The sequence below is a fragment of the Serratia bockelmannii genome, assembly GCF_051803255.1.
Lineage (GTDB): Bacteria > Pseudomonadota > Gammaproteobacteria > Enterobacterales > Enterobacteriaceae > Serratia > Serratia bockelmannii.
Genome location: NZ_CP196512.1, coordinates 456,655 through 918,027, shown reverse-complemented (window position 1 = coordinate 918,027; position 461,373 = coordinate 456,655). Strand labels below are relative to the sequence as shown.

Genomic DNA, 461,373 nt, shown 5'->3' with positions numbered 1-461,373 from the left:
CCACGAAGGTGCTCCCACTGCTTGTACGTACACGGTTTCAGGTTCTATTTCACTCCCCTCGCCGGGGTTCTTTTCGCCTTTCCCTCACGGTACTGGTTCACTATCGGTCAGTCAGGAGTATTTAGCCTTGGAGGATGGTCCCCCCATATTCAGACAGGATGTCACGTGTCCCGCCCTACTCATCGAACTCACGACCTGTGCATTTTAGTGTACGGGGCTATCACCCTTTGCTGCGCGACTTTCCAGACGCTTCCACTAACACACAAGCCGATTCAGGTTCTGGGCTCCTCCCCGTTCGCTCGCCGCTACTGGGGGAATCTCGGTTGATTTCTTTTCCTCGGGGTACTTAGATGTTTCAGTTCCCCCGGTTCGCCTCATGCCACTATGTATTCATGACATGATAGTGTGTCGAAACACACTGGGTTTCCCCATTCGGGTATCGCCGGTTATAACGGTTCATATCACCTTACCGACGCTTTTCGCAGATTAGCACGCCCTTCATCGCCTCTGACTGCCTAGGCATCCACCGTGTACGCTTAGTCACTTAACCTCACAACCCGAAGATGTTTCCATCGTTCGTGCTGCAAACATTTGAGAGACTCTATGACAGGTTACTCTTCATCCCAGTACATCTACGGAGGGATAAATTTCAGCCGTCATGTTTCAATTTTCAGCTTGTTCCAGATTGTTAAAGAGCAATATCTTAAACATGACTCGCAAGTCATCTTTAAGATTTTTTCGGTTATCGCTAACCGGTGATAATGTCTTTCACTCATTATCGGAATGGCGTCCCCAAGGGGATTCGAACCCCTGTTACAGCCGTGAAAGGGCAGTGTCCTAGGCCTCTAGACGATGGGGACCCGAAATTGGCTTATCGAATCACCGATTCGATAATTTCGGGTAAAGGTGAGATTTTTCGTGAAAAATCGAGCGCCATTGTCGTTTGTCACTGCACTGGACAGTCACAAATCTCCCGGCACTTACCTATACCACAAGGTTTTGTTTGCTCATTACTTTTTCATCAGACAATCTGTGTGAGCACGCCACTCGAAGCAATATCTTTAGGTAAGGAGGTGATCCAACCGCAGGTTCCCCTACGGTTACCTTGTTACGACTTCACCCCAGTCATGAATCACAAAGTGGTAAGCGCCCTCCCGAAGGTTAAGCTACCTACTTCTTTTGCAACCCACTCCCATGGTGTGACGGGCGGTGTGTACAAGGCCCGGGAACGTATTCACCGTAGCATTCTGATCTACGATTACTAGCGATTCCGACTTCATGGAGTCGAGTTGCAGACTCCAATCCGGACTACGACATACTTTATGAGGTCCGCTTGCTCTCGCGAGGTCGCTTCTCTTTGTATATGCCATTGTAGCACGTGTGTAGCCCTACTCGTAAGGGCCATGATGACTTGACGTCATCCCCACCTTCCTCCAGTTTATCACTGGCAGTCTCCTTTGAGTTCCCGGCCGAACCGCTGGCAACAAAGGATAAGGGTTGCGCTCGTTGCGGGACTTAACCCAACATTTCACAACACGAGCTGACGACAGCCATGCAGCACCTGTCTCAGAGTTCCCGAAGGCACCAAAGCATCTCTGCTAAGTTCTCTGGATGTCAAGAGTAGGTAAGGTTCTTCGCGTTGCATCGAATTAAACCACATGCTCCACCGCTTGTGCGGGCCCCCGTCAATTCATTTGAGTTTTAACCTTGCGGCCGTACTCCCCAGGCGGTCGATTTAACGCGTTAGCTCCGGAAGCCACGCCTCAAGGGCACAACCTCCAAATCGACATCGTTTACAGCGTGGACTACCAGGGTATCTAATCCTGTTTGCTCCCCACGCTTTCGCACCTGAGCGTCAGTCTTCGTCCAGGGGGCCGCCTTCGCCACCGGTATTCCTCCAGATCTCTACGCATTTCACCGCTACACCTGGAATTCTACCCCCCTCTACGAGACTCTAGCTTGCCAGTTTCAAATGCAGTTCCCAGGTTGAGCCCGGGGATTTCACATCTGACTTAACAAACCGCCTGCGTGCGCTTTACGCCCAGTAATTCCGATTAACGCTTGCACCCTCCGTATTACCGCGGCTGCTGGCACGGAGTTAGCCGGTGCTTCTTCTGCGAGTAACGTCAATTGATGAACGTATTAAGTTCACCACCTTCCTCCTCGCTGAAAGTGCTTTACAACCCGAAGGCCTTCTTCACACACGCGGCATGGCTGCATCAGGCTTGCGCCCATTGTGCAATATTCCCCACTGCTGCCTCCCGTAGGAGTCTGGACCGTGTCTCAGTTCCAGTGTGGCTGGTCATCCTCTCAGACCAGCTAGGGATCGTCGCCTAGGTGAGCCATTACCCCACCTACTAGCTAATCCCATCTGGGCACATCTGATGGCAAGAGGCCCGAAGGTCCCCCTCTTTGGTCTTGCGACGTTATGCGGTATTAGCTACCGTTTCCAGTAGTTATCCCCCTCCATCAGGCAGTTTCCCAGACATTACTCACCCGTCCGCCGCTCGTCACCCAGGGAGCAAGCTCCCCTGTGCTACCGCTCGACTTGCATGTGTTAAGCCTGCCGCCAGCGTTCAATCTGAGCCATGATCAAACTCTTCAATTAAAAGCTTGATTTGCTTCCACTCGAGAAGCGATGCTCAAAGATTTACTGCATGAATTTTACTTCAGTTAGTCACTCTTCAAGACTTGATATTTTTTTGCATCCGAAGATGCTGGATATCGTCTTGTGGAGTGCCCACACAGATTGTCTGATAAATTGTTAAAGAGCAGTGCCGAGAAACTCATCGGCGCGGGCTGCGTATATTACGCTTTTCGCCCTGAGAGTCAAGCGTTTATTTCGCTTTCTTCTCGCTGACCCGGCGGCTTGTCAGTCGTTGTTCCCGGTCAGTGGAGGCGCATTATAGGGAGTTCTCGGCGGGCCGCAACCCCTAAATGCAAAAAACTTTTCAAGCGTTCAAATAATCACCAAAAACGCCTTTTTAGGATGTTTATTAGTCAGAAAATACCGGTTTTAGCACAGTAATAGCGGCAAACCCTGTAAACAGGGACAAACGAAGGTAAAGAAAAGGGAGCGGCCACCCGCTCCCTTTCATCTTTATTACGCTTAATTGCCGTTATTGGCGTGCAACGATATGGTCGTTTTCCACATCCAGCGTTACCAGCTTGCCGGGGATCAGCTTGCCAGACAGGATTTGCTGCGCCAGCGGGTTCTCGATCTCCTGCTGAATAGCACGCTTCAACGGACGCGCACCATACACAGGGTCGTAACCGGTTTTGCTCAACAGAGCCAGGGCCGGTTCGGTCATGGTCACTTCGTAACCGCGCTCTTCCAAACGCTTATACAGACGCGACAGCTGAATCTTGGCGATCGCGGCAATGTGTTTCTCGCCCAGCGGGTGGAACACCACCACTTCGTCGATACGGTTGATGAACTCCGGACGGAAGTGGTGACTCACCATCTCCATCACCGACTCTTTCATCTGCGCGTAGTTCATCTGACCGAAATGCTCCTGGATCAGATCGGACCCCAGGTTGGACGTCATGATCACCACAGTATTGCGGAAATCGACGGTACGGCCTTGACCATCGGTCAGGCGGCCGTCATCCAACACCTGCAACAGAATATTGAACACGTCCGGATGCGCTTTCTCGACTTCATCCAGCAGAATCACCGAATAAGGCCGGCGACGTACGGCTTCCGTCAGGTAGCCGCCCTCTTCATAACCGACATAACCTGGAGGCGCACCGACCAGACGCGACACGGAGTGTTTCTCCATAAACTCGGACATATCGATACGCACCATAGCGTCGTCGCTGTCGAACAGGAACGAAGCCAGTGCCTTGCAGAGCTCGGTTTTCCCCACCCCGGTCGGGCCGAGGAACAGGAACGAACCGATCGGCCGATTAGGATCGGACAGCCCCGCACGGCTGCGGCGGATCGCATTGGAGACCGCGCTGACCGCTTCGTCTTGGCCAATCACTCGCGAATGCAGTTCTTGCTCCAGGCGCAGCAGCTTGTCGCGCTCACCTTCCAGCATTCTGGCCACCGGGATCCCGGTGGCACGCGCCAGCACTTCAGCAATCTCCGCATCGGTCACCCGGTTACGCAACAGCTTCATGCTCTTGCCTTCGGCCTGCGTAGCGGCGGCGAGCTGTTTCTCCAGCTCAGGGATCTTGCCGTACTGCAGTTCCGACATCCGCCCCAGATCGCCGACGCGGCGCGCCTGCTCCAGGGTGATTTTGGCCTGCTCGAGTTCAGCCTTGATGTTCTGGGTGCCGGAGAGCGACGCTTTTTCCGCCTTCCACTCTTCTTCCAGCTCAGAATATTCGCGCTCTTTCTGCCCCAGCTCATCGCTGAGCATGTCCAGGCGTTTCTTGCTGGCGTCGTCAGACTCTTTATTCAGCGCCTGCTGTTCCAGCTTCAATTGGATGATGCGGCGCTCAAGCCTGTCGAGCGACTCCGGCTTAGAGTCCATCTGCATGCGAATGCTGGACGCCGCTTCGTCGATAAGGTCAATAGCCTTGTCCGGCAATTGACGATCGGCGATATAGCGGTGCGAAAGCGTTGCCGCCGCCACGATGGCCGGGTCGGTGATTTGCACGTGGTGGTGCAGTTCATAACGCTCTTTCAGGCCGCGCAGGATAGCGATGGTGTCTTCCACGCTCGGCTCCGCCACATACACTTTCTGGAAACGACGTTCGAGCGCCGCATCCTTCTCTATATATTGACGATACTCGTCGAGCGTAGTCGCGCCAACGCAGTGCAGCTCGCCGCGCGCCAGCGCCGGCTTCAGCATGTTGCCTGCATCCATCGCGCCATCCGCCTTACCGGCGCCGACCATGGTGTGCAATTCGTCGATAAACAGGATAACGCTGCCTTCCTGCTTGGCCAGATCGTTGAGCACGCCTTTCAGACGCTCTTCAAACTCGCCGCGATATTTGGCCCCGGCGATCAAGGCGCCCATATCGAGGGACAATACGCGCTTGTGCTTCAGCCCTTCCGGCACTTCGCCGTTGATGATGCGCTGCGCCAGGCCTTCGACGATGGCGGTTTTACCCACGCCAGGCTCGCCGATCAGCACCGGGTTGTTTTTGGTACGACGTTGCAGCACCTGGATGGTGCGGCGGATCTCTTCGTCACGGCCGATCACCGGATCAAGCTTGCCCTGCTCGGCGCGCTCGGTCAGATCGATCGTGTATTTCTTCAATGCTTGCCGTTGGTCTTCGGCGCCTTGATCTTCCACGCTGTCACCGCCTCTCATTTGTTCAATGGCTTTGCTGATTTTGTCGGCCGTCGCGCCGGCCGCTTTCAACAAGTCGGTCAACGAGCCGCGGTCTTCCAGCACCGCAAGCACAAACAGCTCGGAAGAAATGAATTTGTCCGCGCGCTTCTGCGCCAGCTTGTCGCACAGGTTCAGGACGCGCACCAGCTCGTGGGACGGTTGAACGTCGCCACCGGTGCCTTCTACCTGCGGTAAACGGGACAGTGCCTGTTCGATTTCGGTGCGCACACGCCCGGCATCGATACCTGCGGAAGTTAATAGTGGACGAACCGTGCCCCCTTCCTGATTGAGCAGGGCGCTCATCAGATGTAGCGGTTCAATAAACTGGTTGTCGTGCCCAAGGGCTAGTGACTGGGCATCGGCGAGGGCAAGCTGGAATTTGTTGGTAAGACGATCCAGACGCATAACACCTCCAAGATGGGTCGAAATTGCTACTGGAGATTAAATGAGGTCATCCCTCAAATTTTCAAGGTTATCTCGACGCTAAATTTTCGGTACAACGCCATGCGTCGTTGGATCGTCCTAATTCAATAGGTTATATCAGCCAGATTAAACTTGCCAGACGTCCGGTTATTCCGTCGCGTCGATAGGAGAAAAAATGGCTCGTTTCGTTAACCGTGCAGCGATCGCCACCATAGATGGCCTGAACGCCTGCACGCAACAAGCGTTGGCGAGCCAGCAGGTAGATATTAGCCAAAAACTTATCGCCGTGCGGGGTAAATGCCGCTGCAGCTTCAGCATCTTCCGCCATGAAAGCGGCCCGCACCTCTGGCCCGACCTCAAACTGCTGCGGACCGATCGCCGGCCCCAGCCAGGCGCTAATCTGGCTCGGTGCGGCGCTGAACGCCGCCACGGTTTGCTCCAGCACGCCGTGGCACAATCCGCGCCAGCCGGCGTGGGCGGCAGCCACTTCGTCACCGTGCTGCGAGCAGAACAACACCGGCAGACAATCCGCCGTCATCACGGCACACACCTGCCCCGGCACATTGCTGTACACCGCATCCGCCCGCAAATCGGCAGGTGCTTTCCCCGTCAACGTCACCACGCGAGTGCCGTGCACCTGCTCGAGCCACACCGGCATCTGCGGCAAACCGGCGGCGATAACCAATCGTTCCCGATTGCGTGTCACCGCTTGCTCCTCGTCACCGACGTGGGTGCCGAGGTTCAGCGAGTCATAAGGCGGCAGGCTGACGCCGCCGCCGCGCGTGGTACTGCAAGCTTTAACGCCGGGAGGCAACGGCCAGTCAGGCAGAATGAGCGAGCTCATTACCAGTCCATCTGATCTTTGAATTCTTCGGTGTCCGCCTTCAGCGCGTTGATCAGATCAACCATGTCCTGCGGCAGCGGCGCATGCCACTCCATCTGGATGCCGCTGATCGGATGATACAAACGCAGCATGGTGGCGTGCAGCGCCTGACGGTCAAAGCCGCGCAGCGTGCTGATGAAGGCTTCCGAAGCACCTTTCGGCGGACGTGGACGGCCGCCGTACAGCGGATCGCCCACCAGCGGATGGCTGATATAGGCCATGTGCACGCGGATCTGGTGAGTACGGCCGGTTTCCAGGCGCAGGCGCAGGCGAGTATGCGCACGGAAGTGTTCCATGATGCGGTAGTGCGTTACCGCCGGCTTACCCATCGGGTGCACCGCCATGTGGGTACGCTTGGTGGAATGGCGCGCGATAGGCTCTTCTACCGTACCGCCGGCGGTCATGGTACCGATCGCCACCGCTTCGTATTCACGGGTGATTTCACGCGCCTGCAGCGCCTCCACCAGCCGGGTTTGCGCCGGCACGGTTTTCGCCACCACCATCAGGCCGGTGGTGTCTTTATCCAGACGGTGCACGATGCCGGCACGCGGCACGTCGGCAATTTCCGGGTAGTGATACAACAGCGCATTGAGCACCGTACCATCCGGGTTACCGGCGCCGGGATGCACCACCAAATCGCGCGGCTTGTTGATCACCAGGATGTCGCTGTCTTCATAGACAATATCCAGCGCGATATCCTGTGGCTCCCAACGCGCCTCTTCTTCAATCTGTGCATCGATGGCGACTGTCTCTCCGCCCAGCACCTTCTCTTTCGGTTTGTTTGACGTTTTGCCATTGACCTTCACCCGATCGCCCAGGATCCACTCTTTTATGCGAGATCGTGAATAATCAGGGAACAATTCGGCCAAAGCCTGATCTAAACGTTGTCCGAGTTGAGATTCGGCCACCGTTGCGGTGAGTTGTACTTGTTGTGCCATATGCAGCTTCTTCGTTAACGTTGGGTTTTCACGGCGATGCCGTTTAATATAATGTGCTATTGTACCTGGTCTTTGTCGGGAGCTTAACGGACAGTCTCCCGGAATAACACCCTGAGGATAATCAAAACGTCATGACGCGTATGAAATATCTGGTGGCGGCAGCCACGTTGAGCCTGGCGCTGGCAGGTTGCTCCACATCCAAGGATGCGGTTCCCGACAACCCACCTTCGGAAATCTATGCTACCGCGCAGCAAAAACTGCAGGACGGTAACTTCAAGGGCGCGATTACGCAACTCGAAGCGTTAGATAACCGCTATCCTTTCGGGCCGTATTCCCAGCAGGTCCAGCTGGATTTGATTTACGCCTACTATAAGGCCGCCGACTTGCCGATGGCTCAGGCATCCATCGATCGCTTCATGCGTCTGAACCCGACGCACCCGAACATCGATTACGTGATGTACATGCGCGGCCTGACCGACATGGCGCTCGATGACAGCGCGCTGCAGGGCTTCTTCGGGGTTGACCGTTCTGACCGCGATCCTCAGCACGCTCGCGCTGCGTTCCGCGACTTCAGCCAGTTGATTCAGCAATACCCGAACAGCCAATACGCGACCGACGCCAACAAGCGTTTGGTGTATTTGAAAGACCGCTTGGCCAAGTATGAGCTTTCGGTGGCGGAATACTACACTAAACGCGGTGCTTACGTCGCGGTCGTTAATCGCGCCGAACAGATGTTGCGTGAATTCCCGGATACCAAAGCGACGCACGACGTGTTGCCGCTGATGGAAAATGCCTACAAGCAGCTGCAGCTGAACGGCCAGGCTGACAAAGTGGCCAAAGTGATCGCCGCCAACCCGCAATAAGCGCGCGTCGGTAACGGCAGAAAAACAAAACGGCAGCCTCGGCTGCCGTTTTCATTGTAAGCCTTAAACCACCTCCTAAGGAGGTGGTGATTGAACCTGTGAGGCTCTAGCCTGAAGGAAACCCATGCCGGAATATTCCAGCTTACTCACCACAAGTAAGAAGGAAATCACCAACATGGGTTTATACAGGAGTTCATCACATGTGTTCTGGCGTTGCAAATACCACCTGGTTTGGACGCCGAAGTATCGATTTAAAATCCTCCGCGACAAGGTGGGCAAAGAGCTCTACCGAACAATTTATATCCTCTGCAACATGAAGGACTGTGAAGTTCTTGAGCTAAATATTCAGCCAGATCATGTGCATCTGGTCGTGATAGTCCCCCCGAAGCTATCGATTTCGACGTTGATGGGCGTCCTGAAAGGACGCAGTGCAATCCGGCTTTACAATCGTTTCCCACATATACGAAAGAAGTTGTGGGGCAATCATTTTTGGGCAAGGGGATACTTTGTCGATACGGTAGGAGTAAACGAAGAAATCATCAGGCGATACGTGAAGTATCAGGATAAGAAGGACCAAGAGATCGAACAGCAGATGGAGTTGTTGCAGGATTAACTCGAAAATTGCCCCCTTTTAGGGGGCGTCATGTAAAGCCACCTCCTCAGGAGGTGGTCTTTTACTGGCGTCGACCGGGTTTTCACTGGAAAAATACACAAGTAAAAACACGGTGTTAGCTAGCGCTCCTCACCGGTCAACTCATCGATAATGCGCCATCCGGCGGCAACTCTCAAGCATTAGATAGCCAATTCAAATGCTGAATCACAGATTGAACTAACTTTGCAAAAAGTGACAAAAAATCGTGATTTACATCACGCATTTAAACAAAAAGCGGGGTATGCTGGGTTCACCAAGACGGAAAGACAGAGAGGTAAGTTATATGACATTGAACATTACCAGCAAACAAATGGATATCACTCCCGCAATCCGCAATCACGTCGAAGACCGTCTCACCAAACTGGAAAAATGGCAGACCCAGCTGATAAACCCACATATCGTCTTATCTAAAGAACCGCAGGGGTTTGTCGCCGACGCTACCATTACCACGCCTAACGGCCCGCTGGTCGCCAGCGCCAAACATGATGACATGTACACCGCCGTTAATGAGCTGATCGCCAAGCTGGAACGCCAGTTGAACAAGGTGCAGCATAAAGGCGAAGCGCGCCGCTGCAATGCCAGCGTGAAAGACATCGTGCCGGAAGTCACGCAAGAGCAGGAATAACCGTCCGACAGCGATTGCCGCATCAAACGCGCCCGAGGGCGCGTTTTTTGTCGGGTATTTTTGTTGACGGGGTAAAAGCCAGCGGTTACTTTAAAACCTGTTCGCATTAACCTTAGGTAGACCATGCCACGCACACCGTTTTTCTTCGCATTCTTTTTTACCTTCCCCTGACTGGGAGGCGTTTCGTCGTGTAAGAAAGAATGCGAAGACGAACAACAAAGCCTCCTGGAAACAGGAGGCTTTTTTTATGGCTGTTTTACAACGAATAAGAACTGAAGGCGGAAGCTGATTATGACTGACAACCCGTTATTGGTGCTGCGCGAGCGCATCAGCGCACTGGACTTGAAACTGTTGGCCCTGCTGGCGGAACGCCGTGAGCTGGCGATCGAAGTCGGCAAGACCAAGCTGCACTCTCATCGCCCGATCCGCGATAAAGAGCGCGAGCGCGATCTGCTGGATGCGCTGATCGCCGCCGCCAAGCCTTACGACCTGGACGGCTTTTACGTCACCCGCCTGTTTCAACTGATCATCGAAGATTCCGTCCTGACCCAGCAGGCGTTGCTACAGCACCAGCTCAACCCCGTCAGCCAACATTCCGCCCGCATCGCCTTCCTCGGCCCAAAAGGCTCTTACTCACATCTGGCAGCACGCCAATACGCTGCCCGCCACTTCGATCAGCTGATCGAATGCGGCTGCCAGAAGTTTCAGGATATCTTCACCCAGGTGGAAACCGGCCAGGCGGACTATGCGATTCTGCCTATCGAGAACACCAGCTCCGGGTCGATTAACGAGGTGTACGATCTGCTGCAGCACACCAGCCTGTCGATCGTCGGCGAACTGACCAACCCGATCAACCACTGCGTTCTGATTGCCGGCGACAGCGATCTGAGCCAGATTGAAACCGTCTACAGCCACCCGCAACCGTTCCAGCAGTGCAGTCAGTTCCTGAACCGCTTCCCACACTGGAAAATCGAATACACTGAAAGCACAGCGGCCGCGATGGAGAAAGTCGCCAAGCTGAATTCGCCGAAGGTGGCTGCTCTGGGCAGCGAAGCCGGCGGCGCACTGTATGGGCTGCAGGTGCTGGAACACAACCTCGCCAACCAGCAGCAGAACATCACCCGTTTTATCGTCCTGGCGCGCAAAGCGATCGACGTCTCCGAACAGGTGCCGGCCAAAACCACGCTGATCATGGCGACCGGCCAACAATCCGGCGCACTGGTCGAAGCGCTGCTGGTACTGCGCGACAACGGCATCATCATGACCAAGCTGGAGTCACGCCCGATCAACGGCAATCCGTGGGAAGAGATGTTTTATATCGATGTGCAGGCCAACCTACGCGCCGAGGCGATGCAAAAAGCGCTGCGCGATCTGACGCCAATCACCCGCTCGCTGAAGGTGCTGGGCTGTTACCCGAGCGACACCGTGGTGCCGGTCAACCCATCCTGAAACCATAAAAAAGGGTTCGGCTTGGCCGAACCCTTTACGTTTACTGCCCGCGTTTCACTGCCGGCTGTCGTTAGCCTGCCGCAACAGCGTGCGGCTCTCCACCAGAAAGCGCTGGGCGTAATCGCCGAACCAATGCTCTACCTTGCGGAAGCTATCGATAAACGCCTGTTTGTCGCCATGCTCCAACAGCTTGATCGCCTCGCCGAAGCGCTGGTAGTAACGCTTAATCAGCGCCACGTTTTCTTCCGACGACATGATGATGTCAGCGTACAGCTGCGGATCCTGCGCGAACAGGCGGCCAACCATCGCCAGCTCCAGCCGGTAGATCGGCGAGGAGAGCGCCAGCAGCTGCTCCAGTTGCACGTTCTCTTCCGCCAGGTGCAGCCCGTAGGCGAAGGTGGCGAAGTGCCGCAGCGCCTGAATAAACGCCATATTCTGATCGTGTTCGACCGCGCTGATACGATGCAGCCGCGCCCCCCACACCTGCAGCTGTTCAAGCAGCCATTGGTAAGCCTCCGGTTGGCGGCCATCGCAGTAAACCACCACCTGCTTCGCCACGCTGCCCACGTCCGGACCAAACATCGGATGCAACCCCACCACCGGGCCGCTGTGCGCCGCCAACATCGCATGCAGCGGACGATTCTTCACCGACGCCAAATCCACCAGAATACAGTCGTCAGGCAACGGCGGCAGGCGGCTTATCACCTGCTCGGTCACGTGGATCGGCACGCTGACGATCACCATACCGGCATCCGCCAACAGCTGTTCCGCCTGCGGCCAATCTTCCTGATCCAATACCCTGACCTGATAACCCGACAGCGTCAGCAGACGGTTGAACAGCCGGCCCATCTGGCCGTTGCCGCCGATGATGACGATCGGCCGCAGCTGCGGGCACAGAGTTTTAAAACCTTTATCGTTCTCGCTGACGTACGATTCGCGCATCACACGGCGCAAGACGTCCTCGATCAAATCCGGCGGCACGCCGAGGTTTTCCGCCTCCTGGCGGCGCGAGGCCAGCATCGCCGCCTCGCGCTCCGGCACATAAACCGGTAAACCGTGGCGGCTTTTCACCTCCCCCACTTCCGCTACCAGATGCAGGCGTTTCGCCAGCAGATCCAGCAACGCTTTGTCCACCTCGTCGATTTGATCGCGCAGCGCGGTCAGTTCTGCCACCATAACTTACTTTTCTCCCGTGCGTGCCTTCAGCGCAGCGCCGAGTTCCTGATGCATGTGGCGCAGCAGCGTTTCCGTCCTCTCCCAGTCGATGCAGGCGTCGGTGACGGATACGCCGTAACGCATGTCAGCACGCGGCTGTTCGGAAGACTGATTGCCCTCATGCAGATGGCTCTCCAGCATAATGCCGGTAATCGAGCGGTTACCCGCTTTAATCTGCTCCACCACGGACTCGGCCACCGCCGGCTGACGGCGATAGTCTTTATTCGAGTTGCCATGGCTGCAATCTATCATCAAGGACGGATGGAGTCCCGCCTCGAGCATCTGTTTTTCACAGGCCGCAACGTGCTCGGCGCTGTAGTTCGGGGTTTTACCGCCGCGCAGGATCACGTGCCCGTCCGGATTGCCCTGAGTCTGCAGCAAGCAAACCTGGCCCGCCTGGTTGATGCCGACGAAGCGGTGCGGCATAGCGGCGGCGCGCATGGCATTGATGGCGGTACCCAGGCTGCCGTCGGTGCCGTTTTTGAACCCGACCGGCATCGACAGGCCAGAAGCCATTTCACGGTGGGTCTGCGATTCGGTGGTACGCGCACCGATCGCCGACCAGCTGAACAAGTCCCCCAGGTACTGCGGGCTGTTCGGATCCAACGCTTCGGTAGCCAACGGCAAGCCCATGCCCACCAGATCCAGCAACAGGCGACGCGCGATATGCAAGCCTGCTTCAACGTCAAACGAACCGTCCATGTACGGATCGTTGATCAAACCTTTCCAGCCGACAGTGGTTCTGGGTTTTTCAAAATAAACGCGCATAACGATATACAGCTGATCGCTCAAGTCAGCCGCCAGGGTTTTCAAACGACGGGCGTAGTCCAGTGCCGCATCCGGATCGTGGATCGAACAAGGCCCACACACGACCAACAGGCGATGATCGCGCCCCTGCAAAATGTTGGCGATGGTGTTACGCGCGGTGGCGATTTCATTTTCGTCGTCGGCGCTGAGCGGGAACTGGTTCTTCAGCTCCTCCGGCGTGATGAGAACCTGTTCTGCACTGATGTGTACGTTATTGAGCGCGTCTTTTTGCATGATGCTATTCCTGTCGTTTGGCGTTATGCGTTGAAATGGAACATTGAGCGTTTCAGGGCTCTACCCTATCACGATATGTAAAGTTTTCAATCCAATTTCCGTAAATAAAAAATTACCATAATTTCTCTTATGAGATAACATGCATAAACACATCAAGAAAATACAATAAAAACAAACAAATTCAATTAAATAATAAATTCACAAGCGCCTCAAAACGCACCTATTCGCCTTCCCGGCGAAAGCCCCAAATCGTAAACATATATGTACAACTTGTTTTACAATCAAGATACGCCGCCCGTCTCGGCGCCAACGAACGGGCAGGCGCGGATACCGTCAGACTCAGCACGAAATGCCGCCGAAAGCGATGAATTTCAGTAGAAGAAAAGCGAATAAATGAGGAATAAAAATTAAAAACTTAAGCTAATAGCGGCTATTTTTGTCGCTGAAATGAACCGATATAATGTGACCGTCATCAACAATAACCACCCTTAACAACTGGATCCAAGATGCTCTCTTCTCGCGCTCGTCGCGCTTTTCCGCTGTATATTTGCTGCTTAACGACTTTCACCAGTGTTTCAGCCTTTGCCGACAATACGCTTTTCACCGCGATGGACGATCCGGCCACCGCCAAGAAACCATTCGAAGGCAACGTGCAGGCGGGCTACAACGCCCAGTCAGGCAACTCGCAGAGCTCCACCCTGCTTGCCAACACCAACATGACCTGGTTCAACAGCGACGCGGCGTACAGCCTGTGGGGGGCGGCTAACAACACCACCTCCTCCAACGTGCGCTCGTCCGAAAAATACCAGGCCGGTGGCCGAACGCGCTATAACCTGACCGATCGCAACTACCTGTTCGGCCAGGCCAGCTGGCTGAGCGACCGTTTCAACGGTTACGACTCACGCTCCACGCTGACCGGCGGCTACGGCCGTCAACTCCTCAACGGGCCGCTTAGCGATCTGCGGGTGGAATTCGGTCCCGGCGTGCGCCATGACGAATACCATGGCGGCGGCCGCTCGACCAAAGGGTTGGCCTATGGCGCGGCCAACTATTCCTATCAGCTGACCGACAACACCAAGTTCATTCAGGGCGTTTCCGCACTGGCGAACGAAGAAACCACGCTGAACTCGGAAAGCGCGTTGAACGTGGCGATCAACGATCGCTTCTCGCTGCGCGTGGCTTACACCGTGACCTACAACAGCAAACCGCCGGCCTCGGCGCCGAAGAACACCGACACGACGACCTCAGTCACGCTGGTCTACGGCCTGTAATTTCCCCCCAATATTTCTCAAAGCCCATCATTGATGGGCTTTTTTTATGCCTGCCGCCCTCTTTTGCACAATCTGCTAAAAATATTCACCCCACCCATTGACGACTTTAGCAAATAGCTTAATACTGTATGCATATACAGTAATTATTATACAGCCTCGGAGCATGATGGATTTCGATAGAGAGTGGCCAGAAACGCATCGATAGCCGCCACAGCTCCCGAGAGACTGTAAACAAAGCGAGCATAAGCTATGGAGAAAATCACCTCATTCATCACCTACGCCATGGCGTTGTTTCTCGCCTGGCTCGGCAAGCTGTCACCGCAGGACATTGCCTTTCTAGTCGGTGCGGCGGTAGGCATCGGCACGTTTCTGGTGAACTGGTACTACCGACGTAAAAGCCTGCAGATCTTGAAGGCTATTGAACGCAATGCGGCATCACGGAGGAAAATTTACGATGAATGCAATCGTTAAGCACTGCAGCGTCGCCACCGTTTTGGCCATCGCCGTGCTATTGCCGTCATTTGGCGAGCTGCAAACCTCAGAAGCCGGCCTCAGGCTGATCGCCGATCTCGAAGGCTGCCGCCTGTCGCCTTACCAGTGTAGCGCCGGGGTGTGGACACAGGGCATTGGACACACTGCCGGCGTCATCCCAGACAAGATGATAGATGAACGCAAAGCCGCGGTGGATTTGGTAGACGATGTTCGCCGCACCGAACGCGGCATGGCCGCTTGCCTGCCGCATACGCTCTCGCAACAAACCTATGACGCAGTGATCGCCTTCGCCTTCAATGTGGGCGTCGGCGCAGCCTGCCACTCTACGCTGGTCGCGCTGCTGCAACAGCGCCAGTGGCGGCAGGCCTGCGATCAGTTACCACGCTGGATTTACGTAAACGGAAAGAAAAATAAGGGGCTGGAACAGCGACGCGCCATGGAACGCGCACTGTGCTTGCAGGGGATTGCCTCATCATGACGAGTTCGCTCGCCAAAGGGTGATGCCACAACAATTTCACTTAATTTGTTCAAGGGGGTTCTTATGATGCACTGTCCACTATGCGGTCACGTGGCCCACACTCGCTCCAGCCGCTATCTGAGCGAGTCGACCAAAGAGCGTTACCATCAATGCCGCAACATCAATTGCAGCTGCACGTTCGCCACGCACGAGTCCGTCGCGCGGGTGATCGTCAAACCTGGCGATGACATTATCCCGGCGCAGCCTCACCCGCCGGAGAGTCAGCATAAACAAAGCGCCGCGGCGCTATAATGCAAAAAGCCTGCTTATGCAGGCTTTATTATGTTGGCGGCGCGCAGACGAAATCTCGCAAATGTAACCAGTCGAGATTTAAGATAAAAAAAGGGGTTGGCATAATGCCAACCCCTGATAACTATTAACTTTTGGATGCAGCGTTAGCCAACGCGGTTCAGACGCTCTTTGATACGAGCAGCCTTACCAGTACGCTCACGCAGGTAGTACAGTTTAGCTTTACGAACGGCACCACGACGTTTCACAGCAATGCTGTCGATTACTGGGGAGTGAGTCTGGAATACGCGCTCAACACCTTCGCCGTTGGAAATCTTACGAACAGTGAATGCAGAGTGCAGACCGCGGTTACGGATAGCGATAACCACGCCCTCGAATGCCTGCAGACGTTTTTTGCTACCTTCAACGACCCATACCTTCACTTCCACGGAATCACCCGGACGGAATGCAGGTACGTCTTGTTTCATCTGCTCTTGTTCAAGTTGCTTAATAATGTTGCTCATAATATGTCTCTTACCCTAGGTAAACTGATATATCGGTCCCGTCTGTTGTCAGACGTTTCCTTCATAGTCCTGTTGCCTGGCCTGATGTTCCCGTTGGAACTCAGCCAGCAACACCGCTTGCTCGTCAGTCAGAGCTAGGCTTTCTAGAAGTTCAGGTCTTCTAAGCCAGGTTCGGCCCAGCGACTGCTTTAAGCGCCAACGACGTATCTCGGCATGGTTACCCGACAGCAGAACTGGCGGTACCTCCATCCCTTCCAACACCTCTGGGCGGGTATAGTGCGGGCAGTCCAGCAATCCGTCGGCGAAGGAGTCTTCCTCCGCTGAGGCCTGATGGCCCAGCACACCCGGTATGAAACGGGCGACTGAATCAATCAGGGTCATTGCCGGCAGTTCCCCGCCGCTGAGAACGTAATCGCCGATTGACCATTCTTCGTCAATTTCGGCTTGGATTACGCGCTCGTCTATCCCTTCGTAACGGCCGCATACCAGAATCATCTTCTGATTGGCCGCCAGTTCGCACACGCCGGTTTGATCCAGCTTGCGCCCCTGAGGTGACAGATAAATCACCTTTGCTCCCTCGCCTGCCGCTGCTTTCGCCGCATGAATGGCTTCCCGTAAAGGTTGCACCATCATCAGCATTCCCGGGCCGCCGCCGTAAGGGCGATCGTCCACGGTACGATGCCGGTCGTAGGTGAAGTCGCGAGGACTCCAACACTGCACGCTCAGCAGGCCATTTTTTACTGCCCGGCCAGTCACCCCGTAATCGGTGATAGCGCGGAACATCTCAGGAAACAGGCTTACAATACCGATGAACACAAGCCAATCCCCTTACCGTTATTCCACTTGCTTCGACCGTTTGATCCGGGGGTCAAAAACCAGGATCCCAATCTGCCTCAATCACGCGGGCAGTGAGATCGACTTTCTTGATAACCTGCCCATGAAGAAACGGAATCAACCGCTCCTTCATGCCGAACGCATCTTTCAGGTTCGCTTTCACAACCATCACATCGTTCGAGCCGGTTTCCATCATATCGATGACTTTACCCAGCTCGTAGCCGGCGGTGGTGACTACCTGGCAGCCCATCAGGTCTTTCCAGTAGTAATCGTCACCCTCCAGCGGAGGAAGTTGCTCAGAATCCACCATAATCTCGCGATTAGTCAGCAGATTCGCCGCGTCCCGATCGTCAATGCCTTTGACCTTGATGATCAGATCCTGACTGTGGCGCTTCCAGTCTTCCAACTCGATATGCTGCCACTGACCCGCCTGCTGGATAAACCACGGCTGATAGTCAAAAATGCTTTCGGCGTTCTCGGTGGATGAAAACACTCTGAGCCAACCACGAATGCCGTAAGCGGACCCCATTTTACCGAGTACAATCGGCTGCTTAGGCGCTACCGGTTTGAGTTGCTTGCTCATTGCCACCACCGCGACAGATTAAGCTGCTTTCTTAGCGTCTTTGATCAGCGCGTGAACGCGATCAGAAACGGTTGCACCCAAACCAACCCAGTGCTCGATGCGGTCCAGGTCCAGACGCAGTGCTTCAGCCTGACCGGAAGCGATCGGGTTGAAGAAGCCAACGCGCTCGATGAAACGACCATCACGAGCGTTGCGGCTGTCGGTCACTACTACTTGATAGAACGGACGCTTTTTAGCGCCGCCACGTGCCAAACGAATTGTTACCATAACATCCTCTTTAGTTAATAAAACAGCCGGGCCCCATTGAGGGACGGGGCCCGGTTGCAATATAAAAAGCCCGAAAATTTTACTCATTTTGGCGCAAAAAGCAATCTAAAGCGTCGATCGCAGGGGACAACTTTTGCAGCCTGTCAAATTTCGGGCGGTTTTCACCGCGAACGGCGAATGCTGAAAGCGCCCGCACTCAGCGTGCGGAGGCCCATCAGCGGCCTGGGAAGCCCGGTGGCATCATACCTTTCATGCCGCGCATCATCTTCGCCATACCGCCTTTCTTCATCTTCTTCATCATACGCTGCATTTCGTCGAACTGCTTCAGCAAGCGGTTGACGTCCTGCACCTGCATGCCGGCCCCCATCGCGATGCGGCGCTTGCGCGAGCCCTTGATGATTTCAGGTTTGGCGCGCTCTTTCAGCGTCATCGAGTTGATGATCGCCTCCATGCGCACCAGCACTTTGTCGTCCATCTGCGATTTGACGTTGTCCGGCAGTTGGCCCGCGCCCGGCAGCTTGCTCAACATGTTGGCCATACCGCCCATGTTGCGCATCTGCTTGAGCTGCTCCAGGAAGTCGGTCAGATCGAAACCGTCGCCCTTCTTCAGCTTGTTGGCCAGTTTCTCCGCCTGCTCGCGGTCGACCTTGCTTTCGATATCTTCGATCAGTGACAGCACGTCGCCCATGCCCAGGATGCGTGATGCCACGCGATCCGGGTAGAACGGCTCCAGCGCTTCGGTCTTCTCGCCCACGCCGAGGAATTTGATCGGCTTGCCGGTGATATGGCGGATGGACAATGCGGCACCGCCGCGCGCGTCGCCGTCGACCTTGGTCAGCACCACGCCGGTCAGCGGCAGCGCTTCGTTAAACGCCTTGGCGGTATTGGCGGCGTCCTGGCCGGTCATGGCGTCAACCACGAACAGGGTTTCCACCGGCTTGATCGCCGCATGCACCTGTTTGATCTCGTCCATCATCGCTTCGTCAACGTGCAGACGGCCGGCGGTATCGACGATCAGTACGTCGTAGAATTTCAGCTTGGCCTGTTGCAGCGCGCGATTGACGATGTCGATCGGTTTTTCTTTGACGTCAGACGGGAAGAAATCGATGCCGACACCTTCCGCCAGCGTTTCCAGCTGTTTGATCGCCGCTGGGCGATAAACGTCCGCGGAAACCACCAACACTTTCTTCTTCTGTTTTTCTTTCAGGAACTTGCCGAGCTTACCGACGCTGGTGGTTTTACCGGCGCCCTGCAGGCCCGCCATCAGCACCACCGCCGGCGGCTGGGCCGCCAGATTCAGCTCGGTGTTGACTTCGCCCATCGCGGCGATCAGCTCGCCCTTGACGATCTTGACGAACTCCTGCCCCGGCGTCAGGCTCTTGTTGACTTCATGACCAACCGCGCTCTCTTTGACGCGGTTGATGAAGTCGCGCACCACCGGCAGCGCAACGTCCGCTTCCAGCAATGCCATACGCACTTCACGCAGGGTTTCCTTGATATTCTCTTCGGTCAGCCGCCCGCGGCCGCTGATATTGCGCAACGTGCGCGACAATCGATCGGTTAAATTTTCAAACATCGTCTCATGCTCAACGTGTAATGACAGGCCGCTCCGGCGACACAATTGCGCCGATGATAACACGAAGCGCGCAGGATCTCTGCCTCAGCGTTGGAGATAGGTTGGAGTGAAACGCGCGCAACGTTATACTGACACTCCTATTAACCACGCCGAAGCAAAATTAAACGCTATGCCAGTTTTCTCCATTGTGGCTTTGATGGCCTACCTGCTCAGCCTTGGACTGATCATTCCCAGCTTGTTGCGGAAGAACAGCGCATACCGTCGACTGGCCCTCGTCTCGGCGGTGGTGGCGCTGATTTGCCACGCCATCGCGCTGCAGCAGCGCATCTTTGACGTCAGCGCCGGGCAGAATCTCAGCCTGCTGAACATTGGTTCTATCGTCAGCCTGATCATCTGCTCGGTGATGACCTTCGTCGCTTCGCGCGACCGCGGCTGGTTCCTGCTGCCGATCGTCTACAGCTTCGCGATGATCAACCTGGCCTTCGCCAGCTTTATGCCCGGCGAGTTTATCACTCACCTGGAGGCCAGCCCGGAATTGATGGTGCATATCGGTCTGGCGCTGTTCTCTTACGCCACCCTGATCATCGCTGCACTCTACGCCTTGCAGCTCGCCTGGCTCGACTACCTGTTGAAAAACAAGAAGCTGACCTTCAGCGCCGACATGCCGCCGCTGATGAGCATCGAGCGCAAGATGTTCCATATCACCCAGATCGGCGTGGTGCTGCTGACGCTCACCCTGTGTACCGGCCTGCTGTACATGGATAACCTGTTCAGCAAAGAGAACGTGCATAAAGCCGTGCTGTCGATCATGGCCTGGTTCGTGTATATCGTGCTGTTGTGGGGCCATTACCATGAAGGCTGGCGCGGCCGCCGCGTCGTCTGGTTCAGCTTCGCCGGCGCCTTCCTGCTGACGCTCGCCTATTTCGGCAGCCGTCTGATTCAGCAGGTGATGGTGCGCTAGGCCAGCCTGGCTCAATTCTCCCTCTCTATAAGGAATACTGCATTGGAGCATGTGTCGACGGGGACCCTCATCATTATCCTGGTGATCATGATCGTGGTCTCCGCTTACTTCTCCGCCTCCGAAACCGGCATGATGACGCTCAACCGTTATCGCCTGCGTCATCTGTCCAAACAGGGCAACCGCTCGGCGCGTCGGGTGGAGAAGCTGCTGCAAAAACCGGATCGGCTGATCGGCCTGGTGCTGATCGGCAACAACCTGGTCAACATCCTCGCCTCGGCGCTGGCGACCATCGTCGGCATGCGGCTGTATGGCGATCTCGGCGTGGCGATCGCGACCGGCATACTGACCTTCGCCGTGCTGCTGTTCGCCGAAGTGCTGCCGAAGACCTTCGCCGCCCTCTATCCGGAACGTATTGCCTTCCCCAGCAGCGTCCTGCTGGCCCCGTTGCAAAAGGTGATGTTCCCGCTGGTCTGGCTGCTCAACGGCATCACCAGCCTGACCTTGCGCCTGTTCGGCATTCGCACCAACGTGCGCATCAGCGACGCCGTCAGCAAGGATGAGCTGCGCACCATCGTGCGCGAATCCCAGTCGCAGATCTCCCGCCGCAATCAGGACATGCTGATCTCGGTGCTGGATCTGGAAAAGGTGACGGTCAACGACATCATGGTGCCGCGCACCGAGATCGTCGGCATCGACGTCAACGACGACTGGAAGTCGATCATGCGCCAGCTGACCCACTCGCCACACGGCCGCATCGTGCTGTATCGCAGCTCGTTGGACGATGCGATCGGCATGCTGCGCGTGCGCGAAGCCTATCGCCTGATGACCGAGAAAAAAGAGTTCAACAAAGAGAACCTGCTGCGCGCCGCCGACGAGATTTATTTCGTGCCGGAAGGCACGCCGCTCAACGTGCAGTTGGTGAAGTTCCAGCGCAATAAAGAGAAGGTCGGCATCGTGGTCGACGAGTACGGCGACATTCAGGGCCTGGTTACGGTGGAAGACATCCTCGAGGAGATCGTCGGCGACTTCACCACCTCGATGTCACCGACGCTGGCGGAAGAAGTCACGCCGCAGAGCGACGGTTCGGTCTTGATCGACGGCACCGCCAACGTACGGGAGCTGAACAAAGCCTTCAACTGGACCTTGCCGGCCAATGAAGCCCGTACCGTCAACGGTATGCTGCTGGAAGAACTGGAAGAGATCCCCGAAATCGGCACACGGGTGCGTATCGGCCATTACGATATCGACATTCTCGACGTACAGGGCAACATGATCAAACAGGTGCGAGTCACGCCGATCACCTCGCTGCAGTCCAGCGTCGGCCATCACTGACCGCCGGCCAGAACGTAAAAAAGACGCGAAATCGCGTCTTTTTTGTTTCTGCGGGAAACGTACGGTCAGATATGCAGCTCCTGCAGCTTCTCTTTCGGCAGCGCCAGCTCGTCGTTGTGGTTAACCACCACGTCGTTATCCAGGATGTGCTTGGCGATCTCCTGCGCTTCTTCCAGCGAGTGCATATGGTAAGTGCCGCACTGGTATTCGTTCAGCTCAGGGATCTTGCGCTGGTCGGTCACTTTCAGCACGTCGGCCATTGCCGCTTTCCAGGCATCGGCAACGCGCTGCTCTTCCGGCACGCCGATCAGGCTCATGTAGAAACCGGTACGACAGCCCATCGGGGAGATGTCGATAATCTCCACGCCCTGGCCGTTCAGGTGGTCACGCATAAAACCGGCGAACAGGTGCTCCAGCGTGTGAATGCCGCGCTCGGGCATCACTTCCAGGTTCGGGCGGCAAAAGCGCAGATCAAACACCGTGATGGTATCGCCATGAGGCGTTTTCATGGTTTTTGCAACGCGGACAGCCGGAGCTGCCATACGGGTATGATCGACGGTAAAGCTATCCAGCAATGGCATTTCGCTACCTCCTCGTAAAAGAGCATTTATTTCGAAACTTTTTTTCCTAACCGGGAAACCTTTTCCAACCCTGCGAGTCTGAGTATGTGAAAGACGCGCATTTGTTATCATCATCCCTGTCATCAGAGATGCATATTTGGCCACATTGATGTGGCCTTTTTCTTTTTCAGCTTCCGCCGTTTTGCTTCAGGAACGCTTCAAAGCTTAGCGTATCATTGGCTTCTATGTCGCGTTGGCGCTGCCACGAGGCTTCCCGCTCTTTATCCAGCTCGGCCTCATTGAGGATTTCCAACGGTTCTTCCAGCAACGTCTGGCGATACTGCTCCGCCAGCTGCAGACCGACGCGCCCAGTGCCTTCCGCCTTCATCGCCTTCAGAATGCGCGCGGAGAAGGTCAGCTCAGGATCGTCGAACGCGGCGACCAGCTCATCGCACACCTGCTGGTATTGACGATTGCCGGCTTCGCCGTCCAACACTTCAGCTACCCGACGCAGATCGGCGAACAGCGCCTTACCCACTTTTTCCAGCGGCTCATGGCTGGCACCACAGCCGATGCCGATGGTCTGGCCCGGCTTGCGCCCTTCGAGGATCACCCGGTTCCAGTTCTTGCGCGTGCACAGCAGTTCATCGCTGCTCATCTCCGGCGCATCGGCCAGCGCGCACCACACCAGGAACAGATCCAGGAAACGCGCCTGCACCGCATCCACGCCGATCGGCGAGAACGGGTTGATATCCAGAGAACGCACTTCGATGTATTCGATACCGCCGCGCAGCAACGCGTCTGACGGTGTCTCGCCGCTTTGGGTCACGCGCTTCGGCCGGATCGGCGCATACAGCTCGTTCTCGATTTGCAGCACGTTGCTGTTCAGCTGCAGGTAGCGATCACCCTCTTTCACGCCCAGCTTGGCGAACTCTTCGGAAGGCGTAGCGATCGCCCGCTTCAGACCGGCCACATAGCTGTGCAGATCGTTGAAGGTGATGCCCAAATTGCTCTGCGACTTGTTGGTGTAGCCCAGGTCGCTCAGACGCAGCGAGGTGGCGTACGGCAGGTAGCACATCCCCTGCTCGGTGCGCTCGAACGGCAGATTGGTCTCGCGCCCTTTGAGGAACGAAGAACAAATGGCCGGCGATGCGCCGAACAGATACGGGATCACCCAGCCGAAACGATAATAGTTGCGGATCAGGCGGAAATACCCCGCCGAGATCTGCTCTTTACCGCTTTCTGCGTCCTGCACGCCGGCCCAGGCCTGCCAAAATTCCAGCGGCAGCGAGAAGTTGTAGTGCACACCGGAAATAGTCTGCATCAGCGCGCCATAGCGATTCTTCAGCCCTTCACGGTACAGCGTCTTCATGCGGCCGATGTTCGACGAACCGAACTGCGCCAGCTCGATGTCCTGCTCGGCTTCGATAAAACACGGCATGCTGAGCGGCCACATGCGCTCATCGCCAATGTTGCGCGCCACGTAGCGATGAATATCGCGCAGGAACGTCAGCAGGTGATCGATATTGTCATCAACCGGCGTAATAAACTCTAACAGCGCCTCGGCGAAGTCCGTGGTGATCCAGTGGTGCGTCAATGCCGCCCCCAGCTTTTCCGGATGCCCGGTGGTCGCCAAGGTGCCGTTCGGCGTGACTCGCAGCGTTTCACGCTCGATGCCGCGACGAATGCCTTTTAATGCCTGAGGATGGGCTTCCAACCAAGAAAGCGCCTGTGATACGTCCGGGATCAAATTGACCTCCCGCTTCTAAAAACAATAACTCGTAAGCATACTGAATCCGCACCCGAGAGAATATTGAGTTATATTCACTTGGTTACTGCCACCAGGCAATGCCCTGTACCGTTATCATAGCCAAAACGATGTAACGCAGCGCCTTTCCGATACACAGAAACAGCGCGACAGAGCCCCAGGGCATGCGCAGCCAACCTGCCAACACGCACAACAAATCGCCCACCACCGGCACCCAGCTGAGCAACAGCGCAGCCGGGCCGAAGCGTTGCAGCCACCCGAGCGCCGTTGCCAGCCCCCGCTGTGGTTTCAACGCCGGTAACAGGCGCCCGATAATGACATTGGTCAAGCCGCCCAGCGTGTTGCCCAAGGTCGCGGCCAATACCAGCAATTCCGGCGAGACGCGACTCTGGGTCAGCAAGGCGACCAGAACGATTTCTGAATTTCCCGGCAGCAGCGTCGCACTGAGGAAGCTACTGCCAAATAACGATATTACGGCTAGCGTACTACTCACAGCGTGCGGACGTCTACCACAGCCATACCGGCACTTTTCGCCGCCTGAATGCCAAATTCGGCATCTTCAAACACCACGCATTTTTCCGGCGGCACGCCGATCAGTTCAGCACAGCGTAAGAAGGTATCCGGCTCCGGTTTATGGCGCTGTACGTCGTCCGCGCCGACGATCGCGTCGAAGCAGTCGAACAGGCCGAGATGACGCAGCAGCATTTCAGCCATGCGGTGCTCGCTGCCGGTACCGACCGCCATCGGACGGCGGCCGTGATAGGACTTCACCACCTCGATCAGCGGCAATGGACGCACGCTATCCAGCAGCATCGCTTCCACCGCGCGGGTTTTCTCCGCCGCCAGGTGATGGGGATCGAGGTCGGCCTGATGGCTGGCGATAATCGCCTGAGCGATGCGCCAGGTCGGCGAACCGCTCAGCGCCACCATGGCCGTTTCATCAAACGTCATGCCATAACGGGACAGCACTTCATGCCACGCTTTACGGTGCGTTGGCTCGGTGTCCAGAATCGTGCCGTCCATGTCGAAAATAAGACCCTGATAGCGGTCGTACATCGTTACTCCATGATCGTTGAGGAAAGAAAACTACTTTAGCGTAAAGCCGATGGGTTGTCGCTGACTGCGTCATAGCGGAATGTGCTGTGCCTAATCGTGCACAAAGGGGAAAGGGGGGGAGATAGATAAAGGCTGAAAAGCGAAAAACCCGCCGAGGCGGGTTTCTCTTAGATGGTGCATCCAGGAGGATTCGAACCTCCGACCGCTCGGTTCGTAGCCGAGTACTCTATCCAGCTGAGCTATGGATGCATGTCTATTTTTTACTGCTTGCCTGCTTCGCTAACGAAACACGACAGAAAGAATGGTGCATCCAGGAGGATTCGAACCTCCGACCGCTCGGTTCGTAGCCGAGTACTCTATCCAGCTGAGCTATGGATGCACAGGAATTCTTTTTTGATACCGTATGGTACGTTGTTACTACCCCACCATACTGCAAAATATGGTGCATCCAGGAGGATTACTCGGCGCTAGCGCCTCGCCCTACGGGCCATTGCTTAAGCAATGTTATCCTCCTTCGAGCACTTTCTTGCTCGTCACCTGTCTGAAACTCTCGCTTCGCGACACATGAGGAAAATATGGTGCATCCAGGAGGATTCGAACCTCCGACCGCTCGGTTCGTAGCCGAGTACTCTATCCAGCTGAGCTATGGATGCAAATGGCGGTGAGGCGGGGATTCGAACCCCGGATGCAGCTTTTGACCGCATACTCCCTTAGCAGGGGAGCGCCTTCAGCCTCTCGGCCACCTCACCATACGCTTCTTTCGAATTGTGCCTAACTTGCTTTGGAGAAGCTCATCGGCACTGCGTGGCGCACATATTACTTTCTCCGACTTTTAAGTCAAACAATTTTTCCCAACTCATGCGCGTTTGCACAATTCACACCCAACATGGGCGATTTCACGGCAAAAAGGGCGTTTTATCAACAGGCAACCGTAGCGTCTGTGGCAACAAAGCAGAAAACTAACCGGGAAAATAATCACGAAAAAGAGAGGGGAGAACGAAAGAAGTGGGTAAAACGATGCAGTAGCGTCTCGTCTGGCAACGAGACGCTGCTTCGGAATCAGTAAGTCGTCTGCTGAGACTTCTCTGCCTGAATGCGCTGATAGATTTCTTCACGGTGAACCGAAACCTCTTTGGGGGCATTCACACCAATACGCACCTGGTTGCCTTTTACCCCTAGCACAGTGACCGTAACCTCATCGCCAATCATGAGGGTTTCACCAACTCGACGAGTCAGAATTAACATTCTTTGCTCCTTGAAAGATTAAAAGAGTCGGGTCTCTCAGTTTCCCCGTCATTATCCATCATATGTGGTGAAAACGTAAGCCGCGCAATCCACAATAAGTGTAAGCAGACTTGGTCCCACCTCAGATAATGGTAAGTTTAGCCGACCTGAAAAACTTTGTTCCCGCAATTGTAACTAAATTGTGTTAGCACAGTATGAAAACGCCATAATCAACAAAGTATTATGGCGTTTGTGCGTGCTATTTATTTATGTTCACAGCTTCGAGGCCACCCAGGCTTCTACGCTGTTTAACGCCGCTGGCAGGGCGTTGATATCCGTCCCCCCCGCCATCGCCATATCAGGGCGACCACCGCCCTTGCCGCCGACCTGCTGCGCCACGTTGCCGATCAACTCGCCGGCTTTCACGCGGTCAGTCAGATCCTTGGTCACGCCCGCGACCAGGCTGACTTTGTCATCAGCCGTCGTCGCCAACACGATAATGGCCGAACCCAATTGATTTTTCAGGTCATCCACCATAGTGCGCAGCATTTTGGCTTCGACATTGTCCAACTGGCTGACCAACAGCTTCACGCCGTTAACCACTTTCGCCTGACTGGACAGCGACGCGCTTTCCTGCGCCGCCTGCTGATCTTTCAGTTGCTGCAGTTCTTTTTCCAGCACGCGGGTGCGATCGAGCACCGAGCGCACTTTATCGGTCAGGTTGTTGCTATCGCCCTTCACCAACTGCGCAACGTCTTGCAACAAATCGCTTTGCTGATGCAGCGTAGCTATAGCGCCAGCACCAGTTACCGCTTCAATACGGCGAATGCCCGCCGCGGTGCCCGACTCGCTCAGAATGCGGAACAGGCCGATATCGCCGGTGCGGCTGGCGTGGGTGCCGCCGCACAGCTCGGTGGAGAAGTCGCCCATGGTCAGCACGCGAACGTTGTCGTCGTACTTCTCACCGAACAGCGCCATCGCACCCTTCTCTTTGGCATCTTCCAACGCCATCAGCTCGGTCTGCACCGGCAGGTTACGACGCACCTGCTGGTTAACCAGATCTTCCACCGCGCGAATTTGTTCCGGCTTCATCGCTTCGAAATGCGAGAAGTCGAAGCGCAGGTATTTGTCGTTAACCAGAGAGCCTTTCTGCGCAACGTGCTCGCCCAACGTTTGGCGCAGCGCAGCGTGTAGCAGGTGGGTCGCGGAGTGGTTCAGGCGGATGCTGTTGCGGCGCTCAGTGTCGATCTGCGCGTCCACGCGATCGTTCAGCTTCAGCGAACCTTGCGCCAGCTTGCCTTGATGGCCGATAGCCTGACCGTATTTCTGGGTGTCGTTGACCACAAACTCGGCGCCTGCGGTTTTCAGCACGCCTTTATCGCCGACCTGGCCGCCGGATTCACCGTAGAACGGCGTCTCGTCCAGCACCACCACCGCCTCTTCGCCAGCGTTGATCTGATCGACCGGCTGGCCGTCGCGGAACAGCGCAATGACCATCGCCTGCTGCTCGTCGTGATCGTAGCCGCTGAACTGGCTGCTGCCGTCCACACGGATCAGGCTGTTGTAGTCGGCGCCGAAACCGCTGGATTCGCGCGCGCGGCGGCGCTGTGCTTCCATCGCCTCTTCAAAGCCCGCTTCGTCGACTTTCAGACCGCGCTCGCGGCAGACGTCAGCGGTCAGGTCCACCGGGAAGCCGTAGGTATCGTACAGACGGAAAGCGGTTTCGCCGTCCAGGGTATCGCCCTGCAGCTTGGCCAGCTCTTCGTCCAGCAGCGCCAGACCACGCTCCAGCGTACGGGCAAACTGCTCTTCTTCGGTTTTCAGCACCTGCTCCACCAGCGACTGCTGGCGTTTCAGTTCATCGGCCGCCGGGCCCATCACTTCGATCAGCGGCGCCACCAGCTTGTAGAAGAAGGTGTCTTTCGCGCCCAGCATGTTGCCATGGCGGATCGCACGACGAATGATGCGACGCAGCACGTAGCCGCGGTTTTCGTTAGACGGGATCACGCCGTCAGACACCAGGAAGGCGCAGGAACGGATGTGGTCGGCGATAACGCGCAGAGATTTATTGTCCAGATCGGTCGCACCGGTCACTTTCGCCACGGCGGCAATCAGGGTGCGGAACAGGTCGATCTCATAGTTGGAGTTCACATGCTGCAACACCGCCGCGATGCGTTCCAGGCCCATACCGGTATCCACCGAAGGTTTCGGCAGCGGCAACATGGTGCCGTCGGACTGACGGTTGAACTGCATGAAAACGATGTTCCAGATCTCGATGTAGCGATCGCCGTCTTCTTCCGGGCTGCCCGGAGGACCACCCCAAATGTGATCGCCGTGATCGTAGAAAATCTCGGTGCACGGGCCGCATGGGCCGGTATCGCCCATCTGCCAGAAGTTATCAGAAGCGAAAGGCGCGCCCTTGTTGTCGCCGATGCGGATAATGCGCTCGGCCGGTACGCCGATTTGCTTCTGCCAGATGTCGAATGCTTCGTCATCGGTTTCATACACGGTGACCCACAGTCGCTCTTTCGGCAGGTTGAACCAGTTTTCACCGGTCAGCAGTTCCCACGCGTAGCTGATCGCGTCGTGCTTGAAGTAATCGCCGAAGCTGAAGTTGCCCAGCATTTCAAAGAAGGTGTGGTGACGAGCGGTATACCCGACGTTTTCCAGGTCGTTATGCTTGCCGCCTGCGCGCACGCAGCGCTGCGAGGTGGTGGCGCGGGAATAGGCGCGTTTGTCGAGCCCCAGGAAAACATCCTTAAATTGGTTCATGCCGGCATTGGTAAACAGCAATGTCGGATCATTGTTAGGCACCAGGGAGCTGCTTGCTACAACCTGATGACCCTTACTATGAAAGAAATCGAGAAACGCTTGACGGATCTCAGCGGTGCTCTTGCTCATAATTTTCCTGGAAAGGCTAGAATAACGACACGTGAGCCGGTGGCGCGTCATCCCGACGATGACAACCAGCTCACGAACAAAAAGTGGGGATAAGATAAATTTTCTTCAGAGGGAAGTAAAACCCCGTGTGCGCTCATTGCGCAAAATCACGGTAAATTGACTGAATTTCTTCCTGGAAAAAGCCGCGATAGAGCAGATAACGCTGCACTTTGGCTTTCTCTTTCCAGTCGGTTGGCAACGCATCGCCAAATTTTCGCTGCGCCACCTGTTTTGCCTGTTCGCACCAGTCGATATCGCATTCCGCCAGCGCGTCCTGCACCAGCGCTTTATCCACGCCCTTTTGCATCAGTTCGCTGCGGATGCGCTGCGCACCATAGCCTTTGCGGCTGCGGCTGCCGATGTAACTGTGGGCGAAACGCGTATCGTCCAGCCAGTTGTGCTGGTAACAGTAGCCGATGACCTGTTCGATCAGCGCGGGATCCACCGGCTCTTCGGCCACCGTCGGCGATGTCGACGCATGTGGCCCCTTGCCGCCAAACCGGGCTTTCGCCACAAACGGCTGCGCCGCAAGTTTGCGGCGCAGTTCAGCTTCACTATGATCGCGTTGCGACAGCAGGCGCATGGCGCGGCTTAGCAAGTCATTCATCATTTGAGCCTGAATTCAGGGGATGTGCGCCACATAAACGGCGGCGCACATCTTCAGCGATTAAAACTGCTCGCTGGTTTCCGCTTCGTCATCTTCGAAGTCGTCACCGGTGGCAGCCACCAGCTCACCGCCGCTGTGCAGCAGCAGGTCGCGCAGTTTCTTATCCAGCTCGGCGGCGATAGCCGGGTTTTCTTTCAGGAAGTTACAGGCGTTAGCCTTGCCCTGACCGATCTTCTCGCCGTTATAGCTGTACCAGGCGCCGGCTTTTTCGATCATCTTGTGCTTCACGCCCAGATCGACCAGCTCACCACGGCTGTTGATGCCTTCGCCGTACATGATTTGGAATTCAGCTTGTTTGAACGGCGCAGCGATTTTGTTCTTCACCACTTTCACGCGGGTTTCGCTGCCCACCACTTCGTCGCCCTCTTTGATGGCGCCGATACGACGGATATCCAGGCGTACCGAAGCGTAGAACTTCAGGGCGTTACCACCGGTGGTGGTTTCCGGGTTGCCGAACATCACACCGATCTTCATACGGATCTGGTTGATGAAGATCAGCAGGGTATTGGCGTTTTTCAGGTTGCCGGCCAGCTTACGCATCGCCTGGCTCATCATGCGCGCCGCCAGACCCATGTGCGAATCGCCGATTTCACCTTCGATTTCCGCCTTCGGCGTCAACGCCGCCACGGAATCGACGATGATGACGTCAACCGCGCCGGAGCGGGTCAGCGCATCACAGATTTCCAGCGCCTGCTCGCCGGTGTCCGGCTGGGAGCACAGCAGGTTGTCGATATCAACGCCCAGCTTTTTCGCATAGATAGGATCCAGCGCATGCTCAGCATCAATGAACGCACAGGTTTTGCCTTCGCGCTGCGCAGCGGCGATCACCTGCAGCGTCAGGGTAGTTTTACCGGACGATTCCGGGCCGTAGATTTCGACGATGCGGCCCATCGGCAGGCCGCCGGCGCCCAGAGCGATATCGAGTGACAGTGAGCCGGTGGAGATCGTTTCCACGTCCATGGAGCGGTCTTCACCCAGGCGCATGATGGAGCCTTTGCCGAACTGTTTCTCAATCTGGCCCAGTGCCGCAGCTAACGCCTTTTGCTTGTTCTCATCAATAGCCATTTTTGCTCCTTCGTTTCGCAATGCCGGTGTTACCCCACACTGCCACTGAATGTATGTTGTGCAGGAAATGTCACTAATTATACTGTATGGTCATACAGTATCAAGCCTAATTTACAAAAATTCGTCGATGGCGGTTTGCAGCGCGAAAATCGTCGCCTGCAGCCGCACCGCATCGCGGTCGCCCTCGAATTGCATCTTGCGCGACAGCCCCCGGCCATCGCTGCCGGCGAAACCGAACCACACGGTGCCGACCGGCTTTTCCGCGCTGCCGCCGTCCGGGCCGGCGATGCCGCTCACCGACAGCGCCAGATCGGCCTGCGCCGCCCGCAGCGCCCCTATCGCCATCTCGCGCACCACCTCTTCGCTGACCGCGCCGTGCGCCGCCAACGTCGCTTCGCTCACCCCCAGCAGGTCATGCTTTGCCGCATTGCTGTAGGTGACGAAACCGCGATCGAAATAGGCGGAGCTGCCGGCGATATCGGTAATGGCCTTGGCGATCCCCCCCCCGGTGCAGGATTCCGCACAGGTGATCCAGCGGCCCTGAGCCTTCAGTTTCTCCCCTGCCAGCACGCTGAGCTGACGCAGTTGGTTTTCACTCATAATCCCTCCCTCGCGAATTCAGGTATATGCGCCCGATAGTAGCATTTATCAAGGCGCTGCAGCGGCTGGCGCGCAGAAATGCGCAGCGCCTCGCAGGAGGTGCGGTTTTAAGCGCCCAGCCAAGCTGCTAGTATCAAAAGAAGCGCCCCATCGAGCGGCGGCGCACCAGCACAAGGAACATCACGGAGGCGGCACGCTGCGGCGGCGGCCTCAGGGCGCACCAGAAGAGATTAGGATGATAGCGTGAAAAAAACGTTGGGCGTATTTTTGCCGTTGTACACCACCACCCTGCTGCTGCTGTTGGGCTCGGGCCTGCTCACCACCTACGTCTCGCTGCGGCTGACCTCCATCCACGTCAGCAGCGCGTTGATCGGCGCTATCATCGCCGCCAACTACATCGGGTTGGTGATCGGCGGCAAGGTCGGCCACTTTCTCATCGCCCGCGTCGGGCATATCCGCGCCTACGTGGCCTGCGCCGGCATCATCACCGCCGCGGTGCTGGGGCACGGCCTGACGGAGTTCATTCCCGCCTGGGTCGCGCTGCGTCTGGTGATCGGGCTGTGCATGATGTGCCAGTATATGGTGCTGGAAAGCTGGCTGAACGACCAGGCGGAATCCAACCAGCGCGGCATGGTGTTCGGCTTCTATATGGCGGCGACCTATCTCGGCATGTCGCTGGGCCAGATCGTGCTGATGCTGCAAAGCAATCTGGGCATCACCACGCTGCTGGTGATCGCACTGTGTTTCGCGCTATGTCTGGTGCCGATCGCTCTCACCACCCGCACCAATGCGCGCCACATGTCGCCGGCCCCGATGGAGCTGCGTTACTTTGTCGGCGCCATTCCCAAGGTGCTGGCCACCACGTTGGTGATCGGCATGGTGGTGGGCTCGTTTTACGGCCTGGCGCCGGTCTACGCCAGCCTGCAATCCTTAACCACTCAGCAAACCGGCCTGTTCATGGCGCTGGCCATCTTCGCCGGGTTGGTGGCGCAGTTCCCGCTCAGTTGGCTGTCGGATCGCTATAACCGCCCGTTGCTGATGCGCTTCAACGCCATTTTGCTGATCGTGGCGGCGCTGCCGCTGGCGCTGCTGCCGCACATCGATTTCCCGCTGCTGCTGGCGGTGGGGTTCGTCGTCAGCATGCTGCAGTTTACGCTCTATCCGCTGGTGGTGGCATTGGCCAACGATCTGATCGAGCCGGAGCGCCGCGTCTCGCTGGCCGCCTGTCTGCTGATGGCGTTCGGCGTCGGCGCCAGCATCGGGCCGTTGGCGGTCGGCGCACTGATCGAGCCGCTTGGCGGCAATATCCTGTACGCCTTCTTCGCTCTGTGCGGCGTACTGCTGGCGGCCCTCGGCCGTACGGCGAAAGCGGAGGAACCGCAGCTGGCACAGGACGCGCCGGTGCCGCACATTGCGCTGCCAGACAGCCTCGCCAGTTCACCGCTGTCGCCGGCGCTCAATCCGACCTTCGATGAGCAGATCATTCACGACACCATGCCGCCGCCGGAAGCGGCGCCCGATGTCGAGGAGCCACAGCCCGAAGAACAGGAGGAGGAACCCTTGCCTCAGGGAGCCGATCCGCAAGAGGACACCGGCCTGAAAAAGGCGCACGCCATGCTGTAAACGGTGGTGCTACAGATCCTGGAAGGAGCCCAGCATAAAACCGCGTTCGGCGATCGCCGCTTTCAGCGTCGGCGCGGTCAACACATCCAGCTCGACGAGCCGCGGGTGGCAGTATTTGCTCTGCAGGATCGTCGCATCGAGGAACGCCGGGTGGCACATCATTTCCAATGACTCGGCGCCCTGCGCGTCGGCGCGTGCCAACCTCTGCAGGAACAAGGCTTCGGAAATCGTTTCACCGTAGAATCCCGCGTCAAACGCGTCGGTGCTGTAGGGCGTCTGCAACGCAATACCGCGCCGTTTCGCCTCTTCGCGATCGAGGCGCAGCGGCAGACCCTGTGCCTGTGCAAACGCCTCCACCAGCGGGTAAATCTGCGGCTGCATATGCACATGGTGGTGGCTGTCGATATGCGTTGGCGCCCTGCCGAACAGCGTCACAAACCGCGTGAACTGGCGCTGCAGCTCCTCCTGAATCTCGTCCAGCTGCAGCTCGCCGGCCTCGGCGCGGCCCCACAGCCATTTGCCCAGCTCGCCATGCTCATTGACCAGCGAAGGCATGGCGCCCAGCGGCCTGCCATGGGTCAAAACGAAATGCAGCCCGATCGGCAACCCCGGATATTGCCGGCTGAGCGCCGCCGCGTGCTGGGCGCCGCCGCCGTTCACCATCGCCGTGGTGGAGGAAACGACGCCATGCTGATACGCCTCGACGACGCCGTAGTTCTGTCCTTTGCTCAGGCCGAAGTCGTCGGCATTCACGATCAGTAGTTTTTCCATAATGGCTCCCGCAGGATGAATTTTCGGCAAGGAAAAGCCGACCGACCGGCGCGGCATTCCCCTTCTCGAAGGTAAAAATCGAATGATTAACCGGCCGGCGACCTAAAGCTCATCGGCATATCGGCGTTAATACTGATCGGGAGCGGCCCTAAAGAGGGCCGTAACACTTTTTTCGGTAGTTGCCTGGGGTCACGTCGGTGAGCCGCTTGAAGTTTTTAATGAACAGACTGACGTCGCCATAGCCAGAATCAAAGGCGATATCGGAAACCGAATAGTTGGTGACCTCCAGCTGCGTCTTGGCGAAGTTGATGCGGATCTCGTTGATCACCTGCATCGGCGTCTTCTGGTAGTAGCGCCGCATCGCCCGGGTCAGATATTCCTGGGTTTTCCCCGACAGCGCCACCATGTTCGCCAACGCCCTTTCGCCGAACATCGCCTTGTCATGCATGCCGGCGAGGGTGTTCTTCAGCCACTGCGGGATATCATCGCCGCCGTCATTGTCTTCTTTATAGTGACGAATACGGCTGATCACATAGAAAGTCAGCGTTTCGAGAAATTCGGCGAAGTCATCCTCGCGAAACTGTGGCGAACTCACCACCGACTCGATGTAGGCCAAGAACTCGCTTCTCAGGCTGTAGGCTTGCGAGGCGACAAAGCAACGCGGCAGCTGCTGCAAATAGTGCTCTTCAAAGAACGCTTTGCTGACCGCCACGTTGAAGATTTTCGTCGCGCCGAACTCGTAAAAGCTCTGGTGGTAGGAGCCGATAGGGATAAAGACGAAATCCCCGCGTTCCAGCAGCACCCGCTTGCCGTTGATCTCCTGATAACATTTGCCGCTCAGCACGATGGTGAACTCGTAATAATCGTGCTGATGCAGCCCGGTGGCGCTTTCCACCTTGTTGTAGATAAACAGGTGAAAATCTTTGCAGTTAAAGAAATCCTGCTCGCGAATCAGCTTCACGTCGTTGGCACTCAGCGAAATTCGGTTATCGGACACGGCACCGGCCTCCCGTTAGTCAAACCCGTTGCGTCTGGCCGCCTCGGCAAACCAGTAGCCGCTTTTCTTGATGGTGCGGCGCTGATCTGCCCGATCCAAGCGCACCAGCCCATAACGATTCTTGTAGGCATTCAGCCAGGACCAGCAGTCGATAAAGGTCCACAGATGATAGCCCTTGCACTGCGAGCCTTCCGCCAGCGCGCGGTGCAGCCACTTCAGATGCTCGCGAATAAAGTCGATGCGGTAATCGTCCTCCACCCGCCCATCGGCGCCGATAAACGCCTCTTCGCCCTCGACGCCCATGCCGTTTTCGGAAATATAACAAGGCAGATTGCCGTAGTTCTCTTTCAGATCCATCAGGATGTCGTACAGCCCCTTCTCGTAGATCTCCCAGCCGCGGTGCGGATTGATTTTGCGGCCCGGCATTGCATAGTAACTGAACAAATCCTCCGGCGATGCGATCGGCCCCTCGGCACGACGCCCCGCTTTCGCCTGTACCCTGCGCGGCTGGTAGTAATTGATGCCGAGGATATCCACCACGCCGCCTTCGATCAGTTGCGCATCCTGCGGCTCGCAGTAGGGCATCAGCCCATGGCGCTCCAGCAAGTGCAGCAACGCCGCCGGATAACGCCCTTTGGCAACCGGATCGAGGAAACTGCGGTTGAGCAGCAGATCGGCGTCGTATGCGGCCTGCCGATCCTCCGGCGCGTCGGAGCGCGGATAGGTCGGGCTCAGATTCAGAATAATGCCGATGCTCCCCGGCAGCCCGCGCGCTCTGAAACGCTGCACCGCCATGGCGTGCGCCAGTACGCTGTGATACGCCACGGTGATCGCCCGTTTGAAATCCACCACGCAAGGGTAATGCAGGTCATTCAGGTAACCGGCCTCCACCGGCACGATCGGCTCGTTGAAGGTGAACCAGTGGGTGATCCGATCGCCAAACAGACCGAAGCAGATGTCGGCATAACGCGCATAGGCTTCGACCACTGCCCGGTTTTCCCAGCCGCCGCGCTGCTGCATGCACAGCGGCATATCGAAGTGATAGAGATTGATAAACGGGGTGATGCCCTGCGCCAGCAGCTCGTCGATCATCGCGTTATAGAAGGCCACCGCCTGCGGGTTCACCTCGCCGTCGCCGTCCGGGATCAGCCGCGACCACGAAATCGAGGTTCTGAAGGTATTGTGGCCCAGCGTTTTGAGCAGCCCGATATCGGTACGGAAATGGTCGTAAAAGGTCGAGGCCTCGGCCGGCCCCACCCGATCGTGAAAGCGCTCGGGCGCGATCTCGTACCAATAATCGAAGATATTGCGGCTCTTGCCGTCCCGCGCTGCCGCACCTTCAGACTGCGGCGCGGAGGTGGCGCTGCCCCACCAGAACCCGTCGGCAAATTGATATTCCATACTCGTGTCCCTCGCGGGGCGGCCGCGCCGCCCCGTTCCACAGTTAGAATTTCAGCGCCTTGGCGATGTCTTCTTCGCTTTCCGTCGCCGCGTCGATCTGGCTCTGCGCCTTGTTGGAGATCGCCACGAACGGCAGATAAATCACGGTGGCGACCGCCAGGTTGAACAGGCTCAGCAACATGGCCATGATGCTGCCGTTGGTGTTGAAGAACGCCCCCAAGCCGACCGGCATGGTCCAGGGCGCAATGTTGGTAATCGGCGGGATCAGCCCGGAGTAATAAGCCAGCGAGGTGATAATGGTCAGTACCGGTTGCACCAGGATGAACGGAATGAACATCACCGGGTTCATGATCACCGGCAGGCCGAACAGAATCGGTTCGTTGATCTGGAAGATGCCGGACGGCGTCGCCAGCTTGGCGACCTGGCGGTAATCTTCGCGGCGCGAGGCGATGAAGATGGCGATAATCAGACCCAGCGTCGAGCCGGTGCCGCCAAGGTAGATGTAGGAGTCGACGAACGGTTTCGCCCACATATGGAACTCTTTGCCGGCGGCCACCGCCGCTTCGACCGAACCGTATTTGTTGTACAGCTCCACGTTTTCCAGCGCGAACGGCGTCATGATGCCGCTGTCCAGCGCCGCCAGCGCCATGGAGCCGTGCACCCCGAAGAACCACAGCAGCGAGGAGAACAGCACGTACACCCAGCCCACCACGCTGCCCATCTTGGCCAGCGGTGCCGAGATGCCGTCCATGATGATCTGGTGGAAGTTGGTGCCCCAGTGCGCCAGCGCGAACGCCACCAGCCCCATGATGGAGAGGATGATAAAGCCGGGGATCAGCGCTGAGAAGGAGCGCGACACCGAAGCCGGCACGCTGTCCGGCAAGCTGATCACCCAGTTGCGCCGCACGATGAAAGCAAACATCTCAGCCACCGCCAGCCCGATCACCATACCGGAAATGATGTTGGCGCCGCCCAGCCAATTGGCGCCCACCGCATAGGCCTCGCCGACGTTGAACGGCGTGACGGTCATGAAGGCCGCCACCGCCAGCAGCGCCGAGGCCAGTGGATCGACCTTGCGCTCTTCGGCCAACGCCATGCTGATAAAGAACGGCGTCATCAGGGACATGATCCCTAGCGTACCGTTATAAACGCTGCCACCAATGCTCTTCAGGCTATTCAGCGTCTCGATGGTGGAGGCGTCCAACCTTACACCCAACGAATAGAAAAACGATCCCTCGCCGAAGCTCAGGAACACGTTGTTGATCAACACGAACATCGCCCCGGTCAAGGTCAGCGGCATCAGGCGGATAAAGCCGTTCTTGATGGCGTTGACATGGGGCTGCTTACCGATTTTTACGGCGAAAGGCAGGATAACCTTCTCGAGCGAGGCAATGAGGGTATTCACGGCGGCCTCCTGTTATTGATTGGCTTTCTTGATGGCGGCCACCGCGGCCTTCAGTACGCCCAGCCCATCGACCTTGCCGTACAACAGCGGATCGATGACTTCAACAGGTTTATTGGGCAGCTGTTTCTGCACTTCCGGCAGGGTGTAGGCGATCTGCGGCCCCAGCAGGATCAGATCCGCTTCAACGCCTTTCTCCGCGGCCAGCGCTTCCGGATAGGCGGCGATGATCACCGGCACTTCATATTTTTCGGCCTGCGCCTTCATTTTCGATACCAACAGGGAAGTGGACATACCGGCAGAACAAAACAGATAGATTTTTTTCTTTTCCATACCAAGCACCTCAGATAATCAAAAAAACCCGGTGTTATTTGTATGCCAGATGCAATCACGATTGCTTCACGCACATTCCTTATGAAAATTTCCGTCACGTTGCCCTGGTTACAGACAGTATACGGAGCATGAAAAACGGATCGGTAAGCCAAGAGGATAGAGAACCGTCTCTCATTGACCTGATGGATTGACCCTCTTCACATTTTGCACAAAAAAATAGTGTGACCGGGCTCTCAAATAACCGCTAAAAACTCAGAATATTCTTAATAAATAATCAAATAACAATTATAAACAGCAAGTTATGAACTCGCTGAGAATTTAAGAGGTTATTTGCGCCTGAACAAACGGCGAGGGAATAAAAATAGTTCAAGCTTGATTCGGCTGCTGCCATCCGAACGCGACGGCAGCAGGCGAAGAGGATTACATGGGCAGACGCAGCAACTCGATCACCGTGGCCAGCGCCACGGAATGGTTCCTGCGGTTGGGGTAATAGAGGTAAAAACCGGGAAACGGCGCGCACCAGTCGGCCAGCACCCGCCGCAGCCGCCCGCTCGCCAGGTATTCTTCCACCTCCTGCTCGATGGCAAAAGCGATGCCGACGTTCGCCAGCGCCGCCTGCACCATCATCCTGCCGTCATCGAGTATCAACGGGCTGTTAACCGCCACAGAAAATCGCTGCTCCCCCTGCTGAAAAGCCCATTTGTAGCGCTCGCCTGAAGAGGCTTTGCGCCAACCGATGCAACGGTGCTGCAGTAAATCCCGCGGATGCGTCGGCTCGCCGTGCCGCTGAAAATAGTCCGGCGTGGCGACGATGGCGAAACGCAGATCCGGTGTCAGGCGCACCGCGCGCATATCGTTATGCAGGTCCTCACCGAGCCGGATGCCGGCGTCAAAACCTTGCTCGACGATATTGGCGAACCCCTCGTCCGCCACCACTTCCAGCGTAATGCCGGGGTATTCGCTGGCCAACCGCCCCAGATGCGGCACGATGGCGAGATCGATCGCCGAACGCGGCGCGTTGATGCGCACCAGGCCGCGCGGCCCTTCGCGAAACGCATTCAGGCTCTCGAGCGCGGCGTCGATGTCGGTAAAAGCCGGCACCAGCTGCGCCAGCAGATGCTCTCCGGCCTCCGTCGGCGAGACGTTGCGGGTGGTGCGGTTCAGCAGGCGAATGCCCACCTGCGCCTCCAGTTCGCGCAGGGTGTGGGTCAGCGTCGGCGGCGTCACGCCCAATCGGGCGGCGGCGCGGCGGAAGCTGCGTTCACTGGCGATAGCCACGAAGGCCGCCAGGCCGGACAGTTCGGGTTTCTTCATGCTATTGATATAAATTATCTAATAGTGAGATAAATTTTTAGCGGATAGTTATCCGTCATCTAACAACATAGCATTGCGATCGAACCCATTACCAGGTATCGATGCGATGATTAATGCTACAGCTCCAACCCATGAAACGCCGCGCCGTCTGGCGGGCAAAGTCGTACTGGTGAGCGGCGGCGGCACCGGCATCGGCCGCGCCGCCGCGCTGGCCTATGCCCGCGAAGGCGCCAACGTGGCGCTGGCCGGCCGGCGCGCGGCGGAGATCGAAGCCACGGCGCGCGATATCGCGCTAGCCGGCGGTGACGCCCTGCCCATCGTGACCGACGTCTCCCAAGAAGACGATATCCGCCGGCTACTCGCCGCGGTGACCGCCCACTACGGCCGGCTCGACGTCGCTTTCAACAACGCCGGCATCATCGGCAACTTCGCCCCCATCACCGAACAGAGCAGCGAGGATTTTGACCGGGTGATTGCCATTAACCTCAGAGGCGTCTGGCTGGCGATGAAATACGAGATTGAAACCTTCCTGGCTCAGCGGTCGGGCGGCGTGATCATCAACACCTCCTCCTGGCTGACCCACGGCGCGCTGGCCGGCTCATCCAGCTACTCCGCCAGCAAAGGCGCGCTCGATGCGATGATCCGCGCGGTGGCGCTCGAATACAGCGGCCAGGGCATCCGCGTCAACAACATCAACCCCGGCATCATCGACACGCCGATGGCGCGCGGCAGCGTGGCCGACAGCGCGGCGTTCGCGCCCTTTATCGCCCATACGCCCGCCGGCCGCTTGGGCGAATCGGAAGACATCGGCGATGTGGCGCTGTGGTTGGCGACGGACGAGGCCCGCTTCATCACCGGCCAAAGCCTGCTGGTGGACGGCGGTTACACCATCGCCGGCATGCGTTGAGGAGACGATGCCATGAACTACGTTCGGCTTGGCGACAGCGGCCTGCAGGTGTCCCGCCTCTGCCTGGGTTGCATGACCTACGGCGATCCGGCCTGGCGGCCCTGGGTGCTGAAAGAAGATGAAGCGCGCCCCTTTATCCGCGAGGCGCTGGAAGCGGGCATCAATTTTTTCGATACCGCCAACATTTACTCCGGCGGAGAAAGCGAGCGCATTCTCGGCCGCGCGCTGAAGGCGTTCGCCCGCCGTGAAGACGTGGTGATCGCCACCAAGGCCTACTTTCCGATGGACGCGCAGCCGAACAGCCGAGGGCTGTCGCGCAAGCACCTGCTGCACAGCGTCGACGCCTCTTTGCAGCGGCTGGGGACGGATTACCTCGATCTGTTTGTGCTGCACCGCTTCGACACCGAAACGCCGATCGAAGAAACCACCGATACCCTCGACAGCCTGGTGCGGGCGGGCAAGATCCGCTATCTCGGTGCCTCCTCGCTGCACGCCTGGCGCCTGATGAAAATGCTGGCCTTTCAACGTCAGCACCGCCTGGCGCCGTTTATTTCGCTGCAGAGCCAATACAACCTGGTGACGCGTGAAGATGAAGAGGAGCTGATCCCGCTGTGTCTGGAGGAGGGGCTCAGCCTGACGCCCTGGTCGCCGCTGGCCCGCGGCGTGCTGGCCGGCTCCGGCAACGCCGGCACGCTGCGCGCCGCCACCGACGAACAGGCGCCCCGTTGGTACGGCGGCAGAAACGAAGTGGAACGCACCGTCGCGGCGGTCGCGGAGGTGGCGGCCACGCGCGGCGTTCCACCGGCGCAGATCGCGCTGGCCTGGCTGCTGGCCAAACCCGGCGTGGCGTCGCCGCTGGTGGGCATGTCCAAGCCGCACCATCTGCAGGATGCGCTGGCAGCGCTCACCCTCAGGCTATCGCCGGAAGACCTCGCCGCGCTGGAGGCGCCAATGGCACAGGCTGCCCGCCCCGATCGCTGGTAGCCCCTTTTCCGTCATTCCAGGAGAGAAGACATGTCATATGCGCTTACCGCGCGAGCAGCGTTGTTCACCCTCGCCGCCGCACTCCCCCTGACCACTCCGGCGCAGGCCGCCGCCAATACCCACTGCGCCGAAAGCAGCATGACGCTGCCGCCCGGCGCGCTTTATCCCAACGGCATCGCCCGCGCGGCGGACGGCTCGCTGTATGTCGGCCTGATCACCAGCGGCAACGTGCTGCGCAAGCGGCCGGGTAAAGCGTGGGAAACCTTTTTCCCTGGCGCTGACACGGTGTTCGCCTCAAACGCGCTGCGGCTGGACGAACGGCGCGGGTTGCTGTGGGGCAATTCGCCGGACTTCCTTTCCGGCGGCAAAACGCGGGCCAACCGCATCTATGCGCTGAATGTCGCCGATGGCACGCTCAACCGCAGCCTGGCGCTGCCGACGGGGGAAATGGGCAACGATATCGTGCTCGGCGCAGACGGTACGGTGTACGTGACAGAAACCCGAGGCGGCGGCATCCTGCGCCTGCGGCCGGGCGAAGCGGCATTCAGTACGCGGTTTCAGGATGCGCGATTGGCGGCCCCCAGCGGGCTGGGCGCCGCCGGGATCGTGCTGCTCGACGATCGGCTGATGGCTGTCGCCAATTTCGGCACCGGTAAGCTTTATACCCTCAGCTATAACGATCCGCAGCCGCAGCTGACGGAAATGCAGCTGCCGCGCCTGATTGAAAACCCGGACGGAATGGGATTGGCGCCGGACGGCGCGCTGATCGTGCTGGAAAACGGGATCCAGAGCGGCCAAGGGCGGATCCTGCGGATCCCGTCACCCAAGGCGGCAGGCATGCACCAGCTTGAGGTCTTGCGCGAAGGCATGGAATCGCCGGTTAACCTGACTATCACCCCGCAAGGCTGCGCCTTCGTCAGCGAGTCGCGCATCCGCCACCGTCTGCTGCCCGGCCATGAAACCGAAGTGCCCGACAGTTTCCGCCTCTATCAACTGCCCCTGCCTCTCACCGCCGCGCAATAATCTCTCCACCACCACTGCGGGCGGCGACACTTGCGTTGTTGCCCGCAGGCGAACGACAATCTCGCTGCGTTACAAACCGGCCTTGCGCAGCGCTTCCCATTTTTACCTGTGACAGCCGATTGCCCGCTGGGCTAGTATAAGCGTCTGTGCAAACCTCGGGTTTGAGCGCGCCGTTTGGCGTTTTGATGATTTGATTTGCGCCGCTCGCCAAGCGCTAAAGGGGGGCGGCGCCTGCTGAAACAATGTGATAGCGAATGACGACAATGAAAATCACAGTTCCCTTTACATTCAATGGATTGGAAAAATAATCGCATGAATAGCACCGATAAACTCGATTCGCACACGCCGATGATGCAGCAGTACCTGCGCCTCAAGGCCCAGCATCCTGAAATCCTGCTGTTCTACCGCATGGGCGACTTCTACGAGCTGTTTTACGATGACGCCAAGCGCGCTTCCCAACTGCTGGATATCTCGCTGACCAAACGCGGCGCTTCGGCGGGTGAACCGATCCCGATGGCCGGCGTGCCGCACCACGCGGTGGAGAACTACCTGGCCAAGCTGGTGCAGCTCGGCGAGTCCGTCGCCATCTGCGAACAGATCGGCGATCCGGCCACCAGCAAAGGGCCGGTCGAGCGCAAAGTGGTGCGTATCGTCACCCCCGGTACCATCACCGACGAAGCGCTGCTGCAAGAACGCCAGGACAACCTGCTGGCGGCGATCTGGCAGGATGCGCGCGGCTTCGGTTATGCCACGCTGGACGTCAGCTCCGGCCGCTTCCGCGTCGCCGAGCCGCAGGATTTGGAAACCATGGCTGCCGAGCTGCAGCGCACCAATCCAGCCGAGCTGCTCTACCCGGAAACCTTCGAACAAATGGCGCTGATCGAACAACGCCACGGCCTGCGCCGCCGCCCGCTGTGGGAATTCGAACTGGAGACCGCACGCCAACAGCTCAACCTGCAGTTCGGTACCCGCGATCTGACCGGCTTCGGCGTCGAGCAGGCGCACCAGGCGCTGCGCGCCGCCGGCTGTCTGCTGCAGTACGTCAAAGATACTCAGCGTACTTCGCTGCCGCACATTCGCGGCATCACCATGGAGCGTCAGCAGGACGGCATCATCATGGACGCCGCCACCCGCCGCAACCTGGAGCTGACGCAGAGTCTGTCCGGCGGCAGCGACAACACGCTGGCGGCGATCCTCGATCGCACAGTCACGCCGATGGGCAGCCGCATGCTGAAACGCTGGCTGCACATGCCGACCCGAGACATCAAGGTGCTGACCGCCCGCCAACAGGCGATCGGCGCATTGCAGGAGCTGTTCGCCGATCTGCAGCCTTCGCTGCGCCAGGTGGGCGATCAGGAGCGAATTTTGGCGCGCCTGGCGCTGCGTACCGCGCGTCCGCGCGATCTGGCGCGCATGCGTCATGCTTTCCAGCAATTGCCGGACATCCGCGCGCTGCTGCAAGACGTGGACACCCCGCACGTGCAGCAGCTGCTGGCGCAGGTGGGCCAGTTCGACGAGCTGCGCGAGCTGCTTGAACGCGCGGTGATTGAATCGCCGCCGGTATTGGTGCGCGACGGCGGCGTGATCGCCCCCGGTTACAACAGCGAGCTGGACGAGTGGCGCGCGCTGGCCGATGGCGCCAGCGACTACCTCGACCGGCTGGAGATCCGCGAGCGTGAAAAGCTGGGGCTGGACACGCTCAAGGTCGGTTTTAACGGCGTACACGGCTACTACATTCAGGTGAGCCGCGGCCAAAGCCATCTGGTGCCGATCCACTATGTGCGCCGCCAGACGTTGAAAAACGCCGAGCGCTACATCATCCCGGAATTGAAAGAGTACGAAGACAAAGTGCTCACCTCCAAGGGCAAGGCGTTGGCGATCGAGAAAAGCCTGTACGACGAACTGTTCGATCTGCTGCTGCCGCACCTGGCGGAGCTGCAGCAGAGCGCCGCCGCACTGGCCGAGCTGGACGTGCTGGCCAACCTGGCCGAGCGCGCCGATACCCTGAACTACGCTTGCCCGACCATGAGTGAGCAGCCGGGGATCCGCATTACCGAAGGCCGCCACCCGGTGGTGGAGCAGGTGCTGAGCGAACCGTTTATCTCCAACCCGCTCACCCTGTCGCCGCAGCGCCGCATGCTGATCATTACCGGCCCGAACATGGGCGGTAAAAGCACCTATATGCGGCAAACGGCGCTGATCGTGCTGATGGCGCACATCGGCAGTTACGTGCCGGCCACCAAGGCCACCATCGGCCCGGTGGATCGCATCTTCACCCGCGTCGGCGCGGCGGACGATCTGGCTTCCGGCCGCTCCACCTTCATGGTGGAGATGACCGAAACCGCCAACATCCTGCACAACGCCACCGAGCACAGCCTGGTGTTGATGGATGAAATCGGCCGCGGCACCTCCACCTACGACGGCCTGTCGCTGGCCTGGGCCTGCGCCGAGAACCTGGCTAACCGCATCAAGGCGATGACGCTGTTCGCCACACACTACTTCGAACTGACGACGCTGCCGGAGAAAATGGAAGGCGTGGTCAACGTGCATCTGGACGCGCTCGAACATGGCGACACCATCGCCTTCATGCACAGCGTGCAGGACGGTGCCGCCAGCAAAAGCTATGGCCTGGCGGTCGCCGCACTGGCCGGCGTGCCGCGCGACGTCATCAAGCGCGCCCGCCAGAAGCTGCGCGAGCTGGAGTCTATCTCCAGCCACACCGCATCGGGCAGCGTCGATGCCACCCAGATGACGCTGTTGCAGGAAGAGACCTCGCCGGCGGTTGAAGCCCTGGAAGCGCTGGATCCGGATTCCCTGTCGCCGCGCCAGGCGCTGGAATGGATCTACCGGCTGAAAAATATGGTGTAGTCAGGCGCCAGACGCAGGCATAAAAAAACGGTGAGCATAATGCTCACCGTTTTTATTTGATGCGGTTCAACAACCGGCGTTATTCGCGGAACAGCGCCTCAATGCTCAGGCCCTGCATCTGCAGAATCTCACGCAGACGGCGCAGACCTTCAACCTGAATCTGACGGACGCGCTCGCGCGTCAGGCCAATCTCCCGGCCTACGTCTTCCAGCGTCGCCGCTTCATAGCCCAGCAGGCCGAAACGACGCGCCAACACTTCACGCTGTTTGGCGTTCAGTTCGAACAACCATTTGACGATGCTTTGTTTCATATCATCGTCTTGCGTGGTGTCTTCAGGCCCGTTGTCCTTCTCGTCGGCCAGAATGTCCAGCAGCGCTTTCTCCGAATCCCCGCCCAGCGGCGTATCCACCGAGGTGATGCGCTCATTCAGGCGCAGCATGCGGCTGACATCATCCACCGGCTTGTCGAGTTGCTCGGCAATCTCTTCAGCGCTCGGTTCATGATCCAGTTTATGGGAAAGCTCACGCGCGGTGCGCAGATAGACATTCAGTTCTTTGACGATATGGATAGGCAAACGAATAGTACGGGTTTGGTTCATGATCGCCCGTTCAATCGTCTGACGGATCCACCAGGTTGCATAAGTGGAGAAGCGGAAACCGCGTTCCGGGTCGAATTTTTCCACTGCGCGAATCAAACCGAGGTTACCCTCTTCGATCAGATCCAGCAGCGCCAGACCACGGTTGCTGTAGCGGCGGGCGATTTTCACCACCAGCCGCAGGTTGCTTTCAATCATGCGACGGCGGGACGGCACGTCACCGCGCAGAGCACGCCGCGCAAAATAGACTTCTTCCTCTGCGGTCAGCAGAGGTGAATAACCGATCTCACCCAGATAGAGCTGCGTCGCATCCAATACGCGTTGCGTAACGCCTTGAGACAACAGCTCTTCTTCCGCTAAATCGTTCTCGCTGGTCTCTTCTTCTACCAGCGCTTTTTCATCAAACGACTCGGCCTCAGCTCCATTCTCGTCGAAATCCGCATCATCATGTAACTCGTTAACTTTCAGCGTATTTTGGCTCATATGCTGCTCCTACCCGTGATACCGCGAGCAGAATCTCAGCGTATTCTGCCCAATCTATCGCTGCGGAAGATAACGCAGCGGGTTTACGGATTTCCCCTTGTAACGAATTTCAAAATGCAAACGTACTGAACTGGTACCGGTGCTACCCATGGTGGCTATTTTTTGACCCGCCTTCACTTCTTGTTGTTCCCGGACCAGCATTGTGTCGTTATGAGCGTAGGCGCTCAGGTAATCATCATTATGTTTGATGATGATTAGATTACCGTAACCCCGTAAAGCGTTGCCTGCATACACTACGCGACCATCGGCGGTAGCGAAGATAGGCTGCCCACGAGAACCGGCGATATCGACACCTTTATTCCCACCTTCTGATGAGGAAAAGTTATCAATAACCTTACCGTCAGTCGGCCATCTCCAGGTACTGACCGGAGCGCTGTTGCTGACGGTGCTGCTCACGGGTGGAGCGGCTTCCGGCGCGGTAACAGGCGCAGTCGCGGTCCCAACCGCTGCGGCACCTGCTGCAGGTAACATCTTACCTACATTCTGTTTACCCGAGTTTTCAGAATACGCGTTAGTTGATTGAGAATCAACCGTTGCCGTCTGGATCTGGGCGCTGGAAGGTGGCTTCGGAACGCCGCCTTTGGTCGCGTCTGTCGTCGCCAACATGCCGCCGCCGCCGTTGGCAGAACCATTACCAAGCTGAATGGTTTGACCAACATTCAGGCTGTATGGCTCGGGAATATTGTTGCGCTGAGCCAGGTCGCGGAAATCATTGCCGGTGATCCAGGCGATGTAAAACAGCGTGTCGCCGCGCTTGACCGTATAAGTTTCACCGCCGCTGTAGCTCCCTTTTGGGATGGCGTTATAACTACGATTATAGACAATGCGGCCCTCTGGGCTGGCCTGCTGCACTCCGCCATTATTATTGCCGGATGGAACGGCGCCGCCGCCCACACTGCTGATAGGGGCCGACGTCGAGGCCGTATTCGTACAACCCGCCAACCACAAACTTACCATCGTACACACCGCTACCCGGCGTAACGTAATCATTGGGCTTCCCGTGCTCATGCTTCCCCCATGACAGCAATATCAGTGATATATCCAAAATACCCTTTACATCGTAGCCGAGCTTTTGCCACTTCCCAGTTTCTGCGATGTAAAGGCGCCGCCGGCCGATCCCTGAACGCCAGGTCATCTCCCGCCGGAGCATCAAAACGCGCGCCAATGCTAACCACATTGGCGTCGCCGCACCATAAGACAACTACGTAGAAAGGCCAATTCTAGTGAAAATTAGCCTGATTGGAACGAGAAAACCTTATCCGCACGTGATGAAAGTGCAACAGATTTTGCAGACGGTCGAAAAATCAGACAATCGCTAGGCCAATTCGCCTTTCACCAACGGCACAAAGCGCACCGCTTCTACCGCATCGACCACGAAATCGTTGCCATGACGCTGAATGCGTTTGAGGGTTTGGGCCTGCTCGCCCACCGGCAACACCAAAATGCCGCCGTCGTCCAGCTGCTCCACCAGCGCCTGCGGGATCTCCGGCGGCGCGGCAGTGACGATGATCGCATCGAATGGGCCGCGCGACGCCCAGCCCTGCCAGCCGTCGCCGTGGCGAGTGGAAACATTATGAAGATCGAGCTGCTTCAGGCGGCGCTTGGCCTGCCACTGTAGCCCCTTGATGCGCTCGACAGAACAAACGTGTTGCACCAGATGCGCCAGGATGGCGGTTTGATAACCGGAACCGGTGCCGATCTCCAGCACTCTTGAGGTGGGCTTCAGATTCAGCAGCTCGGTCATCCGCGCCACCATATAAGGCTGAGAAATGGTCTGGCCAGAGCCGATCGGTAATGCAGTGTTTTCGTAGGCTTTGTGATCCAGCGCTTCGTCGACAAAACGCTCGCGCGGCACCGCCTCGATCGCTCTCAGCAGCTTTTCGTCCCGGATCCCTTGCTGACGCAGCTGCGTCAGCAATGTTTGCATACGCTTGTTCACCATTCCCCGCTAACCTCTGCCTTGGTTAACCATGTTGTCACGACTTCCTGCGCCGCGTAGGCGGTCAAATCCACCTGTAGCGGCGTGATCGCCACATAGCCTTGTTCCACCGCCGCAAAGTCGGTATCCGGCCCGACATCAAATTTATCACCAGGCGGCCCGATCCAGTAGAGATTTTGTCCACGCGGATCCTGCTGGCAGAAGACCTTATCGGCAGGATGACGGCTGCCACAGCGAGTGACGCGCATGCCTTTGATCTCCGCCAGCGGCAAATCCGGCACGTTGATATTCAGGATTTTTCCGGTGCGTAACGGTTCACGCTGCAGCGCACGCAGGATGCGGCAGGTAATGGCCGCTGCGGTTGCGTAGTGTTGGTGACCGTTCAGAGACACCGCCAGTGCGGGCAGCCCCAGGTGCCGGCCCTCCATCGCCGCCGCGACGGTGCCGGAATAGATGACGTCATCACCTAAATTCGGTCCGGCGTTAATGCCGGAGACGACGATATCCGGCGCCGGGCGCATCAATGCGTTGACGCCAAGATAAACGCAGTCGGTCGGCGTCCCCTGCAGCACCGCGATATCGCCGTTGGCCAGCGTCTGCGTGCGCAGCGGCGACTCCAGCGTCAAGGCGTTGGAAGAACCGCTGCGGTTACGATCCGGCGCCACGACCTGCACCTCGGCGAACTCCCGCAGCGCCGCCGCCAGCACCTGAATGCCCGGGGCGCTAACGCCGTCATCGTTACTCAGCAATATCCGCATCACTGTTATCCTGCTGCATGATTTCGCGAACTACGCTGGTGGCGAAGCTGCCTGCTGGCAGCCAGAAGCGCAGTTCCACGGTAACGTCATCCCACCAGTTCCACTGCAAATTTTGCGGCTGCAACAGCAGGGCCCGACGAGCGGGGTCGACACGCTCGCGCTTTAAAAGCGTAAGCAATTCCGGTTGTTCCGCCAAGCATTGTTGTTCAAAAGCCAAGGCTTTGCCGGCGGTGCCTGGCTCACCGTCGCCCGGCAACGCCGCGGTGACAACCAACTCGCCGGCATCCAGCCGTTGCTGCAACGTCTCCAGCTCATCGGCCTTGGCGACGAACCAACTGCCGCGGCCGCTCAACTGCAGGGCGTCCCCCTCCAGCACGGTGCGCTGCAGGCCGTCGGCCAGGCGCCGGCCGACTATCAGATTGAACAGCGCGCTGCGGCTGGCGGAAAGGTAGAAGCTGCGTTTGCTGCGCTCTTTGACGCGGATTTCGTCGTTTGCCCAGCGACGCGCCATCACCAGATTGTTGCCGCCGCGGCCGAAGCGCTGGCTGCCGAAATAGTTTGGCACGCCCTGCGCGGCGATAGCCTGCAGACGGTTTTCCACGTCCTGACGATCGGAAATGTGGCGCAGCACCAGCGTAAAGTGGTTACCCTTCAGGTTGCCGATGCGCATTTTGCGCAGGTGGCGGGCGAACGAGAGCACCTCGCAGCCTTCCAGCGCAAACTGTGAGAAATCCGGCGTGTCCTTGCCCGGCATATGCAGGCAGAACCACTGTTCGGTCACCGCGTGGCGATCCTTCAAGCCGGCATAGCTGACGGAACGGGCGTGAATACCGGCGAAGCGCGCCAGATAGTCGGCCACGAACTGGGTATTGCAGCCGTTTTTACGGATGTTCACCAGCACGTGCTCGCCTTCGCCGTCCGGCGCAAAGCCCAGGTCTTCCACCACCACGAAATCTTCCGGATTGGCTTTCAACACCCCGGTGCTCTGCGGCCGGCCATGCAGCCAGGTCAGATTCGCCATATCCATGCGGTTATTCCTTAATCAGCAAGGCGACCGCTTCGCACGCGATGCCCTCGCCGCGCCCGGTGAAGCCGAGCTGCTCGGTGGTCGTGGCCTTCACGTTGACGTCATCCATATGGCACTGCAGATCTTCCGCCAGGAAGACGCGCATCTGCGGGATGTGCGGCGCCATTTTCGGCGCCTGAGCGATAATCGTGATATCGAGGTTACCGAGGCGGTATCCTTTGGCGCGGATACGTTTCCAGGCTTCGCGCAGCAGCTCGCGGCTGTCCGCGCCCTTGAAAGCCGGATCGGTATCGGGGAACAGCTTGCCGATATCGCCCAGCGCCGCAGCGCCCAGCAAGGCGTCGGTCGCGGCGTGCAGAGCAACGTCGCCGTCGGAATGGGCCAGCAAACCTTTGTCGTAAGGGATGCGAACGCCACCGATCACCAACGGGCCTTCGCCGCCGAATTTATGTACGTCAAAACCGTGACCGATACGCATGGTGCGCTCCTTAATTGTCTAACTGAGTCAAATAGAACGCCGCCAGCGCCAAATCCTCCGGCCGCGTTACTTTAATGTTGTCCGCCCGGCCGGCGATCAGCTGCGGATGATAACCGCAATGCTCCAGCGCCGAGGCTTCGTCGGTGACGTTAGCGCCTTCATCCAGCGCGCGCTGCAGGCACTGCTTGAGCAGCGGCAGCGGAAACAGCTGCGGCGTCAGCGCATGCCACAGATCCTGCCGTTCGACGGTGTGGGCGATGGTGTCGCGGCCAGGTTCGGCGCGTTTCATGGTGTCACGCACCGGCGCGGCAAGAATGCCGCCGACCTTGCTGTGTGCGGTGATCGCCAGCAGGCGCTCGAGATCGTCGGCGTGCAGGCAGGGGCGCGCAGCGTCATGCACCAGCACCCAGTCCGCATCGCCCGCGAGCTTCAGCCCGGCCATCACCGAATCAGCGCGCTGTTTGCCGCCCTGAGTGACGGTCACCCGCGGATCCTGGGCGATGGGCAGCCGTTCGAACTGGCGATCTTCCGGGCTAATCGCCACGATCACCCGTTCAATGCGCGGGTGGCGCAACAGGGCATGGATAGCGTGTTCGACGATGCTGTGCCGGCCGATGGTTAAATATTGCTTCGGGCATTCCGCCTGCATGCGGCTGCCGATACCGGCAGCGGGCAGGACGGCAATCACCGAGGGAAAGGTGCCTGCGGAGTGATTCATGCGTTATTTTTGTGCGTTATTTTGCGAGGAAGACGCCGCGTTGCGTCTGGATTGGTCAGGAACCAGACGATAGAAAGTCTCACCGGGCTTGATCATGCCCAGCTCATTACGCGCTCGCTCTTCGATCGCTTCCTGACCGCCGTTCAAATCATCGATTTCGGCAAACAGCTGATCGTTACGCGCTTTCAACTTGGCGTTACTGCCCTGTTGGACCGCAACGTCTTCATTGACTCGCACGTAATCGTGAATACCATTTTTGCCCAGCCACAGTGAATACTGTAACCAACCGAGCAATGCCAGCAATAGCAGCGTAAGTTTTCCCATCTCCGCCCCCTGAAAAACCGACCAATCATCCCACAACTTCTCGTTGGACTCCACACTGAGAGCGGCATTTCAGCGCCAAATTCAGAATACGGATGAAGGATTCCCGACTTTATCGCCTAATTCCGCCGCGAAAGCGGTAAAAAAAGCCCCTTTTGCCCGGCATGCGCGACGCATTTTCCGATGAGACATACACTGCCCTCCCCCCATTATGCAGCAAGAACCACTGCATCGCCGCTTGCTGACCCATCGCTTACGCCAAAGCAACGTCAAAAGTGAATATTTAACACCATAGAAAGAATAATCCTCATGCAGTGGTTGCACTTTCATTCATTGAAGCTTATTTTTATGCATTCATAGTGCATAAATAATTCCAATATATAACCATTCATTATCGGGGATCGCGATGTTAAAACGTTTAGTTCTGATCGGCGCCTGCCTGGCCGCCACCTTCTCCACCGCCGCGTTAGCGGCTGAAACGACCTACGTCGTCGGCTCCGGCGGCACCTATCGGCCGTTCGAGTTTGAAAACAGCCAAAAGCAGCTGGAAGGTTTCGACATCGACATCATCAAAGCGGTGGCCAAAGCCGAAGGCTTCCAAATCAAACTGATCAATACGCCGTGGGAGGGGATCTTCGCCACGTTGAATTCCGGCGATCGCGACATCATCATTTCCGGCATCACCATCACCGACAAGCGCAAGCAAATGGTTGATTTCTCGGCGCCTTACTTCCCGGCCGAACAGGCTATCGTGGTGCCGCAAGACTCGACGGTGGACTCCATCGCCGCGCTGAAGGCGCTGAAGGTCGGCGTGGTGAACTCCAGCACCGGCGACATCGTGGTGTCCGACGTGCTGGGTAAAAACAGCACCGCCATCAAGCGCTTCGACAATACCCCGCTGATGCTGCAGGAGCTGTATGAAGACGGCATCGGCGCGGCGGTCGGCGACGTCGGCGTGGCCAAGTTCTATATCAAAACCCACCCTGAGAAAGCCTTCAAGTTGGTGCCCGACGCCAAGTTTGAGCGCCAGTATTTCGGCATCGCCGTCGCCAAAGGCAACGATGAGCTACGCAACAAAATCAACGCCGGCCTGAAGAAAATCGTCGCCGACGGCACCTACGCCAAGATCTACCAAACCTGGTTCGACAGCAACGTACCGACGCTGCCGGCGGAATAATGCCCTGCCGCCGGCGCCCGCATGGGCGTCGGCGCGCCACCGTTTCAGCCTACCAAGAAGGAACACCCTTTGAACTTCCGCTGGGAGATCATCCAGGAATACGCGCCGTTGTTTATGGAAGGCGCCTGGATGACCATCAAATGCACCATTATCTGCGTGCTGCTGGGCACCACCTGGGGCTTGATCCTCGGGCTGGGCCGCTTGGCGCAGGCGCCGCACGGCATCTGGAAACCCATCCTGCATTACGGCGTTCAGTGGCCGGTACGCATTTACATCAGCGCCTTTCGCGGCACGCCGCTGTTCGTACAAATCATGGTCGTGCATTTCGCTCTGGTGCCGCTGTTCATCAATCCGCGCGACGGCCTGTTGGTCACCAGCGGCCTGATGAGCGTCGATTTCGCCCGTGCTCTGCGCGCCGACTACGGTGCCTTTCTTTCCTGCGTGGTGGCGATCACGCTCAACGCCGGCGCCTATGTGTCGGAGATCTTCCGCGCCGGGATCCAATCGATCGATCGCGGCCAGATGGAGGCTTCGCGTTCGCTGGGCATGAGCTACGGCAAGACCATGCGACAGGTTATCTTGCCGCAGGCCTTCCGCCGCATGCTGCCGCCGCTGGGCAACAACGCCATCGCGATCGTCAAGGATTCGTCGCTGGCCTCCGCCATCGGCCTGGCGGATCTGGCCTATGCCGCCCGTACCGTCTCCGGCGCCTACGCCACTTACTGGGAGCCCTATCTGACCATTTCGCTGGTCTATTGGGTCATCACCTTCCTGCTCTCGCTGCTGGTGCAACACATGGAAAAGAGGTTCGGTAAAAGTGATTCGCGTACATAACCTGCAAAAACAGTTCGGCGAGAGCCACGTGCTGCGCGGCATTTCCTGTCAGATCGCCGCCAATGAAGTGGTGTGCGTCATCGGCCCTTCCGGCTCAGGGAAGAGCACCTTCCTGCGCTGCATCAACGCGCTGGAAACGCTCTCCGGCGGCGAGATCGAGGTGAATGGCTTCGCCGTCCACGATCAGAAAACCGACCTGAACAAAATGCGTGAAAGCGTGGGCATGGTATTTCAGCGCTTCAACCTGTTCCCGCACATGACGGTGTTGGAAAACATCATCATGGCACCGGTAAGCGTGAAGAAACTGCCGCGCGCCGAAGCCATTACGCAAGCTGAACAGCTGCTGCGCAAGGTCGGCCTGCTCGACAAGATTGACGCCTACCCCAACAGCCTGTCCGGCGGCCAGCAGCAGCGGGTGGCGATCGCCCGCGCGCTGGCGATGGAGCCGAAGATCATGCTGTTCGACGAACCGACCTCCGCGCTCGATCCGGAGCTGGTGGGCGAAGTATTGGCAGTGATGAAATCGCTGGCCCACGAGGGCATGACCATGGTGGTCGTCACGCATGAGATGGGCTTTGCCCGCGAGGTGGCCGACCGGGTGCTGTTTATCGATCAGGGGATCATTCAGGAGGAAGGCGCACCGCAGCAGATCTTCAGCCATCCGACTAATCCGCGCACTCAGGCATTTCTAAGCAAAGTTTTGTAACCTTCGGCACCGCTTTGCAATCCTTCGGGCGCCGGCATCGGCGCCCGCTCCCTCACCACCCGGTCAGGAAGCTGAACACCAGCCAAAACAGGCACAGCACAATGGTGCCGGTCAACAGCAGCGTCAAGATCAGACGACCGCGCAGCAGCATGCTGAGGGTGATGCCGATCAACACCGACAGCGGCATCAGCGCCAGGAAGAATGGCCAAGTATAAAGCAGGAAAAACAGCGTGTTGGAACCGTAAACCAGAAACGGCAACGCGAACGCCAGCCAGTAGAAAACAAAGCCGCTGACGCCGCCCAGGAAAGAATAAGAAGGCTCCTCTCTCTCCTGTTTTGATTGCTTGGCGTCGATCAAGATAGGCGTGACATTTTGCATAGTGATCCCTGGTTATTCGGCTCGCTCTGCGGCGGCTTAGAGTAAAAAGCGCATGGCGAAAAACGCCACACGCTTTTTTTGAATTCAGGGTTTGATAATAGCCTGACCACGCAACACGTCTAACAATTGCGCAATCAAATTTGTTACCAATTGTTGGCCATCAAGGTGGATTTCCGGCTGCTGCGGCGCCTCGTAAACCGCGTCGATACCGGTGAAATTGCGCAGCTCGCCGGCGCGCGCTTTCTTATACAATCCCTTCGGATCGCGCGCCTCGCAGATCGCCAACGGCGTATCGACAAACACCTCGATAAAGCGATCGTCGCCGAGCATCTCGCGCACCATTTGCCGCTCGGCGCGGTGCGGCGAAATGAACGCGGTCAGCACCACCAGCCCGGCGTCCACCATCAGCTTGGCCACTTCCCCCACCCGGCGAATGTTCTCGCGCCGATCCTCGTCGGAGAAGCCGAGATCGCGGCACAGGCCATGGCGCACGTTATCGCCGTCCAGCAGGTAGGTGCTGACGCCGAGCCCATGCAGCGCCTGCTCCAGCGTGCCGGCGACGGTGGATTTGCCCGAGCCGGACAGCCCGGTAAACCACAGCACCGCGCCGCGATGGCCGTTGCGCGCTTCGCGATCCGCGCGCGTCACCGCGTGCGGATGCCAAACCACATTTTCGTCGTCCGGCCCGGTCGCCCTCAGTTCAACGGCCACCTTATCGGCCACCGAGCAGATCGCGCGCGCCCCAGTGCGGGAAGTGCTTGCGCACCAGCGCATTCAGCTCCAGCTCGAAGGCGCTGAATTCGCCGCGCGCCGCCGATGCGGCCTGCAGCGTCTCACGCACCAGACCGGCACCAACCGTCACGTTGCTCATGCGATCGATAAAGATCAGCCCGCCGGTGTCGTGATTGTTCTGGTAGCTGTCCAGCACCAGCGGTTCGTCGAAGGTCAGTTCCACCAATCCGATGCCGTTGAGCGGCAACGTGTCGGCCGGATGCTGCGTCAGCGTATTGATCTCCACCTGATGACGGATGCTCTCCACGCGTGCGCGGGTCTTTTTACCGGCGATCTTGATGTCGTAGCTCTGGCCCGGCACCAACGGCTGCTCGGCCATCCATACTACGTCCACCAGCGCGCTCTGCGCCGCCTGCAGACTTTCGCCGGCGTCGACCAGCAGATCGCCCCGGCTGATGTCCACTTCATCCTTCAGCACCAGCGTAATCGCCTCGCCCGGCACCGCTTCTTGCAGATCGCCGTCGAAGGTCACGATGCGCGCCACGCTGGACTCCACACCGGAAGGCAGCACTTTGACCCGTTGCCCCACCCGCACCACGCCGGCAGACAGCGTGCCGGCATAGCCGCGAAAATCGAGGTTCGGGCGGTTGACGTACTGCACCGGGAAACGCAGCGGCTGGTTTTCTCGCTCGCTGATCACGTCAACGCTCTCCAGCACTTCCAGCAGCGTCGGGCCGCTGTACCACGGCATATGGGCGCTTTCGCTCGCCACGTTGTCGCCGTCCAGCGCCGACAGCGGCACAAATTTGATGTCCAGGTCGCCTGGCAGCTGCTGGGCGAAGGTCAGGTAATCCTGTTTGAACTGCTCGAACACCGCTTCCTGATAGTCCACCAGATCCATCTTGTTCACCGCGACCACCAGATGGCGAATGCCCAGCAGGGTCGCGATAAAGCTGTGGCGGCGAGTCTGATCCAGCACCCCTTTGCGAGCGTCGATCAGCAGGATCGCTAGATCGCAGGTCGAGGCGCCGGTGGCCATGTTGCGGGTGTACTGCTCATGCCCCGGGGTATCGGCGATGATAAACTTGCGTTTTTCGGTCGAGAAGTAGCGATAGGCCACGTCGATGGTGATGCCTTGTTCGCGCTCGGCCTGCAGGCCGTCCACCAGCAGCGCCAGATCGAGCTTCTCGCCCTGGGTGCCGATGCGTTTGCTGTCGCTGTGCAGCGTCGACAGCTGATCCTCGTAGATCTGGCGGGTATCGTGCAGCAGGCGGCCGATCAGGGTGCTTTTGCCGTCGTCGACGCTGCCGCAGGTCAGAAAGCGCAGCAGGCTCTTGTGCTGCTGCGCGTGCAGATAGGACTCGACGCCGCCCTGGTCAGCGATTTGTTGTGCAATTGCGTTGTTCATCCGGCGGCTCCTTAGAAATACCCTTGACGCTTTTTCAGCTCCATCGAGCCGGACTGATCGCGATCGATCATCCGCCCCTGGCGTTCACTGGTGGTGGAGACCAGCATTTCTTCGATGATCTCCGGCAGGGTTTGCGCCTGCGAGTCCACCGCGCCGGTCAGCGGCCAGCACCCCAGGGTGCGGAAACGCACCATGCGCTGGCTGATCACTTCGCCCGGCTGCAGATCGATGCGATCGTCGTCCACCATCATCAGCATGCCGTCGCGCTCCACCACCGGGCGTGGTTTCGCCAGGTACAGCGGCACGATGTCGATCTTTTCCAGGAAGATGTACTGCCAGATATCCAGCTCGGTCCAGTTCGACAGCGGGAAGACGCGGATGCTCTCCCCTTTGTTGATCTGGCCGTTGTAGTTGTGCCACAGCTCCGGCCGCTGGTTTTTCGGATCCCAGCGGTGGAAGCGATCGCGGAACGAATAGATGCGCTCTTTGGCGCGCGATTTCTCCTCGTCGCGCCGCGCACCGCCGAAGGCGGCGTCGAAACCGTACTTGTTCAGCGCCTGCTTCAGGCCCTCGGTCTTCATGATGTCGGTATGCTTGGCGCTGCCGTGCACGAACGGGTTAATGCCCATCGCCACCCCTTCCGGGTTTTTATGCACCAGCAGCTCGAAGCCGTACTCCTTCGCGGTGCGATCGCGGAATTCGTACATTTCGCGGAATTTCCAGCCGGTATCGACGTGCAGCAGCGGGAACGGCAGCGTGCCGGGGAAGAACGCCTTGCGCGCCAGATGCAGCATCACGGAAGAGTCTTTGCCGATGGAATACAGCATCACCGGGTTGGCGAATTCAGCGGCGACTTCACGGATGATATGGATACTCTCCGCCTCCAATTGCCGCAAATGAGTGAGTCGTTTTTCGTCCATAACAGGTCCTTAAAAGCCTTGCCTATGCCAAATTCACGACGGCCGGGCGCGCTGCCCCTTCCGTCTGCGATTGATGCCCGAACCAGGCGATTTGATGGTGCAGTTCCACCACTTCGCCGATCACCAACAGCGCCGGCAGCGGCGCCTGTTGGGCCAGGTGTTCCAGTTGTTCCAGCGTGCCGATCTGCACCTGCTGATCGGCGCGCGTGCCGCGGCTGATCACCGCCACCGGCGTCGCGGCAGCGCGACCGTGGGCGATCAGCCGCTGGCTAATGTCCGCCGCCTTCATCGTGCCCATGTAGATAGCCAACGTCTGCCGCGCCCGAGCCAGATCGGCCCAGTCCAGGCCATCGCCGTCGGGGCGGCAGTGGCCGGTGATAAAGGTCACGCTCTGCGCGTGGTCGCGGTGCGTCAGCGGAATGCCGGCGTAGGCGGTCGCCCCCGCGGCGGCCGTGACCCCCGGCACCACCTGGAAAGGAATGCCGGCGGCGGCGGCCACCTGCAGCTCTTCGCCGCCGCGGCCAAAGATGAACGGATCGCCACCCTTGAGGCGCACCACGCGTTTGCCCTGCTGCGCCAGTTCCACCAGCAGCCGATTGGTCTCCTCCTGGATCACCGAGTGCGCGCCGGCGCGCTTGCCCACGCAGATGCGTTCGGCGTCACGGCGCACCAGATCGAGGATTTCGCCGCTGACCAGATGGTCATACAGCACCACGTCCGCCTGCTGCATCACCTGCAGCCCACGCAGGGTCAACAGCCCCACGTCGCCCGGCCCGGCGCCCACCAGAGCGATCTCGCCCTGCGCGCCTTCATCGCCTGCGGCGAAGCGGTGTAAATCCTGCTCCAGCTGGCGTTCCGCCTGCGCCGTCTGGCCGTTGGCCACCAGCGTGGCGAAACGACCGCCAAAGGTTTTCTCCCAGAAACGGCGACGCTCGCCAATCGAGGCCAGCCGCTGTTTGACCTGGCCGCGCCAGCGGCCCGCCACCTGCGCCATCTGCCCCAAACTGGCGGGTAGCAACGCCTCCAGCTTTTCGCGCAGCAACCGCGCCAGCACCGGCGCCTGGCCGCTGGACGATACGGCCACCACCAGCGGCGAGCGATCGATGATCGACGGGAAGATGAACGAACAACGCGGCTGATCGTCCACCACGTTGGCCAACACCCGGCGTTTATCCGCCTCGGCGAACACCGCGGCGTTCAGCGCGTTGTCGTCCGTGGCGGCGATCGCCAGAAACACGTCGTCCAGCTGCTGCGGATCAAAGCTTTTCCCCAGCCAGAGCACCTGCCCTTGCTGACGTTGTTGTTCCAGTTCCGGTGAGAGCGACTGCGCAACTATCCGTATTTCAGCCCCGGCGCGCTGAAGCAGATCGACTTTGCGCGCCGCCACGTCACCGCCGCCAACGACCAGTACCGGACGTTGTTTCAGGTCGGCGAATATTGGTAGATAGTCCACAACAGCCTTTTCATATAACAGAAAGATAGTGTGACTATACGGGCTGAGATTTAGCCTCTGAAATGACGAAAAGGAATGATTAGTTCCTTTATGGAATATAGGCCGCAACGCCGAAGGCAAACGGTGATACTCACGACAGCAGTTTGCGCGTTGACGCGAAAATTAAGAGACAGGGAAATTGTGTAATGCCGCCCGGCGTCTCATACTGGGTGCCGAAGAAAAATGATCGGCAGCGCCGATAGCAAAGAAGGATTTTTCGGTATGTTTTCCCGTTTTTACCTGAAGACCAGCCTGCTGGCCCTCGCACTCGGCGGCGTCTTCAGCGTGTGTGCCGCACAGCCCGTAAAAGACGCGCCAATGGGCCGTTTCGCCGCCGAACAGACCCGCCACATCGCCACTTACTTCCCCGGCCGCATGGCGGGCAGCCCGGCCGAATTGCTCACCGCCGACTACCTGAAGCAGCAATTCAGCAAGATGGGTTACCAAAGCGATATTCGCAGCGTCAATACGCGCTATCTCTACACCAGCAAAGACGGCAAGAAGAACTGGAACAACGTCACCGCCAGCTCGGTGATCGCCGCCCGCAACGGCGACAGCCCGAAACAAATCGTGGTCGTCGCCCACTTCGACACCTATACGCCGCAGAGCGACGAGGATCTGGATAACAACCTCGGTGGCTTGACGCTGCAGGGCGTCGACGACAACGCCTCCGGCATCGGCGTAATGCTGGAACTGGCGGAACGCCTGAAGAACATCCCCACCGCCTACGGCCTGCGCTTCGTCGCCACCAGCGCCGAAGAGCTCGGTTCGCTGGGGGCGCAGAACTACCTGCAGCGAATGAGTGCGGAAGAGAAAAGCAACACCGTGCTGGTGATCAATCTCGACAGCCTGATCACTGGCGATCGGCTGTACTTCAACGCCGGGCGCAACACGCCGCCGCAGATGGCGAAGCGCTCCCGCGATCGCGCGCTGGATATCGCCCATCGCTACGGCATCGCCGCCGCCACCAATCCAGGCAGCGCACAGCATCCGCAGGGCACCGGCTGCTGCTCCGATCAAGATGTGTTCGATGCCGCAGGCATCCCGGTATTGTCGGTAGAGGCCACCAACTGGTCGTTGGGGGAGAAGGACGGCTATCAGCAGCGCGCCGTCAGCCCGCACTTCCCGCAGGGCATCACCTGGCACCGCCCGCAATACGACAACCTGCAGTATCTGGATCGCTATCTGCCGGGGCGGATCGACAAACGCAGCCGCGACAGCGTGCAGATCCTGCTGCCGCTGATCAAAGAGTTGGCGCAGGCGCACCCGCCGAAAGCACAAAAGAAAAAGTAGCCTACAAAAAAACAGGGCCCAGCATTGCTGAGCCCTGTCGGGTGATTCGCCTCTTTTAGCCTTCGTGCAGACCGCACTCGCGCTTCAGGCCGAAGAAACGCGTCTCTTCCTCACTCATGCCCGGCTCCCATTTCTGGGTGGTGTGGGTATCGCCTACCGACAGGTAGCCCTGTTCCCACAGCGGGTGATAACTCAGCCCGTGTTCGGTCAGATACTGGTAAATCTTGCGGTTGTCCCAGTCGATGATCGGCAGGATCTTGAACACCCCACGCTGCACCGCCAGCACCGGCAGATTGGCGCGGCTACCGGACTGCTCGCGCCGCAGACCGGCGAACCAGCTCTGCGCCCCCAGCGTCTCCAGCGCGCGGTTCATCGGCTCAACCTTGTTGATCTGGTTGTACTTTTCAATCCCTTCCACGCCCTGTTCCCACAGCTTGCCATAGCGCGCCTCTTGCCAGGCGGGAGACTGTTCGGCGCGGAACACCTGCAGATTCAGCTTCAGCTGGTCGGTCAGTTGATCGATAAAGCGATAGGTTTCCGGGAACAGGTAACCGGTGTCGGTCAGGATCACCGGGATATCCGGCCGGATGCGCGTCACCAGGTGCAGACATACCGCCGCCTGAATGCCGAAACTGGACGAGAGTACGAACTCGCCGGGCAGATGCTCCAGCGCCCATGCAACGCGCTGTTCGGCGCTGAGGGTCTCCAGTTGGCCGTTGACTACCGCCAATGCCAGCGCCTGCCCAGATTTGGGCAACGCGTTCAGCGCCGCCAGATCGAATTCAGCCATGTTGTCTCTCCTGATGCTTGAAATTACCTGCGCGGCCCCTCTGCCCAGAGGCCGCCCGGCCTCACTCCCAGAAATCTCGCGCCGGATCCAGCACCGGTTTGACGATGCCCGCACGCACGGTGAAGTCGCCGAAGCCTTCGCCGCCGTTGCGCTCCTCCGCCCAGCGCCCCACCAACAGGTCGATCTCGTTCAGGATCTCGTCTTCGTTGATGTTCTCGCGGTACATGCGCGGAATGCGCGTGCCTTCACGGTTGCCGCCCAAATGCAGGTTATAACGGCCGACCGCCTTGCCCACCAGCCCCAGCTCCGCCAGCAGCGCGCGGCCGCAGCCGTTCGGGCAGCCGGTAATGCGCAGCACGATATGCTCGTCGCCCACCCCGTGCCGATGCATGATCCCCTCCACCTTGGTGACGAACTGCGGCAGGAAGCGCTCGGCCTCCGCCATCGCCAGCGGGCAGGTCGGGAACGACACGCAGGCCATCGAATTCTTGCGTTGCTCGCTGATCTCGTCGTCGATCAGGCCATGATCGCGCGCTAGGGCTTCGATCTTCGCCTTCTCGCTTTCCGGCACGCCGGCGATGATCACGTTTTGGTTCGCCGTCAGACGGAAGTCACCTTTATGGATCTTGGCGATCTCCGCCATGCCGGTCTTCAGCGGGCGCCCCGGATAGTCCAGCAGGCGGCCGTTCTCGATAAACAGCGTCAGGTGCCATTGATCGTCGATGCCCTTCACCCAACCGATGCGATCGCCGCGGCCGGTGAATTCATACGGCCGGATCGGCGCGAAAGTAATGCCGGCGCGCTTTTCCACTTCGGCGCGGAAAACATCTACCCCGACGCGCTCCAGCGTGTATTTGGTCTTGGCGTTCTTGCGATCGGTGCGGTTGCCCCAGTCGCGCTGCGTGGTCACCACCGCTTCCGCTACCGCCAGCGTATGTTCGAGCGGAATGTAGCCGAACTCGCTGGCCTGGCGCGCGTAGGTTTTCTTGTTGCCGTGTTCGATGGACAGCCCGCCGCCCACCAGCAGGTTGAAGCCTACCAGCTTGCCATTTTCGGCGATCGCCACAAAGTTCATGTCGTTGGCGTGCAGATCGACATCGTTCTGTGGCGGGATCACCACCGTGGTTTTAAATTTGCGCGGCAGGTAGGTCGGCCCCAGAATCGGTTCTTCGTCGGTGGTGGCCACCTTTTCCTGATCCAGCCACACCTCGGCGTAGGCGCGGGTGCGCGGCAGCAGGTGTTCGGAGATCTTCTTCGCCCACTCGTAGGCTTCCTGATGCAGCTCGGACTCCACCGGGTTGGAGGTGCACAGCACGTTGCGGTTCACGTCGTTGGCGGTCGCCAGCGCGTCCAGCCCCAGGCGGTTCAGCAGCTGGTGCACCGGTTTGACGTTGCCTTTCAGGATGCCGTGAAACTGGAACGTCTGGCGGTTGGTGATGCGAATGCTGCCGTACAGCGTGCTCTCCTGCGCGAACTTGTCGATGCCCAGCCACTGCTGCGGGCTGATGATGCCGCCCGGCAGGCGACAGCGCAGCATCATGGCGTGGCGCGGCTCCAGCTTCTGCTCGGCGCGTTCGGCACGAATGTCACGGTCATCCTGCTGGTACATGCCGTGAAAACGGATCAGCAGGAAGTTGTCGCCGTTGAAGCCGCCGGTCAGGCCGTCGTTCAAATCTTCGGCGATGGTGCCACGCAGGAAGTTGCTTTCCTTCTTCATGCGCTCCGCATCGGCCAGTTTGCCTTCGACTACCAAAGGCCCGGGGTGTTTATCACTCATCAGTAAACATCTCGCTGATAACGGCGCTCAAGGCGCAGCTCACTTAAAAATTCATCCGCCTGCTCGGTATCCATGCCACCGTGCTCGGCCACCAGTTCCAGTAATGTGTTTTCCACGTCTTTCGCCATGCGATTGGCATCGCCGCAGACGTAAATGTGCGCGCCTTCCTGAATCCAGCGCCACACTTCTGCGCCCTGTTCGCGCAGTTTGTCTTGTACGTATATTTTATGTTGCTGGTCGCGGGACCAGGCCAGATCGATGCGGGTCAGCAGGCCGTCTTTCACGTAGCGCTGCCATTCGACCTGGTACAGGAAATCTTCGGTAAAGTGCGGGTTGCCGAAGAACAGCCAGTTCTTGCCGCCGGCGCCGTCGGCGTCGCGCTGCTGCATAAAGGCGCGGAACGGCGCGATGCCGGTGCCCGGGCCAATCATGATCACCGGCGCCTCCGGATTGGCCGGCAGGCGGAAGTTGTCGTTGTGCTCGATAAACACCCGCACGTCACCGTCTTCCTCCAGGCGATCCGCCAGGAAGCCGGAGGCGCCGCCGCTGCGGGCGCGCCCGTCGATGTCGTAACGCACCACGCCCACGGTGATGTGCACTTCGCTTTCGTTCTCCGCCTGCGAAGAGGCGATGGAGTACAGGCGCGGCGTCAGCGGACGCAGCAGCCCGACCAGCTGTTCGGCGCTCAGATCCGCCGGCGCCTGGCGCACCATGTCGACGATCGGCGTGTTGTGCGCATACTGCTGTAGCGCAGCCTTATCCGCCAACAGACCGATCAGCGTTTCGTCGCGCGACAGCGCGGCGTATTTATCGACGATCGGCGTGGTGTTCTGCGTCAGTTCGAAATGGCTGCGCAGCGCCTGCGCCAGCGGCAGGGTCTTCCCTTCCACCTCGACCGGCTCGTCGCCTTTCAGCCACAACAGCTGCACCAGTTCGTCCACCAGCGCCGGATCGTTGTCGAACCATACGCCGAGCGCATCGCCCGGCTGATAGCGCAGGCCGGAGTCGCCCAGATCGATCTCGATATGGCGCACGTCTTTATCCGACGCGCGGCCGGTAATTTTCTGCTTGACCGCCAGTTGGGCGGTGAGCGGTTGTTCCTTGCTGTACGGACTGCTGTCGATCAGGTCAACCGCGCCGCTGGCCAACACGCCCGGCGCAGCGCTTTCCGCCGGTGCGCGCGCCTTCAGCACCGACACCACCTGTTTGCGCCAGGCGGCGGCCAGCTCCTGGTACTCCACGTCGGCATCTACGCGCTCCACCAGGCGCTCGGCACCCAGCTCGGCCAGCTTGCCGTCGAAATCTTTACCTGACTGGCAGAAATTCTCATAAGAGGTGTCGCCTAACCCGAACACCGCAAACGCGGTGTCATTGAGCTTCGGCGCCTTCTTCGAGAACAGGAATTTATGCAGCGCCACCGCTTCTTCCGCCGGTTCGCCTTCCCCTTGTGTGGAGGCGACGATCACCAACAGGCGCTCTTGCGCTATCTGTTTGAACTTGTAGTCGCCGGCGCTGACCAACGTGGCGCTCAGATTGGCGGCCAACAGATCGTCGCGCAACTGCTCCGCCAGGCGGCGCGCATTGCCGGTCTGCGAAGCGGAAATGATGGTGATGGCGGCCGCAGCCGCAGGGGCGGCAGGCGCAATGGCCACGGCTCCGGGCTGTTGATTGACCATGCCCCAAAAATAACCGGACAGCCACGCCAGCTGCGTCGGCGAATAGTCGCCGATCGTCGCCTGTAAGCGCGCCAGCTGTTCGGGCGTCAGCGGGAGCAAAGATGTTGGAGGAGCCTGAGTCGTCATTGCTGTACTTATTTCCTATACTTAGCGCCTTTCCTGCCAGGCGCGCGCCAGTGCCAGTCGCTGTCTCTTCGCTGCGTCGGGTGTGCGGAAAAGATCAGGAGAGTTTGTAAGGTTACCGAGCAGAATAGCAACGATTAAATAAGGGATAGCAATAAATCATAACCAAAATGACTAAGCTGTTTTTCTGGTAAGGGATAACGCTTAAACCGTTAAACAAAGTTTTTTATCCAGATGAAAATAAAGCACTTTTTTTCATCATTTTTTCACCGTTCAACATTTCGGCTCATAACCCCAGCCGATAGGTGCCGCAGACACCAAACAAAAAAAGTGTTAACCGGGTGCGTTTGCCGTGGCGGTAGACCATAACGGTATAAATGGCAAGCAGGCGCGCTTTCCGGTACTATGCGGCGGTTTTTGAGTCAATGAGGCCGTAATAATGGCAACCACGCTGTTTAAAGATTTTCAGTTTGAAGCCGCACACCGTTTGCCGCATGTACCGGAGGGCCACAAATGCGGCCGTCTGCATGGGCATTCGTTTATGGTGCGTCTGGAAGTGACCGGTGACGTGGATCCCCACACCGGTTGGGTGATGGATTTCGCCGAGCTCAAGGCTGTGTTTTCCCCGATCTGGGAGCGGCTGGATCACCATTATCTGAACGATATTCCAGGATTGGAAAATCCCACCAGCGAAGTGCTCGCCGCCTGGATTTGGCAGCAGCTCAAGCCCCAGTTACCGGAACTGACTGCGGTGATGGTGAAAGAGACCTGTACGGCGGGATGCGTATATAAAGGTTGATGCCGTGAGGGTATGTGCAGATACCCTCACACTACCTCGCCTTGCAGATCCAGGCGCCGCGCCACCCAGGGCCTTTCCGACAGGCTCAGCACCATTCCCCCGCGATAGACAAACGTTTTGCTCTCGCCATCCTCAATGAACGCCGTCTCGTTTTCCATCGCCCGATAGCCGGCGCCGGTATAGTACTTTTCGCTTACCGCAAACAGTATGGAATACGCGATCCCTTTACTGCGCAAATAGTCATGCGCCTTCACCAGCATGTTTGCGGCCACGCCGCGGCGCCGATGCGTTTGTGCCACGGCCACCAGCCCGATGATGCCGATCACCTCGGTCTCACCGTCAATCAACACCGGCCGCTTATGCACCGCCAATTGGCCGACGATCACCTCGCCTTCCGCGGCGGTCACCAGGCAAACCGGCACCTGCCGCCGATAAAATCCGTCGGTTATCTCGGGGAAAGCGTCGGACAACAGCGAGCGAATCGACCGCAATTCCGCTTCCGTCACCGCCTCGAATGCACGCGATACAATTTTCACCGTAACTCCCGTCCCGTTCGAAGGCCTGCGGCCAATAAAAAACTCAGGCGATATTCAGATATTTGTGGGTCTGCATCGACAGCCGCCAATTGCGCGCAATGCAGGTTTCGATGCACAGGCGGGTCGCCTCTTCTTTCTGGCTGATCGGTTGCAGCGCGATAATCCGCGCCTTGTCATCCTGCAACGTCGCCAGCAGCGCATCCAGCGCCTCGATGTCGCGCTCGCGCGCCACCGGATGCTTCACCTCGTCAGCGCGCCGCAGCGCCTGATCCAGCACCTTCATGCCGCCGCGCATATTCACCTTGGGCGAAACCGTCACCCAGGTGTTGGCGGAGCAGCGAATTTCGTGGGTGCCGCTGGTCTCAATCTGGCAACGGTAGCCGTGCTGTTCGAACAGCTCGGTCAGCGGCGCCAGATCGTAAATGCAGGGTTCGCCGCCGGTGATCACCACATGACGCGCGGTGTAGCCTTGTTGGCGCATCACCGCCAACAGCTGCTCGGCGCTGGCATTGCCCCAGGCGTCGCTCTCTTCTGTTTTGACCAGGATCCGTTGCAGGTCGACTTCCCGATGGGCTTCCTTTTCCCAGGTATGTTTGGTATCGCACCAACTGCACCCTACCGGGCAGCCCTGCAGGCGGATGAAAATGGCCGGCACGCCGGTGAAAAAGCCTTCGCCCTGCAAGGTTTGGAACATCTCGTTGATCGGGTACTGCATCGGTTTCTCAATCTGGAAAAGTAAAAAGCGATTATCGCAGATTCCGGCCCGGCGACCAAACGGCCAAAATTGTATTAAATTTTATCCTCCGCGCCGCCATCAGCATATCTCACCGCCAATGGCGTTCATTTAATTTGTTAACCGGTCTTTGGCCTTTCATCGGCGGTGCAACCTGCTCCACAGAAAACAACACGCAGTTAACAAATAAGATAATTATATTTGACATAAAGCGCTGACGCGCAGATGTATATACAAGCAAACACAAGCCGAGCGCCAGTTTCGGCCACGTTCCATCACGACTACATCTGCGTTTAGAGGGTGCCATGACTCATTCCACCAGCGAGTTAAACATTCAACAGGCCATCGACGACAGCAAGTTTTCGCTGTTTCACTGGACCCTGATCATTCTCGGATTCCTGATCCTCGCCATCGACGGTTTCGATACCGCCGCCATGGGCTATATCGCCCCCTCGGTCGCCAAAGACTGGGGCATCGTCAAACAGGATCTGGGGCCGGTGCTGAGCGCCGCGCTGCTGGGGCTGTCGCTCGGCGCGCTGATCGCCGGGCCGATCTCCGACCGCATCGGCCGCAAGCGCGTGCTGGTGTTTTCCTGCCTGTTCTTCGGCCTGTCGAGTTTGGCCACCGCCTACGCCGGTTCGCTCAACAGCCTGACGCTGTGGCGCTTCCTCACCGGCCTCGGGCTGGGGGCGGCGATGCCCAACGCCATTACCTTGATCTCCGAATACGCGCCGCAGCGCTGCCGTTCGCTGGCGATCAACACCATGTACTGCGGCTTTCCGCTGGGCGCGGCCGGCGGCGGCGCCATTTCATCGTGGCTGATCCCGAGCTACGGCTGGCACAGTGTGCTGCTGCTCGGCGCCATTGCGCCGCTGGTATTGACGGTTCTGCTGATCCTGCTGCTGCCGGAGTCGGTTAAATATATGGTTAACCGCGGCCAGGATGCGGCGAAGATCAAGCGCATCGCGCAGCGCTTCGTTAGCCGGAGCCTCGACGGCGTGACGCGTTTTTATCTGTACGAAGAGAAGCTGGCGCAGACCAAGACCAGCGTCGGCCTGCTGTTCAGCCGCCCTTACCTGCTCGGCACGCTGATGCTGTGGCTGACCTACTTTATGGGGCTGGTGATCTACTACGTGTTGCTGAGCTGGATGCCAATCCTGATGCAGGGATTGGGCTATCAGTTGGAGCAATCGGCGATGCTCACCTCGCTGTTCACCTTCGGCGGCACGCTGGGCATCCTGGTGGCCGGCTGGTTGATGGACCGCTGGAATGCGCACAAAGTGGTCTCGAGCGGCTTTGTCGTCACCGCCCTGCTGATCGTGGCGATGGCCACCGAGGATAAACAGATCGTGCTGCTAGGCGCCTTCATCTTCCTGATGGGCGTCACCATGAACGGCGCGCAGTCCGGGCTGCAAACGCTGGCGGCGACATTCTACCCGACCCACAGCCGCGCCACCGGCATCGCCTGGATGCAGGGCATCGGCCGCTTCGGCGGCGTCGCCGGCACCATGATGGGCGCCCAACTGCTGGCCATGCAGTGGGAAGTGCAGAGCATCCTGATGTTCCTGTGCGTGCCGGCGCTGATCGCCGCCATCGCCACGGTGTGCAAGATGAGCCGCAAACCGACGCTGCAGCCGGCCGCCTGACCCTTGCAAGCCCGCCCACGGCGGGCTTTCTTCCTTCGGTGATAGGGCTTTTTTATCCTGCGCCGTCAACTGTAATCAGACTGTAAAAATATTGTGACTAGCCGCCCAAAAATGAGTCAATTTTAATTCATTTTTGCCGAACAGCTCACTTTTCTCCGGCTTTCCGTACGTGAGACCGGCGATAAAAAATCTCATATCAAACTGATATAAAAAGAAAATAACTTTTTCTTATGCCACTTTTCAGCGGCAACTGGTCAGTGTTGCATATGCTTGTACATACAAGTATATGTTAATAAGCCCTACGCATTGTTATGCCGTGGTACTCATCCCCACCGCGGCATGGAATCTGCACCGATACTGTTTGAGGAAACTGCTGTGACTACAAATAACAAAGTTCGCAATGTCGATGTACGCGCGCCACGCGGCACACAATTAAACGCAAAAAGCTGGCTGACCGAAGCGCCGTTACGCATGCTGATGAACAACCTCGATCCTGAAGTTGCGGAGAACCCACACGAGCTGGTGGTGTACGGCGGCATCGGCCGCGCCGCGCGCGACTGGGATTGCTACGACAAGATCGTCGAAACCCTGAAAACGCTGGAAGAAGACGAAACCCTGCTGGTGCAGTCCGGCAAACCGGTCGGCGTCTTCAAAACCCACAGCAACGCGCCGCGCGTGCTGATCGCCAACTCCAACCTGGTGCCGCACTGGGCAACCTGGGAACACTTCAACGAGCTGGACGCCAAAGGCCTGGCGATGTACGGCCAGATGACCGCCGGCAGCTGGATCTACATCGGCAGCCAGGGCATCGTTCAGGGCACCTATGAAACCTTCGTTGAAGCGGGCCGCCAGCACTACGACGGCAGCCTGCAGGGGCGCTGGGTGCTGACCGCCGGTCTGGGCGGCATGGGCGGCGCGCAGCCGCTGGCCGCGACGCTGGCGGGCGCCTGCTCGCTGAACATCGAATGTCAGCAGAGCCGCATCGATTTCCGTCTGAAAACCCGCTACGTCGATGAGCAGGCCAAAGATCTGGACGACGCGCTGGCCCGCATCAAGAAATACACCTCAGAAGGCAAAGCCATCTCTATCGCTCTGTGCGGCAACGCGGCGGAAATCCTGCCTGAGCTGGTGCGCCGCGGCGTGCGCCCGGACATGGTCACCGACCAGACCAGCGCCCACGATCCGCTGAACGGCTACCTGCCGAAGGGCTGGAGCTGGGAAGAGTATCGCCAGCGCGCGCAAACCGAGCCGGCCAAAGTGGTCGCCGCCGCCAAGCAGTCGATGGCCGATCACGTCAAAGCCATGCTGGCGTTCCAGCAGATGGGCGTGCCAACCTTCGACTACGGCAACAATATTCGCCAGATGGCGAAAGAAACCGGCGTCGACAACGCCTTCGACTTCCCGGGCTTCGTGCCGGCCTACATCCGTCCGCTGTTCTGCCGCGGTATCGGGCCGTTCCGCTGGGCGGCGCTGTCCGGCGATCCGCAGGACATCTACAAAACCGACGCCATGGTGAAAGAGCTGATCCCGGATGACGAACACCTGCACCGCTGGCTGGACATGGCGCGCGAGCGCATCAGCTTCCAGGGCCTGCCGGCGCGCATCTGCTGGGTTGGCCTCGGCCAGCGCGCCAAGCTGGGCCTGGCGTTCAACGAGATGGTGCGCCGCGGCGAACTGTCCGCCCCGATCGTCATCGGCCGCGACCACCTGGATTCCGGCTCCGTTTCCAGCCCGAACCGTGAAACCGAAGCGATGAAAGACGGTTCCGATGCGGTTTCCGACTGGCCGCTGCTGAACGCCCTGCTGAACACCGCCAGCGGCGCCACCTGGGTTTCCCTGCACCACGGCGGCGGCGTCGGCATGGGCTTCTCCCAACACTCCGGCATGGTGATCGTCTGCGACGGCACCGACGAGGCCGCCGAGCGCATCGCCCGCGTCTTGCACAATGACCCGGCTACCGGGGTCATGCGTCACGCCGACGCCGGTTACGATATCGCTATCGACTGCGCCTGCGAGCAAGGCCTGAACCTGCCGATGGTTGCCGCGACCCAAGGAGAAAAAGCATGAAAGCGCTGACTATTCGCCCAGGCAAACTGACGCTGGCCCAGCTACGCGACGTGTATCAACACCCGGTGACGCTGACGCTGGACGACAACGCCTACGGCCCTATCCAGCAGAGCGTGGCCTGCGTGGAACGCATCGTTGAAGAAAACCGCACCACTTACGGCATCAACACCGGGTTTGGCCTACTGGCTTCGACCCGCATCGCCCGCGACGATCTGGAAAACCTGCAGCGTTCGATCGTGCTGTCACACGCCGCCGGCGTGGGCGAGCCGACCGACGACAACCTGGTGCGCCTGATCATGGTGCTGAAGATCAACAGCCTGTCGCGCGGCTTCTCCGGCATTCGTCTGGAAGTCATTCAGGCGCTGATCGCGCTGGTCAACGCCGAAGTTTATCCGCATATTCCGCTGAAAGGCTCAGTCGGCGCCTCCGGCGACCTGGCGCCGCTGGCGCACATGAGCCTGGTGTTGCTGGGCGAAGGCCAGGCGCGCCATCAGGGCCAATGGCTGCCGGCGACCGAAGCGCTGGCCAAAGCCGGCCTGAAACCGCTGACGCTGGCGGCGAAAGAGGGCCTGGCGCTGCTGAACGGCACCCAAGTCTCCGCCGCCTTCGCGCTGCGCGGCCTGTTCGATGCCGAAGATCTGTTCGCCGCTGCGACCGTGGCGGGCAGTCTGACGGTGGAAGCGGCGCTGGGCTCTCGCAGCCCGTTCGATGCGCGTATCCACGAGGTGCGCGGCCAGCGCGGCCAGATCGACGCCGCCCTCGCCTATCGCCACCTGCTCGGCGCGCGCAGCGAAGTCTCCGACTCGCACCGCAACTGTGAAAAAGTGCAGGATCCTTACTCCCTGCGCTGCCAGCCACAGGTGATGGGCGCCTGCCTGACGCAGATCCGCCAGGCAGCCGAGGTGCTGGAAATCGAAGCCAACGCCGTCTCCGATAACCCGCTGGTGTTCGCCGAACAGGGCGACGTGCTGTCCGGCGGCAACTTCCACGCCGAACCGGTAGCGATGGCCGCCGATAACCTGGCGCTGGCGTTTGCCGAAATCGGTTCGCTGTCCGAACGCCGCATCTCGCTGATGATGGACAAACACATGTCGCAACTGCCGCCGTTCCTGGTGGAAAACGGCGGCGTGAACTCCGGCTTCATGATCGCCCAGGTCACCGCCGCGGCGCTGGCCAGCGAAAACAAAGCGCTGGCGCATCCGTCGAGCGTCGACAGCATCCCGACCTCCGCCAACCAGGAAGACCACGTCTCCATGGCGCCGGCCGCCGGTCGCCGCCTGTGGAGCATGGCGGACAACGTGCGCGGCATTCTGGCGGTCGAATGGCTGGCCGCCTGCCAGGGCCTGGATTTCCGCAACGGCCTGAAGACCTCGGAAGGTCTGGAGCAGGCGCGCCGTCTGCTGCGCGAGCATGTCAGTTTCTACGACAAGGATCGTTTCTTCGCCCCCGACATTGAAGCCGCCAGCCAACTTTTGGCGGCCGGTCACCTGACATCGCTGCTGCCTGCGGCGCTGCTGCCTAGCCAGGCATAATCATCACACACTGAATCACGCAGTTTGTTCTGCCCCGCCGGGTGCATTCCACCCGGCGCGGGCAGCGCGTGCCTGTTCGGCAAACACTTAACGGGAAACAACATGCGTAACGAAACGACACAACTCAGACGCGGACTAAACGCGCGGCATATCCGTTTCATGGCTCTCGGCTCGGCGATCGGCACCGGCCTGTTCTATGGCTCCGCCGGCGCCATCCAGCTGGCCGGCCCGGCCGTGCTGCTGGCCTACCTGGTGGGCGGCGCGGCGGTGTTCATGGTGATGCGCGCGCTGGGTGAAATGGCGGTACACCAGCCGGTTTCCGGCTCGTTCGGCCACTACGCCAGCCACTACCTCGGCCCGCTGGCCGGGTTCCTCACCGGCTGGACCTACACCTTTGAAATGGTGATCGTCGCCCTGGCGGACGTCACCGCCTTCGGCATCTATATGGGGCTGTGGTTCCCGGACGTCGCTCAGTGGGTTTGGGTGCTCAGCATCATCCTGTTTATTGGCGCGCTCAACCTGTGCAGCGTCAAGGTCTTCGGCGAGCTGGAGTTCTGGCTGTCGCTGGTCAAGGTCGCCGCCATCGTGGCGATGATCGTCGGCGGTGCGGCGGTGATGCTGTTCGGTTTCGGGCAAACCCAACACGCCACCGGTATCAGCAACCTGTGGCAACACGGCGGCTTTATGCCTAACGGCTTCGGCGGCGTGGTCGCGTCATTAGCGGTGGTGATGTTCGCCTTCGGCGGCATCGAGATCATCGGCATTACCGCCAGCGAGGCGAAAGACCCCGCCAAAGTGCTGCCGAAGGCGATCAACGCCGTACCGGTGCGCATCCTGCTGTTTTACGTGCTGACGCTGACGGTGCTGATGGCGATCTATCCGTGGAACAGTATCGGCCAGAACGGCAGCCCGTTCGTCGAGATTTTCAGCAACCTTGGCATCAGTTCCGCCGCCAACGTGCTGAACGTGGTGGTGATCACCGCGGCCATTTCGGCCATCAACAGCGACATCTTCGGCGCCGGCCGCATGATGTACGGCATGGCGCAGGACGGCCAGGCGCCGCGCAGCTTCACCAAACTGACCGCCAGCGGCGTGCCGTGGATGACGGTGCTGGTGATGTCAGTCGCCCTGCTGCTGGCGGTGGTGCTCAACTACCTGATCCCGGAGAAGGTCTTCATGATCATCGCCTCGATCGCCACCTTCGCCACCGTCTGGGTGTGGCTGATGATCCTGCTGTCGCAGATCGTCATGCGCCGCACGCTGTCGCCGGAAGAAACTCGTCAGTTGAGCTTCCCGGTGCCGTGGTGGCCGGTGGCGCCGGCATTGGCGACCGCCTTTATGGCGTTCGTCATCGGCCTGCTCGGCTACTTCGAAGAGAGCCGCATCGCGCTGTACGTCGGGCTGGTGTGGATCGCTTTACTCACCGTGGCTTACTGGCTGTGGGTGCGCAAAAAAGGCGGCGGCTCGCCGGTGACCGCGGCGACGCAACAGATGTAACGCCCGCTGTTGATAAAACCCGCTGCAGCGGGTTTTTTTATTGCGCTTGCGCCAGCGCCTGCAGGATATCGGCCTGCAGATCGTCAAACGCCTCCAGCCCGGCGGACAGCCGCACCAGCCCCTCGCTGATGTGGTGCCGTTTCCGCTCTTCCGGCGTGTAGGCCGAGTGCGTCATGCTGGCCGGGTGTTGCGCCAGGCTTTCGCAATCGCCCAGGCTGACCGCGCGCAAAATGAGCTGCAGCGCATTGAGGAAGCGAATGCCTGCACGCATGCCGCCCCGCAGTTCAAACGCCAGCATGCCGCCGGGGCGCGCCATTTGCCGCTGCGCCAACGCATGCTGCGGGAAGTTCGCCAGGCCGGGGTAATACACCCGCTCGACCGCCGGATGCTCCGCCAACATCTCTGCCAGGCGCTGCGCGTTATCGCAATGACGATCCATGCGCAGCGGCAAGGTTTTCATCCCACGCAGCACCAGCGCGGCATCCTGCGCCGACAGTACCGCCCCGTTCATGTCCTTTAGCCCCTCCAGACGGATCGCCTCGGCCAACGCCTGGCGCGTCACCGCTATCCCGGCCAAGAGATCGCCGTGCCCGCCGAGGTACTTGGTCGCCGAGTGCACCACGATATCGGCACCTAACGCCAAGGGCCGCTGTAGATAGGGCGTGCAGTAGGTGTTGTCCACCAGCAGCAGCGCCTGATGCCGATGGGCAATCTCCGCTACGGCGGCGATATCGACCAAGCGCATATTGGGATTGGCCGGGGTTTCGCAATACACCAGTCGGGTATGCGGACCCATGGCCGACGCTAGCCGCTCCGGCCGGGTCAGGTCAACGTGGGTTATCTTGACGCCGAAGCGTGCCAAGCCATGATGAAAGTAGCTGAAGGTACAGCCATAGACGGTTTCATCGACAATCAGCTCATCGCCCGGTCTGAGCAGCGTCCAGCAACACGCGGTGATCGCCCCCATACCGGAAGCGAACGCCACCGCCGCCTCCCCCTCCTCCAGGTTGGCGATGCGTTGCTCGAGCAGGGTTAACGTCGGATTGGCGATGCGCGAATAAAAGTACCCCGGCTCGGTGCCGGCAAAGCAGGCACCGCCGTATTCCGCGGTGGGAAAAGCAAACGTAGAGCTCATAAACACCGGCGGAGACAGTGCCCCCTGATACCGCTGCGGATCGTAGCCGTAATGAATAGCCCGGGTGGCAAAGTCGTGGCCAACTGCTGTAGCGGACATAACACAACTCCTTACCTGAGTGGGTGAAGCTTAATTCGTTGATTCATCCGAAAGGGCCGGCGGCAATGCGCTGTCTCGCGTGCGCTGGCCGATGATTTGTAAAGTACGCAGCAGCAGCGTCAACCCCAGCAGGGTATCCGGCTGCTTCAGCAAGGCGTACAGCGCGCGAAAACTGGCCGGCGGAGGATTCAATTGCAGCTCGCTGTGCGCCATCTGCAACGCAGTCCCCCCTCCCAACCGACCGTAACCAGCCCTTCAAACACGCCGGCCAGTTTCTCCACCAGCGCGTTGTCGGCGATATCCACCACGTCCGACAACAGCGACAACAGATCGACCACGTTATCCAACCGCCCGCCCGCCAGCAGCGGCTGCAATTTCTCGAGCAACGCCGCCAATGATTGCAGGTCCGCCGCATGCACCGTGCTTTCCGTCATATCAGCCCCCTTACCGTGGCCCAGTAAAGGCCGCGGTTAAACCCATTACGCAGCATGCCGCCTACCTTGGTGGCGGGCGTCGGCAGTACGTCATGCCGGTAGTCGTAGACCAGCGGCATGCCGGCATTCAGCCCCATTTGCGCGACCGCCTGCACCTTGCCATCGTAATGGCTCACGGGCTGGCCCAGCCGCATTTCCGCCACGATGTTGTCGGCAATGACCGGCGCCTGATTATGGCAAGAGCCGCCGGCCTTGCTGACCGGCAAATCCACGGTATCGCCGATCACATATACGCCCTGCTGGCCGTAGACCTGCAGCGTTTGATGATCGGTTGGCAGCCAGCCTTCGCCGTTTTGACTCTCGCTCAACCCGGTATTGCGCACCGCCTCGACTGCGCGAATCGGCGGCGTTGCCATCAGAATGTCGAACGGCTGTTCTTCCCCTTCGGCGGAATAGGCGATGTTACGCTGGGCGTCTACCCGGCTGAGGGTAAACCCACGCTGGTGGCGAATGTCGCGCGCGGCAAAAATGGCGGGCAGCGCTTCGCCGGTCGGCCGCTGCAAAAACAGGCAGTTGCGCAGCAGTTGGGAAATGGTCGGGTAGGTGTACACAATCTCTACCGCCTTGCGCACGCCGCGCCGCCGCAGGTAGTCGTCCAGCATCAAGGTGGTTTCGATCGGCGCAATGCCGCACTGATGGGGCACGTTGGGCGTTTCGGGGAAGGACACGGTGATGAAAATTCGGCCTTTTTCGATCGTCGCCAGCTTATGCGCCAGCCGCCTGGCGGCCTGATACTGATAAAAATGATCGCCCGCCTGCGCCAATCCTTCGATGCGTTCTGGCCAAGGGACACAGCCGGTAGCAAAGACCAGAAAGTCATAGGAATAAATTTTACCGCTTTGCGTAGCTATACTTCGCTGTTTTAAATCGAAAGATTGCGCTTTATCAACAATAAACTGTATTTCAGGCCGCAATAAACTCCGCTGTGAACGCGTGAGCTCTTGCTTGAAAAAAGCATTGAACGCCACATACATAAACGCCGGCTTGTAATAATGCAGCGGCGAATCCGATATCATTAATAACTCGACTTTATTATTAATAATCTCTTGGTGTAATTTTGCGGCCAATAAATTGGCCAGGATGGTGCCGCCGGTTCCACCGCCGATAATGATGATTCGCTGTCGCATCAAGCCCCCGCTCAACCGGCCAGCAAGCCGGCAGTATTAAGGTATGGTGATGATGAAGTTCTACGGCAGAACGGCGAGAAATAAACTGCCTTATTGGCAGTCTAGTAACGAATAGTTATAAAGCAAATAAAATGGGAATATAAAAACGGGAAAGAGAGATATCGGAATAAATTTACCCCGTTAAAAACTACCGTTTTTAATAAATAACTACTGGTTAATATATCGGTTATAGCCACAAAAAAACCCGCCGCAGCGGGTTTTTATTTAACAACCGAATCGGTCGAACTTACTGGCCTTTAACTTCTTTCAGGCCGTTGAATGGCGCACGGTCACCCAGCGCTTCTTCGATACGGATCAGTTGGTTGTATTTAGCAACGCGGTCAGAACGGCTCATGGAGCCGGTTTTGATCTGGCCAGCCGCAGTCCCTACCGCTAGGTCGGCGATGGTCGCGTCTTCGGTTTCACCGGAACGGTGAGAGATCACCGCGGTGTAACCAGCGTCTTTCGCCATCTTGATTGCAGCCAGCGTTTCGGTCAGAGAACCGATCTGGTTGAACTTGATCAGGATGGAGTTAGCGATGCCTTTCTCGATGCCTTCTTTCAGGATCTTGGTGTTGGTCACGAACAGATCGTCGCCCACCAGCTGGATTTTGTCGCCCAGCACTTTGGTCTGGTAAGCGAAGCCCGCCCAGTCGGATTCATCCAGGCCGTCTTCGATAGACACGATTGGGTACTGTTTGGTCAGCTCTTCCAGGAAGTGAGTGAACTCTTCGGAAGTGAAGGCTTTGTTGCCTTCGCCGGCCAGCACGTATTTACCGTCTTTGTAGAATTCGGAAGCCGCACAGTCCATCGCCAGCGTCACGTCTTTGCCCAGCTCATAGCCCGCCGCTTTTACCGCTTCAGCGATAACCGCCAGCGCTTCGGCGTTGGAACCCAGGTTTGGCGCATAGCCGCCTTCGTCGCCCACGGCGGTGTTCATGCCTTTGGCTTTCAGAACTTTCGCCAGGTGGTGGAACACTTCAGAACCGATGCGCACCGCTTCTTTCAGGGTCTTCGCGCCAACCGGCTGAATCATGAATTCCTGAATGTCGACGTTGTTGTCAGCGTGCTCGCCGCCGTTGATGATGTTCATCATCGGCAGTGGCATGGAGAATTTGCCTGGGGTGCCGTTCAGCTCAGCGATGTGCTCATACAGCGGCATGCCTTTAGAGGCTGCGGCCGCTTTCGCTGCTGCCAGGGAAACCGCCAGAATGGCGTTGGCGCCGAAGTTGGATTTGTTTTCGGTGCCGTCCAGATCGATCATGATCTTGTCGATGTTCGCCTGGTCTTTGGCATCTTTACCCAGTACTGCCTGAGCAATCGGACCGTTTACTGCAGCAACGGCTTTCAGTACGCCTTTACCCAGGAAACGAGACTTGTCACCGTCACGCAGTTCCAGCGCTTCGCGGGAACCGGTAGAAGCACCTGACGGCGCAGCAGCCAAGCCGACGAAACCGCCTTCCAGATGAACTTCGGCTTCAACAGTCGGGTTACCGCGGGAGTCGATGATTTCACGACCGATGACTTTAACGATTTTGGACATTAGGTTTTCCTCAGTACAAGTTAAACTAAAACTCCAGACAAACAGCGCGCGGTTCTCACCGCGCGCCGCCCACCAAATATTTTATTTCACCTGGCGCTTCTGATGCTCGCCTGCGGCTTTCACGAAGCCGGCGAACAGCGGATGCCCATCACGCGGCGTAGACGTAAATTCCGGGTGGAACTGACAGGCTACAAACCACGGGTGATTCGGCAGTTCAATGATCTCGACCAGCTTGTTGTCGGCGGAACGGCCGGCGACACGCAGCCCTGCGGCTTCGATCTGCTTCAACAGCATGTTGTTAACTTCGTAACGGTGACGATGACGCTCGACAATGGTCGGTTCGCCGTACAGCTGACGCACCAGGCTGTTGTCGCTCAGGTTGCACTGTTGGCCACCTACGCGCATCGTGCCGCCCAAATCGCTTTCTTCGCTGCGCACTTCGACGTTGCCGTCTTCGTCGCGCCATTCGGTGATCAACGCCACCACCGGGTACTTACAGTCTGGCATAAACTCGGTGGAGTTGGCGTTTTCCATGCCGGCCACGTTGCGAGCGAACTCCATCAACGCCACCTGCATGCCCAGGCAAATGCCCAGGTAAGGAATGTTGTTCTCGCGCGCATAGCGTGCGGTCATCACTTTGCCTTCCACGCCGCGGTAGCCGAAGCCGCCCGGGATCAGGATCGCATCCAGCCCTTTCAGCACTTCCACGCCGCGGGTTTCTACGTCCTGCGAGTCGATCAGCTTGATGTTCACGGTCAGACGGTTTTTCAGCCCGCCGTGTTTCAGCGCTTCGATCACCGACTTGTAGGCATCCGGCAGCTCAACGTATTTGCCGACCATTCCGATGGTCACTTCGCCGCCCGGATTGGCTTCTTCGTAGATCACCTGTTCCCATTCGGCCAGGTTGGCTTCCGGTGCGTTCAAGCTGAATCGTTTACAAATATAATCGTCCAGCCCCTGAGATTTCAATAGGCCTGGGATTTTATAAATAGAATCAACGTCTTTCAGAGAGATAACCGCTTTTTCCGGCACGTTACAGAAAAGCGCGATTTTCGCGCGTTCGTTAGCAGGAACCGCGCGATCGGAACGGCAAATCAGCACATCAGGCTGAATACCGATGGAAAGCAGCTCTTTTACGGAATGCTGGGTCGGCTTGGTTTTCACTTCGCCCGCCGCCGCCATGTAAGGCACCAGCGTCAGGTGCATGTACAGGGTGTGCTCGCGGCCCACTTCCACCGCCATCTGACGGATGGCTTCGAGGAACGGCAGCGATTCGATATCGCCGACGGTGCCGCCGATTTCCACCAGCACCACATCGTGGCCTTCGCCGCCTTCGATGATGCGTTCTTTGATCGCGTTGGTGATGTGCGGAATGACCTGCACGGTCGCGCCCAGATAGTCGCCGCGGCGTTCTTTACGCAGCACGTCGGAGTAGATGCGGCCGGTGGTGAAGTTGTTGCGACGCGACATTTTGGTGCGGATGAAGCGCTCGTAGTGACCCAAATCCAGATCGGTTTCTGCGCCGTCTTCGGTGACGAAAACTTCCCCATGCTGAATCGGGCTCATGGTGCCCGGATCCACGTTGATGTACGGGTCCAGTTTCATGATGGTAACGTTGAGGCCACGGGCTTCAAGAATAGCCGCCAGAGAGGCTGCGGCAATGCCTTTACCCAGAGAGGATACGACCCCGCCGGTCACAAAAATATAATTAGTTGTCATGCTGAACCTGAGAGTTTAGGTTTAAAGACGATGGAAGAACCAGGACGGGAAAGTAGTATACCCGAACCTCTCCTGACCTACAAACGATCGTTTTGCTGTCCATCATCTCGGCCGCCCTCCCGTGTTCATCAGGGTTTACTCCGCCGGCGCCGCATAAACCCTCTAGGAAATACAAAGAGTTAGCGGAGAAAATTTCTTTTTACCGCCCCTATCGAGCGATAAAACGCCTTAGATTTCAGTTTGTTGGCCTTTTGCTGCCGACGGCAGCCCTGCGCCTGTGACCTGACCGTAAGCTTAACCGTTTCAGCCTGAGTGAACCTTGTTTGCGATCAACATTGTCGTTGCAGCGATTCAACTTTCCTTGCGCTTCACCTGCCGCCAGGCGTCTTCCATCTGCTCCAGCGTGGCGTCTTCAAGCCGCAGCCCGCGTTGCTGGACGATCGCCTCCACCTCCCGGAAGCGGCGTTCGAACTTGCGGTTCGCCGCCTGCAGCGCGTTCTCGGCCTTGTGGCCCAAATGGCGCGACAGGTTCACGGTGGCGAACAGCAGATCACCGATCTCCTCTTCCAGCTTGCTCTCATCGACCACCGCCTGGCGGGCTTCGTGCATCACTTCGTCGATCTCTTCATACACTTTGTCCAGCACCGGCCCCAGCGTGTTCCAGTCGAAGCCGACCGAGGCGCAGCGTTTTTGGATCTTGTGCGCCTTCATCAACGCCGGCAGCGCCTGTGGAATGTCGTCCAGCACCGAGTGCAGCGCTTTTTCGGCGCGCTCGCCGGCCTTCAGCTGCTCCCAGCGCGCCGCCACGGCTTCGCTGTCTCCGCCCTCGGCGTCGCCGAAGATGTGCGGATGTCGGCGCTCCAGCTTGTCGCTGATGGCGGTGCACACCTCATCAAAATCGAACAGCCCCTGCTCCTGCCCCATCTGGGCGTAGAACACCACCTGAAACAGCAAGTCGCCCAGCTCGTCGCGCAGATCGGCGTAGTCCTGCCGTTCGATGGCGTCCAGCACTTCGTAAGTCTCTTCCAACGTATAAGGCGCAATGGTGGCGAAGGTTTGCTTGCGGTCCCACGAGCAGCCGAGCTGCGGGTCGCGCAGCGTTTTCATGATGTTCAGCAGACGCTGCAGCGGAGTGGATTGGGTCATAAAAAATCTCTGAGAAAGAATGGGGGCGCAGGGGAGCGCCCGCAGAGTTCATGGATTTCGGGCCGCATCCGCTATCGATACGGCCCGAAAGGCGATATGGGCTTAGTTGCCGTGCAAACGCTTGGCGTCTATCACGTCCGGCAGCTGATTCAATTTCGCCAGTACCCGGCTCAACACCTGCTGGTTGTAGATTTCGATATCCATGTCGATAGTGGCCAACTGCTTCTTGGTATCGCTGCGGCTGGCGACGCCCAGCACGTTGACCTTTTCGTTGGCCAGAATGGTGGTGATATCGCGCAGCAGCCCGCTGCGATCGTTGGCCATCACGCGCACCACCAGCGAATAACCGCTGGAGTAGCTTTCGCCCCACACCGCATCGACGATGCGCTCCGGCGCATGCGATTGCAGATCGACCAGCTGATCGCAGTCCGCACGGTGGATCGAAATACCGCGCCCCTGGGTAATAAAACCGACGATGTCGTCGCCCGGGATCGGCTGGCAGCAGCGGGCGATGTGGTGCATCAGGTTGCCCACGCCCTCCACCACCACGCGGCCGTTATCCTTGTTGCGGGTCGGCGGCGGCGCTTTCTGCTGCACCAGCTGGCGCAGCGCCTCGCGATCCTGCTCTTCGGCGCTCGGCTTGTTGAACTTGCCCTGTAGGTAATTCACCATCTGGTTCAGGCGAATGTCCCCGCCGCCGATCGCCGCCAACACCTCGTCCAGCGAGTTCATGTTGTAGCGCGGGATCAACAGCTTCTCAGCCTCTTTCAGGCTGATGCCGAGATGCTCCAGTTCGTTGTCCAGCATCTGGCGGCCGGCGAGAATGTTCTTGTCGCGATCCTGCTTGCGGAACCAGTTGTGGATCTTCGAGCGCCCGCGGCTGGTGGTCACGTAGCCCAGGTTCGGGTTCAGCCAGTCGCGGCTCGGGTTTGGCTGTTTCTGGGTGATGATCTCAATCTGATCGCCCATCTTCAGCTGATAGGTAAACGGCACGATGCGGCCGCCGATCTTGGCGCCGATGCAGCGGTGACCGACGTCGCTGTGAATGTGGTAAGCGAAATCGAGCGGCGTGGAGCCGGCCGGCAGATCCACCACGTCGCCTTTCGGGGTAAACACATAGACCCGATCGTCGAACACCTGGCTGCGCACTTCGTCGAGCATTTCGCCGGAGTCCGCCATCTCTTCCTGCCAGGCGATGAGCTTACGCAGCCAGGCGATGCGCTCTTCGTAGCCGGAGCGCACGGTCACCCCCGCGCCCTCTTTGTACTTCCAGTGTGCGGCCACGCCCAGCTCGGCGTCTTCATGCATTTGCCGGGTGCGGATCTGAATCTCGACGGTTTTGCCGCGCGGCCCCAGCACCACGGTGTGGATCGACTGGTAGCCGTTGGGTTTCGGGTTGGCGACGTAGTCGTCGAACTCGTCCGGCAGGTGGCGGAAGTGGGTATGCACGATGCCCAACGCCGCGTAGCAATCCTGTAGACGCTCCGCCACGATGCGCACCGCGCGCACGTCGAACAGTTCGTCAAACGCCAGGTGCTTTTTCTGCATCTTGCGCCAGATGCTGTAGATGTGTTTCGGCCGGCCGTAAATCTCCACCCGAATGCCTTCTTTGGCCATCTCGGCGCGCAGCCCGGCGACGAAGTCGTCGATGAACTGTTCGCGATCGATGCGGCGCTCATGCAACAGCTTGGCGATGCGCTTGTATTCTTCCGGGTGCAGGTAGCGGAAGCAGAAATCTTCCAGCTCCCACTTCAGTTGGCCGATGCCGAGCCGGTTAGCCAGCGGGGCGTAGATGTTGGAACACTCTTTCGCCGCCAACACGCGTTCGTCTTCCGGCGCGTCTTTCACCTCGCGCAGGTGGGCGATACGTTCCGCCAGCTTGATGACCACGCAGCGGAAATCCTCCACCATCGCCAACAGCATGCGGCGCACGTTGTCGACCTGTTCGGAGGCCATCGAGTCGTTTTGGGTGGCTTTCAGTTGACGAATGGCGTCCATGTCGCGCACGCCGTGCACCAGCGCGACGATGCCATTGCCGAACGCTTCGGTCAGGGTCTCTTCCTGCACGATGCCGGCGTCCACCAGCGGGAACAGCAGCGCGGCGCGCATACTGTCGTTGTCCATGCTCAGCGTCGAGAGGATTTCCACCATCTCCAGGCCGCGCCACAGCAGCAGCGAGGCGTCGGGATGGTTTTGGGTCTGCTGCTCACAATAACGCCAGGTTGCGGCCAATCGCTCACATGACTGCGGGTTAGGTAGCCCCAAGCCGGCGATCCACTCATCGAGAGCGAACTCACCCGCCGTATTCAGATGTGCACTTCTTACCGCAACCATAACTTCTCCCTACTTTGCAGCGACCTCTGGCGCGCGCTCGTTGATAAACAGCGCCATTGATTCAAGATGCCCCGTGTGCGGAAACATATCCAACATCCGCACGCGCGCAAGACGATAACCGGCGTTCAACAGCACTTTGCTGTCGCGAGCCAGCGTGGTGGGGTTACAGGAAACATACACCACCCGCGCCGGCGCCAGTTTTACAATGTGTGACATCACCCCGGCCGCACCGGCGCGGGCGGGATCCAGCATCACCTTATCAAACCCTTGTGCTGCCCAAGGTTGCCGCTCAACGTCGTCCTCCAGATTCTCATGGAAGAACGACGCATTATTCAGCTTATTCTTATGTGCATTATATTGCCCATTCGCTACCAGCGTGGCAACACCTTCGATGCCCACCACCGCAGCGGCGCGGCGCGCCAGCGGCAGGGTGAAATTCCCCATGCCGCAGAACAGGTCCAGCACCCGATCATTGGGTTGAATGTCGAGCCATTCAAGGGCCTGCGCCACCATTTGTTGGTTTACGGCGTCATTGACCTGAATAAAGTCGCGCGGACTGAAGTCTAAGCGTAGCCCGTCAACCTGATAATACGGCGTTTCACCGCACAGTTTTTCCACGCGGTCGCTGTCCGGCGCCAGATAAACAGCGACGTTTTCCCGCTCGCCAAACGCCAACAGCGCCTGGCGATCTGCCTCTTTCAGGGCATCGAGATGGCGCAGCACCAGCAGCGGGCCGTTATCCGCCAGCACCAGCTCCACATGCCCCAGCCGCCGCACCGCCTGCAGCCCGCTCAGGCAGGCGCGCACCGGCGCCAGCAGCTGTTCCAGCTCCGGGCGCAGCACCGGGCAGTGCTCCACCGCTACCAGCTCGCTGGAGGCCGCCTGTCGAAACCCCATCATCAGGCGCTGCAGCTTCGGCTGCCACGCCAGGCTCAGGCGGGCGCGGCGGCGATAGCCGTATTCCGGGCCGGCGATCACCGGTTCCTGCTGCGGGGTCACCCCGGTTTCGCGGGCGATCATGCGCACCAGCGCCGCCGCCTTGCTCTGCTGCTGCAGCGCCTCATCCGCATGCTGCTGCTGGCAGCCGCCGCACACGCCGAAATGCGGGCAGCGCGGTGCCACCCGCTGCGGGCTGCGGCTCAGCAGGCGCTTGAGCTTGCCTTTGGCGAACTGGCGCTTGTCTTCGGTCAGCTGGATTTCCGCCTGCTCGCCCGGCAATACGCCCGGCACGAACACCGCTTTGCCGTCGTGGCGCGCCACGCCCTGGCCGAAAGGATCGAGATTGCTCACCGTCACGGTGAAGATTTGTGAGCTCTGCCGGGTCGTCACGCGGCGTTTGGGAGAGTAGAATTGCGCCATATTTGTCGATTGTGTGCTGGTTCATTAAGCTAGTGTCAGCTGTCAATTCTCCCACATTGGAATCCCATGACCAAATACAGCCTGCGTGCGCGCATGATGATCCTGATTCTGGCCCCGACCTTGCTGATTGGTTTGCTGCTCAGCACCTTCTTCGTGGTGCACCGCTATAACGAGCTGCAGGAGCAATTGGTCGACGCCGGCGCCAGCATCATCGAGCCGCTGGCGGTGGCCAGCGAGTACGGCATGACGTTCCGCAGCCGCGAATCGGTCAGGCAGTTGGTCAGCCTGTTGCACCGCCGCCATTCGGACATCGTGCGTTCGATCACCGTGTTCGATGCGCAGAACAATTTGTTCGTCACCTCCAATTATCATCACAACTTCGCTCAGCTGCAGCTGCCGAAAGGCGTGCCGTTGCCCACCGAGCTGATGCTCACCCGACGCGGCGATTCGCTGATCCTCCGCACGCCGATCCTGTCGGAAAATCAGTATCCGGATGAAACCGCCGACGGCGGCAGCCACCCCGACAACAACCTGGGCTATGTGGCGATCGAGCTGGATCTGCAGTCGGTGCGGTTGCAGCAATATAAAGAGGTGTTCGTCTCCACCCTGCTGCTGTTGCTGTGCATGTGTATCGCCATCCTGTTTGCTTACCGGCTGATGCGCGACGTGACCGGCCCGATCCGCAACATGGTGAACACCGTCGACCGCATCCGCCGCGGCCAGCTCGACAGCCGCGTGGAGGGCTACATGCTCGGCGAGCTGCACATGCTGAAGAACGGCATCAACTCGATGGCGATGTCGCTTACCGCCTATCACGAAGAGATGCAGCAGAACATCGATCAGGCCACCTCCGACCTGCGTGAAACGCTGGAGCAGATGGAGATCCAGAACGTCGAGCTGGATTTGGCGAAAAAACGCGCGCAGGAGGCAGCGCGCATCAAGTCCGAATTCCTGGCCAACATGTCGCACGAGCTGCGTACCCCGCTCAACGGCGTGATCGGTTTTACCCGCCAGATGCTGAAAACCGATCTGAGCGCAACCCAAACCGATTATTTGCAGACCATCGAACGCTCGGCCAACAACCTGCTGACCATCATCAACGATGTGCTGGACTTCTCCAAGCTGGAGGCCGGCAAACTGGTGCTGGAGCATATTCCGTTCGCCCTGCGCGAAACGCTGGACGAAGTGGTGGTGCTGCTGGCCCCCAGCGCCCACGACAAAGGGCTGGAGCTGACGCTGGATGTGCACAACGACGTGCCGGAGCAGGTGATCGGCGACTCGCTGCGCCTGCAGCAAATCATCACCAACCTGCTGGGGAACGCCATCAAGTTCACCGAAACCGGCAATATCGATATCCGCGTCGAGCTGCGCAAACAGTTGGATCGCCGGGTGGAAGTGGAAGTGCAGATCCACGACACCGGCATCGGCATCTCCGAACGCCAGCAGTCACAGCTGTTCCAGGCGTTCCGTCAGGCGGATGCCAGCATCTCCCGCCGCCACGGCGGCACCGGGCTGGGGCTGGTGATCACGCAAAAGCTGGTGAAGGAGATGGGCGGCGACATCTGCTTCCACAGCCAGCTGAATCGCGGCTCGACCTTCTGGTTCCACATCACGCTGGATCTGAACGAGGGCATGCTGTCGCTGGCGCCGAGCCTGCCGGATCTGAACGGCAAAACGCTGGCCTATATCGAGTCCAACCCGACGGCGGCACAGGCGACGCTCAACATGCTCAGCGTCACGCAGCTGGTGATCACCCACTCGCCGACGCTGGGCCAGCTGCCGTCAGGCCATTACGATTTCCTGCTGGCCGGCGTGCCGATCCCGTTCCGCGACAACATGGCGCAGCATCAGGACAAATTGTTGGCCTCGCTGAAGCTGGCCGATCGGGTGATTCTGGCGCTGCCGTGCCAGGCGCAGATCGACGCCGAACTGCTCAAGCAACAAGGTGCGCTTGGCTGCCTGATCAAGCCTATCACCAGCACGCGTCTGTTCCCGCTGCTGAGAATGGAGACGCCCGATCGGCTCGCCGCCCCACCTGAGCGTAAACGTCTGCCGCTGACGGTGATGGCGGTGGACGACAACCCGGCCAACCTGAAGCTGATCGGCACGCTGCTGGGCGAACAGGTGGAAAAAACGCTGCTGTGCGAGAGCGGTGAGGAAGCGCTGGCGCTGGCGCGCAACAACGTGCTGGATCTGATCCTGATGGACATTCAAATGCCGAAGATGGACGGCATTCACGCCAGCGAACTGATCCGCCAACTGCCGCACCACAACTCTACGCCGATCGTCGCCGTCACTGCCCATGCCGCCAGCGGCGAACGCGAGCATCTGCTGCAGGCCGGGATGGACGACTACCTGGCCAAGCCGATCGACGAGAAAATGCTGACCCGCGTGCTGTCGCGCTACCACAGCGGCGACGTGGAAAGCGCCGTCGCCGACGATGCCCCGCTGTCGCTCGACTGGCCGCTGGCGCTGCGCCAGGCGGCCAATAAACCGGATCTGGCGCGCGATCTGCTGCAAATGCTGCTCGATTTCCTGCCGCAGGTGCGCGAACGGGTGCAGGCGCTGCTCGAGGGGCAACACGACGACGAGATCCTCGACCTGGTCCATAAGCTGCACGGCAGCTGCAGCTACAGCGGCGTGCCGCGCCTCAAGCAGCTGTGTTTCTACCTCGAGCGGCAGCTGCGCCAGGGCATCACCAACGACGAACTGGAGCCGGAGTGGCTGGAGCTGTTGGATGAGATTGAACTGGTGATCCACGCGGCGCGCGCGCATCTGGCGCAACCGGCCTGAATCCTCAGGCCATAATGCAAAAAGGCACGCCGTAGCGTGCCTTTGTTGCTTTTAGCGCCTGACGTTTATCACTGCGCCAGCAGGTACAGTTGGCTATCGCCACGCTGAATATTCAACGCCAGCACCGACGGTTTGCTGTCGAGGATTTTACGCAGCTCGCCCAGGTTCTGGATCGGCTGTTGGTTCACGCCCAGGATCACGTCGCCCTTTTTCAAGCCGATGCGCGCGGCGGCGCTGCCGGCTTTCACGCTGTCGACCTTGACGCCTTTCACGTTGCCAACCTGAGTATTGCTCAGCTCGGCGCCTTCAATGCCGGTGTAGATATTGCCCGAGGCCACCTGGGTCTGCGCGCTTTGCTCCAGCGTGACGTCAATCGTTACCGGCTTGCCGTCGCGAATAATGCCCAGCGACATCTTGCTGCCGACCGGCAGCGTGCCGATCTCCGCCCGGAACGAGGCGAAGCTGGAGATGGCCTTGCCGTTCATGGTGACGATCACGTCGCCGGCCTTGATGCCCGCCTTCGCGGCGGAAGATTTCGGCATTACCTGGCTGACGAAGGCCCCGCGCTGCGCATCGACCTTCATCGCCTTGGCCAGCTCAGAGTTCAGCTCGGTGCCCATGATACCCAGCTCGCCGCGTTTCACCTGGCCATACTCGACCATTTGCGCCGTCAGGTTTTTCACCATGTTGCTCGGAATAGCGAAGCCGATACCGATATTGCCGCCGTCCGGCGCCAGGATCGCGGTGTTGATGCCGATCAGCTCGCCGTTCAGGTTAACCAGCGCGCCGCCGGAGTTACCGCGGTTGATCGCCGCATCGGTCTGGATAAAGTTTTCGTAGTTTTCGATGTTCAGGCCGCTGCGCCCCAGGGCGGACACGATGCCCGAGGTGGCGGTTTCACCCAACCCGTACGGGTTGCCGATCGCCACGGTGTAATCGCCGACGCGCAGCTGATCGGAGTCCGCCATCTTGATCGCCGTCAGGTTCTTGAAGTCTTTCAGCTGGATCAACGCGATATCGGAACGCGGATCCTTGCCGATCACTTTGGCGTCGAAGCGGCGTCCGTCGCTCAGCTGCACCTGGATCTTGTTGGCGTTGTCCACCACGTGGTTATTGGTCACCACATAGCCCTTGGTGGCATCGATGACCACCCCGGCGCCCAGCGCCTGGAATTTCTGCTGCGTGCCCTGCGGCTGGCCATCCGGCCCTGGCTGTTCACCGCCCTGACACATCGGCGAGCCCTGGAACGGCGAACCGTCCTGGCAGAACGGCGAATCCTCACCGAAGAACTGTTGGAACTGCTGCGGCATGCGCGGCGTATTGACCGTGGTGCTGCCCTCAACGTTAATGCTCACGACGGAAGGCATCACCTTCTCCAGCATCGGTGCCAGGCTCGGCAGCTGTTGGGTGCTGGAAGAGGCGGTTTCAGCGGCGCTGGCCGTCGCCGGGCCCATCGCCATACCGATACTGAATGCCAGTGCGCTCAGAACTAATGCGGTTTTTTTCATCTGTGTGTCTCTTATAAAGTCGTTCAAAAAGAATGGCCGTCTTGCGTGCTTATTCAGAGTTAATTAATAGCCCGAAGTTCCGGCACAGATGATTGGCAATAGTAAACAAATATTGTCCGTCTTTACAAAACTCGAGACAGCCAACCGGTTGGAATTGCTGGCAATTATTCTTCAGCTCAATTATTCCGCCGCCATCAATCGACGATATTCATCATAGGCGTACAGGTCGGTCATTCCGCTGATATAGTCCTGCAATAAACGCGCGCGGAAATAATATTCCCGAATGGCTTGCTGCTCCGGCGATAAATGCTGCAGCCCTTCTACCGCCTCCGCATACGCTAGCCGATGCTTGGTGGACAGCTTGTGGAACAGGCGTGTTTCAATCGGATAAGCGCGATGGCTGTCCTCGCGCACCAGCTGGCTGAAGTCCGCCAGCGACATCGCCAACAGCGGGCTGTAAATGTCCAGCAGGCCGCTGATCACCCGATAGCCTTGCAGCTCGAGCTGCTCGACCTCAGGGTGGTTGAACACGTGCTTGAACGCCACATTTTTAAATATCTTCAGTAGCCGATAGGCCGGGCTGGAATCCTCCAGCAGCGCCTGATTGAAATTGCCCTGATAAACCGCGTCCAGATTGTCGATAAAGCGCTGCGCCGCATGCGGCACCAGCCGCGCCACGGTAAACACCCGCAGATACATGAAGAACTGATCTTCCGCGCTGCGCCGCGCGCCGCCGCGATCGATCTTGCGAAACGCGCTGGCGACGGTCTTGTCGAACAGATCGCCCGGCACCACCTCGCCCCACTCCTGAATCAGGTGCTGATACAGCTGCTCGACGGTGAAAATGCTCTTCTCCACCGCGTCTTCCAGATCGGCCACGCAGTACGAGATATCGTCGGCGGCCTCCATAATATAGGTCAGCGGGAAACGATCGAACTCGCCCATGTGCAGCTCGCGCCGCAACCGATCGACGAAGGCCTCTTCCGCCAGATAGTAGCCGGGCTTTTTCATCAGGTAACTGTGGCTGGCAGGGATGTCGCTCGCCCAGTAGGCCGGGCGGGTGTATTTCAAAATGCAGCCGACCTGCGCGTAGGTCAGGTTGAGCTTGAGCAGGCTGTACACCATGCGGATCGCCTGAGCGTTGCCCTCGAAGTGGCTGAGATCCTGACGGATCCGGCTGCGCAGCCGGTTCAGATCGCCCTCCCCTTCATGCAGGCGCAGCGTCGCCACCTGGCAGCGATCGTGGCTGCCCGGCTCGCTGCCGCAGCTGGCGGGATCGAGCCGCTGGGCGAACCAGTCGTTGATCGCCGACTCGCCGAAGTGTCCGAACGGCGGATTACCGATGTCGTGCATCAGGCAGGCCATTTCCACGATGCTTTCAAACGGATCGAGCAGCCGGGTCAAGCCGAGCTCATCAATTCTCCCCGCCTGTTTGAAGCGATTGAGGATCTCTTTGGCGATGTGGCGCCCAACCTGCTGCACCTCCATCGAGTGCGTCAGGCGGCTGCGCACCGCCGCGTTGCGTTCCAGCGGAAACACCTGGGTTTTTTGCTGCAGACGGCGAATGGCGGCCGAGTTGACGATGCGCCCGCGATCGCTCTCGAACTGCCGCACGATGTCGTACTCTTCCTCGGCCTCGATCGGTTTGCTGAAAGGCCGTTGGAAGCTGATTTTTTGCTTGAAGTCGATCCCGGACATCTGTTTCTCCGCCGTTGCGCCCTGCCCCCGTGATAACAATTCCCGGCAGCGGATGCAACGCATTATCTCTGATACACAGCCATGATAGACTATGCCGCAATTCTCACGGCCAATCAGCGAGTGTTATTTATGAAAGTAGGCATCATCGGCGCAATGGAGCAGGAAGTCACCCTGCTGCGCGATCAAATCGAAAACCGTCAAACCATCCAGCGCGCGGGCTGCGAAATCTACACCGGCCAGATCGGCGGCGTTGACGTGGCCTTGCTGAAATCTGGCATCGGCAAAGTCTCTGCGGCCATGGGCACCACCCTGCTACTGGAACACTGCAGCCCGGATCTGGTGATCAACACCGGTTCCGCCGGCGGCCTGGCCAGCACCCTGCGCGTGGGCGATATCGTGGTGTCGGAAGAAGTGCGCTACCACGACGCCGACGTCACCGCCTTCGGCTACGAGCCGGGCCAGATGGCCGGCTGCCCGGCGGCGTTCGTCGCCGACGACGCGCTGATCGCGCTGGCGGAAAGCTGCATCAAACAGCTGGATCTGCACGCGGTGCGCGGCCTGATCTGCAGCGGTGACGCCTTCATCAACGGCGCCGAGCCGCTGGCGCGCATCCGCGCCACTTTCCCGCGCGTCGCCGCCGTGGAAATGGAAGCCGCGGCGATCGCCCACGTCTGCCATCTGTTCGGCACGCCGTTCGTGGTGGTGCGCGCCATTTCCGACGTCGCCGACAGCGAGTCGCACATGAGCTTTGACGAGTTCCTGGTGGTAGCGGCCAAGCAGTCTACGCTGATGGTCAATGCCATGCTGCAAACCCTGGCCAAGCGCGGTTGATGTGAGGCTGCGCTTCACCTCGATGCTCTGTCTGTTGGCGCTCTGGCTGGCCCTGCCGGTCGGCGCCGCCCAGCGGGTGATTAGCCTGGCGCCCAACGCCACCGAGCTCGCCTATGCCGCCGGCATGGGCGAGGTGCTGGTGGCGGCGAGCGCCTATTCCGATTACCCGCCGCAGGCCGCCAAGCTGGAGCAGGTGGCCTCCTGGCAGGGCATCAACCTGGAGCGGGTGCTGGCGCTCAAGCCGGACCTGATCCTCGCCTGGCGCGGCGGCAATCCGCAGCGCGTGCTGGATCAGATCGCCGCGTTCGGCATCCCGATCTTCTATGCGGACGCCGACAACCTCGGGGGGATCGCCGGCTTGCTGGATAAGCTGGCGCAATACAGCCCGCACCCGGATCAGGCGCATCAGGCGGCAGACGACCTTCGCCGCCAGTTCGCCGCTCTCAAGCAACAATACGCCGCTAACTCACCACGGCGCGTGCTGCTGCAGTTCGGCACCCAGCCGCTGTTCACCAGCTCCGGCGCCACATTGCAAAGCCAGGTGCTGGCGCTGTGCGGCGGGCAGAACGTCTTCGCCGATAGCCGCACCCCTTGGCCGCAGATCAGCCGCGAGCAGGTGCTGGCGCGTCAGCCGCAGGCCATCGTCATCACCGGCGGCGCGAAAGAGGCCGCCAATGTGAAAGCCTTCTGGGCGCCGCAGCTGCAGGTGCCGGTGATCGCGCTGAACGAAGACTGGTTCAATCGCGGCGGGCCGCGGCTGCTGTTGGCGGCGCAGCAGCTGTGCCGCCAGCTGGCGGAGATCCGCTGATGCTGGTGTTCTGGTTGGATATTCTCGGCACGGCGGTGTTCGCCGTCTCCGGCGTACTGTTAGCCGGCAAGCTGCGCATGGATCCGTTCGGCGTACTGGTATTGGGCGTGGTCACTGCGGTCGGCGGCGGTACCATCCGCGATATGGCGCTGGCCAACGGCCCGGTGTTCTGGGTCAAGGATCCCACCGATCTGGTGGTGGCGATGATCACCTGCGTATTGACGCTGCTGCTGGTGCGCCAGCCGCGCCGCCTGCCGAAATGGGTGCTGCCGGTGCTCGACGCCGTCGGGCTGGCGGTGTTCGTCGGCATCGGCGTCAACAAGGCTTTCGCGGCCGGCACCGGCCCGCTGGTGGCGATCTGCATGGGAGTGATCACCGGCGTCGGCGGCGGCATTATCCGCGACGTGTTGGCGCGCGAGATCCCGATGATCCTGCGCACCGAAATTTACGCCACCGCCTGCATCATCGGCGGCATCGTGCACGCTACGGCGTTTTACACCTTCCACATGCCGCTGCAACAGGCCATGATGCTGGGCATGATCATCACGCTGGCCATTCGGCTGGCGGCCATCCGCTGGCACCTCAAGCTGCCCGCCTTTATTCTCGAACGCTGAGCCGTCGCCCTGCGGGGCGACGCGTGGCAACGCCGCACCGGGTGATTTATTAGACTAAAAACGGGTCTGGTGTTGTTATTTTCGTCCAAAAAATAGCGTAGTGTCGATGTAAAATTCTGTTACCCGCAGGTTAATCCCTTCCCCACGCTGTTAAAACTTTTTAACTTTTTGCCGATAAGTCATCACAAGATGGCTTACGGATGACTATTCCCGCAATGATGAAAAAAATTCTGCTTGCCTGCTGTGGCGCCCTGCTGAGTGGCGCCGCGTATGCCGATGCCGTCAGCGGCCAGATCGGCGTTACCCTGACCATTGAACCGCAATGCGCCGTGCGCCTCGAAGCCGCCGTCCCCCAGGCCGAATGCAGCCACGCGACGGCGCAGCCGAAGATCATCCGCAACCCACCGACGCAGCAGAACGGTGCGGAAGTGATCCTCGTGGAATGGTAATGGTAGGTATAAAAAAAACCCGCCGGCCTAAGGCGAGCGGGTTGATGTTCTGACAGGCAAACTCAGATGCTAAACGACGAACCGCAACCGCAGGTGGTTTTGGCATTCGGGTTGGTCACCACGAAGCGCGACCCTTCCAGCCCTTCGGTGTAGTCCACCGAACCGCCGACCAGATACTGCAGGCTCATCGGATCGACCACCAGCGCCACGCCCTGCTTCTCGATGGTCATGTCGCCATCGTTGACCTTGTCGTCAAAAGTGAAGCCGTACTGGAATCCGCTGCAGCCGCCGCCGGTAATGTAAACCCGCAACTTCAGGTTCGGGTTTTCTTCGTCAGCAATCAGGAACTTAACCTTGTTTGCTGCTGCCTCGGTAAATTGCAGGGGCAGTGCCGTTTGATCACTCATACTCTTTACTCCCAACATTGTTCAGCATCAGATCGCGACTATGGCTGCCTGATTAATATTAACGATTATCCGATACCTGAGTGTTGCGTTCAAGTATTCACCGCATTTGTTGTATTTTCTTTACCTGTTTTCTCCGCCGCTTCCCGTGCCAGCTGCGCCTCCTGCCTTTGCAGGGTGCGAGCCAAGATCGATGAATACAGCGGCTTGCCGCCGAGCAGCTGCGCCACTACCGTGGCGCCGAGGCAGGTGATGATCATCGGTAAAATCAGCTGGTAGTTGTCGGTCATTTCCAGCACCAGCACGATACCGGTCAACGGGGCCCGCACCGTGGCGGCGAACAGCGCCCCCATACCGGCGATGGCGAAGGTGCCCGCTTCGATGCCGTATTGCGGGAACAGATGCGCCCCCGCCAGCCCGAAGGCGGTGCCGAACAGCGTGCCCAGCGCCAGCATCGGCGCAAAGATGCCACCCGGCGCGCCGGAACCGAAGCACAGCAGCGTGGTGAAGATGCGGGTAATGAAGATAAACATCAACATGCCGACGCTGTAATTGCCCGCCGCGGCGATCGGGATCAGCCCAAAGCCGCCGCCCGCCGCCTCTGGCTGAATCAACCCCAGAATGCCACACACGCCGCCGAGCAACCCACCCATCAACAAGATATTGCGCATTCTGCCGCCGTGCAGGCGCGCGAACATGTCTTGGGTGCGGAAGATCAGCGCGTTGAACCCCACGCCCACCGCGCCGAATATCGCCCCCAGCACCAGATAGAGCCACAGGGTGTTGATGGGCGCCGAAGAAAGTTTGTCGACCGCGATCACCGAGCCCTGGCCGTTAAACAGCTGGTACACCACGCTCGACATGATAACGCCGATAAACACCGCTTTAATCGAGATCAGGTTGTAGCGAAACTGCGGCCGCATCTCTTCGATGATAAACAGAATGCCGGCCAGCGGCGCGTTGAACGCGGCGGACAGCCCGGCGGCGGCCCCGGTCGCCAGCAGCGAATGACGCGCCTCGGCGCCGCGAATGCGCAGCACGTCCAATACCATGCGCCCGACGTTGCCGCCCATTTGCACCGTGGGCCCTTCGCGCCCCAGCACCATGCCCGCCCCCAGCGTGCCCATGCCGCCGATGAATTTCACCGGTATCACACGCCACCAGCGCACCGGCCGCAGCTCCTCCAGCGCGCCTTCGATCTCCGGAATGCCCGAGCCGCCCGCCTCAGGCGCAAAGCGCCGCACCAGGTAATAGCCCAGCGCCGCCAGCGCGGCGGACAGGATAAACGCCAGCGGCCACACCAGGATCCAGGAGTCGGCGACCTGCGCCAGCGAAGCCAGCCGCTGCTGCTGCACCCACTCCACCGCTTTATCGAAGGCCACGCCAAGCAAACCAGCCAGCGTCCCCACCAGCGCGGCCATCAACAAGATCGCCACCGGCGTTTTATCGCGGCGGATAAACTGGCGCACCGCATCGCTGCGGCTAAGGCGCGGGCTCAACGTCCCGACGGGCTGTGAGTGTGATTCTGTCATCGCGAATAATTCGTCAGGTAATTTGTAATACAAATAGGCAGGGCGATAATTCTACCCCAACCCGGCGGCGGGCGCTGCCGTTAATGGTATCTGACTGTGATCGTTTCATAACGCGGCGCTCTCCTCTAGAATAGCGCGGTCAAATCATTCAAAAGAGAATCCAGGAGCCGATTTATGAGCCTACACAGCAAGTCCGAAAGTCTGTACGCCCAGGCGCAACAGTTGATCCCCGGCGGGGTAAACTCTCCGGTGCGTGCATTCACCGGCGTAGGCGGTGTGCCGCTGTTTATCGAGCGCGCAGACGGGGCTTACCTGTTCGATGCCGACGGCAAGGCCTATATCGACTATGTCGGTTCCTGGGGGCCGATGGTGCTGGGGCATAACCACCCGGCGATCCGCGACGCGGTGATCGAAGCGGCGCAGCGCGGCCTGAGCTTCGGCGCGCCGACCGAGATGGAAGTCAAAATGGCGCAGCTGGTCACCGAGCTGGTGCCGACGATGGATATGGTGCGCATGGTGAACTCGGGCACCGAAGCCACCATGAGCGCCATCCGCCTGGCGCGCGGCTACACCAACCGCGATAAAATCATCAAGTTCGAAGGCTGCTACCACGGCCACGCCGACTGCCTGCTGGTGAAAGCCGGCTCCGGCGCGCTGACCCTCGGCCAGCCGAACTCACCGGGCGTGCCAGCCGACTTCGCTAAACACACCCTGACCTGCACCTATAACGATCTGGATTCGGTGCGCGCCGCCTTCGAACAGTACCCGTCAGAGATCGCCTGTATCATCGTCGAGCCGGTCGCCGGCAACATGAACTGCGTGCCGCCGCTGCCGGAATTCCTGCCGGGCCTGCGCGCCCTGTGCGACAAGTACGGCGCGCTCTTGATCATCGACGAAGTGATGACTGGCTTCCGCGTGGCGCTGGCCGGCGCGCAGTCCTATTACGACGTTGAGCCGGATCTGACCTGCCTCGGCAAAATCATCGGCGGGGGTATGCCGGTGGGCGCCTTCGGCGGCCGTCGCGATGTGATGGAGGCGCTGGCGCCGACCGGTCCGGTCTACCAGGCGGGCACCCTGTCCGGCAACCCGATCGCCATGGCGGCGGGCTACGCTTGCCTGACCGAAGTGTCGCAGGTTGGCGTGCACCAGACGCTGACCGAACTGACCGAGATGCTGGCCGCAGGCCTGCTGCATGCGGCGCAGGAAGAGAATATCCCGTTGGTGGTCAACAACGTCGGCGGCATGTTCGGCCTGTTCTTCACCGACGCGCCGGCGGTCACCTGCTACCAGGACGTGATGCAGTGCGACGTGGAACGCTTCAAGCGCTTCTTCCACCTGATGTTGGAAGAAGGGGTGTATCTGGCACCGTCCGCCTTCGAAGCGGGCTTCATGTCCGTGGCGCACAGCAAGGAAGACATCCAGCGCACCATCGACGCCGCGCGTCGCTGCTTCGCCAAGCTGTAATCCCGGCCGGATGGCCAGAAAAATGGGCGCCTCGGCGCCCGTTTTGTTTTTCGCTGCGGTTTACAGCAGCGTGCCGTAAATGGTCAACAGCGCCACCACCACCACGATGATCATCGTCACCTTGCGCGCCAGCGTCACCGCCGCGCGCGGCGTTTGCACCGGATCCATATGCGGATCGCGCGCCAGCGAGAACTGCGCCAGCCGCGTCAACACCTGATACGACGACGAATGCCGATCCCCCAGCGAGGCGAACCAAGCCGGCAGCGCCCGCTCGCCGTGGCCAAACAGCGCATAGGCCACCCCGGCCAAACGCACCGGGATCCAGTCCAGCCAGTTCAGCAGATGATCGATGCCCGACTGCGAACGCTCCAGCGGCGTATTGTGGCGCGCCAGCCAGGTTTGATAGGCGCGCAGGAAGGCATATCCCGCCAGCGCGATCGGCCCGTACGGCCCAAAGACCACGAACCAGAACAGCGGCGCCAGGTAATAGCGGAAGTTGATCCACAGCAGCGCGTTTTGCAGCTCGCGCAGGCGCAGCTCCTCACTGCAGTCCACCGGCAAGCCGTGGATCAACGCCAGCTCTTCCGCCATCTGATCGCTGGCATGGGTATCCCCCTGCCGCGCCGCTTTCAGGTAGGCGCGGTAGTGTTTGCGCTTGATGCCGGCGCCGACGCACAGCAGATCGATGACGATCCACAGCAGCAGCGTCACCACGCCAAAGAATAACCCGTGCGACAACCACAGAACGCCCCAGACGACAACCATCCAGGCGGCGGTCATCGCCAGCGTCTGCGCCAGCGAAACCCGATGCAGCCGCTGAAATACCACTTCGAGGCGATGATCCAGCTGCCAGTGTTCCCCCAGCTTGAACAGGCGCTCCCAGGCCAAAACCAGCAACAGCGTAAACAGCGTCATTAGCGATTCCTCTCCCTTTTTCTTGTTTCAAGCATAGCGTCGGCGGGCGCGCCGCGTTGTTCCAGAGATGCCAGATAGCGATCCCAATCGAACGCCGGCCCGGGATCGGTTTTGCGGCCGGGGGCGATATCGCAATGCCCGGCGATATGCGCCGCCAACGGCGGATAATGTTCGGCCAGCAGCGCGGTGACCGCCTGCAGCGTGCGATATTGCGCCTCGGTGTAGGCTAACTGGTCGGTGCCTTCCAGCTCGATGCCGATGGAGAAATCGTTGCACCGTTCGCGCCCCTGATACAGAGAAACGCCCGCGTGCCACGCGCGCTGGTCGAAGGGCACATACTGCACGATCTCCCCATCGCGGCGGATCAGGCAGTGCGCAGACACTCGCAGCTGATGGATCTCGGCGAAATAAGGGTGCTGCGCGGGATCGAGCGTGCCGGTGAACAGCTGGTCGATATAGGGGCCACCGAATTCGCCGGGCGGCAGGCTGATGTTATGGATGACCAGCAGCGAGGGCGGCTCGTCATCCGGGCGACGATCGCAGTGCGGCGAAACCACTCGCGTCACCCCGGCAATCCAGCCATTTTCCAACTGCATCAGACACCTCTCTGCGGTGGTACTTATTCCTGCAACAGAGTAGCATGTTCCCCTACGATCTAACCGTCCATTTCGGAGTTTTCCATGCCGACACGCCGCTACAGTGCCGACCGTCGCCGTACCGAGCTTCTTGAACGTATTGAAAGTGATATTCCCTATTCCGTCGCCCAGGCGCTGCGCGAAGACCTGGGAGGTGAAGTTGACGCCGGGCGCGATATTACCGCGCAATTGTTACCGGCGGACAAGCAGGCCGAAGCCACCGTCATTACCCGCGAAGCCGGCGTGTTCTGTGGCCGCCGCTGGCTGAACGAAGTCTTTATTCAGTTGGGCAACCAGGTGCAGGTGGAGTGGCTGGTGGCAGACGGCGACCGTCTGATACCGAACCAACCGCTTTGCCGGCTGCGCGGCCCTGCGCGGGTGCTGTTGACCGGCGAGCGCACCGCGCTGAACTTCGTGCAGATGCTCTCCGGCGTGGCGACCGAGGTCAGCCGCTATGTGGCTCTGCTGGAAGGCACCCAGACTCGCCTGCTCGATACCCGCAAGACCTTGCCCGGCCTGCGCACCGCGTTGAAATATGCCGTACTGTGCGGGGGCGGCAGCAACCACCGGCTGGGGCTGTCCGATGCCTTCCTGATCAAGGAAAACCACATCATCGCCTCCGGCTCGATCAAAAACGCGGTGGAAAAAGCCTTCTGGCTGCACGCCGACGTGCCGGTGGAAGTGGAAGTCGAATCGCTTGATGAACTGCAGCAGGCGCTGGACGCCGGCGCCGACATCATCATGCTGGACAACTTCAGCGTCGAGATGATGCGTCAGGCGGTCGCCCAAACCCAGGGCCGCGCCCAGTTGGAGGTATCCGGCAACGTCACCAGCGAGACGCTGCGCACCTTCGCCGAGACCGGCGTGGATTACATTTCGGTCGGCGCGCTGACCAAACATGTGACCGCGCTCGATCTGTCGATGCGCTTCAAATGATCCCCTCGCCCCCGGCCGCCGCCGGGGGCGTTACCGCAGATTTGCGAAGCCCCTCGCACCGTTTTTCCCTCCGCTGCAAACGGCATCATTACTGATGGAAGCACGCCGAGAAACGCGTAAAACCCGCTCGCCGTTCCCCCGCGCAAACCGCTACCGTTGTTTTCCACACCCTTATGGAGGAAACAACGCATGGAAACGCAACGCGGCTTTAGCCTGATCGAACTGATGGTGGTGATCGCCATCATCGCCATCCTCAGCGCCATCGGCATTCCCGCCTACCAGCGCTACATCCAGAAAGCGGCGATGACCGACATGCTGCAAACCATGGCGCCGTATAAACTGGCGGTCGAACTGTGCGTGCTGGATGAAGGCGCGCCCGCCGGCTGTGACGCTGGCAGCAAAGGCATTCCCACCGGCGGCGCGTCGCGTTACGTCAGCGGGGTGAAAGTCGTTAAAGGCGTCATCACGCTGACTGGCGCCCAAACGCTGCAGGGGCTGGCGGTGGCGTTAACCCCCAAATCGAACGCAGATGGGCTGACCCACTGGACCCGGCTGTGCAGCAGCGAAAACGCGACGCTGGTTGAGGTGTGCCGGGAAGTCTTCCGCTTCGACGACGCAGCGGAGTAGCAGCGATGAACGCGCAAATCAGCGAAGAGGTTCACACCCTGTGTCGGCGCTATCAGGCGCTGGCGCTGAGCGAAGACCCGACCACCCTGACGGTCGCGCTCAGCGAAGAAGCGCCGCAGGGGCTGCTGGCGGCGCTGCGTTTCGCCACCGGCAAACGCATCCATCTGGAACAATGGCCGGCGGCCAGGTTGGAGCTGGCGCTGAATCAGCACCACGAGCCGCTCTCGGCACCGCTGGCGGCCGAAGAGGACACAACCGATATCGCCTACCCCGACGACGGCGATGCGCCGGTGGTACAGTTCATCAACCAGACGCTGCGCCTGGCCATTCAGCGCCGCGCCTCGGACATCCACTTCGAGCCCTTTCGGCAGCATTTTCGCATTCGTCTGCGCATCGACGGCGTGCTGCAAACCCTCGCCTCACCGCCGCCGCAGCTGACCGCGCGCCTCATCGCCCGGCTGAAGATCCTCGGCCAGTTGGATATCGCCGAGCGCCGTCAGCCTCAGGACGGGCAGCTCAGCCTGACGCTGGACAGCGCGCGCTATGCCATGCGTATCGCCACCCTGCCGACGCTGCACGGCGAAAAGGTGGTGCTGCGCGTCCAGCAGGGTGAGCAGCAGGAGCTGCCGCTGGATAAACTGGGCATGAGCCGGGCGGATCTGGCGCGCTACGCGACGGCGCTGGCCTGCCCGCAAGGGTTAATCCTGGTGACCGGCCCGACCGGCAGCGGCAAGACGGTGACGCTGTACAGCGGTCTGCGCCAGTTGAACGATGCGCAAAGCAACCTATGCAGCGTCGAGGATCCGGTCGAGATCCCGCTGTTCGGCATTAATCAGACCCAGATCAACGCCAAAACCGAGCTGAGCTTCGCCCGGGTGCTGCGCGCCCTGCTGCGCCAGGATCCGGACGTCATCATGATCGGCGAGATCCGCGATACGGAAACCGCCGAGATCGCGGTCAAGGCCGCGCAAACTGGCCACCTGGTGCTGTCAACGCTGCATACCAACTCCACTGGCGAAACCCTGACGCGGCTGATGCACATGGGGATCCCCGGCTACCTGCTCGCCGGCTGCCTGAAGCTGATCGTCGCGCAGCGGTTGGTGCGCAGGCTGTGCCGCCACTGCCGCTATCCGCAAAGCCAGCCGACGCATTTTCCCACCGCTATCTGGCCAGAACCGCTGACCGCCTGGCGCGCCGACGGCTGCGAGCACTGCTTCGGCGGCTACTATGGGCGCATCGGCGTGTATGAGCTGTTGGCCATTACGCCGGAAATACAGGCGGCGCTGCTGGCGAACGCTGCTCCTAGCCTGCTGGCGAATATCGCCCGTGAGCAGGGGCAGCTTTCGCTGCTGCAGGCCGGGCTGACTCTGGCCGCCGAAGGCACGACCTCGCTGGAAGAACTGTATCGCGTGATCGACGTCGTCCAGCTCGGCGCAACCACGTCATGAAAGCACGCCGCCTGTTTCTGTGGCAGGCTTTCGACGCTCAGGGCGCCTTACGCCGCGGCGAACTGATGAGCGAAGAAAAACGGCAGGTGAGCCGATTACTGATTGAGCAAGGCATGCAACCGTGCCGAATCGGGCACGGCAAACGCGTTACGCCCGGTCAATGGCGTGGAGAACCCTTAATCCACTTCACCCGCCAGCTCGCCACTCTGCTGCAGGCGGGGTTGCCGCTGGTCGATGCGCTGCAGTTGCTGGCAGCAGAGCATCCTTCGGCAGCCTGGCGCTGCCTGCTGCGCCAGCTGGCCGACCAGGTGCGCGAAGGGCAACCGCTTTCCGAAACCCTCGCCGAACAACCGGGGATTTTTCCCCTGATCTACCGCCAGCTGATCGCCATCGGCGAACTGACCGGTAACCTCGATCGCTGCTGCCTGCAGCTGGCACAACAGCAAGAAGCCCAGCTGCTGCTGCGCCGCAAGGTGACCAAGGCGCTGCGGTATCCCCTCTTCATCTGTGCGGTGGCGCTGCTGGTCAGCGTGCTGATGCTGGTGATGGTGCTGCCAGAATTCGCCAAGGTTTATCAATCGTTCGATGCGCCACTGCCCTGGTTTACCCAAGGGCTATTGAAGTTGTCCGCGCTGCTGATCGCCGTTGGCCCCTATTTGGCGCTGCTGCTCGGCGCATCGCTGTTCGGCTACTGCCGCTGGCTGCATCCGCGCCCGCCGTGGCGCAGACGTGAACAGGCACTCTTGCTTCGCCTGCCGCTGATCGCCCGGCTGGTGAGCGGCGGCGCGCTGAGCCAAACATTTCGCATCCTGACCATGACCCAACGCGCCGGGCTGACGCTGGTGGAAGGCTTGAGCGCGGCGGCGCTGGCGGCTGACCATCTGCTGTACCGACAGGCGCTGGAGCAGGTGCGACGGCAGATCGCCGAAGGAGAAGCCTTTCATCATGCCATGGGCCTGCAACCGCTGTTTCCGCCGCTGTGCCGGCAGTTGGTGCGGGTGGGCGAAGAGTCCGGTTCGCTGGACGCCTTGCTGGATAAATTGGCGCAGTGGTATGAACGGCAGACGCACGAGCTGGCCGATACGCTGGCGCAAACGCTGGAGCCGCTGCTGATGCTGGTGGTGGGCGGGATTGTCGGCGCTTTGGTGATCGCCATGTACCTGCCTATCTTTCAACTGGGCAGCGTGTTGGGATAAAGGGAAGAGGATAGCGGGCGCCGCGGTGTGCTGCGCCCGAATGCAAGCTGTGGCTTATTTGCTGCCGAAGACGCGGTTTTCCTGCTCTGCCACGCGGATAAAGGTGGTGCGCTTGGTCAGCTCTTTCAAACGCTCGGCGCCGACGTAGGTGCAGGCGGAACGCAGACCACCGAGGATATCGCGCACGGTAAACTCCACCTCGCCCCTCAGCGGCAGCTTGACGGTTTTCCCTTCGGCCGCGCGATACTCCGCTACGCCGCCGACATGGCGCTTCATCGCTGACTCGGAGCTCATGCCGTAGAACAGCATGAACTTCTCGCCTTTCTCTTCCACCACGGTGCCTTCGCACTCGTCGTGGCCGGCCAGCATGCCACCCAGCATCACGAAGTCCGCGCCGCCACCGAAGGCTTTGGCGACATCGCCCGGCACCGAGCAGCCGCCGTCGCTGACAATTTGGCCGCCCAGCCCATGGGCCGCATCGGCGCATTCGATCACCGCCGACAGCTGCGGGTAGCCCACGCCGGTTTTCACGCGGGTGGTGCATACCGATCCCGGCCCGATGCCGACTTTAACGATGTCGGCGCCGGAGAGGATCAACTCTTCCACCATCTCGCCGGTCACTACGTTGCCGGCGCAGATCACGTGATTCGGGCAGGCTTCGCGCGCTTTCTGCAAGAAGGCGACGAAGTGTTCAGAGTAACCGTTGGCCACGTCGATACAGATGAATTTCAGCGCCGGAGACAGGGCCAGGATCTGCTGCATTTTGGTGAAGTCGGCTTCGGAAGTGCCGGTGGACACCATCACGTGGCGCAGCACCGATTCCGGCATGCGCTGCACGAAATCAGCCCATTGCTCGACGCTGTAATGTTTGTGTACGGCGGTGAGAACATCGAAAGAAGCCAGGGCCTCGGCCATGCGGAAGGTACCCACTGTGTCCATGTTGGCGGCGATAATCGGCACGCCGGACCAGCTGCAACCTGAATGCTTGAAGGTAAACTGACGTTCCAGTTCAACCTCGGAACGGCTTTTCAGCGTGGAGCGCTTAGGGCGGATCAACACGTCTTTAAAACCCAACTTCAAATCTTCTTCAATACGCATGACTTATGATTTCCTGGTTAATGGCGACGGATCGCAAGGAGGATGTTCGAACCTCTGCCCGACGGCTTTCCCGTGGCGCGGAAAGATGACGGCGAGATTAATGCCAGTTCCAGTGACGTTATAATACGCGCTAATAATCGCCGAACAAGACTGCGAATTCGCCTTTATTTACGCTACAATCCGACAAATTTACCTGCATAATCGCAGTGTGATTGCCCGCTCATTTCTGCCGTGCCGCTGCGCTTTTTCTCGCCGCCCGAACGGGGCCGAGGCGCAAGCGCCGCCTGCCGACTTGCACTTCTGCGCGATCGCTTTATGATTCGTCTATTATTTTTTTATGAACATCGGATGCACCTAACACCATGGCCTACATTGTTGCGTTGACCGGGGGCATAGGCAGCGGCAAAACGACCGTTGCGAACGCCTTTGCGCGCCACGGCGCAGCCATTGTCGATGCCGACGTGATCGCCCGTCAGGTCGTTGAGCCGGGCACCCCTGCTCTGGCCGCGATCGCCGAGCGATTTGGTAATGAAATGTTGCTGCCGGACGGCGCGCTCAACCGCGCTGCTCTGCGTCAGCGCATCTTCAGCCACCCCGATGATAAAACCTGGCTGAACCAACTACTGCATCCGCTGATACACCGCGAGACCCAACGCCAACTGGCGCAGGCGGCCAGCCCGTACGCGCTGTGGGTCGTGCCGCTGCTGGTGGAAAACGGCCTGCAGGATCGCGCCGATCGGGTGCTGGTGATCGACGTCGACACCGAAACCCAGTTGGCTCGCACCATCGCGCGCGACGGCATCAGCCGCGAGCAAGCGCAGAGCATTCTCGCCGCCCAGGCCACGCGCCAGCAGCGCCTCGCCGTGGCGGATGACATTATTGACAACAGCGGCGCCGCTCAGGGGATAGAGCCACGGGTCGCCGCACTGCATCGTCGCTACCTTGAACTGGCGGCAACAGCGCCCCAACAGGATTAAACTGCATGAGTGATGTTTCCCCAACCGTTCTCTTTGAACACCCGCTGAACGAAAAAATGCGCACCTGGCTGCGCATCGAGTTTTTACTGCAACAGCTGCACGGCCAGCGCGCCCTGAGCGAAACCGCCATCGCCCTTACCTTTTTCCGCACCGTCTCCGATTTGCTGGACGTGCTGGAGCGCGGCGAAGTGCGCACCGAACTGCTCAAAGAGCTGGAGCGACAGCAGCAAAAACTGTTGGCCTGGGCCGATGTGCCGGGCGTGGATATGGCGCTGATCGATCAGTTGCGAGGCCAGTTGAAGTCGCGCTCATCGGCGCTGATGGCGGCGCCGCGCCTCGGTCAGGCGCTGCGTGAAGACCGGCTGATCGGCCTGGTGCGCCAGCGGCTGAACATTCCCGGCGGCTGCTGCAGCTTCGATCTGCCAACCCTGCACATGTGGATGCACGCGCCGCAGCAGGATCGCGACGCCGACGTCGCCGCCTGGCTGCAGTCGTTGGATCCGCTGAACCAGGCGCTGATCATGGTGCTGGATCTGATCCGTCAGTCGGGGCCGTTCCGCAATCAAATCAGCCTGAACGGCTTTTTCCAGGACAACGCCGAAGGGGCGGATCTGCTACGCCTGCGCCTCCATCTGGCGCCGCAGCTTTATCCGCAGATTTCTGGCCACAAGACGCGTTATGCCATTCGTTTCCTGCCGCTGGACAGCGAAAATGGCGTGGTGCCTGAACGCCTGACGTTCGAATTGGCCTGTTGTTGAACTCATGAAAGCAAGCCTTCTCAGCACTGACAGAAGGCGTAAGGAACCGTTATGACGACCGTAGTGAAATGCCCAACCTGTGGCACCGGCGTGGTTTGGGGTGAAGTCAGCCCGTTCCGGCCGTTTTGCAGCAAGCGCTGCCAGCTGATTGATCTTGGCGAGTGGGCCGATGAAGAGAAGCGCATTCCGAGCAACAGCGATCTGTCGGAAAGCGAAGACTGGAGCGAACTCGACGACCGCTAGTCGCCGGTTGAAGGCCTGGCGGACGCCAGGCCAATCTTGTTATTGCGCGGCGTTAGCCTGCGCCACCAGCAGTTGAATAATGCCGACGTTGGCTTCCGGGAACTCGTCTTCACGCAGATCGGCCTGTTTTACCCAGCGCATCGGCTGCCCTTCACGGCCAAACGGCTCGCCCGCCCAACGCTCCACCAGATAAAAATTCAGTGTCACGATGCGATCGCTGAAACGATGCTCCACCACCTCCAACAGTTCGGCACGTTCGGCTTCGATACCGGTCTCTTCACGCAACTCGCGGCTCAGGGCCTGTTCCGGCGTCTCACCCGGTTCGATCTTGCCGCCGGGAAACTCCCAAAATCCGGCCATGTGCGTGTCAGCGGCGCGGCGGGTAATAAAGATCTCCCGTTGAGCATTGCGGATGATGCCCACGGCGATATTCAGATGTTTCATCTCACCCTCCTGATGGGTGCCAAAAAACAGGGGCTCAGCAAGCTGAACCCCTGGGTGTTATCGGTTAACCGCAGCCGGCATTACTGCAGGCGGCCGTGACACTGCTTGTATTTCTTGCCGGAACCGCATGGGCAAGGATCGTTGCGGCCCACTTTGCGCTCGGCGGTCGCCGGCGCGTTCGGATCTTCGGTCACCAGCGCGTTCTCGTCGTGGTGGCTCAGCTGTTGCTGCTGCGCCAGGCGCTCAGCCTCTTCACGACGCTGCTGTTCCAGCGCTTCCACTTCTTCCGGCATCCGCACCTGTACCTTGCTCAGCACGCTGATCACTTCATATTTCAGCGATTCCAGCATGGTGGCGAACATGTTGAAGGATTCGCGCTTGTACTCCTGCTTCGGATCCTTCTGCGCATAGCCGCGCAGGTGGATGCCCTGACGCAGGTAGTCCATCGCCGCCAGGTGCTCTTTCCACAGGGAATCCAGCGTCTGCAGCATCACGCCCTTCTCGAAGTTGCGCATCATTTCGCTGCCGACCACGTCTTCCTTACGCAGGTACTGCTCTTTGGCGTTCTCCAGAATACGTTCGCGCAGCGTCTCTTCGTGCAGCTCCGGCTCTTTGTCCAGCCACTGGGCAATTGGCATCTCCAGATCGAAGTCGTTCTTCAGGCGCTCTTCCAGCCCCTGAATGTCCCACTCTTCTTCCAGCGACTGCGGCGTGATGTAGTTGTCGATGGTGCTCTTGAACACGTCCTCGCGGATGCTGGCGATGGTTTCGCTCACGTCGGACACGTCCAGCAATTCGTTACGCTGGCTGTAGATAGCGCGGCGCTGATCGTTGGCGACATCGTCGTATTCCAGCAGCTGCTTACGGATATCGAAGTTGCGGCTCTCCACCTTGCGCTGAGCGTTGGCAATCGCCTTGGTCACCCACGGGTGCTCAATCGCCTCGCCTTCTTTCATACCCAGTTTACGCATCATGCCAGACACGCGATCCGAGGCGAAGATACGCATCAGGGCATCTTCCATCGACAGGTAGAAGCGGGATGAACCGGCGTCGCCCTGACGACCGGAACGGCCGCGCAGCTGGTTATCGATACGGCGCGATTCATGGCGCTCGGTGCCGATGATATGCAGGCCGCCCGCAGCCAGCACCGCATCGTGGCGCACTTTCCAGGCGGCTTTGATGGCTTCAATTTGCTCTTCTGTCGGTTCTTCCAGCAGCGCCACTTCGGCCTGCCAGCTGCCGCCCAGCACGATATCGGTACCACGGCCCGCCATGTTGGTGGCGATGGTCACCGCACCGCTCTGACCCGCCTGGGCGACGATGTCCGCCTCCATGGCGTGGAATTTGGCGTTCAGCACCTTGTGCTCGATACCCGCTTTGGTCAGCTCATGGGAAACCACTTCGGATTTCTCGATTGAGATGGTACCCACCAGCACCGGCTGGCCTTTGGCGGTACGCTCGCGGATGTCTTCGATGATGGCACCGATCTTCTCTTTCTCGGTCATGTACACCAGATCCGGCATATCCTTACGGATCATCGGACGGTTGGTTGGCACCACGATGGTGTCCAGCTTGTAGATCGAGCTGAATTCGAAGGCTTCGGTATCGGCGGTACCGGTCATCCCGGCCAGCTTCTCGTACAGACGGAAGTAGTTCTGGAAGGTAATCGAAGCCAGCGTCTGGTTCTCGTTCTGGATCTCCACGCCTTCTTTGGCTTCCACCGCCTGGTGCAAACCGTCGGACCAGCGGCGGCCCTGCATGGTACGGCCGGTGTGCTCATCGACGATGATCACTTCGCCGTCTTTCACGATGTAGTCCACGTCGCGGGTAAACAGCACGTGGGCACGCAGCGCGGCGGTAACGTGGTGCATCAGCATGATGTTGGTCGGCGAGTACAGCGATTCGCCTTCATCCATGATGCCAGCTTCCACCAGCATCTCTTCGATCAGGATCAGGCCGCGTTCGGTCAGGTGGACCTGACGCGCCTTCTCATCCACCGAGAAGTGCCCTTCACCCTTGAAGGTGTCGGAGTCTTCTTTTTCCTGGCGGATCAGTTTAGGGATCAGCTTGTTGACCTTGATGTACATCTCGGAGCTGTCTTCTGCCGGGCCGGAGATGATCAGCGGCGTACGCGCTTCATCGATCAGGATGGAGTCCACCTCATCCACCAGCGCATAGTGCAGTTTGCGCTGCACGCGCTCTTCCGGGCTGAACGCCATGTTGTCGCGCAGGTAGTCGAAGCCGTATTCGTTGTTGGTGCCGTAGGTGATGTCGGCGGCGTAAGCTTCACGCTTGGCCGGCGCCGGCATGCCCGGCAGGTTAATACCGATGCTCAGGCCGAGGAACTCGAACAACGGACGGTTGTTTTCGGCGTCACGCTGAGCCAGATAGTCGTTGACGGTCACGACGTGCACGCCGCGGCCGCTCAGGGCGTTCAGATAAGCCGGCAGCGTCGCGGTCAGGGTTTTACCTTCACCGGTGCGCATCTCGGCGATGCAGCGATCGTTCAGCACCATGCCGCCCAGCAGCTGCACGTCGAAGTGACGCATGCCGAACACGCGCTTGCTCGCCTCACGCACCACGGCGAAGGCTTCCGGGATCAGGCTGTCCAACGACTCGCCTTTCTCCAGGCGCGCGCGGAACTCGTTGGTTTTCGCTTTCAGCTCGTCATCGGACAGTTTTTCCATGTCCGGTTCCATGCGGTTGATCTGCTCAACCACTTTGCGCATGCGGCGCAGGGTACGATCGTTACGGCTGCCAAAAACTTTGGTTAATAATTTCACTAACATGATGTTTGATATCTCTGTCATGACGGCCGAGCACGGCAGTCAACTTGCTATTATTTATGGTTTTTGTGCCCGAAGGGCGAAGTCAGACGAGTGCGGCGGGCCCGGCACGAATGCCTTGCACCTGCGCCACCCACAGGCCGGTCTGATGCCGTGCCAGCGTTGGCAACACCTCAAGGTGGGTGTGACGAATGATGGTCGGCGGCTTCGGCTCGTGCGTCAGCAGCGCGTTGAGAGTAGAAAGCAGCGCCAGTTGCGCCACTTGCAAAGGGGGTTCCGCTTCGGCTTCGCTCTCCTGCACCCGCGCATAAACCGCCTGCGGCGCCAGCGCGAAAGAGAGGTGACGAATGACGGTGCGCAGCGCATGTTGCTGCCAATAATCTACGCTGAAGGTAGGACGGCGATGTGCGTCCTGCAGCAGGGCCAGGCTATTGAAGGTGCCGTTGGCCGAATTTTGCCGGTTAAGGCTGGACGATGTGCTCGGCAGTGCGGCCTGATCGGGGGCGCCGGACAAATTGGAAGGTGCGCCAAGCGTGGCCGCAACCATCCCTAACAGGAGATGGGGCCAGAAATAACGTCTGCCAAATTGTCGCCAACGATTTAGAATACCGATCACGAGTTTATAATCCGCCGGAGCCCATTATGCGCGATAGCCGTCCACAATTATTAGATGTCCTGTTCGACGACGCGTCTGCCGGCAGCAAAGGGCCGCTGCAAAACGTCCAGCAACGCGCGGTGGCGCTGCTCAAGCTTAACCGTGCAGTGAAGGGCCTGTTGCCCGCTCCCCTGCATCCCTGGTGCCGCGTCGCGAATTTCCGACAGGGTATTTTAGTGCTCGAAACGGCAAATGCCAGTTGGATGATGCGCTTGCGCTACGAACAACCCGCTTTGCTGTCTGCACTACGAGCGCAAATTCTACCATCATTGTCGTCGATCGACATCAGGATTAATCCGGCCTTGATGGCGAAAGGCAGCAACCAGGTGCAAAACGCCGAAAAAGCGCCGGAAAAACCCGTGCCAATGCGGCATTTGAGTCTGGAAAGTGCGGAGGAACTGAGAGGATTGGCAAGCCGTAGCCCGGAGAAGCTGCGCAAAATATTGGAACGGCTGGCTGCATTGGCCGGAGAGAGTACCAACACAACCAGTCGTGATAAGTAATCAGCGACACGAACTGCAAAACACCCGACAGCCGGCATCACACCATCGCGAGCCTGAATTCTCAGGCTCTCAGGGGATGCGCCTGCCGTTATTCGCAGGCGAGGAATTCAGACCTTACGCCAATACGGTAGACGGTGCCTTGAATGCCAATGGCATTTCGGCTTCGTCCTGGAAGGTCACGTATTCCCACGCTTCCTGCTTGGCCAACACGGCCTGCAGCAGTTTGTTGTTCAGCGCGTGGCCAGACTTGAACGCGGTGAACGCGCCAATGATGTTGTGGCCGCACATGAACAGGTCGCCGATGGCGTCCAGCATTTTGTGACGTACGAATTCGTCTTCGAAACGCAGACCGTCTTCGTTCAGCACGCGGTAATCATCTACCACGATGGCGCAATCGAAACTGCCGCCCAAGGCCAGGCCACGGGACTGCAGGTATTCGATGTCACGCATAAACCCGAAGGTGCGCGCGCGGCTGATTTGACGCACGAACGACTCAGCCGAGAAATCAAGGCGATAGCGCTGAGAGCTGGCGTCGATAGCCGGGTGGTTGAAATCGATGGTGAAGTCCAGGCGGAACCCGTTATGCGGGGACAGCTCGGCCCATTTATCGCCATCTTCAACACGCACAGTCTCTTTCAGACGCAGGAATTTCTTCGCCGAGTTCAGTTCTTCGATGCCGGCATCCAGCAGCAAGAACACGAACGGACTGGCGCTGCCGTCCATGATTGGGATTTCAGCGGCGTCGACTTCAATGACGATGTTGTCGATGCCCAGCCCAGCCAGCGCGGCGTTGAGGTGCTCAACGGTCGAAATACGCACGTCATGCTCATTCACCAGGCAAGTACAGAGCATGGTATCACGCACGGATTTTGCATCAGCCGGAAAATCAACCGGTGGATTCAAGTCAGTGCGACGATAGATGACCCCGGTATTAGCCGGCGCTGGGCGCATTGTCAGCGTGACTTTCTTGCCGGTATGCAAACCGACGCCAGTCGCCTGAACAATACGTTTTAATGTCCTTTGTTTGATCATCGTTTTATCTCGCAATGTTATCCATCCTACCAGCCAAGCATACAGCATGGCTGGCGGGACAGTTTAGCACAAAGAGCGGAGATTCCAAATTCTCAGGATATTCTTAGTCTGCCTGCTTACGCAGGAAGGCTGGAATATCAAGATAGTCGGGCTCTTTATTCGGCTGCGCAGCTTGGTCGTTGACCACCTTCGCGGCAGGTTTCACTTCCTGCGGCAGAGGCGACATGCCGTGCTGCTGATAACGGTGATCCATCACCGGCTGGCTGGCCTGCTTATTGGTCACCAGGGTGATTTCAGGACGCTTGTCCATACCGATACCGGTTGCAACCACGGTTACGCGCAGTTCGTCGTTCATTTCCGGATCCAGCGAGGTACCGATAACCACGGTAGCGTTGTCGGAAGCGAACGCGCGGATGGTGTTACCCACGGTTTCGAACTCATCCAGACGCAGGTCGAAGCCAGCGGTAATGTTGACCAACACGCCGCGCGCGCCGGACAGGTCGATGTCTTCCAGCAGTGGGCTGGAGATCGCCATTTCGGCCGCTTCTTCGGCGCGGTCTTCACCGCAAGCCACGCCGGAACCCATCATCGCGTAGCCCATTTCGGACATCACGGTGCGCACGTCGGCGAAGTCGACGTTCATCAGGCCCGGACGGGTGATCAGCTCGGCGATACCCTGCACGGCGCCTTTCAGCACGTCGTTGGCCGCGCCGAACGCGTCCAGCAGGGAAATGCCGCGACCCAGAACTTTCAACAGCTTGTCGTTCGGGATAGTGATCAGCGAGTCCACGTGTTTGGACAGCTCAGCGATACCCTGCTCCGCGAATGCCATGCGCTTCTTGCCTTCGAAGTTGAAAGGCTTGGTCACCACGGCCACGGTCAGAATACCCAAATCTTTAGCCACTTCAGCCACCACTGGCGCTGCACCGGTACCGGTACCGCCGCCCATGCCGGCTGCGATGAAGACCATGTCTGCGCCGTCCAGCGCTGCGCGCAGGGCTTCGCGGTCTTCTTCCGCTGAATTGCGACCCACTTCAGGGTTCGCGCCCGCACCCAGACCTTTGGTAATACCGCTACCAATCTGGATGGTTTGGCCAACCGCCGTTTTGCGGAGCGCCTGGGCGTCCGTGTTCACAGCGAAGAATTCAACACCTTCGATGCGCTCGCGCACCATGTGTTCAACGGCGTTGCCACCGCCGCCGCCGACGCCGATGACTTTAATCACCGCGTCATTGGTTAGTTCCATTGGTTCAAACATAGTTTCTCTCCGTTTTGTGCCTGTCGCTGCGAGATCATAAAAAGATTACTCAGCATGATCTCTTTGTTGAAACATTAAAACTCTTTTCTCAGCCAGCTATTGATGCGTTTAAACCAATTGCCCACCGAGGCGCGTTTTTCTACTTCTGTCTCACCGCTCAGGTGAGACTCTTTTCCATAGTGCAGCAGACCTACCGCCGTCGAGTAGTAAGGCTCCTGCGCATAATCCGTCAGACCCGTGATGTTCAAGGGTTGGCCGATGCGTACCTGGGTATGGAACACCCGTTGCGCACAGGCTGCCAGGCCATCAATCTGGGCGGCGCCACCGGTCAGCACGATACCGGCCGCCAGATGATGCTTCACCCCTTGCTGACGCAGTTGCTCCTGCAATTGCAAAATTTCATCGTTAACCAGATTCAACAGTTCGGTGTAGCGTGGCTCAATGACTTCAGCCAGCGTCTGTCTTTGCAGACTGCGCGGAGGACGTCCCCCGACGCTAGGCACCTCTACATTCTCATCCTTGCTAACAATCGACCCAAGCGCACAGCCGTGTCGAACTTTAATCGCTTCCGCGTCGGTCGGCGGCGTGCCGAAGGCGTAAGCGATATCGCTGGTGACCACGTTCCCGGCGTAGGGGATCACTTTGGTGTGGCGCAGCGCACCGCCGGTGTACACCGCCATATCCATGGTGCCGCCGCCGATATCCACCACGCAAACGCCGAGTTCGCGTTCATCTTCGGTCAGCACCGCGTAGCTCGCGGCCAGACCGGCGAAAATAAGTTGGTCAACTTTCAAGCCGCAACGTTCCACGGCCTTGACGATGTTCTTCGCCATATCGTTATGGCAGGTAATCAGATGCACCTTGGCCTGCATGCGCACGCCGGACAGCCCAACCGGGTTTTTGATGCCTTCCTGATAATCGATGGCGTATTCCTGAGGAATCACGTGCAGGATGCGGTGTTCGTCGCGCACGCGCACCGATTTGGCGGTGTGCACCACATTCTCCACGTCGTCCTGCGTCACTTCCTCTTCCGAGATCGGCACCATGCCGATTTCGTTCTGGCAGCTGATGTGTTTGCCCGACAGCGCCAGGTACACCGACGAGATCTGGCAGTCCGCCATCAGCTCGGCCTGATCGATGGCGCGCTGTACGCACTTCACCACCGACTCCAGGTCGTTTACGCCGCCCTTATCCATGCCGCGAGACGGGCAGCTGCCCACCCCGATAATGTTGACCATGCCATCGGGCAGAACTTCCCCTACCAATGCGGAGACTTTTGCAGTACCGATCTCCAGTCCAACTACCAGTTTTCTGTCCGTCGACTTGATCATTGTTGTTTTGCCTGTGCCTGATTCTGTTGCTGATTACTGTTTTGCTGACCGCCAAGCGCCTGCGGATCGACCAACACCGGAGCCCACCCTACCGAAGCGCCGGACTCGTAGCGCAGATCGACATAGCTGACACGCTTGCTCTCCGCCTGCCCCTGCTGCTGCAATACCGGGTAAAGCTCAATAAACCGCTGCAAACGCCCGTTGCGGTCATCACGCCCCAGCTCAAGCCGGACATCGTTGTCCAGCGCCAGCTGCCAGGAATGGCGCGCGGTCATCGCCGCCATTTTCAGCGTATACTTGCTGGCCGCCAACGTGGCGCTCATCGCCCGATAGCCCTCCAGCACATCCTGCTCGCTCCCTTCCGGCCCGTAGAGCAGCGGCAACTTCTGCTTGCCCGCCCGCTCCGCCGGCACGCTGAACGCTTTACCCTCGGCGTCCACCATGTGCAAATCGTTCCAGCGCGCCACCGGGACGTACTCCACCAGATGGATCTTCAGCTCATCCGGCCATTGTTTGCGCACGCTGGCCTGCTTGATCCACGGCAGACGTTCGATCTGCTGCTGGATGACGTCCACATCCTGCGTCATAAAGGTACCGGGTGCGCCCAGCGCCAGGATCGCCTGACGAATATCATCGTTGGTGGTGTAGTGGCGTTCGCCGGTCACCACCAGCCTTGAGAGCGGCAGGCGACTGGCGTCTTTCATCCAGCCAAGCACCGCCCAACCGCTCCACACGACCGTTCCCAACACCATCAGCAGGAAAATCATTCCCGCCAACTGGGTTCCATTGCTGCGGCGCGGGCCGTTATCCACCTCGCGATCGCGCGCATTCAGGGCAGCTTGCGACATATCAGTCGGCCAACTCCAAAATTCTCGCCACTAGCTGCGAGAAGCTTAATCCAAACTGGCGCGCCGCCATCGGCACCAGGCTATGACTGGTCATGCCCGGAGAGGTGTTCACCTCAAGCAGATAGAAGCTGCCATCGCTGTCTTGCATCACGTCGACGCGGCCCCAGCCGCTGCAGTCCAGACCGCGGTAGGCGCGCAGCGCCAACGCCGCCATCTCGGCTTCCTGCTCGGCGCTCAAACCGCTCGGGCAGAAGTACTGCGTATCGTCCGAAATGTACTTGGCCTGGTAGTCGTAAAACACGCCGGCCGGCTGGATACGGATCGACGGCAACACCTGGTCGCCCAGCATTGCCACCGTGTATTCCGGCCCGCTCAACCACTTCTCCACCAGCACATCGTCGTCATGGCGGAAGGCTTCTTCCAGCGCCGCTGCCAACGCCGCGCTTTCGGTGACCTTGCTCATGCCGACGCTGGAGCCTTCACGGCTCGGCTTGACGATCACCGGCAGGCCGAGATCCGCCACGCGCGCCAGCAGCGCCGCTTTTTCGGCGCCGAAGTACAGCTGGTGATTCAGCGCCACGTAAGGCGCCACCGGCAAGCCCATCGACTGCCACACCATCTTGGTGCGCCATTTGTCCATGGTCAGCGCCGAGGCCATCACGCCGCTGCCGGTATAAGGCAGCTCGAGGAACTCCAGCAGCCCCTGCAGGGTGCCGTCCTCGCCGCCGCGGCCGTGCAGCGCGATAAACACTTTGGTGAACCCTTGATCTTTCAGCTGGGTCACCGGGAAATCGCGGGTATCGACGCCGTGCGCATCGATGCCGGCTTCGCGCAACCCGGCCAGCACCGCGGCGCCGGACTGCAGAGAAACGTCACGTTCAGCGGAGGTGCCGCCCAGCAGAACTGCAACTTTATCAGCCATGGTGCTCCTCCTCTTTCTTCGGCGGCTGCAGCTTCAGCTCGGCCAGTTTACGGGCGATTTTGCCCACGTTGCCGGCGCCTTGCACCAGCACCAGGTCTTCATCCTGCAGCAGCTGCGCCAGCGTTTCCGGCACGGTATCGGCATCGGAAACCAGGATCGGATCCAGCTTGCCGCGGCTGCGGATGGTGCGGCACAGCGAGCGGCTGTCCGCGCCCGGGATCGGCGCTTCACCGGCGGCGTACACGTCAAGCATCAGCAGCACATCCACCTGCGACAGCACGTTGGCGAAATCGTCGTACAGATCGCGAGTACGCGTGTAGCGGTGCGGCTGGAAGATCATCACCAGACGCTTGTCCGGCCAGCCGGCGCGCGCCGCTTTCAGCGTGGCGTCCACTTCGGTCGGATGGTGGCCATAATCGTCCACCAGCATCGCGCTGCCCGCTTTGCCGTTGACCGGCTCCAGCGGAAACTCGCCGAGGAAATCGAAGCGGCGCCCAGTGCCCTGGAAGCCCGCCAGCGCGCGCAGGATATCTTCGTCGTCGATGCCTTCTTCGGTCGCTACCGCCACCGCCGCCGCTGCGTTCAACGCATTGTGGCGGCCCGGCGCGTTCAGCGTCACCGTCAGCAACGGTTTGTCCTGACGGCTCAGGGTAAAGTGCCCCTGCGGCCCAATCTGCCGGTAGTCTTCGATGCGCACGTCGGCATCTTCACTGAAGCCGTAGGTGGTGATATGGCGACCCACGCGCGGCAACAGCTCGCGCACCACCGGATCGTCGATGCACATCACTGCGCGGCCATAGAACGGCAGGTTGTGCAAGAAATTGATAAACGTCTGTTTCAGGTTCTCGAAGTCGCCCTGGTAGGTGTCCATGTGGTCGGCTTCGATGTTGGTGACCACGGCCACCATCGGCTGCAGATGCAGGAACGACGCATCGCTCTCATCCGCTTCCGCGATCAGATAACGGCTGGACCCCAGTCGTGCGTGGGTCCCCGCCGCCTTCACCAGCCCGCCGTTGACGAAGGTCGGGTCCAGGCGGGCTTCGGCGTAAATGCTCGAGACCATCGCCGTGGTGGTGGTTTTGCCGTGCGTGCCGGCGATAGCGATACCGTGGCGAAAACGCATCAGCTCCGCCAGCATTTCAGCGCGGCGGATCACCGGGATGCGCGCTTCACGAGCGGCGACGATCTCCGGGTTGTCGGCGGAGATGGCGGTAGACACCACCACCACGCTCGCATCCAACACGTTTTCCGGACGGTGATTGAAATAAATCGTCGCCCCGAGCGCGCTCAACTGTTGGGTGACCGGATTCGGCGCCAGGTCGGAGCCGCTGATCTGATACCCTTCGTTTGCCAACACTTCGGCGATACCACCCATGCCGGCACCACCGATGCCGACAAAGTGAATGTGCCGGACGCGACGCATCTCGGGCACGATAGTACGTAGTTTCGCCAGTTGTTGTGTATTCATCACTCTCTCTAATCCGGATCCGGTACCCCGGCCCTACATCACATTGCTTTTATTCAGGTTCGGCGCGCCGAACCCCTGCACTCGTTACTTGGCGAGCCGCACCAGCTCCGCCGCCACGCGCTCGGTGGCATCCGGAATGGCGACCGCACGCGCTTTCTCGGCCATGGCCAGCAGCGTCTTGCGATCCCAACTCGCCAGCAGTTCGGCCACCACATCGGCGTTAAACTGCGGCTGTTCGATAATCTTCGCCGCGCCGGCTTCTTCCAGCGGACGCGCGTTCCAGTACTGCTGACGATCCTTGTGCATAAACGGCACGAAGATCGCCGGCAGCCCTGCCGCCGCGATTTCACTGACGGTCAACGCGCCGGAGCGGCAGACCACCACGTCGGCCCAGGCATAGGCGGCGGCCATGTCGTCGATGAACTCGGTCACTTTGTGCTGCGTCTGCCCTACCCTTTCGTAGTCGCGCAGCACCGTTTCCAGCGCGCCCTTGCCAACCTGATGCCAGAGCGTAATTCTATCGCCCAAACGCGCCGCGACTTCAGGAACTGTCTGATTCAGCACGCGGGCGCCCTGACTTCCGCCAATCACCAGCACGCGGATCGGGCCTTCGCGCCCTTGCAACCGCTCTGCCGGCAGTGGCAGCGCCAACACGTCGGTACGCACCGGGTTGCCCACCACCTCGGCGTTCGGGAACGCGCCGGGGAAGGCCTGCATCACTTTGGCGGCGATGCGCGCCAGCCAGCGGTTGGTCAAACCGGCGATGCCGTTCTGCTCGTGCAGCACCACCGGGATGCCGCACTGCCAGGCTGCCAGGCCGCCGGGACCGGAGACGTAACCGCCCATTCCCAGCACCACATCCGGCTGATAGCTGCGCATAATGGCTTTTGCCTGACGCACCGCCTGCCAGATCCGCAGCGGTGCGGTCAATTGAGCCTTCAGGCCCTTGCCGCGCAGGCCGGAGATGCGGATAAAATCGATCTCGATCCCGTGCTTCGGCACCAGATCGGCTTCCATTCGGTCTGCGGTTCCGAGCCAGCGCACCTGCCAGCCCTGCGCCATCAGATGATGCGCGACCGCCAGCCCCGGGAACACGTGCCCGCCGGTACCGCCTGCCATCACCATTAAACGCTTAGGTTTCCCGCTCATCCCTTACCTCTTCACAAACGCCTGAGCCTTGGTCAGGCGCGTTTCATAATCAATTCGCAGCAACAGCACGATCGCCGTCGACATAATCAGCAAGCTCGAACCGCCGTAACTGATCAGCGGCAGCGTCAGACCTTTGGTCGGCAGCATGCCCGCGGCGGCGCCGACGTTAACCAGCGCCTGGAAGCTGAACCACACGCCGATCGCGCAGGCCAGGAAGCCGGAGAAGCGTTGGTCGATCTCCAGCGCGCGGCGCCCGATGGACATCGCGCGAAAAGCGACGAAGAATACCATTAACAGGGCTAAAACCACACCGATATAGCCCAGTTCTTCCCCCAAAATGGAGAAGATGAAGTCGGTGTGTGCCTCTGGCAAATACTCCAGTTTCTGCACCGAGTTGCCGAGCCCCTGCCCCCAGAACTCGCCGCGGCCGAACGCCATCAGCGACTGGGTCAGCTGGTAGCCGCTGCCGAACGGGTCGGCCCACGGGTTCCAGAACGACGTCACGCGGCGCATACGGTACGGTTCCGCGATGATCAGCAGCACCACGGCGAACACGCCGGAGCCGATGATCGCCAGGAACTGCCACATTTTCGCACCGGCCAGGAACAGCATTGCCAGCGTGGTGATGAACAGCACCACCACGGTACCGAGGTCCGGCTGCGCCAGCAGCAGCACCGCCAGCACCACCATCACGCCCATCGGCTTGCAGAAGCCCCAGAAGTTGCTGCGCACCTCTTCCACCTTGCGCACCAGATAGCTCGCCAGGTAGCAGAACAGCGACAGCTTGGACAGCTCCGCGGGCTGAATACGCAGCGGGCCGAGTGCGATCCAACGCGAGGCCCCGTTTACCGAGCTCCCCACCACCAGGACGATCAGCAGCATCACGATCGACATCAGCAGCATCACGTTGCTGTAGCGCTGCCAAATTTCCATCGGGATGCGCAGCGTCACCAGCGACAGGCCGAACGCCAGGCCGAGGTACAGCGCGTCACGTTTGGCGAACAGGAACGGATCGTCCGCCAGGCGTTGGCCGATCGGCATCGAGGCCGAGGTCACCATCACGAAGCCGATGATCGCCAAGCCGAAGGTCAACCACAGCAGGGTGCGATCGTACAGCACCATGTTGACCGCGTCGTTGTCGCGCGCGCCGGTCACCCAGTCTTTCAGCCGTTCTGTCAGCCCGAAGTTCGGCAAGCGTAGTTTCATCCGCCAAGCTCCTGCGCCAGGCGGGCGAACTCATCGCCGCGCACTTCAAAATTACGGAACTGATCGAGGCTGGCGCAGGCCGGCGACAACAGCACCATATCGCCGGGCTGTACGCGGCCGGCGATGGTGCGCATCGCCTGCTCCATGGTCTCGGTCAACGTCGCCACTTCCGGCCGCAGCTGTGCCAGCTGAGCGCCGTCACGGCCAAAACAATACAGACGCACGTTGTCGCCCTGCAGATAGCGCGCCAGCGGCGAGAAATCGGCGGACTTGCCGTCGCCGCCCAGCAGCAGATGCAGCGTGCCGTCCACCTGCAGGCCGTTCAGCGCCGCTTCGGTGCTGCCGACGTTGGTGGCTTTGGAATCGTTGATCCAACGCACGCCGTTGTGCTCCCAGGCTAGCTGGAAGCGGTGCGCCAGGCCGGTGAAGGTGGTCAGCGCCTTCAGGCTGGACGCACGCGGGATATTGACCGCATCCGCCAACGCCAGCGCCGCCAGGGCGTTGGTGTAATTGTGGCGGCCGGTCAGCTTCATTTCGCGCGTATTCAGCACCTTCTCACCGCGCACCCGCAGCCAGGTTTCCCCCTGCTGGCGGTTCAAGTGATAGTCGCCTACGTCCGCGCCGAAGCTGACACAGCGTTCGTCGGCGCCGCGCACCGGCATGGTCAGCGCGTCGTCCGCGTTCACCACGCACACCGCGGCGTTTTCATAGACGCGCAGCTTGGCGCCGCGATACTGCTGCAGGCCGAACGGATAACGATCCATATGATCTTCGGTCACGTTCAGGATGGTCGCCGCCGCCGCCCGCAGGCTATACGTCGTTTCCAGCTGGAAGCTGGACAGCTCCAGCACGTAAAGCTGACATTCCTGACGCAACAGGCTCAGCGCCGGCAGGCCGATATTGCCGCCCACGCCCACCGCCCAACCGGCGGCTTTCGCCATCTCGCCCACCAGGGTGGTGACGGTGCTCTTGCCGTTGGAGCCGGTAATCGCCACGATCGGCGCCTGCGCCTCGCGGCAGAACAGTTCGACGTCGCCGACGATTTCGACGCCGGCGTCAGCCGCGGCGCTCAATGCCGGGGTCGCCAGCGCGACGCCCGGGCTGGCGACGATCAGATCCGCCGCCAGCAGCCAGTCTTGATTCAGATCGCCCAGATGGCGCTCCACGCTTTCAGGCAGTTTGTCCAACCCTGGCGGCGCGATACGGGTATCCATCACGCGCGGCGTCACGCCGCGCGCCATGAAGAAATCGACACAGGACAGGCCGGTGAGGCCCAACCCGATGATGACGACTTTTCTACCCTGATAGTCTGCCATGATTAACGCACCTTCAGCGTTGCCAGGCCAATCAGCACCAGCATCAGCGAAATGATCCAGAAGCGCACGATCACGCGCGGTTCCGGCCAGCCTTTCAATTCATAGTGGTGGTGAATCGGCGCCATGCGGAAAATGCGTTGTCCGCGCAGCTTGAACGATCCCACCTGCAGGATCACCGACAGCGTCTCTACCACGAACACGCCGCCCATGATCACCAGCAAGAACTCCTGGCGCAGCAGCACCGCGATGGTGCCCAGCGCGCCGCCCAGCGCCAGCGAACCGACGTCGCCCATAAACACCTGAGCCGGGTAGGTATTGAACCACAGGAACCCGAGGCCGGCGCCGACGATGGCGGTGCAGACGATCACCAACTCACCGGCATGACGCAGATACGGAATGTGCAGGTAGTTGGCGAAGTTCATATTACCGGTCGCCCAGGCCACCAGCGCGAAGCCGGCCGCCACGAATACCGTCGGCATGATCGCCAGGCCGTCCAGGCCGTCGGTCAGGTTAACCGCGTTGCTGGTGCCGACGATGACGAAATAGGCCAGCAGGATGTACAGCAGGCCCAGCTGCGGCATCACGTCCTTAAAGAACGGCACAACCAGCTCGGTGGCTGGCGTGTCTTTTCCTACGGCGTACATGGCGAATGCGACAATCAGCGCAATCACCGATTGCCAGAAATACTTCCAGCGGGCGATCAGCCCTTTGGTGTCCTTACGCACCACCTTGCGGTAGTCGTCAACGAAGCCGACGATGCCGTAACCCACCAGCACAAACAGCACGCACCAGACATATGGGTTGGACGGGTAGGCCCACATCAGCACCGAAATGGTGATGGAGGTCAGGATCATGATGCCGCCCATGGTCGGCGTGCCGCGCTTGCTGAAGTGCGACTCGGGGCCGTCGTTGCGCACCACCTGACCGAAGGACATTTCTTGCAGGCGCTTGATCACCCGCGGGCCCATCCACAGTGACAGGAACAGCGCGGTCAGCAGGCTGACAATGGCTCGGAACGTCAGATAAGAAAAGACGTTGAAGCCTGAGTAATACTTGACCAAATGTTCGGCCAGCCAAACTAACATGGTGCTTTCTCCTGTAACGCGCGTACTACCTGCTCCATTGCGGCACTACGTGAACCTTTGATTAACACGGTGATGACCGCATGTTCCGACAGTAATTCCGCCACGCGCGCGATCACTGCTGTCTTGTCCTGATAATGTTCGCCGTTGCCGGAGGCTTCGCTCAGCACGCGGCTCAACCCGCCGACGCTGATCACTTTATCGACCCCGGCCAGGCGGGCGGCTTCACCCACCTGACGGTGGCACTCTTCCGCTTCTGCGCCCAGCTCGGCCATATCGCCGACCACCATCACGCGGTAGCCCGGCATTTCCGCCAGCACCTGCGCCGCCGCGGTCATCGACCCGACGTTGGCGTTATAGCTGTCGTCCAGCAGCAGCTTGCCTTCGGCCAGCGCCACCGGGAACAAGCGCCCCGGCACCGCCTGCAATTGTTTCAACCCCTGACGCACCGCTTCGAGCGTCGCGCCCACCGACATCGCCAGCGCCGTGGCCGCCAGCGCGTTGGCCACGTTGTGGCGCCCCGGCAGCGGCAGTGCGATCTCGGCGGTGCCGAACGGGCTGTGCAGCGTGAACTGCGTACCTGCGCCATTCACCCGCACGTTGTCCGCGAAGAAGTCCACACCTTCGGCGGCCTGCGGCGAGAAGCGCCAGACGGTTTTGCCGACCAGCATGCTCTGCCAGTGCGGCCAATCGTTGTTATCGGCGTTGATGATCGCCACGCCGTCGGCCGGCAGGCCGGTAAAGATTTCACCTTTCGCCTGAGCGACGCCGGCCAGCGAGCCGAAGCCTTCCAGGTGCGCCGCCGCCAGGTTATTCACCAAAGCGGTCTGCGGACGCGTCAATGCGGTGGTGTAAGCGATTTCGCCAATGTGGTTAGCGCCCAGCTCTATCACGGCAAAATCATGCTGCGGCTCCAGACGCAACAGCGTCAGCGGCACGCCGATGTCGTTATTGAAGTTACCGGCGGTATACAGCACTTCGCCGCATTCACGCAGAATGGCGGCGGTCATTTCTTTCACCGATGTCTTGCCCGAGGAGCCGGTCAGCGCCACCACGCGCGCCGGCACCTGCTGACGCACCCAGGCGCCAAGCTGCCCCAGCGCCAAACGGGTGTCTTCCACCACCAGCTGCGGCACGTCCACCAATAAGCGCTTACTGACCAGCAATGCCCCGGCGCCTGCGGCTACGGCATCCGCCGCGAAGTCGTGAGCGTCGAAACGCTCACCTTTCAGCGCCACAAACAGGCAACCGGCGGTCACCTTGCGGGTGTCTGTCGTCACCTCGACAATTTGGCAATCGGCGCCGATCGGTTCAGCGCTCAATACCTCAGCCAGTGTCTGAAGAGAGACAGGGATCATGCCAGCACCCCCAGCAGTCGGGCGACCGTCGTGCGGTCGGAGTAATCCAGGCGGCGGTTGCCCACCAGCTGATAATCTTCATGGCCCTTGCCCGCCACCAACACCACATCCTGCGCCTGCGCTTGCATGATGGCGCTGGTTACCGCTTCGGCGCGGCCGTGGATCACCAGCGCCTGCCCGGCGTCCAGCAATCCGGTCAGGATGTCGTTGATAATTGCGCGCGGCTCTTCGGTACGCGGGTTGTCATCGGTGATCACCACGCGATCGGCGAACTGCTCGGCAATACCGCCCATCAGCGGACGCTTGCCCTTGTCGCGATCGCCGCCGCAGCCGAAGACGCACCACAGCTGCCCCTGGCAGTGCAAGCGCGCGGCTTCCAGCGCTTTCTCCAGCGCATCCGGCGTGTGGGCGTAATCCACCACCACCGTCGGTTTGCCCGGCGCGTTAAACACTTCCATGCGGCCGCAGACCGGCTGCAGACGGCTGCCGGTTTCCACCAGCGCCTCCAGCGGATAGCCCAGCGACAGCAGCGTGGCCAAGGCCAACAGCAGGTTGCTGACGTTGAAAGCGCCCATCAGGCGGCTTTCGATCTCGCCGTCGCCCCAGCTGGAGCTGAAACGAACGGTGGCGCCGTTGTCGTGATAATCGACCGCCGTGGTTTTCAGCCAGCGGCCGTGGCCGCCCGGCTGCAGGTTGCCCTGCATCGTCACCGCCACCGCATCCGGCAGCTTGCCGAGCCAGCGCTGACCGACTTCATCGTCGGCGTTGATGATCGCCTGCCCCACGCTGTGGGCGGCGAACAGCGACCATTTGGCCGCCTCGTAATTGGCCATGTCACCGTGGTAATCCAGGTGATCGCGGCTCAGGTTGGTGAAGACCGCCGCGGCGAACGGCAGCGCCGCCACCCGGTGTTGCACCAGACCGTGGGAAGAAACTTCCATCGCGGCGAAGGTCGCGCCCTGTTCCGCCAACTCGTTTAATACGTGTTGAACATCCACCGCAGAACCGGTGGTATTCTCGGTCGGACACACCTGGCCCAGCAGGCCGTTGCCGACGGTGCCCATCACCGCGCTGGTTTCGCCCAGCAGTTGGCTCCACTGCGCCAACAGCTGCGTAGTGGTGGTTTTGCCGTTGGTGCCGGTCACGCCGACCAGACGCAGACGCTCGCCCGGCTGGTGGTAAAAACGCCCGGCCAGCGCGGAAAGGCGCTGGTTCAGTTGGCTCAGGTAGATCACCGGCACGCCGTGCATCTCAACGATGGCGCCGTCTTCGGCCTGACCGTCAGCTTCGGCGATCACGGCGGCGACGCCCTGCGCAATGGCCTGCGGAATATAGCGGCGTCCATCCGTTTGATGGCCAACCACGGCGACAAACAGATCCCCGGCAGCCGCCACACGGCTGTCTAATGTCATTTCCCGCAGCGCGCGCCCGGGCGCCGTCGGCACCCACGGGGCGAGTAAGTCGCGCAAATTACGATCTGCCACCTGAACCCTCTTTCTTGTTAATCACTAATTCGCTTTTGTCACCGGTGGGCAACGCGTCAGGCTCGACGTTCATGGTGCGCAATACGCCGCCCATGATGGCGCCGAACACCGGCGCGGAGATTGCGCCACCATAGTATTTCCCACCCTGCGGGTCGTTGATGACGACCACCAGGGCAAAACGGGGGTTACTTGCCGGCGCGACGCCGGCGGTATAAGCGATGTATCGGTTGACGTATTTGCCGTCCGGGCCCACTTTTTTCGCGGTACCGGTTTTGATGGCGATACGGTATCCCTTGATGGCGGCTTTCACGCCGCCGCCGCCCGGCAAGGCCACGCTTTCCATCATGTGCACCACGGTGCGCACCAGAGGTTCAGGGAAAACGCGTTCGCCGGCGACCGGAGGGTCAACCTTGGTGATCGACAATGGGCGATACACGCCCAGACTGCCGATCGTTGCATAGACTCGCGCCAACTGTAACGGAGTTACCATCAGCCCGTAGCCGAAAGAGAAGGTGGCCCTCTCTATGTCAGACCACCGTTGTTTTTTTGGGTATATGCCACTGCTTTCTCCGACCAGCCCCAAATTGGTCGCTTTTCCCAGCCCAAAACGAGAGTAAGTATCTACTAACGCTGAGGACGGCATCGCTAACGCCAGCTTTGAAACACCGACGTTACTCGACTTCTGCAAGATCCCGGTCAATGACAGCTCCGAGTACCGCGCCACGTCTTTGATCTCGTGGCCCTGAATGCGATACGGGATGGTGTTCAGCACGCTGTTTTCTCTCACCACGCCGTTTTGCAGCGCGGTCATCACCACCATCGGCTTCACGGTTGAACCGGGTTCAAAAATATCGGTGATAGCACGGTTACGCATGGTCTCTTTCGGCGTACCGGCCATGTTGTTCGGGTTGTAAGACGGGCTGTTGGCCATCGCCAGCACTTCGCCGGTGTTCACGTCGATCAGCACCGCAGTGCCCGATTCGGCCTTGTTGAACGCCACCGCGTTGTTCAGCTCGCGATACACCAGCGCCTGCAGGCGCTCATCGACGCTCAGCACCAGGTTGTGCGCAGCCTGGCTGTCGACGGAGGAGATATCTTCGATCACCCGGCCGAAGCGGTCCTTACGCACCGTTCTCTCGCCCGGTTGCCCGGTCAGCCAGCGGTCGAAGCTCTTCTCGACGCCTTCGATGCCTTGCCCGTCGATGTTGGTCACACCGATGATGTGCGACGTCACCTGCCCCGCCGGGTAGTACCGGCGCGACTCCTGCCGCAGGTAGATCCCCGGCAGCTTGAGTTTGTGGATGTAGTCGCCAATCGCCGGGTTCACCTGGCGCGCCAGATAAACGAAGCGCCCTTTCGGGTTGGCGTTGATGCGGTTGGAAAGCTGGTCCAGCGGGATGTTGAGCGCATCGGAAAGCGCTTTCCAACGGCTGTCCAGCGTGATGCCGCCGCGCTCGTTCAGCTCTTTCGGATCCGCCCACACCGCATTGACCGGCACGCTGACCGCCAACGGACGGCCGGCGCGATCGCTGATCATGCCCCGCGCGGTCGGCACTTCCTGCACGCGCAGCGAACGCATGTCGCCTTCTTTCACCAGACGATCGGGGTTGATGACCTGCAGGTACGCGACGCGCAGCATCAGGCCAACCATCGCCAGCAAAATGCAGCCGCACAGCAACGCAAAACGCCAGCTGACAAAGCTGGCCTGATCTTCCTGGCGTCTCAACTTACCGGGGCGCGCTGCTTTCATGCGTTTCCTTTCTACTCCGTGTCATTATTCCGGTTAAACCATTCATTGTTTAACGATGATATTTTCCTGCGATGGATCAACATGTTGCATCTGCAGTTTTTCTGTCGCGATACGTTCAACCCGGCTGTGATCGCCGAGGGCGTTCTCTTCTAAAATCAGGTTGCGCCACTCGATATCCAGCGCATCACGCTCCAGAACCAGCTGTTCGCGCTCGGCGGTCAGCAGGCGGGTGCGGTGCGCGGTGGTCACCACGAAAACCGCGGAGACCAGTGACGCAATCAGTAAAATCATGGGGATCTTGGCGTTGCGCAGCAGATCGCCGCCAATCACCCCGACCAGGCCGTGACGTTCGTTGCCGATCACGCGGGCATCCTCTCAGCAATACGCAGCACCGAGCTGCGCGCACGCGGGTTGTCCGCCACTTCCGCTTCCGACGGCATCATTTTGCCCAGCGCTTTCAGCGTTCGTCCGCCCATGCTGCGCAGTTGCTCTTCGGTCAACGGAATGCCCGCCGGCACCTGAGCGCCGCGGCTGTGGTGACGCATAAAGCGTTTGACGATGCGGTCTTCCAGCGAATGGAAACTTATGATCGACAAACGGCCCTGTGGGGCCAGCACTTCCAGCGCGCCGTCGAGCGCACGCTCGATCTCTTCCAGCTCGCTGTTGATATAGATGCGGATCGCCTGGAAGCTGCGCGTCGCCGGATGCTTGTGCTTTTCACGGAACGGGCTGGCATCGGCAATCAGATCCGCCAACTCTTTGGTGCGCGTCATCGGCTCCACGCGGTTTCTTTCGACGATGGCGCGTGCGATGCGCTTGGCGAAACGCTCTTCGCCAAAGGTTTTCAGCACCCAGGCGATATCGTCCGCCTCGGCCTTCATCAGCCAATCCGCGGCGGACAGGCCGGTGGACGGATCCATGCGCATGTCCAGCGGACCGTCGCGCATAAAGGAGAACCCGCGCTCTGCGTCGTCAAGCTGCGGCGAGGAAACGCCCAGATCGAGCAGAACGCCGTCGATCTTGCCGACCAGTTCGCGCTCCCGCACATAGTGCGACAACTCGGAAAATGGGCCGTGTACGATGGTAAAACGGGGATCTTCAATAGATTTGGCGGCTGCAATCGCCTGAGGGTCACGGTCAATTGCCAGCAAGCGCCCTTCCGGCCCCAGCTGGGACAGAATCAGACGAGAATGGCCACCGCGACCAAAAGTACCGTCGATATATATGCCGTTGCTGCGGATGTTGAGGCCGTTGACGGCTTCGTCCAGCAGGACGGTGGTGTGTTTATAGTTTTCCAACATGCTTATAGCGACAAGTCCTGTAGCCGCTCAGACAACGGTTCCTGAGTCGACTGTTCAGCGTCAATATCATCCTTGACTTGTTGATACCAGGTCTGTTCATCCCACAGTTCAAACTTGTTGAACTGACCGACCAGCATCACTTCTTTTGTGAGCCCGGCGTGTTGCCGCAGCGTATTGGCAAGCAGCAAACGACCGGCACTATCCATCTGACACTCACTGGCATGCCCCAACAGCAGGCGCTGAACGCGGCGCTCGGCGGGATTCATGCTCGACAGACGTGATAATTTTTGTTCAATAATTTCCCATTCGGGCAAAGGATAAAGCAGCAGGCAGGGCTGATGGAGGTCAATGGTACAGACCATTTGGCCTTGCGATTCCTCGTTGAGCAATTCCCGATATCGGGTAGGTACGGCGAGCCGCCCTTTGCTGTCGAGGTTGACCATCGTCGCTCCACGGAACATTCCTGAGCTACCCCTTAGTGACCGTTTTCACCACTTTACCCCACAAATTCCCACACAATGGAGTTTACGGAGGGTATGAAAACCTTGTCAAGCCAGAGCGCCAGCGCTTTGGCAATATTTCTCTGGTCATTTTGGGAGCTGACTCGCGAAAGAAACTCTGATTATTCGACGATTAAAAATTAACACCATGATAAACGGAGAGAATTTTCTAAGCGGAAAGAATCTGATTAAAAACCTGACGAACTGGCGATTAATTAACTCATTACTTCCTTCTGCAAGCCATGTCTCATTTTTCAGCTCGGCAATCTCAGGGCTGTAACCGCTGCCGCCCCGCGCCCGCCAAGGCTCAGCGCCTGGCGAATCGACCGAAGAATAAGGCCATAACCCCTTGAGTTAATAACGCTCAATCGTTATTCACCGTGAAACTGCGCGCTATTTTACTTCAATTTGTCCCGCCATGATGAGAGCACGATAAAAATAAATGGCTCGGATATTACGAGCAGAAGTAATTTCGATTTAAATCAATTTGGTAAGATTATTCCCAAAATACCTGTTTACAATTATGGTTTCATTTTCTTACACCTTTATTTCCACAATTTTTGCCGGAAAAAAACCTCTTCAAACACCAAAAATCGCAACTGCATGTTTTTAATGAATTTATTTAAATTCACCGATTTTAATCTCCCTGTCCCATCCAGTGCCCCTGTTCTGCGGGACAAAAACCGAACAAATGTTAAAAATAAAAATTTAAATCCAGTTAAAAAACACAATACAGATTAGTACACTATATGAAGCGCAAAAAACCAGAACTAACAACTGCAAATAAATAATTTAACAGAACATTAACCAAAAAAAAGGAGAGAGTGCATGCTTTCGCCCGCCCCTCACTGGCGTAGCGCCGCTGCCGATACGTTCGCACTGGTGGTGTACTGCTTTATCGCCGGCATGGCGATAGAAGTGTTGATCTCCGGCATGAGCTTCCAGCAATCCCTCTCTTCGCGCCTGCTGTCGATCCCGGTCAACATCCTGATCGCCTGGCCTTATGGCCGCTATCGCGATCTGTTTATCCGCACGGCACGCCGCTGCCCGCGCGGCCAATTCCTACTGCGCAACCTCGCCGATCTGCTGGCTTACGTCAGTTTCCAGTCGCCGGTTTATGCCGCCATTCTGTGGAGCGTGGGCGCCGACGGCCAACAAATGCTGGCGGCGGTGACCAGCAATGCGCTGGTCTCCATGGCGATGGGCGTGGTGTATGGCTATTTCCTGGAATATTGCCGACGGCTGTTTCGGGTCGCGGGTTACGTCTAAACCAGGAGCCCGACAACGCGGGCTCCTGTAGAGCGGCCTATTTGCGGCTCAGGCTACCGCGGCGGAACAGATTACGGCGGATCCGCGTCAGTCCCGGTTTGGGTTTACGCGGTTCGTCCAGGCTGGCCAACACCAGCTCCAGCACGCGTTCGGCCACGTCGCGATGGCGCTGCGCTACCGCGAGCACCGGGCACTCCAGAAAATCCAACAGCTCATGGTCGCCGAAGGTGGCAATCGCCAGATCGGTCGGCAAACGGCCGCGTTGCTTCAGCGTCACGTCCATCACGCCCTGCAATAAAGAGAACGACGTGGTGAACAGCGCCTGCGGCATCGGGTGCGTTTTCAGCCATTCGGCAAACAGCGCGCCGGCGGCCTCACGCTCATAGCTGTTGGCGTACAGATAATCGACATGGCGAGGATCCTCTTGCCAGGCCTGACGGAAGCCCTGCTCACGCAGGAAGCTGACCGAAAGCTCCGGCAAGGCGCCCAGGTACAGTACCGACTCCGCCGGGAAGGTGCGCAGCTCCTGCGCCAGCGCAAAGGCATCTTCCTCGTCGGCCCCGACGACGCTGATGAAATGCTCGCGATCCAACGCGCGGTCCAGTGCGATGATCGGCAGCGGGTCGTTGGCCCAGCGTTGATAGAAGGGGTGCTCCGGCGGCAAGGCGGTGGAAACGATGATGGCGTCCACCTGACGCTGCAGCAAGTGCTCGATACAGCGCATTTCGTTGTCCGGCTGATCTTCGGAACAGGCGATCAGCAATTGATAACCACGCTGGCGCGCCTGGCGTTCCAGGTAGTTGGCGATGCGGGTATAGCTGGTATTTTCCAGATCCGGGATCACCAGACCGATAGAACGGGTGCGCCCAGCGCGCAGCCCTGCCGCGACGGCATTCGGGTGGTAGTTATGCTCCCTGACCACGGCCATCACTTTCTCGACGGTTTTATCGCTGACACGATACTGCTTCGCCTTGCCGTTGATGACATAACTGGCCGTCGTGCGCGAAACGCCCGCGAGACGCGCGATTTCATCCAGTTTCACATTAACCCCTTAATGACGCTGAAAATAGAAGTGAAGGCTGTGCTCGGATTAACCATGACATCCCGTGCGGTTATTCAATCCAGCCTCTGCGATCTAACAGCAGAAAACACTACCTAGCAACCGCTTTTGCCGAAAGGTGCCAGCAATCGGGCAAAAAAATGCCGAAAAACAAAGGGCGCAGCCATGCCGCGCCCCGATTATTCGCCACTAAACCGCGCTCAGCGCATGATTTTGTCGCCGCGCGACACGCCGACCACGCCGGAACGCGCCACTTCCACAATCTCCGCCACTTCACGCACCGCGCTCAGGAAGGCGTCGAGCTTGTCGCTGGTGCCGGCCAGCTGTACCGTGTACAGCGTCGCCGTCACATCGACGATCTGGCCGCGGAAAATGTCGGCGCAGCGCTTCACTTCTTCACGGCCATAACCGCTGGCCTGCAGCTTCACCAGCATGATCTCGCGCTCGACGTGAGCGCCTTGCACCAGCTCGCTGACGCGCAGCACGTCCACCAGCTTGTGCAGCTGTTTCTCAATCTGCTCCAGCACTTTCTCGTCGCCGACGGTCTGGATAGTCATGCGCGACAGCGTCGGATCGTCGGTCGGCGCCACCGTCAGGCTTTCAATGTTATAACCGCGCTGGGAGAACAGCCCGACCACGCGCGACAAGGCGCCGGATTCGTTTTCCAGCAAGACAGATAAAATACGGCGCATGATCAGGTCCTCTCCGTTTTGCTAAGCCACATTTCGTCCATGCTTCCGCCGCGGATCTGCATCGGGTAAACATGTTCGGTTTCATCGACGGTCACGTCGACGAACACCAGCCGCTCTTTTTCCGCCAGCGCCTGCGCCAGCTTGCTTTCCAGCTCATCCGGCGTGCGGATGGCGATGCCGACATGGCCGTAAGCCTCGGCCAGCTTGACGAAGTCCGGCAGCGAATCCATGTAAGACTGCGAATGGCGGCCGGAATAAATCATGTCCTGCCACTGCTTCACCATGCCCAGATAACGGTTATTGAGGTTCACCACCACCACCGGCAGGTTATATTGCAGCGCAGTGGACAGCTCCTGAATATTCATCTGAATGCTGCCGTCGCCGGTCACGCACACCACGGTTTCTTCCGGCAGCGCCAGCTTGACGCCCAATGCCGCCGGCAGGCCGAAGCCCATGGTGCCGAGGCCGCCGGAGTTGATCCAGCGGCGCGGTTTGTCGAACGGATAATAGAGCGCGGCGAACATCTGGTGCTGGCCCACGTCCGAGGTGACGTAGGCGTCGCCTTTGGTCAGGCGGTGCAGGGTTTCGATCACCGCCTGCGGCTTGATGGTGCCGCTGTGCTTGTCGTAACCCAGGCAGTCGCGGGCACGCCACTGCTCGATAGACTGCCACCAGTCGCGCAGCGCATCGTGATCCTGCGCTTTCTCATCCTGCGCCAGCAGCTCCAGCATTTGAACCAACACCTGCTTGGCATCGCCGACGATCGGAATATCGGCGTCCACCGTTTTGGAGATCGAAGTCGGATCGATATCAATGTGCAGCACGGTGGCGTCCGGGCAGTATTTAGCCAGATTGTTGGTGGTGCGATCGTCGAAGCGCACGCCTACGGCGAAGATCACGTCGGCATGGTGCATGGTTTTGTTGGCTTCATAGGTTCCGTGCATGCCGAGCATACCGACGCTCTGACGATGGGTGCCGGGGAAAGCGCCCAATCCCATCAGGCTGCTGGTTACCGGCAGGTTCAGCTGCTCCGCCAACGACAGTAATTCAGCTTCACAACCGGCGTTGATCGCGCCACCGCCGACGTACATCACCGGCTTTTTGGCCGCCAGAATGGTTTGTAACGCGCGTTTGATCTGCCCGCGGTGGCCCTGCACCGTCGGGTTATAAGAACGCATGCTCACGTCCTGCGGGTAGGCATAAGGCATCCGCACCGCCGGACCGACAATATCTTTCGGCAGATCGATCACTACCGGGCCGGGGCGGCCGCTGGAGGCCAGGTAAAAGGCCTTCTTCAACACCGCCGGGATGTCTTCGGTGCGTTTTACCAGGAAGCTGTGCTTCACCACCGGACGCGAAATCCCCACCATATCGCACTCCTGGAAGGCGTCGTAGCCGATCAGCGAGCTGGGCACCTGTCCCGACAGCACCACCATCGGGATCGAATCCATATAGGCGGTGGCAATACCGGTAATGGCATTGGTGGCGCCGGGGCCGGAGGTCACCAGCACCACGCCCACTTCACCGGTGGCGCGCGCGTAGCCGTCGGCCATGTGCACCGCCCCCTGCTCGTGGCGCACCAGAATATGATCGATCCCTCCGACCGTATGCAGGGCGTCGTAGATATCGAGCACTGCCCCGCCGGGGTAGCCGAATACATGCTTAACGCCCTGATCGATCAACGATCGGACGACCATCTCGGCTCCTGACAACATCTCCATGGGTTTGCCTCCAGGCTTGCTTATTCTTCTCTGGCGCCGGAACGTAGCGCCTGCTGCGGGGCAATGCCCCTAAATTTTTATGGGTTGTCGCTATCGAATTAACATAACGTCAGAAGATGGGGCAGGCAAACGGCAAAATGGCTTAACAGCGGCGGGGTTATTGCCAAGCGGCTGGAGATCGCGGCTTTATAAAAACAATGCGCTAGCCCCAGAGGCGTCAGGCTAGGCATTGTTTCGAACAGAGGGAAAATTACAGAACTAAATCAGGCGAGGTATATGCCGTTTTTTTCGCCGGACGCGCGATCCGGCGGCGGCGTCAAGCCCGTTCCTGGTACATTGAGTCGATTTCACGCTGATAGCGCTGCAGGATCACTTTGCGGCGCAGCTTCAGCGTTGGCGTCAGCTCTCCCAGCTCCATGGAAAAGGCCGCCGGCAGCAGAGTGAACTTCTTCACCTGTTCGAAGCGCGCCAGCTCCTTTTGCATCTCGCGCAGACGCTTTTCGAACATCTCGAGGATCTCGCCGTTGCGCAGCAGTTCCAGACGATCTTGGTACTTCAGGTTGACTGACTTCGCGTACTCTTCCAGCGACTCAAAGCACGGCACGATCAGCGCGGAAACGAACTTGCGCGCATCGGCGATGATCGCCACCTGTTCGATAAAACGGTCCTGCGCCAGCGTACCTTCCAGCATCTGCGGCGCGATGTATTTGCCGCCGGAGGTTTTCATCAAATCCTTCAGGCGCTCAGTGATGAACAGATTGCCCTCTTCATCGATCGCCCCGGCATCGCCGGTTTTCAGCCAGCCGTCTGCGGTAAAGGTCGCGGCGGTTTCCAATGGCTTGTTGAAATAGCCGCGCATCACGATCGGCCCTCGCACCTGGATTTCATTTTCTTCACCGATGCGCACCTCGACCTCCGGCAGCGGTTTGCCGATGGAGCCGAAACGGAAATGCCCTTCTTCCCAGCAGGACACGGTCGCACAGGTTTCGGTCATGCCGTAGCCGTACTTGATGTTGACGCCCATCGCCTGGAAGAACAGGATCACATTGTCATCCAGCTTGGCACCCGCCGCCGGTAGAAAGCGCACCCGGCCGCCGAGGATACCGCGCAGCTTGCTCAATACCAGCTTGTCGGCCCAGCGATGGGAGAGTTCGAACAGTTTGCCCAACGGTTTGCCGGCCCGCTCCTGCAGGAACTTGCGCTCCCCGCAGACGATCGCCCAGTGGAACAGCGCGCGGCGCAGCCAAGGGGCGCGCGCCACTTTTTCATGCACCGCGCTGAAAATCTTCTCGTAGAAACGCGGTACCGCGCACATCAGCGTCGGGCGGACCTGCCCCATCGCTTCCCGCACCCAGTCGGTGTTCGGCAGGAAGACGTTCTGCGCGCCGGAATGCATCACAAAGAAGCTCCAGGCACGCTCGAACACGTGCGACAGCGGCAGGAAACTGAGCGACACATCTTCTTCGCCGACCGTCAGCCTTTCATCATGCAGGTAGAGCTGCGCCGCCAGATTGCGGTAGTCCAGCATCACCCCCTTAGGCTCACCGGTGGTGCCCGAGGTATAGATCAGGGTGAAGAGATCCTGAAGGTCGCACTCTTCAATGCGCTGCCGACGTTGAACGATAAAAGCCGCCGGATCGGCGGCACGCTCGAAGGCGCTCAGATGCTGTGCGATCTCGCAGCCGCGCAGATCGGCATCCTCGTCAAACACGATAATATGGCGCAGCTGTGGGCAAACGCCGCGCAGCGCGATGGCGGCGTCAAGCTGCGCCTGCTCCCCGACGAACAGTATACGGATGTCGGCGTCGTTGGTGACGAACGCCGCCTGCGCCGGCGTATTGGTGGAATACAGCGGCACGCTGACGCCGCGCAGATGCAGGATAGCGAGATCGGCCAACGACCAGGCTATGCCGTTATTGGCGAATATACCGATGCGCTCTTGCACTTCGGCCCCAAGGGCCAACAGCCCGGCGGCAATGCGATCGATGCGGGTGGCAGCCTCTCCCCAGGTCAGTTGAAACTCGCCGTTGGGCGACCATTGGCGAAAAGCTGTGCGATTGGCTCGATGGGTGATTTGATGCTGTATACGATGGATCAAATGGTATTGCAGCAGATTAGTGATCATAGTGCTCTAAGCCTGAAATGAATCATACAGTTAAGCCTGAACGACGCCTTGCGGCCCTCATCTCAGCTTACACGTGTTTACTTTTTTCCGCGCAGTCTACCTACTCTCAGGCAGAGGGAAAAGTGATTTCAGCGTAGAAGTGTGAGCCAAAACTCAGGCCGGCTTTCGCGCTTTCATGGGTTGGACAGAACGGGAAAGAAAAGGTTGGGTGGCGGCAATAAAACGCGGCCCATCCGGGCCGCCGCATCGAATTAGTTTAAAATACCAGCCGAAAAGTAAAAATCAGAATATTAATTTATATTAATTATTTTTGGTAAACGAACCAACCCACCCTGAAAATAAGTTATTTTATCGCCGCAAAACCAAGAAACATCTTAATAAAAACCCAGATAGTTCTTAGCTTTTATCATGAGAAAAAAACGATCAGTTGAATATTATTTTTGTATGACCCCATTTTTTATCGCGTTACTTTGGGTTACCGGCCTCAATCAGAACGGATTTCATCCACTGGTGGCCTTTATCCCGCTCGGAGGATTCATGCCAGGAGAGATAGCAAGTGGCTTTATTATCGTTGCCACATAAAGGAACCGACTTTATTTTCAACGCTTCCGTCTGTTGCCGCACCAGCCAGGCGGGCGCAATCGCCACCATGTCCGTTTGCGACACCATATTCAACACGCTGTAGAGATCCGTGCACTGTTGTGTCACGGTGCGCAGCATCGGTTCCTCTAAATAAAAAGGTTTACTGAAAGAACCAAAACTTTCCAGAGAAACTGCCGCGTGCTGTTCGGCCAACATTTTCTCCGGCGTCACCTCCTCCCCTATTCGCAGGTGCGCCTGCGCGACCGCCAGCACCAATTCGTCGTCAAACATCGCCAAACTGCGAAACTCTGCCGATTCGAAACGGCTGTAGCCGATGACAAACTCGACGTCCTGATAACGCAATTGATGTTCGATATTATTGTTAATGTATGACTTTATTTGCAGGTTAAGCTGCGGCGCGATCTGTTTGACGTGATTGATTATTCCGGCGCCCAGACGTAAATCGAGCGGGCTGCACAGCGACAAGGAGAACGCTCGCGTGCTGGTCAGCGGCTCAAACTCAGATCCCGGCAACTCATTTTGCACCAGCTGCAGCGCTTGCCGCACCGGCCCGAATAACTGCCTGGCGCGCATGGTGGGCTGGATCCCGCGCCCGCAGCGCACGAACAGTTCATCGTTGAACATCACCTTCAGGCGCGCCACCGCGTTACTCACCGCCGGCTGCGACATCCCCAAAGAATTAGCGGCTCGCGTAATATTTTGCATTTGCATCACGGCGTCAAACACCGTCAGCAAATTAAGATCGACGCTGCGCAAATGAATGTCCGCCGGCTCTTTGACCATGGCGATTTCTGAATCATATTCAGCCATATTTCACTCCACTAAATCCTGTGTAGATAATCTAATCCTTATGCTCGAAAAACAATGAAACGCCGCATTGTCTTATCTTTGCACGACAAATCCTGCTATTACCGTCATGAGCCGATAAAAAACCTCGTGTTATCGACACGATATAAGTCGTATATGGAATGCATGTCAGTCACTTATCCCGTCAGCAGGAAGAATGCTACCTGGGTGGTACCAACAATTAGGTATTAACAATGATTAATACAATTAAACAACGTAACCGCACTGTATGAGACAAACTATAAAAACACATCATAAGCAATCAAACCATCTAAAAACACCGCTCACTTTGTGTAAAATCGCATTATTTTGTTATATTATGACTAAAACAATCAATTAATCATATGAATCCAATTTCAATCATTTGAATTAAAAATGTTATTTTATTGCCTCCCGTGATTAATCTCTCTTAATTTTCATCACAAATCTTAACCCAACAAAATCCAGAAGCAATTAGCGCAGTCTCTATTCGATTCGTTTATGCTAAGCAACGCGCAAACTGCGCCCCACTTTTTCTCTAGAGCACCGCATTTTTACCGAATGTTCCTCTGTTTGGCCACTTAGCCGGTGCATTGTCCCCGCATTCAATCAGGTGTTGACATCGCCAGGCCAATCACGTATCAAATTAGGCAGACACCCAATTTAAGAGAAGCTGAACCCTTATGATCCGTACCCACCGTCTACTAGGCCTACTACTCAACGCATCTTGTTTGCGCGGTATGCCTGTGGATGAAGTTCGGAGCTGACTCAGCCGATCACCCATAAGAAACCCGCGCTACTGCGCGGGTTTTTTTTTGCCCGCTTAGCGTGAAATCAACACGATAAGGAATGCACCGATGAGCCAACAAGTCATTATTTTCGATACCACGCTGCGTGACGGCGAACAGGCATTGCAGGCCAGCCTGAGCGTAAAAGAGAAGATTCAGATTGCGCTGGCGCTGGAAAGAATGGGCGTTGACGTGATGGAAGTCGGCTTCCCGGTCTCTTCGCCGGGCGACTTCGAATCGGTGCAAACCATCGCGCGCCAGATCAAGAACAGTCGCGTCTGCGGCCTGGCCCGCTGCGTGGACAAAGACATCGACGTGGCCGCCGAAGCGCTGCGCGTCGCTGAAGCGTTCCGCATCCACGTGTTCCTGGCCACCTCCACCCTGCATATCGAATCGAAGCTGAAGCGCTCGTTCGACGAAGTGTTGGAGATGGCGGTGCGCTCGGTCAAACGCGCCCGCAACTACACCGACGACGTAGAGTTCTCCTGTGAAGACGCCGGCCGCACGCCGATCGACAATCTGTGCCGCGTGGTCGAAGCCGCCATCAACGCCGGCGCCACCACCATCAATATTCCGGACACCGTCGGCTACACCACGCCGAACCAGTTCGGCGGCATCATCACCACCTTGTATGACCGCGTGCCGAACATCGACAAAGCCATCATCTCCGTACACTGCCACGACGATTTGGGCATGGCGGTCGGCAACTCCATCGCTGCGGTACAGGCCGGCGCCCGTCAGGTGGAAGGCACCCTGAACGGCATCGGTGAACGCGCCGGCAACTGTTCGCTGGAAGAGGTGATCATGGCGATTAAAGTGCGCCAGGACATCATGAACGTGCACACCAACATCAATCATCAGGAAATCTTCCGCACCAGCCAGATCGTCAGCCAGCTGTGCAACATGCCGATCCCGGCCAACAAGGCGATCGTCGGCTCCAACGCCTTCGCCCACTCCTCCGGGATTCACCAGGACGGCGTGCTGAAGAACCGCGAAAACTACGAAATCATGACTCCGCAGTCGATCGGCCTGAAAGACGTGCAGTTGAACCTGACCTCCCGCTCCGGCCGCGCGGCGGTGAAACACCGCATGGAAGAGATGGGCTACCAGGAGCAGGACTACAACCTGGATACCCTGTACGCCGCCTTCCTGAAGCTGGCCGACAAAAAAGGCCAGGTGTTCGACTATGACCTGGAGGCGCTGGCCTTCATCAATAAACAGCAGGAAGAGCCGGAGCACTTCAGCCTGGGCTACTTCAGCGTGCAGTCCGGCAGCAGCATCATGGCCACCGCCTCGGTGAAACTGATCTGCGGCGGCGAAGAGAAAGCCGAAGCCGCCACCGGCAACGGCCCGGTCGATGCGGTCTATCAGGCGATCAATCGCATCACCGATTACCCGATCGAGCTGGTGAAGTACCAGTTGACCGCCAAGGGCCATGGCCGCGACGCGCTGGGCCAGGTGGATATCGTCGTCTCTTACAACGGCCGCCGCTTCCACGGCGTAGGCCTGGCGACCGACATCGTCGAATCCTCTGCCAAGGCAATGGTGCACGTGTTGAACAATATTTGGCGCTCACAGCAGGTAGAAAAAGAAAAGCAGCGCCTGCAGCAAAACAAACATCAAAATAATCAGGAAACGGTGTGAACATGACGAAGACTTATCACATTGCCGTCTTGCCCGGAGACGGCATCGGCCCGGAAGTAATGGCTCAGGCGCGCAAAGTATTGGACGCGGTGCGTCAACGCTTTGATATTCGCATCACCACCGCCGAGTACGACGTCGGCGGCATCGCCATCGATCGCCACGGCAGCCCGTTGCCGGCGGCGACCGTCGCCGGCTGCGAGCAGGCCGACGCCATCCTGTTCGGCTCGGTGGGCGGCCCGAAATGGGAACACCTACCGCCGGCCGAGCAGCCGGAACGCGGCGCGCTGTTGCCGCTGCGCAAGCACTTCAAACTGTTCAGCAACCTGCGCCCGGCCCGCCTGTATCAAGGGCTGGAGGCATTCTGCCCGCTGCGCGCCGACATCGCCGCCCGCGGCTTCGACATTCTGTGCGTGCGCGAACTGACCGGTGGCATCTACTTCGGCCAACCGAAGGGCCGCGAAGGCCAGGGCATGCAGGAGCGCGCTTTCGATACCGAGGTGTATCACCGTTTCGAGATTGAACGCATCGCACGCATCGCCTTCGAATCCGCCCGCAAGCGCCGCCACAAGGTGACGTCGATCGACAAGGCCAACGTACTGCAAAGCTCCATCCTGTGGCGTGAAGTGGTCAATCAGGTTGCCAAGGATTACCCGGACGTGTCGCTGTCGCACATGTATATCGACAACGCCACCATGCAGCTGATCAAGGATCCGTCCCAATTCGACGTGCTGCTGTGCTCCAACCTGTTCGGCGACATCCTGTCCGACGAATGCGCGATGATCACCGGCTCGATGGGCATGTTGCCATCCGCCAGCCTGAACGAGCAAGGCTTCGGCCTGTACGAACCGGCGGGCGGTTCCGCGCCGGATATTGCAGGCAAAGGCATCGCCAACCCAATTGCGCAGATCCTGTCCGCCACCCTGCTGCTGCGTTACAGCCTGGGCGCCGATGAAGCGGCCGACGCCGTGGAGCGCGCCATCAACCAGGCGTTGGAACAGGGCTACCGCACCGCCGATCTGGCCGGTGACGGCAAAGCCGTCAGCACCGATGAAATGGGCGACATCATCGCTCGCTTTGTAGCTCAGGGGGCATAACATGGCCAAGACCTTATATCAGAAGCTGTACGACGCCCACGTGGTGTACGAAGCGCCGAACGAAACGCCGTTGCTGTATATCGACCGTCACCTGGTGCACGAAGTCACCTCGCCGCAGGCGTTCGACGGCCTGCGCGCCATGGGCCGCAAGGTACGCCAGCCCGGCAAAACCTTCGCCACCATGGATCACAACGTGTCGACCCAGACCAAAGACATCAACGCCAGCGGCGAGATGGCACGTATCCAGATGCAGGAGTTGATCAAGAACTGCGCGGAATTCGGCGTTTCGTTGTATGACCTGAATCACCCCTTCCAGGGCATCGTGCACGTGATCGGGCCTGAGCAAGGCATGACGCTGCCGGGCATGACCATCGTCTGCGGCGACTCGCACACCGCCACCCACGGCGCTTTCGGCTCGCTGGCGTTCGGCATCGGCACCTCCGAAGTGGAACACGTGCTGGCGACCCAGACTCTGAAGCAGGGCCGGGCCAAAACCATGAAGATTGAAGTCACCGGCGACGCCGCCGAGGGCATCACCGCCAAAGACATCGTGCTGGCGGTGATCGGCAAAACCGGCAGCGCCGGCGGCACCGGCCACGTGGTGGAGTTCTGCGGCAAGGCGATCGAAGCGTTGAGCATGGAAGGCCGCATGACCCTGTGCAACATGGCGATCGAAATGGGCGCCAAAGCCGGCTTAGTGGCGCCGGACGACACCACCTTCGCCTACCTGAAGGGGCGCCAGTTCGCGCCAACCGGCGAAAACTGGGAGCAGGCGGTCGCTTACTGGCGCACGTTGAAGTCCGACGCCGACGCCCAGTTCGATACCGTGGTGACGCTGCGCGCCGAAGAGATCGCGCCGCAGGTCACCTGGGGCACCAACCCCGGCCAGGTGATCGCCGTCAATCAGGCGATCCCGGCGCCGGAATCGTTCAACGATCCGGTCGAGCGCGCCTCCGCCGAGAAAGCGCTGGCCTACATGGATTTGAAGCCGGGCATCAAATTGACCGACGTGCCGATCGACAAAGTGTTCATCGGCTCCTGCACCAACTCCCGCATCGAAGATCTGCGCGCGGCGGCGGCGATCGCCAAAGGGCGCAAGGTCGCCAGCGGCGTGCAGGCCATCGTGGTGCCGGGATCCGGCCCGGTGAAGGCCCAGGCGGAAGCCGAAGGGTTGGACAAAATCTTTATCGAAGCCGGTTTCGAATGGCGTTTGCCGGGTTGCTCAATGTGTCTGGCGATGAACAACGACCGTCTGAATCCGGGCGAGCGCTGCGCATCCACCAGCAACCGTAATTTTGAAGGGCGTCAGGGCCGCGGTGGGCGCACCCACCTGGTCAGCCCGGCGATGGCCGCCGCGGCCGCCGTCGCCGGTCACTTCGCCGACATCCGTGATATTCACTAAGGGGCTAACGTGGCTAAATTTACTCAACATACCGGCTTAGTGGTGCCTTTGGATGCGGCCAACGTCGACACCGACGCCATTATTCCCAAGCAGTTCTTACAGAAGGTCACCCGCACCGGTTTCGGCCAGCATCTGTTCAACGACTGGCGCTTCCTCGACGATGCCGGCCAGCAACCGAACCCGGCGTTCGTGCTGAACAAACCGCGCTATAAAGGCGCCAGCATCCTGTTGGCGCGGGAGAACTTCGGCTGCGGCTCCTCGCGCGAACACGCCCCTTGGGCGCTGACCGACTACGGGGTCAAAGTGGTGATCGCGCCGAGCTTCGCCGATATCTTCTACGGCAACTCATTTAACAACCAGCTGTTGCCGGTAACGCTGAGCGAGCAGCAGGTGGATGAACTGTTCAAACTGGTAGACGCCAACGAAGGGACGGAGTTCGTGGTGGATCTGGAGAACCAGACGGTCAACGCCGGCGGCAAAAGCTATCCGTTCGAAATCGACAGCTTCCGCCGCCACTGCATGATCAACGGGCTGGACAGCATCGGCCTGACGCTGCAGCACGAAGCGGACATCTCCCGCTACGAAGCGCAGCAGCCGGCGTTTCTGAATTAATCCCCTTCACCCGCCGCCCGGCGGGTGAATTTTTTCCTCACCAGTAGCCCAGCAGCTTCCACCACGCCCCGCCGATCAGCATCCAGATCAGCAGGTTAACCACACTCATCACCCATCCCGCTTTCCACCATTCTCCCAGCGTCACATAGCCGGAGCCAAAGATGATCGGCGCGGTGCCGGTGCCGTAATGCGTCAGCGACATCATCAGCGAAGAAGAAAACGCCAGGATCAGGCCCAGCAGCGCCGGTGGCGCGCCAAGCGCGATGCCGGCGGCGAAGAAGGCGGCGAACATCGCCGTCACGTGCGCGGTGGTGCTGGCGAAGAAATAGTGCGAATACAAGTAGATGAGAGTCAGCAAGATCGTACCGCCCACCCAGCTCATACCCATATGGTCAATGCCGTTGCCCACGGTCTGCGACAGCCAGCCGATCAGCCCCAGCTTGCCGAGGAAACTGGCCATCATCACCAGCGCCGAGAACCACACCACGGTGTCCCAGGCCCCTTTATGCTTCAGCACATCCTCCCAGCTCAGCACGCCGGTGGCCAGCAGCACCGCCAAGCCGATCAGCGCCGCGGTGGTGGGATTGACCGCCAGCGCCGGGCCGAAGATCATCGCCGGAATGCCGGCCCACAGTATCAGCAACAGCGCGAACACCCCGAGGGTAATTTTTTCCGGCAGCGTCACCGGCCCCAACGCCTGCAGTTTTTCGCGCGCGAAGCGCGGCGCGTCCGGGGTGCTTTTCACCTCCGGCGGATACAACAGGTAGATGACCAGCGGCATCACGAGCAGCGAACACAGCCCCGGGACCAGGGCGGCAATCGCCCACATCGACCAGGACAGCTCGAAGCTGCCATGGGTGCCTTTGGCGATCAGGCTGACGATCAATGGGTTAGGCGCAGTGGCGGTGATAAACATCGCCGAGGTGACCGGGTTGATGTTGTAGTTCACCAGCGACAGGTAGCGGCCGATCTTGCCGGAGGTATTGAGCTCCGGTTTTGAACCGAAACTGTCGGCGATCGATTTCATGATCGGGTGAATGATGCCGCCGCCGCGCGCGGTGTTGCTCGGCGTCACCGGCGCCAGCGTGGTTTCCGCCAGCGTCAGCGCATAGGCGATGCCCAGCGTTTTTTTGCCGAACAGCGAAATAAAATAGTAGCCGATGCGCGCGCCCAGCCCGGTTTTGTTCAGGCTGAGGGAGATCATGATCGAAAAGCCGATCAGCCAGATCAGCTGGTTGGAAAAACCGCTGAGTGCATCGTCCAGCGCGGCGCCCGGCTTGCCGGGATTGGTGACGCCGGTCACCGCCACCAGGGCGATGGCGATCACTGAGACCGCGCCAATCGGCATCGCTTTGCCGATAATGGCGATGATGGTGCCGATAAACAGCGCCAGCAGCTGCCAGGCGTTGGGCGCAACGCCCTCCGGTACGGGAATGAGGAACCAGATAATCAGCGTGGCGGCCAGGGCGCACAAGGAAGGAAGCGGTTTGAGCGGTGTGAGTTTATCCATAACGTTCCCACTGTTCTAAACAACAAGGCGGCATCTCAATAGCGAGACGGGCGTGGGCGCAACGATCGCGCTCCATATGCCTTCAGCTTGGGCGTCCGCTTCAGCCTTCTCAATGACTTGCATCAAGAATGCCGTCGTTTAACCTCACACTTCACGCACTTGGGCGCTCATCCCGAGCGCCGCCAGCGCCAACAGCGCCGCCATCCAATACACCGAGCCATGACCGAGGTTCTCCACCAGTGCGCCCTGCAGCACCCCGGCCAGGATCACCCCGGTCGAGATACTGTTGGTGAACAGCGTGGTGGCGGCGCCCGGTCGGCCCGGCATCAAATCCTGAAAATAGAGCATGCCGATACCGGCGACGATACCGATAAACACCGCGTTGAGCAGCTGCAGCGCGATCAGGGCCGGCTTGCTCTCCAGTACCGTCAGCCCGAGGTAAAACAGCACGCCTGCCACCACCGCCAGCAGCATCATGTTGCGCTTGCCGAAACGTTTGACGTAGTAACCGGCCAGCAGCATCGCCGGGATCTCCAGCCCGGCGGCGGTACCCATCAACACCCCGGCCAACCCTTCCGGCAGGCCGAGATCGGCGGTGATATACAGCGGCATATCGATGATATACAAGGTGTTGCAGGTCCACATCAGCATTGAGGCGATGAACAGCAGCCGCACGTCGCGATTGCGCCAGGCACTGGCGGGCGCGATCGGCGCAGACACCCCACCCTGCAGCCCCTCATTTTCCGCCGCGCGCGGCACCGAAGGCAGCATAAACCCCACCAGCAGCACGCAAACCGCGAAGGTGGCGGCGGCGATCAGGAACATCACGGTGAATCCGTAGTTCAGCGCCAACGCAAACGACAGCGGCGGGCCGATCACCCACGCCAGCGAAAGCTGGGCGCGCATCACCGAGCTGAACATCACCACTTCACGCGCCTCGCTATCGGCATATTCCCGCGCCAGCGCGAAGATCTGCGGCATGGCGGTGTTGGCAACGGCGGACATCAGCACCCCGGCGGTGATCAGCGTCAGGTAGTCGCGGTTAAAGGCGAACAACAGGCAGTTACCGACCGCCATCAGGCAGCACAGCAGGATCAGCCTGCGGCGATCGCCGCGGGTGTCGGAACGTTTGGCCAGCAGGAAGCTGACGACGATGCCGGCCACCGCGTTGGCGGTGTAAAACAGCCCGACCCACAGCGGCCGCACCTTAACTTCGGTGGTCAGAAACAGGCTGAGCGTCGGCGTCAGCAATGCGCCGGCGATGCCGGAGAGAAAAGCGATCAGTAGGAATGCGGCAAAGATGGGGTTAATGCGCAGTGACAACCGGCTCAGGCGTTGCATATCGTCTTCCCTGACCTCAAAGCAGAAGAAAGAACCTTAGGCCACGGCAAGAAAAATGCAAGCGCATCGCCATGTCCATGCATAAAAAAACCAGTGGGTTGCCCCACTGGCTGGTGAAACAGCACCATTACTCAGAAACTTGTTGCCGCAGCCCCTACAGGTGCTCGCGATATTGCTTATCGGTCATCTCTTTGATGTCCCATTGCGTCAGGTGTGCCAACATCGCCAGCCGCGCCTGTTCGGGCACCACGCTCAGCCAGTCGGCGCGTTGACGGCGCACCGCGCTGAAATAGCGCTGATAGAACTGTTTGGATAAGAAAGCTTTCATGATTACGCCCTCCCCTTTCATTGATGAAAATTATCGGCGTAATATAGGGAAAGAAAAATTGACGAGTTGAGGCGGGAGCGTTCCTCTTTTATGTCCACGTCCAGATTGCAGCAACAGTTCATCCGCCTGTGGCAGCGCTGCCACGGTGAAACCACCGACACCACCCTGCAGGATCTGGCGGAGGTGCTCAGCTGCTCGCGGCGCCACGTGCGCTCCCTGCTGAGCGCCATGCAGCGGGAAGGCTGGCTCACCTGGCAGGCGGAGTCGGGGCGCGGCAAGCGTTCACGGTTAACCTTCCACTACACCGGCCTGGCGCTGCAGCAACAGCGGGCCGAGGAGCTGTTGGAACAGGATCGCATCGATCAGTTGGTGCAGCTGGTGGGCGACAAAAACGTGGTGCGCCAAATGCTGCTGTCGCAGCTGGGGCGCAGCTTCCGCCAGGGTAAACACATCCTGCGGGTGCTCTACTACCGGCAGTTGTACAACCTGCTGCCCGGCTCGGCGCTGCGGCGTTCGGAAACCCATTTGGCGCGCCAGATCTTCAACGGCCTGACGCGCATAAATGAGGAAAACGGGGAACTGGAGTCCGATCTGTCCCACCATTGGCAGCCGCTGACGCCCTTGCACTGGCGGTTTTACCTGCGCCCGGCGATCCATTTTCATCACGGCCGCGAGCTGGAGATGGCAGACGTCATCACTTCCCTCTCGCGTCTGACCTCGCAACCGCTGTTCTCACATATCGAAAGCGTCACCTCGCCGACGCCGTTCGTTATCGACGTGCATCTGCGCAGCCCCGACCACTGGCTACCCTGGCTGCTGGGCAGCGTGCAGGCCATGATCCTGCCGCGCGAATGGCGCGAACTGCCGGACTTCGCCCGCCATCCGGTCGGCACCGGCCCCTACCGCGTGGTGCGCAATCTTCCCAGCCAGATGAAGATCCACGCCTTCGACGACTATTTCGGCTACCGGGCGCTGATCGACGAGGTGAACATCTGGGTGCTGCCGGAGTTCTCCGAAGAGCTGGTGCACTCCGGCGTGCAGCTGCAGGGCGATGAAACCGGCAAAAACGAACTGGAAAGCCGACTGGAAGAGGGCTGTTATTTCTTGCTGTTCGATCAGCGTTCCACGTTGGCCGCCGACCCCGCCATTCGCAGCTGGCTGTGCGAATTGATCAACCCCATTTCATTGCTGAGCCACGCCGGGCCGCTCTACCAGCGCTATTGGTCGCCGGCATACGGCCTGCTGCCGCGCTGGCACCACAACCGCACGCTGGCGCAGCAACCCAAACCGGCGGGGCTGACTGAACTGACGATGACCCACTTCAATGAGCATTCGGAGTTTCACGCCATTCGCCAGGCGATCGAACCGCTGTTGGCGCAGCACGGCATCCGCCTGATCGTACAAAGCGTGGATTACGCCACCTGGCACCAGGGCGACGCGCGCAGCGATCTGTGGCTCGGCAGCGCCAACTTCTATCTGCCGCTGGAGTTTTCGCTGTTCGCCACGCTGTACGAACTGCCGCTGATGCAGCACTGCATGAACGAGGATCTGGCGCAGGACGCGGAGTTATGGCGCGCCAACCGCTTGCCGCTGGCGGAGTTTTGCCAGCGGCTAGTCAGCAACCACCAGCTACATCCGCTGTTCCACCACTGGCTGCAGCTGCACGGCCAGCGCAGCATGCGCGGCGTGCGAATGAACACCCTCGGCTGGTTCGACTTCAAATCCGCCTGGTTTGCCCCGCCGGAGGCATAAGCGCCTTTCGCCCGGGTCGGTTAATCTTTACAATAGCGCCGTCTCAACGGGGTGCGGTGAGTCGGGCCGTGTGCATAAGCCCGATTTTCCGCTGAGAGCACACCCGTCGAACCTGATCCGGTCAATACCGGCGGAGGGATTTGAGCCCAGCGAACCGGCGACGCCGCCTCGCCCCCTCAGATACCCTTGCCCCCTTATTTTTCAGGAGTGCAACGTGGTCAAAAAATATCTGCCCTGCTTATTGCTGCTATGCGCCGCGCCGGTGTTCGCCAAGCCGACGCTGACGGTTTACACCTACGATTCCTTTGCCGCCGACTGGGGCCCTGGCCCGGCGGTAAAAAAAGCCTTCGAAGCCGAGTGCGACTGTGAGCTGAAGTTCGTGGCGCTGGAAGACGGCGTCTCACTGCTCAACCGCCTGCGCATGGAAGGCAAGAACAGCGCCGCCGACGTGGTGCTGGGGCTGGACAACAACCTGTTGCAGGCGGCGCAGCAAACCGGCCTGTTCGCGCCGAGCGGCGTCGACACCGCCAAACTGACGGTGCCGGGCGGCTGGCAGGATACGACCTTCGTGCCTTACGACTACGGGTACTTCGCCTTCGTCTACAACAAAGAAAAACTGAAGAATCCACCGAAGAGCCTGCAGGAGCTGATCAGCAGCGATCGCGACTGGAAGGTGATTTACGAAGATCCGCGCACCAGCACGCCGGGCCTCGGCCTGCTGCTGTGGATGCAAAAAGTGTATGCCGACAAGGCGCCGGCCGCCTGGCAGCAATTGGCGAAGAAGACCGTCACCGTCACCAAAGGTTGGAGCGAGGCCTACGGCCTGTTCCTAAAAGGCGAAGGCGATCTGGTGCTCAGCTACACCACTTCTCCCGCCTATCACCTGATCGCAGAGAAAAAAGACCTTTACGCCGCCGCCACGTTCAGCGAAGGCCACTACCTGCAGGTGGAAGTGGCGGGCAAGCTGAAGGCCGCCAAACAGCCTGAGCTGGCCGAGCGTTTCATGCGGTTCATGGTGACGCCGGCGTTCCAGAACACCATCCCGACCGGCAACTGGATGTATCCGGTGATCAACACCCCGCTGCCCGTCGGCTTTGAGCAGATGAACGTGCCGCAGACCGCGCTGCAATACAGCGCCGAAGAGGTGGCCACACAACGCGGCGGTTGGATCCGGGCATGGCAAACCGCCGTCAGCCGCTGATCCCCCGCTGGCTCTGGCCGGGGCTGCTGGCCGCCGGCGTGATCCTGCTGGTCGCCGCACTGGCGATGGGCTCGCTGTGGCGCCATGCGCCGGACAGCGACTGGCGCGGCCTGTGGCAGGACAGCTACTTGTGGCACGTGGTGCGCTTCACCTTCTGGCAGGCGCTGCTGTCAGCGCTGATTTCGGTGCTGCCCGCCGTTCTGCTGGCGCGTGCGCTCTATCGCCGCCGTTTCCCCGGCCGGCAGCTGTTGCTGCGGCTGTGCGCCATGACGCTGGTGCTGCCGGTGCTGGTGGCGGTGTTCGGCCTGCTCAGCGTCTATGGGCGCCAGGGCTGGCTGGCGACGCTGTGCGGCTGGCTGGGCGTCGAATATGGCTTCTCGCCCTACGGGCTGCAGGGCATTCTGCTGGCGCACCTGTTCTTTAACCTGCCACTGGCCGCCCGCCTGTTGCTGCAGGCGCTGGAGAACATTCCGGTGGAGCAACGCCAACTGGCCGCCCAACTGGGTATGAGCGGCTGGCAGCAGTTCCGCTTCGTCGAATGGCCGGCGCTGCGCCGCCAGATCCTGCCGAGCGGCGCGTTGATCTTCATGCTGTGTTTCGCCAGCTTCGCCACCGTGCTGTCGCTGGGCGGCGGACCGCAGGCCACCACCATCGAACTGGCGATCTACCAGGCGCTGAGTTACGACTACGATCTGGGCCGCGCCGCCATGCTGGCGCTGATCCAGTTAAGCTGTTGTCTGGGGCTGGTTTTGATCAGCCAGCGCCTGAGCCAGGTGCTGCAGGTGGGCCATACCCACGCCCAGCGCTGGCGCAACCCGGAAGACAGCCGGTGGCGGCGCATCAGCGATTTTCTGCTGATCGCCGCCGCGCTGCTGCTGCTGCTGCCGCCCCTGCTGGCGGTGATCGCCGACGGCGCCAATCAGGCCGTCGTCAGCGTGCTGCGCCAGCCGGTGCTGTGGCAGGCGCTGTTCACGTCGCTGCGCATCGCCCTCGGCGCCGGGCTATTGTGCGTGGCGCTCACGATGATGCTGCTGTGGAGCAGCCGCGAGCTGAAGCTGCGACAGCAACTGCGCGGCGGCCAGGCGCTGGAGCTGAGCGGCATGGTGATCCTGGCGATGCCGGGCATCGTGCTGGCCACTGGCTTCTTCCTGCTGCTGAGCGATACGATCGGGCTGCCGCAGTCGCCCTATGCGCTGGTGATCCTCACCAATGCGCTGATGGCGGTGCCCTATGCGCTGAAGGTGTTGGAGAACCCGATGCGCGACCTCGCCGAACGTTACAACCCGCTGTGCCTGTCGCTGGATATCCGCGGTTGGCAGCGGCTGCGGCTGATCGAACTACGCGCCCTGCGCCGCCCGCTGGCGCAGGCGCTGGCCTTCGCCTGCGTGCTGTCGATCGGCGATTTCGGCGTGGTCGCCTTGTTTGGCAATGAGCATTTCCGTACCCTGCCTTTTTACCTGTATCAGCAGATTGGCGCCTACCGCAGCAACGACGGGGCGGTGACCGCGCTGCTGCTGCTGCTGCTGTGCTTCCTGCTGTTTACCCTGATCGAACGCTTACCGGGGCGCCATGCTGACGCTTGAAAAACTGACCTACCTGTATGAACACCTGCCGATGCGCTTTGATCTGCGCATCCAGCCGGGCGAGCGCGTCGCGGTGCTCGGCCCCAGCGGCGCCGGTAAAAGCACCCTACTGAGCCTGATCGCCGGTTTTCTGCCGGCGGCCAGCGGCCGGCTGCTGCTGAACGGCGAAGATCATACCGCCACGCCGCCGGCCAAACGGCCGGTGTCGATGCTGTTTCAGGAGAACAACCTGTTCGCGCACCTGACGGTGGCGCAGAACATCGGGTTGGGGTTGGATCCCGGTCTGCGCTTGACTGCGCAGCAGCGTCAACAGCGAGAACACATCGCCCGTCAGGTCGGCCTGGAAGAACACCTGGAGCGCCTGCCGTCGCAGCTTTCCGGCGGCCAGCGTCAGCGCGCCGCGCTGGCGCGCTGTTTGATTCGCCAACGGCCGATCCTGCTGCTCGACGAGCCCTTCTCGGCGCTCGATCCGGCGCTGCGCAACGAGATGTTGCAGCTGCTGCAGACGGTGTGCGAACAGCGTAATCTGACGCTGCTGATGGTGTCGCACAATCTCGACGACGCCGCACGCATCGCACCGCGCACGCTGCTGGTGGTCGACGGCCGCATCTACTACGACGGCCCGACGCAGGCCCTGCTGGACGGCAGCGCACCGGAAGCGCGCGTGTTGGGCATTTCGGGTAAAGCGTGATCTGACGCGCGTTTTTTATGCTGCGCCAATAAACCTGTTGTGCGAATTTTGCGCCTGTGTTTTTATAAAAACCTGACTTTTTTTACTGATGATAAGGTTCCCTGTGATCGCATCCTCGCTGACTTCGACCCTACTAGTTACCGCGCTACCAGCCGCGGTGGTCGTCGTGCGTGTGGTGGTGGTCGTCGGCAATGCGCCGTAGGGTCCGAATCAACGCATCGATTCCCAAACCCCGCCGGCGCAAACCGGGCGGGGTTTCTTGTTTTAGCACCCTGCCCAGCAAAGCTCACCGGCCTTGAGAAAGGACAGGAACATGGCAACTTCGGGCACGCCTCAACCGAGTACCCGCTTTACCGGCGCACAATTGATCGTTCATTTGCTGGAGCGTCAGGGCATCACCACCGTCGCCGGCATCCCCGGCGGTGCGGCGCTGCCGCTGTATGACGCGCTGAGCCAAAGCACCCGCATTCACCACGTGCTGGCGCGCCACGAACAGGGCGCGGGCTTTATGGCGCAAGGCATGGCGCGCGCCAACGGCAAGGCGGCGGTGTGCATCGCCTCTAGCGGGCCGGGCGCCACCAACCTGGTCACCGCTATCGCCGACGCCAAGCTCGACTCCATTCCGCTGGTGTGCATCACCGGTCAGGTGCCCTCCTCGATGATCGGCACTGACGCCTTCCAGGAAGTGGATACCTACGGCATTTCCATTCCGATCACCAAGCACAACCATCTGGTGCGCGATATCCGCGAGCTGCCGCAGGTGATTGGCGACGCGTTCCGCATCGCCGAGTCCGGCCGCCCCGGCCCGGTCTGGATCGATGTGCCGAAAGACGTGCAAACCGCCACCATTACCCTGGAAGAACTGCCGCCGATCGCCGTGCCGGACGCCGCTCCGAGCTTCGATCCGGCGCAGGTTTCTCAGGCCGCCACGATGATCAATCAGGCGAAACGCCCGATCCTCTACCTGGGCGGCGGCATCATCTGCGCCGACGCTCACCGCCAGGCGGTGGAACTGGCCGAGCGCGCCGGTCTGCCTACCACCATGACGCTGATGGCGCTGGGCGCGATGCCGGTGGAACACCCGCTGTCGCTGGGCATGCTGGGCATGCACGCGGCGCGCAGCACCAACTTCATTCTGCAGGAGGCCGATCTGCTGATCGTGCTGGGCGCACGCTTCGACGATCGGGCAATCGGCAAAACCGAGCAGTTCTGCCCTAACGCCGCCATCATTCACGTGGATATCGACCGCGCCGAGCTGGGCAAGGTCAAACAGGCCAACGTGGCAATCCATGCCGACGTCGGCCAGGTGCTGGAACAGCTGCTGCCGCAGATCGACACGCAGCCACGCAGCGCATGGCTGAACACCGTCAACGACCTGAAACGCGAATTCCCGTTCAACATGCCGAACGCCGACGATCCGCTGAGCCATTACGGCCTGGTGCTGGCCGCCGCGCGCTGCGTGGACGACAGCGCCATCATCACCACCGACGTGGGCCAGCATCAGATGTGGGTTGCGCAGGCCTATCCGCTGAGCCGGCCGCGCCAGTGGCTGACGTCGGGCGGCCTGGGCACCATGGGCTTCGGTCTGCCGGCGGCGATCGGCGCGGCGTTGGCAGAGCCCGAGCGCAAAGTACTGTGCTTCTCCGGCGACGGCAGCCTGATGATGAACATTCAGGAAATGGCCACCGCGGTCGAGCACGATTTGGACGTGAAAATCATTTTGATGAACAACCAGGCATTGGGGCTGGTGCACCAGCAGCAAACCCTGTTCTACCAACAGCGCATCTTCGCCGCCGCCTATCCGAAGCGTACCGACTTTCTGAAAATCGCCGCCGGATTCGGGCTGGATACCTGCGATCTGAATGCTGCGGAAGATCCGCAGGCGGCGCTGGCCGAGGCGATCCAGCGCCCAGGCCCTTGCCTGATCCACGCGCTGATCGATATCAACGAAAAAGTATTCCCGATGGTGCCGCCGGGCGCCGCCAACATCGACATGATTGGAGAATAAGCCATGCTGCAACCACAAGATAAACCCCAGGTGATCCTGGAGCTGGCCGTGCGCAACCATCCCGGCGTCATGTCGCACGTTTGTGGGTTGTTCGCCCGCCGCGCGTTCAACGTCGAAGGCATTCTGTGTCTGCCGCTGAAGGACGGCCAGCAGAGCCGCATTTGGCTATTGGTCGCCGACGATCAGCGGCTGGAGCAAATGATAAGCCAGGTAGAAAAGCTGGAAGACGTGCTGCAGGTGAAGCGCCACAGCGAAGACGTGCGGGTATTTGAACAGCTGGAAGCCTTCTTCCAGTGATACGAAGGGGGCTTACGCCCCCGCAATCATTGCCCGGCCAGCACTTTCCACAGCAGGTGCCGGTACACCGGCATCAGCGGCTGTTGGCTCAGCAGATAGCCGACCGCCAACGCCGCCAGCCAACTCAATCCGCACACCACGCGCAGCCGCAGCGGCGTCAGCCAACGGCTCAGCCGATCGGCGTTGCGCTTGCCCTCACGCCACCAGCGCCAGCTCAGCCACACCGCCAGCCAGAGGGTAAGCGCCGCAGCGAGCAGCAACCACTTGAACATCGCGCTGTTGGCGCCGGCGGGGATATCGATCGCCACCCCCGCCAGAATGCCGGGGAAGAAATAGACCGGCGGCCAGGTCAGGCAACCGATGATGTTCGGCAACGCAAACTTGTACGGCGGCAAATCGAGCATGCCGGCCACCATCGGCACCAGCGGGCGCGTCGGGCCAACGAAACGACCGATCAAAATGGTCGCCATGCTGTGCTGGTGCAAGGCATGTTCGGTTTTGTCGAGCAATGCTTTGTTCTTTTTCAGGAACGACCAGCGGTGCAAGGGCCCCTTAAAAGCGCGGCCGACGAAATAGGAGATCCAGTCGCCGAGCAGGCAGCCGACGATGCCCGCCGCCCAGGCGTAGTAAAAATCCACCTTGCCGCTGCCGATCAGCGCACCGATGCTGGCCATCATCACCGTGCCGGGCAGCAGCAGCCCCACCAGCGCTAGCGACTCGAGAAAAGCGACCAGCAGAACGACCATCAGGGTGAAAGCCAGTGACTGGGTGATCAAATCTTGTAAATAGGCTTCCATTACACCTCTGCGGATTATTCGGACCAAACGGGGCGGAGGATTTTCCAGCGCCGCCGCTGGCGAGTCAATCGATGAATTGTATGCGTATTTGGCAACGCGCGCGGCGATGGACAATCACTGTATAAAAACCCATGCTATAATATATCTATATTAGCGCCAAAACCGACATCACGCTGAACGTCGCGCACGCCGCCCGGTGGAAAACGAAGGGGTTATGACAGCACTGCAACAGGGGTTCCTGCTCACTCGCCACTGGCGCGACACGTCCGCCGGCACCGAGGTCGAATTTTGGCTGGCGACCGACGCAGGCCCGCGCCAACTGCGCTTGCCGCCGCAGACCTCGGTGGCGTTTATCCCCGCCGAACAAAGGCAGCGCGCGGAACTGCTGCTGCGTGAAGAGCGGCAGGTGGAACTGAAACCGCTGGCGCTGACGGATTTTCATCACCGCCCGATGCTGGGGCTGTACTGCCGCCAGCACCGTCAGCTCATCAAGCTGGAAAAGCTGCTGCGGGAAGGCGGCGTTGCGGTCTATGAAGCCGACATTCGCCCGCCCGAGCGCTACCTGATGGAACGCTTCATTACCGCGCCGGTGTGGTTCAACGGCCAGGGCAACGGCGATGGACCGTTGCTCAGCGGCCAGATGAAGCCGGCGCCGGACTACCGCCCGGCGCTCAGGCTGGTGTCGCTGGATATCGAAACCACCGCCCACGGCGAGCTTTACTCCATCGCGCTGGAAGGCTGTGGCCAGCGGCAGGTCTACATGCTGGGGCCGGCCAACGGCGGCGATGAGCCGCTGGATTTCGATCTGGAATACTGCGCCAGCCGCCCTCAACTGCTGGAACGGCTGAACGCGTGGCTGGAGCGTCACGATCCCGACGCCATCATCGGCTGGAACCTGGTGCAGTTCGATCTGCGGGTGCTGCAAAAGCACGCCGAGCGCTACCAAATCCCGCTGCGGCTAGGGCGCGGCGGCAACCTGCTGGAATGGCGCGAGCATGGCTTCAAGCAGAATCACTTTTTCGCCGCCGCCGCCGGCCGCCTGATCATCGACGGCATCGAGGCGCTGAAATCCGCCACCTGGAATTTTCCCTCCTTCAGCCTGGAATACGTTTCGCAGGAACTGCTGGGCGAAGGCAAGGCTATCGACAACCCTTATCAGCGCATGGCGGAGATCGACCGACGCTTCGCCGAAGACAAGCCGGCGCTGGCCCGTTACAACCTGAAGGACTGCGAGCTGGTGACGCGCATCTTCGCCAAGGCCGATCTACTCAACTTCCTGCTGGAGCGCGCCACCGTCACCGGGTTGGCGGCCGATCGCAGCGGCGGATCGGTGGCGGCCTTCAGCCACCTCTATATGCCGCGCATGCATCGCCTGGGCTTTGTTGCCCCCAACCTCGGCGAACAGCCGGAGGAGCACAGCCCCGGCGGCTTTGTGATGGACTCCCAGCCCGGCCTGTACGATTCGGTGCTGGTACTGGACTATAAAAGCCTGTACCCGTCGATCATCCGCACCTTCCTGATCGATCCGGTCGGATTGGTGGAAGGCATGCGCCACCCCAGCGACGCCGATTCGGTGCCCGGCTTTCGCAACGCCCGCTTCTCGCGCAACAAACACTGCCTGCCGGCGATCGTCGAACAGATCTGGCAGGGGCGCGAGGCCGCCAAGCGCCAACACAACAAGCCCCTGTCGCAGGCGTTGAAGATCATCATGAACGCGCTGTACGGCGTGCTGGGATCGAGCGGCTGCCGCTTCTTCGATCCGCGGCTGGCGTCGTCGATCACCCTGCGCGGCCACGAGATCATGCGCCAAACCCGCGAGCTGATCGAAGCCGAAGGCTATCAGGTGATCTACGGCGACACCGACTCCACCTTCGTCTGGCTGAAACAGCCGCATGACGAGCAACAGGCGGCGCAGATCGGCCGGGCGCTGGTGCAACGGGTCAACGCCTGGTGGCAGCAGCATCTGCAGCAGCAGTTCGGGCTGGAGAACGCGCTGGAGCTGGAGTTCGAAACCCACTATTCCCGCTTCCTGATGCCGACCATTCGCGGCGCCGAGCAGGGCAGCAAGAAACGCTACGCCGGCCTGATCGCGCGTGCCGACGGCCAGGAAGAAATGGTGTACAAAGGCCTGGAAACGGTGCGCACCGACTGGACGCCGCTGGCGCAGCAGTTCCAGCAGCAGCTCTATCAGCGCATCTTCAAACAACAGCCCTACCAGGACTATGTGCGCGACTACGTCGGCAAAACCCTGAACGGCGACTTCGACGATCAATTGGTGTACCGCAAACGGCTGCGCAGAAAGCTCGAGGACTATCAGCGCAACGTGCCGCCGCACGCCCGCGCCGCGCGCATCGCCGACGACTACAACCGCAGCCAGGGGCGGCCGCTGCAGTATCAAAACGGCGGCTGGATCAGCTACGTGATGACCGTCGCCGGGCCGGAACCGCTGGAAACCCGTCATTCGCCCATCGACTATCAGCATTACCTCGAACGCCAGCTGCAACCGGTGGCAGACGCTATACTCCCTTTCTTGCACGACGATTTCACTACGCTGGTCACCGGGCAGATGGGGCTGTTTTGAGATTGCGCCAGGTTAAGAAAAATCATCCGGTTTTGCAGGTGACGAACGCGCCGCCTTCCATTACCATAGCGCCCTTCCCAAAACTGAACCACGCTTAGCCCTGCCGTCTCGCGACGTCTGCATGGCGTGAACGGCTATTGCCCGTCAAATTTAAAACAAACCGGGATTAACCGATGTTCAGTACAGGTGCCGCGGCCCTTCCCGCCCGGTAACAAGACTTACTTACAAAGAATCGAGCCGACAATATATGCCTTTTACTCTTGGTCAACGCTGGATCAGCGACACGGAAAGCGAATTAGGACTGGGCACCGTCGTGGCGCTGGACGCGCGCATGGTTACCCTGCTTTTCCCCGCCACCGGTGAAAACCGCCTCTATGCCAGAAATGATTCGCCGATCACCCGCGTGATGTTCAACCCGGGCGATACCGTCAGCAGCCACGAGGGATGGCAGCTGCAGGTGGAAGAGGTGAAAGAGGAAAACGGTCTGTTGACCTATATCGGCACCCGCCTGGACACCCAGGAAAGCGGCGTGGCGATGCGCGAAGTGCTGCTGGACAGCAAACTGACCTTCAGCAAGCCGCAGGATCGCCTGTTCGCCGGCCAAATCGACCGCATGGATCGTTTCGCGCTGCGTTTTCGCGCCCGCAAATACCAGAGCGAGCAGTATCGCCTGCCGTTCGCCGGCCTGCGCGGCATGCGCGCCAGCCTGATCCCGCACCAGCTGCACATCGCTCATGAAGTCGGCCAGCGCCATGCGCCGCGCGTTCTGCTGGCGGACGAAGTCGGCCTCGGCAAAACCATCGAAGCCGGCATGATCATCCACCAGCAACTGCTGGCGGGCCGCGCCGAACGCGTGCTGATCGTGGTGCCGGAAACGCTGCAGCACCAGTGGCTGGTGGAGATGATGCGCCGCTTCAACCTCTACTTCTCGCTGTTCGACGACAGCCGCTACGCCGAAGCCAAGCTCGACAGCAGCAACCCGTTCGAGACCGAACAGCTGGTGATCTGCTCGCTGGACTTCGTGCGCCGCAACAAGCAGCGCCTGGAAGAACTGGCGGACGCCCAGTGGGATCTGCTGGTGGTCGATGAAGCGCACCACCTGGCCTGGAGCGAAGAAGCGCCGAGCCGCGAATATCAGGTGATCGAACAGCTGGCCGAGCATATCCCTGGCGTGCTGCTGCTGACCGCCACCCCGGAACAGCTGGGCCAACAGAGCCACTTTGCGCGCCTGCGCCTGCTCGATCCGAACCGTTTCCACGACTACGGCGAGTTCGTCGCCGAACAGCAGAAATACCGTCCGGTGGCCGACGCCGTCACCCTGCTGCTGAGCGGTGAACGCCTGGCCGACGACAAGCTGAACCTGCTGGGCGAGCTGATCGACGAGCAGGACATCGAACCGCTGCTCAAAGCGGCCAACAGCGAAGGCGACAACGCCGAGCAGGCGCGCCAGGAGCTGGTGGCCATGCTGATGGATCGCCACGGCACCAGCCGCGTGCTGTTCCGCAACACCCGCAACGGCGTGAAGGGCTTCCCGCACCGCAACCTGCACCAGATCAAGCTGCCGTTGCCAACCCAGTATCAGACCGCGATCAAAGTGTCCGGCATCATGGGCGCCAAGAAATCCGTCGAAGCGCGCGCGCGCGACATGCTGTACCCGGAGCAGATCTACCAAGAATTCGAAGGCGAAAACGCCACCTGGTGGAACTTCGACCCGCGCGTCGAATGGTTGCTGGATTACCTGCTGGCCAACCGTAACGAAAAAGTGCTGGTGATCTGCGCCAAAGCCGACACCGCGCTGCAGCTGGAGCAGGTGCTGCGCGAACGTGAAGCGATCCGCGCCGCGGTGTTCCACGAAGGGCTGTCGATCATCGAGCGCGACCGCGCCGCCGCCTACTTCGCCTCCGAAGAGGAAGGCGCGCAGGTGCTGCTGTGTTCCGAGATCGGCTCCGAAGGCCGCAACTTCCAGTTCGCCAGCCAGCTGGTGATGTTCGATCTGCCGTTCAACCCGGATCTGCTGGAACAGCGTATCGGCCGTCTGGACCGTATCGGCCAGATGCACGATATCCAAATCATGGTGCCTTACCTGGAGCACACCGCACAGGCGGTGCTGGGCCGCTGGTTCCACGAAGGGCTCGACGCCTTCGAACACACCTGCCCGACCGGCCGCACCATCTACGACAGCTGCTACGAGCAGTTGATCGGCTATCTGGCCGCGCCGACCGAGCAGGAAGGCCTGGACGAATTCATCCACGCCTGCCGCCAGCAGCACGATCAGTTGAAAGCGCAGCTGGAACAAGGCCGCGACCGTCTGCTGGAGATGCACTCCAACGGCGGCGACAAAGCCCAGGCGCTGGCCGCCGCCATCGCCGAGCAGGATAACGACGTCAACCTGGTAGGCTTCGCGCTCAACCTGTTCGACATTGTCGGCATCAATCAGGAAGACCGCAGCGACAGCCTGATCGTGCTGACGCCGTCCGACCATATGCTGGTGCCGGACTTCCCGGGCCTGCCGCAGGACGGCTGCACCGTGACCTTCGACCGCGATCAGGCGCTGTCGCGCGAAGACGCGCAGTTCGTCAGCTGGGAGCACCCGATCATCCGCAATGGCCTGGATCTGATCCTGTCCGGCGATACCGGCAGCTGCGCGGTGTCCCTGTTGAAAAACAAAACGCTGCCGGTTGGCACCCTGCTGGTGGAACTGGTCTATGTGGTGGAGGCCCAGGCGCCGAAACACCTGCAGCTGACCCGCTTCCTGCCACCGACGCCGATCCGCATGCTGATGGATCGCAAGGGCACCAACCTGGCGGCGCAGGTCGAGTTCGAAAGCTTCAACCGCCAGTTGAACGCGGTCAACCGCCACACCTCCAGCAAGCTGGTCAATGCCGTGCAACAAGACGTGCACGCCATGCTGCAGCAGGCGGAAAGCCTGGTGGAAGCGCAGGCGCGCCAGCTTATCGAACAGGCGAAGCAAGAGGCGGACGACAAGCTGAGCGCAGAGCTGGCGCGTCTGGAAGCGCTGAAGGCGGTCAACCCGAACATCCGCGACGACGAAGTCGAGACGCTGGAGTTCAACCGCCGTCAGGTGCTGGCCAACCTCAATGAAGCCGGCTGGCGTCTCGACGCCATTCGACTGGTGGTGGTCACCCACCAATAACCGGCGCGATGCGGGGAGGCCACCGTCTCCCCGTTCGGCCCTTTTCGCGGAGCCAAGATGGAACCCTACAATCCCCCGCAGGACCCGCTGCACATCCTGTATCAGGATGAACACATCATGGTGGTCAACAAGCCCAGCGGCTTGCTGTCGGTACCCGGCCGCGCCCCGGAAAACAAAGACAGCCTGATGACCCGCATTCAGGCCGATCATCCGGCCGCCGAATCGGTGCACCGGCTGGATATGGCCACGAGCGGGGTGATCGTGGTGGCGCTCAACAAGGCCGCCGAGCGTGAGCTGAAGCGTCAATTTCGCGAACGCGAACCGAAGAAATCCTATATCGCCCGCGTTTGGGGACATATGGCGCATGATGAAGGGTTAGTGGATTTGCCGCTGATCTGCGACTGGCCGAACCGGCCGCTGCAAAAAGTGTGTTTTGACACCGGCAAAGCGGCGCAGACGGAATATCGGGTGCTGTCGCGCGACGCCGACGGCAGCACCCGCGTGAAGCTGACGCCGATCACCGGCCGCTCGCACCAGCTGCGGGTGCACATGCTGGCGCTGGGACACCCGATCCTCGGCGACGGTTTCTATGCCCCGCCGGAAGCCAAAGCGATGGCGCCGCGGCTGCAGCTGCACGCGCAGGAGTTGCGCATCACCCACCCCGCCTTCCAGACGCCGATGCACTTTCGCGCCGAGCCGGATTTCTGAGCCCCATGTTAAACGGGCCCGGCATGCCGGGCCCGCTTGCATCGCTTATTTAAAACCTTTCTCGCGTTTGATCAGGTCGTACGCCGCCTGTATCTCCTGCGCTTTCTGCTTGGCCATTTCCATCATCTCCGGCGGCAAGCCTTTCGCCACCAGCTTATCCGGATGGTGTTCGCTCATCAGCTTGCGGTAGGCGCGTTTGATGGTGGCGGCATCGTCGCTGCTGCGCACGCCAAGCACCTTGCACGCATCGTCGAGCGTCGGGCCGCGCTGAGCCTGCTGATAGCCGCCCTGCGAATACCCGCCCTGCTGACCGCCGCCGAACTGACGCCCGCCCTCCATCATGCTGAGGAACTGATCGAACTGCGCGCGCGAAATGCCCAGCTCTTCGGCGATGACATACAGCACCTGACGTTCGTTCGGGTGCAGCGAGCCGTCGGCGAACGCCGCCTGTATCTGAATTTCCAGAAACATCCGAATCAGATCGAAGCGGCCGAAACAGATACTGCGGAACTGCTGCAGCGTCTCACGCAGCGGGAACTGGCTCTGTTTGCCCTCGCGGAACGCCTGCTGCGCCGCGGTGCGCGCTTCGCCGTGCAGCTGAAGGCGATCCATAAACAGGCTGGCGATCTGAATATCCGCCTCGGTGACGCGTCCTTTGGATTTGGTCAGGTGGCCCATCACCTGAAAAGTGGTGCGGAAAAACAGCGTTTGCCGCGTTTGCTGGTCGGTGAAAAACCCCCGACTGCGCTTGTTGCTGCGCGCCGTATCGATCATATGACCGATAATCAGCCCCAGAACTACACCCCAGAATCCCGCGCCAGACCAGATGGCGACGATGACGCCGAGCAGTTTTCCCCAATACTGCATATACTCCTCAATTATCATGCCGAAAGCCGCCCGCTCTCCTCCGTTTCAGGAAAGGGCGCAGGCGATTTTTCCTAGAATTTGGATTATCATACCTGTCATTTATCTTTGCGCCTAACGACGACGCAAGTAAACGGCTGGATTTAGCACTAGCGCAACGCAGATGAGTAATATAGTCTCTGACCGTTTGCCGGACACGACGCCTCTGATGACGGAACACCAAAACCGCGTATGAAAAAAAGTTTCCCAACACTGCTGGCCACGATGATTTGGACGGCACTCTACAGTCAGCATGCGCTGGCTGATCTGGCCGAGCAATGCATGCTTGGCGTTCCCGTTTACGACAAGCCTTTGGTCAGCGGCGATCCGAACAGCCAGCCGGTGACCATCAATGCCGATGACTCGCGCGCCGACTACCCGAAAAGCGCTCTGTTCAGCGGCAACGTGCATATCGAGCAGGGTAACAGCACCCTGACCGCCAAAGAAGTTGAGCTGAACCAGACGGAAAACCCCGGCCAGACTGATCCGGTGCGCACCGTCACCGCTACCGGCGACGTGCACTACAGCGACAATCAGATCAAACTGAAAGGCCCGAAGGCCTGGTCGAACCTGAATACCAAAGATACCGACGTCTATGAAGGCGACTACCAGATGGTAGGCCGTCAGGGTCGCGGCGACGCCGACAAGATGAAAATGCGCGGCGCCAACCGTTACACCATCCTGGAAAACGGCACCTTTACCTCCTGCCTGCCGGGCGACGACAGCTGGAGCGTGGTCGGTTCCGAAGTGATCCACGATCGCGAAGAGCAGGTGGCGGAAATCTGGAACGCCCGCTTCCGCATCGGCGGCGTGCCGGTGTTCTACAGCCCGTACCTGCAATTGCCGGTCGGCGACAAGCGCCGTTCCGGCTTCCTGATCCCGAACGCCAAGTACGGCAGCAACAATGGCTTCGAGTTCATGTTGCCGTACTATTGGAACATCGCGCCGAACTACGACGCCACCATCACGCCGCACTATATGTCCAAGCGCGGCCTGCAGTGGCAGACCGAGTTCCGTTATCTGGTGCAGCCGGGCCTCGGCCTGATGGAGTTCGACTGGCTGCCGGACGACAAGGAATACGGCAAAGATCATGACGACAACAAACGCTGGCTGTTCTACTGGAACCATAACGGCGTCATGGATCAGGTATGGCGCTTCAACGTCGACTACACCAAGGTCAGCGATTCCAAATACTTCACCGATCTGGACTCCAAATACGGTTCCACCACCGACGGCTACGCCACGCAGAAATTCAGCCTCGGCTACGCCAACGAAAACTGGAACGCCACGCTGAGCTCCAAGCAGTTCCAGATCTACGACGACACCGATCGTTCACAGTCGGACTCGTATAAAGTTCAGCCGCAGCTGGACCTGAACTACTACAAGAACGACCTCGGCCCGTTCGACTTCCATATTTACGGCCAGGCGGCCAAGTTCACCAGCGTCAACCCATATAGCCCTGACGCCACCCGTCTGCACATGGAGCCGACGCTGAGTCTGCCGCTCACTAACGGCTGGGCCAGCCTGAACACCGAAGCCAAGGTGATGGCGACCCACTACCAGCAGGATATTCCTGACGGTTTCGCTGCCAACTACCAGAGCCGCAAAAACGCTGCCGCGCCGGAGCTCGATGATTCGGTCAACCGCGTACTGCCGCAGTTCAAAGTCGACGGCAAGCTGGTGTTCGAGAGGCCGATGATCTGGGCCGAGGGCGCTACCCAGACGCTGGAGCCGCGCGTGCAGTACCTGTATGTGCCGTACCGCGACCAGAGCAACATCTACACCTACGACACCACGCTGCTGCAGACCGACTACTCCGGCCTGTTCCGCGATCGCACCTACAGCGGCCTGGATCGCATCGCTTCGCAGAACCGCGTCTCTACCGGTTTGACCACCCGCATTTATGATGACGCCCTGGTTGAACGTTTTAACGCTTCCGTGGGTCAAATCTACTACTTCAGCCGTTCGCGTACCGGTGACCAGATGACCGGTTACGACAACAACGACGATACCGGCAGCGTAGCCTGGGCCGGCGATACCTATTGGAAAATCGACGATCGTTGGGGCCTGCGCGGCGGCCTGCAGTACGACACCCGCCTGAACAGCGTCTCGCTGGGCAACGGCGTGGTGGAATACCGCCAGGACGCCGAGCGCGTGGTGCAGTTGAACTACCGTTACGCCACGCCGGAATATATCCAGACGGCGTTGAACACCAAAACGGTTCCGGCCTTCCAGGACGGCATCTCGCAGGTGGGCATCACCGGCAGTTGGCCGATCGCCGATCGTTGGGCGGTGGTCGGGGCGTACTACTACGACACCCGCGCCAAACAATCCGCCGATCAGTTGGTGGGGCTGAAGTACAACACCTGCTGCTGGGCGGTGACGCTGGGCTATGAGCGCAAGATCACCGACTGGAACAACAGCAACAATACCAGCGTTTACGACAACAGAGTTTCGTTCAACGTCGAACTGCGCGGCCTGAGCAGCGATCATAGTCTCGGCTCCGCAGAAATGCTGCGCTCCGGCATTCTGCCGTATCAGCGCGCATTCTGACGCTTTGCAACACTTTGAAAACGAGAACTTTCACCCGCATTTGCGGATTACATAATGGGAAATGTATGAAGAACTGGAGAACGCTTATTCTCGGATTGGTGGTTTGCGCCAATGCCGCGTTCGCAGCACCCCAAGAAGTGGATAAAGTCGCCGCCGTCGTGGATAACGGCGTGGTACTCGAAAGCGACGTCAACGGTCTGTTGCAGTCAGTCAAGCTCAACGCCCAGCAGGCCGGCCAGCAACTGCCGGACGACAAGACGCTGCGCCATCAGATCATCGAACGCCTGATCATGGATAACATCCAGCTGCAGATGGCCAAGAAAATGGGCATCACCGTGTCCGATGCCGATCTGGACAAGGCGATCGCCAACATCGCCGCGCAAAACAAGATGAGCGTCGATCAGCTGCGCAGCCGCCTGTCGTACGAAGGGTTGAACTACAACACCTACCGCGCGCAGATCCGCAAAGAGATGCTGATCTCCGAAGTGCGTAACAACGAAGTGCGCCGCCGCGTCACCATCCTGCCACAGGAAGTGGACGCACTGGCCAAACAGGTGGGCGCACAGAACGGCAGCGACACCGAAATGAACATCAGCCACATCCTGATCCCGCTGCCGGAAAACCCGTCGCAGCAGCAGGTCGACAAAGCCGAAGAGCTGGCCAAACGTCTGGTGGGTGAGATCAACAGCGGCGCCGACTTCGGCAAGCTGGCGATCACCTACTCCGCCGACTCTCAGGCGCTGAAAGGCGGCAACATGGGCTGGGGCAAACTGCAAGAAATCCCGACCCTGTTCGCGGAACGTCTGGTGAGCGCCAAGAAAGGCGACGTCGTCGGCCCAATCCGTTCCGGCGTCGGCTTCCACATCCTGAAAGTGAACGACATTCGCGGCGCCAGCCAGTCGGTGTCGGTCACCGAAGTGCACGCCCGTCACATCCTGCTGAAACCTTCAGTGGTGCTGACCGACGACCAGGCTCGCGCCAAACTGCAATCCGTGGCGGAAGCGATCAAGAGCGGCCGCGCCAAGTTTGCCGACGAAGCCAAACAGCTGTCGCAAGATCCGGGTTCTGCGATGCAAGGCGGCGATCTGGGCTGGGCTTCCCCGGACATCTACGATCCGGCCTTCCGCGATGCGTTGCTAAAGCTGAGCAAGGGTGAAATCAGCGCGCCGGTCCACTCCTCCTTCGGTTGGCACCTGATCCAGCTGCTGGATACCCGTCAGGTGGATAAGACCGACGCTGCGCAAAAAGACCGTGCTTACCGTATGCTGTTCAACCGTAAGTTCGCTGAAGAAGCGCAGACCTGGATGCAGGAACAGCGCGCCCAGGCTTACGTGAAGATCCTCGATGGCAGCGATGCACAGCAATAAACGCGTCGTCATTACCCCCGGCGAACCCGCCGGGGTGGGGCCGGATTTGGTAGCCGCGCTGGCGCAACAGGATTGGCCTGTTGAGCTGGTGGTGTGCGCCGATCCGGCCCTGCTGCTTGAACGCGCCAAGCGTATGGGCCTGCCGCTGACGCTGCGCGACTACCAGCCGCAGCAACCGGCCGAAGCGCAACGCGCCGGCACGCTGACCGTGCTGCCGGTCCCGCTCGCTCACCCGGTTACCGCCGGTGAGTTGAACGTCGGCAACAGCGCCTACGTGGTGGAAACCCTGGCGCGCGCCTGCGACGGCTGCCTGAACGGCGAGTTCGCGGCGCTGATCACCGGCCCGGTGAACAAGGGCGTGATCAACGACGCCGGCGTGCCGTTTATCGGCCATACCGAATTCTTTGCCGATCGCAGCCGCTGCGATCGCGTGGTGATGATGCTCGCGACCGAAGAGCTGCGCGTGGCGCTGGCGACCACCCACCTGCCGCTGCTGGCGGTGCCGGGCGCCATCACGCAGCAGAGCCTATTCGAAGTCATTCGCATCCTCGACCACGATCTGAAAACCAAATTTGGCATCGCCCAGCCGCACATTTACGTCTGCGGTCTGAATCCCCACGCCGGGGAAGGCGGCCATATGGGGCGCGAAGAGATAGACACCATCATCCCGGCGCTCGACGCGCTGCGCGCTGACGGCATCCATCTTGTCGGCCCGCTGCCGGCGGACACCCTGTTCCAGCCCAAATATCTGCAAGATGCCGATGCGGTGCTGGCGATGTATCACGATCAGGGGCTGCCGGTGCTAAAATACCAAGGGTTCGGCCGCGCGGTGAATATCACCCTCGGTTTGCCTTTCATACGCACCTCGGTCGACCACGGTACCGCTCTGGAACTGGCCGGCACCGGCACCGCCGATGTCGGCAGTTTCCAAACGGCCCTGAATCTCGCCATTAAAATGATAATTAATTGTAATGAATAACAGAGTCCACCAAGGGCACTTTGCCCGCAAACGCTTTGGACAAAACTTTTTAACCGATCAGTTTGTCATCGATAGCATTGTCTCCGCCATTCACCCGCAGCCGGGCGAAGCGGTGGTCGAGATCGGCCCCGGCCTCGGCGCCTTGACCGAGCCGGTCGGCGCGCGCATGGACCGCATGACGGTGATCGAACTGGACCGCGATCTGGCCACCCGGCTGGAGAACCACCCGCGGCTGAAAGACAAGCTGACCATCCACCAGCAGGACGCCATGACGGTGAATTTCGCCGAACTGGCCGAGGAAGCTGGCCAACCGCTGCGCGTATTTGGTAACCTGCCGTACAATATTTCGACGCCGCTGATGTTCCACCTTTTCAGCTATACTCAGGCAATCCGCGACATGCACTTTATGTTGCAAAAAGAGGTGGTCAACCGTCTGGTGGCCGGTCCGAACAGCAAGGCCTACGGGCGTTTGACCGTGATGGCGCAGTACTACTGCAACGTCATTCCGGTGCTGGAAGTGCCGCCGACCGCGTTCGCGCCGCCGCCGAAGGTCGATTCCGCCGTGGTGCGTCTGGTGCCGCACACCGAGCTGCCGAACCCGGTGGGCGACGTGCGCATGCTGAGCCGCATCACCACGCAGGCATTCAACCAGCGGCGGAAAACCATCCGCAATAGCCTGGGCGACCTGTTCACGCCGGAGCAGCTGACGGAGCTGGGCGTCGATCCTTCGCTCAGAGCAGAAAATATTTCTGTGGCGCAGTACTGCAAGCTGGCGAACTGGCTGTCAGCCAATCCGGCGCCGCAGCAATAAGGAGTTGTTGTCATGATTGATTCGCCCCGCGTGTGTATTCAGGTTCAGAGCATCTATGTGGAATCACAGTCGATCCCTGAAGAAGAGCGTTACGTCTTCGCCTATACCATCACCATCCGCAATCTGGGGCGGACCGACGTGCAACTGTTGGGCCGTTACTGGCTGATCACCAACAGCAACGGCCGTCAGACCGAAGTCCAGGGCGAAGGCGTGATCGGCGAACAGCCCGTCATTCCGCCCGGTGGCGAGTTTCAGTACACCAGCGGCGCCATTCTGGAAACGCCGCTGGGCACCATGGAAGGCCATTACGAAATGGTGGACCATCAGGGTCAGCCGTTCCGCACCGCTATTCCCGTGTTCCGCTTAGCCATTCCAACGCTGATCCATTAACTATGTCGACATACCTTATCGGCGACGTTCACGGCTGTTTCGATGAACTGAAGTCGCTGCTGGCTCAGGCTGCTTTCGATCCCGAGCGCGATCAACTGTGGCTGACCGGCGATCTGGTGGCGCGCGGCCCCGCCTCGCTGGACGTGCTGCGCTATGTGCGCTCGCTCGGCCCGGCGGTGCGCATGGTGCTGGGCAACCACGATCTGCACCTGCTGGCGGTCTACGCCGGCATCAGCCGCAACAAACCCAAAGATCGCATCACCCCGCTGCTGGAAGCGCCGGACGCCGACGAGCTGATCAACTGGCTGCGTCGCCAGCCGGTGCTGCAGGTGGATGATGAGCAAAAGCTGGTGATGGCGCACGCCGGTATCACCCCTCAGTGGGATATCGACACCGCGAAAATGTGCGCGCGCGAAGTGGAAGCGGTATTGAGCAGCGACAGCTACCCGCTGTTTCTCGACGCCATGTACGGCGACATGCCGAACAACTGGGCGCCGGAGCTGAGCGGCCTGGCGCGCCTGCGTTTCAGCACCAATGCGCTGACGCGCATGCGCTACTGCTTCCCCAACGGCCAGCTCGACATGATCTGCAAAGATGCGCCGGGCAGCGCGCCGGCGCCGCTGAAACCGTGGTTCGAGCTGCCGCGCCTGGTGGATCCGGAATACACCATCATCTTCGGCCACTGGGCCTCGCTGGAAGGCAAGGGTACGCCGGAGGGCGTGATCGGGCTGGATACCGGCTGCTGCTGGGGCGGCGATCTGACGATGCTGCGCTGGGAAGACCGCCGTTACTTCACGCAGCCCGCCAATCGCGGCGAAGCGCCTGACCACGCCGGCAGATTAGCCGCATCCTGAAACGATAAAGGCGGCCCGGTGGCCGCCTTTGTTCTGTATTGATTGCCGCCTTACGCTCCAATCACTCCGCCATCTTCACGCGTGATCATCAACACCGATGAACGCGGGCGCGGGCTGTTGTTCGGGAAGTGCGAATCGCCCTCTTCTCCCGGATGCTGTACGTTGACGAACATCGTCTTGTAGTCCGGGGTGAAGGTGATGCCGGTCAGTTCGCAGGACTTTGGCCCCACCATGAAACGGCGGATCTCGCCGCTGACCGGATCGCCCACCAGCATCTGGTTGTTGCCCTGCCCGACGTAATCGCCCTTGTTGCTGTACTTGCCATCGGTGAGGATCCACAGGCGGCCGGCGCGATCGAAGCCCAGCCCGTCCGGGCTGTTGAAGGTATTTTCCGCCGTGATATTCGGCGTGCCGCGGTTGACGCCTTCGGGGTGGGCGATCGGGTTGCCGCACAACGCATAGATGTCCCAGGCGAAGACGTCGGCGGTGGCGTCGCCGCCCTCGTCCCAGCGAATGATTTGGCCGTAGATATTGTTCGGTCGCGGGTTGGCGGCGTTCAACGGCATCCCTTCCTCGCCGCGCTTGCTGTTGTTGGTCAGCGTGCAGTACGCGCGCCCGTCATGCGGGTTGACCGCGATCCACTCAGGGCGATCCATCTTGGTGGCGCCGACCTGCTGCGCCGCCTTGCGGGCGAAGATCAGCACTTCGGCCTCGTCGCGGAAGCCGTTCTCCGGCGTCAGGCCGTTCTTGCCGAACTCGAGCGCAATCCAGCGCCCTTTGCCCTTCAGCGGCGTGCCGGCTTCGTCGCCGTCGAACTGCGCCACGTACAGCGTTCCCTCGTCCAGCAGCGTGCGATTGTTGGCCGGATTGGCGGCGTCGACCACGCCTTTGGAAACGTACTTATAGATATGTTCACCGCGCTCGTCGTCGCCCATATACACCACCAGACGGCCGTCTTTGGCCACGGTCACCGCCGCGTTTTCATGTTTGAAGCGGCCGAGCGCGGTGTGCTTGATGGGCGTCGAGGTCGGATTCAACGGATCGATCTCGACGATCCAGCCGTGGCGGTTGAATTCGTTGGGATTCTTCGCCACATCGAAGCGTTCGTCATAGTCCGGCCAGTTGCGCTCCGGTTCGTTGACCTTCAGCGTGTAGCGCTTCTGTTCCGGCGTGGTTCGATAATCGGCCTGACGGGTGCCGAAATAGGTGTCGAAGTTTTCCTCGCAGGTCAGGTAGGTGCCCCACGGCGTCTTGCCGTTGGCGCAATTGCCGAACGTGCCCAGCACCTTGCGGCCGCTCGGATCGGCGGCGGTCTGCAACAGCGGATGTCCGGCGGCCGGGCCGCTGAATTGCATCTCGCTGTTGGCGGTGATGCGGCGGTTATAGCGCGACGGGCGCTCCACCGCCCAGCGCTGGCCGTCGCCGACCCGCTTGACCGCGACAATGGAGACGCCATGCGCCGCCTGCGATTTGCGCACCTCTTCCAGGCTGGTGGCCTTGGCGCCGCCGTGGGCGAACAGGTACTGCTCGTTAACGTATTCGTTATTGATGGCCATCACGCCGTGATTGTCATCGATAGGGAAGAAGCTCATGCCATCGTTGTTGTCGCCAAACTGTTTTTCCTGATCGGCGGCGCTGTTGTTGCCCTGCGGATCGAAGGCCGGCGCGCCGTCCACCAGCGGCTCGCCCCAGGAGATCAGCACCTCGGCGCGGTAGCCTGGCGCTATCGTCACTTCATCGGCGGTGGACGCGGCGATGCCCCGGAAACCCAGCAGCGTGTTCGGCGGCAGATCCTCGGCTAACGCCTCGGCGGAGACCGACCAGATGCCGCCGCCGAGAAAACCGGCCAGGCCGACGGCGCCGGCGCTGCCGAGCAGCAGCTTGCGGCGAGTGGGATCGATCAGGCGGTCGGCGTCTAATTGCTCAATTTGCTTGGTCATAACGTAGTTACCTTTTTAGTTATGGCGCCGCGGTCAAGATTCACCAGAGTTGCCGTGGCGCTCGGAGTTGGGCTTCATACTAATCAGGTAATGTGACGGAAAGGTTACGAATGACCGGCGCAAAAAGACCGGGGGCGCAATTGCTTGCGCCCCCGGGGATAGCTGGCTAACGCGCTGAAATCAGCGGCGCTGCAGGATTTCGAAGCAGTAGCTGTGCGAATTCAGCTCGTCGGCGTCGTGGAATTCGCTGAACGTGGTTTCCCACTCGTCCGGCTCGTAATCCGGGAAGTGAGTATCGCCGCCGACTTCGGCGTCGATGTGCGTCAGGTACAGGCGATCGGCGCGCGGCAGCAGCTGGGTATAGATGCGCCCACCGCCGATCACCATCACTTCTTCCACCTCACCCGCGGCGGCCAGCGCCTCATCCAGCGAGGTCACCCAAGTCACCCCGGCGGCATTGCCTGGGCGGCTGCTCAAAACGATATTGTGGCGGCCCGGCAGCGGGCGGCCGATGGACTCGAAGGTCTTGCGGCCCATAATAACCGGCTTATTCAACGTGTTGCGTTTAAACCACGCCAGGTCCGCCGGCAGGTGCCACGGCATGGCGTTTTCCATGCCAATAACGCGATCCGCCGCCAAGGCAGCGATCAGGCTGATAATCATTGTTTAACCCTGTGTAGGCAGCAAAATTGGTGACACTATACGTAAAGGCCTGAGTGCCGTCGATAGGCTAATCAAGCAAGATGAATATATAAGATAGCTCTTATCAGCATATCTAATAACCAACGATCGCCCGCCGGGAAATTTCACACGCCGGGGCGTTTGCGATACAGCCACAGGCCCGGTAACGACAGGCCGATCGACAACGCGCCGACGATGAAACTGGCCTTGAGGAAGTTGGTGATCATGGTCTCCATCAAGGCTTCGCTGTAGCCAAGATGCGAGATCTCTACCACAGTTATCATCGCGGTATAGGCGGAAATGCCGGGGAACATCGGGATCACCGCCGCCACGGTGAATACCTTCGGATGCGCCAACAGCCAGCGCGACCAGTAGATGCCGATGATACCGATCAGGATCGCCGCCAGCAGCGACGCCCACTCGATATTCATGCCAGCGTGCATCATCAACATGCGCGAGCCGCGCCCGATTGCCCCGAGCAACGCGCAATAGCGCAGCGCACGCAGCGGTACGTTGAACACCATAGCGAAGCCCAGCGCCGGTACCGCCGCCAACAGCATCTCCTGCAACAATGCCCACAGCAGATTCATGACCACCCCCGCAGATCCCACAGCGACATCGCCATCACCACCCCGATGCAGGTCGCCAGCGTCAGCAGGCTGGCCATCGCCCAGCGCGCCAGCCCGGTGTTGACGTGCCCCTTAAACATATCGACCACTGCGTTGATCAGCGGGAAGCCCGGCACCAGCAACAGCACGCTGGCGGCCATCGCCACGCTCGAGGTCTCTTTAAACGCCGGTAGGCGCAGCAGCAGCCCAGATATCGACGTAGCGACAAACGCCGTCAGGCAAAAATTGATCAGCGGATTCATCTGGCGGGCGGTGAGGATCTGGCGCACCAGCATCGCCGCGCCGCTGGCGATAAAGGTCACCAAAAAGGCGTCGCCGCCGCCGCCGTTGAGCATGCTGAAACATCCACAGGACAGGCCCACCATCAGCACCACCAGCCAGCGCGGGTAGCGCAGCGGCCGGATCCTTTCAAAGCGACGCGCCACGTCGTGCGCATCCGCCAGGCGATGCTCGGCGAGGATCACGATATGCTGCACTTCGGTCACCACCTGCATATTGATGCCGCGATCGACATTCTTGCGGGTGGTGGTCAGGCAGGCGCCGTGGCTGAGGGTGGTCAACACCACCGCATTGGCGGAGATTGAACTTTCCACGCTGTCCATCCCCAGCGCCAACCCCAGGCGGGTCGACAGCTGTTCCACCACCGTGCTCTCGGCGCCGTGCTGCAACAGCAGCAGCGCGCATTGAATGCACAAGCGGGTAATTTCACGCTGTTGCCGGTGCGGCTCCGGCCTCTCTGTGGCGGTAGTCTGCTGCATGGTGCTCCGTCGCTGGCGGTAGATGAATTATTATCATAGAGCCTAACAATACCTCATTGGGTTGATGCGCATCAGAGGAAGCGGCGTTATTATCGCCAGAACTCTGTCTTTTGCGCGAGACGCTCCCATGCTTGAAACTTCGCTGTTCGTCGCCGGCATTGCCGCCCTCGGCATGCTCTCCCCCGGCCCGGATTTTTTCCTGGTGATCAAAAACGCCGCCCGCTATCCTCGGCTAGCCGCCATGATGACCGCATTCGGCGTGATATGCGGTGTCGCCACCCACATGTCCTACTGCGTCGCCGGGCTGGCGGTGGTGATCACCACCACGCCGTGGCTGTTTAACCTGCTGAAATACGCCGGGGCGGTCTATCTGGTGTGGATCGGCATCCAGGCGCTGCTGTCGCGCGGCGGCGGCAAAATGAACGTCAGCAATCTGCCGCAGCAGCAGGTCAGCCTGAAGAGCGCCTTTGCGCAAGGCTACCTGTGCAACCTGCTGAACCCGAAAGCCACCCTGTTCTTCCTGGCGGTATTTACCCAGGTGCTGCAGATCGATTCCGGCCTGGGCGACAAGCTGTGGTACGCGGGGATTATTCTCGGCCTGTCGGTCATCTGGTGGCCGCTGCTGGTGTTCCTGATCCAAAGCGGGCCGGTGCGCCGCGGGCTGGAAAAGACGCAGAAGGTCGTCGACAAATTGCTGGGCGGCATGCTGATCGCCTTAGGGATCAAGGTCGCGTTGAGCTAAGCAAAAAAACGGGGCGCCATTACGGCGCCCCTGCTGTTATCCTTTGGCTTCCACCACCTCATCTTCCGGCGCCTTGCCGTCGATACTGCCGCGCCAGCCGGTCTGCTGCACCCGCGACAGCCGATTCTGATCCTGCTCGATGGCCGCACTGAGCATCTCCTTGGCTCGCTGCAGGCTGGCGATACGGAATTCAGTATCCTGATAATTCTCCAGCGTGTCTTCCAGCATCTTCAGGTTATAGCGGCGGAACGTGTCCGCCTTCTCGCGCGCCTCATAGGCGTCCAGCCCCAGCAGTTCCAGCGTTTCACGGCCGATGCGCAGCGAGCTTTCGAAAGTTTCGCGCTCCGGTTTTTCCACCCCTAGCTGCCGCAGCTGATACCAGTGATCGACGTCGCGCGCCCGCGCCACCACCTTCAGATGCGGGAAGTGCTGCCTGGCCAGCTCGGTTAACGCCAGGCTGTCTTCCACATCGTCGATGGCGTTGATCAGCACCTTGGCGTGAGCGGCGCCGGCGGCCTCCAGCAGATCGGCCCGCGTGGCGTCGCCGTAAAACACCTTGGTGTCGAATTTGCGCAGCGTTTCAATATGGTCCGGATCGTGATCCAGTACCACGGTGTGCACGCCGTTGGCCAACAGCAAACGGCCGGCGATCTGGCCGAAACGGCCGAAGCCGGCAATGATCACGCTGGCATTCTCGTCGTCGATGACGTCAGCCGGGCGCTCCTCTTTCGGCGCATTTTTTTCCAGCTGCGCGGCGATCACCAACAACAGCGGCGTGGCCGCCATCGACAGCGCTACCGCCAGCGTCAGCGATTTGGCCCATTCGACCGGCAATACGCCGGCCAGCTGCGCGGCGCTGAAAATCACAAAGGCAAACTCACTGCCCTGGCCCAGCAGAATGGCGAACAGGCCGCGCTGGCGCTTCGGCACCCCGAGCAGCGGCCCAATCAGCCACAGCAGCGCCGCCTTGATCAACATAAAGCCCAGCAGCAGCGAGGCGATCAGCAGCGGGTGATGGAACAGGGTGCCGAAGTCAATCGACATGCCAACGCCGATAAAGAACAGCCCCAGCAGCAACCCCTTGAACGGCTGAATATCGCTCTCCAGCGCGTGACGGTATTCCGAGCTCGCCAGCAGTACCCCGGCGAGGAACGCCCCCATCGCCATCGACAGTCCGGCCATCTCCAGCAGGATGCCAAAACCGAACACCAGGAACAGCGCCACGGCGCTGAACACCTCGCGCATGCCCGAACGGGCGACAAAGTGCAGCAGCGGGCGGGTGACGTAGCGGCCGAGCAGCACCACCATCGTCAACGCGCCCACCACCTTGGCCGCCGACAGTACGAAAGCGCCCAGCGTGGTGGTGGCGCCGCTGCTGGCGAGCAGCGGGATCATCGCCACCAGCGGGATCGCCGCGATATCCTGGAACAGCAGCACCGCAAACGCACTGCGGCCGATTGGCGACGGCGTCAAATTACGTTCGCTCATCGCCTGCATGGCGATGGCGGTAGATGAAAGCGCCAGCGTCAAACCGATCAGCAGCGCCACCTTCCAGTTGAGGCCGAGGAAGTAACAGAAGGCGCTCAGCGCCAGGCCACAGCCCACCATTTGGATGCTGCCGCCGCCGAACACCGAGGCGCGCAGCGTCCACAGCCGCTTGGGATCCAGCTCCAGGCCGATGATAAACAGCATCAGCACCACGCCGATCTCGGCGAAGGTCAGGATCGACTCGGCATCCGACACCAGCTTCAGCCCCCAGGGGCCGATAATACAGCCGGCGATCAGGTAGCCAAGCACCGAGCCCAGCCCCAGTCGCACCGCGATCGGCACGAACAGCGCCGCGGAGCCGAGGTAGATCAGTCCCTCGATCATCATGTGATGGTTATCCATGGCTGGCCTCCCGGGTTTCCGCTTCGGCATGTTCCATCAGGTAGTCAACCAACCGCTGGCGGTAGGCTTCGCCGGCGGCGAGCAGCGCCGGCTCGTTGCAGGTAAAGGTGTTGTGCACGGCGAAATAAGGTTGCCAGTTCATGCCGCAATAGATCGCCGTAGCCTGCAGCGGCTGCGCCAGCGTAGCGAAGTTAGGAAAGTCGCCCAGCTCGAAGTGGTGCTCGTCGCCGCCGCTGGTCACTGCCCACAGGCAGTCTTTACCCACCAGCGCATTGCCGTCGTGGCCGTAGGCCCAGCCGTGCTCCAGCACTTTGTCGATCCACAGCTTCAACAGCGGCGGGAAGCTGTACCACTGCATCGGATGCTGCAGCACCACCAGGTCGGCGCGCTCCAGCGCCTGTTGCTCGGCGTTGATATCGATATTGAAATCGGGGTACAGCTCATACAGCGAGCGCACCTCTACCTCGGGGAGATCCCTCACCGCCTGCAGCAGGCGCTGATTGGCATGCGAATGCCGGGGATACGGGTGAGCATAAATTATCAGAATCATTGTTATCGTCGTTCCTTCGTTTCTTGCCAATACACCAAGCATATACCAATCACACAGAGTGACAGTTTGCCCACTGATTGATAGCGGAAATTTTTAACACCAGCCGACAAATTCGCTGAATAAAAAAAGGCGCTGCATCTGCAGCGCCCTGGCATAACGTTCTCGCGCGGTTATTTGCCGATACGCGCGTGCATTTCCTGCACCGAAGTCACCTGCTCGGTCGGATCCGCTTTCAGCGCCATCGCGGTGGCAAAGCCGCCGTTCAGCGTGGTGTCGTAGTGCACCTTGTACTGCAGGGCGCTGCGGCGAATCAGCTTGGAGTCCTCAATCGCCTGGCGGCCTGCCGTGGTGTTGACGATGTAGGTGTACTCGCCGTTCTTGATACGGTCTTGAATATGCGGACGCCCTTCGTGCACCTTGTTGACCAGACGCGGGTTGATGCCCGCTTCGCCCAGCACCACCGCGGTGCCGTGGGTGGCATCCAACTCGAAGCCCTGCTTCAGCAGGCTGGCGGCCAAATCGACCACGCGGGCTTTATCGCCTTCGCGCACCGACAGCAGCGCGCGGCCCTGCTTCTTCATGCCCGAGTTGCTGCCCAGCATCGCTTTGGAGAAGGCTTCCGCGAAGGTGCGGCCTACGCCCATCACTTCCCCGGTAGAGCGCATTTCCGGCCCCAGAATCGGGTCGACGCCCGGGAATTTGTTGAACGGCAGCACCACTTCTTTCACCGAGTAGTACGGCGGGATAATTTCTTCGGTCACGCCCTGCTCAACCAGCGTTTTGCCCGCCATCACGCGCGCGGCCACTTTGGCCAGCGGCACGCCGGTCGCTTTGGACACGAACGGCACGGTACGCGCGGCGCGCGGGTTGACTTCAATCAGGTAGACTTCGTTGTCTTTCACCGCGAACTGCACGTTCATCAGACCGCGCACCTGCAGCTCGAACGCCAGTTTTTCCACCTGGCGACGCATCACGTCCTGAATTTCCTGGCTCAGGGTGTACGCCGGCAGTGAGCACGCGGAGTCGCCGGAGTGCACGCCCGCCTGCTCGATGTGCTCCATGATGCCGCCAATCAGCACGCGCTCGCCGTCGCAGATAGCATCGACGTCCACTTCCACCGCGTCGTCCAGGAAGCGGTCCAGCAACACCGGCGCATCGTTGGACACGCTGACCGCGGTCTGGAAATAACGGCGCAGGTCGGTTTCGTCATAGACGATTTCCATCGCCCGGCCGCCCAGCACGTAGGAAGGACGCACTACCAGCGGATAGCCGATGCCCGCCGCCTTCTCGACCGCCTGCTCGATGGCGGTAACGGTGGCGTTGGCCGGCTGCTTCAGGCCCAGGCGGTTGACCGCCTGCTGGAAGCGTTCGCGGTCTTCGGCACGGTCGATGGCGTCCGGGCTGGTACCGATGATCGGCACGCCTGCGGCTTCCAGCTCACGCGCCAGCTTCAGCGGGGTCTGGCCGCCGTACTGTACGATAACGCCTTTTGGTTTCTCGATGCGCACGATTTCCAGCACGTCTTCCAGGGTCACCGGCTCAAAGTACAGGCGGTCCGAGGTGTCGTAGTCGGTGGAGACGGTTTCCGGGTTACAGTTGACCATGATGGTCTCGTAACCGTCTTCGCGCAGCGCCAGAGAGGCGTGCACGCAGCAGTAGTCAAACTCGATGCCTTGGCCGATACGGTTCGGCCCGCCGCCCAACACCATCACTTTCGGCCGGTCGTTGGTCGGGTTGGACTCGCACTCTTCTTCATAGGTGGAGTACATGTAGGCGGTGTCGGTGGCGAATTCCGCCGCGCAGGTATCCACGCGCTTGTACACCGGATGCAGACCGTGGCTGTGACGCAGCTTGCGAATTTCGCTCTCGGCGACACCGGCTAGCTTGGCCAGACGCGCATCGGCGAAGCCCTTGCGCTTCAACGTGCGCAGGAAGTCTTTGTCCAGGCCATTGATGCCCGCTTCGGCTACCTGCTCTTCCAGGCGCACCAGCTCTTCAATCTGCACCAGGAACCAGCGATCGACGTTGGTCAGGTTGAAGACGCCGTCGACCGACAGACCGGCGCGGAAGGCGTCGGCGATGTACCAGATGCGGTCGGAACCGGCGTCTTTCAGCTCGCGGCGGATTTTGGTCAGCGCTTCCGGATCGTCCAGGCTCACTTTCGGATCGAAGCCGGTGGCGCCCACTTCCAGACCGCGCAGCGCTTTCTGCAGCGACTCCTGCTGGGTGCGGCCGATGGCCATCACTTCGCCGACCGACTTCATCTGGGTAGTCAGGCGATCGTTGGCGCCGGCGAACTTCTCGAAGTTGAAGCGCGGGATCTTGGTCACGACGTAGTCGATGGACGGCTCGAACGACGCCGGAGTGCGGCCGCCGGTGATGTCGTTCATCAGCTCATCGAGGGTATAGCCCACCGCCAGTTTGGCGGCGATCTTAGCGATCGGGAAGCCGGTGGCTTTCGACGCCAGCGCCGAAGAGCGCGACACGCGCGGGTTCATCTCGATGACGATCAGGCGGCCGGTTTTCGGGTTAACCGAGAACTGCACGTTGGAACCGCCGGTTTCAACGCCGATCTCACGCAGCACCGCCATCGAGGCGTTGCGCATGATTTGGTATTCCTTGTCGGTCAGGGTCTGGGCCGGCGCAACGGTGATCGAGTCGCCGGTGTGGATGCCCATGGCGTCGAAGTTTTCGATGGAGCAAACGATGATGCAGTTGTCGTTCTTATCACGCACCACTTCCATCTCGTACTCTTTCCAACCGATCAGCGATTCGTCGATCAGCAGCTCGTTGGTCGGCGACAGGTCCAGACCGCGTTCGCAGATCTCTTCGAACTCTTCGCGGTTGTAGGCGATGCCGCCGCCGGTGCCGCCCATGGTAAAGGAAGGACGGATAATGCACGGGAAGCCGACGTCAGCGGCTACCGCCAGCGCTTCTTCCATGGTGTGCGCGATGCCGGAACGCGCGGTATCCAAACCGATTTTCTTCATCGCCACGTCGAAACGGCGGCGGTCTTCGGCCTTGTCGATGGCATCGGCGGTCGCGCCGATCATGGTGACGCCGAACTCGGCCAGCACGCCCTGACGCTCCAGCTCCAGCGCGCAGTTCAGCGCCGTCTGGCCGCCCATGGTCGGCAGCACCGCATCCGGGCGCTCTTTTTCAATGATCTTGCGCACCACTTCCCAGTGGATCGGCTCAATGTAGGTCGCGTCGGCCATCTCCGGGTCGGTCATGATGGTCGCCGGGTTGGAGTTGACCAGAATGACGCGGTAGCCCTCTTCGCGCAGCGCTTTACACGCCTGGGCGCCCGAGTAGTCGAACTCACACGCCTGGCCGATAACGATCGGACCCGCGCCGAGGATCAGGATGCTTTTTATGTCTGTACGTTTTGGCATTTTTTACTGCTCCTGATTATTTGGCGTTAGAACGGTAAGTCTCAATCAGTTCGATAAAGTGATCGAACAGCGGCGCGGCGTCGTGCGGGCCTGGGCTGGCTTCCGGGTGCCCCTGGAAGCTGAACGCCGCCTTGTCGGTGCGGTGAATGCCCTGCACCGTGTGGTCGAACAGCGATTTGTGCGTCACGCGCAGATTCGCCGGCAGGTTGTTTTCATCTACCGCAAAGCCGTGGTTCTGCGCGGTGATCATCACCGTGTTGTTGTCCAGATCCTTCACCGGGTGGTTGCCGCCGTGGTGGCCGAGCTTCATCTTCATGGTTTTCGCCCCGCTGGCCAGCGCCAGCAGCTGGTGGCCCAGGCAGATGCCGAACACCGGAATGTCGGTTTCCAGGAACTGTTTGATGGCGGCGATGGCGTAGTCGCACGGCTCCGGGTCGCCCGGGCCGTTGGACAGGAAGATGCCGTCCGGATTCATTTTCAGCACTTCGTCGGCTGGGGTCTGCGCCGGCACCACGGTCAGGCGGCAGCCGCGATCCACCAGCATGCGCAAGATGTTGCGCTTGGCGCCGTAGTCGTAAGCCACCACGTGGAACGGCAGTTCCGCGGCGGTTTTGGCTTCCGGCAGATCGCCTTCAAGCGTCCAGCTGCCTTGCTGCCAGCTGTAGGCCTCTTGAGTGGTGACCTCTTTCGCCAAATCCATGCCCTTCAACCCCGGGAAGCCTTGCGCCTTGGCCAGGGCCAGCGCGGCGTCCGGCGAATCGGCGGCAACGATGCAGCCGTTCTGGGCGCCTTTTTCGCGCAGCAGGCGGGTCAATTTACGGGTATCGATATCGGCGATCGCCACGATGTTGTGACGCTTGAGGTAGTCGGACAGGCTTTCTTCACTGCGGTAGTTGCTGGCGATCAGCGGGAGGTCACGAATGACGAGGCCTTGGGCGTGTACTGCGGAGGATTCTTCGTCGGAAGCATTGGTGCCGACATTGCCGATATGAGGATAAGTAAGAGTAACGATCTGGCGGGAATAGGAAGGATCAGTGAGGATTTCTTGATAACCGGTCATCGACGTATTGAAGACCACTTCCCCCACTGCCGTTCCCTCTGCCCCGATGGCCCGACCGTGGAATTGGGTTCCGTCTTCCAGAACCAATAGCGCTGACTTTATCAAAACATCCTCCGAGGAATAATCAATCACAATATTTGCATATTAATTCAGATATCGCGATCTAAATCAATGCAAAAACCGTCCGCGAGGCCAATTTTTGGCAAATTGGGCGCATTTTAATGATGAGTGCCTGGCTTGTCTACCCAAACCGCCATTTTTTGTTTTATTTTTGCAGTTCTCGGCGCTCATGCGGCGTGAGCGGCGATAAAAACACAGAAAACCGGGGCTAGGAAACGGTTGCGGGGAAGAATGACGGAAAACGCGGCCAGAATGGGACGAAAAAGACGCTAAAAAAGCTGTAAGCGGAAAAAACGGAGGTAATCAGCAGGATAAACACATAAAAACAACCACTTCAATGACAAAGCAAACAAAACATAATATTTATCATGTTAAAAAAAAGGACAATAAAATTATTGCCCTATTATCATAGCATTATGATCAACACAACCACATCACGATGGTATTCAATTTAGTTATATCTGGTCCAAACTTAGCACATCGCGCATATCAAATAGGCCTTTATCCCGGTTATGCAACCAGGAAGCCGCGCGCACCGCGCCGCTGGCAAAAGTCATACGGCTGGAGGCCTTATGGGTGATTTCCACCCGTTCACCGATGTCGGCGAACATCGCGGTGTGCTCGCCGACGATGTCGCCGGCGCGAATGGTGGCAAAGCCGATGCTTTTCGGATCGCGTTCGCCGGTATGGCCTTCGCGCGCATAGACCGCACAGCTTTTCAGATCGCGCCCCAGCGCGCCGGCGATCGCTTCGCCCATGGCCAACGCCGTGCCCGACGGCGCATCCACTTTGTGGCGATGGTGCGCCTCAACGATTTCGATATCGGTATAGTCGCCCATCACCTGCGCGGCCTTCTCAAGCAGTTTCAGCACCAGGTTGACGCCGACGCTGAAGTTGGCGGCGAACACGATGCCGATATGCTGCGCCGCATCGCGGATCGCCTGCTTGCCGGCGTCATCAAAGCCGGTGGTACCAATCACCATCGCCTTATGGTGCGCCATGCAAAATTCCAGGTAGCCCAGGGTGCTTTCAGGGCGGGTGAAGTCGATCAGAATGTCGAACTCGCTCGCCACGTTATCCAGACTGTCGCTCACCTTGACGCCCAGCGCGCCGATGCCCGCCAGCTCGCCGGCGTCGACGCCGATCAGGCTTGAACCCGGGCGCGACAGCGCCGCTCCCACCACCACGCCTTCCGCCTGCTGCACCGCCTGGATCAACTGACGGCCCATCCGGCCGCCGGCGCCCGCAATCGCAATGCGGATTTGTGAATCACTCATGCTTGCTCTCTTCTTGTTTTGACGCCTATCCCATTAGGCTATCGATTCAGGGTAACCGTCCCACTTCAGCGTCGCCAGAGGATTCATTTCATAATTAGAAAATTATGATATTCCCCCGCTTTCATCAGCGGCGCTGTCGTGAGATTAACATTCAACCGATTTGGCGGCCTGCGACGATTGTACATAATCATGCAGTTTCCATGGCAAGAAAATGCAGAAAAAAGGCGCCGAAAACGGCGCCTGGGGAAAGGAACACTGCGAGGTCAGGCGGTAATGGCGGCCACTTCGTTGGCGATCGCCGTAAGCGCATCGTGGCGGGCATAGTCCTCACGCACCAGCGCTGCGCGTTGCCGATAGATCGGCTGCTGCAGAATACGCGACGCCGCCGCCAGGATCTGTTCTGCGCTCGGCGTGCTGGTGTGCAGACTGATGCCGCAGCCGGCGGCCACCACGCGCGCGGCAGCCTCCAGCTTGTCCTCGCCGGTGCCGGCGACAATCAGCGGCACGCCGCTGTCCAGCGCATAGTTGATCGAGCCGTAACCGCCGTTGGTGATCAGCAGCGCCGCCTGCGGTAACCAGTGTTCGAAGGAGATGAACGCCCGCACTCGGGCGTTGTCCGGCAACGCGTCCATCAGCCCTTCGGTCGCTCGCCCGCCGGTGGTGGCCAACACCCGCACCGGCAGATGCGCCAGCGCCTGCAGCGTCGGCACGATCAGCTGATGCAGATCGACATTGGCCAGCGTGCCCTGAGACACGATCACCAGCGGCCGACGATCGTCCTCCTCCCACAGCGCCTCTTCCGCGGCCGGTTGACCACCGCTGCGCAGCGGCCCGACGAAGCGCACACCGCTCGGCAGGTCGTCGCGCTCATATTCCAGCGCCGTGGTGGCCAACTGCAGGAAACGCTCGCAGCCGCCGATCAGCGCATCGGTAAACGGGCGATTCAGCGGCCGCCCGCCCGCTTGCACCAGCGCGGCATCAAAGCTTTGCTGCACCTCATCAAGCAACACCCGCGTCGCTTCATCCACCAATTGCTCGCGGGTCAGCGCCCGCGGCAGCAGCGCCGGCGGGATGCGCGGGCCATAGAAAATGGCGTCGCGCGAAGAATACGACAGCGGCGTGACGCCGATCCCGAAGACCGGCGGCCGTTCGGCGGACTGCAGCAGCGGCAGCACGCCGTAGAAGCAGTTCTCCACCATCAGCAGATCGGTCTTTTCGGCGGCGATGGCCGCACGCAGCTGACGATCCAACAGCGGGATCGGCGCGGCGAAGAAATCTTTCAGCGCCAGCGCCATCTGCGCATTGCCCGGCGGCAGCGCGGCGCGCTCGGGGAAATGCTCCTCCAGGTGGCGATAGTCGAAATCCACCTGCGCGTCGAACGGCACGAAGCTCGCCCCAGCCGCTTCGGCGCGTTCGCGGAACAGCGCGCCGGTCATCACCCGCACCTGATGCCCTTGGGCAATCAGGTGGCGAGCGATGGCCAACATCGGGTAGACGTGCCCCGGAGTGGCGACCGCCGCCATCAGTATCCTTGCCATAATGCTCCTTTACGCTTCTGCGTTTGCCGGCTTCAGCGCCAGATTGGCGCACACCGGGTTGCTCTGAATATGCACGCGCTGCAAATGACGCGCGGAACGGGCGGTAAAGCCCTCACGGCCGTGCAGCAGCGAGAAATTGTCCGCCACCACCACGTCGCCCTGTTGCCACTGATGGGCATAATAGTGACGCGGATCGTACAGGTGCTGCTGCAGAGTGTGATGGAACTGTTCCTGCTGTTGTTCCGGCACGCCGTGATATTCCAGCGCATGCTGGTTGAGGAATTTTTTCCCCTCCGTCGGCGGTTCATTGTAGCGCATGATCAAGCCCCTGCCGTTCGGGTGCTGCACCACCAACGGCGAACAGACTTCTCCGCCGTAATGCACCACCTGCTTGATGCGGTAGGTGATCGACACCGACAGCCACTGATCCAGCAACGTTTCGTCCGCATTGGCCAGCAACCGCGTGGTATCGACGAAGGTAGTGCACCCGCCTTCGTCCTGCGACGGCGCCGCCACGCAGTGGAACAGCTGGAACTCGGGGATGGTCGGCTTATACATGCCATCCCAATGCAGCGGGACGTAGCTGCTGTCGAAAATATGATCCTTGGCGTCAGGATGTTCCTTCACGTCCAGCACCGCGCCGAACGGCCACATCATGATCTCGCCCCACTGCTCGGCGTAGCGCGTCAGAACCTCCCCATCGCTGAAACCGGAGTCGAATCCGCGCAGCACCAGCAAGTGGTGCTCCTGCGCCAGCGCTCGCAGCGCCGCCACCGGTAGCTCGCCGATCTTTTGCCCCGGATGCTGCGGCGTCAGGATCGCGCCGAACGGGGTATTCGGTTGGATATGGCAATTAAGCGGTTGGTTGTTCATCAGTATTCTCCTTGCATCGAATGTGCTGCTCACACGGCAACGTGCCGTCAAAAACGCGCCCGTCAGGATTTCGGGCGCAAAAGCATGCAGCGGCCTCAGGCCATCTGCGGTTGTTCGATCAGGTAATGGCTCGGCGTGCCGCGGATCTCTACCAGCTCGCCGTCCAGGCTCTGCGCGTCTTTACGTTTCATCAGCACGAACTGGCCGTTCACGTTGGCTGCCACGCCGTGCCACGGCGTCAGCCAGTCGTCTTTGGTCGGCATCATGTGGATACCCATTTTCAGACTGTCGACCGGCTGCGGGTGAATCGACAGACGGATCGCCGCCGGGAAGTGCTGCGCCAGCAGATTGCCCCAGGCCCAGCTGCGCTGGATCACGCCGCAAGCGCGCTGTTTGGCGTCTTTCTGCAGCGCGGCGTTGGAACCGCTGTAGCCCGGCAGTTGGCTGTCTTCATACAGGAAGCGCGTGATGGCGCGGTACAGCAAGAGGCCCTGTTCGTCCTGCATCAGTTGCTGTTTGATCGCCTCTTCCGATTCGGCATAGCCCTCCACCAACAATCGGCGCAGCAGATCATAATCATCGGTATGCTCCGCCAGGCCTTTGACATCGCCGAGGTTGAACACGCTCAGGTATGTCGCGCCCACTTCATGCAGCAGGCTTTCAATCTCGCGCTGATAGTGGTTGATCGCGTCGTCGCTGACGCGGATCAGATCGCCGAACACGTGACCGTCGGAGCAGATAACGATATGCGCCCCCGGCGGGTAATAGAGCTGAATGCGCTGGCACAGCGAGTTGAGGAAGATCAACGACAGCCGCTCCGCCATGTCCGGCACCGCACCGATCACCTTGTTGGTGTTGGGCGACTTGGTCGGGAAGGCCGGCAGCACGAATTCGATACGTTGCTCGTTTTCGATGAATGCCCGAATGCGCGGCAATTGCACCTGAGTGACCCGCCGTTCTTCTTCGGCGATCGAGGTGTCGTCGCCGGGGAAACGGCGGCGGTATTGCAATAATTCACGTAGGATCTTTAACGATATTTCTTCTTTCTGAGCGCTGTCCACAATGAGCTCCTGTTGCGATGTGGCGCGGGTGTATTATTGATAAGCGCAATAAGATTTATCAAAAAGAGAAAAAATCTCTGCAAAATAATAATCAGCCCGGCGTTTATATGCTTCAGGCAATATAGAAGAGATGGTGCTATATTATTAGCCCGTATAATTCACAATCTTGGTTAAGTTGTGCTTAACAAACTATGAGCAATATTTTAAAACGCATGGCCATTTTCTCAAAAGTGGTCGATTGCGGCGCATTCAGCATGGCGGCAAAAGAATTGGGCATGACGACCTCCGCCGTCAGCCAACATATTCGCCAGCTGGAGGAACATCTGGGCATTCAATTACTGTTGCGATCGACGCGTTCATTGAGTCTGACCGAAGCAGGATTGTGTTTTTATGAAGATTGCCTGCTGATGATCCACGCAGCCGAACGTGGCCAACAACGGATCGCCGCGCTGCGTGGCGAGCTGGTCGGCGAACTGCGTGTCGCCACCTCCACTGAATTCGCCACCCACTATCTGGTGCCGGCGCTGCAAAGCTTCCTCGATGAACACCCGCAGCTTACGCTGCGACTGGAAATCCACGATGAGAAGATAGACCTCATCACGCAACGCATCGATCTGGCGATACGTGGCGGCGTGCTGGCCGACTCCAGCTACGTTTCCACGCGGCTGGCGCGCTGCCGTGAAGTGTTATGCGCCTCACCGGCCTACCTGGCACACCACGGCGTGCCGGATTCACCGCAGGCGCTGAGCCATCACCACTGGGTCACCTTTACACCGCTCGGCAACCCGCAGTTTGTCCGTCTTATCCATCGCGACGGCGGCGAACACCGCATGCGTATGACGGGGCGTTTGTTCACCAACAGCGGTATGGCGATGAAGGAGTTGGCGCTGACCGGCAAGGGGATCATTCGCAATTTCTTCGCCAACGTTGAACGTGAATTGCGCAGCGGTGAGCTGATTGAAATATTGCCCGATTGGCGGTTACCGGAAATTAATTGCTATGCCATTATGCCGCGCAGGGAGATCCAGCCATTAAAAGTCAGACGGTTGCTGGAACATATGAAACTCTATTTGCAGGAGAAGGGATTAACGGCCGTAGAACATATTCGACAGGAATAAAATAAGAAACATCTGCAACATCCATTATTGTAATTATTGTAATCACTTTGCCAACACCGGGCCTCATTTAGATTGCAGCCTAATGATATTCTGATTAATGACTTTTCGCCAGCCTTTATAATTAAATACACCGCCGTTATTTCAAATACTCAGAATAAATTTGACTTTAGTTAGCAGAAAATTTGAATATGCATGGCATGTTATTTTTAACGCGGCACGATTCCAAAAAAAACGGGAAGCCTAAGCTCCCCGCAGTCATCCGCCGGCGCATGTCAGTCAATCTGACGAACGTCCACCCGCAGCTCTTTAGGCACTTCAAACACGATGTTCTCTTCACGCCCGCTGATTTCATGCACGTCCAGGCCGCCCAGCGCTTTCAGGCGAGAAATCACCTCCTGCACCAGCACGTCCGGTGCCGAGGCGCCGGCGGTAACGCCGATATTGCGCGCTTCGCTCAGCCAGCTCTCCTGAATATCCGCCGCCGAATCGATCAGATAAGCCGGTTTGCCCACGCGCTGCGCCAGTTCAGCCAGACGGTTAGAGTTGGAAGAGTTCTTTGACCCCACCACCAGCACCACATCCGCATCGCCTGCCAGGTTACGCACCGCTTCCTGACGGTTGGTGGTGGCGTAGCAAATGTCATCCTTACGCGGACCGATAATGCTCGGGAAGCGCTGACGCAGCGCGTCAATCACGTCCGAGGTATCATCAACCGACAGCGTGGTCTGCGTCATGAAGCACAGATTGCTTTCGTCTTTCACCTGCAGCTTCCACACGTCTTCCGGCGATTCGACCAGGTACATGCCGCCCTTCGGGTTGCTGTACTGGCCCATGGTGCCTTCCACCTCCGGATGACCGGCATGGCCAATCAGAATCGCTTCGGTGCCGCGGCGGCTGGCGCGCGCCACTTCCATATGCACCTTGGTCACCAATGGGCAAGTGGCGTCGAACAACATGGTCAGATCGCGCGCCTTGGCTTCGGCGCGTACCGCCTGAGACACGCCGTGCGCCGAGAAGATCAGGATAGAACCGTCCGGCACTTCGGCGATCTCTTCGATAAACACGGCGCCCCGCTCACGCAGGCTGTCAACCACGTAGCGGTTGTGCACCACTTCATGCCGTACGTAGATCGGCGCGCCATACAGCTCCAGCGCACGTTCCACGATGCTGATCGCACGATCAACCCCGGCGCAGAAGCCACGCGGGTTAGCCAGCAATATTTGCATGCGTCTCCTCCTGCTGCGGATCGATCTCCAGCACTTCAATGTCGAAGGTCACCGGATGGCCCGCCAGCGGATGGTTGAAATCGACGGTGATTGAATCCTCCGCCACCGCGCGCACCACGCCCGGCATTTCGCTGCCGTCGATGGCGGTAAACAGCATGATGGTACCCACGTCCGGCACGCCGGTTTCCGCGAAGTCGCGGCGCGAGAAGAACTGGACCAGATCCGGGTTCTCCGCGCCGAACGCCGCTTCCGGCTGCAGGGTAAAGGCACACTTGTCGCCCGCTCGCAGGCCGAGCAGTTGCGCTTCCAGCGGCGCCGACAGGCTGCCGTCACCCAGACGGAACAGCGCCGGTTTGCCGCTGCTGCGGGTAGATTCGGCGGTCGAACCGTCTTCCAGTTTCAGCGTAAAGTGAACCAGCACTGCGCTGTCACTGATAACCTGAGCCGTCATATTACTCACCTTTACTCTTTGCGCCTTTGTTCGCCGGCGACAGGAAACCTTCCAGCACGATCATCGCCGCACCCACGCAGATAAAGCTGTCCGCCAGATTGAAGGTCGGGTAGTGCCAGTCACCGACGTAGAAGTCGATGAAATCGACCACAAAACCGTGCCACAGGCGATCGAACAGGTTGCCCAACGCCCCACCGATGATGAAGGCGTAGGCGATGTTGTTCAGCTTCTGCTGCGCCGCGCTGCGGTACATCATCACCAGCAGCACCGCGACGATGGCGATGGCGATGCCGGCGAAGAACCAGCGCTGCCAACCGCCGTGATCGGCCAGGAAGCTGAACGCAGCGCCGTAGTTGCGCGCGTAAAACAGGTTGAACGACGGGATCAACGGCTGGGACTGGCCCAGCGTAAAGTTAGCGAGGATCCACTGCTTGCTGCCGAAATCCAGCGCCAGCACCGCCACTACAACCCACAGCCAACGCAGGCCGGTCGAACAAATTGGTTTACTCATCAGGCGCGAGTTCTCAGGCAAAGTTACGCTTCTCGCCGTCACCGGCGACGTTGCTCACACAGCGGCCGCAGATGTCTGCGTGCTCCGCCACCAGACCGATATCGGTGGTGTAATGCCAGCAGCGCGGGCACTTCTCACCTGGCGCCGTGCTGAAGGCGATCTTCAGCCCTTTCAGCAGCTCGGAGGCCTGCGCGTCGGCCGGCGCATCCGCCAATGGCGCAACGCTTGCCGCGGAGGTCAGCAGCACAAAGCGTAGCTCATCCTGCAGGCTGTTCAGGCGAGCCGCTAGCTCGCTGTCGGCATACAGCGTCACCGCCGCTTCCAGCGAACCACCGAGGCGTTTGTCGGCACGCGCCTGCTCCAGCACCTTGTTCACTTCGCCGCGCACTTTCAGCAGCTCAGCCCAGAAAGCGTCGTTCATCGGCTCGCCTTCCGCCAGCCCGAACAGGCCGTCGTACCACTCTTCGGTGAACACGTACTGCGCGCGTTTGCCCGGCATGAAGCCCCAGATCTCGTCTGCGGTGAACGACATGATCGGCGCCATCCAGCGCACCAGCGCTTCCATGATGTGATACAGCGCGGTCTGGCAGCTGCGGCGGGCGACGCTGTCGCTCTTGGCGGTGTACTGGCGATCCTTGATGATATCCAGGTAGAAGGAGCCCATCTCGACCGAACAGAACTGCATCAGACGCTGCACCACTTCATGGAAATCGTAGTTGGCGTAAGCCTGTTCGATATCCTGCTGCGCCGCCAGCGCGCGGCCGACCGCCCAGCGATCCAGCACCACCATGTCTTCAGGCGCCACGCAGTCGGTGCTCGGCTCGAACCCGTTCAGGTTGGCCAGCAGGAAGCGCGCGGTGTTGCGGATGCGGCGGTAAGAGTCGGCGGAACGCTTGAGGATCTCGTCGGATACCGCGATCTCGCCGGTGTAATCGGTCGACGCCACCCACAGACGCAGAATGTCGCCGCCGAGCTTGTTCATCACGTCCTGCGGGCTGACGGTGTTGCCGATCGACTTGGACATCTTGCGGCCCTGGCCGTCGACGGTGAAGCCGTGAGTCAGCACTTCCTTGTAAGGCGCCTTGCCCTTCATCGCGGTGGAGATCATCAGCGATGACATGAACCAGCCGCGGTGTTGGTCGGAGCCTTCCAGATACATGTCGGCGCCGTGGCCGTTGAATTCAGGGCGCACATCGACAACAGAGGCGTGGGTAGAACCGGAATCGAACCACACGTCCAGCGTATCCGGCACTTTCACGTAGTCGGCGGCTTCCGCGCCGAGGATGTCGGCCGCGTCCAGATCCCACCAGGCCTGAATGCCGTCTTGCTCGACGCGCTTGGCCACTTCTTCCATCAGCTCAACGGTGCGCGGGTGCAGCTGCTCGGTCTCTTTGTGCACGAACAGCGACATCGGCACGCCCCAGGTGCGCTGACGCGAGATGCACCAGTCCGGGCGGTTGGCGACCATCATTTCGATGCGCGCCTGGCCCCAATCCGGGATCCACTGCACGCCCTTAATCTCTTCCAGCGACTGCTGACGCAGGCCTTTCTGATCCATGCTGATGAACCATTGCGGCGTGGCGCGGAAGATGATCGGCGTCTTGTGGCGCCAGCAGCACGGATAGCTGTGCAAGAACTTCTCGACGTGCAGCAGCGCGCCTTTGTCACGCAGCAGATCGACGATCAGATCGTTGGCCTTGAAAACGAACTTGCCGTCCAGCAGCGGGTAGGTGCCGGTCAGGTAGCAGCCGTTCGGCCCTACCGGGTTGGCCACTTCCAGGCCGTATTTCTGGCCGATCACGAAGTCGTCCGGGCCGTGGCCTGGCGCGGTGTGCACCGCACCGGTACCGGCGTCCAGCGTCACGTGCTCGCCGAGGATCGCCGGCACGTCGAAGTCCATGAACGGATGTTTGAAGCGCAACAGCTCCAGATCGGCGCCTTTGCAGCTGCCCAGCACCGTCCACTCGGTGATGCCGGCGCGTTTCATCACGCTTTCCACCAGTTCGGCCGCCAGGATCAGGCACTGGCCGTCAACCTGCACCAGTTGATAGGTGAAGTCCGGGTGCAGCGAGATCGCCCGGTTGGCCGGCAGGGTCCACGGGGTGGTGGTCCAGATAACCAGCGAGATGGCGCCGTTGAAGTGGCTCACGCCAAACTTGGCCGCCACGGCAGCCGCGTCGGCCGCATGGAAGGTCACGTCGATAGACGGCGAAGTCTTGTCGTAGTACTCCACTTCCGCTTCCGCCAGCGATGAGCCGCAGTCGGTGCACCAGTGAACCGGCTTGGCGCCTTTCAGCAGGTGGCCGTTGCTGATGATCTTGCCCAGCGCGCGGATAATGTTGGCTTCGGTTTTGAAATCCATGGTCAGGTAGGGACGATCCCAGTCGCCCAGCACGCCCAGGCGGATGAAGTCCTTCTTCTGGCCTTCAACCTGCTCGGCCGCGTACTCGCGGCACTTCTGGCGGAACTCGGCCGCCGTCAGCTTCTCGCCCGGTTTGCCGTACAGCTGTTCCACCTTCAGTTCGATCGGCAGGCCGTGGCAATCCCAACCCGGCACATAAGGCGAGTCGAAGCCGGCCATCCCTTTCGACTTGATGATAATGTCTTTGAGAATCTTGTTAACCGAGTGACCAATGTGAATGCTGCCGTTCGCATACGGAGGGCCGTCATGCAAAATGAAGGTTTTTTTGCCCTTTTTGGCAGTACGAATAATCCCGTACAGATCCTGTTCATACCAACGTTGCAGCATGCCAGGTTCGCGCTTGGCGAGATCGCCGCGCATCGGGAACCCTGTTTCCGGCAAGTTCAGGGTATTCTTGTAGTCACTCATTAGATTCTCGGTTCCGTTTTCGGCTATAGAGATTAAACCGGTGTCTGTAGCCCGAAGAACTTCCGGGCCGTCACCACATCATTGGCGATTTGCTGCTTCAGGGCATCGAGCGAAGCAAACCGTTGTTCATTGCGCAATTTTGCGCGGAGCACCACCTCAATATGGCGCCCGTAAAGATCCATTGTGACATCCAGCAGATGCACTTCCAGCTGCTGGCGCACGCCGGCGACGGTCGGGCGCGTGCCGATGTTGGCCACGCCCGGCAGCGGCTGCGGCCCCAGGCCGTACACCTCCACCGCATACACCCCTTTCACCGGCGCCACCAGGCGCTTGAGCGGCAGGTTGGCGGTCGGGAAGCCGATGGTGCGGCCCAGCTCATCGCCGTGCACCACGCGCCCGGAGATGCTGTACGGGTGGCCCAACAGGGTCTCCGCCAGCGGCAGATCGTCCTCGCTCAGCGCAGTGCGGATCGCCGTACTGCTGATGCGCCGGTCGCCTTCGCGGAAGGTCGGGGTGCTGACCACGTCGAAGCCGTACTCTTTTCCGGCCTGCTGCAATAGCGGAAAATCGCCCTGACGCCCGGCGCCAAAGCGAAAATCATCCCCCACCATCAGGAATTTGACGCCGAGCTTCTCCACCAGCAGCTCGGCGACGAACGCCTGCGCGGTGTTGGCGGCAAAACGCGGATCGAACTTGACGCACAGCAGGTAATCAACGCCCGCCTGCGCCAGGTAGTTGGCCTTGTCGCGCAGGCGCGTCAAACGGGCCGGCGCCTTGTCTGCGGCGAACATCTCCAGCGGCTGCGGCTCAAAGATCATGACCATCACCGGCAGCCCGAGGCGTTGCCCTTGTTGCTTCAACTGCTCCAGCAGCGCCTGATGACCGCGGTGTACGCCGTCAAAGTTGCCGATGGTGAGCACGCAACCATGGTGGCGCGCCCGGATATTGTGAATGCCGCGAATTAGCTCCATAGCTGGCTCAAAACAGTGGAAATCGGCGGATTATACCTTGTACAGCCGGTAAGGTTAACCCGCGATTGGTGCCTTTATGTAATAGACATACCATACCGGAGATAATCTGCGCGTGAAACGGCTTCACCGCAGTTTATCCCGCGCCGCCGGGCCGATTCTCGACCGCGGCCAACGGCTTGCGCCCGCCGCGGCAAATCATTGGCGAATTTTCTCGCGAAACACTGTATTCCCAAGAGCGAAGCTGGTAAAATCCTGCGCCATCACAACGTAGCGAGTGCCGCCTGTACAAACGGCGCTTATTTGCACAAATCCATTGACAAACGAAGGCTAAAAGGGCATATTCCTCGGCCTTTGAATTGTCCTCAATAGAATATATTTGGGAGTTGGACCTTGGCTAATATCAAATCAGCTAAGAAACGCGCCGTACAGTCTGAGAAACGCCGCAAGCATAACGCAAGCCGTCGCTCAATGGTGCGTACCTTCATCAAGAAGGTAGACGCAGCTATCGCAGCTGGCGACAAAGAAGCAGCACAAAATGCATTCCTGGTAATGCAGCCACTGGTGGACCGTCAGGCAGCTAAAGGCCTGATCCACAAAAACAAAGCAGCGCGTCATAAGTCAAACCTGACTGCACGCATCAACGCAATGCAGTAAGCATTTCGTTATCTGCTTGATAAAAAAACCGGCTCAGGCCGGTTTTTTTACGCCCTGCGTTCAGTGAACCGCTAGCAGGAAAACAGCGCCGAGAAGTCTTTGTTGCAGACGCGCTGCACCGCCGGATGCTGGATCATGCGCTCGGCGAAGATGATGTAATACTCCTCCTGCACGCTGTCTATACGTCCAATCTCCACCACGTTATCATCGTTGTAGGTATCCTGCGCATACAGCGTCGGCGCCACGAAGATCGCGTTGTGGTACATGCCGAAAGCCTTCATCAGCGCCGCATCGTCGAACTCGCCCAGAATCTCCACCTGGATGCCCTGCGTATTGAACCAGTTGAGCAGTTTGCGCCCCAGCATCGAACGGCGGCCGGGGATCAGCAACTTACGCTGCTCCAGGCAGGCCGGGAACGGCAACTCCGGCGCCGGCTGGCGACAGAAGAAGCTGATGCCGCACTCGCCCAGCTTCAGCGAGAACAGCCCTTCCTGCTGGCTGGAGTCCACCGGGCAATCCGACAGGATCATATCCAGCTTGTGCTGGCTGAGCTGCTCCAGCAGCATCTCGTGCGTCGATTCAAAACAACGCAGGTGGATCTGTTCGTTGTCCACCACCACCGCCGTTTCCAACACCTGGCTGACCAGGCGCTTCGACAGCGCGTCCGCCACGCCGACGTCGAACAGCAGATTCGACTCTTTGCGATAGTTGACGATATCCAGCATTTCCTGGCTGAGCATAAACATCTTGTCAGCATAGCGGAACACCAACTGCCCCAGCTCCGAAGGCACCAACCCGCGCCCCTGGCGTTTGAACAGCTTGCCGTCCAACCGCTCTTCCAGCGCCTTGATCTGGCCGGTGATGGTCTGCGGCGTCAGAAACAACGCTTCAGCGGCGCCGACCACGGAACCGGCCTTGCAGACCTGCCAGAAATAGTAAAGGTGATTAAAGTTGATATGCGACATCCTCACGAGCGGCTCTCCTTAACAACGTTTCGCAGCGGCAAACGGTGTGCCGTGACGAGCGACAAACTTCCTTTCCCTGCTTCAGACAACGTATAGCCCCATTAGTCCCAACGAAGAACGGCCGAAGCTGCACATATTTTATACCGTACAGCTCCGACCAGCCATTTTATTATGTGCCCTTACCGGGCACATTCAGGATTAACGTACGCGCGGCAACGCCAGACGCAGCAATCCATACCCTACCACCGCCGCAGCCGTCGAGCCCAACAGGATCCCCAGACGGGAATAGGTGCTGAGCGCCATATCCGCCTCGCCGAACGCCAGCGAGGCGATAAAAATCGACATGGTGAAACCAATACCGCAAAGCACCGAAACGGCAAATACCTGTTTGAAGCCGATGCCTTCAGGCAAACGGGCGATGCCCATTTTTACCGCCAGCAGGCTGAAGAGGAAAATCCCCAGCGGCTTACCGATAAACAAGCCAGCCGCAATCCCGACCGGCAGCAGCGACGTCAATCCTTCCAGCGATACGCCCTGCAAAGAGACCCCGGCGTTAGCGAAAGCGAACAGCGGCAGGATCATAAACGCGACCCACGGGTGCAGCTCATGCTCCAGCGTTTCCGATGGCGATGGCCCCTTCTTGACGTTCAGCGGGATCATAAAGCCGACGATCACCCCGGCCAACGTCGCGTGCACCCCGGACTTGAGGATCGCCACCCACAACACCAGGCCAACCATCATATACAGCGAGGTTTTTCCCACGCCACGCCAGTTCATCACCGCCAGCAGCACCGTCGCCGCCGCTGCCACGCCCAGCGCCACCATCGACACTTCGTGGGTGTAGAACAGCGCGATGATGATAATCACGCCCAGGTCATCGATGATCGCCAACGCCAGCAGGAATACTTTCAGGCTAGTCGGCACGCGGTTGCCCAGCAGCGCCATTACGCCCAGCGCGAAGGCGATATCGGTCGCCGCCGGGATTGCCCAACCCTGGCGAGTGACTTCATCCGCGCCGTTGAAAAGCAGGTAAATCAGCGCCGGCGCCAGCATGCCGCCCAGTGCGGCGATCGCCGGAAATACCGCCTTGTCACGCCCGGACAGCGAGCCTTGCATCAGCTCGCGCTTGACCTCGAGCCCCACCACCAGGAAGAAGATGGCCATCAGGCCGTCGTTGATCCACAGCAGCAGCGGCTTGGCGATCTCCAGCGAAGCAATTTTCACCATCACCGGCAGGTTAAGAAATGCCTGATAGATCCCCTGCGCCGGGCTGTTGGCCATGATCAGTGCGACGATCGCCGCCGCGATCAGAATGATGCCGCCCGCGGCTTCCTGACGTAAAAATTGACGAATGATGTTGGTCACAGTACGTCTCTCCAAATCTGTGCAGGACGTAGTGCCCTGCGAACCACAGTCATGAAGTGAGTATAGAGGGCGTTTTAGTTCGAAAAAATAAGTTTATAAATGCTAAATAACTCGAAAAAACCGATCAAAAGCACGAGTAAATCACATTATTCTTAGGGAATGAGCGTTATAGCACGCAAATAAAAACCCCGGGCAAATGCCCGGGGTTCTAACATAAACCAACAGAAACAGAAGGTTAACGAGTCAGGTCGTCAAAGAACTTTTTCACCCCGTCGAAGAAGCTCTTCGAGCGCGGGCTGTTCTTGTCGCCGGATGGGCCGCCCAGGCTCTCTTCCAGCTCACGCAACAGTTGCTTCTGCTTGTCGTTCAGATTGACCGGTGTTTCCACCACTACGCGGCACAGCAGGTCGCCCTGGCTGCCCCCACGCACCGATTTCACACCCTTGCCGCGCATGCGGAACAGCTTGCCGGTTTGGGTCTCCGAAGGCACCTTCAGTTTCACCCGGCCATCCAGCGTCGGCACTTCAATCTCGCCGCCCAGCGCTGCCATGGCGAAGTTGATCGGCACTTCACAGTACAGGTTGTTGCCTTCACGCTCGAAGATCGGGTGCGCCTTCACCTGCACCTGAACGTACAGATCGCCCGCCGGTGCGCCGTGCTCGCCGGCTTCGCCTTCACCCGCCAGGCGGATGCGGTCGCCAGTATCGACGCCGGCCGGAATTTTCACCGACAGCGTTTTGGATTTCTCAACCCGGCCGTGGCCGTGGCACTTGTTGCACGGATCTTTGATGATCTGGCCGCGGCCATGGCAGTGTGGACACGCCTGCTGCACGGTGAAGAAGCCCTGACGCATTTGCACCTGGCCTTGACCGTGACAGGTTGGGCAGGTGACCGGTGAACTGCCCGGCTTGGCGCCGCTGCCGTGGCAGACGTCGCACTCTTCCAGCGTCGGGATGCGGATCTCTTTGGTGACGCCACGTACCGCTTCCTCGAGGGTCAGCTCCATGTTATAGCGCAGATCGGAACCGCGGCTGGCGCGCTGACGGCGGCCTCCGCCGAAGATATCGCCAAACACGTCGCCAAAGATATCGCTGAAGTCGGCACCGCCGCCAAAGCCGCCGCCGCCCATGCCGCCCTGTTCAAAGGCCGCGTGGCCATACTGGTCGTAGGCCGCGCGTTTCTGGTCGTCGGTCAGGACTTCGTAAGCTTCTTTAACTTCTTTAAACTTGGTTTCGGCGTCTTGTTCCTGGTTGCGGTCAGGATGGTATTTCATCGCCAGGCGTTTATACGCCTTTTTGATCTCACGTTCATCCGCCGTCTTGCTGACGCCGAGAATCTCGTAATAGTCTTTCTTCGCCATTCTTTCGCTTACCCTTAACATGCGTGCACGGGCGCAGAGTTGCCTCGACGCCCGTGCTGGTTTCCGGTAGCGGCATCTCGGCCGCCCCGTGCCCGCTTAAGGGCGATTATTTTTTGTCTTTAACTTCTTCGAACTCAGCGTCAACCACGTCGTCGTCTTTCTGCGCCGCGTTGTCCGCGCCGGCGTCAGCACCCTGCTGAGCCTGCTGCGCCTGAGCCATTTCCAGCAGCTTGCCGGAAACCTGCACCAGCGCCTGAGTCTTCGCTTCGATCTCGGCTTTATCTTCGCCTTTCACCGCCGCTTCCAGATCTTTCAGCGCCGCTTCGATCGCCGTTTTATCTTCCGCCGGCAGTTTGTCGCCCGCTTCTTCCAGCTGCTTGCGAGTACCGTGGATCAGGTGATCCGCCTGGTTACGCGTCTGTACCAGCTCTTCGAACTTGCGGTCAGCTTCAGCGTTCAGCTCGGCATCGCGCACCATTTTCTGGATTTCGTCTTCGTTCAGGCCAGAAGACGCCTTGATGGTGATCTTCTGCTCACGACCGGTGTTCTTGTCTTTGGCAGACACGTGCAGGATGCCGTCGGCATCGATATCGAAGGTCACTTCGATCTGCGCCATGCCGCGCGGTGCCGCCTGGATGCCGTCCAGGTTGAACTGGCCCAGAGATTTGTTATCGCTGGCGCGCTTACGCTCACCCTGCAGCACGTGGATGGTTACTGCAGACTGGTTGTCTTCCGCAGTAGAGAACACCTGGCTGTGCTTGGTCGGGATCGTGGTGTTTTTGGTGATCAGCGGCGTCATCACGCTGCCCATGGTTTCGATACCCAGCGACAGCGGGGTCACGTCCAGCAGCAGAACGTCCTTCACATCACCGGCCAACACGCCGCCCTGTACCGCAGCGCCTACGGCAACCGCTTCGTCCGGGTTCACGTCTTTACGCGGTTCTTTGCCGAAGAAGTCTGCGACTTTCTTCTGCACCATTGGCATACGGGTCTGGCCGCCCACCAGGATCACGTCCTGGATGTCGGAAACCGACAGGCCTGCGTCTTTCAGCGCCACTTTCAGCGGCTCGATAGAACGCGCAACCAGATCTTCAACCAGAGACTCGAGTTTGGCGCGAGTCACTTTGATGTTCATGTGTTTTGGACCGGTCGCGTCTGCAGTGATGTACGGCAGGTTAACGTCGGTCTGCTGAGCGGAAGACAGTTCAATCTTCGCTTTCTCAGCGGCTTCTTTCAGGCGCTGCATCGCCAGCGGATCGTTGCGCAGATCGATACCCTGATCTTTCTTGAACTCTTCCACCAGGTAGTTGATCAGACGGCTGTCGAAGTCTTCGCCACCCAGGTGGGTGTCACCGTTGGTCGCCAGCACTTCAAAGGTTTTTTCGCCGTCAACGTCGTCGATTTCGATGATAGAGATATCGAAAGTACCGCCGCCCAGGTCATAAACCGCGATGGTGCGGTTGCCGACTTCTTTGTCCAGGCCGTAGGCCAGGGCCGCAGCGGTCGGTTCGTTGATGATGCGTTTGACTTCCAGACCCGCGATGCGGCCGGCGTCTTTGGTCGCCTGACGCTGGGCGTCGTTGAAGTAAGCCGGTACGGTGATAACCGCTTCAGTTACCGGTTCGCCCAGGTAATCTTCCGCCGTTTTCTTCATTTTTTTCAGCACTTCCGCAGAGATCTGCGGCGGAGCCATTTTCTGGCCTTTCACTTCCAGCCAGGCGTCGCCGTTGTCGGCTTCGACGATTTTGTACGGCATGATCGCTTTGTCGCGCTGCGCTTCTTCATCCTGGAAGCGGCGACCGATCAGGCGCTTGATGGCGAACAGGGTGTTTTCAGGGTTGGTCACTGCCTGACGCTTAGCCGGCTGGCCAACCAGAGTTTCACCGTCCTGGGTATATGCGATAATAGAAGGAGTGGTGCGGTCGCCCTCGGCGTTTTCCAGCACGCGTGCCTTGGCACCATCCATAATTGCTACGCAAGAGTTGGTAGTACCCAGGTCGATACCAATAATTTTGCCCATCTAAACGTCTCCACTAAAAAATTCATAATCAGTCAGGTTGCTAACCTATATGCGGGCGATTTTTTGCTTTTCAACTGCCCGATATCTCAGTGCGACCCGCGGTTAGCAGCTGCGGTTGCAAATAAGATGGGGCCATCCCGTCCGGCATCAAGGGGCAAGGCGAAAAAAATTTCTTTTTTTATCGTCATTCAGATCATTGTTTCCGGCTGCGGGGATCATTATGATGCGCGCGCTCTGGTGGAAAACTTCGATTTTTTGGCCATTCAGACCATTTATGATTTTACTTCGCTGTTTCCGTTAATTTTCTGTTATCGCAGAGGACTTATGCACACCAACAAGTTGGCGAATCCCGGCCCTCTCGGCCTGATGGGCTTCGGGATGACCACCGTCTTGCTGAACCTGCACAACGCGGGCTTTTTCCCACTGAACTCCGCCATCATCAGCATGGGGATTTTCTTCGGTGGCCTGGCCCAGATCCTGGCCGGTCTGCTGGAGTACAAGAAGGGCAACACCTTCGGCATGACGGCGTTCACCGCCTACGGCAGCTTCTGGCTGAGCCTGGTCGGCCTGCTGCTGCTGCCGCGTCTGGGCCTTGCTGAAGCCACCGAGGCGCACGTGCTGGGCATCTACCTGGCGCTGTGGGGCGTCTTCACCCTGTTCATGTTCTTCGGCACCCTGGCCGCCAACCGCGTGCTGCAGTTCGTGTTCGCCAGCCTCACGCTGCTGTTCGCCCTGCTGGCCGTCGGCAACATCACCGGCAATCACGCGCTGCTGACCTTCGCCGGTTATGAGGGCATCATCTGCGGTGCCAGCGCCATTTACCTGGCGATGGCCGAAGTGCTCAACGAGCAATACGGCCGCACCGTGCTGCCAATTGGCGAGCCGGCTCCGGCCCGCGTCGCGGCCTCGCCGGTCACGGCGTAATCGCCCTTCCCTGACGAAAAAGCCCTGCAGTGCAGGGCTTTTTTTTAGCTGTAGGAATCGGCTCGCCGCTCGCCGGCTTCGCTGTTCAGGTCGCGATGCAGGTAGACGCCGAGCAGCAGCCCGATGAGCGACAGCGCCAGCACATAGTAAGCGGGCGCTAACGGGGTCAATTTCATGATCAACGTCACAAAAATAGGGGTTAAACCGCCAAAAATAGCGTACGAGACGTTATATGAGAACGAGATGCCGGTAAACCGCACTTCCGCCGGGAAGGCCCGCACCATCACATACGGCACGGCCCCCACCACGCCTACGCTGAAGCCCACCAGCGCATAGCAGGCGAACAACATTTCCGGGCGCACGCTCACCGTTTGATAGAACAGCCAGCTGCAGCCGGCCAGCAGCACACTGCCGACCACCAGCGTTTTGCTGGCGCCGAAGCGATCGGCCGACAAACCGGCGACAATGCAGCCGGCGATCAGCATGATGGTGGCGATACTGTTGGCCTGCAGCGTCAAAGCCGGCGCAATGGCGAACTGTTTTTGCAGATAGGTTGGGGTCATCAGGATCACCACCACGATACCCGCAGAGAGCAGCCAGGTCAGCAGCATCGACACCACCACTTCCCGTTTGTGATTGAGCACCACCGATTTCAGCGGCAGCTCTTCGGCCAGCGCTTTACGCGCCTGCATCTCGATAAAGATTGGCGTTTCCTGCAGCCAGCGGCGCAGGTACATCGCCACCAAGCCGAACATGCCACCCAACAGGAAAGGAATACGCCAGCCGCCGCCGGCGATGCTCTGCGGGCTGAGCATGGTGTTGATCACCGTCGCCACCACCGAACCCAGCAAGATGCCTACCGTCAACCCGGCGGTCAGCGTGCCGCAGGCGAAGCCGATGCGCCGGCGCGGCACGTGTTCGGCGACGAAGACCCAGGCGCCCGGCACCTCACCGCCGATCGCCGCGCCTTGCAGCACGCGCATCAACAGCAGCAGCAGCGGCGCGGCGATGCCGATGCTGGCGTAGGTCGGCAGCAGACCCATCGCCAGCGTCGGCAACGCCATCAGCAGAATGCTCAGGGTAAACATCTTTTTGCGGCCGACCAGATCGCCGAAGTGCGCCATCACGATGCCGCCCAGCGGGCGGGCAAGATAGCCGGCGGCGAAGATGCCGAAGGTTTGCACCAGCCGCAGCCACTCCGGCATGTCCGCCGGGAAGAACAGATCGCCGACCACGGCGGCGAAGAACACGAAGATGATGAAGTCGTAAAACTCCAGCGCGCCGCCCAACGCGGCCAACGTCAGCGTTTTGTAGTCTTGCCGGTTCAGCCGGCGATTATTGTCGTGAGGCATAGGGCACCGTCGGTAAAGGCTGTAAAAATAAAAGCCGCAGGCTTTCTGTAAAAGAATCCTTACTATAACGGCAAATTATTTTCACACCAGACGGACTGAAGCCGATCTCGCAGAACGCTGAAATTTAGAGGTTTATCTCGCGACGCGCGCTCTTTGGCCGAAATGCTGCTACCACCGCGGCGTGCGTTTCGACGTAAGGCCCGTCGAGCAGTTGAATGCAATAAGGCACGCTGGCGAAGATGCCGTGCACCACCGCATTGCCCTGCTCATCCTTTACCCCTTCCAGCGTTTCCTTGATCGACTTCGGTTGGCCGGGCAAGTTGATGATCAGCGCCTGCTTGCGGATCGCTCCCACCTGGCGAGAAAGAATTGCCGTTGGCACATAGTGTAGGCTGATCTGACGCATTTGCTCGCCGAAGCCGGGCATCACGCGATCGGCGATCGCCAGCGTGGCGTCGGGGGTGACGTCGCGACGCGCCGGCCCGGTGCCGCCGGTGGTCAGCACCAGATGGCAGCCCATTTCGTCCACCAGCTCACACAGCGTTTGTTCAATTTGCGTCTGCTCATCGGGGATCAGCCGGGTTTCCAGTTTGAACGGCGTCGCCAGCGCGCCGGCCAGCCACTCCTCCAGCGCCGGAATGCCTTTATCCTGGTAAACGCCGCCGGAAGCGCGGTCAGAAACGGAAACCAAACCAATACGTAAAATATCCATGCGTAACCTCTACAGCCTGATGGGGTCCGAACGGGTTCGTCTCCCGTTCTGTTGTCATTGCCGAGAGTATAAGGGCTTCCCCCGCCGGCGGGAGCGTCGGGCATAAAAAAAGGTGGCCTGAGCCACCTTTTTACTGCGCGATCTGCAGGAATTACAGCAGGTCGGCGATCATTTTTTCCAGTTTACCCTGGTCTACGGCGAACTTGCGGATGCCGTCGGTCAGTTTCTCAACCGCCATCGGATCCTGGTTGTGCTGCCAGTAGAACTCAGGTTCGGTCAGTGCGGCAGGACGCGCCTTCACTTCACCGGTGTAAGACAGTTTGCGCTCCAGCGCGCCTTCGCTCTCCGCCAGCTCTTTCAGCAGCGCAGGCGCGATGGTCAGGCGGTCGCAGCCGGCCAGTTCGATGATTTCGCCGACGTTACGGAAGCTGGCGCCCATCACCACGGTGTTGTAACCGTGCTGTTTGTAGTACTGGTAAATTTCGGTCACGGAGATCACGCCCGGATCTTCGTGCGGGGCGAACTCTTTCTTGTCGCCGTTGGCTTTGTACCAGTCGAGGATACGGCCAACGAACGGCGAGATCAGGTAAACGCCGGCTTCGGCACAGGCGCGAGCCTGAGCGAAGGAGAACAGCAGCGTCAGGTTACAGTTGATGCCTTCTTTCTCCAGCTGCTCCGCCGCGCGGATGCCCTGCCAGGTCGAGGCCAGTTTGATCAGAATGCGATCGTTGCTGATGCCGGCTTCGTTGTACAGCTTGATCAGGCGCTTGGCCTTGGCCACGCTGGCAACGGTGTCGTAAGACAGACGCGCGTCAACCTCGGTGGAGATGCGGCCCGGAACCAGTTTGAGGATCTCCAGACCGATGTTGACTGCCAGCTTGTCGGCGGCGTCGGCGATCTGCTGCTCGCGATCGCTGCTCTGGCCGCGCGCCCAGGCGATGGCTTCGTCAATCAGTTTGCGGTATTCAGGAATTTGGGCTGCATTGAGGATCAGCGAAGGGTTGGTTGTGGCGTCCTGCGGTTGATACAGCTTCATTGCCGCGATATCACCCGTATCTGCAACCACTGTAGTCAGCTGGCGCAGGGAAGTTAATTTGTCGGTCATGTTGGCATTATCTCATCGTTTGTGCATGAACTTTTGGCATTGTTCAACCATGCCCTGCCCTGATAATAACATGCGCCAAGCCCGGCGCAAGGCTGGAAAACCGCGGCGCGCAAGCATCTGTTTTATCCTTGGGCGAGCAACCGTTTACGCCGATATCTTTCGCCATAACCGAGCGGATGGAAAGGCAATAACGTGCTATCGCCCGAATAAATTATGTTAAATTCGAAAAAATTGATGCAATTCGTCCGCTAATCTGCGAAAAATCTTAATCGACTGACGCCGGACCGATTCCAGCTAAGCTCTTGTAAAAAATAGGCCAATGTTTTTCACCTGCGGTGGATGCTGCCAGGTGCGCATGACATTTCGATAAGAGGAGGGATCCCTTGACGGACCTGATGAATTTTATAAACAACATTTTGTGGGGGTCAGTGCTGATTTATCTGTTGCTCGGCACCGGCATCTACTTCACGTTGCGTACCCGCTTTATCCAGCTTCGCCACTTCAGCCACATGTTCTCGGTGTTGAAAAACAGCAATAAAAGCGACAGCGCCGGCATCTCCTCTTTTCAGGCGCTCTGTACCACGCTGGCGGCGCGCGTCGGCACCGGTAACCTGACCGGCGTCGCCATTGCCCTCACCGCCGGCGGCCCCGGCGCCATCTTCTGGATGTGGGTGGTGGCGTTTATCGGCATGGCCACCTCCTTTGTGGAAAGCTCGCTGGCTCAGCTCTACAAAACCAAAGACGATAACGGCAACTACCGCGGTGGCCCGGCCTATTACATGGAAAAAGGTCTCGGCATGCGCTGGATGGGCGTGCTGTTCTCCATCTTCCTGATCATCGCGTTCGGTCTGGTGTTCAACGCCGTACAGGCCAACTCCATCGCCCAGGCCTCCGCCGTCGCCTTCCATTTGCAGCCGCTGCACGTCGGCATCGGCCTGGTGTTGCTGAGCGGCGTGGTGATCTTCGGCGGCATCCGTTCCATCGCCAAAGTGGCCGAACTGGTGGTGCCGCTGATGGCCGGCGCCTACCTGCTGTTGGCTCTCTGGGTGATTGGCCATAACATCGAACACATGCCGGCGATCTTGGCGCTGATCTTCAAAAGCGCCTTCGGCCTGCAGGAAGCCGCGGCCGGCGCCGTCGGTTACGGTATTTCCCAGGCGATGACTCAGGGCGTGCAGCGTGGCCTGTTCTCCAACGAAGCCGGCATGGGCTCGGCGCCCAACGCGGCGGCGTCCGCCTCGCCTTATCCGCCGCATCCGGCTTCGCAAGGCTATGTGCAAATGCTCGGGGTGTTTATCGATACCATCGTCATCTGCAGCGCCACCGCGGCGATCATCCTCTCTTCCGGCATACTCGATCAGCCGACCGACAGCATCAGCGGCATCGATCTGACGCAGCGCGCGCTGTCGACTGCCGTCGGCAGTTGGGGAGCGCCGTTCGTCGCCATCGCCATCTTCTTCTTCGCGTTCACCTCGATTATCGCCAACTATGCCTATGCCGAAAGCAACCTGGTGTTTCTCGAGCACAACCACCCGGGCGGCCTGCTGATTTTCCGCTGCGTGGCGCTGGGCATGGTGATGTTCGGCGCGCTGGCGGAGCTGCCGCTGGTGTGGAAAATGGCGGATACCTCCATGGCGCTAATGGCGATCACCAACCTGACGGCGATCCTGTTGCTGTCGCGGGTGGCGCTGAAACTGGCCGACGACTACCATCGCCAACGCCGCCTGGGCAAACTGCCAACCTTCGACGCCACCCGATTCCCGGAGCTGAAATCGCAGCTGGAGCCGGGCGTGTGGGACGATCAAAAGCCGCCGCGCTGAGTTTTCCGGGGCGCCTGCGATACGCGCCCCGCCTATTGGACCGATTGCCCCTTTTTCCCGCGCTTTTTGCTACAGTATCCGCACTTGGATAAACAGGATCTGGCCATGCTCGTTATTATTTCCCCTGCAAAAACGCTCGATTACGAAAGCCCGCTGGCGACAGAACGCTTCACGCAGCCCGAACTGCTGGACAAGTCGAAACAGCTGATCAAAATTTGCCGCGAGCTGACGCCGGCGCAAATCGCCAGCCTGATGAGCATCAGCGACAAGCTGGCCGGGCTGAACGCCGCGCGCTTTAGCGAGTGGCAACCGACATTTACCCCGGACAATGCCCGTCAGGCGCTGCTGGCGTTCAAGGGAGACGTTTACACCGGCCTGCAGGCGCAGGATTTCAACGAAGCCGATTTCGACTTCGCCCAGCAGCATCTGCGCATGCTGTCCGGCCTGTATGGCGTGCTGCGCCCGCTCGATCTGATGATGCCGTACCGGCTGGAGATGGGCATCAAGCTGGAAAACCCGAAAGGCAAAGACCTGTACAGCTTCTGGGGCGATCAGATCACCAAAAAGCTCAACGAAGCGCTGGAGCAACAGGGCGATGACGTGGTGGTCAATCTGGCGTCCGACGAGTATTTCAAGGCGGTGAAGCCAGCCAAACTGCACGGCGCGCTGATCAAACCGGTGTTCCTCGACGAGAAGAACGGCAAGTACAAGGTCATCAGTTTCTACGCCAAGAAAGCGCGCGGGTTGATGAGCCGCTTTATCATCAAGAACCGCCTGACGCGCAGCGAACAGTTGGTGGACTTCAACCTGGAAGGCTACGCCTTCGACGAAGCCGCCTCGCAAGGCAATGAACTGGTGTTCAAACGCCCGGAGCAGGCATAAAAAAAAGCCGTCGCAAGACGGCTTTCGCATTTTAGCCTGCCGAACTTCAGGCCGGCAGCCCCATCAGGAACGTGCGCAGCTCGCCGAAGTTGGCCGGCAGCGTGTGCGACAGCAGCGGCAGCTCAGCCCGCAGCGCCAGCGCTTTCGGCAACGGCAGCTCCTGGCCGAGGATCGCTTCCACACTCTCTTTAAACTTGGCCGGATGCGCGGTGCCGAGGAACAGGCCGAACTCCCCTTCCTGCAGCTGATCGCGCAGCGCACGGTAGGCGATGGCCGCGTGCGGTTCGGAGATATAGCCCAGCTCGGCCAGCTCACGCATCGTGTCTTTGGTGGTCTCGTCGCTGACCGCCGCGTGACCCAGCTCCTTCAACTGCCAGACCTTGCGACGGAACAGCTCTTCCACGCGCGGCCAGTTGTTCGGCTGGCTGACGTCCATGGCGTTGGACAGCGTCGCGACCGTGGCGTGCGGCTGCCACTGGCCGCTGGTCAGGAAGCGCGGCACGGTGTCGTTGGCGTTGGTGGCGGCGATGAAGCGCTTCACCGGCAGGCCCAGCGATTTGGCCAGCAGCCCGGCGGTCAGATCGCCGAAGTTGCCGCTCGGCACCGAAATCACCAGCTGATTGCGCGCTTCCTGCGGCAGCTGCGCCACCGCTTCGAAGTAGTAGCAGATCTGCGCCAGCAAACGGCTGATGTTAATCGAGTTGGCCGAGTTCAGGTGCAGCGCGTCTTTCAATTCCTGATCGTCAAACGCCTGCTTCACCAGCGCCTGACAGGCGTCGAAGTCACCGTCGATCGCCACGGTGTGAATGTTGCCGCCCAGGGTGCAGAACAGCTTTTCCTGCAGCGGGCTGATTTTGCCCTGCGGATAGAGGATCACCACCCGTACGTTTTTCAGGCCGTAGAAGGCGTGCGCCACGGCGGCGCCGGTGTCGCCGGAGGTGGCGGTCAAAATGGTCACCGGCTGATCGCCGGCCACTTCCGCCAGCATCTGCGCCATAAAGCGGCCGCCGAAGTCTTTGAACGCCAGCGTCGGGCCGTGGAACAGCTCCAGGCAGGAGACGTCTTCCGTCACTTTCGCCACCGGCGCCGGGAACTCAAAGGCGGCCTGTACGCGTTTCTTCAGCGCCGCTTCCGGCACCTCTTCGCCGATAAAGGCCGACAGAATGCGGCTGCTGCGGGTGACAAAATCCTGCTCCAGCAGGTGGTCGATCTCGGTCAGTTCGAACGCCGGCAGCTCCAGCGGGAAGAACAGCCCCTGCTGCTTGCCCAGGCCTTGTTTGATCGCCTGCGCGAAGCTGACCTGCTCGTTGTGATCCTTAAGGTTGTACAGTTTCATGCGTTATCCCAGTAGTCGAGCGCCTGCGGTATCCAGACGGCAAATATGAACAAAACCTTCGTCGTTTTGCAGATAGTGTTGTTGCAGCCAGGCGGCCATGCGCTGCGCGGTGGCGCCGTCGTTGCAGACGGCGAACAGCGTCGGGCCGGAGCCGGAGATGCCGCAGGCCAGCGCGCCGATGTCCTGCGCCGCCTTGCGGGCTTCGGCGAAGCCCGGCAGCAGCCGGGTGCGGTACGGTTCGGCGATCACGTCCTGCATCAATTTGGCGGCCAGCTGCGGCTGCCGGGTATGGCAGGCGTGAATAAAGCCGGCCAGGTAGCGGCCGTGGCTGATGCAATCCTGACGACGGTATTGCGCGGGTAAAATGGCGCGCGCTTCGGCGGTGGACACTTTGATGCCCGGATAGGCCATAACCCACAGCCAATCGTCGAAGCACGGCACCTCCTGGCTGATAATGCCTTCTTCTTCCAGCATCAGCTGCAGGCCGCCCAAATAGCATGGCGCCACGTTGTCGTAATGCACGCTGCCGGAAATGCGCCCTTCCAGCTCGCCCATCAGGCCGAGCAGCGTCGTCTCATCCAACGGACGATCGCAGAATTCGTTCATCGCCATCAGCCCGGCGACCACCGAACAGGCGCTGGAACCCAACCCCGATCCGATCGGCATGTTCTTTTCCAACCGCATCGCCACCGGCACTTCGCGGCCGATCTCCTGGCAGAAGCGCTCCCAGCATTGATAAACGATGTTCTCTTTCGGCTCGGCCGGCAGCTTGCTGACGAAGCGCCCGGCATTCTGCAAACTGAACGTCTCGGCAGCTTCGACGCTGACGCAGTCGCCCAGCAGCGTGCCGTCGATCGGCGAAACCGCCGCGCCCAGCACATCGAAACCGACGCTGACGTTACCGATCGAGGCCGGTGCATACACCTTAACCATATTAAACTCCCAACTTCCATGACAGTGTGCGCAGCAGATCGGCGAACACGCCCGCTGCGGTCACATCGTTACCGGCGCCGTAGCCGCGCAGCACCAGCGGCAACGGCTGATAGTAGCGGCTGTAGAAGGCCAGCGCGTTCTCGCCGTTCTTCACTTTATACAACGGATCGTTGCCGTCCACCGCCTCGATGCGCACCTTGCAGCGCCCTTCGTCGATCAGGCCGACATAGCGCAGCACCTTGCCTTGCTCGGCGGCGTTGGCCACGTTGCGCGCGAATTCTTTATCCAGCTCCGGCAGCCGCGCCAGGAACTGATCCACATCGCCCGACGCGTCGAAGGACGGCGGCAGCACCGCCTCAACCTCGATATCGCTCAACTCCAGTTTGTAACCGGCCTCGCGCGCCAGGATCAGCAGCTTGCGCGCCACGTCCATACCGGACAGATCGTCGCGCGGATCCGGCTCGGTGTAGCCGTTGGCCCTGGCCTGCAGGGTCGCGGCCGACAGCGACATCCCTTCGTCCAGCTTGCCGAAGATAAAGGACAGCGACCCGGACAGAATGCCGGAGAAACGCACCAGCTCATCGCCGGCGTTCAGCAGGTTTTGCAGGTTCTCAATCACCGGCAAACCGGCGCCAACGTTGGTGTCGTAGAGGAACTTGCGGTGCGAGCCGGCAGCGGCCGCGCGCAGTTGCTGATAATAGTTCATCGACGAGGTGTTGGCCTTTTTGTTCGGCGTCACCACGTGGAAACCGTCCGCCAGGAAGTCCACGTATTGATCGGCCACCGCCTGGCTGGAGGTACAGTCGACGATCACCGGGTTCAGCAGGTGATACTCCTTCACCAAACGAATCAGGCGGCCGAGATTGAACGGCTCCTGCGCGCCGGCCAGCTCGTCGCGCCAGCTGTCCAGCGCGATGCCGTGCACGTTGGTCAGCATCACGCGCGAGTTGGCGATGCCGCACACCCGCAGATCGATATGTTTTTGCTTCAGCCACGGCTGCTGGCGATAGATCTGCTCGATCAGCGCCCCGCCGACGCCGCCGACGCCGATGACGAACACTTCGATCACCTGATCGGTGTTGAACAGCATCTGGTGGCTGACGCGCACGCCGGTGGTGGCGGAGTCATTGCTGACCACCACCGAAATTGAACGCTCGGAAGAGCCCTGGGCGATGGCGACAATATTGATGTTGGCGCGCGCCAGCGCGGAGAAGAAGCGCGCGGAGATGCCACGCAGGGTGCGCATGCCGTCGCCGACCACCGAGATAATCGCCAGGCGTTCCATGACGTCCAGCGGATCCAGCACGCCGTCTTTCAGCTCCAGGTAGAATTCCTCCTCCAGCGCCCGGCGGGCGCGCTGCAGTTCACCCTGCGGCACGCAGAAGCTGATGCTGTATTCGGAAGAGGATTGGGTGATCAACACCACCGAAATGCCGGCGCGCGACATCACGGCGAACACCCGCGCGGCCATGCCGACCATGCCTTTCATGCCCGGGCCGGAGACGTTGATCATCGCCATGTTGTTCAGGTTGGTAATGCCTTTGACCGGCATCGCGTCATCGGTGCTGTCTTTGCCGATCAGCGTGCCGGGGGCTTGCGGGTTAGAGGTGTTTTTAATCAGGCAAGGGATTTGGAACTGGGCAATCGGTGTGATGGTGCGAGGGTGCAGCACTTTGGCGCCGAAGTAGGAGAGCTCCATCGCCTCCTGGTACGACATCGATTTCAGCAGCCTGGCGTCCGGTACGGTGCGTGGATCGCAGGTATACACACCATCGACGTCGGTCCAGATTTCGCAACAGTCGGCGCGCAGGCAGGCGGCCAGCACCGCGGCGGAATAGTCGGAGCCGTTGCGGCCCAACACCACCAGCTCGCCCTTGTCGTTACCGGCGGTGAAACCGGCCATCAGCACGATGTGGTCGGCCGGGATCGCCGCGGCGGCGATGCGTAGCGTGGACTCGGCGATGTCCACGGTAGACTCCAGGTAGTGGCCCTGCGCCAGCAGCTTCTCCACCGGGTTGATCACCGTGACCGGATAGCCCTTGGCGCGGAACACCCCTTCCATGATGGCGATGGAGAGTTTTTCGCCGCGGCAGATGATCGCCGCGTTCACGCTGTCCGGGCACTGCCCCAGCAACGAGACGCCGTGCAGCACCTGCTTGAGTTGCGCGAACTCCTGATCGACCACGCCTTTCAGGCGATCGTATTCAAAGCCCGGCAGCGCCTGCGCCAGGCCGCTCAGCAGATCGGCAAAGATCCGCTCGGCGTCGCTGATATTCGGCAGAATGTCCTGACCCGCCACCGTCTTGTCGATCATCGCCACCAGATGGTTGGTGATCTTTGCGGGGGCGGACAAGACCGTGGCCACCTGTCCCTGACGCGCGTTACTTTCCATGATGTCGGCGACGCGCAGAAAACGTTCCGCATTCGCTACCGAGGTTCCGCCAAATTTCAGCACTCGCATGTGTCATCTCTCCGAATTTAAGCCGAAAAAAAAGCCCGCACTGATTAGGTGCGGGCTTTTTTCTGTGTTTCCTGTGCGCGTCAGCCCGCCCCGTTACCTGTGGTATCGGTGGTGGTAATAATTGTGGTTTTCAGGCTGATGTTGCGCATGTTGTCTGTCTGTCTCATGAAATACTCTGTCCCCTCTATTGGTTAAAGCAATCGCTATCCCAAGTCAAACTATTTCTTTTTTTTGCTTATTTTCCGTTCAGCGGCGACATTGCGCGATATCGGAGGTGAAAAGCAAAACGACAGAACAAAAAAACAACTTAAAGCCGATTTACTAGTGGATCACGCTGGGTAACCGTCTGATGGAGCCGCTATCACTTGGCGAGTTTTTTTTCGATGTCGTGCAGCAGCGTATGCAACATCGCCGTGTCTCGCTGTTGCAACGCCCCGAGGCGCTGATGCAGCCAATCGCGCAATTTTTGGTCATCGCCGACATCCAAAGCGTTCAACAAGGCATCGGCGCGGTGGCGCAGCGCTTTGAGTTGCCCTTCCGACGCCACCTTTTCCTGCGGCGTGCTGACGCCCATCAGGCTCGCCAACTGGTAGCAGTACACCATCACCGCCTGGCCCAGGTTAAGCGACGGGTAGTCCGCCTGCATCGGCACGCCGGTCAGCAAATCTGCCAGCGCCAGCTCTTCGTTGGTCAGGCCGGAATCTTCGCGGCCGAACACCAGCGCGGCCTGGCCGACCCACTGCTTACGCTCACTCAGCTGTTCCAGCAGCTCAGGCGGCGTGCAGTAGTAGTGAAAACGCGCGCGGCTGCGGGCGGTGGTGGCGACCGTGAAGTCTACATCCGCCAGCGCCTGTTCCAACGTGGCGAACGTTTGCACGCCGTCGAGGATCTCGCCGGCCCCGTGTGCCACCCAGCGTGCAGCCGGCTGCAGGTGCGCCTCGCTGTCGACGATGCGCAACGAAGCGAAGCCCATGGTTTTCATCGCGCGCGCCGCCGCGCCGACGTTTTCCGGCCGCGCCGGAGCCACTAAAACAATATGAAGCTGCATCACTCTTCCACCGAAGGCGGGCCTGCGCTTTTGACGGTATCGCAGCGCCCGCTTATATTTACAATTGCGTAACAATAAACGCGTTAATAGCAACAAACAAGATTAAACGGCTCGTTGAGCTAATAAATCCGCCGTAACAGTCATTATTCATGCTTATGTTTTACTGTATTTATTTATCAATGAGTTAAAACAAGACGATGATCAATAAGCGAATAATTGTATCCTATCGGGCCCGATAATGCTGAATCGTTCACAGAATTTGAGGTTCTGTGACTTAAACTGGCATTTCTGTAAGTGTTTTTCACAAATCTGTTAACGTGCTACAATTGAATTTGATATATGTCAACAAAGCGTAGTTTTGTTGGGTGATGAATTCGGCACGCGCTGTTATATTGCTGTTAATGGGGTTAGGATATGCGCCGATTTGGCACCCCAGGGGTTGTAGGGAACAGCATCCCCACCAGGCTAGCGATCTTGTTGACATGAGATGGAAAGTGCATCAAGAACGAGTTTACGTACTTTAGTCATTTGCTGAGAGGGAACGTGGCGCTATCTCTGCCCTCCTCTAAGAAAACAGAGACTTCTGTACTTCCTATTTTCTATTTTGTTGGCAATTTTAGGTAGCAAATATGCAGACCCCGCACATTCTGATTGTCGAAGACGAGTTAGTCACTCGTAACACCCTGAAGAGCATTTTCGAGGCGGAAGGCTACATTGTTCATGAAGCCAATGATGGTGCAGAGATGCACAATATCCTGTCTGAAAATGATATCAATCTGGTCATCATGGACATCAACCTGCCAGGCAAAAACGGCCTGCTGTTGGCGCGCGAACTGCGTGAACAGGCCAGCGTCGCCTTGATGTTCCTGACCGGCCGCGATAACGAAGTGGATAAGATCCTCGGCCTGGAAATCGGCGCCGACGATTACATCACCAAGCCGTTCAACCCGCGTGAGCTGACTATCCGCGCACGTAACCTGCTGTCGCGCACCATGAATCTGGGCAGCCTGGGCGAAGAGCGCCGCCTGGTCGAGAGCTACAAGTTCAACGGGTGGGAACTGGACATCAACAGCCGCTCGCTGATCAGCCCGGCCGGCGAACAGTACAAACTGCCGCGCAGTGAATTCCGCGCCATGCTGCACTTCTGCGAAAACCCGGGCAAGATCCAATCCCGCGGCGAACTGCTGAAGAAGATGACCGGTCGCGAACTGAAGCCACATGACCGCACCGTGGACGTCACCATCCGTCGCATTCGCAAACACTTCGAATCGACGCCGGACACGCCGGAAATCATCGCCACCATTCACGGCGAAGGCTACCGCTTCTGCGGCGAGCTGGAAGAGTAACTCCCGCCTGCCGTCATGAAAACGGGGTTCAGCATGCTGAACCCCGTTTTTTTTATTTCGTCTCAGCCCACGGCATGATCGGCACCGCGCTCAGCGCATTTTTCGGCGAGCCATCGATCACCTTGTCGGAATAGCTCAGGTAGATCAGTGAATTGCGCTTGGCGTCGTAGAAGCGCACCACCTGCAGTTTCTTGAACACCAGCGAAGTGCGTTTCTGGAACACCACATCGCCTTCCGCCTTGCCGTTTTTGATCTTGTCGCTCAGCTCTATAGGCCCGACCTGCTGGCAGGAAATGGCCGCGTCGGCGGTGTCTTCCGCCAGCCCCAGGCCGCCTTTGATGCCGCCGGTTTTGGCGCGGCTGATATAACAAGTTACATTTTTAACATCCGGATCGTCGAACGCTTCGACCACGATTTTGTGGTCCGGTCCCAACAATTTAAACACCGTATCAACGGAACCCACTTGCTCCGCCTGTGCGCTTCCCACGGTTGCGCAAACCAAACCGAATAAAAATATCCAGCTTTTTTTCATTTACTTAACTCCGATATAACCTTGCCGCAAAAATAGGTTCGGCGATCGCCATTATTTATGTCTAAGCTCACGGAATCGGTTTTATACGGGTCCGCACCGTCCGTTTTAGCACAGAGCGTGACAAAAATCTTTGAGAGTCGCGGAGTAAAAAAGTTGCTATGATGCGGCGTCGTTATTTCTTTGCGCCCACTACGGTGTACCCCAATCCAACTCTGGCGCGGCATGCGCAGCAGAGGCAAAGAGTGCAACGCATAATGGCTCATGGATCGGTCTGATAGCGCAGCACCAGCGTGACGAATCAACAGTTCGGGTTCCTACCCCCAAGCTTTACGAGGAAGATCTATGGATCAAGCCGGTATCATTCGTGATCTGCTTAGCTGGCTGGAAAGCCATTTGGACCAACCCTTGTCGCTGGATAACGTGGCGGCCAAGGCCGGCTACTCCAAATGGCATCTGCAACGGATGTTCAAAGATATTACCGGTAATGCCATCGGTGCTTACATCCGGGCAAGGAGACTGTCCAAAGCCGCCGTCGCGCTGCGTCTGACCAGCCGGCCGATTTTGGATATCGCCCTGCAATATCGTTTCGACTCGCAGCAGACCTTCACCCGCGCCTTCAAAAAACAGTTTGCGCAAACGCCGGCGCTGTACCGCCGCGCCGAGGACTGGAATGCGTTCGGCATCTGTCCGCCGATCCGTCTGGGGGCCTTCACTCTGCCGCAGCCGGAATTCGTCTCGCTGCCAGACAAACACCTGGTCGGCCTGACCCAAAGCTACTCCTGTACGCTGGAACAGATCACCACCGTGCGCACTGAACTGCGCTCGCAGTTCTGGCGTCAGTTCCTCGGTGACGTCGAAACCCTGCCGCCAGTGCTGTACGGGCTGCACCACTCGCGCCCAAGCCAGGAGAAGGACGACGAACAGGAAGTGCTGTATACCACGGCGCTGGAGCCGGATCAGGTGCCTGACAAGGTACAGGAAGGCCAGCCGCTGGTGTTGCCGGGCGGTGAGTTTGCGATGTTCAGCTACGAAGGGCCAACCGAGAACCTGCAAGACTTTATTCTGACGGTGTACGGCACCTGCCTACCGGCGCTCCAGCTGACGCGCCGCAAAGGGCACGACATCGAACGCTTCTACCCGAAAGGCGAGCGCCGTCCGCATCAGGCGCCTATCGAGATCAAGTGCGATTACCTGATCCCGATTCGGCGTTAACGCTGCAGTTCGTCCAACGCGGGCATGTCCAGGTGCGTGACATCGCCCGCCGTTTCCACGATCCAGCCGGAAGCCAGCCACGGGCTCTGCTGATGATCGACGCGCGACAGTGAGCAGTTGCGCAAGCGCAAGCGGCGTTCCGCATAGGCCGGCAGCCCCAGCACCGTACTGATCAAACACCCCAAAGCGATGCCATGACTGACGAGCAGCGGCTTGCTGCCTTCCGGCAGCATCAGGCAGCTCTCCAGCGCGGCGCGCATGCGCTCGCCGAGTTCCTCCATGGATTCGCCTTGAGGGATACGGCCGTCAGGAGTACCATCGACCATCTGTTTGCGCCACTGCTCTTCCTGCGGCGTCAAACTGTCGATCAGGCGTTCTTCCAGAACCCCCATGTGCAGCTCACGCAAACGCGGATCGCCAATCACTTCGCAGCCACAGGCTTCGGCGATGATTTGCGCGGTGCGGCGCGTGCGCCCCAGATCGCTGGTAATGATGTGCGTAATGCCTTCTTTGCTGACCCGCCTGGCGACCAGACGGGCCTGGTGTTCACCCATGGCGGTTAACGGGCTGTCGGACTGACCCTGGATGCGGCGAGCCGCGTTCCATTCCGTTTCGCCATGGCGAACGAGGTATACCTGTAACATTTTTGTTTTCCGTTATACTGCGTGAAATTTGCGTTTATCCCCGGCCCGGCGGCGCTTTTGCCGCTGCCCGGCGTATCGGCCAGAAGGATATCAAACCCGTTATGTACCATGTTGTCGCTGCAACTACCAACCCGGCAAAGATCAAGGCTATTCAACTCGCCTTCGATGACGTCTTTGGCGCGGGCCAATACCGCATTGAATCCGTTGACGTCGCCAGCGGCGTCTCGCTGCAGCCGATAGGCAACCACGAAACCCGCACCGGTTCGCGTCAACGCGTCATGGAAGCGCGCCAGGTCAGGCCCGAGGCCGATTTTTGGGTCGGCGTGGAAGCCGGGATTGAAGAGAATATGACCTTCGCCTGGATGACCATCGAGAACCCGCACATCCGTGGCGAATCCCGCTCGGCGAGCCTGATGCTGCCGGAAGTCATCTTACAAGGTATTCGCGCCGGTCGCGAATTGGGCAGCGAAATGGCGGCGATCACCGGCAACGCCGAGGTGAAACGTCAGGGCGGCGCCATCGGCGTCTTCACCGACGGCCGGCTGAGCCGCACCAGCGTTTACCACCAGGCGCTGCTGCTGGCGCTGGTGCCGTTCCACAACGCCATCTATCAGCAATAACGCTGAGTCTGCTAGGGCGCGTCGTGCAGCAACTGCTGCTCAAGCCACTGCTTCAGCGCGGGTGAAGCCGCTTTCAGGCTGTTAGAACCGCGGGTGATGGTGGCGATCCCCGCGCCCAGTTCATTTTTCAGCTCGCGCTGGCTCATCTCGCCGCGCATCAATTCCTGAATGATCCGCACCCGGGTGCCCAGCGCGGTGCGCTCGTCCGGCGTCAACATCAGCTGCAACAGCGGTTGATGAAGTTCTTGCGCAAACGAATTCTGCAGCAGCGCGACGAAGCGCAGCCAATCCTCATTGCCTTGTTCTGAAAGAGCGGGGTCGTTTAACGATAATTGCGTCATGGCAGCCACCATACTATTTAACTAGTACAGCAGCATACCATAGGGCCGTCAAAATCAATAACGTCTCTGCCACTCGGCGTCGGTCAGCACCTTGGCCGGCCGGTGCGTCAGATAACGGTAAAACGCATCATAAGCCAGCACGTTCTTGACGTAGCCGCGGGTTTCAGAGAACGGAATGCTTTCGATGAACGCCACCGGATCGATCCGCCCCGCGCTGTTGCCCAGCCAGGTATTCACCCGCGACGGGCCGGCATTATAGGCGGCGCTCGACAGAATGCGGTTGCGGCCGAACTGCTGATAGACCGACTCCAGATAGCTGGTGCCGATGGTGATATTGGTCTGCGGATCGAACAGTTGGCTCGGGCCGACATAGCCGGGAATATTGAACATCTGCACCGTATGCTGCGCGGTGCGCGGCATCACCTGCATCAGGCCGGCGGCACCGACCGGCGACTGCGCCTTCGGATTCCAGGCGCTCTCCTGGCGCGCGATCGCCATCGCATAGCTGCTGGTGATCCCCTTGTCATCGGTGGCGCGGCGGAACTCCTGTGGCCAAGCGACCGGGAAGCGTTCCTCCAGATGATCCCACAGCTTGCCGACGATGGTCGCCTGCACGCTCAGATCGGCCCATTTTTGCTCAAAGGCGTAGCGCGCCAGTGCCTCTTGTTCCGGCCGGCTGCGGCTAGCGACGTAGGAGCCCCATTCGCTGCGGGCCAGGTTGTCCATATTCCAGTACATCAGCTCGCGTACCCGGGCGACCTCCGGCCCGTCGACCAGCGACGTGCGCGGCTTGGCCGCCACCGCCACCATCACTGGATAAGTGGCGTTCAGCTTCTGCGCCGCCACCATCGGATAGAAACCGCGTTCGGTCATCAGGTTGCGCAACATCTCCTCACCTTCGGCGCGTTTGCCTTCGTCCATCAGCTGACTGGCGCGCCAGTAGCGCCACTCATCCTTGTTGCGCGACGCTTCCGGCAGACGGGCCAGCCAGGTCGCGACGCCCTGCCGATCGCCGTTACCCAGCGCCATGCGCACCCGGCGCTCCAGCAGCGAAGGCGAACGGCTGCGCAGAATCACCTGATCGCGCCACTGCGCCTGTTCATAGGTAGCGTCGCTGCCCATCAGGCGCCAGGCCACCGACTCTTCCAGCCCCAGCCGCTCGTCGTCGCTCATTTTCTGCAGCCGCGCGAGCGTCGGGATCATCGCCCGCGCGTTTTCCACATCCTGCCGCGCCAGGCGTTCAAAGGCGATGCCGGTGGCGGCACGGGTAAAGTCGGTCGGCCCTACGCTGCGGGCGAAGGCTTCCACGGTGGTCGGATCGTTTTGCAAGCGCACCAGGGCGTTGCCCATGGTTTGATAGTCGGCCGGCAGTTGGCTGTAAAGGTTGCTGACCAGCGAGCTGTTGCCCTCTTTCAGCGCCAGCTTCATACGCGCCAGAATATCCAGCGGCGTTTGCTTGCCTGCGCCGCGCCAGACGCTGAACAGCCGATCGCAGGCGCTCGGCAACGTTTTGCCGTTCAACCACAGTTCATCGGCGCCGCTCCAGGCCGCCTGCTGGTCGCCGGTAGCCCATTTGGCGTAGTAATAGTTGCAGCGCGCCGCCATCGGTTTGGGCGGCTGTGGGCTGAAGGCCAGCAGGGTGCGCCAGTCTTCGCGCCGCGCCAGCTCATTGACGAAGCGCGGCGCCAGCGATTTCGCCGGCGGCAGCGTCGGGTTGCGCTTGATAAAGTCGTTCACCTCGGAGAACCCCGCCTGGCTAAGATCCTGTGTCAGCTCGCGGTATTCCAGGTAAGGATAAAGCGGATAATCACGCAGCGTCGGCATCAGCTGCGCCACCACGTCCATCTGATTGCCGTCCCACGCCTGTTTGATCTGCTGGTAGCGCTGACGTTGCGCATCCAGAGAATCCGCCAGCGCCGCGCCTGAAAACGTCGTCAGGCACAGCCCCATTGCCAACAGCCGTCGCTTGTCCACCTTGACCATCCTCGCTCTTTCCTCACTGGTTGTACCGAGGGAGCCGCCCAGCCCCCCGGTGACCGCCGCGCACGGCGCCGCGGGACAAAATAAAGCCGGGCGCACGGCCCGGACGCAGATATCTACCATAGACAGCGCAATCGCTTATCCATTCAATACTGTAGAAGAAGAAGTGTATCGCCATGACGGGAGCCAGGTAAAAAACGTTTACTTTGACTGACAAATCAGGTCGCCGGGATATTTCCAGTTACCGGATTTTTATTAACCGGCCCGGTGTTTATGAAAGAAGTAAAATGCTTTTTAATTATTAGCTATCACATTATTTCATTTGAGACATGAGCCCGCCGTTGCGCAAATCGCCTGACAGCTGGCCAAACGCGCCAACTTTGCAGAAAAGCGGTGGCAAACCCGGGTAGGCATTTTTATACTATCAAAAATAAGTAGGATAATTCCGAGAAAACAGCACATAAAGCGCCCAACGAAGACATCTTATAATACAATCCGCGCCAATTATGGGTTAGATAGTGTTCATTAGGCAGTGCGACTGACAGCTTTCAGCAAAACGATAGTCTCTTCAAGCGGGCCGGATTTTTCCTTGTCAGGCCACGGCCTGCGGGCGGTGGATCAGGCCGGAATGGCGGGTGAAGATGGCGAATAAGACCGCGATAGCAATGCGTTGCGCAAAAAGCCCCGAGCCGGGCTTCCTTGGCGCACGCCTGAATATCGGTCGCCTGCTGCTGATCGTTTTGTTAGCGCTGCTGACGTTGTCCGGGCCTGCGCACGCCGCCGATGATCCCTATCAAAAGCGCACGCACGCCGTGACGACCGTGGTGGTAGGCATCATCAGCTACGCCCGCTGGTCGCGTGAACCCAATCCGATCCGCTTGTGCGTGACCGCGCCCACCCAGTATGCCGAAGGGCTGTTCGATCCGATCCTGCTGAGCGCGCCGCGCCCGATTAAAGCCGAGCGCGTGCCGTTCGACAGCCCAACGCTGAGTACCGGCTGCGATGTCATCTACTTAGGGAACATCACCGCCGCGCAGAGACAAAATTTCATGCAGCGCATTTCCGGCAACTCCATTCTCAGCATCAGCGAAAACGATAGCGAATGCTCCGCCGGCAGCGCTTTTTGCCTGCAGATCGATGGGGACCAGGCCAGTTTCAAGGTCAACCTGGACGCTCTGGCGCGCAGCGGCGTGCGCGTTCACCCCAACGTGCTGCAGCTGGCACGCAAACAGGCGCCGCCGCTATGAGGCTGTTGCGTAGAAACCGCTCCGGCAATGCGCGCCCGACGCTGGGCCGAGTGCTGCAGCGGGTGCATCTTGGGCTGGCGCTGATCGCCGTCGGCACCGCCGGCATCTTTTTGACGCTGGTGGCGCTGTTTGCGCTGCGCGCCTATGCCAATCACAACCTGCACCTGATCGCGCGCTCCATCAGCTATACCGTCGAAGCCGCCGTAGTGTTTGAAGATCGCACTGCCGCGCGCGAGGCGCTGATGCTGATCGCCTCCAACGAAGAGGTATCGGACGTGCGGATCCTCGACAACAACGGCAAGATGCTAGCCAACTGGCGCCATCCCACCGATGGGCCGCTGCATGGCCTTGAGCAGATCGTCGCGCACTGGGCGCTGCCCGAGCCGGTCATTCTGCCTATCACCCACGAGGGCAAGCAGGTCGGTCAGGTCTGGCTGAGCGGTAACGGCGGCAGCCTGCTGCGTTTCCTGTTGCGCGGCATGGTCGGCATGATCGCCTGCCTGGTGCTCAGCACCCTGTGCGCCCTGGTGTTGTCGCGCCGTATGCTGGTCGGCATCGTCAGTTCGCTGGACGACATCGCCAATGTGGCGCATGCGGTGCGCCGCGATCGCACCTTCGGCCTGCGGGTGCCGTCGGCGCCTATCGCCGAGTTGCATGAGCTCAGCAATGATTTCAACGGCTTGCTCGACGAGCTGGAGGCCTGGCAGGCCCATCTGAAGCAGGAGAACGACTCGCTGGCGCACCGGGCAACGCACGACAGCCTGACCGGTTTGCCGAACCGCGCCTTCTTCGAAGGGCGACTGAGCCGGGCGCTGGGCGATATCGAATCGCCGGCGAAATTGGCGGTGCTGTTTATCGACGGCGATCGTTTCAAGGAGGTGAACGACAGTTACGGCCACGCCGCAGGCGATGCGGTGCTGACCACCATTGCCGGGCGCATTCGCGCGCAGCTGCGCGAAACCGATCTGGTCGCACGCCTGGGAGGGGATGAATTCGCCGTGCTGCTGGCGCCGGTACACGGCACGGAAGATGTCTTGCAGATCGCTGACAACATCATCGACTGCATGACGCAACCGGTCATTTTGCCGAACGACGAGACGGTCATTACCTCTCTGAGTATCGGTATTGCGCTGTACCCTGATCACGCGTCAACGCCTCAGGGTCTTTTGCACGAAGCTGACGATGCGATGTATCAGGCAAAGCATCGTTATAACGGAGGCTGGCGGCTGGCTATACATAAATAAGAGCCCCGGCTATAACACTTGAACTAGGGATTTTGACTATGATACAGCAACTGTTTAAAGGTCGTTTTTCACTGCTGGCGATAACGTTCGTCGCCCTGCTGGCGCTCGCCGGCTGCCAGAGCAAACCGCAGGGCCTGACGCCCGAGCAGGTTGCGCTGCTGCAATCGCAGGGCTTCAAACTGACCGATAACGGCTGGGAGTTCGGCCTGTCGGATAAAGTACTGTTCGGCAACAATATCGGCAAGCTGAACCCGGAAAGCACCGAGACGGTGCAGAAGATGGGCCGTGCGCTGCTGAGCGTCGGCATCACCAAGTTCCGCCTGGACGGCCATACCGACAACTACGGTGAAGACAGCTACAACGACCAGCTATCCCTGCGCCGCGCCGATGCGGTGGCCGATCTGCTGGCCAGCGTCGGCATTCCGCGCGCCAATATCGAAACTCGCGGCATGGGCAAACGCGACCCCGTTGCCGATAACCGCACCTCCAGCGGCCGCGCGGAAAACCGCCGCGTCGCGATCGTCGTCACGCCATAAGCCACCAATATGCGCCTTTATCGGCGCATAAACGGTTATACTTAGCGATCGCTGAGCGATGTCTGGGATCCGAGATCGAAACGGGCTACACTCATGCCGCCAGACATCCTATAAATACTGATATAGAGAGGCTTAGAGCAACGTGGCTCAATACGTCTATACCATGCACCGCGTCGGCAAGGTAGTACCGCCGAAGCGTCATATTTTGAAAAACATCTCCCTGAGCTTCTTCCCTGGGGCAAAAATCGGCGTACTGGGCCTGAACGGCGCCGGTAAGTCCACCCTGCTGCGCATCATGGCCGGCATCGATACCGATATCGAAGGGGAAGCGCGCCCGCAACCGGGCATCAAGATCGGTTATCTGCCGCAGGAGCCGCAGCTTAACCTCGAACACACCGTGCGTGAATCGGTGGAAGAAGCGCTGGCGGAAGTGGTCGGCGCGCTGAAACGCCTGGACGAAGTGTACGCGCTGTACGCGGAAGAAGGCGCAGACTTCGACAAGCTGGCCGCCGAACAGGGCCGCCTGGAAGAGATCATTCAGGCGCACGACGGTCACAACCTCAACGCCCAACTGGAACGCGCCGCCGATGCGCTGCGCCTGCCGGACTGGGACGCCAAAATCGCCCACCTGTCCGGGGGTGAACGCCGCCGCGTCGCGCTGTGCCGCCTGCTGCTGGAAAAACCGGACATGCTGCTGCTGGACGAACCGACCAACCACCTGGACGCCGAGTCCGTGGCCTGGCTGGAACGCTTCCTGCACGACTTCGAAGGCACCGTGGTGGCGATCACCCACGACCGTTACTTCCTGGATAACGTGGCCGGCTGGATCCTCGAACTGGACCGCGGCGAAGGCATCCCGTGGGAAGGCAACTACTCGTCCTGGCTGGAGCAGAAAGACGCGCGTCTGGCGCAGGAAGCGTCCGCCGAAGCCGCTCGTCGCAAGTCGATCGAGAAAGAGCTGGAGTGGGTGCGTCAGGGTGCCAAAGGCCGTCAGTCCAAAGGCAAGGCCCGTTTGGCCCGCTTCGAAGAGCTGAACAACACCGAATACCAGAAACGTAACGAAACCAACGAACTGTTCATCCCACCTGGCGCGCGCCTGGGCGATAAAGTGGTCGAAGTCAGCAACCTGCGCAAGTCCTACGGCGACCGCCTGCTGATCGATGACCTGTCGTTCTCGGTGCCTAAAGGGGCAATCGTCGGCATCATTGGCCCGAACGGCGCGGGTAAATCCACGCTGTTCCGCATGATGTCCGGTCAGGAGCAGCCTGACTCCGGCAGCATCGTGTTGGGCGATACCGTCAAGCTGGCGTCCGTCGATCAGTTCCGCGACAGCATGGACGGTTCGAAAACCGTGTGGGAAGAAGTCTCCGGCGGGCAGGACATCATGCGCATCGGCAACACCGAGATGCCGAGCCGTGCCTATGTCGGCCGCTTCAACTTCAAGGGCGTCGATCAGGGCAAACGCGTGGGCGAGCTGTCCGGCGGTGAGCGTGGCCGTCTGCACCTGGCCAAGCTGCTGCAGGTTGGCGGCAACGTGCTGCTGCTCGATGAACCGACCAACGACCTGGATATCGAAACCTTGCGCGCACTGGAAAACGCCCTGCTGGAATTCCCTGGCTGCGCCATGGTGATCTCGCACGACCGTTGGTTCCTCGACCGTATCGCCACCCACATCCTGGACTACCAGGACGAGGGCAAGGTGGAATTCTTCGAAGGCAACTTCACCGAGTACGAAGAGTACAAGAAGCGTACGCTGGGCGCCGACGCGCTCGAGCCGCACCGCATCAAGTACAAGAAGATCGCCAAGTAATACCCAAGGCGCCGCATGCGGCGCCTTTTTTACTCCCGCGCCAGCTCGCGCGCGTAGTCGTCGAACGCCGGATGCTGCAGCACCACATCGATGAAACAGGCCAGCGCCGGGGAATTCAGCTTGCGGCTCGGGTAGACCAGATACAGCTCGTTCCCTTCCGCACGCCACGCCGGCAACACCTCCACCAACAGCTTCTGCGCCACCACCTCGCGGCTGAGAAACGCCGGCAGCAGCGTGATGCCGGCACCGGCAATGGCACATTCGCGTGCATACAGCAGGTTGTCGGTGGTGTGCGCCAGCGGCAGCTGCCAGCGGTAATAATCGTCGCCGCAGCGCAGGTTCCAGGCCGTCCAAGCCCGATGGGCGATGCAACGATGCTGCTGCAGTTGCTGCGGGTGTTCGATCGGCGGATGCTGCGCCAGATAGGACGGCGCAGCCAACAGATAGCGCGGCGCGTACCCGAGGCGGCGGCCGATCAGTGAAGAATCCTGCGGCTTGCCGGTACGCAGTGCGGCGTCGTAACCTTCCTGCACCAGATCCACCATGGCGTCGGACACCGACACCTCCAGCGAAACGTCCGGGTACTGGCGCTGAAAATCCGCCGCCAGCCGCGCCACCAGGGTTGCCCCTAGCCCGGCAGGCGTCGAGATGCGCAGGCGGCCGCTCGGGTTATCGCGCAGCCGCTGCAGCGCCAGATCGGCGCGTTCGGCGGCGGACATCATCGCCTGACAATGCTCCAGATAACGCTCACCGGCGAAGGTCAGGTTCAGCTGGCGCGTGGTGCGATTGAGCAATCGCAGCCCCAGCGTTTGTTCGAGCTGGCTGATACGCTGGCTGACGCTGGACTTCGGCAGCCCGACGCGCTGCGCGGCGGCGGTAAAACTGCCGCACTCCGCCACCAGCGCGAACAGCGCCATGTCCTGCAGCTGTTTGAATTCCATTGTTCACCTTAAACGAACACTCCGTTAGATATTGTCCATCTTATCACCCCACTGCTGCGGGTCTACACTGGAGGCATCATTTGAAAGGAGTACAATCATGTCGATAAAAGCCATTGCCGTAGACCCGCAGAACCCCGCCGGTTTCATCGAAATCTCACCGGAGATGCCGGTACCCGGTCAGTACGATCTGTTGGTGGAAGTGAAAGCGGCGTCGGTCAATCCGGTGGACACCAAAGTGCACGCCGGTCTGCAGAAAAGCGGCCTGCAGCAGCCACGCGTCCTTGGCTGGGACGCCAGCGGCATCGTGGTGGGCGTGGGCAGCAGCGTCAGCGGCTTCAAGCCCGGCGATGAAGTGTGGTACGCCGGCGACATCACCCGGCCCGGCAGCAACAGCAGCCACCAGCTGATCGACTCACGCATCGCCGCTCACAAACCGCGCAGCCTGAACTGGGCCGAGTCCGCCGCCATGCCGCTCACCGCCCTCACCGCCTGGGAAGCGCTGTTCGAACACCTGAACATTCAGGACGCGCCGGAGCACAAGACGCTGCTGATCATCGGCGGCGCCGGCGGTGTCGGCTCGCTGGCCATTCCGCTGGCCGCATTGCGCAGCAAGGTGAAAGTAATCGCTACCGCATCAAGACCGGAATCCGCCGCCTGGTGCCGTGAGCGCGGCGCCGATCTGGTGGTGGATTACCGCGATCTGAAGGGCAACCTGGCGCAGCAGGGCATCGAGCAGGTGGATTACATCCTGTGTCTGAACGACACCGACGGCCACTGGCCGGCGATGGCCGAGCTGGTCGCGCCGCTCGGCCATATCTGCACCATCGTCGAGAACGCGCAGCCGTTGGATCAAAACGCGCTGAAGCTGAAAAGCGCCGCACTGCACTGGGAATTCATGTTCACCCGCAGCATGTTCACCACCCCGGACATCGCGCAACAGGGCAAGATCCTGCAGCAAGTGGCGCAGCTGCTGGACGAGGGCAAGCTGAGCACCACGCTGAGCGAAACCCTGCACGGGCTGTCGGTAGACACGCTGACCGCCGCACATCAACAGCTACTCGGCGGCCACATGCAAGGCAAGCTGGTTATCGCTTACTAAGTTCGCATCGCGGCGGCGTTCTGCGCCGCCGTTATTGCGGACGAACGAAACCGACGCACAGCGTTTGCTCATCGGCCTGCGGATCGGCGCGGAAGGTCAGCGTCTGCTGCCAGTCGAGGCGCAGTTTCGGCCAGTGGGCCAGCTCCCCGCCGAAATCGCTATGCGCGCAGTCTTCACCCAACCGCCCGAACAGGGCGACGCCGTGCTGCGCAATCTGCGGATAGCTGATGTTGACGTTGTAGATATTCGGCCGCGTATGATTGGACCAGCGCGTAATGGTCTGCGGCCGGGAACCGGCGTACACCGTCATCCACTGCGACAGGTATTCGCCGCCGACGTAGCGTAGGTCGACGCCATACCGCTCCCGCCACAGCCGCTCCACCCCGGCGCTGAACGCCTTGATACCCACCATCTTCTGGCCGGCGTTGCGCACGTTGCCCAGCATCACCGCGGCATACCCCAGATAGACCGCCAGCGCTGCGCACATCAGCCCGAGGGTCGCCGCGCGCAGCGAACGCACCGGCGGCTGACGCACGCAACCGACCAGCAGCGCGGGCGCCAGCATGAAGAACGGCTGCAGCCATTCGGTCAGCCGGCCGCCGACGTTGAAAGAGAACCAGAAGGTAATGATGCCGAGCGGCAACAGGTAGACCCACAGCAACACCCGCATCGGCAAGGCCGATGGCCAGGCCAGCACCGCCCCGCTGCGCCGCAGGATCCCCCACAGCACCAGCGACGGATAAAACACCAGCAGCAGCGACTGCAGCATGTCGAGATTGAGCTGCATCTTGATCTGCGAATCCACCCACTTAAAGGCGGCAAAGTCGTGGTTCCACAGCCAGAACACGTTCGGCAGCACCAGCGCCAACCAGATCGCCACCGCTAGATAGAACTGCGGCTGGCGGTAGCAGCGGCGGATCTGCGGTACGAACAGCGTCGACAGCGCCGCGAAATAGACGAAGGCGAAGGTCGAGTACTTCGCCATCATCGCCAGCCCGGCGGCCAATGCGAAGGCCGGCCACCAGTTGGCCGAACGCGAGATCGCCAGGTGGAAGAACAGCGCCATCCACGGCCACAGCATCACCAACAGGTAGTTGTCGTTGTAGGGAATGATGTCGAAATTGATGATGCCGGACAGGTTGAGCGTCAGCAGCGCCATCCAGGCCAGCGAGGTGCTGCCGCTCAGGCGGCGCGCCAATAGCCAGACGCCCAACATGCCGATGGCGATGGCGATGAAGTGGCCGCCGTACCAGTAAACGTTCAGCGGCAGCCACGAGAGCCCGATCGCCGGCTGCATCGCCGCACCGACCAACCAAGGATTTTTCGGTGAGCCCCACTCGCCGTTGAGGCCCCAGTTGAGCGCCTCAACGGCGTCGTAAGGCAGGGTAGGATCGAGATGAACGGTCAGCAGCGTCCAGGCTGCGGCATAGCAGACCAACCAGAGAGCGAGTAAGCGATAAGACATGACTTCTTCTGAGCGTTATTGTAAAGAAAATCTTAACTTAGTCGCTGTCGAATGAACCATGTTTAAACAAGCCGTTAAATGTGCGCCCGGGCGGCCGTTTCTGCCGCCGCGATCGCACATTACGCTAATTTCCCTCAGCCTGCGGCGTGGCGATGGGCGGGCGCATTCGCCAGCCGGCCGGCGTCCGCCGCCAGCAGTTGTTGCACCAGCTCGACGCAGCGCAGGAAGCGCTCTTCGTAATCGCTGGACTCAACGTGCACGTACTCGATGTTGTTGGCGCGCAGCATCTCCTCCAGCAGGCGCTGGAACGCCAGGCGATCGGCGCTGCTGCCGAGGCTGCGCAGGCCGTCCGCCACCCACGGCGTGTTGTTTTCCAGCAGGATCACCAGATCGAAACGGTATTCGTCGATCAGCGCCTGCACGAAGGGGTGTTCACGCCCTTCGTACTTTTTGCAAAACGCCTGCGTAGTCACGAAATCGGTATCGATAAACGCCACCTTGTTGGCATATTTGACTGCGAAGTCCACGTATTGCGCCTGCCCGAGGGCAATTTTGTCGTAGTCGGAGTACTGCAGCGCCATCTCGTCGCCGCCCAGGTGCGAAAACACGTAATCGCGGCCATATTCCCAGGCGCTGGTGGTGTTGAAGATGTTGGCCAGCTTGTTGACCAGCGTCGACTTGCCGCTCGACTCACCGCCGAGGATCGCCACGGTGCGCACGAAGAACGGCTTCACCTCGGTCGGGATGTAATCCCAATAGCGGAACGGATCCTGGCGGATCTGATTGCCGCTGATGTTCATGAACGACCGTTCGGGATCGACCAAAATGGTTTCGATGCCCAGATGCTCGCGGTAGCGCGGCGCATCCTGCGCTTCGCTGGAATAGATAAAGCTCGGCACGATGCCCTTCTGTTCCATAAAGGCCTTCATGCCGTCGCTCCACACGTTCCAGCCGTGCGGATAGGGTTCGATACCCTGCTCGTCGAACGAGTGGATATGGATGTTTTTCTGGTACTTGAAGGTCTGCAGCAGCCAGCGCAGGCGATCGCTGACCGTCGGCTGTTGCGACATCGAACTGTTCTCGAACAGCTCGCGGTCGCGCGGTTCGTCGTGGCACAAAATAACGTGCAACTCGTCCACCTGGCTGCAGGCGCGCTGGATCAGATAGATGTGGCCGGTGTGCAGCGGGTAAAATTTACCAAACACTACGCCGACTTTAACCTCTTTGCGCGGGAACTCCAGCCCGAGAAAACGGTGCAGCGCCTCGAGCTTTTGCGCGCTCGGGCTTTTGATTTTGTCGTTCAACAGCTGGCTCAGATAGCCCTTGGTCATGCCGCTGGCATCCGCCACCTGCTGCAGAGTACAACCCTTTTGCTTGATGGACGTCTTCAGGTAATCAAATTGCGGCATGGCCACCTCCGTTTAATATGCTAAACAAAATAGCATATCTTGCTCGCCGTCAGCGACATTAATAAAACTCTTCCAGCACGTCCAGCGCGTCCGCCAGCTTCTTGACCCCGAACACCTGCATGTTGGCCGGCGGCTTCTTCGGCATATTGCCGTGCGGCACGATGGCGCGCTTGAAGCCGTGCTTGGCCGCTTCGGAGATGCGCTCCTGGCCGCTCGGCACCGGGCGGATCTCCCCCGCCAGCCCCACTTCGCCGAACACCACCAGATCGTTCGGCAGCGGCCGATCGCGCAGGCTCGAGACCAGCGACATCAGCAGCGCCAGATCGGCGCTGGTCTCGCTGACCTTCACCCCGCCGACCACGTTGACGAACACGTCCTGATCCGACATCTGCAGCCCGCCATGCCGGTGCAGCACCGCCAGCAGGATTGCCAACCGATTCTGCTCCAGGCCCACCGCCACGCGGCGCGGGTTGGACATCATCGAGTGATCCACCAGCGCCTGGATCTCCACCAGCAGCGGCCGGGTACCTTCCCACACCACCATCACCGAGCTGCCGGAAGTGACTTCATCACCGCGGCTAAGGAAGATTGCCGAAGGGTTGCTGACTTCGCGCAGCCCCTGTTCGGTCATGGCAAACACGCCCAGCTCGTTGACCGCGCCGAAGCGGTTCTTGTGGCTGCGCAGGGTACGGAAGCGGGAATCGGCGTCACCATCCAACAGCACCGAACAGTCGATGCAGTGTTCCAGCACTTTTGGCCCGGCCAGCGAGCCATCTTTGGTGACGTGCCCGACCATCACGATCGCCACGCCGCGCGTCTTGGCGAAGCGCGTCAGATAGGCGGCGGTTTCCCGCACCTGCGCCACGCTGCCCGGCGAAGACTGAATGTCCGCCATGTGCATCACCTGAATCGAGTCGATCACCATCAGCTTCGGCTGCTCCTGCTCAGCGATCAGGCAGATCTGCTCGATGCTGGTTTCCGACAGCATGTTCAGGCCGCCGGTCGGCAGCCCCAGACGGTGAGCACGCATCGCCACCTGCTGCAGCGATTCCTCGCCGGTGACGTACAGGGTTTTCATCTGTTCGGACAGTTTGCACAACACCTGCAGCAACAGGGTACTTTTGCCGGCGCCGGGGTTGCCGCCGATCAGAATGGCGCTGCCGGGCACCACGCCGCCGCCCAGCACGCGGTCGAACTCGAGAAAGCCGGTGGTGAAGCGCGGCAGCGCCTCAAGGCTGATTTCCGACAGCTTCTGCACTTTGCTGACGCCGGCGTCGCCGGCATAGCCGCTGAGGCGATCGTTGCGCGCCGCAGCAGGCGACGCGGCCAAACGCACTTCCGTGATGGTGTTCCAGGCATGGCAGGCACTGCACTGCCCCTGCCAACGCGGATAGTCCGCCCCGCACTCATTGCACACAAATGCCCGTTTTGCCGCTTTTGCCACGTCTTACCTCAATCTTTCGTTATCGCACTTCGTGTTTCAGGCTGCCGGTGAGAATACACAGCACGCCCATCAGATCCGCATGCCGGATCGCCACCTGCGCTTTTTCATACACTTTCGGCTTGGCGTGGTAGGCGATGCCCAACCCCGCCGCCTGCATCATTTTCAAATCGTTGGCGCCGTCGCCGATGGCCACGGTCTGCGCCAGCGGGATCTCCAGCTTCTCCGCCAGCCGCAGCAGCGTATCGGCTTTGAACTGTGCGTCCACCACTGGCCCCAACACTTCGCCGGTCAGCTTGCCGTCGCGGATCTCCAGCTCGTTGGCCGCCGCCGCCACCAGCCGCAGCCGGTTGCGCAGGTATTCGGCGTAGTAGGTGAAACCGCCGGAGGCGATCGCCACATGCCAGCCCATCGCCTGCAGCTTACCCACCAGGCTGGTCAGCCCCGGCATCAACGGCAGTTCGTCGCGCACCTGCTTGAGGATATTGGCGTCAGCCCCTTTCAGCGTGCCGACGCGCTGGCGCAGGCTGGCGGTAAAATCCAGTTCGCCGCGCATCGCGCGTTCGGTGACTTCCGCCACCTGCTCGCCGACGCCCGCCAGCTTGGCGATCTCATCAATGCACTCGATCTCGATCGCCGTCGAATCCATATCCATCACCAGCAGCCCCGGCGTGCGCAGGTGCGGGATTTTGCCGAGCGGCGCCACATCCAGCCCGCTCTCCGCCGCCAGCAGCTTGGCGCGCGGCGTCAAGGTTCCCGCCAGCCGCACCACCTGATAATCGTCCACGCCCCAGGCGGTGACGATCACCATCGCCGCGCCCAGCTTGCGTTGGAATTGGGTAATGCGCGCCTTGTCCAGCTTTCTGCCATATAACAGCCACCCGGTATTACCCGCCCGGTAGTCCAGCGGCATCACTTCGTCGCCGCTGAGCGAAAGGGGAAGACCCGGCCATTGAGAGATCTCCGCCGGAAGATCGCAATAGGTCAGACTGTTTGACATCATTGACTCCTGAATGGACAAAAACGCTGCATGATAAAACGACGCATCAAGCTATCCTATCGCCAGCGGTTCTGGCAACATAAAGTGTCCCCGATGCCCAAGGAACCTGCATGGCTCGCGCTAAACTGAAATTTCGCCTGCACCGCACCGCTATTATCCTGATTTGCCTGGCTTTGCTGGTGCTGCTGATGCAGGGCGCCTCTTATTTTAGCCTGAGTCACCAAATGGCGCGATCCGAGCAGGTGGAAGAGCTGGCGCAGACGCTGACCAAACAGGTCGCCTACAGCCTGGCGCCGCTGCTGGACGACGACGGCAACACCCCGCGCATCGACGCCATCCTCAAGCAGCTCACCGATCACAGCCGCATTCTCGACGTCAGCGTGTATCAGCAGGATGGCACGCTGGTCTCCCACGCCGGGGAACAGATAAGTATACGCGATCGCCTGTCGCTCGACGGCAAGCGCGCCGGCAGCTATTTCAACCACCAGTTGGTCGAATCCATTCAGGGCAAAGACGGCCCGATCGGCTTTATCCGCATCACCCTCGACACCCACGTGCTGGCGACCGAATCCAAGCAGGTGGACAACACCACCAACCTGCTGCGCCTGATGATCCTGCTGGCGCTGGCGATCGGCATCATTCTGGCGCGCACCCTGCTGCAACACCGCCGCAGCCGCTGGCAGCAGTCGCCGTACCTGTTGACCGCCAACACGCCGTTGGCAGAAGGCAATACGGTGGAAGACGACGAAGAGGATGCGCCGGAGACAAAGCAGGAAGCGCCGAAGAAGGAATAACTCAGGCCAGGCGTTGAATGCGTTCGTGCCGTTTTCTTGTCCTTTCGGTGAATAGATTGTCCGTAACAACGGGATCCACAACCAATTGAAAGGTAAAGCGTTAGCCAAAAATGGCCGTGCGGAATGAATAGATTGACAGGCGGGCGCCATGACGACGCCCGCCGCGGTATTACGCTTTGTCGCCCAGCAGCACGGATTCCAGCGCGATAACGATCATTTCGTTAAAGGTGGTCTGGCGTTCCGCCGCCGTGGTCGCTTCGTGACGCAGGATGTGGTCGGACACGGTGCAAATGGTCAGTGCCTTACAGCCGAACTCTTCGTACAGCTCCGCCGCCACGCCGTAGATGCCGGCCGCTTCCATTTCCACGCCCAGGATGCCGTACTTCTTCATCACCTGGAACATGTCCGGATCCGGGGTGTAGAACAGGTCGGCGGAGAAGATGTTGCCCACGCGCGCCGGGATGCCCTGCGCCGCCGCCGCGTCGACCGCGTTGCGCACCATGTCGAAGTCGGCGATCGCCGCGTAGTCGTTGTCCTTGAAGCGCAGACGGTTCACCTTGGAGTCGGTGCACGCGCCCATGCCGATCACCACGTCGCGCAGTTTGATATCGTCACGCACCGCGCCGCAGGAACCGACGCGAATGATCTTCTTCACGCCGAATTCGGCGATCAGCTCGCGCGCATAGATGGAGCAGGACGGGATGCCCATACCGTGGCCCATCACGGAGATGCGGCGGCCTTTGTAGGTGCCGGTGAAGCCCAACATGCCGCGCACGTTGTTCACTTCCACCGCGCCTTCCAGGAAGGTTTCGGCGATGTATTTTGCGCGCAGCGGGTCGCCCGGCATCAGTACTACGTCAGCGAAATCACCCATCTCAGCATTAATGTGCGGCGTAGCCATAATTTTCTTCCTTTAGAAATCTTATTTAATAAAAACGTCAAACATCTAAGCCTTGAATGTCGAGTTGCAGCCAGGCAGCTAGCGGGTGAATCCCCAGGAGCTTACTTGAGTAAGCGACTGGGGTTCACGCGTGAAGCTAACAACGCTACGGCTTGAAAGACAGGGCTTAGAACAGGGTCTTACCGTAATCCATCGGCGACAGGCCAAAGTAATTGGCGACGGTCTGGCCGATGTCGGCGAAGGTCTCGCGGTGGCCCAGCGAGCCCGGTTTCACTTTCGGGCCGTAAACCAGCACCGGGATGTGCTCGCGGGTGTGGTCGGTGCCCGGCCAGGTTGGGTCGCAGCCGTGGTCGGCGGTGAAGATGATGATGTCTTCGTCTTTCACCAGCTTCAGCAGCTCCGGCAGGCGGCGGTCGAACAGCTCCAGCGCGGCGGCGTAGCCCGCCACGTCGCGGCGGTGGCCGTAAGAGGAGTCGAAGTCCACGAAGTTGGTGAACACAATGGTGTTATCGCCGGCCTTTTCCATTTCAATCAGGGTCGCGTCAAACAGCGCATCGATGCCGGTCGCCTTCACCTTCTTGGTGATGCCAACGTTGGCGTAGATGTCGGCGATTTTACCGATCGACACCACTTCGCCGCCCTTCTCGTCCACCAGCTTTTTCAGCACGGTCGGCGCCGGCGGCTCTACCGCCAGATCGTGACGGTTGCCGGTGCGCTGGAAGTGGCCCGGCTTATCGCCGACGAACGGACGCGCGATCACGCGACCGATGTTGTAACCGCCTTCGGTCAGCTCTTCACGCGCAATTTCGCACAGCTCATACAGACGATCCAGGCCGAAGGTTTCTTCATGGCAGGCGATCTGGAACACCGAGTCAGCGGAGGTGTAGAAAATCGGCTTGCCGGTTTTCATGTGCTCTTCGCCCAGTTGATCGAGGATCACGGTGCCGGATGAGTGGCAGTTGCCCAGGTAGCCCGGCAGCTTGGCGCGTTCGACCAGTTTGTCCAGCAGCGCCTGCGGGAAGCTGTTGTGCTCGTCCTTGAAGTAACCCCAGTCGAACAGCACCGGCACGCCGGCGATTTCCCAGTGGCCCGACGGCGTGTCTTTACCGGAAGAGAGTTCGCTGGCGTAAGCGTAAGCACCGATGATATCGGCGTTGCGATCCAGCCCCTGCGGGAAGTTGCCGGTGGACTCTTCCGCCGCTTTGCCAAGGCCCAGACGGCTCAGGTTAGGCAGCGTCAGAGGGCCCTGGCGGCCCACGTTGGCCTCACCACGCGCGCAAACTTCGGCAATATGGCCCAGGGTGTCAGAACCCCGATCGCCAAAACGTTCGGCGTCTTCGCTGGCACCGATACCGAAGGAGTCCAATACCATAATAAATGTACGTTTCATCTGTGCTCTCCTGCGTGTTCTCACGCTTTGGACGGCCGCGAAAAAGCCGCGGTCGTTCCTGATTCTTGGGTTATTCCGTGATGCGCTTATACACCACCGGCGTCGCTTCCGGCGCCTTGTCGCTCAGCGTCATTGCGCTGCGCACCGCATCGGCCGCCAGCTGCCAGCTCTCTTCATCGTTGGCGTGGATCATCGCCAGCGGTTGCTGGGTATCCACCTTATCGCCCAGGCGCGCCACCTCGGTCAGGCCAACGCTGTAGTCGATGGCGTCGCTTGCCCGGCGACGGCCGCCGCCCAGCGACACCACCGCCATACCCAGCGCACGGGTATCCATGGCGCTGATGATGCCCGGCTTTTCAGCATACACCGGCTTGCTCAGCGTTGCCGCCGGCAGATAGCTATCATAACGTTCGACGAAGTCTATCGGCCCTTGCTGCGCCGCCACCATGCGGCCAAACACCTCAGCCGCTTTGCCGTTGTCCAGCACCGCCTGCAGTTTGGCGCGCGCATCGGCCTCGTCTTGCGCCAGGCCGCCGGACAGCAGCATCTCCACGCACAGCGCCAGCGTCACTTCCAGCAGGCGCGGGTTGCGGTATTCGCCGGTCAGGAAGCGCACCGCTTCGCGCACTTCCACCGCGTTGCCGGCGCTGGAAGCCAGCACCTGGTTCATGTCGGTCAGCAGCGCGGTGGTCTTGCAGCCCGCGCCGTTGGCCACGCCGACGATCGCCTGCGCCAAATCTTGCGACAGGGCATAGGTCGGCATAAAGGCGCCCGAGCCCACCTTCACGTCCATCACCAGCGCATCCAGCCCTTCCGCCAGCTTCTTGGCCAGAATGGAGGCGGTGATCAGCGGGATCGAATCCACGGTGGCGGTGATATCGCGGGTGGCGTAGAAACGTTTGTCCGCCGGCGCCAGCGAGCTGGTCTGGCCGATGATCGCCACGCCGACGTCCTGAATAATTTTGCGAAAGGCGTTATCGTCCGGGAAAATATTGAAGCCCGGAATGGCTTCCAGCTTGTCCAGCGTGCCGCCGGTATGCCCCAGGCCGCGGCCGGAGATCATCGGCACATAGCCGCCGCAGGCCGCCACCATCGGGCCGAGCATCAGCGAGGTCACGTCGCCCACGCCGCCGGTCGAATGCTTGTCGACGATAGGGCCGTTCAGCGCCAGGCTCTTCCAGTCCAGCACGGTGCCGGAATCGCGCATCGCCATGGTGAGCGCCACGCGCTCCGGCATGCTCATGTCATGGAAATAAATGGTCATCGCCAGCGCGGCGATCTGCCCTTCCGACACCACGTTGTCGCGAATGCCGTTGATGAAGAAGCGGATTTCCGCTTCGCTTAACGGCTGGCCGTCGCGTTTCTTACGAATAATTTCTTGAGCCAGGAACAAGGCATCCCCCTGTGTCGCCGAGAGTCGGTGCAGACGGGCGCGCCTGGCGCCCGCCAACGAAATCGATCAGTAACCGCCGCCGGCGGTCTGGGTCTGGTGGCCCAGCGCAGTCAGCAAGCTGGCCAGCAGGCTGGAAGCGCCAAAGCGGAAATGCCGCGCGTCGGCCCACCCCTCGCCCAGAATACGATCGGCAAGTTGCAGATAATGCAGCGCGTCTTCCGCGGTGCGCACGCCGCCGGCCGGCTTGAAGCCCACGGTCTTCGCCACGCCCATATCGCGGATCACCGACATCATCAGCTCGGCGCTCTCCAGGGTGGCGTTGACCGGCACCTTGCCGGTGGAGGTCTTGATAAAGTCAGCCCCGGCCTTGATGGCGATCTCGGACGCTTTGCGGATCAGATCGGCCTGCTTCAGCTCACCGGTTTCGACGATCACTTTCAGCAGCACGTTGGCCGCCTGGCATGCCTGCTTGCACTGTTTCACCAGCTCGAAGCCGACCTGTTCGTTGCCGGCGATCAGCGCGCGGTAAGGGAACACCACGTCCACTTCATCCGCGCCATAGGCGATGGCCGCGCGGGTTTCCGCCAGCGCGATGTCGATATCGTCGTTGCCATGCGGGAAGTTGGTCACGGTGGCGATACGGATGTCCGGCGTGCCTTGCTCGCGCAGCGCCTTACGCGCCACCGGGATAAAACGCGGGTAGATGCAGATGGCCGCCGTGTGGCCGGCCGGGCTGTTGGCCTGACGACAGAGGGCGATCACTTTCTCGTCGGTGTCATCATCATTCAGCGTGGTTAAATCCATCAAGTTCAGCGCACGTTGCGCTGCTGCGGTTAATTCGGTCATAAAACTCTCCAACTGAGTACCTGGGTGTTGGCGAGCGGACTTGGTTCCATGAAGATAGCGCAGGGGAACGGCGTTCCCGCGGCGGCAACTGAGATCCTTCTCACCGCACATGGCCACCCGCCTTGCGGCCGGCCAGTAATAGCTATTTGAACACGAATGCCGAGGGCGATTCGCGTTCATCGTCACACTATATGAAATATCACTGTAACAGACCGGAATTATATGTGAAGAACATCACAAAATAACGCGATATCGTTCACAAATTCGCTAAAGAAGCGGCTGAAGATCGCGGGTGCGACAAACACCCACGTTGCTTAGAGTATAGGCGGAGTCCCGCGATCGGTCGCGCCGTCGCGGGCTCCGTGAAGGCTTACAGCGCCAGGAAGAAACCGGCGATGGTGGCGCTCATCAGGTTGGACAGCGTGCCCGCCGCCACGGCTTTCAGACCGAAGCGCGCGATGTCATGGCGACGGTTGGGCGCCATGCTGCCCAAACCGCCCAGCAGGATCGCCACCGAGGAGAGGTTGGCGAAACCGCACAGCGCAAAGGAGATGATCGCCTTGGTGTGCGTTGACAGCACCTGCAGGCCTTCTGCCGCCACCACATCGTCCGGGCGCAGATAGGCGCCGAAGTTCATGTAGGCGACAAACTCGTTGACGATGATCTTCTGGCCGATAAACGAACCGGCGGTCATCGCTTCACTCCACGGCACGCCGATCAGGAAGGCGATCGGTGAGAACACCCAACCGAGGATCAGTTCGAGCGACAGCTGCGGGTAATCGAACCAGCCGCCGATGCCGCCGAGAATGCCGTTGAGCAAGGCGATCAGCGCGATAAACGCCAGCAGCATCGCACCGACGTTCAGCGCCAGCTGCATGCCGGAGGCCGCGCCGGAAGCCGCCGCGTCGATCACGTTGGCCGGACGCTCTTCTTCGGCGATCAGCTTCATCGCATCGTCTTTATCGTGGGTCTGCTCGGTTTCCGGCACCATCAGCTTGGCGAACAGCAGCCCGCCCGGCGCGGCCATGAAGGACGCGGCGATCAGGTATTCCAACGGTACGCCCATCTGCGCGTACCCCGCCAACACCGAACCGGCCACCGAGGCCAGGCCGCCGCACATCACGGCGAACAGTTCTGACTGGCTCATGGTGGCGATATACGGGCGCACCACCAGCGGCGCTTCGGTCTGGCCAACGAAAATGTTGGCGGTCGCCGACAGCGATTCGGTGCGCGAGGTGCCCAGCAGCTTGTGCAGGCCGCCGCCCAGCACGCGGATCACCAACTGCATGATGCCGAGGTAGTACAGCACCGCAATCAGCGAGGAGAAGAACACGATCACCGGCAGAACGCGCAGCGCGAACACGAAGCCGCCGCCGCCGAACACTTCGAACATCTTGTCGGACACCAGCCCGCCGAAGATGAACGAAATGCCCTGATTGCCGTAGGCGATAACGTTTGCCACGCCGTTAGACATACTGCCGAGGATGCTGCGGCCCAGCGGCACGTAGAGCACCAGCGCGCCGATGCCGATCTGAATGATGAACGCCCACACGACGGTGCGCAATTTGATGGCCCGGCGGTTGCTGGAGAGCAGCACCGCAATGGCGATCAGCACCGCCATGCCAACCAGACTCATGATGAGTTGCATGCAAAGTTTCCCTGTTGCAAAAAATAAAATACATCCCTGCTCATGAAGAGAGGTCTGCTATTGGAGAGTTTCGGGGGGATTATACTGAGCGAGGTCACCCTCGCACCGATTTATGTCACAAATGTATACAACGAGACGCAAATGAAAATCTTATAACGTGATACAAGTCACGTTATGTTGACTTCAATTTGGCATGGCGAACAGCGTTTGGGTATTGCGTTGCAGGTGGGCGGCGATCTCGTCGGCCGGCTCCGGCCGCAGTTCACACAGCGTCTGAAACACCTCGGCGGCGCGCTCGGGGCGATTCGGTTGCCCCTGATAGCCGGCCAGCGGCATGTCCGGCGCATCGGTCTCCAGCAGCAACGCCTCTAGCGGCAGCTGCGCCATCACGCCGCGCGTTTTCTGCGCCCGCTCATAAGTGATGGTGCCGCCCACGCCGATGTAATAGCCGAGGCGAATAAACGCCTGCGCCTGCGACAGGCTACCGGCAAAGCCGTGCACCACACCGCGACGCGGCAGCTGCATGCGCCGCAGCGCGGCGGCCAACTGATCGTGGGTGCGGCGCGAATGCAGGATCACCGGCAGGTCATACTGTTTCGCCAGCTTCAACTGGGCCAGCAGCAGGCTTTGCTGCCGCTCGAACTGTGGGTTGTCCATATACAGATCGAGCCCGATCTCCCCCACCGCCACCAGCTTGTGCGGCCGCTCGGCCAACAGCATCGCCAACTGTTCCAACTGAGGCTCATGATGCTGCGCGATATACAGCGGGTGCAGACCCAGCGCGGCGAACAGCGGCGCGTGATCCTGCGCCAGCCGCAGCACCCGCGCGAAGCGATCGGCAGTGACCGTCGGGACGATGATGCGCTGCACGCCGGCGCTTGCCGCCCGCGCCAGGCTCTCGGCTTCATGCCCGGTAAAGGGCGGGAAATCGAAATGGCAGTGGGTGTCAGTAAAGGCGTAACTCACAGCGCCCCCCCTTCACCCGGCGGCAGATCGCCCGGCAGGATGATTTTCGGCGCCGCTACCGCCGCCTCCGGCTGCGCCGCCCGCTCGGTGGGCATGGCGATGTCGGTCACGATCGGCGAAGGTATTCTGACGTTCTCCGGCTGGATCAGGCGGCGCGACAACGCTTTTCGCACCTTGATGCCGTCGGGCTCCGGCTGTGCCATCCACTGGCCGACGGTGGCCAGAAAGTAGCGGCCACAGCGGCGCCCCAGGTGATAATCCTGATTGAGCGCTCCCAATCGGCTGCCCAGCGCATTGCTGGCCAGCGGCTTCGGCGGGAAGATCTCGAAGATGCGCAGCTTGCCCGGCGGCTTTTCGATAAAGCGCTGGATGCGGTGATAGCTTTGCTCGTGATGCTGCAGGATGCGCACCATCTGCTGCAGGCTGCTGTCGCTCAGCCAATGCTCCATGCGCTTCATCCACTGCGGGGTGTAGTACATCTGCGAAGGCACGGTGCGGATCACCACGATAGTGTCAGCGCCGCGGCGATAGGCCTCTTCCACCGGGATCGCATCACTGATGCCGCCGTCCTGATAGCTGACGCCGTCCAGCTCCACGCCCTGGCGATAGAAGCCGGGAATGGCGCTGGATGCCTTGATGGCCGGCAGCCAGCGTTCGCGCTGCGCAGGCAGATAGGTCGGCTCGAAATCGTCGCTGCGGCAGGCGCACAGTAAGAATTCGCGCCCGTCGGTAAAATGCTGTTCCGCCACGTCCATCGCCAGCGGCATCTGAGCCGCCGCCGTATCAACCAGCCAATCGAGATCGATCAGATGCCCGCCACGCACGAAGCGCAGCGGATTGAAGAACTGTGCCGAAGTGGTGTAACGGGTGATCACCCGGCGCGCGTAGCCCATCTGCCCGCAGATATAGGCAGACAGATTCTGAGCGCCGGCCGATGTGCCGATCAGCAGATCGAAAGGGTTAAAGCCCGCGCGCTGAAACTCGTCCAGCACGCCGGCGGTGAAAATGCCGCGCTGGCCGCCGCCTTCGCAGACCAGCGCCATTTTGCCTGGCCGAAAGGGTTTAGACGCCAGCGGTTCTATATTGCCGAGCGTGATGGGTATTCTGTATCCCAACTTGGCATCCTCAGTGAGACGTTTTCTCCGAGGATACCGCGTCTCGCTCTCTTCCGTAATCCTCTTGCAGTACGCCGGCGAGGAAATCGTTGCTGCCGGCCAGCCAGGCGCAATCGCTGCCGGACCATTCGGCCCACGCCTGCCATACCTGGCCTTTCAGCTGTTTCCAGCGCCCGACGATGATGTCACTGTTCATGTCCGGCCCTCCCCGACGTGAGAAAAGGAGTTAAGCTTTGTTACAGTTTACGGGAAAATGCCGGCCGGCTAAGGGCGCCGGCGGCCGGTGAACAGGCTGACCAGGAACAGGATGATGCCGACGACGAACACGATTTTAGCCGCCCAGGCGGCGGTGCCCGCCAGCGAACCGAACCCCAGTGCCGCAGCGATAAGCGCGATAACTAAAAAGATAATGCCCCAACGAAACATAAGCTTCTCCTTACCATTGTGAAAAAATTCGCTGCCGTCTACCGCCCCGACAACGGGACATCGACGGCAAATCAGTTTCTTTTTTTGGTGGTACACGTCGGGCCGCCTTGACGGCCCGACAGATGCGGCTTGTTGTTACTTGTTACGGGCGCCTGGCGGGATTACTGCTTAACCACCAGGTCGTTTTTCACGCTTTTCACGCCATCGATAGCCTTGGCGATGCTTTCGGCACGCTCAGACTGCGCCTGCGTTTTCACTTCACCGGAAAGCTGCACCACGCCATCGGTGGTTTCCACTTTCACATTGCGCGACGGCACGATGTCATCGGCCAGCAGCTTGGCTTTCAGCTCACTGGTGGTGGCGGTGTCGCCGGCATACGATTTGATCGATTGATTGGCTTCATCTTTCACATGCAGCTTGTCGCTAACGGTTTTGACGCCTTCCACCTTGCCGGCAACCGCAACTGCATGCTCCGCCTGCGCCTGGCTGCCGACAAACCCGCTCAGGATCACGGTGCCTTTTTCGGTTTTCACCGAAATGTCAGTGCTTTTGATGGTCTTATCGTCCACCAACGCACTTTTAACTTTAGCCGTTATCGCGCTGTCATCCATGTAACCGTCAACTTTTTTCATGGAGCTATCGATTTTGGCACCGGCACTGTCCGCGGCGTTAGACGCCTTGTTGAGCAGACTGTCTTCGGCTAGCGCAGTGCCGCTCACCAAAGCAGAACCCAAAACAACAGCCATCAGCGAGTGTGCAAATTTGGTCTTTTTCATCGATCTCTTCCTTTTGTTGGGGGCCCGCAGCGCCAGAGTGCCGGAACCCTTCAGCCACCTTCACGCGGCCTCTCGGTAAATACTTCATCATCGCTATACGATTAAGCGTTCACGATAGGAATATTGCAACAGCCGTGCCAACTCAATAAACACCTTTAAAATCAAGCAAAAGAAGCGTTGAGCCGGATTTTTAATCAAAAAACTGTCGCCTATTGACGACAGACTAAGTGACACGAAACGGTAAAATAGTCATCTCATTGATATTTAAGGAAACAGACTGTCTCCTATCGGCAACACATCAGAATAACTCACCAAACAATCAGCGTATTGCAGTGATTTACTCTCAAGCAATGTGCGGACATCTCGTTAAAGATAGACCATGCGGCGGAAAACGCAGGCCAATCGCGTCTCGCCTTGGCGATGTCGATTCGCAGGATAAAATATGAGGAAGTTTTATTAATTAGCGGAGTGAGAATACGGGGAGCTGGCAGGGCGCACCGGGCGCCCTGCAGAGTTATCAGTGTTCGCGGGTTTTGCGGAAGGTCACGTCAGGATAGCGTTCCTGCGTCAGGTTGAGGTTCACCATGGTCGGCGCGATGTAGGACAGGTTGTCCCCACCGTCCAGCGCCAGGTTGATCTCGTTCTTGCGCTTGAACTCTTCGAACTTCTTCACGTCGTCGCACTCAACCCAGCGCGCCGTCGACACGTTGACCGACTCATACAGCGCTTCCACGTTGTACTCGCTCTTCAAACGCGCCACGACCACGTCGAACTGCAGCACGCCGACCGCACCGACGATCAGATCGTTGTTGGCGATCGGGCGGAACACCTGCACCGCGCCCTCTTCGGACAACTGCACCAACCCCTTCAACAGCTGTTTCTGCTTCAGCGGATCGCGCAGGCGAATGCGGCGGAACAGTTCCGGCGCGAAGTTCGGGATGCCGGTGAACTTCATGTCTTCGCCCTGGGTGAAAGTATCGCCGATCTGAATGGTGCCGTGGTTGTGCAGACCGATGATGTCGCCCGGGTAGGCTTCTTCCACGTGCGAACGGTCACCGGCCATAAAGGTCAGCGCGTCGGAGATCACCACGTCTTTGCCGGTGCGCACCTGGCGCAGCTTCATGCCTTTCTCGTAACGGCCGGACACCACGCGCATAAAGGCCACGCGGTCGCGGTGCTTCGGATCCATGTTGGCCTGGATCTTGAACACGAAACCGGTGAATTTCTCTTCCGCCGCCGTTACTTCACGGGTGTCGGTTTTACGCGGCATCGGCGCCGGCGCCCAGGCCACCAGGCCGTCCAGCATATGATCCACGCCGAAGTTGCCGAGTGCGGTACCGAAGAACACCGGCGTCAGCTCGCCGCTCAGGAAGGCCTCCTGATCGAACTCGTGGGAAGCGCCCTGCACCAGTTCCAACTCATCGCGCAGCTGCGCCGCCAGATCTTCGCCCACGGCGATATCCAGTTCCGGGTTGTTCAGGCCTTTGACGATGCGCACTTCCTGAATGGTGTGGCCTTTACCGGTCTGGTACAGGTAGGTTTCATCCTTGTACAGGTGGTAAACGCCTTTGAACAGCTTGCCGCAGCCGATCGGCCAGGTGATAGGCGAACAGGCGATTTTCAGTTCGCGTTCGACTTCGTCCATCACCTCCATCGGATCGCGGATGTCGCGGTCCAGCTTGTTCATGAAGGTCAGGATCGGCGTGTCGCGCAGACGGGTGACTTCCATCAGCTTGCGGGTACGATCCTCAACGCCCTTGGCGGCGTCGATCACCATCAGACAGCAGTCCACGGCGGTCAGGGTGCGATACGTATCTTCGGAGAAGTCTTCGTGCCCCGGGGTATCCAGCAGGTTGACCAGGCTGTCGCGATACGGGAACTGCATCACCGAGGTGGTGATCGAGATCCCACGCTGCTTTTCCATTTCCATCCAGTCGGATTTGGCGTGCTGGCTGGAGCCGCGGCCTTTTACCGTACCGGCGGTCTGGATCGCCTGTCCGAACAGCAGCACTTTTTCGGTAATGGTGGTTTTACCGGCATCGGGGTGCGAGATGATGGCGAAAGTTCTTCTTTTGGAGACTTCGCGGGCAAATTCACTAGGAGACATGGTTTTCAGGTTCTACGGTTAGTCCGCCCTGCGACATCATCAGAACGCGCCGATCGCGGCGCCGGGCAAAGCGGTGAATAAAAGATAACAGCCGGGCATTTTCGCTGATTTGCCAACCGGTGACAATCAATGGATCCGATTTCCCGCTAACGCAGGCGGAAATCGGGAGACAAAGCGGCCCAATGCTGGCGCAATACCGATTTGTGATCGTCCGCCATCGGCAGCTCTTCCAATAAGGCCGGCCACAAATTTCGCGCCTTGTCGATGGCATCCACCAGGTGCACCCGTATCGCAGACCAGGGAATATCGACCCGTTCAGCCCAGCGTTCGAAGGTTTGCATTGAGATCCTATCCCAGCGCTTTTCCTTCGCCATATTGAGCGCAGCCTCAGACTCACCAGGAATATAAGCCAACGTAGTGACGATGTCATAAGCGGGAGAAAGCCGAATATCAGTCTGGTTTGGATAGAACATGGACCAATTTTTTACGTGCGCATCGCCATTGGCGAGCAAAATATTCGCCAACAGACGGCGCGCCATTTGCTGCACATCCGCTAAAGATTCACTGCCATACTCATAGAGATAAGCCGCTATTTGATCGTAATTTTTGCCGCGGTATTTATCGTGCGCGTAAATCTCGAATATCTGGGCAAAATCTTCTGCATGCACTCGCCCGCTTTCGCTGCGGTCAAAACGACGGGTGGCATAAGCATAGGGTTCATCCGCCAAGCGAATATCAGGCAAGTGTTCAAGTCGTGTCAGTTCAACCAGCTCAATATCAGGAATATCCACGCCGATGGCTTGCGCCAAACGCATTGCCGTATATTCATTTTCAGGGAGATGACGATGAACCGTTGAAGGCGTTTTAATGATCCAGCTATCAGCGCCCACCTGAGAAGAAATGTTGAAGCGGTCCTCTTTGCGCACAGAGGAAAATTTCATTTGTACCCCTGCCAGAGAAAACTTTTGCGCCTCCATCCCAACATCAATTTGCACGGCTTCCAACTCGCCGCGCGACCTTAACGCCCAGGCGGGTATGTCACTGGCAGCCAACGGCCGTGCTTCAAGCGCTCCCGGCAAGTTTCCACCGGCCCAGGCAATTAAAGGAAACTCCTCATTCACATGGGCTTTCAACGACTGTGCCACCCAAGCGCGCAGTGCGCCTTCGGGTAACAAGTTGGATAAAACGGGCGGCAGACGCTGCGATGACTGTAAAACTTGCTCAAGATACCCCGCGTGCGCCTTCTGCCTGAGCGTAAACAAAGGACGAACACGCTCCGGCAAAGCGAGGTAGTGTGGATCAAACGTCAGGATGTTTCTGCCGCCGCTGTAATGCGCCAGCACGCCAACACGCACGCCATGCAATATCAAGGCTAATGCCTGTACCGATTCAACCTGTCGCAGCCCTTTCATCAGCTAGTCCTCGAGATCTTTCAGTTTTTTTTCAAAATCCTGCGGCTTACCGACTTCCGGTGCGCTACTCACTTCCTGTTGCAGCAGGCACTCCACATCACGGGCAGACTTTTTTGGCACGATGACATATTCCAAATTCATCGCCGCCAATATTCGTAGCAACGTGCTTACCCGCATATCGCTCCCCGCTTCAATACGCTGATATTGCTGTTGGGTCATGCCAATCTTCATTAAAAAGTCTTTTTGACTCCAACCCAACTCACTGCGTTTTTCTTTCAGCAACGCTGATATTTCGGATAGTTTTCTCATCCGCGCCTCCAAACAACGCATTGATTGTCTCACCAGCAATAAACAACAAATTAGTTGTCGAGACAGTGAAAAACAACTTTTTTGATGTAAATTAATGAAGAAACAACTTTTTAGTTGTAAAAGGGAATGCAAACAATAAACAGGATGTTTTAGATTACCCCAGCGGCAGCGCCATCACGATCGCGTCTTCGCGGCCGTGGGCGCTCGGGTAATAATTGCGGCGCACGGTGACCTCGTTGAAACCGAGATCTTCATACAGCGCGATCGCCGCCTGGTTGGAGGCGCGGACTTCCAGCCACAGCGTAACCACGCCGCGGCTCTCCAGCTGTTCGATCACCGCGTTGAGCAGCAGGCGGCCAAAGCCCCGGCGCTGATACTGCGGATGGATGGCGATGTTGAACAGCGTGGCTTCGTCCAGCACGATCTGCGTGATGGCGAACCCCGCCATCGCCCCGTCGGCGCTCAGCTTCAGGTTAAGGTAGCGATCGCCCTGATTGCTGGCGAAGGTGGTTTCCGTCCAGGGAAAAGCGTGGCTGGCTTGCTCAATGTTGAAGGCCGTGGCCAGGTCGGCCGCCGTCAGGGTAGAAATCGTGTTCATGATGACAAATCTGCTGCCAGAGGGCGCGTTTGGCCCCCGCGTCTTGGGAAAGCTCGGCCAGCGCCGGGCTGTGTAGCTGCGCGCCGGCGACCGCGAGCGGTTCCGTCACGCCCAGCCGCCAACTGTTGCATGCGGTCTCTTCAGGCAGCATCGCCACCTGTTCCGGCGTCAGGCTGTAGGTTTGCGCCGGCGTCAGCCCCAGGCTGCGCAGCACGTCGCAAAACAGCGGATCGTCGGGCGCCGGCAGCGTCTGCGCCACCACCAGCAGGCGCGCCTCGGGCGGCAGACTGACCGCCACTTCGCCCTGCAACACGCTCGGGCGGCGCAATGTCCACTGCGTAATACCCAGTTGTTGTAACAGCCAGTCGCGTTTTGATGCCATGCCGATTCCTACCCGTTGTGGTGCGCCATGCCTGCCATGCGCCGCGCTATGCTAACAAACCCGCGCAGCCCGCGCCAACAAACCCGTCGAACATATCGCCACAAAGCTCTATAATCCCCGGTCTCATTTCCAGGAGCCAATATCTGATGTCTGCATTAACCCCCGCCAGTGAAGTCATGCTGCGCCACAGTGATGAATTTATCGAACGCCGCGTGCTGTTTGCCGGCGACCTGCAGGACAGCCTGCCGGCCCAATTCGAGGCCGCGGACGTGCGCGTCCACACTCAGCAATACCATCACTGGCAGTTACTGAACCGGACGATGGGCGATAACGTGCAGTTCGGTTTGACCGTCGATCCCGCTTTCGTCGCCGACTGCGACACGCTGGTTTACTACTGGCCGAAGAGCAAGCAGGAAGCGCAATTCCAGCTGTGCAACCTCCTGGCGCTGCTGCCGGTGGGCGCGGACGTGTTCGTGGTCGGTGAAAACCGCAGCGGCGTGCGCAGCGCCGAGCCAACGCTGGAAGGCCACGTCACGCTGGTGAAAATCGACAGTGCGCGCCGCTGCGGCCTGTATCATGGCCGCCTGGACGCGCAGACCGAGTTCGACCTGAACGACTGGTGGGACAGCTATCAGCTGCACGATCTGGAAGTGAAAACGCTGCCGGGCGTGTTCAGCCGCGACGGTCTGGACGTCGGCAGCTCGCTGCTGCTGTCGACGCTGGAAAAACACATGAAAGGCAAGGTGCTGGACATCGGCTGCGGCGCCGGCGTCATGGCCTCGGTAATGTCCAAGCTGTCGCCGAAGGTAAAACTGACCCTCAGCGACGTCAACGCCGCCGCGGTGGAATCCAGCCGCGCAACGCTGGCCGCCAACGGCATCGAAGGCGAAGTGATCGTCAGCAACGTTTACTCCGACATCACCGGCCGTTTCGACATGATCATCTCCAACCCGCCGTTCCACGACGGGCTGCAGACCAGCCTGACCGCTGCTGAAACCCTGATCCGCGGCGCGGTGAAGCACCTGCCGATCGGCGGCAGGCTGCGCATCGTCGCCAACGCCTTCCTGCCGTACCCGGACATTCTGGACGCCACCTTCGGCAGCCACGAAGTGCTGGCGCAGAACGGCCGCTTCAAGGTGTATCAGGCCACCGTCGGCCGCCCGCCGCGCGCGCCGAAGAAGAAATAATTCGCCGTTGGCGGAAAACGACAGAGCGCGGCCTGAGGCCGCGCTTTTTTTTAGCCGTTGATATAGGTCATCGACTCGGCGCCGTAGCGTTCGCCGGCCGCCGCACTCAGTGGGAACACCGCGTCGATCGCCGCCAGCTCAGCCGCGCTCAGCGTTATCTCCGCCGCCGCGACGTTCTCTTCCAGGTAGCGACGGCGTTTGGTGCCGGGGATCGGCACGATGTGCTCGCCCTGCGCCAACACCCAGGCCAGCGCCAGCTGCGAAGGTTTGACGCCCTTCTGCGCCGCCAGCTCGCCCACCTTCTCCACCAGCGCCAGGTTGCGGGCGAAGTTTTCCCCCTGGAAACGCGGGTTGCCTCGGCGGAAATCGTCCTCGGCCAGATCCTCCGGCCGCCGGATAGCCCCGGTGAGGAAACCGCGCCCTAACGGGCTGTAAGGCACAAAGCCGATGCCCAGGCGCTCACAGGCCGCCAGCACGCCCTGCTCGGCGTCGCGCGTCCACAGTGAATACTCGGTCTGCAGCGCCGTGATCGGATGTACCTTGTGCGCCCGCTCCAGCGTGGCCACCGACGCCTCACTCAGGCCGATATGGCGGATCTTGCCTTCGCGGATCAGATCCGCCATCGTGCCGACGACGTCTTCGATCGGCACTTGCGGATCGACCCGGTGCTGATAATAGGAATAATTTAGCAAGTTCAACTAATTGATATTAGTTATAAAAATTCAAATACCAATATCAACTACACACACAACTACACCAATAAAACCACGCCAGCGTAACAAGTACAAAATCTCCCCAATCTCACTTTCCTTTGCCTCCGACCTCCCACCAAAAAAGATTTACCGTAAAACTGTGCACCCTCTTCACCCTTTTGATTTATTATTTACATTCAATATCTTACCAGATTAACACTCTCCACCTGACCCTTCACAGCCCTTCACCGCGCAGTGCAGAGCGCAGCATGACACGTTTTGACATCGGTACTAACACATCCGTGAGCCTCACCCCGTTCGGGGCCGCCGCAAGCGTCGGTAAAAACGGCCCGCGGCGGCTCAATCTTCATCCGCCAAAGAGTTGCCCGGTCGTCACCACATCAATGGCCCCCGATGGCTTGCCGTCAGCACCAAAGTAGCGGTCATTGCGACACACTTTTTCTTTCGTGTCACAGTATATCCCGTTCGCAAACGTAAACGCCGTGCGATCAAACGCCCCCTGCGCGTCCAGTTGCGCACCTTTCTTCTTGCCCAGATAGCGGGCCGTCAGCGCCGTTGATACCCCCTGCGCATTCGCACAAAAATACGCATCGCATACCACGCCCTTCGCGGGTGAGTGCAACGACTTCGTCGCGGCATGCGTCCCCAGAGCAACCAGCATCAGCGCCCCGGCCATCAAACCCCGTTGCACGTAAACGTTCATCGTTTCGTCTCTCTTCCGTGTCAAAAAAATCAACCCTGTCGCGTTGTCAGCGCAATGCGGTCTCTCAAGGCGTCTCCGACATCCCCTGCGCAGGCCACGACGTCAATGGCCACTGGGTCAGCTCGACAAGTGAGCCCCCTGTCGCACACATCTGACGGCCAAACAGCAATCGCAATGCCCCGCCGGGTAAATTCAACGCCGCCATCAACGGTGTGATGCAGTTGTGCGCATGCTCAATGTCTCTCTCTTCCCAGGCCAATGGCGCAGCGACCGCCTCGCCCGGCGCCAGCGTGACCCACGCCACGGACGGATGGTCGGGGTATTGCGCCCCGACAAGACGCTGCTCGCCGTCCCCGCCATAGAACGTCAGGGGCGGCAACACGTTCATCTGGCAGGCTTGCGCCCCCAGATTACGCAGTACCAACAACACCTCCGCGGGCCCACCCTGCCGGTCCACAAACTGCGCCTCCAGTTGATGGGCGGTACACGCCCCGTCCGGCCAGGCGGCAAGCACTGGCCTGGCCACCAGGCCTGTCAGTATCCAGACCAGGATGGGAGGAAAAAGGGTAACATGTCGTCTCATACAAGGCTCTCATCAGCAGGTGTTATCGACGTCGGCACTAACAACAAGGTGCGTGACGTGTCGACGCGCCCGTTGCAGGCAAGAGAAATTCATGGCGCCGGCCTCCCTGAACACGCCTGTCGCTCTGCGGGAGACGGGCGTACTCTCAAGACCAGACATCACTGCATGCCGGTCACAAAACCACCAAAGCCCTCGGCAGACGGGTTCGTTGCCGCAGTGTCCAGGTCACCGTCAAATACCGTTGCACAGCACGCCGACAGGCAACGCGTCCTGCAACGGCGACATCAGCGGCAAAGTTGCGTCCTTGAGCCAAACATGATTAAACCGCATGGCATTCGCCGCCGTATAAAGCACGGTATGACGAATATTGCGGTGCCCAAGATAATCCTGTATCAACCGCGTATCGTTCCCCCGCTCCGCAAGGTTATATCCACAGGCATGGCGCAACATATGCGGATGCAGCGACAGCGGCAAACCCGCGCGTTCGCCATAACGCCGCAGTAGCTGGTAAAACCGTTGTCGTGACAATCGCGTCCCGCGCTGGGACAAAAATAACCAGGGCTGATGTTGTCCCGCAAGCGACTGCCGTTCGGTAAGCCAGACCTGCAACGCCGCATTCTCCTCCGGCAACAAGGGATGACTGGTACTCATCCCGCCCTTGAGTCGGGCGATGTAAATCTTCCTGGATAGGGGGTCGTAATCCGTGAGTCGCAATGCCGTCAGCTCACTCACCCTGAGACCATGCAGAAATGCCATGCTGACCATACAATAATCACGAACAGAAACCCTATCCTTGGTAATGGTTTTCAGTAAACTGTTTATTTCATCCCCGGTTAAATATTTGCGTTTCATCACTGCCTCGCCGTTTAGGATTAGTCTTATAGCGGTCCGACCAGTGAAGGTAACAGGGATGATTTTATTTTAAATACTTTTTTACAAAATATCACATAACCCAGACAGGCATCACAAACTCCATGCAAACAACACAATGCATATCATAAACTTATCTTATAAAACCTTGCAGTTAACAAGGCTAAAACACGGTAAACTCAGCACGAAAAAGACGCGCCCATCACGCTCAGTTATCAACATATTGCATAATAACAATGCTTCTCGGATACCCTTCCCGATACCGAATAACTACTCGATTTCCAATCCTGAGCGCATCCATATAATAGGGTGAAACGATAACATCCTTTAATACGTGATACCCTTCGCCCTTGACCGAAAAAGCAAGCTGTAATTGCACCGACACCTTTCCCACAATCACCTGTCTCTTATGCGGTGTGGCATTCACAATCAGCGCCCGGGCCTCCTTGCCATGTTTCATAATGGCCTGATTTTCTCGGCCCGCACGGCAGGTATTCCATATTCCCATCATGACCAGCAACATCAACACCAGGGTAAGGACCACATTTGACCAAAGCGCGACATTGACCATACCCACACCATTCCCCTTCACGCAATCGTCGTCAGGGCGCTCACAAACGCACTGTAATCGCTCTTGAGAGAGAGAAGAGTGCTGGTAAGCGTTTTATTACCGCTGACAAATTCAAGATGGTTATCATGTTTTGATAATTTAAACGGCGTGTTACTGATGGAGAACATGCCCATCGAAACACTCGACGCCGTAAAGCTTACAGATGAGCCGGTAAAACTGACCGAGCTGCCGGTAACGCTTTCCGAGGCACCCGTCATGCTGAAAGAGTGACCGGTAAAGCTTTCGCTGTGCCCTTTGCCGGTAGTGGCCTTTTGATTGGGCGCATCCAGGGTGATTTTCGTGGCGCTTTTGATGTTCACATCCGCATCAGACAGGATGTTAATGGTACCCGCCACCGACTTCGTCCATTCCCCCGTCGTGTCCTCGCGCTCGTTGCCGGTTATCTTTTTTTTTGCATCCCCGACGATGTCAATGGACCGGCCCCCCTCGCTGATGATTATCGTTTGGCCACCGGCGTGTATCTTCAGCGTCTGGCCACCGGTGGTGACGGTGGTTGTTTGCCCGTCCCGGTATTCCTCAACCAGTTCACCGTCAATGATAACGGTCTGCTTGCCGTGCACCGTGGTCGTGCTGTCCCCTGTGACCTCTCGGTTATCACCGCCCGCCGCGATATCAACCTGCCGCCCCTTGGCGATACGGACGTGCTGGCGCTCATCGAACGTGTAACTGTCTTCACCCTTCACCCGCGTGGTCCGCGCCCCCTCGATATTCACTGTCAGGTCACGCTCGGTACTCATGTTCATGTCACGTTCGGCGTGCATGTCAAACGTCTCGCGCCCCGGTGCATCGTCAAATACCAAGAAGCTGCCGTTCTCGGGGGTTCCGCCCGCAGAACGCGTCATGAAGCCCATTTTGGTCGCATCCGCCGGCAAGTCCCACGGCGGCATGCTGTCCTGGTTATACACGCGGCCGGTGACGATGGGGCGGTCCGGGTCACCGTTGATAAAGTCGACGATAACCTCTTCGCCGACACGGGGTACCTGGAGACTGCCATACCCCCATCCGGCCCAGGCACTGGACACGCGCACCCAGCAGGCGGCCTCGTCATTGCCGGGGGCGTGATGGCGGTCCCAGCGGAACTTGAGTTTGACGCGCCCGTATTCATCGGTCCAGATGGCCTGCCCCTGCGGCCCCACCACCTCCGCCGTCTGCGGCCCGTATGTCCGCGGCCAGGCCGTTTGCCGGGCAGGGCGCCAGTGCAGGGCCGCCGGGTGAGCGGTAAAGGCCGTGCGATGCACCGGTGTCGCCGCTTCGTCATCCTGACTGTAATAACCGGCCTCACTGAAAAAATACTCCGCGCCGCTGACGATATAGGTCCGGTTATCTTCCGGGCGCGCCGCCCGCGTCAGGGTAAAGGCATGCCCTGGCGCCATGCCCAGCGACGGGGTTTCCCCCGACATCTGCGCTTGCATGCAGGCGAGTTCCTGCTGGCGAATTCGACTGTAAAATGCCCCGTCGTCATGCCGGGTATACCGCCCCGGCCAGTCAAACACGACCGCATCCTGCTGGCCGCCAGAGGCGGGATTTTGTCTCGCCTGCAGCAGGCTGGCACGCGGCCGGCGAAAATCATAGTCGTCGGTCAGATACAGCGACGCGGACATCGTCTCGAACACCCGCCAGTGTGCAATCCCCAACTCGGGGACATCGGTCACCGCCTCGTCAACACACGGGAAGGTGGCAAACCCCCTGAGCGCCTCGTGCTGCTCGGGTGCATCAGCCAGCACCAGCGTGTGTTTCCCGTTATCGTGCAGGAAGTAGTAATAGATACCTTCATGCTCCATCAGGCGGCTGATAAAATCGAAGTCGCTTTCCTGATATTGCACGCAATACTCCCAACACCGATAATCCCAGCTCAGGCGGTTCTCAAACGCAATATTCTGCTCACGCAAGAGGGTGGTGATGATGTCCGGCACGCTTTTCTCTTGCCATATCCGGCAATCCCGTCCCTGCCCCAGAGACCACAAGGCGGGTTTAACGGTAAGGGTATAGCGGTCATAGCGGTCGTTCCTGCCCCGCCCCTTGACCTCAACCCGCGTCATGATGCCCGACAAATAGCGTGGTGGGCACTGAGGGGTTTGGCGACATTCCACCGTCAGGGTGTGCCCCAGCAGTTTCTTGGGGTCGACAGGACGAGTTTCGCAAAGCACGTCGACATGGAAGGTGTACAGCGATGACAGGGCTTCCTTGCCGGTCAATGATTGAAAAAGAAAGGGGGTATCATCAAGCGAAGTATGGACCGTTATCATTCTGTTCATCGTGTTTTCTCCATGAAGCTCTCACATCACCGACGTCATCACCTCAGTGAAAAATCAAACACCAGGACGCCGTTATCGTCACTGAGCAGGGGCGCCACAAATTGCTTGAACGCGTCATGGGCCTCATCGTAGTCCCCCTCTGTATCTACCAGAGGTTTGCCCACGTAATAATTGCGGTCACCTTCCGACTTAAAGGTCACAATAAATCCCTGTTCAAATCCGCCATCCACCCCTTCCCCACTGTTTTGCACACCCTCAACAATAGAGAGAATATAAGGTGTATCGGCCCCCGGCCGTATTGAGCGCTTGAGCGATAAAAACCGACCCGTCACCGCATCTCGCTGTGCTTGCGTGACGGTTTTTTTATATTTAAACAGCACGATATGTTTTAAAAGCCCAGGCTTGTAGTCACCCGCAGTAAATACATCACTGCCGACGGATTGGCGCTGCTGAATCAATTTATCGCCCATGGCCGCATTCTCCTCCCAAGGAAAAGCATGAATACCGACAAAAAAAGCAAAAAATAACAACAACCCGATTATCATTACCTTAATCACTCACCCGCTCCGTTTGGTATTCTTGTCAGAAGCAACATTCACCGTCGAGGATGTCATAAAAAAATGTCGCCCCAAAAGGAGCGACCAGCTAAAAAACCAGGCAGTAAGGGGGAGCGCAAAGGAATACACATTTCACATCATCCACGAAGGATAGATTAACATTCCTAACGGGAGAGGATTATTGTCAACTGTTTTTCAAATATACCGCTATTTACTCCAGGCGTTTTTCCCTCGTGCGGCCACGGCAATATCAGGTTCGAAACACACGGGTCAAATGACGGCTCAATACGCAACAGACACTCACAAAAAGAATATTCACTGTCGGCGTGATGAGCAAACCAATGGCCGCTGTCGAGGTCGATGGAGCAATAAACACGTCGTAATAAGTCTTACCATCCAATGCCAGTGCCCCCCAGGCCCCTATCATCGCCCCTGCGTTGTGGCGCATGGACACAAAACACGCCAGGGTGATTAAATACGGTGTCATTGACAACGCCAACAAGGCCAATGAGGATCCGATGTGCGCGATATCAATACCCCCCGTGAAGAAAATATCCCCATGAAGCAGGCAGGCGAAGCCGTTAACGGCCATAAAGGCATATCGGTACCCTTGACGCGAAGATTGCACCCTGTAGCCCTCCTTTACCTCGACAGATGTTCGCAAAACAAAAGGTGCCGTCACGGCGGCGCGAGAACACAAACGGCGCCGCCGCAGGCATTAAAAGCGATAGCTGGCGCTCATGAAGGCTATCCCCGCCAGCGCCTTGTCCACCAACGGGCTGTCGGCCGCATCCCCCGCCAAGCGGTACGCTTCGCCGCCGGCCTGGAAGGACCACGACGGCGACCACTGGTAATTCAGGGCCAGTCTGGCGGTGAACTGCTTCATCCCCGCCTTCGGCCGGTAGGCCGCAAAGTGGGTCCGAGCCGCCTGCTGCGGCGACACCCCGAAGTAACCCCGCTGGTACCCGCCGTTGGCCCAGGTCGCGAACACATTGCCCTCCAGCGTCACCTGGTCATTTATCGCGTAATCCCGCATCACGCCAAAGTCCACGTACGCCGTACGTCCCAGGTCCTCACCGCCGTAATGGCGCTCGCGGGTCGCGCTCATGCCCTTCACGTAAACGCGTACCGGGTTCATCAGGTAGCTCAACTCCAGACCGACCTCCGGCGAACCGCCCAGGTCACTCATCCCGCGCAGATGGTCATCGTGACTGCCGAGCCCGCTGATACGCTCCTTGCGGCCATAGTCATAATCCATCAGCAATGCCACCCCAAACGGCGACGGGACCGGCAGGTCCCAGCGCGCGCCACGGATAACCCCCAGCGTGAACGCGCCCCAGTTGTCCGTTTTTACGTGCCCTTCCAGGTCATACAACGGCAAGGCCACATAGTGAGAGGCCCCCTGATAGGCCGGTGCCACGGCAAGGCCGGCCCCCACGCTCACCGAGGTATCCCCATCGGCCATCGCCGCCTGACTCAGCGGCGACAGGGTCCCCCCCAACACCAGGGCTGCCAGCATGGTGTAACGTGCACAGTGTTTCATCGAGTGTTTCTCCATCATCATTAGTTGTGTGTTGTTTCATGACCTGCCGCCGCACCGCCGTTGGCCCGGGGAGGCGGTGGCCGGGCCGCGGCTCGGGGGCGCCAAAAGGCCGCCAGGATAACCATCGCGACCAGACCCCATGCCGCGAGGCACCCAAGCGCGACGCCCCACCAGGTGCAGCGAACGCCAGGCAGTCGCCGCCGCCCCCTCTTGCCCTCTTCCTCCACCTTCCGTGCCGTCATGTCCCCCTCCTTTGTCGCGGCGGCCAAATGGCCGTGCCAGCACGCCGTACCACCGCCTCAATACCCCTGATGAGACGCCATCACCGAATAGCGGGTGCCAGCACCAGCGCCGCATGCGCAATGCGGGAGATCCACTCCCCCAACGCATCCGGGCCGCCAGCCCGATACCAGACCACCAGGCACAGCGCCATCACCCCGCCCCCCATCAACCACCGCCCCCCGCCTGGCGGGAGGCGGCGCAACCGACACCAGTGCGCCCGCCAGCCCGTTCGCCCTGAAGGGGAATGCGGACAACGCAAGGCAACCAGCAAGGCGGACATCACTGCGGATATCACGGCAAGTTCCCTCTCGCGCCACCGATAAACCAACGCCGCAATGCCGGTAACGGCGCCGTATCCGTACCGTCGGGGGGAGCCTGAGGTGTCAGATGCACCGGCGTCTCCGACACCGGGAGCCCCTCTATCCGCGGTTTTGCGATAATGTGCAGATAACGCAGGCGCCCGCCGCTGGATGCACGGGAATAAAACTGGCGACTCGCGATACGGTCCGGGCGCGCACGCCGGATGTAAGACATCACATCCCCCGCGCGGCGTAACTCGAGATGAAATGCCTTCGCCAGCTCTTCGCGACAAAAAGGCCGCCGCAATCGCCATCCCCAAACCGCCACCGCCTGATACAGCGGGACCGTCGCGGCCAGCTGCAACCCGGCTGGCAGATGATATTCGCCGTAGGTGGATTGACGCTCAGGCCCGGCCGTACCGTGATGCCCCTTGCTAACCCCTGCTGCCATACCCCATCTTCCTCCTGCAAGCCGCCGGGTTATTCCCGACGCCGAAGACATAGCCCACCACTCCCACCGGCGTCACTGGCCGAACGGCGACATTATTAAGCGCAGAAGACGGCTTCCCCGTTTTCTGCGCGCCGATATGGGACGGATTGATCTGCGCCCACGCAAGCCTGTCCACACAAGGCGACACAGACCAAACCGATACTGACGTTGCTCATGAGCGACCTCCCTTTTTATTCAAACGCGTCGCCATTCATGACGCCGGAATATAGCCTGAGCCACGCTCAACTTTCTGTTGTAACCGCGCACCACAACACATGGCGCTGATGCTGTCTTTCCACTGTCAGGTGATGGTGCCTGGCGACGACGAGTCGCCAGGCACGCTCAATAAGCCTGCCCTGTTCGCCGTGACGGTTGACTTATTTTGTTGTATTAACATCACTATTTCCCTGAAAGAACGCGCCACACCAAGAGCGGCGAATAGTGACTCGCTTTCGGTTGTGCTTCCCTTGATAAGCAACCAAGGCACTATGAGCAAAACAAATACACCACACGGGCTATTACCGATAAGAATCGCTCCCGCGACGTTTATTTCCCATCGAACACCGTACAACGTCGACCGGCCATTCCGACCTGAATCATTCAGACGAGCCGAAATAAACCAATAAATGTCCACCATGAAATGAGAAAAGGAAATAACAAAAATCAACCAATCACATTAAAAATAGCAAGCAGAAGCCTCAACACCAAGATATCAAACAGCCCTCAGCCAAGACGTTCAGTTATGCAAACAAGATATTTTCCATAAAAAACGAAGCACCCTTCTTATTTTAATAAAGGCCAGCATTGCCCCATCCAACGCTCAAATATGCGTTCTATCCAAGATAAACCTGCATTAATAAAGAGGGTCTCAACGCAAAAAAAAATAGCCACCTTGTGGAAAACAGAAAATTCCCCTTATCCCCTTAGTTGCAAATAACGAGCCCCCCGTTGTCACACAACCAATATCAACAGCGTCGAAGAGATAACAAGGGGCTTCACATCACCCATACCAGGAACCCCAGCAACAGCGCCCATATCGCAAGGCTCACGATGACCACGCTCAACCACACGAATCGACAACTCAACACGCCCAATTTTCGGCATCGACGTCGCCACGCCCTGCCGCTCCACACACTTTGCATTCTCCCACTCCCCTCTCCAGCTGCATCATCACATCGGTCGCATAATGCCCCAACCGAAGCGCCACTCGCCAAATTGCCGCTCAGAATACGTGCCATTTTCCCCGAAAATAATGCGTGTTCGCTCTTACGCCCGCTGACAGCGCTTTTGGCAAAACAGCGCCCTCGCCTCGCACCAGTCACGCTCACCGTCCGTCACCGCCAGCTCCCCGCTGGCCTGCCAGTAGCGTACCGCCTCATCGAACCCCCCTTCCCGCTCCAGAATTGCGGCCTGCTCCTGCAGCGCACGTGAACGTTCTCGTGGTGTTGACATGGCATGCATGACCGGCAATGGCGTGTCCATGTCGCAAGCGCCTTTCCCTGAACCGTTCCTCATCCCTGCTCTCCCTTCGGCACATCATCACTGCCCTCCCACGTCGGCAATAACACCACGCTCAGCCCGGGCGATAACATTGGGTCTCGGTGGGGCGTGGTCAGCGCATATCGTACCGGTGGTTTTTCTTTCATCCCTTTTCCTCTATTTGTGTACATTTATCTCTACATATCGGCCGGAGCTGGCGCAACAAGGCCGCCAGCCCTGAGGCCCGGAACTTTAACAACGCACTATGCCGCTGCGCGTACAGCGTTTTCGACTTACGGCGTTGCTGCCATGCCTGCTGAGGGATGGGTATTTCCAACAACGTGTTGGACATCACTCTGCGCTCACAGGGCGACAACAACAGCGCCGGCATCTGCGGCAACCCTTCGTCCTTCCCCGCCTGCAACAATGTCCCCTCTGACCACACGATCCGCTGTAACAACGCCAGTGGGCTGCGCACACTGATGATCCGAAGCGGTAAGTGGATGCCGCAACATATCAGGGCCTGGCGCACTACGTTATTGACTTCAAATGGGGAAAGCACAATCAGGCGTTCCACCCCGGCGAGAGCCAGTGCTTCGTCATCCAATTGCAGCAGTTGTTGTAACGCCTGCGCCGGATATCTCGACAACCGCACAATCAGGCAATGTTTTGGGCCGGGTGCGCCACGCGGGTTGCCCCTGTTTTCTTTCATCGCCGCCAACGCCCTTTCGACCCGTTCATAGGCGTCAACGGGAGCCGCTCCCCGGGCCGTCGTTGGCGGGGTCAGAAGGGATTGCAGTCCCAGTCGCCCGTAAGGACAGGGATCGACGACGGTAATCAGCCCATTGGGCGAGAGAGGCCCGCGAATGCCCGTTATCGTCCCTTGACAGTACAACCCGTTTTTATCAAGCCTCACAACCTTCCCTCCCCTTGGCCTTTTCAGATGCGCCTTGATGCTTATTACCGCGGCGACAGCCCATACAACTGCAGCACAATCAGCACCAGCACCACCCAACCAGCCCCCTGGAACGCCGACAAGACGGCCAACTCCATCAGGGTCTGTGCCCCCTTACGTCCGGCATTAAACAACGCAATCAGCACCAGCGCCCCGGCCCCCACAACCAGCAAACTGCGCGTCCAGTCAGAGGCCAGTAGACCAGCAGCACAGAGCCAGCCCCCTGCGCCCCCCAGGCCTAACCCTATGCGTACCGTGCCCTCCACGGCCATATCGCCGCGTATAAAGCGCCAAACCCCAGGGATAAACCTCGCCGGGCACGGCTTAACAACCGCATTCGGTGACAGCAATAACATGCCACCCAGCAACAGCACGCTCAGACTCAGCCACAGTAACCACGACCACATCCCCATCGTCATCCTCCATCATTTCTCTGCCCGCCTTTATCCTGCGCGGGCCCCTCTTTCAAGATAAGGGGCGTCGTAAAAACCACTGGCGCAACCGTTGCTGCGCCTGTTCACGTTCTGCGGTACTCCCGCGTAGCCGCACTGTCGTTTGCGAGGACGTTGTTTCAGCAACAGACTGTTCCGGTGTGGCTATCGCCAAAATACGCAGGCAATAGCCCTGACCCTTCATCAGGGACAGGCATTTGCAGGTCACCCGGGGCGCACCGTTGAGCAAATAACGCATAATCTCCAATGCCCGGCGCGTATCGAGCTGGAAAGCCTGGCAAATCATCTCCCGTGACAGGGGTTTTCCCATCACCAACCCAAAGTGCGCCACCGCCAGATAGAGCGGCATGGGCGGGAGATGGTCGAGGCACGCCGGCAGCACGTAGCTCTCGTGATTGGATTGGCGTGGCGCAACACGCCGGCCGGCGCTGGCCGTATCGTCGGAAGAGGGAAGAGGGGGCGTAGTTTGGCGTGTATTATCTTGTTGCGTCATGTTTTACTCCTTTATATTGCTTGATAACCACCCGCGATGGCGGACTGACTTCCTTCAGTGAATAAAATAATAAAAACACGTGTGCAGCCTATTGACATGAGAAGTAAAATGCTTGCGAACGGCAATAAAGCAACCGATTAGTGGGCGGCCAATTAGAGGATTGCGGCCCCTGTCTTAAATATAATCGGGCTACTATTCCACGGATGACACCTGCAAAAACCAGGCTTGCCATCGTGTGACTTGTTTTTCAATCCCATCCAACTGACTTGTTAATTGCATAAATGAACCGTGTGAAATGAAACGCATATCCCAGCCTACCGTCAACAAACCACGAGCAATAACCAATTGCGTTCGAACTTGCCCCAGAGAATCGCCCGACAAGAGCCGCTGCTCTGCATTATTCTTATCTAAATAGTTAGCCGTAATGACGCCTTTTATACAGGTCGTTATAGTTTGCAATATGACATCTCCCGTCGTTATTTTAAACGAGCGAGGAAGATGCTTATGCACAATCCAATATGCTTTGTAAAACCTCAATAAATCATCATAGACCTTAGGATGCTTAAATATGGCTTTCACGTCATCACTCTCAGAAAAAATCAACTATGAGCTTTTACTGTGCGTCGTAAAAATGGGAAAGAGCATACATAAATCGCTAAACACAGAAACAATATCCCAAACATGCCGAGCGTTGGCGCAAGAAATCAGCACCCACTGTTACGAACCTTCCATTTATTCACGTTTCGCTGTAACAGATCCAAAACTGAGAGAAATCTATGCCCCTTCATTTCGTGACAGACTTGTGCAATGCTGGCTTGTGCACCACATCAATCCCTATGTCGAGCGCATACTCATTGATGATACATTCGCAAACAGGAAAGGCAAAGGTACGCTGGCTGCCGTGCAAAGAGTTCAACGATTCATGCGTCAACCTGACCACGAGTATTACCTTCAGTTAGATATTCAGAATTTTTTTAACTCGATACCGCGCAATCCATTACTTGCCCAATGTAAATCTATCACGCAGCGCTACCTATCAGAAAGCCCCCTCTATGAAACACTGAATTTTATTTTAGAACGGTGTATTCTTCACCCCGTGGCGCAATGCACGTGGACCCTTTCTGGTGACAGGAAATTACTCAGTACGATTCCCCCGCACAAAACCTTGCTTGGCGCAGGGCGTGACAAAGGGCTCCCGTTGGGGTCTTCAGCAAGTCAAATGTTCGCCAACTTATGGCTGAGTCCCCTGGACCATTTCATCAAGCACTCACTTAAAGCTAAAGGCTATGTTCGTTATATGGACGATTTGTTTTTACTCGGCCACTCATCAAAAACAATGTCCCAATGGCGAACGCTTATTGCGTCATACTGCACAAACGAATTGAATCTCACTTTACATCCTACAAAACAAAGCATTCAAAAGTGCTGTCAAGGCGCAGATTATTTAGGGTATCGCGTTTATCCCCACCATCTCCACATGAGAAATCGTAACGTTCACCGATTCATTTATCGACTCGATTTCTTTAATCAGCTACTGTCGGGGGGCCTCACTAAGCACTCGCGTACAGATTCTGAAACCTTCACGCGAAATTGGGCGGTTTATCATGACGGTGTCCCCATCACACCGTCATATGCACTGCTCACTCAAATCCAGTCCGTCATTAATAGCTATCTTGGTATGATGCAACACACGCAACATTGGCGCCTTCGCAAGCAAATATGGCATCGTCATGCCGGCTTGCTAAAAATATGGCTTATTCCGGCTGATGCCAACTATGGTGCCGTGCGTATTAAAAAATACTGTAAACAAGACTGGATTATGCAGCAGTGCAGAAGGTAAGAACACCCTGCCGACACGCCACGTTGTTGCTGTTGCTGTCGTTGTTGTTGTTGACGTTGCCCGTGGTCAGGTTGACGTTGTAGTGGTTACCGCTACTGTTGGCCTCGGACGTCCAGGTGTTGTTGCTACTCGGGAAGCCCGAGCCTAACTCACGCCCGGCGCTCACTTACCCACCCTCTTGATATCAGCTTACCCTCTTTCGAAGTTCGCCCCATTGTAACGCCCTCACCGATAGGAGGCCGTGGGGTGGGTCGGTCTTCTTTCATGGCATATTTCTGTTACGCCTTGGCGATACAGACCCTAATGCACCCTCTGCACCACTGCTCAATCCCGTCTCCATGACTCATTCATTAATAAATTACGCCCCGCTTTTTTCTTTATTGCGGCAATAAATCCCGCATCAACCGCTGCGGGGAAAGCCTCGGGCTGCCAGGATGCCAAAAAACGACAGCATTCAACATCAAGTAAAATCTGCACGCCTTCATTGCCGCGCTCAATATCCCGTTCCGTTATTTTATGTGCAACCTCATCCCACCAAACGCGATATTTATCCCTATCTATATCATAGCAGCCGCATTCATGCCCCCACGCCACTTCAACAGCATCGGGAAACATTTTATTTAACTGTGATTCGGGAAATCCTCCATACAATACGCGACGGCCATTTAAATTTTTAAACGTTCTACTGAGGATATTCAATGTGGGGTATGCACTATGAACCAACGTATAGAGTGACTCTTCATAGCAGCGCAGGAACATTCCCTCCCTTAATAAGGTTATTTTACCTTGTCTCGCGCTGAGCGCCAATTTTTCTCCGATATTCATGCTGACTCCTTTGTCGTGATCGACCGACCCCAAAGGGTCGGTCGAGGGAAAACCAAAAAACCAAGGTTAAAATCTAAAAGCTAAAAATTAAAGACCCTGCCGACACGCCACGTAGAGGCTGCCGCTGTCGTTGAAGTTGCTGACGTTGCCCGTGGTCAGGTTGACGTAGTAGTGGCTACCGCTACTGCCGGCCTCGGACGTCCAGGTGAGGCCGCTACTCGGGAAGCCCGAGCCTGTGTACGTGGTCAGATTGCCCCACTCGCTCCACAGAGAGCCTAACTCGCCGCGGCTGTTTAGCAGACCGGAGATGCCTTGCGACCCACCGAGTTGCGCGATGCCCGGCAACGCGGCACCCTGGCTGTTGCAATAGGCGTCGGCCGCTGACCAGTTCAGCACTGTTGACCCATTGTTGATGTACCAGTCGTTCAATGTGAAGGTGTACGCAAATGCCTTGCTCGCATCCGCCTTCGACGTGGCCGTGATGGTGACCGGGGTGCTGTTCCCTTTTGCGGTGAACGTCACCACCCCATTGGGGTCAACCGGTGCCCAGCTTGAGGCGCTGGAGGTCCAGGTGTAATCGTCCGGCTGACCACCGTTCAATTGCACCGTGAACTTCGCGCCGGTGAACCCGGTTTTCGGGAACCCCGCGTCCTTCGCGAAGGTGTAGTTGTTCACCAGGATGTCCTGTACGTCGGTCGCGACAGTGGCCACGTTAACGGTATCACTCAGGCCGCTTATCGGCGTCCCGTTGATACGCGGCACCACCGTATAGCTGCCCGCGGCCGTACTGGTCATCGTGGCCGTGTAGTTGCCGTTACCCGCATCCGTCGTCGTGCTCAGCGATGCGGTCGCTGCTGGCGTGGCTGCGAACGTCACGTTGGTCAGACCGGTGATGGCGTTGCCGTAACTGTCCTGGAGGTGCAGGGTCAGCGTGGTGCTGTCCTGGCCGTCCGGGATGATGGCGCTCGGGTCGGCACTGAACGTCGACTTGGTGGCGTCCGGGGTGGTCCCTGCCGTCAGCGTCACCGTGTCAGACAAGCTGCCCACCGCAGCACTGTTGTTGAACGGCGTGACGGTGTAAGTCCCCGCCAGCGTCCCGCTCAGGGTTGCCGTGTAGGTGCCGTTGCCCGCATTGGTGGTCGTGCTCACCGTGATACCGCTGGTCGGCACGTTGCCGCTCGCGTCCTTGACCACGAACGTTACCGCAGTCAGGTCGGTGATAGGGTTGCCCTTCTTGTCCTTCGCCGTGAACGTCAGCGTCGACGTCGCAGCGTTGTCCGCCGCAATGCTCTTCGGCGCCGCCGCTATCGTCGAGTTGCCCTGACCGGCGTCCGGCGTCTCATCCGCCTTCAGCTCAATCTTATCGTTCATGTTGCCCACTGCGCTGCCGTCGTACTGCGGTATCACCGTGTACTCCCCGGCCTTTTCACCGGTCAGTGTCGCCGTGTACGTGCCCGGCGGGGTGATTTCCGTTGCAGGCGAGACGGTAATGGTCCCCGCCGGCGCCAGATTGCCATCCTTGTCCACCACCTTGAAGGTGATGTCGTCAGCAATGCCCGGGATTGGGTTGTTGTTGCTGTCCTTCGCCTCGAACGTAATGGTCGCGCTGTCCACGCCATTCGCCGTGATGCTGTCCTTGTTGATGCCGATGGTCGAGTTGGTGCCACTCGGGGTGGTCCCTGCCGTCAGCGTCACCGTGTCAGACAATGCCCCCACCGCGACACTGTTGTTGAACGGCGTGACGGTGTAGACCCCCGCCAGCGTCCCGCTCAGGGTTGCCGTGTAGGTGCCGTTGCCCGCATTGGTGGTCGTGCTCACCGTGATACCGCTGGTCGGCACGTTGCCGCTCGCGTCCTTGACCACGAACGTTACCGCAGTCAGGTCGGTGATAGGGTTGCCCTTCTTGTCCTTCGCCGTGAACGTCAGCGTCGACGTCGCAGCGTTGTCCGCCGCAATGCTCTTCGGCGCCGCCGCTATCGTCGAGTTGCCCTGACCGGCGTCCGGCGTCTCATCCGCCTTCAGCTCAATCTTATCGTTCATGTCGCCCACTGCACTGTTGTTGTACTGCGGTATCACCGTGTACTCCCCGGCCTTTTCACCGGTCAGTGTCGCCGTGTACGTGCCCGGCGGGGTGATTTCCGTTGCAGGCGAGACGGTAATGGTCCCCGCCGGCGCCAGATTGCCATCCTTGTCCACCACCTTGAAGGTGATGTCGTCAGCAATGCCCGGGATTGGGTTGTTGTTGCTGTCCTTCGCCTCGAACGTAATGGTCGCGCTGTCCACGCCATTCGCCGTGATGCTGTCCTTGTTGATGCCGATGGTCGAGTTGGTGCCACTCGGGGTGGTCCCTGCCGTCAGCGTCACCGTGTCAGACAATGCCCCCACCGCGACACTGTTGTTGAACGGCGTGACGGTGTAGACCCCCGCCAGCGTCCCGCTCAGGGTTGCCGTGTAGGTGCCGTTGCCCGCATTGGTGGTCGTGCTCACCGTGATACCGCTGGTCGGCACGTTGCCGCTCGCGTCCTTGACCACGAACGTTACCGCAGTCAGGTCGGTGATAGGGTTGCCCTTCTTGTCCTTCGCCGTGAACGTCAGCGTCGACGTCGCAGCGTTGTCCGCCGCAATGCTCTTCGGCGCCGCCGCTATCGTCGAGTTGCCCTGACCGGCGTCCGGCGTCTCATCCGCCTTCAGCTCAATCTTATCGTTCATGTTGCCCACTGCGCTGCCGTCGTACTGCGGTATCACCGTGTACTCCCCGGCCTTTTCACCGGTCAGTGTCGCCGTGTACGTGCCCGGCGGGGTGATTTCCGTTGCCTTCGAGACGGTAATGGTCCCCGCCGGCGCCGGATTGCCATCCTTGTCCACCACCTGGAAGGTGATGTCGTCAGCAATGCCCGGGATTGGGTTGTTGTTGCTGTCCTTCGCCTCGAACGTAATGGTCGCGCTGTCCACGCCATTCGCCGTGATGCTGCCCTTGTTGATGTCAATGGTCGAGTTGGTCGAGCTCGGTGCCACGCCGCTGATAACCACCCGGGCCGGGTCAAGTTTCACATCACCCACCGTTGGCGTCAGGACAACCGTCTCTTTGTCCGTCCCGGCGGTCACTGTCACCGTGTAGACGCCGGCAGCCGTCTTGTCCACCGCCGAGACCGTGGCAGACTTCAGCGTGCCGACGGTCATGTGAATGTCCGCCTGCGGCAGGTCCACCGCATTACCTTTCGCATCCTTGACGCTCAGTGTCAGTACCTGCGTACTCTTTCCGTCCGCCGACAGCGTACTGTTGAGCGGCGTAAAGGTACTGGTCTTCTCATCGATATCCGGGGTGTGCACGCTGACCTGCGTCTCGCTCGCACCGGAGCGATTGCCCTTTTTGTCCACCGCCACACCGCTGACGGTGTAGTTGTTCACCCCCTGAGTGAACTGGTAGTCCGGCAACACCACGCTGTATGCCAGCGGGCCGTCCTGTACGATTTTACCGCCGGCGGCCAGCAATGCTGGCGCCGACCAGTCAATGCGGTCCACGCCGTTGCTGCTGTTGACGGTCACGCCCAGAGATTTTTTCTCCCCGGCGTAGCCGGTGACCAGCGGTGCCGTACGCAGGCTGATAGCCTCTTTCTTGCGGTACTCCAGGATGATGTTGTTGTTACGCTCAACCAGGTCATGCCGGCTGCCTGCCAGGCTGCGCATCGCCTGCACCGCATCCGGGTTGACCTGCTGCTGCCACGGCACGCCCAGTTGATAGCGCATTTCCACGCCAAAGCGGGTATCGTTCTCGCTCCCCTTACCCTGGCGCTGCTCGGCGCTGAGCGACACCAGTGGCACAGGCGTATACTCAAGGCCCAGCGTAAAGGCGTGCGGGTCTTTCTGGCGCTTGTCTTTGCCGAACAGCCCCACTTCATCGCCGTAATACTGCTCGTACACCAGCTTGCCGCCCAGCTGCGGCAGCGCCGGCAGCCACGCCTGCGCGCGGATATCCCAGCCATTGGCCGGTCGCTCTTCGTACGTACCTTCATCCAGGTCAGGCGAGTCCTTCCAGTTGGTCAGGCGCATGTAGCTGTTGGCCCCCAACTTCAGGTAGTCACGCCAGTACTCCACCCCCACCCCCATCCGCGAATGCGCGCGAGACAGGTCATGATCAAGGAAGGTGTTGCCGCCCAGCATCCAGCCGTCATTATACCAGCGCACCCCAAGGCCCACGTTGGCCTGTGTGCGACTGTCCGTGCGATGAAAACTTCCCTGAGTGAAGGCCAGCCAGTCCTGCTGTTCATAGAGCGGAATAAGCAGGTCGAACTGCGAGTTTTTCATCGAGAAATGCTGGTCGACATCCAGTTGCACGCGCGCGGTGCCGAACTGGCTCATCCATGCCTGCACCTCCTTCGTGGCCTCGCCCATGGCCATGCCGCGCGCCATCGATGCAACCGCCTCCCCATTGGGGTTGTTGGCCAGGAAATTCCCGGCCTGCGATGCCACACCGGCCACCCGCGCCGCCTGTGCGTCACCGTTCGGCTGAACGGGTGCCGCGCCATTCCCGACCTGGAGGGGTGCCGCCGGCACATCCAGTTCGTCGCCGGCCTTCAGGTGGTCAAACCCGTGCGCAAAACTGCGGAACTGATTGAGCTTGCGCAGCTCCGCCTGACTGATGTTGTATTTTTTGGCGACCGTCGCCACCGTTTCGCCCGTCGTCAGCGTATAGGCCTGCGTCTGCGCAGGCGCAGACTTCTGCAGAAGGCTGCTCGCAGCCGCTATCGTCGGGGTAAAGCTCACTGCCAGCGGGAAGCAGGCCTGGATACCGATGTTTATCCAGGTCAGCGCTCGCCACCGACGCAAAGAGACGTCCGTAGGTTTGCTTTTCATTATTTTCACCAATGGAATGTAAGTGTTGTTCAAAGGACTTCCCTGTGGTCAAGCCCTCTCGTTTTTTGTCGCTGCTTGCGAAAAACCCTGTTTTGCGCACCGCCCGGCGGCCAACCCCTGGCTCAGGACGGCGCGTGCCCCTCCCTTTTGTTCACCACTCCGTCGCCTGACCGCCTGTCGGGTGCAGGGCGGGCAAGCACATTACCGCGGGCCGTCATGGCTACCGCACGACCCGGCGCGAGGCGGGGTCGTATTGCGCAGCGATGGACAGCCCCGCCCTTTGCTGGAAAAACACGCAAAGAACTTTACAATTAGGACCATTTTGACTAGTCAACAGAAGGGATGGTGGGAATTGGGTTTGATAGAGAAAAATATCGAAATGAATAACTTTATTGACACAAGGGACTAAAATGGCAGCAAAACGCACGGCGCACCCGCCATTCCGTCCTTGGGTGCGTCACCATTAGCGCGCGTCAACAGGCCCGTTAACGGACCGGGCGCCAGCCAATGCGATGGATGGATGTCATTGAAAAGTAAGAGGAGGTAAAAAATATTGAACTTTTTTAGGTGGGCGGTGTGGTTTTTTTCAACGATTTACATATACTACTTTACACTTTGGTCCTAACTGACCACTCTTTCGCTTGTTTTTTGCGCGATGCCATACCCCTTCGAACCGTTCTGCATTGCTCGCCGTATACCGTACCGTATGCCGAATGTTCTTATGCCCCAGGTAGTCCTGTATCAACCGCGTATCAATACCCCGGTCGGCCAACGCAAATCCGCAGGCATGGCGCAACATGTGCGGGTGTGACTCCACGGAAATACCGGCTGCCTTGCCCAACTGACTGATGATTTGGTACACCCGCTGTCGCGTCAGCGGGTTCCCCTGCCGCGACAGGAACAACCAGTCGCTGTCTGCCCCGCGCAAAGACGCCCGCACCGCCAGCCAGGCCCTGATGACCCGCAGTTCGTCCTTCAGTAGCGGATGGTTGGTGGAAAACCCGTTTTTTATTCGCCGGATATACAGACAGCGCCCCCGCAAGTCCAAATCAGACAGACGCACGCCGCAGGCCTCGCTGACGCGAAAGCCGTGGATAAAACTCATGTAAATCAAGCAATAATCCCGCTCGGCGTTCTCACCCTCCCTTGCCTGTTGCAACAGCCGCTCCACTTCGGACTGCGTCAAATACCTCCGCTGGCCCATACCACCTCGTTATAAAACAAAAATAATAAACCTCAGAAAATACCGACATTTTCCACTATAAAAAAAGCAAACGTGAAAGGATAAGTCTGAATCACGGGACCGTCAGTTGCCAAACGTGCCTTTGTTTCAAAAAAAATCCGTGAAAACCCCTGTGTCACAGAGGCGATATCGGCACGACCTCGTCCCCTTCGCCCGCCGTGAGATATCAGCCTCAAGCCAAAACGAAAAAACCGGCCGAAGCCGGTTGGGTGAGCGCTTGTCGTTATAGGGGGGGGCAGCCAGACGCTGCCCGGAGGAATGCCCTGGTGTGGCGGACTGTCTTGTTCGCCACCACTATAGGCGGCGTGATGATTGAGCGTCCAATGGGTTCGGCAGATCAATACGCAGCCATTGATCGGCGCGGCCGATCGTCGCCTTGCCTTGTGCCTGTTACGCCTCGCATTTTGGCAGCCAGTCGACGTCACAGTCATCATTCAGCCGCAGGTTGGTCTGGATCCCCAGCTTGGTGCGGCGCTTGAGCAGCGTGTGCTCATACTCTTTCAGCGTCTGCGGTACCGCCAGCCCAAACGCCGTCAGGTTCATCACGTGCTGATAGCCCCGTGCCGCCATAAACGACAGGTAGGCGTGATACAGATAGCGGCGCGGGTTCGGCGGGGTGATGTTGGCATTGCCTATCATCATCCCTTCCGGGGTGCCGAGCACCGTCAGGTAGCCGCAAAAATCAACCAGCGGGTCAGCCTGGCGCTTGATGGTCAGCGCTTCGTCCGAGCTTTGCTGCGCCTGGAGCAGGGTGCGGGCCTCGTTCGGGTTGGCGAAGCGCTGCATCAGGTGACGCACAATCACCGCCAGCTCATTAGTAATTTTGTCCAACAGCTGCGGGTCGCGTTCGGCCAGCGGTATCGTCTCCGGGAAGGTGAGTATCACCCGCCGCCGGGAGACGCCGCCACTGCGGTCGCTGAACTGCATCGGGTTGTTGTTGACCGCCAAAATCACCGCCGGGATGTGGGCGGCGTAGGCGTCGCGGTATTTCGGGTCAATAGCCACCGCATCACCGCCGGTGATGGCCTTGATACCCGCCCCGTCGCCGCTCCACTTTTCCTGGTCAGGCAGGATAATCAGCGAGTAGCCGACCACCGAGGCCCGCTCGCGCGCCGACTCCAGGTTGTCGATGGTGGCGGAAGTGGTGTTATCGGCTCCCGCCAACAGCCGGGCAATGGCCGCCATTACGCTCTTGCCGCTGCCGCCGGGGCCGGTCACTTCTAAGAACAGCTGCCAGTCGTAGCGGTTGGCCAACACCATAAAGAGCGCCGCGAGGATGCGCTCCTGTTTATCGTGGTTGCCCCCGGCGGCCCGCGTCAGCCAGTGCCAGAAGTGCGGTGCATGGTCGGCCAGGTTCTCCCCGGCACGCGGCGGCGTGTAGTCTACGCTGTTGACGGTGCGCAGCCAGTGCGCTTGCCGGTGGGCGCTAAACTGCCCGCTGACGGTATCAAAGACGCCGTTGCGAAAACCAATCAACCGGCGGGCCGGGTCGCCCATCTGCGGCACCATCAGTTTGAGGGTGTCCAGGATGCTGTTGATACCGGCGGCGGAGAACGGCGCGCGCACCTTCTGGAACAGCGCGGCAATTTCCCGGCTCAGTTGCCGGTGTGGCAGCACCTGCCAGGCGCCGCGCGCATAGCGGCACAGCTCTTCCCCCACCGGCGGCACCGCCAGGGTATTGCCGTAGTGCTCGGCCAGCAGTTCGGCCTTCTCGCTGGCGCTCATGGCTTTGAGGTCTGCATCGCTCAGCGTGTCGAACGGGCTGTGCTGCGGCGGCTGGCTGAGCGCCCGGAGCTGCGCGCGCGTGGCCTCAACTCCCTGATTACAGTAGACGTCGTTCCAGTCGCCCTCTGTGGGTGGCAGTGCCGGAGTGCCGCCGGTGAGTGTGGCCGCCTCGGCGGCGCGGGTCTGCCCGGTGCCGCTGCGGTCATTATCGGCCGCCAGCAGCAACCGTGCATCCGGGTAGTGGCTGCGCAGCTGCTCTGCCACCGCCGCCAGGTTGTTGGCGCTCAGCGCCACGCACACCGTCTCACCGGTCAGGCGGTGCACGGTAAGGCCGGTGGCATAGCCTTCGGTGAGCCAGATAACCGCGTTGTCCGGGCCGCAGAGAGTGTGGCAGGCGGCTTTCACCTGCCCGCCTGCCAGCATACACTTGTCACCGGCGGCGTTAATCAGCTGTACGTTAACCACTTCTCCCCCGGCATTGTACAGCGGCAGCAGCAGGTCACCGGGCTGGAAGGTTATTCCGCCAACGCGCAGCGGCTGGCCCTGCAAGGTCAGGGCGTCCACCTCCGGCCAGCCTTTGGCGCTCAGATAGGCATTGTCGGTCTGAGGTTGCGCGGCAGCCACCAGAGCCTGTGCCTGCCTGGCGGCCTTGCGCTGGGCCTCAGCCTTGTCTTGCCCGCCGCCCTTCTGTGAGGCATGGCCGCTCTCAGCGGCCGGTGGCAAGGCGCTGGTGCTATTCCCCATCACGGCGGCCACCTGCTCGGCGGCGGCCCGGGCAGACAGCGCCAGGGCTTTTTCCACCAGATTGAGGCCGTCACCGGCCCCACACTGATTGCAGAACCAGGTGCCGCGCCCATCTTGGTTGTCGAAACGGAAGCGGTCTTTGCCGCCACAGGTCGGGCACGGCTGCGGCTTGCCGTTCGGCTGCAAGGCAATGCCGAGGGCCGGGAGTATCACCGGCCACTGGCCGGTGGCGGTGCGTACGGTCTGGGAAACGAACTGGGCGCTCATGGTCTTCTCCTCAGTGTACGGTGGCGTGCTGTGCCGCCGACAGGCGCTCGCAGCACAGTTCGTCCATCATCTTTTTCCCCAGCGCGGTCAGGCGCGGTGCGGCCACCAGAACGTCCGGCTGCACCATGTCGCTCAACATGGTGCACGCCATGTCCATGCCATCCTCTGCGCCGTACTGACGCACAAAATGCCCTTCCAGACGCAGGGCAATCGTCATCTGCAGCTCGTCCAGCGTGTACCCCAGGCTCACCCGGTAAAAGGCGCAGGTATCCAGATAGGCTTGCGCCACGGCGCGGCGGAAAACGGCGGTACGGACTTCAATCGGTAAACAGGATGCAGTGTTCATGCGGCGGTGGCCTCCATGCGTGCAAGAATTTGGGTTTCACAGGTGTTGACGACGTGGCCGAGCTGGTCAGTCAGCAAAGCAATGACCGAAGCAAACGATGCCTGTTGCGCGGCATCGGGGCGCTGCCCGCCGAGGTCGAGGGTGTCCAGCAGGTCGAGGAACAGCACGCCGGTGGCGTGCGCATGCTGGAGACGCAGAAAATCGGCATGCGGGATAGGGTAATGAGTATCGCGGTAATAACGGTCGGCCAGGGTGTTCATGCTGCCGCCTTAACCGGCAGACGACCGGCAAAGGACAACACGTAGTCACGGGCCAGCAGGCGGCGGGCGTTGCGCTCAGAATCCGCCACGGTGCGCACGATGCGCGGTGAAGCCGTCAGCGCAGAACGGCGCACGGCCGCAAACAAAAAGCAGAATGTCGAGTGAGTCGGGGTGAGGGTCGTCGCCATGGTGGCAGCCTCCAATAAGTATTGGTTATTGCTACCACCGAAGTTCTCACGCAAGGGTGGTAGCCCAGACGGGGGTGAGAAACCGGCCTTATTGGAAACCGGCCAGCCCGAAGGCTGCCCCGCCTGAGCCACCATTGATTGACTGCTGCGATAGCATAACATCCACCGCGCAAAAAATGAGCGCACTAAGGCCACGACATAAAAAAACACGCCTGGCGCGTGTTGTGTCGCCAATAAGTAACTCGGGTTCTCACGCCCGGCTGCCGATTGTGCGGCAGCGGGAGGACTATAGCGCAGGGCCGGACGTGAGGGCAAGCCGTAAGACGCCCCCGGACGTTCAATCGATCGCATTGTGATCAATCACGTCATCAACATGGAACTGACTCATTTCGGTCAGGCGGTTCGTCAGACGAATAACGCCGTGTTTATCGCTGCGGTGGTCCGGCAAAACGATATCCGGGTGCTTGCGCTGCAACAAAATAGCTTCCGCCACAAACCGGGCGTCATTGTCGCTCAGGGTAAAACTGTGCCGACCGAGGGTTAGCTGCATCACTCGGCACTCCCCTGATGACGGTTGGCAATACGTTCGTCCATCCACTGCTCGACCTCGGAGGCCAGCCAGGCGACGTTTTTACCGCCGAGAGAGAGACCTGAGCCGGGAACTGCCGGCGGCTCATCATCTCGTACACGGTGGAGCGGGACAGACCGGTGGTGTAAAGCACTTCCGGCAGACGGATAAAGCGCTCGCGCGGGATGTGACCACCAGGAATAACCGGCGACGGGGTAGATGGAGTAGGGGCGGAAACGGTCAACATAAAAACGCTACCTCTTTGTGTCCGGCCAACGCTGGCCGGGACTGTGTGAACTTCGGTAGCGCCCTATTATGTGAAGATTTACCGGGGTGGCAACAAGGTGTTGTTGTGTGGTGAAACAGATTTTGTGCTTACTTTCAATCAAGTGGACAACGCTGGCCGATATTGACCTTTATTGGCATTTATTGACCTTTGTTGGCAAACCGGCCGAAAAGCCTGAGCGATGAATGGGCGGTTGATTAATCGGGAAAAACCGCCAAATACCGGCTCGCCAGGGAAAAGGCCTCGCGAGAGCCGGTGAACAGGCGTGAACACCGGGTGAACGGATACAGCGACCACTCTTCACCCCACTACCTACTGATTTATCTCTACTTTTTTATTTTGGTGAACAGTATGAAGAGTGAGTAATAAAACTAAAAACGCTCTGATGTGATTATCGGCAGCGCGCGGTACATCTCCCCCCGTCAGAAACGGCCTTCGGTCACCGGTTTGCGGTGACGCACGACAACGCCAGGTGCAACGCCCTTTCGCCCCGTCATCAAAAAGGGCTTTTTTTCTGGCTAGCGGGTGTCAAATTGCGCGTGCATGCATAGGGTGCATGATTTTGCATGCGGATAAATGCAGGTTTTATCCCCCGCCGCCCCAGCAGTGGCGCGGCCTGCGGCCTCTCATGCAGGTGCATGAAAAGCGACACACAAAGCGCGCAGGCGAGGCGGGGGTAGCATTGCGCGCCAAGGGGTTTTAACGATTTATTGGTGGTGAGACTGGCGAGCAAGGCCCGCGATAAAATCGGCGTACCACTGCAACATGTCACGACGCTTCTCAAGGTACTGCGCATGGTTGTAGGTACCGCGAATGGCGTTCTTGTCCACGTGGGCGAGCTGCATCTCTATCCAGGCGGTATTGAAGTCCTGCTCATGCAACACCGTGGACATCATGTGCCTGAAGCCGTGGCCGGTGAGCCGACCGTGATAACCGATGCGCTTGAGGAGCTGGTTGATACACGCATCACTCATCGGCTTATTCACATCCGCTCGTCCCGGGAAGACATAGCGATAATGGCCCGTGTAAGCTTTTAGCTCGTTCAGGATGGCCACCACCTGCGTCGATAGCGGCACGAGATGAGCCCGGCGCATCTTCATACGCGCCAACGGGATCTCCCAGAGGGCATTATCCAGATCAATCTCCTGCCACTGCGCCATGCGCAACTCAACGCCCCTGACTCCGGTCAACATCAGTAACTTCGTCGCCAACTTCCCCAACAAGCTGCCAGAGTATCCCTCAAGTGCCGTCAAGAAATCGGGAAATTCATCGACAGTCAAGAACGGATAGTGTGTCGTATTGGGTCCAGGTAAAACACTGGAGAGATCTGCGGCCGGGTTATATTCAGCACGCCCCGTCGCGATGGCATAGCGAAAAACCTCACCGCAGCGCTGCCTGACCTTGCGCATTTTATCCAGCGCTCCACGCGCCTCAATCTTGCGAAGCACGGTGAGCAGCTCAAGTGGCTTTATCGTCGATATAGCACGTTGCCCCAGAGAGGGGAAAATATCGAGGCAGAAGGCACGCATGATCTCCGCAGCATAACCCGCCGACCATGTCGCCAATTTTGACCGGTGCCACTCTTTCGCGATCGCTTCAAAGGTGTTCGCATCCCCGTATAGCTGCGCCAGCTTTTTCTCTTTACGGAGTGCGCTGGGGTTCTGCCCCTCGGCAACCTGCCTTCTGGCTTCATCGCGTTTTGACCGGGCGTCGGCCAACGAAACAGCGGGATAGACGCCAAATGAAATCATCTTGGGCTTACCGGCAAAGCGGTAACGAAAGCGCCAGCTTTTACTGCCGTTGGGCTCAATCAGAAGAGACAATCCTAATCCATCGCTCAGCGTGTAAGGTTTAGGGGCAGGTTTAGCATTACGGATTTGTAAGTTGTTAAGTCGCATGTGTATAGGAATTTAAGATCGAACTCGGGTACACGCAATTCTACACACACCTGATACCGGATTCCACAGGACAGCGCCGGACACTCACGGACATAATCAACAACCAATACGTTGTTATTTAATATTTTTTTGGATGATTGCGGACGTTACAGGAAGAGGGAGTGGTGCCGATAATAAAGATCGATCTCCTCCACGCCCAAGCGCCGCAGGCTGCCCTCGACGGAGCGCCGGATATACTCGGGGCGGCTGCTGACGCCGCGCGCCGAAGGATCCGCCGGATCGCGCAGGATGCCGAACTTGGTGGCCAGGAACACCTGTTGCCGTTTGCCTTTGATCGCTTCCCCCACCAGCGCTTCGTTGGTGTGCGGGCCATACATGTCGGCGGTGTCGAGCAGCGTGACGCCCAGCTCCAGCGCCCGGTGCAGCGTGGCGATGGCTTCTTGCCGATCGGCGCCGGTGGAGTAGAAGTCGCTCATGCCCATGCATCCCAGCCCCAGGGCGGAGACGACGGGACCGTGGGAACCCAGTTTACGTTGTTGCATTGTGCTGCCCTCATGCGGTGAATGGATAACGCAGCAAAGTCTGGTTGTTTACACTACAAAGATAAATAATGCAGATTGCACATCACTGTTCAACAATCACCAACAATCCGGAGTGGACATGGATCAGGTTCAAGCCATGCGCATTTTTACCCGCATCGTCGAACTGGGCAGCTTCAGCCGGGCGGCCGAACGCCTGCAGCTGCCGCGCGCCACGGTCAGCAACGCGTTAAAACGGCTGGAGCAGCGGCTGGGCGTTCGCCTGCTGATCCGCACCACCCGCCAGGTACAGGTGACCAGCGAAGGCAGCCTCTACTATCAACGCTGCGTGCAGTTGCTGGGGGCACTGGAGGAGGCGGACACGCTGTTCAGTCACCATAAGCTGCAGCCGTCCGGCAAGGTGCGCATCGATATGCCCCATTCGCTGGCGCGCCAGATCGTCATTCCGGCGTTGGACGACTTTTACCAGCGTTATCCCGACATCACCCTGGCGCTGGGTGCCAACGACACCCACGTCGATCTGTTGCGCGAAGGCGTTGACTGCGTGCTGCGCGCCTGGGAAACCGAAGACGACAGCCTGGTGGCGCGGCGCATCGCCCAGTTGCCACAGATCACCTGCGCTTCCCCCGCTTACCTGCAGGCCTGCGGCACGCCGCTCGACATCGATAGCCTGGCGCCGCACCGCGCGGTGGGGTATTTTTCGCTGGCCAGCAACCGCGATTACCCGCTGGAGTTCTGCCGCGGCGGCAAGCTGGAACTACGCGAACTCCCCGCCCGGCTGAGCGTCAGCGGCGCCGACGCCTATATCGCCGGCGCGCGAGCCGGCATGGGATTGATACAGGCGGCGCGCTATTCGCTTGCCCCCTGGCTGGAACAGGGCGAACTGGTGGAAGTGTTGGCGGACACGCCGCCCCCGCCGATGCCGATTTACATCATGTATCCGCCTGGCCGTTTCCTGGCGCCACGGGTCAGGGTGTTGATTGATTGGCTGATTTGGCTGTTTGACCAGCAGAAAAGCGGCGATATGGCTGTTTTTCCAGCAAACACCCGCAAAGCGGGGAAATAACTGTTGACGTGCCCGCCAAAATCTCTAGAATTCGCCTCCGTGGTAACGTTACTCCGGTAATGTTTCTGGTACGCGAAGGTGGCGGAATTGGTAGACGCGCTAGCTTCAGGTGTTAGTGTCCTTACGGACGTGAGGGTTCAAGTCCCTCTCTTCGCACCAAATAACCACATGATTTATATTGCACTCAGCATCGATGCGAAGGTGGCGGAATTGGTAGACGCGCTAGCTTCAGGTGTTAGTGTTCTTACGGACGTGAGGGTTCAAGTCCCTCTCTTCGCACCACGCTGGCGACGTAATATAAATCAAAGCAACAACATCGACTGTGCGAAGGTGGCGGAATTGGTAGACGCGCTAGCTTCAGGTGTTAGTGTCCTTACGGACGTGAGGGTTCAAGTCCCTCTCTTCGCACCAATTGATGATCTCTCCGGTAGTCTCCCCGAAAAAATCCCAACGCATTGATGAATCACACGCTAAAGCGTGGTTTTGCCGTTTCGGGCGTTTCACCCGAAGCTGAAGTTTAGGCTGACAGCCGCCAGGCCGCCCGCCAGCGCCATACAGGAAGGCAGCAGCAGATAGTGCCGCAGCCGGCTGTTGAACAGCATCACCAGCGTGGCCAACATCGCTATCACGATCAGGGTGCGCAACTGCAGCATATCCAGGTTAATCAGGGCCAACAGCGGCATCAACGCACAAGGCAGCAAAACGCCCCAGGCGCTGGCCAGGCGATCGCCGAGGCACCAACTGACGCCCCACAGCCCGCACGCGGCAATCATGGCAGTGAGCATGACAACCCTCCCCAAGTGATAATGATAACCAATATCATATAACACTTTTTTGGCCGCCGCATCATTTTCACTGCGCTGACCAAACTCAGATGACACCAGCAGGAAAAAATGATAATTTGACATAAGAAAATTCCTAGTCCTGTTTGCATGATAATAATCACAATCCTCAACCATGCAATTCAAGTGGATATTCGCGCCAAGGGAATGCTTCTCAACCTTAATTATTCGACAGAACGACTTTGCAAAGAGTGACCTCCGTATGAACGCCCGTTCTTATCAGGAATTACTGAACAGCAAGCAGCGCCTGGCATTATTTCTTTTTCTGATAATGAATGCCGCCTCTTCCGTATTTACATTATTGTTCCCTTTTAGGGATACGCCCGCATTTACCCTACCTTTATTATGTATACCGCTATTTTGTCTGGTAGCAGCGCTATTTTCTCTGCAAACGCCACGTAAATATTTGTGCAAACTCAACCTGTTCTCCAGCGTGCTTGGCCTGCTGTGGGCCGCACATATTTACGTTAAAAGTCAATATTGCTTGCCGAATAACCAAGATTTTTTATTAATTAGTTTGTTCAGCATCTTTTTTATCAGCGCTATTTCTCTGACGGATAACTTTACCGCCTTTTGTTTACACGCCGTGCCTTCCGCAATGGTGATCCTGGCTTTAGACGGCATGCATAATACCCTGCGGATATTATTCACCACGCTATTACCTATTATCGCTTTCTCCATTCATCACCTGATGTTGAAACGCAGTGAAATCTTTACCCACGCGCTGGTGGCCAACCTGTATAACGAGCGGGACAAATTCAATAATTTGAGCATGCTCGATCCCCTGACCGGCCTTTATAACCGGCGTGGCCTGGAAAATAAGATCACTATGCTGCTGGAACCGCAAACCGGCCGCCACTACGTGCTGCTGCTGGATATCGACCACTTCAAGGTCTACAACGACAGCTACGGCCACGCCATGGGCGACCGGGCTCTGGTGCAGGTAGCGGTCGCCATTCGCGATGCGGTGCGTTCGCGCGACATCGTGGTGCGTTACGGCGGGGAAGAGTTTTTGGTGCTGCTGACCAACGTGCACGAAGGCTACGCGGCGCAACTGGCCGAACGGGTGCGCCAGCGGGTGGCGGAGCTGAACATCCCGCACGGCGCCAGTCCGCAGCACAGCGGCACGCTGACGCTCAGCGCCGGCATCTCCGCGCTGGAAAAACTGGACATCGAATCGGCGATAGGCGCGGCCGACGCCGCGCTCTATCTGGCGAAGCACAGCGGCCGCAACAATATTCAGCTGGCGCAAAACGTCGAGCCCGCTGCCGTTCACTCTTAAGCCGCCGTGGTAACGGCGCGGCGGCTGACATCAACACTTATACGGCTATACGGCGGTGGAACGCAGCCCGTTCAGCAACAGATTCAAACTGACCAAGGCTTGTTCCAGCCCCACGTCTTTTTCCGGATGATGGGCGACCCACAGCGCGGCATCCATCAGGCCGCCGTTGATTAAATGCGCCAGCGATTCCGGCTCGGCGACGGCGATGCGCCGCTGCGCCATCAAGGCCTGCAATGCACCCGTCATCCAGCTGATGCACGCCAGCTTGCTGGCCCGCAGATATTCAGCTCCCAGCACCGAAGGTGAATCACGCAACAGAATGCGTTGCGCTTGCGGCTCCGTCATCATGATCAGATAACCGCGGCAACGCGCCGCAAAAGCCTCCCAGTCATCCGCAGTACTCGCGGTTATGTCAGCCAGATGCGCATCCATCTCCGCGTCTATCGCCTGCACCACCGCCAGGAACAGCCCCTTTTTATCGCCAAAATGGTGATAGAGCGCGCCGCGCGTCAGGCCGGCCTGGGCGGTGAGATCATCCATCACCGTCTCGGCATACCCCACGCTGCCAAACTGCCGGCGGGCCGCCGCCACCAGCTTTTGTCGGGTTTCTTCAATCATTTCGGTGCGCGCTTTACGTGCCATGGGTCCACTCCGCCTCGTTATTGATGACGTTATAATTGACATACGCCATGTATGTCAATTAACGTAACATACGTGGCGTATGTCAATGATGGACATTGAGCGAATACCGAGCCGCCAACATTCCGGAGCCCTTTCCATGGCAAATCCTTATTTCAAACTGTTCAACGCCCCGGGCAGCAAGGCGTTTTCCTCTGCCGGGCTGATCGCGCGCCTGCCGGTCTCGATGACCGGTATCGGCATCATCACCATGCTCTCGCAGGTACGCGGTTCCTATTGGCTGGCGGGCGCGGTGGCAGCGACGTTCGCCTTTTCCATGGCGCTGCTTGCGCCGCAAATCGCGCGCGCGGCGGATCGTCACGGCCAAAGCCGCGTGTTGCCGTATGCCACCGGGATCAGCGCGATCGCCCTGCTGCTGCTGTTGCTCTGCACCCACTATCGGGCGCCAGACTGGACTCTGTTTGTCTTCGCCGCGCTCGCGGGCGGCATGCCCAGCATCTCCGCGATGGTCAGGGCCCGCTGGAGCGAAATTTATCGCGGCACGCCACAGCTGCACACGGCATTTTCATTCGAGTCCGTATTGGACGAGGTGGCCTTTATCGTCGGCCCACCGATCGCCGTGGGGCTTAGCGTTTCACTCTTCCCAGAGGCCGGCCCTCTGGTGGCCGCGCTGCTTCTGGTGGCGGGCGTTGCGGCATTCGCCGCGCAAAAAAGCACCCAGCCCCCGGTTTACGCCCACAATAACCAGCGGCAGCGCGCCATCCTGACCATGCCGTCGATGCAGATCCTGGTGCTGGCGCTGATCGCCCTCGGCACCATCGTCGGCACCGTGGACGTCATCAGCGTGGCCTTCGCCGAGCAGCAAGGGCAGCCGGCCGCCGCCAGCATCGTACTGTCGGTTTACGCGTTCGGCTCCTGCCTGGCCGGGCTGATTTTCGGCGCAATGAAGATCCCCGTCCCCTTGCCTCGTCTGTTCTTATACGCGGCGTTCGCCACCGCTTTCACCACCTTGCCGCTGCTGTGGGTGCACAATGTCTTAACGCTGGCGGCGGCGATGTTTGTCGCCGGATTGTTTTTTGCGCCGACCATGATCGTTGCCATGGGGCTGGTTGAAAACATCGTGCCGCCCTCCCGGCTGACGGAAGGATTGACCTGGATGGTCACCGGCCTGGGGATAGGCGTGGCACTCGGCGCAGCCCTGGCGGGCCTGGCGATCGACGCTGCGGGGATAACGGCCGGCTTTGGCGTTACGCTCACGGCCGGCCTGGTCGTACTGCTGGTGGCGGCCGGCGGCTACCGCTTAATGCGGCGAACGCTGGCCTTGAAAGCGGCGTGAATCGCCCGCGCTAAGCGGTTTCCCAAATCGCCTTGCCCTGCCAGCGCCGTTCGATCGCCGTCAGAAACAGTTTCACCTTGGGGGAGAGATGGCGCCGGCTGGGATAGACGGCGCAGATCGGCGGCCCCGGGCGACAATAGCGCTCCAGCACCGGCACCAGCGTGCCGGCCGCAATCTGCTCGCCGACCAGAAACGCCCCCACCTGGCACAGACCCGCCCCGGCAACGGCGGCATCCCGCAAGGCCTCGACGTTGTTGAAGCGCATCCGGCCGCGCACCGGCTGTTCGTGCAGTTGGCCGTTAACTCGATAGCGCCAGGGCGCCGGCAATCCCTGGTGGCTGAAGACCAGCGTCTCGTGATCGCCCAACGCCTCCGGCGTTGCAGGCGTGCCGTAGCGCGCCAGATAGTCCGGCGCCGCGCAAGTGATTAGGCGATGCGGCGCGAGCACTCGCCGCACCAGCCGGCTGTCGTCGCTGCCGCCGACCCGGATAGCTACGTCGATGCCGTCGCGCACCAGATCGCTGTAATCGTCGGAGAAGCTGACGTCGGCGTCCACCTCCGGCCACTGTGCCAAAAACTCCCGTAAAATCGGCAGGATATGCAACCGCCCCAGCGAGACCGGCAGATCCAGCCGCAGCCGCCCGCGCGGGGTTTGCCGCCGGGTATTGAGCGCCGTTTCCGCCTCTTCGGCCTGCGACAGGATGCGCTGCGCATACTCGTAAAACACCGCGCCGTCTTCGGTCAGGCTGACGCTGCGCGTGGTGCGCTGCAGCAGCCGGGTCGCCAATCGCGCCTCCAATCGGTTCACGCATTTGCCCGCCGCCGATCGGGAGATGCCCAGCCTCTCGGCCGCCAGCGTGAAGCTGCAGGCGTCGGCGACGCGGATGAACACCAGCAGGTCAGTCAGGTTATCCAACGGCATAGACGGTAAATTAGCCACGATTTGTCCCCAATGTTGCGCAATCAGGCCAGTTTATCAGCCATTTTGGCGCGGATACACTGAGGTTATTCATCTGTTGGGAGGGTCCTTATGAATGCCTTACACGCCGACGGCGGCGCAAAACCCTGGCTGGCGACCTTCGCGGTCAGCCTGTCCACCTTTACCGTCGTCACCGCAGAAATGCTGCCCGTCGGGCTGCTGACTCCGATCGTCAGCACCTTGAACGCATCGATAGGCCGTGCCGGGCTGCTGATTTCCCTGCCGGCCCTGTTCGCCGCGCTGTTCGCCCCGCTGGTGGTGCTGGGCGCCCGGCGCACGGATCGCCGCAGCCTGTTGGTGGGCTTTCTGCTGCTGCTGATCGCCGCTAACCTGCTGGCCGCCGCTGCCACCTCCCTGGCCCTGCTGTTCGCCGCGCGCATCCTGCTGGGCTTTTGCATCGGCGGTATCTGGGCCATCGCCGGCGGGTTGGCGGAACGCCTGGTGCCGCCGGCCTCCGTCGGATTGGCGCTGTCCGTCATCTTCGGTGGCGTAGCGGCGGCCTCGGTGTTCGGCGTGCCACTCGGGGTGTTCCTCGGCGAAGCGCTGGGTTGGCGCATGGCGTTTCTGGCCGTCGCCGTCCTGGCGGCGCTGGCCCTGCTGTTGCTGCTGTGCGTGCTGCCGTCGCTGCCGGTCACGCAGGCGATAAGCTGGCGGTCGTTCACCGCGCAGCGCGCGAATCGCCGACTGCTCCTTGGGCTGCTGCTGACGTTTCTGCTGGTCGCCGGCCACTTTATGGCTTACACCTTTGTTCGCCCGCTGTTGCAGACGGTCGCCGGCATCGAGGGCCGCTGGGTGGGGCCGCTGCTGTTCGCCTACGGCGTCGCCGGTATCGCCGGGAATTTCATCGCCGGCCAGGCCGCCGCCAAACGGCTGCGCCGCACTCTGGCGCTGATCGCCCTCGGGCTGGCGCTCGCCGTCCTGCTGCTGCCGCTGCTGGGCCACGCGCCGCTGAGCGGCAGTGCCTTCCTCCTGCTGTGGGGCATCGCCTACGGCGGCGTTTCCGTTTCACTGATGGCATGGATGCTCAAGGCGGCCCCCGACGCGGTAGAGGTCGCCTCTTCTCTGTATATCGCGCTGTTTAATCTGGCGATTTCCTGCGGTTCGCTGGCGGGTGGGCTGGTGGTGGACACCGGAGGCCTGACGATAAACGGCGTGCTGTCCGGCATGGTGCTGCTATTGGCGTTGGCGATCCTGATACGAACCCGCCCGCAGGCGCTGGCAACGGCGGCGAAGGCCGATTCGCCGCCGGGTTGAATCAGGCGCGGCGCTGCCGCAGGCCGTAAACTAGCACCACCGCGAAGCACAGCAGCGGCAGCAGATAAGAGAGCGCGGTGCTGTAACGATCGGCCAGCGCCCCCATAAAGTACGGCATGATGGCGCCGCCGACGATCGCCATGATCATAAAGGAGCTGGCGCGCTTGGTGTGTTTACCCAAATTTTTCACCCCCAGGGCGAAAATGGTCGGGAACATGATCGACATAAAGAAGAACACCGCGATCAGCGCCACTACCGATACGCCGTCGACGCTCAGCATCACCACGCCGCACAGCGCGATGTTGATCAGCGCATAGGCCGCCAGCAGCGTCGCCGGTTTGACTCGCCCCATCAGCCAGGTGCTGAAGAAGCGTCCGACCATAAAGCAGATCATGGCGATCGACAGCAGGTAAGAGGCGCTCTGGTTAGACACCTCGCGCCAGTGCTCGGTGGCGTAGTTGATGAAGAACGCCCCGACGCCCACCTGCGCCGCCACGTAGAAGAACTGTGTGATAACCCCGCCGACGAAATGCGGATGCTGCCACAATCCTTGCGCTATCACGCCGTGCACCGGTTTTTCCTCTTCGCGGATCGCCGGCAGCCGTGTGCGGCTGAACAACAGCGCGATCAGCAGCACCAGCGCGGCGATCGCCACATAGGTCATCTTCACCGCGCTCTGATCGCCGCCGCCGGTGGACTGGCTGGCGGAGAAGAACAGCGTGCCGCCGATCAGCGGGCCGATAAACTGCCCGAGGCCGTTGAACGACTGGGCCAGGTTGAGCCGCCGTTCGGCGCCCTGCGCATCGCCCAGCACCGTGGCGTACGGGTTGGCCGCCGTTTCCAGGCAGCCCAGGCCGCTGGCGATAACGAACAGCGCGAACAGGAATACGCCGAAGCTGTTGGCCGACGCCGCCGGCACGAACAGCAGCGCCCCCAGCGCATACAGGCACAGCCCGACCAGAATGCCCGCCTTATAGCCCTTGCGATCCATAAAGTACCCGGCGGGCAGCGCCACCAGGAAATAGGCGCCGAAATAGGCCGCCTGCAGCAGCCCCGACTGCGCCTTGGTGACGTGCAACGTCTCCTGAAAATGTTTGTTCAATACGTCCAGCAGGCCATAAGACAGCCCCCACATGAAGAACAGGCTGGTGACCAGGATAAAGGCCCAGCGCAGATTGGCGGTCACGGGGACGCCCGGCTGCGCGGAGGCCGCACTTTTTTCAGCAAGCATGGTGATACCCTCGTATCGTCTGGCGATGATGATGTTGGCGTTATTGCTGTTGCAGAGAGAAAATCCGCGCCATTTCCACCCATTTTTCGCCCTGCGGCGTCCAGGGGGTGGTGGCCTGGTAGTGCCACATCAGCGCTTCCCATCGCTGTACTTCGGGGTTGTTCAGGCTGGCGGCGTCAAAACGCGCGGCGTCGAAATCGGCGCTGACCTCCACGATCATGAACAGCCGGGTGCCCAACCGGTAAATCTCCATGTCCAGAATGCCGTGCTCGCGCAAATGCGCGGCGATGCCCGGCCAGATGCGCTGATGATGCTGCTGGTACTCCGCAATCAGCGCCGGTGAGTCAATCAGATCGAGCGCCTGGCAGAAACGGCGCCGCCCTGCCGCCGCGCCGCTCACGTCAGCGCCCGATCGAGATGCAGGTAGCCGCCGTCCACCGACAGCCACTGCCCGGTGGTGTGCGATGACCGCGACGACAGCAAAAACGCCACGGTATCGGCAATCTCCTGCGGCGTGGTCATGCGCTGCCCGAGCGGAATGCGCGCGGTGATTTTCTCCATCTGCCGCTGCGGTTCGGCGAAGGTGTTGAGCCAGCGCTGGTACTGCGGGGTGATCACCTCCGCCGGCACCACCGCGTTCACCCGCACCCCGTCATGGCGCAGCGACACCGCCCATTCGCGCGTCAGCGCCAGCACCGCGCCCTTGGCGGCGGTGTAGCCGCTGGTGCCCCCCTGCCCGCTGAGCGCGGTCTTGGAGGCGATGTTGACGATGGCGCCCCGGCTTTCCTGCAGCGCCGCCTGGCACAGGTGCGCCATCAGGTAGTAGTGCACCAAGTTCTTCTCCAGCGATCCGACGAACGCTTCACGCCCCGCCTCCAGCCCGACGCCGTCATTGACCCCGGCGTTGTTCACCAGTCCGTCGATGCGGCCGAAGGTCGCCAGCGTCTGGCTGACCGCCCGGCGGCAGGCCACCTCGTCGCACAATTCGGTGAGGATCACCTCGGTGCGCGGCTGCAGCCGCTGCAAATCGGCCAGCAGCGCCGCTTCCGGCGCGGCGTTGGTGACCAGCACCGGGATCGCCCCCTCCTCGGCCAGCACATGAGCAATCGCCGCGCCGATGCCGGCACCGCCGCCGGTGACCAACACCACCTTATCTTGCAGATACAGATCCATAACCAGACTCCGTTAAACCGTAAATTCGCCAGGCGGTGCCGCCCCAAATCGCCGCCTGCTCGGCGGCCCCCAGCGTCGACAGCGCCCGTTCGCACAGTTGCACCACCTGGCGGTAGTCGCCGGCCAGCAGGCACACCGGCCAGTCGGAGCCGAACATCAGCCGCTCCGGGCCGAACGCCTCCAGCGCGGCGTCGAAGAACGGCAGCAGTTCTTCCGCCCGCCACCGGCCGCCCGGCGCCTCGGTGATCAGCCCCGATAGCTTGCAGGCCACGTGCGGCAGCGCCGCCAGCGGCCGGATTTGCTGCGCCCAGTGCCGCACGCCGCGCGCGATGTCCGGCTTGCCGAGGTGATCCAGCACCAGCCAGTGTTCGTCATGGCGGGCGGCGAACGCCGCCGCGGCCGCCAGATGCCGATGCGTCACCAGGATCTCGTACACATACCCGGCGCGCTGCAGCGTTTGCATGCCGCGTTCCACCTCCGGCCGCGCCAACCAGGCCGCCGGATCCGCTTCGTCCTGCACCTGATGGCGCACCCCGCGCAGCGCGCTGTAAGGCCGCAAGGCCTCCAGGCGCTGCGCCAGCTGCGGCGCGGCGATATCCAGCCAGCCCACCACGCCGCATACGCCCTCGCTCTGCTCAGCCAGCGCCAGCAGGGTCAGCGTCTCGTCCTCGCTGGGGCGCGCCTGCACCGCCAGCGCGCCGTCGAAACCGTGTTCCTGCAACAGCGGCCGCAGCCGGGGCGGATCGAAATCCTGCCGCAGCACCCGCATCCGCTCGTCGATCCACGGGTAGTGCCGTGGGTGATAGCGCCAGTAGTGCTGATGCGCGTCGATGCGCGGCATGCGATCCTCCCGCCTCACCCGCGGAACCGATACTGCTCGATCGACGACGGATGCATCTCGATCGAATAGCCGGGACGGCTCGGCGGCATGTAGGCCGCGCCGTTGATCACGCAGGGATCGACAAAGTGTTCATGCAAATGATCGACGTACTCGATCACCCGGCCTTCGTGGGTGCCGGCGATGCACAGGTAGTCGATCATCGACAGGTGCTGCACGTACTCGCACAGCCCGACGCCGCCAGCGTGCGGGCAGACCGGCAGCTGGTATTTGGCCGCCATCAGCATCACCGCCAGCACTTCGTTGACGCCGCCGAGACGGCAGGCGTCGATCTGCACCACGTCTACCGCGCCGCGCATGATGAACTGCTTGAACATGATGCGGTTCTGACACATCTCACCGGTGGCCACCTTGACCGGCGCCACCCCTTCGCGGATGCGGCGATGCCCTTCCACGTCGTCCGGGCTGGTCGGCTCTTCGATAAACCAGGGTTTGGCGAACGCCAGATGCTTCACCCACGGAATGGCTTCGTCCACTTCCCACACCTGGTTGGCGTCGATCATCAGCCGGCGATCTGGGCCGATCACCTCGCGGGCGATGCGCACCCGGCGGATGTCGTCTTCCAGATCGCGCCCGACCTTCAGCTTCAGGTAGGAGAAACCGGCGTCGACCGCTTCCTGGCACAGGCGGCGCAGCTTGTCGTCCGGGTAGCCCAGCCAGCCGGCGGAGGTGGTGTAACAGGGATACCCCTCCTGCAGCAGCCGCTCCAGGCGCCGTTCTTTGCCCTCGGCCCGCTGTTTCAGCAGCGCCAGCGCTTCCTGCGGCGTGATGCAGTCGGTGATGTAACGGAAGTCGATGCAGCGCACCAGCTCCTCCGGCGTCATCTCCGCCACCAGCCGCCACACCGGCTTGCCGACCGATTTGGCCCACAGATCCCACACCGCGTTGACCACCGCGCCGGTCGCCAGGTGAATGGCGCCTTTGTCCGGCCCGATCCAGCGCAGCTGGCTGTCGCTGGTGAAGCGCCGCCAGAAGGCGCCCATATCGGCGGCGATCGTCTCCAGCCGCTCACCGACGATCTGATGCTCCAGCGCGCGGATCGCCGCGCAGCAGATCTCGTTGCCGCGGCCGATGGTGAACGTCAGTCCGTGGCCGCTGAGATCCGCGCGATCGGTCTCCAGGATCACGTAGGCGGCGGAATAGTCGGGATCCGGATTCATGGCGTCGGATCCGTCCAGCCCCAGCGACGTGGGGAAACGAATGTCTTCAACCCGCAGTGCGGTAATGGTGGTCATGGCGGCGCTCCCGGTTAAGCCTGTACGGTTTGCTGGCGCTGTTCGCCCAGCCCTTCAATGCCCAGACGCATCGTCTGGCCCGCCCGCAGGTAGATGGGCTGCGGTTTCTGCCCCATGCCGACGCCCGGCGGCGTGCCGGTGGAGATCACGTCGCCCGGCTGCAGGCTCATAAAGCGGCTGAGGTAGCTGACGATCTGCGGAATGCGGAAGATCATGGTGCTGGTGTTGCCGTCCTGATAGCGCTTGCCGTCCACCTCCAGCCACAGGTTCAGGCTGTGCGGATCGGCGATTTCGTCGGCGGTCACCAGCCAGGGGCCGATCGGCCCAAAGGTGTCGCAGCCTTTGCCCTTGTCCCAGGTGCCGCCGCGCTCAATTTGATATTCGCGTTCTGAGACGTCGTTGATCACGCAATAACCGGCGACGTGGCGCATCGCATCCGCTTCGCTGATGTAGCGCCCGCCCAGGCCGATCACCACGCCCAGCTCCACTTCCCAGTCGGTTTTCTGCGATCCGCGCGGGATCTCCACCCGGTCGTAGGGGCCGACCACCGCGCTGGTCCATTTGTTGAACACCACCGGTTCCTCAGGAATGGCCGCACCGGTCTCCGCCGCGTGATCGGCGTAATTCAGGCCGATGCAGATGAACTTGCCGATGCCGCCGACGCAGGCGCCGAGACGCGGCTGCCCCTCGACCAGCGGCAATGCGGCGCTGTCCAGCGCGCGCAGTTTGGCGAGCGACACCGGCGATAACGCGGCGCCGCCCACGTCGGCGATATGCTGCGACAGATCGCGCAGGCGGCCCTGCTCATCCAACATGCCGGGGCGCTCTTGCCCGGGTTCCCCATAACGTAAAAGTTTCATGCGTTCCTCTCTCAAAAATGGCGGCTCAGTTGCTCCAGCCACCGTCGATGATCTGCACCGTGCCGGTGGTGTACGAACTGGCGTCGGAGGCCAGATACAGCGCCAATTGGGCGATTTCCTCGGTGGTGCCGATGCGCCCGATCGGCTGACGGGCGACGAACGCCTGATACACCTCTTGCTCGCTGCGCCCCTGTTCGCGCGCCTGCTCGGCGATGCGCTGGCGCAGCGACGGCGATTCCACCGTGCCGGGGCAAATGGCGTTGCAGCGGATGCCCTGGGTGACGTAATCCGCCGCCACCGAGCGCGTCAGGCCGATCACCGCCGCCTTGCTGGCGCCGTAGGCGAAGCGGTTCGGCACCCCTTTCACGCTTGAGGCCACCGAGGACATGTTGATGATCGAGCCTTTGCCGCGCGCCAACATGCCCGGCAGGAAGGCGCGGATCATGCGGAACATCGCGGTCACGTTGAGATCGAGCGCGAACGCCCACTGATCCTCGCTGCAATCGAGGATCGATCCGCTGTGCACCACGCCGGCGCAGTTGAACAACACGTCGATCGGGCCGATCGCTTCCGCCGCCGCCGCAATGGCGGCCGGATCGGTGACGTTCAGCGTCAGCGCGCGGATCCCGGCGGAGCCCTGCAGGCGCTCGAGGTTGATGTCGCTGGCGATCACTTCAGCGCCGGCGGCGGCGAACAGCCTGGCGGTGGTAAAACCGATCCCTTGCCCGGCGGCGGTGATCAGTACGCGTTTCCCGGTTAAATCCATCTTGACTCCTCGGCCTAAAGGTCTAATGGTCAGGCCAATAAAGGCGGTTAAAGGTCAGGCCTCTAACATGACAAAAGACGCTTTACGCGTTATCGTTGGGGGAAGAAGTTAATAAAAACAGCCTTGAAACCGCATTTCAATTAACCATTTTTTTACACTTGAATAACAATTACTCAAGCGCCTTATCGCATAATTGTGCGCCAAATCACTGAACGCCGAATCGTCAAAGGTCAAAAATGCCGATTACCCGACTGGAAAACCCAAGAATTTACAGACAGATAGCTGACCAACTCAAACGTCTGATCGAAAATAACGAATTTCCGCCGGGCAGCCGTCTGCCCTCGGAGCGCGATCTCGCCCAGCAATTGCAGGTCAGCCGCGCGTCAGTGCGCGAGGCGCTGATCGCGCTGGAAGTGATCGGCCTGGTAGACGTCAAGGTCGGCAACGGGGTGATCGTGCGCTCGCCAACGCCGCTGGCGCCGTCGCAGGAGCCGGTGATGGCCCAAGCCGGCCGCAACCAGTGGGCGGAGATCGACGACGAACTGAACATCGAGCTGGATTTCAACGCCGAGTTGCCGCCGTTTTCTCTGCTGCAAACCCGCCTGCTGATCGAACCGGAGACCGCCGCGCTGGCCGCGCGCCACGCCACCGACGAAGAGCTGGCGGGTATCCGCGCCGCCTATGAACAGAACTGCCGCGATAACCGCGCCGGTTCCGCCACCCACCCCGGCGATCGGCTGTTCCACATCCGCATCGCCCAGGCCAGCGGCAACCCGGCCTATGCGTTCATCATCGGCCACCTGCTCGGCCACCGTTACGGCAGCATGTTCCGCGTGCTGCAGCGCCACTATACGCCGGACGACATGCCGCACCGCTCCGAGCTGGAACACCGGGCGATCCTGGCGGCGATCGAAGCGCGCGACGTGCGCGGCGCCCGCAAGGCGATGAAGGCGCACCTGGACGAAGTGATCGCCATTTTCGCCCGCGCGCAGTAGGCCGCCGGCGGTGAAAAAATTTTATCGCCACCGCTCTTTTTTCTACATGCAGCCGGGGCCTGGGGGCATTACACTGGGCGACGAATAAGCCCTTTCCCCGCTGCATTGTTAAATGGATAACGACCGTTGAAGAACTCTGTCTCCGCTTTATTGCTGGCGCTGGGCCTGTGCGCCGCGCCGCTGGCCGTGCAGGCCGCGCCCCCGCAGCTGGCTTCGCAAATCGTCGACCAGTATGCCGAACATATTTTCTACAACAGCGGCGCCACCGGCATGGCGCTGGTGGTGATCGACGGCAATCAGGTGGTTAACCGCAGCTTCGGCGACACCAAGCCCGGCAACAACCTGCGCCCGCGCCCGGATTCGCTGATCCGCATCGCGTCGATCACCAAGCTGATGACCAGTGAAGTGATGGTAAAAATGGCGGCGGCAGGCCAGGTCAAACTGACCGATCCGCTGCGCAAGTACGCTCCCAAAGGCGCCTATGTGCCGGCTTACAACGCCGGCCAGCCGATCACGTTATTGAACCTGGCCACCCACACCAGCGCGCTGCCGCGCGAGCAGCCGGGCAAGAAGCCGCCTAAAACGCCGGTGTTCACCTGGCCGACCAAGGCCCAGCGCTGGCAGTGGCTGGCGCATGCCAACATCACGACGCCGCCGGGCGTGCACGCCGCGTATTCCAACCTGGCGTACGATCTGCTGGCCGATGCGCTGTCGCGCGCCGCGGGCAAGCCTTATAACGCGCTGCTGAAAGAGAAAATCACCGCGCCGCTCGGCATGGTGGATACCACGCTGACGCCGAGCCCTGAACAGTGTTCGCGCCTGATGGTGGCGGCGGCCGGCCCGAGTGCCTGCCGCGACACCACCGCCGCGGCCGGCAGCGGCGGCGTCTACTCCACCCCGCGCGACATGCAGCGCTGGATGCAGCAGTTCCTCTCCTCCAGCGCCAGCGGCCCGCGCAAAGCCACCGCCGCCAGCGAACAAACCATGTACTTCCAGCGCCACGATCTGGTGTCGCTGAAGGGCATGGACGTGCCGGGGCAAGCAGATGCGCTGGGGTTAGGCTGGGTGTATATGGCGCCGAAGGACGGGCTGCCGGGCATCATTCAGAAGACCGGCGGCGGCGGCGGGTTCATCACCTACATGGCGATGATCCCGGCGAAAAATGTCGGGGTGTTCGTGGTGGTGACCCGTTCGGAGCTGAGTAAGTTCACCAACATGAGCGATCCGGTCAACCGCCTGGTGAGCGATCTGGCGGCCAACAAGAGTTGATATGTGGGGCGCAGCTGGCTGCGCCCCCACGTCTCAGGCCAGCACCGCCATCTGATGGATCACCGGATGGAAGTTGCGCTTGAAGTAGATCAGGCCGTTGCCGGCTTCGCTCAGCGCGATCTGCTTGATCTGCACCAGGTACATCTGGTGGGTACCGATGCTCTGAATCTGCTCGATTTCCCCTTCCAGGCTGGCCAGGGTATTGCGCAGCACCGGCTGCCCCAGTGCGCCAAGCTGCCACTCTTCCAGCCGGAAACGATCTTCCATGCTGACGCCGGTCATGCCGGCGAAGTGGCGCGCCATCAGCTCCTGCTCGTGGTTGAGCACGTTGACGCACAGCCTGCGGTTTTCCTGAAACACCGGGTTCATCGCGCTGTTGCGGTTGATGCACACCAGCAGCGTCGGCGGCGTATCGGTTACCGAGCACACCGCCGTGGCGGTGATGCCGCAGCGCCCCGCCGGGCCGTCAGTGGTGACGATATTCACCGCCGCCGACAGGCTGGCCATGGCGTCGCGAAAGCGCAGCCGCTGTTCATTTTCCTGAGACATACAACCTCCTCCTGAATTACTTCAGCAGATTATCCAACTGATTAATATCGTCATTGTTCCGCAGGTGCGGCACCTTCCAGCCGTGCTGATCGTAATCGGCCAGGCACTTGTCGACCATCTGCATCATGCGATCCATATTGCCGGATCCCTGCGCATGGCGCAGGCACTGCAGGCGGATCTCATCCTGGCTGCCGGCATAGTTGATCTCATACAGCTCGTGGCGCCCGCCGAACTCACTGCCGATCGCGTCCCACATCAGCTTGAGGATCTTGATGCGCTCGACGTGATCCATGCCGTCCGATCCGCGCACGTAGCGCGCCAGGTACTTGTCGATCTCCGGGTTGTTCATGTCGCGCACGCTGGACGGCAGGTAGATCAGGCCGCTGGTGACGTTCTTCTCGATGATGTGTTTCACCTTGGTGTAGGCCATCGGCGCCATCACGCGGTAGGTTTGCAGCGCGGCGGAATCCGGCAGGTAGGCGCCGTTTTCCCATTGCGTGGCTTCGGCGCACATCGCGTCGCTCAGCGACCAGAACAGGTTGCGCCAGGCCACCACTTCGCCCAGATCGGCCTGCACGCCGCGGAACTCCAGCACGCCGGTGCACGAGAGGCTCTTTTGCAACAGCGCGGTGATGAAATCCATCTTCACCGCCAGGCGCACGCAGGCCTGCAGCGGGAACAGCCGGGCGAAACCGCCCTGGGTGCTCCAGCGGCGGCAGCGGTCGAAATCGCGGTAGATCAGCACGTTTTCCCACGGGATCAGCACATGATCCATGATCAGGATCGCGTCGTTCTCGTCGAAGCGGCTGGTGAGCGGATAGTCAAACGGCGATCCGGTGGCGCCGGCCACCAGCTCGTAGGAGGCGCGCGAAATCAGCTTCACTCCTTCGGCGTCCATCGGCGCCACGAACATCAGCGCGAAGTCCGGATTATCGCCCATCACCTGCGCCGAACCGAAGCCGATGAAGTTGTAGTGGGTCAACGCCGAGTTGGTAGCCACCACTTTGGCGCCGCTGACCACGATGCCGGCGTCAGTTTCTTTCTCCACCTGAATGTAGACGTCCTTCACCTCATTGACCGGCTTATGACGATCGATCGGCGGGTTGACGATGGCGTGGTTGAAATAGAGCCCGGTTTCCTGAATGCGTTTGTACCAGTGGCGCGCGTTATCGGCGAACTGGCCGTAGAACTCCGGATAAGCGCCCAGCGCGCAGCCGAAGGCCGCCTTATAATCCGGCGTGCGCCCCATCCAGCCGTAGCTTTGGCGTGACCAGTCGGCGATGGCGTCACGCTGCTGGCGCATCTCTTCCGGGCTGCGGGCGTAGCGGAAGAATTTGTGGGTATAGCCGCCGTTGCCGGTGTCGGTATTCCAGCACAGGCGATCCTGGCTGGCCGGATCGTGCAGCGCGTCGTACAGCTGGCCGACCGACGCCGCCGCATTGCGGAACGCCGGGTGGGTGGTGACGTCTTTTACGCGTTCGCCGTAAATGTAGATTTCGCGGCTATCCTGCAAACTTTTCAGGTATTCGGCGCCGGTGAACGGGCGTTTGCTGTCGGCACGAAAGTCTTCTGGTTTCATCGGGTCTTCCTCGTCATCGGCATTTTTCAGGCCGTGGAGTCGGCCATTTGTTAAAATAATGTTTTCTTTTGGTTGCTTAATTGAAGCTGCCAAAGCCGGTTTCGAGAAGAGACTTTTGCGGCAATCGCCGGTACTTTTCAGGTCAGTTTGCCGCTTTCGCGGCAAACTGTGATCGCGGTTACGAAAGGGCGTGTTGCGCCGCGCGGTAGGTCGAGGGGGAACAGCCTTCCAGCCGATTGAAAAAACGGGCGAAATAGGCCGGATCCTTGAAGCCGAGGCTGTAAGCGGTTTCATGCACCGTGCAGGCGCTGAACAGCAGCATGCGCTTGGCCTCGCGCAGCAGCCGATCGAAAATCAGCCGTTTGGGCGGCCGGTTTGCGAAGCGCCGACACAGGTCGTTGAGCCGCGATTCAGTCACCCCCAACGCCTGCGCATACTCCGGCACCGGCAGATGCTCGCGAAAACGCTCGTCCACCATCTTGTTAAACCGTTGAAACAGCTGCAGTTCGCCGCGCACGCCGCTGTTGGCGCTGTCTTCCAGCGCGGTGTTGCGCAGCAGCAGCGTGAACACCGCCTGCGCCAACAGCGCCAGCGTCTGTTCGCGCCCGGCCAGGTTCTGCGCGAACTCGCGGCGGATCAGCGCCCAGTAGTGGCTGAGCGCCGTCAGCTCCTGCGGCGCATCGGCCAGCGACAGGCAGATGCCCGGCATGTCCAGCGCCAGGTTGCTGCCGGGGTACAGGCGCTCCAGCAGCGGCCAAATCAGCTCCTGGCGCACCGTCAGCACGTGGCCGTCGCTGTCCGGTTCGGTGAAGAACGCATGCGGCACCGACGGCGGCGTGAGGATGAACAGCGGCGCCTGCACCGAATAGTGCTGATCGTCGAGCTGCAGCTCTATCTTGCCGGTCTCCAGGAAATGCACCTGGAAGAAGCAGTCGTGCCAGTGCACCTGCATGTCGCGGCCGAAGAATGCCGCCAGCCCGGCGAAGGTTTCGTAGTGCACCTCGTCGGCGGCGTAGCGCGCGTCATACTCTTTGCAAATATCGATGTTGGCGATAAAGCCGGTACTTTTCCGCACCTCATGACCTCCTGCAATCATGCCCACTTGCGCATCAAGGCGTCGCTCTCGGGCGCGAATCCTTCATCGGAATGCGCCACACCAGCACGGCGCCGACGATCAACAGCGCCGAAACGAAATACAGCCCGGAGTTGAAGCTGCCGGTCAGATCCTTGAACCAGCCGATCAGCAGCGGGCTGAGCGCCGATCCGATGTTGCCGGTGGCGTTGATCACCGCGATCCCCACCGCCCGCGCTTCCAGGCTGATCGACTGATCCGGCGTGGTCCAGAAGATCGCCATGGCGGTAAAGGAGCCAACCGAGGCCATCACGATCCCCAGCAGTTGGATCAGGCTGTGATCGGTGGCGGACGCCAACAGCCAGCCGGCGGCGGCGAACAGGTACGGCAGCGCGGTGTGATGCTTGCGCTCCTGCAGCCTGTCGGATCGTTTGCTCCACCACACCATGCCGGCGATGGTGCAGATCTGCGGGATCGCCGCCAGAATGCCGATCGTCACGTTGCTGCTGCCCTGGTTGAAGCTCTGCAGGATCTGCGGCGTCCAGATGTTGATCGCGCTCAGGGTGTTGGTCAGGCAGAAATAGGCCAGCGTGTACATCAGCACGATCGGCGTGCAGATCTCACGCCACAGGCTGCGCTGCTGCAGCGCGCGGTGGCTGCTCGGCCCGTTGGGCTGCACCAGCTGCAGCTTGTCGGCCTCCATCATCGCCTTCAGGCTGGCTTTTTCCTCGTCGGTCAGCCACTTGGCCTTGGCCGGGGTGTCATCGAGGTAGAACCACACCACCACGCCCAGCAGCACCGATGGAATGCCTTCCAGCAGGAACAGCCACTGCCAGCCCTTCAGGTTCATCACCCCGTCCAGCGCCAGGATATAGCCGGAGACCAGCGAGCCGATCGCCATGGTCACCGGCATGGCGATCATGAACAGCGCGTTGGCGCGGGCGCGGTAAAACGCCGGGAACCAGTAGGTGAGGTACACCAGAATGCCCGGCAGGAAGCCGGCCTCGGTGATGCCGACAATCATGCGCAGCACGTACAGACTGGTCGGCCCGGTAGCGAACATGGTGCAGGTGGAGGCAATGCCCCACAGCACCATGATGGTGGCGATCCAGCGCCGCGCACCGACCCGGCTCAGCATCATGTTGCTCGGTATGCCAAAGATCACGTAGGTGACATAGAACAACGTCGCCGCCAGCCCGAACATGGTCGAGCTGAGGCCGAGATCTTTGCCCATCGTCAGCCCGGCGAAGCCGATGTTGATACGATCGAGGAAAGAGAAAACAAACAACACGAACAGGAAAATGATCAGGCGCCGAAACAACTTTTTAATCACCGATTGCTCGGCGGCGGTTAACGCTTTATGTTGCTGCGCCGGGTTGGCCGGCGGCAGCGAATCGACGTGGTTCATGGTTCAGTAGACTCCCGATGAAGGCGCTTGCGCCCCGCCCTGTTTGAACTCATCCGCCAGGGCTTCCGCCGCCCGCGCCAGCAGGGTGGTGTCCACCCCCACCGCGACGAACAGCGCGCCGGCCTCCAGATAGCGCTGCGCCAGCGCCTTGTTGGCCATCAAAATGCCCGGCGCCTTGCCGGCGGCGCGGATACGCGCGATGGCGTCGTCGATGGTGCGCTGCACCTCCGGGTGCTGCGGATTACCGGCAAAGCCCATGTCGGCGCTGAGATCCGCCGGGCCGATAAACACGCCGTCCACCCCTTCCACCTGCAAAATGGCGTCGAGGTTTTTCACCGCTTCGCGGGTTTCAATTTGCACCAGCACGCACATCTGCTCATCGGCCTGCTGCAGGTAATCGGGCACCCGGTTCCAGCGTGAGGCGCGCGCCAGGGCGCTGCCGACGCCGCGCACGCCGTGCGGCGGATAGCGCGTGGCGCGCACCGCGTCGCGCGCCTGTTCGGCATTCTGAATCATCGGGATCAATAAGGTTTGCGCGCCGACGTCCAGCAGTTGCTTGATGATCACCGCGTCGTTCCACGGCGGGCGCACCACCGGCTGGCTCGGGTAAGGCGCGACCGCCTGCAGCTGCCCCAGCACCGTTTGCACGTTGTTGGGCGCATGTTCGCCGTCGATCAGCAGCCAGTCGAAACCGGCGCCGGCCAGCAGCTCGGCGCTGTAGCTGCTGCACAGCCCGAGCCACAGCCCGATCTGCGGGCGTTTTTCCTGCAGCGCTCGCTTGAAGTGGTTGGTTAACATCGCATTCTCCCTGACAAGCGGGCGCGGCGCGTGGCCCCCGCCCGATTATTGCGGCCCGGTTCGCCGAGCCGGCTTATTAGACGAAGCGGCAGCTGATGCAGCCCATCGGGCCGTAATCGACGTGGAAAGTATCACCGCGCCGCGCCGGCACCGGCCGGGTGAAGGAACCGCCGAGGATCACCTGCCCCGCTTCCAGCTCCACCTCATACGGCGCCAGCTTGTTGGCCAGCCAGGCCACACCGTTGGCCGGATGATTGAGCACCGCCGCCGCCACGCCGGACTCTTCAATCACGCCGTTGCGGTACAGCAGCGCGGAGATCCAGCGCAGATCCAGCGCATCCGGCTTGATTGGCCGCCCGCCCATCACCACCCCGGCGTTGGCGGCGTTGTCGGAGATGGTGTCGAACACCTTGCGCGGCCGCTGCGTCTCGGGATCGACGTTGTGGCTGCGCGCGTCGATGATCTCCAGCGCCGGAATGACGTAGTCGGTGGCGTTGTAGACGTCGAACAGCGTGCAGTTCGGCCCGCGCAGCGGCTTGGCCAGCACGAACGCCAGTTCCACCTCCACCCGCGGCACGATAAAGCGGTCGATCGGAATGTCGCTGCCGTCGTTGAAGAACATGTCGTCCAGCAGCGCGCCGTAGTCCGGCTCGGTGATCTGCGAGCTCACCTGCATGGCGCGCGACGTCAGGCCGATCTTGTGGCCTTTGAGCGTGCGCCCCTCGGCGATCTTCAGCGCCACCCACTGCCGCTGAATGGCATAGGCGTCTTCAATGGTGATCTCGGGATGATCGAGCGACAGCGCGCGGATCTGCTCACGACTCTTTTCCGCCTGGTGCAGGCGCTGCACGGCGCGGTTAACCTGCTCTTTATCCAGCATTTACGACCCCTTATTCACGCCTTGTTGAACAGCGCGTGGACATTGTTCTGTTTGTAATTCAGCACCGGATCCAGCTCTTCCATGGTGAAAGAGAGCGCCAGGTAACGCTGCGCCATCAGCGCGGCAAAGTGTTCCTTGATCAGCGCAAACAGCATCTCGCCCACCTGCTGCCGGCTTTCCAGACTGCGGCCGTGGCCGATCTTCAGCGTCATGTGCACGAAGGCGTAATCCTGCTTGCCGTCGGCCATCTGCCAGGTATCGAGCCAGATGGCGCGGCTGCGCACGCCGGCCAGCGGGAAGATGCCGGTCGCCGCCAGCGCCTCGTTGACCTTGGCGAACAGGGTGGGCAAATCCGCCTCGCGGCGGATGTTGTCGGTACATTCAGCGTAAAAATGGGGCATAGCGTTCTCCAGACGGCGCATAGACGCAGGCAAGGCCCGCGCAGCGGCATTTACAGCGTATTGCCAAGTTTGAAACCTTTTTCCGTATCGCCCTCGCGGGTATAGGAAAAACCGTCTGCGCCGATGGTAACGGCCATTTCGCTGGGCGCACTGCGCTCGATGACCGGCTGCGGCTGCCCATCGAGATCCAGCACCAGCGATCCTTCGGTGTACCAGCTCGGCACCACCGGATTGCCCCACCAGTCGCGGCGCTGGTTGTCATGTACGTCCCAGGTCACGGTCGGGTTGTCCGGATCGCCGGTGTAGTAATCCTGCGTGTAGATTTCCACCCGGTGGCCATCGGGATCGCGCAGGTAGAGATAGAACGCGTTGGAGACGCCGTGGCGACCAGGGCCGCGTTCGATCAAATCGGATTTGCGCAGCGCGCCGAGCTTGTCGCAGATGGCCAAAATGTTGTGCTTTTCATGGGTGGCGAAGGCGATGTGGTGCATGCGCGGCCCGGCGCCGCCGGTCATCGCGGTATCGTGCACCGTCGCCTTGCGGCGCATCCAGGCCGCGTAAACCACGCCGTCTTCATCGCGGATGTCTTCCGTCACGCGGAAGCCCAGCCCCTGGATGTATTCCACGGCGCGCGGCACGTCAGGGGTGATTTGGTTAAAGTGGTCGAGGCGCACCAGCGCGCCCGGCGTATACAGATCGTAGCGCCAGGCCAGACGCTCGACGTGCTGCACGTCGTAGAAAAACTCATACGGAAAACCGAGCGGATCCTCTACCCGCACCGCATCGCCGATGCCTTTGGCGAACCCGTTCACCCGACGCTCGGTACGGCAGCCAAGCGCCTTGAAATACGCTTCGGCGCGATCGACGTCTTCCGGCGTGCGCACGCGGAAAGCAAACGCCGCCACGGCGGCGACCGGGCCTTCGCGCAGCACCAGGTTATGGTGAATAAACTCCTCCATCGAACGCAGATAGAGGGTTTTATCCTCTTCGGCGGTCACGACCAGGCCGAGGATATCGACGTAAAATTCGCGTGCGGCTTTAAGGTTCGTGACCTGAATTTCCATGTAGGCACAGCGCACGACGTCGGGAGCAGGGACAGCATCAGTGGTAAGTTTTGTCGTCATTGTTCTCATCTCTTTCGTTATTATTGTGGCCTGAGGCTCAAACGCCCCATTTCGGGATCGGGTGGTTGCCCATGGAAATGCACACGTTCTTCATTTCGGCGAATACTTCGAAGCTGTATTCGCCGCCTTCGCGGCCGGTGCCGGAGGCTTTCACGCCGCCGAACGGTTGGCGCAGATCGCGTACGTTTTGGGTGTTGACGAAAACCATGCCGGCTTCGATGCCGCGGGCCAGGCGCAGAACCTTGCTCACATCCTGCGTCCAGATGTACGACGCCAGGCCGTACTCCACGTCGTTGGCCATGCGCAGGCCGTCTTCTTCCGACTTGAACGGCAGCAGGCAGGCCACCGGCCCGAAAATCTCCTCCTGCGCCACGCGCATCCGGTTATCGACATCCGCCAGCACCGTCGGGCGCAGGAAGTTGCCGTGGCTCAAACCGGCCGGTTTGTCCGGGCCGCCGGCCAGCAGGGTTGCCCCTTCTTCCACCCCGAGGCGGATATAGCCGGAGACTTTTTCCCAGTGCTGCGGGCTGATCAGCGCCCCCACCTGGGTGTTGGGATCTTGCGGATCGCCCACGCGCAGACGGTTGGCGCGCTCGGCGAAGCGTTTGACGAATTCCGGGTAGATGCTCTCCTGAATGAAGATGCGCGAACCGGCGGTGCAGCGTTCACCGTTGATTGAGAAGATGGTGAATAGCGCGGCGTCGAGCGCCCGCTCGATGTCCGCGTCTTCAAAGATCAGCACCGGCGACTTGCCGCCCAGTTCCATGGAGAATTTCTTCAGCCCGGCGCTTTCGATGATGCGGCGGCCGGTGGCGGTGCCGCCGGTGAAGGAAACCGCGCGCACGTCTTTATGGCGCACCAGCGCGTCGCCGGCAGTGGCGCCGTAGCCCTGCACCACATTCAGCACCCCGGCCGGGATGCCGGCCTCCAGCGCCAGCTCGCCCAGGCGGTCGGCGGTCAGCGGCGACAGTTCGGACATCTTCAGCACCGCGGTGTTGCCCAGCGCCAGGCAAGGCGCGGTTTTCCAGGTGGCGGTCATGAACGGCACGTTCCACGGCGATACCAGCGCACACACCCCCACCGGCTGCACCAGCGTGTAGTTGAGCATCTTGTCGTCCACCGGGTAGGTCTTGCCGTTCATCTGCTGGCACACCTCGGCGAAGAACTCGAAGTTGTGCGAGGCGCGCGGGATCAGCACGTTTTTGGTCTGGTGGATCGGCAGGCCGGTGTCGGCGGTTTCCAGTTCGGCGATCTGCGGCACGTTCTGGTCAATCAGCTCCCCCAGGCGGCGCATCAGGCGCGCGCGCTCTTTCATCGGCGTGTTGGCCCATTTGGGGAACGCCTCTTTCGCTGCCGCCACCGCCTGGTCGATCTCCAACTGACCGCCGGAAGCCACCTCCGCCAGCACCTCGCCGTTCGCCGGGTTGGTGGTGGTGAAGTACTCTTTGCTGGCGACGTTCTTGCCGTTGATCCAGTGGTTGATGGTTTTCATCGCAGGCTCTCCTCGTAATCTTTTTCACTGATAATGTGGTTAACCAGACGGCCGATGCCCTCGATCTCCACCACCACTTCATCGCCCGGCTGCACGTCGGCCAGCCCTTTCGGCGTGCCGGTGGCGATCATGTCGCCCGGCTGCAGCGTCATGAATTCGCTCAGGTAGGCGATCAGGAACGGAATGTCGAAAATCATGTCGGCGGTGCTGCCGCGCTGGCGCAGCTCGCCGTTGACATAGGTGCCGAGCGCCAGCCGGTGCGGATCGGCGACATCGTCGCGATCGACGATATACGGCCCGATCGGCGTCAGGGTGTCGCGGCTCTTCACCCGCAGATTTGGCCGGTAGTAGTTCTCCAGGTAATCGCGGATGGCGTAGTCGTTACACAGGGTGTAACCCGCCACGTACTCCATGGCGTGCTCACGGCTGACGTTGCGCGCGGTCTTGCCGATCACCGCCACCAGCTCGGCTTCGTAATGCATGTACTCCACGCCGGCCGGGCGTACCGACACCTGACGGTGCCCGGTCAGGGTGTTCGGCGCCTTGAGGAACACCAGCGGTTCTTCCGGCGCCTTGAATTCCAGCTCGCTGGCGTGGTCGGCATAGTTCAGCCCCAAGGCGAACACCGTGCCCTGCGCCGGCGGCAGCCATTCCACTTCGCGCTCCTGCAGCACCTCGCCGTTCGGCAGCGTGACGCGCAGCTGGTCATCCACCTGCACGTTGAAGACCTGGCCATGATGGCGAATACGAGCATGTTTCATGATGCGGCTCCTGCCTGGGTGACGCGGTTGGTCAGAGTGGGCAGGCCGGCGGCACGCACCGTCACCTCATCTCCCGGTTTGATCTCCACCCGCTGGTGCGGGGTGCCGATCAGCACCGCATCGCCCGGCTGCAGAGTGATGAAATCGCTGATGGCGGCGATCAGTTCCGGCACCGAGCGCACCAGATCGGCGGTGGACCAGCGATCCCGCTCCACGCCGTTGATCTCGGTGACGATCTCCAGCCGATCGGCAGTCGCCAGCTGGCCGATCTCCCCCAGCGGGCAGAACCCGTCGCGGCATTTGGCCTTGATCGCCGGGCGGTAAAAGCTGCTTTCCGGCAGGCTGACGTCGTTGGCCAGTGCGTAACCGGCCAGATAACGGCCCACCTGCGCCGCCGGCACCTTGCGTGCGGTGTCGCCGATGATCACCGCCAGCGTGCCGCCGCTTTGCACGGTTTCACCGGCCGGAAACGGGATCGCCCCGCCGTTGGCGAGGTGGGTGTTGCGCGGTTTGATAAACCACACCGGGGTTTTGGGCGGGGTTTGATACGGTGGCTGGTGAAACGCCTGATCCCAGGCGTCCAGTTGGCTGCGGTGGTTCAGCGCAACGGAAAATACGGTGCCTTTCATGCGAACTCCTCCAATGGCAAAACATGACAACCGGCATTCATTAATATATTAATGATTACTTTTATACGCTGTGCAGCTTTTACGCAACGCGCTTGGAGTGATTTGTGATCGTGATAACAAAATATTCACAAACAACGAACATTAGCGTGATTATTCAGCGTATTAATCATTTTTCTCGCCATTTTTCGCTGCGCCGCGCATTTTTGCTTTATCCCTGCGGGCAACTTTGGCTACTATTAAGTTATTAACAAAATCGGGCCTGCGGGGTAATAGCCCTGCGGTAAGCGCCGTGACAACGAACACCTTGATAGCTAAGGCCAAACTTATGCATGAATCGTTAACCATCGCCCTGCTGCAGGCGCGCGAAACCGCCATGGGGTTCTTTCGCCCGATCCTGAAAAGCCACAACCTGACCGAGCAGCAGTGGCGCATCATCCGCGTGCTGGCCAACAGCCGCTCGATCGAATTCCACGAACTGGCGGCGGAAACCTGCATCCTGCGCCCCAGCCTGACCGGCATTCTGTCGCGCATGGAGCGTGATAAGCTGATATTCCGCCTCAAGCCGGTCAACGATCAGCGCAAGCTGTACGTGTCGCTGACCCAGCAGGGTCAGGATCTGTATGAAGTGGCGCGCCACCAGGTGGAACAGGGCTACGCCGAGATTGAAGCCGCTTTCTCGCGGCAAAAAATGGATCAGTTGATGACGCTGCTGGACGAGCTGATCACCCTGGGCGACAGCCTGCCTGCCAACGTCACCGCGCATCCCGCCAAGCAGTGATTTAACCCACCGGAATGCTCAAATTAATTGGCGTTGCAGCCAACAACGCTGCAGCGTCAAGTAAGCAGAGAATTCGTTTCCGGCAACAGCGCGCCGCCGTCCACCACCAGCGTCTGGCCGGTGATGTAGGCCGCCGCCGGCGAGGCGAGAAACACCATCGCCGCGGCGATGTCTGCCGGTTCCCCCAGCCGCCCGAGCGGCACTGAGGCGGCGATCGCCTGATTCACCTGCGCGTCGCCCAGGTTGGCCATCGCCGGCGTGCGGATCATCCCCGGCTCCACGCCGTTGACGCGAATGTTCTCCGCCGCCAGCTCCAGCGCCGCCGCGCGAATAAACCCGTTCACCCCGGCCTTGGAGGCGGCATAGTGCGCCAGCCCCGGGTAGGCTACCCGCGGGCCGGTCACCGACGAGGTCACCAGAATGCAGCCCCCGCCCCGGTGGCGCATCCACGGCAGCGCCGCCTGCGCCAGAAAGAACGGCGCCATCAGATTGACGCTCAGCGTGCGTTGCAACAGGGCCGCGTCGATGGCGGCGAACGGCGTCAGCGGAAAATAGGCGGCGTTGTGGATCACCACGTCCAGCCGTTGGTGCCGCTCGCCCACCGCCGCCACCAACTCGGCAATCTGCCCCGGCTCGGCCAGATCGCAGGCCAGCGCCTGTACGCTCAGCCCTTCGTCCCGCAGCGTTTGCGCCGCCGCCTGCGCCTGCGGCAGCTGTACGTCCGCGATCGTCACCTCGGCGCCCAGCCGGGCAAAGGCGCTGACGATCGCCAGCCCAATGCCCTGAGCGCCGCCAGTCACCAGCACCGTCTGCCCCGCGAAGGCATCAGCCGCATAGGTTGCGCTCATCGGCCTATCCTCGCGGGTGGTGCGTGGTGTTCAGCACCTGAGCGTGGGCGCCGACCGCAAAGTTGCTCAGCGCGCTGAAATCGCTGCCCTGATAGCCGAGGATCTTGCCGTCGGTGCGCATGCCCTGCAGATCGATCATCACCACGCCCAGCGTCGGGATGATCTTCTCGCGCCAGACGAACAGATAAAGCTGCTCCGCCACCTTCACGTAGTGGCAGCGATCGACGTCCGCCAGCCCTTTCTCCACCCCGTCCAGACACTGCCAGGCGTAGAAGTTGTCGTTCAGGTAGATGTGCTCGTACCGCTCGGTCGGGCTGTAGGTGTACATATTGCGCATGCCGATCAGCTCGTCGGTAAAGCCCGGCGGTGCCGCGTCGGCGTCGTCCAGCGTGCCGAAGCGGAATTCGGCCTCAACCGCGGTCAGCGGCAGCCCCTGCTCCACCCGGCTGAAGGCATCGAGCCGCGTCTGCGCTTCGTCCGGCAGTTGGCCGTATACCGCAGTGAAGTTGCCTTGATTACGGTCGCATACCAGCGTAATGCTGGCGTTGGCGCGGGTAGGATCGAGAAAATCGATGAACAACACGCCAGGGCGAATGCTGGTAGCGCGATAGGCGACGCCGCGCCGCTCCCCCCACTCCAGCGTCTGCTCGTCGGTAAACCGACAGCGCTGCGTCGCACCGTCGCTAAAACGCAGCGTCAGCATGGTGCCCGCCAGGCCGTGCTGGCGTTCCAACGTATTGCTGTGCGGCGCAAAGCCTTCCGCCAGCGCGCCAACCTGAATGAATACCGCTTCTGAACTCATGGAAATGCTCCTTACAGGGAAGTGAAAGCCAGGGTCGGCACATCGACGATGGTGGAGCCGCCGTCGGCCACCAGCGCCGCGCCGGTTATGATTGAAGCTTCGCTGGAACAGAGGAAACGGCAGACGCGGGCGATCTCCTCGGCGCTGGCCGGCCGGCGCAGCGGTACGTCGCGACAGACCATTTGGTAGGCCTGCTCCAGCGAAATCTGATGGGCGTCCATCAGCAGTTGCATCTCTTCGTCCGCCATCGGCGTGGTCACCCAGCCCGGACACACCGCGTTGGCGCGCACGCCCAGCGGGCCATAGTCGCGGGCGATGGAGCGCATCAGCCCGATCAGCGCATGTTTGGCGGTAACGTAGCCGCAGACCTCCGGCCCGGCGGCCAGCGAAGCGATCGAGGCCACGAACAGCAGGTTGCCGCCGCTTTTAATCAGCTCCGGCAGGCAGGCGCGCGCACTGGCGAAAGCGCTGTTGAGGTTGCTGTCCATCGCCCCTTGCCATTGCGCGTCGGTCATCTCGGTGATGCGCTTGAAGCCCATGCCGCCGGCGCTGCCGATCAGACAGTCGATGCGCCCGGCGTCGCCCAGAATCGCCGGCAGCAGCGTGTGGTTCCAGCTCTCGCCGCTGGCGGCGTCGCCCACCAAAGCCTGCGCGCCGATCTCTTGCGCCAGCGCCGCCAACGGTTCCGGGCGGCGGCCGATGATGAACACCCGATCGCCCTGCGCCGCCAGTAGACGGGCGCAGGCGGCGCCGACGCCGGTGCCGCCGCCGGTAATCACAACCACTCTATTCATGATTCAGCTTCTCCATCAGTTGGCCGATCATCAGCAGGCTGCTCAACAGCAGCCGCCGCTGTTCGGCATCCAGCCGCAGATAGCGGCGGCCGGCCGGCAAACGGCTGACCACCTCCGACGCGGCAAAATGCTCGATATCCACCTGCCAGCGCCCGTCGTTCACCGTCAGCCGCACGCGGCGAAAATCCAGCTGCGCCAGCGTCTCGCCGATCTGCGGGTAGCGCTGCAGCCCTTCCAGCACTCGCTGCGCGGCTGCATGGCGTTGGCGCAACAGATAGCGCACCCCGCGCCGCCGCAGCCAGCCGCCGGTCACCACGTCCAGCGTCAGCGGAGGCTGCGCTGCGCATGCGCCCTGCAACCGAAAACGGTGGCTGACGATATGCGCCATAAACAGCCCCTGCACCTGTTCGCCGATCTCGATCTGCGGCCCCTGCGGCAGCGTCAGCCGCAGCAGGCCCGGCGCCAGGCGTTCGCACGCGTAGGGTTCCAGATTGCGCGCCAGACGATCCAGCGCGGCGCCCGGCCGATAGCCCGACGGCGCGCGCCGCCAGGCGCGATTAAGTGAGGGAAGTAAGCCGATCAAACTGCGCCTCCTCGTTTTCACCCTTGGCAAATGCGTTCTCCAGCACCTGCTCGACCGGCACCGGCTTGAACGGGTTCACTTTCTGCACGCACAGCGTCCAGAACAGCGCATAGGCGGCGGTCAGGCCGATCATCCAGCCGAAGGGAATGTAGATATCGCTCGGGTTCATCCCCGGCGGCGTGATGTAGACGATGGCCAGCACGATGCCGACGCTGGAGACGATTTGCGGCAGTGGGAACCACGGCGATTTATAGGCGCGCGGCAGGTCGGGGCGGCGCACGCGCAGGATCACCACCGAACAGGTCACCAGCAGGTAGGCCACGCCCCAGGCGCACACCGCCGCCAGCACCAGCGGAATGATCCTGTCGAGGTTGCCCTGAATGGCGAAGGCGTGTACGCAGGGGATCAGGACCGCCACCAAAATGCCGACCACCGGCGTTTTAAAGCGCGGGTGCAGATAAGCGAACATGCGCGGCAGCGCGCCGTCCAGCGCCATGCCGTACAGAATGCGCGGCACCGCCGCCATCAGCGTGTTGATGGTCGCCGCGCCCGCCAACAGCAGGCCGACGCCCAGCCAGTATTTGCCGAACTGGCCCATCACCTGGCCGGCGAACGCCGGGATGGCCATCGGCGTTTCCAGCAGGCGCGTGCCGCTGGCGGCGTCGATCACCACGTTTTCCACCTGATGGCTGAGCGCCGCGCCATACAGCGCCATGCACACCGCCACGCCGCACAGCCCGAGCGCCATCGCGCGCGGGATCACCCGATCGCAGCGTTTGATCTCCGGCGCCATCGGCGTCACCAGCTCACAGCCGACGAACATGAACATCGCCATACCGATCAGGCTGAACACCGCGAACGGATCGCTCAGGCTCAGCGTGCTGCCGAACCAGCCCTCAAGCGGCACCGCATGCGGCGACAGCAGCCCAACGATGCCGAAAATCACCAGCGTGCTCCACATGGCGAAGGTCAGCACGATCTCCGCCTTGCCGAAGGCCTCGATGCCGAACGCATTGAGCAGGCCAAACACGACAACCAGCCCGACGCCGACCATCCAGGAGGCGTTGTGGCTTTCCATCAGGGTGTTGAGGTGCTCGAAGTTCACCAGCGCCATGATGCCGGAAAGAATGGTCTCGGCGGTGCCGGCGAAGATATGCACGATCAGGTAGGCCGACAGCGCGCCGGTGATGGCGAAAAAGCGCCCCATGCCGCAGGAGATGTAGTCGTAAACCGAACCGGAGGTCGGCAGCAGCGACGCCGCTTCGGAGAAGGTGGTGAGCTGCGCCTGCATCATGATGAAGGCGATCAGCATCGCCAGCGCGAAGGTGTCGCCGCCGATGCCGAAGCCGCTGGTGACCGTCAGGATCACCGGGCTGGCCATGATCACCCCGACCGAACTGGCCAGGGTGGTGGGAAAGCCGACCTTGCCTCTAGCCAGGTGGGCGTGCAACCGCGACGACAGGTTCATGGTTATTTCCTCTTATAGTTTTGGCCTGATGCATGCAGGTGCTTGCAGGTTTTTCACCGCCAGCGGCGGTAATCTCACTATAGAGAGGAAAGGAAAATGCTGACTATCGTCCTTAAGGACGAGACAGTTTCAACCTGCGGCGGCGCTCACGGCGGCGCGCCATTGCATCGCCCCCTGCGGGCTGCGCGGGTAGGCGCGCAGCGGCGCCAGCAGCGCGGAAAAGAAGGCGTAATAACCGGCACACAGCCGGTTATAGCGATCTTCGCCCACATGCGCCGGGCAGCCGCCCTGGCAGACGCTTTTCACGCTGCAGCGTTGGCACTCGCGGCGCAGGCTCTTGTTTTTACCGAACGGCATCTCCGCCGCCCTTGCCGCCAGGGTGGCGAGCGGCGTGTGGCGATCGGCATGGCCGAGCAGATGCTGCGCATTGATCAGATGATCGCAGGCGTAAAGCCGCCCGTCCGGCTCCATCACCAGATTGCCGCCGCAGCGTTCGGCGTGCACGCAGCTGGGGCTGACGTGGGTGAAATACTGCGCGTAGACCTGTTCGATGTTCATCACGAAGACCTGGCCGATATGCCCGCGGCTGCGCCAGCGGCGATATACCGCCAGCATAAAGCGCCCCCAGTTGGCGGCGCTCAGTCCGTAACCGGCGGTGGGCGCATCCCCTTCCAGCATCAGCGGCTGAAACTGCAGATAACGCGCCCCGATCGCCACCGCATGATCGTAGATCGCCTCGGCGCGATCCGCGACGCCGTCGTGCACCACCATCAGCAGGTTGAAGTCGATCTGATGGCGCTGCAACAACGCAATGCCGCGCAGCGCGGCGTCATAGCTGGCGCCGCCGCGCTTGTCCGGCCGGTGGGCGTCCTGCACCTCGCGATCGCCGTCCAGGCTGACGCCGAGGATAAAGTGATGTTGCCGGAACAGCCGGCACCAGGCGTCGTTCAGCAGAGTGCCGTTGGTCTGCAGGCTGTTGCTGATCCGCACGCCCGGCGGCGCATAGCGGCGCTGCAACGCCAGCGCCCGCTTGTAAAAACCGATCCCCGCCAGCAGCGGCTCACCGCCCTGCCAGACGAAGTTGATCTCGCGGCTGTAACGCGGCTGGGCGGCGATGTAGCTGCGGATAAATTCCGCCAGCAGGTCGTCGTCCATCTTGCGCGTCCGTTCTTCCTGGCGCTGCGGATAGTAGCAGTAGCGGCAACCCAGGTTGCAGCCGGCGCCGATCGGCTTCACCAGCAAATGAAAAGGCGCCGCCGCGCGCGGTTCGCTCTCCACCGGGATCTGCTGCGCACGCAGCTGGGCCAGGTTCATGGTGCCGCCTGCGGCAACGGTTTGTGGGTCTGCGGATCCAAGCCGATGTAGTCACCGGTGCTGGCGTCAACGCCGAGGTAGTCGATCGCTGCGCCTTTAGCTTCAATAATCATGCTCTGCTGCGCAAAGCGGCGATACGCCTCGCTCAGCCGTTTGACTTGATCCGGGTTGGCGGCGGCCAGATCGCGCGTCTCCAGCGGATCGTCATGCAGGTTGAACAGCCCCCACGGCGCCATCTGCGCCGTCGGCCCGGCCTTCACCAACCGCCGCAGCTTCCAGATGCCGTCTACATAGGCGGCCTGGTTATGCAACTCCACGCCGTAGGTCGCGCGCGGCACACCGTCGGCCTCGCCGCTGAAATAGCGCTTGAAGCTGACGCCGACCATCGGCAGCGTCGGTTTGGCCTTCAGCGGTTTGTTGGCGTCGATGCCGGCATAGTCATACAACGTCGGGGCGATGTCATACACCGCCATCGGCGTGCGGTCGATGCCGCCGCGCCCCTTCAGCCGCGGCGCGGAGATGATGAAATCGGTATTGATGCCGCCCTGTGCGCTGGTGGTTTTGTGGTAGTTGGCGTACGGCGCATTGCTGACGTTGGCCCAGTGCGGCCCGTAAGAGATGAACGATCCCTTGCGGCCGAGGTTGGCGTAACTGTTGTCGAACTGCCGCCAATACTCCGGCTTCGAGCCGTAGTAGAAGCCGCTGGCCGGGTTAGCGCCGTTGTCGGTGGCGAACACGATCACCGTATTTTGGTCACGGCCGGTCTGCTTCAGGGTGTTCAGCACCGCGCCGACCTGATCGTCCATATAGGCAATCATCGCCGCGTATACCTGCATGGTCTTGGCTTCATATTTTTGCTGCTCGGGCGTCAGCGCGTTCCAGGCCTGATCCAACGCCAGCGTCGGCATCGGCGTGCGATCGGAAATCAACCCCAGCGCCTTCAGGCGCTGAATGCGCTGCTGATAGGCCTGCTGATAGCCGGCGTCGTATTTGCCGTCGAATTTAGCGATCCAGTCATCCGGCGCCTGCAATGGATCGTGCGGCGCGGTGAACGCCAGATAGGCGAAGACGGGCTGATTCTGCGGTGTATCGCGGATCCACTGTTCCAGCTGATCGGCATAGGCCTTGCTGGAGTAGAAATCTTTGGGCAACGACACGCGTTTGCCGTTCAGGGTGTAGAAGGTGTGGAACGCCTCCACGGTGCCCAGCGGTTTCGCATCGTCGAAATGGCTGGTGCCGCCGCCCATGAAGGCGAAGGCGCGCTCGAAGCCGCGATCGGTCGGTTTGGCGCCGTCGACATAGCCCAGGTGCCATTTGCCCGCCATCATGGTGGCGTACCCCGCATCGCGAAAGCGCTCCGGCAATGTGGTCACGCGGTCGGTCAGCCGCATTTCATAGCCCGGCTGTGCCGCGGTGCTCTCATACCACCACATGCCGCCCATGCCGGCCTGCTGGTTGGTGTTGCCGGTCATCAACATCGACCGCGCCGGCGCCGACATCGGCGAGGTGTAGTACTGGCTCATGCGCACGCCCCGCTCGGCCAGCGCCTGCAGGTTGGGGGTCGGTATCTCGCCGCCGAACGGGCTGATGTCGGAGTAGCCCATGTCGTCCACCAGAATGATCAGCACATTGGGGCGATCGGCGTCCGCCCCCTGTGCCAGGCCCGATAAGGCACCGCTCAACGCCACCGCCAACGTTTTTTTCTGCATCGTTCGTTCCCCGTATGGTCATGCGGACTGAACAACCCGACGCCTCAGCCCGAGAAAGGTCATCATTTTTTCGTCTTATACGTTTGGCGCCGCCTGGCGCTATCTTCAATTCGCAGTGTAGGAAGCGGTGGAAAAGCCTGGCTATCGTTCTTAAGAACGAGGGACGGCGACGGTCGCGCCGGTTGTAGCACGCGCAGAGCGGCGAGGGCCTCGCCCAGGCAAGCATTGAAAAGCGCTGTAAATTCAGCGGGAAAAGCGGCGGACTATTTCATTAACCTATTAATGAAAATCGCGAAAAATCCGCCCTAAAAAGCCCTGATAAACGCAGTGTCATCTTGTTATTTATGTGTTTTATTGCAATCGGCCTCACGTTGTTAATATGTTTTTATTGTGTTGCCAAATTGCTACAACTATGCTTGTATCGTTCATATATTGACCGCCAACATTCTCCAGATTGAACGATAAAGGGAGGAACACGAATCATGCACAGCACCGCATCCGATGCCTTTATCAACAGTTGTTTGGCGACCATTACGCACCTGATCCCGGTGTCCGCCGGGGTGTTTTATCTGGTCGATCGCGACCTGCGGCCGGATCACTACATCCTGCACGGCATGCCCGATAAAACGCACCAGCAGTACCTGAACCACTTCCAGCAGATAGATCCGCTGCAGCCGGCCAATTTCCATCGCCAGGACATCACCATGGTCGGCATGAGCCCGGCGGCGATCGCCGGCAACCGCCGCTATTACCACGACTTTATGTTGCCGAACGACATGCGCGACATGACGGAGATCTTCATCCGCCAACGCAAACGCATCGTCGCCGGGGTATCGCTGATCCGCGATACGCCGTTTACCGAAGTGGAACGCGGCCGCCTGCGCGCGGTGCTGCCGCTGATCGAGCTGGCGACGCGCGATCTGCTGCCCGACGGCGAGGCGCAGCTGTTGACCGCCAAAGAGCAAGAGATCGTCAACCTGGTGCGCGAAGGCGCCAGCAATAAGCGCATCGCCCTGAAGCTGGGCATTTCGCTGTCCACGGTGAAAACCCATATGCGCAATATTTTCGCCAAAACCGACGTGGTGAACCGCACCGAACTGGTCGCCGGCGGCTTTCTCGCCCACGGTTAACGCCCGATAACGGCCGCCGCTGCCGACGGCCGGAAAATAACGCCAAAACGTATTCGCCATTTATGGCGCGGCCTCCCCCTGCCCGCAATCGGGCCGGGCGGGATATTTCATCGTCACTCAACGCTTGGGGAAAAGGTTTATGTCCAGTGATTCGGTTTCCGCGCCCGCCGTCGGCGCGGCGCTCCCCTGCCCGCCGCGGCTGTTGACCGCCATTATCGTCTTCGCCGCCATCGCGCCGGGCATTCTGATGACCGCCCCCGCCGTGGCCGCCCAGCTCGCTACTCAGTGGCAGCTCGGCCCGGCGCAAATCGGCCACCTGTTCTCCACCGAACTCGGCGCCATGAGCCTGGCCACGCTGCCGGCGTGGTGGTGGATCGGGCGCATCAACTGGCGGCGGGTCGCTACGCTGTCGGCGCTGGTGTTTATCGCCGGCAACCTGGCTTCGGCGCTGGTGCAAGATTTTACCTTGCTGCTACCGCTGCGCTTTATCGCCTCGCTGGCGGGCGGCACCCTGATGATCCTGTGCATCACCTGCGCTGCCGGCACCGCCAATCCCAGCCGCGTCTATGCCTTCTGGGTGCTCGGCCAGCTGGTGCTGGGCGCGGTCGGGCTGCTGGTGCTGCCACCGCTGTTTGCGCACTTCGGCCTGATGGCGGTCTACCTGATTTTGGCCGCCATCATGCTGTGCTGCCTGCCGCTCATCCCGGCGTTCCCCAACGGTTTCACCGCCGCCCGCACCGCCCGCAGCGGCCCCGCCGCCTCGATGGCGCGCAAGCTGTGCGCCGTGCTGGCGGTGCTGACCTTTTACATCAGCCTGAGCGCGGTCTGGACCTTTATCGGCGGCATCGCCGCCGGCGCCGGGCTGTCGCCGGCCCACAGCGGCCAGGTGCTGGCCGTCGCCACCTTGCTCGGCATCGTCGGCGCGGGGGCCGCGGCGCTGATCGGCGCGCGCTTCGGCGGCGGACGCCTGATCGTGCTGGGGTACGCCCTGCTGCTGGCCAGCGTGGCGCTGCTGACGGGCCAGCCCCTGCTCCTGCGCTTCGCCCTGGCCGCCCTGCTGTTCAAATTCACCTGGACCTTCGTGCTGCCGTTCATTCTGGCGCGGGTCGCCGGGCTGGATAACGACGGCAAGCTGATGAACGGCATCAACCTGGTGATCGGCGGCGGCATGGCCATCGGCCCGACGCTGGCCGGCTCTCTGATCGAATCTTCCGGCGGTTTCAACGCCTTGCTGTTCGGCGCGCTGGGCTGCGCGCTGCTGTCGCTGCTGTTGATTTCGCTGGCTTCACCGCGCGCACCGCGCCGTATAACAGGAGGAGAAAGGTGAAAAGAACAACCGGTTTCTTGTTTGATGAACGCTGTTTCTGGCACAGCACCGGCCTGCACGCCACCACCCTGCCGGTCGGCGGCTGGGTGCAACCGCCCTCGGGCGCCGGCCATGCCGAATCGCCGGAAACCAAACGGCGTATGAAGAACCTGATGGACGTATCCGGCCTGTCGCGCCAGCTCACCCTGCTGAGCGCCGAACCGGCGACGGAAGAAGACCTGCTGCGCATCCACCCCGCCCACTACCTGCAGCGCTTCAAACAGGTGAGCGACAGCGGCGGCGGCCTGCTGGGGGAGGAAGCGCCGCTGGGGCCGGGCAGCTATGAAATCGCCAAACTCTCCGCCGGGCTGGCCTGCGCGGCGGTGGAGGCGGTGCTGCAGGGCGAACTGGATAATGCCTATGCGCTGTCGCGCCCGCCGGGCCACCACTGCCTGCCGGATCAATCGATGGGCTTCTGCTTCCTGGCCAATATTCCCATCGCCATCGAGCGCGCCAAGGCCCGCTACGGCCTCGGCAAAGTCGCGGTGCTCGACTGGGACGTGCACCACGGCAACGGCACCCAGCACATCTATTGGCAGCGCGGCGACGTGCTGACGCTGTCGCTGCATCAGGACGGCTGCTTCCCGGCGGGCTATTCCGGCGAGCAGGATCGCGGCGAAGGCGACGGGGCGGGCTGCAACGTTAACGTGCCGATGCTGGCCGGCGCCGGCGACAACGGCTACCTGCACGCCATGCGGCGCCTCATCATCCCGGCGCTGGAAAAATTCGAGCCGGAGCTGATCATCGTCGCCTGCGGTTACGACGCCAACGCCCTCGATCCGCTGGCGCGCATGCAGCTGCACAGCGACAGCTTCCGCGCCATGACCGCGCTGGTGCAGGAGGCCGCCGACCGGCTGTGCGGCGGCAAACTGGTGATGGTGCATGAAGGCGGCTACGCCGAATCCTACGTACCGTTCTGCGGGCTGGCGGTGATGGAACAGCTAAGCGGCGTGCGCACTGAAGTGCAGGATCCGCTGCTGACGTTCATCCAACAGCAGCAGCCGCGCGACGCCTTCAACCGCTTCCAGCGCGAAACGCTCGACGAGCTGGCGCGCCAGTTCGGCCTGTAATCCCCTCTCTGCGGGCGCCGCACCCGGCGCCCCTGACAACCTCGCTGCCAGCCGCTACGCTGAAGGGCAACCCTACCACCATGAGAACAATAACATGTCCGAACAAACCGTCAGCTTTATCAAAGGCCGTCACGGCGACATCGCCGTGCACGACTGGGGAAACGACAAGCCGCGCTATCTGGCGCTGCTGGTGCACGGCTACGGCGAGCACCTCGGCCGCTATCAATACGTGGCGCGCACGCTGCAGGCGCAGGGCGCGCGGGTGTTCGGCCCCGACCATCTCGGCCACGGCCTGTCGCAGGGCGAGCGCGTGCTGATCGAAGATTATGACGCCGTGGTCGACGACGTGCAGCGCGTGGTCAGCCATTTCCGGCAGCAATACCCCACCTTGCCGCTGGTGGTGATCGGCCACTCGATGGGCGGCATGATCGCCACCCGCTACGTGCAGCGCCATGGCGAGGAGGTACGCGCGCTGGTGCTGTCCGGCCCGCTGCTCGGCGACAGAACGGCGATTTCCGATCTGGCTGAACTGCCGACGATCCCCGACGCGCCGCTGGATACCGCCACTCTGGCGCGCGATCCGGCGGTTGGCGCGGCGTATCAGGAAGATCCGCTGGTGTGGCACGGGCCGTTCAAGCGTCCCACCCTGCGCGCCATGCAGCGGATCCTCGCCGCCATCAACGCCGGGCCGGGCTTCGGCGCGCTGCCCACGCTGTGGATCCATGGCGACGACGATCGGTTAGTGCTGATGAGCGAAACGCAAACCGCGCTCGATCGTCTGCACGGCGACGATTTCGAACGGATGATCAATGCGGGCGGGCGGCACGAGAGCTTTAACGAAACCAATAAGGATCAGATCCTCAAGCGGGTGACTGATTTTATTACGCGGGCGTTAGGCTAAGGCGCTCCCCCTCGGCATTCAGCCTGCTGAGGGGGGCATGACGGCGTCAGCCTTCGACGATGGCGAGGTAGTGTTTGACGAAGCGATCCGAGGTGATGTCCCAGCGCACCGGGGTGCCTTTCTCGACGAACCAGGAATCGCCGGCCTGATACTGCACCGATTCGCCGGTGCGTTCGTTGGTCAGGGTCGCACTGCCTTCCCACACCGTGGCGTGCTCGGCGAACGGATACTCCATCACGAAGCTGCCGCGGGTGCAGCTGAACACGCCGCAGTTCAGGTTGTCGGTCGGTTCGCCGAAGATGCTGGCCACGCCGACGTTTGGCGTGCCGGCGATCACCGTGGCGCCCAGGTTGCTGACGCTGCCGATCTCCAGCAGTTCTGGCAGCGGTTGTTTAAGCAATAACGGTTTCATGTGATTCTCCTCTGAGGGTTAACGGCGGCCTTTCCAGTAGCCGGATGTCTGGTGCCAAACCTTACCGGCGGTGGTCATCACCCGCCGCAGCTTGTCCTTGCCGAAGATGTTGACGTGCGGGATCGAGCTCATCAGATCGTACCGATCGGATCCTTCGCTCATGCCCTCCGCCAGCACCTTGCACACGATGTGGCTCGGCGTCACGCCGAAGCCGGAGTAGCCCTGCACGTAAAACACGTTGTCGCGATCCGGCAGCGTGCCGATCTGCGGGAACAGGTTGGCGCTGCAGCACAGCGGACCGCCCCAGGCCAGATCGATCTTCACGTCTTTCAGGTACGGGAACACCTTCAGCATCAGGTTGCGGTTCCAGGCCTTGAGATCCGACGGGAAATATTCGATCAGGCGGGTGGCGCTGCCGAACAGCAGCCGGTTCTCGTTGGTCACCCGGTAATAATCGATCACCGGGCGGATGTCGCTGTAGGCGCCGCGGATCGGGCTGATCTGACGGATCAGATCGTCAGACAGCGGCTCGGTGGCCAGCTGGAAGGCGTAGGTATTGATGGTCTTGCGGTAGATCTGCGGCTCCATGCCGTTGAGGAAGCCGTTGCAGGCCCACAGCATCTTGTTGGCGCGCACAGAGCCCATGGCGGTGCGCACCGTAATGCGCGGGCCATACTCCACGTTGAGCACGCTGCTGTTCTCAAAGATTTTCACCCCGTAGCCGCTCAGCGCCTTGGCCTCGCCCAGCAGCAGGTTGAGCGAATGCACGTGGCCGCCGCCCATGTGCTTCAGCGCGCAGGTGTAGGCGTCTGAGCCCACGACCTGCTTCACCTCCGCTCCGGTGTAGAGCTCAATCTCCTCCTGCGGCGCTACCGCCTTGAACTCCTTCAGCCAGCCGCGCAGGGTCTTCTCCTGGCGCGCGTTGCTGCCGAGATAGCCGTAGCCGAAGCAGAAGTCGGCGTCGATGTCATATTTCTTGATGCGCTCGCGGATAATGCCGGCGCCGAGGTTACTGATTTTGAAGATGGTTTCCAGCCCGGCCGGGCCAACGTGGCGCTTGATCTTCTCCAGATCGTGGCCGATGCCGGCCATCACCTGGCCGCCGTTGCGCCCGGTGCCGCCGTAACCCAGATAGCGGCCTTCGAGAATGGCGATGTTGGTGATGCCCTTCTCCGCCAGCTCCAGCGCGGTGTTGATGCCGGAGAAGCCGCCGCCGATGATCACCACGTCGACGTCCAGATCCTCTTCCAGCGTCGGGAAGCGCAGATCGTATTTTTTGGTCGCCGCGTAGTAGGTTAAGGACTCGATTTCGTTGTTCACTGCCGCACTCCCGATTGCCTATGCCATGACATCGGATTATCGGGAGCAGTGGGATCGTTCGCTATGTCCCCTTAGGGACATTCGCTACAAAAAATTAACATTCACGCGCTGCGCCGCTGCGGGGCGGTCAGCAGCAGGCTAAACAACTCGGCCTGAGAGCCGATGTTCAGCTTGCCGTAGATGTTCTTGCGGTGATTTTTTACCGTGCCGAGGCTGATGAACAGCCGGTCGGCAATCTGCTGCGAAACGCAGCCGGCGAGGATCAGATCGACGATCTCGCGCTCGCGCGGCGTCAGCAGATAGCGCGCCTGGGCGCCGTCATCGTTCACCGTCGCGGCCTCGGCCGGTGCCGCCACCACTTCGCCGTGCAGCCGCGCCACGCTTTTCACCAGCGTCAGCGCACTGCGCAGATCCGCCCGCTGCGGATAGCGTACCGCCACCGTGCGGCGCACCGAGCCGAAGAATACCCCCAGCCCGCGCTCCGGCGTCAGCTGCAGCAGCACGCCGGCCTCGTCGTGCCAGCCGGTCTTGCGATAAAAATTACGGTAATAATCGCTGTGATAAAACCCGCAGGGTGCCAGCTGGCGCAGCGTGAGCACCTCGCCTTCGCCGCCGTCGCTCAGCGCGCGGTAAAACGGATCCTGCAGGTAGGCGCCCTGTTGGTAGATCTGATTGACCGCATCGCTGTTTTCCCGCTCGGTTTTGATCAGGCAGCGCGGCGGCCGGCCGCGTTCGAAGGCATAGACGATGGCGTTGTCGAAGGCGAAAAATCCCTCCAGCCAATTCAACAGGCTGGGATAAAAACGCGGGCTAGCCACCGCATCGATCACCGCAGACAAGCGTTCAACCTGAATTTCCATACCCGCCTCGCCATTATTAACACATTAACAATCTACCGATTTCGGATGGGGTTGGCCGCACGACGGCCGGTACTGTTAAAAAAAGCACCCAAAACGCCGAAATGCAAGAACGCGATCGTTTACATGTTAAACAACTCACAGGTTGCCGCGGCGGGGAAAGCGGTGGCCGCTCCGCGCCCGCTGGCTTATGCTGTGGCATCGCGCTCTGCAACGTCGTCAAGGAGATCTCATGTCCGTCAGCCACATCATCGCCAATCGCCAGACCTGGTTCGGCCACGGCAGCATCCAGCAGCTGCCGCCGCTGCTGCTTGCCGACCCGCAGCCGACGCTGCTGTTCAGCTGTCGATCTTTTCTCAACGGCCCGGTGTATGCCGGCCTGCGCGAATCGCTGACGCCGCTGCTTATCGGCACGGAGATCGTCAGCCACGAGGCGTCGCCGCAGGAAATAGACGCCTGGGTGGCGCGCTGGCGCGGCCAGGCGCGGCGCGTAGTGGCCATCGGCGGCGGCAGCGTGCTGGACGCCGCCAAGGCGTTCTCCGCGCTGGTGGAGCATCCGCTGCCGACGCTGCGCTATATGGAAAAGGTGGGCGACAGCAAAATCAGCGGCGCCACCCTGCCGCTGATCGCCATTCCTACCACCGCCGGCACCGGCAGCGAGGTGACGCAGAACGCGGTGATCACCGACACCCAGGTCAGCAAAGTGAAGGCCTCGCTGCGCCACAATAACTTCGTGCCGCATACCGCCATTCTCGATCCGCAGCTGCTGGCGGGCGCGCCGGACAAAGTGTTGGCCTACTGCGCTATCGACGCCTTCACCCACCTGTTCGAGGCCTATCTGTCGAAAACCGCCGGCGCCATGACGCGCGACATGTCGCTGAACGGCATACGCCACTTCCTCGCCGCCTGGCCGGCGCTCAACCGCAGCGATGCGGCGCGCGAAGCGATTATGCAAGCTTCGTACCTCGGCGGGCTGACGCTGAGCGCCGCCGGGCTGGGGGTCATTCACGGCATCGCCGGCGAGATCGGCGCGCTGCGCGACTACCACCACGGCCAAGTCTGTGGCCGCCTGCTGCTGCCGTTCCTCGCCCTGCTGGAAACCAGCGAACAGCCGCAGCAACGCGCGCTGATGGCCGAGCTGGCCGCGCGCCTGTACCCGCACTGGCAGGGCAGCCCGGAGAGCTACCTGACCGATTTCATCACCCGCCACGCCATTGCGCCGTTCTGGCAGGACGATTTGCCGATTTCCGGCCAGGAATTGGCGGTGGCGCTGGAGAAATCCAACAGCAAGAATTCCTGGATCGACTATGCGCCGGCGCAGCGGCAACGGATGATCGAAGAGGCGTTTCGCGTCGAATGATTATATAATCAGATCAACGCACTAGCAGGAGTTAAGAAAATGGGCATCATCGGCTGGATCTTCGCCGGCATCGCGGTCGGCATCCTGGTCGGCGCGCTGATCAGGATCTTCGGCAAGAAGAAAGAGCAGTAAGCGTCACGCTGTTCCGTGGGCCGCCAGCAGGCACTCATGGAACAGCTTCACCACCCGCTGCGGCACCGGCGAGCGGCGCAGCACGCTGGAGTATTCACAGTGATAGCGGAACAGCGCCGGTTTGATCGCCCGCATCATATTCTGCGCCACGAAAAACGCCGCGTAGTGATCAGGCAAAAAGCCGACGTATTTGCCGGACAGGATCAGCGTGGCGATCGACTCCTGCGCAAACCCCGTCGCCTTGCGATGCAAATGTTGCTGCAGGCTCAGTTCCATATTCGGCGAATGATAGCCTAATCCGGCGAAGGCATAATTGTGCAGCAGATCCCAATTTAATGTTTCATGGGGGCCGGAAAATAATTCATGCTGCGCGCCGCAATATAAGAACATCCTCTCACTGAATAACGAATGATAAGATAAACTTTCCGCGCTGCGGTGCATGGGAATAACGCCAACCTGAAATTGCCCGTCAATGACGCCGCGTTCAATGGTATTAATCGGCTCCACGTACATTTGCAAAGAAACCTCCGGCGCACGCTCGCTGAATAACGCGATGGCCCGGCCGATCTGCGCCTGCGGATTGCTGACCGTATGGTCGAATATCGCCACGTGCAGCTGCCCGCCCATGCGCTGATGCACCTCGTCCACCCCGCGCCGGAACGCCTCGGTGGCCGCCAGCAGGTTGACCGTTTCCTGGTAGATCAACAGCCCCTCGTCGGTAACCGCAAAACCCTCGCGCCCGCGCTGGCACAGCGTCAGGCCCAGCCGCTGCTCCAGATCCTTGATGTGCTTGCTGATGGTCGACAGGCTGATATTCAGCTCCAGTTCGGCGGCGCTCATGCCGCCGCAGTCGACCACGGCCTTGAATACCCGCAGCAAACGCAGATCCATATCCGACAATTGCCCTAACAGCGCGCGCTTTTTTACTTGCATAAAACCTTAAGTAAGTTTCGACATATGATTATTCACAGTAGAGAACAAGCGGTACATAGTCAATTTCGCACAACAATTCGTTAACAACTCATTTTATTTAATTAATCGCACTTATTTTCCTGCCCGGAGGAAAACATGGCCGCTGAAAATTATTCGCTTAATCGTCTCGATGCCGAAGGGTTAGAGGCCCATTGGATGCCTTTTACCGGCAACCGTAATTTTAAAGCGCAGCCGCGCATCATTACTCAGGCCGCAGGGGCGTATTACACCAGCCACGACGGCAGAAAGATTTTCGACGGCCTGTCCGGATTGTGGTGCTGCGGATTGGGGCACGGCCGGCAGGAAATCACCGACGCCGCCCAGCGCCAGCTGGCGACGCTGGATTACTCGCCGGCGTTTCAGTTCGGCCACCCGCTGTCGTTCGAGCTGGCCAACAAAATCAAGGCGCTGACGCCGGCGGGGCTGGATTACGTGTTCTTCACCGGCTCCGGCTCGGAAGCGGCGGACACCTCGCTGAAAATGGCGCGCGCTTACTGGCGCGCCAAAGGCCAGGCGGGCAAAACCTGCTTTATCGGCCGGGAAAAGGGCTATCACGGCGTTAACTTCGGCGGCATCTCGGTCGGCGGCATCGCCGGCAACCGCAAGACGTTCGGCGCCGGCGCCGAGGCGGACCACCTGCCGCACACCCTGCTGGCCGGCAACGCCTTTTCGCGCGGCATGCCGCAACAGGGGGCGGAGCTGGCGGAAGAGCTCAACCGCATCATCGCGCTGCGCGACGCCTCGACGATCGCCGCGGTGATCGTCGAACCGTTCTCCGGCTCCGCCGGGGTGATCGTGCCGCCGGTCGGCTACTTGCAGCGCCTGCGCGAAATCTGTACCCAGCATGACATCCTGCTGATCTTCGACGAAGTGATCACCGCCTTCGGCCGCTGCGGTGCGATGACCGGCGCCGAGGCGTTCGGCGTCACGCCGGACATCATGAACATCGCCAAACAGGTGACCAACGGCGCGCAGCCGATGGGCGCGGTGGTGGTACGGCCGGAGATTTATCACACCTTCATGAACGGCGGCGAGCCGGACTACCAGCTCGAATTCCCGCACGGCTACACCTACTCCGCCCATCCGGTCAGCTGCGCGGTCGCGCTGGCGACGCTGGACATCCTGCAGCGCGAACAGATGGTGGAGCGCGTACAGGCGCTGGCGCCCTACTTCGAGCGCGCGGTGCACAGCCTGCAGGGGGCCAAACACGTCGCCGACATTCGCAATATCGGCCTGGCGGCCGGCATCACGCTGGCGGCGCGGCCCGGCGAGCCGGCGCGGCGCCCCTTCGAGGCGGCGATGCGCTGCTGGGAAAGCGGATTTTACGTGCGCTACGGCGGCGACACCCTGCAGCTGGCACCGCCGTTCATCAGCAGCGAAGCGCAGATCGATGCGCTGATCAACGCCGTGGGCGACGCCCTCAACGCCACCGAATAAGGAGAGAACCATGACCATCACCCATTGGATCAACGGCGAGCCCGCCGCCGGCGGCGAACGCAGCCAGCCGGTTTACGACCCGGCCACCGGCCAATCGGCGCAGGAGGTGCAGTTGGCCGACCGCGCCACGGTGGAGCGCGCCATCGCCGCCGCCGAACAGGCTTATCCCGCCTGGCGCGATACCCCTCCGCTGAAGCGCGCGCGCATCATGATGAAGCTCAAGGATCTGCTGGAGCAACACGCCGACGCCATCTGCCAGTTAATCACCGCCGAGCACGGCAAGGTGCTCAGCGACGCCCTGGGCGAACTGCAGCGCGGCATTGAGAATATCGAATACGCCAGCTATGTGCCGGAACTGCTGAAGGGTGAACACAGCAAAGAGGCAGGCCCGGGCATCGACAGCTGGAGCGAGTTTCAGCCGCTGGGGGTGGTGGCGGGCATCACCCCGTTCAACTTCCCGGCGATGGTGCCGCTGTGGATGTGGCCAATGGCGGTCGCCTGCGGCAACACCTTCGTGCTGAAACCTTCCGAGCGAGTGCCTTCCGCCGCGCTGTATATCGCCCGGCTGGCGGCGGAAGCCGGGCTGCCACCGGGGGTGCTCAACGTGGTCAACGGCGACCGCGAAGCGGTGGAGACGCTGCTGCATGACGGGCGCGTCAAAGCGATCAGCTTCGTCGGTTCGACGCCGGTGGCGGAGCATATCTATCACACCGGCTGCGGCCAGAACAAACGGGTGCAGGCGCTGGGCGGCGCCAAAAACCACGCGGTGGTGCTGCCGGACGCCGATATCCCCGGCGCGGTCGGCGCGCTGATGGGCGCGGCGTTCGGCTCGTGCGGCCAGCGCTGCATGGCCATCCCGCTGGTGGTGGCGGTGGGCGACGACACCGCCGACGCGCTGATCGCCGGGCTGCGGCAACAGATGGCCGCCATGCGCGTCGGCCCCGGCAGCGACAACCGCAACGACATGGGGCCGCTGGTGACCCAGCAGCATTATCAGAAGGTGAAAGGCTATATCGAGCAGGGCGTAGCCGAAGGCGCCGAGCTGCTGGTGGACGGCCGCGAGCTGAGCGTGATCGGCGCCGACGGCCGCCCCAGCCAGGGGTATTTCCTCGGCCCGACGCTGTTCGATCGCGTGACGCCCGGCATGCGCATCTATCAGGAGGAGATCTTCGGCCCGGTGCTCGGCGTGGTGCGCGCGGCCTCGCTGCCGGAGGCGATGGCCTTGATCGACGCCCACGAATACGGCAACGGCACCTGCCTGTTCACCCGCGACGGCGAAGCGGCGCACCACTTTTCCAGCCGTATTCAGGTCGGCATGGTGGGGATCAACGTGGCGCTGCCTGTGCCGGTGGCCTACCACTCGTTCGGCGGCTGGAAGCGCTCGCTGTTTGGCGATCTGCACGCCTACGGCCCGGACGCCGTCAGGTTCTACACCAAACGCAAGACCGTGACCCAGCGCTGGCCGGCCTCCGGCGATGCCCGCCGCGCCAGCTTCAGCTTCCCGTCGGGGCAGGGGTAACACATAAGAACAATAAACTTCCGGGGAGCAACGCTCCCCGGCATTTAGCGCGCTCCATTTGATTCCTGCGTACAGCCTGTGCAGCAAAACAATAACTCACTCACACGTTAATGGAGTCGTTATCCCATGAAAGAGTCCGCCCCTGAACACACCTTCAAAGGCAATCTCAGCGTCCTCGACGTGGTGATGATCACCGCGTCCGGCGTGACGCCGGCCAGTTCGATCTTCGTTATCGCGCCGCTGGCGATCGCCAACGCCGGCAGCGGCGCCTTTCTGTCGTTTCTGATCGCCGCCTGCGTCGCCGCCGCCATCGCGCTGTGCTATGCCGAGCTCGGCGCCGCACACCCCAGCGCCGGCGGTGAATACAGCATCATCAAGCGCCTGTTCGGCACCCTGTGCGGGTTGCAGACCTACCTGTTTATCCTCAGCGCCTCGCTGTTCGTGCCGGCGGTACTGGCCACCGGCGCAGTGCCTTACCTGAACACCGCGCTGGGCACCCAGTTCGACGCCTCGACCGCCGGCATGCTCACCGTGCTGGTCGGTGGTATCTGCGCCATTTTCAACATCAAAGCCAACGCCCTGCTGACCGGCGCCTTCCTGGTGGTGGAAGTGGCGGTGCTGGCGCTGATCGCCTGGCTCGGCTTCAGCCACCCGCATCAAAGTACAGAGATCCTCACCGCGCCGGTGATGCTGGACGCGCAGGGCAGCCTGGCGCCGGTGTCGCTGCCGCTGATCGTCGCCATGGTCGGGGTCGCGCTGTTCTCCTACAACGGCTACGGCGCGGCGGTGTACATGGCGGAAGACATGCGCGAACAGGGCAGGCCGATGGCGATCGCGATCATGCTGACGCTGGTCATCGTGGTGCTGGTGGAACTGGTGCCGTTCACCGCCCTGCTGATCGGCTCGCCGTCGCTGACGGAGATGGCCAAACAGGCCGATCCGGTCGGCTACGTGGTCACCCAGCTCGGCGGCCCGACGCTGGCGCGGGTGGTGAGTGGCGCAATCTATCTGTCGGTGTTCAACGCCATTATCGCCATCGTGGCGCAGTTCAGCCGCATGATGTTCGCCAGCGGACGTGACGGCTTCTGGCTGCCGGCGTTCAACCGGGCGCTGAAAATCATCCACCCGCGTTTCGGCACCCCCTGGATCGCCACCCTGCTGTTCGGCGTGCCGTCGGCGCTGCTGGCGTTTTGCTCCGATCTCGAATCGCTGACCTCGTTCACCGTGATCCTGCTGCTGCTGGTGTACATCATTATGGCGGTGGCAGCGCTGATCAGTCGCCGTCGCCGCCACTTCCACCACCCGTACCTGATGCCGCTGTGGCCGCTGCCGGTGGTGGTGGCGCTGCTGTGCTGCCTGTACGTGCTGTGGACGATTTTGATCGCCAGCAGCCTGAAAGACTTTATTATCATTGCCGGCATCATCGGCTTCGGGTTGGCGCTGAACCATCTGCGCGGCCGCCAGACGGCGCCCCTCGCCGCCCCCTCAATAGAAGGAGAATAACCATGACGCAGCGCGCTCAGAATCTGGGCATCATCATCGGCCAGGGCACGCCCGGCCCGCTGAACGCCATCACCGACGTGCCCGGCGTGCGCGTCGGCCATGCCAGCATTCATGCCGACTTGGCGGACGGGCGCAGCGTGCGCACCGGCGTGACGGTGATCGAACCGCGCCCCGGCTCCGCCCGCCACGCGCCCTGCTTCGCCGGCGTGCACGTGCTGAACGGCAACGGCGACGCCACCGGCCTGGAATGGGTGCGCGAAGCGGGCCTGCTGACCAGCCCGATCGCCTTCACCAACACCCACAGCGTGGGCGTGGTGCGCGATGCGCTGATCGCGCTGGAGCGTGAAGCGCTGCCCGCAGGCGACAACGCGGTGTATTGGAATATGCCGGTGGTGATGGAAACCTTCGATGGCCTGCTCAACGACATCAACGGCTTTCACGTCAAGGCCGAGCACGTGCGCGAGGCGCAGCAGGCGGCCCAGGGCGGCTTGCCGCAGGAAGGCGCGGTCGGCGGCGGCAGCGGCATGATCTGCCATGAATTCAAAGGCGGCAGCGGCACCGCCTCGCGCCGCTTGCCTGCCGATCAAGGCGGCTGGACGGTGGGCGCTATCGTGCAGGCCAACCACGGCAAGCGCGAGTCGCTGCTGGTCGGCGGTTACCCGGTGGGCCGGCATCTGAGGCATATCCCCTCGCCGTTCACGCCGCAGTTGCCGCATCCCGGCATGGGCTCCATCGTGGTGGCGCTGGCGACCGACGCGCCGCTGCTGCCGCACCAGTGCGCGCGGCTGGCGCAGCGCGCCAGCATCGGCATCGCCCGCACCGGCGGCGGCACCGAGGATTCGAGCGGCGATATCTTTATCGCCTTCGCCACCGGCAACGACGGCCTGCCGCCCGCCGACTACGCCAATAAAGGCGATTTCACCACACCGCTGCGCATGGTGAACAACGACTACATTTCGGCGCTGTTCGCCGCGGCGGCGGAAGCGGTGGAAGAGGCGATCGTCAATGCGCTGCTGGCGGCCAATACCGTCAGCGGCAACGGCCATCGGGCGGAAGGGTTAAGCGCCGAACAGCTGGTGACGGCGCTGGAGAAGGCCGGCTGGCGGCGATAAACAACGCGGGGCGCGGGTTAACGCGCCCTGACCGTCAGGATTCGCCGCCCGGTTTAGGCGTCGGGTAGTCGTAATCCAGCCGCAACGGTTCGGCGTAGACGCTGTTCCACAGCTGTTGGTACAGCTGGTCCAACCGCCCGCTCATCGCCGCGCTGTGCATCACCAGCTCCAGATTGCGCGAGTTGTCCAGATAGCCGCCGGTCCAGTTGCTGGTGCCCACCCAGGCAATCTCATCGTCGATGGTCATCAGCTTGCTGTGGATCACGCGGGCAAACGGAATGAAACCGCTGCTGGCCGGCGGAATGGTCACCACCTTGATCTGCACGTTCGGCACCAGCGCCAGGCTCTTCAGCCAGGCGATATCCGGCTTTTTGGTGTTCCAGTTGGCCACCATCAGCTCGATCTGCACGCCGCGCGCCGCCGCGCCGCGCAGCGCGTTGTCGATCACCGCGTAGAAGGGGCGGCTGCGCTCCGGGCCAAACGACAACGGCGCGTAGTCCATCACCTGCACCCGCACCCGCCGTTTGGCGCCGGCCAGCAGGCGCGGCAACTCGGCCTGCGAATCGAGCACGCCCGCCGGGTTGTAGGCCCGCGGGCTGGCCACCAGATAGTTGCCCTGCGGCTGCGCCGTCGGCGGCGAATCGGGCAACGCCGGCACCGGCTTATCCTGCGCCAACAGCGCCTGCGCCCGCCAGTCCTGTTCGAAGATCGCCTGGATCTGCCCCACCACTTTAGCATCGCTGATGCGCAGCCCGGTTTCGTGAATATGCTCCAACGCGCGCCAGTCGAAATTCTGGCTGCCGACAAACGCCTGCTCGCCGTCCACCAGCAGATATTTGGCGTGCAGGATGCCGCCGCTCAGCTTCTGGTAAGGAATGATGCGCAGCTCCAGATTGGGGATCGTCTTCAGCTGTTCCAGCGTTTCGGCGGTAGAAATGCGAATGCCCTTCTCTTCCACCAAAAAGCGGATTTTCACCCCGCGCTCACCGGCCGCCTTCAGGTACTGCAGCACGCCGTCCAGCAGCGAACCGTCCTGATTCGCCACGTAAAACTGCCCCAGGTCGATGCGGGTTTTCGCCGCGTCGAACATCTCGCGCCACACCTCGGCGGTGTTGCGCAGGTCGTCGGCCTGCAGCGCGGTTTCCACCGGCGCGGTGTACACCAGCTCATAGCCGGGAATCGCAAAACGCGCCGCAGCGCTCTGGCTCAACATCAACAAACAACCGCTCCACAATGCCGCATAAAGGCGGCCGAGCGGCCGCCGTACTGGATGGCCATTAGGCATAGCGCGGCGCTCCGCTGTCAACCCATTGTTCGCCGCTGCCGTTCTCCGGGCGGCTGGTCGGCTGACCGGCGCGGATCAGCAGCACCTTCAGCAGCTCGTTGATGCGCTCCATGCGGCTCTGCAGGAAGTTGTTGGCCACCAGGCACAGCAGCGCGATGGCGATGCCGAGGCCAGTGGCGTACAGCGCGGTGCCCATCCCGGCCGACACCAGGCTCGGCTCGGACACCCCCGAGGCGGCCAGCGCCTTGAAGGTTTCGATGATCCCCATCACCGTGCCGAGCAACCCCAGCAGCGGCGCGGCGGTGACCACGGTTTCCAGCAGCCACAGGCCGCGCGCCATCGGCGGCTTGCTCAGCAGGTACTGGGCGTCGATCAGATCGCCGATCGCCTCGCGGTCGCCGGCGCGGTGCTTCTGCGCCAATACCGGCGCGATCACCGCCATCGGCAGGCTGTTGCGCTGGGTCAGCTCGTCCGGCAGATCGGCGGCGCGGCGTACGTCCGGCGTCAGCGCCTGCTCCAGCCGGCGCGCCTGGCGTTGGGTATAGGCGAAGTACAGCGTGCGTTCGATGATGATCACCAGCGCGATCGCCAACGCGGCGTACATCACGTAGAAAATAATGTCGTGCAACAGATTGGCGTCCATACAGGGCTCCTCTTCCCCGCCGCCGGGCAGGCGGCGGGGGTATTCAGTTAAAAGGTGGCTTCCAGCGAGACGCTGAAGGTGCGTTCTTCGCCGACGTTGTAATACGGCGTGCTGGCCTTCACGCCGCCGTACGGCGCCGCGTTGAAGGTGGTGGTGCGCACCGAGGTCAGGTATTCCTTGTCAAACAGGTTACTGATGCCAAAGCGCAGCGCGGCGCTTTTGACGATTTTCTTGTCCACGGGCAGATGCACCCCCGCCGCCAGATCGAACACCGTGCGGCCGCCGATCTTCTCGTCGTTGGTCAGATCGCCGTAGAACGCACTGACGTACTTGCCGCTGACGCTGCCGTAATACAGCCCGTCGTCATAACCCAACGTCATGTTCAGCAGGTTTTTCGGCACGTTCGGCACTTCTTTGCCGGAGGTCGGCAGCGGCTGCCCGCCGTTGCTGACGATGTCGCTCTTCTGCTTCGATTGGGTATAGGTATATGAGGTGTAGTAGTTGAAGTTATGCGGCAGTTGGCCGCTCCACTCCAGCTCCAGCCCTTTGTTCTCCACATTGCCGATGTTCATCATCTCGTAATCGCCGGCCGAGTTGGTGGTGGAGATCTGGCGATCGCTGTAGCGCATGTAGAACAGCGTGGCGCTCAGCAGCATGTCCTCTTGCTGGAAACGCCAGCCCAGTTCGTGGTTCCAGCTGAGTTCCGGCTTGGTGCTGAGCGAGTCGCCGACGTTGTACAGCACGTAGTTTGGCGGCGTGCGCATGTTGCGCGTCAGGTTGTAGAACACCTGGTTTTCCTGGTTCACCTTATAGCTGGCGCTGAAGTTCGGCAGGAATTCGTGATAGGTGGCTTTGCGCTTCTCCGGCACGTTGTACAGGCTGCCGCGGTTGTCCCCTTTGCGCTCCACGTACTGATAGGCCAGGCCGCCGACGAAGGTCCAGTCCGGCGTGGCGAACCAGGTGTCCTGCAGCCACACCTTCTGCGCCGGGGTGATGGTGTACTGGTTGCGCCCCTGCACCGTATTGCCGTTGGCGTCCTTCACCTGATCGGATCCGCCCGGTTTGCCCGAGATTTGCGCCGGATTGCCATCATCTTTGATGCTGATGAACGGTTGGGTCTGCAGCTGGCGCGCGCGCTCGTACCAGTAACCGATGTCCAGGCTGTGCTGATCGTTGATGTCCCACTTCAGCTTGGTGGTGATGCCCGGCCGCCAGGTTTGGGTCCACGACGGGCGGTAATAGGTGTTGGACTGCAGGTTGCTGAGGTCATACTGCCCGGCCTTGTCCGACGTGCTGGACAGCACCGAGGCCGTCTGGCCGTTGAAGCTGCCGCCGTTGCCCCAGTAGTAATACGGTTGCAGAGTCAGCGACAGGTTATCGCGCAGCTGCAGCTTCTGGGTGAACGACAGCGTGAAGGTTTCGAACGGGTTGCGTTCAATCTTGTAGTACTTGTTCAACTGCCCTTTGCTGTTGTACTCCGGTGTGGTGACGTAGTCGGTGTCACGGCCGTCGTTTTGGAACTGCGCCTTGCTCAGAGTGTTGTAGTTGGTGTTGTTCTGGCGGTTGTACTTCATCACCAGGTTGCTGCTGTTGCCGTTGCCGTCTTCGTACAGCGAGTTCATCTCGAACTTGTCGGAATACAGTCGCCCCTCGCCGCGCCACTTCTTCGCCTCGGTGTGCGAATAAGAGAGCCAGTTGCTGAAGCCGTTGTACTCGCCGGTCTCCAGGCGGGCAAAGGTTTTGCTCAGGCTGTTGCTGCCCAGCGTTTGCTTGACGAAACCGCCGAAGTCTTTCGCCGGGCGGCGCGTCACCAGGCCGATGTTGCCGCCGCTGGAGCCGATGTGCGGGCCGTCCGCTTCGGAAGACCCTTGGGTGACGAACACCTCCTCCAGGTTTTCCGCATCGCCGAGCAGGTTCGGGTATACCGCGTAGTTGCCGGAGTCGTTGATCGGAATGCCGTCCATCGACAGGCCGATCTGATCCGAGTTCATGCCGCGCATGGTGTAGTCCACGCCGCTCAGGCCGCTGGCGTCGTTGCTGTTGACGTTCAGGCCCGGCGTGTATTTCAGCTTGTCGATGGCGTTGGCCGCCGACGGCATTTTGTCCATCGCCTCTTTGGTGACGGTAGAACGCGCCTTGGCGCTGTCATCCTGCACCATCATGCCGCCGCCGAGCGACTGCCCCTTGACGCTGATGGTGCCGACATCGGTGGCGTCGGCCGCCAGCGCGACGCCCGGCAGCATCGCCGACATCACCGCCAGATAGATCCCAGAACGATTAAACGATTTCATTGTGTGCATCCCATAAAAATCAAACGATTAACCCTTGCGCTAAGGCGCCTGATAATTGAACGTCGCGGTAAATCTTTTGGTTGTTTGCCCGGCGAATGCCTCGCTCGGGAACGGCTTTACTGAACTGATGCTTTGCAAGCTGCCCATCGCCGCGCGGTTCAGCAGCATGCTGGCGGCTTTGTTGGCGATGCCGGAAGAGAGCACCCGCCCGCTGCGATCGACCTCCAGCCACACTTCGACGTTGCCCTGCGGGCGCTCGAGCGAGGCCTGACGCCCGCTTGGGTAGCGCTTGCGCTGTTCCAGCTCGCGGCGCAAGGCCAGCAGATAGCCGTTTTCAATCGCCTGAGCGTTCACCTTCGGCGCCGCGGGGGCGGCCGGTGCGGGCTGCGCCGCCGGTTTGCTGACCAGCGCGCGCGGCGCGGCGGGCGCCGGCGTCGGTTTAGGTTTCTCTACCGGTTTGGCTTTCTCTTTTACCGGCTTGGGCTTCGGCTTCGGCTGCGGTTTCGGCACCGGCTTGGCTTCCACGATCGGTTCCGGCGCCGGCACCACCGGTTCGGGGATCGGCTCCGGCTCGGGCGGCGGCGGTTCGGGCTGAGGTTCCGGCGGCGTTTCCGGTTGAGGTTCAGGCGCCGGTTCAGGCTCCACCAGCGCCAGTTCGATAGCAGTTTCGTCGTAGCGCGGCTGGATCTTCAGCGCCGCCTGCTGGCTGGCGAACAGCAGGCAACCGGCGACAATCAGCGCCGGCAGCCAGCTGAAAAGATGACGTGAGCGATAGAGCAGATACATGTCACAGCTTCCGTGTCGCGATGGAGACGGAGAAGAAACCGCCCTGGCGCAGGTTGTCCATAACCGCCACCAGCCGCTCGACCGCCACGCCCTTGTCGCTGTTGACGATGATGGTGGTGGTCTGGTTGGCCTGCTGCTGTTGCTTGAGCGTAGTGACCAACGCGCCGAGCGCGATCGGCTGGCCATCCAGCTGCAGCTGTTCGTCGGCCCCCAGCGTGATAATCGCTTTCTTCTGCGGTTTCAGCTGCTGCGCACTGCCGGCGGACGGCAGCTGCGTTTTCAGCCCGAGCGCCGGAATGACGTTCAGGCTAATCAAGACGAAAAACACCAATAAAAACATCATCACGTCGATCATCGGGATCAGTTCGATGTGCGCTTTGTTCTTTTTCGGTTCGTTCCAGTTACGCATAACACTCCCTCCCAAAAGCGAAGCAGCCAATATAGGAGGGGTATGTTTACCTTTTGTTACGCTTGTGTGATCTTATTTTCACAGTGTGGTTTTTTTGCGAGAATTTTTTCAATGGCAGGCGATAAGGGAGAAGATATAACTTATTAATTAGCGATAGTTTTTAATGGAATAATTGCGATGGGGTATTTCAGAGAGCCAAAGCCAGAGAGGATAATGTGAGAATAGTGACAGCCCAAACGGTCACTACAACAAGACCTCAAGCCCGTGCTTACGTACGATCGAAAGCAGCTTCAGCGACACGCCGCCGGGCCGTTTCACCCCCGTCTCCCACTTCTGTATGGTCGACACGCTGGTATTCAGATAACGGGCAAAAACCGGTTGGCTTAAACGTAAATGCTCACGCAAGGCTTTGATCTCTTGGGGCTGCAACATCTCGACCGGAGCAAGGCAAGACTCGTCGAAACTGCGTAGGGTTTCCAGAGAAATGGCGCCAGTACGATGCAATCCTTCAGCCGCGCTGTGAATCGCCTCAAAGGCCGGACTCCGAAACGTTTTTTCCTTCTTCATGGCAAATCTCCATCCATTCGTTCTTTACGACCAAGGATTGGAGCATTTCGTCGCTCAACGCGCCAAAATGCACCGCCAACTTGCGAAAAGCTTGCAATTCCGCCCCAGAGATATTGGCCTGGACCTGCTTGGCAAACAAAAAAACATACACCCAATGCCGACCGTTTTTCGCTAATACCAACGCACGGTCCCGATTGTGATTAAGACGTTTTTTAAATACACCACCGCCTAAATCCACAGCCAAACCCCGTTGTACATCGTGTACCGCCCGACATAATGCCTTATCGGTAATGCCGTGCGCCTGAGCCTTCTTGCTAAACCAACGAGTTTTAAATGTACGCATTGCAATGACTTCCCCATGAAACATAGCACTGAGTGAAACACTTTTCCAGAGCATTCCTTCTCGCCAGCATCACCTCAAACGTCGATGATGGCCACCATGGGAAACCCGATTTGCATGATGGCGCGCATCATGACTTCTTTCTGTGCAATGCTGAGGGCATCATTGCGAACGCACACGCAACAACATGTTTTACAAGCATAAAAAAAGACGCCCGCAGGCGTCTTCTTGGCATTTTCACTGAGGCCGGAAGGCTTTCAGTTCACTTTCACCGGCATACCGGAACGGGCCTTGATCGCCGCGTCCACTTCGCTCTGGTTAACACCGGCGTCCATCAGCACTTTGCCGACTGGCGCGGAAATGGTCAGCGGCACCGGATCTTTCGATTGCAGCTGCTCTTCGTTGGCCGACAGCGGGTTGTGCACTTCCACGTAGCGCGAGCCGTCCGGTTCGACGGTGGCTTTCATCGGTTCATTGATGAACTGCACGCGGGTGCCGACCGGCACGTTTTCGAACAGGTACTTGATGTCGTCGGCGCGCAGACGCACGCAGCCGTGGCTCACGCGCAGGCCGATGCCGAAGTTGGCGTTGGTGCCGTGGATGGCATACAGGCGGCCAACATACAGCGCATACAGCCCCATCGGGTTGTCCGGGCCGGCCGGGAACACCGCAGGCAGGATTTCGCCGTCAGCCGCGTATTCGGCGCGCATTTTGGCGGTCGGCGTCCAGGTTGGGCCGTCTTTCTTGCGCTGCACGGTGGTGGTCCAGTTCAGCGGGGTGTCTTTACCCAGCTGGCCGATGCCGATCGGCAGCACCACGACGGTGTTGGAACCTTTCGGGTAGTAGTACAGACGCATTTCGGCGCTGTTGATGATGATGCCTTCACGCGGCGCGTCCGGCAGGATCAGCTGCTGCGGGATGGTCAGGGTGCTGCCGGCCTTCGGCAGGAACGGATCCACGCCCGGGTTGGCCTCCAGCATGTTGCTCAGCCCCATCTGATACTGGGCGGCAAAGCTTTCCAGCGGCAGCTTGCTGTCTTCCGGTACGGTGATTTGGATATTCTCGCCCACCAAACGGCTGTCTTTTGGCGGCAACGGGTAAACGACGGCGAAGGCAGCCTGGCTGAAAGCAACCAGTGCCGTAAACAGGGTTAATAACGCGCGAATGCTCATTTTCATCTTCGTGTTGGTCAAGGCCACTGGCGATTAGGGATATCGGTTTCTACGGCCACTTTACCCCGTTGAATTTCAGCCGACAGCCAACGGCGCTGCGGCCTGAAAAGCCAGGGGGGTTTGACCGGATGCGCATTATATGTGCACATCAATCAAAGTGTGAACCATTACCGATGTAATATCGCAATTTTTTGTAACCTGACGCGCCACGAAGGCGATTTTTTGCGAGAACCGCCGCCTAACTGGCGGCGGCCAACGCTTCCCCCCGCCGAATGGGGATCAGATATTCACAGCGGATCGCCGCGCCGCCGAGCGGGCAACAGCCCTCCTGCGCCGGGTAGAAACGCTCGATATCCTGCCCCGGCCGGCGGATGGCGTTCATCTGCGGCATGGCAGTGTCATACAATCGGACAATAAAGTTTTGTAACCCTTCCGCCTGCCCCTGATAGGTGAAACGGGCATACTCTCCCTGTTCGATAGTCACCCGCTCCCCCATCGCCCCTTCGTCCGGCAAAGCGGCGGTATACGCCATACGCGGATAGCCCCGGCGTTGCCTGTCGACCTCCAGGCTGGTGAGGCCGTACACCACCTCCGGCAGCGCCTGCGGCCGCAGCAGTTGCCGCCAGGCATGGCGGCGCAGCTCGCACTTGGAGTCCGCCAACTGCCCCAGCGTGAAGCTGCGGCGCTGGGTGTTGCCCACCAGCTGCATGGCGGGCAGCGTCACGATGTCGGCCTGCGGCAACGGCGCTTCGGTCAGCCGCAGCGGCGGCTGCAGGCCATAGCTCGACCAATCCTGGCTGCGGCGATAGCTGGCCGGCGGCAAACCGAATTGCTTGCGGAAGCAGCGGGTGAAGGTCTGCTGTGAATCGAACTGGTAAGTATCGGCGATGCAGGCCACGCTGGTGCCGGTCAGGCGCAGTTCGCGCGCGGCGGCGGTCAGCCTTCTGCGGCGCGCGTAAGTGCCGAGAATATGGCCGGTATGCTGCTTGAATATCCGCTGCAAATGCCACTTGGAGTAGCCGGACTTGGCGGCAATGTCGTCCAGCGTCAGCGGCTGATCCAGGCTCTGCTCGATCCAGGCCAGCAGCTGTTCAATCACCTGTTGCTGGTGCATGGTATTCCCCTTATTTGCTCAGTAATGTCTGCGCCAGCATCCGGCCTGTGGCTTCATCGGTGGCCACCAGTATCGGATAACCCCAGAATTTGGCGCCGTATTCGGCGAATTCTTCCGCCGCCGCGCGTTTGGCGTCATCCGGCTCCAGCATGATCATGCCTTTCACCCACTGCTTCAGCGCCTCGCGGTTATCGCGTTTCCACAGCGCCACCAGGGTGCGGGCATCGCGATCGTGCTCTTCACCTTCATCGCCGACGCTGCGGTCGGTCATCAAGACAAAGGGTTCGGCGCGCGCCAACAGCGCGCTGAATTCAGCCAGCTCGGCCTGGGTATCGCGCCCGTTTCGGCGCATCCACACCAGCGGAAAAGTGGCGGTATCGAGTGACATAATCAGTTTCCTCGCGAAAGGGTTTTAGGACTGGCGCTTACTTTATCGGCACCGACGCTAGACCACATTGCGCAATCAGGACATAATACTTTTCAATTCCGCCAAATTGAGAATTATTCTCATGAAAGTACAGATCCCTCGCCGCAATCTCGATATCGATCAGGTGCCGCGCCCGCTGTTCGCCGTACAGAGTTCCACTATCGAACAGGACTGGGAAGTCGAGCCGCACCGTCATCAAAAGGCGCAGCTGATCTATACCGTGCGCGGCATGATCCGCTGCGAAGTGGAAAACGGCCTGTGGCTGGTGCCACCGCAGTGCGCGCTGTGGATGCCGGGCAACGTGTTGCACAACGCCCAGGGCGCCGGCTCGACCGAGGCTTACTGCCTGTTCGTCGATCAACACGTCGTCGCCGGCTTGCCGCAGAGTTGCTGCACGCTGTCGGTCTCGCCGCTGCTGCGCGAGCTGCTGCTGCAGGCCAGCACCTTCGAACCGCTCTACGACGAACAGGGCGCCGAAGGGCGCCTGACGGCGGTACTGCTGGATCAGCTGGTGGCCGCGCCGATCGAGAATCTGCACCTGCCAGTATCAGACGACGCGCGCATCCGGCAGTTGACCGAAGGCATGCTGAGCTGCCCAGCGGACAAATCCACCCTCGGGCAGTGGGCGCAGCGCATCGGCATGAGCGAGCGCTCCCTCAGCCGCACCTTGCAACAGCAGATGGGCATGAGCTTCGGCCACTGGCGGCGCCAGCTGCACGTGATGCTGGCGCTACAGCGCTTGACGCAGGGCGAGAGCGTACAGACGGTGGCGCTGGATCTGGGCTACGAAAGCGCCAGCGGCTTCGTCACCATGTTCAGAAAGGCGGTGGGCAAACCGCCGGCGCGTTATCTGGCGGAGCGCAACGCCTCCGGGCAACCCCTGGGCGGCGCGATCAGCATGTGAACGGCCGGCGTATGCCGGCCTGGCAAGAGGCGGATCAGAAGTCGTAGAACACCGTAATCCAGGTGGAGTCCGGCTCGTTGTCGCTGCTGTTGGCCAGCGTGCGCTCCACATACACCGACAGACCGTAACCAATGGTGGTGCCCGCGCCAAGGTAAACGTGGTTGGCGTGATACGCCTCGTCACCCTTCAGCCGCAGCGAGTCCGCCGCCACGTAAGGCTGGATCGATTTGAGGAACGGCTTGTCGATATTGAAGGTGTAACCGACAAAACCTTCCAGCCCGTAGCCGTCACCGGCGAAGAAGTGCGACAGTGTGCGCTGGCGGGTGCTCGGCACATAGTCTTTGTAATAGCTGGCGGTGCCAACGATGTACCAGTTGTTCGGCTGCCAGGTCAACGCGGTGCCGGACAGCTGCTGGTGATAATCCTTTTCGCTGTACAGATTGTCTTTGATCTTCGCATCGGTATAACTGTAGGCCGCGCTGAAGGTGAAGTCTTTCGTCACCTTGTAATCGAAGCCCAACCCACCTCCGCCCTTGCGGCGGTAAATCAGGTTATCCGCAGTGTGCAGATCGTCTTCCGGCAATAAATAGTTGGCATACAGCGTCACCGGCCCGAAATCATTGGTGTACTTGATGCTGTTTTTCGGTTTATTGCCGCCGTCGTAGTCGCCGGAAATACCGATACCGGTGCCGCCCGCATGGCCATCGTTATCCCAGACGTCGCTTTTGATGCCGACCACCGAATAATAGATGCCGTATTGATGGCCGTAGGTGAGGGTGCCGTAACGATCGTCCTTGAAACCGGCGTACAGCTGGCGCTGATAGTCGCGCTTGCCGTCTTCGTTATAGTGCCCGTCCCAGCTGAGCGCGTGCGCAAGATCCACGCCCCACTCGTAATAGCCGATGATCGAGGTGTCCTGCGTCAGCGCATAGTCGCCGCTGAAGCGAAAACGCGTGCCGCCGTCGTGGCCGTTTTTGTCATAGCCCGGCTCCGGGCCGTTATTGAAGATCCACTCGGGGCGAATGCTGCCGCCCACCTTTAAACTGAGCGGCGCCAGCAACACATTGCTCTGCGGGTTTTTATCCAGAATGGTGATCTCGGCCTGTGCGCCGGCGGATAACGCCGACAGCAAGACGCCGCCAATGAATATTGGCGTTGTATTTTTTCTCATTATTACCCCTGCCCGAAAAAATTATTGTTATAAACACGGTGGTCTTAAGCCACGCGGAAATAATTACCCGATGTAAACAGCGCACGCAAGATATAAAAATTCACGTCATAATCTGCCATTATTCCAGGTTGGCTTTATTTTCAGCATAAACGTGTTCATCTGTAACGCGAAGAAAAACAATGTAATAAGCGCAGCACGAAATAAACCAATCCGCATCTTTTATCCAAAATAACCCGGCGTGATTATCCGGGAATAAAGATAGCAAATAACAAATAAATATTATTGCCGCAGGTAAACCGTCACGCAGGGGAATTAACTAAAGGCGGGAAATAACGACGGAGCGCGTTGCGCGCTCCGGGAGAGAGAATTCACTACTGCGCCAGCCAGCCGCCGTCCATGTTCCAGGCGGCGCCGCGCACCTGCGCCGCCGCGTCGCTGCACAGGAACAGCGCCAGCTCGCCGAGCTGCTCAGGCGTGACGAACGCTTGCGAAGGCTGCTTCTCCGCCAACAGCTCATCGCATGCCTGCTGCGGATCGGTCCCGGCGGCAATGCGTTTGTCGATCTGCTGCTGCACCAGCGGCGTCAACACCCAGCCGGGGCAGATGGCGTTGCAGGTGACAGGCGTGCGCGCGGTCTCCAGCGCCAGCGTCTTGGTCAGCCCCACCACGCCGTGCTTGGCCGCCACATAGGCCGACTTGTCTTTCGACGCCACCAGCCCGTGCACCGACGCCACGTTGATGATGCGCCCCCAGTTGCGCTCGCGCATCCCCGGCAGCGCCAATCGGCAGGTATGGAACACCGCCGACAGGTTGATGGCGAGAATGGCGTTCCATTTCTCCACCGGGAACTGATCCAGCGGCGCCACGTGCTGAATGCCGGCGTTGTTCACCAGAATATCCACGCCGCCGAACTCGCGTTCGGCATAGTGCATCATGTCCGCTATCTGGCCCGCATCGCCGAGATCGGCGCCGTGATACCCCGGCACGGCGCCCAGCTGCGCGACCTGCGCTTGCGCCTGCTCCACGTCGCCGAAGCCGTTGAGGATCACGCGTGCGCCGGCGGCGGCCAGCACGGATGCTATCCCGAGGCCGATGCCGCTGGTCGAGCCGGTCACCAGCGCGGTTTTGCCTTGTACACTCATGGTATCGCTCCTTTAAACAATGCCGGTCAGGTAGAACACGCCGATCACGAACAGCACCGCGGCGCTCTTGATCAGGGTGATGGCGAAGATGCCGCCATAGGCCTGCCGGTGGCTGAGGCCGGTGATCGCCAGCAGGGTGATCACCGCGCCGTTGTGCGGCAAGGTGTCCATGCCGCCGCTGGCCATCGAGGCCACCCGGTGCAGCACCTCCAGCGGAATGTGTGCCGCATGGGCAGCGGCGATAAAGCTGTCGGACATCGCCGCCAGCGCAATGCTCATGCCGCCGGAGGCCGATCCGGTGATGCCGGCCAGCAGGGTGACGCTGATCGCTTCGTTCAGCAGCGGGTTGGGGATTGCCGACAGCGCCTGCGACAGCACCAAAAAGCCCGGCAGCGCGGCGATCACCGCGCCGAAGCCGTATTCGGAGGCGGTGTTCATCGCCGCCAGGATCGCGCCGCCGACCGCCGTCTTGCTGCCTTCCGCCAGCCGGCCGCGAATATTGCGAAAGCCGAACACCACCACCAGCAGAATACCCGACACCAGCGCCGCTTCCACCGCCCAGATGGCGGTGATCTTCGCCACATCGGTGGTGATCGGCTTGGCCAGCCCCGGCAGCGTCAGGTCGTGGCTGGCGCCGTACCACTGCGGGATCCAATGGGTGAAGCCAAGGTTGAATACCCCGACCAAAATCAGCGGCAGGATGGCGATCAGCGGGTTCGGCAGGTTGATGTCGTCCGGGGTTTCCGGCTCGTTCAGCAGATCGGTACCGTAACCCTCCCCCTTCAGCTGCGCCTTGCGCCGCTGGCGTTCAAGATACAGCAAACCGACCGCGATGATGAACAGCGAGCCGATCAGCCCCAGCCAGGGCGCAGCCCAGGCATTGGTGCCGAAGAAACTGGTCGGGATGATGTTTTGGATCTGCGGCGTGCCGGGCAAGGCGTCCATGGTGAAGGAGAAGGCGCCGAGCGCTACGGTGGCCGGGATCAGCCGCTTGGGGATGCCGCTCTGGCGGAACAGCTCGGCGGCGAACGGATAGACCGCGAACGCCACCACGAACAGCGACACCCCGCCGTAGGTCAACAGCGCGCACACCAGCACGATCACCGGAATGGCGTGGCGTCGGCCGAGAATACGGATCGCCGCCGCGACGATCGAACGGGAGAAGCCGGACAGCTCGATCAGCTTGCCGAACACCGCCCCCAGCAAGAACACCGGGAAGTAGAGCTTCACGAAGCCGACCATCTTTTCCATAAACAGCCCGGTGAAGGTCGGCGCCACCGCGCCGGGATCGGTCAACAGCACCGCGCCCAGCGCGGCGATCGGGGCGAACAAAATCACGCTGTAGCCGCGGTAGGCGGCCAGCATCAGTAATCCCAGTGCTGCCAGGGCAATCAAAACGCTCATCAGGCACCTCGCTATCGTTGTTATTGTCAGGTACGGCGTGCGAAATTACGGTTTCAGCGCAAAGCGCAGCTGATGCGCCCGTCGCCGTTGGATGCGTTCCCTGCGCGCTTCATCCCAAAGATAAAATCCCTGGCCGCTGCGCTGGCCGATATCGCCGCGCTGCAGCCGCTGTTCCACCAGCGCCATCATCTCGTCGCCGGTCGCCAGTTCCGGGAACAGGTGGCGGGCGATGTCCGCCACCGTCCCCAGCCCGGTCATGTCGGCGGCCTCCAGCGGGCCGACCATGGCGTAGCGCCGCCCCAGCGAGGCGCGCATCACCTGATCCACCACTTCAGCGCTGGCGATGCCGCTGTGGACGATGTGCAGCGCCTCGCGCAGCACCGCAAACTGCAGCCTGTTGCCGACAAACCCCGGCGCGGCGCGTTCCAGCAGCACCGCCTCCAGCGCCATCCCGCCGAGCAGCGCCTGCACCGCCGCCAGATGGCGCGGATCGGTGGCGCGGCCGGGCACGATCTCCACCAGCGGGATCAGGTGCGGCGGGTGCCAGAAGTGGGCGATCAGCAGCCGCTGCGGATGGGTCATGCGCGCCGCCAGCTCGTCCGGCGGCAGGCCGCTGGTGTTGCTGGCAATCACCGCGTCGTCGGCGATCAGCCTCTCCAATTGCTCATACAGCGCGTGCTTCAGCTCGAGCCGTTCCGGGATCGCCTCGATAAGCAGCCGGGCGCGCGCCACGCCATTCAGATCGCCGGTCACGCGCAGGCGCGCCAGCGCCGCGTCGCGCTCACCGCGATCAAACTGCCCAACGTCGCTCAGCTCGGCCAGAATGCCGCTCGCCACTGCCGACGCTTCCTCCCGGCGCTGCGGATCCGGTTCATACAGCAGCACCTCATGGCCGTGGCGAATAAAGTGGGTGGCGATGCCCACCCCCATCAGCCCGGCGCCCAGTACCGCATAGTCAGATGACTGCATCGTGCCTTCCTCGGTTGTTTACGGGCGCTCTACCGCCAGCGCCACGCCCTGCCCGCCGCCGATGCACAGCATCGCCAGCCCCTTGTTCACCTCGCGGCGCTGCATTTCGTACAGCAGCGACACCAAAATGCGGCAGCCGGACGCGCCGATCGGATGCCCCAGCGCGATCGCCCCGCCGTTGACGTTGACCCGCACCGCCTCCCAGCCCAGTTCTTTGCCCACCGCCAGCGCCTGCGCGGCGAAGGCTTCGTTGGCTTCGATCAGATCGACTTCCTCCAGCCGCCAGCCGGCTTTTTCCAGACAGCGGCGCGCGGCCGGCGCCGGGCCGATGCCCATGATCGCCGGATCGACGCCCGAAGACGCGTAACCGGCGATGCGCGCCAGCACCGGCAAGCGCAGTGCGGCGGCTTTTTCCGCGCTCATCAGCAGCACCACGGCGGCACCGTCGTTGAGCGACGAGGCGTTGCCGGCGGTCACCGTGCCTTCCTTGCGAAACGCCGGGCGCAGCCGCGCCAGCGCCTCCAGGCTGGTGTCGCGCGGCTGTTCGTCGTGCTTAACAAGCAACGCTTCGCCCTTCGGCTTCGGCACCGTCACCGGCGTAATCTCCTGCGCAAAACGCCCGGCCTGCTGCGCCGCCTGCGCCTTCTGCTGCGAGCGCAGCGCGAACCGGTCTTGTTCTTCCCTGCTGATGGCGTATTTCTCCGCCAGGTTCTCGGCGGTGATGCCCATGTGGTAGTCGTTGAAGGCGTCCCACAGGCCATCGTGGATCACGCTGTCCACCATCTGCGCGTGACCGAGGCGCAGGCCGACGCGCGCGCCGGCCATCAGGTAAGGCGACTGGCTCATGCTCTCCTGGCCGCCGGCGATCACCGCGTCGGCGTCGCCGCTGCGGATCGCCTGCACCGCTAGATGCACCGCCTTCAAACCGGAGCCGCACACCTTGTTGATGGTCAGCGCCGGCGTCGTCACGGGCAGCCCGGCATTCAGCGCGGTCTGGCGCGCCGGATTCTGCCCGCAGCCGGCGGTCAGCACCTGGCCGAGGATCACTTCATCGATCTGCTGCGGCGCCACGCCGCTTTGCGCCAGCAGCCCCTGCACCGCCGCCGTGCCCAGTTCCACCGCCGTCAGCGGCGCCAGCGCGCCGTGAAAACTGCCGACCGGCGTGCGCGTCGCCGCCACAATCACCACTTCACGTTGTTGCACATTCATCTCCCGTTTCAGAAACGCATTTCCGGCACATGCTCCGGCACGATCAGCCGGCCGGCGGTTTTGGCGACAATCTCCGCCACGCTGACGCCGGGCGCGCGTTCGCGCAGCACGAAGGCGCCGTCTTCTATTTCCAGATAGGCCAGATCGGTCAATACTTTGCGGATGCAGTTGGCCCCGGTCAGCGGCAGCGTGCAGCGCGGCAGCAGCTTGGACTCGCCGCCCTTCGAGGCGTGGGTCATCACCACGATGATGTTCTCCGCCCCCGCCACCAGATCCATCGCGCCGCCCATGCCCTTGACCATCTTGCCGGGGATCATCCACGAGGCGATGTTGCCCTCGACGTCCACTTCAAACGCCCCCAGTACGGTCAGATCGACGTGGCCGCCGCGGATCATGGCGAACGACTGCGCCGAATCGAAGATCGACGCGCCGAGGCGCGCGGTGACCGTCTGCTTGCCGGCGTTGATCATGTCGGCGTCCAGCTGCTGCTCGGTCGGGAACTCGCCCATCCCCAGCAGGCCGTTTTCCGACTGCAGCATCACGTCCATGCCCGCCGGCACGTAGTTGGCCACCAGCGTCGGGATGCCGATGCCCAGGTTGACGTAGTAACCGTCCCTCAGCTCTTGCGCCACGCGCTGCGCCATTTGTTCACGGGTAAGCATGCGAATTCTCCTTATGCCCGCAGGGTGCGTTGTTCGATACGCTTTTCGAAGGTGCCCTGAATCAGCCGATCGACGTAGATGCCGGGGGTGTGGATCGCCGCCGGATCCAGCTCGCCCGGTACGACGATCTCTTCCACTTCCACCACCGTGATGCGCCCGGCGGTCGCCATCAGCGGATTGAAGTTCTGCGCGGTGTGGCGGTAGATGACGTTGCCGAAGTGATCGGCCTTCCAGCCTTTCACGATGGCGAAATCGCCGGTGATGGCGGTTTCCATGATGTAGGGGCGGCCGTTGAACTCGCGCACCTCTTTGCCTTCGGCGATCGGCGTGCCGTAACCGGTGGCGGTGAAGAACGCCGGGATGCCGGCGCCGCCGGCGCGGATCTTCTCCGCCAGCGTGCCCTGCGGCGTGAGATCCACCTCCAGCTCGCCGCTGAGCGCCTGCTGCTCGAACAGCGCGTTTTCGCCGACGTACGATCCCACCACCTTGCGGATCTGATGGGTTTCCAGCAGCCGCCCGAGACCGAACCCGTCGACGCCGCAGTTGTTGGAGACCACAGTCAACCCGCGCACGCCGCGCCGGCGGATCTCTTCGATCAGATTTTCCGGGATGCCGCACAGGCCAAAGCCGCCCGCCAGCACCGTCATGTTGTCCGTCAGGCCTGCCAGCGCTTCCTGGTAGCTGCCGACGCGTTTGTCGAGCCCTGCCATATCGTTGCCCCTGCATGTTGCGGCGCAGGGCGAAATGCCCTGGCTTGCGTGAGGGCATCTTCAGGTCACAAAAATGATTTGTTAATTTTGTTTTTATGCCGCATTCATTTAGAATTTTTATTAATCAGTCGTTAACCGACAATTAACAAAGAGTTAACGAAAGCCAAAATGAAAATGAGCATCAAACAGTTACGCGCGTTTTTAGCGGTAGCTCACACTCTGAATTTCGCCCAGGCCAGCGAGCGGCTGAATATTTCTCAGCCGGCGCTCAGCCTGGCGATCCGTGGGCTGGAAGACGCGCTGGGCGGGCCGCTGCTGCTGCGCACCACCCGCCGGGTGACGCTGACGCCGGAGGGGGAAACCTTCTTTCCGATGGCGCGCCAACTGCTGGCGGATTGGGATAACGCGGAAGAGGCGATGCGCCAGCGCTTCACCCTGCAGATGGGCAAGGTGGCGATCGCCGCCATGCCGTCGTTCGCCGGCAACCCGCTGCCGCCGATCCTCAAGGCGTTTCGCGATCGCTACGCCGGCATCAACGTGGCGGTGCACGACGTCATCAACGAGCAGGTGTTTGAAATGATCCGCGAAGGGCGGGTAGAGATGGGCATCGCCTTCGAGCCGGAGCCGAGCGACACCCTGCACTTTACCCCGCTGTGCCGCGATCGCTTTCTGGCGGTGGTGCCGGAGGATTCGTCGCTGGCGCACAAGGCGCAGGTGAGCTGGAAGGAGCTGCTGACGCTGGATTTCATCACCCTGCAGCGGCCATCGGCGGTGCGGCTGCTGCTGGAGCAGGAGCTGGCCCGCAGCGGTCGAACGCTGGAGGTGGCGTTTGAGAGCCACCAGCTGGTGACGGTCGGGCGCATGGTGGCCAACGGCCTCGGCGCCAGCGCGGTGCCGGCGCTGTGCGAGCAACAGATGGATGAGCTGGGAGCGGTCTGCGTGCCGCTGATCGGCCCGATCATCGAACGGCGCGTGGGCCTGATCCGCCTGGCGCAGCACCAACTCTCTTCCGCCGCGCAGGCGCTGGCGACGGTAATCGAACGGGAGATGGCGGGGAGTGGCGGGCAGCCTGCGCTTAAACCGTAAACCCGACGTGCTTGCCGCCCGGCAGTTCAATGTCCAGGCGCAGCGTGCCGCCCATCGCTTCCACGTAGCCACCAACTACAGCGGCATTATTGGGCCAGACATCAAAAAACGCTATGAATGGGTATTGCGAGCTTTCCTGAAAAATCCAAAGAACCGGAACACCTTATTATGACAAGACGTTATCTCTCTTTGCTGCGCGTACTGCTACTGAACGGCTGTCAATCCACTCAGCCCTGGTACCATCCGTTGGATGTCTCGCTCAAAGACAATCAACCTTGCTTTGCCGTGCCTATCAACAGCGTTCGCAGCGGCGACAAACTGCAAAACCGGGGAGTGATCGTCTCACGACAGGAACAACAGCAATGGCATATCGTCTGGACCTCACCAGAAATCACTCCGTTGCCTGACCTGAAACCGGGACAATGCGTCACCTATCCGCAAGTAAACTGGGCAGCGGGAGAATACTCAGTCTTGCTCGGCATCTCGATGAATAACGACACGGAAAGGCGTAAATACATGAAAAAATTCAACTTAAGAATTAATCCCAAGGGAGAAATACAGCTACAGTAAGGAGACTGGGATTATTTATTCCCCCTCCACCGCCTGCACCGCCGCCTTCTGCGTGGCGCGCTGATATAAGCACAGCTCCCTGCCCGGCTGGTTTTTCATAAACGGCTGCGGGTAGCGCCCACCGATAAACAGCGCCGAATAGCCGACGTCGTCACCGTAGTGAATAATCTCCCCTTCCACCCTGGCGTTTTTTAGCCCGCTGGCTTTCAGGCAGGCGGCGCGCATCGCCCGTTCGCTCTCGGCCCACGCCTGTGGGGAAGACGCGGTGGCGTGGAACGCGGCCAGCGCGGCGATAAGCAGCCCTATTCTCTTCATCGTTATCTCTCCTTCTACGGCCCATCTCGCCAGTATAGACCGTGCCGCCCCGGCCAACCCGCCGCGCTCTTTACGGCATTTTTATTCCGCGCCCCGTTAACGTTACGGCGTTTTTACAGACAGTTTTTGCCGCCGCAGATACCCTTTTCACATCGCCGCTATGGCCTCACAAGAGAGTTGTCTCATGCATTTATCCCTGCCTCTGGCCGTGACCGGTCTTCGTTCTGGAGCGCGCCATGCATTCTAATATCATCGGCTTCAATCCTCTGCTGGCGGAGCTGCCCACATCGCCGACGCGCACCTTCCGCAAAGAGCTGGAACACTACCTGCAGCGCTATCCGGATACCGAACAGCTGGATATTTATCTGCACGATCTGAACGGCCAGCTGCGCGGCAAGCGCCTGCCGATCGCCGAAGCCTTTGGGCTGGAAAAAGGCTGCTACTTCCCGCTGTCGATCTACGCCCTGGATCTGCACGGCAGGGTGATTGAAGAAAGCGGGCTGGGGCAACGGGCGGGCGAGCCGGATCGGCTGTGCCTGCCGGTGCCCGGCACGCTGCGCCCCTGCGCGCGCGATCCCGAACGCCACGCCCAGCTGCTGCTGACGATGCAAAACGCCGACGGCGGCGCCTGCGAGCTGGAGCCGCGCGTGGTGCTGCAACGGGTGCTGAAGCGCCTGCACGAGCGCAACTGCTTCCCGGTGGTGGCGGCCGAACTGGAGTTCTACCTGCAGGATCCGCAGCGCCCCGCCGAGGCGGAAGCCTGCCCGACGCAGAGCTTCGCGGTGGATGCGCCCGAGCGCCACCATGCGCTGCTGAGCGACATCGAACGGCACGCGCGGCTGCAAAGCCTGCCGCTGACCGGCGTGGTGGCCGAAGCCGCTTCCGGCCAGTACGAGCTGAACCTGCATCACAGCCGGCGCGTGCTGGAAGCCTGCGACCAGATCATGGCGCTGAAACGCCTGACGCGGCAGATTGCCGAGCAGCATCACCAGCACGCCTGCTTTATGGCCAAGCCCTGCGCCCACGCCGCCGGCAGCGGGCTACATTTCCATATCAGCTTGCAGGACGAGCACGGCGAGAACCTGCTGACCGGCGCGCCGGGCGAACTGAGCGATAACATGCAGCAGGCGATGGCGGGCATGCTGGCGCTGATGCCGGCATCGATGGCGATCCTGGCGCCCAACATCAACGCGTTTCGCCGCTTCCGCCCCGGCATGCACGTGCCGCTGCGCGCCTCCTGGGGCCACAACAACCGCACGGTGGCGCTGCGCCTGCCCTGCGCCGACAGCGCCAACCAGCGTATCGAATACCGCCTGGCCGGCGCCGACGCCAACCCTTATCTGGCGCTGGCGGTGATGCTCGGCGGCCTGTTGCACGGGCTGGAACACCCGCTGCCGCTGCCGCCCGCCGCCAACGGCTGCGAGAGCGATAACGCCGCGCCCTTGCCGCTCGGCCAGCAGGAGGCGCTGGCGCTGTTCCGCCACAGCGATCCGCTGCGTGAGCTGCTCGGCCCGGCGTTCTGTACCCTGTGGCACACCTGCAAAAGCGCCGAGCTGCGCCGCTTCGAGGAACAGGTCACCGCCGCCGAACTCGGCTGGATGCTGTAACCGACCTCCGATTCGTTAACCTAAGGATAATCATGAACATGCAACCGCAACGGGCGTCCGTGCAGCCGCTGCTCTGCTGGCGCAAAGGCGTTTTTCATATCAGCACCGATCGGCAGTTGTTGGATATCGACGCGATCCAGCGTTTCCTCAGCCTGCAGGATCGGGCGGCGGCGGAGCGCCTGGTACACCACGGCCTGTGCTTCGGGCTATACCGCAAGCGCCACCTGCTCGGTTTCGCCCGCATGGTGACCGACTACGCCACCTTCGCCTCGGTGAGCGAACTGTTCGTCAGCGCCGAGTACCGCGGCGTCGGGCTGGGAAGCTGGCTGGCGCGCTGCTGCCTGGCGCACCCGGCTTTGCGCGGCCTGCGCGTCACGCTGCCCGCTCTGCAAGCGCCCTGGCGCGCCGATGGTTCGGCGCACGCCCTGCGCGCCCTTCACTGATAAGGAGACCCTCATGTCTCGTTTGGTGCTGATTTCCAACAAGCAGTGCGACGGCAAGGATCTGGCCTGCGCCGGCCAGACGCTGGCGGCCGACGCCGAACCGGGGCTGTGGCTCGGCTGGAACGGCGACGTGCAGAATTTCGCGCAGCGCCCGATCAGTTGCCGCCAACGTGCCGGTTATGATCAGGTGACCTTCCCGCTGTCGATCGAAGAGTTCCGCCGCCACTATCAGGGCTACTACCACGACGGCCTGTGGCCGGTGTTCCACAACCAGCCGGAGAAGGCGCACTTCACGCCGGAAAACTACCGCGCCTACCGGCAGCTGAATCGCCGTTTCGCCGATATCGCCTGCGAACACCTGTGCCCGGGCGACATCGTCTGCATCGACGATTACCAACTGCTGCCCTGCGCCCAGGCGCTGAAGGAACAAGGGCTGCTGAACGACTGCGCGTTCTTCTTCCACCTGCCGTTTCCGTCGGCGGCGCTGCTGCGGCGCATCCCGGAACATCGCCAGTTGATCGCGTCGCTGCTGTTCTACGATTTGATCGGTTTTACCACCACCGACGATCGCAACGCCTTTCTCAGCTGCCTGGCGGGCGAATTCCCGCTGGAGATGCTGCCCGACGATCAGATCCAGGCCAACGGGCATCTGTTCGCCACCGGCATTTTCCCCGCCGGCATCAACGGCAGGCAGGTTTATTGATTTACGGCGGTGCGCCCCCTTCGGGCGCGCCGTTTTATTTCGCCGTGATTTATTTTCACCGTATTTACCGCCATCAAAATAGGTTATTTTATTTTCTGAATATAGCGATTAAAAAATGAATATTCATCCTGTTACATATCAACCGTAAAAACCCTACGCCGCTAATTGCTTTTTATTAGCAAAACACATTACCCTCTCCGGGCCATATTTAAACCGAGGAGGGCCCTATGGGCGATGAAAGTTTTAGTTTTATGCTAATGCTATTGGGCACCTTTCAGTAATGCCATCCACGTTGCATTCTGAAAGATACGGAATGCGGCAACCGCTCCCCTTCTGACGGCCTTTCCCGCTCTGCCTGCCCGCCCATCGCCCCGCTGCGAAAACAACGTTTGTCTCAACCGCTGTGGCGGTATTTATCTGATGTCGCCGGGCCTATTACCCGAGCGGCGACGGATTTCTTATGGGAAAAATAAGGTATTGCGTTATGCAAAATAACCGGGGTACATCTATTTTCAGAAAGTCTTATTTAAATGACTTTATCGTTATCGCCATCGGCGTTTTCTTCATTGCCTTTTTTATTCGCGCGTGGGGCGACATGCACGGCGACTTCAATGAACAAAACGTCTCTGCCATTAGTCTCGATGCCTGGAACCTGCTTTATTATTCGCTCAGAACCAGCATGCGTTTTCTCCTCGGCATGGCCTGGTCGCTGCTGTTTTCTGTGGTGTTCGCCGTGCTGGCCGCGCGCTATGCGCCGCTGCGCCGGGTGATCCTGCCCTTCGTCAACTTTATGGAGTCGGTGCCGCTGGTGGGGTTCCTGACCTTCACGACCGTGTACTTTCTCAACCTCTACCCGCACAGCGTGATGGGGCTGGAGTGCACCGCCATCTTCGCGGTGTTTACCGGCCAGGCCTGGAACATGATGCTGACGCTGTATCAGACGCTGCGCATCGTGCCCAAGGAGCTGGATGAAGCCGCCCGCAGCTTCAATTACAACCCGTGGCAACGCTTCTGGCGGCTGGAGTTCATCTATTCGGTGCCGGGCCTGCTGTGGAACGCCATGGTGTCGCAATCCGCCGCCTGGTTCGCCCTGGTGGCCTCCGAAGCCATTCCGGTCGGCGATCGCTCGGTCGAACTGCCCGGCGTCGGCTCCTATATCGCCGAAGCGCTGGCGCAGCAGAACGTGCCGGCGATCCTGTATGCGATCGTCGCGCTGGCCGCCAACATCGTGCTGCTCGATCAGCTGGTTTTCCGCCCGCTGGTGCGTTACACCGCCCGCTTCAAATACGAAGACGTCACCGCCAATCGCCCACTCGGCAATCCGTGGTTTTACAACAGCCTGGCCTTCTCGCACGTCGGCGCGGCGCTCGGCCGCACGCTGCGCGCGCTGGCTGACCTGTGGCTGTTCAAGCTGCCGCGGCTGTGGTACGCCCTCGGCCTGCACCGCCTGTTTCGCCTCGCCGCCAAAGGCAATTGGCTGTGGCGCAGCCTGTGGTATCTCGGCGTGGTGCTGGCCTGCGTCTGGTTCGGTTACCGGCTGTGGGAATACTTCCCCAAACAGTACTTCGCCATGCTGCCGGAGTGGATGCTGCTTACCACCGCGCGCGTGGCTGCGGCCATGCTGCTCAGCGTGGCGATCTTCACGCCGCTGGGGGTGTGGATCGGCCTGAATCCACGGCTGGTGAAGATCTTCCAGCCGATCATCCAGATCCTGGCGGCCATTCCGCCCAACATTTTCTACCCGCTGATCGCCGCCTTCATCGCCATTTATCACCAGGATCTCGGCTGGTGGGCCATTCCGATGATCATGCTGGGCACCCAGTGGTACGTGTTGTTCAACGTGATCGCCGGCGTTTCCGCCATTCCAACGCAGATCACCGAGGTCAGCGAAACCTTCGGCCTGCGCCGTTTGCGCTGGTGGCGCTACTACATGCTGCCGGCGATCTTCCCCTACATCGTGACGGGCATCATCTCCGCCGCCGGCGGCGCCTGGAACAGCGCCATCGCCGCCGAGGTGATCCAGTGGGGCAGCACCACCCTCAGCGCCACCGGGCTGGGCGCGTTCATTTCCGTCGTCACCGACGCCGGCAAGAACCCGGAGTCTGCGCTGGGCTGCGCCGCCATGTGCGCGCTGGTGGCGCTGTGCATCATCTTCGTCTGGCAACCGCTGTATCGCATCGCGGAAACCAAATTCAAATATGACTGATCAAGGGGGAACAACATGCTGACTCAAGAGGTAATTATCAGCGCCCGCCGGCTGAACAAGACGTTTATCGGCGAAAACAAGCGCCCCACCCCCGTGCTGCGCGACGTGTCGCTGACCGTGCACGCCGGCGAGTTCGTCACCATTCTGGGGCAATCCGGTTCGGGTAAGTCCACGCTGCTGCGCATGCTGGCCGGGCTGATCCCGCCGGACAGCGGCACGCTCACCCTGGCGGGCAAACCGGTCTGCGGCCCGAGCGCCAACGCCGGCATGGTGTTTCAATCCTACGCGCTCTACCCCTGGCTGACGGTGTACGACAACATCGCCTTCGGGCTGCTGGCGCAACGGCTGCCGCCGCAGACGATCGCCGAGCGGCTGGGGGCGCTGCTGCGCCTGGTGGGCCTGACCGGCTATGAGCACGCCTGGCCGCGCGAGCTCTCGGGCGGCATGCGCCAGCGCGTGGGCTTCGCCCGGGCGTTGGCGGTAGAGCCCGATGTCTTGCTGCTGGACGAGCCCTTCTCCGCCCTCGATATCTTTACCGCGCAAAAACTACGCAGCGATCTGCTGGCGCTGTGGGGAGACAACCGGCTGCGCACGCGCGCCATGGTGATGGTGACCCACGACGTCGAAGAGGCGGTGCTGATGTCCGATCGGGTGCTGATCCTGGACGCGACCAGCAAACGGATCGATGACGAATTCAGCGTCAATATCCCGCGTGCGGCGCGCAACCGGGAAAGCCTGCGGCACCTCACCGATCGGATCCGCAGCTGCCTATACAAAAAAATCGCGCAAGCGCAATCGGCCGGTTAACGGCCCTGTTTTCATCCACTTGGGGAACTGAAATGAACCATAAAAGCGTGCTGATGACGCTGATCATCCTGCTGCCGGCCGCCGCCGCCGGCGCGGAAATCATCAATAAAGACGGCAATAAACTGGATCTGTACGGCCAGCTGAACGGCGTGCATTACTTCAGCAGCGACGCCGACAATAACGGCGACCGCTCCTATACCCGCTTCGGTTTCAAAGGCGAGACGCAGATCGCCGACGGGCTGACAGGGTATGGCCAATGGGAATATCAGGCGGGGCTCGATCAGCCGGAAAGCGCCGGGCCGGGCAATAGCTATACCCGGCTGGGCTTCGCCGGGCTGACGTTCGGCCACTGGGGCAGCCTGGACTACGGCCGCAACTACGGCCTGCTGTATGACGTGGCCGGCTGGACGGACGTGCTGCCTGAATTCGGCAACGACAGCTACGAAGCGGCCGACAACTTTATGACCGGCCGCGCCAACGGCCTGCTGACCTACCACAACCGCAGCCTGGGCGGCCTGGTCGACGGCCTGGATCTCGGCCTGCAATATCAGGGGAAGAATCGGGGGGACGACGCTCAAAGGGCGAAGGATATCCAGACGCAAAACGGCGATGGCTACGCCTTTTCCGCCACCTACGACACCGGCGTGGGGCTCAACGTTGGCGGCGCCTACGCCAACTCTGCGCGCACGCTGGCGCAACAGCGCTTCGGCCTGGCTGACGGCGATCGCGCCCGGGCCTGGACCCTGGGGCTGAAATACGACCAGGACAACCTCTACCTGGCGGCCAGCTACGCGCGCACTGAGAACATGACCTACGTCGACGGCGATCGCTACGCCGGCTTCGCCCCCCGCGCGGACGCCGTCGAGGCGGTCGCGCAGTATCACTTCGATTCCGGCGTCACGCCCTCGGTAGCCTACCTGCAAACGCGCGGCCGTAACCTGCCCGGCATCGGCGACGCCGATCTGGTCAAATACCTGGATCTGGCGCTGAACTACAGCTTCAACGCCAATATGTCGACCTACGTGGAGTACAAGCTCAACCTGCTGCAACGGCAGAACGCCGTCGGCGCCGGCGCCGACGACATTGTCGAAACCGGCATCATGTATCAGTTCTGACCCGATACCGGCCGCAGCGCGCGCTGCGGCCGGTTCATTATTTGTCTTGCGCCCGCCCTGTTATTCTCTCGTTTAATTCAGGTTTATATTTCCATAAAATAACGCCTATATTCATTCTCATGATTTTCGTTGACACCCCGTTTAATAAATAAAGAAAAACTTTCCCGCATTCATATTAAATTACATTTTGCCGCGATAATTCCGCCTAACCACATTGAATCACAGGCAATATCACGCGTATTATGGCCACACGAAAAATAACGGGGAAATGATATGGACGGCGACAGTTGGTTGTTTATTTTATTGTTGGAATCGCTGAGGTCACAGGAGCAATAGTCATCCCATTGCATCCTGAAAGTGTCAGGATATGCGTCAGTTACCACATCCCTTCGCTTTACCCCTTCAGCACATGGCCTGCGCGTACGCCGCTCCGGCGCGCCTGACAGGCTAATCCTTCCAGCATACGCTTATTAACAGTCCGATAACGCTCAGGCTTATTTGCGCTCGCATTTATTTTACCCCTGCGCGGCGATAACTATCGGCCATTTTTCCATGCTCATATTTTTAATTGAGTGGAGAAACATCATGATGGTAAAAAAAACCACGCTGCTGACGGTTAATAACGTCAGCAAAAGCGTTCAGCCTACCGGTAAAGAAAAACGCCTGGTGCTGAATGAAATCAACCTGCGTCTCTACGATAACGAGGTCGTCAGCATTTTGGGGCAGTCCGGCTCGGGCAAATCCACCCTGCTGCGCATACTTTCCGGCCTGATCGCGCCGGATCTGGGCACCGTGATGCTGGGGGATAAAAAAGTCTCGGGGCCGAATCCGCAGATCAACATGGTGTTCCAGACCTTCGCCATTTTCCCGTGGCTTAACGTCTATCAAAATATCGCCTTCGGGCTGCAGGCGCAGGATCTGCCGCCGCAGGTGGTCGAAACCCAGACGCTGAAAATGCTCGATCTGGTCGGTCTCGCGCCCTACCGCGACGCCTACCCGCGCGAGCTTTCCGGCGGCATGCGCCAACGGGTCGGCTTTGCGCGCGCGCTGGCGGTAGAACCGATGCTGCTGTTGCTGGACGAGCCGTTTTCCGCGCTGGACGTCTATACCGGCGAACACCTGCGCAGCGATCTGCTGCGCATCTGGAGCACGCGCCAGATCAAAACCCGCTCCATCGTGCTGGTGACCCACAGCGTAGAGGAAGCGGTGATGATGTCTGACCGCGTCCTCCTGCTGGGCGCCGGCACCCTCGACGGCTGCTATCACATCGCGCAGCGCCGCGAGACGCGCACCCGCGAGGGGATGCAGCCGCTGACGGACAAAATCAGCGAGACGCTCAGCCGGCAGATCGCCGCCTCGCACTGAGCGCCGCCCTGGCCTGGCGGGACGGGTCCCGCCAACTTAACTACCTGTTTATCAAGAGTTACCCCGCCACGGGTGGCTCATGATAAGCGGATAATACATCGAGTTATTATCATGCATTTCATTCATACACTGCTGACGCTGCTGACCGCGTCCGTCCTGGGCGCCGCCATCGGCTACGAAAGACAATTCCGCCAGCGCACCGCCGGGCTGCGCACCAATACGCTGGTGGCCACCAGCGCGGCGATCTTCGTCCACCTGGCCATGACCATCGACGGCAGCGGCGGCGCGGTGCGCGTCATCTCCTACGTGGTCTCCGGCGTCGGCTTTCTCGGCGCCGGGGCCATCATGAAAGAAGGGATGAACATCCGCGGCCTGAACACCGCCGCCACGCTCTGGGGCTCCGCGGCGGTTGGCGCCTGCGCCGGCTGCGGCCTGTACGGCGATGCGCTGGCCGCCACGCTGTTCGTGCTCGCCGCCAACACCCTGCTGCGCCCGCTGGTCAATATGGTCAACAAACAGCCCTTCAATGACGTTAACGGCGAATCCACCTACCAGATTTGCGTCATTGCCTTCGAGCATGAACAGCGTGAAGCGCTGGCCAAATTCAAACAGGTGCTGCAAGGAGAAAACTGCTTTATCTCGCATCTGGATATCGAACCCTTTGGCGACGACGACGTGGAGATCACCGCCACGCTGATGCCGGCCTCCGTCACCACGCCGGTGCTCGACCAGACCATCAATAAACTGCTGAACGACAGCATGATGAAACAGGCCTATTACAGCCGCATCGCCGGCTCCGGCTAATGCCGTTCACTTCCAGGGAGATCCACCATGAAAACCATGCCAAAACTGGCTCATCTGACGATGTTCAAAGACATCGTTCACTGCGGAAGTTTGCACGATGCCGCGAAAAAACTGGCCGTCTCGCAACCGACGCTCAGCCGGGTGCTCAAAGAGCTGGAAATGTCCATCGGCGCGCGGTTGCTGGAGCGCAGCAACCGCGGCGTGCGCCTGACGGCGGTCGGCGAGCTGTTTTACCGGCGGATAGACGCCGCCACCAATCAGTTGCTCAGCGCGTTTGACGAGCTGCGCGGCATGAGCGCCGGCGGCGAGAAGCGCCTGCGGGTGGGGATGAGCGTCGATCCGCTGCTGTGCTACCTGCCCCAGGTGCTCGAAGGCTTCAACCGCCGCTACCCGCATACCCGGGTGACGGTGGTGGAAGACGGCCCGGAAGGCCTGCTCGCCCGGCTGAGAAACTGCGAACTGGATTTGGCGGTCAGCAGCCTGAACGGCGCGGCGGGCGGCGCCGATCTGGCCATGCAGGCGCTGAAGAGCGAGCGCTTCTCGCTCTATCAAGGGGGCAACCTGACCGCCGCCGGGCAGCCGCCGGCCGAAGCCAAATGGGTGGTGCCGCGCTCCTGCTCGGTGGGGCACGCCGCCATCCGCGAGATCGCCGAGCGTTACACGCCGCACGGCCAGATCGTCGAGACCGACTCCTTTCTGGCGACCTGGTGCCTGGTCAGGCAGCAGGGCTATATCGCGCTGCTGAGCGATCGGGTGGTCGAGCACTACGCCCCGCAGCTGCACCTGCAGAAAATCCCGACGCACGAGATCGACATCAGCGCGCGCTTTTATGTCTTTACCCGCCATGAGCCGGCCACGCCGCCGCTCAGCGCCGCCTTTATCCACCTGCTGCAAACCCTGCAAACGGGTTGAACGCTCAGGCCGCCGCCCGCTGGCGCTCCAGTTCGCGCACCAGCGGGATCACTTCGCGGCCGAAGTACTCCACCTCTTCCTGGAAGTGCAGAAATGCCAGCAACAGCAGATCCACCCCGGCGTCTTTCAACGCGATGATGCGCTCGGCGATCTGCTGCGGCGTGCCGATCAGGTTGGTTTTAAACCCGTCGTTATACTGCACCAAATCTTCGAAGGTGGATTTGGCCCAGTTGCCCTCGCCTTCGGGCGAAGCCGCCCCGGCGTTTTTCACCTCGTGCCCGAAGCCCTGCACCGCCTCCGGGTTGGCGTGATCGATGATCTCCTGCAGCACCGCCTGCGCCGCCTGTTCGCTCTCGCGGGCGATGACGAAACCGTTCACCCCCACCTTCACCCGATGGTGATTGGCCTGCGCCTTGCTCTGGATGTCCTCCACCTGCCGGCGAATGCCCTCCACGCTGTTGCCGTTGGTGAAATACCAGTCCGAGACCCGCGCAGCCATGTCGCGCGCCGCACGTGAGCTGCCGCCCTGGAAAATTTCCGGCAACGGCGCCAGCGGCTTCGGCTTCAGCGAGTAGTCGCGGAAACGGTAGAAATCGCCGGCGAAGGTGAAGCTGGGCTCAGTCCAGATGCCGCGCAGGCAGCGGATAAACTCTTCCGAACGCAGGTAGCGCTCCTCATGATCCAGCCACGGCTCGCCGATGGCCTTGAACTCGCCGCGGAACCAGCCGCTGACAATGTTCACCGCGATGCGCGCGTTGGAAAGATGGCTGATGGTGGCGATCTGTTTGGCCGCCAGCGTGGGGTTCCACGGCCCCGGCAGCAGCGCAGCGATCACCTTCAGCTTCTCGGTAGAATCCAGCAGCGCCTGCGAAAACGACACCGACTCGTGCTGGTTTTCCGCGCCGTAACCGGCGGTGAAGCGGATCTGGGTAAGCGCGTAGTCGAAACCGGCGCGCTCGGCGATCTGCGCCAGCTTGCGGTTATAACCGATGTCCCAACCGGTGCGCTGCGGGATATTGCTGATCACCAGGCCGCCGGAAACGTTCGGCACCCAGTAGGCGAACTGAATCGGCTGCTGCGAGTGGTTTGCTGCTGACATGCTTCTCTCCCTCTGACCGTCGGCGCCGTTATGCGGCGCGCATATAACCATTATTGATTTCCAAATATTGAAAACCTTGTTTTGGTTATAAATCCGATAGCAGAATGCGTGCCAACCGCCGCGTTAAGGCATCTGGCTGATAAACCGAAGGTTTAAAGCCGGCGGGTTAAAGCGGGTGCTGCATTGGCAACAGCGGCTGGCGGGCGACTGTTGGTTCTGCAACAAACCGCTCACCCCGCCAATCCAACCGTTCACCCGGCGGATCTGACCGCTGAGCGAAATACGCCTGTCTTCCCCCCTTACCCCCGGCGATGATGAGCTGTTCCTAAACCCGCCTTACCTCGGGAAAGACGCTACGGCTCACCGCGCCACTCTGACATCTCTTACAAGCGGATGAGTTCATTCATATTTTGCAGACTGGAATTAAGGATACCTCATGAAACGAGAGGGGATTTTAAAGCACATTCCGTGGATGCTGCTGGGGATACTCGGCGCAGCCTGCCTCGGCGTGGTGGCGCTGCGCCGCGGCGAACACATCAGCGCGCTGTGGATCGTCGTCGCTTCGGTGGCGGTGTATCTGGTGGCCTACCGCTACTACAGCCTGTACATCGCCACCAAGGTGATGAAGCTGGACGCCGGCCGCGCCACCCCGGCGGTGGTCAACAACGACGGCCTGAACTACGTGCCGACCAACAAGAACGTGCTGTTCGGCCACCACTTCGCCGCCATCGCCGGCGCCGGGCCGCTGGTGGGGCCGGTGCTGGCCGCGCAGGTCGGCTACCTGCCCGGCACGCTGTGGCTGCTGGGCGGCGTGGTGCTGGCGGGGGCGGTGCAGGACTTTATGGTGCTGTTCATCTCCTCGCGCCGCAACGGTGCCTCGCTCGGTGAGATCATCAAAAAAGAGATGGGGCCGATACCGGGCACCATCGCGCTGTTCGGCTGCTTCCTGATCATGATCATCATCCTGGCGGTGCTGGCGCTGATCGTGGTGAAAGCGCTGGCGGAAAGCCCGTGGGGCGTGTTCACCGTCTGCTCCACCGTGCCGATCGCGCTGTTTATGGGCATCTACATGCGCTACCTGCGCCCCGGCCGCGTGGGTGAAGTGTCAATCATCGGCATCGTGCTGCTGGTGGCCGCCATCTGGTTCGGCGGCGTAGTGGCGCACGACCCGTACTGGGGCCCGGCGCTGACCTTTAAAGACACCACCATCACCTTCACGCTGATCGGCTACGCCTTTGTCTCCGCCCTGCTGCCGGTGTGGCTGATCCTGGCGCCGCGCGACTACCTGGCCACCTTCCTGAAAATCGGCGTGATCGTCGGGCTGGCGATCGGCATCGTGATCCTCAACCCTGAGCTGAAAATGCCGGCGGTCACCCAGTTCGTCGACGGCACCGGCCCGGTGTGGAAAGGTACCCTGTTCCCGTTCCTGTTCATCACCATCGCCTGCGGCGCGGTCTCCGGCTTCCACGCGCTGATCGCCTCCGGCACCACGCCGAAGCTGCTGGCCAATGAGACCGACGCGCGCTTTATCGGCTACGGCGCGATGCTGATGGAGTCCTTCGTCGCCATCATGGCGCTGGTGGCGGCTTCCATCATCGAGCCGGGCCTGTACTTCGCCATGAACACCCCGCCGGCGTCGCTGGGCATCACCATGCCGGATCTGCACCGCCTGGGCACCGAAGACGCGCCGATGATCATGGCTTCGCTGAAGGACGTGACCGTGCATGCGGCGGCGGCGGTCAGCTCCTGGGGCTTCGTCATCAGCCCGGAACAGATCCTGCAGACCGCCACCGACATCGGCGAACCTTCGGTGCTGAACCGCGCCGGCGGCGCGCCAACGCTGGCGGTGGGCATCGCCCACGTGTTCCACCAGATCATTCCGGGCGCCAATATGGGCTTCTGGTATCACTTCGGCATTCTGTTCGAGGCGCTGTTCATCCTGACCGCGCTGGACGCCGGCACCCGCTCCGGCCGCTTTATGCTGCAGGATCTGCTCGGCAACTTCGTGCCGTTCCTGAAGAAAACCGACTCGCTGGTGGCCGGCATCATCGGCACCGCCGGCTGCGTCGGGCTGTGGGGCTACCTGCTGTATCAGGGCGTGGTGGATCCGCTCGGCGGCGTGAAGAGCCTGTGGCCGCTGTTCGGCATCTCCAACCAGATGCTGGCCGCCGTGGCACTGGTGCTGGGCACCGTGGTGCTGATTAAGATGAAGCGCACCCAATACATCTGGGTGACCGTGCTGCCGGCGGTGTGGCTGCTGATTTGCACCACCTACGCGCTGGGGCTGAAGCTGTTCAGCGACAACCCGCAGTTGGAAGGCTTCTTCTTCCTGGCCGGCGAGTACAAACGCAAAATAGCCGAGGGCGGCGCCGAGCTGAGCGCCCAGCAGATCGCCAACATGAACCACATCGTGATAAACAACTACACCAACGCCGGGCTGAGCATTCTGTTCCTGCTGGTGGTGTACAGCATCATCTTCTACGGGGTGAAAACCGCGATGGCGGCGCACAAAAACCCGAAACGCACCGACCAGGAAACGCCTTACGTGCCGGTGCCGCAGGCCGCGCCCGCCGACGGCGTAACTGAGGGGGAGGTCAAAGTTTCGACCCAGCATTGATGTGATTTAACGGATACCCTGCATAATAAACGTTAAGTAGTACCCAAAGCCGCACGGCCTGCGTATCGCAAGATGCCAGGCGTGCGGCGCGATGCAATAGAGATACCCGGGGCGACCCGGAGGTGGGGCATCCCTGCGGGAACCCCATCCCCCGGCTTCCCCTAATATCAGGCTAAAGCAAGCGCTGTAGTGATGCAGGGTAAAGTTGGAGAAGGCTTATGTTCGGAAATCTCGGCCAGGCGGGGAAGTACCTCGGGCAGGCGGCGCGCATGTTGGTGGGCGTGCCTGACTACGATACCTACGTCCAGCACATGAAAGACAACCACCCGGACAAGCCGGTGATGACCTATAAAGAATTTTTCCGCGAGCGCCAGCAAGCGCGCTACGGCGGCGACGGCAAAGGCGGCATGCGCTGCTGTTAACCCGCAGTCACAAGGACCCGTATGAAACCCATTGCAGTCACCATCCTGACCGGCTTTTTGGGCGCCGGCAAAACCACCCTGCTGCGCCACATCCTGAACGCCGAACACGGCTATAAAATCGCGGTCATCGAGAACGAGTTCGGCGAAGTGCCGATCGACGATGCGCTGATCGGCGATCGTGCCAGCCGCATCACCACGTTGAGTAACGGCTGCATCTGCTGCAGCAAGTCCAACGAACTGGCGGACGCGCTGCTGGATCTGCTGGACGGCGTCGACAGCGGCCAGCTGGCGTTCGACCGGCTGATCATCGAATGCACCGGCATGGCCGATCCCGGCCCGATTACCCAGACCTTTTTCTCGCACGAGATCCTGTGCGAGCGCTTCCTGCTGGACGGCATCATCACCCTGGTGGACGCGGCGCACGCCGAGCAGCAGCTGAGCCAGTTCAGCATCGCCCAGGCGCAGGTGGGCTACGCCGACCGCCTCCTGCTGACCAAAACCGACGTGGCGCCGGACTGCGAGGCGCTGATCCAGCGGCTGCAGCGGATGAACGCCCGCGCGCCGGTGTATAAGGTGACTCACGGCGATATCGATCTGAGCGTGCTGTTCGACATCGAAGGCTTTACGCTGAACGACAAACTGAACCTGACGCCGCCGGCCCCGCTGTTCCGCCGCATCCCGCAGCCGCAGAGCGGCATCCGCTCAATTGTCGTGACGCTGGAGCGCCCGCTGCCGCTGATGCAAATCTCCGACGTGATGGAAGGCCTGCTGCTGGAATACGCCGACAACCTGCTGCGCTACAAAGGCATACTGTCCATCGAAGACGAGCCGCGCCGCCTGCTGTTCCAGGGCGTACAGCGGCTGTATAACGCCGACTGGGATCGGGAGTGGCTGCCGGAGGAAGAGCGCAAGAGTACGCTGGTGTTTATCGGCGTGGCTCTGCCGGAGGAGGAGATTCGGGGAAGGATTGGTGGGTTGGGGTAAGGGCGAAAAACCGCGTCCATGGGGCACGCTGACGCATCGCAACGCGCTGCGCTTTAGCGACATCGCCGTGTTGGCATGCTAAAATATGACCAATAATGGAGGATGCCCCATGACCCAAAGAGCCATCGTTAGTGTTGCCAGCTATGTTCATCAACTGGCTAAAGACCATGAAATTACACATTCCCGCGACGGCATGAGCCGTATGGCGGTGGCCATTACCGGCCTGGCTGACGACGCTGTCGAATTGGATGAAGTGGAACAATTACTGGTTAACCTTAAACGAAAAGGTATCCTGACCAAATCTGAAATTCTCAGCCTTCAGGGGCGTTATTTCCGCGAACAGAGGGCCGTTCGCAAGAAATTCAAAGCATGATGTTTGATCCTTTCGGCGATTTTGATGCCAACGGCTATTTGCAAAATAGCCTGAAGCTTAAAGATCCCGATGAAATAAAAAAGGCAGAACATCTTTCATTCGAATTAAGCATCGAAGACGCCCTCAGCTACCTCGCCCAAACGCAGCGCATAGGCTACCCGTCTATTCTGAAAGTTCACGAAATCCTGTTCTCTGGCTTCTATCCTTGGGCGGGAAAGGACAGAAACACGCTGGTCCCCCATCTTGCCGTCTTCAAAGGCTCAAAGAACGAACCGCGCCATACGGTCTTCGAACGTCCTGATTCTATCCGCAGGGCCGTTGATTATGCGCTGCGGCTTGCAGCAGACGAACAACGCTTCAGGGAACGGCCAGGGGAAGTCATGGGATTATTGGCTTTCGCGCATCCCTTTCTGGACGGCAACGGCCGCACGATTTTGTTAGTTTTCATGGAGCTCAGCTTCCGTGCCGGGTTCAGCATTAATTGGGCAGAAACGAATAAGCATGACTACCTTCAGGCCTTGACTGACGAGATAAACGCCCCCGCTCAGAGACATCTCGACCAATATCTGCAACCTTTTGTCATCAACATAGCCAGCCGCGATGATTGGCCAACCATCATCGGTGGAATAAAAGGCCTGGATGGTTTAGATAAAGAAAATATCTCCTACGGCAGCATGGACGATCCCGAAGTACAGAAAATTTATATGACTTACCGTGGCGAACAGTAAGCCAACCCTACCGTTTTACCCCTTTTGAAAATGCGGCCCCGCCGCTACCGACTCGCGCTCGATCAGGCTGGCCGGGAAGCTGGGGCGCTTGCTCAGCTCGCCGCCGTCCAGCATCGACAGCAGGCGGTTGATGGTCTCCTGGATCATCTCGGTGACCGGCATCTTCATGCTCGACAGCGACGGCACGGTATAGGGCGCCAGCGGGATGTCGTCGAAGCCGATGACTGATACCGCCTCCGGCACCGCCACGCCGCGCTCCGCCAGCCGCTTCATCGCGCCGATGGCCATTTCGTCGTTGCCGGCGACGATGGCGCTGAACGGCTGCCCGCCGGCCAGCAGCGCATCGACCGCCGCCACGCCGCTTTGCGCGTGCCATTTCCCTTCGACGATCAACGCCTCGTTAACCGCAATGCCCTGCTGCGCCAGCGCGGACTTGTAGCCGGAAAGCCGCTCCAGCCCGGTGGGGGAATCGAGCGAGCCGGTGATAAAGGCAATGTCGCGATGGCCGCGCGCGATCAGGTGCGCCACCGCCGCCGCGCCGGCGGCGTGCTGATCGCTGAAGATGCAGTAGCTGTCGTTCAGCCGCAGCCGCCGGTTGATCACCAGAATCGGCTGGCGGTGTTGGGAGACGATCTCGTCCATTTCCGCGATCGACAGAAAACGCGGATAGATGATCACCCCGTCGCAGCGCAGATCCAGCAAAAACTGAATGGCGGCACGCTCCTCTTCGGCGGTGTGCTTGCCGTCCGCCAGGATCAGTTGGCGGCCGTTCGCCTCCATGATGCGCGCCGACTGCGCCATCAGTTCGCTGAAATAGTTGCCGCTGTAGAGGGTATTGGTGACCACCAGGCCGAGGGTTTGGGTGGTATTGGTCGCCAGGCTGCGCGCCAGCAGGTTGGGCCGATAGCCGGTTTCCGCGATGGCTTTATCCACCAATGCGCGTTTCTCCTCGCTGACATAGCCGCTGCCGGACAAAACGCGCGACACCGTCGCCTTTGAAACGCCGGCCTTTTTCGCCACCTCGAGTATCGTTGCCATCTGTGCGCCGCCAAAATCCATGGGTTCAGCGCAGTCTACCCAAGACGCCCGGCGTTTGGAACGCTTTCGCGCCCCTGCGCGCCTGTGCGCACTGACCTCTGACGATCCAGATCACGAAAACGCAACGCCAAAAATCATAGTTCTTGCCAACTACAAAACACCAATACATGATTTTGTGAAACCGGTTTCTTATGGGCGTTTCATACGGATGGAACGACGGATCGCCCAGGCAGTAAATATTCGCCTTTGGGCTACCCGAATTGCTATCTGAGAGACGACACGCCATGCCGAAGAACTACGCAGAGATCTCGCACGCCATCGTGGCCGCCCTGGGCGGCGCGGGCAATATCGAGGCCGTGACCCACTGCATGACCCGCCTGAGATTCGTGGTGAAAGACAAAGCGCGGATCGACACGCCGGCGCTGAAGGCCATCGACGGCGTGCTGGGCGTGGTGCACAGCGGCGAGCAGTGCCAGGTGATCATCGGCAACGAGGTGGCCAAGGCCTATCAGGCGGTGCTGGCGCTCGGCATGCCGGGCGCGGCGGCCCCCGCCGCCCCGGTGAAACGCAAGCTCACCCTGAAGGGCATCGGCGCCGGCATTCTCGACGCGCTGGTGGGCACCATGTCGCCCCTGATCCCCGCCATCATCGGCGGCTCGATGGTGAAGCTGCTAGCGATGATCCTGGATATGGCCGGCGTATTCGAGAAAGGCTCCTCGACCCTCGTCATCCTCAATGTGATCGGCGACGGCGCGTTCTTCTTCCTGCCGGTGATGGTCGCCGCCTCGGCGGCGCTGAAGTTCAAAACCAACATGTCATTGGCGATCGCCATCGCCGGGGTGCTGGTGCATCCCAACTTTATCGATCTGATGGCCAAGGCGGCGCAGGGCCAGGCGGTGGAATTCGCCTTCATCCCGGTGACTGCGGTGAAATACACCTACACGGTGATCCCGGCGCTGGTGATGACCTGGATCCTGTCGCACATCGAACGCGGGGTGGATCGCATCACCCCGGCGGTGACCAAGAACTTCCTCAAGCCGATGCTGATCGTGCTGATCGCCGCGCCGATCGCCATTCTGCTTATCGGCCCGCTCGGCATCTGGATCGGCAGCGGCATCTCTGCGCTGGTCTACACCGTGCACGGCTACCTGGGCTGGCTTTCCGTGGCCATCATGGGGGCGATTTGGCCGCTGCTGGTGATCACCGGCATGCACCGGGTATTCACCCCGACCATCATCCAGACCATCGCCGAGACCGGCAAAGAGGGCATGGTGATGCCTTCGGAGATCGGCGCCAACCTGTCGCTGGGCGGCGCTTCGCTGGCGGTGGCGCTGAAAACCAAGAACCGCGAACTGCGCCAGACCGCGCTGGCCGCCGCGGCCTCCGCCATCGTGGCGGGGATTTCCGAACCGGCGCTGTACGGCGTGGCGGTGCGCCTGAAGCGGCCGCTGGTCGCCAGCCTGATCAGCGGCTTCGTCTGTGGCGCGGTCGCCGGCATCGGCGGGCTGGCCAGCCATTCGATGGCCTCGCCCGGGCTGTTCACCAGCGTGCAGTTCTTCGATCCGGCCAACCCGATGAGCATCGTGTGGGTGGTGGCGGTGATGGCGCTCTCGGTGGTGCTGTCGTTCGCGCTCACGCTGATGCTGGGCTTCGAGGATCTGCCGGAAAACGCCGCCGCGCCCGGCCAAACCGCACCGGCGGCGAACGCCGCCAGCGCAACGCATTGAGACACTAGAGGATTGCATGTCCGATTCAACATTCCCTAAAGGATTTTTATGGGGCGGCGCTTTGGCCGCCAACCAGGCGGAAGGCGGCTATCGCGAGGGCGGCAAAGGGCTGACTACCGTCGATATGATCCCGCACGGCCCGCACCGCATGGCGGTCAAATTCGGGCTGGAGAAGCGCTTTAGCCTGCGCGACGACGAGTTTTACCCCAGCCACGACGCCATCGATTTCTACCACCGCTACCGCGACGACATCGCGCTGATGGCGGAGATGGGCTTTACCGTGTTCCGCACCTCCATCGCCTGGAGTCGGATTTACCCCAACGGCGACGAGCTGACGCCCAACCCCGAAGGCATCGCCTTCTACCGCAGCCTGTTCGAAGAATGCCGCCAATACGGCATCGAGCCGCTGGTGACCCTGTGCCACTTCGACGTGCCGATGCACCTGGTGACCGAATACGGCTCCTGGCGCAGCCGCAGGATGGTGGAGTTCTTCACCCGCTACGCCCGCACCTGCTTCGAAGCCTTCGACGGGCTGGTGAAATACTGGCTCACCTTCAACGAGATCAACATCCTGCTGCACAGCCCGTTCTCCGGCGCGGGGCTGGTGTTTGAAGCGGACGAAAACCCCGAACAGGTGAAATACCAGGCCGCGCACCACGAACTGGTGGCCAGCGCGCTGGCGACGCGCATCGCCCACGAAGTGAACCCCGCCAACCAGGTGGGCTGCATGCTGGCCGGCGGCAACTTCTACCCGTGGTCCAGCAAGCCGGAAGACGTGTGGGCCGCGCTGGAGAAAGACCGCGAGAACCTGTTCTTTATCGACGTGCAGGCGCGCGGCGCTTACCCCTCCTACGCTGCCCGCGTCTTCCGCGAGAAAGGCGTCAGCATCGTCATGGAACCGGAAGACGCCGACATCCTGAAGCACACCGTCGACTTCGTCTCCTTCAGCTACTACGCCTCGCGCTGCGCCTCCGCCGACATGAACGACAACAACAGCAGCGCCGCCAACGTGGTGAAATCGCTGGCGAACCCGCACCTGCCGCGCAGCGACTGGGGCTGGGGCATCGATCCGCTGGGGCTGCGCATCACCATGAACATGATGTACGACCGCTACCAAAAGCCGCTGTTCCTGGTGGAAAACGGCCTGGGCGCACACGACGAGTTCAATGCAGCAGGCGAGATTGAGGACGACTACCGCATCAGCTACCTGCGCGAACACATCCGCGCCATGGCCGACGCCATCGCCGACGGCGTGCCGGTGCTGGGTTACACCACCTGGGGCTGCATCGACCTGGTGGCCGCCTCGACCGGCGAAATGAGCAAGCGCTACGGCTTTGTCTACGTCGACCGCGACGACCAGGGCAACGGCACCCTCGCCCGCACCCGCAAGAAATCGTTCTGGTGGTATAAGAAAGTGATCGCCAGCAATGGGGGGGATTTGGGGTAATGGGGAAGTTCTAACCAAGAACGAATGGAGCTTGTGGCCTGACTACATATCCCCACTGCAAACATAGTCAGGCCAACTGAGAGTCTGAACACCGCTGTTGATAAACTCTGGCAACCAACTTAAGGAATCACCATCTTTCTTTCTAAGACCGCACTCCCAGATTTCGAAGACTCGCCATCCAGCGTCAAGCAGTTGCATCTTGACGCGAATATCGCGTTGTTTATTCGATGCAAGTTTTTTAGTCCAAAACTCTGTGCGAGTAGCCGGAGTCGTAGCATAACGACATCCTTCATGGCGATGCCAAAAACAGCCATGCACAAAGATGCACAATTTGTGCTTGGGAAGAACCAGATCGGGTTTTCCGGGTAAATCTGCAACGTGCAGTCTGAATCGAAAAGCTTTCGCATGTAAGTACTTACGTACGAAAATTTCCGGCCGCGTATTCTTGTTTTTGATGCCTGACATCATTCTAGAGCGTGTTTTTTGGTCGACGACATCCATGATTACTTCCCGTTTGCGCCTCTTCCTGGTATCCTGGTTACCTTATTAAAACTACAAAAAGAACTCATGAGTACAACTTCATTACCGATTCCAATAGTAGATCTTTTTGCCGGACCTGGTGGCTTGGGTGAAGGCTTCTCTTCGTTGAAAAACGGGACCGCGTTCCAGATCGCAGTTTCAGCTGAAAAGGATCCTATTGCTCACCAAACTCTCCGTCTCCGAGCCTTCTATCGATTACTCTGTAGTAGTAGACCAAGCAAACTGGGTGATTACTATCGCTTTTGCAATGGCCAAGCCGAAAAACCATACAGCTGTGAAACAGAAGATCTTTGGCATAAAGCCGGTAAAGAAGCTATGTGCATAGAAATTGGCAGCGTTGATGGAAATGCTACTCTTGATGCTTCAATTAAAGCAGCATTAGATAAACGCCCCACTGAAGAACCCTGGGTGTTAATTGGTGGGCCGCCTTGCCAAGCGTATTCACTGGTAGGTAGAGCCAGAAACAAAGGTAACGCTGATTACAAGGCAGAAGATGATCATCGCCATTTTCTCTATCGTGAATACTTGAGGATCATACAAAACTATCAACCGGATATTTTTGTCATGGAGAATGTTAAAGGAATTCTCTCGTCGACCATAAATGGCAAAAAAATATTCCATGAAATCCTGAAAGACCTCGCCAATCCAAATGCTGCCTTGAGTGCAGAGAAAAAAGGTCAGCGCTATCACATAGTGTCACTCGTCAGCGATCAAGTGTTTAGTGATGGTGATGATCCGAGTCAGCTGGATCTAACGAAATATATCATTCGTGCCGAAGACTTTGGCATACCTCAGGCTCGCCATAGAGTCATTTTGTTAGGGGTAAGGGAAGATCGCTATCAAGACAAGTTGCCCAAGTTGTCCTGCCAAAACTCAGTATCCGTCAAAGATGCTATTGGGGGTCTCCCTGCCTTGAGAAGTTTGTTAAGCAAAGAGAGGGACTCCAATGCGTTGTGGGAAGAGCGGGTTGGCAAGGAACTGCAAACACTGGCAGAAGCTGCATTAACATCTGATGATACCGTGAAAATTTTAGCTCCTTATCTGCAAAAAACCTCAGCCAGTATCGGCTGCGTCTTGACTACAGGAAGTATAAGGCTGCCTAAAAAAACCGGTTCTTCTGGACAAACTGGACACGACTACCTAGATAAATGGTTATTAGACCCTCACCTGAATGTGTGGCTTAACCATGAAACTCGTGGCCATCGCATAGACGATTTGGGTCGTTACGGTTATGCCGCAACTTTCGCGTCTATCTACAACCGATCGCCCAAGGGACATAAGGAATTTAATTTGCCACGACTAGCCCCTGCCCATAAGAACTGGGAGTCAGGCAAGTTTTCGGACCGATTTAGAGTACAAATCAAAGATAATCCTTCGACAACGATTACCAGCCACATTTCCAAGGATGGACACTATTTCATCCATTATGACCCGGTACAATGCAGAAGTTTGACTGTGCGAGAAGCTGCTCGGCTACAGACTTTCCCAGACAACTACTTTTTCCAGGGTGGTCGTACCCAACAGTACCACCAGGTTGGGAATGCCGTACCACCACTACTAGCAAATAAAATAGCCAAAATAGTTTCTGAAATTCTGAACAACTGAATATTATATAGATGATAATGTAAATGTTATAGATCCAAACGCTGGCTCTATAACATTTTTTCAACCATCTCGGCTCCACCAACGGAAAAGATATCAATCAAAATAATTTAGATTAAAATAATTACCATTGCAATGATGACCTCTATAACTCCCCTCTCGCTGTAGAGTTATAATCAAGTCCCCATGTTTGTATAGATTTTTTAACACTCAAAATGGGTATTAAAACGGTTATATCTTATACACAGATAAACCGTACCTCTTATTCATAAAAAGCCTAAAATTGATTTTCTTCAACCAATTGGTAACATAAAGTGTAAGGTTTACCATTTCTAACCCATATGAATGAAGGTATTATAGAGCAACAATTCATGGTTTTAGTTTGGATTTCGCCTCTAGTCCATTTTGGTGTGACTTGCCAGTTTATACCGTATTTTTAAACTAAAACCTCTTTTGGGCCCCTCACCGAATCTCCATAAGGAAACAGGTAACATGCAGGAACAACGACACCCCAGAACAAACGGAAATGTTGCCAGAATGAACCGGTATCTACCTTTTTCGGTTTCACATGAGCAGATATACGAGGAATATCAAACAGATGAAGATTCTCTATCGTTAGATACCGAGGCCCTAAAATATATTCTTTCAGCACTACATGCAGGAGCTCGGTGTATCGTACTTACAGGTGATGCCGGCCATGGAAAAACACATTTATGCCGTAAGTTACTCAGTAATTACTTGGGCTACGGGGCTGCAGAAAGCAGGAAACTGCTACTAACTCAGTGTGATGGGAGGTCTATCATTCCCCCTATTGAGCCCAGTACCCAAACCGCTCTAAGGATTCACAAAGACTTCTCGGAGATAGACCCTGACAGTGCGGCAAAATTCCTAGAAAAGTACGGTAACTCTCAGGGAGAGTCTCTAGTGCTTTGTGCAAATGAAGGTCGGCTACGTGCTATTATTAGCTCACAATCAGCTGACAAGGTTTGCGTCGAACTCAGGCACCTCTTTAAACAAACCTTTGAGACTGGCCTCTCATCCACTGATAACCATCTACACATCGTCAATCTTAATTTCCAGTCAATTGCTGCCCATAAACTCAATGGCTCCGAAAGTTTAGTGAGAAGAACCTTGGGGCACTGGATCGGAGATGGCAGACGCTGGACATCCAGCTGTAATTCCTGCTCTTTAGAACTTACCTGCCCAATCCGTAAAAACAGGGAACTGCTAGGAGATGATGGCACAAACTCTCATATCCGCATTAATAAATTAGAGAGATTCTTCTCAACAGTCGAACGATTGGGACATGTTATAACCATCCGTGAAATGTTGATGCTGATCGCCTATATCGTTACAGGCGGACTAACTTGTGAGGATGTTAGGAGAAAAAATAGCCGATCACCGGAACTAGGATGGCAAAGTGAGTATGCGTTCTATAACCTACTTTTTTGTCGCCCTACAGAAATTCCAGAAGATAGACTTTTCAGAGGAATCCCCATCCTAGAGGACATTTCTAAATTGGATCCAGGTAAAATTGCACGACGTTCGGTCGATGAAAAATTACTGAATGGAGAAGAAGTTTATCCAACGGGTCAATTAGACTTATTGTACAGTATCACTATTGGTAACAATAAAAAGATTATCGATGCCGCAAATGGAATAGATGAAGTAATCGGCACGCCACAAAGCCGAACCGACCTGTCAAGAGAGGCTGAATATATAAAACGGGTCGTTGCCGGTCTTAGAAGACGCTCATTTTTTGATGGCAATAATGATACTAAGGATATGCTTTCACGATTAGGCTTCAAGTATGGAGACGATTTTCTAGAAATGCTCGAAGGTGAGATGAAACCACAAGCAAAACTTAGGATGAAAAATCTTGTAGTTGCAGGATTACATGGTATTCAAGGGCTTCGCCTCTCATCGACAGCAACAACATTATTTTTAGTTGACCCTGCCTTCGGAAGAGCAAGTGCAGATGCTGCAATCATTGCCCGCCAGATTCCCATTCGAGATATTAGTTTACTCTCGGAAAAAGCCGCATGGGGTAGCCAAGAAACGAAATGGTTACTTACAGATTCTGTTGATTGGTTGGATAGAAGAATAGTTATCCGTATAGATGATAAAACCGAAGAACCACTTAATATTGCCCTCGACTTGATGGCATTCGAGTGTGTTATTCGTTCAGCATCAGGTTTCATCTCCGAAGGTTTCTATGCCCACCAGATGAAGAGAATTAGAGCTTTTCTAGGAAAACTGGCAGAACGAGGCCGCACCGGCAGCGCACAAATATCCTTATTTATGAATGGGAAAGTCAGCACTGTATCCCTAGATATGGGCGTCATCCAAGTGAGCGGAGGAGCTTAATTTAAATGTCAGATATAAAGGCACCAGTTGTTTCATTAAAGGTCTTTGGGGGGGTATTCGATATCGACGGTGCCGGGCAATATCCCGGCATCGAGTTACTCAACTTTGTTATTTGCTCACCTGGTGGACTAGAGCCAACGGAAGGTAAAATATTAATTCAACGTGTAGCACATGATTTTTCGAGAAGACTCATTCGTGATGAAACATTACCCGAAGAAGAAAAACGGAATGTTCTCTTGGACATGCATTCGGAGCAAGCAATATCAAAGCTTCTCAGGTCATTAGAATTAGAACTCCCTAATTTAGTAAAATCTAAGAGTTGGGAAAGGACACACTTCTTCCCCTTTACTAAGTCGTTAGTGCATTGGGATGCAAGAACGAGAAGGGGTAAAGAGCAAATACTATTAGAGAGAAGATATTTCCGTGGTGCGGGGACATATGCATTTATTATATTGAGAACAGATAAGGACCTGAACCGTCTCGAACGAATTCGAAAAGGATTCCAATGTCTCTACCCAAATAATGATGAATCACCACTCGAAATGCTCGCAAAGACTCTACAAGATGCTGGTATAGCTGATAAAAAACCTGTTGCCGATGAAGTGGCATTCTCAACCTCGACTGAACTGATACATGATGATTGGGAAGAGCTTTATCGTAAGGGGGTAGATAATATTCTCAGTTATCATTCTGCTTCCGTAGTTGATCGCGTTCGTTCCTTAGTGACTTGGACAGGAATATGGTCGGTAATAATGATGGCTGGTCGAGCAGAAGCTATTATCACATGCAATAGATCCGGATTCATTCTGGATTGTGCTAATACACATCCTCAGCTTAGAAGAGCATCACAAAAGAATTATAAAAACCAATTAAGTAATATAGACAAAGCTGCAACATTGAAAGCAACTGAGTTAGGGGGTGAATTAAGTACTCAACAGTTGGGGAAAATTAGAGGTTTTTTTGGCAATACAGTCGTTTCATGCGGTATAGGGAATGCTTGGAAAGGACGAAGACATTTTACACTACGTCTCGAATCGATAGATGCCTTGGTTATGGCTGGCATTCCTTGTGGAAAAGAGATCGAGTTTGAACACTTCATGACTGACTGGTTATATCATCATTGCCGCCTAATTATTGGAAGGAACGCAGCTAGTTCTGAGAATCTTCTCAACGATCTTGATGCAACTATATTTGAAGAAAACGAACGTTCACTAGCAGAGCAGATGCTTACCGCCGGAATGCTCAGGATGTACTCTGATGCAACACGGATGGTTTCTTATGGGGGTGATAAATGAATAGTTGGATTTTAGCGTCAGTTGCTGTCGAGCTTGTAGCTAATTCTTTTGAAAGCGAAGCGAATTCTAAACACCGATGTTTCCGAGTAAAAAACCTTCTCAAAGAAGAAGCTCAGCAATTTGTCAAACTGTGGGAAAAACGCGCAAATTCCATTGAGCTAGAGGATGTAAAGCTTATTGCTGCAAGTTCCTTGGGTGGAGAGATTCCCTCTTCTTATATTGCTGAAGAAGGTAAGTCTATAACCTTCTATCGTAATCACAACGAATCCGGGCTTGTTTATTTAGAAACAGAAGATCAGAGTGATGCCCAAGGGCTTCAAAATTTTTTCACTCTCAGAGATAGCAACTTTCTTGATGCCAGTTTTGACACTGCGGCCGGCAGTTACAACTCAGTATTTAAACTAATATCAGCAATGGCTTGGAAAAGTTTAGGCAAAACCAGTGAACCCCCTTCGATGATGCTCTCGCGGCTTGAGGAAATTATCAAGCTCATCCATCCAGAAATCGAACCGATCCCGGTGCGTAAGTTCATCAAATACAGCTATAATGTGGCTCTGGATTGGAGTAATGATGAACATGCTGTTGATGAAGAAAAAGCTAATGAATTGATAGGTAGCCTATTATGGCATCTAGATATATTTCCAGATCGGAATTGGCGTGATGCAGATTCAGAAGGGAAATCACGCCGACGACTAGAATTGAATTCACGCTACTCTGACCTACGAACAACAAATGGTGAAGCTGATCCATTAGCTTTAATCGAGCTTATTAAGCGGAAACAATTTATTAATAAAAATGGTGACAAGTACCCTATCAAGGAGAATGGTATATGGCGAAGCCTTTGCGAAAAATATGTTAATAATCAAACGAATGATACACTTTCCCAGATTCCATACGGAATTTTTATGCAGCTTTTCCAAAAAGACAGTGCTGGAATACAATTAGGAGAAAGAGTCCGCTTAGAACTTGAGCACTCAAACACCGAAAGATTATCTGAATTGGAAGAAATGGATGTTATCCATGGGCTGAATCAGAAACAACAACCAGATGCCGAACGATTTCTGTCAACTGTCGCCAAAGAAGGACTCACCGCTTTAGCAGATCTCATCAGCTTGCGGACACGACGGATGATCGAGCGAGTTGCTTACCCTAGACCTCACGAATGTGAGAATCCTATCGTAGAAACAGTGAGGCAACTTCAGCGCTTTAAACAATCTACTGATAATGGAAATATCGTAACTATAAGTATAGAGTTCGCAGGGGACAGGGATGTGTTAACGCCTTCAGTAGGGCTGTTCAGTTTCCTCTATGGTTCAACGTTAAAAACCATATCAGAAGCAAGCCAAGCTGCTGATTGTCAGTATGAATTTACGGTCGATAATGTGCTTTTCCTTCCTAAAAAACCTTTAAATTCATTCTGTTCGATAGGTTCGGAAGACGACGTAAACGATGAAATTAACTGGGAACCAGTTCCTTTGCGCTGGATTGCAAGGAATGAATCCGGAGAGATTGTCGACATCTCTGATGTGGCTAATTGGCGACCAAGCTCTATACAACATATGGTCCTCTTCTGGCTATTATTGGCAGAGCCAGACTCTCCCAGTATAAAAGGAATAGGTGGCTGCTTAGCCAGTGATGAAATAAAGTTGAACGGCACTCACTGGCTTATTCCATTTGTTATGGGAACGACCAATGTAGCTAATATCCCAACAGATAAAAAATATATATCCATAGGGCACAATGCAATTACTGATCAATTCATTAATTCAAAATACGAGCTTCACGAAAATATAATCTCTGAGGGTTTATCCATTGATGCTATAAATACTCACTTTGATCGCTGGTCCACTCTTTTGAAAGAGGTTAGAGACACATTTGTACCAAATGGCATCCGAATTCCAATTATCGACTCCATCTTAATGGCAGATTCAATTTCATTCAGTGATACCGACAGGATCTACTTCCCCACCCATCCTCTCAAACTTCGTTGGATATCTAGCTATTTAGATGAATCTCGGAAACTTTTATTCAACTCTCTATCAAATTCATTAGGTTTCGCAGGCCAAGATGGTGAACCTTACCTCGATTGGTTGGAAAGACGCTGTCCACGAGAGATACCACCCGTAGCAATAAATACTGATGGTGAACTACTTTACGCAAGATCTGAAACCGCATGGTTCGAACACTTTGCAAAACTTGAAAATGGTAGCCAAGGATTTGGTGATGATCAAGAAGCTCTATCAGCAATTTGCGCCAAAGTTTGTAGCTATGTAGATGCCCATCCATATAAGAAAGATGGTCTTTCAATATTACTTATTTTACCTCCTTCAGATCTTACTGCATCAGAACTCATTGAACATCTTTTCCGAACTACACTCAAAGGAGGCAGCGTGGAGCTTACAATTGCGGCTCCTAGAATTAGATGGGAAAAAATTGCTAAGGCAGTAGAAAGCACCGGAGTCTCAAACACTCTTGAAAGGCGAAAAAAACTTTTTCCTGCCCAAAATGTTACGTTTATCGAATTCGATACAGGTTCATCTCTGGAAACAGCAATTTCAGAATGTAATTTCGATATTGGTATTGTAATGAACGTACTTGATAGAGCTATGCAACCTCAACATAACACGGAACCTCTTACACAAGAGCCAGGCCAATTCGATGTTCTTTTTGACCGAACAACGAGGATAGATTCAACCGGGGAAGATGGAGCAACGTCCATTGTGATGAGACCTCGAGCGCCTGACCTCGCTCTCGACTCTTGGGGAACCCTTGTAGTTCGTTCAAATCGTTGCCGACCAATATCTCCATTGCAACCAGAAAATACAGACTTCATTGAGTTACGCCTCAATTTTTCTGGACTGGCATCTTTATTCAATACAATGCATCAACATTGTCATTGGGTTATCACATTGGAGCGGCATATTTCACGTCGCCAGATTGAATCAATTGAAGCTGGTGCCCCTGATGTTCTGAGTATACAAGATGGCATAGGAGCTAATGGACTTGGGACTCTTGTTGTATCTTCTCGAGCCGGGCGTGTTTTAGTCGAGTCAAGGCTATCTAGAAAACTACGAAAATTAGTTCATAATGCCGAGCAGGCAGATAATTTGGAGCATCTTGCATCTGTCATCTATGATGAGACTCGCTGGACCTCCCCACACCTTGCTCTAAACGCAATGGGAGTTTCACGAGTTACTGAAGAGATTCTCGGCCTAGCCGTCGCAAGAGCTTTAGCTGATCAAATGTATCCGCTCCCGAATAGCGAAGGTTTCGCAGTATGGATAAGTCTCGATGAGCATGTCGAATGGTTTGGAGGCAGAGGCTCTACTCGTGCCGATATGTGCCGCCTCACCTTCTCCATGGACGAGTCTGAACATGTTGGATTGGACGTACTAGTAATTGAGGGGAAACTAAGACAGTCATTCGATCCACACGGAATTCAACAAGCCAAGCAGACTCGTCAATTTATGGCTGATATTTTAGACACTGAAGGGGGAAATAACTCTCTATCCAAAATAGATGGGAAATTCTGGAGAGAAAAAGTATTTTCCGCAATTGATATGTGTGCTGACCAAGCTCGTATTACTTTTAGTCATATAGGCTCTAGAACGGATGAAAGTAATGGTAGTTTGCTCGCACATATAAGAACTATGTTTAGAAATGGTACTTACTCTCTAAAATCATTAAACTCGATGTACTCCATTTGTCTTTGGGAAAATCAATCTCATGAAATTGAATATCAAAGAGTTGATGACGTTATGGTAGTCCGTACAACTAATTTACACATCCTCCCTTTATTAAGAAAATCTTCTTTAAATGTTCCTGTTAATGACCTTACTTTGAGCTCTATCCAAGATAATCATTTAATAGCTAATGATACATCTCAAAATCCTAACAATGTAGGCCTAGAGCATCAAGAAATTAAAACATTGAATAATGCTACTGTCGCTGAAGCATCCTCATCTGTCAAAAGAGTCTCGATGTCGCGTGAGCAAGTACAAAGGATGTATGAGGAAATTTTATCCTGCTTTGATGCTTATGGAATTTCTGTTCAATCCGCCAAGCTTGAGGATAAACCCATTATCGAAGGGCCTGCATCCATTCTTTTCAAAGTTAGGCCTAGACCAGGCGTAGATCCCAAAAAAATCTACGAAAAAGCAGATGCATTAAAGCTACATCTTCAACTTGAAAACGAGCAGTCTGTTTACTTCGGAATTGATAAAGGTTATGTAACTATTGATGTACCTAAATCTGAAGAACAGCGTTATTTTGTTGATGCACATGATATCTGGTCTGATTGGCAGAGGCCACTTGAAGCCCTTGCGACTCCTCTTGGAGAAGATCGTTTTGGACAAGTGGTTGATTTAAATTTCTCATCATCAAATTCACCGCATCTACTAATCGGCGGAACCACAGGTAGCGGTAAATCAGAAGCTCTAAATACCATTCTGTATGGACTAGTGAAATTTTACTCCAAGGAAGAATTAAGATTACTTCTCGTTGATCCCAAAGGCACTGAACTAAATATGTTCGCCCATTTCGCTCACCTAGAAGGTGCTATTGGTTGGGATGATCAAGATGCAATCACACTTCTGACAAATGCTGTTGATGAGATGGAAAGAAGATATAGTGCATTCAAGGAAAAAAAGGTCCGCACTCTTTCTGAGTTCAATAAAATATCCTCGCAGCAAAATAAAATCCCTTGGTGGATCATCGTACTCGACGAATATGCAGACTTGACGAGTGATCCTCAAATGAAAAAAGAGATTGAAAACCAACTCAAAAGACTTGCTCAGAAGGCTCGTGCATCCGGTATACATATAATCATTGCCACACAAAAACCTAGTGGAGATGTGATAAGCACAAATTTGCGCGCCAACCTCCCCGCTCAACTTGCTTTAAGAGTTAAAAGTGGGATAGAAAGTCGAGTAATTATGGATGAAACAGGGGCCGAATCTTTAAATGGCAAAGGCGATGCCTATCTAAAATCCGAAGGCCGTATAAAAAGAGTACAGTGTGCTCGAGTCTCTCCTGATAAATCGGAGTAAAATAATTGGGGCTGGCATTAAATTGCCAGCACACTTAAAAAGAAAATTCTGGCATAATAAATATCTCCCAAGGTGTGCTATCTACTCTGCACCCCAGACTCCAATTACAACAACAAATCTCTGTAAACCCATCTAGCCTATTTCATATGGATGCATCCAGAATGTAGTCACTTTACTGCGGTAAAATCCGCTGTCAGGATTGGAACCCTGACTTCTTCAATACTGAAAAGACTTGTGTTTTTTCAGTGCCTAAGTACACACTCAGTACGTGTGTAAGCACACCCGTTTTAATTCCACGCACTTTTTGAGATTTCCAGATTTTCAGCAATCAGCCGACACTCTTCCGGCGTCAGATTATTCAGGGATTCATGAGGCCGTTCGCTGTTGTATTCCTTCAGCCAACGCTCTGTGATTTCCCGTGCCTCGTTCCGTGTTCTTAATAGATAAAAATGTCCGGTACGTTCGGTTGAACCGTTCGATAAAGGAATTCTTGACGGTACGTCCGGCTTCGCCAGATTTCAGAACGATAATGATCTGGTGTTCGGTAAATCGAGCTTTGCGCATGGCGACCTCCTCAGGGGGCATAATCAGTATGTCGGAAGATCTCTAAAGTGAATGGTTCGTTTTGCAGGGATATTTACAGTAGCAGCGGCAGGCAGATTCCAGGCACAAAAAAACCACCTTTCGGTGGCTTCTTGTTCGCGCGGTACTTAATGGTGCCGAAGGCCGGACTCGAACCGGCACGTATCTCTACGGTTGATTTTGAATCAACTGCGTCTACCGATTTCGCCACTTCGGCACTGAAGTAGTATGCGGAAAACGGGTGAATTATACCTTCCCGCGACCAGCACGCAACACTTATCCGTTGTTCAATGAGTTAAGTGTCGAAAAAACCGCCGCAACGCGCGTTTGCACGCCCCCTCTTCCCGCTGTGCGCCCTTCCCAACCACGTTGATGATGAGCATACTGCATTGCAACGAGCATCCTGGCTCAGTCACCACGCTCACACGATGTCGTCCGATGCCAGGTTCCAGCATCGTTGCACAGAGCAATGATGGCTCCTGTGCCGTACGTCACTCACTCCCACCAGCCAGAACCGCTCGCCCAGCTAGCGAAACAGGTTCAGGAGCCCGGTACGCCGCAGGCCGCAACCGCCTCCCCCATCACTACTGCCTCACCCAGCGCCTAGCAAAAACAATATAATCCCCAGCCGCAATGACAATGCTGCAAATAATTTCATACTCATGTGTCAGCCAATAAAGAATGAGGTTGCGTAACATTCCGAGAACACTATTTTTTCATTGGTAAATATCAGGCGGGAAATATAAATAGAGGAATAACGCCATCAAAAAAGAGACGTTATTTTTAGCTGGATGGGCTTCGGACTAAAAACACCAAGAAATAGCGTGCATACGTAACAAAATAGCAACTCAAGGCGTAAAAACCAGCTGAGAACACTTGCCTCTGCGGAGTTAATAGCTTTAAGATGGTGCAAGAAAATTTTCCCTGGTGTTGGCCAATATTGGCAACCTGGCCCTATGCGGTCAGGTTTTTTTTTGTATTTTTTATCAAAACATTACCGGGAAAGTGTATCGCCTTAAGGGGTGGGAAACCAGTTAGACTAAAGTACAGTCCCTTACTAGACCTTTATAAGTTCATGCAGGTTATTATTTCACATCGCAGAGATCGGAGCCGATACGCTATTGCAGCCTTCACGTTAATCGCCACGCGGCCAACTCAATACCGATTTAACGCCCGTCATTTCCCGAATCGAAAGACGCTGTTCGCCAGCCGATATTTTCTCCCTTTAGACGTATCCCGCTGATGAGTTCTGCGCAGTCGTTGCCTCAGTATTCCACGGGCTAGCTAGCCCGTCACTCCACCGGTTTAATCAGTCGCAGCTCCATCCCCAGGCGCACGGCATGTCGGGCATTCGTGACCCCCAACTTTTTGACGACGTTGGACATATGAAACTTGATGGTGCCGGTCTTTATGCCCAGGATCATCGCCGTTTCCTGGTAGGTTTTACCCACGCTGGCCCAATAGAGGATTTCGTTTTCCCTGTCGGTAAAGCGGGCGTTACGCTCCAGGGTCGCAGCGTTTTTTGCTGATAGTGGTGACAGCGCCAGGTACGACTCATGGATTGAGGCCAGCAATACCGAAATATCGCCTTTACGATCGGTGAGCGCCTGGATGGCTTCCGCTCTCTGCTCAAGGTTGAAGGCAAAGGAAAGCGTGACGAGATTATCGTTATAATCGTGCAGCACGAAGGTATAGCCGTGCGTTACGCCAAACTCGCGGGCCTGTTCGAACAGTTCGGGAAAGTGCAGCCCCGCGTCGGCCATGATTTGCTCGTCCCAGGCGAACGGGGTCAGGCGGTTGCGGGCGGTAAGCACCACCGGATCAATGTACTGCAACCCCTGCTCTTGATACTTTTTTACCCATTCACTCGGGTAGTTGGTGACGCCAAAGATGCAGGCAATGTCTTTTTTGGATAACACCACATACGCCCACAGGAGATCGCCCAACTCCCCAAGTGCCGCTTCCAGGCGCTTGCCGATAATGTTGCTGAGATTATATTCGTCTTCCATTGGCTGCCCTCCCTCTCCCTGCATTGCCGCTGAAGTGACTATAACACGACAAAAACCGCAGGCGGGGACATGCCGCACCAACAAAAAAGGCGCGGCCCCACGGCCACGCCTTTCTTCACTACCGATCGCCCCGCTACTTGCGTTTGAGCAGCATATACACGCTGATCAGCAGGAACAGCATGCTCGGCAGCAGCGCGCCCAGCACCGGCGGCATGCTGTAGACCATGCTCAGCGGGCCGAAGATCTGATCCAGCACGTAGAACAGGAAGCCGAAGCTGATGCCGGTCACCACGCGGATACCCATCGGCACGCTGCGCAGCGGGCCGAAGATGAACGACAGCGCCATCAGCATCATCACCGCCACCGACAGCGGCGAGAAGATTTTGCTCCACATATTGAGCTGGTAACGGTTGGATTCCTGGCCGCTCTGCTTCAGGTACTTCACGTAGTTGTGCAGCCCACTGATGGAGAGCGAATCCGGATCCAGCGCCACCACGCCCAGCTTGTCCGGGGTCAGATTGGTTTTCCATTCGCCGGTCAGCGTCTGGGTGCCGGTCACCTGTTTCGGGTTGGTCAGATCCGAGGTGTCCACCTGCGAAAGCTGCCACAGGCCGTTCTCGAAGCTGGCGGTGGCGGCATAACGCACCGTCTCCAGGCGACGCTGATCGTTGAAGTGGTAGATGTTCACGCCGGAGAGTTCTTTGTCGCCGGAGACGCGCTCGATGTAGATGAAGTCGTTGCCGTCCTTCGCCCACAGCCCGCTCTTGGTGGAGAGCAGCGAGCCGCCGTACATCTGCTGGGCGCGGTAGTTGCGCGCCATCTGCTCGCCCTGCGGCGCTACCCACTCGCCGATCGCCATGGTCAGCAGCACCAGCGGAATGGCGGTTTTCATCACCGAGCCGGCGATCTGCAGGCGGGTAAAGCCGGAAGCCTGCATCACCACCAGTTCGCTGCGCGTCGCCAGTTGGCCCAGGCCGAGCAGCGCGCCAAGCAGCGCCGCCATCGGGAAAAAGATCTCGATGTCTTTCGGCACGCTCAGCAGGGTGTACATGCCGGCGCTCAGCGCGGTGTACTCGCCCTGGCCGACCTTGCGCAGCTGATCGACGAACTTGATGATGCCGGACAGCGACACCAGCATGAACAGCGTCATGATGATGGTGTTGAAAATCGTTTTACCGATATACCGGTCTAATACGCCAAACATCAGGCCGCTCCTCTCAGGCGTGCGCGCAGCTTACGCATCGGCACGGTATCCCACAGGTTCAGCGCCAGCGCGATCGCGAAGTAAACGCCGTTAACCAGCCACAGCCACAGCATCGGATCCAGCTTGCCCTTGCCGGCGTTGGAGCGCAGCGAGGTCTGCAGCAGGAAGAAGATCAGATACAGCAGGATGGCCGGCAGCATGCTCAGCACGCGGCCCTGGCGCGGGTTCACCACGCTGAGCGGCACCACCAGCAGCGCCATCAGCGCCACCGAGACCACCAGCGTCAGGCGCCAGTGCAGCTCGGCGCGCGCGTCCGGATCGTCGGACTCCCACAGCGTCTGCATCGACATCTGTTCGGATTCGGTGTTATCCGCCGCCACGGTGCGGTGGCCAATCACCGCCTTGTAGTCGGTGAAGTCGGTAATGCGGAAGTCGCGCAGCAGCGCGGTGCCTTCAAAGCGGGTACCCTTGTCGAGCGTCACCACCTGCGAGCCGTCTTTCTGCTGCACGATGTTGCCGTGCTCGGCCACCACCACCGACGGGCGTTGGTTGCCGTTCGGCCGCAGCTGCGCCAGGAACACGTCGTTGAAGGTGCTGCCCTTCACGTTGCCGATAAACAGCACTGCGTTGCCGTCCTGCGAGGGTTTGAACTGCCCTTCCGCCAGCCCGGCGATGCTCGGGTTGGCCTTGGCTTCGTTCACCACCACATCCTGATAGCGCGAGGCCCAGGGGCCGGCCCAAAACACGTTCACCGCCGCGACCGCAGAGGTGAGCAGCGCCAGGATCATGGCGGCGATAATCAGGGTGCGTTTGCCCAGCCCGCAGGCGTGCATGACGGTGATTTCGCTCTCGGTATACAACCGCCCAAGCGTCATCAGCAAGCCGAGAAACAGGCTCAAAGGCAGGATGAGCTGCGCCATTTTCGGCACGCCCAACGCGAGCAGAGAGAGTACTAAGTTTGTCGGGATATTGCCGTCCACCGCGTCGCCCAACACCCTGACCAAATTCTGACAAAAGAAGATCAGAAGCAGGATGAACAGGATGGCGATTTGGCTCTTGAGCGTTTCCCGTACCAGATATCTTATGATGATCACGCTTATTACGCCTGTGAAAACTTGTCTTTTTGCAGGAAAATCGATAATTTCATCGTTAATCCGCCATTTATTCTCATCATATGGCAACCTTCACAGCTAAAATAGTATTACAACATCAAGCCGTTTGGGTGTCCTATAGGAACTTGCTTATAGTCGCCAAAACAGAGCAATTTATGCCGTTCAGGTTAACATAATTCGTTAACTCAAATGGCAGGAGATCGTTACGGAGTCGGTTATTCTAGCCGTAGCGTCCGCCTTTGTCTTTAAGATTCAGGAGAGTGCATGGAGTTCAGTGTAAAAAGCGGTAGCCCGGAAAAACAGCGCAGTGCCTGTATTGTAGTCGGCGTTTTCGAACCGCGCCGCCTGTCCCCTATCGCAGAACAACTCGACAAAATCAGTGATGGTTATATCAGCGCATTGCTGCGCCGTGGCGAACTGGAAGGCAAGGTCGGGCAGACGCTGCTACTGCACCATGTGCCCAACATTCTCTCCGAGCGCATCCTGCTGATCGGCTGCGGCAAAGAGCGCGAGCTCGATGAGCGCCAATACAAGCAGGTGATCCAGAAAACCATCAATACCCTCAACGACACCGGCTCGATGGAAGCGGTCTGCTTCCTGACCGAGCTGCACGTGAAAGGCCGCAATACCTACTGGAAAGTGCGTCAGGCGGTGGAAACCGCCAAAGAGACGCTCTACACCTTCGATCAGCTGAAAAGCAACAAGGTGGAACCGCGTCGTCCGCTGCGCAAAATGGTGTTCAACGTGCCGACCCGCCGTGAGCTCACCAGCGGCGAGCGCGCTATCCAGCACGGCCTGGCGGTGGCTTCCGGCATCAAGGCGGCCAAAGATCTCGGCAACATGCCGCCGAACATCTGTAACGCCGGCTACCTGGCCTCGCAGGCCCGTCAGTTGGCGGACGCCTTCAGCACCAACATCACCACCCGCGTCATCGGCGAACAGCAGATGAAAGAGCTGGGCATGAACGCCTATCTGGCGGTCGGCGCCGGTTCGCAGAACGAATCATTGATGTCGGTGATGGAATATAAGGGCAACCCAAATCCGGACGCTAAGCCGATCGTGCTGGTAGGCAAAGGGCTGACCTTCGACTCCGGCGGCATCTCGATCAAACCGGCCGACGGCATGGACGAGATGAAATACGACATGTGCGGCGCGGCGACCGTGTACGGCGTGATGCGCGTGGTGGCGGAGCTGAACCTGCCGCTGAACGTGATCGGCGTGCTGGCCGGCTGTGAAAACATGCCGGGCGGCCGGGCGTATCGTCCGGGCGACGTGCTGACCACCATGTCCGGCCAGACCGTCGAGGTGCTCAACACCGACGCCGAAGGCCGCCTGGTGCTGTGCGACACCCTGACCTACGTCGAGCGCTTCGAACCGGAGCTGGTGATCGACATCGCCACCCTGACCGGCGCCTGCGTGATCGCCTTGGGCCACCACATCACCGGCCTGATGTCGAACCACAACCCGCTGGCGCACGAGCTGCTGGGCGCTTCCGAGCAGGCCGGCGACCGCGCCTGGCGCCTGCCGATGGCCGACGAGTACTACGAGCAGTTGGACTCCAACTTCGCCGACATGGCGAACATCGGTGGCCGCCCTGGTGGCGCCATCACCGCCGCCTGCTTCCTGTCGCGCTTCACCCGCAAGTACACCTGGGCACACCTGGATATCGCCGGCACCGCCTGGCGCTCCGGTAAAGCCAAGGGCGCGACCGGCCGCCCGGTGGCGCTGCTGTCGCAGTTCCTGCTCAACCGTGCAGGTCTGAACGGCGACGATTAAATCTGAGCGGTAATTCAGGTATAATCCCAAGGGGCACAGCATGCTGTGCCCCTACATTTTTTTATCGGCAGCGGTGGATCCTTAATGAAACAGGCGACGTTTTATTTGCTCGACAACGCGGAACCGTCAGGCGCGCTCAGCGCCCATGAGGCCGTGGCCTGCGCCGTTGCTGCCAACGGCTTCCGCGCCGGCAAGCGGGTGCTGATCGCCTGCGAGAGCCAGGAGCAGGCCCAGCGGCTGGACGAAGCGCTGTGGCAGCGCGAGCCGCATGAATTCGTGCCGCACAACCTGGCCGGCGAAGGGCCGCACTACGGCGCGCCGGTGGAACTGTGCTGGCCCGGCAAGCGCGGCAACGCCCCGCGCGATCTGCTGATCGCCCTGCTGCCGCAGTTTGCCGATTTTGCTACCGCTTTCCATGAAGTGGTAGACTTCGTTCCTTACGAAGACACTCTGAAACAGTTGGCGCGCGACCGTTACAAGGCCTATCGCAGCGTCGGCTTCCATTTGACCACGGCTACGCCGCCAACTCACTGAATACGATAAAGAATGGAAAAGACAAACAGTCAGCTCGACACCGCATACGACCCAAAACAGATCGAACAGAAGCTGTACGATCACTGGGAGAATCAGGGTTACTTCAAGCCGAACGGCGACACCAGCCAGGAAAGCTTCTGCATCATGATCCCGCCGCCGAACGTCACTGGCAGCCTGCACATGGGCCACGCGTTCCAGCAGACCATCATGGACACCATGATTCGCTATCAGCGCATGCAGGGTAAAAACACCCTGTGGCAGGCGGGCACCGACCACGCCGGCATCGCCACCCAGATGGTGGTGGAGCGCAAGATCGCCGCGGAAGAAGGCAAAACCCGCCACGACTACGGCCGTGACGCGTTCATCGACAAAATCTGGCAGTGGAAGGCGGAATCCGGCGGCACCATCACCCGCCAGATGCGCCGTCTGGGCAACTCCGTGGACTGGGAGCGCGAGCGCTTCACCATGGACGAAGGCCTGTCGAACGCGGTGCGCGAAGTGTTTGTCCGTCTGCACAAAGAAGACCTGATCTACCGCGGCAAGCGCCTGGTGAACTGGGATCCGAAGCTGCGCACCGCCATCTCCGATCTGGAAGTGGAAAACCGCGAGTCCAAAGGTTCCATGTGGCACCTGCGCTACCCGCTGGCCGACGGCGCGAAAACCGCCGAGGGCAAAGACTATCTGGTGGTCGCCACCACCCGTCCGGAAACCGTACTGGGCGATACCGGCGTGGCCGTCAACCCGGAAGATCCACGCTATAAAGACCTGATCGGCAAAGAGATCATTCTGCCGCTGGTCGGCCGCCGCATCCGCATCGTCGGCGACGAACACGCCGATATGGAAAAAGGCACCGGCTGCGTGAAGATCACCCCGGCGCACGATTTCAACGACTACGAAGTCGGCAAACGCCACGGCCTGCCGATGATCAACATTCTGACCTTCGACGGCGACATCCGTCAGGAAGCGGAAGTGTTCAACACCCTGGGCGAAGTCTGCACCGACTACTGCAACGAGATCCCGGCCGAGTTCCGCGGCCTGGAGCGCTTCGCCGCGCGTAAAGCGGTGGTTGCCGCCTTCGATCAGTTGGGCCTGCTGGATGAGGTCAAACCGCACGACCTGACGGTGCCTTACGGCGACCGCGGCGGCGTGGTGATCGAGCCGATGCTGACCGACCAATGGTACGTGCGCACCGCGCCGCTGGCCAAAGTGGCGGTGGAAGCGGTCGAACAGGGTGACATCCAGTTCGTGCCGAAGCAGTACGAAAATATGTATTTCAGCTGGATGCGCGACATTCAGGACTGGTGCATCTCGCGTCAGCTGTGGTGGGGCCACCGCATCCCGGCCTGGTACGACGTGAACGGCAAAGTCTACGTGGGCCGCAGCGAAGAAGAAGTGCGCAGCGAGAACAACCTGGGCGCCGACGTAGTGCTGACCCAGGACGAAGACGTGCTGGACACCTGGTTCTCGTCCGGCCTGTGGACCTTCTCCACCCTGGGCTGGCCGGAGCAGACCGAGGCGCTGAAAACCTTCCACCCGACCAGCGTGATGGTCAGCGGCTTCGACATCATCTTCTTCTGGATCGCGCGCATGATCATGCTGACCATGCACTTCATCAAGGATGAAAACGGCAAGCCGCAGGTGCCGTTCAAGACCGTCTACATGACCGGCCTTATCCGCGACGACGAAGGCCAGAAGATGTCCAAGTCGAAAGGAAACGTGATCGACCCGCTGGACATGGTCGACGGCATCTCGCTGGAAGATCTGCTGGAAAAACGCACCGGCAACATGATGCAGCCACAGCTGGCGGAGAAAATCCGCAAGCGCACCGAGAAGCAGTTCCCGAACGGCATCGAGCCGCACGGCACCGACGCCCTGCGCTTCACCCTGGCGGCGCTGGCTTCGACCGGCCGCGACATCAACTGGGACATGAAGCGCCTGGAAGGCTACCGCAACTTCTGTAACAAGCTGTGGAACGCCAGCCGCTTCGTGCTGATGAACACCGAAGCGCACGACTGCGGCTTCAACGGCGGCGAGAAAGTGCTGTCGCTGGCGGATCGCTGGATCCTGGCTGAATTCAACCGCACGGTGAAAGCCTACCGCGAAGCGCTGGACACCTACCGCTTCGATCTGGCGGCCAACATCCTGTACGAATTCACCTGGAACCAGTTCTGCGACTGGTATCTGGAGCTGACCAAGCCGGTGGTGAGCAACGGCAGCGAAGCGGAACAGCGCGGCACCCGCCACACGCTGATCACCGTGCTGGAAGCGCTGCTGCGCCTGGCGCACCCGATCATTCCGTTCATCACCGAAACCATCTGGCAGCGCGTGAAGCCGCTGACCGGCACGACCGCAGACACCATCATGCTGCAGCCGTTCCCGGCCTACGACGCCGCGCTGGAAGACGAGCAGGCGCTGAACGATCTGGAGTGGATCAAGCAAACCATCATCGCCGTGCGCAACATCCGCGCCGAGATGAACATCGCGCCTAGCAAAACGCTAGACGTGCTGCTGCGCAACTGCAGCGCCGACGCCCAGCGCCGCGTGCAGGAGAACCAAAGCTTTATCGCCCGTCTGGCGCGCCTGGAATCCATCGCGCTGCTGCCAGCCGGTGAGAAAGGCCCGGTCTCCGTCACCAAGCTGGTGGACGGCGCCGAGTTGCTGATCCCGATGGCCGGCTTCATCGACAAGGACGCCGAGATCGCGCGTCTGGCCAAAGAGATGGGTAAACTGGATGCGGAAATCGCTTCGATCGAAGGCAAGCTGGCGAACGAAGGCTTCGTGGCGCGCGCGCCGGAGGCGGTGGTTGCCAAAGAACGCGATCGTCTGGCGGCCTGCAAAGAAGGCAAAGTGAAGCTGCAGGAACAGCAGGCGACCATCGCCGCACTGTAATCCACCGGCTCACGCCAACGCCTGAAAACAGCGGGGTCTTCCCCGCTGTTTTTTTATCGCCGTTGCATCCGGGCCGGGTTAGATGTTATTACAAGATATTACTGCTGCAGGGACGCCGCCGGGAAATAATCCCCGGCGCGTTTCGTGCTGCGATAAAAACGAAAAACGAACGTGGTCTCTTTCAATGGCGAGTGTAAACATGACAACAGCAACCCCGGCGCGCCTGCTGGTGCGCCCCATCACGGCGGAAGACAATCCCGCCATTGCTCACGTCATTCGCGAAGTCTCCGCCGAGCACGGCCTGACGGCGGATAAAGGCTATACCGTCTCCGATCCCAATCTGGACGCCCTGTATCAGCTCTACAGCCTGCCGCGCAGCGCTTACTGGGTGATCGAGGTGGACGGCCAGGTCGCCGGCGGCGGCGGCATCGCGCCGCTGCAGGGCGGCGCAGACGATATTTGCGAATTGCAGAAGATGTATTTCCTGCCGGTGTTGCGCGGCAAAGGATTGGCGAAACGCCTGGCGCTACAGGCGCTGGATTTCGCCCGCCAGCACGGCTTCCGCTGTTGTTACCTCGAGACCACCGCCAGCCTGACGCAGGCCGTCGCACTGTACGAACACCTGGGCTTCGAACACATCGACCACGCGATGGGCGCCACCGGCCACGTCGATTGCGAAGTCACCATGCTGAAAACGCTGTAATCGTCCCCCGTATCTCTATCATGGCACAGCGTGCTGCGCCATTTTATTAATATCGCAATCAATCAGTAAAACTCGCTATAACGCCGTTTTTCAAGCAGATAAACTGACGTTAAAAACCATGATGTAAATTTAATGTGAAGTTCGTTAATAAATTAACGATCGCAAATTGACCGTTTTTCCCCCCGCGCTACTCTGCCAGTATCCCAATCGCGCACGGAGAGCTGTCATGTCGGAAAATACCTTTGATTACATCATCGTCGGCGCCGGTTCCGCCGGCTGCGTGCTGGCGGCGCAGCTGATCCGCCGCACCCAGGCGCGGGTGCTGCTGCTGGAAGCCGGCGGCGACGACAATAACCTGTTTATCAAGATGCCGGCCGGGGTGGCCAAGATCATCGCCAAAAAAAGCTGGCCCTACGAGACGGAACCGGAACCTCATGCAAATAACCGCCGCATGCAGATCGCGCAGGGCAAGGTGCTGGGCGGCAGCAGTTCGGTCAACGGTATGATCTACCTGCGCGGCCAGCCGCAGGACTACGACGACTGGGCCGAACGCTACGGCTGCACCGGCTGGAGCTACCGGGAGGTGCTGCCCTACTTCAAACGCGCCGAGGCCAATGAAAGCCTGTCCGACGACTACCACGGCGCCGACGGGCTGCTGCCGGTCAGCGAAAACCGCTACCGCCACCCGCTGAGCATGGCGTTTATCCGCGCCGGCCAGGAGCTGAACCTGCCCTATCGCAACGACTTCAACGGCGACAGCCAGCACGGCGTCGGTTTCTACCAAACCACCACCCACAACGGCGAACGCGCCAGCACCGCCCGCACCTACCTGAAGGCGGTGCGGGACGAACGGCGGCTGGTGGTGAAACTGAACGCCCTGGCGCATCGGCTGACCTTCGAGGGCAACGTCGCCACCGGCGTGGTCTACAGCCAGAACGGCGGCGCGGAAGTCACCGCGCGCGCCACCAAAGAGGTGATCGTCAGCGCCGGCGCGGTCGGTTCGCCGAAGCTGCTGATGCTGTCCGGCATCGGCCCGCGCGACCACCTGCAGCAGCTGGGCATCGAGGTGCGGGCGGATCTGCCGGTGGGCAAAAACTTCCACGACCATCTGCACATGTCGATCAACGTCAGCACCCGCGAGCCGATCAGCCTGTTCGGCGCCGATCGCGGCCTGCAGGCGCTGAGCCACGGCGCGCAGTGGCTGGCGTTTCGCAGCGGCGTGCTCTCATCCAACGTGCTGGAAGGCGCCGCCTTCACCGACAGCCAGGGCGACGGCCGGCCGGACGTGCAGATCCACTTCCTGCCGCTGCTGGACAGCTGGGACGACGTGCCCGGCGAGCCGCTGCCGAACATTCACGGCTTCACGCTCAAGGTCGGCTACCTGCAGCCGAAGGCGCGCGGCGAAGTGCAGCTGCGCAGCAGCAACCCGCGCGATCCGGTCAAGCTGCACGCCAACTACCTCGGCCACCCGGACGATCTGGCCGGCAGCGTGCGCGCGGTGAAGTTCGGCCTGGATTTCCTGCAAACCGCGGCGCTGAAGCCGCTGATCAAAGACCTGCTGATGCCGCAGCCGGAGTGGACACGCAACGAAGCTCAGCTGGAAGAGTTCGTGCGCAACTTCTGCAAGACGGTGTATCACCCGGTGGGCAGTTGCCGCATGGGGCCGTCGCCACAGGACGCGGTGACCGATCCGCAGCTGCGGGTGCACGGTTTTGAACGGCTGCGGGTGATCGACTGCTCGGTGATGCCGCAGCTCACCAGCGGCAACACCAATGCGCCGACCATCATGCTGGCGGAAAAGGCGGTGGATCTGTTGCTGGGCGCGCCGCAGTAAGGGCGCGCTTCAACGTCAGGCGGCGGCGGGCACGCCGCTGTGGAAACGCAGCTCGCTGTCCGGCGACAGGATCAGCTCAGCTTCGAGGCGGCCGAAATGCGCCACCCGTTCGCTGATGTCGCCGCCGGCGATCTGCTCGGCCAATGTCAGGTAGTCCTGGTAATGCCGCGCTTCGGATCGCAGCAGCGAAACGTAAAAGCGGTTCAGCTCATCGTCCAGGTGCGGCGCCAGTTTGGCGAAGCGTTCGCAGGATCGCGCTTCGATGTAGGCGCCACAGATCAGTTTGTCGATCAGCGTCGCCGGATCGTGAGTGCGGATCTCGCGGATCATCCCCTTGGCGTAGCGGCTGGCGGTGATCTTACGATATGGGATCCCGCGTGCCTGCATGATCTCCAGCACCTGCGAGAAGTGATGCAGCTCTTCCTTGATCAACAGCACCATGCGATCCGCCAGATCCTGGCCGTAGGCCGAGCCGTTTTTCGGTAGGATCTTGCGGGTGAACTGGCCTTGGCGGAACAGCGTGTCGGGCGCGCCCTGCGCTTCGTGCAGAAACGCCTCGTAGGGCCGCAGCAGCGCCAACAGCGCGTCGCCGCTCTCTTTGTCCGCCACATAGCGGCGGATCAGCCACATGCCGGTCTGCGCGGCCTTCAGCTCGCACACCAGGTGGTCGGTCAGCAACAGCTGCAGGTTTTCCGGACGGCGCGCGGCGTCGATCCAGGCGTCGGGAGTTTCACAGTGCAGGAAGCTTAAAATCGGGGCTAACAGGGATTGGTATGTCATCGGCTTCATTGCCCTATGTATTTCAAGTTGCAGCTAGGCGGCCAGCTCACTCATCCCCAGGAGCTTACTCAGGTAAGTGACTGGGGTGAGAGAGTGCAGCCAACAACGCTGCAGCTTGAAAGACGACGGGGATATCAGGGGCCGGCGAGAACCGGCCCATGTGAATAAGCGGGGTTAATCAGTGGCGTTTGCCGTCGTCGTCTTCGTCGATGTAGTCGCCGTCTTCGTCATCCTCACCGTCTTCACCGTTCGGATCTTCGAAGTAGGTGCCCCAGCCGTCGTAGTTGACGCCGCAGCGCTCCGCCAGCGCCACCAGCTGTTCTACCTGAGCGTCGATCAGCTCGGCGTTCAGGCCGACTTCGCTGATCACGTCGCAGCACATCACCATCGAACCGTCTTCCACTTCCAGCTCTTCGGCGTCGGTCACTTCGTAGCCCAGCTTGAAGGCTTCAACGGCGGCCTGCTCCAGAACCTCAAATTTCTCGGCGGACAGATGGTGCTCGATGGTGTAGAGCGCGTCCGGATCGCTGCCGTCTTCCAGCAGTTCTTCGATGATCAGGCGGGTCTCTTCACGTTGTTCTTCCAGCAATTCGCGGTTTGCCATGCCTATATCCTCAAGTCAAATGGCCTTCATTCCTTCTATTTTCACACACCGCCGACATTGCTTCCACGATAAACGTGAAAGATTTCCTCGCTGGGGTTGAAATTGAATATTCATACATATAAAGTGAATTTTAATTCAATTACACAATCAGGGAATCGGACTATGAGCACCGGCAATGCGTTCTACCAACGTCACTTTCTGAGGTTAATGGATTTCACCCCCGCCGAGCTGCAGGCGCTGCTGCGGCTTTCGGCCGATCTGAAACAGGCCAAGAAGCAGGGGCAGGAACAGCGCCGGCTGCAGGGCAAAAACATTGCGCTCATCTTCGAAAAAGACTCGACCCGCACGCGATGCTCTTTCGAAGTTGCCGCATTCGATCAGGGTGCGCAGGTGACCTATCTCGGTCCAAGCGGCAGCCAGGTCGGCCATAAAGAGTCGATGAAAGACACCGCCCGGGTGCTGGGCCGCCTGTACGACGGTATTCAATACCGCGGCTACGGCCAGGCGCTGGTAGAAACCCTGGCGCAGCACGCCGGCGTGCCGGTGTGGAACGGCCTGACCGACGAGTTCCACCCCACCCAATTGCTGGCGGATCTGCTCACCGTGCAGGAACACCTGCCGGGCAAGGCGCTGAGTGAGGTGAAGCTGGCGTACGTCGGCGATGCGCGCAACAACATGGGCAACACGCTGCTGGAAGCCGCCGCGCTGGCGGGTATGGATCTGCGGCTGGTGGCGCCGAAGGCCTGCTGGCCGCAGCCGGAGCTGGTGGCCGAATGCCAGGCGCTGGCGCAGCAAACCGGCGCGAAACTCACCCTGACCGAAGACATCGCCGAAGGGGTGCAAGACGCCGACTTCCTCTACACCGACGTGTGGGTGTCGATGGGTGAACCGAAAGAGACCTGGCAGGAACGTATCGCGCTGCTGCGGCCGTATCAGGTCAACATGGCGATGCTGAAGCTGACCGGCAACCCGAACGTGAAGTTCCTGCACTGCCTGCCGGCTTTCCACGACGACCAAACCACGCTCGGCAAGCAGATGGCGCAGCAGTACGACCTGCACGGCGGCATGGAAGTGACCGACGAGGTGTTCGAATCGGCGCACAGCGTGGTGTTCGATCAGGCGGAAAACCGGCTGCACACCATCAAGGCGGTGCTGGTCGCCACGCTGAGCGAAACCCTCTGACACGCCTCCCCCTCCGCCCTGGCGCCCCCGGCCAGGGCGGCTAATATATTCCTGGAATATCAAATAGCGGATTGACCTTTGCCCGCCGCCGGCAAAGGTTCTACCGTGACAGGCCGACGGCGCCCGCGCCATAAAAACCAACGATAACAAACCGTTCTCAGCGCCGCCTTGCGGCGCCTTCAGGGGATACACACCGATGAAAACCAAACTCTTGCCGCTGTTCCTGCTCGCCGCCCTGCCCGCCGCCGCGTTAGCCGCCACGCCGCCGAATACGCTGGTAGTGGTGCAATCGCTGGATGACATCGTCAGCCTCGATCCGGCGGAAGCCAACGAACTCTCCAGCATCCAGACGGTGCCCAGCCTGTATCAGCGGCTGGTGCAGGCGGATCGCGACGATCCAGCCAAGGTGGCGCCGGTGCTGGCGGAAAGCTGGCAGGGCGATGCGGCGGCTAAAACGCTGACGGTGAAACTGCGGCCGCAGGCGGCGTTTGCCTCCGGCAATCCGCTGACCGCCGACGACGTGATCTTCTCTTACAGCCGCGCGGTGAAAATGAACAAGTCGCCGGCGTTCATCCTCAACGTGCTCGGCTGGCAGCCGGACAACATCGACGCGCAGCTGAAGAAGATCGACGACCATACCGTGCAGCTGCGCTGGACGGCGGACGTCAGCCCGGCGGTGGCGCTGAATATCCTCTCGACGCCGATCGCCTCGATCGTCGACAGCAAGGCGGCGCTGGCCAACGTCAAAGACGGCGACTTCGGCAACGCCTGGCTGAAAATGCACTCCGCCGGCAGCGGCCCGTTCAAGATGCGCGTCTATCAGCCGCATCAGGCGATCGTGCTGGATGCCAACCCCACCTCGCCGGGCGACAAGCCGCAGCTGAAAAACATCATCATTAAAAACGTACCGGATCCGGCCACCCGCCGCCTGCTGATCCAGCAGGGCGACGCTGATATCGCCCGCGAACTCGGCGCCGATCAGACCGACACGCTGAAGAACCAGCCGGGCGTCAAGGTGCTGGAGATCCCGTCCGCCGAGCAAAACTACCTGGTGTTCAACACCGGCAACGGCGCCAATCCGCTGCTGAACAACCCGGCCTTCTGGGAAGCGGCGCGCTATCTGGTGGATTATCAGGGCATCACGAAGGATCTGCTGAAGGGCCAATACTTCGTGCACCAGAGCTTCCTGCCGGTCGGGCTGCCGGGCGCGCTGGAGACCAACCCATTCAGCTACGATCCGGCTAAAGCGAAAGCCATCCTGGCCAAGGCGGGCATCACCCACGCCGCCTTTACGCTGGACGTAGAGAACAAACCGCAGTTCATCACCATCGCGCAGGCGCTGCAGGGCAGCTTCGCCGCCGCCGGTGTGAAGATCGAACTGCTGCCGGCCGCGGGCAGCCAGGTTTACTCACGCGTGCGCGCCAGGCAGCATCAGGCGGCGATCCGGCTGTGGATCCCGGATTACTTCGACGCCCACTCCAACGCCAGCGCCTTCGCCTACAACGACGGCAAAAGCAGCACGGTGGCCGGGCTGAACGGCTGGCAGATCCCGCAGTTGAATAAGCAGACGCTGGCGGCGCTGGCCGAAGCCGATCCAGCCAAGCGCCGCGCGCTGTACACCGCCATGCAGCAGGAGCTGCAGCGCAGTTCGCCGTACGTGTTTATTGATCAGGCTAAAACCGAAGTGGTGCTGCGCGACAACGTCAAAGGCTATCAACAAGGGTTGAACGCCGACATGGTCTACTACGATCGCGTCAGCAAATAGCCGGCGAGCGGCCATCGCCGGCCAATCGATTGCGGGGCGGCAAAAAACGGCGTTTTAACGCTTGCAGTGGCGAAAAGCGCGAGTATAATGCGCCACAATTTGCCAGGAGAAAGCATGAAAAACGACGTTTGTTTTGTTAGCCGCAATCGACAAAACCGACTGCCTATCGGCGGCCAGCTGCCGTTGTTTCTCCTGTTGCTAAACCGATCTTTTCAAGCCCCTCATTGAGGGGCTTTTTTTTGCCTTAAAAAGTCCCGCGCCACGGGCACGCGTCGAGGAGGAGTGAAAAATGGCCAACCCGCTGTATCACAAACACATCATCTCTATTAACGATCTCAGCCGCGAGGATCTGGAGCTGGTGCTGCGCACCGCCGCCGGTCTGAAAGCCAACCCGCAGCCGGAGCTGTTGAAACACAAGGTGATCGCCAGCTGCTTCTTTGAAGCCTCGACCCGTACCCGCCTGTCGTTCGAAACCTCGATGCACCGCCTCGGCGCCTCGGTGGTCGGTTTCGCCGACGGCAGCAACACCTCGCTCGGCAAGAAAGGCGAAACCCTGGCCGACACCATCTCGGTGATCAGCACCTATGTGGACGCCATCGTGATGCGCCATCCGCAGGAAGGCGCAGCGCGCATGGCCTCGGAGTTCTCCGGCAACGTGCCGGTGCTCAACGCCGGCGACGGCGCCAACCAGCACCCGACCCAGACCCTGCTGGATCTGTTCACCATCCAGGAAACCCAGGGGCGCCTGAGCAACCTCAGCATCGCCATGGTCGGCGACCTGAAATACGGCCGCACCGTGCACTCGCTCACCCAGGCGCTGGCCAAATTCGAAGGCAACCGCTTCTACTTCATTGCCCCGGACGCGCTGGCGATGCCGGCCTACATACTGAAAATGCTGGAAGAGAAAGGCATCGAGTACAGCCTGCACAGCAGCATTGAAGAAGTGGTGCCGGAGCTGGATATTCTCTACATGACCCGGGTGCAGAAAGAGCGCCTCGATCCTTCCGAGTACGCCAACGTGAAGGCGCAGTTCGTGCTGCGCGCCGCGGATCTGACCGGCGCGCGCACCAACCTTAAGGTGCTGCACCCGCTGCCGCGCATCGACGAGATCGCCACCGACGTGGATAAAACGCCGCACGCTTACTACTTCCAGCAGGCGGGCAACGGCATCTTCGCCCGTCAGGCGCTGCTGGCGCTGGTGCTCAACGCAGATTTGGCTCTTTAAGGGGGAACCGCCATGACTCACGACAACAAACTGCAGGTCGAAGCGATCAAATGCGGCACGGTGATCGACCACATTCCGGCGCAGATCGGTTTCAAGCTGCTGACGCTGTTCAAGCTGACCGCCACCGACCAGCGCATCACCATCGGCCTGAACCTGCCCTCCAACGAGCTGGGCCGCAAGGATCTGATCAAGATCGAGAACACCTTCCTGACCGAGCAGCAGGCTAACCAGCTGGCGATGTACGCGCCGAAGGCCACGGTAAACCGCATCGACAACTATGAAGTGGTACGCAAGCTGACCCTCAGCCTGCCGGACCACATCGACGGCGTGCTGACCTGCCCGAACGGCAACTGCATCAGCCGCAGCGAGCCGGTGGCGTCGAGCTTCAGCGTCAAATCGCGCGGCGGCGAAGTGCACCTGAAATGCCGCTACTGCGAAAAAGAGTTCGAGCATCAGGTGGTACTGCAGGCAGACTAAGCCCGGCATGGGCGCCGGGAGATGGCGCTGTCATTCTCCCGGTGACGCCCTATAATGGGACCTCTGAAAATTACTCTACCCACGTTGCTACCCACCGAATTTTACGCTGCGGCCGACCGCGCGGCGGCGTGAAAGACAACGGGTCTATCAGGAGAAAACATGTCACGTAATATCAGCACTGAACTCGCCCCGGCAGCCATTGGTCCTTACGTGCAGGGCGTTGATCTGGGCAGCATGATCATCACTTCCGGCCAGATCCCGGTCGATCCGAAAACCGGCGCCGTCGCCGACGACGTCGCCGCACAGGCGCGCCAGTCGCTGGAAAACGTTAAAGCGATCGTCGAAGCCGCCGGCCTGATCGTTGCCGACATCGTGAAAACCACCGTATTCGTGAAAGACCTGAACGACTTCGCCACCGTCAACGCCGCGTACGAAGCCTTCTTCACCGAGCACAGCGCGCCGTTCCCGGCCCGCTCTTGCGTAGAAGTGGCGCGTCTGCCGAAAGACGTGAAGATCGAAATCGAAGCCATCGCCGTGCGTCGTTAATCGACACGCATGCGAATCACGGCCAGTGCAGACTGGCCGTTTTTATTGATAATCATTTTATTAACCCAATTAATTTATAGCGATAGCGTAATATCGTTCACATTTACAATTCCTCAATAAAAATACGCCTATAATTGTTTTTCACCCGGCCGGGTCATTGCTGTTTCATTTCGTTCACTTCGTGAATAATGACAGGAGATAACCATGGCACCTAGCGTATTGGATTATTTTATCCAACAAGTTTCCCGTTATCCGGAAAAAACCGCCGTCGTCGGCGATAATAAACACCTGACCTACCGTCAATTGGATGAAACCAGCAGCGCACTGTGCGCGCTGTTGCTACGGCGGGGCGTGGCGCCCGACAGCTATGTGCCGCTCGTCACGCTGCGCACGCCGGAAATGCTGATCGGTATGTTGGCGATCGTCAAAGCCGGCGCAGGCTATATTCCCATCGACGCCCGTTACCCGGAAAAAAGAATACAGGATATCGTCACGCAAAGCGGTTCCCCTTTAATACTCGCTAGCAACGCGACGATAGCGCTTTCGGAAAATAACTTCAGCGAGGATATTATTTATATTGATAATATATCAACTTCTTCGCAGGAGAATATAACGTTAATTTCTCCGTCCCCCGATGCCATCGTTTATCTCATTTTCACTTCAGGCACCACCGGCAAACCGAAAGGTGTGCTGATAGAACATCAGTCACTGCTGAATTTAATTCTCTGGCATAACAAGCAATTCGCCATGGATGCCGAAAGTCGTTCTACGCTGATCGCCGGCTTGAGTTTCGACGTCGCGCAATGGGAGATCTGGTCGCCTCTGACCAGCGGCGGCACATTGTATCTCCCCCCGGAAGACGCTCGCCTGCAGCCGGAAGTCCTGCTGGCCTACTTTGCCGAACAGGGCATTACCCACGCCAGCCTGCCCGCCGTACTGGTTGCCGAAGTGGTCGGCGCGCCGCAACCGGCCAATCTGGCGCTGCGGTATCTGTTCAGCTCAGGGGAGAAACTTCATCCGGTCGATCTGCGCGGCATCGATTATTCATTGATCGACTACTACGGCCCGACGGAAGCCACCATATTCGCCACCTGCAACCGGGTGGCTTGCGCCACGCAAAACCCGCCCGCCAGCATTGGGCGGCCCATCGGCGATACCGAAATCTTCATCCTCGATGACCAACTGCAGCCCGTGATCGGCGATCGCCCCGGCGAGCTGTATATCAGCGGTCGCTGTCTGGCCCGTGGCTACCTGAACAATCCGGCGTTGACCGCCGAGCGCTTCATCACCCCGCCTCACTTCGCCGGATTGCGCCTGTACCGCAGCGGCGATCGGGCTCGTTGGCTGGCGGATGGCCGCATTCAATATCTGGGCCGTATCGACGATCAGGTCAAAATCCGCGGCAATCGCATTGAACTGGGCGAAATCGAAAACGCCATGCTGCAGGTTGCGGGCGTCCGTAAAGCGGTGGCCGCCGTGGCAATGGCTGACGATCCGCTGGGCAAGAAAATCGTGGCGTTTCTGATCGCGGAGAGTGACAGCGAAAACGTGACCGCACGCGTCCGACAGAAACTGAAAGAAACGCTGCCCACCGCATTTCTGCCCGCCGATTATCGTTTACTGGAACACATGCCGCTGAACAACAACGGCAAGATCGACAAAGCGGCTCTGTTGGCGCATTACCAACCGGTCAGCGTCAGTGTCGGCGTTGCGCAGCCGCTGACCGCCGACCAGCGCGTCGTCGCCGATCTCTGGCGCTCGCTGCTGAAAGTGGAACAGCCCGCAGCCGACGATGATTTTTTCTCGCTGGGCGGCCATTCGCTGTTGGCGGCCAAACTGATGGCGGCGCTGGCCGAGGCATTTGCCGTCGAGACTTCGGTGCACGACATCTATGAATATCCCACTCTGGGCGCCCTGGCGCAGGCACTGGCACAACGCAGAGACCGGCAACCGACACAGCGGCAAGGCGAAGCGCGTGCCTTGCAGGATGATGTTTATTTGCCGTCGGATCTCGTCATCGATCCGACGTTCGATCCGCGGCAAATCAGCGCGCCGCGCGCCATTTTGCTGACCGGCGCCACCGGCTTCGTCGGCGCGCATCTGTTGGCCGATCTGCTGCGCACCACCGACGCCGAGCTGTACTGTCTGGTGCGCGACGGCGCCAAACTGCCGCCGAGACAGCGGCTGGAGGCGGTGCTGCAGCGCTACCGGATCGCGCTGAACGCCAGCCAGCACGCACGCATTCATATCGTGCCTGGCAACGTAGCGGAACACGACTTTTCGCTGACGCCGGCGGCCTACAGGGCGTTAAGCCGAGATATCGATCTGATTTACCATTCGGCCAGCGCGGTGAATTTTATCCAGCCTTACGCCTACATGAAGCGCGACAACGTGCAGGGCCTGCGGGAAATCATTCGCTTCGCGGCGCATAGCCGCACCAAGCCGCTGATGCTGCTGTCGACCATCTCCGTATACAGCTGGGGGCATCTGCACACCGGCAAGCGGGTGATGCGGGAAAGCGACGATATCGACCAAAACCTGCCGGCGGTCAGCCGCGATATCGGCTACGTGCGCAGCAAATGGGTGATGGAGAAAATTGCCGATTTGGCGGCGGCGCAAGGCCTGCCGCTGATGACCTTCCGCCTGGGCTACGCCACCTGCCACAGCCGTACCGGCGTCAACGCCGATTATCAATGGTGGGGACGGCTGGTGAAAACCTGCATCAGCAGCGGCACGGTGCCGGATTTACGGGATATGCGCGAAGGGTTGACCACGGTGGATTACATGACCCGGGCCATCGCCCACGTCTCTCGCAATCCGCAGGCGCTGGGGCAGAAATTCAACCTGATCCATCAAGGTGACAATAATCTGACGCTGCGTGAGTTTTTCAGCCTGCTGGAGCGCGAGTTCGGTTATCGTTTTCGTCCCTTGCCCTTCGCACAGTGGCGGGCCCAATGGGAAAACGACAGCGACGCGCCGCTGTACCCGCTGCTCAGCCTGTTCAAGGATCCTATGGTGGACGAGCTATCGACGGTGGAGCTCTATCAAGACACCTATCGGTGGGACTGCAGCAACCTGCAACGCTTCCTGCAGGGCAGCGGTATCGATGAGCCGCGCTTCACCCGCCAGCTGCTGCTGAATTACCTGCAGCACGCCATCGGGTATGCGCCGCTGTCGCTACAGGCGTAATGAAACCGGGGCTCAACTGGCCGAGCCCCGTCACCCTCACTCCGTTTTAAGCCCCCGCAGCAGCGCCTCCAGCGGGTACACCGCGGCAATCACCACTTCGTCGCGCGTCTGCGCCGCCGCATCCAGCCGGCGCTGCGCTTGTTCGGCCTCGGCCCGGCTCAGCGGTTTGTCCTGCTGATGGCGATCCAGCAGCGTTAACCCCAATGCGGCCAGGGCATCGACGTCCTGCGCCACCGGCGCCAGCTCCCGCAGCGTGCGGTTGCCCGCGATCGCCGTTTGCAGCGCCGCGCCGTTCGCCTGCCAGCGCTGCAGCCGTTCGCGCAGCGCCTGCGCCGCCGCCTTATCGCGCTTATCCTTCAGCAAAGCCGCAACCTGGGCATGCATGTCACGCACCGCGCCGCTCTCCGGCGGCAGCGCATCGGCAAAGCGGTTCAGCGGTTCGAACTGGTGATAGTTGCCGGCCTGGAACTTCAGGTGCTGGCGGGTGTAATACTGCGCCGGTTCCACCGCCTCGGCCAGGATCTGCAGCGGCGCGATCTGCACGCTGTTGCTCAGCCGGGTGAATTCGCGCGCCGTTTCCGCGTGCTGCTGCAGGCCGACCGACACCACCGACCAGGCGTCGATCGCCGCCAGCCGCCGGTACATGTTGTTCTCATCGGTGACGTCCTGCGCCGACCACAGCCGCTCCGCCACCGCGAAGGCGCGCGGCCACAGCTTGAGATCGATCAGCGGCGCGCGCACGTTTTCCGCCCACAGCGCCGCTTCCCCGCCGAGAATATTGGCCTGCCCTTTCTCGTCCGGCACCACCGGCATCTTGCCCGCCGGCGTCGCCGCCAGCTTGTCGCCGCTGGTGGGGTAACGCACGTTGCCGACCAGCGTATAGCCGCTGAGCTTGTCCTGCTGCAGCGTGACCACCGGCCGCGTATCGCCCATCCAGGTATCGACGCGGAACGTCACCTGCTGCGGCGTGCGCCAGACGATGTCGTGCACCGCGCGGCGCGACTTGCCGTTGAAATCGATAAAGCCGCGCCAGCCCTGCTTGCCCTCGATCAGCGTGAAGCTGCCCTCCACCGCGCTACCCTTCAGACGCGGCATGCTGAAACGCCAGCTTTGCGCCTGCTCGCCGGGTTGCACCGCCGTCTCAACCCCCAGCGGCTGCGGCAGAATTTCATTGCGGTAGTGATAGGCGGTGCTTTGCGGCTGATCGAGGTAGAAACCGGTGGAGAGGATGCCCTGATAGCCGTCCTGCGCGCTGGCGCCCAGCGAGTCTTGCCCCTGCCAGGATTGAATGACGATCGAGCGCGGCAGCGACGGATGGTAGATCTCGTCCCAACCGACCATCTGCCGCTGGTGCTTCTCGAGGATCTTTTCCAGCTTCTGGTTGAAGTAGGCCTGCAGCGCATGGGTATCCGCCAGCCCGTTCTGCTGCATAAACGCCTGAATCGACGGCGATGCCCGCCACTGGCTGGCGTCCACTTCGTCGCCGCCGATGTGCAGATAAGGATCGGGGAAGATCGCCGCCAGCTCGCCGACGATCGCATCGACAAACTGATACACCTCGTCGCGGGTTGGATCGAGCGTCGGCTTATGCACGCCCCACTCGCGCTCCATGCGATACGGCCCCGGCGCGCTCATCAGATCGGGATAGGCCACCGCGATGCTGGAGGCGTGCCCCGGCATGTCGATCTCCGGCACCACGCGAATGCCGCGCGCCGTGGCGTAAGCCACCACCTGCCGCATTTGCTCACGGGTGTAAAACAGGCCGTCGCTGGCCTGCTGCTGCAATTTGGGGTAATGCTCGGAGGCGAAGCGCCAGCCCTGATCGTCGGTCAGGTGCCAGTGGAATACGTTGAGCTTGGCCGCCGCCATGCCGTCAAGCTGGCGCAGAATGTCCGGCAGCGGCAGGAAATGGCGCGCCGAATCCAGCAGCACGCCGCGCCACGGAAAACGCGGCACGTCGCGAATATCCACCAATGGCAGGAAAGTGTTTTGCCCGTCGGTCTGCAGCAGCTGCAGCAGGGTCTCCATGCCGCGCAGCGCGCCAAAGCGAGTGTTGGCGGTCAGCGTGGCGCCCTGCGGCGTGACCGCCAGCCGGTAGCTCTCATCGCTGCCCGGCAGCGGCTGCGCCGCCACCCGGTCCTTGATCACCACTTTGATCGCCGCGCCGTTTGCTTCTTCCCTCAGCGCCAGCGTCCAGCCGGTCTGCAACTCGATGCGCTGGCGCCAGCGCGGCAGCGCGTCGCCCAAATCATCACCCTGCAGCGTCAGAGACAATCGGCGATCCAGCACCAGCTTGCCCGCCGGTTGCGTCACTTCCACCTGCTGCGGCCAGGGCATCAGCGGCAAATCACCCGCCGGCTGCGCCAGCGCGCCGCAAGAAAACCATAACGATGAAGCCAGTAGCGTATAACGGAAAGGTCTGTGCATCGGAAATTCCTCAGAGGAAAAACATCAATAAAAACAGCCAACGCTGTAGATAAAGACTCAGCACAGAACAGATGTCCAACCGTTGCGGTGAAAAAGCGGACGGGATCACAGTTGCCCCCTCCCGGCCGGAGGGGGCGAACGGGTTATTGCCAGCCGTAGCGGCGCACGAACCAGCCTTTCACGCACTGGGTCAGCACCATGTAACCGGCGAGGATCAGCACCAGCCACGGGAAGTAACCGAGCGGCAGCGCCTGCAGCTGCAGGAAGCCGGCCAGCGGCGAGAACACCAGGCCGATGCCGGTGGCGATCACCGCCAGCGTCATGATGCACAGCGGCCAGGACGGGCGGCTCTGGATAAACGGAATTTTGCGCGTGCGGATCATGTGCACGATCAGCGTTTGCGACAGCAGCCCTTCCACGAACCAGCCGGACTGGAACAGCGTCTGCATTTCCGGCGTGTTGGCCTTGAATACCCACCACATCAGGCTGAAGGTCAGCACGTCGAAGATCGAACTGATCGGCCCAAAGAACACCATAAATCGCCCCAGATCGGCGGAGTTCCAGCGCTGCGGCTGGGTGATCTGATCGTCATCGACGTTATCGAACGGGATGGCGATCTGCGAGATGTCGTACATCAGGTTCTGAATCAACAGGTGCAGCGGCAACATCGGCAGGAACGGCAGGAAGGCGCTGGCGATCAGCACGCTGAACACGTTGCCGAAGTTGGAGCTGGCGGTCATCTTGATGTATTTCAGCATGTTGGCGAAGGTGCGGCGCCCTTCGATCACCCCCTGCTCCAGCACCATCAGGCTTTTTTCCAGCAGGATGATGTCCGCCGCTTCCTTGGCGATATCCACCGCCGAATCGACGGAGATGCCGATATCTGCCGCGCGCAGCGCCGGCGCGTCGTTGATGCCGTCGCCCATAAAGCCCACCACGTGCCCCTGGCGGCGCAGCAGTTTGACGATGCGCTCCTTGTGCAGCGGCGTCAGCTTGGCGAACACCGTGGTGCGCGCCGCCGCCTGCGCCAGCTGCTCGTCGTCCATCTGCTCGATCTCGCTGCCGCGCAGCAGATGATCGGCCTCGAGCCCGACGTCACGGCACACTTTGGCGGCCACCAGTTCGTTGTCGCCGGTGAGGATCTTCACCGTGACGCCGTTCTGTTTCAGCGCCGCCAGCGCCGGCGCGGTGCTTTCCTTCGGCGGATCGAGGAAGGCGACGTAGCCTTCGAGGATCAGATCCGACTCGTCCGCCACGCCGTATTCATGGGTTTGCGCCGGCAGGATCTTGTTGGCCACCGCCACCACCCGCAGCCCCTGCTGGTTGAGATCGTCGGTGATGCGGCGGATCCTCGCCAGCAGCGCCTCGCTCAGCGGGATAACCTCGTCTTCGTGGCGCACGTGGCTGCAAATCGCCAGCATCTCTTCCAGCGCGCCCTTGCACACCAGCTCGTGATACTCGTTGTCTTTGGCCACCACCACCGACATGCGGCGGCGCACGAAGTCGAACGGGATCTCATCCACCTTGCGGTAGTTTTGCAGCGCCTGCGGCTGCTGATTTTGCTCCGCGCAGCTCAGCACCGCCACGTCGAGCAGGTTTTTCAGCCCGGTCTGGTAGAAGCTGTTCAACCAGGCGTAGCGCAGCACCCGCTCGCTGCTGGCACCGAACACATCGGTGTGGCGCTCCAGTACGATCTTGTCCTGGGTCAGGGTGCCGGTCTTGTCGGTGCACAGAATGTCCATCGCGCCGAAGTTCTGGATGGCGTCCAGGCGTTTGACGATCACCTTCTGGCGCGACAGCTTCACCGCCCCTTTGGCCAGCGTCGACGTGACGATCATCGGCAGCATTTCCGGCGTCAACCCGACCGCCACCGACAGCGCGAACAGCGCCGCCTCCCACCAGTCGCCCTTGGTGTAGCCGTTGATCAGCAGCACGATCGGCGTCATCACCAGCATAAAGCGGATCAGCAGCCAGCTGACCTTGCTGATACCGCTCTGGAAGGCGTTCGGCTGCTCATCCTGGCTGGTGACGCGCTGCGCCAACTGGCCGAAATAGGTGCCGCCGCCGGTGCCAATCACCATCGCCAGCGCGGTGCCGCTGACTACGTTGGTGCCCATGAAGCACAGGTTCTGGCAGTCGAGCGGATCGGCCGCCAACGCCTGCGGCGCCGCGGATTTTTCCACCGGCAGCGATTCACCGGTCAGCGCCGCCTGGCTGATGAACAGATCCTTGGCCGACAGCACGCGCAGATCCGCCGGGATCATGTCGCCGGCCGCCAGCTTGATGATGTCGCCCGGCACCAGCTGCGCGATCGGCAGCTCCACGTGCTCACTCTTGCCGGTGAGCGCATCGCTGCGGATCACCGTGGCGGTGTTGCTCACCATGGCCTTCAGTGCGTCGGCCGCCCGGTTGGATCGTGCCTCCTGGATGAAGTTCAGCAGCGTGGAGATCAGCACCATCAGCGCGATCACCAAGGCGCCGGTGAGATCCTCGGTGGCGTAAGAAATCATGCCGAGCGCGGTCAGCAGCAGGTTGAACGGGTTGCGGTAGCAGTGCCAGAGGTGTTGCCACCAGGCCTCTTTCTGCTGATCGTCGATGACGTTCTCGCCGCAGCGCTGGCGCACCTGCTCCGCCTCATGGGCGGTAATGCCTTCCGGGTGGCTGTGGAAACGCTCAAACAGCTGCATCGTTTCTGCGGCGGCGCATGCCAGCCGCTGCTGAGCCAGGCCGGCCGGCATATCGCGCGCAGCGCCGCCGACGCTGTCCAGCAGACTGTCGCGACGCACCAAACGGCGCGGGAGGCCGCGGGCGAACAGGCCCAGCAGCTGGCGGGGGAGTTTTTTCAGTTTCATGGTTCGCACCTCGTCGCCCGGTGCCTCACGGCAGCGGGTAAACGGGGATCGTCATCGGCCGGGCGGATGGCGGGTGCGCCAAAAAGCCTCTGCCAACGCAGATCCTTATTCTTTTTTTCAGCAGCAGGAGCGAACGACGAAGCGCGCGCTACCGGTTACCGTGATGTACTTCACCGGTAAAACAGCAGCGCCAGGCGGAGAGGTTTTACCGGAGAACCGAGTGAGTGTCTAAAGCAGTCGGGTCGGGGTCCATATGGGGGATCACCTCCGGTAAAGGGAAAACAGAGCGGCAGGAGCGGCCGTTCAGCGCAGTGCAACAATCCCGTTTTGCATCAAGATCCGCGTCGGAAAATGAGCTATGCTGACGGGCATTGTTTTACAGGCCGTTATGTTACGCCTGTCCACTTCAACGAAAAGTAAACCATGCAAAACCGGCTGACCATCAAGGACATCGCACGCCTGAGCGGCGTAGGTAAATCCACCGTCTCACGCGTGTTGAACAATGAAGGCAGCGTGAGCCCGCAAACCCGTGAACGGGTGGAAGCGGTGATCCGTCAGCAAGGGTTTACCCCCTCCAAGTCGGCGCGCGCCATGCGCGGCCAGAGCGACAAAGTGGTGGGCATCATCGTTTCCCGTCTCGATTCGCCGTCGGAAAACCAGGCGGTGCGCACCATGCTGCCGTTGCTGTACCAGCAGGGCTTCGATCCGATCGTGATGGAGAGCCAGTTCGAAACCCGCCTGGTTCAGGAGCATCTGCACGTACTGCATCAGCGCAACGTCGACGGCGTGATCCTGTTTGGCTTCACCGGCCTGACCGCGGCGATGCTCAAGCCGTGGCAGGAAAAAATGGTGGTGATGGTGCGCGAATACGACGGCTTCTCGTCCGTCTGCTACGACGACGCCGGCGCGGTGAACCTGCTGATGGATCGCCTGTATCGGCAAGGGCATCGGCATATCGGCTATCTGGGGGTGCAGCTCAGCGACGCCACCACCGGCCAACGCCGCTACCAGGCCTATCTCGACGCCTGTGAACGCCTCACGCTCACGCCGCGCGCCACGCTGGGCGAGCTGAGCTACCAGAGCGGTTTCCAGCACGCCGCCGAAGTGATTGACGCGCACACCAGCGCGCTGGTTTGCGCCTCCGACAGCATCGCCCTGGGGGCGATCAAATACCTGCAACAACAGCCGACGCGCGCCATCCAGGTATGCGCCATCGGCAACACCCCGCTGCTCAGCTTCCTGTTCCCCGATACCCTGTCGGTCGAGTTCGGCTACGGCAGCGCCGGCCTGCTGGCGGCGCAGCAGCTGCTGGCACAGCTCAGCGGCGAACAGGGGATCCGCCGCCTGGTGGTGCCCAGCAAACTTTCCTGATTAGAAGTTGACCATTTTTTGTCATTTTGTGATCCTCGCCCCAAACCGGGAACGTTCCCATTTCATTCAAAAAGCCGAGTGGCTAAGCTTTGATCATTACTCAGTCAACACCTCTGCAGGTATCCCATAATGAGCAAAGTAAAACAGCAGGATATTGATCGCCTGATTGTTTTGGTCGGCGGCCGCGAGAACATCGCCACCGTCAGCCATTGCATTACCCGGCTGCGTTTCGTCCTCAATGACCCCAGCAAGGCCAGCCCCAAAGAAATCGAAGAGCTGCCGATGGTCAAAGGCTGCTTCACCAACGCCGGGCAGTTCCAGGTGGTGATCGGCACCGACGTCGGCGACTACTATCAGGCGCTGATTGCCAGCACCGGCGTCAACGAGGCCGACAAAGAACAGGCCAAGGTAGCCGCGCGCCAGAACATGACCTGGACCGAGCGCACCATCTCCCACTTCGCCGAGATCTTCTTCCCGCTGCTGCCGGCGCTGATCAGCGGCGGTCTGATCCTCGGCTTCCGCAACGTGATCGGCGACATCCCTATGTCCGGCGGCCAAACGCTGGCGCAGATGCACCCGGCGTGGAAAACCATTTACGACTTCCTGTGGCTGCTGGGTGAAGCGATCTTCATGTTCCTGCCGGTGGCTATCTGCTGGTCGACGGTGAAAAAGATGGGCGGCACGCCGGTGCTCGGCATCGTGCTGGGCGTCACCCTGGTGTCGCCGCAGCTGATGAACTCCTACCTGCTCGGCCAGCAAACGCCGGAAGTGTGGAACTTCGGCTGGTTCGTGATCCAGAAAGTGGGCTATCAGGCGCAGGTGATCCCGTCGATCCTGGCGGGCATGGCGCTGGGCTGGATCGAAACCCGGCTGAAAAAGATCGTCCCCGACTATCTCTATCTGGTGGTGGTGCCGGTGGTTTCGCTGCTGCTGGCAGTGTTCCTGGCGCACGCGCTGATCGGGCCGTTCGGCCGCATGATCGGCGATGGGGTTGCCTGGGCGGTGAAAGCGGTGATGACCGGCAGCTTCGCCCCGGTGGGCGCCGCGCTGTTCGGCTTCCTGTATGCGCCGCTGGTGATCACCGGCGTGCACCAGACCACGCTGGCCATCGACATGCAGATGATCCAGAGCATGGGCGGCACCCCGGTATGGCCGCTGATTGCGCTGTCCAACATCGCGCAGGCCTCAGCGGTGCTCGGCATCATCATCATCAGTCGCAAGGCCAACGAGCGTGAAATCTCAGTGCCGGCCGCGATCTCCGCCTACCTCGGCGTGACCGAACCGGCGATGTACGGCATCAATCTCAAATACCGCTTCCCGATGCTGTGCGCGATGATCGGCTCCGCGATCGCCGGCCTTATCTGCGGGCTGGACGGCGTGATGGCCAACGGCATCGGCGTCGGCGGCCTGCCGGGCATTCTGTCTATCAAGCCGCAGTTCTGGCTGATTTACTCGCTGGCGATTCTGGTGGCGATCGTCATCCCGCTGGTGCTGACCATCATGGTCTACAAACGCAAGGCCGCCCGCGGCGAGCTGCCGGTTTAATTGACGCAAAATACGCAACATGAATGTAGGGGCTGGAAATACCCTATAGCTTTCGAGCTGCAGCTAGGCGGCAAGGGTACAAATCCCCAGGAGCTTACTCAAGTAAGTGACTGGGGTGCAGCGCCAGCAGCCAACAACGCTGCGGTTTGAAAGATGAAGGGTACAGGCCCGTTGTCACGATTCAAAGGTATTGAACTATGAGCAACCCAACCCCCTGGTGGCAGAACGGCGTCATCTACCAAATTTATCCGAAGAGTTTTCAGGACAGCACCGGCAACGGCTACGGCGATTTGGCCGGGGTGACCCGGCGGCTGGACTATCTGCAGGAACTGGGCGTCGACGCCATCTGGCTGACGCCGGTCTACGTATCGCCGCAGGTGGACAACGGCTATGACGTGGCGGACTACTGCGCCATCGATCCGGCTTACGGCAGCATGGCGGACTTCGAGCAGCTGCTCGCCGCCGCCCACCGGCGCGGCATCCGCATCGTGATGGACATGGTGTTCAACCACACCTCGACCGAGCACCCGTGGTTCAAGGCCGCGCAGGATCGCCACAGCCCGTATCGTCAGTTCTATGTCTGGCGCAACGGCGAAGGCGATACACCGCCGAACAACTGGCGCTCCAAGTTCGGCGGCAACGCCTGGCAGTGGCACGCCGACAGCGGCCAGTACTATCTGCACCTGTTCGCCGCCGAGCAGGCGGATCTCAACTGGGAACACCCACCGGTGCGGGAAGAGCTGAAGAAAGTGTGTCAGTTCTGGGCGGACAAAGGCGTCGACGGCCTGCGCCTCGACGTGATCAACCTGGTGTCCAAACAGCAGGACTTCCCGTCCGACAGCCTGGGCGACGGCCGCCGCTTCTACACCGACGGCCCGCGCATCCACGAGTTCCTGCAGGAGATGAGCCGCGAGGTGTTTCAGCCGCGCGGCCTGATGACGGTGGGCGAGATGTCTTCCACCACGCTTGAGCATTGCCAGCAGTACGCGGCGCAGAGCGGCGAAGAGCTGTCGATGACCTTCAACTTCCACCACCTGAAGGTGGACTACGCCAACGGCGAAAAATGGACGCGGGCGGCGCCGGATTACGTGGAACTGAAGCAGATCTTCCGCCACTGGCAGCAAGGGATGCATAACCGCGCCTGGAACGCGCTGTTCTGGTGTAACCACGATCAGCCGCGCATCGTGTCGCGCTTCGGCGATGAAGGCGCACTCCGGGTGCCGGCCGCCAAAATGCTGGCGATGGTGCTGCACGGCATGCAGGGCACGCCTTATATCTATCAGGGCGAAGAACTCGGCATGACCAACCCCGGCTTCCGCGCCATCGAGCAGTATCGCGACGTGGAAAGCCTGAACATGTACGCCGAACTGCGCGCCCAGGGCCGCAGCGACGCCGAGCTGCTGGCGATCCTGGCCGACAAATCGCGCGACAACGGCCGCACGCCGATGCAGTGGAGCGCCGCACCGCACGCCGGTTTCACCACCGGCACGCCGTGGATCGGCTGCGCCGAGAACTACCCGCAGATCAATGCCGACGCGGCGCTGGCCGATCTCGACTCGGTGTTTTATGCCTACCGCCAGCTGATCACCCTGCGCAAGCAGTATCCGCTGCTGACCCACGGCGACTATCAGGATCTGGCGCCGGATCACCCGGCGCTGTGGTGCTACCAGCGCAGCTGGAACGGCCAGCGCCTGCTGGTGGTGGCCAACCTGAACCGCGAGCCGCTGGCCTGGGCGGCGGAGGGTGTGGAAGCCTCCGCGCAGTGGCGCCCGCTGATGAGCAACTACGCCGATTCGGCAGACCAGCCGCAGGCGCTGACGCTGCGGCCGTTCGAAGCGGTGTGGTGGCTGCTCGAAGACTAACCCCGCAGGGCGCGGCGAGCGCTGCGCCCTACCATTTCCCCAGCAGCGCCACCACGCCGGCGGCCTCTTGCGCCAGGCGTTCGTCGCTCATGTCGAATACGCCCTGCACCAAATGCGGCGGCAGGTAATCCATGCCGGTCAGGTTGGCCATGGCGTGGAACGGCAGCAGCAGATCCTGCACCGGATAACGGTTGTACCCTTCCGCCGTATAAGCCTGCGCGTTACCGCCGGTGCTCACCACCAGCTGCAACGGCTTGCCGTGCAGTTTAGTGCCCTCGCTGCCGTAGGCGAAACCGTAGGTTAATACCGCATCCTGCCATTCGCTGAGGATCGCCGGCGAGCTGTACCAGTAAAACGGGAACAGCATCACTACCGCATCGTGGCTCTGCAGCAACTCCTGTTCACGCGCCACGTCGATGCGGTAATCCGGGTACGCGCGGATCAGCTCATGTACGGTCACGTTAGGCAGCGTGCGTACGGCCTCGATCAGCGCCTGGTTAATGCGTGACTCGTCGGGGGTGCGGTGGGCGGTTAACACTAAAATGCGTGGCATAACGATTCCTCGGTCATAAGAAGATGAGGGCATTTTTCCATTTCCGCCGCTTCGGGTGTAGGCTGTTAGAGGTCACTTCAATTTCAACCGAAAGTATCAACCACTATGTCGCTGCCCTTTGACGTGCATCGCCTGTTGCCGGCCTTCCTCGCCGCCGCGCAGGCGCAAAATTTCTCCGCCGCCGCCCGCCAGCTGGGCGTGACGCCGGCGGCGGTCAGCAAAAACATCCGCGCGCTGGAAGAGAAGCTGGCGCTGCGGCTGTTTCAGCGCAACACCCACAACGTGTTGCTGACCGACGAGGGCAAAGCGCTGCTGGCACAGGTAGCGCCGCTGTGGCAGGCGTTGGCGGCGACGCTGGAAAGCGCCGGCGGCGAACGGCAGGCGCCTGCCGGCGTGGTGCGCGTCACGATGATCCCCGGCTTCGGCCGCCAGATGCTGATGCCGTTGATCCCGCAATTTCTGGCACGCTACCCGCAGATCGATCTCGATCTGTCGCTGGATGCCCGGGTGGTGAATCTGGTGGGCGAAGGTTTCGACGTCGGCATCGGCAGCCGGGTCGATCCCGACAGCCGGCTGGTGGCCCGCCCGCTCTACCCGATGCACATGGTGCTGGCGGCATCGCCGGACTATCTGGCGCGGCGCGGTGAACCGCAAACGCCGCACGATCTGCTGCGGCACGACTGCCTGCTGCACCGCAACCCGGCCAACGGCCGCCACGTCAAATGGCAGCTGCGCCATCAGGGCGAAACGCTGGCGCTGGATCTGAACGGCCGGCTGGTGGTCAGCCGCCCGGAGATGTTGCTGGATGCGGCGCTGGCCGGGCTCGGCATCGTCAACCTGGCGCACTGGTACGTCGAGAAACACTTCGTGCAGGGCACGCTGCGGCCGGTGCTGGCGGAATGCTGGCCGCGCCCGGTGCAGCTGTGGCTCTATTACGCTTCGGCGGATCTGCCGCCGCGGGTGCGCGTCTGGGTCGATTTTCTGCTGGAACATTTTCGCGATCGGCCAACCGGCGATTGACGTCTGTTCAGCTTGCACACGCTCTTCCGTTTTCCTTGTTCTACATCAAAAGAATCGCGCCAATATCTATATATAGTGCATTAAGAATTGCGAACACCTATATATAGTAGTTATCCACAAAATCATCCACACGCCGCCACAGCCCTTGCGCGCTGCGGCTTTGCCCTGTGGATAAGCGAAATTTGACGGTTGCTCGCCATGCCAGGCGGGTATGAACGCTCCCTCGGGGAACAAGGAGTACAACGTGAAACCAGTAGTGATTAAGCGGGACGGTTGCCAGGTACCTTTTGACGAAGCGCGCATCGCGCAGGCCATCGAGCGCGCCGCGCTGGCGGTGGGCGTGGTCGATGCCGACTACTGCGCTACCGTCGCCCGCGTGGTCGCTCAGCGCATGGAGCTGCAGCCGCGCGTCGATATCCACGAGATCCAGCAGGCGGTGGAAAACCAGCTGATGGCCGGTGAATACAAACAGCTGGCGCGCGCCTATATCGAATACCGCCACGATCGCGACGTGGCGCGCGAGCTGCGCGGCCGCCTGAACCAGGAAATTCGCGGCCTGGTCGAGCAAAGCAACCGCGCGCTGCTGAACGAGAACGCCAACAAGGACAGCAAGGTGATCCCCACCCAGCGCGACCTGTTGGCGGGCATCGTCGCCAAACACTACGCCAAGCAGCACATCCTGCCGCGCGACGTGGTGCTGGCCCATGAACGCGGCGAAATTCACTACCACGATCTCGACTACTCGCCGTTCTTCCCGATGTTCAACTGCATGCTGATCGATCTGAAAGGCATGCTGACCAACGGCTTCAAGATGGGCAACGCCGAGATTGAGCCGCCGAAGTCGATCTCCACCGCCACCGCCGTGACCGCGCAGATCATCGCCCAGGTCGCCAGCCATATTTATGGCGGCACCACCATCAACCGCATCGATGAAATCCTGGCGCCGTTCGTCGACGAGAGCTTCCGCAAACACCTGCAGGTGGCGGAAGCGTGGCAGATCCCGGATGCCAAAGGCTATGCCATGGCGCGTACCGAGAAAGAGTGTTACGACGCCTTCCAGTCGCTGGAGTACGAGGTCAACACCCTGCACACCGCCAACGGCCAGACGCCGTTCGTCACCTTCGGCTTCGGCCTTGGCACCAGCTGGGAGTCGCGCCTGATCCAGCGCTCAATCCTGAAAAACCGCATCGCCGGGCTGGGCAAAAACCGCAAGACCGCCGTGTTCCCCAAGCTGGTGTTCGCCATCCGCGACGGCCTCAACCACCAGTACGGCGATCCGAACTACGACATCAAGCAGCTGGCGCTGGAGTGCGCCAGCAAGCGCATGTACCCGGACATCCTCAACTACGATCAGGTGGTGAAGGTCACCGGCTCGTTCAAAACGCCGATGGGCTGCCGCAGCTTCCTCGGCACCTACGAGCAGGACGGCGAGCTGGTGCACGACGGCCGCAACAACATCGGCGTCATCAGCCTCAACCTGCCGCGCATCGCGCTGGAGGCGATGGGCGATGAGTCGCGCTTCTGGGCGCTGTTGGATCAGCGCCTGCAGCTGGCGAAAAAGGCGCTGATGACGCGCATCGCCCGGCTGGAAGGCATCAAGGCGCGGGTGGCGCCAATCTTGTACATGGAAGGCGCCTGCGGCGTGCGGCTCAAGGCCGACGACAATATCGCGGATATCTTCAAGAATGGCCGCGCCTCGATTTCGCTGGGCTACATCGGCCTGCACGAGACCATCAATGCGCTGTTCGGCGGCAAAAACCACGTGTATGACGACGAGGCGCTGCGCGCCAAAGCGGTGGCGATCGTCGCGCGGCTGCGCGCCGCCGTCGACGCCTGGAAAAACGAGACCGGCTACGGCTTCAGCCTCTACAGCACGCCGAGCGAAAACCTGTGCGATCGCTTCTGCCGGCTGGACACCGCCGATTTCGGCGTGGTGCCGGGCGTCACCGACAAGGGCTATTACACCAACAGCTTCCACCTCGACGTGGAGAAGAAGGTCAATCCGTACGACAAGCTGGACTTCGAAGCGCCCTACCCGCCGTTGGCCAGCGGCGGCTTCATCTGCTACGGCGAGTACCCGAACCTGCAGCACAACCTGAAGGCGCTGGAAGACGTGTGGGACTACAGCTACACCCGGGTGCCTTACTACGGCACCAACACGCCGATCGACGAGTGCTACGAATGCGGCTTCACCGGTGAATTCTCCTGCACCAGCAAAGGCTTCACCTGCCCGAAATGCGGCAACCACGACTCGGCCAAGGTCTCGGTCACCCGCCGGGTGTGCGGCTATCTCGGCAGCCCCGATGCCCGGCCGTTCAACGCCGGCAAGCAGGAAGAGGTGAAACGCCGGGTGAAACACCTCGGCAACGGGCAGCTCGGCTGAAAAGCGCCGTGCAGCCTAGGCAGAAGCCTGTTCATCAGGCGTGATTGTCACAGCCAGTTTGCCTTCGGCCAGCGCACACCAACCGCAGCGTACACGCAGTACGTGAGGATTGGGAGCCCTGCCCGGAGGCAAAATGGCCAGTAAAATAGCCTGATGGGCAGGCCTCACATGAATTATCACCAGTATTACCCGATCGACGTCGTCAACGGCCCCGGCACCCGCTGCACGCTGTTTGTCGCCGGCTGCGTGCACCAGTGCTCCGGTTGCTACAACAAAAGCACCTGGCGGCTCAACTCCGGCCAGCCGTTTACCCCAGCGCTGGAAGACCGCATCATCGCCGACCTGAACGATACGCGCGTGCCGCGCCAGGGGCTGTCGCTCTCCGGCGGCGATCCGCTGCACCCGGCCAACGTGCCGAGCATCTTGCAACTGGTGAAACGGGTACGCGCCGAATGCCCCGGCAAGGATATCTGGCTGTGGACCGGCTACCGGCTGGCGGAGCTGGACGCACAGCAAATGCAGGTGGTGGACAGGATCAACGTGCTGATCGACGGCAAGTTCGTGCAAGATTTGAAAGACCCAGCGCTGATTTGGCGCGGCAGCAGCAATCAGGTGGTGCATAGGTTGCGATGAGCTGATAGTGCATATTTCAACATGTGTTAGCTCTAGCTTGACTTCGCGCAGCTAGGGCACAGAGCCAATCTGACAGGCGGATCTGTGCCAAAAGCAGACGTTATTAACACTGTGGTGCGTTAATAATGTAGGGTAGAACAGCTCCCAGAGCTTTATACAAAAATAAAAGAGTTATTATTTCTGTTCAACCTCAACTTTTTCGACAACAAAGCCATCTTTGCGGAAAAAATCCAAAACTCGTTCAATGTTACCTATACCCCATTGATTGGATATGACTATTATTTCACCTGACTCGAGCTCAATAAGATCATCGTCATTCATATGGTATCTATTCTTTCTCTCATCACTAATACATTCAGCTAAAGCTATCGTACGATTTTTTATGACTCCAAATAATTTTTCCCTCAGTTCATCGAAATTAGCAGGATTATTCTTCTCTATCCAATCAGTAAAGATCTCCAAAGCAAGATTCCTTTTATTTAGGACAAGTCCTTTGTATCTATAACTTGAGTAATCCTTTTCTGATTTTTTAGAGTTGGCAATCTGCTCTATACGCTTCTCTCTAAATCTAACTTGGTATTCGTTCAGCTCGGGGACCGGTATTATCTGTTCAGCATTAATTAGAACCTCACCTTTAAAATTATAAGGTGTAATTTTCACGCAGCTAATATCAACACCTTTATCTCTTAACCAAATCGCCGTAGTAGTAAGTTCCTTACTAAATCCAGCCGATGCTAATATAACTCTTATATCTTTACCAAAGTCGACAAGCTCCGTATCTGGAAGCTCAACAAAGTCTAGTATTTTTTCTTTAGCATCAATATCAATATTATTTTTAGAAAGGTAGTCCTGATAATACTCACATGCTTTAGAAAAACTCATAGTAGATATCATCGCCGCATATCTTAATGCTTGGAGTTCCATATGAGCACCAAACTCATCACGTTTTAATTCTATTACTACAAGGTTTGCCTGTTTATCAATAGCTAATATGTCAATCCTTCTCCGACTATCTTCCCAGTCAGAAAATTCTTCGGCTATGACAAGACAATCGGGTGCCAATATGGTGATGTTATTTTTAATTGCCGCTTGCAAATCATAACGTTCTTGCAATCCCTCAATAGAAAATGAGGTTCTCTCTAAAGGTGTCAATATTTTGTTGGAAATATTATATAATGCCACAAAAACTCCTTTTTAAACCTAACTGAATATCACTAAATAAACCGTCAATTATCACCTCTTCTTATTAAGAAGATACCTCTAGTGTGACTTGTGCGCCAATGAAAAACTCACGTATTCTCCCTGCTAAAAGCCGCCTGGCAGTTCTATCTATAGACGCTGCCAGCCCAACCCTGAACGAATCCTCCTCAAAACTCTCGCCAATAACGCCCCCGGATTTTCTTCTTGAATAAAGCCATTCGTTTTTCTACCTCCGAATGGCTGAGATAAACCGCGGTGCCGTTTCTTAAGCGTTCAAGGGCGGCATCCACCCTTTCACGCAGCGCTTGCTCCAACAACATCGCCTCTACGTCCATTTCAGGTTTATTTCGCTGTTCCATTTCCATCTCCTCCGTTGAGACAGCACCGAGTCACAAATCCGTTACACCAACCCCATCCCCACCACGCCGGTCAGTACGCCGCACAGCACCACCAGCGCCGCCGTCAGGCACAGCGCCCGGGCGGAGAAGGCCTTGTTGAGCATCAACAGCGAAGGCAGGCTGACCGCCGGCAGGGTCATCAGCAGCGCCAGCGCCGGGCCTGCGCCCATGCCCGCTAGCATCATGGTCTGCACGATCGGGATCTCCGCCGCGGTGGGGATAACGAACAGGCAGCCGACGATCGCCAGGCCGATGATCCACAGCAGGCTATTGTCGACGGCGCCGTCGGCGTGCGGGAACAGCCAGACCCGCGCAGCGCCCAGCGCCAGCACCGCCAGTACGTAGATCGGGATGGTCGACCAAAACAGCGCCCACAGCGCTTTGCCCCAGCGGGCGAGAAACGGCCGTTCGTCGCTCTGCGCCGTCATCACCGGCGGCTGCGGCGCGGCGGGCTGCGGGTCCTGGGCGGTTACGCGCTGCACCAGCCAGGCGATGCCCAGCACCATCACCACGCCCGCCACCAGACGGATGGCGGCGAACGGCCAACCGAGCACAAACCCCATAAACACCAGCGTCGCCGGGTTCAATACCGGGTTGGCGAGCCAAAAGGCCAGCGCGGCGCCGCTGGATACCGACTGGCGGCGCATGCCGGCGGCAACCGGCGCGGCGCAGCAGGTGCACATCATGCCCGGCAGCGCGATCAGCGCCCCCAGCACGGTGCCGGAAAAACGCCGGTGGCCGAGCGTGCGCGCCAGCCAGTCGCGCGGGATCAGCACCTGCACCAGCGAACCTAACAACACCCCGAGCAGCGCCGCCTTCCACACCGCGGTGAAGTAGACCAGCGCGTACTGCCAGGCCGCCAGCCAGGGGCTCGCGGCGCCGTCGGCCAGGATCGATTTGCCGATCGAGTGGCTGTCCGCCGCCACGAAGGCCTTGCCGTAGTAAGGCTGCCATTTGACGTAGTAGAGGCCGACGGCCACCACCAGCAGAAACAGGATCGGTTTCCACAGCGGCCAGGCGCGTGGGGCGGGTTCAGGGGCGTTCAGAGGTTGCGGCATGGTAGCGGCCAGAGTCAGTCAACAGAGGCGCCAGCATAGCGCGCCGTCGCCGCCCGTGCACGCCTGGGCTGTCCTAAATAGTTCATCTGTTCGCCACCGAGGCGTAACGCGATTGTCATCTGCGCCCGGCACCATGATGCCAACTTGAAAACCACAGGGTAGACGCCCGATGAAACGCACCGCTTCCGCCTTCATCGCACAGCCATCGGTATGACGAGGTTTTTATTATGATGGAGTTATCTAGACATCCGACCACTTACCCCACCCGCTATCAGCAGATCGCCGCGCAGCTGGAACAGGAGCTGCGCACGCAGTACCGCTGCGGCGACTACCTGCCTTCGGAACAGCAGCTGGCCGAGCGTTACCAGGTCAATCGCCACACCCTGCGCCGCGCGGTGGATCAGCTGGTAGAGCGCGGCTGGCTGCAGCGCCGCCACGGCGTCGGCATTCTGGTGCTGATGCGGCCTTACGACTACCCGCTGCACGCCAACACCCGCTTCAGCCAGAACCTGTTCGAGCAGGGCAGCCACCCCACCAGTGAGCGCTTACTCGCTGTCTTGCGCCCGTGCAATGGGCATGTCGCCAGCGCGCTCTCGCGTGAAGAAGGCGAAATGGTGATCCACCTGCGCACCCTGCGCCGGGTCAACGGCGTGCCGATGAGCGTGATCGACCACTATCTGCCCGATCTGGACTGGTGGCCGGCGCTGCAGCAGTTCCACAGCGGTTCGCTGCACCAGTTTATCGAACAGCACCTGCAGCAGCCGCTGACCCGCCGCCAGACGCGCATCAGCGCGCGCCGCGCGCAGGCCAAAGAGAGCCGGCTGCTAGAGATCGCCACCCACGCGCCGCTGCTGTGCGTGCGCACCCTTAACGTCCGCAGCGGCGGCGAAGACGTGGCGGAATACTCCGTCAGCCTGGCCCGCGCCGACATGATTGAACTGACGATGGAGCACTGAATGCAAGCCTTAGAGTCGAGACAACGCTGGATGTCGGTGCTGGCGCACAGCCGGCCCGAGCAGCTGCGCAGCCACTGGCAGGCGCTGAACCTCAGCCCGGGTTACCGCAGCATCCGCGCGCCGGAGATCGGCCTGGCCCAGCTGCAGGGGCGCATGGGCGCCACCGGCCGCCGCTTCGTGTTGGGGGACATGACGGTCACCCGCGCGGTGGTGCAGCTGGACAACGGCGGCTACGGCTACAGCTATATCGCCGGGCGCGACAAGGCGCACGCCGAGCTGTGCGCGCTGGCCGATGCGCTGCTGCAACAACCGGAACACGGCGAACGCCTGCAACAACAGCTGATCGCGCCGCTGGCCGCGCTGCAGCACGAGCAGCGCCAGCTGCGCGCCCGGGCGATCGCCGCCAGCCGGGTGGACTTCTTTACGCTGGTGCGAGGGGATTAAGCCATGAGTTTATTGACCGGTTTTGAACAACCGATAGACCAATCGCAGCACGCTTTCCGTTTGATTCTTAAAGCCTTGAGCGAACCGGGCCATCGGGTGACGCTGCCGTCCGGCCCGGCCTGGGCGCCGCTGAACGCCGCCAGCACCGCCGCGCTGCTGACGCTGGCCGATCAGGAAACGCCGCTGCAGCTGTGCGCTGCGCTCAAAAGTGAGCAAGTGCTAACAAACATTCGTTTTCACAGCGGCGCGCCGCTGGCCGCCACGGCGCAGGAGGTCTGTTTTGCCCTGTTCGATGAGCACGTGCAGGCCGCCGATCTGCAGGCGTTGCCGCACGGCACGGAAATCTCGCCGGAATGCGGCGCCACGGTGGTGGTGCAGCTTGCTGAGCTGGAGAACGGCGCTGCGCTGCGCCTGACCGGCCCCGGCATCGAGAGCCAACGCCTGATTGCGCCGCGTCTGCCGCCGGCGCTGCTCGATTACCTGGTCAACCGCCCGCAGCGCTTCCCGCTGGGGCTGGATATTTTGCTGACCTGCGGCGATCGCCTGCTGGCGATCCCGCGGACCACCCGCGTGGAGGTGTGCTGATGTACGTAGCGGTAAAAGGGGGCGAAAAAGCCATTGAGGCCGCCCATCAGCTGCAGGAACAGCTGCGGCGCGGCGACGAGGCGCTGCCGGCGATCGGCGCGGAACACATCGAACAGCAGCTGGGGCTGGCGGTGGATCGGGTGATGACCGAAGGCGGCATCTACGATCGCGAGCTGGCGGCGCTGGCCATCAAACAGGCCAGCGGCGATCTGGTGGAGGCGATCTTCCTGCTGCGCGCCTATCGCACCACCCTGCCGCGCCTGGCGGTCAGCGAGCCGCTGGCCAGCGAAAGCATGCGGCTGGAGCGGCGCATCTCGGCGGTTTACAAGGACTTGCCCGGCGGGCAGGTGCTGGGGCCGACCTACGACTACACCCACCGGCTGCTGGACTTCGCGCTGCTGGCAGAAGGCGAGGCGCCGCGCGCGCCGCAGGCCGACGAACCGCTGCCGGACAACTGCAGCCACGTGTTCGATCTGTTGTGTCGCCAGCAGCTGGCGCGGGAGGAACAGGACGACGGCAGCGCGCCGGACGACATCACCCGCAACCCGCCGGTTTACCCCTGTTCGCGCTCGGCGCGCCTGCAGCAGCTGGTGCGCGGCGACGAAGGTTTTCTGCTGGCGCTCGGCTACGCCACCCAGCGCGGCTACGGCCGCAACCACCCGTTCGCCGGCGAGATCCGCACCGGCCACGTTTCGGTGGAGATCGTGCCTGAAGAGCTCGGTTTCGCCATCGATATCGGCGAAATCCTGCTGACCGAGTGCGAAATGGTCAACGGCTTCGTCGATCCAAAGGACCATCCGCCGCACTTCACCCGCGGTTACGGGCTGGTATTCGGCCGCGCCGAACGTAAGGCGATGGCGATGGCGTTGGTGGACCGCGCATTGCAAAGCCCCGACTACGGCGAAGGCGTCGCCGGCCCGGCGCAGGACGAAGAGTTCGTGCTGGCCCACGCCGACAACGTCGAGGCCGCCGGCTTCGTCTCCCATCTCAAGCTGCCGCACTACGTCGACTTCCAGGCCGAATTGGAACTGCTCAAGCGGCTGCGGCAGGAATACAGCGAGCGTCAGGAGGCCCGCGATGAGTGAAGTATTGACCGGCTATAACCTCGGCTATCTGGACGAGCAGACCAAGCGCATGATCCGCCGCGCCATCCTCAAGGCGGTGGCGATCCCCGGCTATCAGGTGCCGTTCGGCGGCCGCGAGATGCCGATGCCCTACGGCTGGGGCACCGGCGGCATCCAGCTCACCGCCAGCGTTATCGGCCGCGCCGACGTGCTGAAGGTGATCGACCAGGGCGCCGACGACACCACCAACGCGGTGTCGATCCGCCGCTTCTTCCAGCGCGTCGCCGGGGTGGAAACCACCGAACGCACGCCGGAGGCTACGCTGATCCAAACCCGTCACCGCATTCCGGAAACGGCGCTGCGCGAAGACCAGATCCTGATCTATCAGGTGCCGATCCCGGAGCCGCTGCGCTTTATCGAACCGCGCGAAACCGAGACCCGCAAGATGCACGCGCTGGAGGAGTACGGCGTGATGCAGGTGAAGCTGTATGAAGACATCGCGCGCTACGGCCATATCGCCACCACCTACGCCTACCCGGTGAAGGTCAACGATCGCTACGTGATGGATCCGTCGCCGATCCCGAAATTCGACAACCCGAAAATGCACATGATGCCGGCGCTGCAGCTGTTCGGCGCCGGGCGCGAGAAACGCATCTACGCCCTGCCGCCGTTTACCAAGGTGGAGAGCCTGGACTTCGACGACCATCCGTTCAGCGTGCAGCAGTGGGACGAACCCTGCGCGCTGTGCGGCTCGCGCCACAGCTACCTGGACGAGGTGGTGCTCGACGATCAAGGCAACCGCATGTTCGTCTGTTCGGACACCGACTACTGCCGGCAGCAGCTGGCGCAATCTTCGCAAGAGGCGCAGCACTGATGACTTCCACCCCTTTGAGCACCACCCCGCTGCTGTCGGTGAACCGGCTCACCCACCTGTACGCCCCCGGCAAGGGCTTCAGCGACGTGTCGTTCGACATCTACCCCGGTGAAGTGCTGGGCATCGTCGGCGAATCCGGCTCCGGCAAAACCACGCTGCTGAAGTCGATCTCGGCGCGGCTGGCGCCGCAGCGCGGGCAGATCCTTTACCGCCCGCAGGCGGGCCAGGAACACGATCTGTACGCCATGGCGGAGAGCGATCGCCGCCGCTTGCTGCGCACCGACTGGGGCGTGGTGCACCAGCACCCGCTCGACGGGCTGCGGCCGCAGGTCTCCGCCGGCGGCAACATCGGCGAGCGGCTGATGGCCATCGGCCAGCGCCACTATGGCGACATTCGCCGCCAGGCCGGCCAGTGGCTGGAAGACGTCGAAATCCCGCTGTCGCGCCTCGACGATCTGCCGACCACCTTCTCCGGCGGCATGCAGCAGCGGCTGCAGATCGCCCGCAATCTGGTCACCCACCCCAAGCTGGTGTTTATGGATGAGCCGACCGGCGGGCTGGACGTATCGGTGCAGGCGCGCCTGCTCGATCTGCTGCGCAACCTGGTGGTGGAAATGCAGCTGGCAGCGGTGATCGTCACCCACGATCTCGGCGTGGCGCGGCTGCTGGCCCACCGTCTGCTGGTGATGAAACAGGGCGAAGTGGTGGAGAGCGGCCTGACCGACCGAGTACTGGACGATCCGCACCATCCTTACACCCAGCTGCTGGTTTCTTCGGTGCTGTCGTAACCCAAGGCGATAACAGATGACTATGCAAATCCGAGTTGAACATCTCAGTAAAACCTTTGTGCTGCATCAGCAGTACGGCACCCGCCTGCCGGTGCTGCACGACGCCAACCTGACGGTCCACGGCGGCGAATGCGTGGTGCTGCACGGCCACTCCGGCAGCGGCAAATCCACCCTGCTGCGTTCGCTGTACGCCAACTACCTGCCGGACAGTGGCCATATCTGGATCCACCACCAGGGCGACTGGCTGGACATGGTCAGCGCCGATGCGCGCCAAATTCTGGCGGTGCGCCGCCATACGCTGGGCTGGGTCAGCCAGTTCCTGCGGGTGATCCCACGCATCAGCGCGCTGGAGGTGGTGATGCAGCCGCTGCTGGAACAGGGCGTCGAGCGCGCCGAGTGCCGCGACCGCGCCGAAGCGCTGCTCGCTGCGCTCAACGTGCCGCCGCGCCTGTGGCCGCTGGCGCCGTCCACCTTCTCCGGCGGCGAGCAGCAGCGGGTGAACATCGCGCGCGGCTTTATCGTCGATTACCCCATTCTGTTGCTGGATGAACCGACCGCCTCGCTCGACAGCCGCAACAGCGCGGCGGTGGTGCAGCTTATCGAACGCGCCAAGGCGCGCGGCGCGGCGATCGTCGGCATTTTTCATGATGAAGGCGTCCGCCAACAGGTCGCCGACCGGCTTTATGATATGCAGGCGCCACAGGCGCTGGAGGCCCTCTGATGATCGTCAATAACGTTAAGCTGGTGCTGGATGACCAGGTGGTGCAAGGCTCGCTGGAGATGCAGGACGGCGTGATCCGCAGCTTCGCCGACGGCCCGAGCCGGCTGCCGCAGGCGCTGGACGGCGACGGCGGCTGGCTGCTACCGGGGCTGATCGAGCTGCACACCGACAACCTGGACAAGTTCTTCACCCCGCGCCCGAACGTCGACTGGCCGGCCCATTCGGCGATGAGCAGCCACGATGCGCTGATGGTGGCCAACGGCATCACCACGGTGCTGGACGCGGTGGCGATCGGCGACGTGCGCGACGGCGGCCACCGGCTGGAAAACCTGCAAAAGATGATCGACGCGGTGATCCACAGCCAGCGCGCCGGGGTGAACCGCGCCGAGCACCGGCTGCATCTGCGCTGCGAGCTGCCGCACGAGAGCACCCTGCCGCTGTTCGAACAGCTGATGGACAAGCCGGGCGTGTCGCTGGTGTCGCTGATGGACCATTCGCCGGGCCAGCGCCAGTTCGCCTCGCGCGAAAAGTACCGCGAATATTATCAGGGCAAATACCACCTCAACGACCAGCAGATGGGCGAGTACGAGGAGCAGCAGGTCGCCCTGTCCGCCCGCTGGGCCGCGCCGAACCGCGAGGCGATCGCCGCCCACTGCCGCGCACGCCGCATCTCGCTGGCCAGCCATGACGACGCCACCGCCGCGCACGTGGCCGAATCCTGCGCGCTGGGCAGCGCCATCGCCGAGTTCCCCACCACCGAGGCGGCCGCCCGCGCCTCGCACCAGCAGGGCCTGCAAGTGCTGATGGGCGCGCCGAACATCGTGCGCGGCGGTTCGCACTCCGGCAACGTGGCGGCGCACCACCTGGCGGCGCTGGGGGTGCTGGATATTCTCTCTTCCGATTATTACCCGGCCAGCCTGCTGGACGCGGCGTTTCGCCTCGCGGCAGACGAGCGCAACGCCTACGATCTGCCCCAGGCGGTGCGCATGATCACCCGCAACCCGGCACGGGCGCTGGATCTGCAGGATCGCGGCTCCCTCGCCGAAGGGCTGCGGGCGGATCTGGTGCTGGCGCGGCCGCACGGCGAGCACGTTTATGTGCAGAACGTGTGGCGCCAGGGCAGGCAGGTGTTCTGATGGCGCGGCTCATCTATCTGATGGGGCCTTCCGGCGCAGGCAAAGACAGCCTGCTGGCCGCACTGCGGGCCGACGCCGACCGCGCGCCGCTGGTGGCGCACCGTTACATCACCCGGCCGGCAGATGCCGGCTGCGAGAATCACATCGCGCTGAGCGAACCCGAATTTCTGCGCCGCCGCGCCAAGGGGCTGTTCGCGCTCGACTGGCAGGCCCACCAGCAGCACTACGCGTTCGGGATCGAAGTGGATCTTTGGCTGCTGCAGGGGATCGACGTGGCGGTCAACGGTTCGCGCGCCCACCTGCCGCAGGCGCAGCAGCGCTACGGTGCGCAGCTGCTGCCGGTATGCCTGCAGGTCAACGCCGCGATCCTGCGCCGGCGCCTGCAGGATCGCGGACGGGAAAGCGCTGAACAGATCGAGCAGCGGCTGGCGCGGGCGGCGGAATATCAGCAGAGTCTGCCCGCCGGCTGCCGGGTGCTGCACAACGACGGCCCACTCGACGATACCTTGGCGGCGCTGCTGGCGCTGCTGCCTACCGCCACCCGAGAAGCTCAGGATGCGACGCCATGAACGACTTTGCCCAGCCGAAAATCGGCGACAACGTGACCCTTAACCGCACCCGGCTCGGCCAGTATGTGCATCTGGCCGACGATGCGATCCTGGAAGAGGTGGAGATGGGGGACTACTCCTACACCGCCGGGCACAACCAGATCTTTTACGCCACAATCGGCAAGTTCGTCTCCATCGCCTCCTATGCGCGCATCAATCCCGGCAATCACCCGACCTACCAGCGCATCGCGCAGCACCACTTCACCTATCGCGCTTCCGAATACGGGCTGGGGGAAGACGACGCAGCATTCTTCGACTGGCGGCGCGAGCACCACGTCACCGTCGGCCACGACGTGTGGATCGGCCATAACGCCATCCTGATGCCGGGCGTCAGCGTCGGCAACGGCGCGGTGATCGGCAGCGCGGCGGTAGTCACCAAGGACGTGGAGCCTTACAGCATCGTCGCCGGCGTGGCGGCCAAAAAGATCGGCATGCGCTTCGACGATGCGCTGATAGAGCGTATCGAACGCAGCCAGTGGTGGCTCTGGGATCACGCCACGCTGCAGGCGCGGCTGGCGGATTTTCGCGACATCCACCGCTTTGCCCAGAAGTACCTTTAACGGAGGGGGGAGCGATGCACCTGACCTTTCTCGGCACCGGCGGCGCGCAGCAGGTGCCGGTGTTCGGCTGCGACTGCCTGAGCTGCCAACGGGCGCGGCGCGAGCCGGCATTTCGGCGGCGCGCGTGCAGCGCCATGCTCAACTATCAGGGGGAAACGACCTTATTGGATGCAGGATTGCCGGCTTTGGAGCGGCGATTTTCGGCGGGGCAAATTCAACGTTTTTTACTGACACATTACCACATGGATCACGTTCAGGGGTTATTTCCTTTGCGTTGGGGGTGCGGAAATTCCATTCCGGTGTATGGCCCGCCGGATGAACAGGGCTGCGACGACCTGTTCAAACACCCCGGCATTCTGGCGTTTCAGCCGCCGCTGGCGCCCTTCACCACCGTCGAGCTGGGCGGCATGCGCATCACCCCGCTGCCGCTGCAACACTCCAAACTGACCCACGGCTATCTGATCCAGGCGGCGGGCGCTGCGCTGGCCTACCTGACCGACACCGTCGGCCTGCCGCCGGCCACCGCCGACTATCTGCAGAACGTGGCGCTGGATCTGCTGGTGCTCGACTGCAGCCTGCCGCCTCAGCCGCAGGTGCCGCGCAACCACAACGACCTGACCCGTGCGCAGGAGACGCAGCGGTTGCTGCAGCCCAAGCGCACGCTGCTGACGCACATCAGCCATCATCTCGATCGATGGCTGCTGGACAACGAACTGCCCGCCGGGCTGGAGCTGGCGTTCGATCACCTCAGCGTCAGCCTCGGTAGCAGTGCAGCCGATCCGACTCCAGCACCCTGATCCCTTCGCCCGGCGTGAACGCCTGCTGCAGCAGCGTTTGCGCCACGTCTTTGGCGGAGACCGCGCGCCATTTGCCGGGCAGCAGCCTGAACAGCGGCAGCGTGAGGCGCTCCATCAGGCGCGGCGCGGGGCGATCCCCCACCAGCATGGAAGGCCGCACCAGCGTCAGGCGCGGCCAGTGCTGTTCGCGCAGCGCCTGCTCCATCTCGCCTTTGGTGCGGTTATACAGGAAGGTGGAATCCGCGTTGGCGCCCAGCGCGCTTACCACCAGACAGTGCTGCGCCCCCAACCGGCGGCCAGTCAGCGCGCTCTCCACCACCAGTTGGTAATCGACGTAGCGGAAGGCATCGGCGCTGCCCGCCGCCCGGCGGGTAGTGCCCAAGCAGCAGAACACCAGATCGACCGGCTGCTGCAGGCTACTCAGCAGCTCGAACAGCGCGTCGCCGACCGGATTGGTCAGCTTGCCGTGCGGCGGCAGCGGCGTGCGCGTCGGCGCCACGATGGCCGTTATCTGCGGATCGCTTTGCAACAACTGCAGCAACTCGCGCCCCACCAGCCCGGTTGCGCCGACTAACAGTGCTCGCGCCATGCAATCTCCCGTTGTAATCAATACGTCGACTTAAAGTATAGACCGCGCCCAATGCAGCTTCTTGCCGAAGCCGAGGGTGTTGTCGGTCATCTTCACCTCGTGCAGATCCAGCCGCCATACCGAGGCCTTCATCGCCCTGGCGATCGGGAAGCGCTTGCAGTAACGCGCGCGCGCCGCCTCGGCTTCTTCACCGCTCAGCAGCACCGCCTCGGCGCGGTATTGCACGCCGCGGATCAGCGCGATGCTTTTCGGCTTCGGCGCGATGGTGCCGACCACCCGGCCGTTGTTCAGCATCAGCCCGCCGTGGCGGGTGTGCGGTTCGGTCATCAGCCACAGCGCCATCGTCGCGGCGTCGAACACGTAAAAACAGTTGGCGCACCACATGTCGAGGCCGTCGCCGGCGCACAGCGTTAAGACGTGTTGCTTGCCGATGAAATCCGCAATCTGTTGCCGTTGTTCTGAGGTATTCAAGGTTACTCGCCTCCCGGTTCACTCACTTCATCTTACCCTGCGTTGTTGAGGCGAGTCACAAATAACGATAATCATCAAAAATCACACATGAATATAAACACAACAATAATGAATTTTTATTTATTTTTGCATAAAGCAGATTGATAACATAAAAAACACAAGGCGGATTTATTTGATCGTTATGTAGCCGGTTATTTGACCGCTTTTTTTATTCCTTTCCGAGCGCCATTGAAATTAAGCGCTTAAGGGCCGCGAGCATTAGCAATTCATTTACATGCCAACCTCTGGACCCGGATGATACTTATGCAATTCATTGCATAACAGGTGAATAGTTATTTATAAACACCGGCATTTATGTGACTTTCATCACGATTTTTAGCCCACCTTGCGTTAAAATAGCGCCATCTTTTCACTCAGCAAGGTGGATTAGAAAATGGAAAACAATAACCGAAAAATGGCGCACATCAGGCGCACAACCCATATTATGATGATGGCTCATCGCAGCTGCTTTAGTTTCGCATTCTTCAACTACAGATAACCCTCCCCCTCGCTCTTACGCCGTTGATAAGAGTGTCATTGCGTTTTATTTATTCTCCGCACGCCGGTGATAATATCTCTTTCTCGCTAACCGGGAAGGACACGCAATTCATTTTTAATTTCGGCCAAGCGCATCCAAGCTAAATAAAACAGCGAACACAGTTAATGCCTTTCGGCATCACTGGGTTCTCGCACACCTTTATTTTCGTGAAGGCGTTAACGGCAAATGGAATTATTTGCCGGCGGAATGCCTTTGCCTGAAGAATGAGAAAAATGAAAAAATTAAAAATTGCCGCCAACACCCAAACCCTCGGCTGCTTTGAAACTGAACGCGACATCGTCGATGTGCACCACAGCGATTTCAATGACGTCGCCGCCATTGTGCTGTCGGTAGACGACGTCACGCAAGGCATGGTGGCGCGCATCGAAGAACACGGCCTGAACATTCCGCTGTTCGTCGCCGTCTGCTGCGAAGAAGAGCTGGATAACGCCGTCTTGCCGGCGCTGCACGGTGTGTTTGAACTGTGCGGCAAGAATACCCAGTTCTACGGCAAACAGCTGGAGGCCGCCGCCGCCAAATATGAGAGCGAGCTGCTGCCGCCGTTCTTCAACACGCTGACGCAGTATGTGGAAATGGGCAACGCCACCTTCGCCTGCCCCGGCCACCAGGGCGGCGAGTTCTTCCGCAAACACCCAGCGGGCCGCCAGTTCTTCGACTTCTACGGCGAAACGCTTTTCCGCTCCGACATGTGCAACGCCGACGTCAAACTGGGCGATCTGTTGATCCACGAAGGCGCGCCTTGCGCCGCGCAGCAGCACGCCGCCAAGGTGTTCAACGCCGACAAGACCTACTTCGTGCTCAACGGCACCTCGGCCTCGAACAAGGTGGCGACCAACGCCCTGCTGACGCGCGGCGATCTGGTGCTGTTCGACCGTAACAACCATAAATCCAACCACCACGGTGCATTGATCCAGGCCGGCGCCACGCCGGTTTATCTGGAAACCGCGCGCAACCCGTTCGGCTTTATCGGCGGCATCGACGCGCACTGCTTCGACGAGCGCTACCTGCGCCAACAGATCCGCGAAGTGGCGCCGGAACGCGCCAACGAAGCCCGCCCGTTCCGCCTGGCGATCATCCAGCTCGGCACCTACGACGGCACCATCTACAACGCCCGCCAGGTGGTCGACAAGATTGGCCACCTGTGCGATTACATCCTGTTCGACTCCGCCTGGGTGGGCTATGAGCAATTCATTCCGATGATGAAAGACTGCTCGCCGCTGCTGCTGGAGCTGAACGAGAACGATCCCGGCATCATCGTCACCCAGTCGGTGCACAAACAGCAGGCTGGCTTCTCGCAAACCTCGCAGATCCACAAAAAAGACAAGCACATCAAGGGACAGAGCCGCTACTGCAACCACAAGCGCTTCAACAACGCCTTTATGCTGCACGCCTCCACCAGCCCGTTCTATCCGCTGTTCGCCGCGCTGGACGTCAACGCCAAGATGCACGAGGGCAAGAGCGGCCAACGCCTGTGGCAAGAATGTGTGCGCGTGGGCATCGAAGCGCGCAAAATGCTGCTGGACACCTGCACGATGATCAAACCGTTCGTGCCGGATCAGATCGACGGCAAGCCGTGGCAGGCCTATGACACCGCGGCGATGGCCAACGATCTGCGCTTCTTCAACTTCGTGCCCGGCGAGAAATGGCACGCCTTTGAAGGCTATGCCGAATCGCAGTATTTCGTCGATCCGTGCAAACTGCTGCTCACCACGCCGGGCATCGATACCGCGACCGGCAGCTACAGCGAGTTCGGCATTCCGGCGACCATTCTGGCCAACTACCTGCGCGAAAACGGCATCGTGCCGGAAAAATGCGATCTCAACTCGATCCTGTTCCTGCTGACGCCGGCGGAAGACATCGCCAAGATGCAGCACCTGGTGGCCCTGATCGCCCGCTTCGAGAAGCACATCGAGCAAAACTCCCTGCTCAGCGAGGTGCTGCCTGCGGTCTATAAAAACCACCAGCAGCGCTACAAAAACTACACCATCCGCCAGCTGTGCCAGGAAATGCACGATCTTTACGTCAGCTATGACGTTAAAGAGCTGCAAAAAGAGATGTTCCGCAAAAGTTATTTCCCGCGCGTGGTAATGAATCCGCAGGATGCCAATACCGAGTTCGTACGCGGCAATGTGGAATTGGTGTCGCTGGCCAAGGCCGAGGGCCGCATCGCCGCCGAGGGCGCCCTGCCTTACCCACCAGGCGTGCTGTGCGTGGTGCCCGGTGAAATTTGGGGCGGCGCCGCGCAGCGTTATTTCCTGGCACTGGAAGAAGGCATCAATTTATTGCCAGGATTCGCGCCGGAATTACAGGGCGTTTATATCCAACAGGATGAGGACGGCTGGAACCGTGCTTACGGCTACGTCATGAAAAATTAATCACCTTACGGGGCGGCGATGATTCCCGCCGCCCGGATCGCATCCTAAAAGAGAAAATGATCATGAGTAAGTCCAATAATAAAATGGGGGTCGTGCAATTAACGATCCTGACCGCCGTGAATATGATGGGTTCCGGCATAATTATGCTGCCGACCAAGCTGGCCGAAGTGGGCACGATTTCGATCGTTTCCTGGCTGGTGACCGCTGTCGGCTCGATGGCGCTGGCCTACGCCTTCGCCAAATGCGGCATGTTCAGCCGTAAATCCGGCGGCATGGGCGGCTACGCCGAATACGCCTTCGGTAAATCCGGCAACTTCATGGCGAACTACACCTACGGCGTTTCGCTGCTGATCGCCAATATCGCCATCGCCATTTCCGCCGTCGGCTACGGCACCGAGCTGTTCGACACCACGCTCAGCCCGCTCGGGATCTGTATCGCCACCATCGGCGTGCTGTGGCTGGCGACCGTCGCTAACTTCGGCGGCGCGCGCATCACCGGCAAAATCAGCGGCATCACCGTCTGGGGCGTGATCATTCCGGTGGTGGGCATCTCGGTCATCGGCTGGTACTGGTTCAGCGGCAGCGCCTACGTCGCCGCCTGGAACCCGCATCAGGTGCCGACCTTCGAAGCCATCGGCGCCTCGATCTCAATGACCCTGTGGGCGTTCCTGGGGCTGGAATCCGCCTGCGCCAACACCGACGTGGTGGAAAACCCGGAGCGCAACGTGCCGATCGCCGTACTGGGCGGCACCCTCAGCGCGGCGGTGATCTATATCATTTCGACCAACGTGATCGCCGGCATCGTGCCGAACATGGATCTGGCCAACTCCACCGCCCCGTTCGGGCTGGCGTTCTCCCACATGTTCAACCCGACGGTCGGCAAGATCATCATGGCGTTGATGGTCATGTCCTGCGTCGGCTCGCTGCTCGGCTGGCAGTTCACCATCGCTCAGGTGTTCAAATCCTCCGCCGACAGCGGCTTCTTCCCGAAAATTTTCTCCAAGCTGAGCAAGGCCGACGCGCCGGTTAAAGGCATGCTGACCATCGTCGTCATCCAGAGTGGTTTGTCTCTGATGACCATCAGCCCGTCGCTGAACAAGCAGTTCAACGTGCTGGTGAACCTGGCGGTGGTGACCAACATCATCCCTTACATCCTGTCGATGGCGGCGCTGGTCATTATTCAGAAAGTGGCGAAGGTGCCGGACAACAAGGCGCGCATCGCCAATATCATCGCCGGCATTGGCGCGCTGTACAGCTTCTATGCGCTCTACAGCTCCGGTGAAGAAGCGATGATGTGGGGCGCCATCGCCACCTTCCTCGGCTGGACGCTGTACGGTATCGTCTCGCCGCGCTTCGAGCTGGCGGGAAAAAAGGGGTAAAGCGGTAAGGCTCCGGCGGCCGGGGATGGGATTGTGATGGCGAACATGCCATCATACGCCGACCCTGGCCACCGAAACGGCGTACGATGACCGACACTACCCCCACTCCCTGGCACCTCTACATGCTGCGTTTACCGAGCGGCATGCTGTATACCGGCATCACCACCGACGTGGCGCGCCGACTGGCACAGCACCAAGCCGGCAAAGGCGCCAAGGCGCTGCGCGGTAAAGGGGAACTGACATTGGCGTTTCACTGCCAGGTGGGGGATCGCTCAACGGCGCTGAAGCTGGAATACCGCGTCAAACAGCTGAGCAAAATACAAAAAGAGCGGCTGGTGAATCACCCGCCGCTGTCGTTGGAGTATCTATTGCCGGTCGTTAAAAGCGATTAAACGGCGCCGAAAAAGCCACTTCGCCGCTGACGCCATTCAGGGCGTCTTCCGCCAGCGGATACACCTGGAACGCGCTTTCCGTGTCCGGCCAGCGGCAGTTCAGGCCATAGGTGGCGGCCGGTTTAAAGCCGAAGCGGCCGTAGTAGGCCGGATCGCCCAGCACCACCACCGCGGCGTAGCTGAATTCGTTCAGCGAATCCAGGCCTTCGTACACCAGCTTTTCAGCCAGCCCCTGGCGGCGCAGGCTTTCGTCTACCGCCAGCGGCGCCAGCGCCACCCATTGGCGGTCTTCGCCGGCCACGTCTACCGGGCTGAACGCGGCGTAACCCACTACCCCGCCTTCGTCGTCAGTGGCGACCACGCCCAGCGTCAGCAGGCCGTCTTCGCGCAGCTGCTGCACCAGATCGGCTTCGTCGTCGCGGCCAAAGGCGCGGCGCAGCAAGGTGTCGATGCCCGCCGCGTCTACCGGGATCTCTACGCGGATCAGCATGATACCACCACACGGGAAGCCGACGCCGTGCCCTCCTGCAACCCTGCTTCGACAAAATCAGCCAACTGCAACAGCCCCATGCGCAGCGGCGCAGGCATGCTTTCCAGCTCGATGGCGTCCATCAAATTTTTCACATACAGGCCCAATTCGGTATCCCCTTCAATCTGCAGCCGACGCTGAAAGAACAGCGTATCCGGATCTTGCTTGCGCGCCGCGATCAGGATCAGATCGTTGGCGTCGCCGCTGAAGCTGACGTCCGCTTCGGCGTGCTGGCTGACCACCAGTTTGTCGTTTGCTACCGTCATAAACCATTGTAGCGCCAGATCGCGAACTTCGATCTTCAGCCAACGCGATTCGAGAAACTCCAGATCCCCATCTGCCAATGCCTGGCGGAACTGCCAGCTCAGCACCTGTTGCAGCAGCTGACGCTGCAGAGCGAACGGCGTGAATTTCAGCGGGATGCGCAGCAGCGACGGCCCCTGGCGCACAAGGCGTGCTCGTAGTTGTTCCAACACGGTCATCCACTCCTTTTAATACGGACTACCGCTATTTTGCCACACTGACGCGCGGCTTCAGCGGTCTATATCAACAAATAGTGCATTTCACCGCCATGTTTATCAATACGCCATAAGCTGCCTCAAATCAAAACCTGTGTGTGCCCCATTGCCTAAAATGACCTCCCCGATTCGCATTTGCCGGCGGAACACCGCCGCCGGCAACCTTTAAAGACAGCGTGCGCCCGGCCGGGCGCACGGCTAAGCCAGGATAAATCTATGGAGCTGCTTTGTCCCGCCGGCAACCTGCCGGCCCTGAAGGCCGCGGTGGATAACGGCGCCGATGCCGTTTACATCGGTCTGAAAGACGATACCAACGCGCGCCACTTCGCCGGCCTCAACTTCACCGAGAAAAAGCTGCAGGAAGCGGTCGATTACGTGCATCGCCACGGCCGCAAACTGCATATCGCCATCAACACCTTCGCCCATCCCGACGGCTACGCCCGCTGGCAGCGCGCGGTGGATATGGCGGCCCAATTGGGCGCCGACGCCCTGATTCTGGCGGATCTGGCGATGCTGGAATACGCCGCCCAACGCTATCCGCAGTTGGAACGCCACGTTTCGGTGCAGGCTTCCGCCACCAACGAGGAAGCGATCCGTTTTTACCAGCGCAACTTCGAGGTCGGCCGGGTGGTGCTGCCGCGCGTGCTGTCGATGCATCAGGTGAAACAGCTGGCGCGCACCAGCCCGGTGCCGCTGGAAGTGTTCGCCTTCGGCAGCCTGTGCATCATGGCCGAGGGGCGCTGCTACCTCTCCTCCTACCTGACCGGCGAGTCGCCGAACACCGTCGGCGCCTGTTCGCCGGCGCGTTTCGTGCGCTGGCAGCAAACCCCGCAGGGCATGGAGTCACGCCTGAACGACGTGCTGATCGACCGCTACCAGGACCATGAAAACGCCGGTTACCCGACGCTGTGCAAGGGCCGCTATCTGGTGGACGACGTGCGCTACCACGCGCTGGAAGAGCCCACCAGCCTCAATACGTTGGAGCTGCTGCCGGAGCTGCTGGCCGCCAACATTGCCTCGGTGAAGATCGAAGGCCGCCAGCGCAGCCCGGCTTACGTCAGCCAGGTGGCACGCGTCTGGCGCCAGGCGATCGACCGTTGCCAGGCCGATCCGGCCGCCTACCGCGCCGACGCCGCCTGGATGGAGACGCTGGGCGCGATGTCCGAGGGCACCCAGACCACGCTGGGCGCCTATCACCGCAAATGGCAGTAGCCGGAGGAAACATGAAATACGCACTGGGGCCGGTACTCTACTACTGGCCGAAAAACGACATCGCGGCGTTCTATCAGCAGGCGGCGGAGAGTAACGCCGACATCATTTATCTCGGCGAGAGCGTCTGCACCAAGCGGCGCGAGATGAAGGTCGGCGATTGGCTGGCACTGGCGCGCGACATCGCCCGCAGCGGCAAGCAGGTGGTGATCTCCACGCTGGCGCTGCTGCAGGCGCCGTCCGAACTGAATGAGCTGAAACGCTATGTGGAGAACGGCGAGTTCCTGTTTGAAGCTAACGATCTGGGCGCAGTGAACATGGCGGCGGAACGCGGTCTGCCGTTCGTCGCCGGCCATGCGCTGAACTGCTACAACGCCTATACTCTGCGCCTGCTGCGCCGCCAGGGCATGATGCGCTGGTGCATGCCGGTCGAGCTGTCACGCGATTGGCTGGCCAATCTGCTGACGCAGTGCGACGAGCTGGGCTTCCGCCACGACTTCGAGGTGGAGGTGCTGAGCTACGGCCATCTGCCGCTGGCCTATTCGGCGCGCTGCTTCACCGCCCGCTCGGAAAACCGCGGCAAGGACGAGTGCGAAACCTGCTGCATCAAGTATCCGCAGGGTCGCATGATGCGCTCCCAGGAACAGCAGCAGGTGTTCGTACTCAACGGCATCCAGACCATGAGCGGTTACTGCTACAACCTCGGCAACGAGCTGCCAAGCATGCAGGGGCTGGTGGACATCGTGCGACTGTCGCCGCAGGGCGCCGAGACGCTGGCACAGATCGATGCCTTCCGCGCCAACGAGCGCGGCGAGCAGCCGCTGGCCTTGACCGACCACGCCGACTGCAACGGCTACTGGCGCCGCGTGGCGGGGTTGGAGTTGGTGGGGTGATCCTCGCTCCCCTCCTCACCGAGGGGAGTTTTCAATCAACTCGCCCGCCGTTTCCTGAACATCCCGCGCAGCGCCACGCTGTTGCGCAAGAAGCCGACACCGAAGCCCAGCAGGGTGTAGACCACGCCGAGCACCAGCATCATCATCACGTCGCCCCACACTTCATTCAGCGACAGCCCCATCTGGTTGACGCCGGCGATCGCCTTGGTGCCCCAGGTGGAGGGAATGCTGTACGAGATGGCGCGCACCCAGGCCGGCATCGACTGCAGCGGCCAGATAGTGCCGGACAGGTAGAAGACCGGCGTCGTGATGAACGCCAGCGTCAGGTAGATCATCTCGACGCTGCGCAGGCACTCGGTCACCAGCTTGCCCAGCCCCAATACCGCCAGCAGGAACGGGAAGGTCAGCAGCAGCAGTTCGGCGATGTTCGCCGTCTGCCGATAGCCCAAGACCCACGGCCACAGCACGAACAGCACGATCGACAGGAACAGCCAGATCGGCAGCAGCGCCGTCAGCCCGCCGAGGTGCGCCGCCAGCGGCGCTTTGCCGCCGGGCATGCTCTTCATGGCGATATTGACGCGGATACAGGCGATCAGCAGCGAGTGCTGCAACAGCATCACCAACAGGCCGGGAAAGATGATCGCCGCGAAGCTGATGCCGGGGTTAAACACGTCCAGCGTTTGCCCCAGTATCGGCGTCAGCAGTATCTGCGCCTGCCGTTCGCTGAAACCGCTGCGCAGCAGCAGTCCGTTGTTGTACTCCGTCAACAGCTGCTGATAGGCCGCCACCACGTCCTGTTGGATCTGGCCGTTGGCCAGACGGTTGGTGGCGTCGCCGTACACCGGCACCACGATGTTCTGCCCGCTGAGGATCTTCTTCTCCAGATCCACCGGCATGATGATCACCGCAAACAGCTTGCGCCAGCTGAGATCGCGCTGTGCCTGTTCCAGGCTGTCGTAGGTTTCAATCGCTATCTTGGAGGTGGCGTCCAGTTGGCGGATCAGCTGGCGGCTGGCGGTACTGTGGTCCTGATCGACCACCCCCACCGGCAGATCCCACACCGTGCGGTTGGCGTACACCAGGCTCATGATGCACAGCGACAGGATCAGCATCAGCCACACCGGCCGCTCCAGCATGCCGAGCAGCACCTTAACGAAGGTTTGCCAATAGAGCTTCATCCGGCCTCCCCCTCTTTTGCCAGCCGCGCCGGCAGGCGATTACGCACCAGCAGCGCGGCCACCAGCGGATAGACCGCCAGCAGCGCGCACACGCTGAAGATGGCGCTGGCGTGCACCTGCCGCAGGAACACGTCGAACATCGCGTACAGCGCGTGGGTCAGCGGTTCGATGTTGGAAATGATGCGCGCCGGCAGCGGCATCGACAGCTCAGGCACCGCCATGCCGGAGAAGGTCATCGCGATACTGACCAAAATACCAATCAGGCTGTAGGCGGTGATGGTGCTGCCGGTAAAGGTGTACAGCAGCAGGCCGATGCTCTGCGCCGCCATCACGTAGAACAGGCCGATCATCAGCATAAACAGCGGATTGCCGCTGACGCGGGCGTCAAAGATGCCCACCAGCGCCGCGATCTCCACCATCAGCAGGGTGGTGAAACACAGCGTGTACGGTGCCAGCTTGCCGAGCAGCGCCAGGCTGAACGGCTTGGCCTGCAGCAGCGACTTGCTGCGCGCCAGCACGTAGATCATGCAGGTCACCGCGAACAGCTGCAGCAGGTGGATGGTGGCGGCGAACTGCTGGTAATAGATATAGCTGCCGCTGGCGTTGAACAGGCTGCCGTAGGAGAGCGTCACGTCCGCCAACGGCGGCAGCGTTTTACCCATCTCGGTGGCGATGATGCTGCGGGTGCTGGCGTTGATTTCGTTCATCAGGCCGCCGAAGTCCTGAGTGGAGTACAGCCCGGCGCCGTAGAACAACGCATTGTAGTACATCACCACGCTCGGCTGTTTGCCCGACAGCGCGTTGGCCTCAAGATCCGGCGGGATATACAGCAACGCGTAATCCTGCGCGCTGCGCAGGCGGCTCAGCGACTCCGGCAGCCCGCCGCCATATGCCTCGACGTGGGCGTGCGAGCCGGCGTCCAGCCGACGCGTCAGCGATTTGGACAGCGGGCTGTGATCGCTGTCCACCACCGAGACCGGCAGATCGAGCAGCGTGCCTTCGGAGAAGTTGCTGCTGATCAGCGCAAACAGGATCAGTGGAAAGATCCAGCTCAGCCAGTGCACCACCGGGCTGCGAAAGGCGACGCGACACTCTTTGTCGAACGCGTGACTGAAGCAGCGCCAGCCGGCCCTTACTCTTTCCATTGCCATAAGGTGCTCATCCCCGGACGCAGGCCGTCCACCGGCTGTGACGGATACAGGCGCACTTCGAAGGTTTTCAGGTCGAAGTCGCCGGTGGCGCGGGTGGCGCGTTTGGTGGCGTAATCCCCCAGCGGCGCGATGTAGCGCACCTCGGTGTCGATCATTTTGTCCTTCAGCGCCGGCACCCGCAGCGTGACCTTGTCGCCTTTGCGCACGTGGGCGAGGATGTCTTCACGCAGGTTAAACACGAAGTAGGCGTCCGGCACCCGGATCAACGTCACCAGCGGGCTGCCGGCGTTCAGCAATTCGCCCACTTCGGCCGGGATCGGCCCCACTTCGCCGTCTACCGGCGCTTTCACCTGCAGATCGTCGCTCTGCGCCTGGATCTGCAGCAGGTTCTCTTCCGCCGCCCGCAGCGCCGCCGCATATTGCTGCCGCTGCTCGACGCGGTCGCCGTTGATGCCTTCATCCAGATTGGCCTTGGCGGCCTGCACCTGTTGGAAGGCGGTGTCGCGCGACCGGCGCGAAGCGTCCAGCTCGGACTTCGAGATATAGCCCTTGCCGGCCACGCTCAGGTTCCGGTTGTAGTCGTTTTGCGCATTGCGGTACTGCGCCTCGGCCTGCGCCAGGTTGGCGCGCAGGTTGCGGATGCTCTCTTCACGGGTGCCGTGCAGCGACAGCTCAAGCTGCGCCTTGGCCTCGTCGCGCGTCGCCTGCGCGGAACGCAGCTGCGCCATCAGTTCGGGGCTATCGAGTTGAATGATCAGTTGGCCGCTTTTCACGTCGTCGCCGCGTTCGATCAGGCGTTCAACGACCCGGCCTTTCGCCTTGGATGCGACGATCACTTCGGGGGCATCCACTTCACCCTGCAGCAACAGATCCTGATTGTGCGCGCGGAACAGGATCGCCAATGCGATCGCCGCCAACATCAGCAACAGGGTAAACAGCGTCTTTTTTTTCATTATGTCAGCTCCCGGAACGGTAAGCGGCGGGCGGGGATCATCATTTCCATGTCTCAAATTGCTCCAAAAAACACCATTGCTCTCATGAGGATATCACAAGCACATATCTCCTCTTTTATAACTATAAATTGGATTATGCTTTTAACACTAAAAAGCATCTTTTTTCGGCTTTTTGGTATGCAGACTCCTGCAATCGCCCTTTAAGCGATCCACTCTCTGATGGACGATGTCATGACTGAACACACTGCGGTACCGCTGTCGGTACTGGATTTATCGCCAATCCCGCAAGGGGCCAAGGCACGCGACGCTTTCCACTGTTCGCTGGATTTGGCGCAGCACGCCGAACGCTGGGGCTACCAGCGCTACTGGCTGGCCGAGCACCACAACATGACCGGCATCGGTAGCGCCGCCACCTCAGTGCTGCTGGGCTATCTGGCCGCCGGCACCCAAAGCATTCGCCTCGGCTCCGGCGGTGTGATGCTGCCGAACCATGCGCCGCTGGTGATTGCCGAGCAGTTCGGCACGCTGGAGTCGCTCTACCCAGGGCGCATCGATTTGGGGTTGGGCCGAGCGCCCGGCACCGATCAGCGCACCATGATGGCGCTGCGCCGCCACCTGTCCGGCGACGTGGATACCTTCCCGCGCGACGTGCAGGAACTGCAAAACTATTTCTGCGATGCGCAGCCCGGCCAGCCGGTGCAGGCGGTGCCGGGCCAGGGGCTGCACGTGCCGCTCTGGCTGCTCGGTTCCAGCCTCTACAGCGCGCAGCTGGCGGCACAGCTCGGCCTGCCGTTCGCCTTCGCCTCGCACTTCGCCCCGGATATGCTGTTCCAGGCGCTGCAGCTGTACCGCGAGAACTTCAAACCGTCCAAACAGCTGGCGCAGCCGCACGCTATGGTATGCGTCAACGTGATCGCCGCCGAGAGCGATAGCGATGCGCGCTTCCTGTTCAGCTCGATGCAGCAGCAGTTCATCAATCTGCGCCGCGGTTCGCCCGGCCCGCTGCCGCCGCCGGTGGATAACATTCACGCGTTGTGGACCGCCGGCGAGCAATACGGCGTCGAGCAGGCGCTGCGGATGTCGATCGTCGGCGATGAAAAAACGGTGCGCCACGGGCTGCAAACGCTGCTGCGTGAAACCGATGCCGACGAGATCATGGTCAACGGCCAGATTTTCGATCACCAGGCGCGGCTGCGTTCGTTCGAGATTGTTGCCGGCGTGAAGGGCGACATCGTGAAGGGATAAAAAGCGAAAAGGCGGTGGGGAACCCCACCGCCTCGGCGTTAACGCTGGATCAGGTAGCGGATGGTCGGCCCGTCCTGCTGGATATCCAGCACCTTATAGCCATGGTTGCGCGCATCGAGCGGGATGTTGTTGATCGACTGCGGGCAATCGCTGATCACTTCCAGGATCTCCCCCGGTTTCAGCTGCGGCATCGCCTCCAGCGTCGCCACTGCCGGGTACGGGCAAGGCTCACCCAGCATGTCCAGCCGGTAGTCCGGCACTATCGTCGTCTCTTTCATGACATGCTCCTCAAGTTCACCACTTGCGCCTCAGGCCGGGCGCGGAAAAAGCGTTTCTCCCACCACAGCATGGCGGCGAAGGCCAGCGCCAGCAGCAGATAGGTCACCAGCAGGCCACCGACCGGGCCGAAGGTGTCGAGCAGGTTGATTTTGTCGTAGTCGGTCGCCAGCGCCGGCGCCAGATCGTCCCAGTAATAGGCCAGCAGCGTAGCGCCGATGATGTTGCCCAGCCCCACCCACCAGTAGTGCACCTGCCCTTCCACCGCGCGGTACATCCAGCCGGTTTCGCAACCGCCGGCCAGCACGATGCCGAAGCCGAACAGCAAGCCGCCCAGCACCGCATTCGGGCCGGCCCACATGATCTTCGGCGCCACGCCGAGCTGCACGTAGCTGAAGATGCCGATGGCGCTCACCGCCATGCCGATGATGATGGCTTTCGCCATGTGAGTGCGGCCGGTGATCCACAGATCGCGGAACGCCGAGGTGAAGCAGATCTGCGCGCGTTCGATCAACAAACCGAAGCCGATACCGAACAGCATGGCGATACCGAGCTTCGGCGCATCGAACAGCGTCCACAGCGACCAGGCCACCGCCAGGCCGAAGACCGCCATGCCCAGCCGGAAGCGGCGGCGCGCCTGCTCAGGCTTCTGCGTCAACGGCGCGGCGGACTTCACCTTTTGCAATTTGACCGGGATGCGGAACATCGGCAACAGCGTGAATTTGGCGCCGAAGTAGGAGCCGGCGGCGGTCGCCAGCGCGAAGAACCAGGCATGCAGCGAGAACTGCGGGATGCCGGTGAAAAACGCTGCCAGGTTACAGCCCATCGCCAGGCGCGCGCCGAAACCGGCGATGATGCCGCCCAGCAGCGCCTGTACGATGCGAATGCGGTGCTGCGGCTGGCGCAGCTTGATGTTGTTGGCCCACAGCGCGGCGGCGATGCAGCCGGCGAACATGCCGATGATCATGCGCCCGTCGATGCGTTCCAGCGGCGTGCCCTGCAGGCCGATAACCTTGAAATAGCCCCACTGCTCGGGGTGCAGGCCGAACCACTGCAGCACATGGCCGCCCCAGCGGGTGAATTCCCCGGTCACCGCCCAGAAGGTGCCGGTCATGCCGAAGTAGTAGGTAGAAAGGATCCCGGCAGCGATCACCGCCGGCAGCGGCGCCCAAAAGCGCACCAGGTATTGAGATTTGAACTGCTGCCAACTCATGGCATCTCCCGTGCATATCATCCATAAGAAAAAACCTTATGAATGATACGCCATTCAGGGGCGTTTGACGGCAATTTTCAGGCATAAAAAAACCAGCCCGCAGGCTGGTTTTTCAGAGTGCTTCACCGCGAACGGTGAATCAGCGATTACGCGTCGCCGAAACGACGACGTGGTGCTGCCGGTGCGCTGTCATCACGGCGTGGCGCCGGCTTGCCGTCACGGTTGTAGTTACCGCCACGACGCTCGCCGCCGTTACCGCCTTCGCGACGTTCTCCGAAGGAACGACGTGGGCCGCCTTCGCGACGTTCACCGTTGAACGGACGGCCGTTACCGTTGCCACGACGCTCGCCACTGCTGCCACCGTCACGACGCTCGCGACGTTCGAACGGCTGTGCATCGCCCAACAGCTGCATGTTCATCGGCTTGTTCAGGATGCGAGTGCGAGTGAAGTGATTCAGGATCTCGCCCGGCATGCCTTTTGGCAGCTCGATGGTGGAGTGGGAAGCAAACAGCTTGATGTTACCGATGTAACGGCTGCTGATGTCGCCTTCGTTAGCGATAGCACCAACGATATGACGGACTTCAACGCCATCGTCACGGCCCACTTCGATACGGTACAGCTGCATTTCGCCAACGTCACGACGTTCACGACGCGGACGGTCGCCGTCACGGCTATCGCGGCTGTCGCGACGGTCGCCACGATCACCGCGACGATCGTCACGGTCGTTGAACTCGCGGCGCTGGCGCGGTTTGAAGACCGGATCCGGCGGCAGGATCAGCGGACGTTCGCCCTGAGCCATTTTCAGCAGCGCTGCGGCCAGGGTTTCCATATCCAGCTCTTCTTCCGGCTGCAGTTTGGTCAGCAGTGCGCGGTACAGATCCAGATCGCTGCTTTCCAGCTGCTGCTGAACTTTCGCGGCGAACTTGGCCAGACGACGCTCGCCCAGCAGTTCTGCGTTTGGCAGCTCCACTTCAGGGATGGTCAGCTTCATGGTGCGTTCGATGTTGCGCAGCAGGCGGCGTTCGCGGTTTTCCACGAACAGCAGCGCACGGCCGGCGCGACCCGCACGGCCGGTACGGCCGATACGGTGAACGTAAGACTCGGAGTCCATCGGGATGTCATAGTTGACAACCAGGCTGATGCGCTCAACGTCCAGGCCACGGGCCGCAACGTCGGTCGCGATCAGGATATCCAGACGACCGTCTTTCAGGCGCTCCAGGGTCTGCTCACGCAGCGCCTGATTCATGTCGCCGTTCAGCGCGGCGCTGCTATAACCGCTGCGCTCCAGCGCTTCGGCCACTTCCAGGGTCGCGTTCTTGGTACGGACGAAGATGATCGCCGCGTCAAAGTCTTCGGCTTCCAGGAAACGCACCAGCGCTTCGTTTTTACGCATGCCGTAGACCGACCAGTAGCTCTGGCTGATGTCCGGACGGGTAGTCACGCTGGACTGGATGCGCACTTCCTGCGGCTCTTTCATGAAGCGGCGGGTAATGCGACGGATCGCTTCCGGCATGGTGGCGGAGAACAGCGCGGTCTGATGTTCAGCCGGGATCTCAGCCATGATGGTTTCTACGTCTTCGATAAAGCCCATGCGCAGCATTTCGTCGGCTTCATCCAGCACCAGACCGCTCAGGTTAGAGAGGTTCAGGGTGCCGCGCTTCAGGTGGTCCAGTAGACGACCTGGGGTACCCACAACGATTTGCGGGCCCTGGCGCAGAGCGCGCAGCTGTACGTCGTAACGCTGGCCGCCGTACAGGGCTACCACGTTGACGCCGTTCATGTGTTTGGAGAAATCGGTCATCGCTTCGGCAACCTGAACCGCCAGTTCGCGGGTCGGTGCCAGCACCAGGATCTGAGGTGCTTTCAGGTCTGCCTGCAGGTTGTGCAGCAGCGGCAGCGAGAACGCTGCGGTTTTACCACTACCGGTCTGTGCCATGCCCAGCACGTCGCGGCCGTTCAACAGGTGAGGAATACACTCAGCCTGGATCGGAGATGGTTTTTCATAGCCCAGATCGTTCAGGGCGGAAATGATTGGAGCAGACAGCCCCAGATCAGCAAAAGAGGTTTCAAACTCAGTCGTCATGTACACGTGCCTCATTAATAATGGCAGCCAGTCTACATAACTCGTCGAGAAAATTTTCAGTCATTTTCATTGAAAAGTGTGAACCGGCTCAAATTAGATTATAAAACGAACAAAAAAGCCCTCGCCCGTTAAGGCGATAACTTTGGTTAAAAACCAATGTTCATCAGGCTGATAGGTGTTCGTCAGCTATTGCTGGTCCGATTCCGATAGGTCGTCTTGCTCTTGGCCCAAAAGCGCCAATTCCAACAATGCATAGCGGTGCTCAACGAAGTTGTGAACGTTGTTAGACACCGTCAGTTTGAACAGCGCCGAAGCGGTGTCCTTGTCCCCCAGACTCAGGTAGTGTTTACCCAAATAGAAGTCAGTTTCACTGAGATGCTCAGCGAGCGAAGTGTTATCCGTTGCATCTGCCTTGAGGCGTTCCATCAGCGTTTTTTCGCTGATCTTGCCCAGGTAGAATTCGACAATATTCCATCCCCATTGCCCTCTGTCCGATTTGTCATAGCGCTGCTGAAGCGCTACTTCGGCCTTCTTGGGATCGATTTCTCGCTCCACCAGATACAGCCATAACGAACGGAAGGGATCGTTTGGGTCGTCTTGATAAAACGCCTGCAGATCATCCTGCGCCAACGGGAAGCGGCCGCCATAATACAGTGCGATGCCCCGGTTTAAACGCGCGTAATTGTAAGTTGGATCAAGCTCTAGTACAGAATCAAACGCTTCATAGGCAGCATCAAAATTGCCTGCCTGCGTTAAGTAAATGCCCAGGTAGTTGAAAACTTCCGGCATGTCGGGACGTATCGCCAGCGCCTGCGAGAAATCATTGCGCGCTAATGCACGTAACCCGAGGCTATCATACAGCACACCGCGCTCATATAAAAGCTGTGCGCGTTCGTCATCCGTCAGTGCCCGGCTGGCAAGAATTTGTTCCATGCGCGCCAGGATCACTTCCTGCTGCAACGTAGGCTGCAACGGGATTGCCAAAACTTCGTCTTTACGCCAATCATGGTTGCTGCATCCTGCCAGCATGAGTGCTGTCGCAACGTAACACCAGCGCAAGAAAGGCTTCATTTCCCACTCCCGAAGACAAACATTGGATGAACGTCCTGTCCTCCGTTTGCTAAAACGCGGGTATCCTACCCGCGCGATACGAACAGCTCCCAACCCCATGGCGGGGAGCTGTAAAACTATCTATACAGTTATTCTGCTTCAGGCGCAGGTGAACCTGCTTCCGGCGCCATCGCTTCTTTGATGCTCAGACGCACGCGGCCCTGACGGTCAACTTCCAGTACCTTAACCGGCACTTCCTGACCCATCTGCAGATAGTCGGTCACTTTCTCAACGCGCTTGTCGGCGATCTGAGAAATGTGCACCAGACCTTCTTTACCACCGCCGATAGCGACGAATGCGCCGAAATCAACGATACGGGTCACTTTACCCTGGTAGATACGGCCCACTTCGATCTCTGCCGTGATCTCTTCGATACGACGGATAGCGAATTTCGCCTTCTCACCGTCGGTCGCAGCGATTTTAACTGTACCATCATCTTCAATTTCGATGGTAGTGCCAGTCTCTTCGGTCAGTGCGCGGATAACGGAACCGCCCTTACCGATCACGTCTTTGATTTTATCCGGGTTGATGCGGATAGTATGAATACGCGGTGCGAATTCGGAGATATCGCCGCGTGGGGAGCTGATAGCCTGTTCCATCACGCCCAGGATGTGCAGACGCGCGCCCTTGGCCTGGTTCAGAGCCACCTGCATGATCTCGCGGGTGATGCCTTCGATTTTGATGTCCATCTGCAGCGCGGTGATACCGTCGCGGCTACCGGCCACTTTGAAGTCCATGTCGCCCAGGTGATCTTCGTCACCCAGAATGTCGGACAGAACCACAAAGTTATCGGCTTCTTTCACCAGGCCCATCGCGATACCCGCAACGGCAGCCTTGATTGGCACACCGGCGTCCATCAGCGCCAGAGATGCGCCGCACACGGAAGCCATGGAAGAAGAACCGTTGGATTCGGTGATTTCAGACACGACGCGAACCGTGTACGGGAAATCTTCCGGTTTAGGCATCATAGCCAATACGCCGCGTTTCGCCAGGCGACCGTGACCGATTTCACGACGCTTAGGAGAACCGACCATGCCGGTTTCGCCTACGGAGTACGGAGGGAAGTTGTAGTGGAACAGGAAGCTGTCGGTCTTCTCGCCCATCAGCTCGTCCAGGTTCTGTGCGTCGCGCGCGGTACCCAGGGTCGCGGTAACCAGCGCCTGAGTTTCGCCACGGGTGAACAGCGCGGAACCGTGGGTGCGCGGCAGTACGCCGGTGCGCACGTCCAGGCCACGGATCATGTCTTTTTCACGGCCGTCGATACGCGGCTCGCCACGCAGTACGCGGCTACGCACCACGTTCTTCTCGACGTTGCCCAGGATGTCCTGGATTTCGCCGGCGTCCAGCGTTTCGTCCTGCGCCAGCAGGGTTTCAACCACGCTGTCTTTGATCGCGTCAACCTGAGCGTAACGCTCTTGTTTTTCGGTGATGTGGTAAGCGTCGCCCAGGCGAGCTTCGGCCAGTTCAGCCACGCGCGCGTGCAGCGCTTCGTTGACCGCAGGGGCCTGCCAATCCCACTTCGGCTTGCCGGCTTCGGCAACCAGGGAGTTGATGTTTTCGATAACCACTTGCTGCTGGTCGTGGCCGAACACCACGGCGCCCAGCATCTGATCTTCGCTCAGCACTTCCGCTTCGGATTCAACCATCAGCACCGCGCCTGCAGTACCGGCAACCACCAAATCCAGACGGCTTTCTTTCAGCTCGTCAGTTGTCGGGTTCAGCACATACTGATCGTTGATGTAACCTACGCGCGCTGCGCCGATTGGGCCGTTGAACGGAATACCGGACAGGCTCAGGGCGGCAGAGGCGCCGATCATCGCAACGATGTCCGGGTTCACCTGCGGGTTAACGGAAACCACGGTCGCGATCACCTGAACTTCGTTCAGGAAGCTGTCCGGGAACAGTGGACGGATCGGACGGTCGATCAGACGGGAAGTCAGGGTCTCGCCTTCGCTCGGACGGCCTTCGCGACGGAAGAAGCTGCCCGGGATGCGGCCGGCGGCGTAAGTACGCTCTTGGTAGTTAACGGTCAGCGGGAAGAAGCTCTGGCCCGGCTTGGCTTTTTTCTGGCCAACGACGGTAACGAATACGGCGGTGTCATCCATGCTCACCATAACGGCGGCGGTGGCCTGACGAGCCATCATACCGGTTTCGATGGTGACGGTATGCTGGCCATACTGGAATTTGCGAATGATCGGTGTCAGCAAAATTATATCCTTGATTAGCGGCGCGCAATCGCATTGACGACTCGACACGCCTGTGACTCGATTTGCCTTCTCACTACATCCTCGCGACTAATGACAATCCTTATCTCAGGCAGGAGATAAAGCCTCTCATTAGCCGCGCGAACCTCTGTAACGGAAGAACCTGTTTGGAAACATCAGTAATACATTAACCTGATTTGCTTATGCTTCCTAGAAGAAAGGGGCCAAAATAGGCCCCTTTCCACTGAAACTTGCTAGATTAGCGACGCAGACCCAGACGCTCGATCAGGCTGGTGTAACGTGCTACATCTTTACGCTTCAGGTAGTCCAGCAGCTTACGACGCTGAGAAACCATACGCAGCAGACCACGACGGCTGTGGTGATCTTTTTTGTGCTCGGAGAAGTGGCCTTGCAGATGGTTGATCTGCGCAGTCAGCAGGGCAACCTGAACTTCGGTAGAACCGCTGTCGTTAGTACCACGACCGAAATCAGCTACGATTTGAGCTTTAGCTTCAACACTTAGAGACATTGTAATACTCCAGATTATAGATAATAAAAACAGGCGCCGATCTCTAATTCAGCAACCCAATGCATAAGCTGCGCCATTCTACTCTTAGCGCAGTGCGATCGCAAGGCGACGCAGTGCCCCGCCGTCAGTCGAAATGCTCGACCACCAGGCGGCGCGGCGCCACGCGACCATCCTCGGCGATGTCGCCAACGCCGATGAATTTTCGCTCTTCACCCTCGGTGATACGCACCAGGCCGGAAGCCGGCGCGCCGGCGACTTGCACCGGTTGCCCCTGCTTGACGTAACCCGCAACCACCGGCAGCAAATTCACTTCCGGATAGTTCTCAACCGGGCTGTCCATCGGCATCAGCAGCGGATCGAGCAGCTCGCCGGGCGCGATTTCTTGTTCCTGCGCCTGCGCCAGCAAAGCGTTCAGCTGTTCCAGCGTCACCATGCGCGCAATCGGATAAGTCGCCACCTGCAGGCGGCGCAGATAGATCACGTGCGCGCCGCAGCCCAGCAGCTCGCCGAGATCGTCGGTGATGGTGCGGATGTAGGTGCCTTTCGAGCAGTGGATCTCCAGCTCCAGCTCATCCCCTTCCCAGCGGATAAACTGCATCTCGTACACCGTGATGCTGCGCGCTTCGCGCGGCACTTCAATCCCCTGGCGCGCATACTCGTAGAGTTTCTTGCCCTGGTATTTCAACGCCGAATACATCGACGGCACCTGCTGGATGTCGCCGCGGAAGGTGTCCAGCGCCGCGTCGAGCTGCGCCTGGGTAAAATTCACCGGGCGCTCCTGCACGATCTGGCCGTCGGCGTCGGAGGTATCGGTACGCTGCCCCAGCTTGGCGATCACCCGATAGCGCTTGTCGGAATCGAGCAGGTATTGCGAAAACTTGGTCGCTTCGCCCAGGCAAATAGGCAGCATGCCGGTCGCCAACGGATCGAGCGCGCCGGTATGGCCCGCTCGGTTGGCGTTGTACAGACGTTTTACTTTTTGCAGCGCATCGTTGGACGACAACCCCTGCGGCTTGTCCAGCAACAGCACGCCGTGGATGTCACGGCCGCGGCGACGAGGGCGACTCATTAATCCTCCTTGTCATCGCCTGAGGCGGAACGGCGCTCGGCGTCGTTCTTCACCACGTTGGTCACCAGGTTGGACATGCGCATGCCTTCCACCAGGGAGTTGTCGTAAGCGAATGTCAGCTCCGGCACCACGCGCAGGCGCATCGCTTTGCCCAGCAGGGTACGGATATAGCCGGAAGCGTCCTGCAACGCTTTGATGCCGTTGGTGACCAGATCCGGATCGTGGTTCTCGGTCAGCACGTTCAGGAAGGTGACGTAAACCTTGGCATACGCCAGGTCGCGGGACACTTCCACGCCGGAAACGGTCGCCATGCCGACGCGCGGATCTTTAACTTCACGCTGCAGAATGATCGCAATCTCTTTCTGCATCTCTTGCGCCACGCGTTGACCGCGGCTGAATTCTTTTGCCATTTTGGATTCTCCAGACAAATCGGGGGGCACAAAGGCCCCCCGTAAACAGATATAAGCAGATGTGCAATCGTTAAGCGATGGTGCGTTGGATCTCAATGATTTCGAACACTTCGATCATGTCGCCGACGCGCACGTCGTTATAGTTCTTAACGCCGATACCACATTCCATGCCGTTACGGACTTCGTTAACGTCATCTTTGAAGCGGCGCAGGGATTCCAGCTCGCCTTCATAGATAACCACGTTGTCGCGCAGTACGCGGATTGGGTTGTGACGCTTGATGGTCCCTTCGGTAACCATACAGCCGGCGATAGCGCCGAACTTAGGCGATTTGAACACGTCGCGCACTTCGGCCAGGCCGATGATCTGCTGCTTGTATTCCGGCGCCAGCATACCGCTCATCGCCTGCTTCACTTCGTCGATCAGGTTATAGATCACGGAGTAGTAACGCAGATCCAGGCTTTCCGCTTCGATCACGCGGCGCGCAGAAGCGTCGGCACGCACGTTGAAGCCCAGGATGATGGCGTTGGAAGCCGCAGCCAGCGTCGCGTCGGTTTCGGTGATCCCACCTACGCCGGAGCCGACAATCTTCACCTTCACTTCGTCGGTAGAGAGTTTCAGCAGCGAGTCGCTGATCGCTTCGCAAGAACCCTGCACATCGGACTTCAGTACGATGTTCAGCTCAGACACTTCGCCGTCGGTCATGTTGGCGAACATGTTTTCCAGCTTGGACTTCTGCTGACGCGCCAGTTTGACTTCGCGGAACTTGCCCTGACGATACAGCGCCACTTCACGCGCTTTCTTCTCATCGCGCACCACGGTCGCTTCGTCACCCGCTGCAGGCACGCTGGACAGACCCAGGATTTCCACAGGGATAGACGGACCGGCAGAGGTCACTTCACGGCCCAACTCGTCACGCATCGCACGCACACGGCCGTATTCGAAGCCGCACAGGACGATGTCGCCCTTGTTCAGCGTACCTTCCTGAACCAGTACGGTAGCCACTGGGCCACGGCCTTTATCCAGGAAGGACTCGATCACTACGCCGCTCGCCATGCCGCTGCGTACCGCTTTCAGTTCCAGAACTTCGGCCTGCAGCAGGATAGCCTGCAGCAGCTCGTCGATACCGGTACCGGCTTTCGCGGACACGTGAACGAACTGCGCTTCGCCGCCCCACTCTTCCGGCATAACGCCGTACTGAGACAGTTCCTGCTTAACGCGGTCCGGATCGGCTTCCGGCTTGTCGATTTTGTTCACCGCAACCACCAACGGCACCTGCGCCGCTTTCGCGTGCTGGATAGCTTCGATGGTCTGTGGCATCACGCCGTCGTCGGCCGCCACCACCAGAACCACGATGTCAGTCGCCTGAGCACCACGAGCACGCATCGAGGTAAACGCGGCGTGGCCCGGGGTGTCCAGGAAGGTGATCATGCCGTTCTCGGTTTCTACATGGTAGGCACCGATGTGCTGGGTAATGCCGCCGGCTTCGCCCGCCGCCACTTTGGTGGAGCGGATGTAGTCCAGCAGAGAGGTTTTACCGTGGTCAACGTGGCCCATGATGGTCACGACCGGCGCGCGCGGCTCAGCCGCAGCGCCCGTATCACGGTCGCTCATCAGCGCTTCTTCCAGCTCGTTTTCACGACGCAGAATAACTTTGTGGCCCATCTCTTCGGCAACCAGCTGTGCGGTTTCCTGGTCGATAACCTGGTTGATGGTGGCCATCGCGCCCAGCTTCATCATCACTTTGATGACCTGAGAACCTTTTACCGCCATCTTGTTGGCCAGCTCGGCCACGGTGATGGTTTCACCGATCACCACGTCACGGTTAACCACCTGCGCCGGCTTGTTGAAGCCCTGCTGCAGAGCGCTAGGCTTGCGTTTACCTTTACCGCCACGGGTAACGGCACGCGCTTCTTCGCGATCCGCTTTGGATTCGGACAGCTTGTTGCCTTTCTTCTGCTTGGTCGCTTTGCCGCCGCGGGTGCGGCTACGACGATCGCCTTCAACTTTGGCGTCGTTTTCGTCTTCTGCGGCACGCGCATGCTGAGAGGTGGTCACGTGATAGTCGGCACTTTCAACCGCAGCGCTTGCCGCGTCGGCCTGGGCCCACTTCTCGCCGTTCTCTTCGGCCATGCGACGGGCTTCTTCCGCCACGCGCTTGGCTTCCTCTTCAACCTTGCGGCGCACTTCCTCTTCCGCTTTACGTTTCAGTTCAGCGGCTTCGGCTTCACGGCGTGCTTTTTCCGCCTGAGCTGGCTTGGTCATTTCGTCGGTATGTTGATTGGTCACTTTTTCTTTTTCCGCTGAATTACGCTTAGCAATCTCCGCGGCCTCACGTTTGGCTTGCTCTTCGGCTGCGCGCTTCGCTTCCGCTTCGCGTTTTGCGAGCTCTTCCGCTTCGCGCCGTGCCTGCTCTTCCGCTTCACGCTGTGCCTGCTCTGCCGCTTCAGCCAACTGGGCTTCCTGCGTATCGCGATTTACATAAGTGCGTTTCTTGCGGACCTCAATTTGCACCGATTTACTTTTACCGCCGGTGCTCGGGATATTCAAGGTGCTGCGCGTTTTGCGCTGCAAAGTGAGTTTACCTGGCGCGCTGCCGTGTTCACGGTTCAGGTGCGCCAGCAATGTTTCTTTTTCTTGCTGGGTAACAGAGTCCGACTCGGACTTGTTGATCCCTGCATCAGCAAACTGCTGTACCAGGCGATCAACCGGAGTCTGAATCTCTGCTGCCAGCGATTTTACGGTTACATCTGTCGTCATGCTGTTCCTTCCTGCTACAGTTATTACGCGTTGTCGCCAAACCAACAGATATTGCGTGCAGCCATGATCAGCTCACCGGCTTGCTCATCGCTAAGCCCTTCAATATCAGCCAGATCGTCAACACCCTGCTCGGCAAGATCTTCCAGCGTACAAACCCCACGCGCGGCCAGTTTAAAGGCCATGCTGCGCTCAAGACCCGGCAGGTTGAGCAAATCGTCGGCCGGTTTGTTGTCGCCCAGGCTTTCTTCTTGTGCCAGGGCCAGCGTGGTCAATGCAGCTTTGGCGCGTTCGCGCAATGCTTCAACCGTATCTTCATCCAGACCGTCGATTTCCAACAGCTCTTTGATCGGTACGTAGGCCAGCTCTTCCAGCGTGGAGAAGCCTTCTTCAACCAGTACGGTGGCGAAATCTTCGTCGATATCAAGATACTTGGTGAAGGTATCAATAGCGGCATGAGCCTCGGCCTGGTGCTTGGCCTGCAGGTCGTCCGCCGTCATCACGTTCAGTTCCCAACGATCGTCGCCGCGGTGTTGTTTCAGCAGCTGGGAAGCCAAACGCACGTTTTGGCCGTTACGGCCGATCGCCTGTGCCAGGTTGCTGGCTTCAACGGCGATATCCATGGTGCAGTTATCTTCGTCTACCACGATCGACGCGACGTCGGCCGGCGCCATGGCGTTGATGACGAATTGCGCGGGGTTATCATCCCACAGGATGATGTCGATGCGTTCGCCGCCGAGCTCGCTCGACACGGCCTGAACGCGCGCACCGCGCATACCTACGCAGGCGCCGACCGGGTCGATGCGCTTGTCGTTGGTTTTCACTGCAATTTTCGCGCGAGAGCCTGGATCGCGGGCTGCCGCTTTAATTTCGATCACTTCTTCGCCGATTTCCGGCACTTCGATGCGGAACAGTTCTTTCAGCATTTCCGAGCTGGAACGGCTGACGAACAGCTGCGCGCCGCGAGCTTCAGGACGCACGGCGTACAGTACGCCGCGAATGCGATCGCCCGGACGGAAGTTTTCGCGCGGCAGCATGTCTTCACGGCCAATCACCGCTTCGGCGTTGTTGCCCAGATCCAGCGCGATGCTGTCACGGTTCACTTTCTTCACCACGCCGGTGACGATCTCACCTTCGTGTTCACGGAAAGCGTCGACCACCATCGCACGCTCGGCTTCACGTACTTTCTGCACGATAACCTGCTTGGCGGTTTGGGTGGTGATACGGTCAAAGGTCACAGATTCGATCTGATCTTCGACGTAGCCGCCGAGCTCGATGCTCGGATCTTCAAACTGAGCGGCTTCCAGCGTGATTTCACGCGTCGGCTGAGTCACTTCGTCTACGGCGACCCAACGGCGGAAGGTGTCGAAATCGCCGGTTCTACGGTCAATGCTGACGCGCACGTCGATTTCCTGCTCGTATTTTTTCTTGGTTGCGGTGGCTAATGCAGTTTCCAGCGCTTCGAAAATCTTCTCGCGCGGAAGGGATTTTTCATTGGAAACTGCTTCAACAACAGCCAGAATCTCTTTGTTCATCCTAGTTGCCTCTTCCAAACTTTAAAAGTGGGGTACCAGGTTCGCTTTCTGGATGTTGCTCAGCGCGAACACTTCATCTTTCCCTTCCACAGTAACCGTGATCATCTCGCCTTCGACAGACTTGATAATACCCTGCCACTTGCGACGGTTCTGTACCGCCATGCGCAGGACCAGGCTGACTTCTTCACCGAGGTAACGCGTATAGTGTTCTGCGGTGAACATCGGGCGATCAAGGCCAGGAGAGGAGACTTCCAAGTTGTAAGCGACCGTGATTGGATCTTCGACGTCCAATACAGCGCTGACCTGGTGGCTGACATCAGCGCAATCATCAACATTGATGCCGTTATCACTATCAATATAGATGCGGAGCGTCGATTGGCGCGCACGAATGAATTCGATGCCTACAAGCTCAAAGCCCAACGCTTCTACGGGTGCCGAAAGCATCTCTGTTAACTGTTGCTCTAATGTGGACAAGCCCACCCCCAAGACATAAAAAAAGGGCTAAATAGCCCAGTGATTCTGTTGCCAAATAACAAAAAACCCCGAAAAATCGGGGCTTTATGCAACTGGACCCTGTTTGCCGCTAGGCGGCCTCGGTACAACTTTCGAGCAAGTGTCATTTTCAAATGTTGATCGAGAAAAGCGGATTTCAATCGAAAAGTGTATTTGAAAATAAACACTTAAAGGAAAGTGGTTGCGGGGGCCGGATTTGAACCGACGACCTTCGGGTTATGAGCCCGACGAGCTACCAGGCTGCTCCACCCCGCGTCCGAAAACGTGGCAAATACTACGCCGATAATCGCAAAATTGCAAGTTATCTCTGGGATTTGGTACCGAGGATGGGACTCGAACCCACAAGCCCGTTAGGGCACTACCACCTCAAGGTAGCGTGTCTACCAATTCCACCACCTCGGTACTGATTCTTACTGCTAACGGCCGTTGTTCCTTCGAGTTCACAACCACCGTTTACAAACTTTTTGCGGCTTACTGCGGGATGTCGCTGCTCGGCTTAGCTGGTGCTGCCGGCGCGGTCGTCTGCTCAGTTTTCACTGGCTGACCCAGGTTTTCCCACTCGCTGCCTTTCTTGCTTTGGTTGCTGCTGAGGTTGCCCAGAATCAGGCTGATGACGAAGAACAGCGTCGCCAGCACAGCAGTCATGCGGGTCATAAAGTTACCGGAACCACTCGAACCGAACAATGTGCCTGATGCACCTGCTCCGAAAGAGGCTCCCATATCAGCGCCTTTACCTTGCTGTAGCATAATCAGAGCAACCAGCCCGATTGAGATCAGCAGGAAAATTACCAGAAGAGCTTCGTACATAGTAGTACCCGTATCCTTGCGGCCTCACCGCATGCCAAATGCTTCACACTCATCAAGCAGGCGTTTTTACAAACTGCCTACTGAAGCGGGTGTGAATACTAACCAAAGCCGCCAACCCACGCAAGGGCAATTTGCTGCCGCCGGCGCGTTTGCGGAAAAAAACGCCAACAATCATCTATTCGGGCTCAGCGATGCCAAGCCCGATAGCTAACTGTCTGTTTTAACCTGCTGATTTCACCGCATCGGCGATGCGATGCGCCAGCGCGGTCACCTGCTGCTCGTCCTCGCCTTCCACCATCACGCGGATCAACGGCTCGGTGCCCGATTTACGCAGCAGCACCCGGCCACGGCCGGCCAACTCGGTTTCCACCTGCTCGGTGACCTTACGCACCGCTTCAGACTCCAGCGGATTATGCTCGCCGGCGAAGCGGACATTGACCAGGATCTGCGGCAGCAGCTTCATGCCGCTGCACAGGTCATGCAGGCTCATGTGGTTGCGCACCATGGCAGTCAGCACCTGCAGCCCGGCCACGATGCCGTCGCCGGTGGTGGTTTTGTCCAGCAGGATCACATGGCCGGAGTTTTCCGCACCGATGCGCCAGCCCAGTTCCTGCAGTTTCTCCAGCACGTAACGGTCGCCCACTTTGGCGCGAGCGAACGGAATACCCAGCTGTTTCAGCGCCAGCTCCAGCCCCATATTACTCATCAGGGTACCGACCGCGCCGCCGCGCAGCTGCCCCTGACGCAGGCCTTCGCGGGCGATGATGTACAGGATCTGATCGCCATCCACCTTGTTGCCGAGGTGATCCACCATCATCACGCGGTCGCCGTCGCCGTCAAACGCCAGGCCAACGTGCGCTTTTTCCTGCAGCACGCGCTCCTGCAGCTGACGCACGTCGGTAGCACCGCATTTTTCGTTGATATTCATACCGTCCGGCTCAACACCGATGGCGATCACCGTGGCGCCCAGTTCGCGCAGCACGCTCGGCGCAATGTGGTAAGTCGCCCCGTTGGCGCAGTCGACCACGATTTTCAGCCCCTTCAGGCTCAGCTCGCTCGGGAAGGTACCTTTGCAGAATTCGATGTAACGGCCGGCGGCGTCGATGATACGGCTGGCTTTACCCAGCTCGGCGGACTCCACGCAGGTCAGCGGTTTTTCCATCTCGGCTTCAATTGCCTCTTCGACGTTGTCCGGCAGTTTGGCGCCGTCGATTGAGAAGAACTTGATACCGTTGTCATAGAACGGGTTATGCGAAGCGGAAATGACAATGCCAGCTTCGGCGCGGAAGGTACGCGTCAGGTAGGCCACCGCCGGCGTGGGCATCGGCCCGGTGAAGGAGGCGGACAATCCAGCGGCCGCCAGACCGGCTTCCAGAGCGGACTCCAGCATATAGCCGGAGATGCGCGTATCCTTACCGATGATGATCTTGCGGGAACCGTGACGCGCCAGCACTTTACCGGCCGCCCAGCCCAGCTTCAGCACGAAGTCCGGCGTGATGGGGCTGTCCCCGACCTTGCCACGGATGCCGTCGGTGCCAAAATATTTGCGCTCGCTCATGTCTCTACTGTCCCTTAGCTGAAAGTGTTGCCTCGACGACACGCATCGCCTCGACGGTTTCTTTAACGTCATGCACTCTGACAATCTGCGCACCCTGCATCGCCGCGATCACCGCGCAGGCCACGCTGCCGATAACCCGTTGATCCGGCGGCACGTTCAGCAGTTGCCCAATCATCGATTTACGCGACATGCCGACCAATAGCGGCAAACCGAAACGATGAAACTCCGACAACCGTGCCAGAAGCTGATAGTTGTGCGCCAAATTTTTACCGAAACCGAAGCCTGGGTCGAGCAGCAATTTCTGATTTGTTATCCCCACCTCGTTACAGCGCTGAATATGATGCTCGAAAAACGCCTGAACATCGGCAATCAGGTCATCGTAATGCGGCGCCTGCTGCATGGTGCGCGGCTGCCCTTGCATATGCATTAGACAGACCGGCAGACCGCTTTCCGCCGCCGCCGCCAGGGCACCCGGCTCCTGCAGCGAACGAATGTCGTTAATCAGATGTGCGCCTGCATGCGCCGATTCGCGGATCACGCCCGCTTTCGAGGTATCGACCGAGATGAAGACTTCGAAGCGCTGCGCCAGCGCTTCCACCACCGGCACGACCCGTTCCAATTCTTCCTCTTCACTCACCTCAGCTGCCCCCGGCCTTGTCGATTCGCCGCCGATATCAATCATCGTGGCGCCGGCCGAAATCAGCGCATGCGCATGTACCAGCGCCTGGTTCAGGGTGTTGTGGCGGCCGCCGTCGGAAAACGAATCCGGCGTCACGTTGAGGATGCCCATCACCTGCGGATGGGAGAGATTGAGCGTCATGTCTCGCACGGTTAACTGCATGGTTGGTCCACCTTACTGTTGCCTGGTTCACTGCCCGCCGGGCAAAAAAAACCCCGGCGTACCGGGGTTTGACGTTATTACACAGCCGCTGTTACTTGTCGAGCTGTTCGGACATGGTGTTGCCCGGCGTTGGGGTGCGCGGCTCATCTACCGGCGTCGGGGCTTTCGGAGTGCCACCGTTGTCGGAGCTGTTGCCTTTGTTCGCATCGTCCCAGCCCGCTGGCGGACGCACGTCTTTGCGGTTCATCAGATCGTCGATCTGCGGCGCATCGATAGTTTCATACTTCATCAGCGCATCCTTCATCGAATGCAGGATGTCCATATTTTCCATCAACAGCGAACGAGCACGCGTGTAGTTACGTTCGATCAGCGACTTCACTTCCTGGTCGATGATACGCGCGGTTTCATCCGACATGTGCTTCGCCTTGGCCACGGAACGGCCCAGGAACACTTCACCCTCTTCTTCCGCATACAGCAGCGGCCCCAGCTTCTCGGAGAAGCCCCATTGGGTCACCATGTTGCGGGCAATGGAGGTCGCCACTTTAATGTCGTTCGACGCACCGGTAGAGACTTTTTCCGGCCCGTAGATGATCTCTTCCGCCAGACGACCGCCGTACAGGGTGGAGATTTGGCTCTCCAGCTTCTGACGGCTGGCGCTGATCGCATCCCCTTCCGGCAGGAAGAAGGTCACACCGAGCGCCCGACCACGAGGAATGATGGTGACCTTGTGTACCGGATCGTGTTCAGGAACCAGGCGGCCAATGATGGCGTGGCCCGCTTCGTGATACGCGGTCGACTCTTTCTGCGCTTCGGTCATCACCATGGAGCGACGTTCCGCACCCATCATGATCTTGTCTTTGGCTTTTTCAAACTCCACCATAGACACCACGCGCTTGTTGCCGCGGGCGGCGAACAGCGCCGCTTCGTTGACCAGGTTGGCCAGGTCGGCACCGGAGAAGCCCGGCGTACCGCGCGCAATGACGGAGGCGTCGATGTCGGCAGCCAACGGCACGCGGCGCATGTGCACCTTCAGGATCTGCTCACGGCCACGCACATCCGGCAGCCCGACCACGACCTGACGGTCGAAACGGCCCGGGCGCAGCAGCGCAGGGTCAAGCACGTCTGGACGGTTGGTCGCCGCGATGACGATGATGCCCTCGTTGCCTTCGAAACCGTCCATCTCAACCAGCATCTGGTTCAGGGTCTGCTCACGCTCATCGTGACCGCCACCCAGGCCGGCGCCACGCTGGCGACCGACGGCGTCGATTTCATCGATGAAGATGATGCACGGCGCAGCTTTCTTCGCTTGTTCGAACATGTCGCGCACGCGGGATGCACCCACGCCGACGAACATTTCGACGAAGTCGGAACCGGAAATGGTGAAGAACGGTACCTTCGCTTCGCCGGCGATCGCTTTCGCCAACAGCGTTTTACCGGTCCCCGGCGGGCCAACCATCAGCACGCCTTTCGGGATCTTGCCGCCCAGCTTCTGGAAACGGCTCGGTTCGCGCAGGTATTCCACCAGTTCGCTCACCTCTTCTTTCGCTTCGTCACAACCGGCGACATCGGCGAAAGTGGTCTTGATCTGGTCTTCCGTCAGCATGCGGGCCTTGCTCTTGCCGAAGGACATCGCGCCCTTGCCGCCGCCGCCCTGCATTTGCCGCATAAAGAAGATCCAGACCCCGATCAGCAACAGCATCGGGAACCAAGAGATAAAGATAGAAGCCAGCAGGCTCGGCTCTTCAGGCGGCTCGCCGACAACTTTCACATTCTTCGTTAACAACGTATCCAGCAACTTAGGATCGTTGACAGGGATGTAGGTCGTGTATTTGTTACTGTCTTTCTTGGTAACGTTAATTTCACGTCCGTTGATTCGCGCTTCGCGAACCTGGTCCTGGGTCAGTTCGGACATGAAGGTAGAGTAATCCACCCTACGGCCATTCGACTCGCTGGGCCCAAAGCTCTGGAATACAGACATCAACACTACCGCGATGACTAACCAGAGAATTAGGTTTTTCGCCATGTCACTCAAGGGATTAACCTCATCTTACAACTGTGTTAACAAACAGCGTTAGGGTACTACAGTTTGCGCCCTGTCGCTACAATGTACACTTCGCGCGAACGGGCGCGGGAAGCGTCTGGCTTACGAATCTTAACCTTCGTAAACAGGGAGCGAATTTCCCGTAGGTACTCGTCAAAGCCATCTCCCTGGAACACCTTCACCAGGAAACTTCCGCCTGGTGCGAGGACATCACGACACATATCCAGCGCCAACTCCACCAGATACATCGACCTTGGAATATCGACCGCCGGGGTGCCACTCATATTCGGGGCCATATCGGACATGACCACCTGAACCTTACTCTCGCCTACTCGTTCCAACAGCGCCTTCAGCACCAGTTCATCACGAAAATCGCCCTGAAGGAAATCGACGCCAACGATAGGATCCATTGGCAAAATATCACAGGCGATGATGCGCCCGGTACCGCCGATTTGGGTGACCACATACTGCGACCAGCCGCCCGGTGCGGCGCCCAGATCAACCACGGTCATTCCCGGTTTGAACAGTTTGTCGCTCTGCTGTATTTCATCAAGTTTAAACCAGGCACGGGAACGCAGTCCCTTTTTCTGCGCCTGCTGCACATATTTATCGCTAAAGTGTTCTTGTAACCAGCGACTGGAGCTAGCCGAACGCTTTTTATTAGCCATCTCGTTTTCCAACTATCATAAAAAGAGTCTTATGTCAGGGTCGCTGCTCACGTAGACTCACACCGGTGAAGACCGATTTGGTGATATACATGAGATGGCGGTAGAATGTACCGTTTTCAATCCCAACTTAAGCAAAAAAGACAATGAATCTGAATAATAAACAAAAACAGCACCTGAAAGGCCTGGCGCATCCGTTAAAACCGGTGGTAATGCTGGGCAATAACGGTCTTACCGAAGGGGTGCTGGCTGAAATTGAACAGGCTCTGGAGCATCATGAGCTGATCAAGGTAAAAATCGCCGCTGAAGATCGCGAAACCAAAACCCTGATCGCCGACGCTATCGTGCGTGAAACGGGCGCCTGCAATGTGCAAGTTATCGGCAGTACGCTTATTCTTTACCGCCCGTCGAAAGAGCGCAAGATCAGTCTACCGCGTTAATAACCATCAGGTTAACGAAAAGGTGCCATGCGCCTGACGAAGATAAAAGGCCGCTTGCGGCCTTTTTCCTATCTTTACAAAACGTTGGCGCATTAATGACCAACGGCCTCGATCAGAGATACTCGACCTTCAGGATCTCGTATTCCACGTCGCCGCCGGGGGTTTTGATCACCACCACGTCGTCTTGCTCTTTGCCGATCAGGCCGCGCGCCATCGGCGAGTTTACCGAAATCAGATTTTTCTTGAAATCGGCCTCATCGTCGCCAACGATGCGGTAAGTCACTTCTTCTTCACTGTCCAGATTCATCACCGATACGGTGGCACCGAAGATCACCCGGCCGGTGTTCGGCATCTTGGTGATATCGATCACCTGAGCATTGGACAGCTTGGCTTCGATTTCCTGAATGCGGCCTTCGCAGAAACCCTGCTGTTCACGGGCGGCATGGTACTCGGCATTCTCTTTCAAATCGCCGTGCTCACGGGCGTCAGCGATATCCGCAATGATTTTCGGGCGGCGCACGCTTTTCAGATATTCGAGCTCTTCGCGCAGTTTTTCAGCGCCAAACAAGGTCATCGGAATTTGGTTCATCGTATAAATACCTCTAAATCTTTCCTGTTCAAATAACCGTCATCCTGACGTATTCGTATGAAAACACGGTTGGCATACCGCCACCCGCCTCCAGGCGACAAACAAAAGAAACCTGACTCGGAACGAGGCCCAAGCCAAGATTGGTTTTGCATTTTGATACGCATTTTAGCCTAGAGTTCCTTGAGGGTCATCGTTTACTTTTTCCCTGATTGCACCGTAGTATGACGGCACGTTATCCAGCTGTTATCCCGAGATTATGCGTTTTTCACGAATTGTCAGTGCATTGGCTTGCGCATTTGTTCTGAATGCGAATGCGGCCCCGGTTGAAGAGTACACACAATATCTGCCTGATGGGGCCAACCTTGCCCTGGTCGTTCAGAAAATCGGTGCCGGCGCGCCGACGATCGATTATCACTCTCAGCAGATGGCGCTGCCGGCCAGTACCCAAAAAGTGCTGACCGCGCTGGCGGCCTTGCTGCAACTCGGGCCCGATTACCGTTTCACCACCACGCTGGAGAGCCAGGGCGATATCCGCGATGGCGTGCTGCGCGGCAACCTGATCGCCCGCTTCAGCGGCGATCCGACCTTCAAGCGCCAGAGCCTGCGCAATATGGTGGCCGTCCTGAAGAAACAGGGCGTGCGCCAAATCAGCGGCGACGTGCTGGTCGATACCTCGGTCTTCGCCAGCCATGACAAGGCGCCCGGCTGGCCGTGGAACGATCTGACGCAGTGCTTCAGCGCGCCGCCGGCCGCCGCCATCGTCGATCGCAATTGTTTCTCGGTCTCGCTGTACAGCGCGCCGAATCCGGGCGACATGGCGTTTATCCGCGTCGCCTCCTATTATCCAGTCAATATGTTTAGCCAGGTGCGCACCCTGGCGCGCGGCTCAGCAGACGCGCAGTACTGCGAGCTGGACGTGGTGCCGGGCGAACTGAACCGCTTTACCCTGACCGGCTGCCTGACGCAACGCAGCGAACCGCTGCCGCTGGCCTTCGCCATCCAGGACGGCGCCAGCTATGCGGGCGCAATCCTGAAAGACGAACTGACCCAGGCCGGTATCCAGATCGACGGGCACTTGAAACGCCAGACGCGTCCCGGCATCACCGGCACGGTGATCGCGCAAACTCAGTCGGCGCCGCTGCACGATCTGTTGAAGATCATGCTGAAGAAATCGGACAACATGATCGCCGATACCGTCTTCCGCACCATCGGCCACGAGCGCTTCGGCGTACCGGGCACCTGGCGAGCGGGCTCCGATGCAGTGCGGCAGGTGCTGCGCCAGAAGGCCGGCATCGATCTGGGCAATACCATTATCGCCGACGGTTCCGGCCTGTCGCGCCACAACCTGCTGGCGCCGGCGACTATGATGCAGGCGCTGCAGTACATCGCTCAGCACGACAACGAGCTGAACTTCATCTCGATGCTGCCGCTGTCCGGCTATGATGGCACCCTGCGCTACCGCGGCGGCCTGCACGAAGCCGGCGTCGACGGCAAGGTGTCGGCCAAGACCGGTGCACTGCAGGGCGTCTACAACCTGGCGGGCTTCATCACGACCGCCAGCGGCCAGCGCATGGCCTTCGTGCAGTATCTCTCCGGCTACGCCGTGCCGCCAGAAGATCAGAAACAGCGCCGCGCGCCGCTGGTGCGCTTCGAAAGCCGCCTGTATCGGGACATTTACCAAAACAACTGAGGATCGTCATGAAGCTGCTGGTCGTTGAGGATGATGAACTGTTGCAACAGGGGCTGGCACTGGCGCTGACCGGCGAAGGTTACGTCTGCGACTGCGCCGCCACGGCGGCGGAGGCCAACAGCCTACTCATCACCAGCCAATACAGCATGGTGATCCTGGATCTCGGTCTGCCGGACATGGACGGCGCCGCACTGCTGCGGCAGTGGCGCCGCCAGCAGATCGATCTGCCGGTGCTGATCCTGACCGCCCGTGATGCCCTGGAAGATCGCGTCGACGGGCTGGATGCCGGCGCCGACGACTACCTGGTCAAACCCTTCGCGCTGGTTGAGCTGCAGGCGCGCGTGCGCGCCCTTCTGCGGCGCTACCAGGGCCACAGCGACAATCTGATGCAGGTGGATGACCTGCAGTTGAACCTCTCCAGCCAGCAGGTCTACCTGCAGCAACAGCCGGTGGAGGTTACGCCGAAAGAGTTTGCCATTCTGGCGCGTCTTATCATGCGTGCCGGGCAGACGGTCAATCGTGAACTCCTGCAGCAGGATCTCTACACCTGGCAGGACGACCTGGGTTCCAACACGCTGGAGGTGCACATCCACAACCTGCGCCGCAAACTGGGCAAGGATCGCATCCGCACCGTGCGCGGCATCGGCTATCGCCTGGAACCCTCGTCATGATCAGCATGCGCCGCCGCCTGCTGCTGATGCTGGCGCTGATCCTGCTGGTCACACAACTCATCAGCGCCTTCTGGCTGTGGCACGAAAGCCAGGAGCAGATCAGTTTCCTGGTGGATGAAACCCTGTCCGCCAAAGTGCGTACCGAGCGCGTCGATACCGAGATCGCCGAGGCCATCGCGTCGCTGCTGGCGCCTTCGCTGATCATGATGGTCGTCACGCTGCTGGCGTCGTTTTGGGCCATCAGCTGGATCATCCGCCCGCTAAACCAATTGCAGCAGCGGCTGGAAAAGCGCTCTGCCGATAACCTGACGCCGCTGCCAATCACCAGCGACAGCCAGGAAATGGTAGCGGTCACCAATGCACTCAATCAGCTGTTCTCACGGCTGGATAACACCATTCAACAGGAACGCCTGTTCACTGCCGACGCCGCCCACGAGCTGCGCACGCCGCTGGCCGGCATCCGCCTGCACCTGGAACTGATGGAAAAGCAGGGCGTCCAGGGCAGCCAGGCGCTGATCGCCCGCATCGATCAACTGATGCACACCGTCGAGCAGTTGCTGATGCTGTCGCGCGCCGGGCAAGACTTCGCCAGCGGCCATTATCAGCATTTCGATTGGGTGGCCGATGTGATCCAACCGCTGCGCGAAGAACTCGACGAAATGACCGCCCAACGCGGACAGACGCTGGATTGGCAATTGCCGGCCGTCGCCGCGGTGAACGGCGATCCGGTGCTGCTGCGGTTGCTGCTGCGCAACCTGGTCGAAAATGCCCACCGTTACGGCCCGGAAGGCGGCGCGATACAGGTGCGATTAACGCCGCAAGACAGCGGCTATCTGCTGCAGGTCATCGACGATGGCCCGGGTATCAAGGAAGAGATGGTTGGGGAGCTGACGCAGGCGTTTCGCCGCATGGATCAACGCTACGGCGGCAGCGGACTGGGCCTGAATATCGTGATCCGCATCGCGCAACTGCACCAGGGGCGATTGACGCTGGAAAACCGCCGCGATGCGCGCGGCCTGAACGCCCAGTGCTGGTTGCCGGAAAAGGCGCTCAAATAACAAGGGCCCAGCGTTGCTGAGCCCTTTATCACCGAATTACTTCTGGTAAATGATTTCGACGCCTTCGTCGTCGTCTTCGTCCCAGTCGTCATCCCAGTCATCTTCCGCTTCGGCTTCCACCTCCGCGATTTGCTCGCGGTGGTAGTCATCCCACATGAATTCGACTTTTTCCGGCGCGCTTTCTTCGATCGCCATCGCTTTCGGCTGAGTGTTGATGAAGTTCATCACGTCCCAGCACAGCGCGTTGACGCCTTCGCGGTTGGCGGCGGAGATCATGTAGTACTTCCCTTCCCAACCCATGCCTTCCACAATCGCTTTGGCGCGTTCGGCAGCTTCTTCCTCACCAATCACATCAATTTTGTTGAACACCAGCCAGCGTGGCTTCTGCGCCAGATTTTCGCTGTATTGGTTCAACTCGTTGATGATCACTTTGGCGTTTTCCACCGGATCGGTTTCGTCGATCGGCGCGATGTCCACCAGGTGCAACAGCACGCGGCAACGCTCCAGGTGTTTCAGGAAGCGAATCCCCAGGCCCGCCCCTTCGGAGGCCCCCTCGATCAACCCCGGAATGTCGGCAACCACAAAGCTCTGCTCGTGGTCCATACGCACCACGCCCAGGCTCGGTACCAGCGTGGTGAACGGATAATCGGCCACCTTAGGTTTGGCAGCAGACACCGCGCGGATGAAGGTCGATTTACCGGCGTTCGGCAGCCCCAGCATGCCCACATCGGCCAGCAGCAACAGCTCCAGCAACAGGTCACGCGCTTCGCCCGCGGTACCCAGCGTCTTCTGACGCGGCGCGCGGTTGACCGAAGATTTGAAACGGGTGTTGCCCAGACCGTGCCAGCCGCCTTTGGCGACCATCAGCTTCTGCTCGTGACGCGTCATGTCGCCGAGGATCTCGCCGGTGCCCTGATCCTTCACGCGCGTGCCGACCGGCACCTTGATGATGACGTCTTTACCGCGTTTGCCGGTACAGTCGCGGCTCTGGCCATTCTGGCCGCGCTCGGCGCGGAAAGACTTCTCAAAGCGGTAGTCGATCAGGGTGTTGAGGTTCTCATCCGCCAGCAGGTAAACGTCGCCGCCGTCACCGCCGTCACCGCCGTCAGGCCCACCGTTCGGGATATATTTTTCGCGGCGGAAGCTGACGCACCCGTTGCCGCCGTCGCCTGCAACGACCAGAATCGCTGCTTCATCTACAAACTTCATTTACCGTCTCCGTAAATCATTCACCGGGCTGCTTCAAAGGAGCAACCAGGGGGGGTTCTGCCCGTCGCGGCCACCACCGGTGACCAATTGCGGAAAACATGGCGCCCGCCACAACCACAAACGCACCCACATAGCCGACGACGTTCAGCGTCGGCGCAGCGAATGCCTGGGGCCAGACCAGCGCCAATAAATCTGAAAACAGCAGGGTAAACAGCGGGGTCAGCGTCACCAACGCGCTCACCTGCGCCGCCTGCCAGCGTGCCATCGCCTCTGCCAGTGCGCCGTAGCCGATCAGCGTGTTGGCGCCGCAAAATAGCAGACACGCCAATTGCCAGCCGCTCAGCTGGAAAATCACCTCGGGTTTGGCCAGAGGGAACAACGCTATCGCACATAAAGTGTACAACATAACCAGGATCTGCGGCGAAGCCAGTCGGCGCAGCAACACCTTTTGCGCCACGCCGTAGCTCACCCAAACCATCGCCGCGCATACGCCCAGCATGACGCCCAGCGTATAGTCCGTCAGCCGGGTGAAGATCTCTATCAAACTGACGTTGAAAAACA

Annotated in this window: 411 protein-coding genes, 11 tRNA genes, 2 rRNA genes, 5 pseudogenes, 1 riboswitch and 2 other annotated features (2 of these 432 cut by a window edge); of the genes and pseudogenes, 160 read left to right on the top strand and 269 right to left on the bottom strand. The window is 59.8% G+C overall.

The window, feature by feature from the left end; all coding sequences use genetic code 11:
• The 6 genes from ACSJLU_RS04280 to rluD all read right to left on the bottom strand — a co-directional run.
• A 23S ribosomal RNA gene (locus ACSJLU_RS04280) occupies positions 1-550 on the bottom strand; it reaches 2,358 nt to the left of the window's first position.
• Positions 551-784: 234 nt separating this feature from the next.
• Positions 785-860, bottom strand: a tRNA-Glu gene (locus ACSJLU_RS04275).
• A 206-nt stretch (positions 861-1,066) separates the two neighbouring features.
• Positions 1,067-2,608: ribosomal RNA gene (locus ACSJLU_RS04270) — 16S ribosomal RNA — on the bottom strand.
• Together the 16S and 23S rRNA genes with 1 tRNA gene alongside form the textbook arrangement of a ribosomal RNA operon.
• Positions 2,609-3,119: 511 nt before the next feature.
• The gene (gene clpB / locus ACSJLU_RS04265; RefSeq protein ID WP_025301647.1) at positions 3,120-5,693 is read right to left on the bottom strand and encodes an ATP-dependent chaperone ClpB; all 2,574 of its coding nucleotides are present in this window, start codon (positions 5,691-5,693) and stop codon (positions 3,120-3,122) included.
• Positions 5,694-5,823: 130 nt separating this feature from the next.
• Positions 5,824-6,555, bottom strand: a complete 732-nt coding sequence (gene yfiH / locus ACSJLU_RS04260) for a purine nucleoside phosphorylase YfiH (protein WP_025301646.1) — start codon at positions 6,553-6,555, stop codon at positions 5,824-5,826.
• Positions 6,555-7,532 (bottom strand): 23S rRNA pseudouridine(1911/1915/1917) synthase RluD, encoded by a 978-nt coding sequence (gene rluD / locus ACSJLU_RS04255; RefSeq protein ID WP_025301645.1) that lies wholly within the window; start codon positions 7,530-7,532, stop codon positions 6,555-6,557. The genes yfiH and rluD overlap by 1 nt, the downstream gene beginning before the upstream one ends.
• A 131-nt stretch (positions 7,533-7,663) precedes the next feature.
• Between rluD and bamD the strand changes: the two genes are divergently transcribed.
• The 5 genes from bamD (at position 7,664) to pheA (ending at position 11,121) form a co-directional block, all read left to right on the top strand.
• Positions 7,664-8,395 (top strand): outer membrane protein assembly factor BamD, encoded by a 732-nt coding sequence (gene bamD, locus ACSJLU_RS04250; RefSeq protein ID WP_004932456.1) that lies wholly within the window; start codon positions 7,664-7,666, stop codon positions 8,393-8,395.
• 175 nt (positions 8,396-8,570) lie between these two features.
• Positions 8,571-9,008: an IS200/IS605 family transposase gene (tnpA, locus tag ACSJLU_RS04245; RefSeq protein ID WP_033633558.1), complete on the top strand. Its 438-nt coding sequence runs from the start codon at positions 8,571-8,573 to the stop codon at positions 9,006-9,008.
• A 322-nt stretch (positions 9,009-9,330) separates the two neighbouring features.
• A complete protein-coding gene (gene raiA / locus ACSJLU_RS04240; RefSeq protein WP_004932457.1) occupies positions 9,331-9,672 on the top strand; it encodes a ribosome-associated translation inhibitor RaiA in 342 nt (113 codons plus the stop codon).
• A 122-nt stretch (positions 9,673-9,794) separates the two neighbouring features.
• Positions 9,795-9,921: a sequence feature (Phe leader region), on the top strand.
• Positions 9,796-9,843: a hypothetical protein gene (locus tag ACSJLU_RS04235; protein WP_101428074.1), complete on the top strand. Its 48-nt coding sequence runs from the start codon at positions 9,796-9,798 to the stop codon at positions 9,841-9,843. It overlaps the preceding feature by 48 nt.
• A 42-nt stretch (positions 9,922-9,963) precedes the next feature.
• Complete coding sequence (gene pheA / locus ACSJLU_RS04230) at positions 9,964-11,121, top strand: bifunctional chorismate mutase/prephenate dehydratase (RefSeq protein ID WP_025301644.1); 1,158 nt, start codon at positions 9,964-9,966, stop codon at positions 11,119-11,121.
• Between the two features lie 54 nt (positions 11,122-11,175).
• Here the strand turns inward: pheA and tyrA are convergent, their stop codons facing one another.
• Both tyrA and ACSJLU_RS04220 read right to left on the bottom strand, forming a co-directional pair.
• Positions 11,176-12,297, bottom strand: coding sequence for a bifunctional chorismate mutase/prephenate dehydrogenase (gene tyrA / locus ACSJLU_RS04225; RefSeq protein WP_016929015.1), 1,122 nt, complete (start codon positions 12,295-12,297; stop codon positions 11,176-11,178).
• A gap of 3 nt (positions 12,298-12,300) precedes the next feature.
• Positions 12,301-13,377 (bottom strand): 3-deoxy-7-phosphoheptulonate synthase, encoded by a 1,077-nt coding sequence (locus ACSJLU_RS04220; protein ID WP_142591891.1) that lies wholly within the window; start codon positions 13,375-13,377, stop codon positions 12,301-12,303.
• Positions 13,378-13,883: 506 nt separating this feature from the next.
• Here ACSJLU_RS04220 and ACSJLU_RS04215 point away from each other — a divergent pair.
• The 4 genes from ACSJLU_RS04215 to ACSJLU_RS04200 all read left to right on the top strand — a co-directional run bounded on the left by ACSJLU_RS04215 (position 13,884) and on the right by ACSJLU_RS04200 (position 15,909).
• The gene (locus tag ACSJLU_RS04215; RefSeq protein WP_025301642.1) at positions 13,884-14,648 is read left to right on the top strand and encodes a DUF481 domain-containing protein; all 765 of its coding nucleotides are present in this window, start codon (positions 13,884-13,886) and stop codon (positions 14,646-14,648) included.
• 249 nt (positions 14,649-14,897) lie between these two features.
• Positions 14,898-15,119 (top strand): HP1 family phage holin, encoded by a 222-nt coding sequence (locus ACSJLU_RS04210; RefSeq protein WP_025301641.1) that lies wholly within the window; start codon positions 14,898-14,900, stop codon positions 15,117-15,119.
• Entirely contained in the window at positions 15,103-15,618 is a 516-nt protein-coding gene (locus tag ACSJLU_RS04205) for a lysozyme (protein WP_025301640.1), read from the top strand. Before ACSJLU_RS04210 ends, ACSJLU_RS04205 begins: the two co-directional genes overlap by 17 nt.
• 63 nt (positions 15,619-15,681) lie before the next feature.
• The gene (locus tag ACSJLU_RS04200) at positions 15,682-15,909 is read left to right on the top strand and encodes an ogr/Delta-like zinc finger family protein (RefSeq protein ID WP_025301639.1); all 228 of its coding nucleotides are present in this window, start codon (positions 15,682-15,684) and stop codon (positions 15,907-15,909) included.
• 143 nt (positions 15,910-16,052) lie between these two features.
• Here ACSJLU_RS04200 and rplS read toward each other — a convergent pair whose 3' ends face one another.
• From rplS to ffh, 5 genes are all read right to left on the bottom strand, one after another.
• Positions 16,053-16,409 (bottom strand): 50S ribosomal protein L19, encoded by a 357-nt coding sequence (gene rplS / locus ACSJLU_RS04195; protein ID WP_025301638.1) that lies wholly within the window; start codon positions 16,407-16,409, stop codon positions 16,053-16,055.
• Positions 16,410-16,457: 48 nt separating this feature from the next.
• On the bottom strand, positions 16,458-17,225 hold the full coding sequence (gene trmD, locus ACSJLU_RS04190) for a tRNA (guanosine(37)-N1)-methyltransferase TrmD (RefSeq protein WP_043143896.1): 768 nt from the start codon (positions 17,223-17,225) through the stop codon (positions 16,458-16,460).
• Positions 17,226-17,277: 52 nt separating this feature from the next.
• Complete coding sequence (rimM, locus tag ACSJLU_RS04185; RefSeq protein ID WP_019455135.1) at positions 17,278-17,826, bottom strand: ribosome maturation factor RimM; 549 nt, start codon at positions 17,824-17,826, stop codon at positions 17,278-17,280.
• A gap of 18 nt (positions 17,827-17,844) precedes the next feature.
• Entirely contained in the window at positions 17,845-18,093 is a 249-nt protein-coding gene (gene rpsP / locus ACSJLU_RS04180; protein WP_004932501.1) for a 30S ribosomal protein S16, read from the bottom strand.
• A 214-nt stretch (positions 18,094-18,307) separates the two neighbouring features.
• On the bottom strand, positions 18,308-19,669 hold the full coding sequence (ffh, locus tag ACSJLU_RS04175; RefSeq protein ID WP_004932504.1) for a signal recognition particle protein: 1,362 nt from the start codon (positions 19,667-19,669) through the stop codon (positions 18,308-18,310).
• A 169-nt stretch (positions 19,670-19,838) separates the two neighbouring features.
• Between ffh and ACSJLU_RS04170 the strand changes: the two genes are divergently transcribed.
• A complete protein-coding gene (locus ACSJLU_RS04170) occupies positions 19,839-20,630 on the top strand; it encodes a cytochrome C assembly family protein (RefSeq protein WP_004932506.1) in 792 nt (263 codons plus the stop codon).
• A gap of 42 nt (positions 20,631-20,672) precedes the next feature.
• Positions 20,673-21,962 (top strand): HlyC/CorC family transporter, encoded by a 1,290-nt coding sequence (locus tag ACSJLU_RS04165; RefSeq protein ID WP_016929024.1) that lies wholly within the window; start codon positions 20,673-20,675, stop codon positions 21,960-21,962.
• A 65-nt stretch (positions 21,963-22,027) separates the two neighbouring features.
• On the opposite strand, the gene luxS is transcribed toward ACSJLU_RS04165, so the two are convergent.
• The 10 genes from luxS to alaS all read right to left on the bottom strand — a co-directional run bounded on the left by luxS (position 22,028) and on the right by alaS (position 29,471).
• Positions 22,028-22,543: an S-ribosylhomocysteine lyase gene (gene luxS, locus ACSJLU_RS04160; protein ID WP_019455133.1), complete on the bottom strand. Its 516-nt coding sequence runs from the start codon at positions 22,541-22,543 to the stop codon at positions 22,028-22,030.
• A gap of 166 nt (positions 22,544-22,709) precedes the next feature.
• On the bottom strand, positions 22,710-24,272 hold the full coding sequence (gene gshA / locus ACSJLU_RS04155) for a glutamate--cysteine ligase (protein WP_049200284.1): 1,563 nt from the start codon (positions 24,270-24,272) through the stop codon (positions 22,710-22,712).
• Between the two features lie 82 nt (positions 24,273-24,354).
• The gene (locus ACSJLU_RS04150) at positions 24,355-24,783 is read right to left on the bottom strand and encodes a YqaA family protein (RefSeq protein ID WP_004932520.1); all 429 of its coding nucleotides are present in this window, start codon (positions 24,781-24,783) and stop codon (positions 24,355-24,357) included.
• On the bottom strand, positions 24,780-25,346 hold the full coding sequence (yqaB, locus tag ACSJLU_RS04145; RefSeq protein ID WP_025301636.1) for a fructose-1-phosphate/6-phosphogluconate phosphatase: 567 nt from the start codon (positions 25,344-25,346) through the stop codon (positions 24,780-24,782). Before yqaB ends, ACSJLU_RS04150 begins: the two co-directional genes overlap by 4 nt.
• Before the next feature lie 172 nt (positions 25,347-25,518).
• A tRNA-Arg gene (locus ACSJLU_RS04140) sits at positions 25,519-25,595 on the bottom strand.
• A 53-nt stretch (positions 25,596-25,648) separates the two neighbouring features.
• Positions 25,649-25,725 (bottom strand) — tRNA-Arg (locus ACSJLU_RS04135).
• A gap of 197 nt (positions 25,726-25,922) precedes the next feature.
• A tRNA-Arg gene (locus ACSJLU_RS04130) sits at positions 25,923-25,999 on the bottom strand.
• 3 nt (positions 26,000-26,002) lie between these two features.
• Positions 26,003-26,095: transfer RNA gene (locus ACSJLU_RS04125), tRNA-Ser, on the bottom strand.
• A 310-nt stretch (positions 26,096-26,405) separates the two neighbouring features.
• The gene (gene csrA, locus ACSJLU_RS04120; RefSeq protein ID WP_004091602.1) at positions 26,406-26,591 is read right to left on the bottom strand and encodes a carbon storage regulator CsrA; all 186 of its coding nucleotides are present in this window, start codon (positions 26,589-26,591) and stop codon (positions 26,406-26,408) included.
• Between the two features lie 252 nt (positions 26,592-26,843).
• Complete coding sequence (alaS, locus tag ACSJLU_RS04115; protein ID WP_025301635.1) at positions 26,844-29,471, bottom strand: alanine--tRNA ligase; 2,628 nt, start codon at positions 29,469-29,471, stop codon at positions 26,844-26,846.
• Between alaS and ACSJLU_RS04110 the strand changes: the two genes are divergently transcribed.
• Positions 29,421-29,564, top strand: coding sequence for a hypothetical protein (locus ACSJLU_RS04110; protein WP_162180460.1), 144 nt, complete (start codon positions 29,421-29,423; stop codon positions 29,562-29,564). The two genes, alaS and ACSJLU_RS04110, sit on opposite strands and share 51 nt — an antisense overlap.
• A 40-nt stretch (positions 29,565-29,604) precedes the next feature.
• On the opposite strand, the gene recX is transcribed toward ACSJLU_RS04110, so the two are convergent.
• From recX to pncC, 3 genes are all read right to left on the bottom strand, one after another.
• Entirely contained in the window at positions 29,605-30,117 is a 513-nt protein-coding gene (gene recX / locus ACSJLU_RS04105; protein ID WP_060434275.1) for a recombination regulator RecX, read from the bottom strand.
• 60 nt (positions 30,118-30,177) lie between these two features.
• Entirely contained in the window at positions 30,178-31,242 is a 1,065-nt protein-coding gene (gene recA / locus ACSJLU_RS04100) for a recombinase RecA (protein WP_342096423.1), read from the bottom strand.
• A gap of 111 nt (positions 31,243-31,353) precedes the next feature.
• The gene (gene pncC, locus ACSJLU_RS04095; RefSeq protein WP_060448145.1) at positions 31,354-31,842 is read right to left on the bottom strand and encodes a nicotinamide-nucleotide amidase; all 489 of its coding nucleotides are present in this window, start codon (positions 31,840-31,842) and stop codon (positions 31,354-31,356) included.
• Between the two features lie 243 nt (positions 31,843-32,085).
• Between pncC and ACSJLU_RS04090 the strand changes: the two genes are divergently transcribed.
• A complete protein-coding gene (locus tag ACSJLU_RS04090) occupies positions 32,086-33,465 on the top strand; it encodes an MFS transporter (RefSeq protein ID WP_043135805.1) in 1,380 nt (459 codons plus the stop codon).
• Between the two features lie 9 nt (positions 33,466-33,474).
• Here ACSJLU_RS04090 and chbG read toward each other — a convergent pair whose 3' ends face one another.
• From chbG to ACSJLU_RS04060, 6 genes are all read right to left on the bottom strand, one after another.
• A complete protein-coding gene (gene chbG, locus ACSJLU_RS04085) occupies positions 33,475-34,236 on the bottom strand; it encodes a chitin disaccharide deacetylase (RefSeq protein ID WP_049294841.1) in 762 nt (253 codons plus the stop codon).
• Between the two features lie 148 nt (positions 34,237-34,384).
• A complete protein-coding gene (gene chbR / locus ACSJLU_RS04080; protein WP_043135810.1) occupies positions 34,385-35,233 on the bottom strand; it encodes a transcriptional regulator ChbR in 849 nt (282 codons plus the stop codon).
• 15 nt (positions 35,234-35,248) lie between these two features.
• Positions 35,249-36,634 (bottom strand): glycoside hydrolase family 1 protein, encoded by a 1,386-nt coding sequence (locus ACSJLU_RS04075; RefSeq protein WP_060434267.1) that lies wholly within the window; start codon positions 36,632-36,634, stop codon positions 35,249-35,251.
• 43 nt (positions 36,635-36,677) lie between these two features.
• Complete coding sequence (gene chbC, locus ACSJLU_RS04070) at positions 36,678-38,039, bottom strand: PTS N,N'-diacetylchitobiose transporter subunit IIC (protein WP_016929034.1); 1,362 nt, start codon at positions 38,037-38,039, stop codon at positions 36,678-36,680.
• Between the two features lie 12 nt (positions 38,040-38,051).
• Positions 38,052-38,369: a PTS sugar transporter subunit IIB gene (locus tag ACSJLU_RS04065; protein WP_004932561.1), complete on the bottom strand. Its 318-nt coding sequence runs from the start codon at positions 38,367-38,369 to the stop codon at positions 38,052-38,054.
• Between the two features lie 420 nt (positions 38,370-38,789).
• The gene (locus ACSJLU_RS04060) at positions 38,790-39,683 is read right to left on the bottom strand and encodes a LysR family transcriptional regulator (RefSeq protein WP_043135815.1); all 894 of its coding nucleotides are present in this window, start codon (positions 39,681-39,683) and stop codon (positions 38,790-38,792) included.
• 169 nt (positions 39,684-39,852) lie between these two features.
• On the opposite strand from ACSJLU_RS04060, the gene ACSJLU_RS04055 reads away from it, so the two are divergent.
• The 4 genes from ACSJLU_RS04055 to mutS all read left to right on the top strand — a co-directional run bounded on the left by ACSJLU_RS04055 (position 39,853) and on the right by mutS (position 45,465).
• Positions 39,853-40,590, top strand: a complete 738-nt coding sequence (locus ACSJLU_RS04055) for an SDR family NAD(P)-dependent oxidoreductase (protein WP_308346994.1) — start codon at positions 39,853-39,855, stop codon at positions 40,588-40,590.
• Between the two features lie 12 nt (positions 40,591-40,602).
• Positions 40,603-41,574: an aldo/keto reductase gene (locus ACSJLU_RS04050; protein WP_089195548.1), complete on the top strand. Its 972-nt coding sequence runs from the start codon at positions 40,603-40,605 to the stop codon at positions 41,572-41,574.
• A gap of 30 nt (positions 41,575-41,604) precedes the next feature.
• Entirely contained in the window at positions 41,605-42,597 is a 993-nt protein-coding gene (locus ACSJLU_RS04045) for a Vgb family protein (protein WP_342096421.1), read from the top strand.
• Between the two features lie 312 nt (positions 42,598-42,909).
• On the top strand, positions 42,910-45,465 hold the full coding sequence (gene mutS, locus ACSJLU_RS04040; protein WP_049207217.1) for a DNA mismatch repair protein MutS: 2,556 nt from the start codon (positions 42,910-42,912) through the stop codon (positions 45,463-45,465).
• A gap of 79 nt (positions 45,466-45,544) precedes the next feature.
• On the opposite strand, the gene rpoS is transcribed toward mutS, so the two are convergent.
• From rpoS to ftsB, 8 genes are all read right to left on the bottom strand, one after another.
• Positions 45,545-46,543 carry an RNA polymerase sigma factor RpoS gene (rpoS, locus tag ACSJLU_RS04035; RefSeq protein ID WP_004932578.1) on the bottom strand — a complete coding sequence of 333 codons (999 nt, stop codon included), beginning with the start codon at positions 46,541-46,543 and terminating at the stop codon, positions 45,545-45,547.
• 54 nt (positions 46,544-46,597) lie between these two features.
• On the bottom strand, positions 46,598-47,593 hold the full coding sequence (gene nlpD / locus ACSJLU_RS04030; protein ID WP_025301622.1) for a murein hydrolase activator NlpD: 996 nt from the start codon (positions 47,591-47,593) through the stop codon (positions 46,598-46,600).
• A 325-nt stretch (positions 47,594-47,918) separates the two neighbouring features.
• Complete coding sequence (locus tag ACSJLU_RS04025) at positions 47,919-48,545, bottom strand: protein-L-isoaspartate(D-aspartate) O-methyltransferase (protein ID WP_004932585.1); 627 nt, start codon at positions 48,543-48,545, stop codon at positions 47,919-47,921.
• Positions 48,539-49,300 (bottom strand): 5'/3'-nucleotidase SurE, encoded by a 762-nt coding sequence (gene surE / locus ACSJLU_RS04020; protein ID WP_043135825.1) that lies wholly within the window; start codon positions 49,298-49,300, stop codon positions 48,539-48,541. The genes ACSJLU_RS04025 and surE overlap by 7 nt, the downstream gene beginning before the upstream one ends.
• Positions 49,281-50,327, bottom strand: coding sequence for a tRNA pseudouridine(13) synthase TruD (truD, locus tag ACSJLU_RS04015; RefSeq protein ID WP_043135828.1), 1,047 nt, complete (start codon positions 50,325-50,327; stop codon positions 49,281-49,283). Before truD ends, surE begins: the two co-directional genes overlap by 20 nt.
• Positions 50,328-50,331: 4 nt before the next feature.
• Positions 50,332-50,805, bottom strand: coding sequence for a 2-C-methyl-D-erythritol 2,4-cyclodiphosphate synthase (gene ispF, locus ACSJLU_RS04010; RefSeq protein ID WP_004932594.1), 474 nt, complete (start codon positions 50,803-50,805; stop codon positions 50,332-50,334).
• A gap of 10 nt (positions 50,806-50,815) precedes the next feature.
• The gene (ispD, locus tag ACSJLU_RS04005) at positions 50,816-51,523 is read right to left on the bottom strand and encodes a 2-C-methyl-D-erythritol 4-phosphate cytidylyltransferase (protein ID WP_043135831.1); all 708 of its coding nucleotides are present in this window, start codon (positions 51,521-51,523) and stop codon (positions 50,816-50,818) included.
• A gap of 3 nt (positions 51,524-51,526) precedes the next feature.
• A complete protein-coding gene (gene ftsB / locus ACSJLU_RS04000) occupies positions 51,527-51,847 on the bottom strand; it encodes a cell division protein FtsB (RefSeq protein WP_021505314.1) in 321 nt (106 codons plus the stop codon).
• Positions 51,848-52,250: 403 nt separating this feature from the next.
• Here ftsB and ACSJLU_RS03995 point away from each other — a divergent pair, with 403 nt between their 5' ends.
• The 3 genes from ACSJLU_RS03995 (at position 52,251) to ACSJLU_RS03985 (ending at position 54,561) form a co-directional block, all read left to right on the top strand.
• On the top strand, positions 52,251-53,021 hold the full coding sequence (locus ACSJLU_RS03995; RefSeq protein ID WP_025301618.1) for a basic amino acid ABC transporter substrate-binding protein: 771 nt from the start codon (positions 52,251-52,253) through the stop codon (positions 53,019-53,021).
• Positions 53,022-53,135: 114 nt separating this feature from the next.
• Entirely contained in the window at positions 53,136-53,855 is a 720-nt protein-coding gene (locus ACSJLU_RS03990; RefSeq protein WP_042706788.1) for an amino acid ABC transporter permease, read from the top strand.
• Positions 53,839-54,561 (top strand): amino acid ABC transporter ATP-binding protein, encoded by a 723-nt coding sequence (locus ACSJLU_RS03985; RefSeq protein WP_043135839.1) that lies wholly within the window; start codon positions 53,839-53,841, stop codon positions 54,559-54,561. Before ACSJLU_RS03990 ends, ACSJLU_RS03985 begins: the two co-directional genes overlap by 17 nt.
• Before the next feature lie 52 nt (positions 54,562-54,613).
• Here the strand turns inward: ACSJLU_RS03985 and ACSJLU_RS03980 are convergent, their stop codons facing one another.
• From ACSJLU_RS03980 to cysG, 5 genes are all read right to left on the bottom strand, one after another.
• Positions 54,614-54,940, bottom strand: a complete 327-nt coding sequence (locus tag ACSJLU_RS03980) for a DUF3561 family protein (RefSeq protein ID WP_025301616.1) — start codon at positions 54,938-54,940, stop codon at positions 54,614-54,616.
• An 84-nt stretch (positions 54,941-55,024) separates the two neighbouring features.
• Positions 55,025-55,714, bottom strand: coding sequence for an adenylyl-sulfate kinase (cysC, locus tag ACSJLU_RS03975; RefSeq protein WP_080287102.1), 690 nt, complete (start codon positions 55,712-55,714; stop codon positions 55,025-55,027).
• Entirely contained in the window at positions 55,653-57,080 is a 1,428-nt protein-coding gene (gene cysN / locus ACSJLU_RS03970) for a sulfate adenylyltransferase subunit CysN (protein ID WP_043135846.1), read from the bottom strand. Before cysN ends, cysC begins: the two co-directional genes overlap by 62 nt.
• A gap of 11 nt (positions 57,081-57,091) precedes the next feature.
• The gene (gene cysD / locus ACSJLU_RS03965) at positions 57,092-58,000 is read right to left on the bottom strand and encodes a sulfate adenylyltransferase subunit CysD (RefSeq protein WP_004932620.1); all 909 of its coding nucleotides are present in this window, start codon (positions 57,998-58,000) and stop codon (positions 57,092-57,094) included.
• Positions 58,001-58,022: 22 nt separating this feature from the next.
• Positions 58,023-59,453, bottom strand: a complete 1,431-nt coding sequence (gene cysG, locus ACSJLU_RS03960; protein ID WP_043135853.1) for a siroheme synthase CysG — start codon at positions 59,451-59,453, stop codon at positions 58,023-58,025.
• Positions 59,454-59,714: 261 nt separating this feature from the next.
• Between cysG and ACSJLU_RS03955 the strand changes: the two genes are divergently transcribed.
• Positions 59,715-60,785 (top strand): aminopeptidase, encoded by a 1,071-nt coding sequence (locus ACSJLU_RS03955; RefSeq protein WP_148123852.1) that lies wholly within the window; start codon positions 59,715-59,717, stop codon positions 60,783-60,785.
• A gap of 55 nt (positions 60,786-60,840) precedes the next feature.
• Here the strand turns inward: ACSJLU_RS03955 and ACSJLU_RS03950 are convergent, their stop codons facing one another.
• The 3 genes from ACSJLU_RS03950 to cysJ all read right to left on the bottom strand — a co-directional run bounded on the left by ACSJLU_RS03950 (position 60,841) and on the right by cysJ (position 65,154).
• Entirely contained in the window at positions 60,841-61,575 is a 735-nt protein-coding gene (locus tag ACSJLU_RS03950) for a phosphoadenylyl-sulfate reductase (RefSeq protein ID WP_016929052.1), read from the bottom strand.
• Between the two features lie 61 nt (positions 61,576-61,636).
• Positions 61,637-63,352, bottom strand: coding sequence for an assimilatory sulfite reductase (NADPH) hemoprotein subunit (gene cysI / locus ACSJLU_RS03945; RefSeq protein ID WP_025301610.1), 1,716 nt, complete (start codon positions 63,350-63,352; stop codon positions 61,637-61,639).
• On the bottom strand, positions 63,352-65,154 hold the full coding sequence (gene cysJ, locus ACSJLU_RS03940) for an NADPH-dependent assimilatory sulfite reductase flavoprotein subunit (RefSeq protein ID WP_025301609.1): 1,803 nt from the start codon (positions 65,152-65,154) through the stop codon (positions 63,352-63,354). Before cysJ ends, cysI begins: the two co-directional genes overlap by 1 nt.
• Before the next feature lie 436 nt (positions 65,155-65,590).
• Here cysJ and queD point away from each other — a divergent pair, with 436 nt between their 5' ends.
• The gene (gene queD, locus ACSJLU_RS03935; RefSeq protein WP_025301608.1) at positions 65,591-65,950 is read left to right on the top strand and encodes a 6-carboxytetrahydropterin synthase QueD; all 360 of its coding nucleotides are present in this window, start codon (positions 65,591-65,593) and stop codon (positions 65,948-65,950) included.
• Between the two features lie 26 nt (positions 65,951-65,976).
• Here the strand turns inward: queD and ACSJLU_RS03930 are convergent, their stop codons facing one another.
• Together ACSJLU_RS03930 and queE are read right to left on the bottom strand one after the other, a co-directional pair.
• The gene (locus tag ACSJLU_RS03930; protein ID WP_025301607.1) at positions 65,977-66,486 is read right to left on the bottom strand and encodes a GNAT family N-acetyltransferase; all 510 of its coding nucleotides are present in this window, start codon (positions 66,484-66,486) and stop codon (positions 65,977-65,979) included.
• A 43-nt stretch (positions 66,487-66,529) separates the two neighbouring features.
• Positions 66,530-67,201, bottom strand: coding sequence for a 7-carboxy-7-deazaguanine synthase QueE (queE, locus tag ACSJLU_RS03925; RefSeq protein WP_004932641.1), 672 nt, complete (start codon positions 67,199-67,201; stop codon positions 66,530-66,532).
• A gap of 323 nt (positions 67,202-67,524) precedes the next feature.
• Between queE and ACSJLU_RS03920 the strand changes: the two genes are divergently transcribed.
• The 4 genes from ACSJLU_RS03920 to ACSJLU_RS03905 all read left to right on the top strand — a co-directional run bounded on the left by ACSJLU_RS03920 (position 67,525) and on the right by ACSJLU_RS03905 (position 73,961).
• Positions 67,525-68,865: an MFS transporter gene (locus ACSJLU_RS03920; RefSeq protein ID WP_025301605.1), complete on the top strand. Its 1,341-nt coding sequence runs from the start codon at positions 67,525-67,527 to the stop codon at positions 68,863-68,865.
• 375 nt (positions 68,866-69,240) lie between these two features.
• Positions 69,241-70,932 carry a urocanate hydratase gene (gene hutU, locus ACSJLU_RS03915; RefSeq protein WP_342096420.1) on the top strand — a complete coding sequence of 564 codons (1,692 nt, stop codon included), beginning with the start codon at positions 69,241-69,243 and terminating at the stop codon, positions 70,930-70,932.
• Entirely contained in the window at positions 70,929-72,464 is a 1,536-nt protein-coding gene (hutH, locus tag ACSJLU_RS03910) for a histidine ammonia-lyase (protein WP_025301604.1), read from the top strand. Before hutU ends, hutH begins: the two co-directional genes overlap by 4 nt.
• A gap of 102 nt (positions 72,465-72,566) precedes the next feature.
• The gene (locus ACSJLU_RS03905; RefSeq protein ID WP_025301603.1) at positions 72,567-73,961 is read left to right on the top strand and encodes an amino acid permease; all 1,395 of its coding nucleotides are present in this window, start codon (positions 72,567-72,569) and stop codon (positions 73,959-73,961) included.
• A gap of 37 nt (positions 73,962-73,998) precedes the next feature.
• On the opposite strand, the gene ACSJLU_RS03900 is transcribed toward ACSJLU_RS03905, so the two are convergent.
• The 8 genes and pseudogenes from ACSJLU_RS03900 to rlmD all read right to left on the bottom strand — a co-directional run bounded on the left by ACSJLU_RS03900 (position 73,999) and on the right by rlmD (position 84,956).
• Positions 73,999-75,195, bottom strand: coding sequence for a methionine gamma-lyase (locus tag ACSJLU_RS03900; protein ID WP_043135867.1), 1,197 nt, complete (start codon positions 75,193-75,195; stop codon positions 73,999-74,001).
• A 30-nt stretch (positions 75,196-75,225) separates the two neighbouring features.
• Positions 75,226-75,629: pseudogene (locus tag ACSJLU_RS03895) on the bottom strand (hypothetical protein).
• Entirely contained in the window at positions 75,626-76,816 is a 1,191-nt protein-coding gene (locus ACSJLU_RS03890; protein ID WP_025301600.1) for an NAD(P)/FAD-dependent oxidoreductase, read from the bottom strand. The pseudogene ACSJLU_RS03895 and the gene ACSJLU_RS03890 overlap by 4 nt, the downstream one beginning before the upstream one ends.
• A 286-nt stretch (positions 76,817-77,102) precedes the next feature.
• Positions 77,103-78,398, bottom strand: a complete 1,296-nt coding sequence (eno, locus tag ACSJLU_RS03885) for a phosphopyruvate hydratase (RefSeq protein WP_025301599.1) — start codon at positions 78,396-78,398, stop codon at positions 77,103-77,105.
• 81 nt (positions 78,399-78,479) lie between these two features.
• Positions 78,480-80,117 (bottom strand): glutamine hydrolyzing CTP synthase, encoded by a 1,638-nt coding sequence (gene pyrG / locus ACSJLU_RS03880; RefSeq protein WP_004932674.1) that lies wholly within the window; start codon positions 80,115-80,117, stop codon positions 78,480-78,482.
• A 351-nt stretch (positions 80,118-80,468) separates the two neighbouring features.
• Complete coding sequence (gene mazG, locus ACSJLU_RS03875) at positions 80,469-81,263, bottom strand: nucleoside triphosphate pyrophosphohydrolase (protein ID WP_342096419.1); 795 nt, start codon at positions 81,261-81,263, stop codon at positions 80,469-80,471.
• A 102-nt stretch (positions 81,264-81,365) separates the two neighbouring features.
• Entirely contained in the window at positions 81,366-83,597 is a 2,232-nt protein-coding gene (relA, locus tag ACSJLU_RS03870) for a GTP diphosphokinase (RefSeq protein WP_025301597.1), read from the bottom strand.
• A gap of 9 nt (positions 83,598-83,606) precedes the next feature.
• The gene (gene rlmD / locus ACSJLU_RS03865) at positions 83,607-84,956 is read right to left on the bottom strand and encodes a 23S rRNA (uracil(1939)-C(5))-methyltransferase RlmD (protein WP_164063996.1); all 1,350 of its coding nucleotides are present in this window, start codon (positions 84,954-84,956) and stop codon (positions 83,607-83,609) included.
• A 66-nt stretch (positions 84,957-85,022) separates the two neighbouring features.
• Between rlmD and barA the strand changes: the two genes are divergently transcribed.
• Positions 85,023-87,749 carry a two-component sensor histidine kinase BarA gene (gene barA / locus ACSJLU_RS03860; protein ID WP_049204768.1) on the top strand — a complete coding sequence of 909 codons (2,727 nt, stop codon included), beginning with the start codon at positions 85,023-85,025 and terminating at the stop codon, positions 87,747-87,749.
• Between the two features lie 68 nt (positions 87,750-87,817).
• Here the strand turns inward: barA and degP are convergent, their stop codons facing one another.
• A complete protein-coding gene (gene degP / locus ACSJLU_RS03855) occupies positions 87,818-89,257 on the bottom strand; it encodes a serine endoprotease DegP (RefSeq protein WP_049294833.1) in 1,440 nt (479 codons plus the stop codon).
• A gap of 180 nt (positions 89,258-89,437) precedes the next feature.
• Entirely contained in the window at positions 89,438-90,955 is a 1,518-nt protein-coding gene (gene dgt, locus ACSJLU_RS03850) for a dGTPase (protein WP_049294832.1), read from the bottom strand.
• A 129-nt stretch (positions 90,956-91,084) separates the two neighbouring features.
• Here dgt and mtnN point away from each other — a divergent pair, with 129 nt between their 5' ends.
• The 4 genes from mtnN to ACSJLU_RS03830 all read left to right on the top strand — a co-directional run bounded on the left by mtnN (position 91,085) and on the right by ACSJLU_RS03830 (position 93,657).
• Entirely contained in the window at positions 91,085-91,786 is a 702-nt protein-coding gene (gene mtnN, locus ACSJLU_RS03845; RefSeq protein WP_049200308.1) for a 5'-methylthioadenosine/S-adenosylhomocysteine nucleosidase, read from the top strand.
• Between the two features lie 22 nt (positions 91,787-91,808).
• Entirely contained in the window at positions 91,809-92,594 is a 786-nt protein-coding gene (btuF, locus tag ACSJLU_RS03840) for a vitamin B12 ABC transporter substrate-binding protein BtuF (protein ID WP_038630197.1), read from the top strand.
• Positions 92,594-93,208, top strand: a complete 615-nt coding sequence (locus ACSJLU_RS03835; protein WP_038873529.1) for a TRIC cation channel family protein — start codon at positions 92,594-92,596, stop codon at positions 93,206-93,208. The genes btuF and ACSJLU_RS03835 overlap by 1 nt, the downstream gene beginning before the upstream one ends.
• Positions 93,209-93,408: 200 nt before the next feature.
• Complete coding sequence (locus tag ACSJLU_RS03830; RefSeq protein WP_065424607.1) at positions 93,409-93,657, top strand: hypothetical protein; 249 nt, start codon at positions 93,409-93,411, stop codon at positions 93,655-93,657.
• A gap of 62 nt (positions 93,658-93,719) precedes the next feature.
• Here the strand turns inward: ACSJLU_RS03830 and erpA are convergent, their stop codons facing one another.
• Together erpA and clcA are read right to left on the bottom strand one after the other, a co-directional pair.
• Complete coding sequence (gene erpA, locus ACSJLU_RS03825; protein ID WP_004932708.1) at positions 93,720-94,064, bottom strand: iron-sulfur cluster insertion protein ErpA; 345 nt, start codon at positions 94,062-94,064, stop codon at positions 93,720-93,722.
• An 89-nt stretch (positions 94,065-94,153) separates the two neighbouring features.
• A complete protein-coding gene (gene clcA / locus ACSJLU_RS03820; protein ID WP_025301588.1) occupies positions 94,154-95,593 on the bottom strand; it encodes a H(+)/Cl(-) exchange transporter ClcA in 1,440 nt (479 codons plus the stop codon).
• Positions 95,594-95,767: 174 nt separating this feature from the next.
• Between clcA and hemL the strand changes: the two genes are divergently transcribed.
• A complete protein-coding gene (gene hemL / locus ACSJLU_RS03815; RefSeq protein ID WP_043135898.1) occupies positions 95,768-97,057 on the top strand; it encodes a glutamate-1-semialdehyde 2,1-aminomutase in 1,290 nt (429 codons plus the stop codon).
• 60 nt (positions 97,058-97,117) lie between these two features.
• On the opposite strand, the gene ampE is transcribed toward hemL, so the two are convergent.
• The gene (gene ampE, locus ACSJLU_RS03810; protein WP_025301586.1) at positions 97,118-97,972 is read right to left on the bottom strand and encodes a beta-lactamase regulator AmpE; all 855 of its coding nucleotides are present in this window, start codon (positions 97,970-97,972) and stop codon (positions 97,118-97,120) included.
• Positions 97,972-98,568 carry a 1,6-anhydro-N-acetylmuramyl-L-alanine amidase AmpD gene (gene ampD, locus ACSJLU_RS03805; protein ID WP_142590874.1) on the bottom strand — a complete coding sequence of 199 codons (597 nt, stop codon included), beginning with the start codon at positions 98,566-98,568 and terminating at the stop codon, positions 97,972-97,974. The genes ampE and ampD overlap by 1 nt, the downstream gene beginning before the upstream one ends.
• 84 nt (positions 98,569-98,652) lie before the next feature.
• Here ampD and nadC point away from each other — a divergent pair, with 84 nt between their 5' ends.
• The 4 genes from nadC to hofC all read left to right on the top strand — a co-directional run bounded on the left by nadC (position 98,653) and on the right by hofC (position 102,814).
• Positions 98,653-99,543, top strand: coding sequence for a carboxylating nicotinate-nucleotide diphosphorylase (gene nadC / locus ACSJLU_RS03800; protein ID WP_025301584.1), 891 nt, complete (start codon positions 98,653-98,655; stop codon positions 99,541-99,543).
• Positions 99,544-99,732: 189 nt separating this feature from the next.
• Positions 99,733-100,170: a prepilin peptidase-dependent pilin gene (gene ppdD / locus ACSJLU_RS03795; protein WP_043135904.1), complete on the top strand. Its 438-nt coding sequence runs from the start codon at positions 99,733-99,735 to the stop codon at positions 100,168-100,170.
• A 5-nt stretch (positions 100,171-100,175) separates the two neighbouring features.
• Positions 100,176-101,618, top strand: a complete 1,443-nt coding sequence (gspE, locus tag ACSJLU_RS03790; protein WP_025301582.1) for a type II secretion system protein GspE — start codon at positions 100,176-100,178, stop codon at positions 101,616-101,618.
• On the top strand, positions 101,615-102,814 hold the full coding sequence (gene hofC, locus ACSJLU_RS03785) for a protein transport protein HofC (RefSeq protein WP_043135909.1): 1,200 nt from the start codon (positions 101,615-101,617) through the stop codon (positions 102,812-102,814). The genes gspE and hofC overlap by 4 nt, the downstream gene beginning before the upstream one ends.
• A 54-nt stretch (positions 102,815-102,868) precedes the next feature.
• Here hofC and ACSJLU_RS03780 read toward each other — a convergent pair whose 3' ends face one another.
• Entirely contained in the window at positions 102,869-103,912 is a 1,044-nt protein-coding gene (locus ACSJLU_RS03780) for a GMP reductase (protein WP_043135912.1), read from the bottom strand.
• A gap of 362 nt (positions 103,913-104,274) precedes the next feature.
• Here ACSJLU_RS03780 and coaE point away from each other — a divergent pair, with 362 nt between their 5' ends.
• The 3 genes from coaE to yacG are packed head-to-tail and all read left to right on the top strand — an operon-like array spanning position 104,275 to position 105,890.
• On the top strand, positions 104,275-104,889 hold the full coding sequence (gene coaE / locus ACSJLU_RS03775; RefSeq protein WP_025301580.1) for a dephospho-CoA kinase: 615 nt from the start codon (positions 104,275-104,277) through the stop codon (positions 104,887-104,889).
• Positions 104,890-104,894: 5 nt separating this feature from the next.
• Positions 104,895-105,647: a cell division protein ZapD gene (gene zapD, locus ACSJLU_RS03770; RefSeq protein ID WP_025301579.1), complete on the top strand. Its 753-nt coding sequence runs from the start codon at positions 104,895-104,897 to the stop codon at positions 105,645-105,647.
• Positions 105,648-105,698: 51 nt separating this feature from the next.
• Positions 105,699-105,890 (top strand): DNA gyrase inhibitor YacG, encoded by a 192-nt coding sequence (gene yacG / locus ACSJLU_RS03765; protein WP_025301578.1) that lies wholly within the window; start codon positions 105,699-105,701, stop codon positions 105,888-105,890.
• A 39-nt stretch (positions 105,891-105,929) separates the two neighbouring features.
• On the opposite strand, the gene mutT is transcribed toward yacG, so the two are convergent.
• The 3 genes from mutT to secM all read right to left on the bottom strand — a co-directional run bounded on the left by mutT (position 105,930) and on the right by secM (position 109,736).
• The gene (mutT, locus tag ACSJLU_RS03760; protein WP_025301577.1) at positions 105,930-106,334 is read right to left on the bottom strand and encodes an 8-oxo-dGTP diphosphatase MutT; all 405 of its coding nucleotides are present in this window, start codon (positions 106,332-106,334) and stop codon (positions 105,930-105,932) included.
• Positions 106,335-106,414: 80 nt separating this feature from the next.
• Positions 106,415-109,123 (bottom strand): preprotein translocase subunit SecA, encoded by a 2,709-nt coding sequence (secA, locus tag ACSJLU_RS03755; RefSeq protein WP_025301576.1) that lies wholly within the window; start codon positions 109,121-109,123, stop codon positions 106,415-106,417.
• A gap of 82 nt (positions 109,124-109,205) precedes the next feature.
• Complete coding sequence (secM, locus tag ACSJLU_RS03750; RefSeq protein ID WP_049204789.1) at positions 109,206-109,736, bottom strand: secA translation cis-regulator SecM; 531 nt, start codon at positions 109,734-109,736, stop codon at positions 109,206-109,208.
• 26 nt (positions 109,737-109,762) lie between these two features.
• Between secM and ACSJLU_RS03745 the strand changes: the two genes are divergently transcribed.
• Positions 109,763-110,278, top strand: a complete 516-nt coding sequence (locus ACSJLU_RS03745) for a DUF721 domain-containing protein (protein WP_342096416.1) — start codon at positions 109,763-109,765, stop codon at positions 110,276-110,278.
• Between the two features lie 114 nt (positions 110,279-110,392).
• Here ACSJLU_RS03745 and lpxC read toward each other — a convergent pair whose 3' ends face one another.
• The 16 genes from lpxC to mraZ form a co-directional block, all read right to left on the bottom strand.
• A complete protein-coding gene (gene lpxC, locus ACSJLU_RS03740) occupies positions 110,393-111,310 on the bottom strand; it encodes a UDP-3-O-acyl-N-acetylglucosamine deacetylase (RefSeq protein WP_004932754.1) in 918 nt (305 codons plus the stop codon).
• Between the two features lie 103 nt (positions 111,311-111,413).
• The gene (ftsZ, locus tag ACSJLU_RS03735; protein ID WP_004932757.1) at positions 111,414-112,568 is read right to left on the bottom strand and encodes a cell division protein FtsZ; all 1,155 of its coding nucleotides are present in this window, start codon (positions 112,566-112,568) and stop codon (positions 111,414-111,416) included.
• A gap of 74 nt (positions 112,569-112,642) precedes the next feature.
• On the bottom strand, positions 112,643-113,899 hold the full coding sequence (ftsA, locus tag ACSJLU_RS03730; RefSeq protein WP_004932758.1) for a cell division protein FtsA: 1,257 nt from the start codon (positions 113,897-113,899) through the stop codon (positions 112,643-112,645).
• Positions 113,896-114,747, bottom strand: coding sequence for a cell division protein FtsQ (ftsQ, locus tag ACSJLU_RS03725; protein ID WP_004932761.1), 852 nt, complete (start codon positions 114,745-114,747; stop codon positions 113,896-113,898). The genes ftsA and ftsQ overlap by 4 nt, the downstream gene beginning before the upstream one ends.
• A gap of 1 nt (position 114,748) precedes the next feature.
• On the bottom strand, positions 114,749-115,669 hold the full coding sequence (locus ACSJLU_RS03720) for a D-alanine--D-alanine ligase (RefSeq protein ID WP_049207262.1): 921 nt from the start codon (positions 115,667-115,669) through the stop codon (positions 114,749-114,751).
• Positions 115,662-117,137, bottom strand: a complete 1,476-nt coding sequence (gene murC / locus ACSJLU_RS03715; protein ID WP_025301571.1) for a UDP-N-acetylmuramate--L-alanine ligase — start codon at positions 117,135-117,137, stop codon at positions 115,662-115,664. Before murC ends, ACSJLU_RS03720 begins: the two co-directional genes overlap by 8 nt.
• A gap of 84 nt (positions 117,138-117,221) precedes the next feature.
• Positions 117,222-118,286 carry an undecaprenyldiphospho-muramoylpentapeptide beta-N-acetylglucosaminyltransferase gene (murG, locus tag ACSJLU_RS03710; protein ID WP_004932773.1) on the bottom strand — a complete coding sequence of 355 codons (1,065 nt, stop codon included), beginning with the start codon at positions 118,284-118,286 and terminating at the stop codon, positions 117,222-117,224.
• 3 nt (positions 118,287-118,289) lie between these two features.
• Positions 118,290-119,492 (bottom strand): cell division protein FtsW, encoded by a 1,203-nt coding sequence (gene ftsW, locus ACSJLU_RS03705; RefSeq protein ID WP_025301570.1) that lies wholly within the window; start codon positions 119,490-119,492, stop codon positions 118,290-118,292.
• Positions 119,489-120,808, bottom strand: coding sequence for a UDP-N-acetylmuramoyl-L-alanine--D-glutamate ligase (gene murD / locus ACSJLU_RS03700; protein WP_025301569.1), 1,320 nt, complete (start codon positions 120,806-120,808; stop codon positions 119,489-119,491). Before murD ends, ftsW begins: the two co-directional genes overlap by 4 nt.
• A gap of 2 nt (positions 120,809-120,810) precedes the next feature.
• Positions 120,811-121,893, bottom strand: a complete 1,083-nt coding sequence (gene mraY / locus ACSJLU_RS03695) for a phospho-N-acetylmuramoyl-pentapeptide-transferase (RefSeq protein WP_004932782.1) — start codon at positions 121,891-121,893, stop codon at positions 120,811-120,813.
• Entirely contained in the window at positions 121,887-123,248 is a 1,362-nt protein-coding gene (gene murF / locus ACSJLU_RS03690) for a UDP-N-acetylmuramoyl-tripeptide--D-alanyl-D-alanine ligase (RefSeq protein WP_025301568.1), read from the bottom strand. The genes mraY and murF overlap by 7 nt, the downstream gene beginning before the upstream one ends.
• On the bottom strand, positions 123,245-124,732 hold the full coding sequence (gene murE / locus ACSJLU_RS03685; protein ID WP_049204795.1) for a UDP-N-acetylmuramoyl-L-alanyl-D-glutamate--2,6-diaminopimelate ligase: 1,488 nt from the start codon (positions 124,730-124,732) through the stop codon (positions 123,245-123,247). Before murE ends, murF begins: the two co-directional genes overlap by 4 nt.
• Entirely contained in the window at positions 124,719-126,482 is a 1,764-nt protein-coding gene (locus ACSJLU_RS03680) for a peptidoglycan glycosyltransferase FtsI (protein WP_004932790.1), read from the bottom strand. Before ACSJLU_RS03680 ends, murE begins: the two co-directional genes overlap by 14 nt.
• Before the next feature lie 42 nt (positions 126,483-126,524).
• On the bottom strand, positions 126,525-126,845 hold the full coding sequence (gene ftsL, locus ACSJLU_RS03675) for a cell division protein FtsL (protein WP_025301566.1): 321 nt from the start codon (positions 126,843-126,845) through the stop codon (positions 126,525-126,527).
• Positions 126,842-127,783, bottom strand: coding sequence for a 16S rRNA (cytosine(1402)-N(4))-methyltransferase RsmH (gene rsmH / locus ACSJLU_RS03670; RefSeq protein WP_025301565.1), 942 nt, complete (start codon positions 127,781-127,783; stop codon positions 126,842-126,844). Before rsmH ends, ftsL begins: the two co-directional genes overlap by 4 nt.
• 2 nt (positions 127,784-127,785) lie before the next feature.
• The gene (mraZ, locus tag ACSJLU_RS03665) at positions 127,786-128,244 is read right to left on the bottom strand and encodes a division/cell wall cluster transcriptional repressor MraZ (RefSeq protein WP_025159638.1); all 459 of its coding nucleotides are present in this window, start codon (positions 128,242-128,244) and stop codon (positions 127,786-127,788) included.
• Positions 128,245-129,111: 867 nt separating this feature from the next.
• On the opposite strand from mraZ, the gene ACSJLU_RS03660 reads away from it, so the two are divergent.
• Positions 129,112-129,552 carry an L-alanine exporter AlaE gene (locus ACSJLU_RS03660; RefSeq protein ID WP_025301564.1) on the top strand — a complete coding sequence of 147 codons (441 nt, stop codon included), beginning with the start codon at positions 129,112-129,114 and terminating at the stop codon, positions 129,550-129,552.
• Between the two features lie 37 nt (positions 129,553-129,589).
• Here the strand turns inward: ACSJLU_RS03660 and cra are convergent, their stop codons facing one another.
• The 5 genes from cra to leuO form a co-directional block, all read right to left on the bottom strand.
• Positions 129,590-130,594, bottom strand: a complete 1,005-nt coding sequence (gene cra, locus ACSJLU_RS03655) for a catabolite repressor/activator (protein ID WP_025301563.1) — start codon at positions 130,592-130,594, stop codon at positions 129,590-129,592.
• A 218-nt stretch (positions 130,595-130,812) separates the two neighbouring features.
• Positions 130,813-131,304 (bottom strand): acetolactate synthase small subunit, encoded by a 492-nt coding sequence (gene ilvN / locus ACSJLU_RS03650; RefSeq protein ID WP_004932806.1) that lies wholly within the window; start codon positions 131,302-131,304, stop codon positions 130,813-130,815.
• Positions 131,305-131,306: 2 nt separating this feature from the next.
• Positions 131,307-133,025 (bottom strand): acetolactate synthase 3 large subunit, encoded by a 1,719-nt coding sequence (ilvI, locus tag ACSJLU_RS03645; RefSeq protein WP_043135936.1) that lies wholly within the window; start codon positions 133,023-133,025, stop codon positions 131,307-131,309.
• A gap of 316 nt (positions 133,026-133,341) precedes the next feature.
• On the bottom strand, positions 133,342-135,150 hold the full coding sequence (locus tag ACSJLU_RS03640; protein ID WP_342096415.1) for an AMP-dependent synthetase/ligase: 1,809 nt from the start codon (positions 135,148-135,150) through the stop codon (positions 133,342-133,344).
• Between the two features lie 465 nt (positions 135,151-135,615).
• Positions 135,616-136,563, bottom strand: coding sequence for a transcriptional regulator LeuO (gene leuO / locus ACSJLU_RS03635; protein WP_043135943.1), 948 nt, complete (start codon positions 136,561-136,563; stop codon positions 135,616-135,618).
• A gap of 872 nt (positions 136,564-137,435) precedes the next feature.
• Here leuO and leuA point away from each other — a divergent pair.
• Genes leuA through leuD form a run of 4 tightly spaced genes read left to right on the top strand, consistent with a single transcriptional unit; the run spans position 137,436 to position 142,118 of the window.
• The gene (gene leuA, locus ACSJLU_RS03630; protein ID WP_004932820.1) at positions 137,436-139,010 is read left to right on the top strand and encodes a 2-isopropylmalate synthase; all 1,575 of its coding nucleotides are present in this window, start codon (positions 137,436-137,438) and stop codon (positions 139,008-139,010) included.
• Between the two features lie 2 nt (positions 139,011-139,012).
• Positions 139,013-140,104 carry a 3-isopropylmalate dehydrogenase gene (leuB, locus tag ACSJLU_RS03625; RefSeq protein WP_025159635.1) on the top strand — a complete coding sequence of 364 codons (1,092 nt, stop codon included), beginning with the start codon at positions 139,013-139,015 and terminating at the stop codon, positions 140,102-140,104.
• A gap of 1 nt (position 140,105) precedes the next feature.
• Entirely contained in the window at positions 140,106-141,506 is a 1,401-nt protein-coding gene (leuC, locus tag ACSJLU_RS03620) for a 3-isopropylmalate dehydratase large subunit (protein WP_025301558.1), read from the top strand.
• Between the two features lie 9 nt (positions 141,507-141,515).
• Entirely contained in the window at positions 141,516-142,118 is a 603-nt protein-coding gene (gene leuD / locus ACSJLU_RS03615) for a 3-isopropylmalate dehydratase small subunit (protein ID WP_342096414.1), read from the top strand.
• Between the two features lie 37 nt (positions 142,119-142,155).
• On the opposite strand, the gene ACSJLU_RS03610 is transcribed toward leuD, so the two are convergent.
• The 3 genes from ACSJLU_RS03610 to sgrT form a co-directional block, all read right to left on the bottom strand.
• Positions 142,156-143,628 carry a DASS family sodium-coupled anion symporter gene (locus tag ACSJLU_RS03610; RefSeq protein WP_025301557.1) on the bottom strand — a complete coding sequence of 491 codons (1,473 nt, stop codon included), beginning with the start codon at positions 143,626-143,628 and terminating at the stop codon, positions 142,156-142,158.
• Positions 143,629-143,772: 144 nt separating this feature from the next.
• Positions 143,773-144,969 carry a sugar efflux transporter gene (locus ACSJLU_RS03605; protein WP_197770887.1) on the bottom strand — a complete coding sequence of 399 codons (1,197 nt, stop codon included), beginning with the start codon at positions 144,967-144,969 and terminating at the stop codon, positions 143,773-143,775.
• A gap of 154 nt (positions 144,970-145,123) precedes the next feature.
• Complete coding sequence (gene sgrT, locus ACSJLU_RS03600) at positions 145,124-145,297, bottom strand: glucose uptake inhibitor SgrT (RefSeq protein WP_071826098.1); 174 nt, start codon at positions 145,295-145,297, stop codon at positions 145,124-145,126.
• A gap of 90 nt (positions 145,298-145,387) precedes the next feature.
• Between sgrT and sgrR the strand changes: the two genes are divergently transcribed.
• The 7 genes from sgrR to ilvN (ACSJLU_RS03565) all read left to right on the top strand — a co-directional run bounded on the left by sgrR (position 145,388) and on the right by ilvN (ACSJLU_RS03565) (position 152,829).
• Positions 145,388-147,049: an HTH-type transcriptional regulator SgrR gene (gene sgrR, locus ACSJLU_RS03595; RefSeq protein WP_099816583.1), complete on the top strand. Its 1,662-nt coding sequence runs from the start codon at positions 145,388-145,390 to the stop codon at positions 147,047-147,049.
• Between the two features lie 37 nt (positions 147,050-147,086).
• A riboswitch (TPP riboswitch) is annotated at positions 147,087-147,206 on the top strand.
• Between the two features lie 57 nt (positions 147,207-147,263).
• Positions 147,264-148,250: a thiamine ABC transporter substrate binding subunit gene (gene thiB / locus ACSJLU_RS03590; RefSeq protein WP_342096413.1), complete on the top strand. Its 987-nt coding sequence runs from the start codon at positions 147,264-147,266 to the stop codon at positions 148,248-148,250.
• Positions 148,226-149,833 carry a thiamine/thiamine pyrophosphate ABC transporter permease ThiP gene (gene thiP / locus ACSJLU_RS03585; RefSeq protein ID WP_342096412.1) on the top strand — a complete coding sequence of 536 codons (1,608 nt, stop codon included), beginning with the start codon at positions 148,226-148,228 and terminating at the stop codon, positions 149,831-149,833. Before thiB ends, thiP begins: the two co-directional genes overlap by 25 nt.
• Positions 149,820-150,524, top strand: coding sequence for a thiamine ABC transporter ATP-binding protein ThiQ (gene thiQ, locus ACSJLU_RS03580; RefSeq protein ID WP_342096411.1), 705 nt, complete (start codon positions 149,820-149,822; stop codon positions 150,522-150,524). The genes thiP and thiQ overlap by 14 nt, the downstream gene beginning before the upstream one ends.
• A gap of 88 nt (positions 150,525-150,612) precedes the next feature.
• Complete coding sequence (gene ivbL / locus ACSJLU_RS03575; protein WP_154747116.1) at positions 150,613-150,726, top strand: ilvB operon leader peptide IvbL; 114 nt, start codon at positions 150,613-150,615, stop codon at positions 150,724-150,726.
• A 111-nt stretch (positions 150,727-150,837) separates the two neighbouring features.
• Positions 150,838-152,532: an acetolactate synthase large subunit gene (gene ilvB / locus ACSJLU_RS03570; RefSeq protein WP_060434219.1), complete on the top strand. Its 1,695-nt coding sequence runs from the start codon at positions 150,838-150,840 to the stop codon at positions 152,530-152,532.
• Positions 152,533-152,535: 3 nt separating this feature from the next.
• Positions 152,536-152,829, top strand: a complete 294-nt coding sequence (ilvN, locus tag ACSJLU_RS03565) for an acetolactate synthase small subunit (protein ID WP_016929110.1) — start codon at positions 152,536-152,538, stop codon at positions 152,827-152,829.
• Positions 152,830-152,855: 26 nt separating this feature from the next.
• Here ilvN (ACSJLU_RS03565) and ACSJLU_RS03560 read toward each other — a convergent pair whose 3' ends face one another.
• The gene (locus tag ACSJLU_RS03560) at positions 152,856-153,626 is read right to left on the bottom strand and encodes a DedA family protein (protein WP_060448171.1); all 771 of its coding nucleotides are present in this window, start codon (positions 153,624-153,626) and stop codon (positions 152,856-152,858) included.
• Positions 153,627-153,840: 214 nt separating this feature from the next.
• Between ACSJLU_RS03560 and ACSJLU_RS03555 the strand changes: the two genes are divergently transcribed.
• The 3 genes from ACSJLU_RS03555 (at position 153,841) to rluA (ending at position 160,069) form a co-directional block, all read left to right on the top strand.
• Positions 153,841-156,207 (top strand): DNA polymerase II, encoded by a 2,367-nt coding sequence (locus ACSJLU_RS03555; protein WP_342096410.1) that lies wholly within the window; start codon positions 153,841-153,843, stop codon positions 156,205-156,207.
• Between the two features lie 247 nt (positions 156,208-156,454).
• On the top strand, positions 156,455-159,361 hold the full coding sequence (gene rapA / locus ACSJLU_RS03550; RefSeq protein WP_439041061.1) for an RNA polymerase-associated protein RapA: 2,907 nt from the start codon (positions 156,455-156,457) through the stop codon (positions 159,359-159,361).
• Between the two features lie 57 nt (positions 159,362-159,418).
• Positions 159,419-160,069 (top strand): bifunctional tRNA pseudouridine(32) synthase/23S rRNA pseudouridine(746) synthase RluA, encoded by a 651-nt coding sequence (gene rluA, locus ACSJLU_RS03545; protein ID WP_043135978.1) that lies wholly within the window; start codon positions 159,419-159,421, stop codon positions 160,067-160,069.
• 45 nt (positions 160,070-160,114) lie between these two features.
• Here the strand turns inward: rluA and djlA are convergent, their stop codons facing one another.
• A complete protein-coding gene (gene djlA, locus ACSJLU_RS03540) occupies positions 160,115-160,936 on the bottom strand; it encodes a co-chaperone DjlA (RefSeq protein WP_025301546.1) in 822 nt (273 codons plus the stop codon).
• A 228-nt stretch (positions 160,937-161,164) separates the two neighbouring features.
• Here djlA and lptD point away from each other — a divergent pair, with 228 nt between their 5' ends.
• The 6 genes from lptD to apaH all read left to right on the top strand — a co-directional run bounded on the left by lptD (position 161,165) and on the right by apaH (position 167,926).
• A complete protein-coding gene (gene lptD / locus ACSJLU_RS03535) occupies positions 161,165-163,525 on the top strand; it encodes an LPS assembly protein LptD (protein ID WP_043135981.1) in 2,361 nt (786 codons plus the stop codon).
• Between the two features lie 65 nt (positions 163,526-163,590).
• On the top strand, positions 163,591-164,892 hold the full coding sequence (gene surA / locus ACSJLU_RS03530) for a peptidylprolyl isomerase SurA (RefSeq protein ID WP_025301544.1): 1,302 nt from the start codon (positions 163,591-163,593) through the stop codon (positions 164,890-164,892).
• Positions 164,870-165,871, top strand: a complete 1,002-nt coding sequence (gene pdxA, locus ACSJLU_RS03525; RefSeq protein WP_380826549.1) for a 4-hydroxythreonine-4-phosphate dehydrogenase PdxA — start codon at positions 164,870-164,872, stop codon at positions 165,869-165,871. Before surA ends, pdxA begins: the two co-directional genes overlap by 23 nt.
• Positions 165,864-166,682, top strand: coding sequence for a 16S rRNA (adenine(1518)-N(6)/adenine(1519)-N(6))-dimethyltransferase RsmA (gene rsmA / locus ACSJLU_RS03520; protein WP_025301542.1), 819 nt, complete (start codon positions 165,864-165,866; stop codon positions 166,680-166,682). Before pdxA ends, rsmA begins: the two co-directional genes overlap by 8 nt.
• Before the next feature lie 12 nt (positions 166,683-166,694).
• Positions 166,695-167,072, top strand: a complete 378-nt coding sequence (gene apaG / locus ACSJLU_RS03515; protein WP_016929119.1) for a Co2+/Mg2+ efflux protein ApaG — start codon at positions 166,695-166,697, stop codon at positions 167,070-167,072.
• A 2-nt stretch (positions 167,073-167,074) separates the two neighbouring features.
• Positions 167,075-167,926, top strand: coding sequence for a bis(5'-nucleosyl)-tetraphosphatase (symmetrical) ApaH (gene apaH, locus ACSJLU_RS03510; RefSeq protein ID WP_043135986.1), 852 nt, complete (start codon positions 167,075-167,077; stop codon positions 167,924-167,926).
• A gap of 50 nt (positions 167,927-167,976) precedes the next feature.
• Here apaH and ACSJLU_RS03505 read toward each other — a convergent pair whose 3' ends face one another.
• The 4 genes from ACSJLU_RS03505 to ACSJLU_RS03490 all read right to left on the bottom strand — a co-directional run bounded on the left by ACSJLU_RS03505 (position 167,977) and on the right by ACSJLU_RS03490 (position 171,934).
• On the bottom strand, positions 167,977-169,866 hold the full coding sequence (locus ACSJLU_RS03505) for a PhoX family protein (protein WP_049207251.1): 1,890 nt from the start codon (positions 169,864-169,866) through the stop codon (positions 167,977-167,979).
• A 180-nt stretch (positions 169,867-170,046) separates the two neighbouring features.
• Complete coding sequence (folA, locus tag ACSJLU_RS03500) at positions 170,047-170,529, bottom strand: type 3 dihydrofolate reductase (RefSeq protein WP_025301539.1); 483 nt, start codon at positions 170,527-170,529, stop codon at positions 170,047-170,049.
• A 143-nt stretch (positions 170,530-170,672) separates the two neighbouring features.
• Entirely contained in the window at positions 170,673-171,137 is a 465-nt protein-coding gene (locus tag ACSJLU_RS03495; protein WP_015376621.1) for a threonine/serine exporter, read from the bottom strand.
• Positions 171,134-171,934 carry a threonine/serine ThrE exporter family protein gene (locus ACSJLU_RS03490; protein ID WP_439041060.1) on the bottom strand — a complete coding sequence of 267 codons (801 nt, stop codon included), beginning with the start codon at positions 171,932-171,934 and terminating at the stop codon, positions 171,134-171,136. Before ACSJLU_RS03490 ends, ACSJLU_RS03495 begins: the two co-directional genes overlap by 4 nt.
• Positions 171,935-172,061: 127 nt before the next feature.
• Between ACSJLU_RS03490 and ACSJLU_RS03485 the strand changes: the two genes are divergently transcribed.
• A complete protein-coding gene (locus ACSJLU_RS03485) occupies positions 172,062-172,676 on the top strand; it encodes a LysE family translocator (protein WP_025301536.1) in 615 nt (204 codons plus the stop codon).
• Positions 172,677-172,712: 36 nt separating this feature from the next.
• Here the strand turns inward: ACSJLU_RS03485 and kefC are convergent, their stop codons facing one another.
• The 8 genes from kefC to pvcA form a co-directional block, all read right to left on the bottom strand.
• On the bottom strand, positions 172,713-174,566 hold the full coding sequence (gene kefC / locus ACSJLU_RS03480) for a glutathione-regulated potassium-efflux system protein KefC (protein ID WP_025301535.1): 1,854 nt from the start codon (positions 174,564-174,566) through the stop codon (positions 172,713-172,715).
• Entirely contained in the window at positions 174,559-175,116 is a 558-nt protein-coding gene (gene kefF / locus ACSJLU_RS03475; protein ID WP_025301534.1) for a glutathione-regulated potassium-efflux system oxidoreductase KefF, read from the bottom strand. The genes kefC and kefF overlap by 8 nt, the downstream gene beginning before the upstream one ends.
• Positions 175,117-175,286: 170 nt before the next feature.
• Positions 175,287-178,511, bottom strand: a complete 3,225-nt coding sequence (gene carB, locus ACSJLU_RS03470; RefSeq protein ID WP_025301533.1) for a carbamoyl-phosphate synthase large subunit — start codon at positions 178,509-178,511, stop codon at positions 175,287-175,289.
• Between the two features lie 16 nt (positions 178,512-178,527).
• On the bottom strand, positions 178,528-179,676 hold the full coding sequence (gene carA, locus ACSJLU_RS03465; protein WP_071826157.1) for a glutamine-hydrolyzing carbamoyl-phosphate synthase small subunit: 1,149 nt from the start codon (positions 179,674-179,676) through the stop codon (positions 178,528-178,530).
• A gap of 470 nt (positions 179,677-180,146) precedes the next feature.
• On the bottom strand, positions 180,147-180,968 hold the full coding sequence (dapB, locus tag ACSJLU_RS03460) for a 4-hydroxy-tetrahydrodipicolinate reductase (RefSeq protein WP_148123123.1): 822 nt from the start codon (positions 180,966-180,968) through the stop codon (positions 180,147-180,149).
• Between the two features lie 263 nt (positions 180,969-181,231).
• Positions 181,232-182,491 (bottom strand): glycosyltransferase, encoded by a 1,260-nt coding sequence (locus ACSJLU_RS03455; RefSeq protein ID WP_049294815.1) that lies wholly within the window; start codon positions 182,489-182,491, stop codon positions 181,232-181,234.
• A 24-nt stretch (positions 182,492-182,515) separates the two neighbouring features.
• Positions 182,516-183,379, bottom strand: coding sequence for a TauD/TfdA dioxygenase family protein (locus ACSJLU_RS03450; RefSeq protein ID WP_025301529.1), 864 nt, complete (start codon positions 183,377-183,379; stop codon positions 182,516-182,518).
• A 95-nt stretch (positions 183,380-183,474) separates the two neighbouring features.
• Positions 183,475-184,440: an L-tyrosine isonitrile synthase gene (pvcA, locus tag ACSJLU_RS03445; RefSeq protein ID WP_025301528.1), complete on the bottom strand. Its 966-nt coding sequence runs from the start codon at positions 184,438-184,440 to the stop codon at positions 183,475-183,477.
• A 191-nt stretch (positions 184,441-184,631) separates the two neighbouring features.
• Between pvcA and ACSJLU_RS03440 the strand changes: the two genes are divergently transcribed.
• Entirely contained in the window at positions 184,632-185,558 is a 927-nt protein-coding gene (locus tag ACSJLU_RS03440; protein WP_025301527.1) for a LysR family transcriptional regulator, read from the top strand.
• 272 nt (positions 185,559-185,830) lie between these two features.
• Here the strand turns inward: ACSJLU_RS03440 and ispH are convergent, their stop codons facing one another.
• Genes ispH through ribF form a run of 5 tightly spaced genes read right to left on the bottom strand, consistent with a single transcriptional unit; the run spans position 185,831 to position 191,547 of the window.
• Positions 185,831-186,784, bottom strand: a complete 954-nt coding sequence (gene ispH, locus ACSJLU_RS03435) for a 4-hydroxy-3-methylbut-2-enyl diphosphate reductase (protein WP_025301526.1) — start codon at positions 186,782-186,784, stop codon at positions 185,831-185,833.
• Positions 186,765-187,235 carry an FKBP-type peptidyl-prolyl cis-trans isomerase gene (gene fkpB, locus ACSJLU_RS03430; protein WP_049272801.1) on the bottom strand — a complete coding sequence of 157 codons (471 nt, stop codon included), beginning with the start codon at positions 187,233-187,235 and terminating at the stop codon, positions 186,765-186,767. The genes ispH and fkpB overlap by 20 nt, the downstream gene beginning before the upstream one ends.
• Position 187,236: 1 nt before the next feature.
• A complete protein-coding gene (gene lspA, locus ACSJLU_RS03425) occupies positions 187,237-187,746 on the bottom strand; it encodes a signal peptidase II (protein ID WP_025301524.1) in 510 nt (169 codons plus the stop codon).
• A gap of 13 nt (positions 187,747-187,759) precedes the next feature.
• The gene (ileS, locus tag ACSJLU_RS03420) at positions 187,760-190,576 is read right to left on the bottom strand and encodes an isoleucine--tRNA ligase (RefSeq protein ID WP_197812936.1); all 2,817 of its coding nucleotides are present in this window, start codon (positions 190,574-190,576) and stop codon (positions 187,760-187,762) included.
• Between the two features lie 32 nt (positions 190,577-190,608).
• Positions 190,609-191,547 (bottom strand): bifunctional riboflavin kinase/FAD synthetase, encoded by a 939-nt coding sequence (ribF, locus tag ACSJLU_RS03415; RefSeq protein WP_049207243.1) that lies wholly within the window; start codon positions 191,545-191,547, stop codon positions 190,609-190,611.
• Between the two features lie 390 nt (positions 191,548-191,937).
• Between ribF and rpsT the strand changes: the two genes are divergently transcribed.
• Complete coding sequence (gene rpsT, locus ACSJLU_RS03410; RefSeq protein ID WP_004932960.1) at positions 191,938-192,201, top strand: 30S ribosomal protein S20; 264 nt, start codon at positions 191,938-191,940, stop codon at positions 192,199-192,201.
• Positions 192,202-192,272: 71 nt separating this feature from the next.
• Here rpsT and nhaR read toward each other — a convergent pair whose 3' ends face one another.
• The 4 genes from nhaR to dnaK all read right to left on the bottom strand — a co-directional run bounded on the left by nhaR (position 192,273) and on the right by dnaK (position 197,911).
• Entirely contained in the window at positions 192,273-193,172 is a 900-nt protein-coding gene (gene nhaR / locus ACSJLU_RS03405; RefSeq protein WP_004932962.1) for a transcriptional activator NhaR, read from the bottom strand.
• Between the two features lie 192 nt (positions 193,173-193,364).
• Positions 193,365-194,531 (bottom strand): Na+/H+ antiporter NhaA, encoded by a 1,167-nt coding sequence (gene nhaA / locus ACSJLU_RS03400; protein WP_025301521.1) that lies wholly within the window; start codon positions 194,529-194,531, stop codon positions 193,365-193,367.
• Between the two features lie 235 nt (positions 194,532-194,766).
• A complete protein-coding gene (gene dnaJ, locus ACSJLU_RS03395; protein WP_004932969.1) occupies positions 194,767-195,891 on the bottom strand; it encodes a molecular chaperone DnaJ in 1,125 nt (374 codons plus the stop codon).
• Between the two features lie 106 nt (positions 195,892-195,997).
• Positions 195,998-197,911, bottom strand: coding sequence for a molecular chaperone DnaK (dnaK, locus tag ACSJLU_RS03390; RefSeq protein ID WP_004932972.1), 1,914 nt, complete (start codon positions 197,909-197,911; stop codon positions 195,998-196,000).
• 324 nt (positions 197,912-198,235) lie between these two features.
• Here dnaK and satP point away from each other — a divergent pair, with 324 nt between their 5' ends.
• Positions 198,236-198,835 carry an acetate uptake transporter gene (gene satP, locus ACSJLU_RS03385; protein ID WP_025301520.1) on the top strand — a complete coding sequence of 200 codons (600 nt, stop codon included), beginning with the start codon at positions 198,236-198,238 and terminating at the stop codon, positions 198,833-198,835.
• A gap of 44 nt (positions 198,836-198,879) precedes the next feature.
• On the opposite strand, the gene ACSJLU_RS03380 is transcribed toward satP, so the two are convergent.
• The 3 genes from ACSJLU_RS03380 to tal form a co-directional block, all read right to left on the bottom strand.
• Positions 198,880-200,187, bottom strand: a complete 1,308-nt coding sequence (locus tag ACSJLU_RS03380; RefSeq protein WP_380826523.1) for an MFS transporter — start codon at positions 200,185-200,187, stop codon at positions 198,880-198,882.
• A gap of 124 nt (positions 200,188-200,311) precedes the next feature.
• Positions 200,312-200,899, bottom strand: coding sequence for a molybdopterin adenylyltransferase (mog, locus tag ACSJLU_RS03375; RefSeq protein ID WP_015376607.1), 588 nt, complete (start codon positions 200,897-200,899; stop codon positions 200,312-200,314).
• 151 nt (positions 200,900-201,050) lie between these two features.
• Positions 201,051-202,004 (bottom strand): transaldolase, encoded by a 954-nt coding sequence (tal, locus tag ACSJLU_RS03370; RefSeq protein ID WP_004932982.1) that lies wholly within the window; start codon positions 202,002-202,004, stop codon positions 201,051-201,053.
• Between the two features lie 383 nt (positions 202,005-202,387).
• Between tal and ACSJLU_RS03365 the strand changes: the two genes are divergently transcribed.
• Positions 202,388-203,824: an alanine/glycine:cation symporter family protein gene (locus ACSJLU_RS03365; RefSeq protein ID WP_033641226.1), complete on the top strand. Its 1,437-nt coding sequence runs from the start codon at positions 202,388-202,390 to the stop codon at positions 203,822-203,824.
• A gap of 105 nt (positions 203,825-203,929) precedes the next feature.
• Complete coding sequence (gene yaaA / locus ACSJLU_RS03360) at positions 203,930-204,706, top strand: peroxide stress protein YaaA (protein WP_043136008.1); 777 nt, start codon at positions 203,930-203,932, stop codon at positions 204,704-204,706.
• Between the two features lie 46 nt (positions 204,707-204,752).
• Here the strand turns inward: yaaA and thrC are convergent, their stop codons facing one another.
• The 5 genes from thrC to ACSJLU_RS03335 all read right to left on the bottom strand — a co-directional run bounded on the left by thrC (position 204,753) and on the right by ACSJLU_RS03335 (position 210,484).
• Complete coding sequence (thrC, locus tag ACSJLU_RS03355; RefSeq protein WP_346412013.1) at positions 204,753-206,042, bottom strand: threonine synthase; 1,290 nt, start codon at positions 206,040-206,042, stop codon at positions 204,753-204,755.
• A 3-nt stretch (positions 206,043-206,045) separates the two neighbouring features.
• Entirely contained in the window at positions 206,046-206,975 is a 930-nt protein-coding gene (gene thrB / locus ACSJLU_RS03350; protein ID WP_047569370.1) for a homoserine kinase, read from the bottom strand.
• Position 206,976: 1 nt separating this feature from the next.
• Positions 206,977-209,436, bottom strand: coding sequence for a bifunctional aspartate kinase/homoserine dehydrogenase I (gene thrA, locus ACSJLU_RS03345; RefSeq protein WP_281041737.1), 2,460 nt, complete (start codon positions 209,434-209,436; stop codon positions 206,977-206,979).
• Between the two features lie 24 nt (positions 209,437-209,460).
• Positions 209,461-209,578: a sequence feature (Thr leader region), on the bottom strand.
• Complete coding sequence (thrL, locus tag ACSJLU_RS03340; RefSeq protein ID WP_086581142.1) at positions 209,517-209,585, bottom strand: thr operon leader peptide; 69 nt, start codon at positions 209,583-209,585, stop codon at positions 209,517-209,519. It overlaps the preceding feature by 62 nt.
• 212 nt (positions 209,586-209,797) lie before the next feature.
• Entirely contained in the window at positions 209,798-210,484 is a 687-nt protein-coding gene (locus ACSJLU_RS03335; protein WP_025305230.1) for a tRNA/rRNA methyltransferase, read from the bottom strand.
• Between the two features lie 629 nt (positions 210,485-211,113).
• On the opposite strand from ACSJLU_RS03335, the gene arcA reads away from it, so the two are divergent.
• Positions 211,114-211,830 carry a two-component system response regulator ArcA gene (gene arcA / locus ACSJLU_RS03330; protein WP_025305229.1) on the top strand — a complete coding sequence of 239 codons (717 nt, stop codon included), beginning with the start codon at positions 211,114-211,116 and terminating at the stop codon, positions 211,828-211,830.
• A gap of 52 nt (positions 211,831-211,882) precedes the next feature.
• On the opposite strand, the gene creA is transcribed toward arcA, so the two are convergent.
• Positions 211,883-212,362, bottom strand: a complete 480-nt coding sequence (gene creA / locus ACSJLU_RS03325) for a protein CreA (RefSeq protein WP_004933005.1) — start codon at positions 212,360-212,362, stop codon at positions 211,883-211,885.
• A 342-nt stretch (positions 212,363-212,704) separates the two neighbouring features.
• Between creA and robA the strand changes: the two genes are divergently transcribed.
• Positions 212,705-213,574: an MDR efflux pump AcrAB transcriptional activator RobA gene (gene robA, locus ACSJLU_RS03320; RefSeq protein WP_025305228.1), complete on the top strand. Its 870-nt coding sequence runs from the start codon at positions 212,705-212,707 to the stop codon at positions 213,572-213,574.
• Here robA and gpmB read toward each other — a convergent pair.
• A complete protein-coding gene (gene gpmB, locus ACSJLU_RS03315; protein WP_025305227.1) occupies positions 213,571-214,218 on the bottom strand; it encodes a 2,3-diphosphoglycerate-dependent phosphoglycerate mutase GpmB in 648 nt (215 codons plus the stop codon). The genes robA and gpmB overlap by 4 nt on opposite strands.
• A 101-nt stretch (positions 214,219-214,319) precedes the next feature.
• Here gpmB and yjjX point away from each other — a divergent pair, with 101 nt between their 5' ends.
• Complete coding sequence (yjjX, locus tag ACSJLU_RS03310; RefSeq protein ID WP_004933015.1) at positions 214,320-214,838, top strand: inosine/xanthosine triphosphatase; 519 nt, start codon at positions 214,320-214,322, stop codon at positions 214,836-214,838.
• Positions 214,839-214,849: 11 nt separating this feature from the next.
• On the opposite strand, the gene trpR is transcribed toward yjjX, so the two are convergent.
• A complete protein-coding gene (gene trpR, locus ACSJLU_RS03305) occupies positions 214,850-215,179 on the bottom strand; it encodes a trp operon repressor (RefSeq protein WP_016929152.1) in 330 nt (109 codons plus the stop codon).
• A 54-nt stretch (positions 215,180-215,233) separates the two neighbouring features.
• Positions 215,234-217,162 carry a murein transglycosylase gene (gene sltY, locus ACSJLU_RS03300; protein WP_380826512.1) on the bottom strand — a complete coding sequence of 643 codons (1,929 nt, stop codon included), beginning with the start codon at positions 217,160-217,162 and terminating at the stop codon, positions 215,234-215,236.
• Positions 217,163-217,794: 632 nt separating this feature from the next.
• On the opposite strand from sltY, the gene ACSJLU_RS03295 reads away from it, so the two are divergent.
• The 4 genes from ACSJLU_RS03295 to ettA all read left to right on the top strand — a co-directional run bounded on the left by ACSJLU_RS03295 (position 217,795) and on the right by ettA (position 221,996).
• Positions 217,795-218,406 carry a YfiR family protein gene (locus tag ACSJLU_RS03295; protein ID WP_025305224.1) on the top strand — a complete coding sequence of 204 codons (612 nt, stop codon included), beginning with the start codon at positions 217,795-217,797 and terminating at the stop codon, positions 218,404-218,406.
• The gene (locus ACSJLU_RS03290) at positions 218,403-219,650 is read left to right on the top strand and encodes a diguanylate cyclase domain-containing protein (RefSeq protein ID WP_025305223.1); all 1,248 of its coding nucleotides are present in this window, start codon (positions 218,403-218,405) and stop codon (positions 219,648-219,650) included. Before ACSJLU_RS03295 ends, ACSJLU_RS03290 begins: the two co-directional genes overlap by 4 nt.
• A gap of 38 nt (positions 219,651-219,688) precedes the next feature.
• On the top strand, positions 219,689-220,186 hold the full coding sequence (locus ACSJLU_RS03285) for an OmpA family protein (protein WP_049294810.1): 498 nt from the start codon (positions 219,689-219,691) through the stop codon (positions 220,184-220,186).
• 142 nt (positions 220,187-220,328) lie between these two features.
• Positions 220,329-221,996, top strand: coding sequence for an energy-dependent translational throttle protein EttA (ettA, locus tag ACSJLU_RS03280; protein WP_025159620.1), 1,668 nt, complete (start codon positions 220,329-220,331; stop codon positions 221,994-221,996).
• 29 nt (positions 221,997-222,025) lie between these two features.
• On the opposite strand, the gene ACSJLU_RS03275 is transcribed toward ettA, so the two are convergent.
• A complete protein-coding gene (locus ACSJLU_RS03275) occupies positions 222,026-222,937 on the bottom strand; it encodes a LysR family transcriptional regulator (protein ID WP_025305222.1) in 912 nt (303 codons plus the stop codon).
• A gap of 97 nt (positions 222,938-223,034) precedes the next feature.
• Here ACSJLU_RS03275 and ACSJLU_RS03270 point away from each other — a divergent pair, with 97 nt between their 5' ends.
• Complete coding sequence (locus ACSJLU_RS03270; RefSeq protein ID WP_049205434.1) at positions 223,035-224,036, top strand: zinc-binding alcohol dehydrogenase family protein; 1,002 nt, start codon at positions 223,035-223,037, stop codon at positions 224,034-224,036.
• A gap of 31 nt (positions 224,037-224,067) precedes the next feature.
• Here the strand turns inward: ACSJLU_RS03270 and ACSJLU_RS03265 are convergent, their stop codons facing one another.
• The 4 genes from ACSJLU_RS03265 to serB form a co-directional block, all read right to left on the bottom strand.
• On the bottom strand, positions 224,068-225,501 hold the full coding sequence (locus ACSJLU_RS03265; RefSeq protein WP_164099408.1) for a glycosyltransferase family 39 protein: 1,434 nt from the start codon (positions 225,499-225,501) through the stop codon (positions 224,068-224,070).
• 134 nt (positions 225,502-225,635) lie between these two features.
• The gene (nadR, locus tag ACSJLU_RS03260) at positions 225,636-226,910 is read right to left on the bottom strand and encodes a multifunctional transcriptional regulator/nicotinamide-nucleotide adenylyltransferase/ribosylnicotinamide kinase NadR (RefSeq protein ID WP_025305219.1); all 1,275 of its coding nucleotides are present in this window, start codon (positions 226,908-226,910) and stop codon (positions 225,636-225,638) included.
• Between the two features lie 58 nt (positions 226,911-226,968).
• Positions 226,969-228,354, bottom strand: coding sequence for a DNA repair protein RadA (gene radA / locus ACSJLU_RS03255; protein ID WP_025159617.1), 1,386 nt, complete (start codon positions 228,352-228,354; stop codon positions 226,969-226,971).
• Between the two features lie 19 nt (positions 228,355-228,373).
• Entirely contained in the window at positions 228,374-229,351 is a 978-nt protein-coding gene (serB, locus tag ACSJLU_RS03250) for a phosphoserine phosphatase (protein WP_016929162.1), read from the bottom strand.
• Between the two features lie 110 nt (positions 229,352-229,461).
• Between serB and ACSJLU_RS03245 the strand changes: the two genes are divergently transcribed.
• On the top strand, positions 229,462-230,145 hold the full coding sequence (locus ACSJLU_RS03245) for a YtjB family periplasmic protein (protein ID WP_025305217.1): 684 nt from the start codon (positions 229,462-229,464) through the stop codon (positions 230,143-230,145).
• 169 nt (positions 230,146-230,314) lie between these two features.
• Here ACSJLU_RS03245 and deoD read toward each other — a convergent pair whose 3' ends face one another.
• The 15 genes from deoD to ACSJLU_RS03170 all read right to left on the bottom strand — a co-directional run bounded on the left by deoD (position 230,315) and on the right by ACSJLU_RS03170 (position 244,414).
• Entirely contained in the window at positions 230,315-231,046 is a 732-nt protein-coding gene (gene deoD / locus ACSJLU_RS03240) for a purine-nucleoside phosphorylase (RefSeq protein ID WP_004933059.1), read from the bottom strand.
• Between the two features lie 166 nt (positions 231,047-231,212).
• Positions 231,213-232,436, bottom strand: coding sequence for a phosphopentomutase (gene deoB / locus ACSJLU_RS03235; RefSeq protein ID WP_043136044.1), 1,224 nt, complete (start codon positions 232,434-232,436; stop codon positions 231,213-231,215).
• A gap of 70 nt (positions 232,437-232,506) precedes the next feature.
• Positions 232,507-233,829, bottom strand: coding sequence for a thymidine phosphorylase (gene deoA / locus ACSJLU_RS03230; RefSeq protein WP_043136047.1), 1,323 nt, complete (start codon positions 233,827-233,829; stop codon positions 232,507-232,509).
• A 66-nt stretch (positions 233,830-233,895) separates the two neighbouring features.
• A complete protein-coding gene (deoC, locus tag ACSJLU_RS03225) occupies positions 233,896-234,675 on the bottom strand; it encodes a deoxyribose-phosphate aldolase (RefSeq protein ID WP_025305214.1) in 780 nt (259 codons plus the stop codon).
• A gap of 370 nt (positions 234,676-235,045) precedes the next feature.
• Positions 235,046-236,323 (bottom strand): NupC/NupG family nucleoside CNT transporter, encoded by a 1,278-nt coding sequence (locus ACSJLU_RS03220; RefSeq protein WP_038630188.1) that lies wholly within the window; start codon positions 236,321-236,323, stop codon positions 235,046-235,048.
• A gap of 183 nt (positions 236,324-236,506) precedes the next feature.
• Positions 236,507-237,289 (bottom strand): TatD family hydrolase, encoded by a 783-nt coding sequence (locus ACSJLU_RS03215; protein WP_089181654.1) that lies wholly within the window; start codon positions 237,287-237,289, stop codon positions 236,507-236,509.
• Positions 237,286-238,404 (bottom strand): patatin-like phospholipase family protein, encoded by a 1,119-nt coding sequence (locus tag ACSJLU_RS03210; RefSeq protein WP_049207233.1) that lies wholly within the window; start codon positions 238,402-238,404, stop codon positions 237,286-237,288. Before ACSJLU_RS03210 ends, ACSJLU_RS03215 begins: the two co-directional genes overlap by 4 nt.
• Positions 238,405-238,414: 10 nt before the next feature.
• A complete protein-coding gene (locus ACSJLU_RS03205) occupies positions 238,415-238,600 on the bottom strand; it encodes a CsbD family protein (protein ID WP_025305210.1) in 186 nt (61 codons plus the stop codon).
• Positions 238,601-238,668: 68 nt separating this feature from the next.
• A complete protein-coding gene (locus tag ACSJLU_RS03200; RefSeq protein ID WP_004857650.1) occupies positions 238,669-238,830 on the bottom strand; it encodes a DUF1328 domain-containing protein in 162 nt (53 codons plus the stop codon).
• 161 nt (positions 238,831-238,991) lie between these two features.
• Positions 238,992-239,606: a molecular chaperone OsmY gene (gene osmY, locus ACSJLU_RS03195; protein WP_025305209.1), complete on the bottom strand. Its 615-nt coding sequence runs from the start codon at positions 239,604-239,606 to the stop codon at positions 238,992-238,994.
• A gap of 517 nt (positions 239,607-240,123) precedes the next feature.
• Positions 240,124-241,713: a peptide chain release factor 3 gene (prfC, locus tag ACSJLU_RS03190; RefSeq protein ID WP_025305208.1), complete on the bottom strand. Its 1,590-nt coding sequence runs from the start codon at positions 241,711-241,713 to the stop codon at positions 240,124-240,126.
• A gap of 146 nt (positions 241,714-241,859) precedes the next feature.
• Entirely contained in the window at positions 241,860-243,125 is a 1,266-nt protein-coding gene (locus ACSJLU_RS03185) for a type II toxin-antitoxin system HipA family toxin (RefSeq protein ID WP_380826499.1), read from the bottom strand.
• Between the two features lie 3 nt (positions 243,126-243,128).
• Complete coding sequence (locus ACSJLU_RS03180) at positions 243,129-243,434, bottom strand: helix-turn-helix domain-containing protein (protein WP_043136062.1); 306 nt, start codon at positions 243,432-243,434, stop codon at positions 243,129-243,131.
• Positions 243,435-243,588: 154 nt separating this feature from the next.
• Positions 243,589-244,032: a ribosomal protein S18-alanine N-acetyltransferase gene (rimI, locus tag ACSJLU_RS03175; RefSeq protein WP_025305207.1), complete on the bottom strand. Its 444-nt coding sequence runs from the start codon at positions 244,030-244,032 to the stop codon at positions 243,589-243,591.
• A complete protein-coding gene (locus tag ACSJLU_RS03170) occupies positions 243,977-244,414 on the bottom strand; it encodes a DNA polymerase III subunit psi (protein ID WP_273830495.1) in 438 nt (145 codons plus the stop codon). Before ACSJLU_RS03170 ends, rimI begins: the two co-directional genes overlap by 56 nt.
• Positions 244,415-244,560: 146 nt before the next feature.
• Between ACSJLU_RS03170 and rsmC the strand changes: the two genes are divergently transcribed.
• Positions 244,561-245,601, top strand: coding sequence for a 16S rRNA (guanine(1207)-N(2))-methyltransferase RsmC (gene rsmC, locus ACSJLU_RS03165; protein WP_025305205.1), 1,041 nt, complete (start codon positions 244,561-244,563; stop codon positions 245,599-245,601).
• A gap of 50 nt (positions 245,602-245,651) precedes the next feature.
• Here the strand turns inward: rsmC and ACSJLU_RS03160 are convergent.
• The 16 genes and pseudogenes from ACSJLU_RS03160 to ACSJLU_RS03085 form a co-directional block, all read right to left on the bottom strand.
• Positions 245,652-246,278: pseudogene (locus tag ACSJLU_RS03160) on the bottom strand (aldo/keto reductase); the annotation flags it as partial.
• A gap of 382 nt (positions 246,279-246,660) precedes the next feature.
• Entirely contained in the window at positions 246,661-247,017 is a 357-nt protein-coding gene (locus ACSJLU_RS03155; protein ID WP_319869614.1) for a YcgJ family protein, read from the bottom strand.
• Between the two features lie 64 nt (positions 247,018-247,081).
• Positions 247,082-247,600: a DUF4232 domain-containing protein gene (locus ACSJLU_RS03150; RefSeq protein WP_319869612.1), complete on the bottom strand. Its 519-nt coding sequence runs from the start codon at positions 247,598-247,600 to the stop codon at positions 247,082-247,084.
• A gap of 231 nt (positions 247,601-247,831) precedes the next feature.
• Positions 247,832-248,452, bottom strand: coding sequence for a tyrosine-type DNA invertase (locus ACSJLU_RS03145; protein ID WP_319869611.1), 621 nt, complete (start codon positions 248,450-248,452; stop codon positions 247,832-247,834).
• Positions 248,453-248,678: 226 nt separating this feature from the next.
• Positions 248,679-249,047, bottom strand: coding sequence for a hypothetical protein (locus ACSJLU_RS03140; protein ID WP_439041059.1), 369 nt, complete (start codon positions 249,045-249,047; stop codon positions 248,679-248,681).
• A gap of 11 nt (positions 249,048-249,058) precedes the next feature.
• Positions 249,059-251,356, bottom strand: a complete 2,298-nt coding sequence (locus ACSJLU_RS03135; protein ID WP_439041058.1) for a type VI secretion system Vgr family protein — start codon at positions 251,354-251,356, stop codon at positions 249,059-249,061.
• 38 nt (positions 251,357-251,394) lie between these two features.
• Positions 251,395-251,913, bottom strand: a complete 519-nt coding sequence (locus ACSJLU_RS03130; RefSeq protein ID WP_260515933.1) for a Dabb family protein — start codon at positions 251,911-251,913, stop codon at positions 251,395-251,397.
• A 250-nt stretch (positions 251,914-252,163) separates the two neighbouring features.
• Positions 252,164-252,541, bottom strand: a complete 378-nt coding sequence (locus tag ACSJLU_RS03125; protein WP_439041057.1) for a hypothetical protein — start codon at positions 252,539-252,541, stop codon at positions 252,164-252,166.
• A gap of 90 nt (positions 252,542-252,631) precedes the next feature.
• The gene (locus tag ACSJLU_RS03120; RefSeq protein ID WP_439041056.1) at positions 252,632-253,456 is read right to left on the bottom strand and encodes a MipA/OmpV family protein; all 825 of its coding nucleotides are present in this window, start codon (positions 253,454-253,456) and stop codon (positions 252,632-252,634) included.
• 322 nt (positions 253,457-253,778) lie between these two features.
• Positions 253,779-253,904: a hypothetical protein gene (locus ACSJLU_RS03115; protein ID WP_260515938.1), complete on the bottom strand. Its 126-nt coding sequence runs from the start codon at positions 253,902-253,904 to the stop codon at positions 253,779-253,781.
• A gap of 125 nt (positions 253,905-254,029) precedes the next feature.
• Positions 254,030-254,488, bottom strand: coding sequence for a CaiF/GrlA family transcriptional regulator (locus ACSJLU_RS03110; protein WP_319869601.1), 459 nt, complete (start codon positions 254,486-254,488; stop codon positions 254,030-254,032).
• A 1,305-nt stretch (positions 254,489-255,793) separates the two neighbouring features.
• Positions 255,794-255,979 (bottom strand): ANR family transcriptional regulator, encoded by a 186-nt coding sequence (locus ACSJLU_RS03105; protein WP_439041055.1) that lies wholly within the window; start codon positions 255,977-255,979, stop codon positions 255,794-255,796.
• Positions 255,980-256,169: 190 nt separating this feature from the next.
• On the bottom strand, positions 256,170-256,718 hold the full coding sequence (locus ACSJLU_RS03100) for a hypothetical protein (RefSeq protein ID WP_319869597.1): 549 nt from the start codon (positions 256,716-256,718) through the stop codon (positions 256,170-256,172).
• Between the two features lie 248 nt (positions 256,719-256,966).
• On the bottom strand, positions 256,967-257,134 hold the full coding sequence (locus tag ACSJLU_RS03095; RefSeq protein ID WP_319869595.1) for a hypothetical protein: 168 nt from the start codon (positions 257,132-257,134) through the stop codon (positions 256,967-256,969).
• Between the two features lie 292 nt (positions 257,135-257,426).
• Complete coding sequence (locus ACSJLU_RS03090; protein ID WP_260515946.1) at positions 257,427-257,906, bottom strand: CaiF/GrlA family transcriptional regulator; 480 nt, start codon at positions 257,904-257,906, stop codon at positions 257,427-257,429.
• Positions 257,907-258,098: 192 nt separating this feature from the next.
• Positions 258,099-258,485: a four helix bundle protein gene (locus ACSJLU_RS03085; protein WP_260515947.1), complete on the bottom strand. Its 387-nt coding sequence runs from the start codon at positions 258,483-258,485 to the stop codon at positions 258,099-258,101.
• Between ACSJLU_RS03085 and ACSJLU_RS03080 the strand changes: the two genes are divergently transcribed.
• A complete protein-coding gene (locus ACSJLU_RS03080) occupies positions 258,475-259,746 on the top strand; it encodes an RNA-directed DNA polymerase (RefSeq protein WP_319869592.1) in 1,272 nt (423 codons plus the stop codon). The two genes, ACSJLU_RS03085 and ACSJLU_RS03080, sit on opposite strands and share 11 nt — an antisense overlap.
• Before the next feature lie 324 nt (positions 259,747-260,070).
• Here the strand turns inward: ACSJLU_RS03080 and ACSJLU_RS03075 are convergent, their stop codons facing one another.
• From ACSJLU_RS03075 to ACSJLU_RS03025, 11 genes and pseudogenes are all read right to left on the bottom strand, one after another.
• Positions 260,071-260,571: a hypothetical protein gene (locus ACSJLU_RS03075; protein WP_319869590.1), complete on the bottom strand. Its 501-nt coding sequence runs from the start codon at positions 260,569-260,571 to the stop codon at positions 260,071-260,073.
• 87 nt (positions 260,572-260,658) lie between these two features.
• Complete coding sequence (locus ACSJLU_RS03070) at positions 260,659-265,458, bottom strand: invasin domain 3-containing protein (protein WP_439041054.1); 4,800 nt, start codon at positions 265,456-265,458, stop codon at positions 260,659-260,661.
• 553 nt (positions 265,459-266,011) lie between these two features.
• The gene (locus tag ACSJLU_RS03065) at positions 266,012-266,629 is read right to left on the bottom strand and encodes a tyrosine-type DNA invertase (RefSeq protein ID WP_260516164.1); all 618 of its coding nucleotides are present in this window, start codon (positions 266,627-266,629) and stop codon (positions 266,012-266,014) included.
• Between the two features lie 429 nt (positions 266,630-267,058).
• Complete coding sequence (locus ACSJLU_RS03060; RefSeq protein WP_439041053.1) at positions 267,059-269,404, bottom strand: primase-helicase zinc-binding domain-containing protein; 2,346 nt, start codon at positions 269,402-269,404, stop codon at positions 267,059-267,061.
• A gap of 10 nt (positions 269,405-269,414) precedes the next feature.
• Positions 269,415-269,750 (bottom strand): DUF5375 family protein, encoded by a 336-nt coding sequence (locus ACSJLU_RS03055; RefSeq protein WP_197776059.1) that lies wholly within the window; start codon positions 269,748-269,750, stop codon positions 269,415-269,417.
• Positions 269,747-270,010, bottom strand: coding sequence for a hypothetical protein (locus ACSJLU_RS03050; RefSeq protein ID WP_055313842.1), 264 nt, complete (start codon positions 270,008-270,010; stop codon positions 269,747-269,749). The genes ACSJLU_RS03055 and ACSJLU_RS03050 overlap by 4 nt, the downstream gene beginning before the upstream one ends.
• On the bottom strand, positions 270,007-270,549 hold the full coding sequence (locus ACSJLU_RS03045) for a host cell division inhibitor Icd-like protein (RefSeq protein ID WP_319869583.1): 543 nt from the start codon (positions 270,547-270,549) through the stop codon (positions 270,007-270,009). Before ACSJLU_RS03045 ends, ACSJLU_RS03050 begins: the two co-directional genes overlap by 4 nt.
• Positions 270,536-270,748, bottom strand: a complete 213-nt coding sequence (locus ACSJLU_RS03040; RefSeq protein WP_319869678.1) for a hypothetical protein — start codon at positions 270,746-270,748, stop codon at positions 270,536-270,538. The genes ACSJLU_RS03045 and ACSJLU_RS03040 overlap by 14 nt, the downstream gene beginning before the upstream one ends.
• Positions 270,748-271,013: pseudogene (locus ACSJLU_RS03035) on the bottom strand (helix-turn-helix transcriptional regulator). The gene ACSJLU_RS03040 and the pseudogene ACSJLU_RS03035 overlap by 1 nt, the downstream one beginning before the upstream one ends.
• A 746-nt stretch (positions 271,014-271,759) precedes the next feature.
• Positions 271,760-272,950 carry a tyrosine-type recombinase/integrase gene (locus tag ACSJLU_RS03030; RefSeq protein WP_319869581.1) on the bottom strand — a complete coding sequence of 397 codons (1,191 nt, stop codon included), beginning with the start codon at positions 272,948-272,950 and terminating at the stop codon, positions 271,760-271,762.
• Positions 272,951-273,114: 164 nt separating this feature from the next.
• Positions 273,115-273,492: pseudogene (locus ACSJLU_RS03025) on the bottom strand (aldo/keto reductase); the annotation flags it as partial.
• Between the two features lie 118 nt (positions 273,493-273,610).
• Between ACSJLU_RS03025 and ACSJLU_RS03020 the strand changes: the two are divergent.
• The 4 genes from ACSJLU_RS03020 to ACSJLU_RS03005 all read left to right on the top strand — a co-directional run bounded on the left by ACSJLU_RS03020 (position 273,611) and on the right by ACSJLU_RS03005 (position 274,966).
• Positions 273,611-274,555 carry a LysR family transcriptional regulator gene (locus tag ACSJLU_RS03020; RefSeq protein WP_380826492.1) on the top strand — a complete coding sequence of 315 codons (945 nt, stop codon included), beginning with the start codon at positions 273,611-273,613 and terminating at the stop codon, positions 274,553-274,555.
• Between the two features lie 72 nt (positions 274,556-274,627).
• Positions 274,628-274,714, top strand: a tRNA-Leu gene (locus ACSJLU_RS03015).
• Between the two features lie 36 nt (positions 274,715-274,750).
• Positions 274,751-274,837, top strand: a tRNA-Leu gene (locus tag ACSJLU_RS03010).
• 42 nt (positions 274,838-274,879) lie between these two features.
• Positions 274,880-274,966, top strand: a tRNA-Leu gene (locus ACSJLU_RS03005).
• Between the two features lie 89 nt (positions 274,967-275,055).
• Here the strand turns inward: ACSJLU_RS03005 and ACSJLU_RS03000 are convergent.
• A complete protein-coding gene (locus ACSJLU_RS03000; protein WP_004933115.1) occupies positions 275,056-275,340 on the bottom strand; it encodes a DUF1435 domain-containing protein in 285 nt (94 codons plus the stop codon).
• 259 nt (positions 275,341-275,599) lie between these two features.
• Here ACSJLU_RS03000 and ACSJLU_RS02995 point away from each other — a divergent pair, with 259 nt between their 5' ends.
• Positions 275,600-276,679 (top strand): GGDEF domain-containing protein, encoded by a 1,080-nt coding sequence (locus ACSJLU_RS02995; RefSeq protein WP_148123114.1) that lies wholly within the window; start codon positions 275,600-275,602, stop codon positions 276,677-276,679.
• A 45-nt stretch (positions 276,680-276,724) separates the two neighbouring features.
• Here ACSJLU_RS02995 and ACSJLU_RS02990 read toward each other — a convergent pair whose 3' ends face one another.
• Entirely contained in the window at positions 276,725-277,321 is a 597-nt protein-coding gene (locus tag ACSJLU_RS02990) for a TetR/AcrR family transcriptional regulator (protein ID WP_016929176.1), read from the bottom strand.
• A gap of 136 nt (positions 277,322-277,457) precedes the next feature.
• Here ACSJLU_RS02990 and ACSJLU_RS02985 point away from each other — a divergent pair, with 136 nt between their 5' ends.
• Positions 277,458-278,654 (top strand): MFS transporter, encoded by a 1,197-nt coding sequence (locus ACSJLU_RS02985; protein ID WP_164099953.1) that lies wholly within the window; start codon positions 277,458-277,460, stop codon positions 278,652-278,654.
• A 10-nt stretch (positions 278,655-278,664) separates the two neighbouring features.
• On the opposite strand, the gene ACSJLU_RS02980 is transcribed toward ACSJLU_RS02985, so the two are convergent.
• On the bottom strand, positions 278,665-279,576 hold the full coding sequence (locus tag ACSJLU_RS02980) for a LysR substrate-binding domain-containing protein (protein WP_197832159.1): 912 nt from the start codon (positions 279,574-279,576) through the stop codon (positions 278,665-278,667).
• A gap of 108 nt (positions 279,577-279,684) precedes the next feature.
• On the opposite strand from ACSJLU_RS02980, the gene ACSJLU_RS02975 reads away from it, so the two are divergent.
• Positions 279,685-280,887: an MFS transporter gene (locus tag ACSJLU_RS02975; RefSeq protein ID WP_197832140.1), complete on the top strand. Its 1,203-nt coding sequence runs from the start codon at positions 279,685-279,687 to the stop codon at positions 280,885-280,887.
• A 1-nt stretch (position 280,888) separates the two neighbouring features.
• Here ACSJLU_RS02975 and fucP read toward each other — a convergent pair whose 3' ends face one another.
• From fucP to ACSJLU_RS02940, 7 genes are read right to left on the bottom strand one after another with little or no spacing between them, the layout of a single operon-like run.
• Entirely contained in the window at positions 280,889-282,118 is a 1,230-nt protein-coding gene (gene fucP, locus ACSJLU_RS02970; protein WP_049207862.1) for an L-fucose:H+ symporter permease, read from the bottom strand.
• Positions 282,119-282,158: 40 nt separating this feature from the next.
• Positions 282,159-282,518 (bottom strand): L-rhamnose mutarotase, encoded by a 360-nt coding sequence (locus tag ACSJLU_RS02965; protein ID WP_025305196.1) that lies wholly within the window; start codon positions 282,516-282,518, stop codon positions 282,159-282,161.
• The gene (locus ACSJLU_RS02960; RefSeq protein ID WP_025305195.1) at positions 282,515-283,291 is read right to left on the bottom strand and encodes an SDR family oxidoreductase; all 777 of its coding nucleotides are present in this window, start codon (positions 283,289-283,291) and stop codon (positions 282,515-282,517) included. The genes ACSJLU_RS02965 and ACSJLU_RS02960 overlap by 4 nt, the downstream gene beginning before the upstream one ends.
• Positions 283,269-284,132, bottom strand: coding sequence for an amidohydrolase family protein (locus ACSJLU_RS02955; RefSeq protein ID WP_089196494.1), 864 nt, complete (start codon positions 284,130-284,132; stop codon positions 283,269-283,271). Before ACSJLU_RS02955 ends, ACSJLU_RS02960 begins: the two co-directional genes overlap by 23 nt.
• A 14-nt stretch (positions 284,133-284,146) precedes the next feature.
• Complete coding sequence (locus tag ACSJLU_RS02950) at positions 284,147-285,424, bottom strand: L-fuconate dehydratase (RefSeq protein WP_025305193.1); 1,278 nt, start codon at positions 285,422-285,424, stop codon at positions 284,147-284,149.
• A 14-nt stretch (positions 285,425-285,438) separates the two neighbouring features.
• The gene (locus ACSJLU_RS02945; protein ID WP_167324826.1) at positions 285,439-286,284 is read right to left on the bottom strand and encodes a fumarylacetoacetate hydrolase family protein; all 846 of its coding nucleotides are present in this window, start codon (positions 286,282-286,284) and stop codon (positions 285,439-285,441) included.
• Positions 286,285-286,309: 25 nt separating this feature from the next.
• A complete protein-coding gene (locus ACSJLU_RS02940) occupies positions 286,310-287,050 on the bottom strand; it encodes an SDR family oxidoreductase (protein ID WP_025305191.1) in 741 nt (246 codons plus the stop codon).
• Positions 287,051-287,286: 236 nt separating this feature from the next.
• On the opposite strand from ACSJLU_RS02940, the gene ACSJLU_RS02935 reads away from it, so the two are divergent.
• Both ACSJLU_RS02935 and ampH read left to right on the top strand, forming a co-directional pair.
• Positions 287,287-288,045, top strand: a complete 759-nt coding sequence (locus ACSJLU_RS02935; RefSeq protein WP_025305190.1) for a FadR/GntR family transcriptional regulator — start codon at positions 287,287-287,289, stop codon at positions 288,043-288,045.
• 126 nt (positions 288,046-288,171) lie between these two features.
• Positions 288,172-289,314: a D-alanyl-D-alanine-carboxypeptidase/endopeptidase AmpH gene (gene ampH, locus ACSJLU_RS02930; RefSeq protein WP_025305189.1), complete on the top strand. Its 1,143-nt coding sequence runs from the start codon at positions 288,172-288,174 to the stop codon at positions 289,312-289,314.
• A gap of 33 nt (positions 289,315-289,347) precedes the next feature.
• Here ampH and hpaC read toward each other — a convergent pair whose 3' ends face one another.
• The 11 genes from hpaC to ACSJLU_RS02875 form a co-directional block, all read right to left on the bottom strand.
• On the bottom strand, positions 289,348-289,863 hold the full coding sequence (gene hpaC, locus ACSJLU_RS02925) for a 4-hydroxyphenylacetate 3-monooxygenase, reductase component (protein ID WP_025305188.1): 516 nt from the start codon (positions 289,861-289,863) through the stop codon (positions 289,348-289,350).
• Between the two features lie 16 nt (positions 289,864-289,879).
• The gene (hpaB, locus tag ACSJLU_RS02920; protein ID WP_043136111.1) at positions 289,880-291,442 is read right to left on the bottom strand and encodes a 4-hydroxyphenylacetate 3-monooxygenase, oxygenase component; all 1,563 of its coding nucleotides are present in this window, start codon (positions 291,440-291,442) and stop codon (positions 289,880-289,882) included.
• A 178-nt stretch (positions 291,443-291,620) separates the two neighbouring features.
• Entirely contained in the window at positions 291,621-292,517 is an 897-nt protein-coding gene (gene hpaA / locus ACSJLU_RS02915; RefSeq protein WP_004933161.1) for a 4-hydroxyphenylacetate catabolism regulatory protein HpaA, read from the bottom strand.
• Positions 292,518-292,551: 34 nt separating this feature from the next.
• Positions 292,552-293,922, bottom strand: a complete 1,371-nt coding sequence (hpaX, locus tag ACSJLU_RS02910) for a 4-hydroxyphenylacetate permease (RefSeq protein ID WP_043136113.1) — start codon at positions 293,920-293,922, stop codon at positions 292,552-292,554.
• 3 nt (positions 293,923-293,925) lie between these two features.
• Positions 293,926-294,720 carry a 4-hydroxy-2-oxoheptanedioate aldolase gene (gene hpaI / locus ACSJLU_RS02905; RefSeq protein WP_033631724.1) on the bottom strand — a complete coding sequence of 265 codons (795 nt, stop codon included), beginning with the start codon at positions 294,718-294,720 and terminating at the stop codon, positions 293,926-293,928.
• Positions 294,721-294,796: 76 nt separating this feature from the next.
• Positions 294,797-295,600, bottom strand: a complete 804-nt coding sequence (gene hpaH, locus ACSJLU_RS02900; RefSeq protein ID WP_049204624.1) for a 2-oxo-hept-4-ene-1,7-dioate hydratase — start codon at positions 295,598-295,600, stop codon at positions 294,797-294,799.
• A 14-nt stretch (positions 295,601-295,614) separates the two neighbouring features.
• Positions 295,615-296,001: a 5-carboxymethyl-2-hydroxymuconate Delta-isomerase gene (locus ACSJLU_RS02895; protein WP_004933172.1), complete on the bottom strand. Its 387-nt coding sequence runs from the start codon at positions 295,999-296,001 to the stop codon at positions 295,615-295,617.
• A gap of 50 nt (positions 296,002-296,051) precedes the next feature.
• Positions 296,052-297,125, bottom strand: coding sequence for a 3,4-dihydroxyphenylacetate 2,3-dioxygenase (gene hpaD / locus ACSJLU_RS02890; protein ID WP_089180517.1), 1,074 nt, complete (start codon positions 297,123-297,125; stop codon positions 296,052-296,054).
• A gap of 37 nt (positions 297,126-297,162) precedes the next feature.
• Positions 297,163-298,617 carry a 5-carboxymethyl-2-hydroxymuconate semialdehyde dehydrogenase gene (hpaE, locus tag ACSJLU_RS02885; RefSeq protein ID WP_046688192.1) on the bottom strand — a complete coding sequence of 485 codons (1,455 nt, stop codon included), beginning with the start codon at positions 298,615-298,617 and terminating at the stop codon, positions 297,163-297,165.
• Positions 298,614-299,378, bottom strand: coding sequence for a fumarylacetoacetate hydrolase family protein (locus ACSJLU_RS02880; protein ID WP_033641766.1), 765 nt, complete (start codon positions 299,376-299,378; stop codon positions 298,614-298,616). The genes hpaE and ACSJLU_RS02880 overlap by 4 nt, the downstream gene beginning before the upstream one ends.
• A complete protein-coding gene (locus ACSJLU_RS02875) occupies positions 299,375-300,007 on the bottom strand; it encodes a fumarylacetoacetate hydrolase family protein (protein WP_060434146.1) in 633 nt (210 codons plus the stop codon). The genes ACSJLU_RS02880 and ACSJLU_RS02875 overlap by 4 nt, the downstream gene beginning before the upstream one ends.
• Positions 300,008-300,332: 325 nt before the next feature.
• Between ACSJLU_RS02875 and hpaR the strand changes: the two genes are divergently transcribed.
• The gene (gene hpaR / locus ACSJLU_RS02870; protein ID WP_004933183.1) at positions 300,333-300,785 is read left to right on the top strand and encodes a homoprotocatechuate degradation operon regulator HpaR; all 453 of its coding nucleotides are present in this window, start codon (positions 300,333-300,335) and stop codon (positions 300,783-300,785) included.
• Between the two features lie 56 nt (positions 300,786-300,841).
• On the opposite strand, the gene ACSJLU_RS02865 is transcribed toward hpaR, so the two are convergent.
• From ACSJLU_RS02865 to ACSJLU_RS02835, 7 genes are all read right to left on the bottom strand, one after another.
• Entirely contained in the window at positions 300,842-301,633 is a 792-nt protein-coding gene (locus ACSJLU_RS02865) for an SDR family oxidoreductase (RefSeq protein ID WP_025305182.1), read from the bottom strand.
• A gap of 4 nt (positions 301,634-301,637) precedes the next feature.
• The gene (locus ACSJLU_RS02860; RefSeq protein ID WP_025305181.1) at positions 301,638-302,435 is read right to left on the bottom strand and encodes a MoaF C-terminal domain-containing protein; all 798 of its coding nucleotides are present in this window, start codon (positions 302,433-302,435) and stop codon (positions 301,638-301,640) included.
• 11 nt (positions 302,436-302,446) lie between these two features.
• Positions 302,447-303,229: an SDR family NAD(P)-dependent oxidoreductase gene (locus ACSJLU_RS02855; protein ID WP_089196489.1), complete on the bottom strand. Its 783-nt coding sequence runs from the start codon at positions 303,227-303,229 to the stop codon at positions 302,447-302,449.
• A complete protein-coding gene (locus ACSJLU_RS02850; protein ID WP_043136151.1) occupies positions 303,222-303,812 on the bottom strand; it encodes a DUF3156 family protein in 591 nt (196 codons plus the stop codon). Before ACSJLU_RS02850 ends, ACSJLU_RS02855 begins: the two co-directional genes overlap by 8 nt.
• On the bottom strand, positions 303,787-305,280 hold the full coding sequence (locus ACSJLU_RS02845; protein WP_043136156.1) for an APC family permease: 1,494 nt from the start codon (positions 305,278-305,280) through the stop codon (positions 303,787-303,789). Before ACSJLU_RS02845 ends, ACSJLU_RS02850 begins: the two co-directional genes overlap by 26 nt.
• Positions 305,281-305,409: 129 nt before the next feature.
• Entirely contained in the window at positions 305,410-306,594 is a 1,185-nt protein-coding gene (locus ACSJLU_RS02840) for an anaerobic sulfatase maturase (protein WP_049207834.1), read from the bottom strand.
• Positions 306,591-308,303, bottom strand: coding sequence for a sulfatase-like hydrolase/transferase (locus ACSJLU_RS02835; protein WP_197832134.1), 1,713 nt, complete (start codon positions 308,301-308,303; stop codon positions 306,591-306,593). The genes ACSJLU_RS02840 and ACSJLU_RS02835 overlap by 4 nt, the downstream gene beginning before the upstream one ends.
• A 482-nt stretch (positions 308,304-308,785) precedes the next feature.
• On the opposite strand from ACSJLU_RS02835, the gene ACSJLU_RS02830 reads away from it, so the two are divergent.
• The 4 genes from ACSJLU_RS02830 (at position 308,786) to ACSJLU_RS02815 (ending at position 312,770) form a co-directional block, all read left to right on the top strand.
• The gene (locus ACSJLU_RS02830) at positions 308,786-309,433 is read left to right on the top strand and encodes a response regulator transcription factor (protein WP_049204607.1); all 648 of its coding nucleotides are present in this window, start codon (positions 308,786-308,788) and stop codon (positions 309,431-309,433) included.
• Between the two features lie 139 nt (positions 309,434-309,572).
• On the top strand, positions 309,573-310,760 hold the full coding sequence (locus tag ACSJLU_RS02825) for an MFS transporter (RefSeq protein ID WP_273830875.1): 1,188 nt from the start codon (positions 309,573-309,575) through the stop codon (positions 310,758-310,760).
• Complete coding sequence (locus ACSJLU_RS02820) at positions 310,757-311,869, top strand: class II histone deacetylase (RefSeq protein ID WP_439041052.1); 1,113 nt, start codon at positions 310,757-310,759, stop codon at positions 311,867-311,869. Before ACSJLU_RS02825 ends, ACSJLU_RS02820 begins: the two co-directional genes overlap by 4 nt.
• A gap of 94 nt (positions 311,870-311,963) precedes the next feature.
• Positions 311,964-312,770 carry an alpha/beta hydrolase gene (locus tag ACSJLU_RS02815; RefSeq protein WP_197819408.1) on the top strand — a complete coding sequence of 269 codons (807 nt, stop codon included), beginning with the start codon at positions 311,964-311,966 and terminating at the stop codon, positions 312,768-312,770.
• Positions 312,771-312,816: 46 nt separating this feature from the next.
• On the opposite strand, the gene ACSJLU_RS02810 is transcribed toward ACSJLU_RS02815, so the two are convergent.
• The 3 genes from ACSJLU_RS02810 to ACSJLU_RS02800 form a co-directional block, all read right to left on the bottom strand.
• Positions 312,817-313,182, bottom strand: a complete 366-nt coding sequence (locus ACSJLU_RS02810; RefSeq protein ID WP_015376517.1) for a cupin domain-containing protein — start codon at positions 313,180-313,182, stop codon at positions 312,817-312,819.
• An 18-nt stretch (positions 313,183-313,200) separates the two neighbouring features.
• Positions 313,201-314,502 carry an NAD(P)/FAD-dependent oxidoreductase gene (locus ACSJLU_RS02805; protein WP_033636959.1) on the bottom strand — a complete coding sequence of 434 codons (1,302 nt, stop codon included), beginning with the start codon at positions 314,500-314,502 and terminating at the stop codon, positions 313,201-313,203.
• A gap of 101 nt (positions 314,503-314,603) precedes the next feature.
• A complete protein-coding gene (locus tag ACSJLU_RS02800) occupies positions 314,604-315,362 on the bottom strand; it encodes a helix-turn-helix transcriptional regulator (protein WP_164068589.1) in 759 nt (252 codons plus the stop codon).
• A 229-nt stretch (positions 315,363-315,591) separates the two neighbouring features.
• Here ACSJLU_RS02800 and ACSJLU_RS02795 point away from each other — a divergent pair, with 229 nt between their 5' ends.
• A complete protein-coding gene (locus ACSJLU_RS02795) occupies positions 315,592-316,719 on the top strand; it encodes an iron-containing alcohol dehydrogenase (RefSeq protein ID WP_043136185.1) in 1,128 nt (375 codons plus the stop codon).
• A gap of 135 nt (positions 316,720-316,854) precedes the next feature.
• Here ACSJLU_RS02795 and ACSJLU_RS02790 read toward each other — a convergent pair whose 3' ends face one another.
• Positions 316,855-317,784, bottom strand: a complete 930-nt coding sequence (locus ACSJLU_RS02790; RefSeq protein ID WP_025305173.1) for a LysR family transcriptional regulator — start codon at positions 317,782-317,784, stop codon at positions 316,855-316,857.
• Positions 317,785-317,919: 135 nt separating this feature from the next.
• Between ACSJLU_RS02790 and ACSJLU_RS02785 the strand changes: the two genes are divergently transcribed.
• The 4 genes from ACSJLU_RS02785 to ACSJLU_RS02770 all read left to right on the top strand — a co-directional run bounded on the left by ACSJLU_RS02785 (position 317,920) and on the right by ACSJLU_RS02770 (position 323,394).
• Entirely contained in the window at positions 317,920-319,260 is a 1,341-nt protein-coding gene (locus ACSJLU_RS02785) for an aspartate aminotransferase family protein (RefSeq protein ID WP_025305172.1), read from the top strand.
• A gap of 10 nt (positions 319,261-319,270) precedes the next feature.
• The gene (locus ACSJLU_RS02780; RefSeq protein ID WP_089181643.1) at positions 319,271-320,779 is read left to right on the top strand and encodes a CoA-acylating methylmalonate-semialdehyde dehydrogenase; all 1,509 of its coding nucleotides are present in this window, start codon (positions 319,271-319,273) and stop codon (positions 320,777-320,779) included.
• Positions 320,780-320,905: 126 nt separating this feature from the next.
• The gene (locus tag ACSJLU_RS02775) at positions 320,906-322,282 is read left to right on the top strand and encodes an APC family permease (RefSeq protein ID WP_025305170.1); all 1,377 of its coding nucleotides are present in this window, start codon (positions 320,906-320,908) and stop codon (positions 322,280-322,282) included.
• A gap of 2 nt (positions 322,283-322,284) precedes the next feature.
• Complete coding sequence (locus tag ACSJLU_RS02770; protein ID WP_319869560.1) at positions 322,285-323,394, top strand: DmpA family aminopeptidase; 1,110 nt, start codon at positions 322,285-322,287, stop codon at positions 323,392-323,394.
• Positions 323,395-323,428: 34 nt separating this feature from the next.
• On the opposite strand, the gene ACSJLU_RS02765 is transcribed toward ACSJLU_RS02770, so the two are convergent.
• The 10 genes from ACSJLU_RS02765 to ACSJLU_RS02720 all read right to left on the bottom strand — a co-directional run bounded on the left by ACSJLU_RS02765 (position 323,429) and on the right by ACSJLU_RS02720 (position 332,389).
• On the bottom strand, positions 323,429-324,679 hold the full coding sequence (locus tag ACSJLU_RS02765) for a phospholipase D-like domain-containing protein (RefSeq protein ID WP_380827850.1): 1,251 nt from the start codon (positions 324,677-324,679) through the stop codon (positions 323,429-323,431).
• Positions 324,672-325,322, bottom strand: coding sequence for a MotA/TolQ/ExbB proton channel family protein (locus ACSJLU_RS02760; protein ID WP_089196478.1), 651 nt, complete (start codon positions 325,320-325,322; stop codon positions 324,672-324,674). The genes ACSJLU_RS02765 and ACSJLU_RS02760 overlap by 8 nt, the downstream gene beginning before the upstream one ends.
• A 47-nt stretch (positions 325,323-325,369) precedes the next feature.
• Positions 325,370-327,613, bottom strand: a complete 2,244-nt coding sequence (locus tag ACSJLU_RS02755) for a TonB-dependent receptor family protein (RefSeq protein WP_197770870.1) — start codon at positions 327,611-327,613, stop codon at positions 325,370-325,372.
• Positions 327,614-327,652: 39 nt separating this feature from the next.
• Entirely contained in the window at positions 327,653-328,399 is a 747-nt protein-coding gene (locus ACSJLU_RS02750) for an energy transducer TonB family protein (RefSeq protein WP_147823092.1), read from the bottom strand.
• Between the two features lies 1 nt (position 328,400).
• Complete coding sequence (locus ACSJLU_RS02745) at positions 328,401-328,808, bottom strand: ExbD/TolR family protein (protein WP_049207797.1); 408 nt, start codon at positions 328,806-328,808, stop codon at positions 328,401-328,403.
• Positions 328,809-329,051: 243 nt separating this feature from the next.
• A complete protein-coding gene (locus tag ACSJLU_RS02740) occupies positions 329,052-329,375 on the bottom strand; it encodes a helix-turn-helix domain-containing protein (RefSeq protein WP_033638818.1) in 324 nt (107 codons plus the stop codon).
• Complete coding sequence (locus ACSJLU_RS02735) at positions 329,338-329,718, bottom strand: type II toxin-antitoxin system RelE/ParE family toxin (protein ID WP_033641319.1); 381 nt, start codon at positions 329,716-329,718, stop codon at positions 329,338-329,340. The genes ACSJLU_RS02740 and ACSJLU_RS02735 overlap by 38 nt, the downstream gene beginning before the upstream one ends.
• A gap of 254 nt (positions 329,719-329,972) precedes the next feature.
• Positions 329,973-330,893 (bottom strand): L,D-transpeptidase family protein, encoded by a 921-nt coding sequence (locus ACSJLU_RS02730; protein ID WP_025305160.1) that lies wholly within the window; start codon positions 330,891-330,893, stop codon positions 329,973-329,975.
• A 232-nt stretch (positions 330,894-331,125) separates the two neighbouring features.
• The gene (locus ACSJLU_RS02725) at positions 331,126-332,001 is read right to left on the bottom strand and encodes a helix-turn-helix domain-containing protein (RefSeq protein ID WP_099816610.1); all 876 of its coding nucleotides are present in this window, start codon (positions 331,999-332,001) and stop codon (positions 331,126-331,128) included.
• 10 nt (positions 332,002-332,011) lie between these two features.
• Positions 332,012-332,389 (bottom strand): hypothetical protein, encoded by a 378-nt coding sequence (locus ACSJLU_RS02720; RefSeq protein WP_060434112.1) that lies wholly within the window; start codon positions 332,387-332,389, stop codon positions 332,012-332,014.
• A gap of 121 nt (positions 332,390-332,510) precedes the next feature.
• On the opposite strand from ACSJLU_RS02720, the gene ACSJLU_RS02715 reads away from it, so the two are divergent.
• Entirely contained in the window at positions 332,511-333,332 is an 822-nt protein-coding gene (locus ACSJLU_RS02715) for an AraC family transcriptional regulator (protein WP_060448205.1), read from the top strand.
• A 34-nt stretch (positions 333,333-333,366) separates the two neighbouring features.
• On the opposite strand, the gene ACSJLU_RS02710 is transcribed toward ACSJLU_RS02715, so the two are convergent.
• The 7 genes from ACSJLU_RS02710 to ACSJLU_RS02680 all read right to left on the bottom strand — a co-directional run bounded on the left by ACSJLU_RS02710 (position 333,367) and on the right by ACSJLU_RS02680 (position 340,599).
• Entirely contained in the window at positions 333,367-334,503 is a 1,137-nt protein-coding gene (locus ACSJLU_RS02710; RefSeq protein WP_025305156.1) for a porin, read from the bottom strand.
• Positions 334,504-334,874: 371 nt separating this feature from the next.
• Positions 334,875-335,645, bottom strand: a complete 771-nt coding sequence (locus ACSJLU_RS02705; protein ID WP_049294783.1) for a 3-hydroxybutyrate dehydrogenase — start codon at positions 335,643-335,645, stop codon at positions 334,875-334,877.
• Positions 335,646-335,657: 12 nt separating this feature from the next.
• Complete coding sequence (locus ACSJLU_RS02700) at positions 335,658-337,052, bottom strand: GntP family permease (RefSeq protein ID WP_197791184.1); 1,395 nt, start codon at positions 337,050-337,052, stop codon at positions 335,658-335,660.
• A gap of 42 nt (positions 337,053-337,094) precedes the next feature.
• Complete coding sequence (locus ACSJLU_RS02695; RefSeq protein ID WP_167324809.1) at positions 337,095-338,018, bottom strand: 3-hydroxyacyl-CoA dehydrogenase family protein; 924 nt, start codon at positions 338,016-338,018, stop codon at positions 337,095-337,097.
• Positions 338,019-338,036: 18 nt separating this feature from the next.
• The gene (locus ACSJLU_RS02690) at positions 338,037-339,227 is read right to left on the bottom strand and encodes an acetyl-CoA C-acetyltransferase (RefSeq protein WP_380827825.1); all 1,191 of its coding nucleotides are present in this window, start codon (positions 339,225-339,227) and stop codon (positions 338,037-338,039) included.
• Between the two features lie 8 nt (positions 339,228-339,235).
• Positions 339,236-339,889 carry a CoA transferase subunit B gene (locus ACSJLU_RS02685; protein WP_197761291.1) on the bottom strand — a complete coding sequence of 218 codons (654 nt, stop codon included), beginning with the start codon at positions 339,887-339,889 and terminating at the stop codon, positions 339,236-339,238.
• 11 nt (positions 339,890-339,900) lie between these two features.
• Entirely contained in the window at positions 339,901-340,599 is a 699-nt protein-coding gene (locus tag ACSJLU_RS02680) for a CoA transferase subunit A (protein WP_346421215.1), read from the bottom strand.
• A 168-nt stretch (positions 340,600-340,767) separates the two neighbouring features.
• On the opposite strand from ACSJLU_RS02680, the gene ACSJLU_RS02675 reads away from it, so the two are divergent.
• The 3 genes from ACSJLU_RS02675 to ACSJLU_RS02665 are packed head-to-tail and all read left to right on the top strand — an operon-like array spanning position 340,768 to position 342,255.
• Positions 340,768-341,685, top strand: a complete 918-nt coding sequence (locus ACSJLU_RS02675) for a LysR family transcriptional regulator (protein ID WP_049294778.1) — start codon at positions 340,768-340,770, stop codon at positions 341,683-341,685.
• On the top strand, positions 341,657-341,857 hold the full coding sequence (locus ACSJLU_RS02670; RefSeq protein ID WP_193389596.1) for a hypothetical protein: 201 nt from the start codon (positions 341,657-341,659) through the stop codon (positions 341,855-341,857). Before ACSJLU_RS02675 ends, ACSJLU_RS02670 begins: the two co-directional genes overlap by 29 nt.
• Positions 341,854-342,255, top strand: coding sequence for a putative T6SS immunity periplasmic lipoprotein (locus ACSJLU_RS02665; protein WP_380827817.1), 402 nt, complete (start codon positions 341,854-341,856; stop codon positions 342,253-342,255). Before ACSJLU_RS02670 ends, ACSJLU_RS02665 begins: the two co-directional genes overlap by 4 nt.
• A 15-nt stretch (positions 342,256-342,270) precedes the next feature.
• Here the strand turns inward: ACSJLU_RS02665 and ACSJLU_RS02660 are convergent, their stop codons facing one another.
• A complete protein-coding gene (locus ACSJLU_RS02660; RefSeq protein ID WP_033651399.1) occupies positions 342,271-342,570 on the bottom strand; it encodes a hypothetical protein in 300 nt (99 codons plus the stop codon).
• Between the two features lie 236 nt (positions 342,571-342,806).
• On the opposite strand from ACSJLU_RS02660, the gene ACSJLU_RS02655 reads away from it, so the two are divergent.
• The 9 genes from ACSJLU_RS02655 to ACSJLU_RS02615 all read left to right on the top strand — a co-directional run bounded on the left by ACSJLU_RS02655 (position 342,807) and on the right by ACSJLU_RS02615 (position 352,532).
• On the top strand, positions 342,807-344,177 hold the full coding sequence (locus tag ACSJLU_RS02655; protein ID WP_342100152.1) for a glutamine synthetase family protein: 1,371 nt from the start codon (positions 342,807-342,809) through the stop codon (positions 344,175-344,177).
• A 32-nt stretch (positions 344,178-344,209) separates the two neighbouring features.
• Positions 344,210-344,620, top strand: a complete 411-nt coding sequence (locus ACSJLU_RS02650) for a GNAT family N-acetyltransferase (protein ID WP_025305143.1) — start codon at positions 344,210-344,212, stop codon at positions 344,618-344,620.
• Between the two features lie 13 nt (positions 344,621-344,633).
• Positions 344,634-345,323 (top strand): trehalose-6-phosphate synthase, encoded by a 690-nt coding sequence (locus ACSJLU_RS02645; protein ID WP_089181630.1) that lies wholly within the window; start codon positions 344,634-344,636, stop codon positions 345,321-345,323.
• Between the two features lie 484 nt (positions 345,324-345,807).
• Positions 345,808-347,529 carry an ABC transporter permease gene (locus ACSJLU_RS02640; RefSeq protein ID WP_380827810.1) on the top strand — a complete coding sequence of 574 codons (1,722 nt, stop codon included), beginning with the start codon at positions 345,808-345,810 and terminating at the stop codon, positions 347,527-347,529.
• Between the two features lie 15 nt (positions 347,530-347,544).
• The gene (locus tag ACSJLU_RS02635; protein ID WP_380827807.1) at positions 347,545-348,336 is read left to right on the top strand and encodes an ABC transporter ATP-binding protein; all 792 of its coding nucleotides are present in this window, start codon (positions 347,545-347,547) and stop codon (positions 348,334-348,336) included.
• A 32-nt stretch (positions 348,337-348,368) separates the two neighbouring features.
• Complete coding sequence (locus ACSJLU_RS02630; RefSeq protein ID WP_149569905.1) at positions 348,369-349,451, top strand: porin; 1,083 nt, start codon at positions 348,369-348,371, stop codon at positions 349,449-349,451.
• 585 nt (positions 349,452-350,036) lie between these two features.
• A complete protein-coding gene (locus ACSJLU_RS02625) occupies positions 350,037-350,816 on the top strand; it encodes an ABC transporter ATP-binding protein (protein WP_149569906.1) in 780 nt (259 codons plus the stop codon).
• A 111-nt stretch (positions 350,817-350,927) separates the two neighbouring features.
• A complete protein-coding gene (locus ACSJLU_RS02620) occupies positions 350,928-351,620 on the top strand; it encodes an MgtC/SapB family protein (protein ID WP_019453282.1) in 693 nt (230 codons plus the stop codon).
• Between the two features lie 27 nt (positions 351,621-351,647).
• Positions 351,648-352,532, top strand: a complete 885-nt coding sequence (locus tag ACSJLU_RS02615; RefSeq protein WP_380827802.1) for a LysR family transcriptional regulator — start codon at positions 351,648-351,650, stop codon at positions 352,530-352,532.
• Between the two features lie 4 nt (positions 352,533-352,536).
• On the opposite strand, the gene sfnG is transcribed toward ACSJLU_RS02615, so the two are convergent.
• Positions 352,537-353,631: a dimethylsulfone monooxygenase SfnG gene (gene sfnG / locus ACSJLU_RS02610; RefSeq protein ID WP_044029803.1), complete on the bottom strand. Its 1,095-nt coding sequence runs from the start codon at positions 353,629-353,631 to the stop codon at positions 352,537-352,539.
• 436 nt (positions 353,632-354,067) lie between these two features.
• On the opposite strand from sfnG, the gene ACSJLU_RS02605 reads away from it, so the two are divergent.
• From ACSJLU_RS02605 to ACSJLU_RS02585, 5 genes are all read left to right on the top strand, one after another.
• The gene (locus ACSJLU_RS02605) at positions 354,068-356,248 is read left to right on the top strand and encodes a carbon starvation CstA family protein (protein WP_380827798.1); all 2,181 of its coding nucleotides are present in this window, start codon (positions 354,068-354,070) and stop codon (positions 356,246-356,248) included.
• Positions 356,249-356,466: 218 nt separating this feature from the next.
• Positions 356,467-356,670, top strand: coding sequence for a YbdD/YjiX family protein (locus ACSJLU_RS02600; RefSeq protein WP_004953088.1), 204 nt, complete (start codon positions 356,467-356,469; stop codon positions 356,668-356,670).
• 21 nt (positions 356,671-356,691) lie between these two features.
• Positions 356,692-357,654 (top strand): GTPase, encoded by a 963-nt coding sequence (yjiA, locus tag ACSJLU_RS02595; protein WP_380827795.1) that lies wholly within the window; start codon positions 356,692-356,694, stop codon positions 357,652-357,654.
• A 109-nt stretch (positions 357,655-357,763) separates the two neighbouring features.
• Complete coding sequence (locus ACSJLU_RS02590; protein ID WP_049207761.1) at positions 357,764-358,027, top strand: hypothetical protein; 264 nt, start codon at positions 357,764-357,766, stop codon at positions 358,025-358,027.
• Positions 358,024-358,755: a Fic/DOC family protein gene (locus ACSJLU_RS02585; protein WP_342096393.1), complete on the top strand. Its 732-nt coding sequence runs from the start codon at positions 358,024-358,026 to the stop codon at positions 358,753-358,755. The genes ACSJLU_RS02590 and ACSJLU_RS02585 overlap by 4 nt, the downstream gene beginning before the upstream one ends.
• A gap of 15 nt (positions 358,756-358,770) precedes the next feature.
• On the opposite strand, the gene ACSJLU_RS02580 is transcribed toward ACSJLU_RS02585, so the two are convergent.
• Positions 358,771-359,793 (bottom strand): LacI family DNA-binding transcriptional regulator, encoded by a 1,023-nt coding sequence (locus ACSJLU_RS02580; protein WP_265261805.1) that lies wholly within the window; start codon positions 359,791-359,793, stop codon positions 358,771-358,773.
• Between the two features lie 284 nt (positions 359,794-360,077).
• Between ACSJLU_RS02580 and ascF the strand changes: the two genes are divergently transcribed.
• Together ascF and ACSJLU_RS02570 are read left to right on the top strand one after the other, a co-directional pair.
• On the top strand, positions 360,078-361,520 hold the full coding sequence (gene ascF / locus ACSJLU_RS02575) for a PTS cellobiose/arbutin/salicin transporter subunit IIBC (RefSeq protein WP_048795352.1): 1,443 nt from the start codon (positions 360,078-360,080) through the stop codon (positions 361,518-361,520).
• A gap of 16 nt (positions 361,521-361,536) precedes the next feature.
• Positions 361,537-362,967, top strand: coding sequence for a 6-phospho-beta-glucosidase (locus ACSJLU_RS02570; RefSeq protein ID WP_149569913.1), 1,431 nt, complete (start codon positions 361,537-361,539; stop codon positions 362,965-362,967).
• 42 nt (positions 362,968-363,009) lie between these two features.
• Here the strand turns inward: ACSJLU_RS02570 and ACSJLU_RS02565 are convergent, their stop codons facing one another.
• A complete protein-coding gene (locus ACSJLU_RS02565; protein ID WP_342096392.1) occupies positions 363,010-363,468 on the bottom strand; it encodes a very short patch repair endonuclease in 459 nt (152 codons plus the stop codon).
• Here ACSJLU_RS02565 and ACSJLU_RS02560 point away from each other — a divergent pair.
• The 4 genes from ACSJLU_RS02560 to ACSJLU_RS02545 all read left to right on the top strand — a co-directional run bounded on the left by ACSJLU_RS02560 (position 363,451) and on the right by ACSJLU_RS02545 (position 373,819).
• Positions 363,451-365,112, top strand: coding sequence for a DNA cytosine methyltransferase (locus ACSJLU_RS02560; RefSeq protein WP_342096391.1), 1,662 nt, complete (start codon positions 363,451-363,453; stop codon positions 365,110-365,112). The two genes, ACSJLU_RS02565 and ACSJLU_RS02560, sit on opposite strands and share 18 nt — an antisense overlap.
• A gap of 489 nt (positions 365,113-365,601) precedes the next feature.
• Positions 365,602-367,476, top strand: a complete 1,875-nt coding sequence (locus ACSJLU_RS02555) for a hypothetical protein (RefSeq protein ID WP_342096390.1) — start codon at positions 365,602-365,604, stop codon at positions 367,474-367,476.
• 5 nt (positions 367,477-367,481) lie between these two features.
• Positions 367,482-368,771, top strand: coding sequence for a hypothetical protein (locus ACSJLU_RS02550; protein ID WP_342096389.1), 1,290 nt, complete (start codon positions 367,482-367,484; stop codon positions 368,769-368,771).
• A complete protein-coding gene (locus tag ACSJLU_RS02545; RefSeq protein ID WP_342096388.1) occupies positions 368,768-373,819 on the top strand; it encodes a DNA translocase FtsK in 5,052 nt (1,683 codons plus the stop codon). The genes ACSJLU_RS02550 and ACSJLU_RS02545 overlap by 4 nt, the downstream gene beginning before the upstream one ends.
• A 287-nt stretch (positions 373,820-374,106) precedes the next feature.
• Here the strand turns inward: ACSJLU_RS02545 and ACSJLU_RS02540 are convergent.
• The 5 genes and pseudogenes from ACSJLU_RS02540 to lptF all read right to left on the bottom strand — a co-directional run.
• Positions 374,107-374,308: pseudogene (locus ACSJLU_RS02540) on the bottom strand (integrase core domain-containing protein); the annotation flags it as partial.
• Positions 374,309-374,533: 225 nt separating this feature from the next.
• Positions 374,534-374,618: transfer RNA gene (locus ACSJLU_RS02535), tRNA-Leu, on the bottom strand.
• A 1,075-nt stretch (positions 374,619-375,693) separates the two neighbouring features.
• The gene (locus tag ACSJLU_RS02530; RefSeq protein ID WP_149569924.1) at positions 375,694-376,410 is read right to left on the bottom strand and encodes a LuxR family transcriptional regulator; all 717 of its coding nucleotides are present in this window, start codon (positions 376,408-376,410) and stop codon (positions 375,694-375,696) included.
• A gap of 133 nt (positions 376,411-376,543) precedes the next feature.
• On the bottom strand, positions 376,544-377,614 hold the full coding sequence (gene lptG / locus ACSJLU_RS02525; RefSeq protein WP_019453290.1) for an LPS export ABC transporter permease LptG: 1,071 nt from the start codon (positions 377,612-377,614) through the stop codon (positions 376,544-376,546).
• Positions 377,614-378,708, bottom strand: coding sequence for an LPS export ABC transporter permease LptF (gene lptF / locus ACSJLU_RS02520; protein WP_019453291.1), 1,095 nt, complete (start codon positions 378,706-378,708; stop codon positions 377,614-377,616). The genes lptG and lptF overlap by 1 nt, the downstream gene beginning before the upstream one ends.
• Before the next feature lie 282 nt (positions 378,709-378,990).
• Between lptF and pepA the strand changes: the two genes are divergently transcribed.
• The 5 genes from pepA (at position 378,991) to ACSJLU_RS02495 (ending at position 386,462) form a co-directional block, all read left to right on the top strand.
• Positions 378,991-380,502 carry a leucyl aminopeptidase gene (pepA, locus tag ACSJLU_RS02515; RefSeq protein WP_004933352.1) on the top strand — a complete coding sequence of 504 codons (1,512 nt, stop codon included), beginning with the start codon at positions 378,991-378,993 and terminating at the stop codon, positions 380,500-380,502.
• An 84-nt stretch (positions 380,503-380,586) separates the two neighbouring features.
• Positions 380,587-381,036 carry a DNA polymerase III subunit chi gene (locus ACSJLU_RS02510; RefSeq protein WP_004933353.1) on the top strand — a complete coding sequence of 150 codons (450 nt, stop codon included), beginning with the start codon at positions 380,587-380,589 and terminating at the stop codon, positions 381,034-381,036.
• Between the two features lie 12 nt (positions 381,037-381,048).
• Positions 381,049-383,925 (top strand): valine--tRNA ligase, encoded by a 2,877-nt coding sequence (locus ACSJLU_RS02505; RefSeq protein WP_049208824.1) that lies wholly within the window; start codon positions 381,049-381,051, stop codon positions 383,923-383,925.
• A 199-nt stretch (positions 383,926-384,124) separates the two neighbouring features.
• On the top strand, positions 384,125-384,628 hold the full coding sequence (locus tag ACSJLU_RS02500; RefSeq protein WP_004933360.1) for a GNAT family N-acetyltransferase: 504 nt from the start codon (positions 384,125-384,127) through the stop codon (positions 384,626-384,628).
• Between the two features lie 226 nt (positions 384,629-384,854).
• On the top strand, positions 384,855-386,462 hold the full coding sequence (locus ACSJLU_RS02495; RefSeq protein WP_342096387.1) for a GMC family oxidoreductase: 1,608 nt from the start codon (positions 384,855-384,857) through the stop codon (positions 386,460-386,462).
• A 15-nt stretch (positions 386,463-386,477) separates the two neighbouring features.
• On the opposite strand, the gene miaE is transcribed toward ACSJLU_RS02495, so the two are convergent.
• Together miaE and rraB are read right to left on the bottom strand one after the other, a co-directional pair.
• Positions 386,478-387,242 carry a tRNA isopentenyl-2-thiomethyl-A-37 hydroxylase MiaE gene (gene miaE, locus ACSJLU_RS02490; RefSeq protein WP_015376459.1) on the bottom strand — a complete coding sequence of 255 codons (765 nt, stop codon included), beginning with the start codon at positions 387,240-387,242 and terminating at the stop codon, positions 386,478-386,480.
• Positions 387,243-387,420: 178 nt separating this feature from the next.
• Positions 387,421-387,846 (bottom strand): ribonuclease E inhibitor RraB, encoded by a 426-nt coding sequence (gene rraB, locus ACSJLU_RS02485; protein ID WP_025305115.1) that lies wholly within the window; start codon positions 387,844-387,846, stop codon positions 387,421-387,423.
• A 162-nt stretch (positions 387,847-388,008) separates the two neighbouring features.
• On the opposite strand from rraB, the gene argF reads away from it, so the two are divergent.
• From argF to ACSJLU_RS02455, 6 genes are all read left to right on the top strand, one after another.
• On the top strand, positions 388,009-389,028 hold the full coding sequence (gene argF / locus ACSJLU_RS02480) for an ornithine carbamoyltransferase (protein ID WP_342096386.1): 1,020 nt from the start codon (positions 388,009-388,011) through the stop codon (positions 389,026-389,028).
• Positions 389,029-389,224: 196 nt separating this feature from the next.
• On the top strand, positions 389,225-390,793 hold the full coding sequence (locus ACSJLU_RS02475) for an ABC transporter substrate-binding protein (protein WP_380827538.1): 1,569 nt from the start codon (positions 389,225-389,227) through the stop codon (positions 390,791-390,793).
• Between the two features lie 289 nt (positions 390,794-391,082).
• Positions 391,083-392,018 carry an aspartate carbamoyltransferase gene (gene pyrB, locus ACSJLU_RS02470; RefSeq protein ID WP_025305112.1) on the top strand — a complete coding sequence of 312 codons (936 nt, stop codon included), beginning with the start codon at positions 391,083-391,085 and terminating at the stop codon, positions 392,016-392,018.
• 12 nt (positions 392,019-392,030) lie between these two features.
• On the top strand, positions 392,031-392,495 hold the full coding sequence (pyrI, locus tag ACSJLU_RS02465; protein WP_004933377.1) for an aspartate carbamoyltransferase regulatory subunit: 465 nt from the start codon (positions 392,031-392,033) through the stop codon (positions 392,493-392,495).
• Positions 392,496-392,654: 159 nt separating this feature from the next.
• The gene (gene ridA / locus ACSJLU_RS02460) at positions 392,655-393,041 is read left to right on the top strand and encodes a 2-iminobutanoate/2-iminopropanoate deaminase (protein WP_004933379.1); all 387 of its coding nucleotides are present in this window, start codon (positions 392,655-392,657) and stop codon (positions 393,039-393,041) included.
• Between the two features lie 204 nt (positions 393,042-393,245).
• Positions 393,246-396,230: an amino acid adenylation domain-containing protein gene (locus ACSJLU_RS02455; RefSeq protein ID WP_342096385.1), complete on the top strand. Its 2,985-nt coding sequence runs from the start codon at positions 393,246-393,248 to the stop codon at positions 396,228-396,230.
• A gap of 36 nt (positions 396,231-396,266) precedes the next feature.
• Here ACSJLU_RS02455 and ACSJLU_RS02450 read toward each other — a convergent pair whose 3' ends face one another.
• Together ACSJLU_RS02450 and mgtA are read right to left on the bottom strand one after the other, a co-directional pair.
• Positions 396,267-398,657: a beta-N-acetylhexosaminidase gene (locus ACSJLU_RS02450; RefSeq protein WP_342096384.1), complete on the bottom strand. Its 2,391-nt coding sequence runs from the start codon at positions 398,655-398,657 to the stop codon at positions 396,267-396,269.
• Between the two features lie 143 nt (positions 398,658-398,800).
• On the bottom strand, positions 398,801-401,509 hold the full coding sequence (gene mgtA / locus ACSJLU_RS02445) for a magnesium-translocating P-type ATPase (RefSeq protein ID WP_325978175.1): 2,709 nt from the start codon (positions 401,507-401,509) through the stop codon (positions 398,801-398,803).
• Between the two features lie 423 nt (positions 401,510-401,932).
• On the opposite strand from mgtA, the gene treR reads away from it, so the two are divergent.
• From treR to treC, 3 genes are all read left to right on the top strand, one after another.
• Positions 401,933-402,880 (top strand): trehalose operon repressor TreR, encoded by a 948-nt coding sequence (treR, locus tag ACSJLU_RS02440; RefSeq protein WP_049204473.1) that lies wholly within the window; start codon positions 401,933-401,935, stop codon positions 402,878-402,880.
• A gap of 129 nt (positions 402,881-403,009) precedes the next feature.
• Positions 403,010-404,425 (top strand): PTS trehalose transporter subunit IIBC, encoded by a 1,416-nt coding sequence (treB, locus tag ACSJLU_RS02435; protein ID WP_033636857.1) that lies wholly within the window; start codon positions 403,010-403,012, stop codon positions 404,423-404,425.
• 197 nt (positions 404,426-404,622) lie between these two features.
• Complete coding sequence (gene treC / locus ACSJLU_RS02430; protein WP_380827531.1) at positions 404,623-406,287, top strand: alpha,alpha-phosphotrehalase; 1,665 nt, start codon at positions 404,623-404,625, stop codon at positions 406,285-406,287.
• A 28-nt stretch (positions 406,288-406,315) separates the two neighbouring features.
• On the opposite strand, the gene ACSJLU_RS02425 is transcribed toward treC, so the two are convergent.
• Complete coding sequence (locus tag ACSJLU_RS02425) at positions 406,316-406,840, bottom strand: NAD(P)H-dependent oxidoreductase (protein WP_380827529.1); 525 nt, start codon at positions 406,838-406,840, stop codon at positions 406,316-406,318.
• A 105-nt stretch (positions 406,841-406,945) separates the two neighbouring features.
• On the opposite strand from ACSJLU_RS02425, the gene ACSJLU_RS02420 reads away from it, so the two are divergent.
• The 3 genes from ACSJLU_RS02420 to nrdG all read left to right on the top strand — a co-directional run bounded on the left by ACSJLU_RS02420 (position 406,946) and on the right by nrdG (position 410,876).
• Positions 406,946-407,860 carry a LysR family transcriptional regulator gene (locus ACSJLU_RS02420; RefSeq protein ID WP_049294747.1) on the top strand — a complete coding sequence of 305 codons (915 nt, stop codon included), beginning with the start codon at positions 406,946-406,948 and terminating at the stop codon, positions 407,858-407,860.
• 244 nt (positions 407,861-408,104) lie between these two features.
• Positions 408,105-410,243 carry an anaerobic ribonucleoside-triphosphate reductase gene (nrdD, locus tag ACSJLU_RS02415; protein ID WP_380827525.1) on the top strand — a complete coding sequence of 713 codons (2,139 nt, stop codon included), beginning with the start codon at positions 408,105-408,107 and terminating at the stop codon, positions 410,241-410,243.
• A 168-nt stretch (positions 410,244-410,411) separates the two neighbouring features.
• Complete coding sequence (nrdG, locus tag ACSJLU_RS02410; protein ID WP_380827523.1) at positions 410,412-410,876, top strand: anaerobic ribonucleoside-triphosphate reductase-activating protein; 465 nt, start codon at positions 410,412-410,414, stop codon at positions 410,874-410,876.
• A gap of 174 nt (positions 410,877-411,050) precedes the next feature.
• Here the strand turns inward: nrdG and ACSJLU_RS02405 are convergent, their stop codons facing one another.
• The 3 genes from ACSJLU_RS02405 to ACSJLU_RS02395 form a co-directional block, all read right to left on the bottom strand.
• The gene (locus tag ACSJLU_RS02405; protein ID WP_148123076.1) at positions 411,051-412,058 is read right to left on the bottom strand and encodes a hypothetical protein; all 1,008 of its coding nucleotides are present in this window, start codon (positions 412,056-412,058) and stop codon (positions 411,051-411,053) included.
• A 185-nt stretch (positions 412,059-412,243) separates the two neighbouring features.
• Positions 412,244-412,435 carry a hypothetical protein gene (locus ACSJLU_RS02400; protein WP_148123075.1) on the bottom strand — a complete coding sequence of 64 codons (192 nt, stop codon included), beginning with the start codon at positions 412,433-412,435 and terminating at the stop codon, positions 412,244-412,246.
• Positions 412,436-412,476: 41 nt separating this feature from the next.
• Entirely contained in the window at positions 412,477-413,532 is a 1,056-nt protein-coding gene (locus tag ACSJLU_RS02395; protein WP_148123074.1) for a permease, read from the bottom strand.
• Between the two features lie 227 nt (positions 413,533-413,759).
• Here ACSJLU_RS02395 and phnF point away from each other — a divergent pair, with 227 nt between their 5' ends.
• The 11 genes from phnF to phnP are packed head-to-tail and all read left to right on the top strand — an operon-like array spanning position 413,760 to position 422,065.
• Positions 413,760-414,488: a phosphonate metabolism transcriptional regulator PhnF gene (gene phnF, locus ACSJLU_RS02390; RefSeq protein ID WP_015376439.1), complete on the top strand. Its 729-nt coding sequence runs from the start codon at positions 413,760-413,762 to the stop codon at positions 414,486-414,488.
• Positions 414,489-414,932, top strand: coding sequence for a phosphonate C-P lyase system protein PhnG (phnG, locus tag ACSJLU_RS02385; protein WP_019453314.1), 444 nt, complete (start codon positions 414,489-414,491; stop codon positions 414,930-414,932).
• A gap of 3 nt (positions 414,933-414,935) precedes the next feature.
• Positions 414,936-415,517: a phosphonate C-P lyase system protein PhnH gene (gene phnH / locus ACSJLU_RS02380; protein ID WP_197791140.1), complete on the top strand. Its 582-nt coding sequence runs from the start codon at positions 414,936-414,938 to the stop codon at positions 415,515-415,517.
• Positions 415,517-416,602, top strand: a complete 1,086-nt coding sequence (locus ACSJLU_RS02375) for a carbon-phosphorus lyase complex subunit PhnI (RefSeq protein WP_197771009.1) — start codon at positions 415,517-415,519, stop codon at positions 416,600-416,602. Before phnH ends, ACSJLU_RS02375 begins: the two co-directional genes overlap by 1 nt.
• Positions 416,595-417,455, top strand: coding sequence for an alpha-D-ribose 1-methylphosphonate 5-phosphate C-P-lyase PhnJ (locus ACSJLU_RS02370; RefSeq protein ID WP_019453317.1), 861 nt, complete (start codon positions 416,595-416,597; stop codon positions 417,453-417,455). The genes ACSJLU_RS02375 and ACSJLU_RS02370 overlap by 8 nt, the downstream gene beginning before the upstream one ends.
• Complete coding sequence (gene phnK, locus ACSJLU_RS02365; protein ID WP_033636845.1) at positions 417,455-418,243, top strand: phosphonate C-P lyase system protein PhnK; 789 nt, start codon at positions 417,455-417,457, stop codon at positions 418,241-418,243. The genes ACSJLU_RS02370 and phnK overlap by 1 nt, the downstream gene beginning before the upstream one ends.
• A gap of 16 nt (positions 418,244-418,259) precedes the next feature.
• The gene (phnL, locus tag ACSJLU_RS02360; protein ID WP_049208804.1) at positions 418,260-418,964 is read left to right on the top strand and encodes a phosphonate C-P lyase system protein PhnL; all 705 of its coding nucleotides are present in this window, start codon (positions 418,260-418,262) and stop codon (positions 418,962-418,964) included.
• Positions 418,964-420,100: an alpha-D-ribose 1-methylphosphonate 5-triphosphate diphosphatase gene (gene phnM, locus ACSJLU_RS02355; RefSeq protein ID WP_380827516.1), complete on the top strand. Its 1,137-nt coding sequence runs from the start codon at positions 418,964-418,966 to the stop codon at positions 420,098-420,100. The genes phnL and phnM overlap by 1 nt, the downstream gene beginning before the upstream one ends.
• Positions 420,100-420,669: a ribose 1,5-bisphosphokinase gene (phnN, locus tag ACSJLU_RS02350; RefSeq protein WP_141997104.1), complete on the top strand. Its 570-nt coding sequence runs from the start codon at positions 420,100-420,102 to the stop codon at positions 420,667-420,669. Before phnM ends, phnN begins: the two co-directional genes overlap by 1 nt.
• Complete coding sequence (locus tag ACSJLU_RS02345; RefSeq protein ID WP_151428331.1) at positions 420,666-421,268, top strand: DapH/DapD/GlmU-related protein; 603 nt, start codon at positions 420,666-420,668, stop codon at positions 421,266-421,268. Before phnN ends, ACSJLU_RS02345 begins: the two co-directional genes overlap by 4 nt.
• A gap of 14 nt (positions 421,269-421,282) precedes the next feature.
• Complete coding sequence (phnP, locus tag ACSJLU_RS02340) at positions 421,283-422,065, top strand: phosphonate metabolism protein PhnP (protein ID WP_380827512.1); 783 nt, start codon at positions 421,283-421,285, stop codon at positions 422,063-422,065.
• Here phnP and ACSJLU_RS02335 read toward each other — a convergent pair.
• Positions 422,022-422,654, bottom strand: a complete 633-nt coding sequence (locus ACSJLU_RS02335; protein WP_043139239.1) for an NAD(P)H-binding protein — start codon at positions 422,652-422,654, stop codon at positions 422,022-422,024. The genes phnP and ACSJLU_RS02335 overlap by 44 nt on opposite strands.
• Before the next feature lie 30 nt (positions 422,655-422,684).
• Positions 422,685-423,125: a YhbP family protein gene (locus tag ACSJLU_RS02330; RefSeq protein ID WP_025305087.1), complete on the bottom strand. Its 441-nt coding sequence runs from the start codon at positions 423,123-423,125 to the stop codon at positions 422,685-422,687.
• Positions 423,126-423,558: 433 nt separating this feature from the next.
• Here ACSJLU_RS02330 and speFL point away from each other — a divergent pair, with 433 nt between their 5' ends.
• The 4 genes from speFL to ACSJLU_RS02310 all read left to right on the top strand — a co-directional run bounded on the left by speFL (position 423,559) and on the right by ACSJLU_RS02310 (position 427,869).
• Entirely contained in the window at positions 423,559-423,663 is a 105-nt protein-coding gene (gene speFL, locus ACSJLU_RS02325) for a leader peptide SpeFL (protein WP_004933443.1), read from the top strand.
• Positions 423,664-423,935: 272 nt separating this feature from the next.
• On the top strand, positions 423,936-426,098 hold the full coding sequence (gene speF / locus ACSJLU_RS02320; RefSeq protein ID WP_060448244.1) for an ornithine decarboxylase SpeF: 2,163 nt from the start codon (positions 423,936-423,938) through the stop codon (positions 426,096-426,098).
• A gap of 62 nt (positions 426,099-426,160) precedes the next feature.
• The gene (potE, locus tag ACSJLU_RS02315; RefSeq protein WP_025305085.1) at positions 426,161-427,477 is read left to right on the top strand and encodes a putrescine-ornithine antiporter; all 1,317 of its coding nucleotides are present in this window, start codon (positions 426,161-426,163) and stop codon (positions 427,475-427,477) included.
• 86 nt (positions 427,478-427,563) lie between these two features.
• A complete protein-coding gene (locus ACSJLU_RS02310) occupies positions 427,564-427,869 on the top strand; it encodes a GIY-YIG nuclease family protein (protein ID WP_139319749.1) in 306 nt (101 codons plus the stop codon).
• On the opposite strand, the gene ACSJLU_RS02305 is transcribed toward ACSJLU_RS02310, so the two are convergent.
• Positions 427,856-428,359, bottom strand: a complete 504-nt coding sequence (locus ACSJLU_RS02305; RefSeq protein WP_043139248.1) for a GNAT family N-acetyltransferase — start codon at positions 428,357-428,359, stop codon at positions 427,856-427,858. The two genes, ACSJLU_RS02310 and ACSJLU_RS02305, sit on opposite strands and share 14 nt — an antisense overlap.
• Positions 428,353-428,874 carry a ubiquinone anaerobic biosynthesis accessory factor UbiT gene (gene ubiT, locus ACSJLU_RS02300; protein WP_043139429.1) on the bottom strand — a complete coding sequence of 174 codons (522 nt, stop codon included), beginning with the start codon at positions 428,872-428,874 and terminating at the stop codon, positions 428,353-428,355. Before ubiT ends, ACSJLU_RS02305 begins: the two co-directional genes overlap by 7 nt.
• Before the next feature lie 258 nt (positions 428,875-429,132).
• On the opposite strand from ubiT, the gene ubiU reads away from it, so the two are divergent.
• Positions 429,133-430,128 carry a ubiquinone anaerobic biosynthesis protein UbiU gene (gene ubiU / locus ACSJLU_RS02295; protein ID WP_015376422.1) on the top strand — a complete coding sequence of 332 codons (996 nt, stop codon included), beginning with the start codon at positions 429,133-429,135 and terminating at the stop codon, positions 430,126-430,128.
• Positions 430,129-430,139: 11 nt separating this feature from the next.
• Positions 430,140-431,018 carry a U32 family peptidase gene (locus ACSJLU_RS02290; protein WP_043139250.1) on the top strand — a complete coding sequence of 293 codons (879 nt, stop codon included), beginning with the start codon at positions 430,140-430,142 and terminating at the stop codon, positions 431,016-431,018.
• Positions 431,019-431,053: 35 nt separating this feature from the next.
• Here ACSJLU_RS02290 and ACSJLU_RS02285 read toward each other — a convergent pair whose 3' ends face one another.
• The 3 genes from ACSJLU_RS02285 to ACSJLU_RS02275 are packed head-to-tail and all read right to left on the bottom strand — an operon-like array spanning position 431,054 to position 434,300.
• Positions 431,054-432,196, bottom strand: coding sequence for an ABC transporter permease (locus tag ACSJLU_RS02285; protein ID WP_049203336.1), 1,143 nt, complete (start codon positions 432,194-432,196; stop codon positions 431,054-431,056).
• The gene (locus ACSJLU_RS02280) at positions 432,193-433,347 is read right to left on the bottom strand and encodes an ABC transporter permease (RefSeq protein ID WP_197791146.1); all 1,155 of its coding nucleotides are present in this window, start codon (positions 433,345-433,347) and stop codon (positions 432,193-432,195) included. Before ACSJLU_RS02280 ends, ACSJLU_RS02285 begins: the two co-directional genes overlap by 4 nt.
• Positions 433,329-434,300, bottom strand: coding sequence for an HlyD family secretion protein (locus ACSJLU_RS02275; RefSeq protein WP_025305060.1), 972 nt, complete (start codon positions 434,298-434,300; stop codon positions 433,329-433,331). The genes ACSJLU_RS02280 and ACSJLU_RS02275 overlap by 19 nt, the downstream gene beginning before the upstream one ends.
• A gap of 231 nt (positions 434,301-434,531) precedes the next feature.
• Here ACSJLU_RS02275 and ACSJLU_RS02270 point away from each other — a divergent pair, with 231 nt between their 5' ends.
• On the top strand, positions 434,532-435,545 hold the full coding sequence (locus tag ACSJLU_RS02270; RefSeq protein ID WP_025305059.1) for a luciferase-like monooxygenase: 1,014 nt from the start codon (positions 434,532-434,534) through the stop codon (positions 435,543-435,545).
• A 38-nt stretch (positions 435,546-435,583) separates the two neighbouring features.
• On the opposite strand, the gene yedF is transcribed toward ACSJLU_RS02270, so the two are convergent.
• The 19 genes from yedF to rlmE form a co-directional block, all read right to left on the bottom strand.
• Positions 435,584-435,823, bottom strand: a complete 240-nt coding sequence (gene yedF / locus ACSJLU_RS02265) for a sulfurtransferase-like selenium metabolism protein YedF (protein ID WP_004933486.1) — start codon at positions 435,821-435,823, stop codon at positions 435,584-435,586.
• Complete coding sequence (yedE, locus tag ACSJLU_RS02260) at positions 435,820-437,034, bottom strand: selenium metabolism membrane protein YedE/FdhT (protein WP_043139259.1); 1,215 nt, start codon at positions 437,032-437,034, stop codon at positions 435,820-435,822. The genes yedF and yedE overlap by 4 nt, the downstream gene beginning before the upstream one ends.
• 146 nt (positions 437,035-437,180) lie before the next feature.
• On the bottom strand, positions 437,181-439,118 hold the full coding sequence (locus ACSJLU_RS02255; protein WP_380827499.1) for a DEAD/DEAH family ATP-dependent RNA helicase: 1,938 nt from the start codon (positions 439,116-439,118) through the stop codon (positions 437,181-437,183).
• Positions 439,108-439,182 (bottom strand): protein YrbN, encoded by a 75-nt coding sequence (gene yrbN / locus ACSJLU_RS02250; RefSeq protein WP_223182019.1) that lies wholly within the window; start codon positions 439,180-439,182, stop codon positions 439,108-439,110. Before yrbN ends, ACSJLU_RS02255 begins: the two co-directional genes overlap by 11 nt.
• A 122-nt stretch (positions 439,183-439,304) precedes the next feature.
• Positions 439,305-440,189: a lipoprotein NlpI gene (gene nlpI, locus ACSJLU_RS02245; RefSeq protein ID WP_025305056.1), complete on the bottom strand. Its 885-nt coding sequence runs from the start codon at positions 440,187-440,189 to the stop codon at positions 439,305-439,307.
• Between the two features lie 128 nt (positions 440,190-440,317).
• The gene (pnp, locus tag ACSJLU_RS02240; protein WP_025305055.1) at positions 440,318-442,435 is read right to left on the bottom strand and encodes a polyribonucleotide nucleotidyltransferase; all 2,118 of its coding nucleotides are present in this window, start codon (positions 442,433-442,435) and stop codon (positions 440,318-440,320) included.
• 256 nt (positions 442,436-442,691) lie between these two features.
• Positions 442,692-442,961 (bottom strand): 30S ribosomal protein S15, encoded by a 270-nt coding sequence (gene rpsO / locus ACSJLU_RS02235; protein ID WP_004933502.1) that lies wholly within the window; start codon positions 442,959-442,961, stop codon positions 442,692-442,694.
• A gap of 124 nt (positions 442,962-443,085) precedes the next feature.
• The gene (truB, locus tag ACSJLU_RS02230; protein WP_380827495.1) at positions 443,086-444,030 is read right to left on the bottom strand and encodes a tRNA pseudouridine(55) synthase TruB; all 945 of its coding nucleotides are present in this window, start codon (positions 444,028-444,030) and stop codon (positions 443,086-443,088) included.
• Positions 444,030-444,440, bottom strand: a complete 411-nt coding sequence (rbfA, locus tag ACSJLU_RS02225; protein WP_004933508.1) for a 30S ribosome-binding factor RbfA — start codon at positions 444,438-444,440, stop codon at positions 444,030-444,032. The genes truB and rbfA overlap by 1 nt, the downstream gene beginning before the upstream one ends.
• Positions 444,441-444,510: 70 nt before the next feature.
• On the bottom strand, positions 444,511-447,198 hold the full coding sequence (gene infB / locus ACSJLU_RS02220; protein WP_004933511.1) for a translation initiation factor IF-2: 2,688 nt from the start codon (positions 447,196-447,198) through the stop codon (positions 444,511-444,513).
• 23 nt (positions 447,199-447,221) lie between these two features.
• Positions 447,222-448,730, bottom strand: coding sequence for a transcription termination factor NusA (gene nusA, locus ACSJLU_RS02215; RefSeq protein WP_019453340.1), 1,509 nt, complete (start codon positions 448,728-448,730; stop codon positions 447,222-447,224).
• Positions 448,731-448,751: 21 nt separating this feature from the next.
• Positions 448,752-449,204 carry a ribosome maturation factor RimP gene (rimP, locus tag ACSJLU_RS02210; RefSeq protein WP_004933515.1) on the bottom strand — a complete coding sequence of 151 codons (453 nt, stop codon included), beginning with the start codon at positions 449,202-449,204 and terminating at the stop codon, positions 448,752-448,754.
• 217 nt (positions 449,205-449,421) lie between these two features.
• Positions 449,422-449,498, bottom strand: a tRNA-Met gene (locus tag ACSJLU_RS02205).
• A gap of 60 nt (positions 449,499-449,558) precedes the next feature.
• Positions 449,559-449,645 (bottom strand) — tRNA-Leu (locus ACSJLU_RS02200).
• Positions 449,646-449,714: 69 nt separating this feature from the next.
• Positions 449,715-450,050: a preprotein translocase subunit SecG gene (gene secG / locus ACSJLU_RS02195; RefSeq protein ID WP_004933519.1), complete on the bottom strand. Its 336-nt coding sequence runs from the start codon at positions 450,048-450,050 to the stop codon at positions 449,715-449,717.
• Positions 450,051-450,270: 220 nt separating this feature from the next.
• Positions 450,271-451,608 carry a phosphoglucosamine mutase gene (gene glmM, locus ACSJLU_RS02190; protein WP_025305053.1) on the bottom strand — a complete coding sequence of 446 codons (1,338 nt, stop codon included), beginning with the start codon at positions 451,606-451,608 and terminating at the stop codon, positions 450,271-450,273.
• Between the two features lie 4 nt (positions 451,609-451,612).
• Positions 451,613-452,449: a dihydropteroate synthase gene (gene folP / locus ACSJLU_RS02185; RefSeq protein WP_380827491.1), complete on the bottom strand. Its 837-nt coding sequence runs from the start codon at positions 452,447-452,449 to the stop codon at positions 451,613-451,615.
• Positions 452,450-452,540: 91 nt separating this feature from the next.
• The gene (gene ftsH, locus ACSJLU_RS02180) at positions 452,541-454,472 is read right to left on the bottom strand and encodes an ATP-dependent zinc metalloprotease FtsH (RefSeq protein ID WP_004933529.1); all 1,932 of its coding nucleotides are present in this window, start codon (positions 454,470-454,472) and stop codon (positions 452,541-452,543) included.
• Positions 454,473-454,528: 56 nt separating this feature from the next.
• Positions 454,529-455,158, bottom strand: a complete 630-nt coding sequence (gene rlmE / locus ACSJLU_RS02175) for a 23S rRNA (uridine(2552)-2'-O)-methyltransferase RlmE (protein ID WP_004933533.1) — start codon at positions 455,156-455,158, stop codon at positions 454,529-454,531.
• 143 nt (positions 455,159-455,301) lie between these two features.
• On the opposite strand from rlmE, the gene yhbY reads away from it, so the two are divergent.
• Positions 455,302-455,595 carry a ribosome assembly RNA-binding protein YhbY gene (yhbY, locus tag ACSJLU_RS02170; RefSeq protein WP_004933536.1) on the top strand — a complete coding sequence of 98 codons (294 nt, stop codon included), beginning with the start codon at positions 455,302-455,304 and terminating at the stop codon, positions 455,593-455,595.
• Positions 455,596-455,707: 112 nt separating this feature from the next.
• Here yhbY and greA read toward each other — a convergent pair whose 3' ends face one another.
• Positions 455,708-456,184: a transcription elongation factor GreA gene (greA, locus tag ACSJLU_RS02165; RefSeq protein ID WP_025305051.1), complete on the bottom strand. Its 477-nt coding sequence runs from the start codon at positions 456,182-456,184 to the stop codon at positions 455,708-455,710.
• A gap of 256 nt (positions 456,185-456,440) precedes the next feature.
• Here greA and dacB point away from each other — a divergent pair, with 256 nt between their 5' ends.
• The 3 genes from dacB to pmrB are packed head-to-tail and all read left to right on the top strand — an operon-like array spanning position 456,441 to position 459,603.
• Complete coding sequence (gene dacB, locus ACSJLU_RS02160; RefSeq protein WP_025305050.1) at positions 456,441-457,874, top strand: serine-type D-Ala-D-Ala carboxypeptidase; 1,434 nt, start codon at positions 456,441-456,443, stop codon at positions 457,872-457,874.
• A gap of 8 nt (positions 457,875-457,882) precedes the next feature.
• Positions 457,883-458,545 carry a two-component system response regulator PmrA gene (pmrA, locus tag ACSJLU_RS02155; protein WP_019453348.1) on the top strand — a complete coding sequence of 221 codons (663 nt, stop codon included), beginning with the start codon at positions 457,883-457,885 and terminating at the stop codon, positions 458,543-458,545.
• A complete protein-coding gene (pmrB, locus tag ACSJLU_RS02150) occupies positions 458,542-459,603 on the top strand; it encodes a two-component system sensor histidine kinase PmrB (protein ID WP_141997090.1) in 1,062 nt (353 codons plus the stop codon). The genes pmrA and pmrB overlap by 4 nt, the downstream gene beginning before the upstream one ends.
• A gap of 36 nt (positions 459,604-459,639) precedes the next feature.
• On the opposite strand, the gene cgtA is transcribed toward pmrB, so the two are convergent.
• Together cgtA and ACSJLU_RS02140 are read right to left on the bottom strand one after the other, a co-directional pair.
• A complete protein-coding gene (cgtA, locus tag ACSJLU_RS02145) occupies positions 459,640-460,812 on the bottom strand; it encodes an Obg family GTPase CgtA (protein WP_025305047.1) in 1,173 nt (390 codons plus the stop codon).
• A 16-nt stretch (positions 460,813-460,828) separates the two neighbouring features.
• Positions 460,829-461,373: the 3' portion of a DMT family transporter gene (locus tag ACSJLU_RS02140; RefSeq protein ID WP_380827486.1), read on the bottom strand. It continues 427 nt past the right edge of the window; 545 of the gene's 972 nt are visible here — the last part of the coding sequence; the start codon falls outside the window, past its right edge; it ends in the stop codon at positions 460,829-460,831.

What these genes read in the sequence shown, in the direction of transcription:
- ACSJLU_RS02795 (WP_043136185.1), top strand. Translation starts at nt 315,592, where the DNA reads ATGTCCGTCAGCCACATCATCGCCAATCGCCAGACCTGGTTCGGCCAC.
- nadR (WP_025305219.1), bottom strand. Translation starts at nt 226,910, where the DNA reads ATGCCGCAATTTGATTACCTGAAGACGTCCATCAAGCAAAAGGGTTGT.
- ACSJLU_RS03145 (WP_319869611.1), bottom strand. Translation starts at nt 248,452, where the DNA reads ATGAAACGCAAATATTTAACCGGGGATGAAATAAACAGTTTACTGAAA.
- ilvN (WP_004932806.1), bottom strand. Translation starts at nt 131,304, where the DNA reads ATGCGCCGTATTTTATCTGTCTTGCTGGAAAACGAATCCGGCGCCTTG.
- ACSJLU_RS03245 (WP_025305217.1), top strand. Translation starts at nt 229,462, where the DNA reads ATGGCTCGCGCTAAACTGAAATTTCGCCTGCACCGCACCGCTATTATC.
- ACSJLU_RS04205 (WP_025301640.1), top strand. Translation starts at nt 15,103, where the DNA reads ATGAATGCAATCGTTAAGCACTGCAGCGTCGCCACCGTTTTGGCCATC.
- secA (WP_025301576.1), bottom strand. Translation starts at nt 109,123, where the DNA reads ATGTTAGTGAAATTATTAACCAAAGTTTTTGGCAGCCGTAACGATCGT.
- nlpI (WP_025305056.1), bottom strand. Translation starts at nt 440,189, where the DNA reads ATGAAGCCTTTCTTGCGCTGGTGTTACGTTGCGACAGCACTCATGCTG.
- ACSJLU_RS03950 (WP_016929052.1), bottom strand. Translation starts at nt 61,575, where the DNA reads ATGGCTGAATTCGATCTGGCGGCGCTGAACGCGTTGCCCAAATCTGGG.
- rraB (WP_025305115.1), bottom strand. Translation starts at nt 387,846, where the DNA reads ATGGCAAACCGCGAATTGCTGGAAGAACAACGTGAAGAGACCCGCCTG.
- rsmC (WP_025305205.1), top strand. Translation starts at nt 244,561, where the DNA reads ATGTCTGCATTAACCCCCGCCAGTGAAGTCATGCTGCGCCACAGTGAT.
- ACSJLU_RS03060 (WP_439041053.1), bottom strand. Translation starts at nt 269,404, where the DNA reads ATGAGCGCCCAGTTCGTTTCCCAGACCGTACGCACCGCCACCGGCCAG.
- ACSJLU_RS02730 (WP_025305160.1), bottom strand. Translation starts at nt 330,893, where the DNA reads ATGAAAATGAGCATTCGCGCGTTATTAACCCTGTTTACGGCACTGGTT.
- ACSJLU_RS02645 (WP_089181630.1), top strand. Translation starts at nt 344,634, where the DNA reads ATGTCTCGTTTGGTGCTGATTTCCAACAAGCAGTGCGACGGCAAGGAT.
- serB (WP_016929162.1), bottom strand. Translation starts at nt 229,351, where the DNA reads ATGTCAAACAGTCTGACCTATTGCGATCTTCCGGCGGAGATCTCTCAA.
- ACSJLU_RS02420 (WP_049294747.1), top strand. Translation starts at nt 406,946, where the DNA reads ATGTCGCTGCCCTTTGACGTGCATCGCCTGTTGCCGGCCTTCCTCGCC.
- ACSJLU_RS03380 (WP_380826523.1), bottom strand. Translation starts at nt 200,187, where the DNA reads ATGCCTCACGACAATAATCGCCGGCTGAACCGGCAAGACTACAAAACG.
- apaH (WP_043135986.1), top strand. Translation starts at nt 167,075, where the DNA reads ATGTCGACATACCTTATCGGCGACGTTCACGGCTGTTTCGATGAACTG.
- ACSJLU_RS02275 (WP_025305060.1), bottom strand. Translation starts at nt 434,300, where the DNA reads ATGAAAAAAAAGACGCTGTTTACCCTGTTGCTGATGTTGGCGGCGATC.
- yqaB (WP_025301636.1), bottom strand. Translation starts at nt 25,346, where the DNA reads ATGTACGACCGCTATCAGGGTCTTATTTTCGACATGGACGGCACGATT.
- ribF (WP_049207243.1), bottom strand. Translation starts at nt 191,547, where the DNA reads ATGGAGCTAATTCGCGGCATTCACAATATCCGGGCGCGCCACCATGGT.
- ACSJLU_RS02785 (WP_025305172.1), top strand. Translation starts at nt 317,920, where the DNA reads ATGGCCGCTGAAAATTATTCGCTTAATCGTCTCGATGCCGAAGGGTTA.
- murC (WP_025301571.1), bottom strand. Translation starts at nt 117,137, where the DNA reads ATGAATACACAACAACTGGCGAAACTACGTACTATCGTGCCCGAGATG.
- ACSJLU_RS02765 (WP_380827850.1), bottom strand. Translation starts at nt 324,679, where the DNA reads ATGCCTAATGGCCATCCAGTACGGCGGCCGCTCGGCCGCCTTTATGCG.
- murG (WP_004932773.1), bottom strand. Translation starts at nt 118,286, where the DNA reads ATGAGCGGGAAACCTAAGCGTTTAATGGTGATGGCAGGCGGTACCGGC.
- ACSJLU_RS02865 (WP_025305182.1), bottom strand. Translation starts at nt 301,633, where the DNA reads ATGAGCGCAACCTATGCGGCTGATGCCTTCGCGGGGCAGACGGTGCTG.
- ACSJLU_RS02370 (WP_019453317.1), top strand. Translation starts at nt 416,595, where the DNA reads ATGAGTGAAGTATTGACCGGCTATAACCTCGGCTATCTGGACGAGCAG.
- ACSJLU_RS02280 (WP_197791146.1), bottom strand. Translation starts at nt 433,347, where the DNA reads ATGGCAATGGAAAGAGTAAGGGCCGGCTGGCGCTGCTTCAGTCACGCG.
- ACSJLU_RS02510 (WP_004933353.1), top strand. Translation starts at nt 380,587, where the DNA reads ATGAAACAGGCGACGTTTTATTTGCTCGACAACGCGGAACCGTCAGGC.
- ascF (WP_048795352.1), top strand. Translation starts at nt 360,078, where the DNA reads ATGCCGAAGAACTACGCAGAGATCTCGCACGCCATCGTGGCCGCCCTG.
- ACSJLU_RS02685 (WP_197761291.1), bottom strand. Translation starts at nt 339,889, where the DNA reads ATGCTTACCCGTGAACAAATGGCGCAGCGCGTGGCGCAAGAGCTGAGG.
- ACSJLU_RS02395 (WP_148123074.1), bottom strand. Translation starts at nt 413,532, where the DNA reads ATGCCGCAACCTCTGAACGCCCCTGAACCCGCCCCACGCGCCTGGCCG.
- cysC (WP_080287102.1), bottom strand. Translation starts at nt 55,714, where the DNA reads ATGCGCTGGTGCGCAAGCACTTCCCGCACTGGGGCGCGCGCGATCTGC.
- ACSJLU_RS04110 (WP_162180460.1), top strand. Translation starts at nt 29,421, where the DNA reads ATGAAAGAAATCGAGAAACGCTTGACGGATCTCAGCGGTGCTCTTGCT.
- ACSJLU_RS02750 (WP_147823092.1), bottom strand. Translation starts at nt 328,399, where the DNA reads ATGTATCTGCTCTATCGCTCACGTCATCTTTTCAGCTGGCTGCCGGCG.
- ACSJLU_RS04045 (WP_342096421.1), top strand. Translation starts at nt 41,605, where the DNA reads ATGTCATATGCGCTTACCGCGCGAGCAGCGTTGTTCACCCTCGCCGCC.
- ACSJLU_RS02255 (WP_380827499.1), bottom strand. Translation starts at nt 439,118, where the DNA reads ATGACGACTGAGTTTGAAACCTCTTTTGCTGATCTGGGGCTGTCTGCT.
- ACSJLU_RS02980 (WP_197832159.1), bottom strand. Translation starts at nt 279,576, where the DNA reads ATGCCGTTGGATAACCTGACTGACCTGCTGGTGTTCATCCGCGTCGCC.
- ACSJLU_RS03055 (WP_197776059.1), bottom strand. Translation starts at nt 269,750, where the DNA reads ATGAACACTGCATCCTGTTTACCGATTGAAGTCCGTACCGCCGTTTTC.
- ACSJLU_RS03270 (WP_049205434.1), top strand. Translation starts at nt 223,035, where the DNA reads ATGTCGATAAAAGCCATTGCCGTAGACCCGCAGAACCCCGCCGGTTTC.
- ACSJLU_RS02810 (WP_015376517.1), bottom strand. Translation starts at nt 313,182, where the DNA reads ATGAAACCGTTATTGCTTAAACAACCGCTGCCAGAACTGCTGGAGATC.
- ACSJLU_RS02855 (WP_089196489.1), bottom strand. Translation starts at nt 303,229, where the DNA reads ATGAATAGAGTGGTTGTGATTACCGGCGGCGGCACCGGCGTCGGCGCC.
- pncC (WP_060448145.1), bottom strand. Translation starts at nt 31,842, where the DNA reads ATGAGTGAAAACCAACTGCGTCAGCTCAGCGTGCTGGCAGGGGAGAAA.
- ACSJLU_RS02720 (WP_060434112.1), bottom strand. Translation starts at nt 332,389, where the DNA reads ATGTCACTCGATACCGCCACTTTTCCGCTGGTGTGGATGCGCCGAAAC.
- prfC (WP_025305208.1), bottom strand. Translation starts at nt 241,713, where the DNA reads ATGTCTCCTAGTGAATTTGCCCGCGAAGTCTCCAAAAGAAGAACTTTC.
- cysD (WP_004932620.1), bottom strand. Translation starts at nt 58,000, where the DNA reads ATGGACGAAAAACGACTCACTCATTTGCGGCAATTGGAGGCGGAGAGT.
- ftsA (WP_004932758.1), bottom strand. Translation starts at nt 113,899, where the DNA reads ATGATCAAGTCGACGGACAGAAAACTGGTAGTTGGACTGGAGATCGGT.
- ACSJLU_RS02500 (WP_004933360.1), top strand. Translation starts at nt 384,125, where the DNA reads ATGACAACAGCAACCCCGGCGCGCCTGCTGGTGCGCCCCATCACGGCG.
- ACSJLU_RS02550 (WP_342096389.1), top strand. Translation starts at nt 367,482, where the DNA reads ATGTCAGATATAAAGGCACCAGTTGTTTCATTAAAGGTCTTTGGGGGG.
- ACSJLU_RS02290 (WP_043139250.1), top strand. Translation starts at nt 430,140, where the DNA reads ATGAAATACGCACTGGGGCCGGTACTCTACTACTGGCCGAAAAACGAC.
- tal (WP_004932982.1), bottom strand. Translation starts at nt 202,004, where the DNA reads ATGACCGACAAATTAACTTCCCTGCGCCAGCTGACTACAGTGGTTGCA.
- trpR (WP_016929152.1), bottom strand. Translation starts at nt 215,179, where the DNA reads ATGACGCAATTATCGTTAAACGACCCCGCTCTTTCAGAACAAGGCAAT.
- ACSJLU_RS02990 (WP_016929176.1), bottom strand. Translation starts at nt 277,321, where the DNA reads ATGGCACGTAAAGCGCGCACCGAAATGATTGAAGAAACCCGACAAAAG.
- thiQ (WP_342096411.1), top strand. Translation starts at nt 149,820, where the DNA reads ATGCTGACGCTTGAAAAACTGACCTACCTGTATGAACACCTGCCGATG.
- ACSJLU_RS03455 (WP_049294815.1), bottom strand. Translation starts at nt 182,491, where the DNA reads ATGGCGGCGGTCGCCACTCCGGGGCACGTCTACCCGATGTTGGCCATC.
- ACSJLU_RS03890 (WP_025301600.1), bottom strand. Translation starts at nt 76,816, where the DNA reads ATGCGACAGCGAATCATCATTATCGGCGGTGGAACCGGCGGCACCATC.
- mutS (WP_049207217.1), top strand. Translation starts at nt 42,910, where the DNA reads ATGAATAGCACCGATAAACTCGATTCGCACACGCCGATGATGCAGCAG.
- treB (WP_033636857.1), top strand. Translation starts at nt 403,010, where the DNA reads ATGAGCAAAGTAAAACAGCAGGATATTGATCGCCTGATTGTTTTGGTC.
- ACSJLU_RS03490 (WP_439041060.1), bottom strand. Translation starts at nt 171,934, where the DNA reads ATGCAGCAGACTACCGCCACAGAGAGGCCGGAGCCGCACCGGCAACAG.
- ACSJLU_RS02555 (WP_342096390.1), top strand. Translation starts at nt 365,602, where the DNA reads ATGCAGGAACAACGACACCCCAGAACAAACGGAAATGTTGCCAGAATG.
- hpaE (WP_046688192.1), bottom strand. Translation starts at nt 298,617, where the DNA reads ATGAAAACCATCAACCACTGGATCAACGGCAAGAACGTCGCCAGCAAA.
- hofC (WP_043135909.1), top strand. Translation starts at nt 101,615, where the DNA reads ATGAAAGCACGCCGCCTGTTTCTGTGGCAGGCTTTCGACGCTCAGGGC.
- cysJ (WP_025301609.1), bottom strand. Translation starts at nt 65,154, where the DNA reads ATGACGACTCAGGCTCCTCCAACATCTTTGCTCCCGCTGACGCCCGAA.
- hpaR (WP_004933183.1), top strand. Translation starts at nt 300,333, where the DNA reads ATGCATGAATCGTTAACCATCGCCCTGCTGCAGGCGCGCGAAACCGCC.
- ACSJLU_RS03920 (WP_025301605.1), top strand. Translation starts at nt 67,525, where the DNA reads ATGACTCATTCCACCAGCGAGTTAAACATTCAACAGGCCATCGACGAC.
- thrA (WP_281041737.1), bottom strand. Translation starts at nt 209,436, where the DNA reads ATGCGAGTGCTGAAATTTGGCGGAACCTCGGTAGCGAATGCGGAACGT.
- fucP (WP_049207862.1), bottom strand. Translation starts at nt 282,118, where the DNA reads ATGCTTGCTGAAAAAAGTGCGGCCTCCGCGCAGCCGGGCGTCCCCGTG.
- hutH (WP_025301604.1), top strand. Translation starts at nt 70,929, where the DNA reads ATGAAAGCGCTGACTATTCGCCCAGGCAAACTGACGCTGGCCCAGCTA.
- nusA (WP_019453340.1), bottom strand. Translation starts at nt 448,730, where the DNA reads ATGAACAAAGAGATTCTGGCTGTTGTTGAAGCAGTTTCCAATGAAAAA.
- ACSJLU_RS03110 (WP_319869601.1), bottom strand. Translation starts at nt 254,488, where the DNA reads ATGGCAGCAGGGGTTAGCAAGGGGCATCACGGTACGGCCGGGCCTGAG.
- chbG (WP_049294841.1), bottom strand. Translation starts at nt 34,236, where the DNA reads ATGGAAAAACTACTGATCGTGAATGCCGACGACTTCGGCCTGAGCAAA.
- ACSJLU_RS03075 (WP_319869590.1), bottom strand. Translation starts at nt 260,571, where the DNA reads ATGAATATCGGAGAAAAATTGGCGCTCAGCGCGAGACAAGGTAAAATA.
- ACSJLU_RS04170 (WP_004932506.1), top strand. Translation starts at nt 19,839, where the DNA reads ATGCCAGTTTTCTCCATTGTGGCTTTGATGGCCTACCTGCTCAGCCTT.
- ampE (WP_025301586.1), bottom strand. Translation starts at nt 97,972, where the DNA reads ATGACGCTGTTTACGCTGTTGCTGGTTTTGGCCTGGGAGCGCCTGTTC.
- ACSJLU_RS03205 (WP_025305210.1), bottom strand. Translation starts at nt 238,600, where the DNA reads ATGAACAGTGACATCATCGTCGGGCGCTGGAAACAGCTGAAAGGCCAG.
- ACSJLU_RS02655 (WP_342100152.1), top strand. Translation starts at nt 342,807, where the DNA reads ATGCATTCTAATATCATCGGCTTCAATCCTCTGCTGGCGGAGCTGCCC.
- ACSJLU_RS04025 (WP_004932585.1), bottom strand. Translation starts at nt 48,545, where the DNA reads ATGGTGAACAAGCGTATGCAAACATTGCTGACGCAGCTGCGTCAGCAA.
- ftsB (WP_021505314.1), bottom strand. Translation starts at nt 51,847, where the DNA reads ATGGGAAAACTTACGCTGCTATTGCTGGCATTGCTCGGTTGGTTACAG.
- ftsZ (WP_004932757.1), bottom strand. Translation starts at nt 112,568, where the DNA reads ATGTTTGAACCAATGGAACTAACCAATGACGCGGTGATTAAAGTCATC.
- ACSJLU_RS03440 (WP_025301527.1), top strand. Translation starts at nt 184,632, where the DNA reads ATGAGCAATATTTTAAAACGCATGGCCATTTTCTCAAAAGTGGTCGAT.
- rsmA (WP_025301542.1), top strand. Translation starts at nt 165,864, where the DNA reads ATGAATAACAGAGTCCACCAAGGGCACTTTGCCCGCAAACGCTTTGGA.
- csrA (WP_004091602.1), bottom strand. Translation starts at nt 26,591, where the DNA reads ATGTTAATTCTGACTCGTCGAGTTGGTGAAACCCTCATGATTGGCGAT.
- mraY (WP_004932782.1), bottom strand. Translation starts at nt 121,893, where the DNA reads ATGTTAGTTTGGCTGGCCGAACATTTGGTCAAGTATTACTCAGGCTTC.
- sgrT (WP_071826098.1), bottom strand. Translation starts at nt 145,297, where the DNA reads ATGAAAGCTTTCTTATCCAAACAGTTCTATCAGCGCTATTTCAGCGCG.
- ampD (WP_142590874.1), bottom strand. Translation starts at nt 98,568, where the DNA reads ATGCAGTTGGAAAATGGCTGGATTGCCGGGGTGACGCGAGTGGTTTCG.
- ACSJLU_RS02725 (WP_099816610.1), bottom strand. Translation starts at nt 332,001, where the DNA reads ATGCACCAGCAACAGGTGATTGAACAGCTGCTGGCCTGGATCGAGCAG.
- dgt (WP_049294832.1), bottom strand. Translation starts at nt 90,955, where the DNA reads ATGTCCGGGATCGACTTCAAGCAAAAAATCAGCTTCCAACGGCCTTTC.
- ispD (WP_043135831.1), bottom strand. Translation starts at nt 51,523, where the DNA reads ATGAATCACTCCGCAGGCACCTTTCCCTCGGTGATTGCCGTCCTGCCC.
- ACSJLU_RS02975 (WP_197832140.1), top strand. Translation starts at nt 279,685, where the DNA reads ATGAATGCCTTACACGCCGACGGCGGCGCAAAACCCTGGCTGGCGACC.
- argF (WP_342096386.1), top strand. Translation starts at nt 388,009, where the DNA reads ATGAGCACCGGCAATGCGTTCTACCAACGTCACTTTCTGAGGTTAATG.
- ACSJLU_RS03135 (WP_439041058.1), bottom strand. Translation starts at nt 251,356, where the DNA reads ATGAACAGAATGATAACGGTCCATACTTCGCTTGATGATACCCCCTTT.
- osmY (WP_025305209.1), bottom strand. Translation starts at nt 239,606, where the DNA reads ATGAAAAAGACCAAATTTGCACACTCGCTGATGGCTGTTGTTTTGGGT.
- ACSJLU_RS02625 (WP_149569906.1), top strand. Translation starts at nt 350,037, where the DNA reads ATGATGGTAAAAAAAACCACGCTGCTGACGGTTAATAACGTCAGCAAA.
- ACSJLU_RS02940 (WP_025305191.1), bottom strand. Translation starts at nt 287,050, where the DNA reads ATGGATTTAACCGGGAAACGCGTACTGATCACCGCCGCCGGGCAAGGG.
- ACSJLU_RS03200 (WP_004857650.1), bottom strand. Translation starts at nt 238,830, where the DNA reads ATGTTTCGTTGGGGCATTATCTTTTTAGTTATCGCGCTTATCGCTGCG.
- dapB (WP_148123123.1), bottom strand. Translation starts at nt 180,968, where the DNA reads ATGAGTGATTCACAAATCCGCATTGCGATTGCGGGCGCCGGCGGCCGG.
- ACSJLU_RS03995 (WP_025301618.1), top strand. Translation starts at nt 52,251, where the DNA reads ATGTTAAAACGTTTAGTTCTGATCGGCGCCTGCCTGGCCGCCACCTTC.
- ACSJLU_RS03040 (WP_319869678.1), bottom strand. Translation starts at nt 270,748, where the DNA reads ATGCAGCTAACCCTCGGTCGGCACAGTTTTACCCTGAGCGACAATGAC.
- ACSJLU_RS03485 (WP_025301536.1), top strand. Translation starts at nt 172,062, where the DNA reads ATGCTTGAAACTTCGCTGTTCGTCGCCGGCATTGCCGCCCTCGGCATG.
- ACSJLU_RS03505 (WP_049207251.1), bottom strand. Translation starts at nt 169,866, where the DNA reads ATGACCAAGCAAATTGAGCAATTAGACGCCGACCGCCTGATCGATCCC.
- ACSJLU_RS02705 (WP_049294783.1), bottom strand. Translation starts at nt 335,645, where the DNA reads ATGAGTGTACAAGGCAAAACCGCGCTGGTGACCGGCTCGACCAGCGGC.
- ACSJLU_RS02305 (WP_043139248.1), bottom strand. Translation starts at nt 428,359, where the DNA reads ATGCTGATCCGCGTAGAGATCCCGGTAGACGCGGCGGGCATCGACACC.
- mgtA (WP_325978175.1), bottom strand. Translation starts at nt 401,509, where the DNA reads ATGAAACTGAAAAAACTCCCCCGCCAGCTGCTGGGCCTGTTCGCCCGC.
- folA (WP_025301539.1), bottom strand. Translation starts at nt 170,529, where the DNA reads ATGATTATCAGCCTGATCGCTGCCTTGGCGGCGGATCGCGTTATTGGC.
- ACSJLU_RS02505 (WP_049208824.1), top strand. Translation starts at nt 381,049, where the DNA reads ATGGAAAAGACAAACAGTCAGCTCGACACCGCATACGACCCAAAACAG.
- ACSJLU_RS02790 (WP_025305173.1), bottom strand. Translation starts at nt 317,784, where the DNA reads ATGCAAGTAAAAAAGCGCGCGCTGTTAGGGCAATTGTCGGATATGGAT.
- leuA (WP_004932820.1), top strand. Translation starts at nt 137,436, where the DNA reads ATGAGCCAACAAGTCATTATTTTCGATACCACGCTGCGTGACGGCGAA.
- ACSJLU_RS03835 (WP_038873529.1), top strand. Translation starts at nt 92,594, where the DNA reads ATGCTGGTGTTCTGGTTGGATATTCTCGGCACGGCGGTGTTCGCCGTC.
- ACSJLU_RS02780 (WP_089181643.1), top strand. Translation starts at nt 319,271, where the DNA reads ATGACCATCACCCATTGGATCAACGGCGAGCCCGCCGCCGGCGGCGAA.
- kefC (WP_025301535.1), bottom strand. Translation starts at nt 174,566, where the DNA reads ATGGATAACCATCACATGATGATCGAGGGACTGATCTACCTCGGCTCC.
- rapA (WP_439041061.1), top strand. Translation starts at nt 156,455, where the DNA reads ATGCCTTTTACTCTTGGTCAACGCTGGATCAGCGACACGGAAAGCGAA.
- ACSJLU_RS03610 (WP_025301557.1), bottom strand. Translation starts at nt 143,628, where the DNA reads ATGGATAAACTCACACCGCTCAAACCGCTTCCTTCCTTGTGCGCCCTG.
- ilvI (WP_043135936.1), bottom strand. Translation starts at nt 133,025, where the DNA reads ATGGAGATGTTGTCAGGAGCCGAGATGGTCGTCCGATCGTTGATCGAT.
- ACSJLU_RS03905 (WP_025301603.1), top strand. Translation starts at nt 72,567, where the DNA reads ATGCGTAACGAAACGACACAACTCAGACGCGGACTAAACGCGCGGCAT.
- pdxA (WP_380826549.1), top strand. Translation starts at nt 164,870, where the DNA reads ATGGCAGCGATGCACAGCAATAAACGCGTCGTCATTACCCCCGGCGAA.
- ACSJLU_RS02605 (WP_380827798.1), top strand. Translation starts at nt 354,068, where the DNA reads ATGAAACGAGAGGGGATTTTAAAGCACATTCCGTGGATGCTGCTGGGG.
- thiP (WP_342096412.1), top strand. Translation starts at nt 148,226, where the DNA reads ATGGCAAACCGCCGTCAGCCGCTGATCCCCCGCTGGCTCTGGCCGGGG.
- surA (WP_025301544.1), top strand. Translation starts at nt 163,591, where the DNA reads ATGAAGAACTGGAGAACGCTTATTCTCGGATTGGTGGTTTGCGCCAAT.
- infB (WP_004933511.1), bottom strand. Translation starts at nt 447,198, where the DNA reads ATGACGACAGATGTAACCGTAAAATCGCTGGCAGCAGAGATTCAGACT.
- ACSJLU_RS04050 (WP_089195548.1), top strand. Translation starts at nt 40,603, where the DNA reads ATGAACTACGTTCGGCTTGGCGACAGCGGCCTGCAGGTGTCCCGCCTC.
- phnG (WP_019453314.1), top strand. Translation starts at nt 414,489, where the DNA reads ATGCAAGCCTTAGAGTCGAGACAACGCTGGATGTCGGTGCTGGCGCAC.
- greA (WP_025305051.1), bottom strand. Translation starts at nt 456,184, where the DNA reads ATGAACCAAATTCCGATGACCTTGTTTGGCGCTGAAAAACTGCGCGAA.
- ACSJLU_RS03290 (WP_025305223.1), top strand. Translation starts at nt 218,403, where the DNA reads ATGAGGCTGTTGCGTAGAAACCGCTCCGGCAATGCGCGCCCGACGCTG.
- bamD (WP_004932456.1), top strand. Translation starts at nt 7,664, where the DNA reads ATGACGCGTATGAAATATCTGGTGGCGGCAGCCACGTTGAGCCTGGCG.
- queE (WP_004932641.1), bottom strand. Translation starts at nt 67,201, where the DNA reads ATGCAGTACCCGATCAACGAGATGTTCCAAACCTTGCAGGGCGAAGGC.
- ACSJLU_RS03090 (WP_260515946.1), bottom strand. Translation starts at nt 257,906, where the DNA reads ATGACGCAACAAGATAATACACGCCAAACTACGCCCCCTCTTCCCTCT.
- ACSJLU_RS02640 (WP_380827810.1), top strand. Translation starts at nt 345,808, where the DNA reads ATGCAAAATAACCGGGGTACATCTATTTTCAGAAAGTCTTATTTAAAT.
- speF (WP_060448244.1), top strand. Translation starts at nt 423,936, where the DNA reads ATGAAAAAATTAAAAATTGCCGCCAACACCCAAACCCTCGGCTGCTTT.
- mog (WP_015376607.1), bottom strand. Translation starts at nt 200,899, where the DNA reads ATGGATATTTTACGTATTGGTTTGGTTTCCGTTTCTGACCGCGCTTCC.
- cgtA (WP_025305047.1), bottom strand. Translation starts at nt 460,812, where the DNA reads ATGAAGTTTGTAGATGAAGCAGCGATTCTGGTCGTTGCAGGCGACGGC.
- erpA (WP_004932708.1), bottom strand. Translation starts at nt 94,064, where the DNA reads ATGAGTGATCAAACGGCACTGCCCCTGCAATTTACCGAGGCAGCAGCA.
- rpsO (WP_004933502.1), bottom strand. Translation starts at nt 442,961, where the DNA reads ATGTCTCTAAGTGTTGAAGCTAAAGCTCAAATCGTAGCTGATTTCGGT.
- ppdD (WP_043135904.1), top strand. Translation starts at nt 99,733, where the DNA reads ATGGAAACGCAACGCGGCTTTAGCCTGATCGAACTGATGGTGGTGATC.
- truD (WP_043135828.1), bottom strand. Translation starts at nt 50,327, where the DNA reads ATGGATATGGCGAATCTGACCTGGCTGCATGGCCGGCCGCAGAGCACC.
- ACSJLU_RS02710 (WP_025305156.1), bottom strand. Translation starts at nt 334,503, where the DNA reads ATGAGAAAAAATACAACGCCAATATTCATTGGCGGCGTCTTGCTGTCG.
- ivbL (WP_154747116.1), top strand. Translation starts at nt 150,613, where the DNA reads ATGATAAGGTTCCCTGTGATCGCATCCTCGCTGACTTCGACCCTACTA.
- ACSJLU_RS03120 (WP_439041056.1), bottom strand. Translation starts at nt 253,456, where the DNA reads ATGAAACACTGTGCACGTTACACCATGCTGGCAGCCCTGGTGTTGGGG.
- rpsP (WP_004932501.1), bottom strand. Translation starts at nt 18,093, where the DNA reads ATGGTAACAATTCGTTTGGCACGTGGCGGCGCTAAAAAGCGTCCGTTC.
- creA (WP_004933005.1), bottom strand. Translation starts at nt 212,362, where the DNA reads ATGAAAAAAAGCTGGATATTTTTATTCGGTTTGGTTTGCGCAACCGTG.
- lptG (WP_019453290.1), bottom strand. Translation starts at nt 377,614, where the DNA reads ATGTTTGGCGTATTAGACCGGTATATCGGTAAAACGATTTTCAACACC.
- ACSJLU_RS02285 (WP_049203336.1), bottom strand. Translation starts at nt 432,196, where the DNA reads ATGAAGCTCTATTGGCAAACCTTCGTTAAGGTGCTGCTCGGCATGCTG.
- ACSJLU_RS03000 (WP_004933115.1), bottom strand. Translation starts at nt 275,340, where the DNA reads ATGCTCACTGCCATGATTGCCGCGTGCGGGCTGTGGGGCGTCAGTTGG.
- ACSJLU_RS02995 (WP_148123114.1), top strand. Translation starts at nt 275,600, where the DNA reads ATGAACGCCCGTTCTTATCAGGAATTACTGAACAGCAAGCAGCGCCTG.
- ACSJLU_RS02950 (WP_025305193.1), bottom strand. Translation starts at nt 285,424, where the DNA reads ATGACCACCATTACCGCACTGCGGGTTGAAGACATTCGTTTCCCCACG.
- hpaB (WP_043136111.1), bottom strand. Translation starts at nt 291,442, where the DNA reads ATGAAACCAGAAGACTTTCGTGCCGACAGCAAACGCCCGTTCACCGGC.
- luxS (WP_019455133.1), bottom strand. Translation starts at nt 22,543, where the DNA reads ATGCCATTGCTGGATAGCTTTACCGTCGATCATACCCGTATGGCAGCT.
- ACSJLU_RS03285 (WP_049294810.1), top strand. Translation starts at nt 219,689, where the DNA reads ATGATACAGCAACTGTTTAAAGGTCGTTTTTCACTGCTGGCGATAACG.
- djlA (WP_025301546.1), bottom strand. Translation starts at nt 160,936, where the DNA reads ATGCAGTATTGGGGAAAACTGCTCGGCGTCATCGTCGCCATCTGGTCT.
- ACSJLU_RS03900 (WP_043135867.1), bottom strand. Translation starts at nt 75,195, where the DNA reads ATGTCCGCTACAGCAGTTGGCCACGACTTTGCCACCCGGGCTATTCAT.
- lptD (WP_043135981.1), top strand. Translation starts at nt 161,165, where the DNA reads ATGAAAAAAAGTTTCCCAACACTGCTGGCCACGATGATTTGGACGGCA.
- ACSJLU_RS03065 (WP_260516164.1), bottom strand. Translation starts at nt 266,629, where the DNA reads ATGGGCCAGCGGAGGTATTTGACGCAGTCCGAAGTGGAGCGGCTGTTG.
- ACSJLU_RS04215 (WP_025301642.1), top strand. Translation starts at nt 13,884, where the DNA reads ATGCTCTCTTCTCGCGCTCGTCGCGCTTTTCCGCTGTATATTTGCTGC.
- thrC (WP_346412013.1), bottom strand. Translation starts at nt 206,042, where the DNA reads ATGAAACTGTACAACCTTAAGGATCACAACGAGCAGGTCAGCTTCGCG.
- ACSJLU_RS02800 (WP_164068589.1), bottom strand. Translation starts at nt 315,362, where the DNA reads ATGGAAATTCAGGTTGAACGCTTGTCTGCGGTGATCGATGCGGTGGCT.
- ACSJLU_RS03105 (WP_439041055.1), bottom strand. Translation starts at nt 255,979, where the DNA reads ATGTCAACACCACGAGAACGTTCACGTGCGCTGCAGGAGCAGGCCGCA.
- ACSJLU_RS03030 (WP_319869581.1), bottom strand. Translation starts at nt 272,950, where the DNA reads ATGCGACTTAACAACTTACAAATCCGTAATGCTAAACCTGCCCCTAAA.
- ACSJLU_RS03830 (WP_065424607.1), top strand. Translation starts at nt 93,409, where the DNA reads ATGACTATTCCCGCAATGATGAAAAAAATTCTGCTTGCCTGCTGTGGC.
- ACSJLU_RS02945 (WP_167324826.1), bottom strand. Translation starts at nt 286,284, where the DNA reads ATGAAACTTTTACGTTATGGGGAACCCGGGCAAGAGCGCCCCGGCATG.
- clpB (WP_025301647.1), bottom strand. Translation starts at nt 5,693, where the DNA reads ATGCGTCTGGATCGTCTTACCAACAAATTCCAGCTTGCCCTCGCCGAT.
- yjjX (WP_004933015.1), top strand. Translation starts at nt 214,320, where the DNA reads ATGTACCATGTTGTCGCTGCAACTACCAACCCGGCAAAGATCAAGGCT.
- ACSJLU_RS03335 (WP_025305230.1), bottom strand. Translation starts at nt 210,484, where the DNA reads ATGCAGCTTCATATTGTTTTAGTGGCTCCGGCGCGGCCGGAAAACGTC.
- rluD (WP_025301645.1), bottom strand. Translation starts at nt 7,532, where the DNA reads ATGGCACAACAAGTACAACTCACCGCAACGGTGGCCGAATCTCAACTC.
- phnF (WP_015376439.1), top strand. Translation starts at nt 413,760, where the DNA reads ATGATGGAGTTATCTAGACATCCGACCACTTACCCCACCCGCTATCAG.
- ilvN (WP_016929110.1), top strand. Translation starts at nt 152,536, where the DNA reads ATGCTGCAACCACAAGATAAACCCCAGGTGATCCTGGAGCTGGCCGTG.
- folP (WP_380827491.1), bottom strand. Translation starts at nt 452,449, where the DNA reads ATGCAGTTAACCGTGCGAGACATGACGCTCAATCTCTCCCATCCGCAG.
- ACSJLU_RS02585 (WP_342096393.1), top strand. Translation starts at nt 358,024, where the DNA reads ATGATGTTTGATCCTTTCGGCGATTTTGATGCCAACGGCTATTTGCAA.
- yaaA (WP_043136008.1), top strand. Translation starts at nt 203,930, where the DNA reads ATGCTCGTTATTATTTCCCCTGCAAAAACGCTCGATTACGAAAGCCCG.
- rimM (WP_019455135.1), bottom strand. Translation starts at nt 17,826, where the DNA reads ATGAGCAAGCAACTCAAACCGGTAGCGCCTAAGCAGCCGATTGTACTC.
- ACSJLU_RS03020 (WP_380826492.1), top strand. Translation starts at nt 273,611, where the DNA reads ATGGATCAGGTTCAAGCCATGCGCATTTTTACCCGCATCGTCGAACTG.
- hpaC (WP_025305188.1), bottom strand. Translation starts at nt 289,863, where the DNA reads ATGTCTCAGGAAAATGAACAGCGGCTGCGCTTTCGCGACGCCATGGCC.
- pyrI (WP_004933377.1), top strand. Translation starts at nt 392,031, where the DNA reads ATGACTCACGACAACAAACTGCAGGTCGAAGCGATCAAATGCGGCACG.
- nadC (WP_025301584.1), top strand. Translation starts at nt 98,653, where the DNA reads ATGCCGACACGCCGCTACAGTGCCGACCGTCGCCGTACCGAGCTTCTT.
- nrdG (WP_380827523.1), top strand. Translation starts at nt 410,412, where the DNA reads ATGAATTATCACCAGTATTACCCGATCGACGTCGTCAACGGCCCCGGC.
- ACSJLU_RS02845 (WP_043136156.1), bottom strand. Translation starts at nt 305,280, where the DNA reads ATGAACCTGTCGTCGCGGTTGCACGCCCACCTGGCTAGAGGCAAGGTC.
- ACSJLU_RS02580 (WP_265261805.1), bottom strand. Translation starts at nt 359,793, where the DNA reads ATGGCAACGATACTCGAGGTGGCGAAAAAGGCCGGCGTTTCAAAGGCG.
- rplS (WP_025301638.1), bottom strand. Translation starts at nt 16,409, where the DNA reads ATGAGCAACATTATTAAGCAACTTGAACAAGAGCAGATGAAACAAGAC.
- mutT (WP_025301577.1), bottom strand. Translation starts at nt 106,334, where the DNA reads ATGAAACATCTGAATATCGCCGTGGGCATCATCCGCAATGCTCAACGG.
- gpmB (WP_025305227.1), bottom strand. Translation starts at nt 214,218, where the DNA reads ATGTTACAGGTATACCTCGTTCGCCATGGCGAAACGGAATGGAACGCG.
- ACSJLU_RS04210 (WP_025301641.1), top strand. Translation starts at nt 14,898, where the DNA reads ATGGAGAAAATCACCTCATTCATCACCTACGCCATGGCGTTGTTTCTC.
- cysI (WP_025301610.1), bottom strand. Translation starts at nt 63,352, where the DNA reads ATGAGTGATAAACACCCCGGGCCTTTGGTAGTCGAAGGCAAACTGGCC.
- ACSJLU_RS03185 (WP_380826499.1), bottom strand. Translation starts at nt 243,125, where the DNA reads ATGAAAGGGCTGCGACAGGTTGAATCGGTACAGGCATTAGCCTTGATA.
- nlpD (WP_025301622.1), bottom strand. Translation starts at nt 47,593, where the DNA reads ATGATTACGTTACGCCGGGTAGCGGTGTGTACGATGGTAAGTTTGTGG.
- cysN (WP_043135846.1), bottom strand. Translation starts at nt 57,080, where the DNA reads ATGAACAACGCAATTGCACAACAAATCGCTGACCAGGGCGGCGTCGAG.
- ACSJLU_RS02760 (WP_089196478.1), bottom strand. Translation starts at nt 325,322, where the DNA reads ATGGACGCCAATCTGTTGCACGACATTATTTTCTACGTGATGTACGCC.
- ACSJLU_RS02735 (WP_033641319.1), bottom strand. Translation starts at nt 329,718, where the DNA reads ATGCGTACATTTAAAACTCGTTGGTTTAGCAAGAAGGCTCAGGCGCAC.
- ACSJLU_RS03220 (WP_038630188.1), bottom strand. Translation starts at nt 236,323, where the DNA reads ATGCAACTCATCATGAGTCTGGTTGGCATGGCGGTGCTGATCGCCATT.
- pheA (WP_025301644.1), top strand. Translation starts at nt 9,964, where the DNA reads ATGACTGACAACCCGTTATTGGTGCTGCGCGAGCGCATCAGCGCACTG.
- ACSJLU_RS02425 (WP_380827529.1), bottom strand. Translation starts at nt 406,840, where the DNA reads ATGCCACGCATTTTAGTGTTAACCGCCCACCGCACCCCCGACGAGTCA.
- surE (WP_043135825.1), bottom strand. Translation starts at nt 49,300, where the DNA reads ATGCGGATATTGCTGAGTAACGATGACGGCGTTAGCGCCCCGGGCATT.
- recX (WP_060434275.1), bottom strand. Translation starts at nt 30,117, where the DNA reads ATGAATGACTTGCTAAGCCGCGCCATGCGCCTGCTGTCGCAACGCGAT.
- ACSJLU_RS02875 (WP_060434146.1), bottom strand. Translation starts at nt 300,007, where the DNA reads ATGAAAGGCACCGTATTTTCCGTTGCGCTGAACCACCGCAGCCAACTG.
- ACSJLU_RS03745 (WP_342096416.1), top strand. Translation starts at nt 109,763, where the DNA reads ATGCGCGATAGCCGTCCACAATTATTAGATGTCCTGTTCGACGACGCG.
- secG (WP_004933519.1), bottom strand. Translation starts at nt 450,050, where the DNA reads ATGTACGAAGCTCTTCTGGTAATTTTCCTGCTGATCTCAATCGGGCTG.
- carB (WP_025301533.1), bottom strand. Translation starts at nt 178,511, where the DNA reads ATGCCAAAACGTACAGACATAAAAAGCATCCTGATCCTCGGCGCGGGT.
- ACSJLU_RS02860 (WP_025305181.1), bottom strand. Translation starts at nt 302,435, where the DNA reads ATGAGTTCAGAAGCGGTATTCATTCAGGTTGGCGCGCTGGCGGAAGGC.
- ACSJLU_RS03180 (WP_043136062.1), bottom strand. Translation starts at nt 243,434, where the DNA reads ATGAGAAAACTATCCGAAATATCAGCGTTGCTGAAAGAAAAACGCAGT.
- ACSJLU_RS02755 (WP_197770870.1), bottom strand. Translation starts at nt 327,613, where the DNA reads ATGAAATCGTTTAATCGTTCTGGGATCTATCTGGCGGTGATGTCGGCG.
- ACSJLU_RS03150 (WP_319869612.1), bottom strand. Translation starts at nt 247,600, where the DNA reads ATGAGACGACATGTTACCCTTTTTCCTCCCATCCTGGTCTGGATACTG.
- ACSJLU_RS02880 (WP_033641766.1), bottom strand. Translation starts at nt 299,378, where the DNA reads ATGAAACATGCTCGTATTCGCCATCATGGCCAGGTCTTCAACGTGCAG.
- ACSJLU_RS02475 (WP_380827538.1), top strand. Translation starts at nt 389,225, where the DNA reads ATGAAAACCAAACTCTTGCCGCTGTTCCTGCTCGCCGCCCTGCCCGCC.
- ACSJLU_RS02665 (WP_380827817.1), top strand. Translation starts at nt 341,854, where the DNA reads ATGACAAGACGTTATCTCTCTTTGCTGCGCGTACTGCTACTGAACGGC.
- ridA (WP_004933379.1), top strand. Translation starts at nt 392,655, where the DNA reads ATGTCACGTAATATCAGCACTGAACTCGCCCCGGCAGCCATTGGTCCT.
- ACSJLU_RS02400 (WP_148123075.1), bottom strand. Translation starts at nt 412,435, where the DNA reads ATGGAACAGCGAAATAAACCTGAAATGGACGTAGAGGCGATGTTGTTG.
- ACSJLU_RS03605 (WP_197770887.1), bottom strand. Translation starts at nt 144,969, where the DNA reads ATGCAACGCCTGAGCCGGTTGTCACTGCGCATTAACCCCATCTTTGCC.
- ACSJLU_RS04075 (WP_060434267.1), bottom strand. Translation starts at nt 36,634, where the DNA reads ATGGAATATCAATTTGCCGACGGGTTCTGGTGGGGCAGCGCCACCTCC.
- ACSJLU_RS02495 (WP_342096387.1), top strand. Translation starts at nt 384,855, where the DNA reads ATGTCGGAAAATACCTTTGATTACATCATCGTCGGCGCCGGTTCCGCC.
- ACSJLU_RS03265 (WP_164099408.1), bottom strand. Translation starts at nt 225,501, where the DNA reads ATGTCTTATCGCTTACTCGCTCTCTGGTTGGTCTGCTATGCCGCAGCC.
- ACSJLU_RS02615 (WP_380827802.1), top strand. Translation starts at nt 351,648, where the DNA reads ATGAAAACCATGCCAAAACTGGCTCATCTGACGATGTTCAAAGACATC.
- dnaJ (WP_004932969.1), bottom strand. Translation starts at nt 195,891, where the DNA reads ATGGCGAAGAAAGACTATTACGAGATTCTCGGCGTCAGCAAGACGGCG.
- rluA (WP_043135978.1), top strand. Translation starts at nt 159,419, where the DNA reads ATGGAACCCTACAATCCCCCGCAGGACCCGCTGCACATCCTGTATCAG.
- ACSJLU_RS02825 (WP_273830875.1), top strand. Translation starts at nt 309,573, where the DNA reads ATGTCCAGTGATTCGGTTTCCGCGCCCGCCGTCGGCGCGGCGCTCCCC.
- murF (WP_025301568.1), bottom strand. Translation starts at nt 123,248, where the DNA reads ATGATCCCTGTCTCTCTTCAGACACTGGCTGAGGTATTGAGCGCTGAA.
- potE (WP_025305085.1), top strand. Translation starts at nt 426,161, where the DNA reads ATGAGTAAGTCCAATAATAAAATGGGGGTCGTGCAATTAACGATCCTG.
- sgrR (WP_099816583.1), top strand. Translation starts at nt 145,388, where the DNA reads ATGTCCACGTCCAGATTGCAGCAACAGTTCATCCGCCTGTGGCAGCGC.
- ftsW (WP_025301570.1), bottom strand. Translation starts at nt 119,492, where the DNA reads ATGAAACTACGCTTGCCGAACTTCGGGCTGACAGAACGGCTGAAAGAC.
- ACSJLU_RS02840 (WP_049207834.1), bottom strand. Translation starts at nt 306,594, where the DNA reads ATGAACCTGGCCCAGCTGCGTGCGCAGCAGATCCCGGTGGAGAGCGAA.
- yhbY (WP_004933536.1), top strand. Translation starts at nt 455,302, where the DNA reads ATGAATCTGAATAATAAACAAAAACAGCACCTGAAAGGCCTGGCGCAT.
- eno (WP_025301599.1), bottom strand. Translation starts at nt 78,398, where the DNA reads ATGTCCAAAATCGTTAAAGTCATCGGTCGTGAAATCATCGACTCCCGC.
- ACSJLU_RS02895 (WP_004933172.1), bottom strand. Translation starts at nt 296,001, where the DNA reads ATGCCCCATTTTTACGCTGAATGTACCGACAACATCCGCCGCGAGGCG.
- pmrB (WP_141997090.1), top strand. Translation starts at nt 458,542, where the DNA reads ATGATCAGCATGCGCCGCCGCCTGCTGCTGATGCTGGCGCTGATCCTG.
- ACSJLU_RS03660 (WP_025301564.1), top strand. Translation starts at nt 129,112, where the DNA reads ATGCTTTCGCCCGCCCCTCACTGGCGTAGCGCCGCTGCCGATACGTTC.
- ACSJLU_RS02745 (WP_049207797.1), bottom strand. Translation starts at nt 328,808, where the DNA reads ATGCGTAACTGGAACGAACCGAAAAAGAACAAAGCGCACATCGAACTG.
- ACSJLU_RS02830 (WP_049204607.1), top strand. Translation starts at nt 308,786, where the DNA reads ATGCACAGCACCGCATCCGATGCCTTTATCAACAGTTGTTTGGCGACC.
- pyrB (WP_025305112.1), top strand. Translation starts at nt 391,083, where the DNA reads ATGGCCAACCCGCTGTATCACAAACACATCATCTCTATTAACGATCTC.
- ACSJLU_RS02690 (WP_380827825.1), bottom strand. Translation starts at nt 339,227, where the DNA reads ATGAATGTGCAACAACGTGAAGTGGTGATTGTGGCGGCGACGCGCACG.
- ACSJLU_RS03155 (WP_319869614.1), bottom strand. Translation starts at nt 247,017, where the DNA reads ATGAACGTTTACGTGCAACGGGGTTTGATGGCCGGGGCGCTGATGCTG.
- ACSJLU_RS03050 (WP_055313842.1), bottom strand. Translation starts at nt 270,010, where the DNA reads ATGAACACCCTGGCCGACCGTTATTACCGCGATACTCATTACCCTATC.
- phnN (WP_141997104.1), top strand. Translation starts at nt 420,100, where the DNA reads ATGGCGCGGCTCATCTATCTGATGGGGCCTTCCGGCGCAGGCAAAGAC.
- ACSJLU_RS02985 (WP_164099953.1), top strand. Translation starts at nt 277,458, where the DNA reads ATGGCAAATCCTTATTTCAAACTGTTCAACGCCCCGGGCAGCAAGGCG.
- ileS (WP_197812936.1), bottom strand. Translation starts at nt 190,576, where the DNA reads ATGAGTGACTACAAGAATACCCTGAACTTGCCGGAAACAGGGTTCCCG.
- ACSJLU_RS03170 (WP_273830495.1), bottom strand. Translation starts at nt 244,414, where the DNA reads ATGGCATCAAAACGCGACTGGCTGTTACAACAACTGGGTATTACGCAG.
- ACSJLU_RS02530 (WP_149569924.1), bottom strand. Translation starts at nt 376,410, where the DNA reads ATGGAAGACGAATATAATCTCAGCAACATTATCGGCAAGCGCCTGGAA.
- yedF (WP_004933486.1), bottom strand. Translation starts at nt 435,823, where the DNA reads ATGAAAGAGACGACGATAGTGCCGGACTACCGGCTGGACATGCTGGGT.
- ACSJLU_RS02815 (WP_197819408.1), top strand. Translation starts at nt 311,964, where the DNA reads ATGTCCGAACAAACCGTCAGCTTTATCAAAGGCCGTCACGGCGACATC.
- ACSJLU_RS02335 (WP_043139239.1), bottom strand. Translation starts at nt 422,654, where the DNA reads ATGGCGCGAGCACTGTTAGTCGGCGCAACCGGGCTGGTGGGGCGCGAG.
- ilvB (WP_060434219.1), top strand. Translation starts at nt 150,838, where the DNA reads ATGGCAACTTCGGGCACGCCTCAACCGAGTACCCGCTTTACCGGCGCA.
- truB (WP_380827495.1), bottom strand. Translation starts at nt 444,030, where the DNA reads ATGAGTCGCCCTCGTCGCCGCGGCCGTGACATCCACGGCGTGCTGTTG.
- satP (WP_025301520.1), top strand. Translation starts at nt 198,236, where the DNA reads ATGCACACCAACAAGTTGGCGAATCCCGGCCCTCTCGGCCTGATGGGC.
- ACSJLU_RS02775 (WP_025305170.1), top strand. Translation starts at nt 320,906, where the DNA reads ATGAAAGAGTCCGCCCCTGAACACACCTTCAAAGGCAATCTCAGCGTC.
- ACSJLU_RS02590 (WP_049207761.1), top strand. Translation starts at nt 357,764, where the DNA reads ATGACCCAAAGAGCCATCGTTAGTGTTGCCAGCTATGTTCATCAACTG.
- ACSJLU_RS02635 (WP_380827807.1), top strand. Translation starts at nt 347,545, where the DNA reads ATGCTGACTCAAGAGGTAATTATCAGCGCCCGCCGGCTGAACAAGACG.
- rsmH (WP_025301565.1), bottom strand. Translation starts at nt 127,783, where the DNA reads ATGTTGGAAAACTATAAACACACCACCGTCCTGCTGGACGAAGCCGTC.
- gspE (WP_025301582.1), top strand. Translation starts at nt 100,176, where the DNA reads ATGAACGCGCAAATCAGCGAAGAGGTTCACACCCTGTGTCGGCGCTAT.
- phnL (WP_049208804.1), top strand. Translation starts at nt 418,260, where the DNA reads ATGACTATGCAAATCCGAGTTGAACATCTCAGTAAAACCTTTGTGCTG.
- ACSJLU_RS03990 (WP_042706788.1), top strand. Translation starts at nt 53,136, where the DNA reads ATGGAAGGCGCCTGGATGACCATCAAATGCACCATTATCTGCGTGCTG.
- rlmE (WP_004933533.1), bottom strand. Translation starts at nt 455,158, where the DNA reads ATGGCTAATAAAAAGCGTTCGGCTAGCTCCAGTCGCTGGTTACAAGAA.
- ACSJLU_RS03495 (WP_015376621.1), bottom strand. Translation starts at nt 171,137, where the DNA reads ATGAATCTGCTGTGGGCATTGTTGCAGGAGATGCTGTTGGCGGCGGTA.
- relA (WP_025301597.1), bottom strand. Translation starts at nt 83,597, where the DNA reads ATGGTTGCGGTAAGAAGTGCACATCTGAATACGGCGGGTGAGTTCGCT.
- arcA (WP_025305229.1), top strand. Translation starts at nt 211,114, where the DNA reads ATGCAGACCCCGCACATTCTGATTGTCGAAGACGAGTTAGTCACTCGT.
- pepA (WP_004933352.1), top strand. Translation starts at nt 378,991, where the DNA reads ATGGAGTTCAGTGTAAAAAGCGGTAGCCCGGAAAAACAGCGCAGTGCC.
- ACSJLU_RS02960 (WP_025305195.1), bottom strand. Translation starts at nt 283,291, where the DNA reads ATGGATCTGTATCTGCAAGATAAGGTGGTGTTGGTCACCGGCGGCGGT.
- ispF (WP_004932594.1), bottom strand. Translation starts at nt 50,805, where the DNA reads ATGCGTATCGGTCACGGTTTTGACGTACATAAATTCGGCGGCGAAGGC.
- raiA (WP_004932457.1), top strand. Translation starts at nt 9,331, where the DNA reads ATGACATTGAACATTACCAGCAAACAAATGGATATCACTCCCGCAATC.
- hpaH (WP_049204624.1), bottom strand. Translation starts at nt 295,600, where the DNA reads ATGCTGGATAAAGAGCAGGTTAACCGCGCCGTGCAGCGCCTGCACCAG.
- speFL (WP_004933443.1), top strand. Translation starts at nt 423,559, where the DNA reads ATGGAAAACAATAACCGAAAAATGGCGCACATCAGGCGCACAACCCAT.
- murD (WP_025301569.1), bottom strand. Translation starts at nt 120,808, where the DNA reads ATGGCAGACTATCAGGGTAGAAAAGTCGTCATCATCGGGTTGGGCCTC.
- ACSJLU_RS03980 (WP_025301616.1), bottom strand. Translation starts at nt 54,940, where the DNA reads ATGCAAAATGTCACGCCTATCTTGATCGACGCCAAGCAATCAAAACAG.
- glmM (WP_025305053.1), bottom strand. Translation starts at nt 451,608, where the DNA reads ATGAGCGAGCGCAAATATTTTGGCACCGACGGCATCCGTGGCAAGGTC.
- ACSJLU_RS02270 (WP_025305059.1), top strand. Translation starts at nt 434,532, where the DNA reads ATGACTGAACACACTGCGGTACCGCTGTCGGTACTGGATTTATCGCCA.
- zapD (WP_025301579.1), top strand. Translation starts at nt 104,895, where the DNA reads ATGAGTGATGTTTCCCCAACCGTTCTCTTTGAACACCCGCTGAACGAA.
- ACSJLU_RS02740 (WP_033638818.1), bottom strand. Translation starts at nt 329,375, where the DNA reads ATGAAGAAGGAAAAAACGTTTCGGAGTCCGGCCTTTGAGGCGATTCAC.
- ACSJLU_RS02620 (WP_019453282.1), top strand. Translation starts at nt 350,928, where the DNA reads ATGCATTTCATTCATACACTGCTGACGCTGCTGACCGCGTCCGTCCTG.
- recA (WP_342096423.1), bottom strand. Translation starts at nt 31,242, where the DNA reads ATGGCTATTGATGAGAACAAGCAAAAGGCGTTAGCTGCGGCACTGGGC.
- apaG (WP_016929119.1), top strand. Translation starts at nt 166,695, where the DNA reads ATGATTGATTCGCCCCGCGTGTGTATTCAGGTTCAGAGCATCTATGTG.
- btuF (WP_038630197.1), top strand. Translation starts at nt 91,809, where the DNA reads ATGCTCTGTCTGTTGGCGCTCTGGCTGGCCCTGCCGGTCGGCGCCGCC.
- mazG (WP_342096419.1), bottom strand. Translation starts at nt 81,263, where the DNA reads ATGACCCAATCCACTCCGCTGCAGCGTCTGCTGAACATCATGAAAACG.
- ACSJLU_RS02565 (WP_342096392.1), bottom strand. Translation starts at nt 363,468, where the DNA reads ATGGATGTCGTCGACCAAAAAACACGCTCTAGAATGATGTCAGGCATC.
- ACSJLU_RS02450 (WP_342096384.1), bottom strand. Translation starts at nt 398,657, where the DNA reads ATGCACAGACCTTTCCGTTATACGCTACTGGCTTCATCGTTATGGTTT.
- yedE (WP_043139259.1), bottom strand. Translation starts at nt 437,034, where the DNA reads ATGAGTTGGCAGCAGTTCAAATCTCAATACCTGGTGCGCTTTTGGGCG.
- coaE (WP_025301580.1), top strand. Translation starts at nt 104,275, where the DNA reads ATGGCCTACATTGTTGCGTTGACCGGGGGCATAGGCAGCGGCAAAACG.
- phnH (WP_197791140.1), top strand. Translation starts at nt 414,936, where the DNA reads ATGAGTTTATTGACCGGTTTTGAACAACCGATAGACCAATCGCAGCAC.
- treC (WP_380827531.1), top strand. Translation starts at nt 404,623, where the DNA reads ATGAGCAACCCAACCCCCTGGTGGCAGAACGGCGTCATCTACCAAATT.
- ACSJLU_RS03450 (WP_025301529.1), bottom strand. Translation starts at nt 183,379, where the DNA reads ATGAACAACCAACCGCTTAATTGCCATATCCAACCGAATACCCCGTTC.
- hpaX (WP_043136113.1), bottom strand. Translation starts at nt 293,922, where the DNA reads ATGAACCACGTCGATTCGCTGCCGCCGGCCAACCCGGCGCAGCAACAT.
- ACSJLU_RS02660 (WP_033651399.1), bottom strand. Translation starts at nt 342,570, where the DNA reads ATGAAGAGAATAGGGCTGCTTATCGCCGCGCTGGCCGCGTTCCACGCC.
- hpaI (WP_033631724.1), bottom strand. Translation starts at nt 294,720, where the DNA reads ATGTTAACCAACCACTTCAAGCGAGCGCTGCAGGAAAAACGCCCGCAG.
- ACSJLU_RS02715 (WP_060448205.1), top strand. Translation starts at nt 332,511, where the DNA reads ATGAAAGTACAGATCCCTCGCCGCAATCTCGATATCGATCAGGTGCCG.
- thrB (WP_047569370.1), bottom strand. Translation starts at nt 206,975, where the DNA reads ATGGTTAAGGTGTATGCACCGGCCTCGATCGGTAACGTCAGCGTCGGT.
- leuB (WP_025159635.1), top strand. Translation starts at nt 139,013, where the DNA reads ATGACGAAGACTTATCACATTGCCGTCTTGCCCGGAGACGGCATCGGC.
- ACSJLU_RS02955 (WP_089196494.1), bottom strand. Translation starts at nt 284,132, where the DNA reads ATGCCGCGCATCGACGCGCATCAGCACTACTGGCGCTATCACCCACGG.
- deoD (WP_004933059.1), bottom strand. Translation starts at nt 231,046, where the DNA reads ATGGCTACGCCGCACATTAATGCTGAGATGGGTGATTTCGCTGACGTA.
- ispH (WP_025301526.1), bottom strand. Translation starts at nt 186,784, where the DNA reads ATGCAAATATTGCTGGCTAACCCGCGTGGCTTCTGCGCCGGGGTTGAT.
- yacG (WP_025301578.1), top strand. Translation starts at nt 105,699, where the DNA reads ATGACGACCGTAGTGAAATGCCCAACCTGTGGCACCGGCGTGGTTTGG.
- dacB (WP_025305050.1), top strand. Translation starts at nt 456,441, where the DNA reads ATGCGTTTTTCACGAATTGTCAGTGCATTGGCTTGCGCATTTGTTCTG.
- ACSJLU_RS03720 (WP_049207262.1), bottom strand. Translation starts at nt 115,669, where the DNA reads ATGGCTGATAAAGTTGCAGTTCTGCTGGGCGGCACCTCCGCTGAACGT.
- lpxC (WP_004932754.1), bottom strand. Translation starts at nt 111,310, where the DNA reads ATGATCAAACAAAGGACATTAAAACGTATTGTTCAGGCGACTGGCGTC.
- ACSJLU_RS03115 (WP_260515938.1), bottom strand. Translation starts at nt 253,904, where the DNA reads ATGGGGGGCGGGGTGATGGCGCTGTGCCTGGTGGTCTGGTATCGGGCT.
- ftsQ (WP_004932761.1), bottom strand. Translation starts at nt 114,747, where the DNA reads ATGTCGCAAGCTGCCCTGAATGCGCGCGATCGCGAGGTGGATAACGGC.
- ACSJLU_RS03080 (WP_319869592.1), top strand. Translation starts at nt 258,475, where the DNA reads ATGGCTTTCACGTCATCACTCTCAGAAAAAATCAACTATGAGCTTTTA.
- ACSJLU_RS04065 (WP_004932561.1), bottom strand. Translation starts at nt 38,369, where the DNA reads ATGGAAAAGAAAAAAATCTATCTGTTTTGTTCTGCCGGTATGTCCACT.
- sltY (WP_380826512.1), bottom strand. Translation starts at nt 217,162, where the DNA reads ATGGTCAAGGTGGACAAGCGACGGCTGTTGGCAATGGGGCTGTGCCTG.
- ACSJLU_RS02600 (WP_004953088.1), top strand. Translation starts at nt 356,467, where the DNA reads ATGTTCGGAAATCTCGGCCAGGCGGGGAAGTACCTCGGGCAGGCGGCG.
- alaS (WP_025301635.1), bottom strand. Translation starts at nt 29,471, where the DNA reads ATGAGCAAGAGCACCGCTGAGATCCGTCAAGCGTTTCTCGATTTCTTT.
- leuO (WP_043135943.1), bottom strand. Translation starts at nt 136,563, where the DNA reads ATGGCTGAATATGATTCAGAAATCGCCATGGTCAAAGAGCCGGCGGAC.
- hemL (WP_043135898.1), top strand. Translation starts at nt 95,768, where the DNA reads ATGAGCCTACACAGCAAGTCCGAAAGTCTGTACGCCCAGGCGCAACAG.
- rlmD (WP_164063996.1), bottom strand. Translation starts at nt 84,956, where the DNA reads ATGGCGCAATTCTACTCTCCCAAACGCCGCGTGACGACCCGGCAGAGC.
- robA (WP_025305228.1), top strand. Translation starts at nt 212,705, where the DNA reads ATGGATCAAGCCGGTATCATTCGTGATCTGCTTAGCTGGCTGGAAAGC.
- mraZ (WP_025159638.1), bottom strand. Translation starts at nt 128,244, where the DNA reads ATGTTCCGTGGAGCGACGATGGTCAACCTCGACAGCAAAGGGCGGCTC.
- lspA (WP_025301524.1), bottom strand. Translation starts at nt 187,746, where the DNA reads ATGAGTAAACCAATTTGTTCGACCGGCCTGCGTTGGCTGTGGGTTGTA.
- ACSJLU_RS02675 (WP_049294778.1), top strand. Translation starts at nt 340,768, where the DNA reads ATGAAAATGAGCATCAAACAGTTACGCGCGTTTTTAGCGGTAGCTCAC.
- ffh (WP_004932504.1), bottom strand. Translation starts at nt 19,669, where the DNA reads ATGTTTGAAAATTTAACCGATCGATTGTCGCGCACGTTGCGCAATATC.
- sfnG (WP_044029803.1), bottom strand. Translation starts at nt 353,631, where the DNA reads ATGTCAGCAGCAAACCACTCGCAGCAGCCGATTCAGTTCGCCTACTGG.
- mtnN (WP_049200308.1), top strand. Translation starts at nt 91,085, where the DNA reads ATGAAAGTAGGCATCATCGGCGCAATGGAGCAGGAAGTCACCCTGCTG.
- deoC (WP_025305214.1), bottom strand. Translation starts at nt 234,675, where the DNA reads ATGACCGAATTAACCGCAGCAGCGCAACGTGCGCTGAACTTGATGGAT.
- barA (WP_049204768.1), top strand. Translation starts at nt 85,023, where the DNA reads ATGACCAAATACAGCCTGCGTGCGCGCATGATGATCCTGATTCTGGCC.
- ACSJLU_RS03100 (WP_319869597.1), bottom strand. Translation starts at nt 256,718, where the DNA reads ATGAAAGAAAACAGGGGCAACCCGCGTGGCGCACCCGGCCCAAAACAT.
- ACSJLU_RS04220 (WP_142591891.1), bottom strand. Translation starts at nt 13,377, where the DNA reads ATGCAAAAAGACGCGCTCAATAACGTACACATCAGTGCAGAACAGGTT.
- ACSJLU_RS02455 (WP_342096385.1), top strand. Translation starts at nt 393,246, where the DNA reads ATGGCACCTAGCGTATTGGATTATTTTATCCAACAAGTTTCCCGTTAT.
- ACSJLU_RS03640 (WP_342096415.1), bottom strand. Translation starts at nt 135,150, where the DNA reads ATGATCACTAATCTGCTGCAATACCATTTGATCCATCGTATACAGCAT.
- ACSJLU_RS02310 (WP_139319749.1), top strand. Translation starts at nt 427,564, where the DNA reads ATGACCGACACTACCCCCACTCCCTGGCACCTCTACATGCTGCGTTTA.
- tnpA (WP_033633558.1), top strand. Translation starts at nt 8,571, where the DNA reads ATGGGTTTATACAGGAGTTCATCACATGTGTTCTGGCGTTGCAAATAC.
- degP (WP_049294833.1), bottom strand. Translation starts at nt 89,257, where the DNA reads ATGAAAAAAACCGCATTAGTTCTGAGCGCACTGGCATTCAGTATCGGT.
- fkpB (WP_049272801.1), bottom strand. Translation starts at nt 187,235, where the DNA reads ATGACGGCTCAGGTTATCAGTGACAGCGCAGTGCTGGTTCACTTTACG.
- ACSJLU_RS02570 (WP_149569913.1), top strand. Translation starts at nt 361,537, where the DNA reads ATGTCCGATTCAACATTCCCTAAAGGATTTTTATGGGGCGGCGCTTTG.
- clcA (WP_025301588.1), bottom strand. Translation starts at nt 95,593, where the DNA reads ATGACAGAATCACACTCACAGCCCGTCGGGACGTTGAGCCCGCGCCTT.
- deoB (WP_043136044.1), bottom strand. Translation starts at nt 232,436, where the DNA reads ATGAAACGTACATTTATTATGGTATTGGACTCCTTCGGTATCGGTGCC.
- tyrA (WP_016929015.1), bottom strand. Translation starts at nt 12,297, where the DNA reads ATGGTGGCAGAACTGACCGCGCTGCGCGATCAAATCGACGAGGTGGAC.
- ACSJLU_RS02345 (WP_151428331.1), top strand. Translation starts at nt 420,666, where the DNA reads ATGAACGACTTTGCCCAGCCGAAAATCGGCGACAACGTGACCCTTAAC.
- ACSJLU_RS03955 (WP_148123852.1), top strand. Translation starts at nt 59,715, where the DNA reads ATGTTTTCCCGTTTTTACCTGAAGACCAGCCTGCTGGCCCTCGCACTC.
- pmrA (WP_019453348.1), top strand. Translation starts at nt 457,883, where the DNA reads ATGAAGCTGCTGGTCGTTGAGGATGATGAACTGTTGCAACAGGGGCTG.
- phnK (WP_033636845.1), top strand. Translation starts at nt 417,455, where the DNA reads ATGACTTCCACCCCTTTGAGCACCACCCCGCTGCTGTCGGTGAACCGG.
- ACSJLU_RS02680 (WP_346421215.1), bottom strand. Translation starts at nt 340,599, where the DNA reads ATGGCAGGGCTCGACAAACGCGTCGGCAGCTACCAGGAAGCGCTGGCA.
- ACSJLU_RS03680 (WP_004932790.1), bottom strand. Translation starts at nt 126,482, where the DNA reads ATGAAAGCAGCGCGCCCCGGTAAGTTGAGACGCCAGGAAGATCAGGCC.
- pyrG (WP_004932674.1), bottom strand. Translation starts at nt 80,117, where the DNA reads ATGACAACTAATTATATTTTTGTGACCGGCGGGGTCGTATCCTCTCTG.
- ACSJLU_RS03560 (WP_060448171.1), bottom strand. Translation starts at nt 153,626, where the DNA reads ATGGAAGCCTATTTACAAGATTTGATCACCCAGTCACTGGCTTTCACC.
- rpoS (WP_004932578.1), bottom strand. Translation starts at nt 46,543, where the DNA reads ATGAGCCAAAATACGCTGAAAGTTAACGAGTTACATGATGATGCGGAT.
- ACSJLU_RS02630 (WP_149569905.1), top strand. Translation starts at nt 348,369, where the DNA reads ATGAACCATAAAAGCGTGCTGATGACGCTGATCATCCTGCTGCCGGCC.
- ACSJLU_RS02545 (WP_342096388.1), top strand. Translation starts at nt 368,768, where the DNA reads ATGAATAGTTGGATTTTAGCGTCAGTTGCTGTCGAGCTTGTAGCTAAT.
- phnP (WP_380827512.1), top strand. Translation starts at nt 421,283, where the DNA reads ATGCACCTGACCTTTCTCGGCACCGGCGGCGCGCAGCAGGTGCCGGTG.
- ubiU (WP_015376422.1), top strand. Translation starts at nt 429,133, where the DNA reads ATGGAGCTGCTTTGTCCCGCCGGCAACCTGCCGGCCCTGAAGGCCGCG.
- ftsH (WP_004933529.1), bottom strand. Translation starts at nt 454,472, where the DNA reads ATGGCGAAAAACCTAATTCTCTGGTTAGTCATCGCGGTAGTGTTGATG.
- ACSJLU_RS03780 (WP_043135912.1), bottom strand. Translation starts at nt 103,912, where the DNA reads ATGCGTATTGAAGAAGATTTGAAGTTGGGTTTTAAAGACGTGTTGATC.
- treR (WP_049204473.1), top strand. Translation starts at nt 401,933, where the DNA reads ATGCAAAACCGGCTGACCATCAAGGACATCGCACGCCTGAGCGGCGTA.
- leuC (WP_025301558.1), top strand. Translation starts at nt 140,106, where the DNA reads ATGGCCAAGACCTTATATCAGAAGCTGTACGACGCCCACGTGGTGTAC.
- yfiH (WP_025301646.1), bottom strand. Translation starts at nt 6,555, where the DNA reads ATGAGCTCGCTCATTCTGCCTGACTGGCCGTTGCCTCCCGGCGTTAAA.
- phnM (WP_380827516.1), top strand. Translation starts at nt 418,964, where the DNA reads ATGATCGTCAATAACGTTAAGCTGGTGCTGGATGACCAGGTGGTGCAA.
- dnaK (WP_004932972.1), bottom strand. Translation starts at nt 197,911, where the DNA reads ATGGGCAAAATTATTGGTATCGACCTGGGTACTACCAACTCTTGCGTA.
- kefF (WP_025301534.1), bottom strand. Translation starts at nt 175,116, where the DNA reads ATGATTCTGATAATTTATGCTCACCCGTATCCCCGGCATTCGCATGCC.
- yjiA (WP_380827795.1), top strand. Translation starts at nt 356,692, where the DNA reads ATGAAACCCATTGCAGTCACCATCCTGACCGGCTTTTTGGGCGCCGGC.
- rbfA (WP_004933508.1), bottom strand. Translation starts at nt 444,440, where the DNA reads ATGGCAAAAGAATTCAGCCGCGGTCAACGCGTGGCGCAAGAGATGCAG.
- queD (WP_025301608.1), top strand. Translation starts at nt 65,591, where the DNA reads ATGGCAACCACGCTGTTTAAAGATTTTCAGTTTGAAGCCGCACACCGT.
- ACSJLU_RS02650 (WP_025305143.1), top strand. Translation starts at nt 344,210, where the DNA reads ATGAACATGCAACCGCAACGGGCGTCCGTGCAGCCGCTGCTCTGCTGG.
- ACSJLU_RS02375 (WP_197771009.1), top strand. Translation starts at nt 415,517, where the DNA reads ATGTACGTAGCGGTAAAAGGGGGCGAAAAAGCCATTGAGGCCGCCCAT.
- ACSJLU_RS02935 (WP_025305190.1), top strand. Translation starts at nt 287,287, where the DNA reads ATGCCGATTACCCGACTGGAAAACCCAAGAATTTACAGACAGATAGCT.
- ACSJLU_RS03275 (WP_025305222.1), bottom strand. Translation starts at nt 222,937, where the DNA reads ATGGAATTCAAACAGCTGCAGGACATGGCGCTGTTCGCGCTGGTGGCG.
- ACSJLU_RS03045 (WP_319869583.1), bottom strand. Translation starts at nt 270,549, where the DNA reads ATGCGATCGATTGAACGTCCGGGGGCGTCTTACGGCTTGCCCTCACGT.
- ACSJLU_RS02770 (WP_319869560.1), top strand. Translation starts at nt 322,285, where the DNA reads ATGACGCAGCGCGCTCAGAATCTGGGCATCATCATCGGCCAGGGCACG.
- hpaD (WP_089180517.1), bottom strand. Translation starts at nt 297,125, where the DNA reads ATGACGACAAAACTTACCACTGATGCTGTCCCTGCTCCCGACGTCGTG.
- ACSJLU_RS02835 (WP_197832134.1), bottom strand. Translation starts at nt 308,303, where the DNA reads ATGCAGAAAAAAACGTTGGCGGTGGCGTTGAGCGGTGCCTTATCGGGC.
- ACSJLU_RS02695 (WP_167324809.1), bottom strand. Translation starts at nt 338,018, where the DNA reads ATGCAGTCATCTGACTATGCGGTACTGGGCGCCGGGCTGATGGGGGTG.
- miaE (WP_015376459.1), bottom strand. Translation starts at nt 387,242, where the DNA reads ATGACATACCAATCCCTGTTAGCCCCGATTTTAAGCTTCCTGCACTGT.
- rimI (WP_025305207.1), bottom strand. Translation starts at nt 244,032, where the DNA reads ATGAACACGATTTCTACCCTGACGGCGGCCGACCTGGCCACGGCCTTC.
- ACSJLU_RS04060 (WP_043135815.1), bottom strand. Translation starts at nt 39,683, where the DNA reads ATGAAGAAACCCGAACTGTCCGGCCTGGCGGCCTTCGTGGCTATCGCC.
- ACSJLU_RS04200 (WP_025301639.1), top strand. Translation starts at nt 15,682, where the DNA reads ATGATGCACTGTCCACTATGCGGTCACGTGGCCCACACTCGCTCCAGC.
- ACSJLU_RS03555 (WP_342096410.1), top strand. Translation starts at nt 153,841, where the DNA reads ATGACAGCACTGCAACAGGGGTTCCTGCTCACTCGCCACTGGCGCGAC.